The organism is Nocardioides humilatus, from assembly GCF_008373755.1.
Classification (GTDB): domain Bacteria; phylum Actinomycetota; class Actinomycetes; order Propionibacteriales; family Nocardioidaceae; genus Nocardioides; species Nocardioides humilatus.
The window spans coordinates 225491-682564 of sequence record NZ_VUJV01000001.1 but is presented as its reverse complement, the minus strand read 5'-3'; the positions used below and the strand labels follow the sequence as shown (position 1 = coordinate 682564).

Below are 457074 nucleotides of genomic sequence, written 5' to 3'. Positions count from 1 at the left end.
CGGCCTCGAGGGTCGCTTCGACGTCATGGCCCGCATCCACGGCGGCGGCATCACCGGCCAGGCCGGTGCGCTCCGCCTCGGTGTGGCCCGCTCGCTCAACCAGATCGACGTCGAGGCCAACCGCCCGACGCTGAAGAAGGCCGGTCTGCTCACGCGCGACGCCCGCGCGACCGAGCGTAAGAAGGCTGGTCTCAAGAAGGCCCGCAAGGCGCCGCAGTACAGCAAGCGCTGATCCGATTCCGCAGATGCGGATCTTTGGCACCGACGGGGTCCGGGGCCTGGCGAACTCGTCACTGACGGGGGAGCTGGCCCTGGGCCTCGGTGCTGCTGCGGCCCGCGTGCTCGTCGAGCACGGGGGCCTCGGCAGCGGCCGCGCACGGCCACTGGCCGTGGTCGGCCGCGACACCCGGATCTCCGGGCAGTTCCTCGAGCACGCCGTCGTCGCGGGGCTCGCGTCGGCCGGTGTCGACGTGCTCCGGCTCCGGGTGCTCCCGACGCCGGGCGTCGCCTACTTCACTGACGCCCTCGGTGCTGATGTCGGTGTCGTCATCTCGGCGTCGCACAACCCGATGCCCGACAATGGCATCAAGTTCCTCGCCCGCGGTGGCGTCAAGCTCGACGACGCCCTCGAGCGGGAGATCGAGGACCACCTCGACCAGGAGTGGGTGCGACCGACTGGTGCCGAGGTGGGCCGGGTGACGCCCTACGGCCCGACCGTGGCCGAATACTCCTCCCACCTCGTCGCGACGCTCGAGAAGCCGCTCGTCGGCCTCAAGGTCGTCATCGATTGCGCCAACGGCGCGGCCAGCGAGGTCGGGCCCAAGGCGCTGACCGACGCCGGCGCGGAGGTCATCGCCATCGGCGCCGACCCCGACGGCCTCAACATCAACGAGGGCTGCGGTTCCACCCACCTCGAGCCGCTGCAGAAGGCCGTGCTCGAGCACGGCGCCGACGCCGGCTTCGCGGTCGATGGTGACGCCGACCGCTGCCTGGCTGTCGACCACACCGGCACGGTCGTCGACGGCGACCAGATCATGGCCATCCTCGCGATCGGGATGAAGGAGTCCGGCACCCTCGTCGACGACACCCTGGTGGCCACCGTGATGAGCAACCTCGGCATGATCCAGGCGCTCACGGCAGCCGGCGTCGTCGTACGCCAGACGGGAGTCGGCGACCGCTACGTCCTCGAGGACATGCGCGCCGGCGGCTACTCGCTCGGCGGCGAGCAGTCCGGCCACGTGATCATGCGCGACCACGCCACGACCGGCGACGGCGTGCTGACCGCGCTGCACCTGATGCAGCGGATGGTGCGCACCGGCAAGACCCTCCAGGAGCTCGCGGGCGTCATGACCCGGCTGCCGCAGGTCCTCGTCAACGTGCCCGGTGTCGACAAGGACCGTTGCGACGACCCCGAGCTGCTCGCCGCCGTCGAGAAGGCGGAGGCCGAGCTGGCCGGCACCGGTCGGGTGCTGCTGCGCCCCTCGGGCACCGAGCCGCTGGTGCGGGTCATGGTCGAGGCGCCCACCGCCGCCCAGGCCCAATCGGTGGCCGACGGGCTGGCTGACGTCGTACGCCGTCGGCTCTCGCTCTAGATCTTCCGGAGCCGGACCCAGCGGACCGAGTGGTCCGCGTCCTTGCGCAGCACCAGGGTCGCGCGGGAGCGCGTCGGGAGCACGTTCTGCTCCAGGTTGGGGCCGTTGATCGTGTCCCAGATCCGCCGCGCCTCGTCGATCGCGACGTCGTGGGTGAACTGCGCGTACTTCGCGAAGTAGGAGTCGGGGTCGCGGAACGCGGTCTCGCGCAGGCGGAGGAAGCGGTCGACGTACCAGTCGCGGATGTTGGCGACCGCCGCGTCGACGAAGATCGAGAAGTCGAAGAAGTCCGACAGGCCCAGGCTGGTGCGGCCATCGGGGCGCACCCGGGCCGGCTGGAGCACGTTGAGGCCCTCGAGGATCAAGATGTCGGGGCGCTTGACCGCGATCTTCTCGTCGGGCACGACGTCGTAGATGAGGTGGGAGTACTTCGGCGCGTAGACCTCGTCCTTGCCCGACTTGATGTCGACGACGAACTTCATCAGCGCGCGGCGATCGTAGGACTCCGGGAAGCCCTTGCGGTCGAGGAGGCCGCGGCGCTCGAGCTCGGCGTTGGGGTAGAGGAAGCCGTCGGTGGTCACCAGGGCGACGTTGGGGTGCGCGGGCCAGCGGGCGAGCATCTGCTGCAGCACGCGGGCCGCGGTCGACTTGCCGGCGGCGACCGATCCCGCCAGGCCGATCACGAACGGCGTGCGCGGCGCCGTCGTGCGGTGGAGGAACTCCTCCTGGGTGCGGTGCAGGGCGCCCGCCGCCTCGACGCGCAGGCTCAACAGGCGGGAGAGCGGCAGGTAGACCTGGACGATCTCGTCGATGTCGAGCTGCTCGCCGAGACCACGCAGCGCGACGATCTCGTTGAGGGTCAGAGGGCTCTCGGTCTCCGAGGCCAGCGCGGCCCAGGTGGAGCGGTCGAGCTCGAGGTACGGCGAAGCCTCGCGCGCTGACTCGTCGACCTGCATGGCGCGATTGTTCCACCTACCCCGACCACTAGAGTGGTCGGCTATGTGCGGGATCGTCGGCTACGTCGGACCCCAGCGTGCGCAGGACGTCGTGATCGACGGCCTCCGGCGACTGGAGTATCGCGGCTACGACTCCGCAGGCGTGGCCGTCGTGCACGACGGCAAGCTCTCGGTCGCCAAGCGTTCCGGCAAGCTCGCCAACCTCGAGAAGGTCCTCGCCGATGCCCCCGATGGCGGGCTGCCGCACGCCCACACCGGCATCGGTCACACCCGTTGGGCCACCCACGGGCCGCCCAACGACGTCAACGCCCACCCGCACACCGGCGGTGCCCGTCGCGTCGCGCTGGTGCACAACGGGATCATCGAGAACTTCGCCGAGCTGCGTCAGCGGATCGAGGCAGACGACCACGTCTTCCTGTCGGAGACCGACACCGAGATCGCCGCGCACCTGGTCGAGCTGCAGGTCCAGTCGGGCGTCGACCTGCCGATCGCGATGCAGCGGGTCTGCCAGCAGCTCGACGGTGCCTTCACGCTCGTGGCCGTGGACGCCCAGGACCCCGACCGGGTCGTGGCCGCGCGCCGCAACAGCCCGCTCGTCGTGGGCATCGGCGAGGGCGAGAACTTCCTCGGCTCTGACGTCGCCGCCTTCATCGAGCACACCCGCGAGGCGCTCGAGCTCGGTCAGGACCAGATCGTCATCCTCACCCGCGACGAGGTGACGGTCACCGACTTCTACGGTCGGCCGGTCGAGGCCACGCGCTTCCACGTCGACTGGGACCTGTCGGCCGCAGAGAAGGACGGCCACGACTGGTTCATGCGCAAGGAGATCTTCGAGCAGCCGCGAGCGGTCGCCGACTCGCTGATCGGGCGGCGCGGCGCTGGCGGCCTGCTCCAGCTCGACGAGATGCGGCTCGCCGACGAGGAGATCCGCGACCTCGACAAGATCATCGTGATCGCGTGCGGCACCTCCTTCTACGCCGGCATGGTCGCCAAGTACGCCATCGAGCACTGGACGCGCACCCCGGTCGAGGTCGAGCTCGCCTCGGAGTTCCGCTACCGCGACCCGATCGTCGACAACACCACCCTGGTGGTCGCGATCAGCCAGTCGGGCGAGACCGCCGACACCCTGCAGGCGATCCGGCACGCGAAGAGCCAGGGCGCCCGGGTGCTCGCCATCTGCAACACCAACGGCTCCTCGATCCCGCGCGAGTCCGACGCGGTGATCTACACCCACGCCGGACCGGAGATCGGCGTCGCCTCGACCAAGGGCTTCCTCACCCAGCTGGTCGCCTGCTACCTGCTCGCCCTCTACGTCGCGCAGGTCAAGGGCACCCGCTACGGCGACGAGATCGACGAGATCATGCAGCAGCTCGAGGCGATGCCCGACCACATCGAGACGGTCCTCGAGTCGGCCGACGCCATCTACGAGCTCGCCCGTGCCCACGTCGGCGCGCGTTCGGTGCTGTTCCTTGGCCGTCACGCGGGCTACCCGGTGGCGCTCGAAGGGGCGCTCAAGCTCAAGGAGCTCGCCTACCTGCATGCCGAGGGCTTCGCCGCCGGTGAGCTCAAGCACGGACCGATCGCGCTCATCGAGGAAGGGTTGCCGGTGCTGTGCGTCGTACCTCCGCGCGGTCGCGACCAGCTCCACGCCAAGATGCTGAGCGGCATCCAGGAGGTCCGCGCCCGCGGCGCCCGCACGATCTGCCTCGCCGAGGAGGGCGACCAGGCGATCACCCCCTACGCCGACGACCTGATCCGGCTGCCCCAGGTGCCGGTGCTCCTGCAGCCGCTCGTGGCGATCATCCCGCTCCAGCTCTTCGCCTGCGAGCTCGCCACCGCGCTGGGCCACGACGTCGACCAGCCGCGCAACCTCGCCAAGTCCGTCACGGTCGAGTAGCGCCGTGGCGGTGATCGGGGTCGGCATCGACGTCTGTGAGCTCGACCGCTTCGCGGCGTCCATCGAGCGCACGCCCAACCTCGCCGTACGACTCTTCACCGAGGCCGAGCGCGGCTTGCCGGTCGCCTCCCTCGCCGCCCGTTTCGCCGCCAAGGAGGCCTTGGCCAAGGCGCTCGGGGCCCCCCGGGGGATGGAGTGGCACGACGCCGAGGTGATCCGCGAGGAGTCCGGCCGCCCCGTCTTCGAGATCCGCGGCACCGTGCTGGCCCAGGCCGACGCACTGGGTGTGAAGCACGTCCACCTCTCCCTGTCCCACGACGCCGGCATCGCCTCGGCGATGGTCGTGCTGGAGAGCTAGTCGGCGTCTGCCCTGCACGTTAGCGGGGTCGTGTGCCTGAGACCGACCCTTGGCTGGTCGTGGGGCACACGACTCACCCAGACAGCCCGGCGGGTCGGAGTCGTGTGCTCGAGACCGATTCAGGGAGCGTGCTGAGGCACACGACTCCCGTCCGCCGCGCTTGGAATCGCTAGGCGGCGGTGCCAGGCACACGACGCCGTACGCCGAGCGCGAGCAAGTCCTTGGCCACCTCGCCAGGCTCGTGGCGCACCTCGAAGGCGGTCGCGCCGACGATCATCCGATCTCGGCCGGAGATGCGCCGACCGCGTCGCTTGTCGGCGCTCCATTGCATGACATCCATGTGGAAGGACCCGTCGACCTCGAGGACCAGAACGCGTCCATCGGGTAGGTGCCACTCGCAGTCGGTCCAGCGGCGCCGGCCATCGGAGTCGACCCGACTGACCTGGCGGTTAGGCATCGGGAGGCCGTAGCTGCGACACATGGTGGTGACGTCACGCTCCGAGCCAGAGTGGACGCCGCCCTCGATGTCGCCGATCAATCGGCGGAAGCCGGAAGCGCGACGAAGTGGCTTGAGGAGTTCCACGTACTCCCGAAGTCGGGCCGGGGTCGTGAGCCGTTGCTGAACCGACGCCGCGAGGACCCCGTGGGCCGGGCGGAGCGCGGCGTCGTACCCCGCCCAGAGCAGCAGCGCCGGTTCGATCTGGCACGACGGGATGCCCGGCTTTGGGCTGACGAGAAGCTCGTACGGCCGCCTCGATCGGAAGAACCTGATGCCCGCGACAGGTTCGAAGCTGAGTTCGTCGTCGACGAGCACGGTCACCTCGGACCGCTCCCAGCCGACGAGCCCATGACGCGCACCTGCGGTGAGACCACCGAGCATGCTGCGCGGACCGGCATGGAGCACGCCCACCCATCGCCTCTGCTCGATCGTCAGCGCTCCCGTGACGCAGCTGATCACTCGGGGTGTTCTTGCCGACCACCGGCCGGCCACGATCTGATGGTGGACGGCGTCCCAGTTCATTCCGATCCCGGTCAGCTGCCGCCGCGCGAGGATGCCGCTCTGGGTGGCGATCAATCGCTGGATGCGTTCGTCCATGCTTCATCGTTCGACGCGTGCGGCCGGGCCCGCACCCCCTGAATCAGTTGTCCACAAGTCCCGGTGATCGCTGTCGTGTGCCGGAGACCGACCGTGGGCGGGTTGTCAGGCACACGACCCGGTTGGAGCGAGAGACCGCACACGGTCGTGTGCCCCAGACCGACCGATAGGGCGTCGTCAGGCACACGACCCCCGATAGCGTGGGGGCATGATCCGCGCGCACACGGTCGAGCAGGTCCGGGCTGCGGAGGCGGTCCTCCTCGCCGAGCTCCCCGAAGGTGCGTTGATGCAGCGCGCCGCGCACGGGCTGGCCTACGCGGTGCTCGACCTCCTGGGCGGTGGCTACGGGCGGCGGGTGCTGCTGCTGGTCGGGTCCGGCGACAACGGCGGCGACGCCCTTTACGCCGGCGTGGTGCTCGCCCGGCGGGGCGCGATCGTCGAGGCGTGGCTGCTGTCGGACAAGGTGCACGAGGCCGGGCTCGCGGCGCTGCGGGCTGCGGGCGGTCGGGTGCGGCGTCTCGATACGTCCTCGCCTGGCGGCTCGGACTACTCGACGAGCCAAGGCCCCGTATCGAGCCCCTTCGACGTCGTGGTCGACGGGATCGTGGGGATCGGCGGTCGTCCGGGCCTGCGGCCGCAGGCAGTGGCGGCGCTCGAGGCGGTGCGGGGGATCCCGGTCGTCGCGGTGGACGTCCCGAGCGGTGTCGACGTCGACAGCGGGGAGGTCAGCGGGCCCCACGTGACCGCGGAGGTGACCGTCACCTTCGGCACCCACAAGATCGCGCACCTCGTCGACCCGGCCGCCGAGGCCGGTGGGGTCACCCACCTGGTCGACATCGGCCTCGACCTGCCGGCGCCCGCGCTCGAGGCTTTGCAGCCCGCCGACGTGGCGGCCCTGTTGCCGCGACCGGCGTCGCAGGCGCACAAATACACGCGTGGCGTCGTCGGGATCCGGACCGGGTCGACCACCTATCCCGGGGCCGCGATGCTCAGCGTCGCGGGGGCCGACTGCGGCCTGGCGGGCATGGTGCGCTTCGTCGGTGACGCAGCGGTGCTCGACCGGATCCGCACGGTCCGCCCCGAGATCGTCGGTGACGGCCGGGTGCAGGCCTGGGTCGTCGGCTCGGGCAGCCACCAGACAGCGGAGGGGCAGCTGAGCGCGACGCTCGACGACGGCGTACCGATCGTGGTCGACGCCGACGCGCTCGAGTTCGCCGACATGGTCGCTGGACGCCGCGCGGTGCTCACGCCGCACGCGGGCGAGCTCGCCGGCATGCTCGGCGCCGACCGGCACGAGATCGAGGCCCGGCCGCTGCACTTCGTGCGCCGGGCCGCCGAGGCCTACCGCACGACCGTGCTTCTCAAGGGCCGCCACACCCTGATTGCCCACCCCGGCCGACCGGTCCGGGTCACCACGACGGGCACCCCGTGGCTCGCGACCGCCGGCGCCGGTGACGTGCTCGGCGGACTGATCGGCGCGCTGCTCGCGGGTGGCCTGACGCCGTACGACGCCGCGTCGGTCGGCTCCTGGCTGCACGGTGCGGCCGCGACCTACGCCTCCCAGGGCGGTCCGATCGTCGCGGGCGACGTGGCGCGCGCACTGCCGGCGGTCGTCGCGTCGCTGCCGGCGTAGTGGGAGGATCGGACGCATGTCGGACCCGTCGGCCCCACGCGGCGCGCTCGCCGAGATCGTGGTCGACCTCGCCGCGATCCGGCACAACGTGCGCGTGCTGCGCGAGCTCGCCGGCGTCCCGCTGATCGCGGTCGTGAAGGCCGACGGCTACGGCCACGGCATGGTCGAGGCGGCGCGGGCGGCCCGCGAGGGCGGCGCCGACATGGTCGCGGTCGTGACCGTCGACGAGGCGCTCCAGCTCCGCGACGCCGGCTACGTCGGCCCGCTGCTCTGCTGGCTGACCCTGCCCGACGTCGACCTCGTGCGCGCGATCGAGGAGGGCGTAGACCTCACCGCCTACTCCGTCGCCGAGCTCGACACGATCGCCGCGGCCGCTGAGGCCGCCGGTCTGCGGGCCCGGGTGCAGATCAAGGTCGACACCGGTCTCAACCGTGGCGGCGCACCCCGGGCGACCTGGGCCGACGTCTTCGCCCGTGCCCGCGCGGGCGAGCGCGAGGGCAGCTGGAAGATCACCGGGCTGTGGTCGCACTTCGCCTGCAGCGACCAGCCCGGCCACCCGGCCAACGACCGGCAAGAACAGGCCTTCCGCGCGGCGGCGGCGCTCGCCGCCGACAACGACCTCCACCCCGACGTGCTGCACCTGGCCAACTCCGCGGCGGCCGTGCTGCGCCCGTCGGCGCGGTTCGGCGCGGTGCGCTGCGGTATCGCGATCTACGGACTCGACCCGGCACCGGGCAGCACGCCCGACATCGGCCTCGTGCCGGCCATGACGGTCCGCAGCGAGCTCGCGATGGTCAAGGAGCTCGCTCCCGGCGACGCGGTCTCCTACGGCCAGCGTTGGGTGGCGGACCGCCCGACCACGATGGGGCTGGTGCCGGTCGGCTACGGCGAGGGCATCCCGCGCCACGCGTTCCAGCAGGGGCAGGAGAGCGGCAGTGCCGAGGTGGCCGTCGGCGGCAAGCGTCGACCGATCCGCGGCACCGTCTGCATGGATCAGTTCATGGTCGACCTCGACGGCGACCCGGCCGAGGTCGGTGACGAGGTGGTCCTCTTCGGAGCCGGCCCCGGCGTGCCCACCGCGCAGGACTGGGCAGCGGCGTGCGGCACCATCAACTACGAGATCGTCACCAGGATCGGAGGCCGGATGTCGCGGACCTACGTCGACACCGACGCGGCAGCGGAGGCTCGTCCATGAGCACCCGACGTCGTGTCGTCGGCTCGGTCGCTGGTGCGATCGGCCTGGTCGCTGCGGGCGGCGCCGTCAGCATGCTGCGTCAGCAGCGGTCCATCAGCCGCCGCGCGGGCGAGGACATCGCCTTCGGCTCGCTGCGCTCGGAGCCGGTGACCGTCGTCGCCGACGACGGTGTGCCGCTCCACGTGGAGATCGACGACCTCCAGGACAACCGGGTCCTCGGCAGCCGGATGCTCGGCCGGGCGACGGCTCCCGACGTCACCGTGGTCTTCGTCCACGGCTTCTGCCTCAACCTCGACTGCTGGCACTTCCAGCGGGCGGCCTACCGCAACCTGGTCCGCACGGTCTTCTACGACCAGCGGTCCCACGGGCGGTCCGGAAACTCCGACCGCGAGCACTCGACGATCGACCAGCTCGGCAGCGACCTGAAGGCCGTCATCGACGCGACCACCGACGGTCCCGTCGTCCTCGTCGGTCACTCGATGGGCGGCATGGCGATCGTGTCGCTCGTCGAGCAGCACCCCGAACTGGTCGGGAGCAAGATCATCGGCGCCGGCCTGATCTCCACGACGGCCGGCGGCCTCGACGTCGGACGGATCCTGCTGCCCATGCTGCCGGCGCGACTCAGCGGTGGCATCTCCAGCCGGGCGGTCCGCACGCTGCACCGCGGTCACCGGGCGGTCGACAGCGCCCGGCGCCTCGGGCGGAGCATCGCCACGGTCGCGACCGACCGCTACGCGTTCGGCGGCGAGGTCCCGAAGGGCTACGTCGAGTTCGTCGACGAGATGCTCTCGGCCACCCCGTTCGAGGTCGTCGCCGACTTCTTCCCGCTCTTCACCAACCTCGACAAGTTCCACGCGGTGGAGGCGCTCGGTGCCATCCCCACCTCGGTCATCTGCGGCACCAGCGACAAGATCACCTCGATCGGCCACTCCCGCAAGCTGCACTCGCGCATCCCCGACTCCGGGCTCCTCGAGTGCGACGGCGCCGGCCACATGGTGATCTTCGAGCGCCACGACCTCGTCAATGCCGAGCTCGACCAGCTGATCACTGCTGCGACCGCCGGGGCACGCAGCCGGTGACCGACCTGATCAACGGGGTGAGGAGCGAGCCGACGATCGAGGTCGTCGGGCCCGAGGGCGCTGCCGTCGTACTGGAGATCGTGCGCGCGGCCTTCGCCGACCGCGAGCCGCTCGACCCGCCGACCGACGCGCTGGCGGAGACCGAGGAGACGATCGCGGCGCGCCTGGCCGCGGGCGCCGGACTCGTCGCACGGATCGACGGGCGTCCGGTGGCCTCGGTGCTGCTCGACGCGGAGCCCGACGGTCGCACCGTCCACCTGCGCCGGTTCGGCCTCACCCCGGAGGCGCGCGGCCAGGGTCTCGCGGTCGCGCTGGTGCGGGAGGCCCTGCACGCCGCCACGACGCTCGGCGACGGACGGGCGGAGCGCGCGATGGTCTTCGCCCGCGAGGAGCTGCCTCGCACCGCCCGCTTCTGGCGGCAGCAGGGCTTCGCCGAGGTCGGTCGGACGGCGCCGTACGTCGAGCTCGCTCGCGCGCTGCCGCGACGCATCGAGGTGCCGACCCCCGAGGACATGCAGGCGCTGGCGACCAGGATCGCGGGCGTGGTGGGCGCGGGCGACGTACTCGTGCTCAGCGGCGACCTCGGCGCCGGCAAGACGACCTTCACCCAGGGGCTCGGCGCCGCGCTCCAGGTGCGCGGTGCGATCACGTCGCCGACGTTCGTGATCTCGCGGGTGCACCCCTCGCTGGTGGGCGGGCCCGACCTCGTCCACGTCGACGCCTACCGGCTCGGCGGTGCTGCCGAGCTCGACGACCTCGATCTCGACACCGACCTCGACCGCGCCGTCACGGTGGTCGAATGGGGGGAGGGGCTCGCCGAGGACCTCGCCGACTCGCCGCTCGAGATCCGGATCACGCGTGCGGTCGGCGCCGACGGCGACGCGGCCGACACGGGGGACAACGACCCCCGCACCGTCGAGCTCGACCCGCTCGGCCGCCGCTGGCTCGGGGTCGACCTGATCGGCTAGGTCACCGCACCCGATCGGTTGGGACCCTGGTCCCAATTCGCATGGTCCTTCCGGGTCATGCCAGGTGGCTCCCAACGACCGATCCGCCGAGGTGCCCTGCCTCCCTAGGCTTGCCAGTCCGAGTTGGTGTTGTTCCGTCGCTATGAGGGTGGCTGCGGGGCGGGCAAGGAGGTTCTGGGAGGGGCTCCGCGCATGCGGACATTTCGGGCATTTTTCATGCTGCTGGCATGCATCGGCCTGTTGGTGACCTTTGTCATCGACCCGCCGGTGGCGTCGGCGGCACAACCCGTCGGTGGTCTGTCCGCCGACGGTGAGGACCCGCCGGCGCCTGACGCCTGCGGGGCGCGCATCGCGAAGAAGCGCGGCGGTTACTGGGAGTGCACGTTCAACGACGAGTTCAGCGGCACCGAGCTCGACCGCACCAAGTGGCTCGGCGCGCAGACCGAGATCAGCGGCATCGCCAACGGCGACGTGTGCACGCGCGACGAGCCGTGGACCATCTCGGTCAAGGGCGGCATGCTGCGGCTGACGGCGCGCAAGCTGCTCAACCCCTTCCTGTGCAAGAGCCCCTACGGCAACTTCCGCACTGACCGGGCGGCTGCAGCGGTCTCCACCCGTGACCGGTTCTCGCAGGCCTACGGACGGTTCGAGGTGCGGGCCAAGATGCCCGACACCACCGTCCAGGGGCTCCACTCGGCCATCTGGCTCTTCCCCGACCAGAACCTCTACGGGCTGTGGCCGCTCTCCGGCGAGATCGACATCGCCGAGTGGTACAGCGGCATCCCGCAGTACGCCTACCCGTCGTTGCACTACGCCGACGGACTCAACGACGGCGTCACCGGCCTGACCGCCTACCTCCGCAACGCGAGTGCGTTCCACACCTACGCCGTCGAGTGGTCGCCCGACCTCATGCTCTTCTACTACGACGGCCGGTTGGTCTACGAGACCCGGTGGCGTCCGATCCTGCCGCTCTTCGGCAACCAGCCGTTCGACAAGCCTTTCAACATGATCCTGACCCAGGCATGGGGCGGTGCGTGGAACGCACCGGTCGCCGCGACCCCCACCAAGGCGACGATGACCATCGACTGGGTCAGGGTCTGGCAGTGAGCACGCGCCCGAGGCCCGGGGACAGGGCGCGCTAGGCCCGGCACAGGGCGCTAGCCTCGGGCGCGTGCTCCTCGCCTTCGACACCTCCTCGCCGACCGTGACCGTCGCCGTCCACGACGGTAACGACGTGGTCGTCGAGCTCACGTCGACGGAGTCGATGCGGCACGGCGAGCAGCTCACCCCGCTCGTCGACGAGGCGCTGCGCCGGGTCGGCATCACTCCGCGCGACCTGACCGCGATCGCGGTCGGAGTCGGCCCCGGACCCTTCACGGGGCTGCGGGTCGGTCTGGTCTCGGCGCGCACGATGGCCTACGTCTTGGAGATCCCCGTCTACGGCGTGTGCTCGTTGGACGTCCTCGCCGTCGAGGCGATCGACAGCGGCACCGTCGACGGGCCGTTCGTGGTTGCGAGCGATGCCCGTCGGCGCGAGGTCTACCTTGCGACCTACGACGAGAGCGGCCAGCGCACCTCCGGTCCCGACGTCCAGCGTCCCGCCGACGTCGCGACCGACGCCGCGGTCGTGGGGGAGGGCGCCTCGCTCTATCCCGATGCGTTCCCTGCGGGCCGCGGCCCGTTGCGGCCGTCGGCCGGGTGGCTGGCTCGGTGCGTGGCCGAGGAGCGCGCCGAGCTGCGCGACCCGGAGCCGCTCTACCTGCGCCGCCCCGACGCCGAGATCCCTCGCGCGCCCAAGTCGGTCTCGTGACCGTCGCGGTGCGGCGCGCCGCCCTGGGTGACATCGACGCGATCGTCGACCTGGAGGAGACGGCCTTCCCGGCCGACCCGTGGTCGTCGGTCCTGATCGAGGAGGCGGTCGCGGGCCTGCTGCCGACGACGACCTTCCTCGTCGCCGAGATCGCTGCCCGGTGGGTGGGCTACGCCGCGGTGAGCGTGGTGCAGGACGTGGCCGAGCTGCAGCGGATCGCCACGGTGGTCGCTGCTCGTCGTACGGGCGTGGCCGACGCGCTCATCGACGCCGTCGACGCCCACGCCGGGGAGCGCGGCGCCGAGCGGCTGCTGCTCGAGGTTCGGGAGGCCAACGTCGCTGCGCGAGCGCTCTACGCCGGCGCAGGCTTCACCGAGATCGCCCGCCGACCTCGCTACTACCGTGACGGCACCGACGCGATCGTGCTCGAGCGGTCTGTGAGAATGACGCCGTGACCGACGAACCGCTGGTGCTCGGCATCGAGACCTCCTGCGACGAGACCGGTGTCGGCATCGTCCGCGGCCACACGCTGCTCGCCGACGCCGTCGCCAGCAGCGTCGACCAGCACGCACGCTTCGGAGGCGTCGTGCCGGAGGTCGCCAGCCGCGCCCACCTCGAGGCGATGGTGCCGACGATCGAGCGGGCCTGCGAGACCGCGGGCATCGCGCTGCACGACGTCGACGCGATCGCCGTGACGAGCGGCCCCGGGCTTGCCGGCGCGCTGCTCGTCGGCGTCGCGGCCGCCAAGTCGCTCGCGCTCTCGCTCGGCAAGCCGTTGTACGGCGTCAACCACCTCGCCGCCCACGTCGCGGTCGACCAGCTCGAGCACGGGCCGCTTCCCGAGCCCTGTCTGGCGCTGCTCGTCTCCGGCGGCCACTCGAGCCTGCTCCGGGTTGAGGACGTCACCTCGTCGATCAACCCGCTCGGCGCCACCATCGACGACGCCGCGGGCGAGGCCTTCGACAAGGTCGCTCGGCTGCTCGGCCTGCCCTTCCCGGGTGGGCCCCACATCGACCGTCAGGCCGCGTCCGGCTCGTCGATCGCCATCGACTTCCCCCGCGGCCTGACCAGTCGCAAGGACCTCGAGCGCCACCGCTTCGACTTCTCCTTCTCCGGCCTCAAGACCGCCGTCGCGCGGTGGGTCGAGGCCCGGGAGCGGTCCGGGGAGCCGGTGCCCGTCGCCGATGTCGCCGCCTCGTTCCAGGAGGCCGTGTGCGACGTCCTGGTGCGCAAGGCCCTCGACGCTGCTTCGGCCGAGGGCATCGAGGACCTCCTCATCGGGGGCGGCGTCGCCGCCAACTCCCGCCTGCGCGCGATGGCCGAGGAGCGGGCCTCCCAGCTCGGCATCCGGGTGCGCGTACCGCGCCCCGGGCTCTGCACCGACAACGGCGCCATGGTGGCCGCCCTCGGCTCGAGCATCGTTGCCCGCGGACACGCCCCGTCGTCGTACGACCTCCCCGCCGACTCCAGCCTCCCCGTCACCTCGATCCTGGCGGTCTGAAATGAGTCGTGTGCCTGAGCCCGCCCGCTAGGGCGTTCTCAGGCACACGACTCCCGCTCTTGCGGGGCAGTGAGCCTCAGTGGCGGATCAGGGTGAACGGGCTGTCCTCGGCCTCGCCCTTGACCGGGTCGGCGAACTCGGTGATCGCTCCGTCGGCGGTCATGGCGAAGAGGTGCCAGTTGGCGCCGTCGTAGGAGTCGAAGACGAGGCGGTTGTCGGTCGACCAGGCCCAGTTGGAGCTGAATCCGCCCTCGACGCCGTAACGGCCGGTGGCCTCGCCGGTCTTCGCGTCGAGGATCGCGAGGTCGGAGACGCCCAGGCCGTCGTAGTAGGCCGGCAGGCCGATCACGTGGCTGCCGTCGGGCGAGATCAGGTTGGCCTCGAAGTCGCAGGTCTTCCAGAGCGGCTTGGTGCTCGTCCGCCGGAGGTCGACGAGTGCGCTGCAGGAGCCGTCGTCATCGATCTGGTCGACGTAGGTGACCAGGCCGTCGGCGGAGATGTCGTTGAAGTCGATCGCCGAAGCCACGGGGTTGTCGTTGACTCCGTGGGAGTCGAAGGAGCGCGGCTTGCCGATGCCAGAGTTGACGAAGACCTGGCAGCCGTCAGCGACCTCGTAGCAGTTGGGTCCGCCGATGACTGCGGCCGCGAAGTAGGCGATGGTCTCGCCGGGTGCGGCGAGGTCGACGTGGCCCATCGAGACCTGGTCGCCCTCCCACGCGGTCATGACCTCGCCGGTGGTGTCGATCCACGCGATCGTCGTACCGGCATCGTTGACGACGACGGCGCTGGTGGTGTCGAACGTGTCGACGACGGTGCCGTCCTCGGCGATGACGGTGGCGTCGGAGTAGACCTCGCCGTCCCACTGGGTGACGACGAGCTGACCGTCCCAGACGACCGCGCTGTCGTAGTGCTTGCCCGGGAGCTTGACGGCGTCACCGTCGGCCTGGTGCCAGGTGTCGCCGACGACGTAGTCGAGGCCGGCCGGGTCGGCCGGGCCGTCCGTGGTCTCGGTCGGGTCGGGGGTCTCGGTGGTCGCGTCCGTGGTGGGCGCCGAGGAGGAGGTCGTCGGGTCGGCGGAGGAGTCCTTCGCGTTGCCGCCGTCGTCGCTGCCGCACGCAGCGGCGAGTACGGCGAGCGGGGCGATCACCGCCGCAACGGCGATCCGTGAGTGCAGCTTGATGGTCATGGTCGTGGTCCTTGCTTGTCCGGGAGGCGCTTCAACGCCTGTCTGGCAAGAGGACGCGAAACCTGGTCAAACGGTTGCAACCGGCTCGAGCCGCACGTTGCGGATCGCCGGCCGAGTGGCGCCGATGACGCCCACCAGCGCGCAGAGTGCGGCGCAGCCGAGCATGACGTCTTGGGTGCTGAAGGCGATCGCCAACGGCCCGACGATCAGCTGGCCGATCGGCATGGCCACGAAGGAGAAGAACCCGTCGACCGCCATCACGCGCGACAGCATCTGCTCGGGCACCTTCTCCTGCACGGTGAGGCTCCACGACAGGTTGACGACCGCCATGCCGATGCCGGCGAAGAAGAACCCGACGGCGAGGGCGACGGTGTTGACCCAGGTCCCGAGCAGGAGCATCGGGATCGCGTTGAAGGAGAAGCCGATGACACAGGCTTGGAGGGATCGGCGAAGGGTGATCCGAGCGAGGAAGAACGCCGTGACGAAGATGCCGACGGCCTCGGCGGCGCGGGCGAAACCCCAACCGTCGCTGCCGATCGTGCCGTTGGCGATCGACGGGCCGAGCACCCCGAGCGCGCCGCTGATCAGCGCGTTGAACACCAGGGAGCACGACGCCACCGGCAGCACCCAGCCCAGCGCCCGCACGAAGAACCAGCCCGCCTTGAAGTCGCCGATCACGCTGGCCGCCCGGTCGGGGCGCGCGCCGATCGGCAGGCGCATGATGCCGAGGAACGCCGCGGCGACGAGGTAGGTGATCGCGTCGGCGGCCAGCGCCCAGCCCGGACCGACGGTGGCGACCAGGACGCCCGAGAGCGCCGGGCCGGCGATCCGCAGCAGGCTGTCGGACTGGCCGAGGAGCAGGTAGGCCGCCTTCCGCTCGGCCTCGGGCAACAGGATCGGCACCATGCCGTGGAAGGCCGGATAGCTGACCGCGAAGACGGTGCCGCTGATCAGCTGGAGCACGACGAGGTGCCAGATCTCGGCGGTGTCGGTCAGCACCAACAGTGCGGTGATGCCCTGGACGACGCCCTGGATCAGGTTGCAGCCGCGGAGGACCAGCGCCCGCGGCAACCGGTCGGCGAGGGCGCCGCCCAGCAGCATCAGTGCCACCATCGGCCCGGTCCACGCCGCCAGCACCCACCCCAGTGCCGACGCAGAGTCGCTGATCTCCAAGACCGCGAAGGCGAGCGCGATGCCCGCCATCGCCGTACCGGCGCTGTTGACCGTCTCGCCCAGGAAGAACCACCGGAAGTTCGCGACCGCCAGGGGCGAGAGGTGGTCGCGACGCTTCACTCGGTGGACGTTACCTGCGGGGTCAGTGCTGGATCGGGAGGTACGGGTTGTCCACGTCGCTGCCGGCGACGCTCGCGAGCTCGGTGGTCCCGCCGTCGGCGGGGTCCATCGAGAACAGGTGCCACTGAGCGCCGTCGTAGGTGCTGAAGAGGAACTGGTTCTCGGGGGTCCAGCCGACGTACGACGACACGAAGCCGCCCTCGGGGGAGAAGACTCCGGTCTGCTCGCCGGTCTCGGCGTCGAGCACCGAGATCGTCGCCCAGCCGAGGCCGTCGTAAATGCTCGGGGCGCCGACGACGTACTGCCCGTCAGGGGAGATGGCCTGGGGCTCGTAGTCGCAGCCGTGCCACAGGAAGCCGTCGGCGTCGGCCACGCCGCCGCACACCACCCCGTCGTCCTTGATCTCGTCGGAGTAGGAGATGAGGGACCGGAAGGCCTGCTCGGGCGTCGGGGCGAGCTGCTCGTCGAAGCACATGCGGGCGTCGACGGGGAGCGGGACGTCGCTCGATCCGATGCCCCGGCAGCCGCTGGTGGACGTGTTGATGCGCACCAGGCACGCGCCCGACTCGGGCTCGCACGGTGCCGTCCCGATGACGGAGACGGGCTCGCCGCCGAAGGACTCGCCACCGGCGGAGTCGCCCACGTCGGACGCGAGGGTGGACTGGCCGCCCTGCCACCGGGTGATCAGCTCGCCGTCCGCGGTCGTGTAGGCCAGGATCGTCTGGTCGGCGCTGATCGCGAAACCGGCGACCTGCAGCGGGTCGCCGACCGGGTTGCCGTCGGCGTCGAAGACGTACATCGACGGGAAGACCTCGGTCGCGGCCTGGAGGGTGACCAGCTGGTCGTTCCAGATGCCTGCCTGCTGGTAGTCGCCTTCGGGCAGCTCGACCTCGTCGCCGTCGGCTTGGTGCCAGGTCCGGCCCTGCAGCCAGTCGGGGCCGACCGGGTCGGCGGCCTGCGTCGGCGTCGGTGTGGTGGAGTCGGACTGGTTGACCACCGGCGGCTCGGTGCTCGTGCCGTCGTTGGTGCTGGCGAGCACGGCGACCGGGGTCACGATCGCGGCGACACCGAGGACGCCGCCGGCGACGGCAGCGCGTCGGTTGCGGCGGATCTTCTGGGCCTTGCCCTTGACCGAGGTGAAGTCGAGGGGCGCCTCGTGGAGGTCACGGACGCGCGCGTCGAAATCGCGGCTCATCGCTTCCTCCCAGGGGGTGTCGGGGCTGTCAGGTGTGGTGGGGTCGTTGGGGTTCATGACGTGGACTCCTCGCCGTAGCGGGGGTGGAGCTCGGCGGGCACGCGCTCGCGGAGTGCGGACAGCGCCCGGCTGCACTGGGACTTGACGGTGCCGACGGAGATGCCGAGCGCGTCGGCCACCTCGGCTTCTGACATCTGCTCGTAGTAGCGCAGGACGACCACGGACCGCGCCTTCGGCGGCAGGGTCTGCACGACAGCCCAGAGCTGGTCGTTGGTGCCGTCGTCGTAGTGGTCGTGGTGGGGCGCGCCCTCGGGGACCTCGTCGGTGGCCCACTCGCGCTTCTTCCACGCGCGGCGCCACAGCGAGTTGTTCTCGTTGACCATGATGCGGCGCACGTAGGCGTCGACGGCGCCGCGGTCATGGACCTTGTCCCACGCGAGGTAGAGCTTGGCGAGCGACGTCTGCAGGATGTCCTCGGCCTGGTGGCGGTCACCGGTGAGCAGGTACGCCGTGCGCAGCAGGGTGGGCTGCCGTACGGCGAGGTACTCGGTGAACTCGGCGTCCCGCTGTTCTTCGCGGGTCTTCCGGCTCATCGGCGTCCTCCGTCCTGATGCTGGGTCTTGAGTGCAGGTTGCTCGTCTTGGTGGAACTGTTTCGCGTGGAGGACGCCATCCGCGGCAGATTGGTTGCAATTGCTGCGGCGGGTCTTTTCGGCGTGCGTCAGCGGGTGGTCTCGAAGACCACGTGCCAGGTGCCTTCGAGCGGCGTCAGGTCGACCGCGAGGCTCCAGGCTCCGCTCCGCGTGTCGAGTCGTACGACGGCCGCGCGACCACCGCGGGGGAGCACCCCGAGCAGCAGGTGGTGCCGGCCCTCCCAGGCCGCGGACGCCGTACGGCCGCGCAGCCAAGAGGTGATCCCGAACCGGGCGAGGACCTCGTCGACGTCGGGCCGGCGATCGCGCTGGCGCACGCGCGGCAGGGCGTGGGGGTCGGTGGGCAGCACCCTCGTGCGGATCTCGCCCGTGCGGACGTCAGCCACGTGCAGCACGGTCGGACCGAGCTCGGGGGCGGCCTCGGGAGGAGTGAAGGTGATCCAGCGCAGGGTGCGACCGTCGAGGCTCAGCGCCGGGGCGCCGGAGATGGTGTGGAGGTCGCTCGCGCGGCGGCCGCGGGCATCGAGGAGGCACACGCCGGCGGTGCCCTCGAAGACCCGGTCGTCGACGGCGACGTAGCCGTCGCCGAGCCGGGCGATGGCCTGGATGCCGTGGTCGCTCGGCAGCCGGACGACGCGTCCGTCGGGTGAGTGGTAGCGGTGACCGATCACGTAGCCGAGCGCCGGAGGTGGTCCGACCGGGAGCTGGTCCAGCCAGCCGGTGAGTCCGAGGCGGGGCGTGGCCTCGGTGGCCGTCGGCGTGGAGACCGCAGCGGGCGGCGCCGACGTCCCGTCGCCGCATCCGCCCAGCAGCAGGGCGGCGGCGCACGCCGTGGCGACGAGCAGTGCGCGAGGGTTCACGCCCCTATGACGCGGCGAACGGCCGAGAGGTTGCCCAGCCGCGCAGTCACCCGCGCAGCGTCATCACCATCGCGAAGACGATGAGGAACGTGCCGAGCGAGAGCAGGACGACGGTCTCGCGGTTGCGGGAAGAGCGGTGCGCGCCACCGCTGAGGTCGGGGCGCACCGGCGTCGCGAGCGGCTCGGTCGCGCGGTGCTTCTTCGTGGTCGTGGTGCTGGTCATCTTCTTCTCCTCCGAGAACGGGAGCTGTCACGTGTCCGGACGGCCGACCGGAGGCGAATCTGACGCCATTTACGAAGAAAGAAATTAGTACTAACGTACAGAAACATGACGGACGGACGGGTCACCCGCGGTCGGCGCACCCGCGAGGCGATCGTCGAGGCGACGATCGCGCTGCTGCGCGAGGACGGCGCCGCGGCTGTCACCCACCGCGCCGTCGCCGCCCGTGCCGGCACCTCCCTGGCTGCGACGACCTACCACTTCGCGACGCTGGATGACCTGCTCGTCGTGGCCTTCGAGCTGCTCACCGACCGGATGGTCGAGGAGGTGGAGCGGCTGGCCGAGCTCGTGCTGTCGGGCCGGATGGACCTGGTGGAGGCCGCGATCACCTTCGTCGAGGAGGTCGACGCCGACGAGGACTTCGTCGCCGACGGGATGATCGAGCTGGCCTACGGCGCCATCCGCAACGAGCGGCTCCGCAAGCCGACGCAGCGGTTGGTCGACCACATGGGCGAGCCGTTCGCCGAGCTCATCGGGGGCGAGAGCGCCCGGGTCCTCATCCGTGCCCTCAACGGGATGCTGCTCCACCACCGTGCCGCCGGACCGGATGCCAGCACCGGCGAGCTGCGCTCCGACGTCGCCGTGCTCTTCGAGCACTTCGGACTCACCACCGCTGTCCGTCACCGACTCGAGGAGGAGTCATGACCACCCCATCGATCCGCAGCTTCCCGGGCGACCGGCTGTTCGAGGCCGCCAGCGCGCGCCTGGGCACCAAGGTCGCCGTACTCGCCGAACCGCCGGCGGGCAGCGGGCTCAAGCCGGTCTACGGCGAACCCGGCCTGCCCGGGGTCGGGAAGACCGTGGAGATGCTGCGCCACGGTTTCATCGCGGCCCGGCGCTACAGCGACCGGCACGGCCCCGTCTTCTGGACCAACGCGTTCGGGCGGAAGATCGTGTGGACGACCAGCCCGGAGGCGGCCAAGGAGGTCCTCACCACCAAGAGCAAGTCGATCTCCCAGGCGGGCTGGCGCTACTTCATCGAGGCGTTCTTCGAGCGCGGCCTGATGCTGCTCGACGGCCAGGAGCACCTGCTGCACCGGCGGATCATGCAGGAGGCGTTCACCCGGCCACGGCTCGAGGGCTACACCGAGCAGTTCACCAAGGTGATCGACAACGAGATGAGCACCTGGCCGGTCAACGAGCAGATGTTGCTCAACCCGGCGGTCAAGGATCTCTCGTTGGCCGTGGCGACCGTGGTCTTCATGGGCGCCGACCCGCACCAGTCCGACCACCTGACCCGGGCGTTCGTCGACGCGGTCCGCGGCGGCACCGGGATCGTCCGGGTCCGGGTGCCGGGTGCGTCGTGGCTGCGGTGGAACAAGGGCCTGGCGGGCCGCAAGGTCCTCGAGGAGTACTTCCGCGCCGAGATCGGGGCGAAGCGAGCCTCAGGTGGCGACGACCTCTTCGCCGCCCTGTGCCACGCGCGCACCGAGGACGGTGAGGAGTTCACCGACGACGACGTCGTGAACCACATGATCTTCCTGATGATGGCCGCCCACGACACGACCACCATCACCTCGACCACCATCGCCTACTACCTGGCGAAGTACCCCGAGCTCCAGGAGGCGGCGCGCGCCGAGTCCGAGGCGTTGCGCGGCGAGCCGATCACGCTGGAGCTGCTCGACAAGCTCGAGATCGTCGACCGGGTCTTCATGGAGGGCATGCGGCTGGTCGCGCCGGTGCCTGTCCTGGGGCGCGAGGCGACCGAGGACATGGACATCTGCGGCCAGTTCGTGCCGAAGGGCACCCTGATCGCCGTGGTCAGCGACCCGACCCACCGCAACGAGTCGATCTGGACCCACCCCGACGACTTCGACATCGATCGGTTCGTGGCGCCGCGCAGCGAGCAGAAGGGGCACCGCTTCGCGCACATCCCCTTCGGCGGCGGCGCCCACAAGTGCATCGGCATGGTCTTCGGGTCCGCCGAGGTCAAGGCGATCATCCACCGGATGCTGCTCAACTACCGGATCGAGATCCCCGCCGACTACGAGCTGCAGTGGGACTACACCAGCCTGGTGGTGCCGGTCGACGGGTTCCCGGTCACGTTGCGGCCGCTCGCCTGAGCGCCTGCAGTCAGAAGGGTGCGACGAGCAGGGCCGTGCCGTGCCCGTCCACGCGGGTCAGCACGATCGTGCCCTCCTCGTCGCCGGACAGGGCGAGCCGCTTGCGCAGCGCCTCGGGGGAGACGTCGACCCCGCGCTTCTTGATCGTGAGGCGACCGATCCCGCGCTCGCGCAGGGCGGCCTTGAGCTGCTTCTCCCGGTAGGGGAGGTGCTCGAGCACGCGGTAGCCGCGGGCGAACGGCGTGCGGAAGGAGGCGTCGGAGGTGACGTAGGCGATCTTCGGGTCGACCAGTCGCCCGCCGACGCCGGCGGCGACCGCGGTCACCAGCCCGGCCCGGATCACCGCGCCGTCGGGCTCGTAGAGGAAGTCGCCCACGGCGCCGACCCCGACGGCCTCGATCCCGGGGTCGTCCTCGTCGGTGATCGAGGCCAGTCCGCCGGCGCCGATGACGGTGGCGCGGCGGTCGGCGGTCGCCGTACGACCTGACCAGAGGGCGGCCTCCTTAACCTCGCCGCCGTCGCTGACCCACTCGGCCTCGACGCCTGCGGGGACCAGGTCGTGGGGGATGCCGGGCGCGACCTTGACGCAGGCGTCGCGGCGCAACAGGCCCTCGACCCACGACCACGGCGGGGTCCAGTCGTCGACCTTGAAGGTGCGGCCGGCGCCGCTGCGACGGGCGGGGTCGGCGAAGGCGAGGTCGAAGCCGGAGTGGTCGACGGTCGTCGCGTCGGCGACCTGGGTGGCGCCGGGCAGGCCGAGGGCGGCGAGGTTGGCCTCCGCGATGGCGACCCGCACCGGGTCGAGGTCGACGCCCGCGCAGACCAGACCGGCACGCGCCGCGGCGATGAGGTCGCCGCCGATGCTGCAGCCGAGGTCGATGAGGGTCGAGGCGCCGAACGCCTGGTAGCGGCCGGCCCGGTGGGTCGAGACGGACAGACGGGTGGCCTGCTCGAGCGCGTCGGGGGTGAAGTAGAGCCGCGCGGCGAGGTCGCCGAACTTCGCCTCCGCGCGCCGCCGCAGCTCGACCTGGGTCACGGCGGCAGCGACGGCAGGAGCGGGCGCCGTACGACGCAGCTCGGTCTGCGCCTGCAGCTCGGGGACGTCGATCAGCTCGGTCGCGCGCCCAAGGAGCGCCTGCCCCTCGTCGGTCAGCAACCAACGGAACGTCTCGAGGTCCACGCACTGATCCTGTCAGGTCGCCAACCCGTGGCCCGCTCTGGCACTCGTTGGGAGAGAGTGCTAGTTTCGACGTTGGCACTCTCACCTCGAGTGTGCCAGCGCTTGCCGACGAGAGTGCGACCCCCGCGACGGCGTACTCCCCAGGCAAGCACCAAACGTGGGTGGGCGCGAGCCCGCCGGAACTGAACATCCATTAGACGCAGAAAGAGGTCGGTCGACGTGTCGATCAACATCAAGCCGCTCGAGGACCGCATCGTCGTCAAGCCGCTCGAGGCCGAGCAGACCACGGCTTCGGGCCTGGTCATCCCGGACACCGCGAAGGAGAAGCCCCAGGAGGGCGAGGTCCTCGCGATCGGCCCCGGCCGTGTCGACGACAACGGCAACCGCATCCCGCTCGACGTGGCGGTGGGCGACAAGGTCATCTACAGCAAGTACGGCGGCACCGAGGTCAAGTACTCCGGCCAGGAGTTCCTGATCCTCTCCGCGCGCGACGTCCTCGCGGTCGTCGGTTCCTGATTTCTTCGCCCGGACGTCATACGCGCCGTGCCCTCCGGGGCGCGCGTCGTATGACGTCCGGGCGAAATCGTTCCTAGAGGAGAAGCAATGCCGAAGATCCTGGAGTTCGACGAGAACGCCCGCCGCTCACTTGAGCGTGGCGTCGACGCGCTCGCCAACGCCGTCAAGGTGACGCTCGGCCCCAAGGGCCGCTACGTCGTGCTCGACAAGAAGTGGGGCGCTCCCACGATCACCAACGACGGTGTGACCGTCGCGCGTGAGATCGAGCTCGACGACCCGTTCGAGAACCTTGGTGCCCAGCTCACCAAGGAGGTCGCGACCAAGACCAACGACGTCGCCGGCGACGGTACGACGACCGCGACCGTCCTGGCCCAGGCCATGGTGCACGAGGGCCTGCGCGCGGTTGCTGCGGGTGCCAACCCGATGGGCATCAAGCGCGGCATGGACGCTGCGGCCGCCGCCGTGTCCGACGCGCTGCTCGCCTCCGCCCGTGAGGTGGAGTCGAAGGAGGACATGGCCAACGTGGCCACGATCTCCAGCCGCGACAGCCACATCGGCGACCTGCTCGCCGAGGCTTTCGACAAGGTGGGCAAGGACGGTGTCATCACCGTCGAGGAGTCCAACACCATGGGCACCGAGCTCGAGTTCACCGAGGGCATGCAGTTCGACAAGGGCTACATCTCGGCCTACTTCGTGACCGACCCGGAGCGTATGGAGGCCGTCATCGACGACCCCTACATCCTTCTGCACCAGGGCAAGATCTCGGCGATCGCCGACCTGTTGCCCCTGCTCGAGAAGGTCATCCAGGCCGGCAAGCCGCTCTTCATCCTCGCTGAGGACGTCGACGGCGAGGCGCTCTCGACGCTGGTCGTCAACAAGATCCGCGGCACGTTCAACGCCGTCGCGGTGAAGGCCCCCGCCTTCGGTGACCGCCGCAAGGCGATGATGCAGGACATCGCGATCCTGACCGGTGGTCAGGTCGTCGCTCCTGAGGTCGGCCTCAAGCTCGACCAGATCGGGCTCGAGACGCTCGGCCAGGCGCGCCGCATCGTCATCACCAAGGACAGCACGACGATCGTCGACGGCGCCGGTGACCCCGCGCAGGTCGAGGGTCGGGTCAACCAGATCCGCAAGGAGATCGAGGCGGCCGACAGCGACTGGGACGAGGAGAAGCTCCAGGAGCGTCTCGCCAAGCTCGCGGGCGGCGTCTGCGTGATCAAGGTCGGCGCGGCCACCGAGGTGGAGCTCAAGGAGAAGAAGCACCGCATCGAGGACGCCGTCTCGGCGACCCGGGCGGCCATCGAGGAGGGCATCGTCCCCGGCGGTGGCTCGGCGCTGATCCACGCGGTCTCGGTCCTCGACAAGGACCTCGGCCTGACCGGCGACGAGGCGGTCGGCGTGCGCATCGTGCGCAAGTCCGCCGACGAGCCGCTGCGCTGGATCGCCGAGAACGGCGGTGACAACGGCTACGTCGTCACCACCAAGGTCCGCGAGCTCGGCGTCGGCAACGGCTTCAACGCCGCGACCGGTGAATACGGCGACCTGGTCGCCCAGGGCGTCCTCGACCCGGTCAAGGTGACCCGCTCCGCGCTGGTCAACGCGACCTCGATCGCCGCGATGCTGCTGACGACCGAGACGCTGATCGTCGACAAGCCCGAGGTCGAGGAGCCCGACGCGGGCCACGGCCACGGGCACGGTCACGGTCACTGATCGACTGCTTTTCCGCCGACCCGGCTCCGAGTTGGAGCCGGGTCGGCGCATTTTTCTTGCACATTTGCGCCGGGTCGGCAGGATCGTCACCGTGGATGACGACGCGAGCTTTCTCGGGGACTGGCAGGCATGGCACGACGCTCGTGAGGAGCGGCTGGTGTCGCCGTACGGCTTCTTGTCGATCAGTGGGCTGCACTGGCTCGACGACAACCCGCAGCGGTACGCCGGGGTGCCGGGGGCGTGGTCCTTCGGGCCTGACGGCGTGGTCGTCGATCTCGGCCCCGACGAGGTGTTGTCGATCGATGACCGTGAGCTGCACGGTCGCGAGGTGATCGGGCCGGTGGACGAGGTCGGGGTGCTCGGGATCTCCGGTGACCTGCACCTGGAGGTGGCCGCCCGCGGAGGTGCGGTGCTGCTGCGGCCACGCGACCCGTCGCACCCGCTGCGCGCCGCGCACCGCGAGACCCCCACCTACCCGCCGTCGGAGACGTGGCAGGTGGCGGCGACCTTCCACCCCTACGACGTCGTCGCGCCCACCGACATCGAGATCCAGAACCTCGCGATCGGTGCGGTCGAGGACGCGGTGGGCGAGGTCGCCTTCGAGATCGACGGCCAGCCGCAACGGCTGGTGGCGCTCGACGACCACGGCGGTCTCTGGCTCCTCTTCGCCGACGCGACGTCGGGGCGGACGACGTACGGCGCCGGCCGACAGCTCTACGCGCCGGCTCCGGGGCCGGACGGGGCGGTCGTGCTCGACTTCAACCGAGCCACCAACCTGCCGTGCGCCTACACCACCTTCACCACGTGCCCGATCCCGCCGCCGCAGAACCGGATGGCGGTCGCCGTACCGGCGGGTGAAATGGTGCCGCTCTAGCCGCGACCTGCACGCCTCGGATGGGGCATGCTGAGCACCATGCTGTGGAGGGTGCGCGCGGACCTGCCCAATCGCCCGGGCAAGCTGGCTGGGCTGGCGCAGCAGTGCGGTGAAGCGGGAGTCAACATCGGAGCGATCCAGGTGTTCAGCAGCCAGGACTCGGGCATCGCCACCGTCGAGGTCGTCTTCGAGACGCCGGCCGATTGGGGCGAGGCCGAAGTGGTCGACCTGGTGCGTCGCTCTGGCGGTGAGTCGGCGGTCGCCCAGGCTGTCAACCGGCATGCACTCGACGACCAGCCGACGCGCTACGTGAAGGCGGCCCAGCAGATCCTCGACCACCCCGCGTCCTTCCCTGACGTGGTGGCCCACCTCTTCGACGCCGACGTCGAGCCGAGCCACGGCTCGGAGGACGTGCTCGAGATGACCGTCGGCACCGCGGTGATCCAGATCCGTCGCGACGCCCCGTTCACCCCGGCCGAGCGCACCCGCGGCGCGGCTCTCGCCGACCTGGTGAGCGACGTCCTCAGCCGCGCACCGGTGGCTCCGGCGACGGCGGACGACACCGAACCGACCTACGTCACCTCGGAGACGGAGGTGTCCGTCCTCGTGGGCGGCCGGGTGGTCGGCCGGGCCTGGCACGAGTCGGCGGCCGAGGGCGACCCGTGGCCGGTCGACATGTGGGTCGACCCGTCCTGGCAGCGCCGTGGGCTCGGCACCAAGCTGCTCGCCGGCGTGGCCCGGATGGCGCGGTCCAAGGGCGCCGAGGAGATCGTGCTGACTGCTCCGGCAGACAGCCAGTCAGTACTGCCGATGGTGCTGTCGGCCGGCCTGCGCGGCCGGATCCGGATGGCCGGCGACCTGCTCACCGTGCGGATCGCGGTCAGCGACCTGCGGGTCTGAACCTCACGAGGTGAGCGAGCGGTCAGGCGGGTGGTTGCCCAGCCGCCAACCACCGATCGGTAGTTCGATCGCGTCCTGCGGTCCCCAGGATCCCTGCGCGTAGGTCTGGATCGACGGCCTCCGGTCGAGCACGGGCTGGCAGATCTCCCAGAGCCGCTCGACCTCGCCGGAGCTGATGAAGAGCGTGCGGTCGCCCTTCATCACGTCGAGGATCAACCGCTCGTAGGCCTCGAGCGGATCGGAGTCGGGGGCGTCGCACACCAGGTCGAGGCGGAACACGCCCTCGACGATGTCCATGTCAGGACCGGGGCGCTTGGCGCGCACGTCGATCGCGATCCGAGGCTGGTCGGCGAGCTCGATGACCAGCTCGTTGGGCTCGGGCCGGCCGCCGTGGGCGGGCTTGAGCCAGCGGTGGCGCGGGTCGTTGAAGCGGATCGTGATGGTGCGACGCCCGTCGGCCATGGCCTTCCCGGTGCGCAGGTAGAACGGCACGTCGCGCCACCGGTCGTTGTCGATCCACATCTCGATGGCGACGAGCGTCTCGACGTCGGAGTCCGTCGCGACGTCACGTTCGTCGCGGTAGCCGTCGTACTGACCGAAGACGACGCGCTCGGGGTCGAGCGGTCTCACCGCCGCGAAGACGGCCGCCTTGGCCGCGCGGATCGCCGACTCGCGGAAGGCGTGCGGGTCCTCGAGAGCGACGAAGCCGAGGAGCTGGCACAGGTGGGTCGTGACCATGTCACGCAGGCAGCCGGTGCCTTCGTAGAAGCTGCCGCGCCCCTCGACGGTCAGCTTCTCCGGCACATCGATCTGCACCGACTCGATGGTGTGCCGGTTCCAGGCCGGCTCGAAGAGGCCATTGGCGAACCGCAGGGCGAGGATGTTCTGCACCGCCTCCTTGCCGAGGAAGTGGTCGATCCGGAAGATCTGGTCCTCCTCGAAGGCGTTGCGCAGCACGACGTCGAGCGCCCGGGCCGTGGCCAGGTCGGTGCCGAACGGCTTCTCCGCGACGAGGCGGGACCGGTCGACGAGGTCCTCCTTGGCCAGCATCTCGACCATGCCCTGGACGGCGCCGGGTGGGACGGAGAGGTAGAGGAGCCGTCGTACGTCGGACAGTAGGCATCCCGCTTCCGCCAGGAGCCGGTCCTCGGCCGTGCGCACGGCGTCGGCGAGCGCAGTGCCGTCGTCGGCCGACGAGGTGACGAAGGTGATGCGCTCGATCAGCGGTCCCGCGACGGCGTCGTCGACCTCGCCGACGAACTCCGCCAGCGCCGACCGGACGTGGGTGCGGAACTCCTCTTCGGTCCCCGGCGAGCGCCGGCCGCTGCCGATCACCGCCAGGTGCGGGGGAAGCCGGCCGTCCATCGCCAGCCGGTAGAGGCCGGGGAAGAGCTTGCGGGCCGCGAGGTCGCCGGTCGCGCCGAAGAGGACCAGGACGTGCGGGGGCAGGCCCGAGGTCGCGGGGAGGGTCACCGCCCCAGTCTGTCCCGGTTCGCCGCGCAGACAAGGCGACACGTAGGATTCCGTCATGGAGGCGACCGAAGTTCCCGCAAAGTTCGCACCTCTGGGGCTCACCTACGACGACGTACTGCTGCTGCCGGGCCATTCGGACCTGGCGCCGGACGAGATCGACACGACCACGCGGCTCACGCGTGAGATCAGCATCAAGGCGCCGCTCATCAGTGCCGCGATGGACACCGTCACCGAGTCGCGGATGGCGATCGCGATGGCCCGCCAGGGTGGCATCGGCATCCTCCACCGCAACCTGTCCGCCGAGGAGCAGGCCTACCAGGTCGACCTGGTCAAGCGCACGCAGACCGGCATCATCTCCAACCCGGTCACGATCGGCCCCGACGCGACGCTCGAGGAGCTCGACCGGATCTGCGGCGAATACCGCGTTTCCGGCCTCCCGGTCGTCGACACCGACAACCGGCTGCTCGGCATCTGCACCAACCGCGACCTGCGCTTCACCCCCGTCGCCGAGTGGGCCACCACCAAGGTCGACGAGGTCATGACGCCGATGCCGCTCGTGACGGGCCACGTCGGGATCAGCCGCGAGGAGGCCACCACGCTGCTGCGCAGGCACAAGCGCGAGCGGCTCCCGCTGGTCGACTCCGACGGGCGGCTCGGCGGCCTCATCACCGTCAAGGACTTCGTGAAGTCCGAGCAGTTCCCCGACGCGTCGAAGGACGGCCAGGGTCGACTCATGGTCGGCGCCGCCATCGGCTACTTCGGTGACGCGTGGGAGCGCGCCACCGGCCTGATCGATGCCGGCGTCGATGTGCTCGTGGCCGACACCGCCCACGGCCACGTCACGCTCCTCCTCGACATGGTCCGTCGCCTCAAGACCGACCCGGCGACCAAGCACGTGCAGGTCATCGGCGGCAACGTCGCGACTCGCGAGGGTGCCCAGGCGTTCGTCGACGCCGGCGCCGACGCGGTCAAGGTCGGCTTCGGTCCGGGCTCGATCTGCACCACCCGGGTCGTCACCGGCTGCGGTGTCCCGCAGGTCACCGCGGTCTACGAGGCGTCGCTCGCGGCGCGTCCCGCCGGCGTACCTGTCATCGCTGACGGCGGCCTGCAGCAGTCCGGCGACATCGCCAAGGCGATCGTCGCGGGCGCGGAGTCGGTGATGATCGGCTCGATGCTGGCCGGTTGCGAGGAGTCGCCGGGCGAGGTGATCTTCGTGCAGGGCAAGCAGTTCAAGGCCTACCGCGGCATGGGGTCGCTCGGGGCGATGTCCTCGCGCGGCAAGAAGTCCTACTCGAAGGACCGCTACTTCCAGGCCGAGGTCATCAGCGACGACAAGATCGTCCCCGAGGGCGTCGAGGGCCAGGTCGCCTACCGCGGTCCGCTCAGCGCGGTCGCCCACCAGCTGCTCGGCGGGCTCAACCAGTCGATGTTCTACGTCGGCGCGCGGACCATCCCCGAGCTCCAGGACAAGGGCCGGTTCATCCGGATCACCTCGGCCTCGCTCAAGGAGAGCCACCCCCACGACGTCCAGATGACCGTCGAGGCGCCCAACTACCACGGCTCCTGACCGGACGCGCAGAGGTCGCTCAGAGGTAGAGGCCGGTCCCCGTCGGCGTCGACGGCGGGGGAGCGGACGGCAGGTCCCCGACGAGCAGGGTCCGCACGTCCTCAGACGTGGGCCGCGCCCCGTCGGCGGTGATGCGCAGCGCCTGCCGGGTCACGGCGTCCTCGAAGACGTTGCGTGCCCAGCGACCGTTGCCGAAACCGGCCGGTCGGGGCGACGGCACGAGGGCGGCGAACGACTCGAGGAGTCCGGGGCCGGCGGTGAACCCCGCGGTGGCGAGGAGGAGCGAGAAGATCCGCGTCAGCTCGTCGGTGTCGTAGTCGGGGAACGAGATGACCGTCGGGAAGCGGGACCGGAGGCCGGGGTTGGAGTCGAGGAAGCTCGCCATCTCGGCCGGATAGCCCGCGGCGACGACGATCAGGTCGTCGCGCCGGTCCTCCATCAGCTTGAGCAGGGTCGCGACCGCCTCGTGGCCGAAGTCGCGCGCGCTGTCGCGGGGGACCAGCGCATACGCCTCGTCGATGAAGAGCACGCCTCCGGTCGCACGGTCGACCACCTCGGTGACCCGAGGTGCGGTCTGGCCGATGTATTCAGCAATCAGATCCGCGCGTCCGACCTCGACGAGGTGGCCCTCGCTCAGGAGGCCGAGGTCGTGGTAGATCCGCGCGACGATCCGGGCCACGGTCGTCTTCGCCGTGCCGGGGTTGCCGACGAACACCAGGTGGTGTGACCGGTCCGCGGCCGGCATGCCCGCCTCGCGACGCAACGCCTCGGCCCGGCGCTCAGCGACCAGGCCGCGCACCTGCTGCTTGGCGGCCTCGAGACCGATCAGCCGGTCGAGGTCGGCCATCGGGTCACCCTCGTCCGGTTGTACGACGACGCCCGGCCCGGCCACGCCCCCACTCGTGCCGCCGGCCTCTGCCAGCGCGGCCCCACCAGCGGTCGGTGGCGGTAGGGACCCGAGCCGGTCCGCGTGCGTGTTGCGGATAGGTTCCATCGGGTCGAAGAGCTCCTCGACGTCGGAGACGAAGCCGAGGAGGTCCGGACAGCTGGAGCTCTTGGTGGAGTCCGACAACCAGGCGCAGAGGTAGGAGACCTGCCAGCTGGTCGCCACCCACAGCCGGGCCGCGTCCTGCTCGCCGCTGCGCAGACCGCGCCGAAGCCAGGCCCGGTGGCGTCGGCGCCAGTCGGCGGCGTCGTGGGAGCTGCTCGTGAGCTGATGGATCGTCTGGGTGACCGACCGCGCACGTTCCTCGGTGGTGGCGACGGCGAAGGCCTCGGGCAGGGACGCGCCGTTGGTCGCCGCCATCGCAGCGATCGCGTCGTCGGCGGTGCCGAGGTCGGCGCCGAGCGCCGCGGAGAGCCGGGCGTGGGCGGCATCGAATCCCGCCAGCGCCCAGGCGAGCAGGCCACGCCAGCCCTCGGCCTCGGGCCATTGGCTGAGGTCCTCGGCGTCGAGGAGGTCGCGCCAAGCAGCGACCGCAGTGGGGTAGCGCAGGTGCGCCTCGACCAAGGCAGGATCGGCGAGGACGCGGTCGATCACCGCGGCGAGGGTGACCGGTCGCTGACCGAAGACGGGGACGTCGGCGAACAGCAGGGCCAGGTCGCGGGTGAAGCGCAGCGCGTCGCTCACGGCCGTGGTGTCCTGCGTGGCCATCGCCCGCTTGACCACGTTGAGGAACCAGAGGTCGGTGCCGTTGGTGAAGGCGCTGAACCGGCCGGTCGGGGTGGCGTAGCTGTCGGGCAGCCAGGGCTTGAGAAGGGTGTCGCCGAGGAAGGGATAGCTGCCCGCCCAGACCGGCAGTGCGCTGGGCAGATAGCTGAGCATCGCCCAGGTCAAGAAGGTCCCGGTCGGGGCGTCGGATCGCCAGTCGGCGCCCTGGTCGCCGGTGTCCCACGCCGGCCGGTAGCCCTCGACGAGCTCGCGGATCCGCTGCTGGGTCTCCTCGAGCCAGCCGTCGGGCAACGGCCACGGGTCGGCCATCCCGATGACGTCGAGGTGCGGCCGGCCCGAGACGAGCGGCGCAAGATGGTGGGGCAGCTGCGCCATGGCGGCAGCCTAGGCCTCGCCGGCGCGGGGGAGGCCGTTCCAGAGCAACCGGGTCGCGGCCTCGACGGCGTCGTCGAGCGGGACGTCGGGGTTGATGGCCCACCACTGGGCGACCCCGTCGACCGCACCGCTGACGAGCGCGACGATGACGGGGAAGCTGACGGAGGCGAGGTCGACACCGGCGCGGGTCAGGTCGGCCGACAGCAACATCCCGATCGCGTCGGAGCGCGCGGAGAGGTAGCCCTGGACGACCTCGTCGAGCTCGCTGTCGCCCGACGGGATCGGGGCGAGGAGCAGCCGCCGGGTTGCCGGGTGGTCCTGGGTGAAGGCGAGGTAGGCCGCCACGGTGGCCCGCACCCGGGAGCGGGGATCGCCCTCGCTGGTGATGCCACCGGCGATCTCCCTCAGCATCAGCTCCTGCTGGCTCGCCATCACGCTGAGGAAAAGCGCACGTTTGTCGGGGAAGTGGTCATACATGACCGTGCGGGCGACACCCGCGGCGGCCGCGACCTCCCCGAGCGACGTGGCGTCGTAGCCGCGGTGGGCGAAGGCGACCAGCGCTGCCGCTTCGATGCGCGCTCGCCGTTCGCTGCCCCGCAGCCGACGGCGCGGGGTGCGCTCGTCGAGGGCGTCGGGGTGCGCGGGCATCGGCCTACCGAAGCGATCGCCGGACCGGTTGTCAACCGGCCACGCAGTTCCTTGATCGCCTGTTGACGCTGGCGTGACCTTCGGCCAGACTCCGCGTTAACCGACAGGAGTGTCGGTTAGGAGAGGTGGAGCTCATGGCATCGGTGTCGCGGCGGAGCGTGCTGCAGGGAGCGGGGGTCGCAGCTGCAGCGACCACGATGGCGACGGGGCCGACCTCGCCCGCGTTGGCCGTCACCAAGAAGCGGGTGGCGATCCTCGGTGCGGGCATGGCCGGGCTGTCGGCTGCCCACGAGCTCGCGCAGCGCGGCTTCGAGGTCACCGTCTACGAGCGCAACTCGATCGGCGGCAAGGCCCGCAGCATCCCGGTGAAGGGCACGGCTGCGGGTGGGCGGCGTGACCTCCCGGGCGAGCACGGCTTCCGCTTCTTCCCGGGCTTCTACACCCACATCCCCGAGACGATGTCGCGGATCCCGTTCGGCACCAACAAGAACGGTGTCGCCGACAACCTGGTCGGCGCTGGGATCCCGCTGTTCCCGCGCTCCGGCGGCCGCAACGACCAGAACCTCTTCGGCCTCATCCCTGACCCCCGCGACCTCGCGACTCCCGATGCGTTGAAGCGGCTCATCGTCGACGAGCTCGTCGGCGGTTCGATGATCAAGCCCACCGACGCCGCCTACTTCGCCACCCGCCTCATCGTCTTCCTCTCCAGCTGCGACGAGCGCCGCTTCGGTCAGTGGGAGAGCACCTCGTGGTGGGACTTCGTCCGCGCCGCCAAGCGCAACAGCGAATATCAGACGGTCGCCGCGCGCGGCCTGACCCGCGCACTCGTGGCTGCCAAGGAGGAGATCGCCAGCACCCGCACGATCGGCAACATGGCCGAGGCGTTCCTCTACTCCTTCGCCGGACTCGGGACCAACGGCCGGTCGGCCGACGAGATCCTCAACGGTCCCACCAACGAGGTGTGGATCGACCCGTGGGTCGACCACCTCGAGGGGCTGGGTGTCCGGTTCCAGACCGCGACGACGATCACCGGGCTCACCATCTCCCGCGGCAAGATCGTCGCCGCCCGCGCGACGACCCCGGCCGGCCCGACGACGATCGACGCCGACTGGTTCGTCTCCGCGATGCCCGTCGAACGGTTCACCAAGCTGCTCACGCCGGCGCTGGTGAGGGCCGACCCGAGCTTCGCCGGTCTGCGCAACCTGGTCACCGACTGGATGAACGGCATCCAGTTCTACCTGAAGCGTCCCGCCCAGATCACCGACGGCCACCTCGCCTTCATGGACTCACCGTGGTCGCTGACCGGCATCCTCCAGGGGAGCCACTGGACCAACAACTTCGCCGAGACCTATGGCGATGGTGCGGCCGTCGACTGCCTCTCAGTCGACATCTCCGACTGGACGGTGCCGGGCATCCTCTACGGCAAGCCGGCCAAGGAGTGCACGCGGGCCGAGGTGATGGCCGAGACGTGGGCCCAGATGAAGGCGGCGCTGGAGGACACGGGCAAGTCGGTGCTGCCCGACGACATCCTGCACTCGTGGCACCTCGATCCCGGCATCAAGTGGGACCCCGTCCGCCGGGCCAACACCAACGACGAGCCGCTGCTCATCAACACGGTCAACTCGTGGGAGCTGCGGCCAACGGCTCGCACGAAGATCCCGAACCTGTTCCTCGCCGGCGACTACTGCCGCACCAACATCGACCTCGCGACGATGGAGGGCGCCAACGAGTCCGGTCGCCAGGCCGCTAACGCGATCCTGGCCGAGTCGGGTGTCGGCGGCACGCCTGCGCCGATCTTCACGATGTATCGCCCGCCGGAGTGGGAGGCCCTGAAGGCCGCCGACAAGCTCCTCTACAAGGCGGGTCTGAAAAACGTCTTCGACATCGGGTGAGGCTGCCGATCTGAAGTTCGCCGAAGAATCGGTGGATTCGTCTGCGCCCGAGGGGTCCTGGCACTAACGTGTCGGCGCCACAGGCGCTGCGGGAGCCTGTCCCGTCGCGCCGACCTCTCTCGGGTCAACTGAAGAAGGTTCGCGATGACGTCTCGTGCTCGCCGCTTGTCTGCCGGGGGCGCAGCCCTCGCGGCCGCGCTCACCCTGGGGCTCCAGCAGGCCCCATCAGGGAGCGCTGCGCCGGCTCACGTCACGGTCAAGGACAAGCCGGGGCACACCCTGGTCGACCCGAGCCGGCCGCTGGTCATCTCGGAGTTCCGGGTGCGCGGTCCCAACGGTGCCAACGACGAGTTCATCGAGATCACCAACATCGCCAGCACGGACCACACGGTCGCGGGCGGCGGCACCGGATACGCGCTAGCCGCGTCCAACGGGGTCGCGCGCTGCGTGGTCCCCAACGGCGTAGTGATCCCCGCCTGGGGCTCCTACCTGTGCGTCAACTCGGTCGGCTACTCGCTGGCGAGCTATCCGGCGGGCAACGGCACCACCGCGACCGGCGACGCGACATACACGACCGACATCCCCGACAACGCCGGCATCGCGCTCTTCAACACCAGCGTCGCCGCCAATTTCACTCTCGCCAACCGGCTCGACGCGGTCGGCAGCACCTCGGAGGCCAACGTCCTCTACAAGGAGGGCACCGGCTATCCCGCTCTGGTGCCGTTCTCGATCGACTACAGCTTCTACCGCAACCTCTCGACCCCGTCGATCACCAGCAACACGCCCTCGAGCAACACCCCGGGGATCCCCCAGGACACCGAGAACAATGCGGTCGACTTCGTGTTCGTCGACACCAACGGCACCTCGGCCGGTGCCGGGCAGCGGCTGGGCGCGCCGGGCCCGGCCAACCTGTCGTCGCCGACGCCCAACGGCAAGCTCGACGTCGGTCTGCTCGACCCCTGCGTGTCCGCGACGTCGCCGCCCAACGCGGTGCGCGACTTCACCTCCGACCCGGCGAACAACTCCACCTTCGGCACCACCGACATCCGGCGCACGATCACCAACAACACCGGCGGCAACGTGACCCGGCTGCGGCTGCGGGTCGACGACATCCGGACCTTCCCGGCTCCGTCGGGCACCTCCGACCTGCGCCCGCGCACCTCGACCGCTGTCGTGGTGACCGTCGACCGGGCGCCGTGCGGCTCGGGTACGAGCAACGTGACGGTCAACGGCACCACCCTCGAGCAGCCACCGGGCCAGCCCAACGGCGGAGGCTTCAACTCCAGCCTCTCGGCCGGCACGATCACGCTCGCGACCCCGCTCGCCAACGGTGCGTCGGTCGACGTACGCCTCCTGCTGGGCATCCAGCAGACCGGCATCGCGTCGATCCGGGTCACTGCTGAGGCCCTCACCGGCGGTGATCGCAGTGAGCCCGGCACCGGCAATTGTCTGCCGGCGCCCTCCGACGGGGTCATGGACTGCGGGCTCACCAACAGCACCGACATCGCGGTCCCGGGAGTGGGCACGTCGGGTGCGGCCAACCCCTACCCGAGCACGATCGACGCCGAGTTCCCGGACGGCTACGTCGTGACGGACCTCAACGTCAGGCTCGACGGAGTGACCCACACCTTCCCGGGCGACATCGACGCGATGCTGGTGGCGCCTGACGGCACCACCAACTCGCTGATCCTCTCCGACACCGGGAGTACCACCGACATCAGCAACGTCGCGCTGAGCTTCGACGACGAGGCTCCGGCGACCGTGCCCACTCCCATCGTCGGGGGGACCTACAAGCCGACCGAGACCGCCGCTAGCCCCGACACGTTCCCGGCCGGACCGCCTGCTCCGTCGGGGACGGTCGCGCTCTCCAACTTCGACGGCATCAGTCCCGACGGTGACTGGAAGCTCTACGTCAACGACGATGCCGGCGGTGACGCGGGCTCCATCTCGAGCTGGTCGATGGATATCACCGCGGCACCGTTGTGCGACGGCAAGCTGCCGACGATCGTGGGCACGGAGGCGTCGGACACGCTGACCGGGACGTCGGGCGACGACGTCATCGCCGGCCTGGGCGGCAACGACGTCATCAGTGGCGACGACGGCAACGACACGATCTGTGGCGGCGAGGGGAGCGACGAGATCCGCGCCCAGCTCGGCGCCGACAAGGCGTTCGGCCAGAACGGCGACGACGCCTTCATCGCGCCTGCCGTGGCCGACGCCGCCGACCTGATGGTCGGCGGAGCAGGCATCGACCTGGCGTCGTACGCCGCTCGGTCGGCGCCGGTCTCGCTCACCCTGAACGGTGCCGCCGACGACGGCGCCACGGGCGAACACGACCGGATCCAGACGGTGGAGAACCTGACGGGCGGCGAGGACGACGATTTCGTCTCCGGTAACAGCCTCGCCAACGAGCTGCTCGGCAAGGGTGGCGCCGACAAGCTCCGCGACTTCCCTGGCGTGGACCAGGTCTTCGGCGGTGCCGGCGACGACACCTTCGTCGCACCTTCCAACCCGGACTCGGCCGATGACTACAACGGTGGCGCCGACACCGACAAGGTCCTCTACAACTCGCGCGCGCAGTCGGTGAACATCACCCTCGCCGGCGCAGCCGACGACGGCAGCGCGGGCGAGGCCGACGACCTCATCGGCATCGAGGACGCGACCGGCGGAGGCAAGGCCGACACGATCGTGGGCACGGCCGGTCCCAACACCCTGTTGGGCGGGGGCGCCGGCGACACGATCACCGACGGACCGGGCGCCGACGACGTCAACGGCGGTGGCGGCAACGACACGTTCGTCCAGGCGGTCACAGTCGACAACGGGGACACCTTCAACGGTGGTCCGGGGACCGACACGATCAACTACTCCGCCCGCAACGTCCAGATCGTGCTCACGCTGGGCAGCGGCACCAGTGACGACGGGGCCGTGGGCGAGGGTGACTGGCTGATCGCGATCGAGAACGCCTTCGGCGGCACGACAGGGGACACGCTCAACGGTTCTCCTGCCGACAACGTGCTCCGCGGCGGAGGAGGTTCCGACGTGATCAAGGGCTTCGGCGGCGCCGACCAGCTGTTTGGTGACGACGCGTCCGATGCCCTCAACACGGTCGACGGTGTCGGCGGCAACGACACCGCCAACGGAGGCCTGGGGGCCGATACTGCCAACATCGATCCGGGTGACATCTTGATCAGCATCCCGTAGCCGTCGTCGGCGCGGGCGAGGGGGGAGTTCAGAACATGACGACGAGGGCACGGCGCATCCTGGGAGGGGTTGCGGCCCTGGGCGCGGCGGTCGCGTTCGCTGTCGGGGTCGGTGACCCCGTGGAGGCGATGCCGCACGCGGCCGGGGCGCCGGTGGGGCTCACCAACGGCGACGGGATCGCCGTACCGGCGACGGGTACGGCGGGCCCCGCAGGTCCCTATCCGAGCACCATCGACGCCACCTTCCCTGACGGATATGTCGTGATCGACCTCGACCTCAGCCTCGACGGCGTCGAGCACACGTTCCCCGGTGACATCGACGCCATGCTCGTGGCGCCCAACGGCTTCACCAACACGGTGATCCTGTCCGACACCGGCGGTGGCGACGGCATCACCGACGTCGACCTGCGCTTCGACGACGAAGCGGCGACGACGGTGCCCTCGCCGATCGTCGCGGGCACCTACCAGCCGACAGAGGCCGCCGGCAGCGCCGACTCCTTCCCGTTCGGCCCGCCGCTTCCCTCAGGGACGGTGGCCCTCTCCAACTTCGACGGCGTCGATCCCAACGGGACCTGGAAGCTCTACGTCGCTGACGACAACGGCGCCGACGCCGGTTCGATCGCGGGCTGGTCGTTGGACTTCACCGTGGCGCCGATCTGCGACGGCAAGCTGCCGACGATCATCGGCACCGAGGAGGCGGACACGCTCGTCGGCACACCGGGCGACGACGTCATCGCTGGCCTCGGCGGCAACGACACCATCACCGGCGACGACGGCAACGACACCATCTGCGCGGGCGAGGGCGACGACGAGATCAGCGGCCAGGTGGGCACCGACAAGGTCTACGGGCAGGGTGGTGACGACACGCTCGTCGCGGCCGCCACTGCCGACGGCGCGGACGTCCTGGCCGGCGGTGTCGGCACCGACCTGGCGACCTACGCGTTGCGGTCGACGGGGGTGTCGCTCACGCTCAACGGCGCAGCGGACGACGGAACGCCCGGTGAGCACGACCGGCTCCAGACCGTGGAGAACCTCACCGGTAGCGAAGGCAACGACTTCCTCTCCGGCAGCAGCCTCGACAACGTGCTGCTGGGCATGGGTGGCAACGACAAGCTGCGTGACTTCCCCGGTGCCGACCACGTCTTCGGCGGCGACGGCGACGACACGTTCGTCGCACCGTCCAACGCGGATTCCGGCGACGAGTACGACGGTGGTCCCGACGTGGACCGGATCCTCTACAGCTCGCGCGGGCAGCCGGTGACGATCACGCTGGCGGGCGGGGCCGACGACGGCACCGGCGGCGAGGGCGACAGCATCAGCGGCATCGAGGACGCGGTCGGTGGAGGAGGCGCCGACACGATCGTCGGCACGACCGGCGACGACATCTTGTTCGGCAACGGCGGCATCGACCTGATCACCGACGGCCCCGGCGCCGACGACGTCAACGGCGGTGGCGGCAACGACGTGTTCATGCCGCCCACCACCCCCGACAGCGGGGACGTCTACAACGGTGGACCCGGCATCGACACGATCGACTACGCGTCGCGCGCCTCGTCGCTGGTCCTCACCCTCAACTACGGCGCGAGCAACGACGGCGCGGCCGGCGAGGGCGACTGGCTGATCGCGATGGAGAACGCCTTCGGGGGCTTCGGCGACGACACGATCACGGGATCGGTGTCGGACAACTACCTCCGCGGCTGGGGCGGCTCCGACGTCATCACGGGCGGCGGCGGTTCTGACCTGCTCCTCGGCGACGGGGCGGCCGACACGCTCGACACCGTCGACGGCATCGGCGGCAACGACACCGCCAACGGCGGCAACGGTGCGGACACCGCGACGATCGATCCCGGCGATACGCAGGTCAACATCCCGTAACCCCTAGAATCGGCCGGTGACCGACATCGAGATCGGGCGGGCCAAGCGGGCCCGCCGCGCGTACTCCTTCGACGACATCGCGATCGTGCCGTCCCGGCGCACGCGCGACCCCGAGGAGGTCAGCGTCGACTGGCAGATCGACGCCTACCGCTTCTCGCTGCCGATCCTCGCCGCGCCGATGGACTCGGTGATGTCGCCGGCGACCGCGATCGCGTTCGGTCAGTACGGCGGCCTGGGCGTCCTCAACCTCGAGGGCATCTGGACCCGCTACGCCGACCCCGAGCCGTTGCTGGAGGAGGTCGCCGGCCTGCAGGGCGACGCCGCCACGCGTCGGCTCCAGGAGATCTACGCCGAGCCGATCAAGCCCGAACTGATCACCGAGCGGCTGCGCGAGGTGCGCGCTGCCGGTGTCACCGTCGCCGGCTCGCTGTCGCCGCAGCGCACCAAGGAGTTCGCGAAGGTCGTCACCGACGCCGGCGTCGACCTCTTCGTCATCCGCGGCACGACGGTCTCCGCCGAGCACGTCTCGAGCCAGGCGGAGCCGCTCAACCTCAAGGAGTTCATCTACGAGCTCGACGTGCCGGTCATCGTCGGCGGCTGCGCGACCCACCAGGCCGCGCTGCACCTGATGCGCACCGGCGCCGCCGGTGTCCTCGTCGGCTTCGGCGGCGGAGCCGCCCACACGACGCGCACCGTCCTGGGCGTTGCCGTACCGATGGCCTCCGCGGTGGCCGACGTCGCCGCCGCGCGCCGCGACTACCTCGACGAGTCGGGTGGCCGTTACGTCCACGTCATCGCCGACGGCTCCATCGGGCGCTCGGGCGACATCGCCAAGGCCGTTGCCTGCGGCGCCGACGCCGTGATGGTCGGCTCGCCCTTCGCGCGCGCCACCGACGCGCCGGGCCACGGGTTCCACTGGGGCGCCGAGGCGCACCACCACGAGCTGCCGCGCGGTCAACGGGTGCAGTTCGAGCAGATCGGCACGATCGAGGAGATCCTCTTCGGGCCCAGCCGGGTCGCCGACGGCACCATGAACATGGTCGGGGCCCTCAAGCGGGCCATGGCCACGACCGGCTACACGGAGCTCAAGGAGTTCCAGCGGATCGAGATCGTCGCCGAGTGACGCTCGCATGAGTTCCGCGCCCGCCGACGACGGGCTGCTCCGGATGGGCAGCCCGCGAGGCCGGTGGGTGCTGCTCACAACGGTGCTGGGCTCCGGCCTGGCGATGCTCGATGCGACGGTCGTCAACGTCGCGCTGGGACGCATCGGGGACGACCTCGACGCGGGCTTCTCCGCACTGCAGTGGACGATCAACGCCTACACGCTGACGCTCGCTGCGCTGATCCTGCTCGGTGGCTCGCTGGGCGACCGCTTCGGTCGGCGCCGCATCTTCCTCGTCGGCGTCGTGTGGTTCGCCGTCGCGTCGTTGCTGTGCGGCATCGCGCCCTCGGCCGGCGCCCTCATCGCGGCCCGCGCCCTCCAAGGCGTCGGCGGGGCCCTGCTCACCCCCGGGAGCCTCGCGATCATCGCCGCCTCCTTCCATCCCGACGATCGCGGCGCGGCGGTCGGCGCCTGGTCCGGGCTCGGTGGGATCGCCGCCGCGATCGGTCCGCTGGTGGGCGGCTGGCTGGTCGAGTGGCACTGGCGGCTCGTCTTCCTCGTCAACGTCCCGGTCGCGATCGCGATCGTGCTGGTCGCCCTCCGGCACGTGCCGGAGAGCCGGGACACGTCCGCGGCCGACCGCATCGACCTGGTCGGCACGGCGCTCGCGGCGAGCGGCCTCGCGGCGCTCACCTTCGCGCTCACCAAGGCCGGCGACATCGGCTTCCACGGTTCGGTGCCCTGGGCAGCGGCCGCGGGTGCCGCGTGCCTGATCGGCTTCGTCGTCGTGGAGGCGCGGTCGTCCCACCCGCTCGTGCCCTTGGGGCTCTTCCGCAACGCGCAGTTCAGCGCAGCCAACGCGGTGACCTTCCTGGTCTACGCCGCGCTCGGCGTGATCTTCGTGCTCCTCGTGCTGCAGCTGCAGGTGGTCGCCGGATGGTCACCGCTGGTGGCGGGGTCGGCGATGCTGCCGGTGACCGTGCTGATGCTGCTCTTCTCGTCGCGCGCGGGCGCGCTCGCGCAGCGCATCGGCCCGCGGCTCCCGATGACCCTCGGTCCGTTGCTGGCGGCGGCCGGGGTGCTCTGGATGGGGCAGGTCGGTGAGGAGGCGTCGTACGTCGTCGACGTGCTCCCGCCCGTCGTCCTCTTCGGCGCCGGGCTCTCGCTCCTGGTCGCCCCGCTCACGGCTACGGTGCTCGACTCGGCTGACGACCACCACGCCGGGATCGCCTCAGGCATCAACAACGCGGTCGCCCGCACCGCCGGCCTGATCGCGGTCGCGGTCATCCCGGTCGCCGCTGGGATCGGCGGGGACGACTACACCCGGCCAGCCGCCTTCGACGACGGCTTCGCGACCTCGATGGTGATCAGCGCTGCGCTGCTGCTCGCGGGTGCGGCCCTCGCCTTCGCCTTCGTACGACGGCCCGCCCCCGCCGAGCCGACGGACGCTGTCGACGGCGCCCGTCTCCACATCGAGGAGTGCCGCCACTGCGGCGTGGCCGGACCCCAGCTGCACCCCGCCGACCACGCCCACTGACCCTCGGTCGGCTCAGGACACCTCGGCCGGCGCGTCGGCGATCTTGACGAGCTGCACGTCCGGCTTGGCCGGCACCTGGTCGGGGAGGAACCAGCGGAAGGCCAGGTTGCCGCGGGGGTAGTCGACGGTGGTGACCGCGTTGGGGTGGTCGAGCTGGCGCCGGGCCACGACGATCGTCACGGTGCCGTCGGCGTTGGGCACGGCCTGGGTGCCGTTGACCGAGCAGCGGGCGTCGTCGGCGTTGTGGGTGGCCATGAACTGGTTCCAGACCACGAAGTTCCAGAACCGACAGGCCGGCGGTCGGTAGGTGATCACGAGGGCCTCGTCGTCCTCGAGCACGAAGCTGCCGAAGGAGTAGGCAGCGTCGCGCGCCGACCACCCGAAGTTGGCGTCGGCCACCTGATAGGGATCGCCGAAGTCGTTGGCGCGCTGGGTGATCTCGTGGCCGATCGTGTGGGCGTCGTCGGAGCGGACGCCCACCGTGAGCGGGATGATCGCGAACATCGTGCGCAGCCACGCGGCGCTGGCGCGCAGCCCGGCCGCCGTCTCGGCGGTGCCGTGGGCGATCGGGTCGGGCTCCTCGAGCGCCTCGATCTGCCACTCGATCCGACGACCCGTCAGGGGGTCGGACTGGTAGTCGCGGGTGAGGAGCACCGCAGCCTCGGGGAGCGGGCCGAGGTCGAAGGTGAACCCGCCGTCCGCGTCGTAGGTGACGTCGGTGTCGCGCACGATCGCGACGACCTTGTCCGACCAGGCGCCCGGGGACGGCTCGTTGTAGGCGGTGACGGAGAAGTAGACGCTGTCGCCGCGGTTGCCGGTGATCCGGTAGCGCCGGGTCGGGTCGATCGGGCAGAGCGCGTAGTAGCAGTCGGTGTTGTCGCCGCCCCAGCGCCGGTCGCGGCGGAAAGGCGTGTTGGTGTCGACGAACCGCGGCCGGCTCGGCTCGGCGAAGAGGTAGGTGTCGAGAGCGACGCCCAGGGTGGTGAGGATCTGGCGGTAGCCGTCGGCGAGGGTCCGGTCGTCGGTCACGGCGCGATCGCCCTCGAGGAAGCCCCGGTCGAGGTCGCGCAGGGTGTCGAGGAGCTCGCGGAATGCTTCAGTTGCCTCGGTCACGGGCGGATCCCTTCCAGGAGGATGTCGGTGATGCGGGCGGCCCACGCGTCGTCGAGGGTCTCGGGGCCGAGCAGGACGCCGATCAGCGCGGCGCCGATCATCAGGCGGAGTAGGTCCTCCGAGCGCGCCTCGGCCTTGACCTCGCCGGCGGTCGCGGCGTCGCGCAGCCGGTCGTCGATCGCCTCGAAGACGCTGGCGAACCGGGAGAGCAGCGCGTTGTGCAGGACCGGGTGGGTGGAGAACTCGGCCAGCAGTCCGGGCAGGGCCGCCGCGGCGACGGGCGTCGTGAAGGCGTCGCGGGTGCCCACCACGATGCCCAGGAGGTCGGCGCGCAGGTCGGCGCCGAGGTGCCAGTCCTTGAGGAGGTCGTCGGGGAAGGCGGCCTCGTAGACGAGGTGGGGCAGCGAGGGCCAGCGGCGGTAGAGGGCCGCTTTCGTCGTACCTGCTCGTCCGGCGACGGCCGCGACCGTGAGGCGGGCGTAGCCGACCTCGACCAGCAGCTCGCGCGCGGCGGCGAGGGCCGCCTGCTCGATGCGCGGGTCGCGCGGACGGCCGGCGCCGCGCTGGACGTCCCCGACATCAGAGTTCGGTGGTGCCATTTTTGCCCCTTCCGCGAATACGGAACCAAGAGTATCGTAATCGGCCATGCAGGAGAAGGACAGTGTTGACGTCGGGGTGACGGTGGTTCTCGACGACCTCGCCGAGCCGCAGTTCGGGCCGGCCGCCGCCGAGCTGCTCGGGATGATGGAGCAGGTCGCCGACCTGTGCCCGCTCGACAGCGCCACGCTCCACGCCCAGGCGTCCGCCGAGCTCGGCCTCGACGACTTCGGGCCCCAGGACTACCGGGCGCGGATGGATCTGCTGCTCGAGTGCTACCGCTCCGTGCCCGGGCTCTCGAAGCCCGGCCAGGTCAACCTCTACGCGCAGTTCGTGCAGATGCTGAAGAACCGGCTGCTGCTCGCCGACCTCATCCGGCGTGAGCCCGAGGTGCTCGAGGTCGAGCTCGAGCCGCCGGTCGTGATCGCCGGCCTGCCGCGCACCGGCACCACCCACCTCCAGCAGCTGCTCGCCGCGACCGGGCTGTTCCGCACCCTGCCCTACTGGGAGAGCCTCGAGCCGTTTCCGCTGCCGGGGGAGCGCGGCGCCGAGCCGGATCCGCGGATCGGTCGTACGACGGCGGCGCTGGACGCGATGCACGCCGCCGTGCCGCACCTGATCCTCATGCACGAGATGGACGGGCCCGAGCACGTCCACGAGGAGATCGCGCTCCTCGCCAACGACTTCTCGACGATGTTCTTCGAGACGCTGACCGACGTGCCGGCCTGGGTCGACCACTACCGGTCGCACAGCCAGGCGCCGCACTACGCCTACCTCCGGCTCCAGCTCCAGGCGATGACGCACCTGCGCGGTGGCCGCCGTTGGTTGCTGAAGTCGCCGCAGCACCTGGAGCAGCTGCCGGTCGTCGCCGAGGTCTTCCCTGAGGCGACGGTCGTGATCACCCACCGCGACCCGGCCCACGTCGTCACCTCGCTCGCGACGATGGTCGCCTACACGGAGCGGATGTTCCGCGTCGCACCGCTCGACCCGAACGCGACCGGGCGCCGTTGGGCCGACCGCCTCGGCACGATGCTCGATGCGCTGCTGCGCGACCGCGACACGTTCGGTCCCGACGCTTCGGTCGACCTTCCGTTCGACACCTTCATGGCCGACCAGGAAGGCGCGCTCGAGCGGGTGCTCGCGCTGGCCGGCGAGGACTTCACCCCTGCCGCTCGCGCCGGGGCGACCGACTACCTGGCGACCCATGCCCGGGGACACCTGGGCCGCATCGACTACCGGCCCGCGGCGGTCGGACTCGATGCCGACGAGCTCGCGGCGCGATTTGCGCCGTACTCCACCCGCTTTCTCTCTTGAAGACCCCTAGAACGTGTTCTAGTTTGAGATCGCGCGGCTTCGGTCGCGCACGAACCCCCGGAGGAACCCCCATGACGCAGGCACCGCTGCCCGCCGACATGACCCTGCAGCGCTCCAGCCGCGACCCCGCCACGGTGCGCGCGCGACTCGAGGAGTGGCTCGCCGGCGTGCTGCCCGCTGGCGCCGACCCCGAGGTCACCCTCCACGAGGGCATCCAGACCAACGGCATGTCGAGCGAGACCGTGCTGCTCGCGATCACGGCGACGGAGAACGGCACGCGTGCCACCAAGGAGTACGTCGCCCGGGTCGCCCCGGCCGCCGAGGACCTGCCCGTCTTCCCGGCCTACCGCCTCCAGGACCAGTACGACGCCATGCGGCTCGCCGGCGAGCTGGCCGGCGTTCCTGTCCCGCCGGTCGGACTGATCGAGCCGACCGGTGACGTCCTCGGCACGCCGTTCTTCCTGATGGACCGGCTCGACGGCGCGGTCCCGCCGGACGTGCTGCCCTACACGTTCGGCGACAACTGGCTCTTCGACGCGCCCGCCGAGCAGCAGGAGGCGCTCCAGCGCAGCAGCGTCGAGGTGCTCGCCAAGCTGCACGGCATCGCCGGCGCAGCCGAGCGCTTCGCCTTCCTCGACCCGGCCGTCACCGGCCACGAGGGCGCGACCCCGCTCGCCCGCAACGTCGCCAAGCTCCGTGCTTGGTACGACTACGCGATCGATGCTGCGGAGGGCAGCCCGCCGTCCCCGCTCATCGATCGCGGCCTTGCCTGGCTCGAGGGCAACCTGCCTCCTGAAGGGGAGCCGGTGCTCATCTGGGGCGACGCCCGGATCGGCAACGTGATGTATCGCGACTTCGCACCCGTCGCTGTGCTCGACTGGGAGATGGCGACCCTCGGCCCCCGCGAGCTCGACCTGGCCTGGATGGTCTTCGCGCACGCGGTCTTCCAGGAGATCTCCACCATGATGGGCCTGCCCGGCATGCCCGACTTCATGACGGCCGACGACGTCGCCCGGACCTACGAGGAGCTCTCGGGCGTCCAGGTCGGTGACCTGACCTGGTACCAGGTCTTCGCCGCCGTCATCTGGGGCATCGTCTTCTTGCGCACGAGCGCGCGGCAGGTCCACTTCGGCGAGATCGCGCGGCCCGAGGACCCGGAGTCCGTCATGCACCACCGCCCCCTCTTCGAGCGTCTTCTCCAGGAGGTCGGCGCATGAGCCCCCTCGACCACGGGCTGCACGGCGAGTACTACGGCCTCGGCCCCCTCGACGAGTACCCGATCCACCAGCTGCCCCGCCCGGTGGCGTGGGCCGGCAGCAGCGACCGGAACTTCTACGACCGCTGCTACCTCAACGCCCACGACCGCACCGGCGACCTGTTCCTCATCACCGGGCTCGGCTTCTACCCCAACCTCGGCACCAAGGACGCGTTCGTCCTGCTCCGCCGCGGTGACGAGCAGACGGCCGTCCACCTCAGCGACACCGCTGACCCGCGCGGCGGCGACCGGATGGAGCAGAAGGTCGGCAACTACCGGGTCGAGATCATCGAGCCGCTGCACAAGCTGCGCCTGGTGATGGAGGAGACCCACGGCATCGCCATGGACATCACCTGGGAGGGGTCCTTCCCGGTGGTGCAAGAGCTGCCGCACGTGATGCGCCAGGGCGCCAACACGATCCTCGACGCCCAGCGCTTCGCCCAGGTCGGCACCTGGGAGGGAGTCCTCTCGGTCGACGGCACCGACATCGCGGTCACGCCCGACCGCTGGCTCGGTTCGCGCGACCGGTCCTGGGGCATCCGGCCCGTCGGTGAGGCCGCCCCGGCCGGCAAGCCGGCCGACCCGGCCTTCGAGGGCATGTGGTGGCTCTACGTGCCGATGCGCTTCGACGACTTCTGCGTCGTGATCATCATCCAGGAGACGCCCGACGGCTTCCGCACGCTCAACGACTGCACGCGGGTCTGGAAGGACGGTCGGGTCGAGCAGCTCGGCTGGCCGCGGGTGGAGATGCGCTACGCCTCCGGCACCCGGGTGCCGACCGGCGCGACGATCGTCTGCCAGACGCCCGAGGGCAAGGACCTGGTGCTCGAGGTGTCCTCCAAGCTGCCCGTGCCGATCCACGTCGGCGGCGGCTACGGCGGCGACTCCGACTGGACCCACGGCATGTGGAAGGGCGCCGGCTTCACCGAGCGGCTCACCTACGACATGAACGACCCGGCGGTCGACGGTCGCGTGATGTTCGGCGTGATCGACCACGTCGGCCACGCGGTCGCCCACGGTCCAGGCGCCGACGGCGTCGAGGGTTGGGGGCTCTTCGAGCACGGTGCTCTCGGTCGCCATGACCCCTCCGGCTTCGACGACTGGTTCACCCTCGCGCCCTGATCGGCGCACCCCCTGAAAGGAACCCCATGACCCTCGACCGCGACGCCCTCTTCATCGGTGGCGCTTGGACCAAGCCTGCGACGGACGCCGTGCTGGAGGTGGTCTCGCCGCACTCCGAGGAGGTGGTGGCCCGCGTCCCGGAGGGCAGCAGGGCCGACATCGACGCTGCGGTGGCCGCGGCGCGCAAGGCGTTCGACGAGGGCCCGTGGCCGCGGATGTCGCCAGCCGAGCGGATCGACATCGTCGCGGCGCTGTCGATGTCCTACGCGGCGCGGCTCGAGGAGATGGCGACCGTCATCAGCACCGAGATGGGCTCGCCGATCTCGTTCAGCAACCTGGCGCAGGCCCCCGCGGCGTGGATGCAGATCGAGGCGTTCCTCACCATCGCGCGGGAGTTCCCGTGGGAGTCGACCCGGCCGGGCGCGCTGGGCGCCGACGTCATGGTGCGCCACGAGCCGCTCGGGGTCGTCGCGGCGATCCCGCCGTGGAACGTCCCGCAGTTCACCGTGCTCTCCAAGCTCGTCCCGGCGCTGCTGGCCGGTTGCACGGTCGTGGTGAAGCCGGCACCCGAGTCGCCGCTCGACTGCTACGTGCTGGCCGAGGCGCTGCTCGAGGCGGGCGTGCCCGAGGGCGTGGTGAGCATCGTGGCCGCGGGTCGTGAGGTCGGGGAGCACCTGGTCTCGCATCCGGGGGTCGACAAGGTGGCCTTCACGGGCTCGACGGCTGCCGGCCGTCGGATCGGTGCGATCTGCGGCGAGCAGCTCAAGCGCTGCTCGCTGGAGCTGGGCGGTAAGTCGGCCGCGATCGTCCTGGACGATGCCGACCTCGCCTCGACCCTCGAGGGTCTGAAGTTCCTCGGTGTCATGAACTCCGGCCAGGCCTGCGTCGCGCAGACCCGGGTCCTGGTGAGCCGGGACCGGCACGACTCCTTCGTGGCGTCGCTGGCCGAGGCCATCGCGGGGATGAAGGTCGGCGACCCGATGGACCCCGCGACCGAGATCGGTCCGATGGTCGCCCAGCGCCAGCAGGAGCGGGTCGAGAAGTACATCGCGCTCGGCCAGGAGGAGGGCGCGCAGCTGCTCACCGGCGGCCTCGGGATGCCCGACGGCCTGTCGAAGGGCTGGTACGTCCGCCCGACCGTCTTCGCAGGCGTCGACAACTCGATGCGGATCGCCCAGGAGGAGATCTTCGGACCGGTCCTCTCGGTCATCGCGTACGACGACGTGGCCGATGCCATCCGGATCGCCAATGACTCCGAGTACGGACTCGCGGGCACGGTGTGGACCTCCGACACCGAGGCCGGCACCGACATCGCCCGGCAGATCCGGACCGGCACGATCGGGGTCAGCACCTACACGATGGACTTCGCGGCACCGTTCGGCGGCTACAAGAACTCCGGCATCGGGCGCGAGTTCGGGCCCGAGGGTCTCGCGCAGTACACCGAGACCAAGGCCGTCTACCTGGCGTCGCCTCCGATGGAGTGATCCGGCGGAGTGATCCAGGTCATGCGGGATATCCCGCTAGTGAATCGCAAGGGGTCTGGGCCAGAGTCTGGATCGTGAAGATCCGAAGCCTTGCCGGGCTGTGCTCGGCCGTCGTCGTCAGCGCGCTGGTCAGCGTGGTCGTGCCGTCGCCCGGGGCGGTCGCTGATCCACCGGGAGCCACCTTCACGGTGCTCGGCCAGCCGAACAACTCCAGTGACTCGCTCGCGACGCGATGCGCGGGAGCGGACGCCCGTTTCAACAGGCACGACTTCGGTGGCGGGTTCGCCACTGCGGGCCCGACGGGCGTCGTGGTCACTCCCAGCGGCCGCCTCTTCGCCCTCGACGACGGCGGTCAGCGGGTGCTCAGCTGGCCCGACGCCGACGCCCTCAGCTCCTGCCAGGCGGCCGACAAGGTGATCGGGACGGGGAACCTCAACGGCCCCGAGGGCCTGACCGTCGGTCCTGACGACACGGTCTACGTCGCCGACACCCTCCAGCACGTCGTTCAGATCTACACGCCGGACGGCTTCGGCGACTACCCGGCGACCCCCCAGGTCGTGCTGGGCGAGTCCTACGTCTCAGGGACCGACGGTGGACACTTCGACTACCCGCGCGGCCTGACCCTCGACGACGACGGTCGCCTGCTCGTGGCCGACGATTACAACAACAAGATCAAGATCTTCTACCCGCCGTTCACCAACGGGCAGTTCGCCGACGACTCCATCGGCGCGGGCAACAACGGCGGCTTCAACGCGCCGAAGGACATCGCGTTCGCTGGCGGCAGCCTCTTCGTCGCCGACTTCTACAACCAGCGGGTGCTGCGTTTCCCCGGGCCGTTCGACAACCCGGCGACGACGTACACGGCGGACGCGTCCTTCCTCGGTGTCTCACAGCCGGTCAACCTGACCGTCGGAGGTGACGGCACGCTCTTCGTGACCGATGGCGGCAACGGCGGCGCACCGAGCGTGAAGTCCTTCCCGGGTGCCACCATCGGCGGTAGCCAGAACGTGTGGACCGAGGAATACACCTTCGGCGGCCTGCTGACCGGCCCCAGCCCAGACAATGGCGCCCAGCCCGAGCCGCTCGGCGTCGCGGTGACCCCGGCGGGCCGGCTCATCGTCGCGGACTACGCCGGCTACCGCCTCGTCATCGAGACCCCCGCGAATGTGGGTGGTGGGTTCGAGGTCGTGACGACCACCCTGCTCCACGAGTACGTTCAGACGGCCTACAAGGCACAGCTGACGGCTTCCGGAGGCAACGGCAGGGTCAAGTGGAGCCTCACCGGTGTCGGTTTCCTGCCGTCCGGCATGAAGCTGAGCCGCAGCGGCAAGGTCACCGGCAGGCCCACCGAGCCGGGCACCTACACCTTCGAGGTCTTGGCGCAGGACGCCACGAAGCCGACCCCGCAGACCGACACCGGCATGGTGACGATCGAGATCCTTCCGATGGAGATCTACTTCAACGACCCGTCCGGCGATGTCGGGGAGGCCTACAAGGCGCAGGTCCGCTCGTTCGGTGGCAAGGGTGTGAAGTACTCCCTGATCGGTGGAGCGCTGCCGCCGGGTCTGAAGATGAGCCCCACGGGCAAGATCACGGGCAAGCCGCTCGAGGCTGGCACCTTCTCCGTCGATGTGTACGCCGTCGACAAGGGGACGCCTCAGAACTCGGCGCACACGTCCTTCGACATCCACATCCTCCCCTGACGGTCACCGGCTGACCGGCTCCGACCAAGCGCCCCTGCGGTAGCCGTCGGAGCCGGACACGTCGAGGTAGGGGTAGTCGTCGCTGGTCGGTGACCACTGCGTGGCGGACTTGAACTCCACCGTGCTCGGTCGGTGCAGGCAGCCTCGAGGGACGACGATGGTGATGGCGTCGTCGGCCCAGTCGACCTCGCCCTCGACGACGCACGTGCCCGGGCCGTACCAGGTGGTGGTCGTGCGGCCGTCGTACGCCTTGAAGACGGTCGCTCGCGCCGTGAGTCCGGTGTCCGTGCGGTAGCGGGCCTCGGCCTTCCAGTAGCCACCGTCACCTCGGTCGAGCTGCGCCATCTTGAGCCGGACGCGCACCGAGTGTGCGGTGTGGTGGTAGACGGTGCGGAGGAGATCGGGGTCGCCGTAGTCGGGGGTCGCCTGGATCGGCGTCTCCCCGTCGCTGCGGTAGTCGTGCCAGTAGTCGTGGCGCGCGTCGCGGACGACGAGGTCGTCGGCGTGGGCAGGCGCCGGGGTCAGCAGGCTGCCGATCAGCAGCGCCGGGAGGGTGGCCAAGATGATCCGCATGGCCCGACGATAGGCGGATGTACGTCGCCGAATCGATCGAAACGCTGCTCGCGGGAGTCACCGACCGGCGGCCGCTCGACGGGCCCGGCAAGTCCGGGGCGCAGCTGGAACGGGTGGCGATCGACGGGGCGCCGTACGTCGTGAAGTACCTCGACCGCGACGCCGACTGGACCCTCCGCGTGGCCGACATCCCCGGCAGCGCGACCGTGGCGCTCTGGCGGCGCGGGGTGCTCGCGCGGCTCCCACAGTGCTTCAACCAGCCGATCGTCGCGGTGGCCCACGACGCCACGAGGCCCACCTTGTCGGCGCTGCTGATGCACGACGTGGGGGAGTGGCTCGTCCCCGCGACCGACGAGCCGATCCCGCTGGCGCAGCACGAGGGCTTCCTCGACCACATGGCCGTCCTGCACGAGGCGTTCTGGGAGACGCGCGTCGACGTGGTGTCGCCGGCCGACCGCTACCTCGAGCTGTCACCGCGGATGGCCGCGGCCGAGGCGGCGCTCGGCTCCGACCACCTCGTGCCGCAGCTGGTCGCGCAGGGGTGGCCGCTCCTGGCGGAGGTGGCGCCCGCGCTCTCCGAGGTGGTCACGCCGCTGGTGCACGACCCGACCCCCCTGCTCGAGGCGCTCGACACCACGCCCGTCACCTTCGTCCATGGCAACTGGAAGCTCGACAACCTGGGGACCGACCAGTGGGGACGCACGGTGCTGCTCGACTGGGAGCTGCCGGGCGTCGGGGCGCCGCTGAGCGACCTGGCGTGGTACCTCGCGATCAACTGCCGTCGGCTGCCGACGTCGAAGGAGCAGGCGATCGACACCTATCGCGCCGCGCTCGAGCGCCACGGCGTCGACACAGCGGGCTGGTGGGACCGCCAGCTCGGGCTCTGCCTGATCGGCGCGATGGTGCAGTTCGGCTGGGAGAAGGCGCTCGGCGGCCGCGACGACGAGCTCGCGTGGTGGGAGGAGCAGGTCGTGCGAGCCGCTCCACTGCTGGAGGCGCGATGACGATCGACGGGATCGGGGCGGCCTACGACGCTGCGTCGGACGGCTGGCGGGCCGGTCCCGAGCGGATGTACGCCCGGATGGCCGAGGTGCTGGCCGACCACGCTCCGGTCGACCCTCTCGACATGGCCGGTGCGCGGGTGCTCGACGCCGGCGCCGGCACGGGGGTCGCGGGGGAGGCGCTGCGCCGTCGGGGCGCGAGCACCGTGGTGGCCGTCGACCTCGCTCCCGGGATGTTGCCGCGCGCGCCCGCGCTGTCGACGGTCGGCGACCTGGCACGACTGCCCTTCGCCGACGGTGCTTTCGACCTCGCCGCCGCGGCCTTCTCGCTCAACCACTTCGAGGACCCCGTGCCCGCGATGGCCGAGCTGCGTCGGGTCGCCACCGCGCTGGTCGCCAGCGCCTACGCCCCCGACTGGAGCCACCCGGCCAAGGAGGCGATCGAGGGGGTGCTGGTGCGGCACGGCTATCAGCCACCGGAGTGGTACGCCGTCGTACGGGCCGACGCCAACCCGTCCCCGAGCGAGCTCGAGGAGTTCGCGCGCCGCGCGGGCTACGCCGAGGCGCGCGCTGTCACCCTCGATGTCGCGACGGGGATGGACACGGCGGCCGACCTGGTCGACTGGCGCTTCGGGATGGCGCACACCGCGCCGTACGTCGACACGCTCGCGCCCGACGACCGGGCTCGACTGCGCGCCGACGCCGAGGCGGCGGTCGCCGGCCTGCCCCCGCTGGTGGTGGCGATGATCGTGCTCAGCGCGCGCTGAGGGACCGCCACCCGTCGAGTCGGCGGTCGGCCTCGGCCCGCAGTCCGTCGCCGCGGGTGCCTGCGGCACGTGCCAGTACGGCGACCAGCTCCTCCGCGCGGGTGATCAACCGAGGCTCGCGCAGGTCGGCGCCCAGCTCGCCCGCCCACCACCAGGCCTCGATCCCCACGGCACGCTCGACGTCGTCGAGGTCGTGCCGGACCTGGTCGAGTTCGACCGGTTCGCCAAGCGCGGCGTGGGCGCGGTGCTCCACCAGCCGGGCGCAGGTCTCGTAGCGCGGCACCGCGATCCGGCCGGCGTCGGCCCGCAGCGCCTGCGCGGCGCGGAGCGCCTCCTCGGCGTCGCCGGCGAGCAGGTGTCGCTGGGCGTCGAGCAGCGCGAGCTTCATCGCCAGGCGCCAACCGAAGACGAGGTCGCCCATCAACGCCGGCCTGGCTCGGTCGAGGAGCGTGCCGGCCGCCTCCGGATCGCCCGCCCGGAGACGGTCGTCGGCGAGATCCTCGAGCGCGGCGACCACCATCTCGGGGAAGCCGACCTCGTCCGCGATCGCCAGCGACTCCTCGTGCGCGTCGAGCCCTTCCGAGGTCGCTCCGAGGTTGCGCAGCACCCAGCCGGCGAAGTTGACGCCGCGGCCGGCGAAGCGGGGCGCATCCCGCCGGGCCACCTCGGCGCCGTACGTCTGGAAGCAGGTGAGCGCCTCGGCCGCGCGGCCCTCGACCGCGAGAGCGTGGCCGGTGAAGAGCAGCGCGTGGAGGAACGCGCCGGTCTGATCGGCGCTGACGCTGGCCCGGGTCAGCGGCCGCAACATCGCGATGGCGTCGCCGGCCCGGCTGCGGTGGGCGTGCACGACGCCGAGCCAGACCGCGGCCTCCAGCCGCTCCCCGCCGGCGGCCGCGGTCACCGCCTCGCTCAGCTGCTGCTCGGCAGGCTCGAGGTCACCGCGCGCGTGGAGGATCCGGCCCGAGGCGACCAGGCAGCGGGTGCGGCTCTCGGGGTCGGTGGCGGCGATCGCGCCGTCCTCGGCGTAGCGCAGGGCGTCGTCGAAACGTCGGTCGAAGTACGCCGCCCACGCGCCGACCTCCCAGCGCCGCGCGGACGCCTCCGTCGCGGCCACGACGTCGTCCTCGGCCGCGCGGTAGCGGCCGCGGCGGATGCGCGCCTGCGCCCGCTCGACCAGGGTCTCGTGGTCGTGGATCAGCGCGAGCGATTCGTCGAGGAGGTCCTCGGCCGTCGCGTGGTCGAAGCGGTCCGCCGCCCGCGCGGCGGCCGTTCGCAGGGACCTCGCAGCGAGCTCGATGTCGCCGCCGAGGCGCGCGTGCTCGGCCACGACCGCGGGATCGGCGTCGCGGCGACCGGACAGCACCCGACCGGTCTCGCGGTGCAGGAGCTCCTGGCGCGAGCGCGTCGTACCGCTCACGAGCGCCTCCCGCACGAGCTCGTGGCGGAAGCGGTGTCGGCCGGCGTCCTCGACGAGCAGCCCGCACTGCTCAGCGAGCTCGACGTCGGCGAGCACCTCCAGGGCGCGGCGGCCGAGCACGGCCGCGAGCAGCTCGACGTCGAGCTGGCCCACGACGGCCGCGGCGCGGACCAGGTCGCCCGCGGTCCCCAGTTGGTCGCACCGGCTCACCACCGCGTCGACGAGCGAGGGCGGCAGGTCGCCCACCGGTACGGCGGCCAGCTCGGCCAGGAACAGCGGGTGGCCGCCGGAGCGGCGGTAGAGGTCCTCGGCGCGATCGGTGCCGACGACCTCGGCGACCTGCGCGCGGTCCAACGGACCGAGGCCGATCTCGTCGGTGGCGGGCAGGTCCGGTCCCTCGGCGGGTCGGGCCCCGACGACGACGAGGATCGGCAGCGGGCGCCGCTGCAGGTAGCCGAGCCAGTCGGCGAAGGTCTGCCCGGCGAGGTGCGCGTCGTCGATGACGAGGACGGCTCCACCGGTGCCGGCGACCCGTCCGAGCACGGCGGTCACTGCGGCGAAGAGCGTCGCCGGGCCGAGCCCGGGGTCGACCGCGCGCACGTCGGCCGCCGTCGTGCTGGAGAGGCCGAGCAGCGGTGCGAGGGTGCCGGCCTCCGGACCGAGGAGGGCGTCTGCATCGGCCGCGCCGCGCAGGTGGTCGGCCAACGCGGTGAGGACGACGTCGAGCGGGGCGGTGCGGTCGAGCGGGCGGCAGGTGCCCGACAGGACCAGGTCGCCGGCTTCTCGGCGCCCGCGGCTCCAGGTCTCGAGCAACGTGGTCTTGCCGATGCCGGCCTCACCGGCGACCCGGGCGACCCGCGCCATCCGGTCGTCGACGGCCCGGGCGACGAGCAGGTCGAGGTGGGCGGCCTGGCTCGTGCGGCCGACGAGCGCCGTGGGCAGTGCCGTGGTCGGCCGGTCGGGTAGGTCGCCGCGGAGGATCGCCGTGTGCAGGGCGTCGGTCTCGGCCGCCGGGTCGGTGCCGAGCTGGTCGGCGAGGGTCTCCCGGAGCGTGGCGTAGGCGGCGAGCGCGAGCGCCGGTCGACCACCCGCGGCTTGGGCTCGCATGACCGTACGGACGGCCTGTTCGTCGAGGGGGTCCGAGGTCGCATCGGCCGCCGCAAGGTCCAGGGCGTCGAGCCAGTGGCCGGCGGCCAGGAGTGCGGCGGCGGCGACGCGCCGGGCTCGCCGTACGAGCCGCTCGGCGGCGTCCTGCTCGGCCACCGCCCACGGGGCGTCAGTGGGCAGCGGGGGGAGCGGGCCGCGGATGAGGGCCAGCGCGATCCGCGCCGTCGCAGCCGCTCCGGCGACCTCGTCGTCCGCGTGGCGCCGCTCGGCCTCGGTCACGACGGCCTCGAGCTCGGTCAGGTCGAGCCAGTCGGCGTGCAGGCGGTAGCCCGCGTCGGTGCGCTCGACGCGCTCGCGGCCGAGCTCGCGGCGCAGCCTGCTCGCGAGTACGGCGACCTGGTCGGCCGGTTTCGCAGGCGGCTCGTCCCACAGCGCATCGACCAGGGCGTCCGTCGTGATCGCGCGCCCGCGGGCCAGCGCGAGCAGCCGGAGCAGGCGGCGGGCCTTCCTGTCCAGGCGGCTCAGGTCGGATCCGTCGACGGCGAGCTCGCCGAGCACCCGCACGGACAGCGCAGCCACGCGTGGATCGTAGCGCTGCAAACCCGCTGCAAGGTGGCCCCGCCACTCTCGTCGCAGACGTCGGCGACAGGCGCCGGCAAGCCTCTCGAGGAGACCACGATGAGCATCGCGACCCAGCAGCAGACCGAGCAGAAGAGCTTCGACAAGCCCGAGGAGACCCGCTCCTTCGAGAACGGTGTGGTCGACCTCGTCACGCTCGGCGGCGCCGAGATCGGTCGGCTGGTGCTGCAGCCTGGCTGGCGCTGGTCGGAACACGTGAAGCCGATCGCCGGCACCGACCTGTGCGAGGCGCCGCACTTCCAGTACCACGTCAGCGGCACGCTCGGCGTCCTCATGGCCGACGGCACCGAGCTCGTCGTCAAGGCGGGCGAGGTCACCTCGCTCCCCGAGGGTCACGACGCCTGGGTGATCGGCGACGAGCCCGCCGTGATCGTCGACTTCTTCGGCGCCTCCAACTACGCCACGCACGCGCACTGAACCGCCCGGACCGGCGTCATTTCGACGCCGGTCCGGTCATTTACACAGAATCTTCGTGTGTAAAGCAGCACATTCGTTACCGATCGGTAGCCGAGAGTGACAGCACTCACTACTCTCGTCATATGAGCGCTTCGAATCCCGGTCATCCCGAGGGCATCGGAGGCGGCCCCCTCGTCGACGGGCCGCACGACCCTGAGCACGACCCGAGGGCGTCCTACGTCCTCGAGCCTGACTACGTCGCGACGCTGACCGACCGCGTCCTGGCGACCAGCGGGACCTCGGTCACGCTGGTGTCCCCGCTCGACGGCGCGCCGTTGGCCAACATCCCGCAGTCCAGCGAGGACGACGTCGCCGAGGCCTACCGCCGGGCGCGCGTCGCGCAGGCAGCCTGGGCGCGCACCTCGATGGAGCAGCGCGCCGCGGTCATGCTGCGGCTCCACGACCTGCTGCTCGAGCGGATGCCCGACCTGCTCGACATCATCACCCTCGAGAACGGCAAGGCGCGCAAGCACGCCTACGACGAGGTCATCCACACCGCGCTCACCGCGCGCTACTACGCGCGGATGTCGGCCAAGCACATGGCGACCGAGCGTCGCGGCGGCGTGATCCCGCTCGCGACCCGGATCGACATCAACCACGTGCCCAAGGGCGTCGTCGGCATCATCTCGCCCTGGAACTACCCGCTCACGATGGCGCTCTCCGACGGCCTCCCCGCGCTGATGGCCGGCAACGCCGTCGTCGCCAAGCCCGACGCCCAGACCATGCTCACCGCGCTCATGGGTGTGAAGCTGATGGACGAGGCGGGCTTCCCGAAGGACCTGTGGCAGGTCGTGGCCGGCCCCGGTCGCCAGCTGGGCACGCCGATGATCGACCGCTCCGACTACATCTGCTTCACCGGCTCGACCGCGACCGGCAAGCTCATCGCCCGGCAGTGCGCCGACCGCCTGATCGGCGCCTCGCTCGAGCTGGGCGGCAAGAACCCGCTGCTCGTGCTGCGCGACGCCGACGTCGAGAAGGCCGCCGAGGGTGCGGTCCGCGCCAGCTTCTCCAACGCCGGTCAACTCTGCGTCTCCGCCGAGCGGATCTTCGTCGCCGACCAGGTCTACGACCGGTTCGTCGAGCGGTTCGTCGCCCGCACGCAGGCGATGACCCTGGGTGCCACGCTCGACTGGGAGGTCGACATGGGCCCGCTCATCTCGGCCGACCAGCTCGACACCGTCAACGCCCACGTCGACGACGCCGTCGAGAAGGGCGCACGGGTGCTCACCGGCGGCAAGGCGCGGCCGGACCTCGCGCCCTACTATTACGAGCCGACGATCCTGGAGGGCGTCAGCCCTGACATGACCTGCTTCGGTCACGAGACCTTCGGTCCGGTCGTGTCGATCTACCGCTTCCACGACGAGTCCGACGCGATCGCGCGCGCCAACGACGGTGAATACGGCCTCAACGCCGCGATCTTCAGCCAGGACGGCACCCGCGCCCGCGCGATCGCCCGCCAGATCAAGTGCGGCACGGTCAACATCAACGAGGCGTTCGGCGCGACCTTCGGCAGCGTCGCCGCGCCGATGGGAGGCATGCGCGAGTCGGGGATGGGTCGGCGCCAGGGCGCCGAGGGCATCCACCGCTACACCGAGACCCAGTCGGTCGGCACGCAGCGCGTCGTGAAGCTGTCGCCGCAGTTCGGGTTGAGCTCGGAGCAATACGCCAAGGTGCAGACCCTCGGCCTCAAGATGCTCAACAAGCTCGGACGGGCCTGAGGCATGGGGACCGACGTGGGCAACGGTTTCGACTACGACGTCCTCATCATCGGCTCGGGCTTCGGAGGCTCGGTCTCCGCGCTCCGGCTGACCGAGAAGGGCTACAAGGTCGCCGTCCTCGAGGCCGGAAAGCGCTTCCGCGACGAGGACTTCGCCGACAACTCGTGGGACCTCAAGAACTACCTCTTCGCACCGGCCGCGGGCTGCTACGGCATCCAGCGGATCGACGCCGTCAAGGACTGCATGATCCTGGCCGGCGCGGGTGTCGGCGGTGGTTCGCTGGTCTACGCCAACACGCTCTACGAGCCCCTCGACCCGTTCTACCGCGACCCCGCGTGGGCGCACATCACGGACTGGAAGGAGGAGCTCGCGCCCTACTACGACCAGGCCAAGCGGATGCTCGGCGTTGTCGAATACCCCAAGATGACGCCCTCCGACGAGGTCATGAAGGCCGTCGCCGAGGACATGGGCGTCGGCGACTCGTTCCACCCGACCCCGGTCGGCGTGTTCTTCGGCGGGCCTGAGAAGGCCCCGGGCGAGGAAGCCGACGACCCCTACTTCGGGGGCGCCGGACCCAAGCGCAACGCCTGCACCGACTGCGGCGAGTGCATGACCGGCTGTCGCCACAACGCCAAGAACACCTTGGTCAAGAACTACCTCTACCTCGCCGAGGAGGCGGGCGCCGAGGTGCACCCGATGACCATGGTGACGCGCGTGCGACCGCTCGACGGCGGTGGCTACCGGGTCGATGCCCGCTGGACGAAGGCCAAGCTGTCGCGTCGTACGGCGGTCAAGACCTTCACCGCCGAGCACGTGATCTTCGCGGCCGCCGCCCTCGGCACCCAGAAGCTGCTCCACAAGCTCAAGGCGACCGGTGACCTGCCGAAGGTCTCCGACCGGCTCGGCATGCTGACGCGCACCAACTCCGAGTCGCTGCTCGGCGCGATCGCGCCGAAGGACTCGACCCAGGACTTCTCGACCGGTGTCGCGATCACCTCCTCCTGGCACCCCGACGAGGTCACCCACATCGAGCCGGTCCGCTACGGCAAGGGCTCCAACGCCATGTCGCTCATGCAGACCGTGCTGACCGACGGCGACGGCCCCGACCCGCGGTGGAAAACCTGGCTGAAGGAGCTGTGGAAGGAGAAGGCCAACGTCCTCGACCTCTACGACGTCCGGCACTGGTCGGAGCGGGTCGTCATCGCGCTGGTGATGCAGACGGTCGACAACTCGATCATCACCAAGCCGCTGAAGACGCCGTTCGGCTGGTTCCTGACCTCGAGCCAGGGTCACGGCGAGCCCAACCCGACCTGGATCCCGGTCGCCAACGACGCCGTACGCAAGATGGCCGACTACATGGGCGGCAAGGCGGGCGGCACCATCGGTGAGCCGTTCAACATGCCGCTGACCGCCCACTTCATCGGGGGTTGCACCATCGGCGAGAGCGCGGAGTCCGGCGTGGTCGACCCCTACCACCGGATCCACGGCTACGAGGGCCTCCACATCGCCGACGGCTCGACGATCTCGGCCAACCTGGGCGTCAACCCGTCGCTGACGATCACCGCCCAGGCCGAGCGCGCGATGTCGTTTTGGCCCAACAAGGGCGAGGTGGACACCCGACCGGCCGCCGGAGCCGCCTACCAGCGCCTCCAGGCGGTGGCCCCGAAGAGCCCCGTGGTGCCCGACAGCGCCCCCGGAGCCCTCCGGCTGCCCATCGTCGGCGTGTCCTGAGCGTGAAATCAGCGCGAAAACTCGTTCGAAAATTCTTTCCTCTGCCGTGTACCTGGGCGTAACCCGCCCGATCTGGCATCGTTGATCGAGCGAGCCCGGAGATTCACGCTCCCTCCCGAAGCCCGGGCTCGGTCCAGGCACTGTCCAGCAGCTGCTCGGACGATCAGGGCCCGACCACCCTCCCTCCCCGGTCGGGCCCTGGTGCTTTTTCTGGGGACTCTGGTTTGCGTCGTACCTGACGCACGTGTCGTGATTTCGCCGAATTCCGACATCTACGTCAGGTACGACGCGCGCCGGGACCGGCGCGCCTGTGGACGAGTGGTCGTGGGGGTGTCGGGCGTTCCCTTGCGGCGGCACTGTCGGGCGGGTGCTCGAGGGGGAGATCAGGCGCCAGGTCGTCATGCCGGCGCGCCTGGATCGGTGGGGCGTCACCGGGCCCACGCCCGGACAGGCGCGTGGCAAGAACTGGCGTCGGGTCGGGCCCGGCCTCTACGTCCCGGTTGAGGTGGATCCGTTGACAGTCGACCAGCGGATCGTCGAAGCAGTCGCGGGCACCGGCGGCGCTGCGACGGGTTGGGCGGCCCTGCATTGGATGGGTGCGACCTGGTTCGGCGGTCTTGCCGGGGACGGTCGAACTCAGCTCCCGGTCCCGATCGCGTTGGGCGACCGGAGGCAGGTTCGCCCCCGACCAGGTGTGCATCTCTCTGAGGACTGGCTCTTCGACGAGGACCTGATCACGATCGACGGCGTCCGGGTCACGGTGCCCGAACGGTCCGTCACCTACGAGGTACGACGGGCCCGCGGATTGCCGCGCGCCGTACGAATCCTCGACATGGCCGCTTTCGACGACCTGGTCGACCTCGCAGATCTCGAGGCCTATGTCTCGCGACTCGTCTCTCGCGGGGGCGTGCGGTTGCTCAAGCAGGCGTTGCCCTGGGCCGAGGAGAATGCGTGGTCGCCCCTTGAGGTCGACATGAGGCTCGAGTGGTTGGGGACCGGGCTCGCCGACGCGCTCTTGTGCAACAGGCCGCTGTTCGACCTGTCGGGGAGACATCTCCTCACTCCGGATCTCTTCGACCCCGTCGCTGGGGTGGCTGGTGAATACAACGGCGCGGTCCACGACGGGGTCGCGCCGCGACGCCGCGACCTCGATCGCGAGGAGCTCTACCGCCGACTCGGCATCGAGAGCGTGGCGATGATGTCGACCGACAGCCGCGACGTCAGTCGCTTCGTAGGTCGTCTGCACGCTGCCTACCGACGGGCTGAGGATCGGGGTGAGCGGTCCTGGACGACCGACCAACCTGAATGGTGGGTCGACACCTCGCGGGTCTCCTTGCGCCGCGCACTCACTCCGGAACAGCGGGCTCGGTGGCTTCGGCGCCAGCGCCGCTCGTCGTACCTGACGTAGATGTCGGGATATCGCGAAATCACGACACGTAGGTCAGGTACGACGACCTACCGGACCGGGCATCAGCCCGGATCCCCACCCGAAGCGCTCTTCCAGGTCGCGAACTCGGCCAGCAGGCGGTCGCGGGCGATGGGGTCGATGTCCTCGGGCTGCAGGCGCCCGGTGAGCCGGATGGTCTCGCGGAACTGGTCGAGGTAGGTCTCGCAGCCGGGGCACTGCGTGGCGTGGAGAACGAAACGTCCTTCGGTCCACCGGTCGAGGGCGCCCTCGAGGTAGTCGGTGACGAGCTCGACGAACTCCGCGCAGCTCAGTGGATCCTGCGAGCGCGCCTTGCGTCGGGGCATCCTCATCGCGTCCCCACCTCCGCCCGCTCCTCGTAGGCATCGGCGACGGCGGCCCGCACCGCTGCCCGGGCTCGGTGCAGCAGCACGCGTTGGTTGGCCTGGGTGAGCTCAAGCAGCTCGCAGACCTCCTCGCCGGAGAAGCCGTGCACGTCGCGCAGGGTGATGACGAGCTGCTGACGTTCGGGGAGTGCCTGGATCGCGCGGGTCACCGCCTGGGTCCGCTCGGCCTCCACCGCGGCGTCCTCCGGCGAGGGCCAGTCGACGGGGAACACCTTCCAACCGCCGGGGTACTGGTCCTCAGGGCCGCGGAAGCGGTCGGGCTCGACGGTCGGGCCGAGCGAGCTGAGGGGCACCGATCGTTTCTCGCGGACCCCGCGGGTCCGGGCGATGTTGGTGAGGATCCGGAAGGTCCAGGTGCGCAGCGAGGAGCGGCCCTCGAAGCGGTCGATGCCCTTGAGGACCGCGAGCCAGGCGTCCTGCACGACCTCGTCGGCGCTGGCATCGGTCGAGACGTGGCTTCGGGCGACGCGGGTCATCAGTGGGGTCCAGGCGTCGACGAGCGTGCGGAAGGCGCCTTCGTCCCGTGCGCGCAGCGCATCCGCGAGAGCAGCGTCGTCCACCCGGACTTCATAGCAGCGCCGCATCCTGTTGCACACAGAGAAGCGCAGGTCCGTCGGAAAGAAACAACCTGCGCATGGCCTCGTCGAGCTGGTCGCGGCGCTCGACACGGATGCCCGTGGCGCCGCAGAGGTCGGCGTAGGCGGCCCAGTCCGGGTTGTGCAACGACGTGTGCCAGACCGGGTAATCGGCGGCGATCTGCTCCTTCTCGATCTTGCCCAACGCCCCGTTGTCGAGGAGCACGTGCTTGATCGGCATCCCGTACTTGACCGCCGTGGTCAGCTCCATCGCGTACTGCCCGAAGCCCCCGTCGCCGGTCACCGCGACGATCGGCCGGTCCGGGTGAGCGGCCCAGGCGCCCATCGCGGCCGGATAGCCGAAGCCGATCGAGCCGAGATAGCCCGACATCAGGACCGGCTGGCCCTTCGACTCCAGGTAGCGCCCCAGGGAGTAGGCGTGGTTGCCCACGTCAACAGTGACGATCGCATCCTCGGGGAGGTGCTCGGACAGGGCGGCGAAGACCGCCGCCCCGGCGACCCCGCGTCCGCGGTCGTCGGCCGCGCGCCGCCGCTTCTCCTCGCGCCACAGCTCCCAGCGGGCGGCGAGGTCGTCGCGCTGGTCGACGGCAGCCGGCACCGGTACCGCCCGGTCGAGGGCGCTGAGCGCGGGACCAGCGTCGGCCAGCACCGACACGGTGACCGGGTGGAACCGCCCGATCGCCTCGGGCCGGTCATCGATCTGCACGATCGGCTTGTACGGCGCGATGCCGGTGTGGTTGGAGAACGACGCCCCGACGACCACGAGCAGGTCCGACTCGTTCATCAACCAGCTCGCCACGGGCGTGCCGCTGCGCCCGAGGACGCCGGCGCCCAGGGGGTGGGTGTCGGGGACCAGGCCCTTGGCCTTGAAGGTCGTCAGCACCGGTGCGCCGAGTCGCTCGGCGAGGGCGAGCAGCTCCGGTGTGGCCGAGCGCGCGCCTGCGCCGACCACGAACACCGGCCGACGAGCAGCAGTGAGCAGGTCGGCAGCTCGTGCGATGTCGTCAGGTGCAGGTGCGCTTCGTCCGGTCGTCGCCCGCCCGACGGGCGAGGCTGGCGCGGACTCCGACGCGAGCTCCTGGACCTCGTCGGGAAGCACGAGGTGGGCCACGCCGCGGCGATCGACCGCGTGCTTGACGGCCAGTGCGGCCAGCTCCGCGTGGTCGCTGCCGCTCTGCACGGTGGTCGTTGACACGGCGACGTCGGAAAAGACGGCGGTCAGGTCGAGGTCCTGGAAGGCGCCTCGGCCGAGGACCTTCGACGGGACCTGCCCGGAGATCGCGATGACCGGGGACTGGTCGAGGCGGGCGTCGTACAGACCGGTCAGGAGGTTGGTCGACCCCGGGCCGGCGATCGCGAAGCAGGCGGCCGGACGTCCGGTGAGCTTGCCGTAACCGCTCGCCGCGAAGGCGGCAGCCCCTTCGTGGCGGATGCCGATGAAGCGGAGCTCGCCGCGCTCCTCGGCACGGCGCAGCGCGTCGGCGAAACCGAGGTTGGAGTGTCCGACCATGCCGAAGACGGTGTCGACGCCGTGCGCGACGAGCGTCTCCACCAGTACGTCGGAGACCGTGCGCGCCGGCGCAGGCGGGTCAGGAAGCCGGACGTAGACCCCGTCCTCACGGTCTTCGACGTCGTACGCGGCGACGGAGTCGCTGAACCCCTCGGGCGGCCGCCCGGTCAGCGGGTCGTAGTCGTAGCCGTGCCAAGGGCACCGCAGCCAGCCGTTCTCGATCGAGCCCTCGCCCACCGGGCCGCCTTGGTGGGGGCATCGGTTCTCCAGAGCTCCCAACTGACCCCCGCACCGGGTGAGGGCGACCGGGCGCCCGTCGACGACCGTGCTCCGGACCCGCCCGTCCTCGGGGACGTCGGACGCCTCGACGCGGTGCCACTGGCTGGTCGTCGCGTCCTGCAACTCGTTGTCGGTCACGGTGTAACGCCCTTCCGGGTCAGGAGACTGTGTTCGTAACCGTCCCGCCAAGGCACGGATCGTTACGGAGGATCCATGACAGACCTCGTCGCCACCCGCCGGTCGCTCCACGGCGCTGCCGAGCTCCTCCTCGCCGGGCCGCAGCACGCCCGGAGCGGGACGATCCGCCTGATCCCTTGCGCCGACGGGTTCGCCACGACGACGGAGCCCGCGGCCAGCATCGTCCGCGGCTCGCTCGTGCATGACGGCCGAACCGTGCCGCTGGACGGCCGCACCATCGCCGAGGCCGCGGCGGCGGTCGGTCTGACGCCGTGCTCGCTCGACGACCTCTACCAGGACAGCACCGGTATCGGCCTCGACGAGCGGCTCGTGATTGACGACGAGGCGGCCGCGGAGATCGCGGCTGCCTTCGCGCTCGGACATGACGCTCTCCAGGCGTTCCACCCGGGCGAGACCCCCGTGCTGTGGCCCGAGCACTTCGACCTCGGGATCACCGTCGACGAGGTCAACTACGGCGTCTCGCCGGGCGACGGTTTCCTCGCGGTGCCCTATGCGTACGTCGGCCCGTGGACCCCGCTCGAAGGGGCGTTCTGGAACGCGCCCTTCGGCGCCGCGAGGCCGCTGTCCGACCTGACCGACCTGCCCGACCTGGCCGCCTGGTTCGCCGAAGGGGCGGACCTCACCACCAAGGAGACGAACCGATGACCGAGTGGGACTTCAGCGACCTGAAGGCGATCTACATCAACTGCACGCTCAAGCGGAGCCCGGAGATCAGCCACACCCAGGGGCTCATCGACGCGAGCTCGGCGATCATGATGAAGCACGGGGTCACGGTCGAGGAGGTGCGCGCGGTCGACCACCCGATCGCGACGGGTGTCTACCCCGACATGCGCGAGCACGGGTGGGAGGTCGACGCCTGGCCGGACATCTACCCGCAGATCCTCGACAGCGACATCCTCGTGATCGCGGGCCCGATCTGGCTCGGCGACAACTCCTCGGTCACCAAGCAGGTCATCGAGCGCATCTACTCGCTGAGCAGCATGCTCAACGACAAGGGTCAGTACCTCTTCTACGGTCGCGTCGCCGGCTGCCTGATCACCGGCAACGAGGACGGCATCAAGCACTGCGCGCAGAACGTCCTCTACTCGCTCCAGCACGTCGGCTACACGATCCCGCCCAACGCCGACGCGGGATGGATCGGCGAGGCGGGCCCCGGGCCGTCGTACCTCGATCCCGGCAGCGGCGGGCCCGACAACGACTTCACCAACCGCAACACCACCTTCATGACGTGGAACCTGATGCACCTGGCCAAGATGCTCAAGGACGCTGGTGGCGTCCCGGGCTTCGGCAACCAGCGCTCGGAGTGGAACGCGGGCACCCGGTTCGACTGGGAGAACCCCGAGTACCGGTCCTGAAAGCAGTACGGCGGTCGGGCGGCCGACGCTCGCTCGATAGGATCCGGTCATGACGCCCGAGCACGATCTGGTCCTGGTGGTCGACTTCGGGGCGCAGTACGCCCAACTGATCGCGCGCCGCGTTCGCGAGGCGCGGGTCTACTCCGAGATCGTGCCGCACACGATGTCGGTGGCCGACATGATGGCCAAGGAGCCGAAGGCGATCATCCTGTCCGGCGGGCCGTCGTCGGTCTACGAGGAAGGCGCCCCGAGCCTCGACAACGGCCTCTTCGAGACCGGTACGCCGGTCTTCGGCATGTGTTACGGATTCCAGCTCATGGCGCAGGGGCTGGGCGGCACGGTCGACGCGACCGGCGCGCGGGAGTACGGCCGCACCAAGGTCCACGTCGGCCACGCCGGCACCCTGCTCGGTGGCATCCCGACCGAGCACAACGTCTGGATGTCCCACGGCGACTCCGTCACCGCGGCCCCGGAGGGCTTCGAGGTCCTCGCCTCCACCGAGTCCACGCCCGTCGCGGCGTTCGAGAACGTCGAGCGTGGTTTCGCCGGCGTGCAGTGGCATCCCGAGGTGCTGCACACCGAGCACGGTCAGAAGGTGCTCGAGCACTTCCTCTGGGACATCGCGGGCTGCCGCCAGACCTGGACCATCGGCAACATCGCCGAGGAGCAGATCGAGCGGATCCGCGAGCAGATCGGCACCGACGGCCGGGCCATCTGCGGTCTGTCCGGTGGCGTCGACTCCGCGGTGGCGGCGGCGATCGTGCAGAAGGCGATCGGCGACCGGCTCACCTGCGTCTACGTCGACCACGGCCTGATGCGGAAGAACGAGACCGAGCAGATCGAGCGCGACTTCGTCGCGGCGACCGGCACCAAGCTGATCGTGGTCGACGCGGAGAAGCAGTTCCTCGAGGCGCTCGCCGGCGTCACCGACCCGGAGACGAAGCGCAAGATCATCGGCCGCGAGTTCATCCGCACCTTCGAGGCCGCCGAGGTCGACGTCATCAAGAACGCGCCCGAGGGCGCGACGGTGAAGTTCCTCGTGCAGGGCACGCTCTACCCCGACGTCGTCGAGTCGGGCGGGGGAGCGGGCACCCACAACATCAAGTCCCACCACAACGTCGGCGGTCTCCCGGAGGACCTCGAGTTCGAGCTCGTCGAGCCGCTGCGCACCCTCTTCAAGGACGAGGTCCGCCTGGTCGGTGAGCAGCTCGGTCTGCCGCCCGAGATCGTCTGGCGCCACCCGTTCCCCGGCCCCGGCCTCGGCATCCGGATCATCGGCGAGGTCACCCGCGAGCGGCTCGACATCCTGCGCGAGGCCGACGCCATCGCCCGCGCCGAGCTCACCGCCGCCGGCCTCGACCGCGACATCTGGCAGTTCCCGGTCGTGCTCCTCGCCGACGTCCGCTCGGTCGGCGTCCAGGGTGATGGCCGCACCTACGGCCACCCCGTCGTGCTCCGGCCCGTCACGTCCGAGGACGCCATGACCGCCGACTGGGCTCGGGTGCCTTACGACGTGCTCGAGAAGATCTCCACCCGGATCACCAACGAGGTCCGGGAGATCAACCGGGTCACCGTCGACATCACCAGCAAGCCGCCGGGCACCATCGAGTGGGAGTGAGACTCCCACTCTGACCTGCGGAAACGCAGCCCGAAATCGGCGGTGTTCGATTGGGACGGCCTCACTCTAAACCCCGCGCCGCCGCTCCAACGTGTGCTCAGTCCCGGAGCCCCGGCTCCGAGGAGCGCTGAACTTCTTGTGAGTCGAGCGACCCCTCGCGGGGAATGTCCAGGCACGCTGGCGAGGCGGGTCGGACTGGCCGCACCCCGCTGGGGCTAGCCCTCGTACTTCTTTAGCAACTCGACCAGGGCAGGTGCCGTCGCGCCGTGCATCGCGCCGCCCTCAACGAACATCGTGGAAGCGACCTCGCCCGACTGCACGAACAGTTCCATCAACCTTGCGCAGTGGTTCGGCGAAGCGCCGTTGTTGATCGACTCAGTCACGGCCTGCATCCCGGCCATCTGAGCGGCTTGGCGCACGGTTTCGGGAGTGACCGAATCGCCAGGAAACGTGATCTCGGCGGCAGCATGGAGCAAATGTCGCGTGGCCCAGGCGCGGGCCTCGCGCTGTCCCTCTGCTTGTTCTTCGCGCTGCTTCTTTCGTCCGAGCATTGGGCTTCCTTTCGAGGCGCCTTGGCATGCATGCGGCGGCGGTGCAGGCAGGACGGCGGGCGGGCCTAGTCAGATTGCGTCTTCACGTCTTCCCAGTCCGTCGTGGTGATCTGTGACGAGCCTCGGTAGGTTTTGATCTCGCCCTCGATGCATGCCGTCCCGGACCCCTGGCTCATGAGTCCGGTTTGGTTCCAGACGACGATCGTGAACCGTCCAGGATCGGGGTAGTCGAGGCCAATGTTGATGAAGGTGTCACCGCCGTCCTCGCGGACGCTCACGACCGGGCCGCACACCATCTTGGTGTCGCCAACGTGGTCCTTGGCCTCGTCCCAGTCGATCTTCTCGACGCCCCCGCTACTTCGAACTACGACACCGGCGATCAAGAGGACGATCGCCGCACCGAAGGAGCCCATGCTGACGATCGCGACGTAGTTGGGAGCGCCCTCAGGATCGTCCCGGTAGTTCGAGAAGATCCCGACGGTCCAGACCGTGACTACGGCTGTGACGATCGCGAAGACGAAGAGACCAGTTCCGTACGTCGCGACCAGAGCGGCGACTGCAAGCAAGATCGCGAGGCACCCCATTGCGCGCTTCCCTCCACCGAGACAAGGCGGTTGTCAGGTGCACGCAATGATGCCGGTAACGGTGCCCTGCCGTCGATAACCTTCTTGCCCTTCGACCCCCGGATCGCTCGGGGTCCGACGTCGGCCGTGAAGGGCTTCGACGGCCGACCGGAGTCTCCAGGCTGGCCGGGATCTGTCCGCTCATACTCATCCCCAACGGGCCGTGCTGGCAACGTTCCTCGGACGTACGACTACTCGATCTCCGGCTTCCAGTTGACGGCCTCGTAAGTGTCGTACGGTCGCCAGACGAGTTCGTAGGCGGCGTCAGCAGTGCTCGCCTTCCCCGTGTTGTAGTTGAAGCCGCCGGTGTAGGACGCAATCCAGTGCTTGACCTCCAACTGGGGGATCTCGTTGACCACGTACTCGTCGCCCTTCTCCCGAGCGAAATCCCTGTAGGTCGAAGCGGCCTCGGCCAGCGCGACATCTTTGAGTGAGACGACTTGCACGATCAGATCGGTGGCGAGGTTCGTGCGTGCAACGTCCTCGATGAGGAGTTCGATCTTGTCCTTGTACTTGTCGTTCGCATAGTCGACCTCGTCAGTCAGCACCCAGTACGCGGTGAGATCCGCTGGGGTCTGGTTGTTGTCGACTGCAACGACCTCATACTTTGGCCCTTCGTAGACGTACTCGGGTTCCGGCGTCTCCGTCTCGGTCGGCCCCTCCGTCGCCGACACCTCCGGTTCGCTCGGCTCGTCCGTGGGTTCCTCAGTCGGTTCCTCAGTCGGTTCGCCGGTGTGCGTTTCGACTGTTGTGGTCGAGGCGGCTACGGGTTCGCTGGCGTCGTCCCCGCCGACCGCGACCGCGACTCCGATGGCGGTTCCGACGAGCAGTACAACCACGGCTCCCACGATCGCGAGCAGTCGGACGGGGATGTTCCTCTTGACCCGCCGGAACGTCATCTCCGTGCGGAGTTTCCCCTGAGTCTGGGAGACGAACTCCCAGCCCTCCTTTTGACGCTTCGTGATCGTTCGGTTCTCCATCCCGCGAACGACTCTGACGGTCTCGAACTTGTACTGCACCCCCGCACTTGGAGTCGGTCCAGGCGGAGGGGGCGGCGGGATCTCGCCACCCGACGGCTGAGGTGGGGGTGGGGGCGGCGGCATGCTCATGACGGGAGCCTATGGGTCAGCCTGCGGCGGCAGTGGCACGATGAGTCGCCAACGGCCCGTGCATGTCCTGCCCGGCCTCGGCCAGGCAGTCCAGTGCCCGACCGGCCACGTTGGCGGAGTGGGAGACCGTCGCGACGACCTTCATGTCTCAGGGCCTCCGCTGGCCCTGCGTTCGACCACGTCGCGGGGAAGGTGGTTCAGGAAAGGTGACCCGCCGGGTCGTGCGGTCGGGATCTCCGCCACGGAGGTGTCGGAGTTCAGACGGTGGGTTCTTACTCGCTCGGTGGTGCGAAGCGAGGCGGCTGATGAGGGTGTCGAGCCTGAGGGAGCCATCCGATCCGGTGGGTCGGAGGGACACTGCTTACGACTCCTCCGGAACGCTGGACTACTGCCGCCACTGAGTTAATGAAGTCTGCGTCATCGACATCCGCGAGCGTTCCATCGTGATCGGCCTCGACCTGCAACGCCCACTCGGACGAGTCGGTGATGAACGGGGCGGTGCAGGTGAAGCCCGCGTCTCCCAGGTCGGCGAGGGCGGCTAGTGCTTCACCCCGGCCGGGGAACGTGATGTTGACGAGGAGCACGTCTGGAACGGTACTGCCAGGACCCGCCGGATCCTTGCGGTCTTAGGCGGGTACCAGGCATTGGCGAAGTCTTCGGCCGTCACAACCGTGATTCGGTGATCTTCGGCCAGGCAACTCCCGAGGTCTGCCGTCAGCCGTTCCTACAGCGTCGGCCGTCGTTACGACCTTGGTCGAGGGATCCGTTCAGCCCTCGGCAGTGGCTGGGACCGGGCACCTTGATCACGATGGTCGGGCTGTCAGCGGGCTCGGAGGACAGCACCTCAGGCCGCCATAGGGACAGGCCGAGGACGACGATTGCGGCCAGGCCGAAAATGAGTAGCCCCTTCGACCAGACTGTGAAGCCTCCGAGGAGGGCGATCTTGGTGGATACGGGGCCGACGTCCGGATCGGCGGTGTTCCGGTAGTCGCGCCAACCTGTGCCATGCATAGGCCATTGAACGTTCGTGGCCGTGCTCGGAAGCCCTGCGCCGGTGGGCGAGGCAGCGGTGGCGGCTTCGACGGCCGCGAGCCAGTTTCCATCTGCGACCTCGGCCTTCCTGTGACGAGCCATCAAGTGCCAGGCGAGCAGGCTCATGAGGAGCGCGAGCAGCGACGTAATGATCCTGGCCGTGCGCGAGGTATCGCCTGCGAGGGCGATGGTGAAGAGGAACGCCTGTGCCGTGAAGGTAAGGACCGGAACCTGCCACAGAAGGTTGTCGAACTGGGTTCGCCGGTTGGCCACGGCCGCGTAGACGTCAGAGACGGCAACACCAGATTGAGTTGATGACATGGAGCCACTCTGGCGTGGGAGGGACGGCCGCGTCATAGCCCGCCCTTCACGGAGTCTCCACGTGCGTGGTGCTTCTCCGTGGCCCACGAAGGGCCGGTCGGCTAGCGGGGCCGATACCGTTGATGGAGCCGCAGCGAATCGCGTACAGTTGCTGGGAGCAGCGCGCTCATCTGGGCGTGAGCCAGCGGGTCCACCACACGCTTGAACCACGCGTCTCTCTACACCGCGAACGCTGCGAAGGCCCTCCCGGGTCATCGCACTGCCTCCGACTAGACGGAGGTTCTTTGTGGTGTCCAACTTCAATGGCGGCAAGGGTGAGCGGCGGCTCTTCACAGTCGATCAGGCGGCGGGCTGCCTCTGCCTACACCGCACAACGGTTCACCGGCTGATCGCAGCGGGTGAACTCCAGTCGATCAGGGTTGGGCGTCGTCGGCTGATCCCCGAGGTCGCGATCAACCGATTCATCGACGATCGCCTTGCCGACGCCGCGTCCGTCGTCCCGCGTACACCCAGCACTCCGAGCGCGGGGGCTAACCGGTGAGCCCGGGGGAGGAAGTCGACTTCCGTGAGGTAGTCCCTCACCCCGAGATGCTTCTGGACTGGTTGGAGTTTGTCTTCGAGCAGGTCCCCGATTCGCTCCCTGAGGAGCGCGTCGTGATGATCCACCTCAGCAACGCCGCGCCGGGGACGAGCGCATGGGCGACGCCCGGCAGCCACGCCGACATCGCCGAGGAGGTGTTCGGTCGCCGAGAGGAGTGGCCCCGGGTGGCTGAGGCGCTGCGGACCCTCCAGCGGCTCCGGCTGATCTACAAGCACCAGACGGGCTCAGCACTACGCCTGCACCTGTGCGGCTGGGTGGAGTGCGACCGCTGTCATGGCGACGGTGGATTCCGGTGACCGGCATGCTCCCGTACAGCGCGATCGAGTGGCTCGCTCCGCAGATCCGTGCTCTCGACCGCAAGACCAACGCGGCCTCAGTACTGGTCGCGCTCGTGAAGTTCGCTGATCACCGGAACGGCTTTGCCTTTCCGACGCAGCGCCAGATCGCCGCGATCTCCTTCGGGCTGCCCGAGGAGCAGGTCTGCGAGTGGCAGGTCGAGTCCATGCGGAAGGCCATCAAGGACCTCGTTGATAGGGGCCTGGTCGAGATCGTTCAGAAGGGAATCAAAGGTCGGGCCACGCGGTACAAGATCTGCTGGTCGAGCACGTCGGGTTCAGCAGCAGGCGACGGGGATAGCCCCCGCTATCCCGAGGGGGAAAGGAGCGCGGACGGATCCCCCTGCGATGGCGCAGAAATCCCCCTTGGAAGGGTTCAAGTTCCCCCTGCGAAGCGTCCAGATTCCCCCGTTGATGTGCCTGGAACCAACAGCCAGTTTGAAGGGCCATTCTTGATCAGCCAGACTCGACCCGCCACCCTCGCGGCGGCGGCTGACTCGTCCTTCTCTTCCTCTGACGGTGGCCACGGGATTGGCGACGTTGACGACGGCTCGCCTCTCTTGGACTTTGACTTCGGGCTGAACCGGGGCCAGGGCCAGCGGACCACCGACGTGAAGACGGGGGTGGCTCAGCGCGGTGCTCGTGGAGGCGCATCTGCCCAGGCGCCCAACCGGTACGCCGGAGCATGCCTCGGATGTGGGGGACACGTCGGTGTAGGCGCTGGGACCTGGGCCAAGGACACGACAGGCAAGAGCCGGGCACACCACCTGACGGGTGACTGCGTGGCACCTCTGAGCATCGAGGAGATCCTGCGGCTAGAGCCCCGGGAACGCACGAGGGACGAGCACGCACGGGTCGAAGCCCACCATCACGCCGAGGCGAACGCCTGGGAGGCAGCACGTCTAGAGGAGCAGTACGCAGAGGAGCGGCGGCGGGCGGCTCTGACTGACGAGGAGCGCGCTGCCGAGGACGACGCTGACCAACGCGAGAAGGAGGAGATGGAGCGGCGTCTGGCGGAGATGCGCGCCCGGGTCCGTCAGACCCCCGGCGTCGGTCGCCGCATCGACTAACCGACGGCGCGATGCTCGGTGATGAGTGAGGGGAGGTCTGCACGAGCATCCCCATATCGCACCAAGATTTCTTGGGGTCTGCACTAAGCATTCCGAGGCCAACACGGGGAGGAACGGGGAGATTCTCGCCTTGCCCGGGTGTGAGCGGGGTGCTTAGTGACGCTGGGCCGCAGACTCTCAGCGGGCTAGTGGTCGTAGCAACGCTGGTCCTTGGCTTCGAGGAAGATCTGGCGAAGCGTGTGCGTGTAGTCGACGTTGAAGGCGTACTGCACGCCGGGCGCAACTGGTTGCAGCCATTCAAAGTTGGTTCCGACGGTGTGGTCTGGGTACGCCAGGCGCACCATGGCTGCGCTGTCGCCCGTCCGGACTCCTGCCGATGTAGACATCGAAGGGCCGAACTCGATAGCAGCGACTTGGTTGCGGTCCAGGTCGAACCAGACTGTGCCGTCGAACTCCATGGGATCTAGCGTGGCGCAGGGCCAGTCATCCTGACTTGCTTCGAACAACTGGCGGCGCAACTGATTGGAGCGGAACGCCTCAGACGAGTACAACTCGAACTCGGTCATGCCAATGTCGACCCCTCCGTAGCCAACCCGGTCTTCGGATGTCTGGTCGCTCTCAGTGACGGAAGGTGAAGGGCTCGCGAACGCGGTCGACCCGCCGGAGGGCGTGGAGGTCGTAGCGGGGCTTGAAAGGGTGGAGGTAGCGTCGTTTAACTCGGTTGCAACGCTCGGTTCGCCCGCGCTGGTTGACACGGCGGTGCCGCCGGACGGGAGGTTGATGTTCTCGACGCTGGCGTCCGGGCAGAGAATGGTTGCCGGTACGTGGCTTGCTTCCGCGTCTGCCTCGCTCGGGAGTGCGAGCGTGACGGTGACACTCCAGCCGTCAAAGTCCGCCAAGGGTTCAATGACGTATTCGGTGGTCCAGTCGCCGCTAGTGCTGGCGGAGAGAAGTCGCCACGATCGCAACGGAGTCACTGGTGCTCCCTCAAGTCCACATTGATCCTTGAGCAGATCGATGGTTTCGGCGTCGGCGGCGACCGAAGGTGGGACGTTGCAGTCGATCCTGCCCGGAAACTGCTCGCATTCGCCGGGTTGCAACCAAGTGGTCGCACTGCCGTCTCCGTGATTGCCTGAAACCGAGTGAGCCGGTTGGTCGCCAAAGCGATCGACCAGTTCGCCGTAGTCGTAAACCGCGTGCCGGTTGTGGTTCGGATCCACGACGAGGATGTCGAACTTCCCGCGAAGGTTGTTCCAGATCCGTCGGACCACCGACGGCACGTCAAGGGGTTCGTCGTATGCGTGTCCTGGATCGGCGTATGCGGTGACTACCACTTCGTTGCGCCTCGGCTCGCGCCAGACGGTGACCAGGAATGGTGTTCCGAAGGCATCCTTTCGGCCGACGAAGTGGTAGCCGTCAAGGTACGTCGTCGCCTCAGGCTCGGGTTGGTGGGTCCTATGCCAGACGATGACGCCGCCGAGAGCGACGACCGACATTAGGAGCAGACCGCCCGCGATGGACACTACCCACACCCAGGCGGGCGCAGCGGCCTTAGAGCCGCCATGCGCACCCGGGGATCCGGGTGGTGGAGACGAGGCCTCGGTCATAGGCGCACCGTAGGGTTCACCCTGGTTCCGGCGGAAGGTAAGGGTCGGACCATTGCCTGCTCGCTCAGACGCAGGGGCCGAAGGTGGTGTCATTCTCCATGCTCTTGCAGTACTCAATGCAGTCGCGCACATAGTCGCGTCGCATCTGCTGCGTTCCGCCGACGTCACGGGCGTCCGCCTCGCAAGCCTCGCGGATCCTCTGGTCGCGTCCCGATCCGCTTGCTCCGATGAGGAGGAGGATCACGAGAGCGCCGCAAAGCAGGACCACGGGGATCCCGACCGCCGAGCCGACGATCCACCATTGGCGTGGTATCCCTGCCAGTCCAGAGGTCGTCGAGGACTGCGAGCCAATGCGAACGGTCACCCCGGGTTTGGGAGGGCTCGATGGGGCAGGCAAAGGAGGCGGGCCCCAGATAGTGCCAGTCCACCATCGCCGTGCGCCGGGGGTAGTCGGGTCGGGGTACCAACCGGGAGGCATTGGCGGCGGGGGTGGCGGCGGTGGCTGTTCAGTCATGGCCGGACTCCTCGGCAAGTCATGTGGGTTGCCTGGTCACACCAACCCGAGGATGCAGGCCGGACCGAACCATCTCGGCTCACCGTACTCGGGTCGACGGTCATGCAGCGGGTATCCCGAGAAGAACCCGAGAACAAGAAATGTAACGATCCGTGGACCGACTCGTCCAGGCTTTCCCGCCACGTTCATGCAGTGTCCGTTGAGCGCCGACCTGAGACCGCGCACCGGCGTGCTGTCGGGGCCCGGATCGCCCAGTTGCGACGCGAGCGTGGCTGGTCGCAACTGGAACTCGCTGGCCGCGCCGACCTTCACAGGCCATACGTCACCGGGATCGAAAGTGGCACCCGAAACCCGTCACTCGACGTCTTCGTCAGGATCGCCAACGCACTGCATGTTCCACTGTGGGAGGTCTTCAAGTTCGAGGACCGCTCGCGGGACCTTTGACGCGATCGGGTCTCGTCAACCTCTCGGTAAGCAGAGACACTCATGTCATGTCCCGAACCCGACGCACTCCCCAGAGTCGGCGTCGCGGGTGGTGGACGCACGAGTCAGTGGCTAACCGCCGCCTTTGGCGACGACGCGAGCGGGCCCGGGCTCGGGCTGCACTCGGCCGGGGTGATGAAGATTCAGCCTCTAGGCCAGAGCGGGGGACAGAAGGTTGGCTCAGTTGCTGAAGAGGCACGCTTTCAGTCTTGAAGCCACTTCGACCGAGGCGGAGATCGGGGCCAGCAAGCGGCCTTCGAGAACCTGGACGACGCCCCCAAAACGAAGGGCTTCGAATGAGAGGCACGCTCGGCCGGGGGCACACCCGTCCACGCGTGCGACATCTCGTGGAACAGGTCGCAACAGAGGCCGTGGAGGTCGTCACCTTCGATCCATCAGGCATCGGCTGTAGCACCGGGGTATCCACCCTTGATGAAGAAGATCATGTCGACGACCTTGGCGCGGGTGTAGAGCCGTGTCGTCGGCTGCCCGGTAGTGAAGTCGAGCGTCGGCTGACGCATGGCGTCGATACTGGCGGCGTTCGCTCGGTAGAACTCCCCGACCTTCTGTAGGGATCCCATGCTGAATGTCGACGCGCCGAAACCCTTCTTGAAGTAGGTGTCGAACGCCGGGACACATCCGAACACGCCGAGCATGACCTTGGTGACCAAGATGTCGGAGGCTTGGACGGGCCTGAACGCGCTACGGATTACCCGTGCGGTCGAGTGGACTTGTTCTATGCCCTGTGAGTTGTAGTGGTCCAGATCGAGGTCCCATGTCGTTGGAGGGACGCTGGCGATGGCTTCGACGACCGGCACCAAGTGACGCACGCTTCGTTGGAGCAGTTCCGAGGAGCCCCGCAGCATCCCCCAACTCGCGAGATAGAACCCGAGTTGAAGGCAACTGACTTCCATTCCGGTCGGCTCTCCCCAGATCGCGACCGCATCGCGGTGCTGCTGAAAGTGGTTGAAGCAGTAGTCGAAGGAGGCATATCGAGCGTTCGGGTCACGATCCCGGAGGTAACGTGCGACCGTTGCGTTGATGTCCGCGTCCGCTGGATCTAACGCCAGTACGGCTTGGTTGTGTTCATTCCGGTGCTCCGCGACCGTAGGCCGCCCTCCGGCGCCGTCGAACCGCCGATATGTACCGTGCTCGATGCGCGTAATGAGGGGCAATCGACTGGCGAGTGCCCCACGGGAACCAGGTGGTGCGTTGGATGTTGCACCCTGAATGTGAGCGCGGAGCGACTGCTCCTTCACGTCGGGGTAGTGACGTCGAAACCAGCCGACGATTTCGGAGGCTCGGAACGGCTCCGAGAGATACGCCACGCATTCTTCGAGTCGGTCCCAGATCGTTTCGGCCACCCGGTGATGGTGACCCACGGGCTCGACGCATCACAACGACCGAGGATCGGCAGGTTGCCGGACGTCGGTCACCTGGGCCCTAGAGAGCAGCGCTCCGTGGCATGGTGACTGCGTCGGACACGAAGGCTTGCCGCTCATTGGTCAGAGAACTGACGACGGGCATCCGGTGGCCAACTTCCTTGCCCAGAGAACTCATGGATTAGATCGAGGAACCGATCGATGAACCGCGCCGGGAAGCGGAAAATGAGGGAGTCCTCACCTCGGAGCGTTGTCCTCACGAAGCCGAACGGCCACGCGGCGTCGGCCAGCGAGGGTTCATCATGTCCCGACGCGTCGTGGTGCCACGCCCACCCAACCTCGCCGTCGCGAATACGAAGAAAGGTCACCAGGTCGTCGACGCGCTCGGTCGGGATCATCGCGATGTAGGCGCGCTCCCCAGCACCCGGCCAAGCCGCGTTCGATCGACCCTCGCACGAATATCGAGTTCGGACGCCCGCATCCCATAGTGCGGCCAGCACTGGCGCCAGTCCGGCGTCGACCTCAATCGAGTGGCCGTCTGGGTCCAGAACGGTTTGCGAGGGGTGCGGCGTCAACACGGCTCGACCACAGCCCTTTCGTCGTCGCTGAGCGAGGTGGCGAGGGCGTTGTAGAGCGTCTGTCGCGCCACTCCAAGATCGCGGGCTACGGCACTCTTCGGCACGCCGTCAGCGACGCGCTGCCGTGCCTCGGCGATCTGAGCAGAACCGAGTGCTCTGGCTCGCCCCCGATAGATCCCCTTGGCCCTGGCGATTGCGATGCCCTCGGCTTGGCGCTCGCGGATGAGCGTCCGCTCGAACTCGGCGACCGCGCCGAGAAGGTTGAGGAGGAGAACGGACATGGGACTGTCGTTCCCGGTGAAGGTGAGTCTTTCCTTCACGAACTCGACCTGGATGCCTCGCCCGGTCAGACCGGTGACGATCGTGCGGAGGTCCAGCAAGTTGCGGGCCAAGCGGTCCATGCTTGCGACCCGCAGCAGGTCTCCATCGCGGAGATAGTCGATCATCTCCGTCAGGGCCGGGCGCTTGGCGGTCTTGCCGCTGGCATGGTCCTCGAAGATCCGGTCCGCACCTGCGAGCACATCGTGCTGGCGCGCCGCGTTCTGGCCATCACTGCTGACCCTGATGTACGCCACGACCTGTCCACTCATCTCTTGACCTCCTGGCAGAGTTGTCAATCGAGGCCGAAACCGACCTCAGATGTACAACGTCCATAGGGGCTGCGGAATTCCATCTGGGCTACACCCCAGATAGACGGTTCGACAGATCATTCGTCGTGAGACCCGTTCGCTGCCTGCGGTCTGTAGGAATCGCCGGATACCTGGCTAGCGCTGTCCGTGAGCCCTAGCCTTCGGCAATAAGCGTTGTCAGCGGCCGTCGAAGGTGGGTGGATGGATGGCGTCGAGACTTACGGAGGTCGAGCGTCACCAACTCACGCTGGCCGCCCGCAAAGCCCGGAAGTGGACCTACATCCACATTGGCATCGCGGCCTTCGGACTGCTGGCCACCGTGGCCGGATTTGTGGCCGCCAGCGATGACCCGAACAGCGACGGCTCCTTCATCGTTTTCGGTGGCGCCATCGTCTGGGGCGTCGTGTACGCATTCAAGAATGCGACGCGAGAAGACAAGATCAACGGACTTCTCAGCGCCGACAGCACAACGAACGTATCGCTCGCCACCACGAACCCTGGACCGGCGCAGCCGCCTGGACCGGCGGGTATGGGGCAGACGATTCCGGAACGAGGTGTGGTCTCTGTGGATCTCATGCAGGTCATCAAGCAGTGTCTTGCCCGGGCCGAATGGAACTACGAGGAGAGCGCGGATGGCAGGTTTCTCCGGACTGGCTTCAGCGGCGATGCGGGCTCGTGGCGGGTCTTTGTTCGCGCCTCGGAGGATGGGGTCGTCCAAGTGGATTCGGTGCTTGAGCAGTACGCGCCAACCCATCGACACGCGGAAGTCGCGGAACTGCTCACGCGGATTAACTGGGGCGGGCGGGTTGGCGGCTTCCAGTTCGACTACTCCGACGGTGAGATGCGCTTCCACACGGGCATTGATGTCGAGGGCGGCACTCTCACGGAGCAGATGTTCTTGAACCTCCTGATGTCCAACGTTGCGACGATGGACCTGTACTACGGAGCGATCATGGCTGTCTGCTTCGCCAAGGCCGATGCGGTGACCGCACTCCTGGCCAACGAATCGTCTGACGATGACTGACGAGCGGGAGCCGGGGGCGCGTCTCAGCGGACGAGGCCGTCTCATCATCGTTCTCGTTGGCGCCCTCTTGGTGGTGGGCGTAGTCGTGACAGCCGCGCTGATGTCTGGCGAGGACGAGGACCCCGCCTCGTTTAAGCGGTTGACGATGGCTGAAGCGCAGCGGGTTCACGAGGAGTGCGGGATCGAAGCGACCCACGCACCTCTCGCACACACTTATGACGTGTACGAGGAATGCGTCGATGAGAAGTCCGGCCTGACCGGCGACGAACTCTGGGACATCGTGAGTCCCCTGGCCGAGTTGCCAGAATGCGACGACCTCTGGGACGTAAGCAAGACGTGGGCCCTGAATGAACCGCCCGGTTACGGCCAGGAGTGCCGCGACGGGTCCGGCAAGGGGCAGCGCTATCGCGCCGAAGTTGACTACTGCCGAAAGGACGGCGAGTCGTACGGGGTGCTTGTCGTCGGGCCGAACGACCTTTACATCTTCCGCGATCAGCCAAGACGCCTGGGTGACATCCACCCCCGCGAAGGGCACGGGTTGATCGAACGCGCAAGAGACCTGTGCAACGACTTTTGAGGAAGGGGTGACCGACCCATGAACCGATTCATGCTAAAGGTCGGCGTAGTAGTGGTCGCCCTGGTGGCGCTAGTCGTAGGCCTGCGGCTGGCTCAGGACGGCGGTCCGCCGTACACCGAGGACGAGATGACTTCTGCGGACATCGACTGCGGCACGGAGGCCATCTCAAAAGCCCTAGCCGGTGCATCGTCTCGCAACGACCCGGCCGTCAGGGCAGCGATGCTCAAATCGTTCCACGAGGGATCAAACCCGGACTGCCTCAGGCGGAAACTTCCCGAACTCTCTGACGATGAGATCGAGAACTTTTCGGAAACCCTCGAGGAAGCGCGGACTTGGGAGCAGGAGCACTCTGGTGACTAGACGCAGGACGGATCCCAGACGGATCCGGACCACCCCGACCGCCGCCAACCTTCCGCCGGGCTAGCGGTCTGATCCTTCCTCCGCCTCCTCGTCGACCTCAGTCCGGCCCAGCCGCGCCAGTACCTCAGAGGCCTGCTCTGGGCTGAGGGGGAAGGCCGCCAGGTCAGCCTCGAACGACTTCATCGGCGAGGTTGGCCGTTGGAGGTCGCATGGCTTGGGCTCGGCGCGGATCGGTACCCAGATGCCGACCTCCTTCAAGTGGCGGGACCGTGCGATGGCGCGGAGCCAGTCGAGGAGGTCGGCGGTCACGATGGCCCGGGCGATCAATTCGTCAGGGTCGACACTCCGGTACATCCAGAACCACCGCAGGACCTTTTGGCCGTTGATCTTGATGTCGTTGTCGTCGTCATCCTTCTGGAACGCGTGCTCGACCGTCCGGAGCATCGGTCCGTTGCCCAACTCGACCGGGCTCATGGGCGGCTCGTTAGGGACGAAGGTGAACTGCGTCGGTCGCGCACCCACGGCCAGCCCGTGCTTGGCCGCGTTGTAGGCATTGCGCCACTCACCCAGGAAGTGCCCAAGGTGGCGACACCAGAGACGGAGGTACTCCTGGACCTCCTCGATCGTGGCCCCCTCGTCGGGCCACTCGTCCTTGACCTCCTCCGGAAGGAACAGGAAGTCGAGCATCTTCGTCAACGACTCGTCGGGCAGCCCGATCCAGTGCTCGACCCGCTTGTTGAAGGCTGCTCCGGCCTTCATCTCGACCATCGCGATGAGTGCTGATGCGGTCGTCGTCCGCGACCCGTCGAACAGTGCGAACAGGAGTCGATACCAGGACTCGGCCGCGTGGTAGGCGATGACGAAGGCGTCCAGCGTCGCCATCTCGTCGGCATCGCCCGGGTTGCGATCGAATGGGAAAGGCGACTTGAGCCGCCCTGCGATCCCTACCGGCAGCACTACGTCTACGTCGTCTCGGTACGCAACCCAGCCGTGAATCCGCGATCGGAAGTACTCGCCGTGATTCACCTCCAGCAGCGCCTCCGAGAGGCGCCGCCGAAGATCCTCGATCCTAGGGTCGGGCTCGGGAGCGAACTCGGTGTCGTCAGTGCTCTCTTCCGTCATGGAGCAACCGTTGCACGGCCCGCTGACAGAACCCTCGCGACTTTCAGGGCATCCGCCGCGCTACGCCGAGGTCGGTACTGACGCTCAAGGGCCGCAACGCTGGTCCTAGGTCTGAGCCGCCTGTCGACACCCAACCAGTAAGTCCGAGCGTGGGCGTGCCTGGCCCTCCTGGGCTCAATCATCTCGGAGATCGAGCGCGACGGCAGCGGAGGAACTGCCGGACTTCTACGCGCCGATGCGCACTAGGTGGCCGCCGACCCTGCGGGCGACCCAACGGGCGTCATCGATCCTGTCCCGGAAGTAGTCGTCCTCGACGATCAACACGTGCCCGCGCCGGACGAGCCAGCCCGGCACCATGACCCAATCGTCGAACCAGGCGACTCCCCGGTCGGCATTGTTGTATCGGAGGATCCCGACGTGACCTCGGTCGGGGATTCGGCAGTAGACGCCACTATTGGTCGGCCCGATTGACGAGCCGCTGTCACGATGGCGGCAGTCGGTCTGATTGGCCGCCCGCACCACGGCAGCGGGAGCGGCACTCGCGGAGGGCGCCTCGATGAGTACGGCGACGGCCGACAGGATCAGCCCGAGGGTCCCCGACGCCAGGAGTCTCTTCATGGCGGCAACGTAGTCGGTCAATGTGGGCGGGCGCGTCGGTGACGGTACGGACAATCGCTACGGAGTTCCATCGCGTGCTCGCCAGGAGGCGGACGATCCAACTACTCGTCGTCGCGACCGACTGCCCGGCATGGCCATCAGCCACTCCGACTGGCGTCGATGCCCATCTGCACGCCCGCTGCAATGACGCCGACCGCGTTGATCGTCGCGCCAACCATTAGGACGACCAAAACCTGTGATTGCGGCGCCGTCTGTCTCCGCGCCAAGCCACAAGGCTCCACCGAATCCACCGACGACCAGCCCGACGAAGACCCATGCCCACGGCAATGGATCGCTGGTGCCCGGAGTTCGGGGTGCCCGATTCTGTTGCGCTGCGCCAATATGTTCGGATTCCTCAGTCCCATTGGGAGACCCGAGTCGCCAGTGGATGTCGGTCTGACACTTAGGGCACACCTTCGCTTTGCCGTCATCGACAACACGTCGGTTCCGGCACTCCCAGTAGCCGCTCCATGCCGCATCCGACCATGGTCCGGGGGTCGACACCGTCCGAGACTGTCCGATGTCCATGTGTTCGCTCCGATACGCCCCAGATGGATGGCGACGGAGGACCGGCCTCCGGCACAACCAGACTGCGCTTTCTGCCCAGGATGTGAACCGACACTCGCAGAGGTATTCGATGAGTCGCGAGCGCCGGGACCTAGTACTGGACGCGCTCGCGACTATGAGTCCGGCCGTGACGGGTGCCGACTCGGGCTAGCCGATCTTCTTCCAGGTGCCGCATCCGTCAGTCGAGAAGTCCTGGCCGATGCTCAGGTTCACAGTTGGCAAGCCGCCCGGCGGCAGACCGTTGGCGATGATGTCCTGGCCGTTGCTGCCCGAGCGGAGGATCGCCCAATAACAGCCCGATGTGACGCCGTTCGACCGGTATGTGCCCGGTGGAATGTTCCGACCGACGGTCCAGATGCCATTGCCAATGCTGGGTACAGGGGGCACGTAGGGCTTCGAGTGGCCCGTCGAGAAGCACGCGTCGAACAGAACGTCGACGAACTTTGAGGCACGCCGTTCGGTCCAGCCCCACTCATCGACCCCCGTCTCTGTGAGGACCTCGATCCAACCACGGCGCTCGTCGCGGAACCATTTGCCACCCTCCGGCTCGCGGCTGATGACGTAGCAGGTGTTGCCGACGGAACCGGGCTTCTGCGCGTCCTCGATGAACTCGTCGAACCCTGCCTCGTGCAGCGCGGACAACACGTCGCTGTACTTCCCGTAATCCTTCGCGTCGAAGACCCAGGGTCGTTCAGCGAAACCAGTCTCCCAGCAGCCCTCAAAGATCGCGTCCAGCAGCAACTCGCCTAGGACCTTGTCTCCTTTGGACTTGCCGGGCAGGCCCGACGCGAGGGTCTTGATGATCTGGGTCCGAGTGGCTGGATCTGGTTGGTTGTCATCGATAACGCCGCACGCGGTGGCGAAGGCGTCGTCCTGCTCAGGTGACTCGATGCTGATGTATTGGCTCCGACCAGGGAAGTCTCCGGGCAGATACGCGTCAAGATAGTCAGCGACGGGTCCGTACATTGGGGTGAACGTCGGACTCGGCGAGGGCGTTGTAGGTGAAGGGGAGGCCGACGCTGATGTCGAAGAGGGTGATGGCGAAGGAGACGGCGAGGATGATCGCTCGTCGCCGCCGCAGGCGGAAAACGATCCCAGCGTGACGGTCATCAATGCGGCGACACATACGCGGGCGATCAGGTTCATGCGGGAAAAATAGCCCGTCATCAATCGTGGTGTGTGAGAACGGTTAGTCCCCTTTGGCGAAGACCTTTCGAGACCTGTCGGTAGAAGTGGGATACGAGTGCCCCGGTGGAAGCAGGACGATGTCGCGGGCTCAGGTTCCCTAAGCGCCACGCCTGACGCGTCTACAAGTCGCTCTGGACGATGGCCCGGTCGAGGTCGCAACTACCGTTAGTTGGAGGCTGCCGACGAGTACCGCTCAACCTGTCGGCGCACTAGGCCCGTGAGGACGTTGGCGTCGGTGTTCACAAGGCCGCCGACCCCGACCGACAGCACGGCCGGGCCGGTGAGGATGAACACCTCGAAAAGGGTGAAGTCGTCCGCTTCGATCTTCACTCCGATCGCCCTATCGCCAGTTTGTTCTACAGACATTGGCGAATAGGTGAGGGCGGTGTCCTGGTAGGTTTCGCCATCGCAGGTGCCGAGGGCATCCTCGAGGGCTGAGTAGTACCTGGCCGCTTCGTCTGCGTTGCCGAGTTGTTCGATTCGGACGACCGCAAGTTCTGTCGACAGACCCCCGCCTTTTGTGAAGTCGTGGCGGACGGTGGCCGTCGGCATGACGGGCGGGTCGTAGTTACAGAAGTAGTGAATCGGCCGGTCCTTCGGTGGGTCCTGGCTGTACCCCGGCGGCATGTCGGTGATCGTGAGGAGAGCCGCTTCGAGTTCGCCCTGATTGAGCACCATTAGAGCCGGATCATCCGTTGCAGAGATGGATGCGGAAGGTACGGAACTCGTGGTCGGTTCGACTGACGTGGGTGTGGCGGCATTCGTCACGCTCGGCGTACCTGATCCCGATCCCGCCGCTCCGGCATCGTCACCGTCACCTCCGCAGCCCGTCAGAGCGAGAACGAGAACCGTGACAGCGGTGGGGGAGAGGCGAAGCATGGGGCAAACCCTTTCGGCAGGTTGGCGCGGGACCTTGCTGGCTAGATCGGCCCGCTCGGTCGGCATGGACCCTGGTCCATGCCGGTGACAGCCGTTGTACTGGCCGGACAAGTGACGCTCGACGGTTTGGAGTTGCTAGTTGCCAAACGTGTCCGAGAACTCGTCTCGCTTCTCCGAGAGTTGCACCTCGACGTAGATCACATTGAGAACACTGAGCCCAATCAGCCCGGCGCAGATCACTGGAAGAACGATCTTCGCCCAGAGGTGCGTGTTCATCAGAAACATCGTGATCGTGGCGGCGGTACCGGACGCAATGGCGATGACGACCCCGACCCAGTTTGTACCCGTACCGGTCAGCAGCGTCACGGACTGGAACGCGAGGATCATGCCGAGGAACGTGAAAATGATGCCGCCTGAAAAGACGGCTGCGGTGATTCCGGCGTTGGGTGGCTGGCGGCTCGGCGCAGTGGCGGAGAAGGCCCCGGTGTACGGCGGTGGGGGAGGCGGGGGTGGCTGCGTCATGGTGGGCCCCTAGTCGTCGCAGGTGAGGGATTGCACACTAGGGCACGTTGAGCGTGGCAAGTAGGCGTCACAAAAACCCATCGACAGACCCAGTCCAAAGTCCTAGCGGGAGTGAACCGTCCGCGACGGGGCGGGGCGGGGTCATCTTGGGCGGAGATCTCGGCGGTGTGCGCAGAGAATCTCGCCTCGGTCGGAACCAGCGGGAGGTGTGGCGAGACCCCATCGCCGTGCCCTGCGTAGACCTGAACCGCATGTTCACCCAGTACTTTGCTTGTTCGCCTGTGACCAGGACTGCCAACTGCTCTACTGAGCGAACAGGCATCGAAGAGCGGGTGCTCCGCCCGCTCACAGCGGGAGCAACAATGAAGTTGATTCAGAAGTGTCTTGGTGTTGGGACAGTCTGCGTTGCCGCAGCAGCGGCTGCCTTCGTTGGCCCGATCTTCAGCCATCCCGCACAGGCTGTCGGTCTCCCGAGCACTAACGGCGTTGTCGGCCACTGGGTCGACGGCGACACGTTGGAGTTACGGTCCGGTGTCCGCGTCCGGCTGATCGGAGTCGACACCCCAGAACGCGGTGACTGCGGCTACGACGCTGCAACAAGGGTGGCTAAACGACTCGCCCCAGCGGGCACGCGAGTCACCGTGGTGAACCCGCCGTCGGTTGACGACCGCGACCGCTACGACCGGCTTCTTCGTTACGTCATGCGTAGCGGGAACGACGTAGGCCTTCGACAGATCAAGCGCGGCGCCAAGGCGCGGTACGACGGGCGCGACGGGTACGACAGGCACCCCCGTCAGGACCTCTACCGAAGGACGGACAGGGAGCACCGTGACTACCCGCGCTCGTGCGGTGGCGGCGGTGGTGGTGGCGGCGGTGGCGGTCACTGCGCACCCGGCTACTCGCGCTGCGTGCCCCCGCCGCCCCCTGACCTGGACTGCGTGGACCTGCGGGCTCCGATCGGTGTCTTCGGGTCCGACCCCCACAACTTCGATGCCGACGGCGATGGCGTTGGCTGCGAGACTGCCAGCGGGGGCGGGTACTGACGACTGGTCGGTTCAAGGACCCGCCATGACGTTGTCGGCGTTTGCTCGGGGAAGCGTCTCGGCCCGGGGAACTGGACGCACCGAACGGTCTGGTTCGCACGGCCTGTGCGTTGTCGGGGTCTAGTTCGGACCTCGGGCAGCGAAGCGAGGGGTTCGACACCGGGGCGGGAGCATCAACTGCTCTGGATTGCGACGCCTTCGATTCTTAGGCAAGCGGAGCCTGGCTGTCCGTGGCCGGTGAGATGATCGGTGCGTGAAGGCCGAACCGCCTATCTACGAGTTCACCACCGTCGACATCCCGCCGAAGGTGAAGGCGCCACGGAAGCCACAGAAGCGCCCGCCCTACGTGCCCAGGCCGAAGGTGTTCAGGGAGTACGAGTGCGCCGACTGCGGGCAGTTCTTCACGAGGGACCGTGCCACGGCGTACTGCTCCTTGGTGTGCGAGTACGTCGCGAGCACCGTCAGATACATGCGAAGTGTCGACCGGCGATACCCCGACGGCCCGCCCGAGGACGTAGCCGAAGCGGTGCGAACGATGAAGGCTCACGCCCTCGCTGGTGGATACGACAAGAAGGCCCGTCGGCTGAAGCCCGAGCGGCGTGAGGAGGTGTGGGCCCGCGATGGTGGAAAGTGCGTGCAGTGCGGCGCTGACGGAGAGGAGATCGACCACATCAACGGATCAAGTTCTGACCTGGCGAACCTGCGGTTGCTCTGTCGGCCCTGCCACGGTGTGATCACCCGCTCGCGCTTCGAGAAGGTTGGCGAGGACGACCACGAGACAAAGGCGCTGGCCGAGGAAATCTTCATGCGGGTGAAGAGCCCCGAGCCGATGCATGAGTGCGATGCGCCGGAGTGGTCAGAACGGGGCGCCTGGCAACGCTGGGCGACGACCCACAGCCGACCGACCACCTAGCCGCCATGCTGGCGACGGAATGTCGCCTCCTGCTGGATTTCGTGGCGGGCAACCTCAGCGGCCATCGTGCGCACGGCCTTCTCTAGTTCGTTGCCGGTGGCTACTCGTATCGGCGGACTCTCGGGCCGTGACGGCACCGGCAACACCTTGGTTTGCTGGCCTCGGCGCTCGTCCTTCCAAGTGACGGTCAGCGGACCGGGCGGCCGACCGAACGCCGATCCGACGTAGATACGCATCGACTGGAAGGCGCCCATGTAGTCGGCGCTAACGGATTCAAGACCGCCGTTCGCCAGATCAGCCATGACGTTCTCGGCGGCTCCCGGCCCTTGGTTGGTGAACACAACCGACCGGCCGTCCCACTCCACCGTGAAGTGAGCCTGTCCCTGTTTGCGGTTCTGCTCCAGCCATGTCCCGAGCGACACGAGTAAGGCAGCCACGGCCACGATCAGAGTCAGCACTTCCGAGAGGTCCATGTGAAGAGTCTGCCTCTTGGCTTCTACGCAACTCGGGTGGCGCGGACCGGCTCATGGACGCCTCGTTGACCCCTAGCAGATCAGTTGGGTGTGGTGCGGCGAATCGTGGTCACCGAAGCCGGTGCCGTCCGAGGGCCGAGGAGAGACTTTCCACGCAGTGACTCGTCACGAGCGCGGCGGTCCTTGTCGAGGCCGAGGTAGCGCTCAGTGGTGGACGTGTTGGAGTGGTGGAGCAGCGCCGAGGTCATGCGAAGCGCTGAGTCCCACTCGCCGCTCGCGTTGAGGTCGTCGAAGTAGATGCGTGCGACCGCTCGGCGGAGTGTGTGTCCGCCCTCGTGGGAAGTGGGCAGCCCTACCGAGCGCAAGGCCGCCTGGACGATGCGCTCAACCTTCTGAAGCCGGGTTTCCGGCCGCCACGTGGAAGGCGCTTGGTACTGCACTCGCCCGCCGTCCTCGGTAGTGCGCCATCGATAGCGCACTCCGGTTCGGGCCGGGAACAGGAAGTGGTTGTCAGCGACCTCGATGGGCCTGTCGAAGTCGATGCAGTCGGTTCGGTAGATCGCGAGCCATCGTCGCAACTCCTCGGCCAGGTCAGAGGTCAGCGGAAGGTCATCCTCAGTTCTGCTCTTCGTGATCCGAACGTGCAGAGACATGCTGTCGAAATCAACGTCGCCGACGCGCAGATCGCACACCTCCGATGCACGAAGACCCGTGTTCATGAAGGTGGCGAGAATGGCGCGATCGCGAGGCGAAGACGTGTTGTCGAGCATTGCCCACAGCATCTCGCGGCCTGGCTGCAATCGCTGCTTCACGTCTAGTCGCTGCGGTCGAACCTCCTGCAGAAGGTCGGCCCTCGTGAGCCCCCGCTTTGCGAGGTACTTGAAGAACTCCGAGAGCCGGGTCCGATAGAAGTTGTGGGTCGCAGGACCGACGGGGGTGCGAGTCTGGCCGTCTCGCGTTTTGTGAGTGGCCATGACTCCGTTCGTGCCGTAGAACCAGCGCTCCACGTGCTGCGGTGTCAGGTGCCGAACCTGGATGTCGCCGATATTCGCCACGAACCTGCGAAGGACGAATGCTTCGTTCCTGGCCGTCGTTGGCGAGACGCGGTTGCCGCGCATGGCGAGGTACTCGTCGAGGACCGGGGAGAGCCTGGGGTACTGCATGAGAGGACCACTTTCAACGGTGGCCGCCGCTCTCCCAAGGCTGCCCGGGTTGCTATCAAGTTGGTCTCTCTGGCAGCACCCAGCGTAGCGCTCGGAAGGGAATCAGGCTGCGCTCCAACAATTGTTGAAGCCCGGAAATGAGTGGGAGTAGGCGCCTAAGCGAGGTCGACGGGCTTGACGCCCGTCCGGTGCCGCTCGGCGAGCTCGAGGTAGTAGAGCGCGTTGGTCTCCACCCAGAGCTCGGCGGTGGTGCCCGCGATCGCCTTCTTCGGGGCAGCGGGCGCGCCGGCCGCGAGCACCCCGGGGTCGATCTGGGTGCCGGGCGTGAGGACGGAGCCGGCGGCGACGAGGGAGCCTGCGCCGATGGAGGCGTGGTCGAGGACGATGCTGCCGTTGCCGAGCAGCGCCTTCTCGCCCATCGTGTCGCCGTGGAAGACGCACGAGTGCGCGATCGTCGCGTTCGGGCCGATCTCGATGGTCACGTCGGGGGCGGCATGCACGACCGAGTTGTCCTGGATGTTGGAGCCCTCGCGCACGATGATCGTGCAGATGTCCGCGCGGAGGACCGCGCCGTACCAGATGCTCGCGCCCTTCTCGACGCGTACGTCGCCGATCAACGTGGCGGTCGGGGCGACGAACGCCTCGGGGTGGACCTGGGGCCGGCGGCCTTCGAACTCGTAGAGGAACACGGCGCCACCGTAGGGCACCGCCCCCTTCGGTCTCGGCTCAGGCCGGGGCGCTGGCGTCGAGTCCGTGGAGCAGCTGATCCAGGAGCCGGCGGAGCTCCTTGGCGTCCTCGAGCTCCAGTCCGGTGCCGCGCCAGGCCCGCTCCGGTACGTCGGCAATGCTCTTGCGGAGGCGCTCGCCTTCGGGGGTGGGCTCGACGAGCACGCGGCGCTCGTCGGCGGTGTCGCGGCGCCGGGCCACGTAGCCGGCGCTCTCGAGGCGCTTGAGGACCGGGGTCAAGGTGCCCGAGTCGAGATGGAGGCGCTCGCCGATCTCGCCGACGGTCAGGGGTACGTCGGCATCCCACAGCGCCAGCATCGTGACGTACTGCGGATAGGTCAGGCCGACCTCGGAGAGCAGCTCCGTGTAGCGCCGGGTGACTCCACGCGCGGCGGCGTACAGCGGGAGGCAGAGCTGTGCGCTGAGGGCGAGCTGCGGCTGTGCGGTCATGGAGCCATCGTAACTTGCGCAAATAGATTGTGCACAATAGAGTTGTGCACATGAACATTCTCTATACGGCCACCGCCGTCGCCACCGGCGGCGGACGCAACGGGCACGTCCAGTCCACCGACGGCTTCATCGACACCGACGTCCGCGTCCCGAAGGAGCTCGGCGGCGCGGGTGGCGCGACCAACCCGGAGCAGCTGTTCGCTGCCGGCTACGCCGCGTGCTTCCACTCGGCGCTCCAGTTGGTGGCGGCCCAGGCGAAGCTTGACGTGACCGGCTCCGAGGTCGTCGCGGACGTCTCTCTCGGCGCCAACGGCGTCGGCGGGTTCGGCCTCGCGGTCCAGCTCGAGGTGGCGCTTCCGGCGCTCGACCGCGTCGAGGCGGAGAAGCTCGTCGAGCAGGCCCACCAGGTCTGCCCCTACTCCAACGCCACCCGCGGCAACGTCGAGGTCACGCTGTCCGTCGCCTGAGCAACGCTTAGGAAGACAAGCGCTCGGGAGCGTCCATCGGCGGATGCTGGGCTCGTCCCGCACCTAGGCTCGACCGAGGTCGAGCGGCTCGGGCGGTTCTGTCCATGCTGCTGCACCGTCGCTCGGAGCCGGTGGGCGCTCCCTCCTCTCCCGAGCCGTAGGTGAATCCGATGCATCTTGCTGTCCCCTCCTGGCTGCGCCGAGCCCTCGCGCTGACGGTCGCCACCGCGATCTGGCTGGTTCCGGCGGCACTGACCGCCAGCCCGGCCGTCCACGCCAACCCCTCCCACACCGGCCTGGTCGTCAACGAGGTCTACGGCGGCAGCGACGGTCGGGGGCCCTACGTCGAGCTGTTCAACCCGACCGACGCCCCCATCACCCTGACCGACAGCATCCACCTGGTCGTGGTCATCAAGGGCCCGGGTTCCATCTCCGGGGCGGAGCTCTTCCTCAACGGCAGCGTGCCGGCGCACGGCTACTTCCTCGTCGACGGCGCGAAGCTGCCCGACTGGGACTTCCGGCCCGCGCCGTCGCACCTGAACTCGGTCCCGGTGTCGGACTACTCGACGATGTTCTTCCTGTCGGCCGACCTGCCCACCACCGTGGCGCTCACCGCTCCCGGGTTCGACCTCAACGAGGCTGACGGCGACCTCGCCGGCGCTCCGAGCGTGATCGACGCGGTCGGCTGGGGCGGCGCCCTCGGTTACGAGACGACGCCGCTGGCGGTCACGCCGCCGTTCCTCGACATCTCCCGGTCGCTGTGTGGTCGGGACACCGACGACAACAGCGCCGACTTCGTGGCGGGGTCGAGCCAGACGCTCCAGAACTCGACGTCGACCTGCACGACCCCCAAGTGCAACGGCGTGGAGGCCACGGTCTCCGGCTCCGGCACCATCAACGGCACCGAGGGTGACGATGTGATCGTCGGCAGCGACGGCGACGACACGATCGACGGCCTCGGTGGCAACGACACCATCTGCGCGCTCGGCGGTGACGACACGGCCCACGGCGGCGCAGGTGACGACACTGTCCTCGGTGCGGGTGGCGGCGACGACTTGTGGGGTGGCGCCGGCAAGGACCTCCTGCGAGGCGGGGTGGGTGACGACGTCCTGCACGCCGAGCAGGGTGACGGCGAGACGGTCGGCGACGCGCTCCAAGGCGAGGCGGGCGACGACACCTTGATCGGCGACAACGGGACAGACTCGCTCTACGGCGGTCCCGGAGCCGACGACCTCGATGGCGGCGACGGTGCTGATGCGCTCGACGGTGGAACGGGCGACGACACCAGCCTCGAGGGGGGTGCCGGAAATGACACGATCTCCGGCTTGGCTGGCGTCGACACGGTCTACGGCGGTGACGGCAACGACAACATCACCGGTGGTCCGGGCGCCGACATCCTCAACGGCGATGCCGGCAACGACACCATCAACGGTGGCGAGGACGACGACACCGTCAACGGTGGAGCCGATGACGACAAGCTTCTGGGCGTCAACGGCGACGACCACCTCGACGGCGGTCTCGGCATCGACACCCTGCGTGGTGGGCCGGGTGGCGACACGTTGCTCGGCGGTGACGGCAACGACCAGCTCAGTGGCGAGGCCGGCGACGACGACCTCGACGGCGGGCTCGGGATCGACAAGGTCTTCGGCGACGCGGGCGATGACATCGTCAAGGGAGGCGACGGCGCCGACATCCTGCGCGGTGCGGCCGGCATCGACGAGCTCACCGGCGGCGAGGGTGACGACCGGATCTTTGGCGATGCCGACGCCGACACGCTGGTCGGCGAGGCGGGCAACGACACGCTCCGCGGCGGCGACGACGACGACGACCTCAAGGGAGGGGACGGCGACGACCGGCTCTTCGGCGAAGGCGGCACCGACACCCTCGACGGCGGGGCCGGGACCAACCTCCTGAAGCAGTAGCGACCGGGCGCTAGGCAGGCTTCGGGAAGCAACGCTCGAAGGGCACGCAAAAGCACGGAGATTCGGTTGGGTGGACACTGATCGGGTCTAGCGTGACGAACTGTGAGAGGTGTCTTACCCGGTGTGCGGGACCTAGGTCGGGTCGGTCGTGGACGGATGTGCCGCGCTGTCGTCCCCGTTGTTGCACTCGCATGTTTTGGGCTCGGGAGTGGTTGCGACGACTACGGGGGCGACGCGTCCTCCGCGCCCGGGACGTCGTCTGATCATCGGTCACCCGGATCGAGCCGATCGCTCCGAACTTCCCGGCCACACCCGAAGCCGCGACCCAAGCCGTATCGTCCGGCGCCACCGCCCAAGAAGACATGGTCGTGCTGGTGGGCGCCCACGATGAACGAGGACTGGCACGACGACATGCTGTGCGGCAATGGCGTGAGCCAGGAGCGCCCGTACCTGCTTGCGACTGACTCCTTCGTCGAGCGGTACGAGATCGAGCGGGCTGCAGACGCGTGGGCCTCCGCAATGAACCATTGAGCCCGCAGATCAGCCGTCGTAGGTCATCTCGACGGCGGTCCATCCCTCTTTGAAGTTGTCGGTGGTGGTGCATTCGAACGTGACGACCCGCCCTGGATCGACCCTGTTGTAGTTCCCGCAGTCCAGGATGGCCAGGATCTCTTCCTTCTTCAGGACCGTCATGCTGAAGGCGTCGTAGATGCGCCGGTCGCTCACGTTGGTTGCGCGGAAGCGCACCTCGAAGTCGCGCAACGAGTCGTGGTGGATGTCGAGTTCGCCCACGAGTTCCCAACCGTCGATCACGTCACCGTCTCCCGGGATCGCTGCGATTGAGTCCGGTTCTGGCTCTGGCTCTGGCGTTGGCTCGGGTGAAGGTGCAAACGTCTCCGTCTCCGTCACGTAGACGGTCGGCTGGGAACCGATGGATTCGCTGATAGACGGGGAACTGTCCGACGCTTTGGCGTCGGCCGGGTCGTCGTCGCTGCCGAGGGTCAGCCCCAGTGCTGCCCCAGCGCCGAGGCCGATCGCCAGTGCGGCGACGCCCACGAGAGCGACGACAATCGGGCTGATGCCCGCCGGCTTGGGCTCCTTCGGGGACTCCCACTGCGAGTGCGGTTGATAGGGCGGTGGTGGGGGAGGCGGCGCGGCGGTCATGGCGCCGACCGTAGGCGGTTCGCGTTGTTGATGTACCCGAATCATCGAAGTGCGCGGTGGCCTCGAGGGCTTGAGGTCGAGAGCGAGCGCCTCAGCTGGCGACTCCGGCAGTCTCGGTCCGTCTGAACCATGCATTGGACTGGTTCTGGAATAAAAGCACGATCACCGCGATGCCGAGAGCAAGCGCTAGGACGTTCGAACACAGCGTCAGGCCGAGTGCAACCGTGCTCGCGATCCGTGCCCAGTTGGCCCCGTCGAGTAGGAACTTGGCGAAGACGCCGAGCGCTACTGCTTGGGCGAGGCCGAATGCACTCGCCAAGAAGATGACGAATGCCGTCGCGTAGTCGTCGTCGCTCAGAAAGGGATTGTTGAGGTCGTCGAGGGCGAGGATCACGAAGAGGAACCCGAGGATCCCGAGGGTCGCGACCGCTCCGAGTTGGAGCCAGAACGCGACCTGCACCGTCTTCGGCGCAGCCGCGAGCCCTTTTGGCATCTCTGGACCGCCAGCCGCCGTCGGCGGAGGCGGCATTGACGACCAGTCGCTTCCAGTCCAGTACCTGTTGAGTGAGGGGTTTGCAGGATCTGGGTACCAGCCGGCAGGCATGGGAGGCGGAGGAGCCTGAGTCATGCCCTGAGACTAAGGGGATCTGGCATCGCCATGGGGCCAAGCGAGATCAGCAGGCCTCGGGAAGCAACGCTCGAAGGCCTGCCTAGCCTCCTGGCTGCCCTCGATCGCGAGCTCGTCGCTGAGCGCGTCGAGGCTGGCCCCCCGGGCGCGCTCGAGGAGAGCGGCCGCGGGCCCGGTGATGGTCAGGTCGGGAGGGAGCGACGTGTCAGCCCGGCGCAGCTTGCCGTCGCGCACCTCGACCCAGTGCTCCTCGCCGTCGAGGTCGAACTTGACCCGCAGATCCACTCCGAGAGCGCTGACCGGATCGAAGAGGGCGCCGACGCCGCCGTACACGACCATCCGAGGACGTACGTCGGCCGCGGCCGGCGGGTCGAGGTAGGGCAGGCCGAACTGGGCGACCGCGCGGAGCACCGGGCGGATGCGGGTGCCGGCCTTCGTGAGCCGGTAGACCGTGCGGGCGGCTGGGGGAGGGAGCTCGTGCTGCTCCACCAGGCCGTCCTCCTCGAGGCTGCGCAGGCGCATCGTGAGGAGGTTGGTCGCGACTCCCGGCAGGCCGGCCTTCAGGTCGGTGAACCGCTGCTCGCCGAAGGACAGCTCGCGCAGGATCAGCAAGGACCACCGATCGCCGACCAGGTCGAGGGCGGTCGCGATGGTGCAGTACTGCTCGTAGCTCTTGGTGCCCACGGGATCATCTTACGCAAGTGATTGTGATTTGAAACTAGTTGGTTGTTTTTTTAAACCGATTGGGTCTACCGTCCTTGCATGACAACCGAACCAGCCACGGTGAAGCCGTATGCCGTCCTCGGCATCGCCTCGATGGCGGCCTTCATGGTCTTCCTGGACACCCAGGTCCTCTTCGTCGCCTTCGAGGACATCCGCGGCGACTTCCCCGGGGTCTCGTTCGCGACGATGTCGTGGGCGCTGTCGGCGTACACGATCGTGCTCGCGGCGGCCCTCGTGCCGGCCGGTCGAATGGCCGACCGCTTCGGGCGGCTTCGGGTCTTCTCCATCGGGCTCATCGCCTTCACGCTGGCCTCGGCGTTGTGCGCCGTCGCTGACTCGCCGTCGCTGCTGATCGCTTTCCGCGCTCTTCAGGCGCTGGGTGCCGCGGCCCTGGTGCCGGCGTCGCTCGCCTTGGTCCTCTCCGTCTTTCCGGCGCCCAAGATCCCGGCGGCGGTCGCCATCTGGGGCGCCATTGCCGCGCTCGCTGCCGCGGTTGGCCCGACCATCGGTGGGCTGCTGGTCGACAGCTGGGGCTGGCGCTCGGTCTTCCTGATCAACCTGCCCATCGGGCTGGTCGCTGTTGTGCTGGCATTGCGGCACATCCCCGAGTCCAAGGAGAGCGTGCCCGCGCGTTTCCCCGACCCGCTCGGGATCCTGCTGCTCGCCGGTGCGCTCAGCCTGCTCGCCCTCGGGATCGTGCAGAGCGACCAGTGGCACTGGGGCTCGGTGCGCACGATCGGCGCGCTCGCTCTCGGGCTGGTCGTGCTGGCGCTCTTCGTCCTGCGCTCGTTGCGCCACCCGCACCCGGCGCTCGACCTCTCGCTCTTCGGTGCCCGGTCCTTCCGGTGGGCCAACATCGCGACTGCCGCGTTCACGATCGGCTTCACCGCGATGTTCTTCGCCCAGGTGCTGTTCCTGACCCAGGTCTGGGGCTACGACATCGTCACCACGGGCCTGGCGATGATGCCGGGTCCGGTCGTGGTGATGGTGCTGGCGCCGTACTTCGGCCGGCTCGCCGGTCGCGTCGGCCAGCGCACCCTGCTGGTCCCCGGTGGACTCATCTACGCCGCGTCCGGCGTCTCGTTCATCGCCACCGTCGGCACCACCCCGCACTGGGCCAGCGAGATGCTGCCCGGCGCACTTCTTGCCGGTCTGGGCGTCTCCCTGGTGATCCCGCACCTCACGAGCGCGGCGGTCCAGGGCCTGCCGGCTGACCAGTACGGCGCCGGGTCGGCCGTCAACCAGGCGATCCGTCAGCTCGGGGCGACCTTCGGGGTCGCGCTCACCGTCGCCCTGCTGGGCACCGTCACGCCGGACAACGTGCTCGAGTCGTTCCACGAGGTGTGGTGGATGCTGGTGATCTGTGGCGTGCTGACCTCGGCGGCCGCGCAGGCGCTGCCCAAGGTGGAGCGGGTCGTCGTCGAACTGCCCGATCCGATCGTGGTGGGGGAGGCGGCATGAGCATCGACATCGACCTCGCCGAGCTCGCCACGATGACCGGGCTCGAGACGATGGAGGCGATCGCCGCCGGCGCCCTGCCTCCGCCGACGATCGCCGTACTCCTCGGGATGTCGGTCGTCGACATCGCCGAGGGCCGCGCGACCTTCGAGCTCTCCCCGGACGAGCGGATGCTCAACCCGTTGGGCACCGTCCACGGCGGTATCGCCGCGACGATCCTCGACTCCTGCCTGGGGTGCGCCGTGCACACCACCCTTGCTCCGGGCGAGGGCTACACGACGGCGCAGCTCAACCTGCACTACCTGCGCCCGATGTTCCCCGGCATGGGTCCGGTCCGGGCGACCGGGACTGTGATCCACCGCGGTCGCAAGCAGGCCACGGCCGAGGGCAAGCTCGTCGGGCCGGACGGGAAGGTCATCGCGCACGGCACCACGACCTGCCTGATCCTCGAGGCCTGATCTTGGGTGCCCGATCGCTGCGCCACTGGACACCTGTCTGATTTCCCGCCTATCCTCCTCGTGAACTAGAACGTGTTCTAACTGGAGGCTGGCTGATGGCGATTCGCGTGGTGCACGTCGCGACGGGCAACGCGGGGCGGATCGCGCTCCGACAGGTGATCGAGGACCCCCGCTTCGAGCTGGTCGGCCTGGTCGTGTCCAACGACGAGAAGGTCGGCAAGGACGCCGGTGAGCTCGCCGGCAGCGACGTCGTCACGGGGATCATCGCGGGCAACGACCTCGCGGCCGCCCTCGAGGCGAAGCCGGAGTGCGTCGTCTACTGCGCGCTCGCCGAGACCCGGTTCTTCGAGTCGCTCGAGGACCTCAAGACCTGCCTCGCCTCCGGCGCCAACGTGGTCGCGACCTCGCCGGTCACGATGATGTATCCGTGGGGCCTGCTGCCCGACTCGATGATCGACCCCTACGAGGAGCTGTGCCGCGAGCACGGCGTCAGCCTCTTCGTCAGTGGCGTCGACCCGGGCTGGGCCAACGACCTGCTGCCCTTCGCGATCGCGAGCACGTGCCAGAGCGTCGAGAAGATCACCTGCTACGAGCTCGCCGACTATGCGACGTACGACGGCGCACCCGTCATGTTCGACGTCATGGGCTTCGGTCGTGAGGTCGGCGACCTGCCGATGCTGTTCAAGCCCGGCGTGCTGTCCTCCGCGTGGGGCGTGACGCTCCGCCAGCTCGCGAAGGGGTTCGGGCTCGAGCTCGACGAGATCACCGAGTGGTTTGAGCAGGAGCCGGCGCCCGAGGAGTTCGACGTCGCCGTCGGGACGATCCCCAAGGGTGGCGTCGCTGCGGTCCGCTTCAAGATCGCGGGCATCGTGAACGGCAAGGAGGTCCTCTTGGTCGATCACACCACCCGCCTCCGGCCCGACCTGCGACCCGACTGGCCGCAGTCCGCCCAGGAGGGCGGTTCCTACCGCGTCGAGATCGTGGGCGAGCCGTCGTACGTCGTCGACGTCTGCCCCACCAGCAAGATCGGCGACCACAACTACGCGGCCATCGCGTCCGGTGCCGGTCGCGTCGTCAACGCGATCCCCGACGTCGTCGCCGCGGCGCCGGGCATCCGTACGGTGCTCGACCTCCCGCTCAACACCGCGAAGGGCATCTTCGCGACCACCCTGGGCTGACGCCCCACCCGGCTCGATCAGAAGAGGACAGATCATGGGACGCGTAGAAGGCAAGGTCGTGCTCATCGCCGGCGGCGCGCGCAACATCGGCGAGGCCAGCGCGCGGATGCTGGTCGCCGAAGGCGCCAAGGTCGTCATCGGCGACCTCCTCGACGACGAGGGCAAGGCACTGGCCGCCGACCTCGGGGAGGACGTCGCGCGCTACGTGCACCTCGACGTCACCAGCGAGGAGGACTGGGCGGCCGCGGTCGACGTGGCCGTCACGGAGTTCGGCAAGCTCGACGTGCTCTTCAACAACGCCGGCATCTTCAACGGCGCACCCGTGCAGCACTTCAAGCGCGAGCAGTGGCAGAACATGATCGACATCTGCCTGACCGGCCCGTTCCTCGGCATCAAGGCCGCCACCAACGCGCTGATCGCGGCCGGTGGCGGCTCGATCATCAACACCTCGAGCATCGAGGGCCTGCGCGGCACCCCATGGGCCCACGGCTACATCGCCGCGAAATGGGGCCTGCGCGGACTCAGCAAGTCCGTTGCCCTCGAACTCGCGCCGCACGGCATCCGGGTCAACTCGCTCCACCCCGGTCGCATCAGTACGCCGGCCACCGACGCCATGCCCGAGGGCATGATCCAGATCCCCCTGGGCCGTCCCGGCCGCCCCGAGGAGGTCGCGACTTTCGTGGTGTTCCTCGCGAGCGACGAGTCGTCCTTCGCGACGGGTGCGGAGTTCGTCGTCGACGGCGGGACCGTGCAGCAGGTCCCTATGAACCTCTGACCGCCGACCGGCGCTGATTCCTGGGTATGCTTTCCTCATACCGAGGAGGTGGCATGGCTGTACGGAAGGTCGCGATCACTCTGCCCGAGGAGCTCTACGACCTTGTCGAACGCGCTCGCGCGGTCGAGCACCGCACGCGGTCGGAGATGATCCAGGAAGCGATCCGGACGCACTTCGGCGAAGCCGTCTACGTGCCGACCGACGACGAGCGTCGACTGTTGCTCGAGGCTCTCGACGAGGCGCAACGCGCCCCTCAAGACCTGCGTGACTGGGACGCCGTACGCAAGGACCTGTGGTCGGATCGATGAGGGTTCGGTTCACCGATCGGGCGGTGGCCGACATCGTGGAGGCGCGGGACCACTACGACGTCATTGATCCGATCCTCGGTGCCGGCTTCCTCCGCGAGCTGGACGTCTACATCGAGAGGCTGACGCTGTTCCCGAACGCATCGGCGCCCGTCCAAGACCTGCCGGGTGTGCGTCGGGGGCGCTTGCGCCGGTTCCCCTACGGCATCTTCCACCGAGTCGTGGAGAGCGACGGTGAGGTCGTGGTGCTCCGCGTCCTTCACGCCAGTCGCCACACTGATCTCGCGGATGACGTCTGAGTCTCGCTAGCTCCAGGCCCAGCCGACGCCGTACGTCGGCCCGAGGGCCAGGTCGCGGAACCTCGCGGAGAAGCCACCGTTGTGGCGCAACGCAACCTAGGTGACGGTCAGTCGGCGAGCGGGGTCCCGTCGAAGCGTTCGAGCGTCGTGAACTCCGAGACCGGGCGACGCCGCAGCTTCTTCACCTCGGCGACGGGGCGCCCGAGCGGGATCACGCACGCGACGGCGAACGGGTCGGGGATGCCGAGCAGCTCCTTGAGCGCCGGCTCCTCGGCGACGGCCATGGTGGTGAAGGTGCCGCCGTAGCCGCGCTCGCGGGCCGCGATCAGGATGTTCCAGGCGAGCGGGTAGATCGAGGCACCCGCGATGAGGCCGACTCGGTCGAGCAGCTGGTCGGTGGCGGCGACCGCTGAGAGGTCGACGCAGACGACCAGCAGCGCCGCCGCCGTACGGATCGGCTCGACGAGGTGCGCGGGCACCGGCGTCGCCGCGATCTGCTCCGCGGTCAGTGCGGTCGGCGTGACCGGGTTCCACGGCCCTTCGCGCACGGCGCCCTGGGCGGCGTAACGGCGGGCGCCGGGGGCGGTGATCTCGACCAGGCGCTCGCGCGTGTCGCGATCACGGACGACGATGATCCGCGCGCCCTGCCGGTTGCCACCGCTTGGTGCGAAGCGGGCGACCTCGAGGATCTCGGCCAGCACCTCGTCGGGCAGCGGTTCGTCGGTGAACTTCCGCACGGCCGCGGTCGTCCGTAGTACGTCCTGGAGCTCCATCTGTCCTCCTTGCCGCGACCTACCAGGGCGCGGGCTTGTAGTCCTTCACGAAGCAGCCGTAGAGATCCTCGCCGGCCTCGCCGAGCACGATCGGGTCGTAGACGCGGGCAGCCCCGTCGACCAGGTCGAGCGGCGCGTGCCAGCCCTCGGCGGCGATCCGCAGCTTCTCCTGGTGGGGACGCTCGTCGGTGATCCAGCCGGTGTCGACCGCGGTCATCAAGATCTGGTCGGTCTCGAACATCTCGTTGGCCGACGTGCGCGTCAGCATGTTGAGCGCGGCCTTGGCCATGTTGGTGTGCGGGTGGCCAGCGCCCTTGTAACGGCGGCCGCCGAACTGGCCCTCCATCGCGCTCACGTTGACGACGTAGGCACGCCGCGCCCCGCCCTTGATCGCCGCCCGCATCGCCGGGCGGAGCCGGGAGATGAGCAGGAACGGCGCGATCGAGTTGCAGAACTGCACCTCGAGCAGCTCCAGCGGATCGACCTCGTCGACGACCTGGGTCCACGAGTTGTTGGTCTGCAGGTCGGGCAGCAGGCCGCCCGCGTCGACGGCAGTGCCGTCGAGGTGCGCCTCGAGCGAGGCGTTGCCGGCCTTCAGGGCGAGCGCGGTGAGCGACGCGGCGTTGTGGGCCGCGACCGCGTGCTCGGCCGACTCGCCCTCGTGGTGGGCCACGGCGTGATCCTGCAGCGCGCCCGTGATCGCGGCCGGGTGGGCCTCGGAGATGCGGTCGAAGGTGACCATCTCCGGCAGCACCGGTACGTCGGGGAGCGGCGCCGCCTCCATCTCCACCAGCTGGGAGTAGGCCCCGGGGGAGCGGCGCACGGTCTGGCAGGCGTTGTTGATGAGGATGTCGAGCGGCCCGTCTGCGGTCACGTCGTCGGTCAGCGCCACCACCTGGGTGGGGTCACGCAGGTCGATCCCGACGATCTTGAGGCGGTGCAGCCAGTCGGCTGAGTCCTCCATCGCCGCGAAGCGCCGTACGGCGTCCTTCGGGAAGCGCGTCGTGATCGTGGTGTGCGCGCCGTCGCGGAGGAGGCGGAGCGCGATGTACATGCCGATCTTCGCCCGGCCGCCGGTGAGCAGCGCGCGCTTGCCGGTGAGGTCGGTGCGCTGGTCGCGCTTGGCGTGGGAGAAGGCCGCGCAGTCGGGGCAGAGCCCGTGATAGAACGCGTCGACCAGCGTGAAGTCCTGCTTGCAGATGTAGCAGCCACGGGCCGTGATGAGCTCGCCCGCGGTCGCGCCCGTCGCCGTCGAGACCAGCGGGATGCCAGCGGTCTCATCATCGATCCGCATCGCCGAGCCGGTCGCCGTGCTCTCGATGATCGCCTGGTCGTGAGCGGCCCGCTCGGCCCGGATCGCTGCCCGCCGCGTCTTCTTGATCAGCTTCCACATGTGGCCGGTCGCGTGCTTGACCGTGCGCACGTCGGGGTGCGTCGGGTCGAGGTGGTGGAGCTGCCCCAGCACCTTCAAGGTGGTGGCGAGCTCGTCCGGGTCGATCCGGTCCAGCGGGTACTGCGGGTCAGGCACCGGACGAATCTAGTCGCTTCCCTGTGGACAAGCCTGATCGCCGATGGTCGATGTCCTCGACCGCCGATAGCGTGGCCCGTGAATGTTTCATCCGGAACCACAACACTCGGGGGGTTGAAGTGGACAAGAAGGAGCTCATCAAGGAGATCATCGGAGGGCCGCGGTGGTGGCTGGTCTGCGTGCCGCTGATGATCGTATGGACGCTGGTGGTCGCCTGGATCTGGCCGGAGGACGCCCACGGTGCGGTGCCGCCACCGTCATCGCGGATCTGCCCGTCAGGTGACTGGTCCTGCTACACGGCCGACCACTACGCGAAGGACTTCCGGGCCGGCAGGCTTCGCAACTCGCGCGGGGTCGACCTGCCGCCACGGGTCGAGCGGATGATCGATGCCGCGATGGAGGCGCGAGGCCGAGCTGCCGCTCGGGGCAACGATTCCTGGTGGCGTCGGGCACTGAGCGCGACTACGTGCATTGCGGGTCCTCGATGGCAAGGCGCGTGCCGGCGTGGGCAGGAGCCCGTCAACGAACTACTCGCAGGGACCTCGCGGGTCGCTTTGGTGTGCGGGGGCTACGCCGTGATCGGGTTCTTGAGGTTCGGCCAGGGCTGGGGCGTCGGCAAAGCGATCGGGACCTGTCTCTGGAACCGTGTCATGCGCTGGCTCACCTGAGCGCGCTCAGCCCCGCCCGGCCCGCAGCATCTCCTCGCGCACGCCCACCTTGATCCGGGTCCGCCCGGCGGCCTCGCCCAGCGCGACCTCGTGCTGGTCGAGCCGCTCCCAGTGGTCGAACGTCGCGACGTCGACCCGGCGCTCGGCCAGGTAGGCGTCGATGTCGCCCGGTTCGCGGAGCACCGCGGTCGGGACGGTCTCGGTCAGCAGGTGGCCGACGGTCTCGGCCGCGTCGCTCTTGGTATGGCCGATGAGGCCGATCGGGCCGCGCTTGATCCAACCGGTGACGTAGGTGCCGGGGATCGGGTTGCCGTCGAGGTCGAGCACGCGTCCGCCGTCGTTGGGGATCACGGCGGCGCGGTCGTCGAAGGGCAGGCCGGGCAGCGCGGTGCTGCGGTAGCCGACGGCACGGTAGACCGCCTGGATGTCCCAGTTGGTCTGCTGGCCGGTGCCCTCGACGTTGCCATCCCCGAGCGGGCGGGTCCGCTCGGTGCGCAGGGTCGCGGCACCGTGCTCGTCGCCGAGGATCTCGACGGGCGCCTCGGCGAAGTGCAGGTGGATCCGGTGCGGCTTGCCGACGGGCTCGCGGCCCACCCAGTTGGCGAGGGTGTCGAGCACCATCTTCTGCGACTTGTGCTGAGCGATGTGCTCCATGCCGTGCTCGTCGACGTCGAAGCCCTCGGGGTGCACGATCACCTCGACGTTGGGGGAGTGATTGAGCTCGCGCAGCTCCATCGGCGAGAACTTCGCGTAGGCCGGACCGCGCCGGGCGAAGACGTGCACGTCGGTCGTGGTCTTCGCCTTCAGCCCCTCGTAGACGTGCGCGGGGATGTCGGTCGTCAGCATCTCGTCCCCGGTCTTGGCGAGCACCCGCGCGACGTCGAGGGCCACGTTGCCGACGCCGACCACGGCGACGCTCTTCGCGTCGAGGGGCCAGGTCTGCGGCACGTCGGGGTGGGCGTCGTACCAGGAGACGAAGTCGGCGGCGCCGTGCGAGAGGTCCTCGCCGGGGATGCCGAGGTCGCGGTCGGCCATCGCGCCGGTCGAGACGATCACCGCGTCGTAGAAGTCGCGGAGGTCCTCGAGCTTGATGTCGACGCCGTACTCCACGTTGGCCAGGAGGCGCACCTCCGGCTTGGCGATCACCCGGTGGAGCGCCTTGACGATCTCCTTGATGCGCGGGTGGTCCGGCGCGACGCCGTAACGCACCAGGCCGAACGGCGCGGGGAGCCGCTCGAGGATGTCGACGGAGACGTCGATGTCCGACTTGGTCAGGATGTCGGCGGCGAAGATGCCAGCCGGGCCGCCGCCGATGATCGCAACACGAAGCTTGGTCGAGGAGCTCTGGGTCATGTTCTTCAGTCTGGACACGGATCGCAGGCCACAGAACGAGGTTGTGGTTGTGGGGTCACAAGTCAACCTTGGGTAGCCTTGTGTCCCATGTTGGGATCCCGCGTGCCGGAGCTGCGCGCTCTCGAGCTGCTCGCGGTCGTGTCGCGCACCGGCAGCCTGAGTGCTGCCGCCGCTGAGCTGGGGATCACTCAGCAGGCTGCGTCGTCGCGCGTGCGCACCATGGAGTCGCTGGTCGGGGCGCCGCTGCTGGACCGGACGCGCCGCGGATCGGCGCTGACCCCGACCGGCGAGCTCGTCGTGCAGTGGTCGGCCGGAGTCCTCGAGGCCGCCGAACAGCTCGACGCGGGGATCGCCGCACTGAGCGCCGACCGGCGCGGCCACCTGACGATCGCTGCGAGCCTGACCATCGCCGAGCACTTGCTTCCCGCCTGGTTGGTGGCGCTGCGCTCCCGGCAACAGCAGCTGGGGCAGTCGCCCACCGAGGTCACGATGACGGCGACCAACAGCGAGCGGGTGGCCGAGCTCGTGACAGCGGGCGAGGTCGACCTCGGCTTCGTCGAGGGCCCCGATGCCCCCGAGGGCCTGCGGCACCGCCTCGTCGGCACCGACACCCTCGTCGTCGTGGTCGGGCCGGGGCATCCGTGGACCCAGCGCGCCCGCCGCCGGGTGACGGCGGCGACCTTGGCGGCGACTCCGCTCGTCGTACGCGAACCGGGGTCCGGCACCCGCACGGTCCTCGACCGAGCGCTCCAGGACCTGCCGACCGCGCCGCCCGCCCTCGAGCTCTCGAGCACGGCGGCGGTCCGATCCGCCGTCACTGCGGGCGCCGGACCCGCGGCCGTCGGTGCCCATGCGATCCGGGACGACCTGGCTACCGGCCGGCTGGTCCGCATCGACGTCGCCGGCCTCGACCTGACCCGACGGCTGCACGCCGTCTGGAGGGGCGGTGCGCACCCGCCCGAGGGCGCGGCCCGCGACCTCGTCGCCTGGGCGGCCGCGGCTGCCGCTAACCGGGAAAACTAGAACACGTTCTTATTTTGCCGATAGGCTGGGGCGATGAGCAAGGCCGAGTCCGTCGCGCGGGTCGCAGCGTCCTACGTCGTCGCGTTCGGCGTCGCCACCGCCTGGCTGGTCTGGGGCCCTGACACCGACCACCTGTGGCTTGATGGCCTGATCGCCGACCTGTGGGCAACGCTCGTGGTCTTCGCGGCGAGCCGGATGCACCACAACTCCAGCTTCTACGACGCGTACTGGAGCGTGCTCCCGCCCTACCTCGCGGCCTACTGGGTGATCGCGAGCGACGGCGCGGGCGACGACCTGCGCACGTGGTTGGTGCTCGCGGTGATCGCAGCCTGGGCGATCCGCCTCACCGGCAACTGGCTCGTCGACTTCCCCGGCCTCCACCACGAGGACTGGCGCTACCCGCTGCTCCGTGAGCGCGCAGGCAAGCTCGAGGCCGTCGTCGACCTGGTCGGGATCCACGTCGTGCCGACGTTCCAGGTGTTCCTCGGCATGGTCCCCGTCTATGTCGCGGTCGCTCTCCCTGGCCGGGACGCCGGCTGGCTCGACGCGGTCGCTCTGGTGATCGGACTCGGCGCTGTGCTCCTGGCCTACGTCGCCGACGGCCAGATGCGGCGCTTCATCGCGCAGCGCCAGGCCGGCCAGGCGATGGATCGCGGGCTGTGGGCCTGGTCGCGCCACCCGAATTACTTCGGCGAGATCAGTTTCTGGTGGTCGCTCGCGTTGTTCGCCATCGCGGCTTCGCCGGGCGACTGGTGGTGGGTGATCGTCGGCGGCCTCGCGATGCTGGCGATGTTCCTCGGGGCCAGCATCCCGATGATGGAGCAGCGCAGCCTCGAACGCCGCCCGTCCTACCAGGACGTCATCGACCGGGTGCCGATGCTGGTCCCGCGGCCGCCGCGACGACGGGCCCAGGCGTGACTCGCCCCCGCGTGGTCGTCGCCGGTCTCGGCGACAGCGGACTCCTGACCGCCATCCACCTCGCTCGGCACGCCGACGTCGTCGGCATCTCCTCCAAGCCGGGCCTCGTGAGCGGCCAGGAGCTCGGGATGCGGCTCGCGCGACCCGACGAGTGGGCCGACCAGTACTGGAACACCTTCGACCGTTACCGCCGGCTCGACAAAGTGCGCACCGTCCACGGCACCCTGACCTCCCTCGACCTCGAGGGACGCGAGGTCGCGGTGACGCTTCCCGACGGCTCCGCCCAGCTCGAGACGTACGACGTCCTGGTGATCGCGACCGGGGCCAGCAACGGCTTCTGGCGTCGTCCGCACGTCCAGAGCGTCGATGAGATCGAGGCGGACCTGCTCGACGCCCACGAGCGGCTTGCCGACGCCGGATCGGTCGTCGTCATCGGTGGCGGTGCCGCTGCAGTGAGCAGCGCGCTCCATCTCAAGACCCGTTGGCCCGCGATGCGCGTCGACCTGCACTTCCCGGGCGATCGCGCCCTGCCGCACCACCACCCGCGGGTGTGGTCCCACGTCCGCGGTCGGCTGACCGACGCCGGCGTCGGCCTGCACCCGGGGCACCGCGCCGTGGTGCCCGACGGATTCGAGCTCGACCGGATCACCGAGGGGCCGGTGGCCTGGAGCACCGGACAGGAGCCGACCAACGCCGACGCGGTCCTGTGGACGATCGGCCGGCTCAAGCCCAACAGCGGCTGGCTCCCCGGCGAGCTCCTCGACGAGGACGGGTTCGTCGCCGTACTCCCGACGCTGCAAGCACCCGGGCGCCCCGAGGTGTTCGCCATCGGCGACATCGCCTCCACCGATCCGCTGCGAGCCTCGGCCCGTAGCCGCGCCGACCACCTCCTCGCCCGCAACATCCGCGCGCACCTCGCCGGCCGCCGACTCGACAGCTTCAAGCCGCCTGGCGCCCGGTGGGGCTCGGTGCTCGGGCCGCACCGCAATCGCCTGGAGGTCTTCGCGCCGTCGGGCCAACGCTTCACGATCCCGGCCTGGCCGACGTTGCAGCCGTGGGTCGTGCGACGCGCGATCTACAAGGGCATCCGCCGCTAAGAACGGGCCGCTCGTCCGCCGACACGACTAGCCTGCGGGCGTGGAGTCCCTCGCGCTCACCTTCGCCAGCGGCTGGGCCAGCGGCGTCAACGCCTACCTGGTCGTGCTGGTGCTCGGCATCGCCGACCGGATCGGTGGGTTCGCGCAGATCCCTGACGAGCTCGGCCGCTGGGAGGTGCTGGCGGTCGCGGTGGTGATGTACGGCTTCGAGTTCTTCGCCGACAAGGTGCCCTACCTCGACTCTGCGTGGGACGTGGTGTCGACGATCATCCGGCCGTTGGTCGGCGGCGTGATCGGCGTGCTCCTGGCCGGCGACTCCGCGTCGATGGACGCCCTCGTCGGTGGTGCGGTCGGCGGCACCACCGCGCTGGGGTCGCACTCGGTCAAGGCGGGCACCCGGTTGGCCATCAACAGCGTGCCGGAGCCGTTCAGCAACATCACGGTGAGCGCGACCGAGGACGTGGTGGTCCTCGTCGTGGCCTCCTTCGCCATCGCGCACCCCTACATCGCGGCCTCGATCGCCGCGTTCTTCCTCGTGACCGGGCTGGTGGTGCTCTGGTTCGCGATCCGCGCGGTGCGCCGTGGGTGGCGGCGGTTCCGGGCGTGGCGGGCCCGCCGGAAGGGGATTGATAGCGTCTCGACCTGATGACCACCACATCAGGCGCACCGGCCACCCCAGGCGCCAACTCCCGGGCTGTCCTCGTGGCGTGCATGCCGAAGAGCGGGTCGACCTTCCTGTCCGCCGCGCTCTCCAACCTCCCCGGCTATCGCCGCGAGCACGTCGTGCCGTCCTACGCCCGGCGCGAGCAGGAGCTGAGCGAGGCGGAGATCCAGCGGGCCTTCGGGGCGACCCAGACGCTGCGGCGCGCCTTCGACCAGGGTCTGCTGGTCAGCCCGGACCGACCGCGGGCCTGGGTGGCGCAGAACCACGTCAAGCACACCCACGAGACCCAGACGCTCATCGATCGCTACGGCATCGTGCCGGTCTGCCTGGTGCGCAACATCTACGACATCCTGGTCAGCCTCCGCGACCATTTCGTCAACGACTCGCCCCACACCGCGGCCGCCTACGTCGACGAGTCGATGATCGGCTGGGAGCCCGAGCGGATGTATGCGTTCCTCGTCGACATGGCCGTGCCGTGGTACCTCCACTTCTACGTCAGCTGGGCCAAGGCCGAGCAGAAGGTGCTCGTCACCTACGAGGACCTCATCGCCGACCCGCACAGCGAGCTGCGCCGGATCCTCAAGGCCGGGCAGCTGCCCTGGAACAACGACGGCATCGCCGACGCGCTCGAGAAGGCATCGGGCGGAAACGTGCGCAAGAACGTCGGTACGACGGGCCGCGGCGAGGTCATCGGCCCCGACCTGCGGGCCCGGGTGGAGTCCTACTGCAACTACTATCCCGACGTGGACTTCGGCCCGATCGGCATCGCATGAAGATCGTCATCCCGACCGCCAACCGGCCGGCATCGCTACGGGCCGTGCTCGACTACTACGGGCGCTTCTACCCGCGCGCCGAGCTCGTCGTCGCTGACGGGAGCACGGCCGAGGCCAAGGAGCTCAACCAGCAGGCGGTGGGCGAGGCGCAGGTCGCGGTCGACTACCAGCCCTACGACGAGGACCTGCCCGTCTTCGAGCGGCTGCTGCGCGCGTTGAGCTCGATCGACCGGCAGTTCGTCATCATGGGCGCCGACGACAACTACCCGGTGCTCGAGACCCTCGAGAAGGCGCGCAAGCGACTCATCGAGAAGCCCGAGGCGATGTGCGCCGGCGGCCACCTCGTGCACCTCGACGTCACCGGTCCCGGCCGAGCGAGCGCGCGGCTCGACGTCGTACGCCACATCAACGCCGACAACCCGGCCCAGCGGATGCGGGTCTTCGGCTCGCTGCCCTTCCCGACCAGCTACGGCGTCGCCCGCCGGGAGCACGTCATCGCGCGTCTGGAGTTCCTCAAGAGCTGGTACTTCCGCAGCTTCTACGAGCTCGGCGTCGGCCTGATCGACGTCGCCGCCGGGCAGTACTTCGCGATTCCCGAGGTCGGTTTCGTCTGCACGAGCAACTACGTCGACGACCGACCCTCCGTCGATGAGCCGCTGGCCTACCTCCGCGGTGCCGACCAGGTGCTGGCGATGCACGACGCCGCCCTCGAGCACGCTTCGCGCGCGCCGGGCTTCGACGAGGCCCAGGTGCGCGACGTGCTGAGCTCGGTGATCGGACGCCGTACGGCGGCCCTGGCCGGTGCGCCGACCCACCAGGTCGTCGGCTTCGTCGACAAGGCGCCCTACAAGACGCCGATGGTCGACAACGCGCGCCAGTTGTTCGCCGACCTGTTCACCGAGGGCACCGCGGCGCGAGCCCAGCACGCTGACCGGTTCGCCTTCATCGCCGAGCGGATCCAGCAGATCACCACGTCCTCGGCCAACCTCGCACAGGCAGGACTGCGATGACCCAGTCGCCCGACACCCCGGCAGCACCGGCCGCCCCGGCGCCTCCCGTCGACCTGATGGAGGAGCTCGGGCTGCGGCTCCGGGTGTCCTTCCCCGACTTCCTCGCGCTCGAGGACGGGCCGCAGGCGGCGCGCAAGAAGGCTGCCGACCAGGGCTGACGCCTCGGCTCAGGCGTCGAGCAACAGCTCGGTGCTCTCGGCGGCGAGCAGGACCGCTCCGATGAGGCTGGCTCGTTCGCCGAGCGCGCTCGCCTCGACGGGCGTGAGCGCCACCGGGTCGAGAGCGTGACGCCGCAGGCCGATCCGCACCGACTCCAGCAGGAGGTCTCCGGCTCGGGCCATCTCGCCGCCGACGACGATCACCGACGGGTTGAGGATGTTGACGATGGCGGCCAGCCCCCAACCGAGGTGGAGCCCGGCATCCTCCAGGGCCCGGCGGGCCGAGACGTCGCCCCGGCGCGCTGCGGCGACGATCTCGTCGAGCGTCGCGTCGGGCAGCTGACCGGCGATCATCGACTGCACGGCGCCCACCGACGTGTAGGTCTCCAGGCAGCCGCGGCTGCCGCAGCGGCAGAGCGGACCCTGCTCGTCGAAGGTCAGGTGCCCGAGCTCACCGGCGCTGCCGGCGGTGCCGCGGAAGAGCGCGTTGTTGATGATGATCCCCGCGCCGACGCCTGAGGAGATCTTGACGCAGACCGAGCTGTCGTGGCCGCGGCCGGCGCCGACGCGCTGCTCGGCCAGAGCGGCGAGGTTGGCGTCGTTGTCGACCTTGACCGGTGCGCCGAATGCCTCGACGGCGGTGTCGCGCGCGTCGATGCCGCGCCATCCCGGGAAGATCGACGCGGTCTGGATGACGGCGGCCGTCATCGGGGCCGGGAGGCCCAGCCCGACGTGGCGGAGTGTCGCCCCTTCGGGCAGCAGGCTCTGGGTCATCTCGACGGCCATCTCGAGCGCCTCGCCGTGGCTGATGTCGGGCGCGATCCGGCGGCGCTCCTCGGCCAGGATCCGGCCGGTGAGGTCGCCGATCGCCACGGCGAGGTGGCTGTGCCCGAAGTCGATGCCGGCGACCACGCCGGCACGGGGAGACAGGCGTACGGCGGACCCGCGCCGCCCGCTGCCCGCCTCGGTGTCGATGAGGCCCGCTGCGCCCAGGTCACGCACGATGTTGGACACCGTCGCGGGAGCCAGACCGGTCGTCCGGGCGAGCTCTGCCTGCGTGAAGACGGTGCCGTCAGCGCCGTCGGGCGCAGCGGTGCGCAACGCGTCGAGCACCCGCCGCTGGTTGGCCGCGCGCAGGGACGAGGTCGAGCCGGGGGCGGCGTCGCTGCGGGCGGGGGTCATGGCGGAACTGTGCCCATAGGGACCCTAAACAGTCAAGATCCATTCATTAATGGCGTCAGATCGATCAATTTCACGTTTTTGTGTTCAAGTCTTGACGACAAGGGTGTGACCGTCGACACTCGGACCCATCGGCCCCCAGCTCAGTCGAGGAGAACCATGACTACATCTCTACGCCGCGCCGCGGCCCTCTCAGCCGTCACCTTCCTAGGTGCCGCGCTGCTGACCGCCTGCAGCGACGACGACGGAGGCGGCAACGATGCCTCCGCCGACATCGTCTCCGCCTGCTCGCTCGACAGCCCGCCGACGAGTGCGGCCGCGCCGCCCGCGGAAGGCACGGCCGAGAAGGCCTCCGGCAAGGTCGGCGTGATCCTGCCCGACACCACGTCGTCGACCCGCTACGAGCTCTACGACGCCCCGCTGCTCACCCAGGCGCTCGGCGACGCCGGCATCGAGGCCGACGTCCAGAACGCGCAGGGCGACAAGAACAAGTTCGCGTCGATCGCGCAGAACATGATCGGCCAGGGCGTCGACGTCCTCATCATCGACTCGATCGACGCGGCGTCCGGCGCCGGCGTCGAGCAGGAAGCGGCCGCGGCCGGCGTCGACGTGATCGACTACGACCGGGTCAACCTCGGCGGCACCGCGCCCTACTACGTGTCCTTCGACAACGAGGACGTCGGCCGCCTGCAGGCCCAGACGCTGGTCGACTGCCTCGAGGCGCAGGACATCGAGAAGCCGAAGATCATCATGATGAACGGCGGCACCGACGTCGACAACAACGCGGTGCTCTTCCAGAAGGGTGCCCACTCCGTGCTGGACCCGCTGGCCGACGCAGGTGACATCGAGATCGTCGCCGAGGCGACGGTCAAGGGCTGGGACGTCGAGAACGCCGCCCCGGCGTTCGACCAGGCGCTCACCTCCGCCGGGGGCGACGTCCAGGGCGTCGTCGCTGCCAACGACGACATCGCCAACGCCGTCAACGGTGTGCTCAAGAACCGTGGCCTCGACGGTCACGTCGTGCTGACCGGCCAGGACGCCAGCGTCGAGGGTCTGCAGAACATCATCACGGGCAAGCAGAGCATGACGATCTTCAAGGACGTCACGCTCGAGGCGACCGCCGCCTCGCAGCTCGCCATCGCGCTGATCCAGGGCACCGACCCGGCCGACGCGGGCATGACGCTCGCGCCGTTCGAGGACCCGGAGGCTCCCGACCACGACCTGCAGGCGCTGCTGCTGCCGGCGCAGGTCATCACACAGGCCAACGTGCAGGACATCATCGACGCCGGCGCCCTCGACCTCGACGAGCTCTGTGCGGGCATCGAGGACGACTGCGCCAAGCTCGGCCTGTCCTGACCGACCCCTGTCGACAGGCTCCCGGGGCGGCTAGCGTCGCCCCGGGAGCAGGTCCACCCCGTCCGTGACCGAAGGAGAGCCGACGTGTCCGACCCGATCCTGCAGATCTCCAAGCTCAACAAGAGCTTCGGTCCCGTCCACGTGCTGCACGACGTCGACTTCAACGTCTACCCCGGTGAGGTCACGGCGCTGGTCGGCGACAACGGAGCCGGCAAGTCGACGCTGGTGAAGTGCATCGCCGGCATCCACGGCATCGACAGCGGCGAGATCCGCTTCGAGGGGCGCCCGGTCACGCTCAACGACCCGCGCGACGCCACCGCGCTCGGCCTCGAGTTCGTCTACCAGGACCTCGCGCTCGCCGACAACCTCGACATCACCCAGAACATGTTCCTCGGCCGCGAGATCCGTCGCTTCGGATCGCTGCTCTCCGACGGCGAGATGGAGCGCCGGGCGCGGGAGACGCTCGCCTCGCTCTCGGTGCGGACCGTCTCCTCGGTGCGGCAGCTGGTGGCCAGCCTGTCGGGCGGCCAGCGGCAGACCGTCGCGATCGCGCGTGCCGTGCTCTGGAACAGCAAGATCGTCTTCCTCGACGAGCCCACCGCGGCGCTCGGCGTCGCGCAGACGCGGGAGGTCCTCGACCTGGTCCGCCGGCTCGCCGACCAGGGCTGCGGGGTCGTCTTCATCTCGCACAACATGAACGACGTCGTGGAGGTCGCCGACCGGGTCGCCGCTCTCTACCTGGGGCGGCTCGCGGCGGAGGTGCCGACGAAGGGCACCACGACCACGCAGATCGTCGAGCTCATCACGTCCGGGCGCAGCGGCGAGGTCGGGCTGACCGCCGCGGTCGCCAGCGAGAACATCTGAGAGGGCGAGATGACACCCGAGACCCCGCAGACCCGCGTCGAGGCCGGCGCGCTGCCCGCGCCGGAGCGCGCGAGCGCCTTCTCGCTCGATGTCGAGGAGATGAGCATCCGCGAGGCCGTCCGCGCCTGGTTCGGCAAGCTGCGCAGCGGAGACCCCGGCGCCCTTCCGTCGGTGCTCGGCCTCATCGTCTTGGTGATCCTCTTCAGCCAGGTGAGCGACCAGTTCCTGTCGGCCTACAACATCGGCAACATCCCGGGGCAGGGCGCCTACATCGCCGTCATCGCGATGGGCCTGGTGTTCGTGCTCCTGCTCGGCGAGATCGACCTGTCGGCCGGCACCGCCGGAGGGGCGTGTGCGGCCTTCGCGGCCGTGGGTGTCTTCAAGGGCAACCTCCACGACGGCCTGCCCGGCACCCTCTACTGGGCGATCGTCATCGGCATGGCGCTGGTCGTCGGGCTGGCGGTCTGGCTCAAGACCTACGCGGGCGCCGTCGTCGTGCTCCTCGGGCTCGTGCTGGTGCTGACCAACCAGACCCAGCACCTGGTGCCGGCACTGATCGCGGCCGTGTGCATCGGCGCCGCGATCGGCATCTTCAACGGTTATCTCGTGGCCAAGGTCGGGATCCCGAGCTTCGTCGTGACCCTCGCTCTCTTCCTGGCCTGGCAGGGCGTGCTGCAGTTCGCCCTGAGCGGCCAGCCGGTCAACACGTCCAACTACGAGCTGTGGCACGACCTCACCTACGGCAACCTCAGCGTCACCAACAGCTGGATCTTCGTCACCGTGATCGTCTCGGGCTACCTCGCCTACACCGTGCTGCGGTCGGTGCGTGCCAAGGCGGCCGGCCTCGCGCACGAGACGATGGGCCTGGTGCTCGCGCGCGGCGCTGTGATCGCCACGGTCGCGGTCCTCGTGACCGCGTGGGCCTCGCAGAACCGCAACACCAACCCCTTCAAGGTCATCCAGGGCATCCCGGTGCCGGCTGCGATCGCGATCGTGCTGATGATCGGATGCACCTTCGTCCTCACCAAGACCACCTGGGGCCGGCACCTCTACGCAACCGGCGGCAACATCGAGGCCGCACGACGCGCCGGCATCGACGTGGTCCACATGAAGGTCACCGCGTTCGCGCTCTGCTCGGCCTTCGGTGCGCTGGGCGGCATCATGCTGGCGTCGTCGCAGTCGTCGGCCTCTCTCGACCTGGGGTCCGGCAACGTGCTGCTGTTCTCGGTCGCCGCGGCGGTCATCGGCGGCACCTCGCTCTTCGGCGGCCGCGGTCGCCCGCGCGACGCGATCCTGGGTGCCCTCGTCATCGCGATCATCCCCAACGGGCTGCTGCTCAAGACCAGCCTCGACCCGCAGTGGCAGCAGGTCATCACCGGTGTGGTCCTGCTGATCGCCGCAGCCGTCGACGCCGTCTCGCGCCGCCGGTCCGCCCGCGGCTGAGTCGCGTCAGGCGCGGACGGGCGGGACGCCGTACGTCGTCGTGCGCTCGCGCACCGGACGGTTGATCCCGGCGCCGATCTCGACGAGCTCCTCGACGGTCTTCGCGGAGCCGTGCTCGGAGCCGGCCATCCGGCTGATGGTCTCCTCCATCAGGGTGCCGCCGACGTCATTGGCGCCGGCGGTGAGCATCGCGCGGGTGCCGTCGACGCCGAGCTTGACCCAGCTGGTCTGGATGTTGGAGATCCGGCCGTGGAGCATGATCCGCGCCATCGCGTGGACGGCGAGGTTGTCGCGCAGCGTCGGGCCCGGGCGGGCGACTCCGGCGAGGTAGATCGGCGCGCTCGTGTGGACGAACGGGAGCGGCACGAACTCGGTGAAGCCGCGGCTGTTGTTGGCGCGGGCAGTGTCCTGGATGCCCCGGAGGACGTTGAGGTGGCCGACCCAGTGCCGCGGGTTGTCGACGTGGCCGTACATCATCGTGCTGGTCGTCGGGATCCCCAGCCGGTGCGCGGTAGAGACGATCTCGACCCAGGTGCGGGCGGGAAGCTTGCCCTTGGTCAGCACCCAGCGGACCTCGTCGTCGAGGATCTCCGCGGCGGTGCCCGGCAGCGAGCCGAGGCCGGCCTCGCGGGCCTTGATGAGGAAGTCCTCGATCGACAGGCCCGTGCGGGCCGTGCCGTTGACGACCTCCATGGGGGAGAACGCGTGGACGTGCATCTCCGGCACCCGCTGCTTCACCGCGGCGACCAGGTCGAAGTAGGCCGTCGCGGGCAGCTCGGGGTCGATGCCGCCCTGCATGCAGACCTCGGTCGCGCCGAGGTCCCACGCCTCCTGGGCGCGGTCGGCGACCTGCTCGTAGGACAACGAGTAAGCGTCGGCGTCGGTCTTGCGCTGCGCGAACGCGCAGAAGCGGCAGCCGACGTAGCAGATGTTGGTGAAGTTGATGTTCCGGTTGACGACGTAGGTGACGTCGTCGCCGACCGTCTCCTTGCGCAGCTCGTCAGCCAGCCGGACGACCTCGCGGAGCAGGTCGCCCTCGGCCGTCATCAGGGTCAGCGCGTGCTCGTCGGAGAGGTTGCCGGGGTCCTTCTCGGCAGCGGCGAGCGCTTCCTTGCCGTTGGTTGAGGTGCGAGTGGAGCGAGCCTCGAAACCACCGGTGTGGGCCGCCGCCTCACGAACCTCGTCCCAATCGCCGTAGACGCTTCCGAAGTCGCTGCGGCGGTCGTCGGTGCGGCCCTCGGTGTCGACCGCGGTGTGGAGGTCGGTGCGGCCCAGGGACTCGAAGCCGCCGTCGGGCTCCTGCCAGGGCAGGCCCTGCGGCTTCACGTCAGGGATCGCGAGCCCGTCGGGACCGGCGAGCGCGGCGACGTGGGCGTGCACCCGGGGGTCGATCCACGCCTGGCCGCCGGTGAGCGAGCCGGTGACGTATTCCGGGTGGACCGTGAGCCGGGCCTTGAGCTCGAAGCCGCACTCGGCGGTGATCGAGCGGAGCCGCTCGAGGGAGGGCCACGGCCGCTCCGGGTTGACGTGGTCGGGCGTCAGCGGGCTGACCCCGCCCCAGTCGTCGACCCCGGCGCCGAGCAGGAGTCGGCACTCCTCGAGGTCGACCAGGTTGGGCGGTGCCTGCACGCGGGCCTTGGGTCCGAGGACGATCCGGGTGACGGCGATCGCCGCGCGGTATTCATCCAGGTCGAGGTCGTCGGTGTGCCGCATCGCCGTGTCGGGCTTGGCGCGGAAGTTCTGGACGATGACTTCCTGGACGGCGCCGTAGGCGCGCGACGTACGACGCAGCGCGAAGATCGTCTCCGCCCGCTCCTCGAGCGTCTCGCCGATGCCCACCAGCAAGCCGGTGGTGAACGGGATGGAGTGGCGCCCGGCGTCCTCCAGGACGCGCAGCCGGACGTCGGGGTCCTTGTCGGGGGAGCCGTGGTGGGCCTCGCCCTTGGTCTCGAAGAGCCGCCGAGAGGTGGTCTCGAGCATCATCCCCATGGACGGGGAGACCGGCTTGAGGCGGTTGAGCTCCTCCCACGACATCACGCCGGGATTGAGGTGGGGCAGCAGCCCGGTCTCCTCGAGCACCCGGATCGCCATCGCGCGGATGTAGGCGAGCGTCGAGTCGTAGCCCTGCTCGTCGAGCCACGCCCGCGCCTCGGGCCAGCGGTCCTCTGGGCGGTCGCCGAGGGTGAAGAGCGCCTCCAGGCAGCCGAGCTCAGCGCCTTGGGCTGCGATCGCAAGGATCTCGTCGGGCGAGAGGTACGGCGCCCGCCCCTCGCGTGCAGCCTGCTTCGGTGTCTCGACGAACGTGCAGTAGTGGCACTTGTCGCGGCACAGCCGGGTGATCGGGATGAACACCTTGGGGGAGTAGGTCACCACCGCGTCGCGGCCCGCCGCGACGAGCCCGGCGTCCCGCACCTTGGCAGCGGCAGCCGTCAGTCGATCCAGGTCGTCCCCGGTCGCCGCCAGCAGCGCCGCGGCCTCGGTGACATCGAGCGCGGCGCCGCGCTCGGCACGGGCCAGGGCGCGGCGGATCTGCTGGGGGGTGGGCTGCTCGGACATCGCCCCAAGACTAACGGACCCCTACCGAAACTAGAACAAGTTCTAGTCCGATAGGGGTCCGTCGTGGACACCTGCTAGCGCGGGGTCAGAGTGCGGGCACCTTCTCCCGCTCGGGCTCGGTGCCCGGCTCCGGCACGTCGTGCTCACCGGTGTCGAGCTTGCTCGGCCACCAGATCTTGCCGCCGATGTCGAGGTTGAGCGCCGTCACCAGCACCGACCGGACGATCATCGTGTCGAGGAGCACCCCGAGCGCGATCGTCGTGCCGAGCTGCAGCGTGAAGGTCAGCGGCATCGTCGCCAGCGCCGCGAAGGTCGCTGCCAGGACGAGGCCGGCCGAGGTGATCACGCCGCCGGTGGAGGAGAGGGCGATGAGCGAGCCCTTCCGCGTGCCGTGGTTGACCGTCTCTTCGCGGACCCGGGTCATCAAGAAGATGTTGTAGTCGATGCCCAGGGCCACCAAGAACACGAACGCCCACAGCGGGAACCCGGGATCGGTGTGCTCGTGACCGTAGATGAAGTCGAACACGAACCCGGAGAGGCCCAGTGCCGCGCCGAAGGACAGGATCACCGTCCCGATCAGCAGCAGCGGCGAGAGCACCGATCGCAGGAGCAGCATCAGGATGAGGAACACCGCGAACAGGACGATCGGGATGATCACCTTGTTGTCGCGCGACGAGGCATCCAGGATGTCTTCGGTCACCGCGCTCGCGCCGGTCGTCAGGGCGTCAGCACCGTCGACCGCGTGCACGGCCTTGCGGACGTCCAGGACCGCGTCGAGCGCCGTCTTGGAGTAGGGATCGACCGTGATGTCGGCGTTGACGAGGGCGATGCCGTCCTTCTCCGCGACGACGACGGGCTCCTTGACCCCCTTGATGTCGGCGGCCTTGATCGCTGCGGCCACCTCGTCGGCCTTGTCGGCGTTGGCGACCACCTGGATCGGCGCGCTGTTGTCGACGAGGTCGTGGTCGACCATGAGCTCCTGGCCGAGGACGGAGTCCTGGTCGGTCGTGTACTGCTCGTTGCTCGGGATGCCGCCGGTGTCGAGGCGGAAGAAGCCGGTGCAGAGAGCGGCGAGCACGACCGCGGTGCCGATCCACACGATGCGCGGCTTGCCGGACACCGAGTTGCCGACCTTCGCCCACAGACCCGAGGACGTGGGCTCCTCCGTGCCGAAGTGCGGGACGAACGGCCAGAACACCCAGCGGCCGAGGATGACCAGGAGCGCCGGCAGCAGGGTCACCATCACCAGCACGGTGACGACGACTGCAACCGCGTTGGCCGGGCCGAGGCCGGCCGTCGAGTTGAGGTCGGCGAACAGCAGGCAGAGCAGACCGATCGCCACGGTCGCCGCGCTCGCCAGGATCGCCGGAGCCGCGCGGTGGAGGGCGAAGGCCATCGCCTCGTGCCGGTCCTCATGGCGCCGCAGCTCTTCTCGGTAGCGGGCGATGAGGAGCAACGCATAGTCGGTGCCGGCGCCGATGACGAGCACGGTCACGATGAATTGTGTCTGCCCGTTGACCGTCAAGCTGGTGTTCTTGGCCAGCAGGTAGAGCAGGCCCATCGATGCGCCGAGCGAGATCACGGCGCTGAAGATGGGCAGGATCCACAGGATCGGGCTGCGATAGCTGAAGAGCAAGATCAGGATGACCATGGCCAGCGTGACGAGCAGCAGCTTGCTGTCGAACGAGCTGAAGACCGTCGACGCGTCGGCATATTGCCCGCCCAGGCCGGCGAGGTAGACCTTGCCGCCGCTGTCGAGACTGGTGATGCCGTCGATGTCCTTCTTGAGGTCGGGAAGCTCCTCCCACAGCTTGTCGCCGTAGTTGACGTTGAAGGTCATCTGCGCGACCTGGCCGTCCTTGGAGACGTATTGCGGTGCCTGGGTGGGGGTCACCACGTTGGTGACGTGGTCGGGGTCGATCTTGGCGATCTCCGCGGCCTGGTCATCAATGGCCTGGAAGTCGGCCTTCGTCAGGCCCGAGGAGCGGTAGAAGACGACGGCGGTGCCGGCGTCGTATTCGTCCTGGAACTTCCCGAGCTTGTCGATGGCCTTCGTCGACTCAGCGCTGTCGGGGAGCCAGGAGGAGTTCTCGTTGTTCTGGACGTCGATCAGCTTCCCGGCGAGCGAGCCGAGTCCTCCTGCGATCAGCAGGACGCCGACGAGGACGATCCATTTGGTGATGGGGCCGGTGAGCTTGCCGGCAATCTGACGGTGCATGGGGGGAAGCCTTTCAGGGACAACCGACATCGGCATCAGGGTTTCGCCGGATCCGACCCTGATTACCTCAGGAATTCATCGGGGATGCCAACAAAAATGACCCGGCGAGGCATCCAAAGGACACCTCGCCGGGGCGGTTTGTGACATCGCTCAGGCGATGAGCTCCTTCATCTTGCGCACCAGGGCAGGCTCGTCGGCGACCGCGGGCGTGATCTGCAGGTTGGTGACACCGGATTCCTTGAACGCTGCGATCCGCTCCTTGACGTAGGACTCGGGGCCTACCAGGTTCATCGCCTCGAGGAACTCCATCGGGACCAGTGCCTCGGCCTCGGCCTTCTTGCCGTCGAGGTAGAGGTCCTGGATCTCCTTGGCCTCCTTCTCGAAGCCGTACTCGCAGAAGAGGTCGTTGTAGAAGTTCTTGCCGCGCGCGCCCATGCCGCCGACGTACAGGGCGATCAACGGGCGGGCGAAGTCGAGGAGGGCCTTGGTCTCGGGACCCTCGCCGATGGCGCACATGCCGCCGGCGACGACCTCGAGCGGTGCGAGCGAGGCGTCGCGCTTGGCCGTGCCGGCCGCGACGGCCTCGCCCCAGATCTGCTGGGCCTTCTCGGGGTAGTAGAGGAACGGCAGCCAGCCGTCGGCGTACTCAGCAGTGCCGGCGACGGACTTCTTGCCGAGGGCCGCGATGTAGACCGGGACGCTGTCGCGCTCGGGCTGGACGAGGAGCTTGAGCGCCTTGCCCATGCCGGTGACCGCGCCGTCCTCCTTGCTCAGCGGGAGCTTGAAGATGCCGTCGTTGGTGAGCCGTTCCTTCTTCAGGCCGCGGCGGACCAGGTCGACGATCTCGCGGGTGCGGCCCAGCGGGTTGGCGTAGGGGACGCCGTGGAAGCCCTCGATGACCTGCGGGCCGGAGGCGCCGAGACCGAGGATGGCGCGGCCGCCACTGACGTTGTCGAGGCCGGCCGCGGTCTGGAGCAGCGCGCTCGGGGTGCGCGAGTAGATGTTGAGGATCGCGGAGCCGATCTCGATCTTCTCGGTCTTGGCCGCGAGGTAGCCCATCAGCGTGGGGGAGTCGAAGCCGTAGGCTTCGGCCACCCAGATGGTGTCGAGCCCGGCGTCCTCGAGGGCGGCGACCTGGTCGGCCGCCTGCCGCGGGTTGCCGGCGTACATCAACGAGCTGGAGAGCTTCATCAGGTTCCTTCAGGGGTCCGGTAAGAGTGCAGCGACAACTGTGACAGTATTACTGTCACGATGTCGAGAGCATCCCAGAGTGTGTGACGTTGGTCGTAGGAGGACCTTGTGGTGGACGACGTGAAGTACCGCATCGCGGTCATCGGTGGCACCGGGCCGCAGGGCAAGGGCCTGGGCTACCGGTTCGCGAAGGGCGGCCACACGGTCGTGCTCGGCTCGCGCGCCGCGGAGAAGGGTGAGGCCGTCGCGGCCGAGGTCCGCGACAAGCTGGCCGGCGTCGCGTCTGCCGGCGAGGTCTCCGGAGCGGCCAACGCCGACGCGGTCGAGCAGTGCGACGTCGTACTGCTGGCGATCCCGTACGACGGCCACGACGAGCTCGTCGCGTCGCTGCCGCTGGCCGGCAAGACGGTCATCTCGTGCGTCAACCCGCTCGCCTTCGACAAGCGCGGCGCCCACGGCCAGATCATCAACAACGGTGAGGGCTCGGCCGCCGAGTCGGCCCAGGCGCTGGCTCCTGAGGCGACCGTGGTCGGCGCCTTCCACAACGTATCGGCCGTCGGTCTCTGGGAGGAGCCCGGCGACCTCGACGAGGACGTGATCGTCGTCGGCGACGTGGTCGAGGCCAAGGAGGTCGCCATGGCGCTCGCCGCATCGGTGACGGGCCGGGTCGGCATCGACGGCGGCAAGCTGCGCCTCGCGCGTCAGCTCGAGCCGTTCACCGCCGTGCTGATCTCGATCAACCGGAAGTACAAGGCCCACTCGGGCCTGCGCATCACAGGTCTCAGCCAGCCTCACTGAGCCGGTCGATGATCGCCTGCGAGGCGTCCGAGGGCGTCCACACGCGGCCGTCGGGCAGCACGTAGGCGTTGCACTGCAGGCTCATCGTCAGCTGGTCGCCCCACGCGGTGACCCCGGAGATCGACGGCCCGGGGCGGTAGCAGCGCAGGACCCCGCCGTTGGGGACCGCGTTGGCCTCGATGTCGTCGACCAGGGCCGCGAGGTCCGCCTCGGGGATCGCGACCATCGATGCCCGGCCGGTCTTGTCGTCGACCATGCAGAGCTGGGCGAGCACCAGGTCGGCAGGGTCTGCGAGGGCCTCGGTCGGGTGGCCGTAGCCGTCGCAGGCCGGGGCGGCGGGCAGATCTGCGGGCGGCGTCTGCGTCGCCCGCTGCGCGTGCAGCAGGTCGATGAACGTGTCGAGCGGCAGCTGAGGATTGGTCCGGTAGGCACTGCCGACGATGACCTTCTGGCAGCCGTAGAACTGGCCGACGGCGAGGAAGGTCGACCCGTCCGGATAGCCGAACGCCAGCCGGTAGCCCGGTCCGAGCTCGTCGGTGCACGCCTGGCTGTCCTGCTCGGGCAGCCCGTTGACGACGTCGACGAGCGTGGCGACGTCGGTCGTCAGCGCGTCAGCCGGCTCGATCCCCGGGTTGCCACCACCGGCGCACAGCCGGACCGAGGTCGCGCCGTCCGGTACGGCGCCGGGCAGGTCGGCCTGCACGTCGTCGATGCCGTCGTAGTCGAACTCGGGAGCATCCGGGCACACCACCGGTCCCGCGTCGCCGTCCGGCGGGTCCGTCGGGTCGGGCTGGTCGGCCTGCTGCTGCACGAGCCGGTCGAGGAACGCCTGCTCTGCCGCCTCCGGATCGACGCGGTAGCCGCTCCCGACCACCAGGGTGTGGCAGCCGTAGAGCTGACCGCTGACCACGAAGGTCGATCCGTCGCCGTAGCCGAACACGATCCGGTAGCCCGGCCCGAGATCCAACGTGCAGACCTCCGGCGGACCGGAGCCCTCGAGCCCGTTGATCGCGTCGGCCAAGCCGTCGAGGTCGGTCGTCAGCGCGTCCGCGGGCACCTCGATGGTGGTGCCGGCGCCCTGGCACAGCCGGGCCGAGCTAGCCCCGGCGGGGACGGCGTCGGGAAGGCTCGGGTCGGGGTTGTCGATGGGATCCATCGGCACGACACCGCCGTCGGCGGTCGTCTGTGGGCAGGTCACCGGCGGCGGGGCGTCGGCGACGCTCCGGTCGCCCGCCTTCCCGCCGTCGCCGGCGGCGAGCGTCGCGGAGAGCACGGCGACTCCCGCTACGGCGCCGACCGTTGCCAGCACACCTGCGGTCGCCTGCCGACGTCGGCGGCGCGCCAGACGTTCGGCGCCGCGGGCCCGGTCGGGGTTGATGGGCGGCTCGGGTACGGCGTCCGCCAGTCCCTCGCGCAGCCAGTTCTCGTCAGTCATTGTTGTCCTCCTCGCGTCGCAGGTGGGGAGAGGAGCGCAGGGTCGTCAGGGCCCGGGAGCACTGGCTCTTGACCGTGCCGACCTTGATGCCGAGCACGTCGGCGGTCTGCTGCTCGGTCAGGTCCTCGAAGTAGCGCAGCACCACGACGGCCCGCTGGCCGTTGGGCAGCCCCGAGAGCGCAGCGACCAGGTCGTTGCGAGCATCGGTGTCGGGTCCGGTCACCCCGGTCTCGGGGAGCACCTCGGTCGGCCGTTCGCCGCGCCACTTGCGGCGCCACCAGGATATGTAGGTCGTGAACATGACCCGCCGCACGTAGGGCTCGAACCCGCCGGGACCGATGCGGTCGTAGGCGCGGAAACTCTTCGCGAGCGCCGTCTGCACCAGGTCCTCGGCCAGCTGGTGGTCGGTCGTGAGCAACCACGCCGACCGCCACAGGGCATCCCCGCGCGCGGCCACGAAACCGTCGAAGGTCTCGTCGGCCCTCGTGTCTGGACTCATCACTGCCTGCTCCATCGGCCCTCCTCTCAGCCGTCATAAGCGGTGAGGGGTGGGGAAAGGTTGTCAGTGGGTTATCGGTGGGCTCGGGCGATCAGGTCCTGCCGGATCCGTCGCGCTTCGCCGCGGGGGTCCCAGTCGAAGTTCGGCGCGACGGCGAGGTCGCCGCAGCCCCGGCGCATCGAGATCGGGTCACCCCACGCACTCGCACCGACGATCCAGTAATCGTTCCTCTGGAAGTAGGTGCAGCCGAGTGCACCGTAGGTCGAGACCCGGTCCTTGCGCATGCTCGCCACCAGGATCTCGAGGTCACCGGGACGGATCACCAGCCGGTGCGCCTGTTCAGGATGTTCCGGATCGCCGTAACAGAGCACCGCGACGATCAGGTCGACCGGTCGCGCTAGCTGCGATGTCCATTCCGGGCTCGGCTGCTCGCAACCGATGTCGCGAGCATCGACCGCCCGGGCAGGAGGTGACGATGCTTGTCGCTGGTCGAGCAGCACTCGGACGAATCGGTCCAAGGCCGGCTTCGCTCGCGCTCGGCGCGCGCTCCCGACGAGGAGCTCGGCGCAATAGGTGAACCGGCCAGCGACCACGAAGGTCGTGCCGTCGGGATAGCCGAAGGCGAGCTGGTAGGCCGGCAGCTGGTGGTCCGCGCACCCGCGTTTGACGAGCCGCTGGCCGTTGACCGCCTGGACGATGGCCGTGACGTTCGTCGTGAGCGCGTCGAGGGGTTGGGTCACCTTCCCCGGAGCGGCTGCACACAGCCGGACTGAAGTCGCCCCCTCCGGTACGGCGTCGGGCAGTGCCGGGTCGATCTCGATGATGCCCTTCGGGCACTTCACGACCGGCCCGGGGTCGATCGGGGAGGGGGAGCCGCTCGGGCTCGCGCTGCCAGTCGCGCTCGTCGACGAGCCGGGATCGGCCTTCGGCTCGTCGGTGGTGTCGTCGCACCCGGCCAGCAGGGCGATCGCGACGACTGCGACGAGCGCGCGGCGGATCATGGCCTCAGCCTGCCAGTCCCTCGACGACTTCGGCACCCGGCAGCGCCGCGAGCAGCGCTCCGGGGAGGAGCAGCTTGGAGCGCCGTACGCCGGAGCCGATGATCGCGGCGGGCACCTCCGGCACCCGGGCATCGATCAGGAGCCGCCAGGTGGCGGGGAGGCCGACGGGGGTGATGCCGCCGTACTCCATCTCCGACTCGGTGACGGCCCGGTCCATCGGTAGGAAAGAGGCCTTGCGGACGTCGAGGAGCTGCTTGACCGTGCGGTTGACGTCGGCGCGGGTGTCGGCGCGGACCAGGCAGGCGGCGATCCGCTCCTCGCCGTCGCGACGCCCGGCGACCAGCACGCAGTTGACGCCGGTGTCGAGCGGGAGGTCGTAGGCCGCGCTCATCGCAGCCGTGTCGGCGAGATCGGGGTCGATCTCGACGACCGCGACGCCGCTCGCGTCCGGCCAGGAGGCCAGCGCGGCGGCGACACGGGGCGCGACGAGCGCGGGGTGGTCGACGGCGGGCAGCGACGTCAGGCCCGGGAAGGAGATCAGATCCACCCGGACATCTTGCCGTCGCGGCGGCGGGCGTTGCGCAGAACCGTCGCAACCAGGCCGACGACCCCCGCCACCAGCCATGGCAACGGCAACAGCCAGTGGGCGTCGACGAGCTCGACGGTGTCGGAGCTGATCAGCGCCCAGACCGTGAAGAGGCCCGCGAACGCGACGCCCATCACCAGGTGGCTGATGTTGACCGGGTGCCAGCCGCGCGGCTCGGCCGCGATGGTCTGGGCCGGGATGGTCTGGGTCTCCTCGACGGGAGTGGTCTCCGGCTCGCTCATCACGCTGCCTCCTTCGTCTCGACCTCGATCTGCCCGAAGAACACCTGGAGGTCCAAGGTGATCTCGGGAGCACCGACGCCTCCGCTGTGGTGGCCGTCGAGCGAGTCGTCGCGACGGTCGCCGAAGATGACGCTCTCGCCGCCGCCCTCGATGTCGCTGTTGACCTGCACGGCCAGGCCGTCGTCGGGCACCTGCACGAGGATGTGGCCGAAGCGGGCCTCCGCCTCGATCGTGCGGCCGTCGAGCTCCTCGAGCTCGGCGGGTGAGAGGTCGGTGAGGTCGAGGATGATCTCTCCCGCGCCGACGTAGTAGCGGTCGTCGACCTGTTCAGCGGTCTGCGGGTGCTCGTCGAGCTGCCCGGCCGTGATGTCGTCGACGATCGAGGTGACGAGCGTGGCGAACGCGGCCACGAGGCCGACGAAGATCAACCCGCCAGCCCGGCCATAGACGGAGCCGACCACGAGCATCGTGCCGCAGGCCGCGAGCACGGCGGCGGGATAGGCCGACGGCGGCGCGTCCCAGCCCGCGAGGTCGAGGGTCGCGACCAGTGCCACGCCCACCGTTGCCAGGCCCATCGTGAACCAGAAGAGGAGCGGCCCGCGGCGGCGCGGGTCGGCGGGCTTCGGCGCCTTGTAGGGGGAGTACGTCGGCGCGCCCGCCTGCTGCGGTGCGGAGCTCCCCGGCGCGCTCGGGCCGCTCGTCACGACCGGTGCGCTCGGCTGGACCCAGCCCTGGCTCGGGAGCGGTCCGGGGTGCGGCTTGGGTCGGGTGCCGGCGGCGACCGCGGCGATCACGAGGCCGATGATGGCCAGCGGCCACGGGAAGCCCCAGCCGCCGAGCGAGTCGCCGATGAGCGACAGCGCGCAGATCACGCCGACGATGGCGAGCAGCACGGTGCGGGTGCGGTGGTCGACCCGGACCACACCCTCGTCGCTGCCCTCCTCGGGGATGAGGAGCCAGCCGGCGGCGTAGGCCAGGAGGCCACCGCCCCCGAAGATCGCCAGCAGGACGAACGCCACGCGCACGAGAAGCGGGTCGACGTCGAAGTGGCGGGCCACGCCGCCCGCCACGCCCGCGATCTTGCGGTCGTGGAGGCTGCGGCGGATCCGGCCGAAGTCCTTGGCCTCGTCGCGGGTGACGCGAGGGCCGGCCGGTTGCTGAGCCTGCGGCGGCTGCGGCGGCTCGGTCGGGCCGCTCGGCGCCTCGGGAGGAGTGGTGGTCATGTCATCCAGACTGGGCTGTCGCGCGGGTGCGCACCATCGGGGAGTGCCCTGATCTTCCCGCATCCGGGGGCCCGCCATCTCGGGGTCGGGTCAGGGTTCTACCCGCTGCTCCGGGGCCCTTCGCTGTGTGACGATTGGAGCATCATGACGACGACTTTGGGCGCACCCGCGGCGCAGGCTCCCCGCGACGTACGACGTGCCTACCGCGACCTGCGCGAGCCGGTCATCGGCGGCGTCGCCGCCGGCCTGGCCGAGCACCTGGCGATCAGCGTGCTGATGGTGCGCGTCGGCTTCGTCGTCGGAGCGGTCCTCGGCGGGGTCGGCATCGCGGCCTACGCCGTGCTCTGGGCGATGCTGCCCGCCGGTCCGCCCACCTCCGCGCTGGCCCCCGGGCTCGCGAGCGCCAGCCGCGGCGGACGTCGCCCCGGGCCGGTCCGCCGACTCAGCGACCTCGGCCCGGTCATCGTGCTCGGCGCCCTCGGCATCGGTGCGGTCTTCGTGCTCCAGGGCATCCTCGGCGCGGGTGGCTGGGTGTGGCCGCTCGGCATCGGGATCGTCGGCGTCGCGCTGCTGTGGCGCCAGGCCGACGAGGCCCAACGCGAGCGCTGGGTCGACGCCACCGGCCGGATCGACCCTGTGCGGATCGTCCTGGGCTCGGGGGGCTGGGCGTCGTACGCGCGGCTCGCCGCAGGCGTCGGCCTCATCATCGTCGCGATCGTCCTCTTCTCGCTGCGGGGCGGCTCCCTGTCGCTCGCGCGTGACGTGACGCTGGCCGTGCTGCTGGGTCTGGGCGGCCTGGCGATCGTCGCCGGGCCGTGGATCTACCGGCTCGCCGCGGAGCTCAGCGACGAGCGCGAGGAGCGGGTCCGCACCCAGGAACGCGCCGACGTCGCCGCCCACCTGCACGACTCCGTGCTCCAGACCCTCGCCCTGATCCAGAAGAACCCGACCGACGCCGCGCGGCTGGCTCGCTCGCAGGAGCGCGACCTGCGCGCCTGGCTCTTCTCGACCGAGTCTCTGGATGAGAGCACCGTGGCAAGCTCCTTGCGCGCCATGGCGGGCGAGATCGAGGACGCCTACGGCCTCACCGTCGACGTCGTCGCGGTCGGCGACTGCGACTTCGACGAGACCCTGCGCCCGATCGTCTCCGCCGCCCGCGAGGCGACGACCAACGCGGCCAAGCACGCCGGCGTCCTGCGCATCGACGTCTATGCCGAGATCACCGGCCCCGCGGTCGACATCTACGTGCGCGACCGCGGCGCCGGCTTCGACCCGGACGCGACCCCCGAGGACCGCCTCGGCGTGCGTCGCAGCATCATCGACCGGATGCACCGCCACGGAGGGACCGCTGATGTGCGGTCGGCTCCTGGCGAGGGCACCGAGGTGCGGCTGCACCTCGGGCGTGACCACGAGGGGGAGAACAGATGACGGTGCGAGTGGTGGTCGTGGACGACCACGCGATGTTCCGACGAGGCGTGACGGCCGAGCTCGCCACGACCGGCGCCGGCGTCGTCGAGGTCGTCGGCGAGGGCGAGGACGTCGACACCGCAGTGGCCGCGATCGTGGCGGAGTCGCCCGACGTCGTACTCCTCGACGTGCACCTTCCCGGTGGTGGAGGCGTCGAAGTGATCCGGAGGCTGGCGACCCACAGCAGCCCGCCGCGCTTCCTCGCTTTGTCGGTGAGCGACGCCGCTGAAGACGTCATCGGCACCATCCGGGGCGGCGCCCGCGGCTACGTCACGAAGACGATCACCGGCCCCGAGCTGGTCAGCGCGATCCAGCGGGTCTCCGACGGCGACGCTGTGTTCTCGCCGCGGTTGGCGGGGTTCGTGCTCGACGCGTTCGCCGGCTCCATCGAGGTCGCCGACATCGACGAGGACCTCGACCGGTTGACCGAGCGCGAGCGCGAGGTGATGCGGCTGATCGCGCGCGGCTACTCCTACAAGGAGGTCGCCAAGGAGCTCTTCATCTCGATCAAGACCGTCGAGACCCACATGTCGGCCGTGCTGCGCAAGCTGCAGCTCTCCTCGCGTCACGAGCTGACCAAGTGGGCCTCTGACCGGCGCCTGCTCTGAGGCTCACTACGCTGCCGCCATGGACACGCTGCGTCTGATCCTCCTGATCGTCCACATCCTCGGCTTCTCGGCGCTGCTGGGTGGTCTTCTCGCCCAGGCGGGCTCGCCGGAGAAGAAGGTCACCGGCGTCATGCGTGACGGCGTCGGCACCGCGTTCCTCGCCGGGCTTGCACTGGTGGGGGTGCTGGAGGGCGGCGACGGCTCGGTCAACCACGCCAAGATCGCCGTGAAGTTCAGCATCGGTCTCGTGCTGCTCGTGCTCGTGATGGCCAACATGCGCAAGGCGTCGATCCCCAAGGGCCTCTGGGCCGGCCTGCTCCTGCTCGCCGTCGCCGAGGTCTGCGTCGCCGTGCTGTGGTCGCCTGTTCACAACTGATCGCGGGGGCGCCTCTGACGGAGGTGCGCCGTAGGGTGGTCGCAGAATGAATGACGCGCTGCCGCTGCCCGGGTTCGAGGGCCTGACCACCGCCGAAGAACCGCGTACGACGCGGCGCGGGCCGACCGCGGAAGAGCTCCTGGAGGGGCTCAACGGTCCGCAGGCCGAGGCCGTTCGTCATGCGGGTCCACCCCTGCTCGTGGTGGCCGGTGCGGGGTCGGGCAAGACGCGGGTGCTCACCCGCCGGATCGCCTGGCTGATCTCGGAGCGCAAGGCGCATCCGGGGTCGATCCTCGCGATCACCTTCACCAACAAGGCAGCCGCCGAGATGAAGGAGCGGGTCGCCGAGCTGGTCGGCGGCCGCGCCAAGATCATGTGGGTCAGCACGTTCCACTCCTCCTGCGTGCGGATCCTGCGCAAGGAGGCCGACCACCTCGGCTACGAGCGGCTCAAGTCCAACTTCTCGATCTACGACGCGCAGGACCAGAAGCGGCTGATCACGCTGGTCTGCAACGACCTCGACCTCGATCCGCGGCGCTACCAGCCCGGTCCGGTGCTGCACTGGATCAGCAACCACAAGAACGAGCTGCGCGAGCCCGACGAGGTCGCCGCCGACGCGCGCAACGGCATCGAGGAGAGCTACGCGGCTGCCTACAAGCTCTACCAACGGCGGCTCCGCGAGGCCAACGCGCTCGACTTCGACGACCTGATCATGGAGACGGTGCGGCTCTTCCAGCTGCACCCGGAGATCCGTGAGACCTACCGGCGTCGGTTCCGGCACGTCTTGGTGGACGAATACCAAGACACCAACCACGCTCAATACTCCTTCATCCACCAGCTCTGCGGGCAGAGCCTGGAGGAGACCGACGAGGACCGGGTCGAGCCGGCCGAGCTGATGGTGGTCGGCGACGCCGACCAGTCGATCTACGCGTTCCGCGGCGCCGACATCCGCAACATCATGGACTTCGAGCAGGACTTCCCCGACGCGCGGACGATCATGCTCGAGCAGAACTACCGGTCGACCCAGACCATCCTCACCGCTGCCAACACCGTCATCGGCAACAACCAGGGCCGCAAGGAGAAGCGGCTGTGGTCCGACGCCGGTGACGGCGACAAGATCGTCGGCTACGTCGCCGACACCGAGCACGACGAGGCCCGCTTCGTCTCCAGCGAGATCGACAAGCTCACCGACGGCGGGCTCAAGGCGGGCGATGTCGCGGTCTTCTACCGGACCAACGCCCAGTCGCGGGTGTTCGAGGAGATCTTCATCCGCACCGGTATGCCCTACAAGGTCGTGGGCGGCGTGCGGTTCTACGAGCGGCGCGAAGTGCGCGACGCGCTCGCCTACCTGCGGATGCTGGTCAACCCCGACGACCAGGTCTCGCTGCGTCGCATCCTCAACACGCCCAAGCGGGGCATCGGCGACCGCGCGGTCGAGTGCATCAACGAGCTCGCCAACCGGGAGCAGGTCACCTTCTGGGAGGCGTTGCAGCGGGCCAGCGAGGCGCCCGGGCTCGCCACCCGCAGCCAGACCAACATCGAGGGCTTCGTCGCCATGGTGACCGAGCTGCAGTCGATGGTCGCTGCGGGCGAGCGACCCGACGTCGTACTCGAGACGGTCCTGGACCGCTCCGGCTACCTCAAGTCCCTCGAGGAGTCCGACGACCCGCAGGACGAGACACGCGTCGAGAACCTCGGCGAGCTCGTCGCGGTCGCGCGGGAGTTCGCGGAGGACCCGGTCGCAGGCCCGAGCGCCGACCCCTCCGACGTCGATGCCGGTCTGGTCGAGCCGGGCCTCGGTGACTTCCTGGAGCGGGTGGCGCTGGTGGCCGACGCCGACCAGATCCCCGACGCGCCTGACGACGACCCCGACGCCCCGCCCGATCAGGGCGTGGTCACCTTGATGACCCTCCACACGGCGAAGGGCCTGGAGTTCCCGGCCGTCTTCCTGACCGGGCTCGAGGACGGGGTCTTCCCGCACTCGCGCTCGCTCGGCGACCGGCCCGAGCTCGAGGAGGAGCGGCGGCTGGCCTACGTCGGCATCACCCGCGCCCGCCAGCGGCTCTACGTGTCCCGCGCCGTCGTCCGGTCGGCCTGGGGCGCACCCGCGCACAACCCCGCCTCACGGTTCCTCGGCGAGCTCCCGATCGACCTCGTCGACTGGCGGCGCACCGAGGCCGACCAGGCCCGTTGGTCGCGGCCGACCTTCGCCAGCGACAGCGGTTCGTCGTACGGCGCCCAGAGCGGCCGGGGACTCGGCACGCCCAACGCTGCCGGGCGTCGCAACTTCACCTCGGCCGCGGCTCGGGCCGACGCCGCGGCGAAGGCGAAGCCTGCTCGTGAGATCCCCGTGCTCGAGCCGGGCGATCGAGTCACCCACGACACGTTCGGGCTCGGCACGGTCGTGTCCGTCGAGGGCCAGGGCGACAAGTCGGTCGCGAAGATTGACTTCGGGTCCGACGGGGAGAAGCGCCTGCTGCTCCGCTACGCGCCCGTGGAGAAGCTCTAGCGACGCCCGGCGGCGGCTGAACCTACGGGTGAATGCCGTTGACGATGAGGGCCGCGTAGGGATCCACCGGGTCACCGCCACCGGGGCGGACCTCGAGGTGGAGGTGCGGGCCGGTCGTGTTGCCCGTCGAGCCCATGTAGCCGATGACCTGCCCGGCCACCACGTTGTCGCCGACGGAGACGGCGAAGGAGTTCTGGTGGCAGTACCAGATCTCGGTGCCGTCCTCGAGGGTGACGATCGTCTGGTTGCCGTAGGCGCCCTCGTAGGCGGTCGAGGTCACCACGCCGTTGGCCACGGCGTGGATCGGCGTGCCGGTGTCGCCCGCGAAGTCGAGACCGGTGTGGCAGTGGGACCAGAGGCCCGAGCACTGCCCGAAGGTGGCCGTGAGGTGGTAGAGGCCGGGGTCGACAGGAAGGACCCAGGCGTTGAGGTTGATGTTCTTGGCCTCCTTCTCGGCCTGCTGGGCCAGGTTGCCCAGGGCCTCGTTGCGCTGCTCGGCCTGGGCCTCGACCTCCTGCTGGAGGGTGGCCTCGCTGGCGTCGTCGAGCGCGTCGCGGTCGGAGTCACGGCTGAGCACGGGGGAGCGGCCGAGCGTGTCGTAGACGCTGGAGCCGATCTCGCCGCTCGCGGCGTTGGGCGCCGACATCCGGGCGGTCGGGTTGTCGACCAGGCGGGTGCCAGAGGTGTTGAGCACGCCGCCGGCCGCGACCGCGAGAGCGGCGACGCCGACGACGACCGGCATCGAGGGCAAGCCACGCAACCGCGTGGTGCGCGGCGTCTTCTCGGCGCGTCGCTTGCCGGGGATGGCGGGGCGGAGCGAGCCGGCGGTGGAGTCGGTGAAGATCGCGGGGAGCTCGACCGTGATGGGCGGGAGCTCGGGGACCACGGCGCGGAGGACCTCGGGGACGGGCGCGGCAGCCGATGCGGCCGCGCGGCCAGCGACGCGGCGGCCGGTGTAGGCCTCAGCGGAGCGGTGGGAGCGGTCCGAGCGGGCTCGCGCAGGTGCGCGTCGTGCCCCTCGGTGGTTGCCCATACGCTCGTAGTCCCCGCTCGACGATCTGGTCCTCATTTCCCAACGCGCGAGCGCTGAGAAAGGAATGCGGAAGACCCTAACGGATCGTCCGCACAGGTCGAAATCGTAAGCCAGATCACGTTCGACGTCCGCAGAACGGTCCAACAGGTCAATTGACCCGTAGTCCGACGCCTCGACGCGGAGGGATCCGGCGCGTGCGTGGCCTGCGTCACGCTCCGCGTCCACGGATAGACCCCGGTCGCCTCGGAGGGCGGCACCGGATTAGGGTGCCCAACGGACCCGCACTGCAGCGCGGCCCGCACCCGATCTAGCAAGGACATGTCCAGTGGACCTGATGGAGTACCAAGCGAAGGAACTCTTCGCCAAGCACGGTGTGGCGACGACCCTCGGTGTGGTCGTTGAGACCGCTGAGGCCGCCAAGGCCGCCGCAGAGCAGCTCGGCGGCGTGACCGTCGTCAAGGCGCAGGTGAAGGCCGGCGGCCGCGGCAAGGCGGGCGGCGTCAAGCTCGCCAAGACGCCCGACGAGGCTTTCGAGCACGCCACCAACATCTTGAACCTGACGATCAAGGACCTGCCGGTCAACCGCGTCCTGATCACGCCGGCGACGCCGCCGCAGGAGGAGTACTACTTCTCGTTCCTGCTCGACCGCGCCAACCGTCAGTACCTCTGCATCGCGTCCGTCGAGGGTGGTGTCGAGATCGAGGAGGTCGCGAAGACCAACCCCGACGCCGTCAAGAAGATCGCGATCGACCCGGGCAAGGGCGTCGACGCTGCGAAGGCGCGCGAGATCGCGACCGAGGCTGCGTTCCCCGAGGCCGTCTTCGAGCAGGCCGTCGAGATGATCGAGAAGCTCTACACGGTCTTCGTGGAGGAGGACGCGACCCTCGTCGAGGTCAACCCGCTGGCTCGCCTCGAGGGCGACAAGCTCGAGGCGCTCGACGGCAAGGTCTCGCTCGACGAGAACGCCTCCGAGGTCCGCCACCCCGACCACGAGCAGTTCGAGATCCGCGACGAGGCCAACCCGCTCGAGGCGAAGGCCAAGGAGTTCGGTCTCAACTACGTCAAGCTCGACGGTTCGGTCGGCATCTGTGGCAACGGTGCGGGTCTGGTCATGTCGACGCTCGACGTCGTCGCCTACGCCGGTGAGAACCACGGCGGCGTGAAGCCGGCCAACTTCCTCGACATCGGTGGTGGCGCCAACGCCCAGGTGATGGCCAACTCCCTCGACGTCATCCTCAACGACCCGCAGGTCAAGAGCGTCTTCGTCAACGTCTTCGGTGGCATCACCGCGTGCGACGAGGTCGCCAACGGCATCAAGGGTGCGCTGGAGATCCTGGGCGACAAGGCCACCAAGCCGCTCGTCGTCCGCCTCGACGGCAACAACGTCGAGCAGGGTCGCGCGATTCTCAACGAGATGAACCACCCGCTGGTGACCCAGGTCGACACCATGGACGGCGCGGCCGACAAGGCCGCCGAGCTGGCGAACGCCTGAGATAGAGAGTCAGAACAATGAGCATCTACCTCAACAAGGACAGCAAGATCATCGTCCAGGGCATGACCGGTGGCATGGGCTCCAAGCACACCGCCCTCATGCTCGACGCCGGTGCCGCGATCGTCGGTGGTGTCAACGCCCGCAAGGCCGGCACCACCGCTGAGATCGCCGGCCAGGAGCTGCCGGTCTTCGGCTCGGTCGCCGAGGCCATGAAGGAGACCGGCGCCAACGTGTCGGTCCTCTTCGTCCCGCCGGCCTTCACCAAGGACGCGTGCATCGAGGCCATCGACGCCGAGATCCCGCTGATGGTCGTCATCACCGAGGGCGTCCCGGTGCAGGACACGGCCGAGGTCTGGTCCTACCTGCAGGGCAAGAACACCCGGATGATCGGCCCCAACTGCCCGGGCATCATCTCGCCCGAGGAGTCGCTGGCCGGCATCACGCCGCACACCATCGCGGGCAAGGGCCCCATCGGTCTGGTGTCGAAGTCCGGCACGCTGACCTACCAGATGATGTACGAGCTGCGTGACTTCGGCTTCACCACCGCCATCGGCATCGGTGGAGACCCGATCATCGGCACCACGCACATCGACGCGCTGCAGGCCTTCGAGGACGACCCGGAGACCAAGGCGATCGTGATGATCGGCGAGATCGGCGGCGACGCCGAGGAGCGCGCTGCCGCTTACATCAAGGACAACATCACCAAGCCGGTCGTCGGCTACGTCGCGGGCTTCACCGCCCCGGAGGGCAAGACGATGGGCCACGCCGGCGCCATCGTCTCCGGCTCCTCGGGCACCGCCCAGGCGAAGAAGGAGGCCCTCGAGGCTGTGGGCGTGAAGGTCGGCAAGACGCCGTCTGAGACCGCCGCTCTCATGCGGGAGATCATGCAGGGCCTCTGAGCACCCCCGTTCAACGCGAAGGGCCGTCACCCAGTGGGGTGACGGCCCTTCGGCGTTCGGGTCAACCGAGCTGCACCCAGGTCGCCGAGCCGCCTCCGACCTTGCAGAACCAGAGACGACCGGTGCTGTCGGCGTAGAGGTCGCCCTTGATGCCGTTGGTCGGGTGGGTGGCGAGCGCGCCGGGGGTGAGGTTGACCTGGGCGGCCGCGCCGGTGAACACGCCGCCGCGACCGGTGCCGCCGAACCCGCGGACGCCGACTCCTTGTGCAGTCTGGCCGTAGACGGCCGTGCCGGTGCCGGAGTGGATGCCGTGCAGGCCGTAGCCGTCGGTGGTGGCGGAGTTGGTGACGCCCCGCACGCCTGCCCCGCGCTCGCTCTTGCCGTAGACGGCGATGCCGGTGCCGGCGTGGCTGCCCTGGACGCCATAGCCGCCGTTGTTCAGGGACGTCGTCACGCCGAAGACTCCGGCGGTGTTGGTCGCTGGTGCCGAGTTCGAGGCGCGGCCCACGACGCCGTAGGAACTGGGGTTCGTCGCGGAGGTGCGACCTTCGACGCCAGTGCCACCGTCGCAGTAGCCCAACACCCCGGAGCCCGTGCCCAAGTGGCTTCCCACGACGCCGAAACCGATGTTGCCGGTGGAGGCAGTCTCTCCGTAGACCCCGGCGCCCGCGCTGGCGCCGTTGCTGATGTAGCCGAAGACGCCCGATGTCGTGAAGGCGGTACCAGTTCCGACGCCCTGGACGCCCTGGATCTTGCCGCGTCCGACCACTCCGACACCGTTCACGGCATCGCCCTTGACGGCGACGCAGCCGGCGCCGTCGTGCGCTCCGCGCACTCCGTAGCTGGTGTCGGAGGGGCCGTTGGCGAAACCCTCGACGCCGATGCCGGTGCCGCCGTCGGCGTGGATGCCGATCCCGGACACGGTCTGCGCCCACATTCCCCAGCCGGCGCCGGCATGCGAGCCGATCACCCCGGTGCCGAACGTGTCGGTGTTGCGGTGCTCGCCGTAGACAGCAGCGGTGTGGTTCGGAGTGCTCGTCGTCTTCAGTCGTATCCCGTGCACGCCGTAGCTGCCCTCGGAGAAGCCGAGAGCGCCGATGTCGCCGCCGTAGCCCTCGACGCCGACGCCGGTCGCGCCCACGCCCTTGATCCCGTCGATGTGGTGTGAACCGTGGAGGGCGAGTGTCTCCTGGCCCATCGAGACCGTTCCTTCGTAGAGCTGCGTAGAAATTGCCAGGACCTGACCGTCAGCGGCTGGGAAATCGCCCCGGATCCACGTCTGGGACGACGTGACGTTTCCGCAGGATCCATAGATCGGAGGACCGCAGGCGGCCTGTGCCGCGGTCGGGCGCGCGACGGCGGCCACGGCTGCGCCGGCGAGTCCGGCACCGGCCAGCCGCAGCAGTCCTCGCCGGCCGTGTGCGTCCTCGCCTGCCTGCGTCCCACGATCGGCCACCTCCGGTCGGTCCCCGGGCTCGTGCTCGAGCTCGGCGATCCTTTGCTCGAGGCGACCCACCAGGTCGCGCAGGCGGTGCAGTTCTTCGGTGAGGATCTCGTACATCTCGGTCTCCGGCTCTGTGGGGTGGTGGACGCTCGTCGGTCGCGTCAGGCGACCTGCGCCCAGGTCGCCGAACTGCCTCCGACCTTGCAGAACCAGAGGCGTCCGGTGCTGTCGGCGTAGAGGTCGCCCTTGGTGCCGTTGGTCGGATGGGTGGCGAGCGCGCCGGGGGTGAGGTTGACCTGCGCGGAGGCGCCGGTGAAGACGCCGCCGCGGCCGGTGCCGCCGAACCCGCGGACGCCGACCCCTTGTGCCGTCTGGCCGTACACGGCGGTGCCGGTGCCGGAGTGGATGCCATGGACGCCGTAGCCGTCGGTGGTGGTGGAGTTGGTGACGCCGCGCATGCCCGCTCCCCGCTCGCTCTTGCCGAAGACGGCGATGCCGGTGCCGGCGTGGGTGCCCTGGACGCCGTAGCCGACGTTGTTCAGGGCGAGTGTCGCGCCGGAGACTCCCGCGGTGTTGGTCGCCGGTGCGGAGTTCGTCGCGCGGCCCACGACACCGGAGGAGTTGGGGTTCGTCGCGAAGGTGCGACCTTCGACGCCAGTGCCACCATCGCAATAGCCCAGCACGCCGGTGCCGCTGCCCGAGTGGCTGCCGAGGACGCCGTAGCCCTGGTCGCTGGTGGATGCGGTGCGTCCGTAGACCCCGGCGCCCGCGCTGGCGGTGTTGCTGATGTAGCCGAAGACTCCTGATGTCGAGAAGGGCGTGCCCGTCGCCAAGCCTTGGACGCCCTGCCCCTTGCCGCGGCCGAGCACTCCGAGACCGTTGTCAGCATCGCCGACCACCGCGACGCAACCGGCGCCTTCGTGGACGCCGCGCACCCCGTAGCTGGACGCGGCGGGACCGCTGGCGACTCCCTCGACGCCGATGCCGCTGCCACCGTCGGCGTGAATGCCGATCCCGGACACGGACTTTGCCCACATGCCCCACCCGGCGCCGGCGTGCGACCCGATGACTCCGGTGCCGAACGTGTCGGTGTTCAGGTGCTCGCCGAGGACCGCGGCCGTCGCGTCGGGCGTGGTGGTGGTGAGTTTTCGCTGTGCGTGGAGGCCGTAGAAGCCATCGGTCGAGGCGCTCACGCCGGTGTGACCACCGCTGCCCTCGACGCCCACCCCGTCCGTGGTGTAGCCCAGCCCGGTCACGCCGGTAAGGGAGCCCTCGCCGTACACGCCACGGTAGCGACCGGCAAGGGTCGCAACGGACTGGTTGAACGGTCCCCGAACGTCGAGCACGGTGCGGTTCAGGTCGGCGGCCCACCCCGCAGAGACGTACGTCGTGTTGGTGGTCGTGTTGGTGCAGGAGCCGTAGATCGGCGGGCCGCACGCGGCGCTGGCCGCGCTCGGCCGGCCGACAGCAGCGACCGCCGCTCCCGCGAGTCCCGCACTGGCCAGACGCAGCAGGCCGCGTCGGCCGTGTGCGTCCCCGCCGGGCCCTGCCTCCGGTTCTGGCGACGCGTGTGGCAGGCCGGGCCCGCCCTCGAGTTCGTTGATGCGTTGCTCCAGGCGACCGACGAGGTCACGCAGACGGGCCAGTTCCTTGGCGACGATTTCGGTCATCGCGACCTCCGACAGAGAGCTTGTCCCGAGGAGTCGCGGTCACGTCGAGCGGCGTGGCCGTCGTCCTCGATGCTAGGTCTGCTCGTCGTCCGGGCGCCAGGGATCCGAACGTCGACGTCAGGTCTGGTTGGTCACAGCTCAGCGTGGTGGCAGACGGCCTCGATGTTGTTGCCGTCGAGGTCGCGGACGAAGGCACCGAAGTAGCGCTCGTGGTATTCGGGCCACAGGCGCGGCGCGTGCAGGGTCTCGGCGCCCAGGCTCTGCGCAGTCTCGAAGAACGCCTCGACCGCAGCCGGGTCGGCGGCCTGGAAGGCGATGTGGACCTCGCGGTTGGGCGGCATGTCGTCGTAGGCGCTGAGCCAGAAGTCAGGCGTGTCCTTGCCGTAGCCGACGGCCGTGTCGAAGTCCATCAGCCGTCGGTAGCCCAGCACCCCGAGGACGGTGTCGTAGAAGCGCTTGGACGCCTCGAGGTCTGCACAGTTGATGCCGAGGTGATCGATCATGGCGCGATCGTGGCAGGCGGTGCCGACATCGCCCACGAACTAGAACAGGTTCCACCCCCGCATCAATCCGCCTAGAGTGCCGCCATGGCGCGCGAGGCTCCCACGCATCCCGGCTCGTTCCTGCTGGGTTCTGCCCGCGAGTTGCTGGCCAACCAGGTCGAGTTCTTCGAGTCGACCCACGCGGGTGGTGACGACCTGGTCCGGGTCCTGCTGGGTCCGCCGGGCCTGCGCCGGTCCCTCTACCTGAGCCACACGCCGGCCGGCGCCGAGACGCTGCTGAGCGCGCGGACGATGGGTGCCTTCCGCAAGGAGAACCCGTTGTACGGCGAGGTGCGGATGATCCTCGGCGACGGCATCCTCACGGCGCAGGACGACGACTGGGTGCGTCAGAAGCGGTTCATCCAGCCGATCTTCACCAAGGCGCGGGTCGACGGCTACCTGGAGTCGATGCTCGAGGCCATCACGGCGACGACCGCGGAGATGGGTGCCGGCGGGACGGTCGACCTCGGCGACCAGATGATGCGGATGACGCTGCGGATCGTCGGCCGGGTCCTCCTGGGCGACGACACCGCCGAGCTCGAGGAAGCCGTCCACGAGCACTTCCCGGTCGCCTCGCAGGGCATGCTGACCCGCGCGCTCTTCCCGATGCGGATGCCGTTGAGCTGGCCGCTGCCGGTGAATCGCCGTACGGCGCGCGCGCAGCGGGCTCTCTTCGAGGTCTGCGACCGGTTGATCGCCCGGCGCCGGGCGGGGGAGTCCGACGGCGACGACCTGGCGCGGCTGCTCGTCGACGCCCGGGACGGCCAGGACCGGCTGACCGACGAGGAGGTCCGCGACCAGGTCCTGATCTTCCTGCTGGCCGGCCACGAGACCACCTCGACGTCGCTGACCTTCGCCCTCCACCTCCTGGGGTGCCACCCGGACGTGCAGGAACGCCTCCGGCAGGAGGCGCTGTCGGTGTTCGGCGACGGTGTGCCGACCGCCGCGCAGGTGCACGGCGAACTGCCCTGGACGACGGCGGTCCTCAAGGAGTCGATGCGGCTCTATCCGGCGACCCCGTTCAACGGCCGTCTCTGCGTCGAAGACACCGAGGTCGACGGGTGCGTCGTACCGGCTGGTTCGGACCTCCTGGTGTCGGTCTGGAACATCCACCGCCGCCCCGACCTCTACCCGGATCCCGAGCGCTTCGACCCGAGTCGCTTCCTGCCCGAGAACGACAAGGACCGCGGCCGCTACGACTGGTTGCCGTTCGGCGCCGGACCGCGAGCCTGCATCGGCCAGCACTTCTCGATCCTCGAGTCCGTTGCCGCGCTCGCGGTGATGGTGCGCGACCTGGAGTTCCGTGCTCCTGAAGGGACGAGCGAACGGGTGCCCGTCGGCTCAGCGCTGACGTTGCACCCGCTCGCCCCTGTCCTCTCCGAGGTCAGCAGCCGGCCTCGGTGAAGCCGCACAGCTGGGGTGCGAGCTTCTCCGTCAGCGCAGTGCGGTCCTCGATGTGCCACCGCGCGCTCTCGAGGGTGCCCTCCCCGTAGGTGGAGAGGTACAGCAGTGCGGTGCCGACCCGGGTGACCTGGAAGGTCGTCAGGCCCAGACCCTCCTTGTAGCTGAGGCTGAAGGTGACGGAGTCGTAGCCGGTGTCGGCCCGGTGCTCGGTCCACACCAGGTGGTCCTCGCCGCGACAGTCCTGGAGGGCCGTCCGGATCGCCTGCACCGCTGCGACGGCGTCGTCGACGCTGGACGTCGTCACCAGGTCGCGGGTGTCGGAATACTCCGGGCCTGTCGCGTAGGCGAGCAGCTCGCCAGTGTGCTCGACGGGCCAGATCGCCCGGCCGCAGAGCTCCAGGCCGAGCCGGTCCGGCGTGTTCTTCGGGCGGTACGTCGTCACGTAGTCGCCGCCGTCGCCGCGCATGTCGACCATGTCCACGTCCAGATCGACGTCGAGGGCAGGGTCCGGGTCAGGGGCGGGATCGGCGTCTTGGGGTTTGTCGGACGGTCCGTCATCCGGGGCGGACGGGAGGATCAGGTCGACGAGGGCGAGCTGGTCGGTCACCGCGGCGGCGCGGTAGTCGGCGCTGCCCTCGCTGCTCCACTCGACCGTCAGGACCAGGCGCCCGGACCGCGCCACCGTGAACAGCTGACCGGCGGGAGCGCCGACCCCGTCCTCCTGCTCGTAGGTCCAGCCGAAACTGATCGACTCATCGCCCGCGTCGGACGCGTAGGACGCGAACACGCGGTCGGACAGGCCATCGCCCCCATCGTCGCGTGCGCAGCCCTCCAGAGCGACGAGAACGTCGGTCATGGCCTGGGTCGCCTTGCCGCGGGTCGGGTAGGCGTGCACGGTGCGGCCGTCGTAGCCCTCGACGGACGAGACCGAGTAGCTGAGGTCGAAAGCCGGGTCGGCGCCGTCGCTGGTGGGGAACGGCACGTCGCGGCCGCAGGCCGTCAATGGGTGAGCGCCGTCAGCGGTCGAGGCCGGCCCGTCGACCGTCTGCTCGCCGTCGTCGACCGGCGGGTCGTCGAGCGCTGCGTCGAGGGGGAAGTCCGCAGGGATCCCGTCGGTCGGTTCGGTCGGCTCGGGGGTCGTCGGGTCGTCCTGGACGACGGGGTCCAAGACGTCCGTCTTCGACTCGGGATCGGTGCCACCGCACCCGGTCAGGGCGAGGGCGGAGGCCGCGACGGTCGCGGCGAGCAGGTGCTGGGTGGAGCGGCGGATCAACATCGCGGCTACCCCCTTTCGGGGTGGGGTGACAGGTCGTGATGGATACGCTGCAGAGGTGCGCGAGGTTGCCTGAAATGCAGAGAATCCCCCGATAATTCGGGGGATTCTCCGTGTCGAGGCCGGTCGAGGTTCAGCAGCCGGCCTCGGTGAAGATGCACATCTCGCCGGAGATCAGCTGGGCCAGGTCGACCTGGTTGGGTGCCGCCTGGGTCTGGTAGTCGGCGCTGTACTCCCCGCCCCACTGGAGCGCGAGGATCCCGGTCCCGACCCGCATCACGGTGTAGAGCTCGCCCGCAGGTGCGCCCACGCCGTCGACGATCTCGTAGGTGTAGCCGAACGTCACCGAGTCGTAGCCGGTGTTGGAGTTGAACGAGCGCCACAGGCGGTCGGACTGGCCGCCCTCGGCACGGTCGCGGGCGCAGCCCTGGATCTGGCTCCGCAGCAGCTCCAGCTGGGCGACGGCGGCGTCTGCTGACGGGTAGACCCGGAGCGTGCGGCCCTCGTAGCCCTCGACGGACGACACGGTGTAGGCGAGGTCGGGTTCGTCGACGTCGGTGCTGCCGAAGTTCGGGAACGCCAGCACACCTCCGCACATGGTCTGCGGGGTCACGCCCTGGGCGTCGGCCGACGGGCCCTCGACCGTCGTCTCCCCGTCCGCGACCGGAGGCTCGCCGAGCGCTAGGTCGAGGGGGAAGTCGGCGGGGATCGACGTGGCCACCGTCGGCTCGCCTGAGCCCGGGTCGGTCGTCGTCGCGCCTCCCAGCTCGTTGAGCGCGGCGACGACATCAGCGAGGTTCTCCCGCGTCACGGTCGCGAGGTCGCCCACCGTGTCACCGGTGCCCTCGTCACTGGCGAGGTCGATGGCGATGGCAGTCCCGACGCGCACCACGTTGATCACGACGCGACCGATCCCGTCGGAGGCCCGGGTGATCACCTCGGAATCGTCGCCGAGCGAACCTTGCGAGGTCGTGGTGGTGAACGACGGCGTGCCGTCGGTCGGGCCCTCGAGCTCACAGGTCGCGTAGGCGTCCTGCACGGAGTCGAGGAAGGCGAGGGCCTCGTCGTTGTTGGCGAAGAGCTGGACCTCACGGACATACGTCGCGTCGCCCACGGTCAGGCGTGCGGTGAGGCGGTCCAACGGGTCACCGCCGCCGATCGCCTGGCACCCCGAGAGGTCGCCGGCAGCGAGCATCGCCTGGTTGTCGATGCTGGGCTCGTCGAGCGTGTACTCGCTGCTGCCGTCGTCAGTCGGCCAGCCCGACGTGAGCGGGAAGTCGACCGGAAGCGAGACGGACTCCCCGTCCGGGGGCGTCGTCTGCTCCTCGCCGGTCCCACCTCCGAGCACCAGCCGTTGGGCCGCGAGCGGCACCATCCGCTGCGCCGGGGTCTGCTCGAAGTTGTAGTCCTGCCCGTGGCTCAGTGCGGTGACCAGCGCGATGCGGTCCCCGGTCACGACCAACCCGGTGTCGAGGAACCACCCCTCGTCGCCGAACGGGTCGAGGCGCTTCGCGACCGGGCCGTAGGACGCGCTCACGAAGGAGCCCTGGCCGTCCACGGGGAGGTCGACCGGCGTGAAGTCGCCGTGGTCGAAGCGGTCCGAGCCGCTCGGCTGGCAGTCGTCGTACCAGCCCTGGATCGCGACGTAGGCGTCCTGGGCGGCGGCGGCGCTGTCGAACTCGCCGACGATCTCGGTGAGGTAGGGCCACGGATCGCTGGGGTCGGTCTGTGCGGTGAACGTGAAGTCACGCTGGAAGACCGATCCGGCGCCGAGACCGGCGAACGACTCCTGCATGCAGGGGTTCGGGGGTGCCTGACCGTCCCCGGTCACGGTGCTGCCCTCGGTCCAGTCGGTGCCGACGTCGTACCAGACCGCGTCGCCCGCGGTCATGAGGTTCTCGGCGCTCAGCGCGGCCGAAGGTACGGGGTCCGACACGGACGGCGAGGGCTGGTTGGTCACGGCAGCCTTGTCGTCGCCACCGCCCACGGTCAGGGCGACCACGGGGATCGCGACGGCCGCAACGACCGCGGCGCTGGCGCCGGCGATCGCCGCGTGCTTGCGGCGGCGGATCCGGTCGCCTCGGGAGCGGATCTCGGATGCGGGAACTGGCATGGGTGCGCCCTCCAACGCGTCGCCGAGACGGGTGAGCTTCTCGATCGGGTCAGACATGGCTCATTCCTCCAGCCAGACCGCCAGGGGCCTCGTCTGTCAGCAGCGCGGCGAGCGCGGTGCGTCCGCGACTCAACCGGGCCTTGATGGTTCCTTCGGGGACGCCGACCTCGGCGGCGATCTGGTGGATCGGCAGGTCGGCGATGTGGTGGAGCACGAGCGCCTGGCGTTGGGCCTCGGGCAGCTGCTTGAGCGCGGCGACGAGTGCGACGTGCGACTCGTCGATGCCCGGCATCTCGGTGGGCGCGCCGACCGCGCGGTCGACGGGGCGTCGGGCCAGCACCGTACGGCGCCAGCGGCTCACCGCGAGGCGGTAGGCCGTCGTACGGATCCAGGCTTCTGGATACTGCGCCTTGTCGAGCTTGCGACGGTTGGCCCAGGCGCGTGCGAAGGCCTCCTGCACGCACTCGGTGGCCTCGTCGTAGCTGCCGATCATGGCGTAGACCTGGCTGGTGATCCGACGGAACGACGCGGCATAGAGCTCGTCGAACTCCTGTGCCTCCACGGCCGTCCCCCTCTCGTGCCCGAGTCCGGATCTGCATCCGGTTGGTGTGCTGTCGATGGTGGTACGCCTGAGGGTCGGATGCGGTTGCACCCGGCCCGAGGATTTTCGTGTCGCGCCTGCTCAGCCCTGGTAGGCGGGCAGCTGCGGCAGACGCTGGAGGGCGCGCTCGGTGAGGTCGATGAACTGCTGGTCGGTCATCCTGGCCCCGGGCGCGGAGACGAAGACGAGCTGGGAGACCGCAGAGCCGCTGCGGAGGAAGGCGACCGAGTATTCAACCGTCCGCTCGCCAGGAAGCCGGGTGCTGAGGTGCCACGCGGTGTAGGACGTCGCGCCGTCGTTGTGGGCACGCAGGATGCGGACCTCGGTGCCCGCGCTCGCGTCGCGGTCGGGGCACTTGTTGATCGCGGTGCGGTAGTCGGCGAGCAGAGCGGCGGCTTTCTTCTCCGGAAGCGACGCGACCGCCTGGGTCAGGCCGAACTCGGCGGGTAGGTCGCTGTCGACCTTCAAGAAGGTGCGGGCCACGTCGGTCTTGAACGCGGCGCCGTCGTACTTGCCCGCGAGCATGGGGTGCACGCATCCGAGCACGTCCATGTCGGTGCTCGCGCTGGTGATCTCGCGCGGGGGAGTGCCTCCCCAGGGCTGGGCCGGGTCGCCCACGAACGGCAGGTCGACGGGCGCGAGGAGTGCGGGCACCTGACCGGCGGGGTAGGGCGCCACCGGTTCGAGCTCGGTCGGCCGGCCCGAGCAGCGACCGGCGTCAGGCAGCGTGCAGAGCCGGTCGACGGCCTCGCCGAGCAGCTTCGCCGTGCCCGGCCGGTTGGCTCGGGCAGGGGAGACCTCGGTCTTCAGGGCGACGGCGGTCGTGAACTGCCCGGTGCGCGCGATGCCGACCACGTAGGAGGCCTGCGCGGGGTGCTCGTCGTGGAGCACGAACAGTGCGGAGTCGTCGCCGATCTCCGGGTTGGACAGCGTCGAGACGAGCCGGAAGCCCGGGGTGAGGCAGTCGGCCATCCAGCCGCGGAGCCGACGGTAGGTCTTCTCGGCGCGTTCGGGCGTGCGAGACGCCTCGGCGACCTCGACCAGGCGGCGCTGCGCCTCGCCCACGGGTCCGATGCGGAAGACCCGGACCCACGCGGCGCTGCCGCGCGGGTCGAGGTAGCGGTCGTCGGACGGCTGGCAGGGCAGGACGACGCCGTTGCCGGTCGAGTTGTCGGTCGTGGGTCCCTGGCGCCAGTCGCCGACCAAGGTCTCGCGGACGAAGTCGGCCGGCAGCAGGCTGGTGTCGGGGAGGTCGACCTCGGCGCCGGGGAGGGCAGGCGTGCCGTTGTGGGCCGCCGGTGGCTCCCGGTCGAGCGTCGGCCGCACCCCGCGCGCGTCCGTGACGACCGCGCCGCTGGCGACGAGAGCTGCGACGACGACACCGGCGCCGACGGCGGTGTGCATGCGACGGCGGGCGGCTCCCGCCCGGCGGATGATCGTGACGCGCGGCCAGTGCACGTCGCGGGTCGCCGTCGCGAGGGCCGCGAAGGCCATCGGGATCGACGAGGCGGGGATCTCGCGCTGCGTCGAGAATTGGGTCGCCGCCGTCTGCAGCTCGCGCTCGGCCAGGTCGGTCGGCAGTCCGACCTCGCGGGCCATCTCCTCCATCGAGACCGCGGCGAGCTGGGTCAGCAGGAGAGCGCGTCGCTGAGCGCCGTTGAGTGCCGCCAGCGCCTCGAGCGTCGCCCGGTTGTCGGCGTCGAGGCCCTTCTCCTTGTGCCAGGGCCGCACCGTCGCCCGTCGCATCGCGTTGCGCCAGGCCTGGGGGCGCACCACCGTCTCCGGGTCGTCGAGCCGCGAGGTCTTGCGCCAGTGGTGCCAGGCGACGACGTAGGCGTCGCGCACGGCGCTGCGGGCAGCCCCGAGGTCGCCGGTCAGTGCGTAGGCCTGCAGCAGCAGTCGGTCACGAGCAGCCTTGTAGAAGGCATCGAACTCGGCCGAGGGGTCTGGCGGCAGGGAGGTGTCGTCCATGGTCCAGGACAAGGTACGACGACCGCCCTCACCCCCCGCAACCGACGGGCCGTCCTGGACCTGACCGGCGTGGCTACGCCGGTCGGCGGGCGGCCCGCGTGAAGATGGCTCCGTCATGACGTCGCTGCAATCGTCGCCCGCTTCCCGGACGGCCGCACGCCAGGGGGACCGCCAGGAGGCGGAGCTCCGGCAGGCCCTGCTCAGCCGCCGCCCGCTCGTGGCCACGGCCACCGCTGGTGGAGCGCTGGCCGCGGCCGGACCGCTCCTGGTGTGCATGGCGATCGCCGTGGTCGGCTGGTTCCTCACCGACGCGGGCGGCCACGGCACGCCCAGCGGCGCCCTGCGCGTCGGCGCGCTCGGCTGGCTGGCCGCGCACGGCTCGGGCGTCAGCATCGACGGGATCCGGCTGACCGCGCTCCCGCTCGGCGTGACCGTCCTGTGCGCCTGGTGCGCGTGGCGGGTCGGTCATCGGGTGGGCGAGTCGATCTCGGGCCACGGACCCGACGCCGATCGCATCAAGGACGGCGAGCGCGACTGGACCGTGCCGATCGCCGCCGGGCTCTTCACCGTCGGCTACGTCGTGGTCGGCGTGCTGGCCACCACGCTCACGTCCACGCCCGAGACCACGCCGAGCGCCGGTCGCGTGATGATGTGGTCGTTCCTGATCTCGGCGGCCGCAGGGCTGCCCGCGCTGGCCCGCGGCTCGGGCCGCGCCGCGGTCTGGTTGCCGACGCTGCCGCTCGCCGTCCGTGACGGTGCCGCGCTGGTCCGAAGCATGCTCCGCGCCTGGCTGCTCCTGGCGCTCCTGGCGCTCCTGGTGGCCCTGGTCGTCGACTTCTCGACGGCGGCCAACATCGTGTCGCAGCTCGACGCCGACGCCGGCGACACCGCGATGATCGGCGCGCTGTCGCTCGTCGTACTCCCCAACGCGACGCTCTTCAGCAGCGCCTACCTGCTCGGTCCCGGCTTCACGGTCGGCACCGGCACCCTCGTCTCCCCGGGCGCCGTCGTGCTCGGCCCGCTCCCGCTCTTCCCGCTCCTGGCGGCACTGCCTGACGGCGGTCCGACGCCCGGCTGGACCGGATGGTTGATGGGCACCCCGGTCCTGATCGCGGCCGTGGCGTCGGCGTGGTCGCACCGCTCCCGTCCGGCGCGCACCTGGGACCAGGCCGCCATCCGGGGTTGCGGCGCCGGTCTGGTCACCGGTGTGCTGATCGGCATCGTGACGACCGTTGCCGGCGGCGCCGTCGGTCCTGGTCGGATGGCCGACGTCGGACCGTTCGGGTTCGACGTCTTCCTGCACGCCGTCACCGCGTTCGGCATCGGCGGCCTGCTCGGCGCGCTGGCGATGACGTGGTGGCAGCACCGCGGGGGAGACCTCGCCCGCAGCGGCTGGGCCCGGGTCCGCCGCTCCAGCAGCGACGACTAGCCCCGACTAGCCCCGACTAGAACGTGTCGGCGACCCGGACGTCGTCGTAGTCGGCGTAGGCGTCGCCGGAGAAGCAGCCAGCGTCCCTGCTGTCGCCGTGGGGGATCGGCTTGGTCGAGCAGCTGATCGTGGCGACGTAGGCGTCGTCGCGGTAGACGGTGAACTCCAGGAAGGCCGGCCGCGGCGTCAGCGCGTCGTTGGTCAGGCTCAGACCGGTGAGGGCGAACCGGCCGTCGGCCTCGACGACCTCCCAGCCCGCGGCGGCATCGAAGCCGTCGTGCCGGAAGTCCGACCCGACCTCGACCCCGGACGGGGTGTCGTTGGCCTTCTCCACCGCTCGCTTCACGGCGACGAGCGCCGTGCCGGCGCCGCAGCACAGCAGCACCGAGAGGGCGACGGCGAAGAGGATGGTCCGCGTGTTCTTGGAGATGGTTCCGGAGCCTAGATCAGGGGGTGAAGAAACCGGCTCACTAGACTCCCGCCCGTGCCTGCTGCTCCCGCGCGTCTCGTCGTACTCGTCTCCGGTGCCGGCACCAACCTCCAGGCCTTGCTCGACGCCTGCGCAGACCCGGCGTACGGCGCCCAGGTGGTCGCCGTCGGCGCGGACCGTGACGGCATCGAGGGACTGGCGCGCGCCGAGCGCGCCGGGATCCCGACCTTCGTGGTGAAGATCAAGGACTACACCTCACGCGAGCACTGGGACCGTGCGCTCACCGACAAGGTCTCCGTGTTCGAGCCCGACCTCGTGGTGCTCGCGGGTTTCATGAAGCTGGTGGGAGCCTCCTACCTGCCGGCCCTGGGGCGTCGTACGGTCAACACGCACCCGGCGCTGTCGCCGTCCTTCCCTGGCATGCAAGGCCCGCAGGACGCCCTCGACTACGGCGTGAAGGTCACCGGCTGCACGCTCTTCGTCGTCGACGACGGCGTCGACACCGGCGCGATCGTCGCCCAGACCGCGGTCCCGGTCGACGACGACGACACTGTCGAGACGCTCCACGAGCGCATCAAGGTCGCTGAGCGAGCAATGCTCGTCGACACCGTCGGTCGGATGGCTCGCGAGGGCTGGACGGTTGACGGGCGCCGAGTTCGGCTCGGAGGCTGAGCACCGCATAGGATGAGGGCACACGACTGGCGTAGGTGGGACAACCACCAGGGAGTGTGAGCCGGCATCGACCGCCTGGGTGCCCTCATCGAACGCATCGACCGATGAGGAGCAACACCCGCATGACCGAGCCCACTGCTGACCGGATCCAGATCAAGCGGGCGCTGGTGTCCGTCTACGACAAGACCGGTCTCGACGACCTGGTCCGCGGGCTGGCTGCTGCCGGCGTCGAGCTCGTCTCCACCGGCGGCTCCGCCTCGCTCATCGAGTCGCTGGGCCTGCCGGTCACCAAGGTCGAGGACCTCACCGGCTTCCCCGAGTGCCTCGACGGCCGGGTGAAGACGCTGCACCCGCGCGTGCACGCCGGGATCCTCGCCGACCGGCGCCTGCCCGAGCACGTCGCTCAGCTCGAGGAGCTCGAGGTCGAGCCGTTCGACCTGGTCGTGGTGAATCTCTACCCGTTCACCGACACCGTGATGTCGGGCGCGTCGGTCCAGGACTGCATCGAGAAGATCGACATCGGCGGCCCGTCGATGGTCCGCGCGGCGGCGAAGAACCACGCCTCGGTCGCGATCGTCACCGACGGCGCCGACTACGCCCGGGCCCTCGAGGCCGCGCAGGGTGAGGGCTTCACCCTCGCCGAGCGCCAGGCGCTCGCGGCGAAGGCCTTCGTCCACACCGGCACCTACGACGTCCACGTCGCGTCCTGGATGGGCAACGTGCTCGTCGACTCCTCCGAGGGCACCGGATTCCCGGCCTGGATCGGCGCGACCTGGGACAAGAGCGCGGTGCTGCGCTACGGCGAGAACCCGCACCAGCCGGCCGCGCTCTACCGCAACGGCTTCATGGCCGGCGGCCTCGCGACCGCCGAGCAGTTGCACGGCAAGGAGATGTCCTACAACAACTACGTCGACGCCGACGCTGCGCTGCGCGCGGCCTACGACTTCGAGCAGCCGGCCGTGGCGATCATCAAGCACGCCAACCCGTGCGGTGTTGCCGTCGGAAGCGACGTCGCCGAGGCCCACCGGCGTGCCCACGAGTGCGACCCGGTCTCGGCCTTCGGCGGCGTGATCGCCGTCAACAGCCCGGTCTCGGTCGCGATGGCCGAGCAGGTCGCCGAGGTCTTCACCGAGGTCATCGTGGCGCCGTCCTACGAGGACGGGGCCGTCGAGGTGCTGCAGAGCAAGAAGAACATCCGGATCCTGGTGTCCGAGGAGCTGCGGCCGGGCGGTGTCGAGATGCGCCACATCGACGGCGGGCTGCTGATGCAGCACGTCGACGTCTTCCAGGCCGACGGCGACGACCCCGCCAACTGGACCCTCGCAGCGGGTGACGCGGCCGACGAGGCCACCCTGGCCGACCTGGCGTTCGCCTGGCGCGCTGTGCGTTCGGCCAAGTCCAACGCGATCCTGCTGGCGAACGACGGTGCCGCGGTCGGCATCGGGATGGGCCAGGTCAACCGGGTCGACTCCTGCAAGCTCGCCGTGGAGCGGGCCAACAGCCTGGTCGACGGTCAGGAGCGCGCCCGCGGTGCGGTCGCGGCCTCTGACGCCTTCTTCCCGTTCTCCGACGGCCCGCAGATCCTGCTGGATGCCGGGGTCCGCGCCATCGTGCAGCCGGGCGGTTCGGTGCGCGACGAGGAGACCATCGCGGCCTGCCAGGCGGCGGGCGTGTCGATGTACTTCACCGGCACTCGCCACTTCTTCCACTGAGCCTGCCCGACGCCCTGAGAGGATCGATCCCGTGACGGCACAGAAGCTCGACGGCACCGCGACCGCGGCTGCGATCAAGGACGAGCTGCGCGAGCGCATCGCCAAGCTCGCGGAGCAGGGGATCACCCCCGGCCTCGGCACGGTGCTCGTCGGTGACGACCCCGGTTCGCGGTGGTACGTCAACGGCAAGCACAAGGACTGCGCCGAGGTCGGCATCTCCTCGATCCGGGTCGACCTCCCCGAGGTCGCGACCCAGCAGGAGATCGAGGACGCCGTCGCGCAGCTCAACGCCGATCCCGCGTGCACCGGCTACATCGTCCAGCTGCCGCTCCCGCGCGGTCGCGACGAGAACCGTGTGCTCGGCCTGATCGACCCCGCCAAAGATGCCGACGGCCTCCACCCGACCAACCTCGGCTGGCTGGTCCTCGGCAACGAGGCGCCGCTGCCCTGCACCCCCTACGGCATCGTCGAGATCCTGCGCCGCCACGGCGTCGAGATCGCGGGCGCCGAGGTGGTCGTCGTGGGTCGCGGCATCACCGTCGGTCGCCCGCTGGGTCTGCTGCTGACGCGTCGCTCGGAGAACGCCACCGTCACGCTGTGCCACACCGGCACGGTCGACCTGGCCTCCCACGTGCGCAAGGCCGACATCGTCGTGGCCGCCGCAGGCGTCCCCGGCATCATCACCGCTGACATGGTCAAGCCGGGCGCGGCCGTCCTCGACGTCGGCGTGTCCCGCGTCGACGGCAAGATCGCCGGTGACGTGGCCGACGATGTCTGGGACGTCGCCGGCTGGGTCTCGCCCAACCCGGGCGGGGTCGGTCCGATGACCCGCGCGATGCTGCTGGCCAACGTCGTGGCCATGGCCGAGAAGCAGGTGGCCCGCTGAGCGACGAGGCCACCCCGGCGCCGGACCCCGCGGTCCCGGCGCCCTCCGAAGGGCACGACTCGAAGCGGCGCTACCCGTCGACGATCGGCGGGATGCTCTACATCGCCGTGCTGATCGCCACGGCGGTCGGCATCGGGATCGTGTGGCGCGGTCACGACTGGCGTCTCGGCATCCGCGTCGTCTCCGGCGCCCTGGCCGCTGCCGCCGCCCTGCGGCTGGTCCTCCCTCAGCGCGACGCCGGCATGCTCGCCGTACGCCCTCGCTTGGTCGACGTCTTCATGCTCGGCTCCGTCGCCGCCGCCCTCTTCATCCTCGCGACGAACATCCCCGATCAGCCTGTTTGATTGCGCGAGCGTGTCGCCACGACGCTCGCCGCCCGGGCCATCGCTTCGCTCGGCCCGGGGGCTCGCCTCGTGCGGCTTCGCCGCGAGCGCCACGCTGCCGCGCCGCGGTCGACGAGGTCACCGGTTGCGGCAGCTTGGCGTCTGCGGGCAGCAAAAAAGGCCGCAGGCCGGCCCATCGTGAGATGAGCCGGCCCGACGGGTGGATCAGATCAGACCGAGCTCCGTGACCGCGGCGCGCTCGTCGGCGAGCTCGGCGGTGGAGGCGTCGATCCGGGCGCGGGAGAAGTCGTCGATCTCGAGGCCCTGGACGATCTCCCAGTTGCCACCGGAGGTGGTGACCGGGAAGGACGAGATCAGGCCCTCGGGGACACCGTAGGAGCCGTCGGAGCGGACGGCCATGGAGACCCAGTCGCCGGCGGGGGTGCCGTTGAGCCAGTCGCGGGCGGCGTCGCACGTGGCGGACGCGGCGGAGGCGGCCGAGGACGAGCCGCGGGCGTCGATGATCGCGGCACCGCGCTTGGCGACGGTCGGGATGAAGAAGTCCTCGACCCAGGCCTGGTCGTTGATGACCTCGGCGGCGTTCTTGCCGCCGATCTCGGCGTGGAACACGTCGGGGTACTGGGTGGCCGAGTGGTTGCCCCAGATCGTCATCTTCTTGATGTCGGTCACCGCAGCGCCGGTCTTGGCGGCCAGCTGCGAGATCGCGCGGTTGTGGTCGAGACGCGTGAGCGCCGAGAAGCGCTCGCTCGGGATGTCGGGCGCGTTGGTCATCGCGATGAGCGCGTTGGTGTTGGCCGGGTTGCCGGTCACGCCGATGCGGACGTCGTCAGCGGCGACGCTGTTGAGGGCCTTGCCCTGCGCGGTGAAGATCGCGCCGTTGGCCGAGAGGAGGTCGCCACGCTCCATGCCGGGACCGCGCGGGCGCGCGCCGACGAGGAGGGCGAGGTTGACGCCGTCGAAGATCTTCTCGGGGTCCGAGCCGATCTGGATGCCGGCGAGGTTGGGGAACGCGCAGTCGTCGAGCTCCATGACGACGCCCTCGAGCGCCTTCAGGGCCGGCTCGATCTCGAGCAGGCGCAGCTCCACCGGACGGTCGCCGGCGATGGCGCCGCTGGCGATGCGGAAGAGCAGGCTGTAGCCGATCTGACCGGCGGCGCCGGTGACGGCGACCTTCAGAGGCGTCTCGCTCACGGGTACTCCTTCGATGAGGTGCGGCTCGGCCGACGGCCGGCGACAGACAGTGCAGCCGACGCTAGCAGCGCGGGCGGTCGTCGGCTCACGCGGGCGGTGGTGCGAGACTGGCCGCCATGACGAGACGCGCCCGGGGGGTGGCCGCCACCCTTCTCGGGACGATCGTTTCGGCCGCGGTCCTGACCGGGTGCGGCAGCGCCTCGGAGGAGTACGCGCCGACCGGCGTCGACCAGCTCGTCATCCCGACGCCGTCGCTGGCGCCCGACGACTTCGTCGCCGGCGTCGACAACCCGTGGTTGCCGCTCACCCCCGGCAGCCGCTGGACCTATGACCGGATCGTCGACGGGGCCCACGGCCGCCTCGAGGTCGAGGTGCTCGATCGCACCCGCGAGATCCAGGGCGTCGACGCCACGGTGGTGCGGACCTCGGTGGTCAGCCCGCGCCAGCGGGTCGTGGCGCAGAGCTTCCGCTGGTACGCCCAGGACGCCGCGGGCAATGTCTGGTTCCTGGGTGAGCAGACGACGTCGTACGCCGGCAAACGGCCTTCCACCGAGGGCTCCTGGGAGGCGGGTGTCGCCGGTGCCGAGGCGGGTCTGGCGATGCCGGCCACGCCGCGCATCGGCGACGGTTTCCGCACCGACTACGCCCCGGGCGTCGCGGAGGACCGGGCCGAGGTCGTCGACCTGTCCGGCTTCGCCTCCGTGCCGTACGGCGACCTGACCGATCTGCTGGAGACGGAGGACCGGACAGCGATCGAGCCCGATGTCCTCCAGCGTCGTCAGTACGCGAAGGGCATCGGGCTCGTTCGGGAGCTCACGATCACCGGCGGAGACCAGCTGCTCGAGCTGGTCTCCTACCGGCCCTGATCAGGCGTCGGGCGGGCGGACCTGGGTCTGCTCACCCGACGGGGGCGCCCAGCCACCGGCAGCCGGCGGCTGCTGGGCCTGAGGCGCTTGCGGGGCGTCAGGCTGCTGCTGTGCGGGGATCCACTGCTGGGTCGCGGGGTCCCACTGCCACCCGTTCTGGATGATCGGCTGGCCGGCGTCCACGGGGACCTGCGCGGCGGCGACGCCACCGGACTGCTGGGCCCACTGCTGCTGGGCGAACTGCTGCTGGAGCTCGCTGGCGGCGCTCTTGAAATCGAGTCCGGAGCCGGGGACGGCCTCGCCGTCACGACCGAAGAGCATCGGGTGCAGGAAGCCGGCGGCCGCGGCGCCGACGACCGGCGCGATCAGGAAGAGCCACTGGTACTTCATGGCGTCGTCCCAGTTGAAGCTGAGGATGCCGGGGCCGATCGAGCGCGCCGGGTTGACCGAGCAACCGGTGATGCCGATGAGGAGCAGGTGGCACAGCGTCAGGCCGAGGCCGATGGCCACAGGGGCCGGGATCTTCTCCGCCGCACGGCGCCGGTCGGTGACCGCGAGGATCAAGAAGACGAAGACGAAGGTGCCGATGGCCTCGATGAGGAACGCGCCCAGGAAGGCGGCGCCCGACGCGCCCGGGCCCGACTCCCACTTGTTCGACACGGCCGCGAGGACGTCGCCCCACTCCGCGCCGTCGAACATCAGCACGGCGATGATCGCGAGCACGCCGGCCGCGACGAAGGCCGCGACGAACTGCACGACGATGTAGACCGCGGCGGTCGCCCACCCGATGCGGCCCGCGAGCGCGTTGCCGATGGAGACCGCGGGGTTGAAGTGGCCGCCGGAGAGGTGGCCGACGGAGTAGGCCATGACCAGGACGGTCAGGCCGAAGGCCAGCGCGGTCGCGACGTAGTCGCCGCCGCTGGCGAAGGCGGTGCCGCAGCCGAAGAACACCAGCACGAAGGTGCCGATGCCCTCAGCGATGAGCTTCTGCAGCTGGCTGGGCGGCGACGTGTCTGCCGCCGGCATCTGCGCTGTCATCTGTTCGGACATGGTGAAGAGCACTCTCCTTCGGTCGGGACCCGTTACCCGCGAGGTATCACAAGAAGCCTAGCGATCTTGCCGCCCATTTCCGGGGATGCAAGGGTGGCTCGGTCCGGACGTGCCGAGCCCTGGCCTCGTCCGATATCTTGACGTCAAGCAAAACCGATTCGACCCAGGAGCGCGCCCGAACATGTCGAGCATCATCTACACCCACACCGACGAGGCGCCGCTGCTCGCGACGTACTCCTTCCTGCCGATCGTGGAGGCCTACGCCGCCAAGGCCGGGGTCAACTTCGAGACGCGTGACATCTCGGTCGCCGCGCGGATCCTCGCGCAGTTCGGCCTGGCCGACGACGCGCTCGCTGAGCTCGGCGCGCTCGCGAAGACGCCTGAGGCCAACATCATCAAGCTCCCCAACGTCTCCGCCTCCATCCCGCAGCTCAAGGCCGCGGTCAAGGAGTTGCAGGAGAAGGGCTTCGACGTCCCGGACTACCCCGAGGCTCCCTCGACCGAGGAGGAGAAGGAGATCCGGGCCAAGTACGACAAGATCAAGGGCTCCGCGGTCAACCCGGTCCTGCGTGAGGGCAACTCCGACCGTCGCGCGCCGGCGTCGGTGAAGAACTACGCGAAGACCCACCCGCACACCAACAAGGCGTTCACCGAGGGTTCGAAGACCTCGGTCGCGACGATGGGTGCCCACGACTTCGCGAGCAACGAGAAGTCGGTGACCGTCGCTGCCGACGACACCTTGTCGATCGTGCTCGAGACCGCCGCCGGCGACCAGGTCGTCCTCAAGGACGGCCTGAAGGTCCTCGCCGGCGAGATCATCGACGCCACGAAGATGGAGGCTGCCCACCTGCAGGCCTTCCTCCGCAACGCGATCGCCACGGCCAAGGCCACCGACGTCTTGTTCTCGCTCCACCTCAAGGCCACGATGATGAAGGTCTCCGACCCGATCATCTTCGGCCACGTCGTGAAGGCCTTCTTCGAGCCCGTCTTCGAGCAGTACGGCGCCGACCTGGCCGCTGCCGGTCTGTCGGCCAACGACGGCCTCGGCTCGATCCTGCCCGGCCTCGACGCGCTGCCCAACGGCGCGGAGATCAAGGCGGCCTTCGAGAAGGCCATCGCCGACGGTCCGCGGATGTCCTACGTCAACTCCGACAAGGGCATCACCAACCTGCACGTGCCGTCCGACGTGATCGTCGACGCCTCGATGCCCGCACTCGTCCGCAACGGCGGTCGCCTCTGGGGCGCCGACGGCGGCGAGGACGACACCCTCGCAGTCATCCCGGACTCCTCCTACGCCGGCGTCTACCAGGCGGTCATCGAGGACTGCAAGGAGCACGGCCCGCTCGACCCGGCCACGATCGGCACCGTCCCCAACGTCGGTCTGATGGCACAGGCGGCCGAGGAGTACGGCTCGCACGACAAGACCTTCGAGATCGCCGAGGCCGGCACCGTCCGCATCCTCGCCGCCGACGGCACGGTCCTCATCGAGCACGACGTCGAGGCCGGTGACATCTGGCGCGCCTGCCAGACCAAGGACATCCCGGTCCAGGACTGGGTCAAGCTCGCCGTCACCCGGGCCCGCGCCAGCGGCATGCCGGCGATCTTCTGGCTCAACGAGTCGCGCGCTCACGACGCCGAGATCATCAAGAAGGTGAACGCCTACCTGCCCGACCACGACACCGACGGGCTCGAGATCAAGATCCTGAGCCCGGAGCTGGCGACGTCGTACTCCTTGGCGCGCATGCGCCGTGGCGAGGACACCATCTCGGTGACCGGCAACGTGCTGCGTGACTACAACACCGACCTGTTCCCGATCCTCGAGCTCGGTACGTCGGCCAAGATGCTCTCGGTCGTCCCGCTGATCGCGGGCGGCGGTCTCTTCGAGACCGGTGCGGGTGGTTCTGCGCCCAAGCACGTGCAGCAGCTCGTCGAGGAGGACTACCTGCGCTGGGACAGCCTGGGTGAGTTCTTCGCCCTCGTGCCCTCGCTGGAGAAGTACGCCGAGCAGGCTGGTGCGCCCGCCGCGCAGGTCCTCGCCGACACCCTCGACCGGGCGACCGGCACCTTCCTCAACGAGGACCGCTCGCCGGGTCGCAAGCTGGGCTCGACCGACAACCGCGGATCGCACTTCTACCTCGCGCTCTACTGGGCCGAGGAGGTCGCCAAGCAGACCGACGACGCTGCTCTCGCCGCCGCGTTCGGCCCGCTGGCCAAGACGCTGCGCGACAACGAGTCGGTCATCGCGGAGGAGCTGATCGCCGTCCAGGGCAAGCCGGCCGACATCGGCGGCTACTACTACCCCGACGCCGAGAAGACCTCGAAGGTCATGCGGCCGAGCGCCACGCTCAACGAGGCGATCGACTCGTTCTGACCGTTCCGTGGGTGACCTGACGGCCGCGGTCCGCAACTCGTTGCGGGCCGCGGCCGACCCGTCTCTGGCGCCGGGGCAGCAGGCCTACATGAAGTCGGCCCTGCCGTTCCTCGGCGTCCGCGTGCCCGAGGTACGCCGTCTCACCCGTGCGCTGGTCAAGGAACTGGGTATCCGGGAGCGTGACCGCCTCGTCGCCGCCGCCACGTCGCTGTGGGACGAGGCCACCCACCGCGAGGAGCGCTATGCCGCCGCAGTGCTCCTTGCCCAGCCTGTGCTGCGCGGCGACCTGACGCTCGTGCCGCTGGTCGAGCACCTGGTCCGGACCGGCGCGTGGTGGGACCACGTCGACGAGCTCGCCCACCGCGTCGGTGAGCTGCACGACGCCCATCCCGCCGCGACCGCGGCACTGGTCCGCGACTGGGTGCGTGACGACTTCCTGTGGATCCGTCGCCTCGCGATCCTCGGCCAGCTCGGTCGCAAGGACCGGATCGATCTCGAGGTCCTCGCCGACGTCATCGAGCCCAACCGGGATGATCCCGAGTTCTTCATCCGCAAGGCGATCGGCTGGGCGCTGCGCGAGGCGTCGTACGTCCATCCCGGCTGGGTCCGGTCCTACGTCGACGCACACGAGCTGAGCCCGCTCTCGCGACGCGAGGCGCTCAAACGCATCGGCGTGCGCTGACCGGTTCAACCGAAGTGCGACATCGCGTCGCGAGAACATCCTTGCTGCGCTACCGTTCCCTTGCTCTGATGTGAGCGCAGTCACACGACCGGCGGGCTCCCTTGCCGGTGGGCATGGGGGTACGGCATGAAGCTTCGGACTCTGATCAGCGCGGGCGCGGCGGCGGTGGGCGTCGTCGCCTACCGCGACATGACCCAGAAGACCCACGCCATCCGGCGCAACTTCCCGGTCATCGGCAACTTCCGCTACCTGCTCGAGACGATCGGGCCGGAGCTGCGGCAATACATCGTGACCAGCAACGAGGAGGAGCGGCCGTTCAGCCGCGACGAGCGACGCTGGGTCTACGCGTCGGCGAAGGGGCAGAACAACTACTTCGGCTTCGGCACCGACATCGACGTCGAGCACATCCAGGGCCACACCTACATCAAGCACCGCGCCTTCCCGCTCGAGCCGCCGACGCCGATCGACGAGCTCGCGAGCCTGCCGTCCGCGAAGGTGCTGGGTGGCCCCCGCAACCGGGTCGGCGCCTTCCGGCCCGGGTCGGTCGTCAACGTCTCGGCGATGAGCTTCGGCTCGCTGTCCGGGGCGGCGATCAAGGCGCTCAACCTGGGGGCGGCCAAGGCCGGGTGCCTGCACAACACGGGGGAGGGCGGCATCTCGCCCTACCACCGCAACGGCGCCGAGCTGGTCCTCCAGATGGGCACCGCCTACTTCGGCTGCCGCAACGACGACGGCACGTTCGACCTCGAGCGCCTCAAGGACGTCGTGGCGTCGGCGCCGGTGAAGGCTATCGAGATCAAGCTCAGCCAGGGTGCGAAGCCCGGCCTGGGCGGCATGTTGCCGGCCGCGAAGATCACCGAGGAGATCGCCGCGATCCGCGGCATCCCCCTCGACAAGGACTGCATCAGCCCGCCGCGCCACACCGCCTTCCACGACGTCGACTCGATGCTCGACTTCGTCGAGCTGATCGCGACCGAGACCGGCGTGCCCGTCGGCATCAAGTCGGCGGTCGGTGACCTCAGCTTCTGGCTCGAGCTCGCCGAGTTGATGCGCACCCGCACCCGCGGCGTCGACTTCATCACCGTCGACGGCGGCGAGGGCGGCACCGGCGCCGCGCCGCTGATCTTCACCGACTCGATCTCGCTGCCCTTCCGGATGGGCTTCTCGCGCGTCTACGGAGCCTTCGCCGAGCTCGGCCTCGCCGACGACGTCACGTTCATCGGATCGGCCAAGGTGGGCCTCCCGGAAAATGCAGTGGTGGCCTTCGCGCTCGGCGCCGACATGGTCAACGTCGCCCGCGAGGCGATGTTGTCGATCGGCTGCATCCAGTCGCAGAAGTGCCACACCGACGAGTGCCCGGTGGGGGTCGCGACCCAGAACCCGTGGCTGGTCCGCGGCCTCGACCCGCTGTCGAAGGGCGATCGCTGTGCGGCGTACCTCATCCAGCTCCGCAAGGAGCTGATCCGGGTGAGCTCGGCCGTCGGCGTCGGCCACCCCTCCCACATCACGCCCCACGACATCGAGATCCTCAACGGCGACTACGAGAGCCGCACCTTGACGGGCCTCTACGGCTACAAGGACCACTGGGGCGTCCCGGGCGCCGATCTGGGCCTCTGAGGCCGACGGTGGGTCAGGGTCGGTAGTTCTCCCAACCGTCGCAGAACGGCGGTCCCCAGGCCTTGATGACCTCCTCGATCTCGTCGGCGACGGCGGTGATCGCGGCGGCCTCCTCGGCCGTGTAGCGACCCTGCTCGACGGCGAGCTCGAGCTCGTCCTCGTCCTTGCGGTGGAAGGTGCGGTCGGGGTCGACCCAGATGTCGAGGACGTGGTCGCGCGTGTAGGTGCCGCTCTCGTCGCGGGTGTGGGGGTCCTCGATGTTGCAGTACCAGCCGACGAAGTCGCCGGTGTCGGCGTCGAAGAAGACGAGCACCGACCACGGGCGCCCCGGCTCGTGGAGGCGCAAGGTGTGGTGGGCGAAGAACGCCCGGTCGACCATCTTCCGCGGCGCGGTGAACACCGTCGCTGGGTCGGCGCGCAGCTCCCGTCCGTCGGCGCGGATCGCCACCCGGCCGAGGGTCCCGACGGTCAGCCAGGTCGCCAGCAGCTCGGCGTCGTCGCGCACGACCGTCATCGGGTAGATCCAGGAGGGCTCGCCCGGGCGTCCGTAGGTCCAGGTGATCTGCTCGCCGCGCTGCCAGTACGGCGGCGTGCCCGACGGGCGTCGTCCGAGATCGTCCACGCGCCCCTTCCTATCAGCGCGGCCTACCAGAGGGTCAACGCCCGGCGATGGCGACGATCGCGTCGGTGAGCTCGTCGGGTGCGTCGAGCGCGAGCAGGGTGCGGGCGCCCTTGACCGGGATGAACTCCGCGTCCGTGAAGGCGGCGTGGAGCCGGCGTCCGAGCGAGGGACGGAACGCCCGGTCAGCCATGCCCCAGATCACCGTCACGTGCAGCTTCACGTCCCTCAGGCGGGTGGAGACGTCCAGCAGGTCGGCGGGGTCGAGGTTCTGCAGCAGGCGCACCGTGTCGCGTCGTACTCCTGCGTCGGTGCGACACGGCTCGATCCAGGACCGGGTCAGCTCGGCCGGCAGGTTCTTCGCGAGGAGTCCGTAGCCGAGCCACGACTGGCGCAGCAGCCGGTTGCCCATCCGTCCGGCGATGACCTTGGCGCCCGCCTCGCTGCGGAGGAGGGGGAAGACCAGGGTGAACGGGAAGGGCGGGAACGCGTCGAAGGCGTCGCAGTTGGCGAGCACGAGGCGACCGACCCGAGAGGCGTCCACGTCGGACGCGGGGTCGACGACGAACTGGCACAGCGCACCACCGGTGTCGTTGCCGACCAACGTGACGTCGGTCAGGTCGAGGGCCTCGAGGAAGTCGGTGATCAGCCGCGCGACGCCTAATGGCGACTGGTCGGCGTCGTCGGGCAGCGGGATGCGGTGCGAGCCGAGCGGCCAGTCCGGTGCGTAGGAGCGGATGCCGCGGGCGGCGAGCCGATCGGCGACCGGCGCCCACAGCGTCCCGTCGGCCAGGACGGGATGGACGAACACCACGGGCGGCGCGGTGGAGTCCGCAGGTCCGGCGACGTGATAGTTCAAGGTGGCGTGGGGGAGCTCGATGGTGGGCATGTGGGGCCTCCGGGTGCAAGACTTACGTACAGGATGTACGTAAGTTACAAACAGACTGTAGGTAAATGACGAGACGTACGCAAGCAGACCGGTCGGCAGCGACCCGATCGGCGCTGGTCGCCGCGGGTCGCCGGCTCTTCGCCGAGCACGGATTCGCCGCGGTGGGGACCGAGGCGATCGTCGCCGAGGCCGCCGTCAGTCGCGGGGCGCTCTACCACCACTTCGCCGACAAGACCGAGCTGTTCGCCGGCGTGCTCGAGGCGGTCGAGGCGGGCATCACCGACACGATCGCGACCGCCGCCCTGACGGGGGACGACCTGACCTTCGGCGCCGTGATGACGCGAGCGTTCGACGCCTGGCTCGATGCCTGCGAGCAGCCCGACGTGCAGCGGATCCTGCTCACCGACGGGCCCTCGGTCCTCGGCTGGACCCGGTGGCGCGCGATCCTCCAGCCCTACGTCATGACGCTGATCGAGTCATCGCTCCTCCAGGGCATCGCTGACGGTTCCGTCGTCGACCTGCCGGCCCGGCCGCTCGCCCACGCGCTGATCGCCGTCGGCGAGGAGGCCGCTCTCTACATCGCCTCAGCCGATGACCGGGAGGTGGCCCGGCAGGAGATGTCGGTCGTGATCGAGCGCCTGCTGACCGCGCTGGTCGCACCGTGACCCGATCGACACCTCCCGTCCGGAATGCAGAGCCGGTGCAGGCGGGTTGTGCTCTGTCGTGACTGCCGAGCCGACGACTGAGACGCCCGCTGTCGAGCCGACCGTCGCGACCGCTCGGCCCGGCCTCGCGATCCTTGCGCTCGCCGTGGGCGGCTTCACGATCGGCACGACCGAGTTCATGACGATGGGCGTGCTGCCGGAGATCGCCAGTGGCGTCGACGTCTCGGTGCCGACCGCAGGCCGGATCATCTCCGCCTACGCCGTCGGCGTGGTGATCGGCGTCCCGATCCTGGCCTTCTTCGGCGCTCGCCTCCCGCGCCGCGGGATGCTCGTGGCCCTGATGGGCGCCTACGGAGCCTTCAACCTCCTCAGCGCGGTGGCGCCCGGTTATGGGGTGCTCACGGCGGCCCGGTTCCTCGACGGCCTGCCGCACGGCGCCTACTTCGGCGTCGCCAGCCTGGTCGCGGCGAGCCTCGTGGTGCCGGCCAAGCGGGGGAGGGCCGTCGCCAGCGTGATGCTCGGGCTCTCGGTCGCCAACGTGATCGGTGTCCCGCTCGCGACCTGGCTCGGACAACAGGCGGGCTGGCGGTCGACGTACCTCCTGGCCGCAGGCCTTGCCTTCCTGACCGCAGCCCTGGTCCTGGCGGCGGTGCCGTCGGTCCCGGGTGACTCGGAGACGAGCGGCCGCAAGGAGGCGCGGGAGTTCTTCACCAGCCTCCAGGTCTGGCTCACGATGGCGGCCGGAGCGATCGGCTTCGGCGGTATGTTCGCCGTCTACTCCTACATCGCCAAGACCGTCACGGTCGTCGGCGGTCTCGACCGCGGCACCGTGCCGTTCTTCGTGCTCGCCCTCGGGCTGGGCATGGTCGTCGGCACCCCTCTGGCTGGCGAGCTGGCCGGGTGGTCGGTCTACCGCAGCCTGCTGCTGTCGGCTGGATTCGGCTCGCTCGTCCTCGTGGCCTACTTCTTCGCCGCGCCCGGTGGGTGGGCGCTGTGGCCCGTCGCCTTCCTGGTGACCGCGACCGGCTCCGTCCTCGTCGTCAACCTCCAGCTGCGCCTGATGGACGTCGCCGGCGGCGCCGTCACGCTCGGCGCGGCGATGAACCACGCGGCTCTCAACGTCGCCAACGCGCTCGGCGCCTGGCTCGGGGGCGTCGTGATCGCCGCAGGGTGGGGCTACCGGGCCCCGGCGCTCGTCGGTGCCGGCCTCAGCGCCTTGGGCGTGCTGATCCTGCTCTGGTCGGCGCTGGCGCACCGCAAGGAGGGCGTGGCCGCCCGCTCCTGACCGTGTCACGAGCGCGAGCCGAATGCGTGTCCCGGCGCGGCTCCTGAAAGAATCGCCCCCATGTCCGCGACGACTGAGCAAACGCTGCCGCAGACGGCCGAGCCGGTGACGCCCGAGGGCGGTGCGCGTCCGCGCGTCCTTTCCGGCATCCAGCCGACCGCGGACTCGTTCCACTTCGGCAACTACCTCGGCGCGCTCCGCCAGTGGGTCGACCTCCAGCGCGACCACGAGCCGTTTTTCTTCATCGCCGACCTGCACGCGATCACCGTCGAGCAGGACCCGAAGGTGCTGCGCGAGCGCACCCTGCGAGCGGCTGCCCAGCTGCTCGCGATGGGCATCGACCCGGCTCGCTCGTCGATCTTCGTGCAGAGCCAGGTGCCCGAGCACGCCCAGCTCGCCTGGGTCCTCAACTGCCTCACCGGCTTCGGCGAGGCCCGCCGGATGACGCAGTTCAAGGACAAGTCGGCCAAGCAGGGGGAGGGGGCCGCCTCGGTCGGCCTGTTCACCTACCCGATCCTCCAGGCCGCCGACATCTTGCTCTACCGCCCGCACTTCGTGCCGGTCGGTGAGGACCAGCGCCAGCACCTCGAGCTCACCCGCGACCTCGCGCAGCGGTTCAACAGCCGCTACAAGAAGACCTTCCGGCTGCCGGAGCCCTACATCCTCAAGGCGACCGCGAAGATCTGCGACCTCCAGGAGCCGACCGCGAAGATGTCGAAGTCGGCGTCGTCGCCGAGCGGCATCATCGAGATGCTCGACGACCCCAAGGTCAGCGCGAAGAAGATCCGCTCGGCCGTGACCGACTCCGGCTCCGAGATCCGCTTCGACGCCGAGGAGAAGCCGGGCGTCAGCAACCTGCTCACGATCTTCTCGGCGCTCAGCGGAGAGCCGATCTCCGCGCTGGAGGAGCAGTACGTCGGCAAGGGCTACGGCGCCCTCAAGGGCGACCTCGCCGACCTCGTGGTCACCTTCGTGACCCCCTTCCGTGAGCGCACCCTCGAGCTGCTCGACGACCAGGCCCACCTGACTGCTGTGCTCCAGCAGGGGGCCGAGACCGCCGGCGCCGTCGCCGAGGCCACGCTGCGCGACGTCTACCAGCGGGTGGGGTTCGTCGCGCCCACCCGCGGCATCGCGGGGGCCTGAGGAGTGCCGACGATCGGCGTCGCCATCGCGATCCCGGAGCCGTGGGCGACCCAGCTCCAGGACTACCGGGCCGACATCGGCGACCCCACCGCCGACGGCGTGCCGACCCACATCACCCTCATCCCGCCGCTCGACGTCGACGACCTCGCCGACATCGAGGCGCATCTCGAGCAGGCTGCGCAGGAGCAGCCGGGCTTCCGGGTACACCTGCGCGGAACGGGTACCTTCCGGCCCGTGTCGCCCGTCGTGTTCATCGGTCTCGCCGAGGGGATCTCCCAGTGCGAGCAGCTCGCCGACGCCGTACGACGGGGGCCGCTGGGCGTCGATCTCGACTACCCCTACCACCCCCACGTGACCGTCGCCCACCACCTCGGCGACGACGAGCTCGACCGCGCGTTCGACGACCTGGCGGGCTTCGAGTGCTCCTTCGAGGTGGGCGACTTCCGCCTCTACGTCCATGCGGGGGAGCAGGGCTGGCAGTCGAGCCGGACCTTCCCGCTCCAGCCCGCAGGATCCTGACCTTCGACCCCCAGGGGTGATCTCGGTGCCCGCGATGCTCGACAAGCTCAAGGCGAAGGTGGCGCGCGAGCGTGAGCGCCGACCGTGGCTGGACCAGGTGGTCCGCACGGTCGAGCACTACAGCGAGGTCAGGGGCAGCATCGAGGCCGGCGCCGTCACCTACTTCGCCTTCATCTCCTTCTTCCCGATCCTCGCTCTTGCCTTCGCGCTCGTCGGCTTCGCCGCCCGCGTGTACGACGGCGCCGAGTCCGACCTCGTCGAGGTCATCAACGGAGTGCTGCCGGGGCTCGTCGGCAACGGTGAGGGTCAGGTGTCCCTGAGCGACATCCGCGACGCGGCCCCCGGCATCTTGTCCGTCGGCCTTCTGCTGGTGCTCTACTCCGGCCTCGGCTGGCTCTCCAGCATGCGGCAGGCGTTGGGCGTGATGTTCGTGCTGCCTGAGCGCGAGCAGCCCGGTTTCGTGGCAGGGAAGGTCCGCGACCTCGCCGCGCTGGCGGCGCTGGGGTTCATCCTGATGCTGAGCGTGGGTGTCTCGGGCGTCGTACGCGGCGCCTCGGAGCAGATCCTCGACTGGATCGGGCTCGGCTCGGGCCTCGGCTGGCTGCTCACGGTGCTGGCGGTGATCATCGGGATGGCGGCCAACGCGCTGCTCTTCTTCGCGCTCTTCGAGATCCTCGCCTCGCCCGAGGACGTGCCGCGCCGCGCCGTGTGGTCCGGTGCGATCGTCGGCGCCGTCGGCTTCGAGGCCCTCAAGCAGGTCTCCCAGCTGCTGCTGCAGTCGACGGCGAGCTCGCCGGCCTTCCAGGCCTTCGGCATCGCCCTGATCCTCGTCGTCTGGATCAACTACTTCTCCCGCGTCGTCATGTATGCCGCCTCCTGGGCCTACGTCCATCCGGCGTCCCGCGCGGAACGGAAGAACGTCTGAGGCAACCGACCGGGATCGCCACGCGTCATCAATGCAGTGCTGCATACTCGGCAGCGCTCCAGCCGCTGTTTCCCGGGAGGTAGTGAGATGAGTCGACGTCAGCGCACGACGAGGGCCAAGGTGCAGCGCTCACGGGTGGCGGCGGAGAAGACTCTGCGACGACGGAGTAGGTCCCGGAGAGCGGCGACCGCGGCTGCGGCAGCGATGTCGCTGGCCGGCACCGGGGCGGCGGTAGCAACCGTCGCGCCTCCGGCAGCGGCACTTCCGGCATCGTCGGGCGCTCGCGACTGCACCGGCACCACCCCCGACAGCAACCCGCGCAACCTCACCGACGCGGACGGCACGCTGTTCTTCACCGCGTCCGACGACCGAGGCAACGCTCTTTGGCGGACCGGCGGGACGGCGGGCTCCACCGTGCTCCTCAAGCGGCTGCCCTCCAGCGGCTACTACGACTACGACGACAGCGGCGACATGGCCGCTGTCGGGGCCACGATGTTCTTCACCATGGAGGGCGACGACGAGGTCGGCGAGCTGTGGAAGTCCGACGGCACCAAGGCCGGCACCGTGCTCGTCAAGCGTTTCCCCGACGGCGGGAGCGAATACGGCGGTGGACCGTCGGACCTGGTCGCGGTCGGCGATCGGCTCTTCTTCACCGCGTCCTCCGACGGGCGTGACTCCGAGCTGTGGCGCTCCGACGGCACGAAGGCCGGCACTGTCTTGCTGAAGGACTTCGGCACGACGGGCGGCGGTTACAGCGAGTACGGCGGGCCCTCGGAGCTGACGGCGGTCGGCGACCGGCTCTTCTTCTCCGCCAGCGACGACGACCACGGGCAGGAGCTGTGGCGGTCCAACGGCACGAAGGCCGGCACCGTCTTGGTGAAGGACGTCCGCCCCGGGTCCTACAGCAGCTACGCCAGCGGGTTCGTCGCGCTCGATGACCAGGTCTTCTTCCGTGCCAGGGACGGCGTCCACGGCAGCGAGCTGTGGGTCTCCGACGGCACGCCGGCGGGCACGGAGATGGTCGAGGACATCCGTCCGGGCGCGGCGTCCGGTGGGCCGGACGACATGGTGGCCGCCGGCGACCGGGTGTTCTTCTCCTCCGACGCCCCGACCGACGGGCACGACCTGTGGGTGTCCGACGGCACCGCAGCAGGCACGGTGTTCGTCAAGCACTTCGAGACCACCGACGACGAGTACAGCTACGGCCTCGGGGACATCGTCGCGCTCGGCGACGACGTGTTCTTCACGGCCGACGACGGCGTCCACGGCAGCGAGCTGTGGCGCTCTGACGGCACCGACGCCGGCACGGTCCTGGTCAAAGACATCCGGCCCGACGACTATGCGAGCGACCCGGGCTACCTGACCGCCGTCGGCTCCTCCGTCTACTTCACCGCGCGCGACGGGGTGAACGGGCGGGAGCTTTGGGTCTCCGACGGCACCGAGGCGGGCACCGAGCTGGTCGAGGACATCTACAGCAACGGTGCGAGCAACCCGCAGGAGCTGACCGCCTCCGGAGGAGACCTCTTCTTCCACGCCCGCGACCGGACCCACGGCGACGAGCTCTGGCGCTCGACCGACGGCACGGCAGCCGGCACCGACCTCGTGCTCGACATCAACAAGGGCGGCGCCTTCGCGATCTCGACGCGGGCCCGTCTCAACGGGACCAATTCCGTGCTGCAGGTCGGCGGGGAATTCGAGGGCTCGGGCACCGTGGAGGTGGCCCCTGTGGGAGCCGGTGGATTCAAGGCGTTCACCCAGGACATCACCACCAACGACACGGACTACGTCACCCTCGGCCTCGAGCTGACCCGTGCCGCGAAGCGGACGCTTCGTCGGACAGGCACGGTCGAGATCGGTGCCAAGTTCACCTTCACCTCGTGCGGCGGCGGGGAGCGGAGCATCACGCGGACCTACCACCCGAGGAAGCGGTGAGCGACGGCTCCGACGTCACGGCCACCCCTGCGCCGACCGAGGTCCGGTTCCAGCACAGCGCCGACCTGCCCCGGCTCCTGGCGGACGCCGGGTGCGCACTGCTGGTCTCGACCTACCAAGCGGGACAGGTCGTCGGAGTCGGGACTGCGGGGGAGAGCCTCACGTTCTCCTTCCGTCGTTTCGACCGCGCGATGGGGATGGCCGTCGGCGTCGACCGGCTCGCCGTCGCCGGAAAGGACCAGGTGTGGATCCTGCGCGACCACTCCGACCTGGCCCCGGCGATGGCGCCGACCGGCACGCACGACCGCTGCTGGCTGCCGCGCTCGTCGTTGGTCACCGGCAACATCTCAGCCCACGAGGTCGCGTGGGGGAGGACATCGGCGGGCGATCCCGACCTGTGGGTCGTCAACACCCGCTTCTCCTGCCTGGTCGGTCTCGACGACCGGCACAGCTTCGTGCCCCGGTGGCGGCCGTCGTTCATCTCCCGGCTGGCGCCGGAGGATCGCTGCCACCTCAACGGTCTGGCGATGCGCGACGGCGGGCCCGCGTTCGTGACGGTGATGGCCCTCGCCGACGAGGCGGGCGGCTGGCGCGCCGACCGCAACCAGACCGGGACGGTGCTCGACGTCGCGTCCGGAGAGGTGGTCACCACCGGGCTCGCGATGCCGCACTCACCACGCTGGCACCGCGGGCAGCTCTACGTGCTCAACTCCGGCATGGGCCGCCTCGAGCGGGTCGACCCTGCCTCGGGCCAGCGCGACGTCGTCGCGCTGTTGCCCGGCTACGCCCGCGGCCTCGCGATGTACGGCGACCTCGCCTTCGTCGGACTGTCCCGGATCCGGGAGACGACCACGTTCGGCGGCACCCCGCTGGCGCCGTACCACGACCAGCTCAGGTGCGGCGTCGGTGTCGTCGAGCTCAGCACGGGCCGGACCGTCGGCACCCTGGAGTTCGCCAACGGGGTCGAGGAGATCTTCGACGTGCAGGTCGTCGCCGGGACGCGGAGCCCGACCTTCGGCGGCTCGGCGGACGACGGCGACGACGTCTGGGTGCTGCCGGCCCAGGCCGAGCCGGCCTGACCCCTCAAAAAACCGTCGAGCCCGCAGCCGGTAGGCCGCGGGCTCGACAAACGTGCGTCAGTGGCCGTGCTTCATCGCGGTCCGGAGGTCGCGGTTGAGCTGGCTGATCACGTCGAGCGGGATCTCCTTGGGGCACGCCGCCGCGCACTCACCGATGTTGGTGCAGCCGCCGAAGCCCTCGTAGTCGTGCTGCGCCGTCATGTCGACGACGCGGCTCCACCGCTCCGGCTGACCCTGCGGGAGCTCGCCGAGGTGCGTGATCTTGGCGCCCAGGAAGAGCGAGGCCGAGCCGTTGGGGCAGGCCGCCACGCAGGCGCCGCAGCCGATGCAGGTCGCCACGTTGAACGCGCGCACGGCGTTGTCACGCGGGACCGGCACCGAGTTGGCCTCGGGGGCCGAACCGGTGTTGGCGGAGATGTAGCCACCCGACTGGATGATCCGGTCGAAGGCCGACCGGTCGACGACGAGGTCCTTGACGACGGGGAACGCGCCGGAGCGCCACGGCTCGATCGTGATCGTGTCGCCGTCGTTGAAGGACCGCATGTGCAGCTGGCAGGTCGTGGTGACCTCGGGGCCGTGCGGCTCACCGTTGATCATCAGCGAGCACATGCCGCAGATGCCTTCGCGACAGTCGGAGTCGAACGCGATCGGCTCCTCGCCGAGCTCGTTGAGCTGCTCGTTGAGGACGTCGAGCATCTCCAGGAAGCTCATGTCCTGGGAGATGCCGGCCACCTCGTAGGTGTGGATCTTGCCCTTGTCGACGGCGTCGGTCTGGCGCCAGATCTTCAGGGTCAGGTTCATGTTGCCGCTGCTCACTTGTAGCTCCGCTGCTTCATCTCGATGGCGGTGTAGACCAGGTCTTCCTTGTGCAGGATCGGCGTGCCCATGTCGTTGGACGCGGCGTCGCCGCCCCACTCCCAGGCCGCGACGTAGGCGAACTCGTCGTCGTGACGCAGCGCCTCGCCGTCCTCGGTCTGCGACTCGCCACGGAAGTGGCCGCCGCAGGACTCACGCCGGTTGAGGGCGTCGATGCACATCAGCTCGCCGAGCTCGATGAAGTCGGCGACGCGACCGGCCTTCTCCAGGCTCTGGTTGAGCGAGTCGGCGGTGCCGAGCACCTTCAGGTCGCTCCAGAACTCGCGCTTGAGCTCACGGATCATGTCGATCGCCTTGCGCAGGCCCTCGGCCGTGCGCTCCATGCCGCAGTACTCCCACATGATGTGGCCGAGCTCGCGGTGGAAGCTGTCGACCGAGCGGGAGCCGTTGATCGAGAGGAACTTCTCGATCCGCGCCTCGACGTCGGCGCGGGCCTCGGTCACAGCCGGGTGGTCCTCGCCGATCTCCTCGAACGGGCCGTCGGAGAGGTAGTCGCGGATGGTGTGCGGCAGCACGAAGTAGCCGTCGGCCAGACCCTGCATCAGGGCCGAGGCGCCGAGGCGGTTGGCGCCGTGGTCGGAGAAGTTGGCCTCGCCGGTGACGAAGAGGCCCTTGATCGACGACTGGAGGTCGTAGTCGACCCACAGGCCGCCCATGACGTAGTGCACGGCGGGGTAGATCCGCATCGGGACCTCGTAGGGGTTCTCACCCGTGATCCGCTCGTACATGTCGAGGAGGTTGTCGTACTTCTCCTCGATCGCGTCCTTGCCGAGACGCGCGATGGCGTCCTTGAAGTCCAGGTAGACGCCGCGGCGGAAGTCGCCGACCATCGGGCCGACGCCGCGGCCCTCGTCGCACATGTTCTTCGCCTGGCGAGACGCGATGTCGCGGGGGACCAGGTTGCCGAAGGAGGGGTAGATCCGCTCGAGGTAGTAGTCGCGGTCCTCCTCGGGGATGTCGCGCGGGTCCTTGGCGCAGTCCTCGGCCTTCTTGGGCACCCAGATGCGACCGTCGTTGCGCAGCGACTCCGACATCAGGGTCAGCTTTGACTGGTGGTCGCCGGAGACCGGGATGCAGGTCGGGTGGATCTGCGTGTAGCAGGGGTTGGCCATGTAGGCGCCCTTGCGGTGCGCACGCCACGCGGCGGTGACGTTGGAGCCCATCGCGTTGGTCGACAGGTAGAAGACGTTGCCGTAGCCGCCGGAGGCGAGCACCACGACGTCGGCGAGGTGGGTCTCGATCGCGCCGGTGACCATGTCGCGGGCGATGATGCCGCGGGCCTGGCCGTCGGCGACGATCACCTCGAGCATCTCGTGGCGGGTGTACTCGGTGACGGTGCCGAGCTTCACCTGGCGCTCCATGGCCTGGTAGGCGCCGATGAGGAGCTGCTGGCCCGTCTGGCCGCGTGCGTAGAACGTCCGCGACACCTGGACGCCGCCGAAGGAGCGGTTGTCGAGGAGGCCGCCGTACTCACGGGCGAAGGGCACGCCCTGCGCGACGCACTGGTCGATGATGTTGGTCGACACCTCGGCCAGGCGGTAGACGTTGGACTCGCGCGAGCGGTAGTCGCCGCCCTTGACGGTGTCGTAGAAGAGACGGTGCGTGGAGTCGCCGTCCTCCTTGTAGTTCTTCGCGGCGTTGATGCCGCCCTGGGCCGCGATCGAGTGCGCCCGGCGCGGGGAGTCCTGGTAGCAGAAGGACTTCACGTTGTAGCCGGCCTCGCCGAGCGTGGCGGCGGCAGCGCCACCGGCCAGGCCGGTGCCGACGATGATGATCGAGAGCTTGCGGCGGTTGGCCGGGTTGACCAGGCGCGCCTCGAACTTCCGGGTCTGCCAGCGGTCGGCGATGTCGCCGGCCGGGGCCTTGGTGTCGGCGATCGGCTCGCCGAGCGTGTAGTAGCCCGAGGCGTCGTCGTAGGCGCCGGCGGAGGGCTCGTCGTGGGAGTGGTCGGACGTGAGGGTGGTGTCCGGCATGTCGGTCATGAAAGAAGATCCCTTGTCTAGCGCTCGATGAGGCCGGTCAGGACGGCGATCGGGACGAGTGAGAAGCCACCCGCGATGAGGATCGCGATCGCGAACGAGATGGTCTTGACGCGGGCGCGGGCCTCGGCGGTCCCGGTGAGGCCGAGCGTCTGCATCGAGCTCCACACGCCGTGGTGCAGGTGCGCGCCGAGCATCGCCATCGCGGCGAGGTAGATGAGGGTCATCCACCACACGTCGAAGGTGTCGACGAGCAGGTTGTAGGGGTCGTCGGTCGACCCGCCCTGGACGTTGACCTTGCCGAAGGTGAAGTTGACCAGGTGCCACACGATGAAGAGGAACAGCGTGAGGCCGCCCCACCGCATCAGTCGGCTCGCCGGGATCGCGCCGGTGTGCTTCTTGACGACGTACTTCACCGGCCGCGCCTTCTTGGCGCGACGCGTCAGCTCGATCGCGCAGGCCACGTGGATGATGAGCGCGAGCAGCAGCCCGCCGCGCATGATCCAGATGAAGCCCATGTGCGGGAGCATCGGCTCGCCGAGCTCGCGCAGGTGGTGCGCGTACTCGTTGAAGGCGTCGTGTCCGGAGAACGCCTTCAAGTTGCCGTACATGTGCCCCAGCACGAAGCCGACGAAAGCGAGGCCGCTGAGGGCCATCAGGAGCTTGAGTGCGATCGAGGTGCGGGAAGCTCGCGCTCCCTCGACGAGTTTGGGCCTGGTCGTTACGGGATTCGCCACAGGCGGTCACGCTACCTCGCGCGCGTGAGGACCGCACAAAGGGTCCACTGTGAGGTACGTCCTTTAGGGCACCCTAACCTAGCAAACAAGTCGGTGTGGCCCCTTTCACAATCGGCCTGCGGTGTGCAGACTCAGCCCCGGCAGTCGCTGGAGCGGCCGTCTGGTGCTGAGGGGCGAGATCCGGAGGTGCAGGTGTCGACAGGCGTACACGGTCCTGGGCGAGCGCAGATCGAGGAGCGGACACTCAGGACGGATCGCTGGTGGCTGGCGCCACTGACGACGTTCCTGGTCTTCGGCACCTTCGTGGTCTACGCGACGGTCCGGGCCTTCGCGAACCGCGACTATTTCGCTGAGCCCTACCTCTCACCCTTCTACTCGCCGTGCCTCGGCGACTGTGTCAAGGGTTCGTCGGACTTCGGCCAGCCCTTCGGCTGGTGGCCGCTGTCGGCGGCGCTGATCATCCTGATCTTCCCGTTGGGCTTCCGGATGACCTGCTACTACTACCGCAAGGCCTACTACCGGGCCTTCTGGCTCTCGCCGCCCGCCTGCGCGGTGGCCGAGCCGCACGGCTCCTACAGCGGCGAGACCCGGTTCCCGCTGCTCGTGCAGAACCTGCACCGCTTCTTCTGGTACGCCGCCGTGGCGGTCGGCCTGATCCTCACCTACGACGTGTTCCTGGCCTTCCAGGCGATGCCCGACGAGTACGCGCTCGGGGACGGTGAGACCGGTGGGATCCACATGGGTCTCGGCACGTTGCTGATGGCGGCCAACGTCACGTTCATCTGGCTCTACACGCTCTCGTGCCACTCCTGCCGCCACATCGTCGGCGGCCGGCTGCGGCACTTCTCCAAGCACCCGGTGCGCTACAAGCTCTGGACCTGGGTGTCCAAGCTCAACGCCCACCACCCCAAGTACGCCTGGTACTCCCTGTTCTCCGTGGCGCTGGTCGACCTCTACGTCTTCCTGCTCGCCAGCAACGTGATCGACGACGTGAGGTTCTTCTAGATGACGCGGCACCCCCTGACCGGCAACGAGATGTCGGGCGACGCCCAGGGCGGCATGGAACGGCACCAGTACGACGTCATCGTGATCGGCGCGGGCGGCTCCGGCCTGCGCGCGGCGATCGCGGCGCACGAAGCGGGCGCCCGGGTCGCCGTGGTCTGCAAGTCGCTGCTCGGCAAGGCCCACACGGTCATGGCCGAGGGTGGCTGTGCCGCCGCCATGGGCAACCTCTACCCCGACGACAACTGGCAGGTGCACTTCCGCGACACCATGCGTGGCGGGAAGATGCTCAACAACTGGCGGATGGCCCAGATCCACGCCCAGGAGGCGCCGGACCGAGTCATGGAACTCGAGGACTGGGGCGCGCTCTTCGACCGCACCTCTGACGGTCTGATCAGCCAGCGCGACTTCGGCGGCCACCGCTACGCGCGCTTGGCCCACATCGGTGACCGCACCGGCCTCGAGATCATCCGGACGCTCCAGCAGCGCCTGGTCGCGTTGGGCATCGACGTCTACATGGAGTGCACGGTCACCGACCTGCTCAAGCGCGACGGCGCGATCGCGGGCGCGTTCGGCTACTGGCGCGAGTCGGGCCGGTTCATCGTGTTCGACGCCCCGTCGGTCGTGCTCGCCACGGGCGGCTTCGGCAAGGCGTGGAAGGTCACCTCGAACTCCTGGGAGTACACCGGTGACGGCCACGCGCTGGCCCTGCGCGCCGGCGCCACGCTCATCAACATGGAGTTCGTCCAGTTCCACCCCACGGGGATGGTCTGGCCGCCGTCGGTGAAGGGCCTCCTCGTCACCGAGTCGGTCCGCGGCGACGGCGGGATCTTGAAGAACTCCGACGGTGAGCGCTTCATGTTCAACCACATCCCGGAGTTCTTCCGCTCCGAGACGGCCGACTCCATCGAGGAGGCCGACCGGTGGTACGAGGACAAGAAGAACAACCGCCGCCCACCCGAGCTGCTGCCGCGTGACGAGGTGGCCCGTGCGATCAATGCCGAGATCAAGGCGGGGCGGGGGTCACCGCACGGAGGTGTCTTCCTCGACATCGCCAGCCGCCGTACGCCGGAGTTCATCAAGAAGCGGCTGCCGTCGATGTACCACCAGTTCAAGGAGCTGGCCGACGTCGACATCACCGCGGAGCCGATGGAGATCGGACCGACCTGCCACTACGCCATGGGCGGGATCGAGGTCGATCCCGAGACGGAGGTCTCGGTCGTCCCGGGCCTCTACGCCGTGGGCGAGTGCTCCGGCGGCATGCACGGGTCCAACCGGCTCGGCGGCAACTCGCTGTCGGACCTGATCGTGTTCGGCAAGCGTGCCGGCGACTCGGCCGCGGCCTACGCGGCCGGGCTCCCGTCGCGCCCCGAGGCCAGCGACATCGACATCGAGGCGGCCAAGGCGAGCGCGCTGGCGCCGTTCGAGGTGGAGGGCCGCGAGAACCCGTACACGATCCAGCAGGACCTCCAGCAGTCGATGAACGACCTGGTCGGCATCATCCGTGAGGGCTCCGAGCTCGAGCAGGCGCTGGTCGAGGTCGAGCGGCTGAAGGAGCGGGCCAAGACGATGGTGGTCGAGGGCCACCGCCAGTACAACCCCGGCTGGCACCTGGCGATCGACCTCCGCAACATGCTGCTCGTGGGGGAGTGCGTCGCCAAGGCGGCCCTCGCCCGCGAGGAATCCCGCGGCGGTCACACCCGCAACGACCACCCGGGCCCCAACCCGGAGTGGGGCAGCAAGAACCTCGTGCTGCGGCTCAACGCCGCGCGCGACGGCGTCGACATGACCGAGCAGGCCATCACCGCGATGCCCGACGACCTGCAGAAGTTCTTCGAGTAGGGAGGCTGACATGACTGGCTACCAGCTGAAGATGCGGGTCTGGCGCGGCGACGCCGATGGCGGTGACCTGGGCAACTACGAGGTCGAGGTGTCGGAGGGCGAGGTCGTCCTCGACGCGCTCCACCGACTCCAGGCCACCCAGGCGGGTGACCTCGCCATCCGGTGGAACTGCAAGGCAGGCAAGTGCGGCTCGTGCAGCGCCGAGGTCAACGGCAAGCCGCGGCTCATGTGCATGACCCGGCTCTCCGACTTCGACCCGAGCGAGACGATCACCGTCACGCCGTTGCGGGCGTTCCCGGTGATCCGTGACCTGGTCACGGACGTGTCCTACAACTACGAGAAGGCCAAGGAGCTGCCGGGCATCGAGCTCGGACCTCGCGACGCCGACGGCAAGCGCCGGATGATGCAGGTCGACGTCGAGCGGGGCCAGGAGTTCCGCAAGTGCATCGAATGCTTCCTGTGCCAGAACACCTGCCACGTGGTGCGCGACCACGAGGACAACAAAAAGGCGTTCGCCGGGCCGCGGTTCTTCCTGCGCTACGCGGAGCTCGACATGCACCCGCTCGACACCCGCGACCGGCGCGACGCCGCCCGCGACGAGGCGGGCATCGGGCTGTGCAACATCACCAAGTGCTGCACGGAGGTCTGCCCCGAGGGCATCAAGATCACCGACAACGCGATCATCCCGATGAAGGAACGCGTCGCCGACCGGAAGTACGACCCGCTCGTCTGGCTCGGCAACAAGATCGGGCTGCGCAACAAGGACAACGAAGGCCGCACCCCGGTCTGAGCCGCAAGGACGATCAAGCAAGGCAGTGCGCCGCGGGCGCACGATGGTCCGGTGACCGCGACCGACTCCTTCCACGACTTCGTCGACCACCTGGCCGACGCCCTCGTGGACGGCGCCGTCGCTGACGCCACGGGTGAGGAGTGGGCCGCACGGTTCCACTTCTCGCGCTTCCACTTCGACCGGATGATCAGCAGCGTCGCCGGTGAGCCGCCGGCAGCCTTCCGTCGTCGGATCCTGCTCGAGCGAGCCGCCTACCGCATGGTGACGACGTCGGCGCCGCTCATCGACATCGCGGTCGAGGCCGGCTACGGCTCCCACGAGGCGTTCACCCGCGCCTTCGCCCGCGCGTACGGCGTCGCCCCCGCCACCTGGCGCCGGAAGCCCACCCAGATCCGCATCGCTGCTCCGAGCGGCGTCCACTTCCACCCGCCGGGCAGCCTGCGGCTGCCCGCACGACCGACCGAGAAGGTGACCTCGATGGACCTGATGACCGCGATGGTGGAGCACCACGTGTGGCTGACCGGTGAGATGGTCCGGGTCGCCGGGCAGCTCACCGACGACCAGCTCGACCAGCAGATCGTGCTCGACGTCGACGACGACCAGCAGACGATCCGCTCGCTCCTGTCCCGCCTGGTCGGGCAAATGGGGATGTGGAATGCCGCGATGGCCTCGCGGGAGTACGACTGGTCGGTGGAGGAGCACGAGTCCCTCGACTCGCTGCGGGCCCGGCTCGCCGAGGAGGGCCCGACCTACCTCGGTCACGTGCGTGACGTGGTGGGCCGGGAGGCGCTCGACGAGACCTTCGTCGACGCGCTCTGCGAACCCGCCGAGGTGTTCACCTACGGCGGGATGATCGCGCACGTGCTGACCTTCGCCGCCCACCGCCGGACCCTCGTCGCGCTCGCGCTCAGCCGCCACGGCGTCGAGGAACTGGGCTGGGGCGATCCGATGCGTTGGGTCGCTCAGCCGACCGCCTGACGCCTCAGGCCGCGAGCGGCGCGGGCACGGGATAGTGCCGCGCGACGAGCTCATCGACCGCGTCCACCCACGTACGGCGCAGTGCCCGCACCCGGGCGGCGTCGCCGAGGAGGCCGCGGTGCCGGTCGCCGACCACGGCTGCCACGGCACGGCGCAGGTCGCGGGCGTCCGACGGGTCGTAGAGCACGCCGGTCTCGAGGTGGCGGACCACGTCGGCTGCGCCACCGGCGCGCGGTGCGACGGTGGGGACGCCGGAAGCGGCGGCCTCGCGGAGGGCGTGGCAGTCGGTCTCGAGCTCTCCCGGGTGGACCAAAACGTCGAGGGTCGGGAGCGCGACGGTCAGGTCGCCGGTCGTCAGCGGGCCGGTGAACCGAGCGCCCTGGAGGCGCTTCTCGAGCCACTCGCGCTCCGGACCGTCGCCGATCACCACGAGTCGGATGCCGCGCAGGTCGGCGAGCTCGGCGAGGCGTCGTACGCCGTGCCGCTTGTCCAGGCTGCCGACGTAGCCCACGACCACGTGGCGCCCGTCCTTGGCGCGGGCTTTCGACCACGCGTCCTGAAGCCACGGGTCGCGCAGGGTCGGGTTGAAGGCGCGGGTGTCGACGCCGGGCTCCCACAGCGTGGCCTCCGCGCCGAGCTCGGCGACCCGGCCGACCATCCACGGGGCGGTCACCAGCAACGTGTCGGCGCGGTCGGCGACCTTCGCGCGCCAGTAGTCGGCGGCGAGGTCGAGGATCGGCGACTGCTCGACGACGAGGGTGGGGATGCCGGAGCGCTTCGCGTGCTTGAGGGCCTTGCGGCCGACGAGCCGCGGGGACGTGGCCTGGACCAGATCCGGCTCGAACGCCTCGATCGCGCTGCGGATCTGGGCGCCGCCGGGCTCCAGCGGTCGCACCCGAACCACGTCGCAGCCGCGGTACGTCGCGAGGCCCGGGCCCGGCGCGATGATCCGCACGGTGTGGCCGAGGTCGACCAGCCGATCGGCCGTCGCCTTCATCGTGGTCGTGGTGCTGTCGACGGCCGGGTAGAACGTCTCGGTGACAAGAGCGATCCTCATGACCCCACCCTGGGCGGTCAGGTTGACCGGTTGCCCCGATGTCGGTGGACACGGCGTGAACGTCCGCCGTGGGTTGAGGCGCGAGCGGAGCGAGCCTCGGAACCGAGGCGCTTGATGTCGGTGGTCGCGCCTAGGTTGGCGGACATGGAGATCAAGCTCGAACTGGTGGCGGTGCCCGTGCGCGACGTCGACCGGGCCAAGGAGTTCTACGAGCGGGTGGGTTTCGTGGTCGACCACGACCACACGGTCAGCGACGACGTCAGGTTCGTGCAGCTGACCCCTCCGGGATCGGCCTGCTCGATCGCGATCGGGAAGGGCCTGACGACGATGTCGCCCGGCGCGCTCGACAACCTGCAGGCGGTCGTCGCCGACGCTGATGCCGCGCTTGCCGACCTCACGGCGAAGGGCGTCGAAGCCAGCCCGGTCGACGAGCAGCCCTGGGGCCGTTTCGTCTACTTCGCCGACCCCGACGGCAATCGATGGTCGCTCCAGCAGATCCCTAAATGGGGCTGATTGCGCCCAGGAACATCTCGTTGGTTGCCCTGTGGGTAACAACGCGTGACATATGCCACGGCTGGGACGCTGAAACCCGTTCCCCCTCCTCGCCGTATCCTCACGACCGTGACAACAGGTGACACGAGCAGCGGGACGAGCACACCTCTCGCCCTTGCTGCCGAGCAGGACGTGCACAGCCAGGAGGAGTGGGAGGCCGCGACCGCGGCCGTTCTCCGCAAGGCGCGTCGGCTCGGTGAGGACGACCCCGACGCGGCGGTCTGGGGCAAGCTGACCCGTACGACGCTCGACGGCATCGAGATCACCCCGGTCGGCGTGCCCGGCGGCGCGACCGCGTCGGTGCGTCCGCAGCGCGCCGGCGCGTGGGACATCCGTTCCTTCGTGTCGCACCCGGACGCCAAGCTCGCCAACGAGGAAGCGCTCGTCGACCTCGACGGCGGCGTGACCAGCCTCTGGGTCGCCTTCGACGACGACACCGACCTGAAGGCCGTCCTCGCGGGCGTGCTCCTCGACCTCGCGCCGGTCGTGCTCGACGCCCAGACGTCTCCGACCGCCGCAGCCACGGCGCTGCTGGCCTATGCCGACGAGCGTGGCGTCGACCTCCACCCCGACAGCAACCTCGGTGCCGACCCGCTCGGTGCGATGCTCCGCGAACTGCCGCTCGCGGTCGACGAGGCTGTCGCCGAGCTGCGCGACCTCGCCGTCCAGGCCCGGACCGCCGGCATCCGGGCGATCGTGGTCGACGCGACCGCCGCCCACGACCTCGGTGCCAGCGACGTGCAGGAGCTCGGCTGGTCGATCGCGACCGGTGTCGCCTACCTGCGCTGGCTGACCGATCACGGACTCGACCTGGCCGACGCCGCGAACCTGATCGAGTTCCGCTACGCGGCCACCGACGAGCAGTTCCCGACGATCGCCAAGCTGCGCGCCGCGCGCCAGCTCTGGGCGAGCGTCCTCCAGCACTCTGGCCTGCCCGTCGACGTGGACGTCGCGCAGCGGCAGCACGCGGTGACCAGCAGGCCGATGTTCAGCAAGTACGACCCCTACGTCAACATGCTGCGCGGCACCATCGCGGCCTTCGCCGCCGGTGTCGGTGGCGCTGACGCCGTCACCGTGCTGCCGTTCGACGCCTCGCTGGGTCAGCCGGAGGGCTTCGGCCGCCGGATCGCGCGCAACGTCAGCCACCTGCTCATCGACGAGTCCCACGTCGCCGCGGTCGCCGACCCGGCCGGCGGTGCCTACGCCGTCGAGGGGCTCACCGCCGACCTCGCCGCAGCGGGCTGGGCCGCCTTCCAGCAGCTCGAGCAGGAGTGGGAGGACGGCCACGACCTCACGCCGTTCCGCGAGCGCATCGCCACCACGGTGGCCGAGCGCGAGCGCGAGATCGCGCGCCGCAAGCGGCCGCTCACGGGGCTCACCGAGTTTCCCAACCTGGCCGAGGAGCTTCCTGCCCGCGACGCCGACCCGTTCAACGACCGGGTCGCCCGCTACGGAGCCTCGTTTGAGGCGCTCCGCGACGAGCCGGCAGCAGCTCCGGTCTTCCTCGCCACGCTCGGCACCGTCGCCCAGCACACCGCGCGTGCCACCTTCGCGACCAACCTGCTCGCCGCCGGCGGCATCGCGGTCGACGTTGCCGGACCGACGTCCGGCGTCGACGAGCTGGTGGCGTCGTACGGCGACCAGAAGGTCGTCTGCCTCGCGGGCACCGACGCCGCCTACGGCGAGTGGGGCGGTGCCGCCGTCGAGGCGCTCCGCGCCGCGGGTGCGCAGCACGTGATCATCGCGGGCAAGCCCGACGCCGTGGAGGCGGAGGTCGACGACGCCGCTGCCATGGGCGTCGACGCGCTCGCCTTCCTCACCATGACCCGGGAGAAGCTGTCGTGAGCATTCCGAAGAGCTTTGCGGACCTGCCGCTGGCTGGCGGGAAGGCCGCGGTCGCGGCGCCCGGCGGCGAGGGGTGGCACAGCCCCGAGGGCATCGAGATCAAGCCGTCCTACGACGCGAGCGACCTCGCCGGCCTCGACGCGCTCGACACCTGGCCGGGCCTGAGCCCGTTCCTGCGCGGGCCCTACCCGACGATGTACACGACGCAGCCGTGGACGATCCGGCAGTACGCCGGCTTCTCCACCGCCGAGGAGTCCAACGCCTTCTACCGCCGCAACCTCGCGGCCGGCCAGAAGGGCCTGTCGGTCGCCTTCGACCTCGCGACCCACCGCGGTTACGACTCCGACCACCCGCGCGTGCGCGGTGACGTCGGCATGGCCGGCGTGGCGATCGACTCGATCTACGACACCCGCACCCTGTTCGACGGCATCCCGCTCGACCAGATGAGCGTCTCGATGACGATGAACGGCGCGGTGCTCCCGGTGCTCGCGCTCTACATCGCTGCGGCCGAGGAGCAGGGGGTGAAGCCGGAGCAGCTCTCGGGGACGATCCAGAACGACATCCTCAAGGAGTTCATGGTCCGCAACACCTACATCTACCCGCCGACGCCGTCGATGCGGATCATCTCCGACATCTTCGCGTTCACCAGCCAGCGGATGCCGCGGTTCAACTCGATCTCGATCTCCGGCTACCACATGCAGGAGGCCGGGGCGACCGCCGACCTCGAGCTCGCCTACACGCTCGCCGACGGTGTCGAATACATCCGCGCCGGCCTCGAGAGCGGCCTGACGATCGACCAGTTCGCGCCGCGCCTGTCCTTCTTCTGGGCGATCGGCATGAACTTCTACATGGAGGTCGCCAAGATGCGCGCGGCCCGGGCGCTGTGGAGCCGGCTGGTCCGCCAGTTCGACCCGCAGAACCCGAAGTCGCTCTCGCTGCGCACGCACAGCCAGACCAGTGGTTGGTCGCTGACCGCGCAGGACGTCTTCAACAACGTCGGCCGTACGGCGATCGAGGCGATGGCCGCGACCCAGGGGCACACCCAGTCGCTGCACACCAACGCGCTCGACGAGGCGATCGCCCTGCCGACCGACTTCTCCGCGCGGATCGCGCGCAACACCCAGCTGCTGCTGCAGCAGGAGAGCGGCACCACCCAGACGATCGACCCGTGGGCCGGCTCCTACTACGTCGAGAAGCTCACCCACGACCTCGCGGAGCGCGCCTGGGCGCACATCCAGGAGGCCGAGGCGGCGGGCGGCATGGCGGCCGCCATCGAGCAGGGCATCCCGAAGATGCGCATCGAGGAAGCCGCTGCCCGCACCCAGGCGCGGATCGACTCGGGCGCCCAGAAGGTCATCGGCGTCAACACCTTCCGGTTGCCGGCCGAGGACCCGCTCGACGTCCTCAAGGTCGACAACGACGAGGTCTACCGCCAGCAGATCGCCAAGCTCGAGCGGCTCCGTGCCGAGCGCGACCAGCGCGACGTCGACGCGGCCTTGGAGGCCCTCACCCGCAGCGCTGACACCGGTGACGGCAACCTGCTCGACCTCGCGGTCACCGCGGCCCGCCACAAGGCGACGGTCGGGGAGATCTCCGACGCGCTGGAGAAGGTCTACGGACGCCACCAGGCCGTGATCCGTACGATCTCCGGCGTGTATCGCGACGAGGCCGGACTGGCCAACGACGGCGCCGGGGACTCCTTGGTCACCCAGGTGCGGGTCGCGACCGACGAGTTCGCCGAGGCCGAGGGTCGTCGCCCGCGCATCCTGGTGGCGAAGATGGGCCAGGACGGCCACGACCGCGGCCAGAAGGTCGTGGTGTCCGCCTTCGCCGACATGGGCTTCGACGTCGACGTGGGCCCGCTGTTCTCCACGCCCGAGGAGGTCGCGCAGCAGGCGATCGACGCCGACGTGCACATCGTCGGTGTCTCGTCGCTCGCCGCCGGCCACCTCACGCTGCTCCCCGCGCTGAAGCAGGCGCTCGCGGAGCACGGGCGCGAGGACATCATGGTCGTCATCGGTGGGGTCATCCCGCCCGACGACGTGCCCACGCTCAAGGAGATGGGCGCGGCCGCGGTGTTCCTGCCCGGCACGGTCATCGCCGAGTCGGCGCTCGACCTGCTCGCCAAGCTGCGCGACCAGCTCGACCACTGATGGCCTCTTGATGGACGTCGCCGGCCTGCTCGACGGCATCCGGGAGAGTCGGCGTGCCCAGGTCTCGCGGGCGATCACGCTGGTCGAGTCGACCAGCCCGAAGCACCGCGAGAAGGCTCGCGAGCTGTTGGCGGCGTTGGTTGAGGTGCGAGCGCAGCGAGCCTCGAAACCAGCCGTCCGCGTCGGCATCTCCGGCGTACCGGGCGTCGGCAAGTCCACGTTCATCGAGGCGCTCGGCAGCCGCCTGACGGCGCAGGGCCACCGCGTGGGTGTGCTGGCGGTCGACCCGTCGAGCGTCCGCACGGGCGGGTCGGTTCTGGGCGACAAGACCCGGATGGCGCGCTTGTCGGTCGACCCCGCCGCCTTCATCCGCCCGAGCCCGTCGGCGGGCACCCTCGGTGGCGTCGCCCGCGCGACGACACAGGCGATGGCGGTGCTGGAGGCCGCCGGCTACGACGTGATCCTCGTCGAGACGGTCGGGGTGGGTCAGTCGGAGGTGACGGTCGCCGGGATGGTCGACACGTTCCTCTTCCTCACGCTCGCCCGCACCGGTGACCAGCTGCAGGGCATCAAGAAGGGCATCCTCGAGATCGCCGACGTCATCGCGGTCAACAAGGCCGACGGTGATCGTGAGCTGGAGGCCAGGGGAGCCGCCCGCGAGCTCGCCGGCGCGCTGCGGCTCGTCCGTGGCCACGGGGAGTGGGCCCCGCCCGTCGTGACCTGCTCCGGGCTCAACGACCTCGGCGTCGACGACGTCTGGCAGAAGGTCCTCGACCACCGCGGCCACCTCGGCGATGAGGGCCTCGCGGCGAAGCGGGCCGAGCAGCAGCTCGACTTCACCTGGGCGCTGGTCCGCGACGAGCTCGATCAGCGGCTCCGGCACTCCCCGGGCGTCACAGCAGTGCAGGCGGAGGTGCGCGCCGCCGTACTCGCGGGGGAGCTGACCGCGCCGCTCGCCGCCGACCGCATCCTCGAGGCCTACGGCCAGGACTAGCGGGGACCAGCAGGGCGAGCCGGGACTAACATCGACCTGATGTCCACCAGCCCTGGCGACCCGAGCGCCGTACCCGTCGAACGCGTGATCAACAGCGTCGTCGACAAGTACGGCGACGACCTGATCGACTTCCGGCGCGACCTGCACCGGCACCCCGAGCTCTCGTGGGACGAGAAGCGCACCACCGACCGGGTCGTCGAACGGCTCGAGCAGGCCGGCTGGCGGGTCACCCCGGCGCAGCGCAGCGGCGCCGTCGCCGAGCTGGGTGACGGCGAGAGGGTCGTCGCCCTGCGTGCCGACCTCGACGCACTCCCGGTCCAGGACCTCACCCAGGACCCGTGGACCAGCAAGGTCCCCGGCGTGGCCCATGCGTGCGGTCATGACGTGCACACGACCGCCCTGGTCGGTGCGGCCCAGGCGCTCGCGGAGGTGCACGCGCAGGGTCGGCTGCCGGGGCGGGTCCGCCTGCTCTTCCAGCCGGCCGAGGAGGTCATGCCGGGCGGGGCCGTCCACCTGGTCAACCACGGTGCGCTGGAGGACGTCGAACGGATCTACGCGCTGCACGCGGAGCCTGCGGTCGACGTCGGCACGATCGGGGTGCGCACGGGCCCGATCACCAGCGCGGCCGACCGGATCGAGGTCCGGCTGGAGGGAAGCGGAGGACACACGTCGCGGCCGCACCTCACCGGCGACCTCACCTTCGCGCTCGCCAAGATCACCAGCGAGCTCCCGGCGGTCCTCAGCCGTCGGATGGACCCGCGGGCCGGCGTCAGCGTCGTGTGGGGCGTGCTGCGCGCCGGTTCCGCGCCCAACGTGATCCCCGACCAGGGCATCGCCGCCGGGACGGTGCGGATCCTCGACTCGGTCGCCTGGGCCAGCGTGGAGGCCGTGGTCCGCGAGGCGGTCCTCGACATCGTGCGCCCCTACGGCGTCACGGCGGCCGTCGACTACCTCCAGGGCGTGCCGCCCGTGGTCAACGACGCCGCCAGCACCCAGATCGTCGCGGCAGCGGTCGACGCGGTGCTCGGCAGCCACCACCGCACCGAGGTCCCACAGAGCCTCGGCGGCGAGGACTTCGGCTGGTACCTCGCTGCCGTCCCGGGCGCGATGTTCCGCCTCGGCACCCGCACGCCGGGTGGAGCGACCTACGACCTGCACCAGGGCGACCTGCGGATCGACGAGCACGCGGTGGCGATCGGCGCGCGGGTGATGGCCTCCGTCGCGCTGCGGTCCCTGGTCACCGCGAGGGGCTGAGTCACGGCGGTGTCACCGCGGTGCGAAGTGACTCAACTCGATAACACTTAAGAAAATTCGATTGCAACCGCCCCTTCCGCCGAAACTCGCCGTTAGGGTGCTGCGGAATGCCCCGCCGGGGGGCGTGTACAGCTCGAATCCAGGAGGACGCCGTGAAGAAGACGGCTCGAATCGCGGCGGTGGGTGTCATCGCGGCGCTCGCCCTGACCGCTTGTGGTGACCGCGAGGACGACAAGAAGGGCGACGACACGAAGAGCAGCTCCGCTCCGACTGACGTGTCCAGCAGCCCGACCGACGCGCTCGACCAGTACCCCGACTTCAAGGCTTGCATGGTCTCCGACTCCGGCGGCTTCGACGACAAGTCCTTCAACCAGACGTCCCACGACGGTCTGACCAACGCGGTGGCCGACTACGGCGTCCAGTCCGCCGAGGTCGAGTCCAACGACCCGTCGCAGTTCGCCGACAACATCCAGAGCATGGTCGACGAGGGCTGCAACTCGATCACCACGGTCGGCTTCCTGCTCGCGGACGACACCATCGCCTCGGCGACGGAGAACCCCGACATCGACTACTCGATCGTCGACTTCGCCTACTTCGACGACAAGGGCAACAACACCGCCCCGGCCAACCTGAAGGGCCTGACCTTCAACACCGGCCAGCCGTCGTTCCTCGCCGGCTACCTCGCCGCCGCCAAGACCCAGTCCGGCGTCGTCGGCACCTTCGGTGGTCTCAACATCCCGACGGTGACCATCTTCATGGACGGCTTCGCCCAGGGCGTCGACTACTACAACGAGGAGAACGGCACCGACGTCGCGGTCCTCGGTTGGGACCGTGAGAAGAAGGACGGCTCCTTCACTGAGGACTTCGAGTCCACCACCAAGGGCCAGAACGTCGCCGAGGAGCTCATCAGCCAGGGTGCCGACATCATCTTCCCGGTCGCCGGTCCCGCGGGTCTCGGTGGTCTCCAGGCCGCCAAGGACAACGGCGCCTGGGGCATCTGGGTCGACACCGACGGTTGTGTGTCCGCCTCTGAGTACTGCGACATCCTCCTGACCTCGGTCATGAAGGGCATGGACGTCGCCGTCGAGCAGGGCATCGCCGACGCTGCCGCCGGCACGTTCAGCAACGAGCCCTACTCGGGCACGCTGGAGAACGGCGGCGTCGACCTGGCGCCGTTCGGCCCCAACGCGGACATCGACGACGACCTCTCGGCCACCATCGATGACCTCAAGCAGCAGATCATCGATGGCACCATCGAGGTTGGCGCGCCCTGATCGGTTGAATCTGATCTGGTGAGACGACAGGTCGGGGTGGTCGCACGACCGCCCCGGCCTGTCGCGCACTTCAACGGGGAAGTACGGCGAGGAGGGCACGGCGAGCGATGAGACTTGAGATCAAGGGCCTGACCAAGCGGTTCGGCAGCTTCACGGCCAACGACCAGATCGACCTGGTCATCGAACCGGGTGAGATCCACTGCCTCCTCGGCGAGAACGGGGCCGGCAAGTCGACCCTGATGAACATGCTCTACGGCCTGCTCACGCCGACCGAGGGCGAGATCCTCCTCGACGGTGCCCCCACCGACTTCCAGGGTCCCGGCGACGCTCTCGCGGCCGGGATCGGGATGGTCCACCAGCACTTCATGCTGGTGCCCGTCTTCACCGTGGCCGAGAACGTCATGCTCGGCCACGAGAAGACGCGCGGCGCCGGCATCCTCAACCGGGAGGCCGCGCGCAAGCAGGTGCGCGAGCTCTCGGAGCGCTACCAGCTCCACGTCGACCCCGACGCCCTCATCGAGGACATCCCCGTGGGTGTCCAGCAGCGCGTGGAGATCATCAAGGCTCTGGCGGGCAACGCCAAGATCCTCATCCTCGACGAACCGACCGCGGTGCTCACGCCGCAGGAGATCGACGAGCTGATGGGCATCATGCGTGAGCTCAAGGCCCAGGGCACCTCGATCATCTTCATCACCCACAAGCTGCGCGAGGTGAAGGCGGTCGGCGACAAGATCACCGTCATCCGACGCGGCAAGGTCGTGGGCACCGCACCGCCGACCGCGTCGGAGGCCGAGCTGGCCGAGATGATGGTGGGTCGCTCGGTGGAGCTGGCCGTCAGCAAGGAGAACAAGATCGGCGGCGACGCGGTGCTCCGCGCCTCCAACATCACCGTCGTCGACCCCCGAGGCCACCTGGTCGTCAAGGACGTGTCCTTCGAAGTGCGCGGCGGCGAGGTCCTCGGCATCGCCGGGGTCCAGGGCAACGGTCAGACCGAGCTCATCAAGTCGCTGCTCGGGCTGGTGAAGCCCGACGCCGGCAAGATCGAGCTCGAGGGCAAGGACATCAGCAGGCACGGCCCGCGCCAGAGCCTCGCCGAAGGCATCGGCTACGTGCCCGAGGACCGCTCCCACGACGGCTACGTCGGATCCTTCAGCGTGCGCGAGAACCTGGTCCTCGACCTCTACCGCACCAAGGAGTTCTCGGCAGGCCCCGCGCTCAAGCTCGACGCGATCACGGCCAACGCCAAGCACCGCATCGAGGAGTTCGACATCCGCACCGAGACGCCCGAGACCCCGGTCGCGTCGCTCTCGGGCGGCAACCAGCAGAAGGTCGTCATCGCGCGGGAGTTCTCCCGGCCGCTCAAGGTGCTCATCGCCTCCCAGCCGACCCGCGGTGTCGACGTCGGTTCGATCGAGTTCATCCACAAACGGATCATCCGCGAGCGCGACCAGGGCACCGCCGTCCTCATCGTCTCGACCGAGCTCGACGAGATCTACGCCCTGTCCGACCGGATCGCCGTGATGTACGACGGCCGCATCGTCGCCACCGTCTCGCCGGACACGCCGCGCGAACAGCTCGGTCTGCTGATGGCGGGCGCCACTCCGGAGGTGAGTGCCTGATGGCCATGTCCCCGACGCCCGAGGCGATCGTCCCCGACACCGAGCCGGCCGCCAAGCGCGACGTCAGCTCGTGGCTGCCGACCGTGCGCGACACCCTGCTCGCGATTGCGCTGGCGCTGACGGTCGGCGCGTTCCTCGTGATCGTGTCCGACGAGCAGGTGATCGACGCGTTCAAGGACCTCATCGCCTACCCGGGCTCCTTCCTCATCTACGCCGGCGACATCGTGAAATACTCCGCCGAGGCCGTCTGGGACGCCTACTCGGCACTCGTGCGCGGGGCGGTCGGTTCCGGGCCGGCCCTCCAGCGCACGCTCGAGCGGTCGGCGCCGCTGATCTGCGCGGGCCTCGGCGTCGCGATCGCCTTCCGTGCCGGCCTGTTCAACATCGGCGCGCAGGGCCAGGCGCTCGTGGGCGCGCTGGCCGCCGGCTACGTCGGCTTCACCTACGACCTGCCGGCCGGCATCCACCTGGTCGCCGCGATCGCCGCGGGTCTGGCCGCAGGCGCCTTCTGGGGCGGGCTCGTGGGCTGGCTGAAGGCGACCTCGGGCGCGCACGAGGTGATCACCACGATCATGCTCAACAACGTCGCGCGCTTCGTGGTCCTCTACTTCCTCGCGAAGGAGGCCTTCCAGAAGCACAACAGCGACAACCTGATCACGCCGCCGCCGATGGACAGCGCGACCTTCCCGACCGTCGGCGGGCTCCACCTCGGCATCCCGCTGGCCGTCGTTGCGGCGGGTGCGGTCTGGTGGATCCTCGACCGGAGCAAGCTCGGCTTCGAGCTGCGCGCCGTCGGGGCCAACCCCGACGCGTCGCGCACAGCGGGCATGAGCACGACGAAGGTCTACATCATGGTGATGGCCATCGCCGGTCTGCTCTCGGGCCTGGCGGCCTGCATGACCGTGCTCGGCCTCCACCAGTCTGTCACCGACCAGGTCGTCGGCTCGGTGGGCTTCGACGCGATCACGGTGGCGCTCCTCGGACGCGCGACCCCGCTCGGTACCGTCCTCGCCGGCCTGCTCTTCGGAGCCCTGTCGGCTGGCGGTCTCGGCATGCAGGCCTCCGCCGGCGTGCCGCCCGAGCTCATCCAGGTGATCCAGGCGCTGATCGTCCTGTTCGTCGCTGCGCCGGCGCTCGTGCGCAACTTCGGCCGGATCAAGAGACGCCGCACCAAGAAGTCATCCGTCGAGACCGAGGGAGCAGTGGCATGACCGACGTACTCACGCCTCCTGCCGCCACGGCACCCGAGCCGTCCGAGCCCCAGGTCCGGGACCGGGCCGACGTACGACGTCAGGTCAAGCTGCTCATGGTCCTCGGCATCGTGCTGCTCGCCGAGATCTGGTTCAAGCTCAAGATCGACGACCCCCAGGTCAGCCACCTCTTCAAGGGCCCGCGGACGCTCGAGAACCAGCCCGTCGAGTTCAGCGGCACCCCGATCTCGTGGACCGCCGTGGCCATCACCGTCGTGGCGCTGCTGCTCGCGGCCCTCAACCGTTATCCCCGCCGCGTCGGGGGAGTAGTGCTCAGCGTGCTCGTCGGGCTGGGCTTCTACGGCGCCTTCCTCATGTGGGCCTACGCCGATCCGTCCGGCGCCTTCGCCCCGGCCATCACCAGCCCGATTCCCGGCACGATCCGGATCGCCACGGCGATCGTCTTCGGTGCCCTTGCCGGGGTGCTCTGCGAGCGCGCCGGCGTCGTCAACATCGCGATCGAGGGCCAGTTCATCGCGGGCGCGTTCTTCGGCTCGGTCTTCTCGAGCTTTGCGGTCGCCAACATCGCGGCGATCCCGATCTTCTGGTGCCCGGTCTTCGGCATGCTCGGCGGCATCCTCGCCGGCGTCGGCGTTGCAGCGCTGCTCGCCTTCTTCGCGCTGCGCTACCACGTCGACCAGGTCGTCGTCGGTGTCGTGCTGGTCGCGTTCGGCTACGGCATCACGAGCTTCCTGCTCGGTCAGATCCCGTCGGACCAGAAGGCGACGCTCAACAACCCGCAGCTGCTCGAGACGGTCGAGATCCCGGTCCTGCACAAGATCCCCTACATCGGAGAGCCGCTCTTCGGCCAGAACCTGCTCGTCTACGTGATGTACCTGTCGGTGCCGCTCGTGTGGGTCCTGCTGTTCCAGACCCGCTGGGGACTGCGCGTCCGGTCCGTGGGTGAGCACCCGAAGGCCGCCGACACGGTCGGCATCAACGTCAACCGCACGCGGTGGCAGGCCGTCCTTCTCGGTGGTGTGTTCGCCGGCCTCGGCGGGGCGTCGTTCACCCTCAACACGGGTGCCTTCGACAAGGAGATGACCGCAGGCTTCGGGTTCATCGCGCTCGCAGCCGTGATCATGGGCCGCTGGCACCCGGTCGGCGCCGCCTTCGCGGCGCTGCTCTTCGGGTTCTTGCAGAACCTCAAGGACCAGCTCGGCATCCTCGGCGACAAGGTCCCCGGCGACCTGCTGTCCGCGTTGCCCTACCTCGCGACGATCATCGCCGTCGCCGGGTTCATCGGCCGCGTGCGACCCCCGGCGGCCGACGGCCAGCCCTACATCAAGAGCGACTGACCGGTGGCTGTCGATTGGGAGGCGCTGCGGGTTGCGGCGACCGAGGTCTCCGCGCGCGCGTACGCGCCGTACTCGCGCTTCCACGTGGGTGCCGCGGGGCTCGCCGACGACGGTCGCCTGCTGGTGGGCTGCAACGTCGAGAACGCCGGCTACGGCGTCACCCTCTGCGCCGAGTGCGGACTCGTGTCCTCGCTCCACGCCACCGGTGGTGGTCGGTTGATGCACGTGGTGTGCGTCAACGGGTCGGGCGAGGTGATCATGCCGTGCGGACGCTGCCGGCAGATCCTCTACGAGGCCGGTGGCGCGACGCTCGAGCTGATGACGCCCGAAGGTGTGATGACCATGGCCGAGGTGCTGCCGCTGGCCTTCGGACCCGAGGACCTGGCTGAGGTGGAGGAGAAGTGACGGGGCACGACGCGGTCGAGGTGATCTCGACCAAGCGCGACCGGGGCACGCTGAGCAAGAGCCAGATCGACTGGGTCCTCGACGCCTACACCCACGGGGTGGTGGCCGACGAGCAGATGTCGGCGCTGGCCATGGCGATCCTCCTCAACGGCATGGACCGCCGCGAGATCGCCGACTGGACCGCCGCGATGATCGCGTCGGGGGAGCGGATGGACTTCTCCGCCCTCTCGCGGCCGACCGCCGACAAGCACTCGACCGGGGGGGTCGGCGACAAGATCACCCTGCCTCTGGCTCCGCTGGTGGCGGCGTGCGGCGTCGCCGTACCCCAGCTTTCAGGGCGCGGGCTCGGCCACACCGGTGGCACGCTCGACAAGCTCGAGTCGATCCCCGGGTGGCGCGCCGCGCTCTCCAACGACGAGATGATGGCGCAGCTCGAGTCGGTCGGCGCGGTCATCTGCGCAGCCGGTGACGGCCTGGCGCCGGCCGACCGCAAGCTCTACGCGCTGCGCGACGTGACCGGCACCGTCGAGGCGATCCCGCTGATCGCCTCCTCGATCATGAGCAAGAAGATCGCGGAGGGCACCGGCGCGCTGGTGCTCGACGTGAAGGTGGGCTCCGGGGCGTTCATGAAGGACGTGGACCGGGCGCGTGAGTTGGCCGAGGTGATGGTCGCGCTCGGCACCGATGCGGGGGTGAAGACCGTCGCGCTGCTGACCGACATGGACGTGCCGCTCGGCTACACCGCCGGCAACGCCATCGAGGTCACCGAGTCCGTCGAGGTGCTCGCCGGCGGCGGCCCGGCCGACGTCGTCGAGCTGACCTTGGCCCTGGCACGCGAGATGCTCGCCTGCGCCGGTGTCACCGACGTCGACCCGGCCGACCGGCTCGCCGACGGATCCGCCATGGACGCGTGGAAGGCGATGATCCGGGCACAGGGCGGCGACCCCGACGCGACGCTTCCGGTGGCGAAGGAGTCGCACGTCGTGACCGCCGAGGCCGACGGCGTCCTGACCCGCCTCGACGCACTCGCCGTCGGCGTGGCCGCGTGGCGGCTCGGCGCCGGTCGGGAGCGCAAGGAGGACCCGGTGCAGGCCGGTGCCGGCATCGTCTGGCACGCCCGCCCCGGCGACTCGGTCACCGCCGGACAGGCGCTCTTCACGCTCCATACGGACACGCCCGAGCGGTTCGACCGGGCGCTGGCCGCCCTCGACGGCGGCTACTGGATCGACGAGCCCGGGACGGCCTACGACGCCCGGCCGATCGTCATCGACCGGGTCGACTGACCCCGGGTCGTTCGAGGATCAGCTGGGGAGGAGCAGGACGACGGTCTCGGCGACGCACGCCGGCCGGTCCTGGCCCTCGATCTCGATCGTGTGGCTGACGGTCAGCTGCTTGCCGGCCGGCACGTCGGCGACGCTCTGGATGGTCACGTGGACGCGGATCCGGGAGCCCACGAGCAGCGGGGCGGGGAAGCGGACCTTGTTGACGCCGTAGTTGAGCTTGGCGCCCGGAGTGGCCAGCTTGAAGACCTGGCTGCCCATCCACGGCACCAGCGCGAGGGTCAGGTAGCCGTGGGCGATGGTGCCGCCGAAGGGGCCGTCCTTCGCGCGCTCGACGTCGACGTGGATCCACTGGTGGTCGCCCGTGGCATCGGCGAACTGGTTGACGCGGCGCTGGTCGATCGTGACCCAGTCGCTGGTGCCGACCTGCTCGCCGGCAGCGGCCTCGAGCTCCTCGAACGTGCTGAAGACCCGCATCACCGTCTCCTTCTTGCCATGGTTGACCTCGTAGGAAGAATGTCGGCATGGAACCTACAGGTATGCCGACGATCGACGAGCTGAGGTCCGCACCCAAGGTCCTCCTCCATGATCACCTCGACGGCGGATTGCGGCCCGCGACGATCATCGAGCTGGCCGCCGAGGCCGGTCACGAGCTCCCGGCCAACGACGCCGTCGAGCTCGGCGCCTGGTTCGCGGAGTCTGCCGACTCGGGATCGTTGGTGCGCTACCTCGAGACCTTCGAGCACACCGTGGGCGTCATGCAGAGCGAGTCGGCCCTCGCGCGGGTGGCGCGCGAGTGCGTCGAGGACCTGGCTGCCGACGGCGTCGTCTATGCCGAGATCCGCTACGCGCCCGAGCTGCACGTCCAGCGCGGCCTTGCCCTCGAGCAGGTCATCGGAGCCGTGGCCGAGGGCTTCGCGCAGGGGGTGGAGGCGAGCGGCGGCAGGATCGTCGTACGCCAGCTGCTGACGGCGATGCGGCAGGCGGCGCCGTCACTGGAGATCGCCGAGCTCGCGGTGCGCTATCGCGACAACGGGGTCGCGGGCTTCGACATCGCGGGGCCTGAAGCCGGGTTCCCGCCGACCCGCTTCCTCGACGCGTTCGACTACGTCCGCCAGGAGAACGGGCATGCGACCTGTCACGCCGGTGAGGCATTCGGGCTGCCGTCGATCTGGGAGGCGGTCCAGTGGTGCGGCGCCGACCGGCTCGGCCATGGCGTGCGGATCATCGACGACATCGCCGTTGCCGACGACGGAACTGCCAAATTGGGGCGGTTGGCGTCCTACGTCCGCGACAAGCGGATCCCGCTCGAGATGTGCCCGTCCTCCAACCTGCAGACGGGTGCGGCCGCCTCGATCGGTGAGCACCCGATCGGGCTGCTCGCCGACCTGCGCTTCCGGGTCACCGTCAACACCGACAACCGGCTGATGAGCGGCACGTCGATGACCAAGGAGCACCAGCTCCTGTGCGAGGCGTTCGGGTGGGGCCTCGACAAGGTGGAGTGGCTCAGCGTCAACGCGATGAAGTCTGCCTTCTTGCCCTACGACGAGCGCTACCGGCTGATCATGGACGTCATCAAGCCCTGGTACGCCGACCACCGCTGAGGTTCAGACGACGAACCAGAAGTACGACCAGCCGGCCACGCCGACCCGGTGCTGCGTCCACCTGTCCCGGGGGACGGTGACGAGCTCGCCTCGCGCCGGGTCGAAGAGTCGTACGGCGTCCTCGTGGTGGACCTCCTCGAAGGCGAGGACCACGTGGCGGGGGAGCCAGCGGTTGCCGAGGTAGACGGCGACGGGCCGCCTGCGGACCTGCTCGACCAGCACGTCGAAGCCGACCTCTGGGCGCGGCCGCACGTTGACGGCTGCGATGCGCTCGGCACCGATGAGCGACGTGAAGGCGTTGGCGACGGCCCAGGGCGGGGTGCCGAGTCGGCGCGGCCACGGCATCTGGAAGCGGTCGCGAGCGCTGTGGGTCGACGTCAGCCGCTGGTGGGTGCGAGCGATCTCCGCAGGGACGTCCGGAGGGCGCCAGGAGGGCTCCAGGAGCATCCGGGCGGCCACGACGCTGGTCGGGCCGCAGGAGACGCTGTCGGGCTGCTGGAGGGCCCCGGGAAGGACGTCAGTGGGCCAGTCCACGTTTGCCCGGCTGTCGGTCGCCGGCGTGGGCGGCGACGATCTCGGTGAAGGCCTTGTCGCCGGTCGCGACCCGGCACCCGGCATCGACCGCACGTCGTACGACGTCGCGCTGCGCGCGCGCCAGCGCCAGCCCTCGTCGCATCAGCACCAGCGGCGGCTTGCGGTGCTCGCGCAGGTCACGGCTGAGCCGGCGCCAGAAGGTCACGGCGCGGTGCTGGGTCACGCAGTAGGCCGCCTCCAGGACGCCCGCTTCACGGCAGGCGCGCACCACGTCGGGGGCGAAGATCCCCTCGGCGCAGAACACCGCGGCATCGCCGATGTCGAGACGCTGCGCACCGGTGCGGCGGCTCTCGGAGATCGAGTAGACGGGCACGTCGGTCGCTCCGGTACGGCACAGCTCGAGCAATGCCGCCTCGGCGTCCTCGCAGTGCCACGTGCCGGGGTGGTCCCAGTCGACCAGGCCCGCGTTGGCGCCCTCGTGGATCAGCGGGAGGCCCGGCTCGTCACCGTCGCGGTAGAAGTCGTCGAGCCGTAGGGTCGGCCACCCGAACCGGTCCTCGAGCCGCTGCGCGAGTCGCGACTTGCCGGCCCCGGAGGGACCGGCAAGCACGATCACCTTCGCCACTAGACGCCGATCGGGTGCCAGACCGTCTTGGTCTCGACGAAGTCCGTCATGGTGGACAGGGCCGGGTCGGCACTCCAGTCGGGCTCAGCGGCAGGCGCACGTCGTACGCGCTTGAGGTTGTCAGCGGCGGCGACCTCGAGGGCGGTGGACAGCTCGTCGTCACCGGCGACCCCACAGAGGTCGATCGCGTTGACGTCCATGTGGGCGGCGAGCCAGGGGCCGAGAGGGGCAGCGTCACCGGTCAGCACGTTGACGACGCCACCAGGCACGTCGGAGGTTGCCATGACCTCGGAGAACGTGACGGCCGGCAGCGGCCGGGAGTACGACGACACGACCACCGCGGTGTTGCCGGTCACGATCACCGGTGCGACGACGGAGACCAGGCCGAGGAGCGACGACGACTGCGGCGCGAGCACGCCGACGACGCCGGTCGGCTCGGGTGCCGAGTGGTTGAAGAACGGACCCGCGACCGGGTTGGCGTTGCCGACGACCTGGGCGAGCTTGTCGGCCCAGCCGGCGTACCAGACCAGGCGGTCGATCGCCTCGTCGACCTGGCGGCCCGCGGCGGCAGCGGTGCCGCCCTCGGACTGCTGGACGGCCTGCACGAACTGCGCCCGGCGGTCCTCCATGACCTCGGCGATCCGGTAGAGGATCTGGGCCCGGTTGTAAGCCGTGCGGCTCGACCAGCCGGGGAACGCCTTGCGAGCGGCGACGACCGCGTCACGCACGTCCTTGCGCGACGCCAGCGCGGCGTTGGCCACGAACTTCCCCTTGCTGTCCTGGACCTCGTAGGAGTGCCCCGACTCCGAGCGCGGGAACGCCCCGCCGATGTAGAGCTTGTAGGTCTTGCGCACGTCGATCCGAGCCATCACGCACCAGCCTTGAGGTAGGCGGAGAGGCCCTGACGGCCGCCCTCGCGTCCGTAGCCGGACTCCTTGTAGCCGCCGAACGGGCTGGCCGGGTCGAACTTGTTGAACGTGTTGGCCCACACGACGCCGGCACGGAGCTCGTTGGCCATGTGGAGGATCCGGGAACCCTTCTCGGTCCACACGCCGGCAGAAAGGCCGTACGGCGTGTTGTTGGCCTTCTCGATCGCCTCGGACGGGGTCCGGAAGGTCAGCACCGACAGCACCGGTCCGAAGACCTCGTCGCGCGCGATCCGGTGGGCCTGGGAGACGCCGGTGAAGACGGTCGGCGGGAACCAGAAGCCCGCGCTCGGCAGCTCGCACGGGGGAGCCCAGCGCTCGGCGCCCTCGTCCTCGCCGATCTCGGCGAGGGCCCGGATGCGGGCCAGCTGCTCGGCGGAGTTGATGGCGCCGATGTCGGTGTTCTTGTCGAGCGGGTCGCCCACGCGCAGCGTGCCCATGCGGCGCTTGAGCTTGGCCATGACCTCGTCGGCGACCGACTCCTGCACCAGGAGGCGCGAGCCGGCACAGCAGACGTGGCCCTGGTTGAAGAAGATCCCGCCGACGATGCCCTCGACCGCCTGGTCGATGGCCGCGTCGTCGAAGACGATGTTGGCGGCCTTGCCGCCGAGCTCGAGGGTCGCCTTCTTGTCGGAGCCGGCGATGGCACGCGCGATCGCCTTGCCGACCCCGGTCGAGCCGGTGAAGGCGACCTTGTCGACGTCGGGGTGGGACACGACCGCCTGGCCGGTGTCACCGGCGCCGGTGACGATGTTGACGACGCCCGCCGGGAGGTCGGCCTGCTGGCAGATCTCGGCGAAGAGCAGCGCGGTCAGCGGCGTGGTCTCGGCGGGCTTGAGCACGACGGTGTTGCCGCAGGCGAGGGCGGGGGCGACCTTCCACGCGAGCATGAGCAGCGGGAAGTTCCAGGGGATGACCTGGCCGGCGACGCCGAGCGGCTGCGGGTTGGCCCCGAGGCCGGCGTATTCCAACTTGTCGGCCCAGCCGGCGTAGTAGAAGAAGTGAGCGGCGACGATCGGTACGTCGACGTCGCGGCTCTCCTTGATCGGCTTGCCGTTGTCGATCGACTCCAGGACGGCGAGCTCGCGGCTGCGCTCCTGGATGATCCGGGCGATCCGGTAGAGGTACTTCGACCGTTCCTTGCCGGGCATCCGCGACCACGTGCGGAAGGCGCGACGGGCGGCCTTGACCGCCTTGTCGACGTCGGCCGCGTCGGCCTCGGCGATCTCGGCGAGGGTCTCCTCGGTGGCCGGGTTGATCGACTTGAACGCCGATCCGTGGCCATCGACGAACTCGCCGTCGATGAAGAGGCCGTAGGACGGCTTGATGTCGACGATGCTCCGGGACTCAGGAGCCGGTGCGTACTCGAACGCCATGGTGATCAGTCCAAGGTGAAGTAGTCGGGACCGCTGTAGCGGCCGGTGGTGAGCTTGGTGCGCTGCATCAGCAGCTCGTTGAGCAACGTCGAGGCGCCGAACCGGAACCAGTCCGGGGTCAGCCAGTCAGGTCCGGCCACCTCGTTGACCATCACGAGGTACTTGATGGCGTCCTTGGAGGTGCGGATGCCGCCGGCGGGCTTGACGCCGATCTGGACGCCGGTGGCCTCGCGGAAGTCGCGGACGGCCTCGAGCATCACCAAGGTGACGGGCAGCGTCGCCGCCGGCTGCACCTTGCCCGTGGAAGTCTTGATGAAGTCGCCGCCGGCGAGCATGGAGAGCCACGAGGCGCGACGTACGTTGTCGTAGGTCTGGAGCTCGCCGGTCTCCATGATCACCTTGAGGTGGGCATGGGTGCCGTCGGCACGCTGGCAGGCCTCGCGGACCGCCACGATCTCCTCGAAGACCTGGAGGTAGTGGCCCGCGAGGAACGCTCCGCGGTCGATCACCATGTCGATCTCGTCGGCACCCGCCGCGACCGCGTCGCGGGTGTCGGCCAGCTTGATCTCCATCGACGCGCGCCCGCTCGGGAACGCGGTCGCCACCGCAGCCACGTTGACGTTGTCGCCGACGACGGCCTTCACGTCGGCCACCATGTCGCCGTAGACGCAGACCGCCGCGACCGACGGACAGGTCGGGTCGGCGGGGTCGGGCCGCAGCGCCTTGTTGGCGAGGGCCCGGACCTTGCCGGGGGTGTCCTGTCCCTCGAGCGTGGTCAGGTCGACCATCGTGATCGCCAGGTCGAGCGCGTGCGCCTTCGCCGTGGTCTTGATCGAGCGGGTGCCGAGCTGCGCGGCGCGCGCCTCTGCGCCGACCTGGTCGACGCCGGGAAGGCCGTGGAGGAAGCGTCGCAGCGAGGTCTCGCTGGCGGTGACGTCGGCATAGGCCGCGAGCCCCGGTGACGACCCCTGGTCCGTGGAGACAGTGGGTGGCATTGACCCAGCATAGAGTTGTGGAGTTGTCAGACAAGAACTCTCGAATAACGATCCGGCGGGGCCGTCGCGAGGCTGGTGTCCCGACTCAGACCGCGCCGCTGCAGCTCGATCCGTTGGGGTCGATGACATCCCGGATCGCGACGTAGTCGAGGTCGCCGCCGCAGTCGATCTTCTTGTCCTTGGCGCCGTCTTCGGCGTCGAGGCGGTCGGTGCCGGCGAGGCCGTACATCGAGTCGATGCCGTCCCCGCCGATGATGAGGTTGTCGCCGCCGTTGCCGGTCAGCGTGTCGGACCCGGCGCCACCGATCAGGTTCTCCACGTTGCCCCGGATCGTGTCGCGTTCGCCGGTCACACCGTCGGCCTTGCCGCCGTCGTCGCCGGCGCCCGTGCCGATCGAGGCCACGACCGCGGTCGAGCGCGACACGTAGAGGACGGTGTCGGTCCCGGTTCCTCCGTTGAACAGGTCGCTGTGGTCGCCGCCGTCAAGGTTGTCGTCGCCAGCGCCCCCGGCGAGCTGGTCGTCACCCTCGCCGCCGGTCACGTTGTCGTCACCGTCCCCGCCGCGGAGCAGGTCGTCGCCCTCGCCTGCGGTGAGGCTGTCGCTGTCCTCGCCGCCGACCAACAGGTCGTCGCTACGGCCGCCGACGAGGAAGTCGCTGCCTTCGCCGCCGTCGAGACGGTCGTCGCTGCCTTCGCCGAGGAGGTAGTCGTCGCCGTCGCCCCCGCTGAGGGTGTCCTCGCCGCTGCTGCCGCGCAGCTCGTCGCTTCCGTAACCGCCCTCGATGGAGTCGGAACCCGGTCCGCCGATGAGCTTGTTGTCGGCCGAGCTCCCGACCAGGTGGTCGTCGCCGAACCCGCCCGTGAGGTACTCGACGTCCGTGCCGATGCTGTCGCGAGCGCCGAGCGGGCCGTCCTCGTCGGAGCCGTCGTCGCCCGCGCCCCCGGTCAGGTCGACCTCGAGGGCAGCCTCGTGGTCGGCGTAGGTGACGGTGTCGATACCGCTGCCGCCGCAGATCGTGTCGGCCCCATCGAGGCCGGAGATGATGTCGTGCCCTCCGAGCCCGGCGATCACGTCCGGTCCCGACGTGCCGGTGAGCACGTCGTTGCCGTTGGTGCCGGTGATCGTGGCGGCCCGGCCCTGGCACTCGCTGTAGGCCGGTCCCCAGGCCGGGTCGAAGTCGAGCGCGCCGTTGACCGTCAGTTGGGAGAGCCCCGCGCCGAGGGGATTCATCCGGTAGATCTCGTAGTCGCCGTCCTGGGTGCTGGTGTAGGCGATCTTGTCGCCCTCGGGTGAGTAGGTCGGTTGGATGTCGACGCTGCTCTGGATGGTGATGCGGAGCGGGCTCGAACCGTCCACGTTCATCCGGTAGATCTCGTAGTTGCCGGCGATGATGCTGCTGAACGTGATCTCGTCGCCGTCAGGGGAGTAGGACGGTCCTTCGTCGTCGATGGTGTTGCTGGTCAACGCAACGACCCCGGAGCCGTCGGCGTTCATCTCGTGGATCTCCCAGTCGCTGCTGAGATCGGGACGGCTGGCGAAGGCGATGGACTCTCCGTCGGGGGAGTAGACGGGGTGGGCCTCGTAGCCGCCGTTGTCGGTGAGGCGGACCAGGTCGCTGCCGTCGGTGTTCATCCGGTAGATCTCGCCCGCGCCCCCGCCGGGTCCGCTGGTGAAGATGATGTGCTGACCGTCGGGGGAGAACGACGGTTCCAGGTCGTAGTTGTCGTTCGTGGTGAGTCGCGTCTGGTTCGTGCCGTCGGCATTCATCACGTAGATCTCGTGCTGGACGACCGCTCGGCTGCTGGCGAAGACGATGTAGCGACCGTCAGGCGAGAACGACGGGTCCTCGTCTGCTGCCGAGTTCGACGTGAGCCGGGTCTGTCCGGTCCCAGTGCCGCTCATCCGATAGATCTCCCGGTTGCCGTCCCGGTCGCTGGTGAAGGCGATCTGTCCGTTCACGCCCGGATTGATCGACGGGGCGGTGGTGTCGAGGGTGGCCGGGTGGGCCGCGGCTTGGTCCAGCGGACCAGCGGTGCTGACGAAGCCGCCAACGAGGATGCTGCTCGCGAGCAGAGCGAACGTGCGCATGGAAACCTCCGGGGAGCGCGGGTGGGATACCCACCCGAGGAGGCCTTTCGACGGTATCCGCGGCGGGCCACCGGGGACATGGCCAGTAATGACCATGCCCCGTCATAGGGTTGCCGGATGGCCGAGGAGCAGACCGAGTGGTTCACGACCTGGGGCGGACGCGTCATGGGCATCGTCGGGCTGGTCGTCGTGGCCTTCTTCCTCCTCGCCGGTGTGACGGGCTGGGGCGGCGACTACCACCCGGCCGCCTACGTGGTCCTCGGCCTGATCGCGCTCGTCGACTGGGTAGTGATGCTGCGCCCGGCCGTCGGGATCCGCGGGGAGGAGCTCGTCCTGCGCAACCCGCTCACGACGGTCACCCTCCCGCTCGCTGCGATCCAGGAGGTCGCGATCGGGCAGTTCCTCGCGGTCCTGGTCAGTGGACGGCGCTACACCAACTCCGGCATCGGTCGCGGCCGGAGCGCCGCCAGGCGTGACGACGCCGTCGGCGAGGCCAGCCCGCAGCGCTCCTACGGCGGCCTCATCGAGAGCCGGATCCGGCAACGCGCCAACGACGCTCGGGCCCGCCAGGGGATCGAGGATCGATCCGACGAGCAGGACGCACTGGCTGCCGACGTACGACGGGAGCCGGCGCGGGTCGAGCTCGCGGTGCTGGGTGTGCTCGTCGTGGCGCTCGTCGTGACGCTGGCCGTCTGACCGACTACGGCGTCCCTTCGATGCCCGTGCAGCTGGCCGCGCTCGGGTCGATGGCGTCCCTCTGTGCTGGGTAGTCGAGGTCGCCGCCGCAGTCGAGCTTGGTGTCCTTGATGCCGTCGGCGGCCTGCAGCAGGTCGGCGCCGCCGAGCCCGTAGAGGCTGTCGGCGCCCGACCCGCCGTTGAGGATGTTGTCGAGCCCGTTGCCGGTCAGCGTGTCCTTGCCGCTGCTTCCGATCAGGTTCTCGACGGTGGCGTGGATGGTGTCGCGCAGACCGGCAGGACCGTCGATGACGTTTCCGTCGTCACCGGTGCCGGCGCCGATCGAGGCGACGACGCCGCCGACATCTGCGTTGCCGTAGGTGACCGTGTCGGTCCCCGGGCCACCCACCAGGGTGTCCCCGTCCGGCCCGCCGTCGAGGAGGTCGTCCCCCTCGCGTCCGCGGAGCAGGTCGTCACCCGTCCCGCCGGAAAGGGTGTCGTCCGCGTCCCCACCGCTCAAGACGTCGTCACCACTGGAACCGTTCAGGGAGTCCGCCCCGTCGCCGCCGGCCAACGTGTCGTCGCCGGTGCCCGCGGTCGCTGAGTCGGTGCCGTCGCCGCCGTTGAGGTCGTCATCCCCGCTCGAGCCGGTGAGAGTGTCGTTGCCGTCGTCGCCATGGACGATGTCGTCCCCGGTCGCGCCCGAGAGCGTGTCGTTGCCGACCCCTCCGGAGATCCGGTCATCGCCCGGGCCGCCGCTGATCGTGTTGGCGATCGAGCTGCCGGTGAGCGTGTCGTCGCCGTTGCCGCCGGTGAGCTGCTCGACGTCGCTCGCGATGCTGTCGCGCGCCCCTTGCGGGCCGTCCTCCTCAGATCCGTCGTCCCCGGTCCCGCCCGTCAGGTCGGCGATGACCGCGCCGTCGTGGTTGGCATAAGAGACGACGTCGGTACCGCTCCCGCCGCAGATGATGTCGGCGCCTCCGCGCCCGTCGATGGTGTCGCTGCCGCCGAGCCCCGTGATCACATCGGCGCCCGGCGTCCCGACGAGGGTGTCGCCGGCGTTCGTTCCCGAGATCGTCGCAACCCGACCCTGGCACTCGGCGTAGGCCGGACCCCAGGACGGGGCGTAGTCGATGGCGGCGTTGATGGTGACCCGGACCTGGTCGCTGCCCTCGTCGTCCATCGTGTAGATCTCGTAGCCCCCGTCGCGCGCGCTGGCGAACACGATCTGCTGACTGTCCGGTGAATAGGCCGGGAAGTCGTCGGGGTTCGGGCTGTTGGTGAGTCGGGTCGTGCCGATGCCGTTGGCGAGGATCCGGTAGATCTCGACGTTGCCGTCCCGGTTGCTGGCGAAGGCGATGCTCGTTCCGTTGGGGGAGTACGCCGGCGCGGTGTCGGCCGCATTGTTGAAGGTGAGGCGGGACTGGCTCGTGCCGTCGGTGCCCATCCGGTAGAGCTCCTGGTTGCCGTCCCGGGAGCTGACGAAGGCGATCAGGAGTCCGTCAGGGGAATACGTCGCATCGAAGTCGAGCGCGCTGTTGTCGGTGAGCCGGGTCTGGTCGGTGCCGTCGGCGTCCATGCGGTAGATCTCGGCGTTGCCGTCCCGCTGGCTCGTGAAGACGATCGACATCCCATCCGGTGACCACGCAGGGCTGTGGTCGTCCGCGGGACTCGCGGTCAGCCGGGTCTGGTCGGTGCCGTCGGCATCCATCCGGTAGATCTCCCGGTTGCCGTCGCGCTGGCTCGTGAAAAGGATCTGTCGGCCGTCGGGTGAATAGGTGGGGTCGAGGTCGTCGCCAGCCACGGCGGTGAGCCGGGTCTGTCCGCTGCCGTCCGCACTCATCCGGTAGATCTCGAAGTCACCGTCGCGGGCACTGGCGAACACGATCTGTCCGTTCATGCCGGGAGTGACCGCCGACGGCGGGTGCGGTCGTGCCGGTGCCGCGAGACTCGGTGGAGAGACGGCGGCCAGACCGGTCAGGGCGAGTGCGACAGCACCGAGCATTGCGCGGGCGGGTGTGGTCTGGGTGCGCATAGCGACCTCCCGGGGAGCAAAGGTGGCGCCCGCCCGAGCAGGTCTTGTCGAGGCTATTCAGATGTCCTGGTGCTGGGACATGGTCCGTTGTGACCATGCCCGCACGTCGGGTTCACGCAGGCGGCGGGGTGGCGCCGGTGCAGCTGGCGGCCGACGGATCGATCGCGTCGCGCTGCGCGGGGTAGTCGTTGCCAGCGCCACAGTCGAGCTTCACGTCCTTCGTGCTGTCGGTGGCCACGAGGAGGTCGGTGCCGCCGAGTCCGAGCAAGGTGTCCTTGCCGAAGAAGCCTTCGAGCTTGTTGTCGTCGTCGCTGCCGGTGAGCGTGTCGTCCTGGGCCGAGCCGTAGAGGTTCTCGACCGAGGTCGTGACGGTGTCGCGGTCGCCGATCGGTCCGTCGAAGGCATTGCCGTCACCACCGCTGCTGCCTCCGATCGACACCACGACGCCGGCGCCGTGGTCGAGGTAGCTGGCGATGTCGACGCCGCCGCCCCCGGCGATGTAGTCGCCGCCCCGGGACCCGGAGATCGAGTCGTTGTCGTCGCCGCCATAGAGGTTGTCGTCCCCGTAGCCGCCAGTGACGAGATCGCTGCCGTCGTTGCCGCGGATGGTGTCGTCGCCCTCGAAGCCCCCCAGCTCGTCGTCGTCGTCTCCGCCGACGAGCACGTCGTCACCCGAGTAGCCGAGAAGGAAGTCCTCGCCCACGCCACCGACGAGCCGGTCGTCCCCGGCGTAGCCCACGAGGCCGTTGTCCTGGGAGTTGCCGGTGAGGGTGTCGTTGCCTGGGCCGCCGGACAGGTTCTCGACGTCCGCAGCGATGGAGTCGCGAGCGCCCAGCGGACCGTCCTCGTCGGACCCGTCGTCGCCGATGCCACCCGTCAGGTCGGCGGTGACGCCGTCCTCGTGGTCGCTGTAGGTGACACTGTCGACGCCGCTGCCGCCGCAGATCACGTCAGCCCCTCCGCCGCCAGAGATGAAGTCGCTGCCGCCGAGACCGTTGATTACGTCTGGCCCCGGCGTTCCGACGATGGTCTCGTTAGCCGCGTTGGTGCCGACGATGGTGGCCGGCAACCCCTGGCACTCGACGTAGGCCGGTCCCCAGGAGGGATCGAAGTCGTCCTCTGCACTGTCGATCAGCGCGGGCTCGCCACCCCCCACCTGGAAGACGCCGAGGTCACCACCGCGGTCGCTCACGAACGCGATGACCGAGCCGTCGGGGGAGTAGGTGGGGTCGTAGTCCGACACCGCGTTGTTGGTGAGTCGCGTCGTCGCCGTCGTGCTGACGTTCATCGAGTAGATCTCGCGATTGGCGATGTGGTGGCGCGTGAAGACGATCGTCGCGCCGTTCGGCGACCAGCTGGGCGATTCGTCGACGAGCGAGTTGTTGGTCATCCGGGTCGCGCCGGTGCCGTCCGCGTTCATCGTGTAGATCTCCGACGCGCTCCCGTCACGCGTGCTCCGGAAGGCGATCGTCTCCCCGTCCGGCGAGTAGGTCGGCTGCAGGTTGGACCCGGCGGTCAATGTGAGCCGGACCTGCTGGGTCCCGTCGACCTTCATCCGGAAGATCTCGAGGTCGCCGACGCCGATCCGGTCGCTCGCGAAGAGGATGTAGCGCCCATCGGGTGAGAAGGACGGGGTGAGGTCGTCGGCGCTCGGCGTGTTCGTCAGTCGGGTCTGCCCGGTGCCGTCGGCGTTCATCAGGTAGATCTCGTTGTTGCCGTCGCGGTCGCTGACGAAGGCGATCGACTGACCGTCCGGCGAGTACGACGGGTCGGAGTCACGACCCGGGTCGGTGGTCAGGCGCCCCGTCGAGACCCCCGGGTCGGCCGCGTAGATGTCGACGTTGCCGGCCACGTCGCGCGCGAGCGCGATGGGTCCGTTGACGCCGGGTGAGACCGCCGCCGGCGACGGCTTCGCGTGCGCAGTCGGCGTCAGGAAGGCTTGGGGACCGACCGGGGTGAGGAGCGCGCCCGCCACGAGGGCGGGGGTGAGCAGGCCGAGCTTGCGCATGTGAATGTCCTTCATCGGTTTCGAGCGGGGGGAGGAGTGGCGCCGCTGCAGCTGGTGCCGGCTGGGTCGATCGCGTCGCGCTGGGCGGGATAGTCGAGGCCGTCGCCGCAGTCGAGCTTGGTGTCCTTGACGCCGTCGTTGGCGACCAGGAGATCGGTGCCGCCGAGGCCGAGGAGCGTGTCCTTGCCGAAGCTTCCGGTGAGCACGTTGTTCTCGCCGTTGCCGGTCAGGACGTCGGCGGTGTTGGTGCCGATCAGGTTCTCGACGTTGTTCATGACCGTGTCGCGGTCGCCCACCTGGCCGTCGTAGCTGCTGCCGTCGTCGCCGCTGCCGACGCCGATGGACACGGTCACGGCCTGGTTGTCCTGGTAACCAGCCGTGTCGGTGCCGGGACCGCCGGAGAGGAGGTCGCCGTCGGCGTTGCCCGCGAGGCTGTCGTTGCCCGTGCCGCCGTAGAGGAAGTCTTCGCCGAAGCCGCCCTCGAGCACGTCATCACCCTCGCGACCTCGCAGGGTGTCCTCGCCGGTGTCGCCCCTCAACAGGTCGTCATCCTCGCCGCCGTCGACAGAGTCGACACCGCTCCCTGCGTTCAGGGTGTCGTCGCCTTCGCCGCCGGTCATGGTGTCGTTGCCGCCGCCGCCGTGCACGATGTCCTCGCCGTCGCCGCCTGCGACCACGTCGTTGCCGCTTTCTCCGCTGACGCCGTCGTCGCCGGCGCCGCCCGAGAGCACGTCGTCCCCGGGGCCACCTTCCAGGTCGTTGTCGAAGGAGTTACCGGTGAGCGTGTCGTCGCCGTAGCCGCCGTAGAGGTATTCGATGTCGGTCGCCAAGGTGTCGCGCGCGCCGACCGGGCCGTCCTCGTCGGAGCCGTCGTCGCCGATGCCGCCGGTCAGGTCGGCGGTGACGCCGTCCTCGTGGTCGGCGTAGTCGACGGTGTCGCCGCCCGGGCCGCCGCAGATGACGTCGGCGCCACCGCCGCCCATGATCACGTCGTGGCCCTCCAGCCCGGCGATGACGTCCGGACCGGGGGTCCCGTACAGCTCGTCGTTGTCCGCGGTGCCGGTGATCGTGGCCGGCAGTCCTTGGCACTCCGCGTAGGCCGGGCCCCAGCTCGGGTCGGAGTCCTGAGCGGCGTTGTTGGTCAGCCGGACGAGGCCGGCTCCGGTGGAGGTCATCCGGTAGATCTCGCGGTTGCCGTCACGCAACGTGGTGAAGACGATCGCGGTGCCGTCGGGGGAGTAGGCCGGGTGGTCGTCGTACGCCGGGTTGGTGGTCAACCTGGTCTGCAGGGTGCCGGTCGAGCTCATCCGGTAGATCTCGACGCCGCCGCCCGCGTCACGGGTGCTGCTGAAGAGGATCCGGTCGTTGAACGGTGACGTGGACGGGTAGTAGTCGAAGGCCCCGTTGTTGGTGAGCCGGATCGTCCCGGACCCGTCCGTGTTCATCTGGTAGATCTCGTCGAGCCCGTCGCGCGAGCTGCTGAAGACGATGGCTTGCCCGTCGGCGGTGTAGACGGGGCTCTCGTCGTCGAACGAGCCGTTGTTGGTGAGCCGAGCAGCCGACCCGTAGCCGTCGGTGCGGATCCGGTAGACGTCCTCGTTGCCGCCGCGCGTGCTGGTGAAGACCAGGTACTGACCATCCGGCGAGTACGACGGCTCGGTGTCGGCCGCCGCGTTGTAGGTGAACTGGGTCTGGTTGCTGCCGTCGGCATCCATCACCCAGATCTCGTAGTCGCCGGTGCGGTTGCTCGAGAAGGCGATGTGTTGACCGTCGGGGGAGTAGGACGGCTGCAGGTTGGTGGCGCCCGGGTCGCCGGAGGTGGAGGTCAGCCGGGTCTGGTTGGTCCCGGCCGCGTCCATCACGTAGATCTCGCTGTTGCCATCGCGGTCGGAGACGAACGCGACCTGGCCGTTGGCGCCGGAGGTGACGGCGGGTGCCGGGTCCTTCCCGCCGGCAGTCGTCGGGGTCAGCGCCTCGGCGCCGGCCACGGGGATCAGGAACGTGCACGAGAGCACGGCAGCAGACAGGACCGTCGTACGACGCATCGGAAACCCCTGGGAGCGATGGAATGGTGGGCTCGACCGAGATTCGAGTGATCCGAACCTGTCACACGCCGGCAGAGGCGGCATCGGGGATTTCCCTAGATGCGACTAGCTGCTCAGCCCGGTGCAGCTCGCCGCGGACGGGTCGACGGCGTCGCGCAGCGCCGGGTGGTCGAGGTCGCCTCCGCAGTCGATCTTGGCGTCCTTGGTCCCGTCGACCGCGAGGATCCGATCGCCGCCGGCGAGCCCCAGCATCGTGTCGGCGCCGGGGCCGCCGGTGATCGTGTTGTCCCCGGCGCTGCCGGTGAGGGTGTCGGCGACGTTGCCGCCGACGAGGTTCTCGACCGAGCCCCGGATGGTGTCGCGCTCGCCAGGGGTGCCGTCGGTGGTGCCGCCGTCGTCGCCGATGCCCGCAGCGATCGACGCCGTGATGCCCTCGTTGCGCCCGGCGTAGGTCGCCGTGTCCGAGCCCGGGCCGCCGACGAGCAGGTCGCCGTCCCGGTCACCGTCGAGGACGTCCGCGTCGCCACCGCCGAAGAGCTGGTCGTCGCCCCAGCCGCCGTCGATCGTGTCGTCGTCGTCGCCTCCGCGCAGGACGTCGTCGCTGCGCCCGCCGTCGATCGTGTCGTCGCCCTCGTCGCCGCGGATGACGTCGTTGCCGGTGCTGCCGAAGAGCTCATCAGCGCCGGGCCCGCCGTTGACCACGTCGTCACCCTCGAGTCCGGAGACGAGGTTGTCGTCGCTGTTGCCGACCAGCGAGTCGTCGCCGGTGCCGCCGTACAGGTTCTCGACGTCGTCACCGATGGAGTCGCGCGCCCCGAGCGGTCCGTCCTCGTCCGAGCCGTCGTCACCGGTCCCGCCGGTCAGGTCGGCGGTCACGGGTGCGTCGTGGTCGTCGTAGACCATCGAGTCGAGCCCGTCGCCGCCGCAGATGACGTCGGCGCCGTCGGCGCCGCGGATGACGTCGTCGCCGCCGAGGCCCGCGATGACGTCGGGCCCGGGGGTGCCGTAGAGGTGGTCAGCGCTCTCGGAACCCGTGATGGTCGCTGCCAGGCCCTGGCACTCGGTGTAGGTCGGGCCCCAGGACGGACTGCCGTCGGAGACCCCGTTGACGGTGACGCGGACCTGGCTGCCGCCGCCGGCGCTGAACCGGTAGACGTCGAAGGCGCCGTTGCGGTTGCTGGCGAACGCGATCTGCTGGCCGTCGGGCGAGTAGGACGGTGAATTGTCGTCGCCGGCGTTGACGGTCAGGCGCACCAGTCCCGTGCCGTCGGCGTTCATCCGATAGATCTCATGGTCGCCTGCGCGCAGGCTGGTGAAGGCGATCTGGTTGCCATCGGGGGAGAACGAAGGCTGGAGGTCGTGGCTGGGGGCGTTGGTCAGTCGCGTCTGATCCGTCCCGTCGGTGCCCATCGTGTAGAGCTCGCCGTTGCCATCGCGGTAGCTGGTGAAGACGAGGAGTTGGCCGTCGGGTGAGTAGGCGGGGTCCTCGTCGGGAGCGGCGTTGCGGGTCAGGCGTCGCTGGTTCGAGCCGTCGGCGTTCATCCGGTAGATCTCGCGGTTGCCGTCGCGGCTGCTCATGAACACGATCTGTTGACCGTCGGGCGAGAAGGAGGGCATCGAGTCCTCGCCGCTCGCGGAGGTGAGCTGGTTGAGCTCCGAACCGTCGGCGCGCATCACGAAGATGTCGTAGCCGTTGCCGTCGCGGTTGCTGCTGAAGACGATCCAGTCGCCGTCAGGCGAGTAGGCCGGGTGGATGTCCGACGGGGCCGGGTCGCCGAGGCTGGTGAAGGTCAGCCGGACGACACCGGTGCCGTCGGCTTCCATCGTGTAGATCTCGTAGTTGCCGTCGCGGTCGCTGGAGAAGGCGATCCGGCCATTGACGCCCGAGGTCACTGTCGGTGGCGTCGGCTTGGCGGTGGTCGCAACGTCGGCTGTGGCGCCGGTCGGCGTGAGGTACGCCGTGACGGCGGCCGCGGTGACGAGGAGGGCGAGGGTTCGCATGGTCTGTCCTAGAGGAACGTCGGCCGGGTCTGGCGGGCGGGCGGGTTGCCGAGCGGCCCGCAGCTGGACGCGGCGGGATCTGTGACGCCGACCGTGTCGCGGACGGCTGAGTAGTCGTCGTCGGCGCCGCAGTCGAGCTTGGTGTCCTTGACGCCGTCGTTGGCGATGAGCCGGTCCGCGCCGCCGAGGCCGAACAGGGAGTCGGCGCCGAAGTCACCGTCGATGTAGTTGTCGGCTGCGTTGCCGGTCAGCGTGTCGTTGCCCACGCTGCCGTGGAGGTTCTCGACCGAGCCGCGGATCGTGTCGCGCTCGCCGACCGGACCGTCGATCCTGTTGCCGTCGTCTCCGGTCCCCGCGCCGATCGACGCGACCACGCCGCCGCTGTGGTAGTAGGTGTAGCCGACGGTGTCGTTGCCGCCCCCGCCGATCAGCGCATCACCGCCCGTCCCTCCGGTGAGCCAGTCGGACTCGCCGCCGCCGATCAAGGTGTCGTCGCCGTCGTGGCCGTCGAGCGTGTCGTCGCCCTCGCCACCCTTGATCGTGTCGTCGCCGCCGTAGCCGACTGCGCTGTCGTCGCCGTCACCGAGAGAGATCGTGTCGTCGCCGCCGTAGCCGACTGCGTAGTCGTCGCCCGGGCCCGCGTCGATGGAGTCGTCGTCGTTGCCGCCCTTGATCGAGTCGTTGCCGGCGCCGCCGGTGAGTGCGTTGCGACCGGCGCTGCCGCCGTCGATCTCGTTGGCGAGCGAGTTGCCGGTGAGGGTGTCGCTGCCCCACCCGCCGCTGAGGTTCTCGACGTCCTTGCCGATGCTGTCGCGCGCACCGGCCGGGCCGTCCTCGGCCGATCCGTCGTCGCCGACACCACCGGTCAGGTTCGCGCTGACGTCGCCCTCGTGGTCGTCGTACGACACGGTGTCCACGCCGCTGCCGCCGCAGATCGTGTCGGGGCCTTCCAGCCCACGGATCGTGTCGTTGCCGCCGAGGCCGGCGATGACGTCGGGCCCTGGCGTGCCGGTGAGGGTGTCGGCTCCGCTGGTGCCGGTGATGGTCGCGGCGAGCCCCTGGCACTCGGTGTACTTCGGCCCCCACGAGGACCAGTCGTCATAGCCGGGGCTCGTGGTCAGCCGCACCGCGCTGCCCCCATTGGTGTTCATCCGCCAGACCTCGTAGTCCCCGCTGCGGAAGCTGGAGTAGGTGATCTGGAGACCGTCGGGGGAGTACGACGGCGCGTAGTCGGCTCCAGGATCGAGGCTCAGGTGGGTGACGTTGCTGCCGTCGGGGTTCATCCGGTAGATGTCGGCGTCACCGTCGCGGTCGCTGTAGAAGACGACCTGCGAGCCATTGGGCGAGTACGACGGTTCGTAGTCACCGCCGGCGCTGGTGGTGATGCGCGTCTGGTCGGTGCCGTCGAAGCCCATCGAGTAGATCTCGCGGTTGCCGTCGCGGGTGCTGGTGAAGATGATGCGGCGGCCGTCGGGCGAGTAGCTCGGGCTGTCGTTGACGCCGGAGCTGTCGGTGAGGCGCCGGGTGTTGTTGCCGCCGATCGTCATCCGGTAGACCTCCGAGGCGCCCGACCGGTTGCTGACGAACGTGATGAACTGGCCGTCCGGGGAGAACGACGCCTGCTCGTCGTCGGCGGCGTTGTACGTCAGCCGGGTCTCGGTGCCGCCCTGGGAGCTGACGATGTAGATCTCCTCGTTGCCGTCCCGTTCGCTCGTGAAGAGCACCCAATCGCCGTCGGGCGAGAAGGCCGGGCCATAGTCGTCCGACGGCGGGGTGTCCAGCCCGGCCCCTCCGGTCGTGAGCCGGGTCTGGCCGGTGCCGTCCGCGTTCATCAGGTAGACGGCCCAGAGCCCGTCGCGGATGGTCTGGAACGCGATCTGGCCGTTGACTCCGGGCGTCGTCACGGCCGGGGCGGACCGCTTGTCGGAGGGTCCCGCCGCGGCGTCGGCCGTCGACGCCGCCCAGGGGATGGCGAGTGCGCTGGCGAGCAGAGCGGCAGCGGACAGGACGGACGTGCGGCGCATGAGGACCCCCGGGGAGCTGTGGAGCGGTCACTCCCTTGGGGGAGCGATCAGAACCTGTCACCCCGCAGGCAGGTGGGTCATCGGGGTTTTCCCTCAGTCTCAGCGGTCGGCCCTACTGCTTGCGGCTGAACCTGATCTTTCCGTTGGGGAGGAACTCGTGGTGCCAACGTCTGTCGTGAAGGCGCTGGTGGTCGTGGTTACACACTGCGACGGCGTCCTTGATGTCGGTGTTGCCGCCTTCGGACCAGGGTTTGAGGTGGTGGGCCTCGGTCCATGCGGCGGGGACGCCGCAGCCTTCGGCCTGGCAACCGCCGGCACGGAGCGCGAGGGCGAGGCGTTGAGCGGCTGAGAACAGGCGGCGTCCGCGGCCGAGGTCGAGGACCTCGCCCTTGCCTCCGAGGACGGCGGGGATGATCTTCGCGGTGCATGCCATCCGGCGCAGCTCGGTGGCAGAGAGGGCGTCGCCGCCGAGGATCGAACCGATCGCGAGGTCCTTCTCGAGTGATTCCTTGGTGATGGTGACCACGAGGGTGGTGGCCATGCCGCCGTGCTGCGGGAGCTTGGCGGGGTCGAGGTGCTCGAGGAGGGCGCAGAAGGCTTGGGCGAGCTTCTTCGGGTACGGGATCCGGTCGGCGTCGCTGTCGAGGGTGCCGTCGGCTTTGCGGGGGTTGGCGTAGGCGTGGAGGTTGGTCAGCAGTCGCTGTCCGATCGCTCCGGGCACGTCGATGATGATCCGCATCGAGCCGGTGCCCTTGTCCTTGACGGTGAGCCGCATGTCCTCGCGCGCTTGTTGTTCCTCGCGCTCGAGACGTTTGGCGTCCTCGGCCTCGGCGATCTCCGGAGCAGCGACGTCCAGGATCCGACGCAGCAACAGCCGCAGCTCCTTCGGAGAATGGTCCTGTGCCAGCTCGACGGCATGGGTCTCGGCGCAGGCAATGATCTCGGGGTCGAGGTAGTCGGGCAGGTCGCCCAGACCCCGCACGATCACCTGCGCCTGCTCGAACGACACCCCACCGGCCGCCATCGCCTCAGCTACCTGCTGCCAGCGCTCGTCGAGCGCTTTCGCGAGCCTCTGCTGCGCGCGTAGCGGACCGACGTCGGCCCGGGTGCGTTGCGCGACCCAGGTCGCCACATCGCGCGCACCGTCCTGGTCGGCCATGCCCTCGGAGGCGGCCATGAGCTTGAGCTTCAACGCCGCCGTACGCCGCTCCTGCTCGTTGAGCGCCAACAGCGCAGCACGCTGGTCCTCCGGGCTTAGGAACACCGGCTCATAGGTCAGTGCGTCGGCGATCTGGGCGGTCGCGGCCTCGATGCACGCCACCAGCTGGTGGGGCGGTTCGAGGAGCTGCGCGACCATGAGGACACCTTTCCGAGATGCCTCCATCGTACCCGTATTCGAACAATTGTTCTAGTCCGATTCGGAACTTGTGGAGGAATTCGCGGAACAGGACCGGGTGGTCAGGCGCCCGTGCAGCTGGCGGCTGAGGGATCGATAGCGTCCCTCTGTGCGGGGTGGTCGTTGTCGCCGCCGCAGTCGATCTTGATGTCCTTGACGCCGTCGGTCGCGATCAAGAGGTCCGTCCCGGCGAGGCCCAGCATTGTGTCAGCGCCCGTCCCGCCGTCGATGAAGTTGTCGCCGGCGCTCCCGGTGAGTGTGTCCTTGAAGGAGCTGCCCTGCAGGTTCTCCACTGATGCGCGGATCGTGTCCCGCTCGCCTGCGGGGCCGTCGGACGCGTTCCCGTCGTCGCCGGTGCCTGCGCCGATGGAAGCGACGACGCCGCCGGCGCTACTGGCATAGGAGGCCTGGTCCACGCCCTCGCCGCCGACCATCACGTCGCCGCCGGTGCCTCCGAGGAGAAGGTCGTCGCCCTCGCCGCCGAACAGGGTGTCGTCACCGCTGACGCCGTAGAGGTCGTCGTCTCCCTCGCCGCCGGAGACCGAGTCATCGCCACTGTCTCCCTGGAGGCCGTCGTCGCCGTCGCCGCCCTGCAGGATGTCGTCGCCACTACCCCCTGCCAGGTAGTCCCCCGTGCCCCCACCGGCGAGCCGGTCGTCTCCCGGGCCGCCGCGGAGACTGTTGTAGGCCGAGTTGCCGGTGAGGTCGTCGTCGCCGTTGCCGCCGGTCAGGAACTCGACGTCCTTGCCGATCGAGTCGCGCGACCCGGACGGTCCGTCCTCGATCGAACCGTCGTCCCCGGTTCCGCCGGTGAGGTTCGCAGTGACGGGCGCCTCGTGGTCGGCGTACGTCACCGTGTCGAGGCCCGGGCCCCCACAGATCACGTCTGCTCCCTCGAGACCCTGCAGAGTGTCGTTGCCGCCGAGTCCGGCGATGACGTCCGGACCGGGAGTGCCGACCAACGCGTCGTCGAGGGCGGTCCCGGTGATGGTGGCGGCCCGTCCCTGGCACTCGGTGTAGGCCGGCCCCCAGTTCGCGTCGGTGTCGTCGGCAGCGTTGGTGGTCAGCCGGAGCTGGCCCGTGCCGTCGGCATTCATCCGGTAGACCTCGAAATTGCCGTCACGCACCGAGGTGAAGATGATGTGGGCGCCGTTGGGGGAGTAGCTCGACTGCAGGTCGATGGTCGGGTTCGTGGTGAGTCGGGTCTGCCCCGTGCCGTCGGTGTTCATCCGGTAGATCTCCGAGTTGCCGTCACGCAGGCTGGTGAAAGTGATCTGCTGACCGTTCGGGGAAAAGGCCGGGTCGGTATCGCTCGCCGCGTTGGTGGTCAGCCGAACGGGTGCGGTGCCGTCGGTGTTCATCCGGTAGATCTCGTAGTTGCCGTCCCGGCTGCTCGCGAAGGTGATCTGCTGCCCGTCCGGGGAGAAGTTGGGCGTGAAATCGAAGGCCGTGTTGTCGGTGAGGCGGACCTCGTCGGTGCCGTCGGCGTCGATCCGGAAGATCTCGTGGTTACCGTCGCGAAAGCCGGTGAAGACGATCTGCTGTCCGTCCGGGGACCACGACGGCGAGAAGTTGTTGCTGGTGCTCGTAAGGCGGGTCTGACCGGTGCCGTCGGCGTTCATTGTGAAGATCGCCGTGTCGCCGTCTCGGGTGCTGGTGAAGACGACCCGTCGGCCGTCAGGGGAGTACGACGGCCCGTAGTCGCTCGCCGCGTTGTTCGTGAGGCGCGCCGCCCCGCCGCCGTCGGCGTTCATCCGATAGATCTCCATGTTGCCGTCGCGGCTGCTGCGGAACACGATCGGGCCGTTCGTGCCGGGAGTGATCGCGGCGACCGCTCGATCGGGCAGGGCCGCGGCAACGGTCGGCGACCCGAACGGGACGAGGAAGGCGCCGGTGGCCAGCGCGGTCGAGAGGATGGTCGTGGAGCGCATCAGGCACCTCCGGGAAGCGACGGAACGGGGAGCCGGCCCCGAGGCTGGCTTCTCGAACTGTTCCCTTTGTGCGCCTGAGGCTCCGTGTCCAATTGCACGCTCGGGGCGTGGGGGTGGTCACGTCCCCGGTGCGCATTCCTCCGTTGAGAATCGGAGCGACCGGCTACGGCGCGACGGTCCCGCAGCTCACGGCTTTCGGGTCAGTGGCATCGCGCTGGGGCGGGAGGTCGTCGCCGTCGCCGCAGTCGATCTTGACGTCCTTGATCAGGTCCGCGGCGAGCAGCTTGTCGATGCCGGCGAGGCCGAGAAGCGTGTCGGCGCCGAGGCCCCCCTTGATGACGTTGTCCCCGGCGTCACCGGTCAGCGTGTCGGCGGAGAGCCCGCCCGTGAGGTTCTCGACATTGGATCGGATGGTGTCCCGCTCGCCGACGCGACCATCGGAGGCGCCGCCGTCGTCGCCGGTGCCCGTCCCGATCGAGGCGATGACGCTCGCCGTCCGGGTGGCGTAGCTGGCGAGGTCGATGCCCGGCCCGCCGTTGAACACGTCGGCGTCGGCGCCGCCGTCGAGCGTGTCGTCGCCCTCGCCGCCGGAGACCACGTCGTCGCCGCTCGAACCGAGCAGGGTGTCCGCGCCGTAGCCGCCGGTGAGCGTGTCGTCACCAGGACCGCCGGTCAGCGTGTTGTCGGCCGAGCTGCCGGCCAGGACGTCGTCACCGAAACCGCCGACCACCCGCTCGACGTCCTTGCCGATCGAGTCGCGGGACCCGGCCGGACCATCCTCCGGGGACCCGTCGTCGCCCGACCCACCCGTCAGGTTGGCGACGACCGCGGCTTCGTGGTCGGCATAGGTCACCGTGTCGGCTCCCGCGCCGCCGCAGAAGGTGTCGGCGCCGTCGTAGCCCTGCAGGACGTCGTCGCCCCCCAGCCCGGCGATCACGTCCGGTCCGGGCGTGCCGGTGAGGACGTCGTTGGACGCGGTGCCGGTGATTGTCGCCGCCCGTCCCTGGCACTCGACGTAGGCCGGCCCCCAGTTCGGCTCGCTGTCGTCGTGCTCGCTGTCGGTGAGGGCAATGGGCGAGCGGCCGTCACTCCCGGCCGTGTAGAGATCGACGCCATCGCCGTCGTCGGTGCTCGCGTAGACGATCGAGGTGCCGTCGGGTGAGTACGCCGGGTCGAAGTCGGCGCTGAACAGGCCGCCGCCGCTCGTCAACTGTGTCCGGCCGAGACCATCGGCGCCGATCCGGTAGACCGTCTGTGAGCCGTCTGCTTGAACGGTGAAGATGATCGAGCTTCCGTCGGGCGACCAGGACGGTGAGTTGTCCCATGTCGTCGACAGCTGCCCGGCGCCCGTCCCGTCCGCATCCATCACGGAGAGGTGGGGGATGGCGAGCCCGCCGAAGTCGCTGGTGGCCATGAAGGCGATACGACGTCCGTCGGGGGAGTAGCTGGGGTTGCCCTCGTAACCGTTCGCCGAGGTCACCCGCGTCGCCGTACCGCCGTCCGCCGGCATCCGATAGATGTCGAACGACCCCCGGCGGTTGCTGCTGAAGATGATGAACCGCCCGTCCGGCGAGTACGACGGCGAGCTCTCGGCCGCCGAGGAGGTCGTCAGCCGCGTGACCCCCGTGCCGTCGGCGTTCATGCGGTAGACCTCGGTCTCACCTCCGGCGCGGTCGCTGAGGAAGACGATCGAGCCGCCGTCCGGGGAGAACGCCGGCGACGTGTCCTCGCTGGTGACGTTCGTGAGCCGGGTCTCGAACCCGCCGGGCGCGACGACGTAGATCTCGGTGTTGCCGCCTCCGAGGTCGCGGGTGAACACGACGTCGCCGTTGGCGCCGGGCGTGGCGGCGGCGCTCGGGGGCGCGGCGGCTGTGCCGCCCGCCACCGCCAGGAACGGCAGCGCGAGGAGGGGACCGAGTCGGCAGGCGATCGAGGCGAGGTTCATGACGCGCACGATGGCTCGCGGCCGGTGGCGGCGGTATCCGCCATCTGGCGGAGATCCGGCGGCGCTAGAGCCCGAGCGCTGCCCCGATGTCGGTCTTCATCGCGGCGAGCGTGGTGTCGGCTGCAGCGCGAGCCCCGGCCACGTCGCCGTCAATGACCGCCAGCACGACCTCGAGGTAGCACTTGAGCTTGGGTTCGGTGCCGCTCGGCCGCACGATCACCCGGGCGCCACCGGCGAGCCGGTAGCGGAGGCCGTCGGTCGGGGGGAGGCCGCCGACGCCCGCAGCGAGGTCCTCGACGCCGTCGACCGACAGGCCGCCGAGGGCAACGGGCGGAGTGTCCCGCAGGCGGGTCATCGCGACGCCGATCTGCGCGAGGTCCGTCACCCGCACCGAGAGCTGGTCGGTGACGTGCAGACCGTGCTCGACCGCGATGTCGTCGAGCAGGTCCTGGAGCGTCCGGCCGGCCGCCTTGGCCTCGGCCGCCAGCTCGCACAGGAGAAGGAGCGCGGAGACGCCGTCCTTGTCCTTCACGTGCTCGGGGTCGACGCAGTAACCGAGCGCCTCCTCGTAGCCGAAGGCCAGCCCCGGGAGCCGACCGATCCACTTGAAGCCGGTGAGCGTCTCGACGTACGGCTGACCGGCTGCGGCCGCCATCTTGCCGAGCAGCGACGACGACACGATCGACGTGGCGTAGGTGCCCTGCTTGCCGCGCTTGAGCAGGTGGGAGGCCAGCAGTGCGCCGACCTCGTCGCCGCGCAGCATCCGCCACCCCTCAGCAGTCGGTACGGCGGCGGCGCACCGGTCCGCGTCCGGGTCGTTGGCGACCACCAGATCAGCGTGGGTGCGCGAGGCGAGGGCCATCGCCAGGTCCATCGCGCCCGGCTCCTCCGGGTTGGGGAAGGCGACGGTCGGGAAGTCAGCGTCGGGCTGTTCCTGCTGCTGCACGACCTCGGGTGCCGCGAACCCGGCGGTCTCGAGGACCTGCCCGACCGAGGTGCCGCCGACGCCGTGGAGGGGCGTGTAGACGAGCGAGAGCTCGCGTGCCCCGTCGACGGCCAGCTCGGCGACCGTGTCGAGGTAGGCGTCGATGATGCCCTCGTCGAGGACGCGCCCGCCGTGCGCGTCGAGGGGCAGTCGCGGCACTGAGTCGAGGGCGCCGACGGCGGCGATCCGGGAGGCGATCTCGCCGTCGGCCGGCGGCACGATCTGGCTGCCGTCGCCGAGGTAGACCTTGTAGCCGTTGTCCTGCGGCGGGTTGTGGCTGGCCGTCACCATCACGCCCGCCACACAGTCGAGCTCCCGGATGGCGTAGGCCAGCAAGGGGGTCGGCAGAGGGCGGGGGAGGACGAGCGGCACCAGGCCGGCGCCGCTCATCACCTCGGCCGTGTCGCGGGCGAAGACGTCGGAGTTGTGCCGGGCGTCGTAGCCGATCACGACCGTGCTCCCAGCGGTCGCGCCGGTGTCGCGGAGGTACGCCGCCAGTCCGGCCGCGGCCCGGATCACGACGATCCGGTTCATCCGGTTGGGGCCCGCGCCGAGCGCTCCCCGCAACCCCGCGGTCCCGAACTCCAGCGTTCCGCGGAAGCGGTCGGCGAGGTCGGCGACGGCGTCGTCCGGGTCGCCGCTCTCTGCGCGCGCGATCAGCACCGCGAGCTCGGCCTTGGTCTGCTCGTCGGGGTCCTCGGCGAGCCAGCTGCGAGCACGGGTGAGCAGATCGGCGACGTCGGGTGAGGTCATGGGCGCACGTTAGCCTTGACAGGTCGGTGAAGCCTCAACCAGTTGTCGCGAACCCCTGCGAAGACCGACATCTCGTGGCACAGTCGAGGTTCCCTCTGGAGGTCGCTTTTCATGAATCGCAAAGCCGGCACACGGCTCACGTGGTTGCCGGTCCTCGGACTCGTCGCCCTGTTGTTCAGCCTGCCCGGGCCGAGCGCCGAGGCCCGCGTGGCGTCGCTCTCGGTGACTCCGCACACCGGCGCCTACGGCGGCACCAACGCCCACTGGGTCGTCGACGGACTGCCGGCCAGCCAGAAGGCGTGGCTGCAGCGGCGCGGCAGCACCACCTCGGCGTGGGCCGACGTGGACAACTCGTTCTACGTGGGCACGACCAACGCCCGGGGCCACCTCGAGTTCGACTTCCCGACGCCGGCGATGAACGCGGTCTACATGCGGGTGGTCACCAAGGGCGGCGAGAGCGAGGGCGTGGCCTTCTCCAGCAAGCACCAGGACGCCCAGCTGTCGCTCGCCGAGCAGTCCCCGGCCGAGGCCGACCTGCCGCAGAGCGTCGCCGTCGGTGTCGTTGTCCGCGGCGAGGTGTTCACCTTCAAGGCCGACACGGCCAACCTCGATGACGTCAAGCAGAAGAAGCCGGTCCTCCTCGGTCGCGACGTCACCCTCCAGCGGCGCACGATCGCGGGCGGGGTCGTCACCTGGACGACCGTCGCCACGGACCAGGTCGATCGCGACGGCTTCGCCGACTTCCCCAACCTCACCGGTGGCGCCAACTTGTCGGCCGGTGACTACCGGGTGCGTCTGGAGAAGTGGACCCAGGACGGAGACAACATCGGCTGGTTCGTGTCGTTCCCGTTCGACGTGAGCGTGGTCGACCGACCGCTGCAGGTTCTCCGGCTGGCCGCGGCCGCGACCGACGCCTACTCCGTGAAGCTGACCTGGGCGCTCCCCGCCGACCCCAACCGGGACAAGATCGTGATCGCCCGCAACACCGGTGGGCCGGCCAACCTGCGCCAGATCATCGCGACGGTCCCGGGCGGTTCGACGACCTACACCGACAGCACCGTGTGGCCCTCGACGAACTTCAAGTACGCCGTCTACACCGTCAGCTCCGACGGGGTCTACGTGCGAGAGCCGGTCCGCGTCGATGCCACGACCCCCGCGGCGCGCCAGCGAGGTGAGGGCTGATGTTCGCGATCACCAAGGGCCTCGCCCTCCGCGTCGCCACCGTCGCGACCGCGCTCGTCGTGGGGCCCGCAACGCTCGCTCCCGGCACAGCCGAGGCACCGAGCCCCGGGCGCGCGGCGCTTGCCGGCGACGGCGCCACCGCAGCCCAGAAGTTCGGCTGGGGCATCATGCAGTGGGACTTCGCCTGGGAGTTCGGTGAGTCGCTCGACAGCCCGCCCTACCGCGGCCTCGACACGACGACCGGCTACTGGCAGGAATACACCGACGGCACCGGCCGCGCGGTGAAGTACGGCGGCGGCGTCGAGTTCCAGAGCGGTGACCAGCTCTACAAGAAGGCCGGACCCGACAACGGCACCTCCATGCTGACCCTGCGCGACCAGGGTGCGGTCCGCGGACGCTGGGAGATCCGCGAGCGCGCGGACCAGTCGGAGAGCAACGCCACCCGCTACCGGTTCATCATCGAGCTGATCCCCGACGACCTCACCAGCGACCCGTGCAAGCAGAGCATCACGATCGCCGAGGTGAGCCCGGGCGACAACAGCCTGAAGATCGGCGCGACCGCGGACGGGGCGAAGTGGACGAAGACGTTCGCCGACGGCTACCCGCAGGACAACGACAACTACGCCTTCGCGCTGCAGATCACCAAGCGTCGGATCACCTGGTTCGCCGACGGCAGGGCCATCGCGTCGCTCGCCGACGTGGATGCTCGGCCGACGGTGCCGATGACGTTGCGGATGCGGCTGGTCGGTGACGGTGCCAAGGAGATGAACAAGTCCATCGTCAAGGTCGACTGGGTGCGCAACTACGACCTGACGCGGGGCGACGTTCCGCCGGAGGGTGCCGACCTCAAGCAGGGCACCAACCGCTGCTGACCTTGTCGTCCGCAAAGATGGGCGGCGTGCAGGCGTCGTACTCCTTCAGCGCGTCGTGGGTGACCGCAGCGCCGCTGGATGAGGTGGCGGCGACGGTGGTCGACCTCGAGCACTACCCGGACTGGTGGCCGCAGGTGCAAGCCGTGGCCAAGCTCGGGCCTGACACTGCGCGGGTCCTGTGCCGCTCGGCGTTGCCCTACACGCTCGACCTGGTGCTCGACGCGGTCAGGCGCGAGCCTCCGGTCCTGGAGGTGGCCGTGAGCGGTGATCTCGACGGGTGGGTCCGCTGGACGCTCAGCCCGGTCGACGGCGGCACCCGCACCGACTTCGCGCAGGAGGTCTCGGTGGACGGCGCGCTCGCGGCGGCCTCGCTGATCGCGCGTCCGCTCCTGCGCTGGAACCACCACCGGATGATGGCGGGCTGCGAGAGCGGCCTGCGTGCTCGACTCGAGGGGAATCCGTGACCGATCAAGCCCAGACGACGCAAGTGCAGACGATGCGCGACCTCCTGCTGGCGCACGCCGGGAGCGATGCGCCGGGGCTGGCGTTCGAGGACCGTTCCTGGACCTGGCAGGAGTACGTCGCCGAGAGTGCTGCCCGGGCCCACGTCCTCCGCGGTCTGCTCGACCCCCAGCGGCCGCCGCACGTGGGCGTGCTGATGGAGAACACCCCCGAGATGGCGATGGCGATCGCGGGCGGCGCGATCGGCGGCCACGTCACCGCGGGCATCAACGCGACCCGTCGGGGCGCGGCGCTTGCTGCGGACATCCGTCGCGCCGACTGCCAGATCCTGCTGACCGACACCGAGCACCTTTCGTTGCTCGAGGGCCTCGACCTCGGCATCCCGGTCGTCGACACCGACGGGGCCGACTGGGCCGACCGGGTCGGCGCGGCACCGCGAACGGTCGAAGGTTTCACCGACACCGCGCCGACCGACACCTTCATGCTGATCTTCACCTCGGGCACGAGTGGCGACCCCAAGGCGGTCCGACTCACCCACCTGATGCCGGTCTTCGCCGGGAAGATGCTCGTCGATCGGTTCTCGCTCACGGCCGACGACGTCTGCTACTGCTCCATGCCGCTCTTCCACAGCAACGCTGTCGCGGCCGGGCTGGCACCGGCTGCCGCCGCGGGCGCGACGCTGGCGATCGCGCGGAGGTTCAGCGCGAGCGGTTTCCTCGCCGACGTACGACGCCACGGGGCGACCTACCTCAACTACGTCGGCAAGCCGCTGGCCTACGTGCTTGCGACGCCCGAGCAGCCCGACGACGCCGACAACACGCTGCGCATCGCGTTCGGCAACGAGGCGTCGGACCGCGACATCGCGGAGTTCGGGCGGCGCTTCGGCTGCGTCGTCGCCGACGGCTTCGGCTCGACCGAGAACGCCGTGGTGGTCTCCCGAGTGCCGGAGACGCCGCCGGGCTCGATCGGTCGGCCCGCCGACGGCGTCGCGGTCTACGACCGCGCGTCGGGCGTCGAGTGCCCGCGGGCCGTCGTCGATGCAACCGGCCGGGTGACCAACCTCGACGACTGCGTCGGCGAGCTGGTCAACACCACCGGCGCCGGGTTCTTCGCCGGCTACTACAACGACGACGAGGCGACCCGTGAGCGGATGGAGGGCGGGATGTACTGGTCCGGCGACCTCGCCTACCGCGACGCCGACGGCTTCGTCTACCTCGCCGGACGCACCAGCGACTGGCTCCGCGTGGACGGCGAGAACCTCGCCGCGGCGCCGATCGAGCGGCTGCTGCTCCGCCACGCTGCCATCAGCCAGGTCGCCGTCTACGGGGTCCCCGACCCGCTCGTGGGTGACCAGGTGATGGCGGCCGTCGTGCTGCGTGACGGGGCGACCCTGACCCCTGGCGAGCTCGAGTCCTTCCTCGCCGACCAACCCGACCTCTCGCCGAAGGCCTGGCCCCGTTACGTCCGGCTTTCGACCGAGCTGCCGAGCACCGCGACCAACAAGGTGCTCAAGCGCACCCTGGCGGCGGAGGGCACCTCGACCGAGGACCCGGTGTGGGTTCGGTGGGATCGCCAACAGACCTATGGGTTGCTCAGTTAATTTCTTCTACGTGAGATCGACACGGGGCGCGCTGGTCGCTGCGCTGATCGCGGTCGTCGCCATCGCGACGACCGCGTATGCGGGCACCCGTGGTCCCAGCGCATCGTCGATGCTCAAGGACAACGCGGCGTCCGGGAAGCCCAACATCGTCCTCATCGTCACCGACGACATGCGCACCGACGAGCTGCAGTTCATGCCCAAGACCTGGGAGCTCCTCGTCGAGAAGGGGGTCGAGTTCACCAACGCGATCTCCCCGCACCCGCTCTGCTGCCCCGCCCGCGCCGAGCTGGTCTCCGGCCAGTACGGCCAAAACAGCGGCGTCCAGCACAACGAGGGCCCCTGGGGCGGCTTCCAGGCGATGATCGAGCCCGACCAGAACATCGGCCGTTGGCTGCACGCCGTGGGCTACCAGACGTCGTACCACGGGAAGTACCTCAACGGTTACGAGCACTCCCGCCCGCTGGTGGCTCCCGAGGGCTGGACGACCTGGGACGCCCAGCTCACCGGCATCTACACCTACAACCGCGGACGCTTCTTCAACGGCGACAACATCACCGACCAATACGTCACGCACACCATGGTGGAGCGCTCGGGCACGGCGATCGCCGAGTTCTCGGCCGGGGGCGCGCCCTTCTTCACCGTGATCAACCACGTCGCGCCGCACGTCACCCTCGCGCCGCCGCACCTGCCCGTGGCCGAGGACAAGTACGCCGACGCCTACTCCGACCTCCGGCCGCCGGTGTTCGACTCGCCCGCCTTCAACGAGCCCGAGGTGGGCGACCTGCCGAAGTCACTTCGTCGCCCGCCCGTGAGCAGGGAGCGCATCGCCGAGCTGTTCCGTGCACGGGTGCGCTCGCTGCTGTCGGTCGATGACGCGGTGGCCGAGACCGTCGCCGAGCTCGACAAGCTGGGCGAGCTCGACAACACCTACATCATCTTCACCTCCGACAACGGCTACGCACTCGGCGAGCACCACCTTCAGGGCAAGAACTACCTCGTCGACGAGGTGCTCGACGTGCCGCTCGTCATCCGCGGTCCGGGCTACACGCCGGGCACGGTCGAGGACATGCCGGTGACCCTGGTCGACGTGGTCGCGACGATCGCCGACTGGAGTGACGCGGTGCCGGGCCAGCCTGTCGACGGACTCAGCATCGAGCGGATGCGCGACCACAACCGACGCCTGCGCGACACGATCCTCGTCCAGACCGGTGACCGGTTGCGCGACTCGACCCCCGGCTGGGCCTTCCGCGGCGTCTCGACCGACCGCTACCTCTTCGGCTACCGCGCGGGCGAGCCGAGCAAGGGCATCCTCTTCGACCGCCGTCTGGACCCCGACGCGCTCCGCAACCGGTTCTGGGATCCCGACTACCGCCGGATCAGGGACGAGCTCACCCGGCGTACCGAGATCCTGTCGCGCTGCTCGGGCGGCGACTGCAGCCACGTGTTCGGGGCGCTGCCGCCGGTCAGCTGAGGCCGCAGGCGTCAGATCCGCGGCACGACGCGGGTGAGCAGCTCGCCCATCCGGGTGGCGGCGGCGCGGCCGGCCTCGAGGACCTCGTCGTGGTTGAGCGGCTCGCCGCTCATGCCGGCGGCGAGATTGGTGACCAGGCTGATGCCGAGGATCTCCATCCCTGCCTCGCGGGCGGCGATCGCCTCGAGCGTGGTGCTCATGCCGGCCAGGTGCCCGCCGATCGCGCGCACCATGCCGATCTCGGCCGGGGTCTCGTAGTGCGGCCCGGGGAACTGGCAGTAGACGCCCTCGTCGAGCGACGGGTCGACCTCGCGGCACAGCGCGCGAAGACGGCTGGAGTAGAGGTCGGTGAGGTCGACGAAGTTGGCGCCGACGATGGGGGAGGTGCCGGTCAGGTTGATGTGGTCGCTGATGAGCACCGGGGTGCCCGGCGTCCACGTCTCCTTGAGCCCGCCGCACCCGTTGGTGAGCACGATGGCGCGGCAGCCGGCAGCGGCCGCCGTACGGACGCCGTGGACGACGGCGGCGACGCCCTTGCCCTCGTAGTAGTGCGTGCGGCTGAGGAAGACCAGTGCCTGACGGTCACCGACCCGGACCGACCGGATCTTGCCGGAGTGTCCCGCGACCGCCGCTGCGCTGAATCCCGGCAGGTCGGTGGTCGCGATCTCGGCGGTGGTCTCGCCGAGCATCTCCGCGGCGGGCAGCCAGCCGGAGCCGAGCACGAGCGCGATGTCGTGCTGGGCGATCCCGGTCAGCTCCACGAGACGGGCGGCCGCCTGCTGGGCGAGGTCGTAGGGCGAAGGGTCGGTCACGCGCACACCCTATGCGCGATCACCACTGGGCGATGGTCGACTCGGGCACGTAGCCGTGACGCACCCGCTGGGGGTGGTTGCCGACGCCCTCGAACGCGAGCTCCTCGCCGGTGGTCGTGTCGAGCACGGCCACGGAGTCGCTCCCGCTGAGCGAGATCCAGCACGTGTCGCCGAGGCCCTCGGTCGTCCAGTAGGGCTTCTCGTAGGCGTGTCCGGTCGAGGCCTCGTCGTAGTAGGTCGGCGTGCCGGTCGCGACGTCCACGAGCGCGGCGTAGTCGTCCATCGTGCCCGCGACGCACAGCGTGGTGCCGGCGCTGTTGATGGACAGGCCGTGGTGCGCGGAGTCGTTGACGTAGAGGTCCCGCGGCATGGTCGGGACCCGGTTCTCGAGGTTGACGATGCCGAGCACGCGACCAGTGGTCGGCTCGGGGATGCCGCGCAGCGTGTAGTCGGTGGTGCCGTTGATGTCGGCCGCCTGGGTGTCGAACTTGACGTAGCCGTGGAAGAACGAGACCTGGAAGTAGACGTAGCGGGAGCCCGGCGCGATCGCCATCGGTCGTACGGCGCTGCTCATGTTGGGGTAGCCGGCCTCGGCCAGCTCCTCGCCGATGTCCCAGCGCTTGAGGATCTTGAAGTCCTTGCTCCGGACGATCTGGAACCACCGATCGCCCTTGATGGAGTCCGACACCGGGTCGAGGATCGCGTCGAGGGCTGCGGTGAGGTCACCCGGCGTGTAGACCTTGCCGATCGAGGCGTGGAAGATCTGGCCGCCGTTGGTCGTGTAGTTGCTCTCGTGCGGCGTCTCGCCCGACTCGAAGGTCCGCAGCCGGTCGCCCATCGCGACCTCGGTGCCGTCCGCGAGGGTCTGGTCGACCATGGCGTACTCGATCACTTGGCGCGAGGTCGAGTCGGACACGAGGAGCCGGGTGCCGCCGGGGGAGAGGCCCATGTGGTCGGTCCGGAAGCCGTCCATCTGCTGCTCGCGCACGATGGCGTCGGGCTGGCCGAGGGTCGCCTTCTTGATGTCGACCCAGATGACGTCGGCGAAACTCGGGCGCGAGACCGCGAGGTAGCGGCCGTTGCGGGTGGTGAACATGTCGTCGACGTACTGGTTGTGGCCCTCGCCCGGGCCGAACTTGATGGCGAGGAAGAGTGCGAGGTCGACGGGGTTCTTGACGATGTCGTTGATCTCCTGGCGCTTGTCCGGGATCAGGTTGACGCCGCGCTTGAGAACCTCGTAGGTGTGGGCATCGACGATGCTGGCCGTGCCGTCCCAGTTGTTGCCGACCCACATGACGTCGCGGAGCCCGCGCGGCAGAGCCACGCTGGTGGTCTCGTTCATCGAGTAGTCGGCGACGTGCGGCTTCGCGACGACCTCGGCCGGTGCTTGGGGCGTGGCGAGGGCGAAGGTGGCGGCCGCAGCCGCGAGGGCGCTGCCGAAGAGGGCGAGGCGAGGGGCAAGGCGTGGGCTCACGCCTGTCCAACGCCCGTGACCCTTCGTGGTCACGCGGTCCAGGTCAAGTGTCCTAGAGACCGGTCGACCGGCAGGGCCGACGCCGGAGCTCGGCGACGTAGTCGGCGGGGGCGTCAGCGGCCTCGGCCGCGTTGGCCAGGACCCCGAGGTAGGACGCCGACGGCAGGCCGCCCTCGTAGGCGTCGAGCACGTAGGTCCAGGCGACCGCCGACCCGGTCATCGTCGCGACCCGCACCTTGGTCCTGCGATAGAGCCCCGAATCGGCCGACTCCCACTCGTCGAGCACCGCCTCGTCCTGCGGGCTGACGTCGTAGAGCGCGACGAAGACCTGCTCGAAGGGGTCCTGGACGATGGTCGCGAGCGCGCCGTCCCAGCCGTGCTCCTCGCCCCCGAAGGTGAGCCGCCAACCGGTCAGCCACCCCGTCGTCTGGAGCGGTGAGTGAGGACACCGGGCACCCATCTGCCCCGGGTCGAGGTTCGTCCCGTAAGCGGCATAAGTGGGCACGGGGTCAGGTTAGTAGGCTCCCCCCGTGACCACGCACTTCGATGTCCTCGTCCTCGGTGCCGGCCCCGGTGGCTACGTCGCCGCGATCCGTGCAGCTCAGCTCGGCAAGTCCGTTGCCGTGGTGGAGAGGAAGTACTGGGGCGGCGTGTGTCTCAACGTCGGCTGCATCCCCTCCAAGGCGCTGCTGAAGAACGCCGAGCTCGCGCACACGCTGCAGCACGAGAAGGACAAGTACGGCATCGAGGGCGACGCCACGATGGCCTTCGGTCCGACCCACGCGCGCTCGCGCCAGGTCAGCGCCGGCATCGTCAAGGGCGTCCACTTCTTGATGAAGAAGAACAAGATCACCGAGATCGACGGCTGGGGCACGCTCACCGGCCCGCGATCCAACGGGAAATTGGCGGTCGACGTCGCCGGCGACGACGGCGCCGTGACGGCCTACACCTGCGACAACCTGATCATCGCCGCCGGTGCGCAGGTCCGCCTGGTGCCGGGCGTGACCCTCAGCGACAACGTCGTCACCTACGAGGAGCAGATCCTCGACGCCAACCTGCCGGGCTCGATGATCATCGGTGGCTCCGGCGCCATCGGCGTCGAGTTCGCCTACGTGCTCAAGAACTTCGGCGTGGACGTGACGATCGTGGAGTTCCTCGACCGCATCGTGCCGACCGAGGACGCCGACGTGTCCAAGGAGCTGCTCAAGCACTACAAGAAGCTGGGCGTGAAGATCCTCACCTCGACCGCGGTGAAGTCGGTCGAGGACACCGGCTCCGGTGTGCGCGTCACCATCGCCCCGGCAGCGGGTGGGGAGGAGCAGGTGCTCGAGGCCGACAAGTTCCTGGCCGCCTTCGGCTTCGCCCCGCGCGTCGAGGGCTACGGCCTGGAGGCCGCCGGTGTGCAGCTCACCGACCGTGGAGCGGTGGCGATCGACGAGTACTGCCGGACCAACGTCGAAGGCGTCTACGCCATCGGTGACTGCACCGGCAAGATGATGCTCGCCCACGTCGCCGAGGCGCAGGGCATCGTCGCCGCGGAGGTCATCGGCGGCGCCGAGACCATGCCCGTCGAATACGACTTCGTGCCGCGAGCGACCTACTGCTCGCCGCAGATCGGCTCGTTCGGCTACAGCGAGCAGCAGGCCAAGGACAAGGGCTACGACGTCAAGACGGCCACCTTCCCCTTCTCCGCCAACGGCAAGGCGCAGGGCCTCGGCGAGGCGGTCGGCTTCGTGAAGATCGTGGCCGACGCCGAGCACAACGAGATCCTCGGCGCCCACATGATCGGCCCCGACGTCACCGAGCTGCTGCCGGCGCTGACACTGGCCCAGAAGTGGGACCTGACGGCCGACGAGATCGGGCGCAACGTGTTCGCGCACCCAACGCTCACCGAGGCCGTCAAGGAGGCGATCCACGGGATCGCCGGCCACATGATCAACCTCTGAGGTAGCGCCATGTCGCGCGTGGTGATCATCGGCGGAGGTCCCGGAGGCTACGAGTCCGCGCTCGTCGCGACCCAGCTCGGGGCCGACGTGACCGTCGTCGACACCGATGGTCTCGGCGGCTCCGCGGTCCTCACCGACTGCGTGCCGAGCAAGACCCTGATCGCCACGGCCGAGGTGATGACCGAATACGCCGCGGCCGGCGAGCTCGGGATCCTCAGCGACCCGCCGACGGTCGACCTGATGCAGGTCAACGAGCGCGTGAAGAGGCTGGCGACCGCGCAGTCCGCCGACATCGCCGAGCGCATGGAGCGTGACGGGGTGCGGGTGGTGCGCGGCCGCGGCCGACTGGACGGGCCCGGCGCCGTGGTGGCGGACCTGACCGATGGCGGCACCGAGACGATCCCGGCCGACGCCGTACTCATCGCGACGGGAGCCGCTCCGCGCACCCTGCCGAGCGCGATGCCCGACGGCGAGCGGATCCTGACGTGGGAGCAGGTCTACGACCTCACCGAGGTGCCCACCGAGCTGATCGTGGTCGGCTCGGGCGTGACGGGCGCGGAGTTCGCGAGTGCCTACCTGTCCCTCGGCATCCCGGTCACGCTCGTCTCCTCCCGCGACCGGGTGCTGCCGGGCGAGGACGCCGACGCGGCCCAGGTCCTCGAGGACGTACTCACCCGGCGCGGCATGAACGTGCTGTCGCAGTCGCGGATGGAGTCGGTCACCCGCGCGGGCGATGTCGTGACCGTGCGGCTCACCGACGGCCGCGAGGTCCAGGGCTCCCACTGCGTGCTGGCGCTCGGCTCGATCCCCAACACCGCCGACATCGGCCTCGAGGGGGCCGGTGTCATCACCGACGACGGCGGCTTCATCAAGGTCGACCGGGTGTCGCGTACGTCGGCGCGCGGCGTCTACTCGGCCGGCGACTGCACGGGCGTCCTCATGCTGGCGTCGGTCGCCGCGATGCAGGGCCGGATCGCGATGTGGCACTTCCTGGGCGACAGCGTGGCCCCGCTCGACCTCAAGCAGGTCTCCTCCAACGTCTTCACCTCGCCCGAGATCGCCACTGTCGGCTGGTCGCAGCAGGCGATCGACGCAGGGGAGATCCAGGCCGAGACCGTGATGCTGCCGCTCTCGGGCAACGCGCGGGCCAAGATGCAGGGGGTGCGCGACGGTTTCGTGAAGGTGTTCTGCCGTCCCGGCACCGGGATCGTCGTGGGCGGGGTCGTCGTCGGTCCGCGTGCCAGCGAGCTGATCCACCCGCTCTCCCTGGCGGTGGCGGAGTCGCTGACCGCCGACCAGCTGTCGCACGCCTTCACGGTCTACCCGTCGATGAGCGGTTCGGTGGCCGAGGCCGCGCGGCGCCTCCACCACTTCTGATGGGAGGATGACGCCCATGCGCGTGCATCTCGGTTGCGACCACGCCGGCCTCGAGCTCAAGAGCCACCTCGTCCAGTGGCTCACCGAGCACGGTTACGAGCCGGTCGACCACGGACCCTTCGTCTACGACGCGCTCGACGACTACCCGGTCTTCTGCCTGCGCGCCGCTGAGGGCGTCGTAGCTGACCGCGCCGCCGGGCTCGACAGCCTCGGTGTCGTCATCGGCGGTTCGGGCAACGGCGAGCAGATCGCGGCCAACAAGGTCAAGGGCGTCCGCGCGGCCCTCGCCTGGTCCGAGGACACCGCTTCGCTCGCCCGCGAGCACAACGACGCCTGGGTGGTCGCCGTCGGTGGCCGCATGCACCCCCTCGACGAGCTGACCCGCTTGGTCGAGGTCTTCTTGACCACGCCCTTCCCCGGCGACGAGCGCCACGTCCGCCGGATCGGCCAGATGTCGTCCTACGAGACCACCGGCGAGCTCCCGCCGCTGCCCGCGTCGGCGCAGCCGGCCACCGATGCCTGAGGGGCACACCCTCCACCGGCTCGCCCGGCAGGTCTCCGACGTCTTCGGTGACCAGCAGGTCCGCGTCGGCAGTCCGCAAGGGCGCTTCGCCGACTCCGCGGCGCAGCTCGACGGTGCCGTGGTCCTGGGCGCGGAGACCTGGGGCAAGCACCTCTTCATCGACTTCGGGGTCGGTCGCTTCGTCCACGTCCACCTCGGGCTCTACGGCACGTTCGACATCCACGACCCGGTCGACGAGGTCCCGTTGCCGGTCGGGCAGGTTCGCCTGCGCATCGTCCGGGTCGACGGCAAGGCCTACGGCGACCTTCGGGGCGCCACCGCGTGCGCGTTGCTCACGACGGCCGAGCGCGACGCGATCGTCGCGCGCACCGGGCCCGACCCGCTCCGGCCCGACGCCGACCCTGATCGGGCGTGGGCGCGCATCAGCCGCAGCGCGGCGCCGATCGGCACGCTCCTCATGGACCAGGCGGTGGTCGCCGGCGTCGGCAACGTCTACCGCGCCGAGCTGCTCTTCCGGCACCGGATCCATCCGCTCCGCCCGGGTCGCACCCTTCGCGTCGGGCAGTGGCGGGCCATGTGGGCCGATCTCGTCGACCTGATGCACGACGGCGTCCGGAGCGGCACGATCGACACGGTCCGACCCGAGCACACGCCCGAGGCCATGGGTCGACCTCCCCGCAAGGACGACCACGGGGGAGAGGTCTACGTCTACCGGCGGACCTCGCAGCCGTGCCACGTCTGCGACCGTCCTGTCCGCACCCAGGTGCTCGGCGGACGCAACCTGTTCTGGTGCAGCCGCTGCCAGCCGACCTTCCGATCGAGGGCCGCCGGATGATGCCTTGGCGCCGGAGCCGGCTCGGGATCGGCCGGCGGGGCGAGTCGATGCTCGTCGACCTTCGCGACCGGATCCTCGCTCAGGGCACCATTCCGAAGCTCCCCGACAGTTGGCTGGTGGAGTCAGCGCTGTCCTCGGCGGGCGGTTCGCCCTTCGCCGGCGACTTCGTGGTGGCGACGACGCGTGCCGACGGACGTCGGCTCGAGGTGGCCGTCGTCGACGTCTCGGGCAAGGGCGAGGCAGCGGGCACCCGCGCCCTGCAGCTCTCCGGTGCGATGGGCGGCCTCCTCGGCGCTCTACCGCCCGACCAGTTCCTGCCGGCCGCCAACGACTACCTGCTCCAGCGGGACTGGGAGGAGGGGTTCGCGACCGCCGTCCATCTCTCTCTTGATCTCGAGACGGGCGACTACCAGCTGCGAACGGCGGGGCACCCGCCCCCGGTCGTGCGGTCGGCCGGTTCGGGTCGCTGGCACGTCATCAAGACTGAGGGGCCTGTGCTCGGGCTCATCGAAGGGGTGTCCTACGACCCCGCAGGCGGCCGGCTGACCTCGGGTGACGCCCTGCTCCTCTACACCGACGGGATGGTCGAGGAACCGCGCCGCGACATCGAGCTGGGCATCGACGAGATGCTCGGCGTGGCCGAGCATCTCTTCCGGCGCTCGTTCGACGGCCTCGCCGAGCGGTTGGCGGCCAAGGTGGGCTCGCGCGACGACGACCGTGCCCTGCTGCTGGTCCACCGCCGCTGAGGCACCCGCTGGTTGAGGTGCGAGCAGAGCGAGCCTCGAAACCAAGGTCCAGGAACACCTGCCGGTTGGGGCGGGCCGTCCCTCCTGTGGCACCATGACATCCGCGTTTCCACGCGCGCGGATGTAGCTCAATGGTAGAGCCCCAGTCTTCCAAACTGGCTACGCGGGTTCGATTCCCGTCATCCGCTCCAAGGAGCCTGCGGCGACCCCAAAAGGGGGATCGGCGAAGGCCTCTTGGCGGGGCGTAGCGTAGTGGCTAGCGCGCCTGCTTTGGGAGCAGGAGATCGCAGGTTCGAGTCCTGTCGCCCCGACGCATCACCACATTCATTGAAGGAGAAAGCCTGTGAAGAGCGCCGTCGAGACCTTGAGCCCGACCAGGGCCAAGCTGACTGTCGAGGTGCCCTTCGAGGAGCTCAAGCCGAGCCTCGACGCGGCGTACCAGAAGATCGCGCAGCAGATCAACATCCCCGGTTTCCGTCGCGGCAAGGTCCCGCCGGCGGTCATCGAGCGCCAGTTCCCTGGTGCTGCGCGTGACGAGGCCCTCAACGACATCCTCGGCACCAAGTACATCGAGGCCCTGCAGGCCAACGACCTGACGCCGCTGGCGCAGCCCGAGGTCGAGGTCTTGAAGTACGACGACGAAGGCCCCCTCGAGTTCACCGCCGAGGTCGACATCAAGCCGGAGATCACGGTGCCCGACACCGACGGTCTCGAGGCCGAGGTCGAGTCCTTCGAGGTCACCGATGAGGACGTCACCGAGCAGGTCGACGCGCTCCGCACGCGGTTCGCGACCCTCCTCGACGTCGAGCGTCCGGCCAAGGACGACGACTTCGTGGTCCTCGACCTCAAGGCGACCCGCGACGGCGAGGTCGTCGACGGCGCCGAGATCACCGGCTTCTCCTACCAGGTCGGCCGCGGCGGCATGATCGACGGCCTCGACGAGGCGCTCGTCGGCCTGTCCGCCGGCGACGACAAGGTCTTCACCTCCCAGCTCGTCAACGGCGACCTGGTCGGCGAGGACGTCGAGGTGGCCGTCACGGTCACCCAGGTGCAGGAGCAGGAGCTCCCCGAGCTCGACGACGACTTCGCCCAGATGGCCTCGGAGTTCGACACCATCGGCGACCTCAACGCCGACGTGCGCGAGCGGCTCACCCGCGGCAAGCGCCTCGAGCAGGCCGCTGCCGCTCGTGACGCCGTCCTCGAGGCGCTGCTCGAGAAGGTAGAGATCCCGCTGCCCGAGTCGATCCTGACCGAGGAGCTCAACGCCCGTCGTCAGAGCGTCGAGCAGCAGCTCGCTTACGCCGGCATGACCCTCGAGAAGTACCTCGAGGAGGAGAGCCAGACGCAGGACGAGTTCGAGGCCGAGCTCGAGCGTCGCGTCCGTGACGCGGTCGCCGCGCAGTTCCTGCTCGACGAGATCGCCGACAAGGACGAGATCGGCGTCGACCAGGGCGAGCTGACCCAGCACATGGTGCGTCGTGCCCAGCAGTCCGGCCAGGACCCGCAGGAGTTCGTCAACCACATGCTCGAGCACAACCACGTGCCCGAGATGGTCCAGGAGATCCGTCGCGGCAAGGCGCTTGCGCTGCTCGTCGAGGGCGCGATCGTCAAGGACGCGGCCGGCAACGTCGTCGAGCTGAAGAACCTGCGCCCCGACGGCACCATCGGCGACCCCGAGGCCGAGGCCTCGGAGGAGGCGGCCGAGGAGGCCCCCGCCGAGGAGTCCACGGAGGACTGATCCTTCGATCCATATCCCCTCAGTGCACAAGTGTGCACTGAGGGGATATGGTGGGTTTTATGCCCATTGCGACCACGCCCGCCCCGGGCGCGTCCGTCTTCGACGCGCTGTCCCTGGCGGCCACCGCAGCCGACGAGATCCTCGTCGGCACCGCGCGTGACACCCACGACGCCATCTCCCGCCGGGTGCACGGACTGCTGAAGCACCCCCTGGGCTCGGCCGGAGCTCCGGTCGAGGTGGTGCACCGCGGCATCGCCGGCGCCATCTACGGCAGCCTCGGGCTCGCGCTCCGCGGCAGCAGCGCGGGCTTCGATAAGCTCGCGGAGGCCGGAGCCGGCCCGCGGCTCGAGGACGGAGTGCGCGGCCGGTTCGTGCACTCCGCCGTCAACGGCCTCATCGGCGACGAGCTGCTGCGTGACCGTCCCCAGCTCGCGATCCCGATGGCCGTCCGGGTCGACGGTCATGACGTGGCGCTCAACCCCGTCGACCTGTGCTCCGCCTTCCCTGGGGCGACGGACAAGCTGGTGTTCTTCCTCCACGGGTTGTGCGAGAACGAGTCCTACTTCAACTACTTCCGCGAGCGCACCGGCACGACCTACGGCGAGGCGCTCGCCGCCCGCGGCTGGACCCCGGTCTTCCTGCGCGCCAACACCGGCCTCCCGATCCGCCACAACGGCGTGATGCTCGCCGGCCTGATCCGCGACGCGGTCGAGGCCTGGCCCGTCGAGGTCGAGCGGATCGCCCTGGTCGGCCACTCGATGGGCGGCCTGATCATGCGCGCCGCCACCAACATCTTGGAGTCCGACGGGCCGTCCTGGACCGATCAGGTCACTGACGTCATCACCTTGTGCTCCCCGCACCGGGGCGCCCCGATCGCGTGGGGCATCGGCCACGGGAGCAAGTTCCTCGGCCTGCTCCCGGAGACGTCGGCCTTCGGCAAGATCCTCGACCGGCGCTCCGAGGGGGTGCGCGACCTGGTCGACGGCTACGTCGACGACATCCCGCCGCTCAAGCAGGCGCGCTACCGCCTCGTCGCCGCCACGCTCACGAAGTCGGCGCGCCACCCCGTCGGCAACTACGTCGGCGACTACCTGGTGCGCCCGCGCTCGGCGGTCGGGCGCGACCGCCGCGGGGCTGAGCTGTTCCCCGATGCCGAGGTGCTCCACGTCGGCAACACCGACCACTTCGGCGTACTGAACCATCCGAAGGTCCTGGCGGCGCTCGAGCGCTGGCTCGCCTGACCCGTGGACGCATCGACGGACGCGCCGGGTGCGTGCCACGATCACCTCGTGACTGAGCCGATTGCCGACCGCGAGCTGCGGGCAGAGACCCTTGTCGCGGCGAAGCCCGAGCAGGTGTGGGCGCTGCTGACCGACTTCTCGCAGATGGCGAGCTGGAGCCCGGAGACCATGCGGATGCTGCCCCTGAAGCCCGGTGGGCTTCGCGTGGGTCAGTGGTACCTCGGCCTCAACCGGCGTAAGGCCGTCATCTGGCCGACCCGCTCCGTGGTCGCCGACGTCGAGCCCGGCCGCCGCCTGGTGTGGGACACCAAGTCGAGCGGGGCCCAGTGGATCTGGGAGCTCGAGCCGACCGACGGGGGCACCCGCGTCATCCACCGGCGCCCCGTGCCGAAGAAGCTGACCCTGCTGAGCAAGGCCTTCGCCCCCGTCGCCCTCGGCGGCAGCGGCGAGCACGCCGACGAGCTCGAGCAGGGGATGGCCCGCACGGTCGCCGGTCTCAAGGCTGCTGCCGAGGCCTGAGAGCCAAATCCGCTGTCGGCGAACAGGCCCCGAGATCCCGTGGTTACGGGTCCTCGGGCGGCTAGGGTCGCCACGTGACCCAGATTCCCAGCGGCCCCGAGATGAACGGCGCCACCGGACTCAGCTTCCTCGACGACAACATCTACAGCCGGTTGCTCAAGGAGCGCATCGTCTTCCTCGGCTCCGAGGTGCGCGACCAGAACGCCAACGCGATCTGCGCGCAGCTGCTGCTCTTGTCGGCGGAGGACCCGGAGGCGGACATCTTCCTCCACATCAACTCCCCGGGTGGTTCGGTCGACGCCGGCATGGCGATCTACGACACGATGAACTACATCACCAACGACGTCGCCACGGTCGGCATGGGCCTGGCCGCATCGATGGGCCAGTTCCTTCTCTGCGCCGGCACCAAGGGCAAGCGCTACGCCCTGCCGCACGCGCGGATCATGATGCACCAGCCGTCGTCCGGGATGGGCGGCTCGGCCTCCGACATCAAGATCCAGGCGCAGCAGTCGCTCCACATCAAGAAGGTGCTGCTCGACCTGATCTCGACGCACACCGGCCAGACGGTCGAGCAGGTCACCAACGACGCCGACCGTGACCGCTGGTTCACCGCCGACGAGGCCAAGGACTACGGCCTGGTCGACCACGTGATCACCAGCGCGCGCGAGGCCGCCGACCAGGGTCGCCCCGCCCACAAGAAGGACTGAGCAGATGAACTACTACATCCCGCAGTGGGAAGAGCGCACCTCCTACGGCTTCCGTCGGATCGACCCCTACGCGAAGCTGTTCGAGGACCGCATCATCTACCTCGGCACCCCGATCTCCGATGACGTCGCCAATGCGGTCATCGCGCAGCTGCTCTGCCTCCAGTCGATGAACCCCGACCAGGACATCAGCATCTACATCAACAGCCCGGGTGGCTCTTTCACGGCGCTGACGGCGATCTACGACACGATCCAGTTCATCAAGCCCGACGTGCAGACGGTGTGCATCGGCCAGGCCGCCTCGGCTGCCGCGGTCCTGCTCGCCGCCGGCACCAACGGCAAGCGGCTCGCGCTGCCCAACAGCCGGATCCTGATCCACCAGCCCTATACCGAGGGCACCTTCGGCCAGACCTCCGACATCGAGATCCAGGCCAACGAGATCCTGCGCATGCGCGAGCTGCTCGAGAAGATGCTCAGCGACGCCAGCGGGAAGTCCATCGAGGAGGTCAGCCGCGACATCGAGCGCGACAAGATCCTCACTTCTGAGCAGGCCGTCGAGTACGGTCTCATCGACTCGGTGCTCGCCTCGCTCAAGGGCACCCCCGCACTCACCTGACCCCAGCATGAACGACCCGACGCGCCGCCTGACGTGTCCCCTCCCGTCGAGGGGTCGTCAGGGAGTACCTTCGGGGAGTCCGATTTACGTGAGGAGTACCGCCCGTGGCACGCATCGGTGACGGAGGCGACCTGCTCAAGTGTTCTTTCTGCGGAAAGAGCCAGAAGCAGGTAAAGAAGCTGATCGCGGGTCCGGGCGTCTACATCTGCGACGAGTGCATCGATCTCTGCAACGAGATCATCGAGGAAGAGCTCAACGAGGGCACCGAGGTCGGTCTCGACGAGCTGCCCAAGCCGAAGGAGATCTTCGACTTCCTCAACTCCTACGTGATCGGCCAGGAGCAGGCGAAGAAGTCGCTCGCCGTCGCGGTCTACAACCACTACAAGCGGGTCCAGGCCGGCGTGCAGCCCGGCATCGGCGAGGGCAAGGGCAAGCACAGCAAGGACGAGGTCGTCGAGGTCGCCAAGTCCAACATCCTCGTCATCGGCCCGACCGGCTGCGGCAAGACCTACCTGGCGCAGACGCTCGCGCGGATGCTCAACGTGCCGTTCGCGATCGCTGACGCGACCGCGCTGACCGAGGCCGGTTACGTCGGTGAGGACGTCGAGAACATCCTCCTCAAGCTGATCCAGGCCGCCGACTACGACGTCAAGAAGGCCGAGACCGGCATCATCTACATCGACGAGATCGACAAGGTGGCCCGCAAGGCCGAGAACCCGTCGATCACGCGCGACGTCTCCGGTGAGGGCGTGCAGCAGGCGCTGCTGAAGATCATCGAGGGCACCACCGCCTCGGTGCCGCCGCAGGGTGGTCGCAAGCACCCGCACCAGGAGTTCATCCAGATCGACACGACCAACATCTTGTTCGTGGTCGGCGGAGCCTTCGCGGGCCTCGAGCACATCATCGAGCAGCGGGTCGGCAAGAAGACGCTCGGCTTCACCGCCGACGTCCGCGGCAAGGAGGAGCGCGACGCCGAGGACCTGCTCGCACTGGTGCGTCCTGAGGACCTCACCAAGTTCGGCCTGATCCCCGAGTTCATCGGCCGCCTCCCGCTCATCGCGAGCGTGACCAAGCTCGACCAAGCCGCGCTGGTACAGATCCTCACCGAGCCGCGCAACGCGCTGGTGAAGCAGTACAAGAAGCTCTTCGAGCTCGACGGAGTCGAGCTCGAGTTCACCGACGACGCGATCCAGGGCATCGCCGACAAGGCCCTCGAGCGCGGCACCGGCGCGCGTGGCCTCCGCGCCATCATCGAGGAGGTCCTCCTCTACGTGATGTACGACGTCCCGTCCCGCGGCGACGTCGAGAAGGTCATCGTCACCCGTGACGTCGTCGACAACGATGTGCCGCCGACCCTCGTGCTCCGCGAGAAGCCCAAGAAGAAGTCCGCGTGATGTGAGCCGCGCTTGCGCGGCACACATCGAACGCGGAGGTCGAGTGCCGCCGCGGCTGAGGAACGAAGCCGCGACGCGGTGTATCGAGGCCTACGCCTGACCCGGAACGCAGCTAGTCGGCGTCCTTCAGGTGGCGTGCGACCGCCCGGATCGCTTCAGCGAGCTCGGTGATCGCGCGTCGCGTTGACGGGTCCTCGATCGCCTGCGCCTCGCTGGTCGCCTTCTGGGCGGCGTTGTGGAGGGTGGAGACGAGCGCGCTGCGGTCAGTGGACACGGCTCACTCCTCGGTCGGTGCGATCTCCGCGGCGACGGACAGCTCGTTGGCGGCCTCGACGACGGTGAAGACCAGGTCGCCGGTGATCTTGCCGGCGGCACGGAGGTCGGCGGTCGCGAGCTCGGCCTGCTTGACGAGGCGCTCGGGGCCGGTGATCTCGACGCGGGAAAGCTCGGTGCGCATGGAGACCTTGGCGGTCGACTTCGCGCCGCGGATGCCCGCGAGAGCGGCACCGATCGCGTCGACGGCGGTGCCGTCAGCGGTGCCGGCCGAACCCAGCTCGTTGACCGTGGGCCAGCTGCTGCGGTGGACCGAGCCCTCCTGCCACCACGACCACACCTCTTCGGTCACGTAGGGCAGGAACGGCGCCAGCAGGCGAAGCTGGACGTGGAGCGCGAAGGCGAGCGTCGCCTTGGCCGAGGCAGAGGCGTGGCCGCCGTCGGCGTAGGCGCGCTCCTTGACGAGCTCCAGGTAGTCGTCGCAGAACTCCCAGAAGAACTTCTCGGTGACCTCGAGCGCGGTCGTGTAGTCGTAGGCCTCGAACGCGTCGGTGGCCTTCGTGATCACGCTGGCGAGGCGGCCGAGCAGCGCGGCGTCGACCTGCTCGCCGACCTGCGACGAGCTGAACTCGGTCGCGCCGACGCTGCCGAGGACGAACTTCGACGCGTTGAGGACCTTCATCGCGAGCCGGCGGCCGACCTTCATCTGGGTCTCGTCGAAGGGTGAGTCGAGACCCGGCCGAGCGATGGCGGCGCGCCAGCGGACCGCGTCGGCGCCGTACTTGTCGAGGATCTCGTTGGGGACGACGACGTTGCCCTTGGACTTGGACATCTTCTTGCGGTCGGGGTCGACGATGAAGCCGGAGATCATCGCGTGCGACCAGGGCGCCGCGTTGTTCTCGAAGTGGGCCCGCACGACCCGGCCGAAGAGCCAGGTGCGGATGATGTCGTGGGCGTGGGTGCACAGATCCATCGGGAAGACGCGCTGCCACAGGTCGTCGTCGTCGACCCAGCCGCCCGCGATGTGCGGGGTCAGGGACGAGGTGGCCCAGGTGTCCATCACGTCGGGGTCGCCGATGAAGCCGCCGGGCTTGCCGCGCTGGTCCTCGGTGTAGCCAGCCGGAGCCTGCGTCGACGGGTCGACGGGCAGCTCAGCCTCGGTGGGGAGGAGCAGGCGGGCGTAGTCGGGCTCGCCCTCGGCGTCGAGGGGATACCAGACCGGGAACGGGATGCCGAAGAAGCGCTGACGGGAGATCAGCCAGTCGCCGTTGAGGCCGCCGACCCAGTTGTCGTAGCGGTGGCGCATGTGCGGCGGCAGCCACTCGATCTCAGCACCGCGGGCGATCATCTGGTCGCGGAGCTTGACGTCGCGGCCACCGTTGCGGATGTACCACTGGCGGGTGGAGACGATCTCGAGGGGCTTGTCGCCCTTCTCGTAGAAGTTCGCCATCCGCTGGGTCGGGCTCGGCTCGCCGTCGAGGTCGCCGGTCTCGCGCAGCTTGGCGACCATCGCCTCGCGCGCGGAGAAGACGGTCTTGCCGGCGAGGTCCTCGTAGGCCGCCGACGCCTGCTCGCTGCCGAGCCACTCGGGCGTCTCGCGGTGCAGGCGACCGTCACGGCCGATGACGGTGCGGACGGGGAGCTGAAGCTCGCGCCACCAGGTGACGTCGGTGAGGTCACCGAAGGTGCAGCACATGGCGATACCGGCACCCTTGTCCATCTCGGCCGCCGCGTGGGCGAGGACCGGGATCTCCACACCGAAGACCGGCGAGGTGACGGTGGTGCCGAAGAGCGGCTGGTAGCGCTCGTCGTCGGGGTGCGCGATCAGCGCGACGACCGACGGGATCAGCTCGGGCCGGGTCGTCTCGATGTGGACGGGGGAGCCGTCAGGCTGGTGGAACGCGACCCGGTGGTAGTGGCCCGCGTAGTCGCGCGCCTCGAGCTCGGCCTGGGCGACCGCAGTCTGGAAGGTGACGTCCCAGAGGGTCGGCGCCTCCTGCAGGTAGGCCTCGCCGCGGCCCAGGTTGCGCAGGAACGCGCGCTGGCTGACGGACTGGGCCTGACGGCCGATCGTCGTGTAGGTCGTGTCCCAGTCGACCGAAAGGCCGAGCGTGCGCCACAGCGACTCGAAGATCTGCTCGTCCTCCTCGACGAGCTGCTCGCACAGCGCGACGAAGTTGGGACGGCTGATCGGGATCTGCCGCTTGGGGTCGGGCTTCTCCGGCGGAGTGAAGTCGGCGTCGTAGGGGAGCGACGGGTCGCAGCGCACGCCGAAGTAGTTCTGGACGCGTCGCTCGGTCGGCAGACCGTTGTCGTCCCAGCCCATCGGGTAGAAGACGGACTTGCCCGTCATCCGCTGGTAGCGCGCGATGAGGTCGGTGTGGGTGTAGGAGAAGACGTGTCCGACGTGCAGGCTGCCGCTCACGGTCGGCGGCGGCGTGTCGATCGAGTAGACGTTGTCGCGCGTCTGGGTGCGGTCGAACGCATAGGTCGCGTCGTGCTTCCACTGCGCGGCCCACTTCTCCTCGAGACCCTCGAGGGCAGGCTTGTCGGGTACCTCGACGGCACCGGGTCCGGTGCTCGTCGGGTCGACTGCCTGCGGGTTCTCGCTCATAACAGTCAATCCTATTGGCGGGGCACCACGGGTTTGAATTCACGCATTACCCTCGGACGGATGCTCAGGCCGATCGCGCTGGTTCTCACAGCCTCACTGCTCGTAGCGGTTCCCCGCTCGCTGCCGGCCGAGGCGGCGCGCCCGGTGGAGCGAGGGCCCAGCGGGGTCGACCTCCAGGGGCGCGGCTACGGCCACGGCCGCGGGATGTCGCAGTACGGCGCCCAGGCGGCCGCGTCCGACCACGACAAGACGTATCGGCAGATCCTGCGCTTCTACTACCCGGGCCTGACCATCGGCCAAGCCACCGGCACCATCAAGGTGCTGATCTCCCACGACACCGGTGACGACGTCGTCGTACGGCAGGCGGCGGGGTTGAAGGTGCGCCAGGTCTCCGACGGCACCTCGTGGGAGCTCGGATCGGTCGCACCGCGGGCGACGCGATGGAGGCTGACGGCCGCCCAGGACGGCGCTGCCACCCGGGTGTCCTACTTCACGTCCCGCTGGCGCTCCTACAAGGTGGTCGCCGGCGAGGCCGAGTTCCTCGGAGGCGACCAGCCGCTCGCCCTGGTCACCCCGGCCGGCACCAGTCGCTATCAGGGCAGCCTGCTCTCGGCGACGTCTCCCGAGGGCGACCGCGACACCGTCAACGTGGTGTCCCTGGAGAACTACCTCCGCGGCGTCGTGCCCCGGGAGATGCCCGCGTTGTGGGAGCCCGACGCGGTGCGTGCCCAGGCCGTCGCAGCCCGGACCTACGCCGACTACGCGCGTGAGCACCCCAGGGCCTACTACGACATCTGTAGCTCGACGTCGTGCCAGGTCTACGGCGGCGTCGACGACGCCGAGCCTGAGAGCGACGCCGCGATCGTGGCGACCGCGGGAGAGGTGCTGCAGAGCGACGGCGCGTCGGCGTACACCGAGTTCTCCTCCAGCAACGGAGGCTGGACCGTCGCCGGCTCGGTGCCCTACCTGGCCGCGAAGCAAGACACCTGGGACCCGGTCAACACGTGGAGCTATCGAGTCCCTGCGACCAGCATCGAACACGCCTATCCTTCGATTGGTGACTTCCGGCGGTTACGGATCCTCCAGCGCGACGGCCACGGCACGTGGAACGGTCGGGTGCTGAAGATCCGCGTCGTGGGGAGCAACGGGAGCGTCACCAGGACCGGGGAGGGATTCCGGGCTGACCTCAGCCTGCGCTCGAGCTGGTTCCGTCTGACGTGAGGGCGTCTCACGTTGTAAGAGTCGAGAGATTGGTCGGCACCCATGACAGTTCGTCTCGTTAGCCCGGGCATGCGTCACGTACTCGCCCTGACCCTGCTTGCCCCCGCCCTGACCCTGGCTCCGGCGCTCGCCGCCGCGCCTGCTCACGCGCAGGAGACGTGTCAGGGGCAGGTCCCCACCATCGTCGGCACCGACGGTCCTGACGACCTCCACGGCACGGCGCTCGCCGACGTCGTGCTGCTCGGTAACGGCGACGACAAGTTCTTCGGTCGGTCGGGCGACGACGTCGTCTGCGGTGGTGGCGGCGACGACGAGCTCCACGGTGGCGTCGGCAACGACCTGCTCGACGGCGGAGCCGGTAACGACAAGATCTGGGGGTTCGACGGTGACGACGAGGTCCGCGGCGGCAGCGGCAACGACCTGCTTCGCGCCGAAGACGGCAACGACCTGGTCCGTGGCGGTGGCGGCTTCGACGTGATCCTCGAGTTCCTGGGCGACGACCAGATCACCGGTGGCACCGGCAAGGACGTCGTGAGCTACCGGGAGGCTCCCAACCCGGTCACTGCCAACTGGCCCAACGGTGCGGTCACCGGTAACGGCACTGACGCGATCGGCCACGTCGAGCGCTTCGAGGGCAGCAAGCTGGCCGACGTCATCAACGGTGGCGCCGACTTCGACGACCTCGCCGGCGGCGGCGGTGACGACCAGATCTTCGGCAAGGGTGGCGACGACCTGCTCCGGATCTCCTCCGGCGTCGCGCACGGTGGCGTGGGCGACGACATCTTCATCGTCAAGCGCACCGGTCTCGCGCTCGGCGAGAAGGGCGACGACCGTTTCGTCATGCGCGGCGGCACGTCGCGCGGCAGCGTCGGCAAGGACCTCTTCCAGGTGCTCTCGAAGGGCGGGGGCCACGCCTATGGCGAGGCCGGCGCCGACATCATCACGTTCGAGAAGGTGCGCCGCGGCGTCACCGCGAGCCTCGGCTCGGGCAAGGCGACGTGGGGCAACCGGTCGGTGACGATCGAGAGCATCGAGGTGCTGGCCGGCACCAAGCACGACGACACCCTGACCGGCACCAACCAATCGGACTTCCTGCGCGGCAACGGCGGCGACGACCGGCTGCGCGGCAAGGGTGGCAACGACCTGCTGATCGGCGACCATGGTTTCGACATCGGCGAGGGCGGCACCGGGGGCGACGTGTGCGTCACCGAGGTCAAGGCGGGCTGCGAGGCATAGCGGCGCTCCTCGGCGTTTCGCGGCAGCGGCGTCAGTGTGCCGCCGTACGCTCGGACGCTGAGGAGGCACGATGCGCGGACGCGCGATGCTCGCAGCCGTGGCGGCGCTGCTGGGCCTGGCGGTGCTCGCCACGTTCTTCGGCGTGTCCGGACGCGAGCGTGGCGCGCAGCTCGCTGCGGCCGACAACACCTGCCAGGGCCTCTCGGCGACGATCATCGGCACTGACCGCGCCGACACCATCGAGGGCACCGCGGGGATCGACGTCATCGTCGGCCGGGGCGGCAACGACACCATCCGCGCCTACGGCGACAACGACGTCATCTGCGGGGGAGCGGGCGACGACAAGATCTTCACCGGCGACGGCGCCGACCTCGTCTTCGGCGACCTGGGCAACGACTGGGTGACCAGCGTCGCTGGTGGTGACCAGGTCTACGGGGGTCCCGGTGACGAGACCGTCGACCTCACCACCAGCTCCGACGCCCCCGTCACCCTGATCGGCGACGAGGGTCTCGACCTGCTCACGCTCACGATCACGGGCACCGAGCCGGTGCTGGTCGACCAGGCCGAGCAGCAGCTGATCCTCGGCCCCGAGCCCGACCACGCCCCGGGCGGCATCAGCGGTTGGGAGCTGGTCTGGCTCAAGGGCGACCACGCCTGGACCTACGTCGGCACCGATGCCCCGGACAGCGTGATCGCGATCGGCGGCCACCTCTCGGCGTCGACCTACGGCGGCAACGACGTCGTGTCGGCCGGCGGCGGTGACGACATCGTCAACGGGGGTGACGGACGGCGCGACGTCGCTGCCGTGATCGGCGGCGCCAACGCCTGCGCCGAGACCGAGTGGGGCGACTGCGAGCAGACCGTCACGCCCCCGGGCGTGCGTCCGGTCCTGCGTCAGCCCAGGAGCTGGCCGCGGGCTGCGAGCACCCTGTCGTAGATCTCGGGGTCGAGCGCGGCTCCCTCTCGCCGTACGTCTGACTCGCGAAGGGTCACCAACCGATCGAGGCGGACCTCGCTGGGGCGGTGCTCGCGATCCCAGGCCCCCGTGCCGACGTCCATCCAGTGGCGTCCGGCCGAGGCCTCCTGGGCGGCGTCGCGGTCGTGGTCCTTGCTGGTCATGACCAGGCAGGCGACCGCGCGCTCGCCGCCAGCCCCGTCGGCGGGGTGGACGGCGATCACGAGGACCGGGCGGTCCTTGCCCTGGCTCGGGTCGTCCTCATACGGCACCCAGGCCCAGCACACCTCGCCGGGATCCGGTCTGCCATCAGCCACGGGGTGGTAGTCGGTCACGTCGAAAACCTAGACCTCCGGCGGGAATGCTGGCGTCGTCCTACCCTGGTTCGACGAGCACGGGGGTACGAAGTGGGGAGATTCTTGCGTGGGGGCGCCTCGGCGTGCCTCATCGTCGGTTTGGGTGCCGCGGCGCCTGCAAGCACGGCGGTGCCCGCCCGGCTGTGCAATGGGATCGAGGCGACGATCGTGGGCACGCAGAATGACGATTTCATCTGGGGGACCGACGGGGACGACGTGATCGTCGGGTTGTCGGGAGACGACGAAATCTACTCGTTTCTCGGGAACGACACGGTCTGCGGCAACTCTGGTGAAGACGCCTCGTCCGATCTGGGCGGGGATGACGTGTTCATCGGCGGAGACGGCGATGACGTTGTAATCGGCGGGCGCGGCGACGACATCGTCCGGCTCGGTCGCGGCGCCGACCACTTCGAGGCGTGGGACGACGCCGAGGGCTACCTTCAGATCTTCTACGGTCCGGGCGACGACAGGGACGACGGCATCAAGCTTCCGGTCGGAGGGACCGTCAACGGAGGCCCCGGCGACGACGTGATCGGGGTCGAGACCGTTCCCGACGTCCCGATGTCTTTCGTCGGCGGTGACGGAAGGGACGAGGGCATCCTGCACGTCGACGACTCGACCGGCACTGCTGCGATGCTGCTGAGCCAACGCACCGCGGAGATCCGCGTCGGCGCTGGGCCGGTCGGGCGTTACAGCGGCTGGGAGGAGACGTATCTCTTCGGCAATCACGACTGGGTGTACCGAGGCACCAACGGCCACGAGGGGGTGACCGCGGTCGACGGCAGCCTGCGAGCGCGGCTCTACGGCGGATCCGACTATGCGTACGCGCCCGGGGACAGGTCGAGCTTCGTCGATGGTGGGGCCGGATACGACTACGCCGATGGAGGGTCGCGAGCTGCTCCTCTCATCTGCGTCTCCATTGAGGTCAGCAGCTGCGATCGCAATCGTTGATTGCAACCAATTTCTTGGAGCTTGCGTCTCTTGTCTGTGCCCGATCGGGCGCGGCCCGACAGGGCGACCGCTACCAGCAGGAGAGACCCCCCATGAACAAGATCGCCCGCACCGCCGCCGCCCTGTCGGCCGCTGCCTTCACCGTCGGCCTCGCCGGCCCGGCCAACGCCGAGCTGTTCGGTATCGACGACCCCAACGACTCACCGCACGGCTCGGACCTGTTCGCGGCGTCGGTCGACCACCGCGCGCACAAGCTGGTCATCGAGACCACCCACGACAACCTCCGCCGCGCCCCTTCGTCGGGCTCGGGCGGCGTGGTCTTCATCGACACCGACTCCGAGGACCCGGGTCCGGAGTACGCCTTCGTCGCCGGCTTCACTGAGGGCACGGACTACCAGCTCATCGAGGTCGAGGCATTCCGGCCCGAGACCTGGGGCGAGCCGGTCGAGGGGAGCTACTCCCTCGACGTCGACTACGCCGCAGACACCGCGACGTTCGTGATCTCCCGCGGCGCGATCGGCAACCCGGACGAGGTCCGGGTCGCGATCCGGGTGAGCGGCCCCGCCTTCGCCTCTCGCGACTGGCTGGGCCAGGCGCACTCCTTCACGCCCTGGCTCGCCCGAGGCTGATCGACCCAGGCTGATCAACCAGGGCTGACGCCCTAAAAGTACGACGGCCCGGCCCCTCGATCAGGGGCCGGGCCGTCGTGCTGCTGGTGGAGCTCAGTCCTTGAGCTCGCAGATGACCTCGCCGTTGCCGATGGTGGCGCCGACCTCGGCCTTGAGGCCGGTCACGGTGCCGGCCTTGTGGGCCTTGAGGGGCTGCTCCATCTTCATGGCCTCGATGACGACCACGACGTCGCCCTCGGCGACCTCCTGGCCCTCCTCGACCGCGATCTTCACGATGGTGCCCTGCATGGGGCTGGTGACGGAGTCGCCCGACGCGGCGGCGCCGGCCTTCTTGCCCGCGGCACGCTTCGGCTTCTTCGCTCCGGCCGCGGGGCCGCTCGAGAGGCCGCCGAGCCCGGCGGGGAGGACGACCTCGAGGCGCTTGCCACCGACCTCGACGACGACCTTCTGCCGCTCGCCGGCTTCCTCAGCCTCGCCGGCTGCGCCGCCGTAGGGGGTGATCTGGTTGTCGAAGTCGGTCTCGATCCACGTCGTGTAGACGTCGAAGGAGCCCTCGCCGGACGGGTTGGACGCTCCGACCCAGGCGGGGTCGTTGACGATGACCTCGTGGAAGGTGATGGCGGTCGGCATGCCGTCGACCTCGAACTCGCCCAGGGCACGGCGCGAGCGCTCGATGGCCTGGGTGCGGTCCTTGCCGGTGACGATCAGCTTGGCGACGAGGGAGTCGAACGAGCCGGGGACGGTCTCGCCGTTCTCGTAGCCGCCGTCGACGCGAACGCCGGGGCCCTGCGGCGGGTTCCAGGCGGTCAGCGTGCCGGGGGCGGGCATAAAGTTGTTGCCGCCGTCCTCGGCGTTGATCCGGTACTCGATCGAGTGGCCGCGGACCTCGGGGTCGTCGTAGCCGAGCTCCTCGCCGGCCGCGATGCGGAACATCTCGCGGACCAGGTCGATGCCGGTGACCTCCTCGGAGACACAGTGCTCGACCTGGAGGCGGGTGTTGACCTCGAGGAAGGAGATCGTGCCGTCGATGGCCACGAGGAACTCGCACGTGCCGGCGCCGACGTAGCCGGCCTCGCGCAGGATCGCCTTGGAGGACTCGTAGAGCCGCTGGTTCTGCTCGTCGGTCAGGAACGGCGCGGGTGCCTCCTCGACCAGCTTCTGGTGGCGACGCTGCAGCGAGCAGTCGCGGGTGGAGACGACCACGACGTTGCCGTGGGAGTCGGCCAGGCACTGGGTCTCGACGTGGCGCGGCTTGTCGAGGAACTTCTCGACCAGACACTCACCGCGGCCGAAGGCGCTGATCGCCTCGCGGGTGGCGGACTCGAAGAGCTCGGGGATCTCCTCCAGGGTGCGGGCGACCTTGAGGCCGCGACCGCCACCGCCGAAGACCGCCTTGATGGCGACCGGGAGGCCGTACTCCTTGGCGAAGGCGACGATCTCGTCGGCGTCCTTGACCGGGTCCTTGAGACCCGGGGCGAGCGGCGCACCGGCAGCGAGGGCGATCTGCTTGGCCTTCGCCTTGTCGCCGAGGCCGTCGATGGCCTCGGGGGAGGGGCCGATCCAGATCAGGCCGGCGTCGATGACCGCCTGCGCGAAGAGGGCGTTCTCGGCGAGGAAGCCGTAGCCCGGGTGCACCGAGTCGGCGCCGGACTCCTTGGCGACCGCGATGATCTTGTCGATCACCAGGTAGGAGTCGCCGGGCGTCGAGCCGTTGAGGCTGTAGGCCTCGTCGGCGAGCCGGACGAACAGGGCGTCGCGGTCGGGCTCGGCGTAGACGGCCACGGAGCCGATGCCCGCGTCCTTGCACGCACGGATCACCCGCACCGCGATCTCACCACGGTTGGCGATCAGTACCTTCTGCAACGGCTTAATCTCGGGCACGCGACTATCTCCTCGTCGTCTCGGATCGTCCGGCAGTCTAGGGGTCCTTCGGGAGGGGTTTTCACCGGGCATTCAGTTCCGGACGTTGTCCGGACTGCTACTGGCGAGTAGACACAAGACATGCAGATCGCAGTCCTCGGCACCGGCGTCGTCGGTCGGACCCTCGCCCCCCGTTTCGCCGAGCTGGGCCACACGGTCACCATCGGCACCCGCGACCCGGCCGCCACCGCCGCCAAGGAGGACTACGCCGCCTGGCAGGCCGACCATCCCGAGGTCGGGCTCGCGACCTTCGCTGCCGCGTCCGAGCTGGCCGCGCTGGTGGTCAACGCCACCAACGGCGACGCCACGCTCGAGGTCCTCGCCCAGGCGGGCGACCTCGGCGGCAAGATCGTGCTCGACATCTCCAACGGGCTGGACTTCTCCGGTGGCTTCCCGCCGCGCATCACCTTCCCCCAGGACGACTCGATGGCCGAGCAGGTCCAGCGTGCGCACCCGGCGGCACTGGTGGTGAAGTCGCTCAACACGATGACTGCCGACGTGATGGCCCACCCCGACCGGCTCCCCGACCCCGGCACCGTCTTCATGTCGGGCGACGATCCGGCTGCCAAAGAGGTGGTGGCGGGGTTGCTGGCGGAGCTCGGTCACACCGACATCGTCGACCTCGGCGACGTCACCACGGCGCGGGGCACCGAGTGGCTGATGCCGGCATGGCTGCGGGTCATGGGAGCCGTCGGGTCGCCGTACTTCAACTGGAAAGTGGTGCGTTGACGCTCGAAAGGCGGCCCGAGGTTAACAAACGTTAACCTCGCGGGCTACGATGCGCGGCATGACGTTCGAGCTGTCCCGTGAGCACGAGGAGTTCCGCCGTACCGTCCGCGACTTCGCGGAGTCCGCGATCGCGCCGCACGTGCCGCAGTGGGACAAGGACCACCACTTCCCGACCGATGTCGTCGAGCAGATGGGCGACCTGGGCCTCTTCGGCCTCGTCGCGCCGGAGGAGTACGGCGGCGCCGGACTCGCTCCCGAGGACGGTCCCTTCACGTCGCTCTGCCTGGCCATCGAGGAGCTGGGCCGCGTCGACCAGTCGATGGGCATCACGCTCGAGGCCGGGGTCGGCCTGGGGATCAACCCGATCCTGACCTACGGCACCGCAGAGCAGAAGCAGACCTTCCTGCCCGACCTCGTGGCCGGACGCAAGCTCGCCGCCTTCGGGCTCACCGAGCCGGGCGCCGGCTCCGACGCCGGTGCGACCCGCACCAAGGCCGTGATCGACGGCGACGAGTGGGTGGTCAACGGCTCGAAGCAGTTCATCACCAACTCGGGCTCGTCGATGACCTCCGTGGTCACCGTGACCGCCCGCACCGGCACCCGCGAGGACGGCAGCGCCGAGATCTCCGCGATCGTCATCCCGGCCGGCACGCCCGGCTTCACTGCTGAGCCCGCCTACGACAAGCTCGGCTGGCACATCTCCGACACTCACCCGTTGTCCTTCGAGGACTGCCGCGTCCCGGTCGACCACCTGCTCGGCGAGCGCGGTCGGGGCTACGCCCAGTTCCTCGCCACCCTCGACGACGGCCGGGTGGCCATCGCCGCCCTTGCGGTCGGCCTGATCCAGGCCTGCGTCGACCTCTGCGTCGACTACGCCGGCGAGCGGCAGACCTTCGGCGGCCCGATCGGTCGCAAGCAGGGCGTCGCCTTCCAGATCGCCGACCTCGAGGTCATGCTCCACGCCTCGCGTCTGCTGACCTACAAGGCCGCCGCGATGAAGGACGCGATGGACACCCCGGGTGGCCCGTCCATGAAGGACTTCAAGCACGCCGCCTCGATCGCCAAGCTCTACTCCTCGGAGTCGGCGGTCACCGCGACCCGCATCGCCACCCAGGTCTTCGGCGGCTACGGCTTCATGGAGGAATACGCCGTCGCCCGCTTCTACCGCGACGCCAAGATCCTCGAGATCGGCGAAGGCACCTCCGAGGTCCAGCGGATGCTCATCGCCCGCGGCCTGGGGCTACCTGTCGAGTGACCACAGCTCGGTCCACTCGTGGCCGAGCTCGATGACCAGGTCGCGCAGCAGAGGCAGGCTGACGCCGACGACGTTGTGGTAGTCGCCGTCGAGACCGGTGACGAAGGCGCCGCCGAGGCTGTCGACGGTGAAGGCGCCGGCGACGTGAAGGGGTTCGCTCGTGGCGACGTAGGCCTCGATCTCGGCGTCGGTGACGTCGGCGAAGTGGACCGTGGTCGACGCGGTGGCCGCGGCGACCTGGCCGGTGGCGGTGTCACGGAGGCAGTGGCCCGTGTAGAGCACGCCCGAACGGCCGCGCATCGACTGCCAGCGACGGATGGCGTCGGCGGCGTCGGCGGGCTTGCCGAGCGCCTCACCGTCGAGCTCGAGCACCGAGTCGCAGCCGAGCACCAACGCGTCGGTCGGCACGTCGTCGCGCTCGGCCACGGCCGCGCACTTCAGCTCGGCGAGCTGTAGGGCCATCTCGAAGGGCGGCAGGCCGTCGGCCTGTGACTCGTCGACACCCGACACGATGACGACGGGATTGAGGCCGGCGGACCGCAGGGTCTTGAGCCGGGCGGGGGAGGCGGAGGCGAGGACGAACGTCGGCACGCCCGCACCCTACGCGTCAGCGCACGTGCTCCACCGCGACCCCGAGCCACGCCGCGAGCTCGCCGATCTCCTGCTCGACCGCGTCGCCGATCGCGGGGTCCCAGGCGAAGTCCTCGTGGACGGCGAAGACCCGCAGCAGCCCGGCCTTGCGGTCGACCTTGGCATCGAGCTTCCCGACCAGCCGGTCGTCGTGGAGGATCGGCAGCGCGAAGTAGCCCCATCGGCGCTTCGCTGCGGGCTTGTACATCTCCAGGACGTAGTCGAAGTCGAAGAGCTCCAAGGCCCGGTCGCGGTCGTAGACCAGCCGGTCGTACGGCGACAGCAGCGCCGTACGCCCTTCGAAGTCGTCGTCGGCGGCCGCCAACGCGTCGGGGTCGACCCGCCACTCACCGCCGACCCCGTCGATCACGCAGGGCAGGCCACGGTTGGCTGCGGCGACCTCCTCGCCCTGGATCTTCGACGTACGCCGGGCAACGCCGAGCGACGCCAGCCGCCGCTCGTCGAGGAGCGCCTTGGCATCGTCGTAGGACGGGATCTCGAGGTCGGCGGGGTAGACCCGCTCGGGGAGGTCCCAGGTGCGGAGCTTTCCGCGCCGCCCGCTGATCGCCACGTCACCGACCCGGCAGAGCATCTCCAGCAACCGGTCGACGTTCTTGTCGTTGGTCCAGCCCGACGACTGCCACGGCACCTGGGAGGTGTCGGGCACCTCGGCGGCCGTCACCGGCCCCTCGGCCGCGAGCAGGGCGAGGACGTCGGTGCGGAAGCGGGCGTTGGCCTCCAGCCACTCGTAGGTGCTGGAGTGCATCCGGTCCCGGGCCGTGGCCAGCACGAGGCCGATGTCGTCCATCGGCCGGATGAAGGAGGACTGCTCGACCAGCGAGCGCTCCTCCTCGAGCGCGAAGCGCAGGTCGGAGTGCTCGTAGCCGTCGCCGAGGCGCGACCACGCGACGAGGTCGACGTTGGGCGCGATCGCGGCCGTCGGGTCGATCTGCAGCATCGTCAGCTGGTCGACGGTCGAGAAGAGCGACTCGGGTCGCTCGGCCCCGAGCAGCTGCGCCCGGACGGCGATCTGTCGCGCTTGCGCCCGGTCGAGCTCGATCACGGCGCCCTCGGTTTCAGAGCCGGCCGAGCGCGCTCTTCAGCGGGTCGAGCCCGATCGATCCCAGGTCGAGGGCGGCGGTGTGGAAGGCCTTGAGGTCGAAGTCGGCCCCCTTCCGGGCCTTCACCTCGTCGCGAGCCTCCAGCCAGATCCGCTCGCCGACCTTGTAGGACGGCGCCTGCCCCGGCCAGCCGAGGTAGCGGTTGACCTCGAAGCCGAGCTGGCCGTCCTCCATCCGCGAGTGACCGCGCATGAACTCGTGGACCAGGTCGCCGTCCCACACCTCGCCCGGCCGCCAGCCGAAGGGGTTGTCCTTCGGGACGGTGAGGCCGAGGTGGACGCCGATGTCGACGATGACCCGCGCGGCACGGAAGCCCTGCATGTCGAGGAAGCCGAGGCGGTCGCCCGGGTCGTCGAAGTAACCGAGCTCGTCCATCAACCGCTCGGAGTAGAGCGCCCAGCCCTCGCCGTGACCGCTGATCCAGCACATCAGCCGCTGCCAGCGGTTGAGCAGGTCAGCGCGGTAGACGACCTGCGCGCACTGGAGGTGGTGGCCGGGCACGCCCTCGTGGAAGACGGTGGTCGTCTCCTGCCAGGTCGAGTAGCGCTCGTGGTCCTCGGTGAAGGAGAACCACATCGTGCCGGGGCGGGAGAAGTCCTCCGAGGGCGGCGTGTACCAGGCGCCGCCGTCCTGGGTCGGTGCGACCTTGCAGGCGATGGTTTGGATCGGCTCGGCGATGTCGAAGTGGACGCCGTTGAAGCTCGACAGGATCGTGTCGGCCTTCTCCTGCATCCAGGCCTCGAACGCCTCGCGACTGCCGCAGTCGCGGGCCGGATCGGACTCGAGCGCCTTGACCGCGTCGTCGATCGAGCCGCCCGGCACGATGCGCTGCGCGGTCGCGGCCATGTCGGTCTCGATGCGCGCGAGCTCCTCGAAGCCCCAGCGGTAGGTGTCCTCGAGGTCGACCTCGGCGCCGAGGAAGTAGCGCGACTCCAGCGCGTAGTGGTCGCGCCCGACGCCGTCGCGCTCGCGTCCGCGGGGCGCAAGCTCGGTCTCGGCGAACCGCCCGAACTCGGCGTACGACGCCGATGCCGTTGCCGCGACCTGCTCGAGCCGGTCGCGCATCTCCTCAGGGGCGGACGCGACGAGGTGGGCGAAGTAGTCGCGCCCGGCGCCGGTCTGACCGGTCCAGCCGCGGATCTGACTGGCGACCTCGACGTACTGCCGTCGTGACGACACCCGTCCCGCCGCGGCCTCGACCTCGAGCGTTTCCCGGTAGCCGGCGAGCGCAGCCGGCACGGCCGCGAGGCGATCGCCGATGGTCTGCCAGTCCTCCGTGGTCTCGGTGGCCATCAGGTCGAAGACCTCGCGGACGGCGTGCATGCTGCTGCTGATGACCGAGAACGCCGAGCGGTCGTAGCCGGCGTCGATCTTCTCTACCTCCAGGCCGACCCGCTCCAGGAAGGCGTCCTTGGCGACCTGCTCGCGCTCGTCGGTCGCCTCGAGGGCTCGGACGTCGGCCAGTGCGCGGCGCGTCAGTTCGTCGCGGGCGTCGAAGCCGGCGGGGGAGAGGTCGGGCAGCTTGTCGTCGTGACCCGGGATGCCGGCGAAGGTCGCCGTGATCGGGTCGAGGGCGACGACATCCTCGACGTGCTGGTCGGTCCGAGAGTCCACGGGTCGCGTCATGACGTGACCCTACGACTCCGCGCCGACGTCGTGCACGCGAGATACCGACCGAGCGGTCAGTTGTGCGGTCCGGCCAGCGGTCAGTCGGAGGTGCGTGCGCTGCGGGCGCCAAGGAGAAGCGCCCCGGCGATCGCCGACTCCAGGGCGATGAAGCCGACCATCTTCAGGCTCGGCCGACCCTCGAAGACCGACGATGCCGCGCGCCCCGCCGCCATGCCGGCGGTGGCGAGCCCGATCGCCGTACCGGACGCCGGCGTCGCCACCAGGCTGGCAGCGAAGGCAAGCGGCAGACCGCCGTAGACGGCGCGGATCTCGGTGCGGGTGTCGGCGTTGGGCGCCGAGTAGCCGATCACCGAGGGGACGACGTCGGGCTTGAGGAAGGAGGCGAGGCCGAGTCCGGCGTAGGCGGCGGCGCCGGTCGCGATGAGACGGTTCATGTGCCCATCCTGCTCGCAGCGGTGTAGCGGTTGGCAATGACCTGCAAGTGCTCGGCGAGTGCCGGCGGTGAGATGACGGTGAAGTCGAGGCCGAGCATGCCGATCCAGACCGCGACGACCTCCAGGCTGTCGCCGCCCGTCACGAGCAGGCAGCGCTCCTCGTCGACGGGTTCGACCGTCCCCACGGCCGGGTTGATGCGGGCGATGACCTCGTCGACCGGCGCATCGATGAGCAGTCGGGCGTGGACGGCCCACCCGGTCCGGGCGACCTCGCGGACGACGAACTCGGTCAGGTCGCCGGGGAAGTCGGTCGGCGAGAACCGCCGGCCGCCCGGCGTCCGCAGGGTCAGCCAGTCCACCCGGTACGGCGACCACGACCCGCTCGCGGGATCGCGCCCGACGACGTACCACCGTCGCTGCCAGGCCACCAGGCGGTAGGGCTCGAACTCGACCCGCTCGTCGGTGTCGGCGGGGCGGTAGAACGCGCGCAGCCCGTCGTGGTCGCGGATCGCGGCGGCGATCGCGGTGAGGACGGCCGGGTCCACCTCGGGGTCCTCGACGTTGGAGTCGGTGTTGACCGGTCCCGCAGCGGTGGCGTCGCGCAGGGCGGCGAGCTGGCGTCGGAGCCGGTCGGGCAGGACGTGCTCGAGCTTGGCCAGCGCCCGGGCGCCGCTCTCCTCGAAGCCGGCGACGCCGGTGACGGTGCGCAGACCGACCGCCACGGCGACCGCCTCCTCGTCGTCGAGCAGGAGCGGAGGCAGCTTCGCCCCCACGCCGAGCCGGTAGTGCCCGTCGCGCCCGCGCGTCGCGTCGACGGGGTAGCCGAGCTCGCGCAGCCGCGCGATGTCGTTGCGCACGGTGCGATCGGTGACGCCGAGCCGTGCGGCGAGCTCGGGACCGGTCCAGTCGACCTTCGCCTGCATCAGTCCGAGCAGCTCCAGCACCCGTCCCGAAGTCTTCTTCACGGATGCCATTTAACAGGAAACAACTGTTCCTGTATGGCTCCTAACGTCGTCCTCACCAACCCGGAACCCCCACCGAAAGGCACGACCATGACCGAGCAGATCACCCCCTTCGCCGTCACCGTCACGCAGGCCGACCTCGACGACCTGCAGCAGCGCCTCGAGCGGACCCGCTTCGCGCCCGCCGTGCCCGGCGACTCGTGGGACTACGGCACGCCCGAGAGCTACCTGCGCTCGATGGTCGAGCAGTGGAAGTCCTTCGACTGGCGGGCCATCGAGGCCCGCATCAACGACTACCCGGGCTTCGTCACCGACATCGACGGTCAGCGGATCCACTTCCTCCACGTCCGCTCGCAGGTCGAGGGCGCCACGCCGCTGCTCCTCGCGCACAGCTACCCGGGCTCGCTCCTCGACTTCATCGACATGATCGACCCGCTCGTCGACCCCGAGTCCCACGGCGGCCAGGCGTCCGACGCCTTCCACCTCGTCATCCCCTCGATGCCCGGCTTCGGCTGGTCGACCCCCGTCGTCGACACCGGTTGGACGATGGCCCGCGTGGCCGGTGCCTACGACCAGCTGATGCGCCGCCTGGGCTACGACTCGTACGGCGTGCACGGCAGCGACGGGGGAGCGATGGTCGGCCGTGAGCTGGCCGTCCTCGACCCCGAGGGCTTCCGCGGCGCCCACGTGCTCCAGCTGTTCTCGTTCCCCTCGGGCGACCCGACCGAGTTCGAGGCCTTCGGCCCGAAGGAGTACGCCGCGCTCGAGCACCTCGGGTGGTTCCAGTCCGTCGGCGGCTACAACCAGATGAACGGCACCCGCCCGCAGACGGTCGCCGCCGGCCTCGCGGACTCGCCCGTCGCCGTACTCGCCTACAGCGAGCTCTTCGAGAGCTTCGGCAACGGCACGAGCCTGGTCACCTCCGAGCAGGTCCTCGCCCAGGCGTCGCTCTACTGGCTGACCAACACCTACGGCTCAGCAGCGCGCTACCACTTCGAGGAGGGCCGCACCGGCGCCGAACCCGCGGTGAGCAAGGGCCGGATCGGCGTCGCCGTCTTCCAGGACGACTTCCAGACCATCCGCCCGCTCGCCGAGCGCGACAACGCCAACATCCAGCACTGGACCGAGCACCCCGCCGGCGGCCACTACGCCGCGATGGAGGTCCCGGCCGAGGTCGTCGCCGACCTCCGGGTGTTCTTCGGCTGACGCCGAGACCCGTCGTACCTGACGTAGATGTCGCGATTCGGCCGATTCGCGGCACCTGCGTCAGGTGCGTTGCAACGAAACCGGGTGCCGACCCGTCGGGAGGGTGTGACCATGCGAGCGGAGGTGATCGTGAGCGCTGTGCGACCGGACGACTTCGCGTCCTACGTCGCCGTGCGCAGCCACGCTCTCCAGCGGTTCGCCTACTTGATGAGCGGCGACGCGGCCGAGTCGGCCGACCTGGTGCAGGAGGCGCTGGCGCGTGCCTACCCGCGGTGGCGGGGGCTGGTGAAGCGCGGCACTCACGACGCCTACGTCAAGCGCAGCATCGTGAACGGATCGATCGATCGCTGGCGGAAGCTGGGGAGGGTGGTGCCCGTCGCAGACGTCAGTGAGTACGACGGCCGGACCGCCCCCGCTGTGGACGGGACCACCGACGCCGACGAGGCCTGGCGATTGTGCGCCGAGCTTCCGCCAGTGCAGCGTGCGGCGGTCGTGCTCCGGTTCCACGAGGACCTCGCCTTCGCCCAGATCGCCGAGGTGCTCGACTGCGCTGAGGCGACCGCCCGGTCACACGTCCACCGCGCGCTCGCCAGTCTCCGGGGGCGTCTCACGACGGGAGTCGACGATGACTGACGACCAGGACCAGCGCGCCGAGGCCGCCTTTCGCGCGGCCTTCCTCCGGCGCGCCGGCGAAGCCCCTTCAGATCACGTCGACGTGGGGCTGGTTGCCCGGCGGCGTACGCCGTGGATCGCCGGCGCTGTCGCGGCCGTGGTCGTCGGCATCATCGCTGTCCCGGTGGTGTTGTCCGGCGACAATGGGGGTGGCGGGGAGTCCCGGCGCGCATCCGAAGGCACGTCCGGCCGTGGGCCACAGCCACCGACGAGCACGCGGTGGGTGTCCTACCGCGGCATCGAGATCGCCGTGCCGCAGTCCTGGGGCTATGACTACAACCCGGGCCGCCCCGACTGCATCTACGCCGACGAGCTTCGCGGCGGTCGGCGTCCGGATGGTGTGCCCGACGCGCCCTTCGTTGAGATCGACGCGTCCGGCCGCGCCGTCACCCTCCAGGGCTGCATGCCGGATCCCGACATCCGCGGGCCGGAGGAGTTCGGACAGCTCCCCTTCGCGCTCTGGGAGCCTTACGTCTCGCTTGAGTCGGCGTCGCGGAACCTCGCACCTGTCGACGGGGAGTGGAGCTATCGCGGCTGGACGCTCACCCGCCGCACCGTCGCGGCTGCGCAGATCACGGTGCTCGCCGAGGACCCGGCTGTCGCCGACGAAGTGTTCGGCTCGGTCCGGTCCGTCGCCATCGACACCAACGGGTGCAAGACGACCTCCGACGCGGCGTCGGCGGGGTTCTCGCGCCCGGCGACCTCGCTGGGGGAGCGCCCGTCCCCGATCGTCGCCGTGTGCCTCTACGACCGACGGGATCCGTCGGGCCTGGTCGGGTCGCGGCAGATGACGGGAGCAGACGCCGAACGGCTGTGGCAGGCGATCCAGGACGCTCCGGAGGGAGGCGGCCCCGACACCCCGAAGAACTGCACCGACGACTACTACGGCGACCAGGCCATCGCCCTCAGGTTCCTCCCCGAGGACTGGACGCCCCGGGACGTCGCCTACCCCGAGGTGTACGTCTACTACGACTGGTGCTTCGGCAACGGCATCTTCGACGCGACGACCACGCGTTCGCTGACCAGGGACAGCTGCCGTCCGCTCTTCGAGGAGCGGCCGATCAACATCTGGTCTGCCTCAGGTGGCGTGGCCGCCCTCTGCTGGCCACGCTGACCCGCGACGAGATCGCGCGGGTCAGCGACCACCGCGGGCGCTGGCCTGCCAGGCCCCGCGGTGGTGGAAGTGCGCACCGCGCATCCGGCGCGCCGGGGAGGCCCACTCCGAGCGGGGCTTCTCCGGCGCCGGTGCGCTGCCGCCCATGGCCGAGAAGACGGCCACGATCGCGGCGACCTGCTCGGGGGTGGCGTCGGGGTTGACCACCCGGAGCATCGGCGCGGCCGGCTCCGGAGTGGTCGCCTCGGCAGGGGCCTGGTCGCTCACAGCGGGATGTTCCCGTGCTTCTTGGGCGGCAGGGTCTCGCGCTTGGTCTTCAGCAGGCGCAGGGCCCGGACGATCTCGACCCGGGTCTCGTGGGGCTGGATGACCGCGTCGATGTAGCCGCGCTCGGCCGCGATGTAGGGGTTGGCCAACGTGGTCTCGTACTCGTCGATGAGCTCCGCGCGGCGGGCCTCGACGTCGCCGCCCTCGGCCTCGACGGCCGCCAGCGTGCGGCGGTGGATGATGTTGGCCGCGCCCTGGGAGCCCATGACCGCGATCTGGCCGGTCGGCCAGGACAGGTTGATGTCGGCGCCGAGGTGCTTGGAGCCCATGACGTCGTAGGCGCCGCCGTAGGCCTTGCGGGTGATGATCGTGACCAGCGGGACGGTGGCCTCGGCGTAGGCGTAGATCAGCTTGGCGCCGCGGCGGATGATGCCGGTCCACTCCTGGTCGGTGCCCGGCAGGAAGCCGGGCACGTCGACGAAGGTCAGCACCGGGACGTTGAACGCGTCGCAGGTCCGCACGAAGCGCGCAGCCTTCTCCGAGGCGTCAATGTCGAGGCAGCCGGCGAACTGCATCGGCTGGTTGGCCACGACGCCGACCGAACGGCCCTCCACCCGGCCGAAGCCGACGATGATGTTGGGCGCGAAGAGCGGCTGGACCTCGAGGAACTCGTCGTCGTCGAGCACGGTCGTGATGACGTCGTGCATGTCGTAGGGCTGGTTCGGGCTGTCCGGGATGATCGTGTCGAGCGCGAGGTCCTCGTCGGAGAACGACGTGTCAGCGACCTCGTCAAAGGACGGAGCCTCGTCCATGTTGTTCTGCGGGAGGTAGGACAGCAGCGCCTTGACGTATTCGATCGCGTCTTCCTCGTCGGCGCCCATGTAGTGGGCGTTGCCCGACTTGGTGTTGTGCGTGCGCGCACCGCCGAGGTCCTCCATCGAGACGTCCTCGCCGGTGACGGTCTTGATGACGTCGGGACCGGTGATGAACATCGCGGAGGTCTTGTCGACCATGATCGTGAAGTCGGTGACGGCGGGGGAGTAGACGTGGCCGCCCGCGCAGTTGCCCATGATCAGGCTGATCTGCGGGATGACGCCCGACGCGTGCACGTTGCGGCGGAAGATCTCGCCGTAGAGACCCAGGGAGACGACGCCCTCCTGGATGCGGGCGCCGGCGCCCTCGTTGATGCCGATGATCGGGCAGCCGGTCTTGATCGCGAGGTCCATGACCTTGGTGATCTTCTCGCCGTAGACCTCGCCCAGCGAGCCGCCGAAGATCGTGAAGTCCTGGGAGAACACACAGACCTGGCGGCCGTCGATCGTGCCGTAGCCGGTGATGACGCCGTCGCCGTAGGGGCGGTTCTTCTCCAGGCCGAACGCCACCGACCGGTGCCGCGCCAGCTCGTCGAGCTCGACGAAGGAGCCCTCGTCGAAGAGCTGCTCGATCCGCTCGCGAGCGGTCTGGCGACCCTTCGCGTGCTGCTTCTCGACGGCCTTCTCGCCAGCGGCGTGAACGGCCTCATCGAGGCGCTTGTCGAGGTCGGCGAGCTTGCCCGCCGTGGTGTGGATGTCCGGCAGCTCAGGGGTGCTGGTCGGTTCGGCAGTCACGGTTCTTGGCCTCCTACGAGTTCTAGGGAAGGGTAGTGGCCGTGACCGGAGACTCCGACCAGCGCCCACCCCTCGATGCAGCGGTGCTACAACAGGAACTGGCGCTCACGCCTGACCTGAGCCTCGAGCTGCTCGCCGAGAGCCCGTCGACCAACCAGGTTGCCGCCGACCGGGCCCGGGACGGGGCGCCGGACGGTCTCCTCGTCGTCGCCGACCACCAGACGGCCGGTCGTGGCCGCCTCGACCGCACGTGGGAGACGCCGGCAGGAGCCGCGATCACCTTCTCGCTCGTGCTGCGGCCGACCGTGCCCGCGGCCCAGTGGCCCTGGCTCCCGCTGCTGACCGGCCACACCGTGTCCAAGGCGCTGGCCGCGTTCGGCTACAACACCCGCGTGAAGTGGCCCAACGACGTGCTCATCGATGGCCTGAAGGTCGCCGGCATCCTCGTCGAACGCATCGAGACGTCCGACGGACCTGCAGCGGTCGTCGGCGTCGGCATCAACGTGTCGACGAGGGCCGAGGAGCTCCCGGTGCCGACGGCGACCTCGCTCCAGGTCGCCCACGCCGACCTGACGCCGACCCGTGAGGGCGTGCTCCTCGGTGTCGTCGCGGGCCTCCGTGAGGGCTTCGACGCCTGGCAGGCCGGTGGCGCCGACGCCGCCCAGCGCCTCGCGTCGTCCTACGTCGCCCACTGCGCGACGGTCGGGCAGGACGTCCGCGTCGACCTCCCCGGCGGTACGGCGATCAGCGGCCGCGCCGTCGACGTCGACCTCGACGGCCGCCTGGTCGTGGAGACGGCCGAGGGTCGGCAGCTGGTCGGCGCGGGAGACGTGGTGCACGTCGTTCCCGAATGACCCTCCCGCTGGTGACCCGTGGGGTGCGATGATCCCTCCCGTGGCCATCTCTTCGAAGCTGCTCAACCCCGGCGAGAAGCTGGTGGTGTCGTGCCGCCAGCACCCCAAGGCGCTCTTCGGGCCGATCCTCGCGCTGGTCTTCTTCCTCGCGGTCGGCGTCGCCCTGCAGGTCGTGCTCGGCACCGACAGCGACGCGACCCTGTGGACGTCGCGCGTCGTGTGGATCATCTGCGCCGTCGGCATCCTGTGGTTCACGGTCCGGCCGTTCTTCGACTGGCTGACCACGGTCTACGGCGTGACCGACCGCCGGTTGATCACGCGACGCGGCATCCTGACCCGCCAGGGCCACGACATCCCGTTGTCGCGCATCAGCGACCTGTCGATTGAGATCAACCTCATCGACCGGCCGTTCGGCTGCGGCAGCCTCGTCGTCACCGACGCGTCCACCTTCGGCGTGGTGCGGCTCAACGACATCCCGCAGGTCGAGGCGACCCAGCGCCAGATCAACGAGCTCCTGCACGCCCTCGACGGGCGCGGCCACAACCCGCGCACCGAAGGTGTCTGACGGGTCGGTCCCGGGCGGCAACGACCTGGAGCGCGCCCTCCTCGGCCAGGAGCCGACCTTCACGGCCGCCGAGGTGGCGGCGCGCGCCGGTCTGCCGGAGTCGCAGCTGCGCCGGATCTGGCGCACCCTCGGCTTTCCCGAGCGCGGCGACGACCGCGCCTACAACGAGGACGACCTCGAGGCGATGTCGTTGCTCGCCCAGCTGGTCGAGGACGGGCTCTTCGACTACGACCTGGTGCTCAATGTCGTCCGCGGCGCTGGCCTCAGCATGGCCCGGCTGGCCGACTGGGAGGTCGGCACGCTGATCCAGCGCATCGAGGACGTGTTCGTCGACCGTGTCGGTCCCGGCTCCCCGTCGGAGGCGACCGACTGGCTCTTCGGTGCCTACGGCGACAGCTTCGACCGGCTGCTGCTCTACACGTGGCGCCGGCACGTCGCCGCGGCGGTCGCACGGATCGACCTGATGCGGGCGGTCGACGCCGACCCGCACACGACTCACCTCACCGTCGGCTTCGCCGACATCGTCGGCTTCACCGCGCTGTCCAACGAGCTGACGCGCGACAAGATCGGCGACCTCGTCGAGATCTTCGAGACCCGCTGTGGCGACGTGATCGCTGCCAACAGCGGCCGGCTGATCAAGACCATGGGCGACGCCGTGCTGTTCGTCAACGACGATCCGCTCGCCGCCTACGCCACCGCCGAGGGGATCATCCACGTCGTCGGCCGCGACAAGCGGATGCCCGACGTCCGGATCGGGCTCGCCACCGGCTCGGTCGTCTTCCGGCTCGGCGACGTCTACGGTCCGCCGGTCAACCTCGCGGCTCGGCTCACCCAGGTCGCGCGGCGCAACCGGATGATCGTCGACCAGGCCACGGCCGACGGGTTGCCCGCCGACCAGATCGAGACGCGGCCGCTCCCTGCGCGGCCGATGCGGGGGTTCGGGGTGATGGAGCCCCTCACCACCCGTCGGCTCTGAGGCGGATTCGGCCCAGAAGATCCAATTGCAAAATTATGTGGGAAGCGCCAACGGCCAGGGTGCCCCAACTTCTACCTTGAGCGTGTGTTCGAGGTGCAAGACGTGCGACTCGACCCGGCAAGCCGCCGCGCATGGCGAGATGACCGGGAGATCCTGCTTTCGCGCAAGGAGTTCGACCTGGTCCTCGCACTGATCTCGAAGGCGGGTTCGGTGGTCACCCGCGACGAGCTGATGCGCGACGTCTGGAACGCCACGTTCTGGACCTCCTCGAAGACCATCGACGTCCACCTCGGCTGGGTTCGCCGCAAGTTCGGCGACGACACCCGTCACCCCACGCTGATCACGACGGTGCGGGGCCAGGGTCTCCGGTTCGAGACGACCGCACCGGTCAACGCCTGAGCTGGCTGGTGGATAAGGTTCGGGCGTGCCCGAATCTGCTCCCCGCATCGCCGTCATCGGGGGTGGCCAACTGGCCCGGATGATGGCGCAGCCGGCGATCGCGCTCGGCGTACCTCTCCGGCTCCTGGCCGAGGCCGAGGGCGTCTCCGCCGCGCAGGTCATCCCCGACCAGCTCGTCGGTGACTACCGCGACCTCGCGACGCTCCGCCAGGTCACCGACGGCTGCTCCGTGGTCACCTTCGACCACGAGCACGTGCCGACCGAGCACCTCCACGCCCTCGAGGATGCCGGCGTTGCTTGCCGTCCCGGTCCCGAGGCGCTGGTCCATGCCCAGGACAAGATCGTGATGCGCGAGGCCATGACGCGGCTCGGTGCGCCGCAGCCGCGGTGGGCCGTGGTCAGCTCAGAGGGCGACGTCGAGGAGTTCGGCCTGCCCTGCGTGCTCAAGGTCAGCCGCGGCGGCTACGACGGCAAGGGCGTCTGGGTCGTCCGCACCACCGAGGACATCGCTGAGCCGCTCGCAGCCTCCGAGGCGGCGGGCGTGCGGCTGCTCGCCGAGGAGCTCGTCGACTTCAGGCGCGAGCTGTCCGCCCTCGTCGCCCGCGCCCCGAGCGGCCAGGCGGCCGCTTACCCGGTCGTCGCCTCGACCCAGCTCGACGGCATCTGCCACGAGGTCATCGCGCCGGCCCCCGACCTCGACCCGCACCGCGCCGCGCAGGCCCAGCAGCTGGCCCTGCGCGTGGCTGGCGAGCTCGGCGTCACGGGCGTCCTCGCGGTCGAGCTCTTCGAGACCTCCGAGGGCGAGATCCTCGTCAACGAGCTCGCGATGCGGCCGCACAACACGGGTCACTGGACCCAGGACGGCGCGGTCACCTCGCAGTTCGAGAACCACCTCCGTGCCGTTCTCGACCTGCCGCTCGGCTCGCCGGCGCCACGGGCCACCTGGACCGTGATGGTCAACATCCTCGGCTCCGCTGACCCCGAGGTCGGCCACCTCTACGACGGCTACCCGCACGCTCTCGCGCGCGACCCGCAGCTGCGGGTCCACCTCTACGGCAAGGACCTGCGCCCGGGGCGCAAGGTCGGCCACGTCAACGCCTACGGCGACGACCTCGAGGACGTGCTCGAGCGCGCCCGCCACGCCGCGGCTTGGTTCCGCGGCGACCTCGGCAACGACTCCGACTAGCTGAGCAAGCCGTGCTCGTGGGCGAACACGACGATCTGCACCCGGTCCCGTAGGCCGAGCTTGCGCAGGATCGCCCCCACGTGGGTCTTCACCGTCGACTCGCTGAGGTGGACGACGCCCGCGACCTCGGTGTTCGACAACCCCCGGGCGACGGCAGCGAAGATCTCGCGCTCCTTGTCGGTCAGGGCGAGGTAGGGAGGCGGCGGGGTCCGGGGCGCGTCGAAGGTGCGGTCGAGCAACCGGGTGAGGTCCTGCGGGGCGATCACGGCGTTGCCCGTCGCCACGGTCCGGATGGCCTCGGCGAGCTGCTGCGGCGTCGTGTCCTTGAGGAGGAAGCCGCTGGCGCCGTACCTGATCGCAGCGGCGGCCCGGTCGTCCAGGTCGAAGGTCGTGAGCACCACGACGCGGAGCACCTGCTGGCGACGTGCGGCGCGCTCGGGTGCGAGCAGCTGGCGGGTGGCCTCCACGCCGTCCATCTCCGGCATCCGCAGGTCCATCAGTACGACGTCCGGCGCCGTCTCCTCCGCGACGGAGATCGCCTCCAGACCGTCGGCGGCCGTGCCGACGACGCGCATCCCCGGCTGGGCGTCGACGATCACGCGCACGCCTTCGCGGAAGAGGTCCTGGTCGTCGACGAGCAGCACCCGGATGTCGTCGGTCGGGGGCAGGTCGGGGGCGCTCATGCGGCCCTCGTCGGGACCCACGCGGTGACGGTGAAGGTCGGCTGTCCCGAGCCGGTGCGCGGGCGGACGTCGAGGCGTCCGCCGACCGACTCGAGCCGGCGGCGCATCCCCTCCAGGCCATGTCCGGGTGTCGCTGCGGTCTGCGTGTCGGTGTCGATCACGTTGCGCACCTCGATCCTCAGCTCGTCCTGCCAGTGCCGCTCCACGTGGACCGGCTCGTCGCGCCGGCCGTGCCGGATCGCGTTGGTCAGCATCTCCTGGAGCACCCGGTAGGCCACCGTCGCCAGCTCGGGCGGCATCGGTCGGGGCTCCCCGATCTCAGCCGCGATGACCTCGTGCCCGCTGGCCCGGACGCCCTCGACCAGGTCGTCGAGGCCGCCGTTGGGCGGTCGGTCCCCGGTCGCGCCGAGGACCTGCCGCACGTCCTGCAGCGACGTCCGCGCCGAGGTCGCGATCGTCGCCAGGGTCTGCTTCAGGCGCGCGGGGTCGTCGTCGGGGAGGTACTGCGCCGACTCGGCCTGGGCGAGGATCACCGCGAGGGAGTGACCCACCACGTCGTGGACGTCGCGGGCCAGCCGCGCCTGGCCCTCGCGCACGTCGGCGAGCTCGGCGGCCTGGTCGCGCTCCCGAGCCGTCTCGACCTGCTCGGCACGGGTGCGTGCCTCGCGGCGCAGCACCCGGAGGAGCACGCCGACCAGCCACGGCACGACCAGCAGCGCGGTGCCGAAGAGCACCACCCGCGTGAGCAGGGAGCGCAGCGAGTCGGCACCCAGCGCGGAGTAGTAGGCCTCGTTGGCGGACGGGACGTCGAGCAGCTCCAGGCCGGCGCCATAGGTCAGCACGAGGAGCAGTGCGATCGCGGGGACGGATGCGGCGCTCGCGACGAGGGTCGCGATCGAGCCGTAGCGACCGCAGCCGTAGGCGATCACCGCCACGGACAGCTCGACCAGCAGGAGGGGGACGTCGTTCCAGAGCTGGAGGAACGCGAGCGCCCACAGCAGGCCCAGGGCGATGCCGGGACGCGCGCGGTAGGCGGCGACCGCGACGGCGAAGCCGCACACGAAGGCGACCAGGTCGCGGTCGGGCATGGAGGTGCGGATCTCGGCGGTCAGGACCTCCCACACGCCGAAGCCGAGGACGGCCGCGCCCACCGCGACGCCCGTGAGCACACCCGTGGGGGCGCGCCACCGATCGGCTGGAGTCTGCACGCCCCGATCGTGCCATCCGGCCCGGCCGGGCCGGATCACCGCAACGCGTCCGCGACCATGCGGTCGAGCAGCTCGGGGTAGGCGATCCCCGCCGCGGCGAACATCCGCGGGGCCTGCGAGTGCTCGGTCAGTCCCGGCATCGTGTTGACCTCCAGCAGCACCGGGCCGTCGGTGGTCAGGAAGAAGTCGATCCTGGCCAGGCCGCGGCAGCCGAGGGCGTCGTACATCCGGACCGCGGCAGCGGAGAGCTGGTCCTCCTCGTCACGGGTGATCTGTGCGGGCACCCGCAGGTCGGCCGCGCCGCCGTACTTGGTGGCGTAGTCGAAGATGCCGGGCCCGACGATCTCGAGGGCCGGCGCGACGACCCGCTCGCCGTCGGCGGTGCCGAGGACCGCCACGTCGATCTCGCGTCCGTGGACGACCTCTTCGACAAGCACCCGCTCCCCGTGGAGGAACGCCTCCTTCAGCGCCGGCTCGAGGTCGGCCGCGTGCTCGACGAGGGACACCCCCTGGCTGGAGCCGGCAGCGACCGGCTTGACGACGACCGGATCGGTCCAGGCCAGGTCGGGCGCCGTCGACGGAGTGACGAGCCGCCCCGCTGCGACGCGGACGCCGGCGGCGACCGCGACGAGCTTGGTGAGGTGTTTGTCCATCGCCGTCGCACCGGCCGGCGCGGGCGATCCGACGCACGGCAGCCCGGCGAGCTCGCACAGCGCCGCGATGGTGCCGTCCTCGCCGCCGGAGCCGTGCACGGCGGGGAAGACCACGTCGCACGAGGAGAGCAGCGCGACCGCGCCGAGCACGCCGAGCGGTCGGCCGCCGTGGTCCTGCCAGCCACCGCAGCGGGTGACCGTCACCGGCACCACGTCGTACGACGACCGGGGCAGTGCGGCTGCGACCGCGGCTGCCGAGGCGAGGGACACGTCGTGCTCGCTGTTGGCGCCACCTCCGACGACGGCGACCCGGAGTCGTCCGGGTCCGCTCAACGTCGTGCCGTTCATCGACGCACCCGGTGGCCGATGCCGGTCACGATCTCGTGCTCGATCGTGTCCGACCAGCGCGCCCAGTCGGCGACGGTCGGTTCGCCCAGGTCGCCGGGCCCGAAGACGGTCGCGACCTCGCCGACCGTGACCGGCGCCGCACCTGCGTCGACGACGACCTGGTCCATCGAGATCCGGCCGACCACCGGGCAGCGGCGACCGTGGAGCCAGACCTCAGCCCGGTTGGAGGCGCTGCGCGGGAGACCGTCGGCGTAGCCGAGCGGCAGCAGGGCGAGCCGTGTGCTGCGGGTCGCCGACCAGGTGTGGGTGTAGCCGACCGGGGTGCCGGCCTTGACGTCACGCACCGAGACGACCGGCGCGGTCAGCGTCATTGCCGGGTGCAGCGGGGTCGTGCCGGAGGGGTCGATCCCGACCAGCCCGGCGCCGACGCGGCACAGGGTGTGGCGGCTCAACGGATCCGTGAGCGTCGCCGCCGTTGCGGCCAAGTGGCGCAGCGGCGGGCGCAGGCCCTGGCGTCGCGCGACGGCGACGCCCCAGGCGAAGCGGTCGCGCCCCTCCTTGTTGGCCGGGTGGCCGGGTTCGTCGCCCCGCGCCAGATGACCCATCACCCCGACAACCCGGATCCTCCCGGCGCGCTCGGCCCGATCGGCCGCGCGGCACAGGCGCGCCCAGTCGCGAGGGGAAGCGCCCTCACGGGCCATGCCGACGTCGAGCTGCAGGTGCACGCGCGCAGGGCGGCCGGCGCGGTCGCTCGCGGCGACGACCGCCGCGAGGTGCTCGAGTCCCGGCACGGCGACGTCGACGCGATAGGTGATCGCCGCCGAGAAGTCGAGCTCGGCCGGGTTGAGCCAGCTCAGGACGGGAGCGTCGATGTCGTCGAGGCGGAGGGCGACCGCCTCGTCCAGGCTCGTCACCCCCAACCAGGACGCGCCGTTGCGCAAGGCGGTCCGCGCCACCTGGGTGGCGCCGTGGCCGAACCCGTCGGCCTTGACCACGGCCATCAACGCGCGGCCGGATCGCTCGGCGAAGAGCCGGGTGTTGGCGGCGACCGCCTCCAGGTCGACCTCCAGCGTGGCCGCCGCGGGGACGGCCGTGGCGAGGGCGGTCATCGACCGGCTCCAGCCGGCTCCCGCACGTCGACCGGTCCGTACGGCGCGAACGCGGCGCCGGTCATCAACGCCCAGTAGCGGTCGCCGTAGCTCCAGTGCCACCACTCGGTCGGGTAGTTGACCAGGCCGGCGCCGGACAGGGCGTCGGCGAGGACCAGGCGGAGCGCCCGCGCCTCGAGGCCGATGTCGGGGGAGGCGAAGTAGCAGCGCCCGCCGCTCTGCTCCGGCGTTGCGTCGATCGGGGTGCCGAGGTCGAGCGGGCTGCCGGACTCGTCGACCAGGGTGAGGTCGACCGCGGCTCCGGCCACGTGCGGAGCCACCTCGAGCGGTGCGACGAAGCGACTGACGAGCCGATCCAGCTCGGCGCCCGTCACGGCGGGGTGCGCGCGCCGTACCTCCTCGGAGTAGGCGTCGATGATGCGGCGCTGGTCGGCGACGCTGCGGTGCCCCTCGACCACGCGGAGCCGGATCCCGGTCGGGAGTGCCAGGTCGGCCCGGTAGAGCCGGTCGGCGAGATGGGCCCGGACCCGTGCGCCGTCGGGCGCGATGCCGGGGTGGAGGGCGACCAGCGGGTCGCCGGACTCCAGGACCGGCACGGCACTGACCTGCGGGTCCGAAAGCAGCAGCGGAGGATTCATGGACATGACGCTAGGTAGATCGGCGGGCCACCGCCTCGGCCTGAGGTGCCGATCCGCGGCACCTCGGGATGAGGCCCCGAGGTCGGGGGTCGATAGCCTTCGGCCCATGACCGCAGGGACTGCACGGGTGGGCATCGTGATGGGCTCCGACTCCGACTGGCCGGTGATGCAGGCCGCCGCGGAGGCGCTGACGGAGTTCGGGGTGGCCTACGAGGCCGATGTCGTCTCCGCTCACCGGATGCCGCAGGAGATGCTCGACTACGGCAAGGGTGCCGCCGCGCGCGGCCTCTCGGTGATCATCGCCGGTGCCGGTGGCGCCGCCCACCTCCCCGGCATGCTCGCCGCGGTCACCCCGCTCCCCGTGATCGGTGTGCCGGTGCCGCTGAAGTACCTCGACGGCATGGACTCCCTCCTCTCGATCGTGCAGATGCCGGCCGGCGTGCCGGTCGCCGCGGTCGCGGTCGGCGGGGCGCGCAACGCCGGCCTTCTCGCCGTACGGATCCTCGGTGCGAGCGACCCGGCGCTGCAGGAGCAGATGACCGCCTTCCAGGCCGACCTCAAGGCGGCAGCCCAGGCGAAGGGCGCGGTCGTCCGGGACGCCCAGTGATCGCGCCCTGGAAGGACCAGGCCGCGATCGACCGGATGCTCGACGAGGGCCAGGTGTGGGCGGTCGTGGGTCTGGGCGGCAACCCGTGGCGCACGGCCTACTCGATCGCCCAGGAGCTGCAGGAGCGCGGCAAGCGGATCGTGCCGATCCACCCGAGCGCCGACGGCGAGCTGACCGTCCTCGGTGAGCTCGTCTACTCCTCCCTGGCGCAGGTGCCGTTCGCCGTCGACGTCGTCGACGTCTTCCGCCGGTCCGAGGCGGCCGGGGAATTCGCCGACCAGGCGGTTGCGATCGGCGCCCAGGGCGTGTGGTTCCAGATGGGCGTCGTCGACGAGGACGCCTTCCGCCGTACGACGGAAGCCGGCGTCGCGATGGTGATGGACGTCTGCCCCTCGCAGCAGTGGTTCTACCGGGAGCATGCCCGGGCGTGAGGTCGCTCACAGCCCCGGCTGTTCCTGGGACGCCGAGTCGCTGACAAACAGTAGGACTTCCTACTATCTCCACGTGAGCAACCCTGACTTCCCGCATTACGGCCTCTCCGAGGAGCACCAGGCGATCCGCGAGGCGGTGCGCGCGATCTGCGACGCCAAGGTGGTCCCCTTCGCTGCCGATGTCGACGAGCAGGCGCGCTACCCGCAGGAGGCCGCCGACGCGCTCCTCGCGGCTGACTTCCACGCACCTCACGTGCCCGAGCAGTACGGCGGCGCCGGTGCGGACGCGCTCGCGACCGTGCTGGTGATCGAGGAGGTCGCCCGCGCCTGCGCCTCGGCCTCGCTGATCCCGATCGTCAACAAGCTCGGCTCCGTCCCGGTCCAGATCGGCGGCTCGGAGGAGATGAAGGCGAAGTACCTCGGCGCGCTCGCGCGCGGAGAGGGTGGCTTCTCCTACTGCCTCTCCGAGCCCGACGCGGGCTCCGATGCCGCGAACCAGAAGACCCGCGCAGTCCGCGACGGCGACTCCTGGGTGCTCAACGGCGTGAAGCGCTGGATCTCCAACGCGGGCGTGTCGGAGTACTACACGGTGCTGGCAACGACCGACCCCGACAAGGGGTCGAAGGGCATCTCGGCGTTCGTGGTCGAGAAGTCCGACGAGGGCGTGTCCTTCGGCGCTCCGGAGAAGAAGCTCGGCATCAAGGGCAGCCCGACCCTGGAGGTCTACCTCGACAACGTGCGGATCCCTGCCGACCGGCTGATCGGTGAGGAGGGCAAGGGCTTCCAGTACGCCATGCAGACCCTCGACCACACCCGCATCACCATCGCTGCGCAGGCCGTCGGCATCGCTCAGGGTGCGCTCGACTACGCGCTCGGCTACGCCAAGGAGCGCCAGCAGTTCGGTCGGCCGATCGCCGACAACCAGGGCCTGCAGTTCCTGCTCGCCGACATGGGGATCAAGGTCGAGGCGGCCCGTCAGCTCACCTACGCCGCCGCCGGTCGCTCCGAGCGCGGCGATGCGGACCTCACCTTCTTCGGCTCCGCCGCCAAGTGCTTCGCCTCCGACGTCGCGATGGAGGTCACGACCGACGCCGTCCAGGTCCTCGGCGGCTACGGTTACACGCGTGACTACCCGGTGGAGCGGATGATGCGCGACGCCAAGATCACCCAGATCTACGAGGGCACCAACCAGGTGCAGCGGATCGTCGTCGCCCGGCAGCTGCTCGCCGGCATCCAGTCGGAGATCTGACCTCGATGTCGGTCCGCGGCCGCCTCGCCCGGCTCTCGCTCGACCCGCTGCCCCCGGTCGGGGCTCGGCTGCGGGGCGGCGCCGTGCCCGTCGCGGGCAAGCGGATCCTCGTCACGGGAGCCTCGTCGGGCGTCGGCCGAGCCGCGGCCGTGCGGCTGGCCGCCCAGGGGGCGACCGTGCTCGCCGTCGCGCGGCGTCAGGACGAGCTCGACGCGCTCGTGACGGAGGTCGGGGGCCGTGGTGGCACGGCGCACGCCCTGCCCTGCGACCTGTCCGACGCCGACGCCATCGACGCGCTGACCGCCGAGGTGATCAGTCGGTTCGGTGGCGTCGACGTGCTGGTCAACAACGCCGGCCACTCGATCCGGCGCTCGGCCGCCGACACCACGGACCGGCAGTACGACCACGACCGGCTCATGCGGCTCAACTACCACGCTCCGGTGCGGCTGACGCTCAACCTGCTCGAGCCGATGCGCGAGCAGGGCGGCGGCCAGGTCATCAACTCCTCGACGTGGGGGGTGCCGGGCGGCCTGATGCCGATGTTCACCGCCTATCACGCCTCGAAGGCGGCCCTGGCCGCCTTCTCCCGCAGCCTCCAGGCCGAGGAGAGGGAGCACGGCATCGTCGTGACGTCGCTGCACTTCCCGCTGATGCGGACCCCGATGATCGCGCCGACCCAGGCCTACGCCGCCCGGGCGGCCCTCGATCCCGACGATGCCGCGCGCTGGGTCGTCCACGCGGTCCGGCACCGTCCCGCCGAGATGACACCCGCATATGCGACCCTGTTGGACGCGATCGGGTTGATCTCGCCGCGCCTCGCCGAGAGGCTGGTGACGGCCGCCCGGCCGTGACCGTCGCCGGGGTGCGACGTTGGTCCGGGAGAGAGCCACCAGGGGGAGGGCAGCACCATCACGCAGATCGAGGATGACGCAGTGCAGGAGGCGGGCAGCCGCCAGCGCGTGCGTCGCAGCCGTCCCCAGGCCAAGGACAAGACGCCCGGGCGTCGCCGCCTGAAGATCGCCGGCTACGTCATGATCCTGGCCGGCGTGGCCGTGCTCGCGTGGGTCGCCTGGGAGTTCTGGGGCACCAACTGGGTCTCCCACCAGCGTCAGGACGAGGTCCGCAGCCAGCTCGAGGACGGCTGGGCCGACGGCGACGACACCGTGCACACCAAGTTCGGTGAGGCGACCGCGATCCTGCACGTCCCGCGCTTCGGCAAGAACTACGCCATGCCGGTCCTCGAAGGCACCGACGACGAGGTCCTCGCTGCCGGTATCGGTCACATGCTCGACACCGCCGACGCGGGGGAGAAGGGCAACTACGTCCTGGCCGCCCACCGTGTCACGCACGGTGAGCCCTTCGCCGACTTCCCCGAGCTCGAGGCGGGCGACAAGGTCTACGTCGAGACCCGTACCGCCACCTACACCTACGTGCTCGACATGAACGGCACCGACCTCGAGGTCCCCTTCACCGATGAGTGGGTGATCCAGCCGTTCCCGCAGAACCCGGACGGCGGAGTGTCGGCCCCGACGGGGGTCGGCAAGCACCTCATCACGCTGCTGACCTGCGCAGAAATCTTCCACACGGAGCAGCGATCGGTAGTGTTCGGGCATCTGGTGGCAATGGAGCCGATCCAGCGGTGATATCGAATGTGACATCACCGTGACCACCCTCACGCGTCACTCGGGACTACTTTCGCTACGCTAAGCACGCGTATCAGACTTTTTAAGGGGAGCTTTGACCATGACAATCCTCAGCCGCGTGTCGGCTGCACTGGTGGCCGCGGTCGCGGTGTCGACCGTGTCCGTTGGTGCGGCGTCGGCTGCGTCGTCGGCTCCTGACCCGTACTCGGTCAAGATCACGACCCACACCACCGTGAAGACGCCGAACCCGATCAAGGTCAACAAGACCCTCGACATCTCGGTGAAGGTGACGGCCAACAGCCCCACCCAGCCCACCGGCTCGATCACGTTGTCCCTGTCGCAGGCCCAGCGTGGCGGCGGTCAGGCGCGGTCCGCCGCGGCCGGCCCGGGGAGCTGGACCAAGACGGTCGACTACAACGGCGGCACGATCCACGTCGACGGCCCGTCCTTCCCGAAGGTCGGCCACTGGCTGGTCTCGGCCCGCTTCACCCCCGACGACGCCCAGTTCCGCGGTTCGCGTGACGGCTGGAACTTCCGCGTCATCCGTGGCGGCAGTGGCGACAACGACCACAACGACGACGACGACAACGGCGGTCTGCTGCCCGACACCGGCGGTCCGGCCCTCCTGTGGCTGCTCCTCGGCGTCTGCCTGGTGGGCGGTGGCGCGGGTGCCGTAGTGGTCTCCCGGCGTCGCGCCTCGGAGCCCGCCGCAGCCTGACCGCACCCCGCGATCACAGCGAGGTCGCCGACCGTCTGACGAGACGGTCGGCGACTTTCTTTTTGGGGGCTTCCACGCGGGAGGGCTTGGTGAATTATCATTTCCAGCAATTCACGTGACCTGACTCACCCGGCAGCGTTGTTCGGATGAGCGAAAGGGATCAAATATGCGCGGAACGGTTCTCCTGGCCGGTGCCATTCTCGGGGCCGCCACACTCATCGGCGCGCCCACGAGCTCGGTGGCCGCCCCTGACCCCTATACCGGTGGCATCACGACCGAGTGCAACGTCTCGGTGCCCGGAAATCTCGAGGCCGGCGAAAAGATCAAGATCAAGGTCAATGTCAACGCCAACAGCCCGACTCCGCCGACGGGCAAGATCACGCTCGTCGTGCTCGCGGGCCCCGGTGGCGGTGTCGCTCGACGCGAGCTGACCGAGATCTGGTCGAAGACGGTCAACTACTCCGGTGGCACCAAGACGGTCGTCGGTCCCGCGCTCCAGGCGGCCCAGCACTACAAGGTGGGCATTCGGTTCCGTCCCGGTGACGACACCTTCCTACGGTGTGCGGGAGGCGTGCTCTTCGGTGTCGAGGCCGCTGGCGACAACAACCACAATCCCGACGGCCCCGGTGGGCTGCTGCCCGACACCGGTGGTCCGGCCCTGTTGTGGCTGATCCTCGGCATGGGCCTGGTCGGTGGCGGTGCGGGGACCGTGGTCTACGCACGCCGGCGCACCGCGCCCGCTACCGTCTGACGCATGCCTTCACTGCGCTGCCCCTGTGACACCACGATCCGTGGCGAGGACGACGACGAGCTGGTCGACAAGGTCCAGGCTCACCTCGCCGCGGAGCACCCCGGCCGCGAATATTCGCGCGAGGAAATCCTCTTCATGGCGATGTGACCCTGCGGGTCACATCGGTCAGGCCGGGTAGATCCTCGGGAGCTCGGCTGCGCGTCCGGTGAAGCTCGGCGTGCGCTTCTCGTGGAAGGCGGCGACGCCTTCCTTGCCGTCGCCGATCGAGGTGTAGAACATCGCGAGCGAGTCGGACAGGTGCGCCTCGAGCGGGTGGTCGGCCGCGCTGTTGCGGTAGAGCATCTGCTTGGCCAGCCCCAGCGCCACGGGGGAGCGGTCGGTGACGAACGAGCGCGCCAGCTCCAGGGCGGCGGGCAGCAGGTCGTCGGGCTCGTGCAGGCTGCGGACGAGCCGGCCTGCGAGGAGCTGCTCGGCGGTCAGGATCTCCGCGGAGTAGACCCACTCCAGGGCCTGCTGGATGCCGACGATGCGGGGCAGGAACCAGGTCGAGCACGCCTCGGGCACGATGCCGAGCCGGCCGAAGACGAAACCGACGCGGGCCTTGGTTGAGGCGAGCCGGATGTCCATGGCCAGCGTCATGGTCGCGCCGATGCCGACGGCCGGGCCGTTGATCGCGGCGATCACCGGCTTCGGGAGGGCGTGGATGGCCAGGGTCACCTTGCCGCCGGTGTCACGGATGCCGTCGGCGTACGGCGCCTCGTCGTAGGCGGCGCGGAACTCCTCCGGGGTGGGGGCCAGGGTCTCGTCGAGCCCGAACACGTTGCCCTCCGCGGAGAGGTCCATGCCCGCGCAGAACGCGCGCCCGGCGCCGGTCACGACGACGGCTCGCACCGCGTCGTCGCGGGCGTCGGTCAGGAACACCTGCTCCAGCTCGCCCGCCATGGTGAGGTCGAACGCGTTGAGGGCGTCGGGCCTGCTGAGCGTGAGGACGGCGACGCCGTCGTCACCGACGGTCCAGTCGAGGGTCTCGTAGCTGGTCAACTTCCCGGTACTCCTGCCTTCGTGCACTGCTTCTTGGTGATGTCGTCGGTGCGATCCTCGATGATCGCGTCGAAGAGCGGGCGGCCCCGGCTCTCGTCGAGGGTGTTGGCCGAGCCGTCGGTGACCGGCATCGTGCAGGTGAGCCCGTCGCTGCCCACCTTGCCGATGGCGAGCGCCCACTTGGCGATCGCCACGGGCCCGGTGCCCTCGCCGAAGGCGAAGAAGTCCGGGACCGCCTGGTTGAGCTTCCAGTAGCGGATCGGGTTGAGGACCGACCAGGGCGAGAGGACCTTCTTGCCGATGGCGGCAACCACCTCGCGCTGGCGGCCGACCCGGTCAAGGTCGCCGAGCGTGGTAGCACGGGTCCGTGCGTAGGCCAGAGCGACCTCGCCGTCCGCCTCCTGGCACCCCTTCTTCTTGAGGTTCAGGCCTGCCTTCGGGTCCTTGATCTTCTCCTTCGGGCAGATCTCGATCCCGCCGACGGCGTCGACGACCCCGGCGACGCCGCCGAGGCCGATCTCGACGTACTCGTCGATGCGGATTCCGGTCTGCTCCTCCAGCGCCTTGACCAGCGCGGTCGGGTCACCGGGGTCCCACAGGCCGTTGATCTTGTGGCCGTCGATGATCCAGTCACGGGGGAACGACAGCAGCACGTCGGGGCCACCGGAGCCGGTGTGCAGCATCAGGATCGTGTCGGCGAGGCTGCTGGAGGGGTTGCCGGTCGCGTACTTCTTGCGCTGTTCCTCGCTCAGGCCGGAGCGCGAGTCGTTGCCGACCATCAGGTAGGTGGTGCCCGGCTGGTCACCGGGCCGGTCGCCCTTCGGCTCAAAGGCGATCTTGTCGACCTTCGACCACGTGAACAGCGGTACGGCGACGAGGAAGACCACCCACAGGAGCACCAGGGCGAGCACGATCCGGATCCAGGTCTTGGGGCGCCGCCAGATACTCGGACGGCGCCAGGAGCCGCTGGGCGGGGGCGTGAAGCCGGGAGGCGGGGCCTGCGGCGGAGGCGCGTACGGCGGCGGGCCGGTCGGCCCTGCCGAGCGGGTCGGCGGCGGCGGGGGCGGCGGCCCAGGCTGCCGCGGCTGGGCCGGCAACAGCCGGGTCGGCTCGGGGCCGGAGTCGGTCGGAGGCGGAGTGGCCCGCTTGTCGCCGTACATCCAGTCGAAGTCGCCGCCAGAACGGTCCGGGCGACCGCCGGAGTTTCGTGGACCCTCTGCCATGGTGCACGACGCTACCGTCTGGGGGTGAGCGCAACCTTCGAGGCTCGTACTCCTGGATACTCCCGGATCGAGCTGGCCACCGTGACCTCCCGCGCGCAGGCCAACCTGCTCGGCAACATCCACGGCGGTGAGATCGTGAAGCTCGCCGACTCGGCCGCCGGTGTCGTCGCCCAGCGGCACAGCGGCGGGCCGGCGGTGACCGCCGCACTGGACGAGATGGCCTTCCTCGAGCCGGTCCGCGTCGGCGACATCGTGCGCACCTTCGCGCAGATCAACTGGGCGGGGCGCTCGTCGATGGAGATCGGCGTCCGGATCGAGACCCAGCCGTGGGACGACGCGACGACCGAGAGCCTGCACGTGGGTTCGGCCTACTTCGTGTTCGTGGCGATCGACGGATCGGGCGCGGCGCGCCTGGTGCCGCCCCTCCAGCCCGAGTCACCTGACGACGAGCGCCGGATCCGCGAGGCCGACATTCGGCGGGCCCACCGGCTCGCCAAGCGGGCCGAGATCGAGGCCGGCCGCTCAGGCCACTGAGACCTCGGTCAGCACGGCCGCGACGGCCTCGACGGCCGCCGGGTGCGGCGGGGCGCCGTAGGTCGTGATCTGGATGGCGCGGGCCGCTCCGCCGATCGGACGCCGCGCGACGTCGGGGTGCAGGTGCGCTCGCAGGGCGAGTCCGGGGAGCACCGTGACGCCGAGCCCGCTCGCGACCAGCGACTGGACGGCGACGTAGTCGTCACTGGCGAAGGCGATCTGTGGGGTGAAGCCGGCCAGCTCGCACAACGCCAGCAGCTCACCGCGGCAGCGTTCACAGCCGGTGACCCATCGGGTGTCGGCGAAGTCGGCGAGGTCGACCGGGCCGTCGCCGGGGTCGAGTGCGCGCGGCACGACGAGCGAGAGCTGGTCCTCGTGGACGGTGACGGAGGTGACGCCGTCGGCCTCGGGCTGGTCGGGGTAGGCGAAGGTCAGCGCGATGTCGACCGTGCCGGCGCGCAGCATGGCGGCGGCCTCCGGCGGCTCCGCCTCGACGAGGTCCAGCCCGAGCCCGGGGTGGCGTCGGGCAAGCAGCGAAACGGCCGCGGGGACGAGGGTGGCGGCGGCCGACGGGAACGCCGCCAGCCGCACCTGGCCGGCCTGAAGGCTGGTCGACGCATCGAGCTCGGCCTCGGCACGGGCGAGGAGGGCGAGGACCTCGGCGCCGCGGATCGCGAGGCGCTCGCCGTCGGGGGTGAGCCGGAGCCCGCGGCCGACGCGCTGGAGCAGCACGCTGCCCGTCTCCACCTCGAGCCGGCGCAGGTGGTGGGAGATCGTCGGTTGCCCGTAGTGGAGCTGGGCGGCGGCCGCCGACACGGTCCCGGTGCGGTGGAGGGCCACGAGAGCCTCCAGGCGGCGTACATCGATCATATCGATGATTATGCGCTAAAAGATCTATTGGACCGATGGATAGGGGGTGGGTGATCCTGGACGGGTGCTGACCACGACCCTCGCCGCCCCCGCCGCGCTGACCTTCGACGCGATCCTGGCAGCCGGCGACGTCGTGGCCCGTGAGCTCGCTCCGACGCCCCTCCTGGCCCACCCACTGCTCGACCTGGCTGTCGGGGCCGAGGTCCTCGTCAAGCACGAGCACGTGCTGCCGACCGGCTCCTTCAAGGTGCGCGGCGGCGTGCACCTCGCTGCCCGACTCACGGAGGTCGAGCACGAGCGAGGCCTGGTCACCTGCTCCACCGGCAACCACGCCCAGTCCGTGGCCTACGGCGCCCGGCTCGCCGGCACCCGCGCGACCGTCGTGATGCCCCTGTGTGCGCCCGCGGTGAAGCGTGAGGCCGTCGCGGCGCTCGGCGCCGACGTGGTCATCCACGGCGCGACCCTCGGCGAGGCGGCCGCGCACGCGCGGTCCCTCGCGCGGGACGCCGGTGCGCCGTCGTACGTCGACACGACGGACACGCGGATCATCCTCGGTCACGCGACCGCCTACCTCGAGCTGTTCCGCCAGGCGCGCGACCTCGACGCCGTCTTCGTGCCGATCGGCAGCGGCACCGGCGCCGTCGGCGCCTGCCTCGTGCGTGACGCGCTCGCGCCCGGCTGTCGGGTCGTCGGCGTCCAGTCGGCTGCCGCACCTGCGGTGTGGCGCTCATGGCGCTCCGGCGTCGTCGAGACCGCGCCCGCCACCACCCGGGCGTCCGGGCTGGCGACCTCCAACGGCTACCCGGCCACGCTCGACCACCTCCGCCACGGCCTCCAGGACTTCCTGCTCGTCTCCGACGACGACCTCGACGGCGCGGCTCGCCTGCTCGCCTCGCACGCCGGCACCCTCGCGGAGGGCGCGGGCGCAGCAGCCCTCGCCGGCCTGCTCGCCACCCCGGTCAAGCCGTCTCGGGTCGCCGTGATGTGCACCGGAGGCAACGCGTCGGCCGACGAGATCGCCCGGCTCGCCGCCGCCTGACTTCACCGGCGCGTCGCGCGCGCTGTTACCTGTGTGACTGGTGATACTGAGCGGGTCACTGCTCACTTCCCCCAGCAGGAGAGACGCCCGCATGGTCGATCTCATGGCCCTCTCTGGTCAGCCGCACCAGACGAGCGTTGCCGAGCGGGCTGCCCGCGTGCGTTTTCGGCGCGCGCTCGCGCTGATGGCGATGACGCTGGTCGTCCCGGGGTCGGCCCAGCTGGTCGCCGGCAACCGGAAGATCGGCCGCGTGGCGATTCGGATCTGGCTCGGCACCCTGCTGGTCGGGACGGTGCTCCTCGTTGCGGTCGTCCTCGACCGGAAGATCGCCTTCCGCCTCGGGACCGACGCCAACCTCTTGCTCGTGCTCTGGCTCGCGCTGATCGGCGGCGCCCTGGGCTGGGCCGGGCTCTTCATCGACGCCTGGCGGATCGGCAACCCGCTCAGCCTGCGCATCCAGCACCGCCGCGCGGTGGTCGGCCTCAACGGCATCCTGTGCTTCGGTGTCGCCGGCACCCTGCTCTTCGGCGCCCACCTCGTCAACATCCACCGCGACTGGGTGATCGCCGTCTTCGGTGATGGCGAGGTCACCGGTGCCCACCACGGCCGCTACAACGTGCTGCTCCTCGGCGGCGACTCCGGCGCCGGGCGCTGGGGCCTGCGGCCCGACTCGATGACGGTCGCCTCGATCGACGCGAAGACGGGCAAGACCGTGCTGATCGGCCTGCCGCGCAACCTGGCCAAGTTCCCCTTCGCCGAGGGCTCGGTCATGGACAAGCAGTTCCCCCGGGGCTTCGACTGTGACGGCTGCTACCTCAACGGCGTCAGCACCTGGGCCGGCGACCATACCGACCTGTTCGGCGACTCCGACAACCCCGGCGTCGACGCCACGATCATGGCGATCGAGGGCATCACCGACCTCACGATCAACTACTGGGCGATGGTCAACCTCGCCGGCTTCAAGCAGCTCGTCGACGCGGTCGGCGGCGTGACGCTCAACGTGCGCCAGCCGATCCCGATCGGCGGCCTCGGCGACGACGTCACGGGCTACGTCCAGCCGGGCAAGCAGAAGCTCAACGGCTTCGAGGCGCTGTGGTTCGCCCGCGCTCGCGAAGGGTCCGACGACTACTCGCGGATGGCCCGCCAGAAGTGCGTCCTCAACGCGATGCTCCACCAGCTGAGCCCCGAGACCGTGCTGACCCACTTCTCCGACCTGGCGAAGGCCTCCAGCGACATGTTCTCGACCAACATGCCGGCGTCCGAGGCGAGCAGGTTCATCGACCTCGCCCTCAAGGCGCGCGACCAGAAGGTTGCCACGCTCTCGCTGGTGCCGCCGATGATCAACACCGGCGACCCCGACATCGGCCTGGTCCAGGAGAAGGTCCAGCTGGCCATCGACCGGTCCGAGGGCGACGCGCCGCCGGCCAAGAAGCGCAAGAAGGGTGGCTCCGTCACCGGAGGCTCGCTTGGCTCGCTCAACGACGGCTACGCCGCCAACGAGTCCGACGATCTGTCAGCGGCTTGCTAGCGCGCTGACGACGGCGTCGTAGGTCTGCTGGTCGGGGGCGCTGACCAGCCCGCCGCCCAGGCCCTGGGCCGGGAAGGGGCGGCCGTCGATCGTGCCGATCACGCCGCCCGACTCCTCGACGAGCAGCGCGCCGGCGAGGTGGTCCCACGGCTTGCTGTGGTTGTAGACGAGCGTGCGGGCGTCGCCGGCGATGAGTCGTGGGTAGTCGACGCCGCAGCAGGCCCAGGTGAGCTCGAGGTCGCCGAGGCCGGGCAGGGTGCGGCCGACCCACGCCCTCCGGGCGGTGCGGTACGGCGGCTGGTCGCTGCCGCTCGGCAGGGGCGCCATCGTCAGCGGCTCACCGTTGAGGAAGGCGCCGACGCCACGCTCGGCGACGTAGGCAGCCTGGTGCTGCGGCTGCCAGATCCAGCCGCGCACGACCTGTCCGCCGCGCACCTCGCCGATCATCACGGCGTGGTCGGGGGAGCCGTGGACGAAGTTCTTGGTGCCGTCGACGGGGTCGACCGTGAAGCCGTGCTCGGCCACGTTGAAGCGATCGAGGAGGCTCGGGTCCTGCGCGTGCGCCTCCTCGCCGAGCACCACGGCATCGGGGTAGGCCTCGGTGAGCGCCGCCGTCAGCAGCACCTCGGACTCGTGGTCGGCGATGGTGACCAGGTCGCCGGGGTTCTTCTCCGAGATCTGGTGGTCCTGCAGTGCGCGGAAGCGGGGCGTGATGACCTGCTCCGCCACGTCCTGCATCAGCCTCAGCACGGCGTCGGTGTCCACACGCCCACGCTATCGGTGCGCAGGTCGCGCCTGTCGCCCGCGGGCTAACCCGTAGGGTTGCGGCCGTGCGGATCGTGGCGGTGGTGGTGACCTACAACCGCCTGCCCCTGCTGCAGCGACTGGTCGACCGGCTCCACGAGGTGCCCGAGGTGTCCCAGGTCCTGGTGATCGACAACGCCTCGACCGACGGCACGGGGGAGTGGCTCCTCGGATTCGAGGCTCGCTCTGCTCTCACCGCCACCAGCGGCGCGCTCGCCCATCGCACGCTCGACCGCAATCGGGGCGGTGCTGGCGGCTTCCACGAGGGCCTGCGCTGGGCGGTCGAGGAGACCGATGCCGACCTCGTCTGGTTGATGGACGACGACGGCCTTCCCGACCCGGGATGCCTCGCCCGACTGCTCCAGGAGACCGACCTCGACTTCTGGGGCCCGCTCGTCGTCGACGAGGCAGACCCGGACCGTCTCGTCTTCCCGATCCGGCTCCCCGGCGGCACCCGCGTGGTCCACGACCTCCCGACCGCACGCGCCGCGGCGCAGGAGGGACGTCTCGAGGACATCGTGATCCCGTTCAACGGCGTCCTCCTCACGCGTGCACTCGTCGAGGAGATCGGCTACCCCCGGGCCGAGTTCTTCATCTGGGGCGACGACCACGAATACCGGCTCCGGGCCGAAGCCGCCGGCGCGCGCATCGCGACCGTCGTCGACGCCGTCGTCCACCACCCCTCGGTCGGCGACCTCGGCACCCCGATGATGTTCGGCCGCACCACCTACAACCACACGCCGAGCGACCTGAAGCACTACTGCATGGCACGCAACAACACGCTCAACCTCCGCGCCTACCGCGGGTGGCCGCACGTGCTGCTCTTCTGGTTGAAGACGATCTGGTTCTACCTGCTGACCAAGCCGCAGCCGAGCCGCATCGCCATGAGTGCGCGCGCAGCGAGGGCCGGACTGCGGGGCGACTTCACCGGGCACGAGAGGTACCTGTCATGACCGGCGAACGCGTCGCTGTCGTCGTCGTCACCTACAACCGCGCCGCGCTCCTCGAGCGGATGCTGGCTGGCCTCGATGCGCTGGACCGGCGACCCGACTGCGTGATCGTGGTCAACAACGCCAGCACCGACGACACCCGCGCCGTGCTCGAGAGGTCGACCAATCCCGACCTGGTCGCGATCCACACGACCGACAACCTCGGCGGAGCCGGAGGCTTCCACCTCGGGCTCAAGACGGCCTACGACAAGGGCTTCGACGCGATGTGGCTGATGGACGACGACGTCGTCCCTCGGCCCGACTGCCTGACGCGGCTGCTGGAGGTCGACAACAGCTGCCTGACCGCGGTGCGGGAGGACCTCACCGGAGCACTCGTCGAGAAGGCCGCCGTCCACTTCGACCTGCGCAACCCGCTCGCGATCCGGCCCAAGCGGGCCAGCATCGACTCGGCCTACGCCGACCGTGCGAGCATGCCGGCGACGGTCCCGGTCGACAACGTCTCGTTCGAGGGCTTCCTCGTACGGCGCGCCGTCATCGACGCCATCGGTCTGCCCGACCCGTCCTACTTCATCTTCTACGACGACGTCGACTACGCGATCCGCGCGCGGCGGGCCGGCTTCCCGATCCTGGCGGTGCGCGACGCCGTACTCGTCCGTCAGCTCGACTTCGACCAGCAGCACGACCTGGCCGGGTGGAAGGGCTACTACATGTACCGCAACCTGTTCGCGGTGCACTTCCGCTACGGCGACAACTGGCTCGTCCGGCTCAAGCCATGGTTGATCGCGCTGGCGGTCGTGCTGCTCAGTCCGCTACGGGGTGGTCGGGCAGAGGCGCGGAACGTGACACGAGCGCTTCGGGATGCCCGGAAGATGGCGACCCCTCCGACTCCCGCTTGAGCCGCACCCGCCAGCCCACGCGGTTGCCGGTCGCCATCCCGGCGAGCCAGACCGCGAACGCGCCCATCGCGGCTCCGCCGAGCACGTCCGCGGCGAAGTGCCAGCCGAGGTAGACCGTCGACAAGATGGTCAGGAAGAGGAACGCCCAGCTGACGATGCGGACCCAGAGAGGGAGCGCGACCAGCTCCACGACCAGGCAGATCGTCACCATGATGCCGACGTGGAGCGAGGCGAAGGCCGCCACGGTCTGGAGCCGGTCGGCGCCGCTCGGATCGGCCAGCACCGCCAGCCGGTCGGTCAGCAGGGTCTCCTGGAGGTCGCTCACGTAGGTGTGCGGGAGGCCGCTGAACATGCCGGGGTCGGAGTAGATCGGACCTACGGTCGGCACGAGGACGTAGATGAGCGCGCCCAGGCACCAGTCGACCGCGACAGCAGTGACATACCAAGCACCGGCCTGGATGTGCCGCGTCCAGACCAGTGCGATCGCGATGGAGACCGGCACCAGCGCGATCCACACGATGTAGACGCCGGACAGGAAGTGGGCGGTGACGCTCTCGCCGAGCCAGGAGTGGAGTACGGCGGCGGGGTCGTGCCCGAGGAAGAGGAACCGGTCGAAGTCGGCGAGCTCGTCGTCGAACCGCTCGGGGTTGACCAGCGGCGCCATGCTCTTGACGTTGCGGAACGCGGCGTAGGAGAGGTACCACGCGCCGAGACCGATGAGCGCGAACCACCAGTGCGACGCGGGCCATCGCTCGGCCATGACCTCGCGGGCCACCGGACCGAGCTGGCGCGGGGCCCACGCGCGGCGCTGTCCGGCCCGGTGCAGCAACCGGGGGAGCACGTCGATGAGGATCGCCAGGCCGAGCACACCGGGGAACGTGATGTAGCTGGGGAGGACGCCGTCGGGCTCGCGGATCGGGATGTCCTGGGTCGCCGACATGACCACCGCGGCGACCGCCAAGGTGATGCCGGCCGCCCATGCGAGGCCGAAGGTCCGGAATGCCCCGCGCGCGCCGTACCCGTTGCTCACGGTCACAGACTAATTGCAGAAGGTCATCGAATTCGGCACCAGGGTGCGCAACGGTAGGATGCTGCCCCGTGTCTACCCCTGATCTGGTCATCGTCGGCTCCGGTTTCTTCGGCCTCACGATCGCCGAGCGCTGTGCGACCGAGCTCGACCTGAAGGTCCTCGTCCTGGAGCGTCGCTACCACCTCGGTGGCAACGCCTACAGCGAGTTCGAGCCCGAGACCGGGATCGAGGTGCACAAGTACGGCACCCACCTGTTCCACACCTCCAACGAGCGCGTGTGGGAGTACGTCAACCGGTTCACCGACTTCACGAACTACCAGCACCGCGTCTTCGGCAAGTACCAGGGCCAGGTCTACTCGCTGCCGATGAACCTCGCGCTGATCAACACCTTCTTCGGGAAGAGCCACACCCCCGACGAGGCGCGCGCGCTGATCGCCGAGCAGGCCAGCGAGATCGACACCGCCGACGCCAAGAACCTCGAGGAGAAGGCGATCAGCCTGATCGGGCGCCCGCTCTACGAGGCGTTCATCAAGGGCTACACCGCCAAGCAGTGGCAGACCGACCCCAAGGAGCTCGCCGCGGAGATCATTACGCGCCTCCCGGTCCGCTACAACTTCGACAACCGCTACTTCAACGACAAGTACGAGGGCCTCCCGGTCGACGGCTACACCGCCTGGCTCGAGCGCATGGCCGACCACCCCAACATCGAGGTCCGCGTCGACACCGACTTCTTCGACGTCAAGGACGAGTTCAAGGGCAAGGTCCCGATCGTCTACACCGGCCCGGTCGACGAGTACTTCGACAACTGCGAGGGCCGCCTGTCCTGGCGCACCGTCGACCTCAAGACCGAGATCCTCGACGTCGACGACTACCAGGGCACCGGCGTGGTCAACGCCAACGACCCCGAGGTCCCCTTCACCCGCGAGCTCGAGTTCAAGCACCTCCACCCCGAGCGCAACGACTCCTACACCAAGGGCAAGACGGTCGTGGTCCGCGAGTACAGCCGCTTCGCCGAGGAGGACGACGAGCCGTACTACCCGATCAACACCGCCGAGGACCGCGAGAAGCTGCTCAAGTACCGCGACCTCGCGAAGAAGGAGCCGATGGTCCTCTTCGGCGGCCGCCTCGGCACCTACAAGTACCTCGACATGCACATGGCCATCGGCGCCGCGCTGTCGATGTACGACAACAAGATCAAGCCGCACTTCGCCGAGGGCGCCCCGTTCGCCAGCGGTGGGGTCGACGAGGGCTGATCCCGCTTCGCGGGCGGGGTCGTCTGCTTCGCTAGTCGGATGTGTCCGCGTGGCTCCCTCGGTGGCGCGAGGGGCGACGCCGATGCTGGGGCCCTCCCGGGGCCCCTAGCGTCTGCGCCGCGCACGGCCAGTGCCTGGTTGCGCGCCGCCGTGGTCACGAGCCGCGCGCGTCGCAGCCGAATCCCCAGGAGGTGCCCCAGCATCGGCGCCGCCTCTCGCACGACAGGCCGCCGGCGAGCGGTCGCGCTCCGCGCCTCGGGCTGGTGGGGTTACCCATGCGTGACGGGCCGGTTCACGTGGGAGAGGCGGGGAGTGCCCGCGGTCGGTCCGGCCACTCCCAGCAGGATCGCCAGCGCGACATCAGTAACCCACCCACACCGGGCTGCGAAGGTGAGGGCGCCACCGGCTGCCCGCGACGCCTGGTCAGCGAAGCAGACGAACCCGCCCGCGCAGCGGCCCTACTCGATCCAGGGGGCTTCGCCGGTCAGCGTGACGTCGCTGAAGACCATGGGGTGGTCGGAGACCCGGTTGACCAGGCCGCCGTCCATGCGGACGTAGCCGCTGAAGGTGACGCCGGGGATCGAGCCGAAGATCCAGTCGATGCCGTGGTTGGACGGCAGTCGGCAGGGGCTGGAGGTGCCGCCGTTGGCGGCCTGAGCGTTGGCGCGGACGGTGACCGCGCAGAAGGCTTCGGCCTTCTCGTTGAAGTCGCCCATCAAGAAGGTGGGGGTGCCGAGCTCGTTGGGGTTCTGCGGCGCCTGGAGATCGTTCATCAGCGCGATCTGCTTGCTCGTGGCGACGTCGCGCCAGTGCTGGGCCGGCCCACGGGTGCTGGCGGGGTTGTGCGTGTTGATGAACCAGGAGAGCCGGCCGGTTGCCTTGTGCTTGAGCAGGATGTAGGGGATCGGCACGGGCTTGCCGTGGAAGTAGGGGATGTCCATCGTGTGCGCCTCGACCAGCTCCCACACGCCGGTGTTCCAGGCGATGGAGTTGCGCACGCCCTTGTTGCCGATCTGGAGGCCGGGGTAGATGCCCCAGCCGCCACCGGTGAGGCGGGCGAACGTGCTGTGCTGGACGGACTCGTACTCCTGCAGGCCGACGACGCTGATGTTGTTGCCGCGGATCAGCTGCGTTGCCCAGCCCATCCGGGAGCTGCCGAGCGCGTAGCCGTGCTTGTTGCCGCCGGGAGCGGTGTGGGAGGCGCCGAGGACGTTGAAGCTGGCCATCCGGAAGCTGGCGTCGTCAGGGGCGAGGCCGTCGGCGGCGAGCTGGACCTTGTCGCGCAGCATCTGCGAGCGGCGCTTCTCGACCTTCGGTGGCTGACGGGACGTCTTCTTGTCGCCGGTGGCGTGCTTGTTCTTGTCACGGTCAGGACCGGCCGAGGAACTCTCCTCGTCGTCGGCCAAGCTGACCGACGGCGCCGTCGACTGGGTCAGGTCCTTGGCGGTGGGCTCGTCGGTCGCCATAGCGAACTTTCCGACCGCGAGGAGCGCTGCGACCAGCGCGAACATGCCGACGACAGGGAGCAAGCGCGCGCGACGCGGTAGTTCATGCTTGCCCACGTGTCCTGGCTTCCCTCCAGTGGCCACCGTCCCTGACGCGGTGGAGTGACCAATCTTACCCGTCTGGAGCAGGCTACGGGGGATACCGCCCGTTCCAAAGACGTGGCGCGACGCGACGCCTCACTGGCCCCAGCAGTCACATCAGCGCGTTATCGTGAGGCGAACGTTGTTCCGCGATCCCTAACCGTCGTCTATCCGGGGAGATCCGTGCGCCGCGTCACGCTGCTGCTCGTCGTCCTGCTGTCCGCCTCACTCCTGCTGGTTCCCGCCTCAGCGGTAGGCCCTAGAGGCGGTTCGGCCTTCAACACCCCCGAGCCGTACGGCGACGACGCGGCCAACCTCCGCATCGTGAAGACGGTGAAGCACGCGATCCAGAACACCGTGCCGTCGCGGCGCCACCCGCACCCGGTCATCAACATCTCGACGTTCCTGTTGGACTGGACCCCGGCCGTCAACGCGCTCATCGACGCCTGCCGGCGCGGGGTCGAGGTGCGGGTGATCCTGGACGACGAGATCGACAACTGGAACTCCCGCCGACTGATCACCGCGCTCAACTCCGACAACGTGCCCGATCGCGACCGCAACGGCGTCGCCGACCGCGACCCGCGGGCGGGTCGCTGCAACCGGCCGCTGCGGGCGACCCACGGTGGTCTGCGCACGATGCCCGGAGCGCTCTCGCAGGACGAGCAGTTCGACACGTTCACCGTCCGCCGTGCCGTGCGGAGTGTCCAGGCGCCGCACGCCGACTCGGTCACCTGGGGCCGCGACGGCAGCTATGTGAAGACCTGCAAGGGCAGCTGCCGCGGCAAGGGCGGCAACATGCACAGCAAGTTCTACCTGTTCAGCGACACCCGCAGCTCCCACCATGTGGTGATGGTGAGCTCGTCCAACCTCAACCGGGGCGGCGCCGAGCTCGGGTGGAACGACATGTACGTCATCAAGGGCCGCAAGAAGCTCTATCGCGGCTTCCGGGCGATGCACCGGCTCATGACCGACGACGTCCGCGCGACGGCGGACAAGGTGCAGGTCAAGGACGGGCCGTTCATCGCCCGCTTCTTCCCCATGCGCAACGCGAGCCGGGCCACTGACCCGACCCTGCACGACCTGGCCAAGGTCAAGTGCCACGGTCCGCTCGGTCGCACCAAGATCAACGTCTCGATGTTCTACTGGAAGGGCTGGCGGGGCGACTACCTCCTCGACAAGCTCGCGACCCTCGGCCATCAGGGCTGCAAGATCAAGGTGGTCTACGGCGCTCCGTCGCGGTGGATCGCGACCCGGATGCGCGACCTGGCCAAGCGTCGCATCATCCAGCTGTGGGACAGCCGCTGGGACTACAACGACGACGGCTTCAACGAGGTCCGCACCCACGCGAAGTACGTCCTCGTCCGCGGCCACGTCGGTCGCGACCGACGGGCCTACCGGGTGTGGACCGGGTCGCAGAACTGGGTCACCGGCTCGCTGTCGCTGAGTGACGAGACGTCGCTCAACATCGGGCTCCGGTCGGCCTACGTCTCCTACCTGGAGCACTGGGACACCCTGCGTGACCATTCCCGGCGACTGCCCTACAGCGTCTACGGCCGCTGACCGACCGATCACCACCGGCGGTACGGCGTCGTGCCGGTCCTCCACGAGAGCACTAGAGTCTGCCCAGATATGAGCGTGACCGGTCCTGATCCTGCCCAGCGAGTGGTGCTGCACGTCGGCACCCCCAAGAGCGGCACCACCTTCCTGCAGCGTGCGCTGTGGCGCAACCGCGACGAGCTGGAGACCCTCGGTGTCGTCGCGGCCGGCAAGCGGCACTACGACATGTTCCACGCGGCCATCGAGCTGCGGCAGTCCCACGACTTCTGGGGCCGGAGCCCCGAGCAGATCGACGGGACCTGGCAGCGGCTGTGCGACGGCGCCCGCGCCTATCCAGGCACCACGGTCATGAGCCACGAGCTGCTCGGCGCGGCCAAGCGGGAGCAGGTCGACACCGGGCTGGCGGCGCTGGAGGGCCTCGACGTCCATCTGGTCGTGACGGCGCGCGACCTGGGACGCCAGGTCGCCTCGGACTGGCAGGAGCGGGTCAAGAACGGCAACCCGGTCACCTTCAGCGACTTCTGCGCCAACGTCGGCCTCGAGCGCCAGAACGGGTTCTGGCGCAACCAGCACCTCGTCGGCATCTTCGACCGCTGGGCGCGGGCGATCCCGCCCGAGAACGTCCACCTGGTCGTCGGCCCGCCCTCGGGCGCGGCTCCCGACGTGCTGTGGCGCCGCTTCGGGGATGCGATCGGTTTCGATGCCTCCGCGATCGACCCGACCAAGGACGAGTCGACGGCCAACCAGACGCTCGGCGCCGTCCAGGTGGCCGTGCTGCGCCGGGTCAACGAGGAGCTCGGCGGCCGGATCCCGCAGCCGATGTACAGCCGGGTGGTGAAGCGGGTCTTCGCGCAGTCGATCCTCGCGGGACAGTCGTCGGCGCCGGCGCAGTGCCCTCCGGAGCTCGTCGAGCGGCTGGGGCAGATCGCCAAGCGGCAGAACTCCCGGTTCGTGAAGCGGGGCTACCGGATCCACGGCGACCTCGACGAGCTCGTGCCGTTGCAGTCGAGCGGGCCCTGGGTCGACCCCGACGCGGTCGATCCGGAGCTGGAGGCGGCCGCGGCCGTCGCGGCGATCTGTGAGCTGCTCGTCGATCGGGCCGAGCCCGAGCCGGAGGCCGATCCCGGCCTCGTGCCGACGGCCCGGCGGGTGAGCGGCCGGTTGCGGCGGCGCATCGCCCGCTCCCAGCCAAAGGGAGAGCTGTGATGGCAGCAGGTCAACGTCCCCGGGTCTTCCTCCACGTGGGCAGCCCGAAGACCGGCACGACGTTCCTCCAGGACGTGCTGTGGTCCCAGCGGACGACCGCGGCGGAGCAGGGTCTCCTGCTGCCCGGCGAGCGCTTCCACGACCACTTCCTCGCCACGCTCGACGTGCGCGGCCTCGCAGAGGACCCCAGCTACCCGGTCGAGGCCCGCGGGATGTGGGCGCGCCTGGTCCGCGAGTCGCTCGCCTGGGACGGCACGGTGCTGCTGTCCCACGAGCTCTTCGCCGGCGCGAGTGCCGAGCAGGCTCGGCGGGCGATCGCCTCGCTCTCGGAGAAGGCCGAGGTCCACGTCGTCGTGACGGCGCGCGACCACGTGCGCCAGATCGCCGCGGAGTGGCAGGAGCACGTCAAGCACCGGTCGGCCACGACCTTCGGGAGCTTCGTCCGCGGCGTCCGTGACGACAAGGCGGGCAAGAGCTGGTTCTGGCAGGTGCAGGACTACGCCGGGGTGCTGGAGCGCTGGGGAGCCGACCTCCCGCCCGAGCACGTGCACCTCGTGACGGTGCCGCCGTCCGGTGCCGACCCGACGATCCTGTGGGATCGCTTCGCGCAGCTCCTCGGCGTCGACCCGGCCGCCTTCGACACCGAGCTCGAGCGGTCCAACAGCTCGCTCGGCGCCGAGCAGGCTGAGCTGCTGCGCCGGGTCAACCTGGAGCTCGGTGACCGGCTCCCGCTGCCGGGTCCCTACCCCTTGGTCGTCAAGAACGTCCTCGCGCACCGGATCCTCGAGCCGCGGGCGGGCACCCGGCTCACCCTCGCGGTCGAGGACCAGCAGTACGCCGCCGACGCCGCGCGTGGCATCGCCGACCGGCTCGCCGCCATGGGTGCCGATGTCGTCGGCGACCTCGACGAGCTCGTCCCGGAGGTCGGGGGAGCGGTCGACGGGGTCGATCCCGCCGCCGACCCCTACGCCGTGCCCTCTGACGCCGTCCTGCTCGAGGAGAGCGTCGCGACGATCGCCGACCTGCTCGCCGTACTCAACGAACGGCGGTCAGCCGTCCAGCGGGCCGACGACCTCACCCAGACCGCGCGGCAGAAGCCGGTGCGCTTCGCGCTGGTCCAGGCCGCCGAGCACCGCCCCGCCCTGCGCAAGCTGCGGGGCGCCTACCGACGTCTCAAGGCGCGGCGCGGCGGTCGGTGATCGCCTCAGTGCTCGTCGTCGAAGATCAGCACGACGATGTGCCCGTCGCCGATGACCCCGTTGGTCGGTGCGGAGAGGTCGATCGAGAACGTCTCGGCTGACGACCAGTCCGGGGGGCCGTACTCCCAGTCCCGGTCGCCCTTGACCGTGACCGAGATGTCCTTGAAGCGCTCGCCCGGCTTGAAGGTGACCACCCCGGTCTTCGCCGTGTAGTCGTCCGGAGCAACGGCTGTCCCGTCGGTCGTCGCGTAGGTCACGGTCGACTTCTCCTGCAGGTTGCCGTCGCGGTAGATCCGGGCCGCCACCGGGTGGGACCGGTCGGTCTCGTCGGTCTCGATGTCGTAGCCGTCGTCGTTGAACGAGAACGTCGGGGTCGCCGACGAGTCGTCGTTGTCGAGCACGGCGATACTGAGGCCGTCGACGATGCTCGCACCCACGGGCTCGGTGAGCACCAGGTTGAAGAACTCGTCGTCCTCGGGCACGAGGTCGCCCCTCGCTATCACGTCGACGTAGGCGTACCGCTGGCCGACGGCGAACTTGACGACCTTCGGTTTCCTCGCCTTGTAGTCGCTGGGTGCGGTGGCGTTGCCGTCGGTGGTGCCAGCCTTGACCGAGACCTTCGTGGCGGTGCTGCCGTAGCGCACGATGGTGAAATGGACCTTCTGGGTGCCAGAGTCGCCCTCCTCGACGAACGGTTCCTCCCCCATGAAGAACGCCGGCGGGATGTTGGTGTCGTCGTTGAGGATCGTCACGGTGTCCGTCGCCAGGCCGATCGTTGCGTTCACCGGGTCGGAGAGGGTGAAGTCGAAGGTCTCGTCGGGCTCCACCTCGACGTCGCCCTTCATCTTGAAGGCCACCGCCGCGTAGTTCTCACCCGCGGGGAAGGTGATCGTGGTGACGTACTTCGTGGCCGTGTAGTCGGTCCCGGCGGTGGCGGTGCCGCCGCCGAGCGTGACCTTCGCCGACGAGGTGCCCGTCAGGTCGCCGGTGCGGTCGAACCGTAAGTACAGCTCGTGGGTCCCGGTGTCGCCTTCCCAGTCGACGTCGTCGGAGTAGCCGATCGAGATGACCGGCGGCGGGCTGGCTGCGGCAGGGGAGTGGGCGGCGCCGCTGAGCAGTGATGCAGTTGAGACGAGGACTGTGAGGGCGGTCGCGGCGCCGGTCCGTCGTACGGCTGCTGCCATCGAGAATCGCTTCATCAGGGGACTCCTCAGTCAGCGTCGGAGATCGTCATCACGGCCGACCCGCGGGCGATGGTGCCCCCGACCGGGTTCGACAGGTTGACGACGAACGTCTCTTGCGGTTCGGGGACCTCGTCGTCCTTGAGGGCGATCGTGATGAACACGGTGGACTCGCCGGGAGGGAAGGTGACCGTCCCGCTGCGCGCCGCGTAGTCAGCCGGCGCGACGGCCGTCCCGTCGGCCGTCGCGAAGTCGACCGATGAGGTGCCGCGAAGGTCGCCGTCTCGCCTCACGAAGAAGGTCGCAGCGCCGGAGTCGCCTTCGCCGTACAGCTGGTCGAAGACGAAGAACGTCGGCGGGTCGTCCGAGTCGTCGTTGTAGATCGTGCCAACGGCCTCACCGTCGGCGATCGTGGCGCCCTTGGGGGAGGAGAGGACCATGCCGAACGACTCGTCGGTCTCAGGCTCGAGGTCGCTCCGGACGGTCACCTGCACCAACTTGGCCTGCTGCCCGACAGCGAAGGCGATCCGGGTCGGCCGCTTGGTCTGGTAGTCGCTCGGGGCGGTCGCGGAGCCCGCGACGCTGGCGACCATCACCGACGCTCGCGAGGCCGTGCTGCCGTCGCGGGCCACGATGAAGGTCAGCGTTACGGTGCCCGCGCCGCCCTCGTAGCGGCCGTCGTCGCTGATCCTGAACGTCGGTGGGTCGTTGGTGTCGTCGTCGACGATCGTCACGGTGCCGGGGCCGGCGGCGATCGACGCGTTGACCGGCGCCGACAACGCCCAGTCGAAGGTCTCGTCGGGCTCGACCACCTGGTCGTCCTTGATCGGCACCCTGATGAACCGCACGCTCTCGCCGGCCTTGAAACGCAGGGTCGTCTGGAAGGCCGACGCCGTGAAGTCGCTCCCGCGCACGGCGGTGCCGTCGGTGATCGTCACCTTCGCCGACGATGGCGCCGACAGGTCGCCGGAGCGGCGGAACCCCAGGTCGGCCTCGCCCAGATCCCCCTCGGTCACGGAGTCCGTCACTGACCAGATCGTGATGACGGGTGCCGGATCGGCCTGAGCGGGCGCGGTCACGGCGCCGCCGACCAGGGCCGTCGTGCTGGCGGCGAGGGTCAGGGCGAGCGACGTGGCGAGCCGTCGTACCGCCGGGGTCGAGAGATGCGGCATCGGGGAGCTCCGATCTGAGGTGGCACGCCGCGTTGCGCGCCTGCGGCTGATGGTTCGCCCGCCCGTACCGCCGGTCAACGGAGAGTGACCGGCGGCACGTGTCTCGTACGTCTCAGTCGTCGTTGGTGATCGTGACGGTCCCGGTGCCGACGTAGACATTTGCTCCGGTCACGTCGGTGAAGGAGACCGTGAACTGCTCGTCCGGCTCGGGCTCGGTGCCGCCCTTGACCGTGATCTGGATGATCGCGTAGGTGACACCCGGGCGGAAGGTGACGGTGCCGGTCTTCGCCGCGTAGTCGCTCGGTGCGGTCGCGGTGCCGTCGGCGGTCGCGTAGTGCGCGGTCGTGGTGCCCTGGAGGTTCCCTGACCGATAGACGTAGAGGTCCACCTTGTGCGAGAAGCTGTCGCCCTCGGGCTGGGGGGAGCCGTAGATCTCGATCGCTGTCGGTGCCGAGGAGTCGTCGTTGAAGACGTTTGCGGTCGCGGTCGGGTCGGGCAGGGCTGCACCGACCGGACTGCTCAGGTCGAGGTAGAAGATCTCGTTGCCCTCGGGCACCAGATCGCCCTTGATGCTGATGAGGACGTTCTTGAGGTTCTGTCCGTTGGTGAAGCGCACGACGCTGAGTGCCTTCTTCTTGTAGTCGCCAGGAGCGACGGCGGTGCCGTCGCGAGTGGCGACCTTCACCGACACGGTGCCGATCGAGCTGCCGGTGCGGTGGATCGCGAACGTGAGGTTGTGGGTGGTGTCGCCCTCGAGGGTCGCCGGCCCGTCGACGACGAACGCCGGGGGATCGTTGGAGTCGTCGTTGTCGATCACGACCTCGCCCGTACCGTCGTCGATGGTCGCGTTCACGGGCGAGGAGAGCTGGAAGTAGAAGGACTCGTCCGGCTCGATCACCTGGTCGCCCTTGATGGTGACGTTGAGATATTTGCCGTTCTCGCCGGGCCGGAAGGTCACGACCGTCGCTGCCTTGGCCGTGTAGTCGGTCGGGGCCGTCGCGGTGCCGTCGACCGTCGCGACCGTGACCTTGGAGACGCCCGACGTGTCGCCGGTGCGGTAGATGTAGAGCCCGTAGGCCTCCTGCCCGGTGTTCCCCTCGGCGGTGTGCAGAGCGAAGGGGATCGCGCTGATGGCCGGGGTGGCGGCCGAGGCCGGTGGCGCGACCATCGCGAGAGCCCCGCAGGCGAGCGCCGCGGCGGCTGCGACGGTGGTGGTACGGCGTGCTGCTCGGTCGAGGAAACGCTGCATCGCTGGGCTCCGATCCAGTTCGGCGGCGTCTCCCCGGGTGCCGTGTGCATTCACCCTCGCCCGGCGCGCCCCACGCACGCCGTGTTGCGATCGTCCGGGGCGGAGACGGTGGTGTCAACGGGCTCGATCGGCCCACGAGAGATGGCCTGAACAGGCCATGAGGCGACACCAAAGGGACTACTGGGACGCCAAGGGGCTTGCGTGATGCAAGTAACTGATGTGAAACTCACACCCTGGCACACAAGTCGTCGCAGATCCGGTTGCGACACGCCGATCGGGAGGAAATCTCCGTGCGGAATCTCCGACGTCAGCACCTGGCACGCTGTGGGGTCCTCGCGCTGGTCGGCGCCCTCGCTCTCGGGATGGGTCCGACGGCCGGCGCCGCGCCGACCCCCGTGGCAGCGGAGACAGACCCGGTGCCCGTCGCCGACACGGTGCGGATCGCGACGTTCAACACCGCGGCGATGTCGTCGACCCGCCAAGGCTTCAACGACGTGAAGAACCTGATCGCGCAGGGGCCTGACATCGTGGCCCTGCAGGAGATGTCGAGCTGGGAGCGCCGCGAGAAGGTCCGCAAGCGGCTCCTCGACTGCGAGACGTGCACGTGGGACGGCTGGATCCCGGTGCCGGCCGTGCAGGGCGGTCAGCCGATCCTGTGGCGCTCGGACAAGTTCACCTTCCTCGGCCGCGACTGGCTCGAGGTCGCCCCGGAGACCTTCGTCGGCGCCCGCGGCGCCGGACCGTCGACGATGCACGCGAAGTACGTCGTCCGGGTCCGCCTGCTCGACAACCTCACCGGTCGCACGATCTGGATCCTCAACACGCACTTCGTGCCGACCGTGCAGGCGCCCGACGGCGGCCGCAACGCCAACCGTCGACGCACCCGCCTCTACGCGCTGCACATGGCCAACCTCCAGGCCGTCGTCGACAAGGTCCGCAACGAGGAGGGTGGCGGCCTGGTCTTCGTGACGGGTGACTTCAACGTCAACTACCGCAACGACAAGGTCGTCCAGGACCCGATCTTCCCGTTCGCCGCGATGGGCAGCCAGGCGATGCGCGCGAGCTACTACAAGCTCGGTGAGCCCGCGACCGGCACCCACGTGCTGCCGAGCGGATTCGACAAGCGTCTGATCGACTACGTCCTTTACAAGCCGACCCGTCGCGTCATCGCGACCGGGCAGCGCGTCGTGACCGGTCTCAACTCCGACCACCGCCCGCTGATCGTCGACTTCAAGGTGACCGGGAAAGGCTGCTACGTCCGCGGCGAGCTGGTCTGCTGACCCCTGCTAGGTTTTCGGGCGTGTCACACGGGAGCGTGAACGAGAAGCAGCCCACCATCCATCTGGTCTCGACGGCAGGACACCCCAACTTCGGGGACGAGTTCATCGCCGCGTCCTGGCTACGGTTCCTCGCGGAGCGGCAGCCAGAGACCGACGTCGTCCTCGACTGTCCCGAACCGGGACTCGCGGCGTTCCTCTTCGAGGGACTGCACCCGAGGGTGAAGTTCACCAACATGCTGTGGCGGGTGAGCTGGCTGACGATCGACGCCGACCCCGAGGAGGGTGACCGGATCGTCGACGGCGTGCTGCGTGACCTCGGCAGCCCCCTCTTCGACTACGGCCTGCTCGAGGCGCGCCGAGCGACGACGGTCCACCTGATCGGTGGCGGCCACATCACCGCCAACTGGCTCCACCACGGTCGCCTGGTGCGTGCGGCGCGCCGGCTCGCCGAGCTGAGCGAGGCCCGCTTCGTCGCGACCGGCCTCGGCCTGGTGCCGGTGATCGACCCCGAGCGCATCCGCGACGACCTCGGAGCCTGCGACCACGTGTCGGTCCGCGACGCCGCCAGCGCCGAGATCGCCGGCGTCGACCTGGGCCTCGAGGACGCCTTCCTCAACCTCTCCTCGCTGCCGGGCTTCGGCGCCCGCCCCGATCCCACCGGCAAGCCCGGCGACGTGTGGATCAGCATCCAGAGCGACCTCTCCACGCCCGAGAACTTCGCGGCGATCGTTGCCGCCGTCCGCGCGATGATCGAGAGCGGCCGTTTCGAGGGCCGCACGATCCGCTACCTCGAGTCGATCCCCGGTCGCGACCGCGACCGCAAGGCCTACGACCTCCTCGCCGACCTGATCCCGGAGGAGAACTTCATGTCCTTCGTGCAGCTCTGGCACGAAGGCTTCCCCGGTCAGCCGGGACAGACCTGGATCACGACCCGCTTCCACTTCCATCAGCTGGCTGCCGCCGTCGGCGCCGAGGGCGTGGCGATCGAGATCGACGACGACTACTACCGCACGAAGCACCAGTCGATGGCCGACCTCGGCACCGGCTTCGCGATCGCGCCGGTCGGCACGACGGCGCTGCCCGAGCCCGCCGCGGACCCCGAGTTCCGCATCAAGGCCGGTCGGTTGCAGCGGGCCAAGCTCGACGAGGCCGAGGCGATCTACCCCCGCAAGAAGGCGCCGCAGCCGGTCCGCGAGCCGGTGGCGCCGGTCGCCGCGCCGCCGCGGTCCCGCGGAGCGTTCGGCCGCCGCTAGCTGCTGCGGGGGCTACGACCAGGTCGCGACGATCCGGCACACGTGCGGATCCTCGGTCTTGAACGGCGCCAGCCCGGTGCCGGACTCCTGGTGGAGCACCCGGCCACCGGCGGCTTCGATCTCGGCGACCACGGTCGCCGGGTCGAGGTAGCGCCGGCCGACCTGCTGGAAGACGTGCGGCCGCTTGCGGTCCTCGGTCGTGCGGAACTCCAGGAAGAGGTGTCCGCCGGCGCGCAGCGCCATCGACGCGACCCGCCAGAAGTTCTCGCGGCCGACGTCCTCCAGCGCATGGAGGAGGAAGCGGGCGTAGACGTCGGCGGGCGTCTCGAGACGGCTCAGTCGCACTCCGAGTCCTAGTGCCTCGCGTGCGTCGTAGAGGTTGAGGACCTCGAACGAGAGCGGCACCGAGTCGGACACCCGCCGCTGGGCGCGCAGCATCGCGCCGATGGTGTAGTCGATCGCGGTGACGGGCCGGCCCGTCGTACGGGCGAACCAGCGGGCGTCACGCGCGTTGCCGGCGCCGATGTCGACCATCGGGCGGTCGCTCGGGTAGTGCTCCCGCACCCACCGGGCGAACGGCGACGGCTTGGTCGGCAGCGCCGAGCGGTGGGCGGCGTAGAAGGTGTCCCATTGCTTGCGGTGGGTGCGCAGGCCGCCGAACCAGCCGCCGATGCGCCGCGACAGCCAGCGCGGGGTCTCGTACTTGAAGGACGGGTCGGGCGTGGCCCACCCCTTGCCGTAGGTCGCGGCGAGCAGGGTCTCGTAGTCGGCCGGAGCCGGCACCTGGCGGCCGAGCAGTTCGACGGTGGTGAGCGGGACGATGGTCTCCCGCTCGAGGCGGAAGCCGGTGTCCTGCGGGATGTAGAGGACACCCTCGACCCAGTGGGCCGTGAACACGTCGACGAAGCGGACCGAGTCGTCGGAGAGCCGCATCCGGACGTTCATCCGGGCGCCCGAGCCGCGTCGTACGGACCATCCCTCGGCGAGGAGCACCCGCTCGATGCGGTAGGCCTCGCGGAGCACGTCGACCGGGTAGGCGTGGTCGCTGAGGTAGGCGATGTCGAGGTCGTTGTCGTGGCCGATCAGCTGGCCGTTGCGTACGGCGCCCAGCAGCGTGCCGTAGGCGATGAAGGTCGGGACCCCTGCCTTCTCGCGCATGCAGGTGATGAGGTCCTCGACCTGGTCCATCAGCTCGCTGAGCGTGTCGGTGCCCTCGGCCGACAGCGGCCGGATCAGCTTGCCGTACTTGTCGATGATCAACGGGTTGCCTGAGCGGTCGACGACATCGACCTGTTGGTCGTCAGCCCCCTGGAAGACGTGGTGGGCGCGCGCGACCACGGTGCCACCGACGTGCTCGCGGATCACGACGTCGGCGTGGCCCGACAGGTAGCGGTGGAGCGAGGCCGGCCACTTGGCGACCAGGCCGCCGCGGCCGGCAGTGGTGTCGTTCTGCGGCTGGACCGACCACACGTGCCGGTCGTTGAGGAGCACGTCGTAGGTCGACTCGGGGTCGAGATCGGCGGGCAGGACGAGGCGGTTGTCGCGCACGCGCAGCGCGCCGAGGTCCTCTGTCTGACCCGTCGGCTCGGCGTCGGGGTTCTGGTCGCTCACTTGCCGATCGCCCGCCGGATGCGGCCGGCGGCCGCCTTGGCGCCGCCGACCGGTTGGTGCCGGGTCTTGCGTCGCAGCTCGGCCTGGAGCTTGTCGCGCTCGGTGGTGAGGTCGCGGACGTCGCGGATCATCTGCTCGATGGCGCGGGCCGCCACCTCGACGATCTCGCTGTCGGGCACGTCGCCGGGGTGGGTGCCGTCGGGGGTGGCGGTCGACAACAGGTCGTCGAGGTCGCCCACGACCGAGTAGCCCTGCTCGGCGATCCACTCAGAGGCCGTGGCTGACCGCGTGGCCAGCTCGGCGACGTGGTGGGGTCGCGGACCGAAGCGCTCGCCGCGTTGGGGCACCAGCACCTCGTGGCCGAAGTACTTGCGCACCCAGCGGTGGCGCACCGTGCCCGCGTCGAGCGGCCCGGAGAGGTAGGGCTTGACGCGCTGGAGGAGGGCGGCCTGGGCGGCGCCGAGCGACTCGTTGGCGTAGCTGACGTCGAGGTCGAACGCGGAGTCGTCGATGCCGATCGCCTGCGTCCACCGGTCCCACAGCAGACCGCGGGGGGCGCCGGGTGGCGGCACGGTCACGACGGTGATCCGGTCGGCCGGCACCGCCTCCGCCCAGTTGCCGAGGACCTTGGGGATGTCCTGCGACTGCCAGCTCCAGCCGCCGCGGAGCTTCTTGCCCTCAAGCGCACGGTCCATGAACTCGTCGAACCCGAGGTCGGAGTTCATCTTCAGCGCTTCTTGCCACACGGCCGGGAACTGCAGCACGTAGGAACGAACGGTGACGATCAGCTGCACCTCGGCGGGGGCGAGTGCTGCGACGGCTGCCTTGGCCTGCGCGGCCGTCGCCATGCTCATGAACTCGTGGGAGATCAGGCCGTCGCCGTCCCACGCTGCGAGCTTGTCGACCAGCCGCTGCCAGACACCGGCGTTGCGGCCCATCTTGGCGGGCGATGCCCCGCGCACCTCCTGCGAGGCGTGGTAGTGGTCCATCCGGCTGGCGCCGGGGTAGAGGAACCGCTGCTTGCGCAGCGCCTTCCGGTTCTCCCACATGGTGGTCTGCAAGAAGGTCGTGCCCGTCTTGGGCAGGCCGATGTGCAGGTAGACGGTCTTGGCCATCAGTGCGTGCTCCCCGTGCCAGTCACAGTGCCGGTCACGGTGCCAGCGAGTGGGCGTCGAGGAAGGCCTTGACCTTCTCCTCGTCGCGCAGGGTCAGCGGCACGAGCAGCTCCTCGACGATGTCGAGCAGCTCGGCCACCCGTCGGTTGAGCCGGCGGGCCTCCTGGACCTCGTCCTCGAGCTCGGCGACGCGGTCGCGGAGGGACTCGACCTCTTGTCGCGTCGTCCCGGGCGTCACCTTGCCGAGCTTGCGTCCGGCCTCGCGGAGTCGGTCGTTCATGCGGGTCACGATAGCCTTGCGCGTTGTCCTCGCAGGCGCGGGGACTCGCGCAATCGAAGGGATCGCCTGTGATCGGGATGGTGTTGGCGGCAGGAGCCGGCCGACGGCTGCGGCCTTACACGGACACGCTGCCGAAGGCCCTGGTGCCTGTCCGCGAGGCCGACGAGCACGGGACGATCCTCGACATCGCCCTCGCCAACCTGGCGGAGGTCGATCTGCGCGACGTCGTGATCGTGGTCGGCTATGCCGCCGGAGCAGTGGAGGAGCGCAAGGCCGCCCTCGAGAAGCGCTACGGCGTCGACATCACGCTCGTCTACAACGACAAGGCCGAGATCTGGAACAACGCCTACTCGATGTGGCTCGCGTGCGACCACATGGTCGATGGCGTGCTGATGGTCAACGGCGACACGGTGCACCCCGTCTCGGTCGAGGAGACCCTCCTCAAGCACCGTGGGCCCGATGTCCTCCTCGCGATCGACGCCGAGAAGAAGCTCGCCGACGAGGAGATGAAGATCCAGGTGTCCGACGACCTGGCCCTCACCCGGATCACCAAGCTGATGGATCCCGCGACCGCCTACGGCGAGTACATCGGCGCGACCCTCCTCGAGCCCGCCGCCATTCCCCACCTCAAGGACGCGCTCCAGACGACGTTCGAGCGCAACCCCGACCTCTACTACGAGGACGGCTACCAGGAGATGGTCGACCGCGGCCTGCGCATCGACATCGCGCCGCTGCCCTCGGGCACCGCCTGGGTCGAGGTCGACAACCACGAGGACCTGGCCAAGGCCAGGGAGATCGCATGCCGCTACTAGCGCGGATGCTGGCCAGCCCGCTGCACCTCGACATCCGCGCGGGCGCGGTCGCCAACCTCGCGCAGCTGCTGCACGAGCGAGCCATCACCAGCGGTGGCACCGTGATGGTCGCCGTCGGCACCGGTCACGGGCAGGAGATCTGGGAGCGGATCAAGCCCTCCCTCCCCAACGCGACGATGTTCGACGTCTGGGAGGCCAACCTCGCCTCCGCCGGCGCGCTGCAGGAGGCGCTCGGCCAGCAGGGCTACGACGCGGTGGTGGCCATCGGTGGCGGCAAGACGATCGACGTGGCCAAGTACGCCGCCACCCGCGCGGCGTTGCCGATGGTCGCCGTCGCGACCAACCTGGCCCACGACGGCATCTGCTCGCCGGTCGCCTCGCTCGAGCACGCCCACGGCAAGGGCTCCTACGGCGTCGCCCTGCCCCTGGCCGTGGTGGTCGACCTCGACTACGTGCGCGACGCGCCGCCGGCGATGGTGCTCGGCGGCATCGGTGACGCCGTCAGCAACCTCTCGGCGATCGAGGACTGGCTCCTCGCCGAGCGCGAGCGAGGGGAGACCGTCGACGGTCTCGCGCTCGCCTTCGCCCGCACCGCGGCCGAGGCCGTGCTCCACCGCACCGACTCGATCGCCGACGACGACTTCCTGATCGCTCTGGCCGAGGCCCTGGTGCTGTCCGGCATGGCGATGTCGGTCGCCGGCACGTCGCGACCGTGCAGCGGTGCGTGCCACGAGATCATCCACGCGATCGACCAGCTCTACCCGGGTGTCTCCAACCACGGCGAGCTGGCCGGCATCGGTGCCCTGTTCGCAACGCACCTCCGCGGCGCCGACGCACGGTTCGAGCAGATCGCTGCCTGCCTGAACCGGCACGGCCTCGCCGTCGCCCCCGACCAGATCGGCCTGACCGACGAGCAGTTCGTGGCCGCCGTACTCGCTGCTCCCGCGACGCGCCCGGACCGCTACACGATCCTCGAGCACCTGGCGCTCGACGAGGCGCAGGTGCGCGAGCAGGTCGCGGCGTTCGTCAGTCGGTTGGGTCGGCCGGCGCGCTAGCGGCGACCGCGCGCAGCGCGGCCAGCTCGGCGCCCAGGGGCATCGCCACGCGCACGCGGTCGATCACGTCCGTGAGCGCGAGGCGCACCTCGGGCGTGCGCTCCTTCAGCTGCCGCTCCAGGAGCGAGTGGCCGACCAGGCCGTCGTCGTCGGGATCGTCGTCGGGTCCGTCGTCCTGCCCGTCGTGCCCGTCGTCGCCATCGTCGGGATCGTCGCTGTTGGCCGCGCGGAGCTCACTGAGGGGAGTTTCTCCGTAGCCGTGCTCCTCGCGGAATGCCGTGACGCGCCCCTGGAGGTCGACGATCGCCTCGTCGAGGCCGCGACGCGCCCACGCGGCGGCGAGGAGGAGCTCCTCGTCGCTCGGGTTGTCGAGCTCGCTGGAGATGGTCTTGGGCGTCCGGGTCACGGGCAGGTCGTCGAGGCTGCCGACCAGGTCGACGCCGCTGGTCTCGATCGCGTCGCGGAGTCGGCCGTTCCAGCGCGCGGAAAGGTTGCGGCCGGGGCGGTTGAGCGTGACCTTGCGCTCCTGGTCGGCACGCTCACCGAGAATGTCGCGAGCGAGCAACGACTTCATCGTGCGCAGGTAGTCGCTGCGGGTGACCGGGCCGAGCTCCAGGTTGAGCAGACGCATCAGCTCGCTCGAGGGCAGCCCGAGGGAGGCGTTGCTCTCGACCGCGCGCTCCTTGCACTTGGCGGGGTTGATGCCGACAACGCCCGCGAAGCGCTTCCAGAGCAGGTCGGGATCATCGCTCTGGAGCGGCACGGTGACGACGTGGAAGCGTTCGGCCCCGACGAGCGGGACCCACGTCTCGATCATCCGGGGGACACCCATGGCGCGGTCGATCATCCGCTCGGGTCGCGTCGACGGTGCGCCGTCCTTCTCGACCGCCTGTCGAAGGCCCCAGATCAGCCTCCGCAGGGGGACCTCCGCGCCGTTGCGGCAGTTGGTCTGCCACTGGGACCGCAGCACCGCAGCGGTGTCGCGCACGGTGAGGACGACGTGGACCTCGGCGCCCTCCAGCGACGCCAGGATCCGCTCGGCCACCGCGGGCTTGGCCCAGCAGAGGAACTCCATCGAGAGCACCGTGGCCCGACCGCGGTGCGCGACCATCTCCTCGGCAAGTCGCTCCCAGCGGCCACCGGCCGCCTCGGTCAGGTCGGTCTTCACCGTCGCGCTCAGCACGTCGTGCGTGGCGAGCACGACGTCGCGCCAGCTGCGGCCGGGCAGCAGCACGCCGGACTTCTCCAAGACCTCGCCGTTGGCGGCCATCAGCCGTTGGAGGTAGGTCGTCCCGGTGCTGGGGCCGCCGATGTGGAGGTAGATCGGAGCGGGCCGGTCACGCCGATCGCGGTCCAGCCAGCGGGGGGACATGCGGCGGACATTAGCAGCCGGGATCAGGGCTCTTCGGAGGGCTTGTCGGCCTGCCCACAGCCATGCACTGTGCAAGGAATGTGACGTATTAGGCACGCCCGGTGCGCCGCAGCGGATTCCCGGTTCACCAGGGCTGCGCTGATACCTTGATCCCCGTCCTGCCTGCTAGTCGAAGGAAACCAGCACACGTGAGCGAAGCCGCTACTGCCACCCTGCCCGCGTCGAACGTCGACGAGGGCTTCCGGGTCGTTCAGCGGCTCGTCCTCCCCAACGACCAGGAGCTCGACGTCCAGTCGCTCTACGTCAGCGGCATCACCAGCTTCTCCGGCGGCGACTCGATGTCGCGCCAGTCCGGCGGCGACTTCGACAGCGTCGAGGAAGAGACTGACGACGACGAGGACGAGTCGGAGGGCGCCGGCATGTCCGGCTTCGGCCGGATCACCGACGCCGCCGGTGTGGCGGTCGACCCGCACCGCCGGGTCACGCTCGGCACCTACTTCAACGCGTTCCCCGCCAGCTACTGGCGTCGGTGGACCGAGTTCTCCTCGGTTCGCCTGACCGTGCGGCTGCGCGGCCACGGGTCGGTCATCGTCTACCGGTCGACCGCCAAGGGCCACGTCGTCCGTGCCGACTCCTACCGGCTCGACAACGAGGCCGGCGAGACCGTCACCTTCGAGCTGCCGCTCAAGCCGTTCATCGACGGTGGGTGGTACTGGTTCGACCTCGAGGGCGGGGTGAGCGAGCTGGTGCTCGAGGACGCGCACTGGGGCTTCGAGACCGAGAAGGTCCGTTCGGGCCGCATCACCATCGGCATCACGACCTTCAACCGGCCCGACTTCTGCGTGCCGCAGCTGGTCAACCTGGCGTCCAACCCGGCCGTGCTCGACATCATCGACGAGATCGTCGTGGTCGACCAGGGCACCAACAAGATCGTCGACGACCCGGGCTACGCGTCGGCCGCGGCCGGCCTCGGCAGCAAGCTCCGCGTGATCGAGCAGCCCAACCTGGGTGGCTCCGGCGGCTTCTCGCGGGCGATGAACGAGGCCACCTCGATGGGCGCCTCCGACTACGTCCTGCTCCTCGACGACGACGTCGTCTGCGAGCTCGAGGGCATGTTGCGCGCCGTCGCCTTCGCCGACCTGGTCAAGACCCCGTCGCTGGTCGGTGGCCAGATGTTCAGCCTCTACGACCGCTCGGTCATGCACGCCTACGGTGAGTCGATCGCGAAGTACCGCTGGTTCTGGGGCCCGGTCGCCCCGAGCGTCCACGGCCACGACTTCGCCAAGAAGTCGCTGCGCGCGACCTCCTGGATGCACCGCCGCATCGACGTCGACTACAACGGCTGGTGGATGTGCCTCATCCCCACCCAGGTCATCCGCGAGATCGGCCTGTCGCTCCCGATGTTCATCAAGTGGGACGACGCCGAGTTCGGTCTTCGCGCGGGAGCCGCGGGCTACCCGACCGTGACCCTGCCGGGTGTCGCCGTCTGGCACGTGCCGTGGACCGAGAAGGACGACACGCTCGACTGGCAGGCCTACTTCCACGAGCGCAACCGACTCGTGTCGGCGCTGCTGCACTCGCCCTACCCGCACGGCGGCAAGCTCGTCCGGGAGAGCCTCGAAAACCACACCAAGCGCTTGATGTCGATGCAGTACGGCACCGGCGAGACGATCCTGCTCGCGCTGCAGGACGTGCTGGACGGCCCGGACCGCATGCACCACGACATCCTCCACCGCCTCGGCGAGGTGCGCGCGCTGCGTGACGGCTACGACGACGGCCAGTCCAAGCCCGAGCTCGACGCCTTCCCTGCGCCGCGCCGCAAGAAGCTCGAGAAGCGGGGCAAGGGCATCCCGGTCCCGTCGACGACCGTCGGCAAGGCCAAGATGGCCGCGACCGGTCTGCTGCGCCAGGCGTTCCCGACGCGGGAGCTCTCCCAGGAGCACCCCGAGGGGATCATGCCCCACGTCGACCAGCGCTGGTACCGGCTGGCGCACTTCGACTCGGCGATCGTCTCGTCGGCCGACGGTGTCGCGGCTTCGTGGTACCGGCGTGACCCCGCGCAGTTCCGCGACCAGATGTCCCGCTCGCTCAAGATGCACGCCAAGCTCTACCGCGAGTGGGACGAGCTGGCCGAGCGTTGGCGGACCGCCCTGCCCGAGCTCACCTCGCCGGAGCGCTGGAAGCAGACCTTCGAAGGCATCGACGACGAATGAGATTCGGCGCTCGGCGTCGAGCGGCAGGCAAGCACGCGGGGGATCGGAGCCGGCGTGTCCGGCCCGACCAGCTCGCGCCGCAGGTAGAGGAGAGCCTGGCTCCGCCCGTCGAGGCTGAGCAGGGCTGGCCTGCTCCCGTCACCGACCCCCCGCCGACGCTGACGCCGGGGCCGGAGGCCTTGCCTCCCGCCGAGCCGTCGACCCGCCGCGAGCGGCGTCAGGCGCGCAAGGAGGTCAAGCGCGAGGACAAGCTGCGCCGCGACTACGACCGGGCGCTCGGCATCGACGTGCCCCCCGACGAAGTCGCGGTCCAGCCCGACGAAGTCGCGGTCCAGCCCGACGAAGTCGCAGTCCAGTCCGACGAAGTCGCGGTCCAGCCCGACGAAGTCGCGATCCAGCCGGTCGAAGAGCCTGAGCCCGCCGAGGAGCCTGCGGCCGAGGTCGACCTGGAGGACGACTCGCTGGCCGACGTACCTCTCTCCGACCTGCCGCAGGAGGACCGGCGTCGCGAGCGTCGTCGCCGGCAGGCCGTGCGCCAGCGCGAGCGGCAGGAGCTGGTCGCGGTCGCCGCGGCCGAGCACGCCGCACGCATCGAGGACGTGCCGCTGACGCCGCCCAGCGCCAACAACGGCATGCTCGCGGTCTTCCAGAAGCGCTACCTGCTCAAGCTGCTCGTCAAGCGCGAGGTCAGCGCGCGCTACCAGAGCTCGTTCCTCGGGCTGCTGTGGTCCTACATCGGCCCCGCCTGCCAGTTCTTCATCTACTGGTTCGTGCTCGGCACGATCCTGGGCCTCCACAAGGAGGTCGAGAACTTCGGCATCCACATCTTCTGCGGCCTGGTCGTCGTGCACTTCTTCACCGAGACGTTCGCGGCGGGCACCCGCTCGATCGTGCGCAACAAGTCGCTCGTCGCGAAGCTGGCGCTGCCGCGCGAGATGTTCCCGGTCGCCTCGATGCTGGTCTCGCTCTTCCACGTCGTCCCGCAGATGGTCATCCTCATCGCGGGCTGCCTCTACCTCGGCTGGACGCCCGACCCGGTCGGCATGCTGGCCCTGGTGCTGGGCTTCTTGATCGCGATGCTTCTCGGCACGGCGGGGGCGCTGCTCTTCAGCGCGGCCAACGTCTACTTCCGCGACTTCGGCAACGTGGTCAACATCCTGCACATGTTCATCCGCTTCAGCGTGCCGATGATCTACCCCTACAGCATCGTGCACACCCGCTTCGGCGAGGCGGCGCAGTACTACCTCTGGAACCCGCTCGCCGACTGCGTGCTGCTGGTCCAGCGCGCCTTCTGGGTCGGCACGACCGACGACCTCAAGGCGACCGAGGCCAAGCACCTGCCCCCCGACCTGCTGATCTGGGGCATCGGCATGATGGGCATCGGCTTCGTCATGCTGATCATCGGGCAGCTGGTCTTCAGCAAGCTCGAGAGCAAGATCCCCGAACGGCTGTGACCTGATGAGCGACTCGATCGTCCTGGAGAACGTCACGAAGACGTTCACGCTGCGCTACCACCGCACCATCAAGCAGATGTCGGTGGCGAAGGCGCGCGGCCAGGAGACCAGCAAGACCTTCCGTGCCGTCGACGACGTGTCCTTCTCCGTCGAGCAGGGGGAGTCGATCGGCCTGATGGGCCTCAACGGCTCCGGCAAGAGCACCCTGCTGAAGGTGATCAGCGGCGTCATGAAGCCCGACGAGGGCTCCGTGCTGACCCGCGGCCGGATCGCCGGTCTGATCGCGACCGGCGCCGGTTTCCACCCGCAGCTCACCGGCCGCGAGAACCTCTACCTCAACGCCGCGATCCTGGGCATGAGCGAGAAGGAGACCAACCGCAAGTTCGACGAGATCGTCGACTTCGCCGACCTGGGCAACCGGCTCGACACGCAGGTGGGTCACTACTCCTCGGGCCAGAACGCCCGGCTCGGCTTCTCGATCGCGGTCCACGTCGAGTCCGACATCTTCCTCGCCGACGAGGCTCTCGCGGTGGGGGACAAGCCCTTCAAGCGCAAGTGCCTGGCGAAGATGCGCGAGATCCGCGACAGCGGCCGCACGATCTTCTACGTCAGCCACGCGACCGGCCAGGTCCGCAAGATGTGCACCCGCGTGATCGTGCTCGAGCACGGGCGCCTCGCCTTCGACGGCGATGTCGAGGAGGGCATCCGCTTCCTCCACTACGACAACGACGACGAGGAAGAGTACGGCGAGGACCTCGGCGACGACGACGGTGACTTCGACACCGGCGACGACATTTGAGTCGTTCCGAGCCGGCCAGGACCTAGGTCCCGGTCGGCTCGTGTCTTTTTCCTGCCACCGATCGCGGACTTGACAATTCTGAAAATCGTCGGCGTGTCGGCTGGTAATTACATGTTTGTAGTTACTCAGAAACTCTTTTCCGAGCCTGTGACTCATGTGAAAGTTGCTACTCGTGTGACACCTTCCCCGCACACGACTGGAGCAGAATCACCATGCTTGCGAGCCCCAACCCGCACCGGCGCAACCGGTACGTCTCCGCGTGCCAGCAGCTGCTGGCGTTCGGTCTCGTCCTGGCCGCGCTGACGCCGGCTGCGCGCACCATCACGATGGACGTTCGTCCGGCCGGTCCCGCGAGCGACGCTCGTTCGAGCAGTGTCTACCTGCGCTCCGCGACGGTCCCGAGCCGGGTCGCGACCGCTCCGGTCGACCCGCAGGTGAAGGAGTACAGCCTGACCGCCCCCGAGGGTGCGCGGCTGGCGCCGGGCATGCTGCGGGCCAGCAGTCGCCGTACGCCTCAGGGTGGGCAGAAGGTGACCAGCGACGTCGTCCCGGTCAAGGGCTACGGCGCCGTGGGCGTCACCTGGGGACACGGACTGACGGTCTCGGACCGCGCGCTTGCCGTGCAGGCGCGGACCTACGCCCATGGCCGCTGGTCGAAGTGGACGACCGTGCCCTACCACGACGACCACGCCCCCGACCCCGACAGCCGCGAGGGACGCCACGCCCGCCCGGGCACCGACCCCCTGCTGGTCGGCAACGTCAACCGCGTGCAGGTGCGCATCGACGCGGACGCCTCGGCGCCGGCCGACATGAAGCTCGCAGTCATCGACCCGGGTCACGAGACGTCCACCGCCCGTCAGAAGCCCGCGATCGACACCGCGACCCTCGATGGCGGATCGCGCGAGTCCACGACGCCGAGCAGCGAGGGTGACCTCACGCTGCAGTCGTCGATGGCCGCGCCGAAGCCGAAGATCTTCTCCCGCGCCCAGTGGGGTGCCGACGAGAGCCTGCGCGACGCCCCTTCGTTGCACTACTACGAGGTGCACGCCGGCTTCGTGCACCACACGGTCAACGCCAACGACTACACGCGCGACCAGGTGCCCTCGATCCTCCGGGGCATCTACGCCTACCACGTGCAGTCCCGTGGCTGGAGCGACATCGGCTACAACTTCCTCGTCGACCGCTTCGGTCGGATCTGGGAAGGCCGCTACGGCGGTGTCGACCGCCCCGTCGTCGGCGCCCACACGCTGGGCTACAACGACAACGCGTTCGCCGCATCGGCGATCGGCAACTACGAGACCGCGCGTCCGTCCCGGGCGACGATCCAGGCCTACGGTGCGCTGTTCGCGTGGAAGCTCGGCCTCCACGGCGTGGACGCATCCTCGACGAAGCAGTACGTCACCTCGCGCAACTTCCAGGCGATCAACGGCCACCGCGACGCCGACTCGACCGCTTGCCCGGGCCAGTACCTCTACAACCGGATCCCCCGGATCCGCGAGCTTGCGGCGGCGACGCAGCAGGGCTGGGGTGGACGTCAGCTCGAGTCCAGCCTGATCGGCAGCTCGCGCCCCGACCTGGTGCTGCGGCGGGCCACGGACGGCGTGGTCTTCATCCGGCAGGTCGTGCCGGACGACGGCGCCTACCGGCTCGGCAAGAAGGTCGCGACCAACCTGACGCTGCCCGACGCCAGCCTGATCCTGAAGGCGGGCGACTGGGACAGCGACGGCTACGGCGACCTGATCGTCAAGCAGGACGGCGTGCTCTCGCTCTACCGCGGTCTCGGCAAGGCGAAGTTCGCCGAGCCGACCCAGCTCGGCACCGGCTTCGGCAGCGTGTCGAAGCTCGCCGCCGTCGGCGACTTCACCGGCGACGGCCAGCCCGACCTGATGGGTCAGCCGGCCCGCGGATCCATGCAGATCTACCCGGGTGCCGGCGCAGCCGGGCTCAAGAAGTCCTACACGGCGTACTCACCGATCACCGGACGCAAGCAGATCCCGATCGGCCTCTGGGACGCCGACGGCGCACCCGACAGCCTGGTCCGCACCCGGACGGCCCTCACGCTCTACTACGGCAACGGCCCCGGCGGCTTCACGTCGCAGAAGGCCCTGTCGATCCCGGTGAGCGGCTACGACTGGCTGCTCGGCGTGAGCGATGTCGATCTCACCGGTCACAGCGACCTGATCGCCCGGACCTCCAGCAGCGGTCAGTTGTGGGTGATCCCGGGCACCGCGAGCGGCTTCCAGACGCCGGTCGCCATCAGCGGGACCACGACGGAGTACGACCTCGCGGGCTGATGTCCGCCAGCTACTAGGAGACAGCTGAAGACCGGAGGGAGACCTGGAGCCTAGGCGGGGAAGCGGTCAGTGGTGTGCTCGGCGATGGTGATCGCCTCGAGCCGCTGTTGATCGGCCCGGGTGACCAGGACGAGTGAGCCGCCCTTCTTGAGCGGTTCGCTGAAGGTCGCGAGTCCCGGTGGGGAAGCCGGGCTCGCGGCGACCAGGAGGCGGCCGCCGTCGGAGACGAGAGTCCCGATGGTGGCCGCCTCCCACATCTCCTGCTGGGTCAGATCGCCGCCAGCGAGTCGTGCGGCCACGTCGCTGCCTTCGGGCGGGTCCCACGGTGTGAAGGCGTCGGGCTGGGACCAGATCTCGATGCCGACGTCGTGGACGTCGGGTGGCACGGGGTCGGAGAACCGGACGCCGAGGGGACGCAATGAGCACGCCAGGACGATCCGGTCGGCGGCCTCCGGTGCCCACCGGTCGAGCTGGTCGGGTCCACACACGATCGCGTCGGGCGCATCGTCGTCGGAGATCACGAGCCCCGCGCTCCAGGCCGCGCCCCAGAAGACCGGCGTCAGCCAGTGCGGCGGGAGGTCGACGCGCAGCGAGTCGCCACGTTCGAGGCCGAGCTCGTCGACGAGCAGCGAGCCGGCCTTGGCCACCCAGTTGGCGTAGGTCGTCACGGACAACTCGACCCGCTCGCCGGTGTGGTCGTCGTAGAACGTCACCAGGGGACGACCGGGATCGCGCCGCAGTCGATCGGTCAGTACGGCGGCGAAGGTGGTCACTGTGCCGAGGATAGGGCGCGGCCGAGGACGGTCTACTCTTGCCGGGCTTGCGACACCGAACACTTGGGGGTTAGACGTGGTTGACGGCTCGATCGACGGATTCTGGGCAGTGGTGCCGGCCGGTGGCGCCGGGACCCGACTCTGGCCGCTGTCGCGATCGTCGTCCCCGAAATTCCTCCACGACCTCACCGGTCAGGGACGCACCCTCCTCGAGCAGACCTACGACCGGCTGCACCCCATGGTCGGTAACCGCTTCGTCGTCGTCACGGGTCGGGTGCACGAGGAGGCGGTGCGCGAGCAGCTCACCGCGCTCGGCCCCGACGGCGTCATCGCCGAGCCCTCGCCGCGCGACTCGATGGCGGCGATCGGTCTGGCCGCGGCGGTGCTCGAGCGGCGCGCGGAGGAGACGGGCGAGGACCTCGTGATGGGCTCCTTCGCCGCCGACCACGTGATCTCCGACCCGGCGTCCTTCCACCGCACCGTCGCCGAGGCGGTGGCTGCGGCCCGTGAGGACTGGCTGGTCACCATCGGCATCGAGCCGACCTTCCCGAGCTCCGCCTTCGGCTACATCCGTCAGGGCGACGCGCTTCCCGGCCACGAGCGCGCGCGGGTCGTCGCTGCGTTCGTCGAGAAGCCGTCGGTCAGCGTGGCTGAGGACTACCTCGCCACCGGGGCCTACCGCTGGAACGCCGGCATGTTCGTCTGCCGCCCCGGCGTGCTGCTCGACCTGCTGGCCCGGGAGAGCCCGGCGTTCGCGTCGACGCTGCGCGCCATCGCCGCTGCACCTGACCGGCTCGACGAGCTCTGGCCCGGCCTGCCGAAGATCGCGATCGACCACGCCGTGGCCGAGCCGGCCGCCGCCGACGGTCGCGTCGCCACCGTGCCGGGCAGCTTCGGCTGGGACGACGTGGGCGACTTCGACTCCCTGGCCACCCTCCTCGGCGATGCCGAGAAGTGCAGCGTCCTCGGCGACCCCAGCCTGGTCCTCACCCAGCAGTCCACCGGCCTGGTCGTGCCGGCCTCGGGTCGCGTGGTCGCGGTCATCGGCCTCGACGACGTCGTCGTCGTGGACACGCCGGACGGCCTCCTCGTCACCACGCGCGAGCGCGCGCAGGACGTGAAGGCCATCGTCGCCGAGCTGAAGGACCAGGGTCGGGCTGAGCTGACCTGATCCCGCCGGCTACTGCTTGCCCGCGTAGCCGCCGATCGGCTCGGGCGAGGCGTAGTAGGGGTGTTCCTTCATGAAGGTCTCGAGCGCCGCACCGCTGGGCTCGGAGCAGTACTGCCACACGCCCTCGGACTTGGTCGTGTCGTCCTTGTCGGCGTCCCAGTGGGTGAAGGCGATGTGCTGGCCCTTCGGGAAGGCCTTGCCGTCGTCCTTGGTCCACGGAACGGCCTTGAACGCGAGCCGGTTGTTGGTGTCGCTGACGCTGAGCTTCTTGGCGATCGCCTTGATCTCGCCGAGCATCGTGGAGTCGTCGGCGGCGGTCTCGTCGTACCAGAGGATCGTGAAGCCGTGCTCGAGGTTGTGCACCAGCGCCTCGAGCTCCGGCCGCGAGTCCTTGGTGTAGAACCGGTCCTCCATCGGGACCGGGGCGACGCCGCCCTCGTTCCAGTGGGGGCCGAAGGCCGGGGGAGCGTCGTCGTAGGTGATCTGCTCGCCGGTCGCGCGGTGATCGCCGCTGCCGGTGGCGTCCTTGGTGATGGTCTCACCGCACGACGACGCAGGTCCGCCGATGCTGGAGAGCGCCTCGCCGTTGTACTTGCGCTGCTCGATCCAGGTGCGGACCGGGTTGTAGGCCGCGGCGATCACGATCGCGGCAGCGATCGTGAGGCAGACACCGAGGATGATGCGCCCTTGGCGCTTGTCGGCACTCTTCTGCTTGCGCCGGATGTCCTCGATGACCTTCTGGCGTTCCGACTTCTCGGACTTGGTGGTCTTGGCCACGGTGCGGCTTACCTCGTGTCGTGTGGGCTGGATCGCGGTGAGTCTACGGAGTGGTCCTGTGGAACCGGAGATCGACGCCCCCGGGGTCGCGCTGGGCGCTCCAGCCGTGGGCGAACCCCAGGATCGTGGCTCGCCCCTCGTGCTCGCTTCCGCAGCGGACCGTCGCGCCGTCGACCCTAGCGGGCACACCGCAGGTCGTGAGCAGATCCAGAAACTCCTCGGCAGTGACCGGAGCGCCGAAGGGCGCATCGTCGCCAGGCGCCGCGACCAGCGCACGGACCACGGCCTCGCGGGCGCCGTAGCCGAACATGTCGGCTCCGTCCTCGCGGATCAGCGCCTTCGAGCCGGTGCCGTCGTCGCCCGCCGGGAGCACCAGGTCGGCGCGGCCGCGGACGACCGCGAAGGGACGGCCGCCGAGCTTGCCCTGCGCCAGCTCCGCGACCGAGGCGATCTCGTCGGCCACGGCCGGCGCGGTGACCGCGAGCTCGTTGCCGTGGGCGTCGACCCGGCCCTCGAACGACTCCAGGACGAGGAGACCGGCTGCGCCGATCGCAATGTCGGTCTGTCCCTCGCGCCAGGCGCGTCCGGCGGTGTCGGTCACGATCACGCCGACGTTGCGGCCGGTGCGTTCGGCGATGACGGCGCGCAGGCGCGCGGCCGAGGCGTCCGGATCCTCCGGCAGGAGTACGACGGCACCGCGCGTCACGTTGGAGGCGTCGACGCCGGCCGCGGCCATCGTCAGCCCCAGCCGGTTGCGCACGATGCGGGTGGGGCCGCGGCGTGCGACCAGCCGCACCGTCTCAGCGGTGATCCAGTCCTCGCGGTCGCCCTCGACGACGCGACCCTCGGCCTTGCTGACGACCTTGCTGGTCACGACCACGATGTCGCCGTCGTCGAGCTCGACGTGGGGGAGCAGCAGGTCGGCGAGGTCGGCGCCGGCGCCGACCTCGGCCACGCCGTCCGGTGCGGTGACGGTCAGGGTGGGCATCAGCCGACGAGCTCGATGGCGGCCGCGGCCATCGCCGCCGTGGCGTCGTGGTCGGTCATCATCAGCGGCACCGCTGCGCAGCGGATGCCGGCGTCCTGGACAGCGGCGACCTCGCCCGCGTCGCGCTCGTCGACCAACCAGCCGTCGAGGACGCCCCCGGCACTGCGCGCACCGTAGTGGCGCCCGACGCCGGAGGCGCTCACCTCGACGCCGATCGTCGCGAGGAGCTGCTCGGCCATGCCGCGCACGTGGCTGCCGCCGACGATGGGGGAGAGCCCGACGACCGGCGCGGCCGTGGTCCGCAGTGCGTCGCGGACACCCGGGACGCCGAGGATCGTGCCGACCGACACGACGGGGTTGGACGGCGGCAGCAGGACCAGGTCGGCGCCGTTGATGGCGTCGAGCACGCCCGGGGCGGGGGAGGAGTCGTCGAGGCCGACGACGACGATCGTCTCGGCGGCGACCTCGGCCCGCAGCCGGACCCAGTACTCCTGGAAGTGCACGACCCGCCGACCGCTCGGCGACTCCGGGTCCGGCACGGCCACGTGGGTCTCGACGCGCGCGTCGGTCATCGGCAGCAGTCGGACCCGGTCGCCCCAGACCGGTGCGAGCCAGCGCTTGCAGAGGGCCTCGGTGACCTGGGACAGCGGGTAGCCCGCGTCGAGGAGCTGGGTGCGCACCAGGTGGGTGGCGATGTCGCGGTCGCCCAGGCCGAACCAGGTGGGCTCGACGCCGTAGGCGGCCAGCTCCTCCTTCGCGCTCCAGGTCTCCTCGCGCCGGCCCCAGCCCCGCTCGGGGTCGATGCCGTCGCCGAGCGTGTACATCACGGTGTCGAGATCGGGGCAGACCTTGAGCCCGTGGATCCACCAGTCGTCGGCGGTGTTGGCGACGACGGTGACCTCCGCGTCGGCGTCGACACCGGGCAGCGCGCCGGTCGTGATCCCGTGGAGGAGGCCCTGCAGGAACTTCGCTCCACCCATCCCGCCCGACAGCACCGTCAGCTTCTTCATGGGGTCAACTCTGCCCGGTCGGGCCGCAACGCCCGGGCGCGGGGGCGCGACCGCGGCGTGATAACGGACTGCGTATAGCAGATTCGGGCTTGACTCCCCGTGTATGACATGCATGTAATTCCACCAGTGTCGTTAACGGCACAGTGGGGGTCGCAGTACCTATTGGGGTTAGGGGCGGAACGGTGAGAGAACTCTTCCTGGTCGAGGATGTGGACACCGAGGACCTGGGGTGGCAGGAGCGCGCTTTGTGCGCGCAGACCGACCCCGAGGCGTTCTTCCCGGAGAAGGGCGGGTCAACGCGGGAGGCCAAAAAGGTCTGCCAGACCTGCGAGGTCCGGGTCGAATGCTTGGAAGCCGCGCTCATGAAGGATGAGCGGTTCGGCATCTGGGGCGGATTGTCCGAGCGTGAGCGGCGCAAGCTGAAGAAGAGAGCAGTCTGAAGGGTCGTGTCCGCCCGTCCGCGGGCGGTCGACGATGCCCGCCGGGCGGTGACGCGTCGGTAGTCTCCCGACCGTGTCCGACGTCTCGGTGGTGCTCGTCAGCCACGACGGTGCGTCGTGGCTCCCGGCTGTGCTCGACGGGATCCGGTCGCAGACCTCGCCGGTGGCGGGCGTCGTGGCTGTCGACACCGGCAGCAAGGACGGCAGCGCCGACCTGATCGAGAGCACGCTCGACGCGGCTGGCATCCCGGTCGCGGTGCTCCGCGAGAGCAGCGGGACCTCCTTCCCCCAGGCCGTGAGCCTGGCGCTGGCCCGACTGCGCGAGCACGGCATCGAGACCGAGTGGGTCTGGCTGCTCCACGACGACAGCAACCCGGCGCCGACCGCGCTGGAGGAGCTCCTCGCCGCCGCGTTCGTCCGGCCCGACGCCTCCTTCTTCGGTCCCAAGCTGCGCGAGTGGCCCTCGCTCAAGCGACTGCTCGAGCTCGGCGTGACCATCAGCGGGACCGGCCGACGCGAGACCGGCCTCGAGCGCGGCGAGTACGACCAAGGTCAGCACGACCAGGTCCGCGAGGTGCTCGCGGTCAACAGTGCGGGGATGCTCGCGAAGCGGGCGACCTATGAGGAGCTCGGCGGCTACGACGAGCACCTGCCCATGTTCGGCAACGACGTCGACCTCGGCTGGCGCGCGGCGGCCGCTGGCCACGCGACCGTCATCGTCCCTCAGGCCGTCGTCTTCCACGCCGAGGCGGCGCACCGCGGCGTCCGGCGCACGTCCCTCACCGGCCGGCACACGCACTACCAGGAGCGCCGCGCGGCGCTCTTCACCCTGCTGGCCAACTGCCGGTCGGCCGCCCTGCCCTTCCAGGCGCTGCGGCTGGCCCTCGGCTCGGTGCTCCGCATGCTCGGCTTCCTCGTGGTCCGCTCGGTGGGCGAGGCCCTCGACGAGCTGGCTGCAGTGGTCTCCGTCTACGGCCGGCCCGGTCCGCTGCTCGCCGCTCGCCGGCAGCGCCGCGAGCGCCAGACCGGACCACCTGACCACGAGCGCCTCCGTCGTCTCCTCGCGCCGTGGTGGCTGCCCTACCGGCACGGCCTCGACTTCGTCACCGACCTCGCGGCGGCCGCCGGCAACCAGGCCGCCGACGTCGCCGAGCGTCGCCGGATCGCGGCGGCCGAGCGCGACCCGTCGCCGCCCGTCGCGCGCCACAACGCCAACGACGAGGAGGACTTCGTCGACACCGGGCTGCTCGCCCGCTTCCTGACCGATCCGGTCGCCGTCGCGCTCGGCATCACGGCGATCGCGTTCATGATCGGTGCTCGCGACGCGTTCACCGCCGTCAGCGGCGGTTCGTTGTCGCCGGTCCCGGACGGCGCGGGTGACTGGTGGCGCCTGCACTACGAGAGCTGGCACCCGATCGGCTTCGGCTCGGCGGTGCCGGCGCCGCCGTACGTCCTGCTGCTCGCCGCCCTCGCCTCGGTCCTCGGCACGGAGTGGACGATGTCCTTGCTCCTCGTGCTCGCTGCGCCGATCGCGCTGTGGGGCTCCTGGCGATTCCTGCGGGTCGTTGGCCGCCTGATCAGCCGGTACGGCGCCCCGCGGTGGCTGCTCCTCTGGGGATCGGTGAGCTATGCGCTCGTGCCCCTGGTCGCTGGTGCGTGGGGCACGGGGCAGTGGGGCGTGGTCGTCGCATCGGCCGTGCTGCCGTGGCTCGCGCACGCCGCGCTCGGCTTCGCCGAACCCGAGGCGTCGCGCCGTTGGCGCGCAGCCTGGCGCGTCGGCCTGCTCCTGACCGTGTTGACCGCCTTCGCGCCGGTGACGTGGTGGCTGTTCGTCGTGCTGGGTGCCGTGGTCGTCGCGACCTCCGCCCTCGTCGTCCGCGGCGCGGTCCGCGACCGCGACGTCTGGGGCCCACCGGCCACCGCGTTGGTGGTGCCGCTGGTCCTCCTCGCCCCGTGGTGGCTGCCGGCCCTCGCGCACGGCGCGGGTGGCGGGTTCTTCCTCGACATCGGTCGCTGGCCGACGGCGTCGACCGACGGACTCGAGCTTCTCGTCGGGCGGTTCGGCGACCTCGGCGCGCCGTGGTGGCTGGGGCTGGCCCTGCCGGTGGTGGCGCTGCTCTCGATCATCCCGCGCCCAACACGGATCGGGGTCGTGCTGTGCTGGCTGGTGGCCACGGTCGCCGCCGTCGTGGCGGTGCCCCTCGGCCTCTTCACCGTCGACCTCGCGGGAGCGGCGACGCAGCAGCCGGGTCTGGGTCCCGTGCTCCTCCTCATCCACGGCAGCTGGATCACCGCCGCCGTGCTGGGCGGGCTCGCGCTCACCGAGCGATCGCCGTCACCGGTGGTGCTGCCCCGCCTCGCGCAGGGCGCGACCGCGGTCGTGGGCCTCGCCGCGGTGGCTGTGCCGATCGTCGGGCTGGTGTGGTTCTCCGGCTGGGGCGGCGACGAGCTCGAGGATCGGCCCGACAGCGGGATCCCTGTCTACATGTCGCAGGACGCGCAGGACGCGCCGGAGAACGGCATCCTCGTCGTGCGCGGCACCGTCGGCCATGGCGTGACCTACGAGGTCGAGCGCGGCGACGGCCCGACCGTCGGCGAGGACGAGATCGCCGCATTGACCGGCGAGGACCGGAGCGCGACCGACATGGTCGCCGACCTGGCCACGGCGCCGTCCGACGAGGCTGTGGCCGAGCTGACGCGTCGCGGCATCAAGTACGTCGTCCAGCCCGCGCCCGCCGACGGTCAGATCGCGACCCGGCTCGATGCGACCGAGGGCCTGGTGCGCGCGAGCGCCGAGGACCGGGCGACCCGTGCGTGGCAGGTGCTGGAGTCCCCGTCGCCGGAGTCGGTAGAGGGGCACCGCTCCTGGTTCCGCATCCTGCTCCTCGTGCTGCAGGCGGTGGCGTTTCCGCTGGTCGCCGTGCTGGCGCTTCCGCCGCTGCGAAAGGGCCGGTCATGACCGACGACCAGCAGCCCACCGACCCGACGGGCGGACGCCGGGCCGACCGGGCCGGCACCACGGCTCCCGGCCGACGCGGCCTCGTCCAGGCGCGCAAGCTCGACGTCCTCGTCGTGCTCGGCGTGCTGCTGCCGCTCGGCGTCGCGGGCAGCCTCGCGGTGGTCGACGGCGACGACCCGGCTCCCTACCCCGACTCGCCCCCCTCATCGGCACGGCTGACCGACGCCTCGCTCGTCTGCGCGGCGTCGGGGAGCTCGACCGCCGGCGACGTGCTGGTCACCCGGGTGCCCGACATGCGCGGCGGGCAGGTCGCCGTACGCGTGGCCGACGGTGCGGCGCGCAGCCTGGGCGAGCGTCGGTCGGTGGACGTGAAGTCGGGCCGGCTGACGACGATCGCCACCGATGGCGACGTCGTCGTCCGCGGGAAGGACGCAGCAGCGCCGGGTCTGGTCGCGGGGCGCACCGGTGAGGCGCGCGCGGCGGCCGAGTGTCGGGCACCGGCCTTCGACGAGTGGTACGTCGGCATCGGCGCGGCCGCGAAGCAGTCGTCGACGATCGAGCTGGTCAACCCCGACGGCGGGCCCGCGGTCGTCGAGATCGCCCTCTACGGCCGGCACGGTCTGGTCGAAGAGGAGGAGCTCCACGGCATCCAGGTGCCGGGCAACGGGGTCGTCCGGCTCGACCTCTCGCAGGTCACGCCGCGACGGGGCACCCTCGCGGCCCACGTGACGGTCGTGCGAGGCCGGGTCGTCACCACGGTGCGCCACACCTACGACCCGCTCGGCCGGGGCACGCCCCGCATCGACTTCCTGCCTGCGCAGGCCGAGCCCTCGGTCGACAACCTCCTGCTCGGCGTGCCGGCCGACGGCAGGGGCGAGGTCAACATCTTCAACCCGGGCGACAGCGAGGTCAGGGCCACCGTCCGCGTGGTGTCCGACTCCGCGGTCTTCACGCCGGCGGGTCTCGACGACGTCGTCGTGCCGCCCGGATCGGTCCGCCAAGTGCTCCTGTCCCAGGTGCTCACCAAGGCCGCCCGGGAGGGTGCGCTCGGGCTCGAGGTCGTGGCGGCCCAGCCTGTCGTCACGTCCGTGCGGCTGCTCGGCGAGGACCTCGGCCTGATCGCGCCGGTGGTGCCGATCGCCGAGGACGAGCCCGAGACGACGATCGTCCCGGCCGGGCCCAAGCTGCTCGTGCTCGCCGGCGCCAGTGGCCCCGGCAGCGTGCGGATCACCGCGACCGACGCGCAGGGCAAGGTGCTCGTCGACGGCAAGCGGGTCGAGATCGGCGCCGACCGCGGCGTCAGCGTCAAGCTCCCCGACGCCGTCGTCGCCGTGACGGTGCAGGCGTCCAACACGGTCGTCGCCGCCGCGATCGAGCTCACCGGCGACCGGGTCGGCGTGCTGCGGGTCCACCCGGCCGAGGTCGACGCCCAGGTGCCGGTCGTCCGGCCCGAGTAGGAATCAGTCTTCGGGATAGCGCGGGTCGACGTCGGACGGCTCGATGCCGAGCAGCTCGGCCACCTGCTCGACGACGACGGTCAGCACCATCGCCTCGAGGTCCGTGCGATCGGCGGCGCGGTGCTCGAGCGGTCGCCGGAAGATCACCAGGCGGCTCGGGGTGGTGCCCGTCCCGCGCACGAGCGAGGAGAGCGGCACCGAGCCCGGGTCCCAGTCGTCGGGGAGTTGCGGGATGTCCTCGACGACGTACTCGACGAGCCCGAGCCGGTCCGACCAGCGGGCGTCGATGTCGGTCACCACGTCGAGGACGAGGCGGTCGAACGACTCGCCACTCGTGCGCGGCCGCGGCGGGCGGCCGAAACCCACGTGGCCCAGAGCGCCCGGGCCGCGGAGCCCCCGGCCGCGGCGATCGCGCCGGGAACGTCGTACGGGGGAGTCCTCCACGAGCCGCGAGCCTATCCGGCGTCCTGCTGATCAGGGGGTAGCGTCTGCGGCGTGAGTCTCGCCCGGCGCTGTTCGCGCACCGCCTGCGCCCGCCCTGCGGTCGCGACGCTCACCTATGTCTACGCCGACCAGACGGCCGTCCTCGGACCGCTGGCGACCTACGCCGAGCCGCACGCCTACGACCTGTGTGCCGTGCACAGCGAGCGCCTGTCCGCGCCGCGCGGCTGGGAGGTGCTGCGGCTCTCGCTCGACCAGGCGCTCCCGCCGCCGACCGAGGACGATCTGCTCGCGCTCGCCGACGCAGTCCGTGAGGCCGCGCGCCCGGTGCGCACCGTCTCGGCCCCCGCCCAGGAGACCGGCCGCGAAGTCGCTCGCCGGGGTCACCTCCGGGTCCTCACCAACGACTGATCTGGTTGCTGAGGGCACCTCTTATGAGGGCACGACCCGTGCCCTAGGGTTGCGCCCATGTCGACGATCTCGCCGGACAACGTCAACGCGGTCTTCAAGGCGTACGACGTCCGCGGCACCGTCCCCGACCAGCTCGACGAGGACCTGGCCCGTGCGACCGGAAAGGCCTACGTCCAGGTCCTGGGCGTCACCTCGATGGTCATCGGCTACGACATGCGGCCCAGCTCGCCCGGTCTCGCCGGGGCTTTCGCTGACGGCGCGACCTCGGCCGGTGCCGACGTCACGATGATCGGCCTGGCTTCGACCGACCAGCTCTACTTCGCCTCCGGGCACCTCGGCCTGCCGGGTGCGATGTTCACGGCGAGCCACAACCCGGCGCAGTACAACGGCATCAAGATGTGCCGCTCGCACGCGCAGCCGGTCGGCCTGGAGAGCGGTCTCGCCGAGATCCGTGACGCGGCCCTCGACGCCACGCCGCCGGCGGCCTCGACGCGACAGGGCTCGATCTCCAGCCACGACGTGCTGCACGCATACGCCGCCCACCTGCTCTCCCTCGCACCGGTCGAGGGTCGCCGACTCAAGGTCGTCGTCGATGCGGGCAACGGCATGGCCGGCCACACCGCGCCGGCCGTGTTCGACCGGCTCGCCGACCAGGTCGACCTGATCCCGATGTACTTCGAGCTCGACGGCACCTTCCCCAACCACGAGGCCAACCCGATCGACGAGGCCAACCTGGTCGACCTCCAGCAGCGGGTCCTCGCCGAGAAGGCCGACATCGGTCTGGCCTTCGACGGCGACGCCGACCGCTGCTTCCTCGTCGACGAGCTGGGGAGGGCGGTCTCGCCCTCGACGCTGACCGCGCTGATCGCCGCCCGCGAGCTCGCGAAGGAGCCCGGCGCGACGGTGATCCACAACCTGATCACCAGCCGGGCCGTCCCCGAGATCGTCGCGGAGCTCGGCGGCAAGCCGGTGCGCACCCGCGTCGGCCACTCCTACATCAAGGCGACGATGGCCGAGACCGACGCCGTCTTCGGCGGCGAGCACAGCGGTCACTTCTACTTCCGCGACTTCTGGCGGGCCGACTCGGGGATGCTCGCCGCGCTCCACGCGCTCGCGGCGCTCGCCGGGACCGACCAGCCGCTCTCCGAGCTGCTCGCGGACTACGAGCGCTACCCGATGAGCGGCGAGATCAACTCCGAGGTCGCTGACCAGGGGGCCGTGCTCGCTGCGCTCGAGGCGCAGTACGGCGGCCGCGACGACATCGAGGTCGACCACCTCGACGGTCTCAGTGTCGCCTCGAACGACTGGGCGTTCAACGTGCGCGCCTCCAACACCGAGCCGCTCCTGCGGCTCAACGCCGAGGGGAAGGACGTGGCCACCATGACCGCCATCCGCGACGAGGTGCTCGCGACGATCAGGGGCGGGCGATGAGCGCCGGCGCCGGTGTGTCGCCGGAGCTCCTCGCGATCATCGTCTGCCCTGCCTGCCACGGTGCGCTCGAGCTCACCGAGGGTGCCCAGGCCGAGCTGGTCTGCCAGGGGTGCGGTCTCGCCTACCCCGTCCGCGACGGCATCCCGGTGCTGCTCGTCGACGAGGCCCGGTCCACCCGCTGATCGGGTGAGCCCAGAGCCGTGAGCACAGAGCCGTGAGCACAGAGCGATGACCTGGTTCGACGAGTCCCGCCTCGACGACGAGATCGCGCTCGGCAGCGCCGATCTTCGCCTGCGCACGCTGGCTGAGTCCGGCGCCCGGATCCGCCGCGAGGCGGGTGCCGCCGCCGACGCGATCGCCGAGGCCGTCGGTCGTGCCTCCGACGCGCGACCGCGGGCCGTCATCGCGGCCGGTCCCGACTCCCGACTGCTCCGCGCCGTCCTCGAGCCGTGGTGCCCGGTGCCGTTCGTGGCCTGGCCGTCGGCCGGCCTGCCCGGGTGGGCCGGCAGCCTCGACCTGGTCGTCGTCCTCGCGCCGGACGGCTCCGACACCGGCACGGCGTCCGCGGTCGCCGAGGCCGCCCGACGCGGCTGCCAGGTGGTCGTCGCCTGCCCGCCCGCATCGATGGTGGCCGAGCACGCCGCCGGCCGGTGGAGCACGATCCTTCCGACCAGCATGGGTGACCAGCTCGCCACCGCCGTCGTGATGCTGTCCTTCCTCCACCAGGTCGCGCTGGGTCCGACGTCGGACCCCGACGCCGTCGCAGAGGCCCTCGACGAGGTCGCGATCGACAGCTCGCCGCAGCGCGACATCTCGATCAACCCGGCGAAGATGCTGGCGATCGCGCTCGCCGACGCATCGCCCGTCGTCTGGGGCGGGTCGGTCCTCGCGGCACGAGCGGCGCGGCGCGTGGCCGAGTCGATCCGCCGTACGTCGGGCCGCACGGCGCTGGCCGGCGACGCCGAGCACCTGCTGCCGGTGATCGAGGCCGCGAAGCCCCGCAACGTGTTCGCCGACCCCTACGCCGAGGGCGGCAGCGAGCGGCGCCCGGTCCTGCTGGTGCTCGACGACGGCGCCGACGACCCCGTGATCCGCGAGCAGCGCGGCCGCCTCGACAGCGCGGCCCGGGCGCACGACGTACGCGTCGTGGAGGTCACCACCGAGGCTGAGGGCGAGGTCGCGCGCTACGCGTCGTTGCTCCTCGACGGCACCTATGCCGCCGAGTACCTCCGGCTGGGGCTCGTCGACGACTGAGCGGGCACGGTCTCCCGAGTTTCCCTGCGCGCCCGCCTCGCCGGCTGCCATGCTCCTCGCCATGCTTCTTGCTCAGACCCGACGTGCTCGTGGCCACCGCGTCCCTGCGATCGCTGCCGTCAGCGCCGCGCTCCTCGTCCTCACCGCAGGGTGCGGCGGCGGCTCGGACTCCGACAAGAGCGACGACAAGCCGACGGTCTCCGACACCCCGTCCGAGGCTGACCTCGCGACCGCTGCCGCCGCCTTCTCGGCCGCGCACACGACCTTCCAGGCCGATTTCGAGGCCGGCACGGCGCTGTCGGCCGGCGACGCGGCGACCCTCGAGGACCGCACCGCCGCCGTGCGCGCGGTCCGGACGGCCTACTACGACTTCGACGCTGCGATCCGGGAGATCGCCATGCCGGCCGACCTCACCGCCGACGTCAACGCGCTGCTCACCGCGATCGGCACCGCGATCGCGAAGTTCGACATCCTCGGTGCGGTCACGACCGACGAAGCGTTCACCGAGGCCAACGTCCCCGCCACTGACGCCTACGTGGCGGCGGACGCGGCCCTCCAGACGGTCCTGGTCGACCTCGGGCTCGCCGAGGAGACGCCGACCCCGACACCCACCCCGACGGCTCCGGAGTCCCCGACCTCGACGCAGACCCCGGTCGACGCGCCGTACATCGACGGCACGTCCGTGACCGACGCGGCCGCGTGGCGCGACGACCTCCTGTCGATCGGTGCTGCCAACGTGGACCCTGACGTGTTCGCGTCGTCCGGCTCCTACGGCATCGTCGAGTCGTGGGTCGCGGCGTTCCCGGACCTCCTGCCCGTCAACGGCATCGAGGGGGACCAGATCGAGGCTCCCGCGAGCGGCGTCAGCGGATTCACGATCTACACGGTCGACGACAAGGACCTCCCCTCGGCGACCAACCCCCTCTACCTGGCCTTCGCGGTCAAGGACGCTTCGGGTGCGTGTGCGGGCGGCATCCTGATCGGCTACCCGTCGCCCTCCACCGGGCGGCCGGTCGACGTGCCTGCCGGTGAGGACTGCACGAGCGCCACCGTGGCGGCCGTGGGAGATCTCTCACCCTGACCTGATCGGGTTCTTTTCGAGGATCGGGGTACCGACCGGTGCGATGAGCAGTCGCACTTCTCGGGATCCGTGGCTCGACAACGCCAAGATGGCGCTGGTCACGCTGGTCGTGGTCGGCCACTTGTGGGCGTTGTTGCCGTCCGACGGCGTCGTGGGGCACCTCTACGACTTCCTCTACGCGTGGCACATGCCGGCGTTCGTGTTCGTGACGGGCTACCTGTCGAAGGCGTTCGACTTCACGCCTGATCGGCTGTGGAACCTCGTCCGCACCGTCGCCGTGCCCTACGTCGTCTTCGAGTGCCTGATGGCGTTCTTCCGTGAGTGGTTCGGCGGCGAGCAGCTCCAGGACCTCTTCGCCGACCCGCACTGGCCGTTGTGGTTCCTGACGGCGTTGATCGCCTGGCGGCTCCTCACCCCGCTCTTCCGGTCCCTGCCCTTCGCCTCCGCGATCGCGCTCGCCGTGGGCGTGAGCGTGGCGTCCGCGACGATCAGCGGTGAGACGTCGGAGTACTTCGACCTCACTCGGGCCGCCGGCATGCTGCCGTTCTTCGTGCTTGGCCTCCACACGACACCGGAACGGCTCGAGGTGCTGCGCGGGGTCGCGGTGCGTTGGGGGACCGTCGGCGTGTTCGGCGCCCTCTGGGTCCTCACCGGTCTGGCCGGCCCCCTCGCCGACAGCGACTGGCTCTACTACTCCACCCCCTACGCCGACCTCGGCGTCACCGACGCCCGCGGTACGGCGATCCGCCTGTCCCTGCTCGCTGTCGGCCTGGTCGGGGGAGCGGCGTTCCTCGCGCTCGTGCCGCGGTCCGGCGGCTGGTTCGCCCACATGGGTTCGGCCACCCTCGTCGTCTACCTGTGCCACGGCTTCGTCGTCCGCGGCCTGGCCTACGGCGGCTACCCCGACTGGGCGGCCGAGCACGGGCTGCTGGCGCCCCTCGTCACCGCCGCCGGCGGCGTACTGCTCGCGCTGACCCTCGCCGCGCCGCCCGTACGGCGCCGGCTCCTGGTCCTCGTCGACCCGTTCGGCCGCGCCGAGCAGCGGGTCAACGACGCGGTGGACCTGACTCTCGAGGCGGCGGTGGCTCAGTCGACCGCACCGACCCCCGGTAGCCTTCCCGCCATGGAGTTCTCGACGGCCACGGCCGCCACCCGATGAGCGCGGGCCTCTTCGGCCTCCTCGACGATGTCGCGGCGATCGCCAAGCTCGCTGCCGCATCCGTCGACGACGTCGGTGCTGCCGCGGGTCGGGCGACCACCAAGGCCGCGGGTGTCGTCGTCGACGACACCGCCGTGACGCCGCAGTACGTCCAGGGCATCGCCGCGGAGCGGGAGCTGCCCATCATCAAGCGCATCGCGATCGGCTCGATCCGCAACAAACTGCTGGTCATCCTGCCGGCCGCCCTGCTGCTCAACGCGCTGCTGCCCGACGCGTTGCCGATCATCTTGATGCTCGGCGGCACCTACCTCGCGTTCGAGGGCGCCGAGAAGGTCTGGGAGCGGATCTCCCACCACGACGACCACGTCGGAGACCTCCCGACCCCGAGCGTCGAGCACGGTCCCGACGCGGAGAAGAAGATGGTCGCCGGGGCGGTCCGCACCGACCTGATCCTGTCCGCGGAGATCATGGTGATCGCGCTCGACGAGGTCGCCGACGAGGGCTTCTGGGCGCAGCTCGCCATCCTGCTCGTCGTCGCCGTGGTCATCACGGTCGCCGTCTATGGCGTGGTCGCGCTCATCGTGAAGATGGACGACGCCGGCCTCGCGCTCGCTTCCCGCAGCTCCGCGCTGGCGCAGCGGGTCGGGCGCGGCCTGGTCGCCGCGATGCCGCGCCTGCTCGCCGTGATCGCTTTCGTCGGCACCATCGCCATGCTCTGGGTCGGCGGCCACATCCTCCTCGTCAACATCCACGAGGCCGGCATCTGGGACGCGCCGTACGAGTGGGTCCACGACATCGAGCACGACGTCGCCCACGCGGTCGGGGTGCTCGAGGGCTTGGTCGGCTGGTGCGTCAACACCGCGATCTCCGCCGTGATCGGCCTGGTCGTCGGCGCCGTGGTGGTCGTCATCGTCCACCTGCTGCCCATCGGCGACCACGACACCGAGGCCGCCGCGCACTGAGTCCGGTCACCGGGACCCTGGTCCTGAGTTCGACCGGGATTCCGTGCGGGTCGGGACGCGCTTGTAAGGTGGGCCACAGTCCTGTGCGGGAGATCCCGACATAGCGCAGATGCGCCGCAGAGACAGCCTCCGAAAGTCACCGAGGAAGAGCTTTTTCATGGACTACAAGGTTGCTGACCTGAGCCTGGCCGCTTACGGCCGCAAGGAGATCGAGCTCGCCCAGCACGAGATGCCGGGCCTGATGGCGATGCGCTCGCGTTACGGCGCCGCCCAGCCGCTCAAGGGCGCCCGCGTTGCTGGCTCCCTGCACATGACCATCCAGACCGCCGTGCTCATCGAGACGCTCGTCGCGCTCGGTGCCGACGTCCGCTGGGCCACCTGCAACATCTTCTCCACCCAGGACCACGCCGCTGCGGCGGTCGTCGTCGGCCCCGAGGGCACGGTCGACGCCCCGGCCGGCACCCCGGTCTTCGCGTGGAAGGGCGAGACCCTCGCCGAGTACTGGGACGAGGCCGAGAAGGTCTTCGACTTCACCGACGCCGACGGCAACAAGATCGGTCCCAACGTCCTCCTCGACGACGGTGGCGACATCACCATGCTGGTCCACCTGGGCCTGGAGTTCGAGAAGGCCGGTGTCGTGCCGTCGCAGGACAGCACCGACAACGAGGAGTACAAGGAGGTCCTCCGGGTCCTCGCGCGCTCCGTCGCCAACGACTCCACCCGCTGGACCACCATCGCCGGCGGCATCCTCGGTGTCACCGAGGAGACCACCACGGGTGTCCACCGCCTCTACGAGCGGTTCAAGGAGGGCTCGCTGCTCTTCCCGGCGATCAACGTCAACGACTCGGTCACCAAGTCGAAGTTCGACAACAAGTACGGCTGCCGCCACTCGCTCATCGACGGCATCAACCGTGGCACCGACGTCATGATCGCCGGCAAGACCGCGGTCGTCTGCGGCTACGGCGACGTGGGCAAGGGCTCGGCGGAGTCGCTGCGTGGCCAGGGTGCCCGCGTCGTCATCACCGAGATCGACCCGATCTGCGCGCTCCAGGCCGCGATGGACGGCTTCGAGGTCAAGCGCCTCGAGTCGGTCGTCGAGACCGCCGACATCTTCATCACCACGACGGGCAACTTCGACATCATCCGTGTCGAGCACTTCGAGAAGATGAAGCACCAGGCGATCGTCGGCAACATCGGTCACTTCGACAACGAGATCGACATGGCCGGCCTCGCCCAGATCCCGGGCATCGTCAAGGACGAGATCAAGCCCCAGGTCCACCAGTGGATCTTCGAGGATGGCAAGAAGATCATCGTGCTGTCCGAGGGTCGTCTCCTGAACCTCGGCAACGCGACCGGCCACCCGTCGTTCGTGATGTCCAACTCCTTCACCAACCAGGTGCTGGCGCAGATCGAGATCTTCACCAAGACCGACGAATACCCGATCGGTGTCTACGTCCTGCCCAAGCACCTCGACGAGGAGGTCGCCCGGCTGCACCTCGACGCCATCGGCGTCGAGCTCACCGAGCTGACCAAGGAGCAGGCCGCCTACATCGGTGTCGACGTGGCGGGCCCCTACAAGCCCGAGCACTACCGGTACTGAGCACCACCCAGCACTGCTGAGAACCCCCGCACCCTGCCCGGGTGCGGGGGTTCGTGCTGTGTCGTGCATAACATTGCCGTTGTGAACACTTCGGGGGCTGCGTCGTCGTACGCGACAAAAGGTCGCGTGCTCGTCGTCGACGACGACGCACCACTCGCGGAGATGCTCAGCATCGTGCTGCGCCAGGAGGGCTTCGACAGCCAGGTCTGCTCGCGCGGCGACGCCGCGCTGAGCGCGTTTCGCGACTACCGACCCGACGTCGTCCTGCTCGACGTGATGCTGCCGGGGCGTGACGGCATCGACGTCTGCAAGGAGATCCGCGCCGAGTCCGGCGTGCCGATCGTCATGCTCACGGCCAAGGGCGACACGGTCGACGTGGTCGTCGGGCTCGAGTCCGGTGCCGACGACTACGTCGTCAAGCCGTTCAAGCCCAAGGAGCTGATCGCCCGCATCCGGGCGCGCGTGCGGCGGACCGACACCGTCGTGTCCGAGACGCTGACGCTCAAGGACCTCACCATCGACGTCGCCGGCCACAGCGTCACGCGCGGCAGCACCGAGATCCCGCTGACCCCGCTGGAGTTCGACCTCCTGCTGTGCCTGGCCCGCCGCCCGTGGCAGGTCTTCACCCGCCAAGTCCTCCTGGAGGAGGTGTGGGGCTACCACCACGCCGCGGACACCCGGCTCGTCAACGTGCACGTCCAGCGGCTCCGCTCGAAGGTCGAGCACGACCCCGAGCACCCGGAGATCGTGCTCACCGTGCGTGGGGTCGGTTACAAGGCCGGCAGTTAGTTCGTGGTGCGGGTCGGTCGAATCACGCTGCCCACCGGTCTCCGGCGGGCCCTCACGTTCTGGCGCCGCTCGATCCAGGCCCGCGTCGTCGTCAGCACGCTGCTGCTGTCGGCGATCGTGATCAGTGCCGTCGGCTGGCTGCTCCTCCAGCAGACGCGTGACGGACTGCTCCGCCACCGGGTCGACATCGTCGTCGGCGAGGTCGAGGCCGAGGTGGCCGACACCCGCGACCGGCTCTCGCGGGCGCCCGGCAACGAGGTCAACGCCAGCCAGCAGCGCGCCGACCTGATCGACCCGATCATCGAGGGCGGGGAGAGCCGGGGCTACGGCGTCGTGCTCGGCGGGCCCGAGGGGAGCCCGGCCGACCTGGCCGACGGCGGCGCGCAGCGCACCAGCGGACTCGAGATCGAGAGCGTGCCGGGGAGCCTCGAGCGGCACTTCGACGGCGTCAACCGCTCCACCGCATGGACCTACACCGAGATCGTCCGCACCCTGCCCGACGGATCGACCGAGCGCGAGCCGGGCATCGTGGTGGGTTCACAGGTGCGACTGCCGGCCGACGCGCAGACCTACACCATCTACTTCCTCTTCCCGCTGACCGAGGAGGAGGAGACCCTCGGGCTCGTGACGCGGGCACTCCTCACCGCCGCGGGACTGCTCCTCGTCCTCGTCGCCGGCATCACCTGGCTCGTGACGCGACAAGTCGTCACGCCGGTGCGGATGGCACGACGCGTCGCCGAGCGGCTGGCCGCCGGTCGCCTGCAGGAGCGGCTGCTGGTGACCGGTGAGGACGACCTCGCCCGGCTGGCCTCCTCGTTCAACCAGATGGCCTCCAACCTGCAGCGCCAGATCCGCCAGCTCGAGGAGCTGAGCTGGGTCCAGCGCCGGTTCGTCTCCGACGTCTCCCACGAGCTCCGGACCCCGCTGACCACCGTCCGGATGGCCGGCGACGTCCTCCACGACGCGCGCCGCGACTTCGACCCCGTCACGGCTCGCGCAGCAGAGCTGCTGCAGGCCGAGCTCGACCGCTTCGAGACGCTCCTGGTCGACCTCCTCGAGATCAGCCGTTTCGACGCGGGCGCCGCCGTCCTCGACGTGGATGACATCAACCTCCTCGACGTCGCCCACCGGGTCGTCGACTTCGCCCGGCCGCTCGCCGACCAGCGCGGAGTCCTGGTGGTCGTCGAGCAGCCCGACAAGCCGGTCCGCGCGCAGGCTGACGCTCGCCGGGTCGAGCGGATCCTGCGCAACCTGGTCACCAATGCGATCGACCACGCGTTCCCCGACGACACCGACCGGCCGATCGTCGTACGCATGGCTGCGGACGAGCACGCCGCTGCGGTCACCGTCCGCGACCGGGGTGTCGGGCTGGCCCCGGGGGAGTCGGCAATGGTCTTCAACCGGTTCTGGCGCTCCGACCCGGCGCGCGCACGCAGCAGCGGCGGCACCGGGCTCGGTCTGGCGATCTCGCTGGAGGACGCCCACCTGCACGGCGGCTGGCTCCAGGCCTGGGGACGCCCGCGGGAGGGCGCCCAGTTCCGGTTGACGCTGCCGCGCCGTGTCGGCACGCCGCTGCGCCACAGCCCGCTGCCGCTCGCCCCGGTCGACGCCGGTGCCCCGGCCCCCGAGGCGCCCGACGAGCTCCCTGCCGAGGCCGACGCGGGTCGCGAGCCGAGGCAGGGGGTGACCTCATGAGCCGCCGGCGACCGATGCTCCTCCGACTGGGGCTCGGGCTGGTGGCGGCCGCGCTGCTCGCTGGCTGCGTCGGCCTGCCCGACGACGGGCCGGTCGTCAACGCCGATGTGGCGGGGGAGCGTGATGCCGACCGCGCGTCGTCGATCGATGCCCGCCCGCCCCAGCCGGGCGACTCACGGCTCGAGATCGTCAACGGGTTCCTCGAGGCGATGATGGCCTGGCCGATCTCGACGAGCGTCGCGAAGGAATACCTCACCGACGACGCCGCCGAGGAGTGGGCCCCCGAGTCGACGATCATCTACAACGACCTGGCCGCGCCCCGCGAGGACGGCGGCACGGTGCGGATCCGGCTGCGCGACGCGGCGCTCCTCGACGAGAGCGGAGGCTGGGAGTCGACGCTGCCGCCGGACCGCAGCGAGCTGGAATTCCAGCTGACCATCGAGGACGGCGAGTTCCGCATCATCGACCCGACCGACGCGCTCGTCGTACGCAGCTCGTGGTTCCAGCAGCGCTACCGGCAGGCGTCGCTCTACTTCTTCGACCCCACGGCCCAGGTCCTCGTGCCCGAACCGGTCTTCGTGCCCGTCGGCCGGACCTTCGCCACCAGCCTCGTGTCGGCGCTGCTGGCGGGCCCGCCGCGAAGGCTGCGCGACATCGTCACGACCTACGTGCCCCCGCGGCTCACCGTCGGCCTTTCGGTGCCCGTCCTCGACGGCGTGGCCAGCCTCGACCTCGGTGGCGACGCGCCCCAGATCAGGTCCGACCAGGCGTCGCGGATGCTCGCGCAGCTCGCGGCCACCCTGCGCCAGGAGCCGTCGATCACCGCGCTGCGCCTGTCGATCGGCGGCGAGGAGGTCGAGCTTCCCGGTCACGCCGCCCTCTACGACGTCGGCTCCGCCGACGCGTTCGATCCCAGCGACACGGCCTCCACCGGAGTGCTCTACGGCCTGCGGCGCGGACGGCTCGTGGTCGGCGACCTGGGCGACCTCCGGCCCGTCGACGGCCCCTTCGGATGGGAGTCACGCGACCTTGCGACGGTTGCCGTCGCACCCAAGGGCGACCTCGTCGCCGGGGTGACCACGGACCTGCAGCAGGTGGTGATCGGGCCGTTGCGGGCCGTCCGCGGCGACCCCGGAGCCGAGGTCACGACGCTCGCGATCGGCGAGGAGTTCACGCGGCCGACCTGGGACGCGTCGGGACGGCTGTGGCTGCTCGAACGCGGGCCCGACGGTGCGCGCGTGATGGTCGTCCACGGGACGAAGGTGCGCGAGATCGAGGTCGAGGGGGTGACCGGTCAGGACGCCCGGCGCATCCTCGTGTCCCGCGACGGCACCCGCCTGGTGGCGCTGGTGACGGGGCCTCACGGGGACCGGATGGTCGCTGCGCGGATCGCTCTCGCCATCAACGGTCGGGTCGGCCAAGTGGTCGAGTCGACCGTGATCTGGTCGCTCCACGGGCAGCGCGCGATCGACATCGCGTGGACCGGCGTCGCCGAGGTCGCGGTGCTGACGCCCGCCCGACCCGGCGAGCTCTTCGGGGTCGAGACGGTCTCCGCCGACGGCGCCACGGTCGGCGTCGACACGCTCGCGACGATGGTGACGGGCCGGGTGACCGGCCTCGCGTCCGAGCCGTACGCCGACACGCCCGTCTACGCCGTCGCCCGCGACTGGTTGATCGACATCCGCACCGGCGAGCGGTTGGCGACGATGGCGCCGGTGCGCGAGCTCGACTACGCCGGGTGATCCTCCACAGGCGAGGAGACCTCCCTTGGTGGAGGTGTGCTCGTCGTGGTGGCATCGGTGGGTGCCGCTGCTCCCCGCGCTCGTCGATGCCGGTGCCGACCTGCTGCTCGGGTCGGCGTGCGTGGTCTGCGGCCTGCCCGGGCGCGTCCTCTGTCCCGGCTGCCGGGCCGCCCTCCCTCTGGCAGCGGAGATCGCGTGGCCGAGCCCGACGCCGTCGGGGCTCGCGTCGCCGTACGCCACGGGTCCCTATGAGGGTGCGCTGAAGGCGATGGTGGTCGGGCACAAGGAACGTGGCCTCCTGGGCCTGACCCGGCCGCTGGGGGACCTCCTCGCCGTGTCCGTCGCTGCCTCCGTGGACCCCGAGGTGCCGCTGGTCCTCGTCCCCGTGCCCTCGCGTCCTGCCGCGGTGCGTGCGCGAGGCCACGACCCCACGCTGGCGATGGCTCGACGCGCTGCTCGAGTGCTGCGGCCCGACCGCGACGTGGTGGTGGCCCGCCTGCTCCGCACGCGCTCGGGTGTCGCGGACCAGGCCGGCCTCGACGCCGATGAGCGGCACGCCAACCTGGCCGGATCGATGGCCATCCGCGCGGGGGTCGCGCGCCGCCTGGCCGGTCGACGAGCCGACGTCGTCGTCTGCGACGACGTCATCACCACAGGGGCCACGGCACGCGAGGCGCAGCGTGCGCTGGAGGCCGCGGGGGTCCCGGTGAGCGCCGTCGGGGCGGTCGCCGCGACCGTCCGGAGGCACGCGATAGGTCACAAAGTCCCGAATAGTCGCCCAAGCCTTTCCCGACCACCAGGCACCGAGTAACGTCTCAATATGGAGTCCGCCCGGGTCCGTGGTTGCGTCGTCGGGACGCCGCGGGTCACTCCGGGCGCCCCACGACAAGCCGAAGCCAGTCGCAGGCGAAACGGTCCACGTAAGTCGACGCTCGCGTCGATGAGCACGGTGCGGCTTAGTCGTCAGTCCTGCCCCGGACGGCCATCAGACATGGTCTTCCACCGGGAGAGGGTCGCGTGGCACCAAGCTGCCAAGCCCCAGCAGGCGGGTGTGGGGTCGAAGACCAGGTCGGCCGGGCGGATTCCAGCTCTTTCATTGCGCGAGCGTGTCGCGGACGGTGCGCAGCGCCCTTGAACCCCGCCCCTGACCGGGCGGACAGCTGAATACAAGTCCCATCCCCAACCTTTTGGAGGTCCTGATGGACGTTGTGGTCACCGGACGGCACTGCGAGATCTCGGATCGCTTCCGCGGTCACGCAACCGAGAAGCTGGCGAGGTTGGAGAAGCACGATCATCGAATCATGCGCGTGCACGTGGAGGTCGATTCCGAACCCAACCCGCGCCAGCACGACCACGCAGTCCATGTGGAGCTCACGGCGTTCTCGAAGGGCCCGGTTATCCGGGCGGAGGCGGCGGCCGACGACAAGATGGCCGCGCTCGACCTCGCGCTCGACAAGATGGCGGCCCAGATGCGGCGTGCCGCTGACCGGCGCCGCGTGCACCGCGGCCGGCGTGCGCCGGTCTCGGTCGGCCAGGCGCTGGCCGGCATCCCGGTCGACGGCGTCGGCGCCGCTCCGAGCGTGACCGAGGCTGAGGACACCGTCGAGGAGCGCCAGGTCGGTCCCATCACGGTGACCGGTGACGGGCCCCTCGTCGTACGCGAGAAGACCCACCCCGCGAGCCCGATGACGCTGGACCAGGCGCTCTACGAGATGGAGCTGGTCGGCCACGACTTCTACCTCTACGTCGACAAGGAGAGCGAGCGTCCCGCGGTCGTCTACCGTCGCCGCGGCTACGACTACGGCGTCATCTCCCTCGATCTGGGCGAGTAGCACGCGACACCGCGTCCGTGGGGGCACGGACGCGGTGAGGCGTGCACCCGTGACATGATGCCGACGTGGCCAGTGGGAACGAGCCTGTACGAGTGCTGGTGGTCGACGACCACGAGCTCTTCCGGCGCGGCCTGACCATGCTGCTCGGCGTCGAGTCGGGCATCGAGGTCGTGGGCGAGGCCAGCGACGGCGTCGAGGGCACCGCGTTGGCGGTGAGCACGGCGCCTGACGTCGTCCTCCTCGACATCCGGATGCCGAAGCAGTCGGGGATCGAGGCGTGCGTCGCGATCAAGGCTGCCTCGCCGTCGACCAAGATCGTGATGCTGACGGTGTCCGACGAGGAGGCAGACCTCTACGAGGCGGTCAAGAACGGCGCCTCCGGCTACCTGCTCAAGGACTCCTCCATCGAGGAGGTCGCCCAGGGCATCCGGGTGGTCGCCGAGGGGCAGTCCCTGATCAGCCCGTCGATGGCGGCCAAGCTGATCGACGAGTTCAAGACGATGTCGCGACCCGACCGCTCCCAGGGCCCCGCCCTGAAGCTGACCGAGCGCGAGCTCGACGTCCTCCGCCTGGTGGCCAAGGGCCTCAGCAACCGTGACGTCGCGCACCGCCTCGCCATCAGCGAGAACACGGTCAAGAACCACGTGCGCAACATGCTGGAGAAGCTCCAGCTCCACTCGCGGATGGAGGCGGTCATGTACGCCGTCCGCGAGAAGCTCGTCGAATTGGAATAGCGCGAGCGTGTCGCGAACGGCACTCGCCGCGCGGCCCTCGCACGCTCGGGCCGCGGGCTCCTGCCGTGCGGCTTCGCCGCGGCGCGCCACGCTGCCGCGCCGCAGTTGACGTGGCCGTCGGCCGAGGTCGGCGTGCGGCGTGCGGGTGCTGTCGGCGGGCGCGCCTAGGCTCGCGGTCGTGCAGTCCCTCTCCCGTGCGCAGGCTCGTCGGATCGCCCTGGCTGCCCAGGGGTTCGCCGACAAGCGGCACGAGGTGCCGACGATGCGGACCTTCCAGCGCACCCTGGAACGCACCGGTGTCCTCCAGGTCGACTCGGTCAACGTGCTCCAGCGGGCGCACTTCATGCCGCTCTACGCGCGGATGGGGCCCTACGACGTCGACCTGCTCCGGAGGGCGGCGGAGGGCAAGCCGCGGCGCGTGGTCGAATACTGGGCGCACGTGCAGGCGTTCATGCCGGTCGACCTCTGGCCGGTGATGCGGTTCCGGATGGCGCACTACGCCGACCGGGAGTTCAAGTGGTGGCCGGGCATCGAGCCGATGCTGCGCGAGCGGGTGCTCAAGGAGGTCGAGGCCCGGGGTCCGGTGACCGCGCGCGACCTCGACGAGGGCGAGGCGCGTGACAAGGGCAGCTGGGGCTGGAACTGGTCGGCGGCCCGCAAGGCCCTCGACCTGCTCTACATGACGGGCGAGGTCGCGATCGCGGGGCGCAACAGCCAGTTCGAGGTGCGCTACGACCTGCCCGAGCGGGTGATCCCCGCTGCGGTCCTCGACGCGCCGGCGCTGACCGAGGACGAGGCGGTGCTCGAGCTCGTACGACGAGCAGCCCGCTCTCATGGCGTCGCCTCCGTCAACTGCCTCGCCGACTACTACCGGATCAAGGTCGCGCCGGCGCGCGCAGCGGTCGAGGCCCTGGTGGCCGGCGGCGAGCTGGAGCCGGTCGCCGTCGAGGGATGGCGCCGGCCGGCGTACCTCCACCGCGACGCGCGGCTCCCGCGACGGATCAACGCCCGCACGTTGCTGAGCCCGTTCGACCCGGTGGTGTGGGAGCGCGACCGGAGCGAGGCGCTCTTCGACTTCTTTTACCGCATCGAGATCTACACGCCGGCTGCGAAGCGGATCCACGGCTACTACGTGCTGCCCTTCCTCCTCGGTGACCGGATCGTCGCGCGCGTGGACCTGAAGGCCGACCGGGCCGCCGGAGTGCTCCTGGTGCCGGGCAGCTACGCGGAGCCGGGCGCACCGCCGGAGACCGCGGCCGAGCTTGCCGCCGAGCTCTGGCAGCTGGCCGGGTGGCTGGGGCTCGACGACGTGGTGGTCGCACCTCGCGGCGACCTCGCCGCAGCGCTCACCGCCGAGGTCGCCAGGGGCGACACCGCCGCGACCGGATAGGGTCCTGCGCGTGACTCAACGCACTCTGGTCCTGCTCAAGCCCGACGCGGTCCGCCGCGGTCTCGTGGGCGAGGTGCTGTCGCGGTTCGAGGCCAAGGGCCTCACCATCGTCGCGATGGAGCAGCGCCTGATCGACGCCGCCCAGGCCGACGCGCACTACTACGAGCACGTCGAGCGCGACTTCTACCCGCCGCTGCGCGACTTCGTCACCAGCGGCCCGCTGGTGGCCGTGGTGCTCGAGGGCGACGAGGCGATCGAGGTGGTCCGCGCGATCAACGGCGCGACCGACGGCCGCAAGGCCGCTCCGGGCACCATCCGCGGCGACCTGTCGCTCTCCAACCGCGAGAACCTGGTCCACGGCTCCGACTCGCCCGAGTCCGCCGCCCGTGAGATCGCCCTCTGGTTCCCGAGCCTCTGATCCACCGCTCCGCCGGTCACACAAGTCACATCGGCAACACACGCCTCGGCGTGCCTCCCGGGTGACGGGCTGACCTGTCCTTACGCTCGCAGACGGGAGATCCCGGATCGTGCGCCCGGGCTCGACCCTGGTTCACGGCCTTCGCGGGGCGTGGTCCGGCTTCCCCGTTGCCGCACGAGCTGGGTCTGATCGGACGAGGGTCGGGCCTTGGGTGACTGCGAGGGCACGCGTTGAGGGCGAACAGCATCATCGGCCGCGACTTGGCCGTTGACCTCGGTACCGCCAACACGTTGGTCTACGTGCGCCGCAAGGGCGTGCTGCTCGACGAACCGAGCGTCGTCGCGATCAACGACTCCACCGGCGACGTCATCGCGGTCGGCCACGAGGCCAAGGCCATGATGGGCCGGACCCCCGACAACATCACCGCGCTGCGCCCGCTGCGCGACGGCGTGATCGCCGACTTCGAGGCGACCGAGCAGATGCTCCGCCACTTCATCGCGCGGGTCCACAAGCGCCGCTACTTCGCCAAGCCGCGGATGGTCATCTGTGTGCCGAGCGCCATCACGCCCGTCGAGCAGCGCGCGGTGAAGGAGGCCGGCTACCAGGCCGGCGCCCGCCGGGTCTACGTCGTCGAGGAGCCGATGGCTGCGGCGATCGGCGCCGGGCTGCCGGTGCACGAGCCGACGGGCAACATGGTCGTCGACGTCGGTGGTGGCACGACCGAAGTCGCGGTCATCTCCCTCGGCGGCATCGTCACCAGCCTCAGCATCCGCACCGCGGGCGACGAGCTCGACGCCGCGATCGTGGCGTGGATGAAGAAGGAACACGGACTCATGCTCGGCGAGCGCACCGCCGAGGAGGTCAAGAAGAGCCTCGGGTCGGCCTTCCCTGCCGCGGGCGAGCCCGAGGGCGAGGTCCGCGGGCGCGACCTGGTCTCTGGCCTGCCGCGCACGGTCACCGTCAGCGCCGCCGACATCCGCAAGGCGCTTGAGGAGCCGCTCCACGCGATCGTCGACGCCGTCCGGGTCACTCTCGACCAGACGCCGCCCGAGCTGGCCGGCGACATCATGGATCGCGGCATCGTGCTCACCGGTGGCGGCGCACTGCTTCGCGGCCTCGACGAGCGGATCCGCCACGAGACCGGGATGCCGGTCCACGTCGCCGACAACCCGCTGGTGTCGGTCGCGCTGGGCGCGGGCCGCTGCGTCGAGGAGTTCGAGGCGCTCCAGCAGGTGCTGATCACCAACCCCAGGCGCTTCTGATGAGTCTCGACACCCGGCCACCACGCCAGGCGCCGGTCCGCAAGGTCGCAACGGCGCGCGAGCGCGACGAGGAGCGAGGTTTGCCTTCCCGCTCGCTCCTCGTCGCCCTGGTGCTGGCCTGCGTCGCGCTGATGGTGGTCGACGCCTCGAGCGGTGACGACTCCCCGGTCGCCCCCGTACGACGCCTGGCCGGTGAGGTGTTGGGCCCGGCCCAGGCCGGCGTCAGCAACCTCATCAACCCGATCCTCGGGATCCCCGACGCGCTGCACACCAACGGTGACCTCCGCGATCAGATCCGCGACCTGGAGAAGGCCAACCAGGACCTGGAGCGCCAGGCCAACGGGGCCACTTACAACCAGCACCGGCTGGAGGAGTGGGACCGGTTGGCGGCACAGGCCAACAGCACCGGCTACTTCCTCGCCCCCGCGCACGTCGTGGGCAACGGATCTGCCCAGTCCTTCTCCAACACCGTCACCATCGACGCCGGCACCGATGCCGGTCTGCGTCCCGACATGACCGTCCTCAACGGCGACGGCCTGGTCGGCCGGATCATCTCGGTGTCCAGCCACACCTCGACCGTCCTGCTCATCATCGACGCACGCTCGACAGTCGGCGGCCGGATCGGCGACACCATGGAGAACGGGATGGTGGAGGGGCGAGGCGGCCTGTCCGACGACGAGCCGCTCGACCTGGAGCTGATCGACCACACGATCATCCCGCAGAAGGGTCAGCCGGTCGTGACCCGCGGGAGCGAGGGCGGCGCCCCCTACGTGGCCGGCGTGCCGATCGGCGAGGTCAGCAAGGTCTACGAGGAGCTCCGGCTGGGCACCTACCGCGCGGTCCTGGAGCCGTACGTCGACTTCACCTCGCTCTACGCCGTCGGTGTCGTGGTGCCGACCGGCGGCCCCGGCGTGATCGAGCCGGGAGCATTCGAATGAGGGGCACCTCGCGGCTCGTCGCCGCCCTGATCACGATCTTCGCGGCCCTGCTGCTGCAGGTCACCGTCTTCCCGCACTTCGCCTGGGACGGCGTCGTCCCCGACCTCGTCCTGCTGACCGTCGTCGGCGCGGCGCTGGTGACCGACCCCCGCTACGCGACCCTGCTCGGCTTCTCCGCCGGACTGCTCCTCGACATCGCTCCGCCGGCCGACCACGTCGCCGGACGCTGGGCTCTGTCGCTGATGGTCGTCGGCTACGTCGTCGGCCGGCTCGCCCACGATCACCAGTCGGCCAGCGCCCGCCCGTCGTACCCCTTGATGCTGGTCACCGGTGCGGCCGGTGCGTTCATCGGCAGCTCGGTCTTCGCGATCACCGGCCTGCTGCTGCGCGATCCTGCGGTCGGCTTCGGTGAGCAGCTCCAGGTCGTCGTGGCCGCCGTCGCCTACGACGTGCTGGTCGCGCTGGTCGTCGTACCGGTCACCGTCTGGGCCTTCAGCCGCGAGCCCGGCCCGCGCCCGGCCCAGGTCACCCCCCGCGCACCTCGGCGGGCGCCTGCCTGATGCTCGCGCAGACCAGCAGCTCCTCGCGCCGCAGCCGGCTGCGGCTGATCGTGATCCAGGCCCTCGTCTTCTCCCTGCTCGCGACGCTCGGCGCGCGGCTCTACTACCTCCAGGTCGTGACGGGGGAGGAGTACCAGGGCAAGGCGGCCTCCCAGTCGGCTCGCGACATCGTGGTGCAGCCCGAGCGTGGTCTGATCGTCGACGCCGAGGGCCGCCCGCTGGTCACCAACCGGCTCACCTGGGTCGCCTCCGTCGACCGCACCCTGCTCGGACGGATGCTGCCCGGGCAGCGCCACCGGCTGCTGGAGCGGGTCGGCCGGGTGCTCGACCTCCAGCCGCGCCAGATCACCCGCAAGCTCGTGCTGTGCGGCACCGAGGGCGCGACCGAGGGGGTGTGCTGGAACGGCTCGCCCTATCAGCCCGTCCCGATCGCCCAGGGTTTCGACGACGAGACCGCGCTGCGCATCAACGAGCAGCCGGAGGACTTCCCTGGCGTCGTCGTCGACCAGCAGAGCGTGCGCGACTACCCGCGCCCCTACGGCATCAACGCCGCCCATCTCCTCGGTTACCTGAGCCCGATCACCAAGGGGGAGCTCGAGGAGGCCGAGGACAGCGGCGACACCTCGGTCAACGGCGCCTCGGTCGTGGGTCGCGCCGGCGTCGAGAAGGAGTACGACGCGTGGTTGCGCGGCCAGCCCGGCTACGAGCGGGTGAAGGTCAACGCCAACGGCGAGGTCATCGGTGACGAGGGCGACCTCCAAGCGCAGCCGGGCGACACCCTGGTCACGTCGATCGACGCGAAGGTGCAGGGCATCGTCGAGCGCGAGCTCCACCAGTCGATCATGACCGCCCGGGCGACCGTCGACCCCGTGACCGGCCGCCACTTCGCGGCCGACTCCGGTGCTGCCGTGGTGATGGAGACGAAGACCGGCCGGATCATCGCGATGGCCAGCGAGCCGACGTACGACCCGGGCGTCTGGACCGGCGGCATCACCCAGAAGCAGCTCAAGCGGCTCTACTCCGAGGCGGCCGGCACGCCGCTGCTCAGCCGGGCCCTGCAGGGTCAGTTCGCACCGGGCTCCACCTGGAAGCCCTTCATGACCGCCGGAGCCCTGACCCACGGCTTCTCGCCCGACACGATCCTCAACTGCTCCTCCGCGGTGCGGATCGGCAACCGCGACTTCCACAACCACGAGTCGGCCGGCTACGGGCCGATCACCTTCGCGAAGGCGCTCGAGGTCTCCTGCAACACCTTCTTCTTCCAGGTGGGCATGCACTTCTGGGAGAAGTACGGCTCGGACCCGGCTGACGTGAAGGCCAAGGACCCCCTGGTCGAGGAGGCCGAGCGGTTCGGGTTCGGCAGCCCGACCGGCATCGACATCCCCGGCGAGGCCTCCGGCCGTGTCGCCGACCGCAAGTGGCGGCTGGCCTACTACAAGTCGATGAAGGATTACTACTGCGGCATCGCCGACAAGCCGCAGGACTCCAAGACCAGCGACTTCGTCTACAAGTTCGCCCGCGAGTTCTGCATCGAGGGCTACATGTACCGCGAGTACGACGCCGCGAACTTCGCGATCGGCCAGGGCGACACGATCGTGACCCCCCTCCAGCTCGCGCGGGCCTACGCGGCGCTCTCCAACGGCGGCACGCTGTGGAAGCCGCGCGTCGGCAAGGCGATCGTCTCGCCCGACGGCAAGGTGATCCACCGGATCGCCCCGGAGAAGGCCGGCAACGTCAACCTGCCGAAGTCGGTGCTCACCTACATCGACCAGGCGCTCCAGGGCGTCGCGAGCGTCGGCACGATGGCGTGGAAGCTGGGTGGCTTCCCCCTTGACCAGGTGCACATCCGCGCCAAGACGGGGTCCGCCGAGGTCTACGGCAAGCAGTCGACCGGCTGGGTCGCCTCCTACACCGAGGACTACGTCGTCGTGATGATGATCAGCCAGGCCGGCACCGGATCGGGCTCCAACGGTGACGCGATCCGCCGGGTCTGGGAGGCGCTCTACGGCATCGACGGGGAGACCGTGAACCCGAGGCGTGCGGTGATCGACGGCGTCACGCCGCCCGAGCAGCTCCCGATCTTCAGCCACGACGGCTCGATCCTGCCCCCGGCCCGCAAGGAGGACTGATGGCCTCGACGATGACGAGTCGCACCTCCTCGCGATCCCGCCGCGAGGGCGGATCGGGCTGGCTCCGGCTCCGTGACCTCGACCTGCTGCTCCTCGGCGCCGTCGTCCTGCTCGGTCTGATCGGGTGCCTGCTGGTCTGGTCCGCGACCATCCACCGTGACGACCTCACCGGTGGTGATCCGAAGGCGTTCCTCGCCAAGCAGGTGGTCAACCTCGGGATCGGGCTCGGACTGCTGTTCGCCGTCGCGGCCACCGACCACCGATGGGTGCGCATCCTCGCTCCCGTCGCCTACGTCTTCGCGATCGCCGGCCTGGTCCTCGTGCTCGTGATGGGCTCGACCATCAACGGGTCGCGATCGTGGCTGATGCTCGGCGGTCTGTCGCTCCAGCCCTCCGAGCTCGCCAAGCTCGCCGTCGTCGTCGGCATGGCCCTGGTGGTGGCCGAGCGCAGTGAGGGTCGTTGGCGCGACCGGGTGGGCGCGGTCGACGTACTCCTGATGCTCACGGTCGCCGCCGTCCCCGCGACCCTGATCCTGGCCCAGCCCGACCTCGGCACCATGCTCGTGCTCAGCGCCACCGTCTTCGGCGTGATCGCTGCTTCGGGGGCACACCGGCGCTGGTTGGTGTTCCTGGCCGGCTCGGGCGTCCTGGTCGCGGTGTTCGCGGTCGTCAGCGGCTTCCTCGAGGCCTACCAGGTCGACCGGTTCCTCGCCTTCACCGATCCCGGCCGCGACCCGAAGGGCGCCGGCTACAACGTCGAGCAGGCCCGCATCGCCGTCGGCAACGGCGGCCTCTTCGGCCAGGGCCTCTTCGACGGTTCGCAGACCAACTCCGGCTTCGTGCCCGAGCAGCACACCGACTTCGTTTTCACCGTCGCCGGTGAGGAGCTCGGACTGATCGGCGCGGGTCTCCTGATCGTCTTGCTCGGCATCGTCATCTGGCGCGCGCTGGCGATCGCCGCCCGCACCGACGACGTCTTCGGCCGGATCGCCGCTGCGGGCATCGCGTGCTGGTTCGGCTTCCAGGCCTTCCAGAACATCGGGATGTGCGTCGGGATCATGCCGGTCACCGGTGTCCCGCTGCCGTTCGTGTCCTACGGCGGCTCGTCGATGTTCGCCGGGATGCTCGCCATCGGCTTGCTGCAGAACATCCACCTCCGCACACTCACTGCCCCCGCTTCGCGGATGCAGCCGGCCAAGCGGGTCCTCGTCCGCGGCTGAGCGTGGTCGTGGTCGCTTCTCAGGGAGCGGGCAGGGTGTAGGTGTAGCGATCGGCGACGACGACCGGGCTGGTGCCGCCGGCGGCGGTGACCCTGATGTTGCGGACACCGGTGCTTGCCGCGGGCGGTGAGATCGCGGTGATCTGGGTGGCCGAGTCCACGATGTAACTGGTCGCGTTGCCCGCGGTGCCGAAGATGACCTTGGTGGCGCCGGTGAACCCGGTGCCGGTGATCACCACTTCGGTGCCGCCGTCTGTCGATCCCGATGAGGGTGTGACGGCGGTGACGGTCGGGGCTGGGGCGGTGTAGGTGAACCGGTCAGCGCTGACGGCCGCGCTGGTGCCTGCAGCGGTGCGCACCCTGATGTGACGGATGCCTGTGGTGGTCGATTCCGGTGAGATCGCGGTGATCTGGGTGGCCGAGTCCACGATGAAGCTGGCCGCGTCTCCGGCGGTTCCGAAGGTGACCTTGGTGGCGCCGGTGAACCCGGTGCCGGTGATCACCACTTCGGTGCCGCCGTCCCTGGTGCCCGAGGTCGGTGCGACCGCGGTGATCGTGGGTGCGGGTGCGGTGTAGGTGAACTTGTCGGCGGGCACCGCGGGGCTGCTGCCGCCAGCCGTGGTGACCCGGATGTGCCGGACGGCAGCGGTGGGCGATTCGGGAGAGATCGCGGTGATCTGGGTGTCGGAGTCGATCTCGTAGCTCGCGGCGGGACCGGTCAGACCGAAGTCGACGGCGGTGGCGCCGGTGAACCCGGTGCCGGTGATAACCACCTCGGTGCCGCCCGCCACCGGACCAGAAGATGGCGCGATATCGGTGATCGCGGGCGCTGCGACGACGGTCAGCTCCACCGTCGCAGGATCCGAGGTCTTCGAGGCATCCGCGGCCCGGTAGGTGAAGGAGTCGACACCGGAGTAGTCGGTCTCCGGGGTGTAGGTGAAGGACCCGTCAGAGCTCAGCACCACGTCCCCGTGAATCGGATCAGCAACGACCTCGGCGCTCAGTGCGTCGTTCTCGGTGTCGGTGTCGTTGCCCAACACGCCAGGAGTCTCCACGCTCAACGCCGTGTCCTCTGCGGTGCTGTAGCTGTCATCGACCGCGACCGGCGCATCGTTGACACTGCCGTAGATCACGTAGGCCGACCCCGAAAAGTTTCGGCTGTTGTTGTCAGTCTCGGTGGCCCCGATGATGACGTCGTCGGCGCCGTCGTTGTTGACGTCCCCGGCTCCGGCCAGCGCGGTCCCGGCGAAGTCGCCTTCTGCGGCGCCGTCGATGCGGAACCCGCGTGCGGTGTTGGTGGTGGTCAGGGTTGCGAGGTCGAGCGGTGTGGCGGGGCTGGTGGTGCTGCCGTAGACCACGAAGGCCGACCCCGAGTTGTTGCTGGCTTGGGGGGCGCCGACAACGACGTCGTCAGCGCCGTCGTCGTTGACGTCCCCGGCGCCTGCCACCGAGGTCCCAGCGTTGTCGAATGACGCGGCACCGTCGATGCGGAAACCTCGACTGGTGTTGGTGGTGGTCAATGTGGCCAGGTCCAGCGGGGTGGTGAGGTTGGCGGCGCTGCCGTAGATCACGTAGGCCGATCCCGAAAATGTTCCGTCCTTGTTGTCAGCGTTGCGGGCGCCGATGATGAGGTCTTCGGTGCCGTCCTTGTTGACGTCCCCGGCGCCTGCCACTGAGCACCCGGTGGCATCGCCTGCTGCGGCGCCGTCGATGCGGAACCCGAGTGTGGTGTTGGTGGTGGTCAAGGTTGCCAGGTCGAGCGGGGTGGTGGGCTCGGTGGTGCTGCCATAGACCACATACACCGACCCCGAATAGTCCCGGCCGTTGTTGCTGGCACCAATGGCGCCGATGATGACGTCGTCGGCGCCGTCGATGTTGACGTCCCCCGCCACCGCCATCGAGTCCCCGGCGCGTTCCAAGGATTCGGCGCCGTCGATGCGGAAACCTCGGTTGGTGTTGGTGGTGGTCAGGGTCGCCAGGTCGAGCGGGATGGTGGGCTCGGTGGTGCTGCCGTAGACCACGTACACCGACCCCGAGTAGTCGCGGTTGTTGTTGTTGGCTTGGGGGGCGCCGATGATCACGTCGTTGAGGCCATCGTTGTTGACGTCCCCGGCGCCTGCCACCGAGGTGCCAGCGTTGTCGAATGTCGCGGCACCGTCGATGCGGAAACCTCGGTTGGTGTTGGTGGTGGTCAGGGTCGCCAGGTCGAGCGGGGTGGTGGGTTCGGTGGTGCTGCCGTAGACCACGTACACCGACCCCGAAGCGAGCCTGTTGTTGTTGCTGGCTTGGGAGGCTCCGATGATCACGTCGTCGAGGCCATCGTTGTTGACGTCCCCGGCGCCTGCCACCGCGATCCCGGCGCTGGCGTACGACGCGGCTCCGTCGATTCGGAACCCTCGGGTGGTGTTGGTGGTGGTCAGGGTCGCCAGGTCGAGCGGGGTGGTGGGTTCGGTGGTGCTGCCGTAGATCACGTAGGCCGACCCCGAATCGAGCCCAAGGTTGTCGGTTCCTGGGACGCCGAGGATGACGTCGTCGGCGCCGTCGTTGTTGACATCCCCCGCCACCGCCACCGAGGTCCCAGCGCGGTCCAATGCTGCGGCACCGTCGAGACGGATGTTGGCCTCGGAAAGCAGGTCGACCGTGTCACCCGCCGCCGGGATTTCAGCACCGGCCAGTGGAACGGCCCCCGTCATCACGGGCAGCACGACGGTGAGGCCGACGACCAGGGCCCCAGCGCCGACCGAGCCCGCTAACCGCCGTCCGCCGAAGCGACGCGCATATCCGAACGGTCGAGAGCAGATCGCGTGTGACATCAGGGACCCCATGATCATCAGAACGATGTGAATTGGACCGCTGGCCCCGGGATGCCGCCCTTCGGAGTCAAGCACAAGTGGGAACGTCGCGTAGCCAAACAGGAGCAATGCCTAAGCCTCACTGGCGCTGGCGATCGCGTGTGGGAATCGACCACGGAAATGCCCGTGCGGGTGGAGAATGACGAGGTCTCCCGGAGGTTGCTGTGAACCGACTCGTCACTGCATTCGTCATCGCGCTCGTCCTGAGCACTCTCGTCATGCCCCCCGCCCGCGCTGACGAGAACGACTGGCGGTTGCTCTACGCCGATGGCGAGCTCCGCGACGGCACCGGCGCGCTGCAGAGCAAACTCGACGTGGCCATCTCCATCGACCATCCGGCCGCTCGATTCTCCCCGAGCGGCACGCGACTGGCCGTGCCCGAAGTCGACTGCATCAACAACAGCTGCACTCGCGTACAGGGCTCAGCGCGGATTCAGAAGCCCGACGGCACCTCATCGTTCTTGGCCTGGGTGCCCGACTTCGATCCGAAGTTGGTCGCTTGGTCGGCGGATGGGTCCAAGGTTGCAGCGCTCGGGAGGGTCATCACGCCCGAGGACATCGACATCCGGATCTACGTCTTTCCGGTCAACGGCGGCCCGGCGACGCTGGTCTACTCCGACACCCAGCTCCTGCAGATTTCGTTCTCCGCGGGGCTCAGTTGGAATCCAGTCGACGGTCGCCTCGCCTTCATCGCCACGGAGTTCGAGGATGGCTTCTCCATCCCCGGCGGCTCCGATCAGGTGTGGACCGTCGCCGCTACCGCCCTGGCGACGCCGACCCGCTTCAGCGGCACACCGGACTGCGCCGTCTGTGTCGACACGCCCCTCTACACCCAACCCACGTGGAGCCCCGATGGCAGCCGGCTGGCCGTCGTGAGCATCAACCCCGACTGGTCAGGCGAGGGCCCGGGTTCCGGGTTTTTGGGCTTCCTTTCCGAAGGAGCTCTGGCGGCAGACAAGCTGACCGACGTGGGTCCGGGCGGCCCGATGGCGTGGTCCGACGACGGGAACCGGCTCGCCTTTGGCATTGACGACACCTCCGGAGACTTCTACGACGACACCGTCGTCATCGATGCGAGCACAGGAGCTTCCTTGGCCACCATCGAAGGTGTGATTGCACCGTTCGTCGACTGGCTGCCCTGCCCCACCGGCACCTGCCAGGTCTGGGAGAAGGTCTACGTCGCCCCCAAGCCCTTCATGAACATCAAGGGTGTCGCCAAACGCGGAAAGGTCATTGCGTCCGGCGAGATGGGGAACATCCCGCCGGAGACCTCGGTCAGCGTGACGCTGTCCAAGCGCTCCAAAGCCGGAGCCCGCTGGCGCAAGGTCACCACAGTCCAGGTCTCAGTCATTGAGGGCCTCTTCCGCCGACCATTCCCGCGGCCAGACGCGGTGCAGTGCAAGGTGAAGGGCGTCTATCAGGACGGCGAGGCACGAGCCGTTGATACCGCTGTCTTCAACTGCTGATCTGCTGATCGCGCTTCAAGAGTGTCAGTGCGCCGCTGACGGCTGAGGCCTTGGAGGGTCGGGTCGGCGGTCGGGTGCGGGCGCCTCGATACGCCCTCGGCTAGCGCCTCGGGCTACTCGACGAACCTGTGGCGGGGTTAGCTGGCCTTCTTCTTCGCCGGAGCCTTCTTCTTGGCCGGGGTCTTCTTAGCGGGCTTCTTCTCGGCCTTCTCCGGCTCAGCCGGGGCCTCGCCGCGGGCGGTCTTGGCGGCGTCGACGGAACGCTGGAGAGCGGCAAGGAGGTCGACGACCTCGCCGCCGGTCTTGGTCGAGGTGGGGGTGCGCTTGACCTCGCCGCCCTCGATCTTGGCCTTGACGACCGCGTCGACGGCGGCGGCGTAGCCGTCCTCGAAGTCGTCGGCGTTGAAGTCGCCGGCGAGGGTCTCCACGAGCATGTGGGCCATCTTGACCTCGGCGTCCTTGATCTCGCCGGTGTCGATCGTGAAGTCGGGCTGGCGGATCTCGTCGGGCCACATCATCGTCTGGAGGACGATCACGTCACCGCGCACCCGCAGCACCGCGACGGTGGTGCGCTGGCGCAGCGCGACGGTGACGACGGCCATCCGGTCGGCGTCGAGGAGAGCCTGGCGCAGCAGTGCGTAGGGCTTCGCCCCGACCGCCTCGGGCTCGAGGTAGTAGGACTTCTCGAAGAGCATCGGGTCGATCTGGTCGCTGGGCACGAACTTCTCGACGGCGATCTCGCGGGAGGAGGTCAGCGGGAGCTCGGCGAGGTCGTCGTCGGTGAGGATGACCATCTCGCCGTCCTCGGTCTCGTAGCCCTTCGCGATGTCGGCGTAGGCCACTTCCTCGCCGTCGATCGAGCAGACGCGTTGGTACTTGATCCGACCGCCGTCCTTGGCGTGGACCTGCCGGAAGGACACGTCGTGGCTCTCCGTGGCGGAGTAGAGCTTCACCGGGACGCTGACGAGGCCGAACGAGACGGCACCCTTCCAGATCGCACGCATGCTGAAAGGGTACGGGCATGAGCGGACAGTCCGTAGCGGTCGTGGGCGGCGGCATCGTCGGCCTCGCCGTCGCGCGCGAGCTCACACGGCGCTTCCCGGGCATCGCGGTCACGGTCTTTGAGAAGGAGGACCGGCTCGCCGCCCACCAGACCGGCCACAACTCCGGCGTGGTCCACGCGGGGATCTACTACCGCCCCGGCAGCCTCAAGGCCGAGCTGTGTGCCCGCGGCCGGGACCTGATCCGTGACTACTGCGTCGAGCACGACCTGCCCTACGAGGAGTGCGGCAAGCTGGTCGTCGCCGTGGACCAGGGGGAGGTGCCGCGGTTCGACGCGCTGGAGCGCACTGCGGGCGAGAACCAGGTGCCGGGTCTGCGCCGGATCGGCCCCGAGGAGATCCGCGAGATCGAGCCGCATGCCGTGGGCTTGGCAGCGCTCCACTCGCCCAGGACCGCCATCACCGACTACGTCGCCATCGCCCGGCGGATGGCCCAGGAGGTCGAGGAGGCTGGGGGACAGGTCCTGCTCGGGACCGAGGTCACCGACGTCTTCCGCTCCGGCCGCGGCAGCCGCCTCCAGGTCGCGGCGGGCGACCAGGTCCACCACGCCGACCACGTCGTCCTCTGCGCCGGGCTCCAGTCCGACCGCCTCGGCCGCCGGGTCGACGGCCAGCGCGAGCCCCGGATCGTGCCGTTTCGCGGTGAGTACCTCCGGGTCGTCGGCCCCAAGCAGGACCTGGTCCGCGGCATGGTCTACCCCGTCCCCGACCCGCGCTACCCCTTCCTCGGCGTGCACTTCACGCGCCGGGTGGGCGGTGGGCTCGAGGTGGGGCCCAACGCCGTACTCGCCCTGGACAGGGAGGCGTACGGCGTCCGCCCCGGCCTCGATCTCCGCGACGCGCTGGCAACGCTGACCCACCCCGGCTTCTGGCGGATGGCGCGCACCCACTGGCGGACGGGAGTCCGCGAGGTCCGCGGCTCGCTCTCGACAAGCTCCTACCTGCGCACGGCCCAGCGCTACGTGCCGGAGATCGGCCCGGCCGACGTGGAGCGGGCCGGCGCCGGGGTGCGGGCGCAGGCGGTGGCGCGTGACGGCTCGCTCCTCGACGACTTCGCGATCGTCAGCACGGAGCGGGTGACCAGCGTGCGCAACGCGCCGTCGCCGGCAGCGACGTCGAGCCTTGCTATCGCGGAGTACGTCGTCGATCGGCTCGTCTGGTGAAGACTGGTCCCGTGCTGCTGCCCATGCTCGCGACCGCGGGCACCCACGTGCCTACCGGCGACGAGTGGTGCCACGAGGTCAAGTGGGACGGGGTGCGGGCGCTCGCGACCGTCAATGGAGCCCGGGTGCGGCTCACGAGCCGCAACGGCAACGACATCACCGGCGCCTGGCCCGAGCTGACCGCGCGCTCGAACCTCCCGGACCTCGTCATCGACGGCGAGATCATTGCGATCAACCAGCACGGGAGGCCCGACTTCCGCGTGCTCGCCGAGCGGATCCACGTGCGCAAGGCGGCGGCCGTCGCGAGGCTGGCGGCCCAGGTCCCGGCCTACTACATGGTCTTCGACATGCTCCGGGTCGGCGACGAGGACCTCACCGGACTGCCGCTCATCGAGCGGCGCGCCCGCCTCGAATCGCTCGACCTCGGTGAGTCGGGCTGGCAGCTCCCGCCGACCTACGACGACGGCGCCGTGATCTTCGAGTCGACCCTCGTCCAGGGTCTCGAGGGCATCGTCAGCAAGCGGCGCGACTCGCGCTACCGGCCGGGGGAGCGCACGCAGCACTGGCTCAAGTTCGCCCACCGGCATCGCGCGTCCTACGTCGTCGGTGGCTGGCGGCCGCAGACCGGCGGGACCCACCTCGCGTCGCTGCTCGTGGGGGAGCCGACCGCGGACGGCCTGCTCTACCGGGGCCGGGTCGGCAGCGGCATCGGGCCGAAGCAGTCGAAGGTACTGACCACGCTCGTGGCGGGCCTGACCCGTGCGACCAGCCCCTTCGCTGACGAGGTCCCCAAGGTCGACGCCGACGGCACGACCTGGCTCGAGCCGGTTCTCGTCGTCGACGTCGACACCCACGGGGTCGGCTACGAGCGACTCCGCCAACCGTCCTTCCAGGGCGTTCGGTCCGATGTCAGTCCCGAGGACCTGGGAGGGCGAGGATGAGTGAGGTCCACGTCGACGTCGAGGGGCGCACCCTCAAGCTGAGCAACCTGGAGAAGGTGCTCTACCCGGCCACCGGCACCACCAAGGGCGAGGTGCTCGACTACTACGCCCGCATCGCGCCCGTCCTGCTGCCGCACCTCGCGGGCCGACCCGTCACCCGGATCCGCTGGCCGCACGGCGTGCAGACGATGAGCTTCTTCGAGAAGAACGTGCCGCCCGGCACCCCCTCGTGGGTCCGCACCGCCGAGGTGCCGACGACGGGCTCGCGCGGCACCAGTCGCCACGGCGACACCCTCGTCTTCCCGATCGTCGAGGACCTCGCGACGCTGATGTGGATGGTCAACCTCGCTGCCCTCGAGCTGCACGTGCACCAGTGGACGGTCGACGCCTCCGACGAGCCGCTGGGGGCCGACCGGCTGGTCGTCGACCTCGACCCCGGCGAGCCCGCGGGACTGCACGAGTGCTGTCAGGCGGCCCTCCTGGCGCGCGACGTGCTCGCGTCGCGTGGTCTGGACGCCCGACCCGTCACGAGCGGGAGCAAGGGCCTCCACCTCTACGCCGACCTCTCGTCCTACCTGCCCTCCGACGAGGTCAGCGGGGTCGCGAAGGAGGTCGCCGACGAACTCGCGGCCGAGCACGGCGCGCTGATCACCGCGACGATGACCAAGGCACGTCGCAAGGGCAAGGTGTTCTTCGACTGGTCGCAGAACGCCGGCTCGAAGACGACCATCTCGCCGTACTCGCTGCGCGGGCGCGACCGTCCCACCGTGGCCACCCCGATCACCTGGGCAGAGGTCGAGGCGGGCGCCGAGGACGAACTGGGGCTCGACCAGTTCTCCATGGCCGAGGTGCTCGCGCGGGTCGATGAGTACGGCGACCTCTTCGCCATCGAGCCCGGCTGAGGTCAGGCGATCTCGCGGCGCATGCCGTAGACGTCGAACTCGCTGACGGCGCCGGAGTCGGCGTCGCTCAGGGAGCCGCCGTCGACCTCGTCGAGCGTGGCGTCGATGAGGAGCTGGAACTCGGGGGAGGGCGCGGCAACCCGGATCGGGGTCATGTCGATGCGCCAGCCTTCGCGGCCGAACTCGTTGAGGACACCGATCAGTGTGGTGTTCTTCTCCGCGACGATGCCCTCGAACCCGTCGGCCGCCTCGATGAGGTAGACCGGCCGCACGACCGAGAGCGTGTTGTTGTCGTAGAGCGGCAGCCAAAGGCGCGCGTACTCGTACGACGGAGTGTCCATACCTCCAGCATAGGACCGTGGTGGGACACCCGCGCCAGGGTTTCGGCCCAGGTCAGGCCGATCGGAGGGGCGGACCGCTACCGGGGTCAGGCCGATCGGAGGGGACGGACCGCGGTGGGGTCGACGATGTTGCTCGGATCGGCCGAGGCTCCGAGGACCGCGCCGTTGCCGACCACGCCCGCCTCGTCGACCACGTCGGCGACGATCGCGGTGACGTTGTCGCGGCTGCCGGCGTCGAGCGCCGACCGCACCAGGTTGGCGGTCGCGAACTTGCGCGAGGGGATGGCCAGGAGCTGGGCGAGGAGTGCGTCAGGGAGCACGTCAGTGACGCCGTCGCTGCAGAGCATCAGCCGGTCGCCGGGCCGCAGGTCGAGCCACAACAGGTCGGGCTGAGGGGTGCTCGTCGCGTCGAGGGCCTGCAGCACGACGCTCCGGTAGGGCGAGGCCTCCGCCTCGGCGGGCGTCATCCGACCGGCGTCGATCGCGGCCTGGACCATGGTCTGGTCGTGGCTCAGCCGGGTGAGGTCGCCGTCGCGCAGCAGGTAGGCCCGCGAGTCACCCAGGTGGGCGAGGGCGGTGCGCTCACCGTCGGTCAGGATCGCGGTCAGGGTCGTCGCCATCCCGAGCCTGCGGGCGTCGGCGTCGACACCGCTCATGAGCTGGTGGTGGGCCTCCTCGGCCGCCGTCTCCAGCAGCCGCATCGGGTCGAACCCGGGGTGGGCGAGCGCTCGCGCGCTGACGACGTACGACGCCGTGGCCGATGCGACCTCACCCGCGGCTGCGCCGCCGACCCCGTCGGCCACGCAGAGCAGGTAGGGACCCGCGAAGCCGGCGTCCTCGTTGTTGCCGCGAAAGCGACCTGTGTCGCTCTCAGCGGCGAAGCGGAACTGCAACATCTCCCACACCCCTTCACAGGCCATCGTCCCGACGGCGTTGTCCGGACGTTGCCCACGTTTCCTGAACAACGGCTGGGAGGAGGGGAGGAGTTCCCTAGGAGCGGGTTTCGAGGCGACCCCGCGCTGGCGCGCGGTGTCGGCACCTCAACCAGCGGACTTCTTCCGCTCGTGCGCTCCGCTTACGAGCGGAAGCCCACCTGGCCGGCCACGCTGCGCCCGATGTGGACGTAGGCGAGCTTGTCAGCGGGGACCACCGTGCGCTGGCCCTTGTTGTCGGTGAGGATGAGAGCGCCTCCGTTGGTGAGCGCGTCGGTCACGAGCTTCTCGATCGCGTCGCTGGACTCGTCGGTCTCGACGACCAGCTCGCGGGCGGCGTACTGCACGCCGATCTTGACCTCCACGGCCCTCTCCTTCTGTTCGTGCGCGGCAGAGACTGCCGTGATCCCTCGAGCCTAGTCGGTGAGGGGGTAGCCCCGGATGCCGCGCCAGGCCAGGCCCGAGACGAGCTGGACGGCCTGCTCCCGGGAGAGGCCGCCGTCATCGGTCAGCCAGTAGCGCGCGCTGACCTGGCCGATGCCGACCAGGGACACGGCGAGCAGCCGCGAAGCGGGCTCGGGGAGACCGGTGTCCTCGCGGATCACCTCGGTGATCAGGGAGGCGCACTCGTTGGTCACCCGGTCGACGTGGTCGCGGACGGCGGGCTCGCTGGTGAGGTCGGACTCGAAGACCAGGCGGAACGCACCGGCGTCATGGGCGACGTAGCCGAAGAAGGCGTCCATGGTCGCCTCGACGCGCTGCTTGTTGTCGTGGGTCGACTCCAGCGCGGCGCGGCAGTTGGCGATGATCTCGTCGCACGCCCGGTCGAGGAGCGCGAGGTAGAGCTCGAGCTTGCCCGGGAAGTGTTGGTAGAGAACCGGCTTCGACACGCCTGCCCGCTCGGCGATGTCGTCCATCGCGGCGGCGTGGTAGCCCTGCGCGACGAAGACCTCGAGGGCGGAGGAGAGCAGCTGAGCGCGCCGCTCACGGCGCGGCAACCGGATCCCGCGGGGGCGGCGGGGATCCTCGACGTCGTACGACCGGCTGACCACACGCCGAGCCTACTCCCGAGTAGCCATCGGGGCGCGGACGCCCCGGGTCCGGATCGCGGGACGTGTCGGGGCGGCTTGGAGCGGGCGGGGACCATTGACAATTGAGGGGAACACGAGCGCTGGTGCTGCTGTTAGGCCCAGACCGCCGCGAAAAGCGGCACCCGCAACATCCGACGAGGAGCATCCTGTGAGCTTTCCGCCGCTGGTCGAGCCGGCCGACGAGCTGACCATCGACGAGGTCCGTCGCTACAGCCGCCACCTGATCATCCCCGACGTGGGCATGTCGGGGCAGAAGCGGCTGAAGAACGCCAAGGTCCTGGTGATCGGCGCGGGCGGCCTCGGCAGCCCCGCGCTGCTCTACCTGGCCGCGGCCGGCGTCGGCACGCTGGGCATCGCCGAGTTCGACACCGTCGACGAGTCCAACCTGCAGCGCCAGGTGATCCACGGCGTCAGCGACATCGACAAGCCGAAGGGCCTGTCGGCCAAGGAGTCGATCGCCGAGATCAACCCCTACGTCAACGTGATCCTCCACGAGGAGCGCCTCGACAACGACAACGTGTTCGAGGTCTTCCGTGGTTACGACCTGATCGTCGACGGCACCGACAACTTCGCGACCCGCTACATGGTCAACGACGCGGCCTACTTCTTGAAGATCCCCTACGTGTGGGGCTCGATCTACCGCTTCGACGGTCAGGCCAGCGTGTTCGCACCGAGCATGGCCGACGACGCGCCCTGCTACCGCTGCCTCTACCCCGAGCCGCCGCCGCCGGGCATGGTCCCGAGCTGCGCCGAGGGCGGCGTGCTGGGCGTGCTGTGCGCGAGCATCGGCTCGATCCAGGTCAACGAGGCCATCAAGCTGCTCGCCGGCATCGGTGAGCCGATCATCGGCAAGCTGATGATCTACGATGCGCTCGAGATGGAGTACCGCAAGCTGAAGGTCCGCAAGGACCCCAACTGCGCGCTCTGCGGCGAGAACCCGTCGGTCACCGGCCTCATCGACTACGACTACTTCTGCGGCGCGATCTCCGAGGAGGCGGCCGACGCGGCAGCCGACTCGACGATCTCGGTCTCCACGCTCGAGCACATGCTCAAGGAGCGCGAGGAAGGCACCCGCGACTTCGTCCTGGTCGACGTCCGCGAGCCGGTGGAATACGAGATCAACAAGGTCCCGGGTTCGGTCCTGATCCCGAAGGCGGAGTTCCTCAACGGGTCCGCCTTGGAGAAGCTCCCCGGGGTCGACGAGGGCAAGCAGGTCGTCATGTATTGCAAGACCGGTGTCCGCTCGGCCGAGACGCTGGCCGTCGTGAAGGGTGCCGGTTACGCCGACGCCGTCCACGTCGGTGGTGGCGTCGTGGCGTGGGTCAACCAGATCGACCCCAGCCAGCCGGCGTACTGATCGAATCCCGCGCGTCACACGCGTAACCCGATCGCTGGGCCTTCGTTGGGCCTGGTGACTGTGGTTTCTCGTGTCCCCGAGACCGCACCTCGATTTCTTAGGGCGTTTACGCACCGAGGGAGCACCTGAGGGCCCCGTCGCCTGGCGATGGGGTCCTCGGCGCTTTTCGGGGAGGTCGGCGGGACACGGCACGATGTCTGCCGTGGACGCCGAGGAGTACGTCGAGCGGGTGCTCGCCTGCGTGGAGCAGATCCCGCCGGGCCGGGTGTCGACCTACGGCGCCATCGCGGCGGTCATCGGCGGCGGACCGCGCCAGGTCGGGTCGGTGATGGCCCACCACGGCGGACCGGTGCCCTGGTGGCGGGTCGTGCGCGCCGACGGTTCGTTGCCGCCCAGCCACGACGGGCGGGCGACGGCGCACTACGACGACGAGGGCACGCCGTACAACAGCAACGGCCGGGTCCAGATGCGCGAAGCATTCTGGGACCCGGCCGAGCCGGACGACTGATCGGTCAGCCGAGGGCGGCGATCGCCGCGTCGTAGTCGGGCTCCTCGCCGATGTTGGCGGTGAGCTGGGTGTAGATGACGTTGCCGTCCTCGCCGACGACGACGATCGAGCGGCCGAGCAGACCGGCCCACTTGCCGTCGGCCATCTTCACGCCGTAGTCGTCGCCGAAGGTCGAGCGGAAGCCCGAGCCCATCGTGACGTTCTCGATGCCCTCGGCGCCGCAGAAGGCGGCGAGAGCGAACGGCAGGTCGTTGGAGACGCAGATGACCGTGGCGTTGTCGAGGCCGGCGGCGAGCTCGTTGAACTTCCGCACGCTGGCCGAGCAGATGCCGGTCGAGATCGCGGGGAAGATGTTGAGGATCACGCGCGTGCCGGTCGGAAGAGTGACCGGGGCGAAGTCGTTGCCGACCAGCTCGAAGGCCGGGGCGGCGGAGCCGACCGCGGGGAGCTCGCCGACGGTGTTGACGGGGTTGCCGCCGAGTGCAGTGGTAGCCATGTCGGCTTTTCTAGCAGGTCGACCCACGCGCTCGGTCAGCGGAGCCGCCCGAGCAGGCCGACGGCGTTGCGGATCTCCAGCAGCCGGCGCTCCCACGTGATGCCGATCGTGGTCAGCAGGGCACCTGCCAGGCCGATCCAGACCCACTGCGGGACGTCGCTCGCGTAGGGCCCGATCTCCCGCAGTACGACGATCGCGCCGACCACCGATCCGACCATCAGGGGCGCGCTCCAGCGCAGCGTCGCGCCGAGGATCGTGAGGACGAGACACGCGGCGCCGAGCGCGAGGGCGCGGATCGACAGCGGGTCGCCGAGCACCCAGATCAGGGATGGGACCGTGCCGAGCAGCAACCCGGGCAGCAGCGCGACCTCGGTGCCGCTGTCGGGGTGGCGTCGCAGGTGCAGGAGACCGATGACCGTCAGCGCGACCGCGATCGGGAGGACGTAGGGCTCCGGAGCCGTCACGTCCTGGTCGCCGAACCACACCCAGGAGGCGAGCGTAAAGGCCGAGACGGCCGCCCAGACCAGCCCGCGCCGCGACTCGTGGATCAGTGCGGACGCCGACAGCAGCGCCCCCAGCAGCACCAGGTGGAGAGCGAGCGAACCGGCGGCGTCGGTGGCCGGGTAGATCGCCGGAGGTACGGCGACCAGAGCGACCAGCGCGGCCGGGATCTCGACCTCGAGCCGGGGCCGGGCGATGGCGACCACGCCGAGGAGCAGCAGGAGGGGCGCACCGAGCCAGGTCGGGTCGACGTCGAGGGTGAGGCCGGCCGACCACACCAGCGCAGCGAGGCCGGGGGAGAGGGCGATCGCGCCGATCGCGCGGAGCTCGGCGGTCCGGCCCACGAGGTGGGAGAGCAGCGCCAGAGCGACGACGGTGCCGGCAGCGACCACGACGACCGACGTGCTGGGGAGGGCCAGCGCCACGGCGAAGCCGCTGAGGACGAGGGCGGTCGTGCCGAGCGCGGTCTGACGCCCACCCTGGTCGCGCAGGCCCAGCAGCAGGCCGGCCACCGCCACGACGCACAGGGTGCCGACGACGAGGACCAGCGCGACGTCGTACGACGCGAGGGTGACCGCCGCCGCGACCCCGCCCACGACCACGCCCGCCTGCCACCAGCCGCGGCCGACGGGGCCACCGCGAGCGGCGAGCAACGCCATCAGGGCGAGGGGCACCAGCGCGGAGGGCACGGCCAGGAGCGGCTCGGTCACCGGGTCGGGGTGCTGCAGCACGACCTGGAAGGACCGGTCCGAACCGAGGTCCCCGATCCGGAAGAGTCCGACCGTCGTCGTGACGGCGTCGAGAGCGAGCAGGACGAGGGAGCCGATGGCCGCAGGGGCGAGGGCAGCGGCGCGGATCGTCGCGGGGAGGAGGCGGAACGCGGCGACCCACGCCGCCGTCGCGGCGAGGACCACGGCGCCCGAGGTCCCGGCTGGCTCGTCGAGGCCGGGCATCACCAGCGCGGTGGTGACGAGGAGTGCGCCGATCGAGGCGCCGCCCACTGTCAGGTCGCGCTTCTTGGTGATCAGGCCGGGAGCGAGGCCGAGGGCGGCGGAGGCGAGCAGCGACCAGCCGGCGCCGTCGACCCACGCGCCGTGGATCGTGGGATCGCCGAGGCCGTAGCCGAGGCCGAGGAGGGCGGTCGAGCCCCAGACGACCGCGGTGGCGAGGCCGACGCTCCACGCGCGGACGGGCAGAGCGTCGCGCGACAGCCAGGTCACTGCGGCGCCGAGCACCACGAGCAGGTGGCCGACGACGAGGTCGTGCTCGGTCGCGGCGAGCAGGCCGCTCCAGCCGAGGAAGTAGCCGACGCCCACGAACACCTGCGGTGCGACGAGTCGGGGGCCGGTGCCGAAGCGGGGCAGGGCCATGCCGGTGCCGCCGAGGGCCATCACGGCGCCGGTCGTGGCGACCGCCCAGCCGTCGGAGGAGTCGCCGAACCAGCCGGCCGCGTGTGCGCCGAGGACGTCGAGGCCGAGCATGCCGAGGGCGACGACGCTCATCGACTCGCCCGCGATGCGGAGCTCGAACCGGTTGAGCAGGATCGACGACCCCGCCGCGGCGGCGGTGAGCGTGAGGAGGACCGCCGTACGACCGCCGACGCCGAGCACCGACCACGACACGGCGAGGAAGACGATCGCCGCCACGAGCAGGCAGAGCGCGCCGAGCCCGAGCAGGATCTTCGGTACGACGGCCAGGCCCATCCCGGTCCGGGCCGGGACGGGTTGCGGGGCGACCGGCTGTGGGGCAAGCGGCGCGGCCGGCGGGGGCGGGGGAGGCGGCGGGGTGCCGCCGTTGGTTGAGGTGCGAGCGTCAGCGAGCCCGCCGCTGGTTGAGGTGCGAGCGTCAGCGAGCCTCGAAACCACCGGCGCCGGAGCCGGCACCGCGAACACCCGGAGCTGCTCGACGAGGACGTCGGCCCGCCGCAGCGTCGAGTAGAGCTCGACGGCGAGTGCGTGGCGCACGGGCAGGTTGCAGGTCGGGCACGAGGGCACACCCGGCGGGAGCTCGGAGCGGCAGTCCGGGCACAGGTTCGGGTCGGCGTAGCGCATGTCAACCATCTCCTCATGGATCCGGCTGGCAGCACCATCGCGGCGCTACTCGACCTGAGGTGAGTACGTGTACTCACACGCCCCATCGCCCGGTTCATCATCCACAGGCGTACCCACAGTTTGTGGATGAAGCGCCGCTCATCTGTGGACATGGTCCGGGTCCCTGTGGACGACACGCCGGAACTACGAAACTGCTCGAAATTCCTTGCTGTTACCCCTTGCGCCGCCTGTCATCCGCGGCATAGAACTTCTCCCACGAGCTCCTCCGGGAGATCGGGATCAGCCGGAAGGCGAGGATCCAGACGGCAGGCAGAACCGCAAGGGGACGCTCGCCGCACAGGCCGGGTGACGAGGGCTGTGGGATCTGAGCAAGTCGGTCGGTCGATCGGGAGCGTCACCAGTACCGGTCAAATGAAGGGCCCTTGAGACTCATACTCCCAAGGGCCCTTCGCCTATTTCTGGCCGGTCCGTGGACCCGATTCGTCCGGACTCGCCGGTAACCCCTAGCGTCCTTGCCGTGCTCTACCAGGCGCTCCACACCGTCGTCCCGCCCGTCGCCAAGGCGGTGTGGCGACCCGACGTGCGTGGGCTCGACAACCTGCCGAGCAGCGGCCCGGTGATCCTCGCGAGCAACCACCTCAGCTTCGTCGACTCCGTCGTGATCCCGATCCTCGTGCCGCGCAAGGTGGTCTTCCTCGCGAAGTCGGACTACTTCACCGGCACCGGCGTGAAGGGCGCACTGTCGAAGGCGTGGTTCGAGGGGCTCGGCATGTTGCCGGTCGACCGTGACGATTCCGCGGCGGCGATGGGATCGCTGGTGACGGCGCTGGACGTGCTGGGCCGCGGCGAGGCGTTCGGGATCTATCCCGAGGGCACCCGCTCGCGTGACGGCCTCCTCTACCGCGGTCGTACGGGCGTCGCGCATCTCGCGCTGACCTCGGGGGCGCCCGTGGTGCCCGTCGGTCTGACGGGCACCGAGCGCCTGCAGCCGATCGGCACCCGCGTCCCGCGACTGGCGAAGGTGACGGTCGCCTTCGGCGCACCGATCACGGTCGAGGGCGACTACGACGGCGTGGCTCCCGGCAAGGCCCGGCGCGACCTGACCGACCGGATCATGACGGCCATCGGTGAGCTCTCCGGGCAGGAGCACGCGGGCGTCTACAACGACCGCCCCGTGCTCGAGGACTGAGCCGTGCGCCCGCCGCTCGCTGAGGCCCTCGATCTGGAGCCGCACCCCGAGGGCGGGTGGTACCGCCAGACCTGGATCTCGCCCGAGTCGGTCACCCTGCCGGACGGCCGGGTGCGCGCGACCGCGACCCTCATCTACTTCCTGCTGCCGGCGGGGGAGTCATCGGCATGGCACCGGGTGGCCTCCGACGAGGTCTGGCTCGCGCACACGGGCGCGGTGACCGTCGAGCTGGGTGGGTCGGGGCCGGCGCCTGCCGAGGAGACCTCGACCTTCGTGGTCGACGCCGACCGCCCGCAGGGGCTGGTGCCGGCGGGTGTGTGGCAGCGCACCGTGCCGTCGTCGTACGACGCCCTGGTGAGCTGCCTGGTCTCGCCGGGCTTCGACTTCGCCGACTTCGACCTGGCCTGACGGCATTGTGTCGGGCCGTGGTGGTTGGCTGGTCGACGACATGACGCCCTCGCCCCCGACCGCCCGCTACCGCCTCGCGCCGCCCCCTGCTGCGGCACCACTGCCGCGGCTCGACGCCCACCAGCAGCAGGTGGTCGACCACGCAGGCGGTCCGTTGCTGGTGCTCGCCGGACCCGGCACGGGCAAGACGACCACGATGGTCGAGGCGATCGTCGACCGGATCGAGCGGCGCGGCGCCGACCCCGACTCGGTGCTGGCCCTGACGTTCTCACGCAAGGCGGCTGAGCAACTGCGCGACCGGGTCACCGGACGGCTGGGGCGCACGCTGTCCAGCGGGTTGTCCTCGACGTTCCACTCCTTCGCCTACGCCCTGGTCCGGAAGTACGCCCCGGCCGAGCTCTATGCCGCGCCGTTGCGTCTGCTGTCGGCCCCCGAGCAGGACGTCGTGCTCCAAGAGCTGCTCACCGACGCGCCAGAGTCGATCCGATGGCCCGAGCCGCTGCGCGCTGCCGTCGGCACGCGGGGCTTCGCCCGGGAGGTGCACGCGGTGATCGCCCGGGCGCGCGAGCGTGGCCTCGACCCTGCCCAGCTCGTCGAGCTGGGGCGGCGTGAGCAGGTGCCGGAGTTCGAGGCGGCCGGTCTGTTCCTCGAGCAATACCTCGACGTCCTCGGCGACCAGTCGGCGATCGACTACCCCGACCTGATCGCGCGCGGCGTCATCGAGGCTCGGGTCCACCAGGCAGAGCTGCGCGCGGCCTACTCGTGCGTGTTCGTCGACGAATACCAAGACACCGACCCGAGCCAGGTCGCGCTTCTCCAGGCGCTCGCCGGCGACGGCCGCGACCTGGTCGCGGTCGGCGACCCCGACCAGTCGATCTACGGGTTCCGCGGCGCCGACGTGCGCGGCATCCTCGACTTCCCCACGCAGTTCCCGACAGCGACGGGTCAGGACGCACCGGTCCTGGCGCTGGGCACCACCCGGAGGTTCGGTTCGCGCCTGCTGCGTGCATCGCGGTCGATCGCGGCCGGCATCACCTCGCGCGGTGCGATCCCGCCCGCCGCCTACGACTCCTTCCGCAACCCCGAGGCCGCGGCGTCCGACCTGGGCCACGGCACCGTGGAGGTCCACACCTTCGACACCGCGCGGGCCGAGGTCGAGCACGTCGCTGACCTGCTCCGTCGCGCGCACCTCGAGGACGGCGTCGCCTGGAGCGACATGGCCGTCCTGGTGCGATCCGGGCGCTCGTCCATCCCCGGGCTGCGCCGAGCGCTGACGGCGGCGGGGGTGCCGGTCGAGGTCGCCGGTGACGAGACCCCACTGGTGCGCGAGCCAGCCGTGGCGGTCCTGCTCGGTGCCCTCGAGCTGCTCGTCGACGACGAGGTGCCGCGTGACCGGATCGAGGAGCTCCTGATCTCGCCGCTCGGTGGTCTGGACGCAACCGAGGTCCGCGCCCTCACCCGCGCGCTGCGTGCGGTGCACCCCGAGGTTGGGCCGCGCGAGCTCGTGCGCCGCGCGGTCCTCGACGCCAATCTGCTCGACGGTGTCGACGGTCATCCGGCGGCGCGGGCCCGCGCTCTGGCGCGGCTCCTGGAGCGCGCCCGCGCCGAGATCGAGGAGGGCGCCTCTGCGGAGCAGGTGCTGTGGACGCTGTGGAGCGGCACGCCGTGGGGCGAGCGGCTGCGCGGCGCCACGACCGGGGGCGGCCAGGCGGCCCGCCTCGCGCACCGCGACCTCGACGCCCTGTGTGCGCTCTTCGAGACCGCGGCGCGGTCCGAGGAGCAGCGCGACCACACCAGTGTCGCGACCTTCCTCGCCACGATCAGCGCTCAGGACATCCCCGCCGACACCCTCGCCGAGCGCGGCGTGCGCGGGGAGTCGGTGCGGCTGCTGACAGCCCACCGGTCGAAGGGGTTGGAGTGGCGGCTCGTCGTTGTCGCACACGTCCAGGAGGGCGGCTGGCCGGACCTCCGCCGGCGCGACTCGTTGCTGGGGGCCGACCGGATCGGCCCGGCCGGCTACGACGGGCTGCTGCCGCCGCTGACCCGGGCGGCCATGCTGGCCGAGGAGCGGCGCCTCTTCTACGTAGCGGTGACGCGACCCCGACAACGCCTGGTCGTCACTGCGGTGCAGTCCCCGGACGACGACGGCGAGCAGCCTTCACGGTTCCTTTCCGAACTCGGCCATGAGGTCGTCCACCGGGTCGGACGTCCGCGGCGGCCGTTGTCGATGCACGGTCTGGTCGCCGAGCTTCGCCGCACCGCGGCAGATCCAGTTCAGCCCGCGCCGCTGCGCGAGGCAGCCGCCGCTCGGCTGCGACTGCTGGCCGAGACCGAGGTGCACGGCCGGCCGGTCGCGTCTGCTGCGGACCCCGCGACCTGGTGGGGCTTGCGGAGCCCGTCGCTGTCCGCACAGCCGGTCCGGCCCGACGACCGCCCGGTCACGCTGTCGGCGAGCGCGCTGGAAGGTCTGCTCACCTGTCCCGCGCAGTGGTTCCTGACCCGCGAGGCGGGCGGCAACGTGGTCTCGACGGCCAGCCAGGGTTTCGGAAAGGTCGTCCACGCGCTCGCCGAGCGGGTGGCGAAGGGCGAGCTGGAAGTGACGACGGTCGACGACCTGATGCCCCACGTCGACGAGGTGTGGGACCGGATGGAGTTCCGCACCCCGTGGTCGCGCCAACGCGAGCGGGAGGCGGTCGAGCAGGTCCTTGCCCGGTTCCTCGCGTGGCACCGGCGACCGGGAGCGCGCGCCGTGGTCGCACTGGAGCCGCAGCTGCGCGCCGAGGTCGAGCTGCCCGACGGGCAGCTCGTCGTGCTGCGTGGCTTCGCCGATCGGCTCGAGCTCGACGAGCAGGGCAAGGTCGTGGTCGTCGACCTGAAGACGGGGAAATACCCACCGACCGACAAGTCCCTCTCCGAGAACCCCCAGCTCGGCCTCTACCAGCTCGCGGTCGATCACGGCGCTGCCGACGAGCTCGTCGGTCAACCGACGACGGCGGGTGGCGCCGAGCTGGTGCAGCTGCGCCACGGCGAGACCTTCCCGAAGGTGCAGCAGCAGCCAGCTTCGCCCCCGGAGATCGAGGGCCAGCTGCAGCGGGCGGTCGCCGCGGTGCGGAGCGAGGCCTTCGTCGCGCGCCCCGGCACGCACTGCGATCGCTGCGCGTTCCACCCGATCTGTCCCGCGCAGGCGTCCGGGTCGGTGTTGTCATGAGGATCGAGACGCCCCAGCAGCTGGCCGAGCTGATGGGCCACGACTGGCTCTACAGCGACGAGCAGTTCGCCGCGATCACCGCCGACCTCGAGCCGGCTGTGGTAATCGCCGGTGCCGGCTCCGGCAAGACCGCCGTCATGGCGGCACGCGTGGTCTGGCTGGTCGCCACCGGACAGGTCGCGCCGGGCGAGATCCTCGGCCTCACCTTCACGACCAAGGCGACCGCAGAGCTACAGACCCGGATCCGAGGCAGCCTGCTGCAGGCCGGCTTGCTGCCCGAGCGCGGACCACGACGGGTCGGCCCCGACGGCGACGAGCTCGACGAGGAGGTCGAGGAGCCGACGGTCGCCACCTATCACGCCTACGCCGCCGCACTGCTCTCCGAGCACGGCCTGCGGATCGGCCACGAGCCCGACACCCGGCTGATCGCCGACGCTTCGCGCTACCAGCTCGCAGCGCGTGCGATCCAGCGACACGGCAAGGCCGTCAACCTGCTCACCGACAGCCCGACCCATGCGGTGCGCTACCTGCTCGCGCTCGATGCGGAGATGGCCGAGCACCTCGTGTCGGTCGAGATGGTCCTCGCCCACGACGCTGACGAGCGACGTCTCTTCGGCGTCGAGCACGCCGCGTTGCTGGAGCAGCTCGCCGAGGGCAAGCGGGTGAAGGGGAAGGCCGACCTGGTCGGTGACGCCATCGAGGCGATCGACAAGCGGGTGGAGCTGCTCGGCCTGGTCGCCGACTACCGCGCGCTCAAGGCCGGGCTCGGGTTGATGGACTTCTCCGACCAGATCGCCCTGGCCGCCCGGCTCGCCAACGAGTGCCCGGAGGTCGGCGAGATCGAACGGGGCAAGTTCAAGGTCGTCCTGCTCGACGAATACCAAGACACCTCGGTCGCCCAGGCGACGATGCTGTCGCGCATCTTCGGCGGCGGCCACCCCGTCACGGCGGTCGGTGATCCCAACCAGGCCATCTACGGCTGGCGGGGTGCCTCGGTCTCCAACATCATCGAGTTCGGTCGCGACTTCCCGACGAGTGACGGTCGTCAGCCGGCGTACTCACTGACGGTCAACCGGAGGTCCGACTCCCGGATCCTCGCGACGGCCAACCACCTCGCGCGCGAGCTCTACGCCGGACGCGAGCACGAGCGCCTCCAGGCCAAGGAGGGTGCTGCCGACGGAGAGGTGACCGTCGTGGTCCACGAGACCCTCGACGACGAGCTCGTCTGGCTCGGCGACCAGGTGATCGCCGCTCACGCGCGCACCTCCTGGAAGGAGATCGGCGTCCTGACGCGCGACAACGCCTCGGCGGCGCTGGTCTTCGACGCGCTGACCGATCGCGAGATCCCGGTCGAGATCGTCGGCCTCAAGGGCCTGCTCCGACTGCCGGAGGTGGCCGAGGTCGTCGCCACCCTCGAGCTCGTCCAGGACGTCACGGCCAACCCGGCATTGCTCACCCTGCTCGCTGGCCCGCGCTGGGCCATCGGTCCGCGCGACCTCGCGTTGCTCGGCACGCGGAGCGCCGAGCTGGCCGGCGCCCAAGGACAGCAGGACTTCGCCGACCTCGCGACCCAGCTCGCCGCGGCCGTCGAGGGAGCCGACCCGCTCGAGATCCCGTCGCTGTGCGACGCACTGGAGGATCCGGGCGACCTCGACTACTCCGCCGAGGCCCGCCACCGCTTCTCGCTGCTGGCCGACGAGCTCCGCGTGCTGCGGCGGGCGATCGGGGAGCCGATCCTCGACCTCGTGCGCCGGATCATCGACGTCAACGGCATCGACATCGAGCTCGCCTCGTCGGTGTCGCCCGCCGCCGAGGCCCGGCGGGACAACCTCGACCTGTTCGTCCAGGCCGTCGCCGACTTCCAGGCGATCGACGGCCAGGTGACGCTGCCCGCGCTGCTCGCGTGGCTCGACGCGGAGGACGAGTTCGGCCAGGGCCTCGACATCGCGACCCCGTCGGAGGCCGACTCGGTCAAGCTGCTCACGGTCCACCGGTCCAAGGGCCTGGAGTGGGACGAGGTCTTCCTGGTCGGGGTCGTCAAGGACAAGTTCCCGTCCAACCGCAGCCGATCGACGTGGCTCAAGAGCGCCGAGGTGATGCCGGCAGCGCTCCGCGGTGACGCCCGCGACCTGCCGCAGCTGATCGGTCACGACGCCGAGGCGATCAACGACCTCAAGGCGCGCCGCAAGCGGCATGACCAGGTGGAGGAGCTCCGGCTCGCCTACGTCGCGTGGACCCGCGCTCGCCACCACCACGCCGTGTCGTGCTGGCGCTGGTCACCGCACCTCAAGGGAGGCCTCGGCCCGTCGGTCTACGTCTGCGACACCCGCGACGCTCTCGCGACCTGGGGCGCCGAACCCGAGCGGTGGGCCGACGTCGCGGAGAAGGGCGAGCCCAACCCCTACGACGAGCGGTCCGACGACCTGCCCTGGCCGATGTCCCACCACACCGCCGAGGTCGACCGCCGTCGGGAGGCGGCAGACCTCGTGCGCACAGCGACCGACCCGATGCTCGACGACGTGCTGCTCCTCGAGCAGGTCCAGCAGTGGGACGACGAGATCGCTCGCCTGTTGGAGGAGGCCGCGCGTGATCGTGCGCCCGTCACCGAGGTGCTGATGCCGTCGAGCCTCTCGGCCACGGCGTTGTCCCGGTTGCGCGACGACCCCGACGGGTTCGCCGCCGACCGCGCTCGCCCGATGCCGCGCCAGCCCTCGGCGGCCGCACGCTTCGGCACCCGCTTCCACGCGTGGGTGGAAGCGCGCTTCGGGCAGCAGGAGCTCTTCGACCCCGACGACCTTCCGGGCCGCGGCGACGCCGGCATCGAGGACGACGCCGATCTCAAGGAGGTCATCGAGGCGTTCGAGTCCGGTCCGTTCGCGACCCGCGCGCCCCACCGGGTCGAGGCGCCCTTCGCGCTCGTCCTCGGTGGTCAGGTCGTGCGGGGGCGGATCGACGCGATCTACGACGAGGGCGACGGCTACCTGGTCATCGACTGGAAGACCAACACCCGCCAGACCGCCGACCCGCTCCAGCTCGCGATCTACCGCCTCGCCTGGGCTGAGCTCACCGGCGTCCCGCTCGAGCAGGTCCGTGCCGCGTTCTACTACGTGCGTTCCGACGAGCTCGTCGAGCCGGAGGGACTGCTCGGCCGCGAGGAGATCGAGGCCTTGCTCACCCCCTAGGCTCGCTGCGTGGACTTCGCACACCTCGCCCTCGCCCGCGACCCGCACGAGCGGCATGGGCTGCGTCGTACTGACGACACGTGGCTCGACGACCGCTGGACCGATCCCGACGGCCGGGTGCTCGTCGTGTCGGGCACCCGCGTCCGACCTAAGGACGGTGCGCTCGAGTGGGTGCCGACGGGGGAGGCTCCCGACGGCGTCCGCGTCCTGCTCGGCGACCGCGACGGCACCACCTGGTGGGCCGTCATCGCCGGGCCGGAGGCGGCCAAGGAGGAGCAGGGGCAGTGGTTCCCGCTGCGTGGGCTGTTGCCGTTCCTCGGCGGCGACCAGGTCAGGCTCGCGCCGCTGGTCTTCCACGCCCTCGGCCTCGCGGAGTGGCACTGGGCGACCAAGCACTGCCCGCGTTGTGGCGGCGCGCTCACCGCGCGCGCTGCGGGGCACGAGCTGGTCTGCACGCAGTGCGGCAAGCCGCAGTTCCCACGGACCGACCCGGCCGTGATCATGCTCGTCACCGCCGGCGAGCCCGGCAGTGACGACGAGCGCTGTCTGCTCGGTCGCGGCGCGCTGTGGCCCGAGGGCCGGTTCTCCACGCTCGCCGGCTTCTGCGAGCCGGGGGAGACGCTCGAGGACGCCGTACGACGGGAGGTTCTCGAGGAGACCGGCGTCGTCGTCGGCGACGTCACCTACTTCGGCAACCAGCCCTGGCCGCTCCCGAGCAGCCTCATGCTCGGCTTCCACGGCCGCGCGGTCACCGAGGAGATCAGCCTCGACGACGCCGACGTGGAGGAGGCGCGCTGGCTGACCCGCACTCAGATGCGCGAGGAGGCCGAGGCCGGCACCCTGATGCTCCCGGGCGGCGTCTCGATCAGCCGCTCACTCATCGAGCACTGGTACGGCGGCCCGCTGCCCGGCAGCTGGTAGCTGGTAGCGCTAACGCGCGACCGCGCCGGCGATCAGGTCGAGGTGGGTGACCCGGGTGCCGCAACAACCGCCCCAGATGTCGATCGAGGGATAGCGGTCGGCCAGGTCGCCCATCATCGCCGCGAGCTCCACCTCGTCACCCTCCTCGAGGTGCCCGAGCCTGCAGAGCGCGATCTTCTCCATCTTCGAGGCGTTGGGTCGCAGCGCACGGAGTCGCGAGGTCCAGTCGCCGTCGGTCAGCGCCGGCCCGAACTCGACCGGGTGCGAGCAGTTGATCCCGTAGAACGCGACCGCGGAGTCGGTCGCTTCATCGACGGTCCGGATCGCCTGCTCCAAGGTCGAGCCGGTGTGGACGAGCGCGTCGGAGCGCAGCGTGAAAGAGACGGCCACCGGCACGTCGTGGGCGACGGCGGCTCGCGTGACGCCGATCGCCTCCTCCTCGCTGCTGAAGGTGAACGCCCAGGCGAGGTCGACACCGGCCTCGGCGAGCGTGGCGAGCTGGACCGAGTGGTAGTCCCCCGCTTCGTCGCGGGTCATCGTCAGGTCCTGGGCGTAGGCATCGCCCCGCGGCCCGACGAAGCCCTGCACCAGGACCCTCTCGATGTCGTCGGCGTACTCCGCAGCGAGCTCGCGGAGGAACGCGATCGAGGCCAGGTTGGCCTCGGCCAGTCCGGCCGCCGAGTAGCCGAGCAGGCCGCCCCAGTCCGGGCTGGCGCGGTAGTCCAGTCCGCCCATCAGCACCGCCATCCCGTGCGCCGCTGCGGTGTCGAGCAGGCCGCGGTACATCGTGCGCAGGTCGGCCATCGCCGCGGGGTTGTCGAGCAACGGATACATCGCGAACTCGGGCAGCTCGTGCCCGTAGCGATACATGATCTCGGTCTCGATGCCGCCCTCGGTGAGGTAGCGGAGACCGGCGGCCGGCGCCGGAAATTGTCGTGCCATCGCTCCGCGCCCCCAGGTGATCGATCCTGGTCGGGCAGCGTACGTGGCTGGGGCGCCCGAGTCTGCTAGTTGGCGCGCTCGGCCATGAGCGCGAGCTGGGCCTTGACCTGGGCGACCGACGGGTTCGTCATCGCCGTACCGTCGCTGTAGACGAGGGTCGGGACGGTCTGGGTGCCGCCATTGGCGGACTCGACGATCTCGGCCGCGTGCGGGTGCTGCTCGATGTCGACGACCTGGTAGGCGATGCCCTCGCGGTCGAGCTGGCCCTTGAGGCGGTGGCAGTAGCCACACCACGGGGTCGTGTACATCGTGAACGAGCTCATGTTGGGCCCAACCGGCGTGGCTGGCGCGATGTTCCCGAACCCCACGAGTGCGGCCGGCAAGTGACGTGGATCACCGAAACCGTGCTCGGTGAAAGGCCTGGCCATGCGGGGGATCAGGGAAGACCTGCCACCGGGCGTGGCGAACTTGCGCGAGCGTGCGTTCTGTCGCTTAAGTTAACCAAGTCACTCGACTAAAGGGTGATTCTCTCGGGGCCTGTTCGATCCATTGCGGCAACAGCCGCCCTCACCCTTCTAGCGAGGCCCTCATGCGCCCATCCGTGCGCATCGTCGGCGCTGCCGTCGCCCTTGGCGCGGCTGCAGCCGCCTTCCCGCTCCTGTCCACCACCCCGACGGCCGGCGCCGCAGACTTCACGGGCGGCGACCTCGTCGTCTACCGGGTCGGCGCCGCCGGCGGCACGCTGACCAACGCGGCCGCCCCGGTGTTCCTGGACGAGTACGACCCGAGCGGGACCAAGAAGCAGTCGCTCGCGCTGCCGACCACCGCCGCCAACGGCAACCTGCCGCTGACCGCCGCGGGCCTGTCCCGTTCGGAGGGCCTCATCTCGCGCTCGCCCGACGGCCGCTTCGTCACCGTGACCGGCTACGCCGCTGCACCCGGTACGACGGGCCCGTCTGGGGCGTCGCTCACCGCGTCGAGCCCGGCGACCGTCTCTCGCGTCGTCGGCATCGTCGACGGCCACGGAGGCGTCGACACCAGCACGTCCGTGACAGGCGGCAACGCGCCCTCGATCATCCGCTCGGCAGCGACCCAGAACGGCGACGACCTGTTCGTCGCGGGTGGCAATGGCGGGGTGCTCTCCACGACCCTCGGCGGCACCTCCACCAGTTCGGCCGGCGGCACTCCGTCCAGCAACTTCAACCAGCTCAGCTACCAGTCGGGCAGCCTCTTCACGAGCGGCATCCTCAACGACCACCTCTCGCTGGTCGGCTCGGGCGGCACGCTCACCCCGGTGCCGGGCCTTCCCGACAACCTGCTGACCTACGGCTACGCCGTGCTCGACCTCAGCGCCGGCCTCGGCTGGAACGGTACGACGGCCGACACCATCTACCTCGCCAACGCCTCCGAACGTGCGGGCGTCGTCGACAAGTACCGCTTCAACGGCACCAACTGGGTGCGGGCCGGCGCGTTCGACGTACCGGGCGTCTCCGGTCTCGTCGCCGACGTCGAGGGCGGTGCGGTCAGCCTGGCGCTGACCACCCCGACCAAGCTCCTGACGCTCAACGACCCGAGCGGCACGGCTTCGGCCTTCGACCCGACCGGGCCGACGGTGCTCGCGAGCGCTCCGGCCGGCACCGAGTTCCGCGGTGTCGCCCTGGCCCCGACGGCCACGCCCGGTCCGTCGCTCTTCCTCCGGACGCCGTCGCGCGGTTCGAACGTCGCGATCAGCAGCCCGACCTTCCCGGTCACCGCCTACGTCTCCGGCGGCACCGTCTCGGGCGTGACCGTCACCGTGGGTGGCAACACCGCTCCTGCCACCAAGGGCTCCGGCAACGTCTGGACGGCCAACGTCTCGACGACCGGCCTGACCGCCGGCGCCGCGACCCTGTCGATCTCCGCGACCAACGGCGACGGCACCACCACCGTCACCCGGCCGGTGAACCTGTCCGGCACCTCGGCGGGTGCGCTGACCACCGGCACCTACGCGCCGACCAGCACGGGCATCACGCGCAAGGGCACGTGGAAGTCCTACAACACCTCGCTCTCACCGACGGGCAAGGGCCAGAAGAGCAGCGTCAAGGACAACACCATCAAGGCCAAGGTCTACGGCAACAAGCTGGTCCTCGTCTTCACGGGTGGTCCTGCTGCCGGCAAGGTCAAGATCACCGTCGACGGCAAGGCGACCACGGTGGATCTCTACGCCGCGTCGGTCAAGAAGAAGACCAAGGCGTTCACCTTCACCGGCGCCCTCGCGACGCACAACGTCGTCATCACGGTCGCCGGGTCCAAGAACGCCAACAGCTCCGGCAAGACGGTCTCCGTCGCCGCGCTCCAGGTCCTCTGACCGCCCGACTTCTTCGACAGGACTGAAATCAGATGAATCGACGCATCCTCAACCTCACGGCAACGGCAGCCGCCGCGCTGACCATCGCCGTGGCCGGCGCCTCGACCGCGGCCGCCGACCCGACCGGGACCCCCGGCGCTCCGCCGCCGGGGAAGACCGCCGACCAGATCTACGCAGCGGTCGGAGCCGACGCGTTCGCTGAGCTGACCAACAACCTGGTCATCCAGTACAACGCGCAGAACCCGGCCCCGACGCGGGTGCTGGCGTCCTACGACGCCATCAACCCGGTCACCGGCGTGCCGGGTGAGAACCTCACCACCAAGCCGGGCTGCTCGGTCGCGCGTCCCAACGGCGCCAACGCCGGCGTCACCGCCATCACGCAGAACCTGCACGTCGACAACGACCCGGTGAAGCCCTTCTGCATCGACTTCGTGCGCTCCAGCCGGGCGAAGGGCACGGCTCCCGCGGAGGCGGCGCTGACCTTCTACGCACAAAGCCGCGACGCCGTCAGCTACGCGACGGTGGGCAACGCCTACGCACCGACGGCACCGCTGACGACCGCGCAGCTGAAGGACATCTTCGAGTGCAAGAAGCAGGACTGGAGCGAGGTCGGCGGCCAGGCCGGACCGATCCACCTCTACCTGCCGCCCGCCTCGGCCGCGACGTTGACCTTCTTCCTGCAGGCCATCGGCACGACGCTCAACAACGTCACCGACGGCTGCGCCGGTCTGCCGACGGTGTTCGAGCAGCAGCAGAACGACGGCCGCACGCTCGACGGTGACCCCCAGGGCATCGCGCCGTACGCCGTCACCAAGTGGGCTGCCCAGGCCAACCAGGCTCCGGGCATCGCGGACAACCGCGGTGGCGCGAGCATCGGTCTGGTCAACGCGACGACCGCTCCGACGATCACCACGACGTTCGGCGGCGACACCTACCAGGTGCTCAACCCGGACTTCGCGTCCGGCGCGAGCGCGGCGTTCGGGCGGCTGTTCTTCAACGTCGTCCGCAACGACGCCCCTCAGGACCTGAAGGACGTGTTCAAGGCCGGCGGCTACCTGTGCCAGCACCAGAACGAGCTCTTGGTGCCCTACGGCAACACGCCGCTCGGCAACGACAGCTCCGCAGAGCGCTTCTGCGGTCAGACCAGTTGATCCAGCTCACGCCACGAAGGAAACGAATTCCACATGCGGATTGGGTGCATCCGACGGAACACCGTCCTGGCGGTCGCGGTCGTCGTGACCGGCATGACCACGGCGGCTGGTGCCGCGGCGACTGCGGTCGCCGCGGCCCCGGCCGGGCCGGACCAGCTCACCGGGGGCCCGAGGACGAGTGCGCGCGCCGACGGTGCGGTCACGGTCCCCGCCCCCGGCGCTGGTGACAGCGCCGAGGTGACGGTGGGCAAGACGACCGACCTCGTCAACCAGACGGTCAGCGTGACCTGGCGCGGCTTCCGGCCGAGCACGGCGAGCCGGCTGCAGAACGCGGGCGACTCGCTCGACATCAACACCGAGTACCCGGTGCGGGTCTACCAGTGCCGCGGCGCGGACCCGGTCAGCTCGAGCGACTGCTACGGCTCGCCGGGCTTCCGGGGTGTGCCCGCTGCCGGCGACCTGCCCGAGATCCTCCCGGTGCCGGCCTTCACCTACCCGGGGCAGACCGACCCGTTCGCCGCGACGCCCGACGGGCCGGCCAACTGGCAGGACAACGTCACCAGCGCCGACGGCACCGGCCAGGTCTCGATCCAGCTCTTCACTAAGCGGGAGTCCGCGGGCCTGGGCTGCGACGCCGCCACGCCCTGCTCGATCGTCGTCGTCCCCAACTACGGACGCGGCCCCAACGATCTCGGCGACACCGAGGACCTGATGGACGCGCCGTGGGCGTGGGAGCGGCGCACGGTGATCCCGCTGTCGTTCCTCCCCGTCGACGACGCGTGCCCCCTGCACGGCGAGACCCTCGCCGTCGAGGGCAGCCCGATGGCGGCCCACGCCCTCGCCAGTTGGCGCGCCCGGACCTGCACGCTCGAGTCCGACGCCGTCGCGGTCGACTACACGGCGATCGGCGAGCCTCAGACCCGCGGCGACGTCGCCACCGGTACGACGGCGACCGGCCTGGTCATCGACCCGCTCGACGCCGACGCGGCCGAGCAGGTCGGCGTGGTCTACGCCCCGGTCGCCGTGACCTCGCTCGTCGTCGCCTTCCAGATCGACGACGAGCACGGCAAGCCCGTCACGGACATGAAGCTCAACCCGCGTCTGGTCGCGAAGCTCATCACGGCGTCGTTCCGCTCGGGCGCAGACCCGGCGGTGCTCCAGAACCGGCCCTACAACCTCTTCTCCGACCCCGAGTTCCTCGAGCTCAACCCTGACGTCGACTGGCCGAGCGGTGCTCCGGGCAACCACCCCCTGCTGCTCGGTGACCTCTCCGACACCACGACCGCGCTGACCCGCTGGGTCATCGCCGACAAGGACGCCCGGGCCTTCATCTCCGGCAAGCCCGACCCGTGGGGCATGACGGTCAACGCCAACTACAAAAACGTGGCGATGCCCTTCTCGAGCTTCCCCCTGCTCGACGCCCTGCTGTCCAACAGCTTCGCGCCCATCCAGGAGCTCGACGCGTTGTCGCGCCAGCTGTCGATCGCGCAGTTCCCCGGCGGCCTGGTGGTCAACGAGGGCGGCGTCAACATCACGGTGAAGCAGCCGCGCCAGAACCCCGGAAGCCGCGAGGTCATCGGCATCATCGACGCGGCCGCTGCCCACCGCTTCCAGCTCTCGACGGCGGCCCTGCTCAACCCGGCGGGGGAGTACGTCACCCCGACGGACGCGAGCATGACGGCGGCGATCAAGGCGGCGACGGTCAACGCCGACGGCGTGACCCGCCAGGTCGACCTCGAGTCCGACAGCGCGACGGCCTACCCCCTGACGCTGCAGATCTCCGCCGCCCTCTCGGTCAACGCCGAGGAGGACGAGCGCACCCAGATGGCCTCGTTCCTGTCCTACGTCGGCGGCGCCGGCCAGCGCTCCGGCGACAAGATCGGCGAGCTCCCCGGCGGCTACGCGCCGCTCCCCGCGGAGCTCAAGGCCCAGCTCGAGGAGGCGCGCGACGCCGTCCTCGCCGGGGCGACCTCCGAGCCCGACCCGGAGGACCCCACCCCAGACCCGTCGGACGCACCCTCCGGCGGTCCGGGCGGACCCCCTAGCACCGGGGGGTCCGTCCCGGAGCCTGACAAGACCAAGCCGCCCAAGAAGTCGGATCCGATCGTGGACGGTGAGGACCTGGTGACAGTGAGTGCCACGCCCGTGGGCGACCGGCAGCTCCTGATCCCGGCGCTGGGTGCACTCGCGGCATTGACCTTCCTGGGTGGCCCGGCGGTGTGGCTGGCGGGTCGCACGGGGAGGGGCCCGCGATGGCTGCGACGGTGACCGAGGAGAGTCCCGAGGTCCGTACGACGGACGAGGCGCCCGACGCCGTACCTGCCTGGCAGGGGCGGTTGGTCGCGCTGCGTCGCGCGGTCACGCGACCGCGACCGCGGCCCGAGCCGGGACAGCGGCGTGCAGAACCGCCGCCGCGGGAGCCCTTCGAGATGACCGGCGCCAACGTCGTCGCCATCGCGATGGTGATGATCTCGATCCTGCTGCTGATCTTCGGCGCCTACCTGTTCGGTGGCTCGGCCCTGTCCGAGCGCCGCCAGCAGGACGTGGCATTCGCACAGATGAAGAAGGACCTGGCCCTGGCCACGGTCCCGGTCAGCGGCGCGATCCCGCGCGGCACACCGGTCGGCATCATCACGATCCCGCACCTCGGTGTGGAGCAGGTCTTCGAGATGGGGAGCAGCAGCGCCGAGACGAGGCACGGTCCGGGGCTGCGGCCCGACACCGTGCTGCCCGGACAGGCCGGCGTGTCCGTGCTGATTGGACGCCGGGCCACGGGCGGCGCGCCGTTCCGCGACCTCGACCAGCTCTCACCCGGCGACCTCATCGAGGTCGTGACCGGGCAGGGCGAGTTCACCTACGTCGTCGACGTGGTGCGCACCAGCGATGCCAACGTGCAGATCGAGCCCGCGGAGTCCCGGCTGACGCTGGTCACCAGCGATCCCGCCGTGATCAACCGGCGCACGCTCCAGGTGTCCGCCGCCCTCGACGGCAAGGCGCTGCCGGCGTCGACCGGTCTTGCCGGTGGTGCGTCCGCCGACCCCGCCGACCTGGCCGGTGCCCACCTCGGGACGCACACGACCGCGCTGCTGCTGTGGTCGCAAGCCCTGCTGCTCGTGGTCGTCGCGACGACCTGGGGAGCGCTGAGGATGCGCTGGCGCGCGGTGTGGATCGGCGCGGTGCCGACGATCGCGGCGCTGATGTGGCTCGTCTTCGAGAACCTCACGCTCCTCCTGCCCAACACGCTTTGAGTCACCAGAAGAAGGACCACCATGACGATCACCAGCACTGCCGACCCGGTCGCCGACGCGCCCGGCTCGCCCGCCTCACCTGCCCGCAAGCCCGGCAGCCTGGTCGCCCAGGACGTCCACGCGTGGTTCGGCGACCACCAGGTGCTCTCCGCCGTCGACCTGGTCATGGCCGCTGGTGAGGTCACCGCGCTCATCGGCCCGTCGGGCTGCGGCAAGTCGACCTTCCTGCGGATCCTCAACCGGATGCACGAGCTGGTGCCCGGTGCGGCGCTCGCCGGACAGATCCTCCTCGACGGGCAGGACATCTACGACCCGTCGCTGCGACCGATCGAGAGCCGCCGCCGGGTCGGCATGGTCTTCCAGAAGGCGAACCCGTTCCCGACGATGTCGATCTACGACAACGTCCTGGCCGGGCTCAGCCTGACCGGCCAGAAGGTCAAGCGCCGCGGCAAGGACAACGAGGCCGACGCGCTCGTCGAGCACAGCCTGCGCAGCGCCGGCCTGTGGGACGAGGTGCGCAACCGGCTCGGCACCCCAGGCGGCTCGCTCTCGGGCGGTCAGCAGCAGCGGCTGTGCATCGCACGCTCCTTGGCCGTGCGCCCCGACGTATTGCTGATGGACGAGCCCTGCTCGGCCCTCGACCCCACCTCGACCCGACGCGTCGAGGAGACCATCCGCCAGATCGCGTCGGAGGTGACGGTCGTGATCGTCACCCACAACATGCAGCAGGCCCAGCGCGTGTCGGACCGCTGCGCGTTCTTCCTCGCCGCCGAGGGCCTGCCGGGTCACATCGTCGAGCAGGGCAGCACGAGCGACGTCTTCGAGCGTCCGCGCGACGAGCGGACCGCCGACTACGTGAACGGCCGCTTCGGATGAGCGCCGAGACGCCTCCGACCCTGGAGCTGGTCCGCCCCGTGCCGCAGCGCAGGTCGCTGTCGTCGCGCCCGACCACCTCGGACCGGGTGTTCGTCTCCGGGAGCCGCCTGGCCGCGATCGCAACGCTGCTGATCATGGGCCTGATCGGCTACTTCCTCACCGTCGGCGCGTGGCCGGCGCTCGAGCAGCAGGGCTGGCAGTTCTTCACCGAGAAGCAGTGGCTGCCCGAGACGGGCCAGTACGGCATCGCGGGCCTGCTCGAGGGCACCGTGCTGGTCGGCGTGATCGCACTGATCGTGGCGGTGCCGGTCTCGTTCGGAGCGGCGCTGTTCATCAGCGAGTACGCCCCGCCGGCCCTGAAGCGTCCGCTCGTGACGCTCGTCGACCTGATGGCGGCCGTGCCCGCGGTCATCTACGCGATCTGGGCGCTGATCTTCCTGCAGGCGCAGCTGCTCTCGGTGGCGCAGTGGCTCTCCGTGCACCTGGGAGGTGCCCTGCCGTTCCTGACCGTGAAGACGCCGGACTCGCCGTCGTCGTACACATCGTCGGCCTTCATCGCCGGTGTGGCCGTCGGGTTCGTCATCATGCCGACGATCACCTCGATCATGCGGGAGGTCTTCTCGCAGGCACCGGTCGGCGAGCGCGAGGGCGCGATCGCCCTGGGAGCCACGAAGTGGGGCATGATCCGCGCGGTCGTGCTGCCGTTCGGCCGCGCCGGCATCATCGGCGGCATCATGCTCGGCCTCGGTCGTGCGCTCGGCGAGACGATCGTGGTCTACGCCCTGATCTCGCCGATCTTCGACTGGACGACGCACCCGCTCGAGTCGGGCACCAACACGATCGCGGCGCACATCGCGTCGCGCTACTCGGAGTCCAACGGCAACGCCTTCGCGGGCCTGCTCGCCGCCGGCATGGTGCTCTTCGCGTTCACGCTCGTCATCAACACCGCCGCGGGCATCGTGGTGAGCCGGTCCCGTTCCGGCGCGGCGACGGAGATCTGAGATGACGACGACGACCGTCGCGCCCGCCGAGGCGCCCACGCCCGCCGCGCCACCGGCGACCCGGCCCGTGCCGGAGCGGATCCGGATCGGTGGCCTCGGTCCCGACCTGGTCCTCCACGTGGGGGTCGCGCTGTCCGGAGCCATCTCGCTGGCCTGGCTCCTCTACGAGCGGATGCTGCCGACCAGCGGCACCATCGGCTTCTGGATCTTCGCCTACGCGCTCTTCTTGATCCTGCTCGTCGCGGCCAGCTCGACCACCCTCGACCGGCTCGGTGTCATCGACCGCTTGGTCGGCGCACTCGTAGCCACCGCGGGCCTGGTCATGGTCTCGGCCCTGGTGGGGATCGTGGTGTTCACGTTCGTGCACGGCAAGGACGCGCTGGCGCACACGAACTTCTTCAAGGACACCATGGCCTACTCGGGGCCGGACGCCGCGCTGGACCAGGGCGGCATCTACGCCGCCATGGTCGGCACCCTGGAGCAGGTCGCCATCTCGGTCGTGGTCAGCGTGCCTCTTGGCCTGGCCACGGCCGTCTACCTGAGCGAGGTCCGTGGTCGGCTGGCGCGGGTGGTGCGCGTCGTCGTCCAGGCGATGACCGCGGTGCCGACGATCGTCGCCGGCCTGTTCATCTACTCGCTCGTGATCCTGCAGCTCGGGCACGGTCGCAGCGGCCTCGCGGCCGCGCTCGCGCTGTCGGTCAGCATGGTGCCCGTCGTCATCACGACGGCGGAGGTGGTGCTGCGGCTGGTGCCCAACGGCCTGCGCGAGGCCTCGCTCGCCCTCGGCACCACCCAGTGGCAGACCGTGTGGCGGGTCGTCCTCCCGACCGCGCGGCCGGGCCTGGTCACGGCCGTCCTGCTCGGCGTCGCGCGCATCATCGGCGAGACGTCACCTGTCCTCCTCGTCGCGGGCTCGACCAACGAGCTCAACTACGACCCGCGGCACGGGCCCCAGCTGTCCTTGCCGCTGTTCGTCTTCAACGGGCTGCGGACGCCCATCGACGTGGCGATCACCCGGGCCTTCGGTGCCGGTGTGGTGCTGCTCGCGCTCGTCGTCCTCTTCTTCGCCCTCGCCCGCATCATCGGTGGCCGCACCCCGGGTCGCCTCAGCCGCCGGCAGCAGCGCCGGCTCGCTCGACGTCTAGGAGCCCCCACGTGAACCGCCTGCTCGCCCGCCGCCCGATCCGCAGCGCTGCCCTGGCCGGAGCCCTGGCTCTCATCGGTCTCTCGCTGGCCCCGGCACCCGCCGCTCACGCCGAGGACTACGTGCCGGTCTCCGGCGCCGGTTCGACCTGGAGCCAGGTGGCCGTCGATGCGTGGCGCGCCGACGTACGGGCCTCCGGCGTGGTCGTTAACTTCGCCGGCACGGGCTCGACCGACGGCCGCTCGCAGTTCATCCAGGGGACGGCTGACTTCGCGACGAGCGAGATCCCGTTCCAGGACCCGCCCGAGCCCGGCCAGCAGGCGGAGGTCCCCGGACGCGACTACGCCTACATGCCGATCGTCGCCGGTGGCACGTCGTTCATGTACAACCTCGAGCTCGGCGGGCAGCGGGTGCGCGACCTGCGCCTGTCCGCCGAGACGCTGGCCAAGATCTTCACCGGCAAGATCACGCGGTGGAACGACCCCGAGATCAAGGAGGACTACGGCAAGACCCTGCCGGACATCCCGATCATCCCGGTGGTCCGCTCCGACGGTGCCGGCGCCTCGGCGCAGTTCACGCTCTACATGCAGGACCAGGTGCCCGACGTCTACTGCCCCTTCATCCGGGACAAGCTGCACCTCGGCGGTTCGGCCTGCCCGAGCGTCTCCTTCTACCCGGCCTTCGGCGACAGCAAGGCGCAGGTGGGGTCCAACGGTGTCGCCAACTACGTGTCCGCGTCGTACGGCGTCGGGTCGATCGGCTACGTCGAGTACGCCTACGCCAAGCGGATCGACTTCCCGGTGGCCGGCCTCCTCAACAAGGCGGGCTACTTCTCCCAGCCCACGGCCGGCAACGTGGCGGTGGCGCTGACCAAGGCCAAGATCAACCCGAACCTCACCCAGAACCTGACCTCGGTCTACAACAACCCGGACCCGCGGGCCTACCCGATGTCGAGCTACAGCTACATGATCATCCCGACGTCGACGGACGCCCCGTTCAACACCGACAAGGGCAAGACGCTCTCGACGTTCATCAACTACTTCCTCTGCGCCGGCCAGCAGAAGGCCGAGATCCTCGGCTACTCACCGTTGCCGAAGAACCTGGTCGAGGCCGGCTTCGACCAGGTCAAACGGATCCCCGGTGCGGTGCGGTCGCCGTCGATCAGTCAGTGCGACAACCCGGCGCTCGACATCCTCAACTCCGCGCCGAGCCCCGACAAGTGCTCGAAGGTCGGTGCGACCTGCGCTCCCGGTGAGGGCAACCCCGCCGGTTCCACCGGCGACGGTGACGGCGGCACGGGGGGCACGGGTGGCACGGGCGGGACCGGTGGCACGGGCGGCAACGGAGGTGCGGGCGGCAACGGTGGGAACAACGCGGGAGCGGTCGATCCGCTGACCGGAGCGACCACGGGCGACCCGACGACCACCGCGGCCACGGGCGCTCCCGGTACGCCGATCACCCTGACCGGCGGGCGCAGCGGGGAGACGCTGGCAGCGACCTGGGTCGCCGCCGTGGCCCTCCTGCTGGCCGTCATCGCGCCGCCGTTGCTCGTGCGGAGGTTGCGCCGACGGACCTGACCCTGTGGATGGGTGGGGATGGCTCGAAGTTCTGTCGCCCCCACCCTCTAGGGTCGCTGGACATGAGTGCTCCGTCGTCCGCCGAGTCTCTTCTAGGGGCACTCGACCCCGAGCAGCGACAGGTGGCCGAGGCGCTGCGAGGGCCGGTGCGGGTGCTGGCCGGCGCCGGGACGGGCAAGACCCGGGCGATCACGCACCGCATCGCGCTCGGCGTGATGACGGGTGTCTACGCGCCGTCCGAGGTGCTGGCCGTGACGTTCACGACCCGGGCCGCGGGCGAGCTGCGGGGGCGACTGCGTCAGCTCGGGGCGCCGGGGGTGCAGGCGCGCACGTTCCACAGCGCGGCTCTGCGGCAGCTGCGCTACTTCTGGCCCCACGTCCACGGCACCGACCTCCCGACGCTCACCGAGTCCAAGCTCGCGATGATGGCCGCGGCCACCCGCCGGCTCGGGCTCCGAGCCGACCAGGCGCTGCTCCGCGACCTCGCCTCGGAGATCGAGTGGGCGAAGGTCAGCAACGTCGGGCCCGACGACTACGCCCGGATCGCCGGCCAGCACGGCCGCAGCGTGTCCGACCAGCCGGCCGACACGGTCGGCAAGGTGTTCGGCGCCTACGAGGACGTCAAGCGCGAGCAGGGACGCATGGACATGGAGGACGTCCTGCTCTTCACCGCCGGCGTCCTCGCGTCCGACGAACGGGTCGCGGCGCAGGTCCGCCGGCAGTACAAGTGGTTTGTCGTCGACGAGTTCCAAGACGTCTCGCCGCTCCAGTCCGCGCTCCTCGACCTGTGGCTCGGGGGCCGCGACGAGCTGTGCGTCGTCGGTGACCCCGCCCAGACGATCTACTCCTTCGCCGGTGCCGACTCGACCTATCTACTGGACTTCCCGAAGCGCTACGCCGGCACGACCTCGATCGAGCTGGTCCGCAACTACCGCTCGACCCCTCAGGTGGTGGCGGCCGCCAACAGCCTGCTCGCCGGGAGCGCCAGCGCCGGCGTCGAGCTGAAGGCGCAGCAACCTGCCGGCCCGGCGGTGCGGCTCGAGGGCCATCCCGACGAGGTCGCCGAGGCGACCTTCGTCGCCGACCAGGTGGCCGCGCTCCATCGCAAGGGCACGGCGCGCGGGCAGATCGCCGTCCTCTTCCGCATCAACGCGCAGTCCGAGCACTTCGAGGACGCGCTGAGCGACCGGGGCATCCCCTACGTCGTCCGCGGCGCGGCGCGCTTCTTCGACCGGCCCGAGGTCCGCGAGGCCGTCGTACGGTTGCGCGGTGCCGCCCGGTCAGGGGAGGCAGGCGACCAGCCGTGGGTCGAGGCGGTCCACGGGGTGCTCGGCGGCATGGGCTGGTCGGCCGAGCCACCGACCGGTCGTGGCCAGGTGCGGGACCGCTGGGAGTCCTGGCAGGCGCTGGCGACCCAGGCCGAGGAGTTCGGGTCGGAGCATCCGGACGCCGACTTCGGGGCGTTCGTCGATGACCTCGACCGCCGCGCGGCCGAGCAGCACGCGCCGGCGGCCGACGGCGTCACCCTCGCCACCTTCCACGCCGCCAAGGGCCTGGAGTGGGACGCCGTCTTCTGCAGCGGCGTCCAGGACGGCACCGTGCCGATCACCTACGCCGACAGCGAAGCGTCGATCGAGGAGGAGCGCCGCCTCCTCTACGTCGGCGTCACCCGTGCGCGCCGCGACCTCACGATCAGCTGGTCGGCCGCGCGCAATCCCGGCCAGGCAGCACGCCGCCAGCCCTCGCGGTTCCTCGCGCCGCTGCTGCCCGAGCGTGAGAAGCCGCAGCCGGGTGGCCGTGCCCGGAGCAAGGTCGCGCGCTGCCGCGAGTGCAGCCAGCCGCTCAGCAGCGCCGTCGAGAAGAAGCGCGGGAGGTGCTCCCACCACCCGATTCACTACGACGAGGCTCTCTACGAGCGGCTCAAGGCCTGGCGCCTCGAGCGCGCGCGCGATGACGAGGTGCCCGCCTACGTCGTCTTCACCGACGCCACCTTGGAGCTCATCGCTGAGCACAAGCCCGGCGACCAGCGAGCGCTGCGGGCCATCAGCGGCGTGGGTCCCAGCAAGATCGAGAAGTATGGCGACGACGTGATCGCGGTGATCCAGACCCAGTCATGAGCCGTCATGAGCTTCGCTGAAGAAGATTTCCTGCCAACCTGCAACAATTTTCAGAAATAGTCATTAAATGGTTTGCCCATTACATGGATGCGCGGATAGCGTGTCCCTCACGTACTGACAGACCTGCGCATCCGGCCCTGGCAAGGCCCGCGCCCAACGCCCCGAAGGAGGTGGCCACAGTGGAGAACATCATGCGAATCGCAATCGCAGCGCCGGCACAGTCCACGCGCGCGCTCGCGCTCCTGTGCGCCACCCCGACCACCGATCTCCGGACGTCCGACGTCCGGATCGACGTGCGCACGGGCGACGTGGCGCAGACGGTCAAGACCGTCGAGGGCAAGCGCGTTCGCGTGTTCGCACCGACCGCCGGCATGGGCCACGTCGACTTTGCAGCCGGCTACGCCTGGGGTTCTCAAACCTGGAGTCCACCGATCTAGTCCACAAGACTTAGCTCGGCAGCCTCCAGGCCGCGGAACCCGAAACCGGGATCCGCGGCCTTCGTGTTTCTCAGGCACCTGAGAAAGACGAAAGCCGCAGACCCGGATCGATGAAACGACCAACGCGATCAGGTCAGAGACGAGGAGGTGAAAAACATGACGACCAGTGTTCTCGAGCCGACGCTGAGCAACCTGCACGACGAGGCAGAGCTCTTCGCCGACCAGGAGTCCGACCGGCTGCCGTGTCGGGTCAATGACCCGGAGCTGTGGTTCGCGGAGTCTCCCACCGACGTGGAGTTCGCCAAGACGCTGTGCCAGGACTGCCCGGTCCAGCAGATGTGTCTGACCGGAGCGCTCGAGCGGCGCGAGCCCTGGGGTGTCTGGGGCGGCGAGATCTTCCTGCAGGGAGTAGTGATCCCTCGCAAGAGGCCTCGTGGCCGGCCCCGCAAGGACGCCGCCGCGGCCTAGCCCCGGTGGAGTGCGGCACCCGACCTCCGATCAACTCCGAGCAACTTTTCTAGAAACACCTCAATGAACCAAGACCTGAACTGGAGCACCAAGATGAACGTCATGCATGAAGACCTGGCACGCGCGCACATGTCCGCGCGCCTGGGAGAGGCGCAGCAGCTGCGCGAGGCCAAGATGGCCCGCGCCCGGCGTCTCAGCCGCAAGGCTGAGCGCGCAGCGCAGCAGGCTCGCCTCGCCCTCGCTCGCGCTCTCTGACAGAGGGGCACAGACCTCGGAGGACCTCCTTCGAGCACCTGATCGCGGGTGATAAGTAAAGAAAGGCCGGAGTACGACGAAACCCGTCGTGCTCCGGCCTTTCTGCATTCTCGGGGCCGAGCGTGTCGCAAACGGCGCCGCGCCGCCCGGACGCTCGCAAGCTCGGTCCGGGGACGCCACGCCGTGCGGCTTCGCCGCGGTGCGCCACGCTGCCGGCCGCCCCAGGGTCTAGCCTGAAGAGGTGCCCGTGACCTGCGACTTCTGCGGCTCCTTCGCTCCCGACGAACTGGCGCCGTTGACCTGGAGCACGTCCGTCGAGCGCGGTCGCACCCGCCGGTTCTGCGAGGACTGCTCGCGCCAGCACCTGCGCTCCATGGAGAGCAAGCTCGACACCGAGTGGTGGTAGGTCCTCAGGCCAGGTCGAGCAGCAGGTCCCACGCGCACCCGCAGTGCGGGTGTCGCAGCCACTGCATGACGCGTGGAGCGCTCCCCGGGCCGATGTCGACGGTCGCCGACCAGGTGCTCGGCTCGTCGCCCTCCAGGTAGCGGCTCAGGTCTCGCACCGCCCAGGCCAGGGCCAGCTGGTCGAGCACCGGGTCGACGGGACTGACCCCGCCGCTCCGGGCGGCCTGTTCGAGGAGGAACGGCCGACGCGGGTCGCTCTCGGCTTCGTGCGCATCGACGCAACGCAGGCAGGCGGTGCGGCCGGGTTCGACGAAGGGCCCGACGCGTCGCCCGGCCGCGTCGCCGGACACGACCAGGTGGGGGACGCCCGCACGCACCAGGGGATCGAGCGTGTCCCGGGAGACCTGTCCGGTCTCCACGACCAGCCACACCGCAGGGGCGCCGTCGTCGACGACCAGCCCCGCTGAGGCGGCCAGGCTCGCGGCCAGGCTGCGGCACGCGGTAGCACCGCGTACGCCGATGGTGTGTCGTGAGCGGGCGGCGAGGCGTCGGGAGCCGTCGGAGCCGAACTGTGCCCGCGCCGCCGTGAGGTCGGGCCGGCCCGGGGCCGGCGCCCCGGTCAGCACCAGGTCGGCAGCGCGGAGCGCCGCCAAGGCGTGCGCGGCTTCTGGTGCCAACGACCCGGGCGACGGGACCGTCGCGCCGTCGCGGAGAGTGGCGAGAAGGTCGCGGACCTCGGGCCGGTCAGGAAGACACGCGGCGAGGGGTGGGTGCAGGCCGACCTGGAGCGTGTCGGCGTCGCGCCGTACGACCGGGATGCCAGGCCTCAGCAGCAGCACCGCGGGCGGGGTAGCAGTGACCGGCATGCCCGAAGGCTGGCAGGTCAGCGGCCGGAGCGGTGCTGCTCATCCACAGGCCCGACCTCGCAAGCTCGGTCGAAGGCGGGTGAAAAATAGCGCGCGGGCGGCGCCACCCGTGAGGATGGGCCGCCCGCTGCGGTAGCTCGAGTTGGTGCTCAGGCCTTGCCGAGGATGCGGTTCAGGTTGGTGCTGCAGACGGGGCAGACAGCCTTAGCCATACGGGTGCCCTTGTCGTTGACCTTGACCTCGCCGCTCGCCTCGCGCTTCTCCTTGCACTTCACGCAGTAGAACTCACCGCTCCAGGTCTCCGCCATGACGGCCTCCTCATTCATTTCACTTCGGTCGTCGCGACGGGAGGGACTAGGGAAGCCCGCCGGGGTCCGCCGCTTGCGCCTTGGACCTCTCTGACCCTACGACACGCCGGTCGGCAGGCTCGGTAGCGTGCTCGGTATGTCGAAAACCAGTGATGTGACCCATTTGCGGCTCGAGCGGCCCGCCGAAGGGGTCGCAATGCTCGTCCTGGACCTCCCGGAGCTGCGCAACGCGATGAGCGACGAGATGACCGCGTCGTGGGTCAGGGCGGTCGATGAGCTGGTCGGAGACCCGTCGGTGCGTGCCGTCGTGGTGACGGGGGAGGGCAGTGCCTTCTCCTCCGGGGGCAACACCGCGTGGCTCGCGAGCGAGCCCGACGCGACGGTCGACCAGCTGCGCTCACGGATGATGCGCTTCTACCGGGCCTGGCTGTCGATCCGCCGGCTCGAGGTCCCGACGATCGCCGCGATCAACGGCCCCGCCATCGGAGCGGGGCTGGCGATCGCGCTCGCCTGCGACATCCGCTACGCCGCGCGGGGTGCGCGGATGGGCGTGCCCTTCACGAAGCTGGGCCTCCACCCGGGGATGGCGACGACGTACCTCCTGCCCGAGGTGGTCGGTGCGGCAGCGGCCCGCGACCTGCTGCTGACCGGCCGACTGGTCGACGCCGACGAGGCGCTCGGTCTCGGGCTGGTGTCGCGGGTCATCGATCCCGAGGGTTTCCGCGAGACGGTCCTCGGCGCCGCGGTCGACATCGCTGCCACGGCCCCGATCGCGACGCGACTCACCAAGTCGGCGCTGGCCCGTGGCCACGCGAGCGTCGAGGCGTGCCTGGACTGGGAGGGGCTGGCCCAGCCGGTCACGATGGCGACCGCGGACCTGCAGGAGGGCATCCGGGCGGTGCAGGAGAAGCGCGCGCCGCACTTCGAGGGCCGCTGACCAGTTTCGAGGGACGCGGGAAAAATGAGGAGACCCCCGGTGTGCTTCGCGCCGTTTGCCTTCCCCTTGCGAACGGCGTTGGCACCCCGGGGGCCCCATCTGGGCGCAACGCTAGGGAGCGGAAGGAACCCCGGTCAATCCACCGGGACCCTGCCCTGTGGACAAGGGTGTGGACGAAGATGTGGATGATGCCGAAACACCGTGGAAAGTCATGGGAGAGCGCTGTGGACAGCTTGGGGAAGGCGGGCACCGCGCGGTCGCCGTACTGCCGGTTGACCAGCGGTAACGCGGTTTCTCGCTCCTCCACCGACTGTGGACAAAAGAAATGTGACGCCGATCTCGGCGTGTCTGCCCGTTTGAGGCTGGTGGCGGCGTGAACGCGGGCGATCCCTACGACGGCAGCCCGGTCGCGGCACTGCGGCGCATCGCGTTCCTGCTCGAGCGCGGCCGTGCCGACACGTTCAAGGTGCAGGCCTACCGGAAGGCGGCCGGAGCGATCCTCCCGCTGTCGGCCGACGAGGTGGCGGCCCGAGCCTCCGCCGGCACCCTGACCGAGCTGGCCGGCGTCGGCGCGAGCACCGCCCGGGTGATCGCCGACGCTGCCGCGGGCCGGGTGCCCGAGCGGTTGGCCGAGGCCGAGGAGCAGTACGGCGTCCTGCCCGTCTCGGGCGGCACCGGCCTTCGCGCAGCCCTGCGCGGTGACCTGCACTCCCACTCGGACTGGTCCGACGGCGGCTCGCCCATCGAGGAGATGGCGATGACCGCGATGGAGCTCGGTCACGACTACCTCGTGCTGACCGACCACTCGCCGCGCCTCAAGGTGGCGCGGGGGCTGAGCGCGGAGCGGTTGGCCCGTCAGCTCGACGTGGTCGACGCGGTCAACACGCACCTCTCAGCGCTCGCCCCGGCCGGACAGGCGGGGGAGTTCCGGCTGCTGAAGGGCATCGAGGTCGACATCCTCGACGACGGCGGCCTCGACCAGACCGACGAGATGTTCAGCCGGCTCGAGGTCAGGGTCGCCAGCGTGCACTCCAAGCTGGCGATGGATCCGGGCCCGATGACGAAGCGGATGATCACGGCGATCCAGAACCCGTGGATGAACGTGCTCGGCCACTGCACGGGCCGACTGGTGACCGGCAACCGCGGCACCCGGGCGCAGTCGAGGTTCGACGCGCGCGCCGTCTTCGAGGCGTGCGCCGAGCACGGCGTGGCGGTCGAGATCAACTCCCGCCCCGAGCGGCGCGACCCGCCGACCGACCTGCTTGAGCTCGCCCGGGACACCGGGTGCCTCTTCTCGATCGACAGCGACGCCCATGCGCCCGGTCAGCTCGACTTCCTCGTGCTCGGGTGTGAACGGGCCGAGGCGGCCGGGATCGACACCGATCGGATCGTCAACACGTGGCCGGTGGAGCGCCTCTTGGAGTGGGCGGCGCGATAACGTCGAGCCATGTCGGAGCCGTCTCCGCAGGTCGAGGTGCGTCGCTCGGGGCGACGGCGTCGGACCGTGTCGGCCTACGTCGAGGACGACCGCATCGTCGTCCTCGTGCCGGACAACCTCTCCCGCGCTGAAGAGCGCGACTGGGTCCGCAAGATGGTGCAGCGCCTGCAACGGCGTGAGCAGCGCGCGCGCCGTACCGATGCCGACCTGTTGCGACGGGCCCGCGAGCTCAACGACCAGTACCTCGGCGGCCTCGCCGAGCCGGTCTCCGTCACCTGGGTCGCCAACCAGCGGGCCCGGTGGGGGTCGTGCACGCCCAACGACCGGACCATCCGGCTCAGCGAACGGCTGCAGCGGGTGCCGGACTGGGTGGTCGACTACGTGCTCGTGCACGAGCTGGCGCACCTGATCGAGCCGGGGCACAACGAGGCGTTCTGGGGTTGGGTGGGCCATTACCCCCACACCGCGAAGGCGAAGGGCTACCTGCTCGGTTGGTCCGACGCCGCCAAGCTCGCCCCGCCCGACGCGGCGACCGGCTTCCCGCAGGGCGACGCCGACTGACCTCGACCCGGGGCCCGGTCACACCAGGGAGCGGGCGATCCCCACCAGGTCGACCATCCCCGGCTCGAGCTCAGGCAGCCCGTCGACCGGCCACCAGCGCACGTCGAGGGACTCCTCGCTGGTGATCTCCTGCGCGCTCGCAGGTGCGATCGCGACGTAGCGGACGTCGAGGTGGCGCACGGTGTAGTCGGGCCCGCGCGGGTCGCAGAAGGGCACCGGGTGCACGTCGAGCTGGGCGGGCGCCGGCACCAGCCGCAGGTCGGGGATGCCGGACTCCTCCCGCGCCTCGCGCGCAGCGACGTCGGCAAGCGTCGCGTCGCCCGGCTCGCAGTGGCCGCCGAAGGCGAACCAGCGCCGCGCCTTCTTGTGCAGGTTGAGCAGCACCCGCTCGCCGGCGCTGTCGATCACGAGTGCGCCGGCGGTGATGTGGTCGGGGTACGCCGAGCGCCACATGCCGTCAGGCGTGGCCTCCAGGTGCGCGACGAAGCGCGTGCGCAGCGCGTCCTGGTCGGCGTCGGGCGCGCGCCAGTCCCGCAGCGTTGCCAGCGCATCGGCGTGCAGCGGGTCGGGCAGGGTCACTCGCCCGTCTCGCCGGTCTCGCCCGTCTCGCCGTCGAGGAGCTTGCGCAGCTCCTCGTCGAAGACGTCGTCGGACATCGCGTCAGGCTGAGTGGCCTCGGCGCGGAAGCTCAGCGGGTCGTCGAGGTCGCTCGCGGTCGGCAGGAGGTCGGGGTGCATCCAGACGCCGTCGCGCGCTTCGGGGCCCGAGCGCGACCGCAGGCCGCCCCACAGCGTGGAGGCGTCGCGCAGCCGGCGTGGCCGCAGTTCGAGGCCCACGAGCGCTGCGAAGGTCTGCTCGGCCGGACCGCCGGCGGCGCGGCGGCGCCGCGAGGCCTCGCGCAGCTTGGTCGCAGCGGGCATCCGCTCCGCGGTCGCTACTCCGACGACCTCGTCGACCCAGCCCTCGACCAGCGCGAGCGCGATCTCGAGTCGGGACAGCGCGGACTCCTGCTGGGGCGACACCGGCGGCTCGAAGAGCCCGCCCTCGAGCAGACCCTGCACGGAGCTGGGGTCCATCGGGTTGATGCCGCGCATCTGCTCCTCGATGCGCTCCTGCATCTGCTGCACGTTGAGCTCGAGGCCCTGGGCGTAGTCGGTGACCGCACCGACGAGGTGCTCGCGCAGCCACGGCACGTGGGCGAAGAGCCGCTGGTGGGCGGCCTCGCGCAGCGCGAGGTAGAGGAGTACGTCGTCTTCGGTGACGTCGAGGCCCTCGGCGAAGGCCTTCACGTTGCTCATCACGACGGCGGCCTTGCCGGGCGCGCCCAGCGGGAGGCCGATGTCGGAGGCGGTGAGCACCTCACCTGCCAGCCCGCCGAGGCCCTGGCCGATCTGCGCGGCGAGCATGCCGCCGACGGCCTGCCCGATGATGCCGAGCAGGGGGCCGGCAGTCGCCTGCATCTCCTGGGGCAGCGCTGAGCTGAGACCGCTGACGGACCTGGTGGCGACCGGCTCGACGAGGACCTTCCACACCGGGCGGGTCTCGACGACCCACTCGGCCCGGCTCCACGCGGCGGTCGAGGTCACGCCGGACGGGAACTCGGTGGCGGTGTCGAGCCAGTGGTCGGCCAGCCGGACCGCGTCGGCGACCCGGTCCTGGTCCTTGGTGCCGGGGGAGGGGTCGGGCTGCTGGGCGACCTCGGCACGGGCCAGGTCGTCGACCATCTTCCAGTTCAGCGGACCCTCGTGGGGCTCCATCATCGCCTTGAACTGGTTGAAGATCTGGCCGAGATCCATCCCGCCGAGGCCGCCTGCTCCGCCCAGGCCGCCCATTCCGGGGAGGCCTCCCATCCCGGCGAGCGGGCCGCCGGCACCGAAGAGGTGCTCGAACGGCGTGCCCTTGAAGGGGTTGGGCTGGCCCGATCCTGCGTCGTCTTCGGGGTCGGGCACGGGGTCGTTCGCCATGCCTCCAAAGTACTCTGCCGCTGTGAGCAGCCATCCCGCCGTACGGCTCGTCGACATCCAGGACGGCCCGCTGTCGGTCGACGACGTGGTGAAGAGCCTCGACGACGATGCGTCGGGCGGGCTGGTGCTCTTCGTCGGTCGCGTGCGCAACCACGACGACGGCAAGGGCGTGACCGGACTGGCCTACTCCGCGCACCCGACCGCGCTCACGCGGTTGCAGGAGGTGTGCGACCGCGTCGCCGAGCAGTACGACGTCAGCGGGCTCGCCGCTGTCCACCGGGTCGGCGACCTGGCGATCGGCGACCTCGCGGTGGTGGTCGCCACCGCGTCGGCCCACCGCGGCACGTCCTTCGAGGCGAGCCGCGCGCTCATCGACACCCTCAAGGCCGAGGTCCCAATCTGGAAGCACCAGCTCTTCTCCGACGGCACCGAGGAATGGGTCGGCGCGCCGTAACGGGGCGGCGCACGTAGCGCTTTACCCTCGCTAGGTGGACATCCTTCTCTGGCTCGTGCCCGCGGCCGTCGTCACTCTCGTGACGATGCTGTGGGTCGGCTGGTGGGGGCGTGAGGGTCGTGGTGAGGTCGATCGTGAGACCGCCGCGCGCCGTCTGGGCGAGGCCTTGAGCCGGGAGCAGAAGCGTCGCCCGGGCTATGCCGTCGCGCGCCGCGTCCCGGACCGGAGCACGGGTGTGGCCCTGCGTCCGTCGAAGCGCCCGTCGTTGGCCCAGGCGGCCGTCGCGCCCAGCGTGGAGGAGCCGGCAGCCGCGATCGAGGCTCCCGCGACCGACGACGGCCAGCGGGCCGACCGGCAGGCCAGCTGAGATCCGGTCCCCGGCGCCTTGGCGCCGGGTGAGAAGGTAACGCCATGAGTCAGCGCTGGATCGCCTTCGCCGTCGCGGCGCCGCTGACGTTCCTGCTGTTCGTGCTCGCGGCCTTCGCGCCGCTGCCCTACTCGGTCTACAGCCCGGGCCCGACCTTCGACGTGCTCGGCAAGGACGCCAACGAGTCGGAGATCATCCAGGTGGTCGGCCACAAGACCTATCGCGACGACGGCCAGATCCGGTTCACGACCGTGTCGAGCTCGGCACGTGGCGACAAGGAGACGCTCCTCAGCGCTCTCGATGCGTGGCTCGACCCCGACGAGGCGGTCATCCCCTACGACATCGCGCACCCGCCGAGCAAGACGGCCGACGACGAGGAACGCGAAGGGGCCGTCTCGATGGTCGGCTCGCAGGACGCTGCGATCGCCACCGCGATGCGCGAGCTGGGCTACAAGGTCAAGACGGGCATCCAGGTCGCCTTCGTCGACGACAAGGGCGCCGCCTTCGGCGAGCTGCGCGTGCGCGACAAGATCCTCAAGGTCGACGGCAAGCCGCTGAAGACCGGCGAGCAGCTGGTCGAAGCCATCCAGAAGCACGGTCCGGGCGACCCGGTCACCCTCCTGATCGAGCGCAACCACAAGGAGCTGACCGTCGAGCTGGAGCCCGAGGAGACCGTCGTCGACGGTGACCGGGCGATGCGCATCGGCATCACGCCGGGCATCGGCTACGACTTCCCCTTCGATGTGACCATCCAGGTCGACCCGACGATCGGTGGACCGAGCGCGGGCCTGATGTTCTCGCTGGCCGTCTACGACACGTTGACTCCGGGCTCGCTGACCGATGGCGCGATCATCGCCGGCACCGGCACGATCGACGACGCCGGCAGCGTCGGACCGATCGGCGGGATCGAGCAGAAGATCGCGGGTGCCGGGGATGCCGGCGCGCAGCTCTTCTTCGTGCCCAAGGACAACTGCTCTGACGTGAAGGGTCTCGACACCGACATGGAGCTGGTGAAGGCCGAAACCATGCACGGTGCGCTCGAGGCCCTGAAGGCCTGGACCGCCGACCACGACGCCGATCTGCCCCGCTGCTGACCCGAGGACTGGCATTGGACTTCGAGCTCGAGATCGATCCCGCACTCGCTACGGCCGTGCTGGAGATCGAGCAGCACCATGCGAGCGCCGGCTGGGACCAGCCGGCCCGGCTCTACGCCCTCGTCGACACCGCTGACCTCGTCCTGCGCGAGCCCGCGCTGGCCGCGATGCTCGGCCTCGACGACTCCCGCGAGGCCGGTTCGCTGACGCCGATCGAGCAGGAGGAGCTGGCCGCCGGCCAGGAGCTCGAGGAGTTCCTCGGCACGATCAGCTGGCCCGACGGGGTCGCTGGCTGTGCCGCCGTGGTCGAGCGCCTGGTGCTGCCGCCCGCCGCTGACGGGCACGTCCCGGACGACCCGACCGCCGCTGCCGAATATGCGAGCGAGCACCCGGACAAGCAAGAGGTTCGGATCGTAGCGGGCGTGACCCGCCACGGGGCGTCGTACTGTGCCTTGCGGCTGCGTGCCGAAGACGATGACCTGTCGGTGATGGGTGGGGCCGACCTGGTGCCCAGCCTGCTCGCGCTGTTGCGGGCCACACTGGAGGACGAGGAGACAACGTGAGCGACTTGTTCGACGACGAGCCCGGTGATGTCGAGACCCGCCGACCCGGGAGCCGAGCGCGCGCGCTGGTGATCACCGGCGTCGTGCTGATCGTGCTGTTCTTCGCGCTCACGACGTTCTCCTCGATCTACACCGACCGGCTCTGGTACGACGAGGTCGGCTACAGCCAGGTCTTCAGCACGATGCTGTGGACCCGGGTCGGGCTGTTCCTCGTCTTCGGCCTGCTGATGGGCGCGACGGTCGCCGTCAACATGTACCTCGCCTACCGCTTCCGGCCGCTGTTCCGGCTCCCCGGTGGTGACGGCAGCGTCGATCGCTACCGCGACGCGGTCACCCCGATCCGCGGCTGGCTGCTCGCCGGCGTCGCGATCGTGGTCGGCATCTTTGCCGGCACCTCGGGCCTCGGGCACTGGCGCACCTACCTGTTGTGGCGCCACGGGCAGCCGTTCAAGACCGAGGACGCCTACTTCCACAAGGACATCAGCTTCTACGTCTTCGACCTGCCGTGGTGGCACTTCCTGGTCGACTTCGTGATGGCGGCGACGATCGTCGCCGTGCTCGCGACCGCGGTCGTCCACTACCTGTACGGCGGCATCCGCCTCCAGGTCCAGCACGACCGTCTGTCGGGGGCTGCCCAGGCGCAGTTGTCGGTGCTGCTCGGCATCTTCGTGCTCGCCAAGGGCGTCGACTACTACCTCGACCGCTTCGACCTGGTGACCAACGACAACAGCCTGTTCACCGGCATGAACTACACCGGCGAGAACGCGTTGCTGCCAGCGCGCAACATCCTCATCGGCGTCGCGGTGATCTGCGCGATCCTCTTCTTCGCCAACATCTGGCGCCGCACCTGGCAGCTGCCCTCGGTGGGCCTCGCGCTGCTCGTGCTCTCCTCCATCCTGCTCGGGATGATCTGGCCGGCGATCGTCCAGAACTTCCAGGTCAACCCCACTGAGGCGGACAAGGAAGAGACCTACATCCAGAACAACATCGACGCGACGCGCGCGGCCTACGGCATCAGCGACGTCGAGCCGACGGAGACCGACGGTGTGCCGCAGGGCGACAAGCCCGACGCCGTGTCGCTCCAGACGCAGCTCGCGACCATGCCGGTGGTCGACCCCAAGCAGGTCTTCCAGACCTTCGAGCAGCGTCAGCAGCCGCGTCTCTACTACTCGGTGGCGCCGGTTCTCGACGTGGACCGCTACTCGCTCCACGGGGCCGAGACGCCCCTTGTGCTGGGTGTGCGGGAGCTCGACCAGAACGGCATCAACGACGCCGACAAGAACTGGTCCAACCTGCACACGGTCTACACCCACGGCGAGGGCGTGATCGCCGCCTACGCCAACCGCGTCTCGGAGAACATCAACGACCCCAACGGGCGGATGGTCTGGGCCGAGGGCATCACGCAGGGCTCCGAGAACGTCTTCTCCGACCTCCCTGACTTCGAGGACCGGATCTACTACGGCGAGCAGAGCCCCGACTACTCGGTGGTCGGCAAGGAGTCCGACGACTCCGATCCCGTCGAGCTGGGTCTCGACGACATCGACGTCAGCGCCACGCCCACTGATGAGCCGACCGACAGCCCGACTGACGAGCCGACCGATGAGCCGACCGATGAGGCCACGGATGGATCGAGCGACGGGGCCACGGACGAGCCGAGCGACGAGCCGACCGACACCGCTACCGCTACCGATGGCGCCACGGAAGAGCCCACCGAGGAGCCGGCCGAGGACGTGTCCCAGGAGGTCGACGACACCGCGTCGACCTACGACGGCAAGGGTGGCGTGCCGATCGGCAGCACCTTCCGGCAGCTGATGTACGCGGTGAAGTTCGGCGAGGCCAACTTCTTGCTGTCGGGCCGGGTCAACGAGAACTCGCGCGTGCTCTACAACCGTGAGCCGCAGACGCGCGTCGAGAAGGTCGCGCCCTGGCTGACCGTCGACGGCGACCCCTACCCGGCCGTGATCGACGGCCGCGTCCAGTGGATCCTCGACGGCTACACGACGACCGACCGTTACCCCAACGCGCAGCGCGAGTCCTTCGAGTCGATGATCGACGACTCGCTCCAGGACAACAGCGCGGGCCTGCAGACGATCCCGACCGACGAGATCAACTACATGCGCTCCGCGGTCAAGGCGACGGTCGATGCCTACGACGGCACGGTGACGCTCTACGCCTGGGACGAGGAGGACCCGATCCTCCAGACGTGGATGAGCGCCTTCCCCGGCTCGGTGCAGCCGAAGTCGGCGATCCCGGAGGCGCTGATGGAGCACCTGCGCTACCCCGAGGACCTGTTCAAGGTGCAGCGCTACCAGTTGGCCCGCTACCACGTCACCGACGCGAGCGACTTCTACCAGGGCAACGACCGGTGGGAGGTCCCGGTCGACCCGCAGGTGGACAAAAGCCAGCAGCCGCCGTACCGCCTCTTCGTGCGCAACGACGCCGGCGGTCTGGACTGGGCGCTCACCTCGGTCTTCGTGCCGCGAGGTCGCGGCAACCTGGCGTCCTTCGTGTCGGTCAACTCCGACGCGGAGTCGCCGGAGTTCGGCCAGATCGAGCTGCTCGAGATGACCGACGAGGACGCCGCCGGTCCTGGCATCGCGGCCAACGAGATGCAGCAGGACTCGGGTGTGCGCGACAAGCTCCGCGACTACGTCGTCGCCAACACGCCACCGGTCTACGGCAACCTGCTGACGATCCCGACCGATGACGGCCTGATCTCCGTGCAGCCGGTCTACGCCGTGCGCACCAATGCGGAGTCCAGCTTCCCGATCCTGCAGTTCATCATCGTCCGCTACGGCTCTGACGTCGGCATCGGACGCGACATCCCCGACGCCCTCGCCGATGCTCTCGGGGTCAAGCTCCCTGAGGAGCCCAACGGCGACGGCAACGGCAACGGGGATGGCAACGGGAACGGGGATGGCAACGGCGACGGCAACGGCGACGGTGGCCCGAAGCTGACGATCGAGGAGAAGATCGAGAACGCTCTGCTCGCGGCCAGCAACGCCTTCGACAAGGCCGACGCTGCTCAGTCCGAGGGCGACACCGCCGAGTGGGGCAAGTGGATCGACGCAGCGGAGCGGCAGCTGCGCCGCGCTGTCGAGTTGTCCGCCGAGCGCGACGCGGCAGCCGAGAAGCCAGGGGACAAGCCCGCGGACGAGACCGCCGGTCAGTAGGGACGGGCTTCGCGGTTACCGATTTGGTCGGCTTTCGCTCCATCCAGTAACGTTGGGTTCACCGACGCGGGGTGGAGCAGCTCGGTAGCTCGCTGGGCTCATAACCCAGAGGTCGCAGGTTCAAATCCTGCCCCCGCTACAAAATCGAAGGGCCCGGACAGATTCTGTCCGGGCCCTTCGTGCGTGCGCACCCGCGGCGCGACGCGTGCTGGTGCTCAGGTCAGCTCGCGCTTGAGGATCTTCCCCGTCGCCGTCATCGGGAGCCCGCTCACGAACTCGATGATGCGCGGGTACTTGTACGACGCCATCTCCTGCTTGGCCCAGACCACGAGCTCGTCTGCGGTCAGCGCCGAACCGGGCTGGAGGATCACGAACGCCTTGACCTCCTCACCGTGGCTCTCGTGGGGCACACCGACGACCGCGGCCAGGCTGACCTCCGGGTGCAGCACCAGTACTTCCTCGATCTCGCGGGGGTAGATGTTGAACCCACCCGGATGATGAGGTCCTTGGACCGGTCGACGATGTAGTAATAGCCGTCTTGGTCGCGCCGTGCGAGGTCTCCGGTGCGGAACCAGCCGTCGCCGTCGATGACGGCGGCGGTCGCGTCGGGACGTCGGAAGTACCCCTTCATGACGTTGTGCCCCCTGACCGCGATCTCGCCGACTGCGTCGGGGGTCCACTCGATCGGGTTCCAGGAGTCCGGTTCGATCAGCTTCATCTCGACGCCGGGGATCGGTGTGCCGATTGAGCCCAGGCGCGGCGGTTCGTCGCGGGGCGCGAACGACGTCACAGGGGAGGTCTCGGACAGTCCGTAGCCCTCGGCGATCGTGACGCCCAGCTGTGTGGCGACCTGCCGGTGGATCGCGACGGGGAAGGCAGATCTGCCGGAGATCGCCAAGCGGAGGCTCTTGGCGATGGTGTCCACATCGGTGCGTTCGTCGAGCGCACCCAGCAGACCCCAGTACATCGTCGGTACGCCGCAGCCGCACACCTTTGCGTCCGTCGCGACCGACGAGGACGACACCGCCGTCATCCTTTACACGTCGGGGACCACCGGCCAACCGAAGGGCGCAGAGCTGCGCCACCGAAACATGCGGGACAACGCGCTGGCGTCGTCGCAGCCGAACAGGTCCTTGCCCGCCCGAACGTGCCGGCCTTCCCGATCGTGTACTAGCCACGGCCAGTCCGAAGGTCTCAGCGTCGGGGATCGACGTCGAGGCGATGCTCCCCCGGTTCGAGCCGGGACCTGCGACGAGCCGGACACCTACCTGTGCGTCCTACGGCATCCTCAAGGCCGGTGCGGTGGTCGTACCCCCATGAGGGCGACCTTGTCGCCGGGTGTGATCCCGCGCTCGGTCAGGAGGTTCGCGACCTGGTTCGCAGCGGCGTCCACCTGGCGGTAGGTCAGGCGCGTCGGCCCGGAGACGACGGCCTCGCGGTCGGGGTACCGGCGAGCCGATTCCTCCAGGAGGGAGTCCAGGTTCAGCGCGCTCAACTTGTGTCTCTGGCGAGGGCCGCCTCGGTGAGGCTCGCGAGAACCTTCGCCCCAGCCTGCTGGCCGGAGTTCGCCGCATCGGCGAGCGAGGGCATCTCGAGCTGGTAGTCGCCGGCGAGGTGGACCGGGCCGAGGTTCTGCCGCAACGTCGGCAGCGAGGCCCGTCCGTCCGGCGCCCAGAACGGCACCACGCGTGGGTGTCGGCGGAGGATGCCGTCGCCGAGCTTCCCCTCCAGCTGCGGATAGAGGGCGAGCAGGTCGGCAGTGAAGCGGGCGACGATCTCGTCGTCGGTGAGCTCGAACAGCCGGTCGGCCTCGGCACCGCCGGCGAAGCACGCGAGCGCTCCGCCCGGCTTCCGGGGGCCACCGCGGCGCAGGGCGGCCGCATGGTTGAACACCGCTTGGAAGGACTTGCCTGGCGTCGAGACCGCGAGGAAGTCGTCCCACTCCTGCGGGCCTTCTTCGTCGGTGAAGAAGCCGACGACGACGTACCGCCCGTAGTGGATGTCGTTGAACGCCTTGCGGTAGTCAGGCGGCAGCCCAGGCATGATGCGCACGGCGATGTCGGCGGGTACGGCGACGATCGCTCGCGCGGCTCTGAGGCGCACCGGGCCACTCGGGTCGTCGTAGTCGACGACGACCTCGTCGTCGGTCCAGGCGACCGATCGCACGGGGGAGTCCAGTCGGACCCGCTCGCCGAGGTCCTGCGCCAGGATGTCGGTGAGGGTCTGGTTGCCCCCCTCGGGCAGGGAGAGGTTCGGGACCTTCTCCGGATCGGTCAGCAAGATGCCCATCGAGAAGACGAACTGGGTGGCCGCGGTCTCCTCGGGCTCGCAGCCCATCCACTGCCCCGACCACGAGCGGACCATCTCTCGCGCCAGCTCGGACCTGACGCCGCGCAGCACGAAGTCGGCGCGTCGGGCGTCGAGCTTCGCACGGACCCGCTGGGCCCAGCGGTTGTCGGGGGACATCTCCAGGAACGGGACGTTCGCGAGGATCCGGGTGCCCACGGCCGCAAGGCCCAGCCGGTCCCCGAGACTCATCCGCGATCGGAACATGAGGCTGAAGGGATTCGAGGTGTCGACCTGCTTCCCGCCGAGCGAGAGAGCCACTGACTTGCCCTCGAGCGTTCCCATCCGGATGTCGTGGCGCTTCAGTGCGTCGATCAGGGGCCCGGTGCCCTCGGTGAACTGGGTCCCGACGTTGATCCAGTAGTCACCGCGCCGCACCGAGTCCACACGTCCGCCTGCCCGGTCCGAGGCCTCGAGCACGACGACGTCGCGGTCGGTGAGCGTGGTGGCCGCCATCAGGCCGGCGATGCCGGCACCGATCACAACGACCTCGCAGCGTTCCTCGCGTACCGCAGGGGCTGTCTTCGTCGCCATGTCCGGTCACCGTCCGTTCGTGAGGTCGGCGGTCCGTCCTGACCGTTCGTCCAGGGTTGTGCGGACCGCCGCGACGAGTCGCTCAGTCGCGGCCTTGCTGCTCGGGCTGAGGGCCGTGAAGGAGAGGTAGCCGTGCACGTTGCCGGCTTCGCGGATCACCTCCGTCGGCACGCCGCTCTCCAGCAGTGCTGTGGCGTAGGCGTGGCCGTCGTCGTGCAGCGGGTCGAACCCGCCGAGGGTGACGATGGCCCGCGGGAGGCCCTCGAGGCTCGCTGCGCGGAGCGGGGAGACGCGCGGATCAGCGACGTCCGTCCCCCCGGGCAGGTAGTGCCCCATGAACCACGCGACCTGCTTAGCGGTCAGCGCGGGGGAGTCGGCGAACTCGTCCTGGGAGGAGCGATGGACCGAGACGTCGGTCACCGGCTGGATCAGTACCTGGAGGAGGGGCTGGACGTCCTCGCCGCGCACCTGCTGGCAGAGGACCGCGGCGATGTTGCCGCCGGCGCTCTCGCCGGCCACGACAACCCGACGCGGGTCGATGCCCCAGTCCGCGGCGTGAGTGGCGACGTGGTGCCAGGCTGCAAGCGCGTCATCGTGTGCCGCAGGGAAGGGGTGCTCCGGTGCGAGGCGATACTCCACGGAGAGGACGTCGGCCCCGGTCCCGTGAGCGAGCATGCGGGCCGGAGCTGTGTAGCTCGCCCGGCTGCCGAGGGCGAAGCCGCCGCCGTGGAAGAACAGGATCAGGTCGCGGGCCGATTGCCCGGACCGGTAGCGGGTGGCCGACAGCCCGTCGCGGATCTCGACCTCCTCCTCGACGGCACATGGTGCGATGCGGTCGCCGAACAGCGCGAGGTCCCGCTCGGTGACCTGCCGCGCCTCAGCGGCGGACAGGTCGCTGAAGTCCGCGCCGGATTCGCTGAGCTTCATCAGGAGTGCCACGTCGGGGGCCATCCGGTCACCGGCGCTGTTGACCGGCGGACGCGCCAGCACCCGCTGGAGCGGGGCCGGCAAGCGGCTGAGCGCGACGAGGAGAAGCCGCTGGAGACGCTGGCCCAGGGTGAAGTGCTGCGTGCTCATGACGCGGCCTCGACGCTGACCAGGTGCGGCGCCTCGACGGCTCGCTTCGAGAACTGGAGATCGCGGTGGATCAGCCGTCCCTTGAAGAGACGGTTGTCCCTCACGAAGGTCGTGTGCATCCGCCACGGCTTGCCCGCGCCCTGGCGCGGCAGCTCCGCCTGAGCACGCTGCATGTAACCGGCCGAGAGGTCGAAGAGGCTCTGGGTGGCCATGCCCTCCGGTGCGACGGGCAGCGCGGTGTCGTAGCCCTTGCGGTCCATCTCGCGGATCACGTCGGCGACGAGCCGGGTCACGTTGCGGATGCGCAGCGTCCAGGTCGCCTTGGTGAAGCCGAGCATCATCGCCCAGTTGGGCACGCCGGACATGAGAGCGCCGTGGTAGAGCACGGTGTCGGCGACGTCGACGGGGGTGCCGTCGACTGTCGGCTTGATGCCGCCAAGCATCTGCATGACGAGCCCGGTCGCGGTGACGATGACGTCGGCCTCGAGCGTCTGGCCCGACTTCAGCAGGATGCCCTCGGGGGTGAACCGCTCGATCTGGTCCGTCACCACTGCGGCCTTGCCCTCGCGGATCACCTCGAAGAAGTCGCCGTCCGGGGTGGCGCACAGGCGCTGGTCCCAGGGGTTGTAGGGCGGCGCGAAATGGGTGTCGACGTCGAAGCCCGGCGGCAGTTCCTTGGCCGTCATGCCGCGCAGGAGCTTGCGTCCGAAGTTGGGGAAGCGGGACATCACGGTCACGAGGAAGTGGTCGCGCCGAATGTTCTTGATCCGGGTCAGTGCGTAGCCGCGTCGCGCGCCGAAGATCTTCATGAGGAGGAGAGCGATCTTGTCCACCCGGGGGATCGAGGCGACGTAGCTCGGGGTGCGCTGGAGCATGGTGACGTGGGCGGCCGCGCTCTCGCCCTTCAGCATCGCGGGGAGCATCGTCACGGCGGTGGCACCGCTGCCGATGATGACCACGCGCTTGCCGCTGTGGTCGTAGTCCTCGGGCCAGTGCTGTGGGTGGAGGATGTCGCCGCGGAAGTCCTCGCGACCTTCGAAGTGGGGCTCGAAGCCCTGGTCGTAGCGGTAGTAGCCGGTGCCGCTGAAGACGAAGCCGGCCTTGATGGTCTTCCTCGTCTCGGTGCCCGCCTCGTCGGTCGCGGTGACCTCGAGCGTCCACTGCGCTTCGTCGCTGGACCAGTCGGCCGCGGTGACGCGGTGGCGAAGGCGCAGGATCTTGTCGAGCCCGAACTCAGTGACGGTCTCGGCCATGTAGCTCCGGATCAGCGCGCCCTCGGCGATCGCGTCGTCGTGCATCCACGGCTTGAACGCGTAGCCGTAGTGGTGCACGGCGTCGTCGGACCGAATCCCCGGGTAGCGGAAGAGGTCCCAGGTTCCACCGATTGCGTCGCGGCCCTCGAGCAGGAGGACCTTCTTGTCGGGGAAGTCGGCGGTCAGGTACGTCGCCGCACCGATGCCGGACAGGCCGGCGCCGATGACGACGATGTCGGCCGTCTCCGTCGTGTGGTGGTGGTTCATCTCAGCGCCTCCGTGAGTTAGTCATTTGATTGAGTCTTTTGGCCAAGTGTGTGGCAAGGGTCACCTGTCGTCAAGGGGCTCTCGCGAATTCGGGAGCTGGTCGCGATCTCGTCCGGCTCGGTGGTTGACAACGTGACCTGAAGCACGCACCATCATGGTCACACGTTATAGTCAAATGACTAACAACCAGTCGAGAAAGGGCCGAGAGATGGCTGCAACCACGACGATCACCGCACCGATGCGGCAGGCCGTCCCGCACATCGCGATCGAGGACGACGCGACCCCGATGGTCCGGCTGGTGGGTCGCACCCTGCGCGACGCGGCGATCGCCGGCAACGCAGTGGAGGTGCTGGACCGGGCCAGCGGCACGGTGGCGGTCCGTTCCCACGACACCCCGCAGACGGCGACCATTACCTTCCTCGGCGGCACCGTCGAGGTGGTCGCCGGCGCGCCGGCCGAGCCCGACGCCACGGTCGTGGTCGACCTCAACGCCCGCTTCGCGGCGACCCAGGAGCCACGGGGAGACGGGGTCCTGGCCGCAGATGTGCTTCGGTCGCTGACGCCGCCGGTGCCGCACTGGCGCGATGCCGCCGCCCGGTTCTGGGAGGCGACGCGTCAGATTCCCGGCATCCCGGATGTCCTCGACGTGCACGCCGTCGTCCCGGATGGGGTTGAGCGGGCCCGGTTCGGCGAGGGCGCCACGTCGTACGGCATCACCGGTCCCGCCGACCTCCTCGCCGGCGTCTTCAGCGGCGCCGACGACTTCCTCGTCTCCCTGAGTGCCGGCCTGCAGGTGCAGGGCACCCTCTCGCAGCTGTCGGTCATGACCGCTGCCTCCTGGAAGGTCCGCTTCGATGTCTGAGACCACCATCGCCCGGCGGGCCGTCCGCCTCGAGGCGACGAACCACGAGGGCAGCTTCCTCGGCAAGAACGTGTCCCCGGCGAAGTTCGAGGCCGGCAAGGAGGCCGGCTTCGCGTTCGCCGACATCCTGTTCGCGATCGACCTCAACAACGAGATCGTGCTCGGTGACGCCTTTCCAGAGTGGCGCGGCAACCTCTACGACATCCAGATGATCCCGGACCTGGCGACGCTCGTGGAGTGGAAGCCCGGCCTGGACGCGGTGATCGGTGACTACTGGCTCAAGGACGGGACTCCTGTCCCGATCTGTCCGCGCAACCTCGTCAGGAAGCTCGTGGCCCGCCTCGCCGACCTCGGGTACGACGCCACCGTGGCCGTCGAGATCGAGGCCACGCTGTTCGAGGAGTCCGTGCACGAGGCCCGGGCACGCGGGTACCGCGACCTCACACCCCTCGGCGGCAGCACCGGGTCGACGTACCACCTGGCCCGCTCCAGCGACTGGATCGCCTACATGGAGGCGGTCGTCGAACGGCTCGACCGGGTCGGCATCACCTGGGAGGCCTGGACCGACGAGGCCGCTCCCGGGCAGACCGAGCTCAACCTCGCGCCGACCGACCCCGTGCGGCTCGCCGACGGCTGGGCCCGGACCCGACAGGTCATGCGCGAGGTCGCCTTCGAGCTCGGCCACACCGTGTCGTTCATGGCCAAGCCCACGGCCGGCTTCGGCCAGGGCGCTCACATCAACATCTCGCTGCAGAGCGACGGGGTGAACCGGTTCTTCGACGAGGACGGCCCGTCCGACCTGATGCGGCACGCGGTCGGCGGCCTGCTCGCCACGATGGCGGGCAACACCGCGATCGCGCTGCCCCAGATCACGTCCTACCGCCGGCTGGTCGACCTGACCGGGCCCCCGACGACCATCAGCTGGGGCGTCAACAACAAGACCGCGGCAGTCCGCGCGATCACCGGCCACCCGAAGTACAGCCGCCTCGAGTACCGGCTGCCCGGCGCCGACGTGAATCCCTACCTCGCCCTCGCGGGCGTGCTGGCGGGGGTGCTCGCCGGCATCGAGCGGCAGATCGAGCCGCCCGCCGAGGTCACGGACATGGCCTGGTGCCTGCCCGACGACATCGGAGTCGAACGCATCCCCGACACCATGTCGAAGGCCGGTGCTGCGCTCGCCGCCGACCCGCTGCTGCGGGCCTACCTCGGCGACGCGTTCGTCGACTTCTGGGTCGCATCGCGCCGTTGGGAATGGATGGAGTTCCACACCAAGGGCGGCGACCCGTTCGCCGAGCTCTCCGCGTGGGAGTCCCAGCGCTACTTCGAGTTCCCGTGAGCGCGCGGAGCGAGGCCGCGCGGAGGCCGCTCGTCGGCATCACCGGACGACGTTTCCGGCTCTCCCTCATCGAGGGTTCGGACGAGAGGTACGGCGACCGGTGCGTCGACACCGCGATGTCGGACTTCGCGACCCGCGTCGCTGAGGCCGGTGGGCTCCCGGTGCACCTGTCCTACGACACCGACCCCGACGCCGTGTGTGACTGGCTGGCAGGAGTCGTCATCACCGGCGGCCAGGACATGCATCCCGCCTGCTGGGGCGGAGACCCGTCGGTGGTCCGCGGCATCGACCCGCGCACCGACCCGATGGTCCACGACCGCGAGCGCGACGACTACGAGGTGGCCGTCGTCCGCGCGGCCCTCGACCGCGGGATTCCGGTCCTCGGTGTGTGCCGTGGGTTGCAGGTGCTCAACGTCGCGCTCGGCGGCACCCTCGTCCCGGACCTGCCCGCAGGACCGGTGAGCCACCTGTCCGAGGAGTGCGCGCCCACCGACGGGACCGTCGACCATCTGGTCTCCTTCGAGCCGGGATCCATCGCCGCCGGCCTCTTCGACGGCGATGTCGTCACCAACTCCTGGCACCACCAGGCCGTCGACCGCTGCGGCGTCGGCGTCGTCGTCACCGGCCGCACCGCGGACGGCGTCGTAGAGGCGATCGAGGTGCCCGGCCACCCCGTCCTCGGCGTCCAGTGGCACCCGGAGTGGATGAAGAGCGCCGACCCGACACTGACCTGGGTCGTCCGCGAGGCGACCCGGCTGCTCGAGCGGAGGAGTGAGTCGTGACCACGGACCTGAGCCACCAGCCCGCCGTCGCGGCCGAGCGGATGGGCCACGAGCCCGTCGTGCCAACGCTGATCGGTCTGCTCGCCCGCCGGGCGCAGGATGCCGGTGAGCGAGAGTTCCTGCGTTTCGGGGAGTGGACCTGGACCTTCGCCGAGATCGACGCCTGGACCTCCCGACTGGCCCACCGGATGATCGAGGTGGACGGCATCGAGCCCGGCGACCGGGTCGCCTTGATGCTGCCGAACGTCGTGCACTGGCCCGTCGTGTGGCTGGCAGCGCTCAAGGCGGGCGCGGTCGTCGTACCGGTCAACTGCAGCTACCAGCGGTCGGACCTCACGTTCGTCCTCCGTGACTCGGGAGCGCGGATCGTCTTCACCGATGCCGATCGGTCCGGTCTGGTCCACGACGTGATCGACAGCGAGGACGGGCTGTCCGGCGTCCGAGTGGTCGACGTCGCCGACGACGGGTCCGAGCACTTCCCGGACACGGCGCCCGAGCTGCGGGTCGACGCCGGGACCCTGGCCAACCTCCAGTACACCTCCGGCACGACCGGATTCCCCAAGGCGTGCCAGCTCTCCCACGACTACTGGGTGCGGCTCGGCTGGGTCTGCGCCGCGGCCACGGGCCTCGGCAGCGACGACGTGCTGCTGACGTCGCAGCCCTTCTCCTACATGGACCCGCAGTGGAACGCCGCGCTCGCGCTGACCGTCGGCGCGCCCCTGGTCGTGCTGCCGCGGTTCTCGGCGTCGACGTTCATGGCGGACGTACGCCGTCACCGGGCGACCTTCTTCTACGTCCTCGGCTCGATGCCGACCTTGCTGTTCAAGCAGCCGCCGTCTCCCGACGACCGTGACAACGACCTCCGCCTGGTGTTCTGCTCGGGCATCCCGGTGGCCCTGCACGCCGCGCTGGAAGAGCGGTGGGGGGCACCATGGCGCGAGATCTACGGGATGACCGAGTCGGGCGTCGACCTGCTCTGCCCGTTCGACGACACCGCGGCCGTGGGCAGCGGGAGCCTGGGCCGCCCGGTGCCGACCAAGCAGGTCCGGGTCGTGGATCCCGCCGACCCCGCTGTCGAGGTCGCCGACGGCGAGCCGGGTGAGCTGGTCATGGCGGGCGTGCCGATGATGGGCGGCTACTGGAACCGCCCCGACGCCACCGCCGACGTGCTGCGGGACGGGTGGCTGCACACGGGCGACCTGGTGGTCCGACGTCCCGACGGGGGCCTCCAGCTCGTCGGCCGGATCAAGGACATGGTCCGGCGCGGCGGTGAGAACGTCGCCTGTGCCGAGGTCGAGGCGGTCCTCGAGCGTGACGACCGGATCGTCGCGGCTGCCGTCGTCGCCGTGCCGGATGAGGTGCTCGGCGAGGAGGTCAAGGCGTTCGTCCAACTCAGGGAAAGCGTCGCTGCCGACCGCGCCACCGCGCACCAGATTCTCGATGGAGCGGGCGAGCAGCTCGCTCGCTTCAAGGTGCCGCGGTACGTCGAGTTCGTCGCGGACTTCCCCCGGACCCCGTCCGAGCGTGTCTCGAAGCCCGCCCTCAAGGCCCGAGCTGCCGACCAGCCCGGTATCACCCACGACTTCGCCCGACCGAGGAGCTGACCATGACCGTCCCATCCGTCACCGAGGAGCAGATCGCCGTCGACATCGTCCGCGAGGTCGCCGTACTCACGCTCGACCGGCCCGAGAAGCTCAACGCCCTCACCGTCGCGATGCGGCTGCGGCTCGCGGCCCTGGTACGCGAGCTCGGCACGGGCGACGCCGTCCGCGGCATCGTCCTCACCGGCCGCGGACGCGCCTTCTCCGCCGGCGAGGACCTGCAGCAGGCGCCGACCACCGACGAGGAGCTCGGCCTGGCGTTCGAGAGCTTCCACGACGTCACCCGCGCGATCCTCGAGACCCGGGTCCCGGTGGTCGCGGCCGTCAACGGTCTCGCCGTCGGCGGAGCCTCCGAGATCACGCTGTGCTGCGATGCCCGGATCGGCACGCCTGCGACGTCGTACTTCCAGCCGGAGAACGCGCGTGGGCTGACCATCTCGAACGCGACGAGCCTGCTGCTGCGGCGGCTGGTCGGCAACCACGCGATGCGCATGGTGCTCGCCTCGCCGCGTGTCCCCGCCGACGAGGCGCTGCGGATCGGCCTGCTGGACGAGGTCGTCGACCCCGACGCCCTGGTCGACCACGCTGTCGAGACCGTCCACGCCTGGACCCCGGACGGCGGTACGACGGCGCTGCACCTCGCGTTGCTGCGGCCCCTGCTCGCGGAGGTGGAGGCGGCCTTCGCGCGCGAGGACGTCGCCGCCCGCGAGGCGTGGACGAGCGGCCTGCTCACCGCCGGCGTCGCCGGCTTCTGGAACACGAAGGAGACCTCCGCATGATCACCACCCGAGCCGCCGTCCTCAACGAGATCGGGGCACCACTGGAGCTGACCGACATCCGGGTCGACGACCCCGAGCCGCACGAGGTGCGCGTCGCGGTGACCCATGTGGGGCTGTGCCACAGCGACCTGCACTACATGACCGGCACCGTGCCGACGGACCTTCCGGTGGTCGTCGGGCACGAGGTCGCCGGGGTGGTCGAGGCCGTCGGCTCCGCCGTTACCTCGCTGAGCCCGGGCGACCGCGTCACGGGCGCACTGACACCGTCGTGCGGACGGTGCGCCAATTGCGAGGCCGGGCACTCGACCCAGTGCACCCGGCTGGAGGAGGTGCGCCTGCGGCAGCGACCCGCGTTCGAGACCGTGGACGGTCGCCCGATCGAGCGCCTCGCCGCCATCGGTGCGTTCTCGCAGCACATCCTGCTGCGGGAGAACGCGCTCGTCCGGCTGCCCGACGACGTGCCGCTCCACGTCGGCTGCCTGCTGTCGTGCTGCATCGTCACCGGCGTGGGCGCGGTCTTCCGCGGTGCGCAGGTGCGGCCGGGCAGCACGGTCGCGGTCATCGGCTGCGGCGGCGTCGGCTCCGCGATCATCCAGGGCGCGCGGCTGGCCGGCGCCTCGGCCGTCGTCGCGATCGATCTCGACGACGACCGGCTCAAGGCCGCCCGCGGTTACGGCGCCACGCACACCATCAACGGTGCTGACGCCGACCCGGTGGCGGAGCTGCACCGCGAGCTCGGCGACGGCGTCGACTACGCGTTCGAGGCCGTTGGCTCAGCCCGCACGGCCGAGACGGCACTCGCCCTGCTCCGGCCGACCGGCACCGCGTGCCTCGTCGGGATCGCGCCGATGGGTACCGAGCTGAAGGTCCCCGCACTGGACTTCTTCTTCCAGGAGAAGCGACTCATCGGCTCCTACATGGGCTCGGGCCAGGCCCGTGAGGACATCGCCCAGTTCGCCCGGCTCTACCAGCAGGGTCGGCTGATGCTCGACGAGATGGTCACCCGCGTCCTTCCCTTCGCCGAGATCAACGACGGCTTCGAGCAGATGAAGTCCGGCGACGTCACCCGCATCGTCGTCGACCTCCAGGCCTGACAGGAGACGCACCATGAACGAGATCACCATCCCGCAGCCCGTCAACTACGTCGCCGACGAGTGGAGCGAGGGCACAACGGGCGAGGCCTGGAACCTCGACCCCAACACCCGCGAGCCCGTCCACCGGCTCGTCACCACCTCTCCCGACGACGTCGAGAGAGCGCTGCGCCACGCCGAGCAGTCGTACGACGCCCGTCCCTGGGACGAGGAAGCGCGCCACGAGCGGGCGGCGATCCTCGACCGCGTCGCCGACCTGGTCGAGACGCGGATCGAGGACATCGCACGGACCGACGCCCTGACCAGCGGTACGCCGATCGCGACCACCCGCCTGGTGGCGGCCTTCCTGCCCCACCGGATCCGCGCAACGGCGGCCGACCTGCGCGCCATCCCACGCGTGAGCGCCCTCGAGGCCGGCGGCCGCGACGTACGTCTCCACAAGGTGCCGTGGGGCCCTGCCGCGATCCTGACCCCGTGGAACGGGCCCAGCTTCATCCCGGCGGCGAAGGTCGTCAGCGCGATCGCGGCCGGCTGCCCGGTGATCCTCAAACCCTCCGAGCATGCCTCGGGTAGCGCCCAAGTCGTGGTCGAGTGCTTCGTCGGGGCCGGCCTGCCATCGGGAGCCCTGCAGCTGGTGCACGGCGCTGGCGACGTCGGCGCGCAGCTGACAGCCGACCGGCGGATCAAGGTCGTCTCCTTCACGGGCGGTCCCCGTGCCGGTCGTGCCATCGCCCGCGTCGCCGCCGAGGACTTCAAGGTGCTGCAGCTCGAGCTGGGCGGCAACAACCCGGTCGTCGTGCTCGATGACGCGGACGTGGACGTCACCGCTGACGGCATCCTCGAGGGGATGACCAAGCTCAACGGGCAGTGGTGCGAGGGCCCGGGCAAGGTGCTCGCCCCACCCGCGCTCGTCGGGCCGCTGGTCGAGGCGCTGACCGAGCGGATCTCCAAGCTCGTCGTGGGCCACTCGCTCGACGACGACAGCCAGGTCGGTCCGATCTCCAACGCCCCGCACTTCCAGACCCTGCAGTCGCGGATCGAAGGACTGCGTGGCCTGGGGGCGCAGATCCACCAGCCGGCAACCCTGCCCGACCTCGGCGGGTTCTTCCTCTCGCCGACCGTCGCCGTGGGTGCCGATCCCGCGCAGGCGACCGCTGAGCTGTTCGGCCCGGTCGTCTCGCTGCACGCCGTGGACTCCGCCGAGGACGCACTGCGGATCGCGAACGCGAACCCCTCGGGTCTGGACGCCTACGTGTTCGGTGCCGACACCGACCGCGCGATCGAGGTCGGCACTCGCATCGTCGCGGGGGAGGTGCGGGTCAACGGCGCCAAGGTCGCGGACCTCGGCGACGACTCTGCCCAGAGCTTCTGGGGGCCGTCCGGCATCGGTGGCCACGGACCGGCCGAGTCCGTCCGGGTGTTCTGCGGCGACCGGGTCGTCGGCGTCGACTCGCCCGACCTCCCGATCTGATCGCGGGCGCGCGGTCAGCGCATCAGGCGCTGGCCGCGCGCTTGCGTCGCGCCGGCTTGGCGGGCCCGGCCGCGAGCCGCGCAGACAGCCAGCTGTCCAGCACCGACGCGGTGATGTCCATCTGGGCCTTGGCGGCCGCGCGATCGCCGTACGTGAGGAAGTTGATGGCGAAGCCATCGGAGAGCGTTCCGATGACGTAGGGGATCTCGTCGACGACGTCGGCGGCGACGCCCTCCTCGGCGGCGACGCGGCGCAGCACTTCGAGCCCGACCTGCATGGCCTGGTCGTAGACGGCGATGCCGCGGTCGCCGTGCTGGCGCCGGGCCCAGTTGATCAGCTCGAGCGTGGTGGCGCCGAAAGCGGGGGAGTCGTAGTAGCACTCCATCACGCCTCGCATGATCGCCTGCGCGGTCTCGAGCACGGTCGTGTGTGGGTCGCTCTGCTCAATCACCTCGCGGAACCTGGTCGCGACGAACTCGTAGACATCGGCGAAGAGGTCCTCCTTCGAGTCGTAGCAGTAGTGCAGCATCGCGACGTTGGCATTCGCCTGCTCGGCGATCCGGCGCGTGGTGGCGCCGTCGATCCCGTTGCTGGCGATCACCTCGACGGCCGCATCGATGAAGTCGCGACGTCGCTGGGCGACGGGGATCCGTGCCATCTGGGCCTCCGGGGTGCCTGGGCGCCACGAAGTTGGGCGCTTGTCTAAGTCAAAGGCGAGCCTATCAGGGCTCCCTGCCGAGGGCGTGCCGAAAATCTTAGTCAAACAACTTGGTCATACATCTTGATCGTATGACTAAGTTCGGCTTACCGTATGAGTCGGATCACATCGCTCGCCCGAATCGGAGACCACTCATGACCCAGACCCACGAGGCCAGAAGCGACCGCCGTACGACGTCAGGACGCACGCCCGGCAAGGGAACGCTCGTCGGCATCGGCTCACTGCTGGTCGTGCTGACCAACGCGGTGATCTTCATCCTCCCGCCGCTGCTGCCGGTCATCCAGGCGCAGTACGGCCTCGCCACGGTCGCGGAAACGACGTGGCTCTACACGGTCCTCACCCTCGGCGGGGGAGCGGGCTTCATCCTCCTGCCCCGGCTGGCCGACCTGTACGGCGACCGGAACGCCAACGTCGCCGCCGCGGCGTTCCTGACGGCCGGTGCGCTCGTGCCGGCTGTCGGGGACTCCTACCCGACGTTGCTGGTCGGCTGCGCCCTGATGGGCTTCGGCGGGGCCGCCCAGGTGCTCCCGCTCGGATTCCTGCGCCGCGGTCTCGGGGAGGGTGGCATCGCGGTCGCGGTCGCGGTCCTGGTCATCGGCACGGGTGTGGGCATCGTCGCCGGCATGATCGGCGGCGGGCTGATCGTCCAGAGCCTGTCGCTGCAGAGCTTCTTCGTGGTCCTCACCGCCATCGGTGCGGTGACCACGCTCGCGTCGTACCTGCTGATCCCGCACGCCCCGCCCGTTGTCCGGACCGGCAGCATCGGTGTCGTCGGCACCGTGTGGATGATCGCGTGGGTCGCGGCGATCCTGCTGACGCTGACCCAGGGGCTCGTGTGGGGCAACGCCGCGCTGATCCCGTTGGTGCTCGGCGTGGTGGGCGGCATCGCGTGGGTCCGGGTCGAGCGCCGGTCGTCGACGGCCGTCTTCGACGTCGCGCTGATGAAGGCCCCGCTGGTCACGGCCTCGTGCATCTGCATCGCCCTGTTCGCCGCCGTCAACTCGGCGTTCCTGCTCCTCGTCAGCACCTACGCCCAGATCATCCCCGAGGCGCTGCGTCCCGTCGACTCCTACGGGCTCGGCCTCAGCGCGCTCGAGACCGGCTGGCTGATGCTGCCCTTCGCGGTGACGTTCGTCGTGGGCGGTGCCATCGTCGACCGCCCCGTCAACAACGGCCGCGTGGTGCCGGTCTTCGTGAGCGGGGCGATCATCAGCGCCGCCGGCCTGACCTGGCTCGCCCTCGCGCACGACCGGCCGTGGCACTACCTCGTCGGCGCCGCGATCATCGGCCTCGGCTGCAGCATCGGCTACGCCGCCGGCTTCACGCTGGTGCAGCTGGCAGTGCCCGAGGAGAAGGCCGGGATGGCGACCGGTGTCGCCGGGACCTTCCTCGCCGTCGGCTTCGCCTTCGGCACCGCGCTCGTCAGTGCCGACCTCAGCGCGTCCCTCGTGCCCGTGCCCGGCACCACCCTCGAGGTCGCCGCGGAGAACCTGTACGGCGTCGGCTACTGGCTCTCCGGAGCGCTCGCCCTGGCCGTCGTCCTGACCGTCTTCGTATCGACCACCCGCACCCGTCGCCGTACCGGCCGCATCGCAGCCTGACGGACCTCGGCCGCCCCTCCCACTCACTCCAAGGAAATGACATGAAAGAAGACATCTACGGCCTGACGTTCCTGGTCGCCGACCTGGTCATGATCGTGTGCGGCTATTGGGCGGGCTGGCGCTTCCTCAAGCACCACCGGAACTACCTGCTCGGCATCGAGTGGTGCATCGTCGCGACGTCCGGCACCAACTTCCTGGTGTGGGCGCTGCGCTTCGCGGACGACCCCGAGGGAGGGGAGGCCAGCGGGCAGTACGCCTTCGCGTTCTTCCTCGACGCGTTCTCCCGGTCGATCGGTATCACGCTGCTGCTGGTGGTCGGCCTGATGGCCGTGACCCACCGCTACAAGGCGAGCCTCGCGGTCGAGCTCGGCATCTTCGCCCTCGCGATCGGTAGCGGCCTGTTCCTGGCGCAGCCGAAGTACCGCGCCCACGTGGACGCCAACGGTGAGTTCGTGCTGCACCAGGGCCCGGCAACCTTCTACCTGGTGGTCAACCTGCTGACGCTGGCCTTCCTGCTGTACTTCGTGAAGCGGCTGTGGGACGTCGGAGCCACCCGGGTCGCCGTCGCGACGCTCGCGGTCAGCCTCGCGGCGACGGCCATCGCGCTGACGTACGACTTCTTCCCGCTGCCGAACTCGGTCGACCCGCTCGAGGACCGCGCACTCTTCTACACCTTCGCGCTCACCGTGTGGGGCCTGCAGATGCTCACCTACCTGTTCGCCTACCGCGCCCTCGACGACCACAACAAGGCGACGGGCAGCGCGCCGGCTGGCGACCACCACAAGGCGATGTCTGCATGAGGACCGACAGCGTCACCTACGAGTCCTTCAGCGGTTGGGTCGACGCCCCCACAGACATCCGGCCTGCCGTCGACGGCGACGTGACCTGCCAGGTCGCCGTCATCGGCGGTGGCATCGGCGGGATGTCGACCGCGCTGCGGCTCGCGCAGCGCGGCCAGGACGTGGTGCTCGTCGAGGCGGAGTTCTGCGGCCACGGGTCGAGCTCCCGCAACGCTGGCCAGCTGGCCGGCGCGCCCGGTGGAGACCTCCAGCTGCTCAACCTGCTCTCGCGCAAGAAGATGCCGGGCATGATGCGTCTCGCCGAGCACGCCGCTCACCACGTCGAGGACTTCATCGCCAAGCACGACATCGACTGCGAGTACGAGGCGACCGGCAACGCGTTCGCCGCCGTCTCGCGCGGACAGATGGGCCGCGTGCGTCGTGTCGCGAAGATCGTCACCCGTGCGGGTGGTCACGTCGAGGTGGGCACCGCCGCGGAGCTCGGGATCCCGCGCGGATTCGTCGGCGGCATGCGCGAGATGGTCGGCGGCCGGATGAACCCGGGCAGGTTCAGTCTCGGCATGCGCCGGGTCCTGCTCGACTCCGCCGCGCGGGTCTTCGAGCAGACGAAGGTCACCGACGTCCTGCGGGACGGTGGCCAGGTCGTCGTGACCACCCCGCGCGGCCGGGTCCGCGCGGACCATGTCGTGCTCGCGACGAACGCGTTCGCCGGCGAGTGGGACATCACCCCGAAGCACCTGTCGGTGCCCATCTACGTGATCGAGGTGGAGACCGAGCCCATCGACCCGGCGCGGATCGCCGCCCTCGGCTGGACCAGCGGGATGGGCCTGGTCACCCAGCACGCGATCATGGAGAACTACCGGCTCACTCCGCGCAACACCATCGTGTTCGGCGTCCGCCGGCTCGAGCGCGGCACGACGTACCCGCTCCCGGCGAAGACGCCCGACCCCGGCCTGGTCGAGGAGCTCGCGGGTGCCTTCGCCACGCGGTTCCCGTCGCTCGCTGACGTGAGGGTCGATCGTGCCTGGGGTGGGTGGATCGCGATCACCTCGTCTTGGCTCCCCGTCGCCGGGGGGGTCGGTGACAACGTCCACTACTCGATCGCCTGCAACGGTCACGGGCTCGCCCAGGCGCCGTACGTGGGAACGCTCATCGCGGACGCGATCGTCGACGGGGAGCTGCACGAGGACCTGCAGACCCTGTGGCACCACAAACCGAGGTTCCCGCGGCCGATGATGATGGGCCGTCCGGGACTCCGGACGATCTGGGCGATCGACCGCTTCAACGACCTCGTCAACGGCAGCCGGCGCAACGCGCGACGAGGCGCCGTACCCACGGGCTGAGCACTCGTCGGGCGGCCGAACATGCGCGGTCCCGTCGGGGCTGATTGGTCGCAGCGTTCTGTTTCTATGGGCACCCAGATCCGGCGAGGAAGGGATGGCAGATGCCCGTGCACGGACCGACCGACGCCCAGGAGCGGACTCGTCGCACGGCGCGGTCGCAGGTGTCCACATTCCCCCCGCTACAAAGTGCATTCGGCCCCTGGCCTGCGGAAACGCGAGTCAGGGGCCGTGGCCATTTCTGCCACGGGCAGCGCGACTACGGGCGGCTGTAGAGATGCCCGAGGGTGGCCGGGAGGTCGCGCGCTGCGGCCTGGACGCGAGGATCGTCGCCGTGCTGGAGGAAGTCGAGCAGCAGGCCTTGGAGTCCGGCCAGCATGAAGGTCTCGAGCGACTCGCGTGACCCGTGGAGGACGTAGCCGCGCTCGAGGGCGTCGTCGACGACGCTCGACAGCACCCCACGCACCCGGTCGATGATCGCGCTGGTGGCGCCACGCAGATCGGGGTTCGTCACCGACTCGGTCACCAGGCCGTACCAAGCGATGATCAGGCCCCTGTCGCTGGTCGCGCTGGTCCACAGCCTGGTGAACCAGAGAGCGACGGTGTCCTCCGGGCTCTGGCTGCCGGCAGCAGCCGCGGCGGCCTGGTCGAGGAGGCGGTCGCCGGCGTGGGCAACGACCTGCGCGAAGAGCTCCTCGCGGGATCCGTAGTAGTAGACGACCATCCGCTTGGCGAGGCCCGCCTCGTCCGCGACGCGCTGCAGCGAGGTTGCGGCGTAGCCGTCGCGCCCCAGGCAGCGCAGCGTCGCCTCGATGATCTGAAGGGAGAACTGCTCTCCCTTGCGGGAGAGTCGGCGCTCGGCGGTTGACACGCCCTGACCCTAGCCCGGCGCGCAGCCTGGAATCACCAAACTGTACCAAATGGTACAGTTTGGTTATGACGCGCTCTCGCGAACTCTGGGTCCTCTTCGTCCTGTGCTTCGGCGTCGGCCTGGTCACTGCAGCCCTGACGACCTTGTACGCGGCCGGCCCGAGCCTCGCGGCCGACCTCCGCACCAGCCAGACCGAGCTCACCTGGATCACCGACGCCTACACCTTGGTGCTCGCTGCGCTTCTCCTGCCGGCCGGTGCCTTGGGGGATCGACATGGGCGGAGGGAGGTGATGATCGTCGGCGCGTTCGTCTTCGGCGTCGCGGCCGGAACCACGATGTTCGTTGACAGCGTTCCGGCCCTGATCGCTGCGCGCGGCGCGCTCGGAGTCGGCGCGGCCCTCCTCATGCCGTCGACCCTGTCGATCATCACCAGCACGTTCAGCGACGGCCTCCGTGAGACGGCGGTGAGCATCTGGACCGCAGCGTTCGCGCTGGCCGGAGCCAGCGGCATGATGGTCGCCGGCGCCCTATTGAAGTATTTCGACTGGCACTCGGCGTTCTGGAGCGTGTTTATCGGCGCCGTGCTGTTCCTGGCCATGTCGTTCACCGTGCCGAAGTCGCAGGACAAGGACGCCCCACCGCTCGACTTGCCCGGCTCGGCCCTGTCGATCGTGGCGATGGCGGCGCTGGTCTACGGCCTGATCGAGGCGGGGCTGCGCGGCTGGACCGATCCGGTGATCGTGGGATCGTTCGCCCTCGCGGCCCTGGCCGCGGTGGCGTTCGCCCTCGTCGAGCTGCGCGTCGCGCACCCGATGCTCGATGTCCGGCTGTTCCGCGACCGCGTCTTCGGGGTCTCGGCCTTCGCGATCGTGGTGATCTACGTGGGGATCTTCGGCCTGTTCTTCCTGCTGATCCTCTTCCAGCAGTTTGTCCTGGGGTTCTCGGCGCTCACCGCGACCGTCCCGATTGCCTGCAGCGCCCTCCCGATGATTCCGGTGACTGCGGCATCGAGCCGCCTCCAGCGGGTCTTCGGCTTCCGTGCCGTGATCACCGGAGGTCTGCTCTTGCTGGCTGCGACCTTCGCGTGCCTCCTGAACGTCAACGCCGACTCATCGATGTTCGAGGTGATCGTGCCCTGCATCGTGATCGGCTTCGCTGCGGGGCTCAGCATGGTGCCCTCCACCGAAGCCATCATCACCAGCGTGCCAGCAGCGCAGCAGGGCGTCGCTGCGGCGATCAACCACAGCACGCGCGAGCTCGGCACTGCGCTCGGTGTCGCTCTCGTCGGCGGGCTGGTCTCCGCCTCCTACACCTCCCACGTCGCGGCAACCGCGGTCGGCTTGCCTGGTCCCGCGCGCGATGCCAGCCGCGAGTCCGTCGCCGGTGCGTTGGCGGTCGCCGAGCAAGCGGGACCGCAGGGTGCCGGTCTTGCCGAAGCCGCACGCGAGGCCTTTGTGGCGGCCACCCATCACACCGCGACGGTCATGATCGTGCTGTGCGTGCTTGCGAGCGTCGTGGCAGCCTGCTGGACGCCGGGTCGTCGGGAGCGACGCGGCTTCGCGCTCTCAGCTCAGACCGTGCGTGGTTCGCAGGTGGGCGAGGACGGCCAGCACGCGACGGTTGGCCTCGTTGCTCTCAGGGATGTCTAGCTTCAGCAGCAGGTGGCGCACGTGCGCCTCGACGGTTCGCTCGCTGAGCACAGCGCTGGGCGATGGCGAGAGATGACCGCGCCGGACGGGTCAGATCGGTTCGGCCATCGCCAGCACCTGCTCGGCAGTGATCTGCATCGAGTGCGCCTCGGACGCGTGGGCCTGGGCCGCACGCACGAGCTCGTCGTCATTGTCCCCGCGCACCACGAACCCGCAGTCGCAGTTGATCACCTTGGTCATGACTGACCTCCCTTTCTGAGTCGTCGGCTGCGACGATATTCGGGGAGGTTGGCGAAAGGTTGGCGCGAGTGACGGTGCGCATCTACCTGACATCCCGGGTGCGTGTCGAGAACGGCGAGCACCTGCTGGACGAGCGTGCCCTCCCCGGCCGGCAGGGTCGACTGGTGCTCGCCTACTTGGCGGCCGAGCGCTCCCGTCCGGTGGCGCGCGACGAGCTCGGACTGGAGCTCTGGGGCGATGAGGTCCCTGACGCGTGGGAGAAGGGGCTGATGGCGATCATCAGCAAGCTCCGGGCCGCGCTGCGGAGCATCGGCCTGCCGGACGACACCTTGCGCACGGCCTTCGGGTGCTACCAGCTCGTCCTGCCACCGGGATCCTGGGTCGACATCGAGGACGCCGCGCACGCCGTGCACGAAGCGGAGACCGCGATCGCCGCGGGCCGACCGCTGGACGGATACGCCCCGGCGTACGTCGCCTACATGGTCGGCCGCAGGCCGTTCCTGATCGGTGAGGACGGGCCGTGGGCATCGCGTCGGAGAGGTGCGCTGCGGGAGATCTATCTGCGCGCCCTCGAGTGCGCCATCGTCTGCGACGCGGCCAACGGGGAGCTCTCCGAAGCGGTGCAGGCCGCCGAGGACCTCATCGCGCTGGAGCCGTTCCGCGAGTCGGCTTATCAGCGGTTGATGTGCGCTCTCGCCGAAGCTGGCAACCGGGCCGAGGCGATCAAGGTCTACGAACGCTGCCGCCGGGTGCTCGACGAGGAGCTCGGCGTGCCGCCATCGGCCCAGACCCGCGCCGTCTACAACCAGGTGCTGCAGGGCTGACTACCGGCGACCAACCTGGAGCCAACCTGCGCCGACCACGCTGCTCCCCATGGCCCACCGACGGGGTGTGGCCCGAGGATCGGAGACGACGATGCGTTCGAGCAGCACAGAGACGACCGAGGGGCTGGAGTGGGGCGACCTCCTGGTCGAGTTCGAGACCTTTCCGGCCGGGTTGGACACGGCACCACTGCTGCGGGGGCTGCCCGGCGACGCGTGCCCGTGCCCGCACTGGGGCTACGTGCTGCGGGGCAGCTTCGTGGTCCGGTACGCCGACCACGAGGAGACCGTCTCGGCCGGCGACGCCTTCTACCTCCAGCCGGGCCACGTGCCCGTGTTCCTGGAGGAGACCGAGATGATCGAGTTCAGCCCGATCACCAAGATGGCCGAGGTGATGGAGGTCGTCACCGCGAACGCGACCGAGCTCGAAGGTGTCCCCTGGGGCTGAGGACCTATCCAGCGACGGTGGAGCTCACGGGTGGTGCGTGATCGGGTCGAGCACGCAACCCAGGAGCGTCGTACAGCTGGGTGAATCCGAGGGCGACGGCGTGGGCGTGGGGGTGGGTGTCGGCGTGGGGGTCGGCGACGGGCTGTGGGTCGACGGCGAGTGCGTCGGTGCCGGCGTGGTCGGATCCGACGTCGAGCTGTCCGGGGTGCCCGGGGTGGGCTCGTCGCTGGGGTCGACGACCGGATCGACCCCGTCGGTGCTCGCGTCGGTCGGTTCGAGGGTGCCGTCCGAGGTCTGCTCCGACGGGTCGTCGCTGCGGCGGTCGGACGGTTCGGGCTCGACCGGCGGGAGGCCGGAGATGATGCTCGGATCATCGTCCGGGGGGTTGTCCTCGTCCACCGCCACCGTGGACTCGCGATGGTCCTTGTCATGGCTGAGCGTCAGGGCCGAGGCCCACGCAGTGCCAAGGAGGACGACGGCGACCAGCGTGGCCCCGCGCAGGAACCACGTCTTCTTTCGCACGATCATGGGGGAAGCTCCGATCGGTCGCCGTTGCAGGTGACGATAAGACGGTACGGCGTCGCGCGGGCCGGCGGGGGGAGGGCGAGGCCGGTGGGATCAGCCGTGTCGCGCCCTCGGGCACCCGCGCGCGGCAGGGATCTGCGCCAGTTCCTGCGACGCCAGGTCGCGCAGGTGGCCCTGGAGTCCATCCGAGACGCCAGGCGTCTCGATGTCGGGCAGTGCCCTGACGTCCTCACCGCTGATCGTGGCGTAGAGGACCAGCGCGGCCAGGAAGGCACCAGCGGCCGAGGAGTGGTTGCCGTCGCTGGCGAGCAGCCTCAGCCGGGGGTCCTCGGCGAGGGCGTGGTCGAAGGTCTCCGGGATCGGCGGCAGGCACGCGGGCTGCTGGTCGGCGATCGCGCGGTAGGTGTCGAGGATGATCTGCGTCTCGTCGATCCCGCGGCGGGCCCACTCGGCGAACAGGACGGGAAGCGCGCCGCTCTCACGGACTTCGCGGACCAGAGCGATGGACCCGTCGTTGGGATACGAACCGCTCCCGCTGAGGCTGTAGTTCTGTGCCTGCAGCACGACGACGTCCCACTGCCGCGAGCGCATCAGGTCCAGCGTGGCCTCGTCGGTCGCCCGCTCGTCGAGGTGCATCAGTCCGGGTGCCACCGCCACGACTGCATCCACGCGGGGACGGCTTGCTCGCAGCATCGCCGCGACGGTGTCGGGCAGGTCGTTGCGTTGGGTGTGGCTGTTGCCCAGGAACAGGATGTGGAGCCGGGTGCCGAGGTGTGGCTGGTACGACGGCTCGGCCGATGCCGACGGAGCTGACGAATCGGACGGCGCTGACGGGTCGGATGGCGACGTGGAAGGCGCGCTGTGTCGCGTCGGGGTGTCATCACAGGCCGCCGTCGCCAACCCGAGCGCGAGGAGCGCGATCAGCACCGGAAGGCGCCTCCCTGCGCTCAGCTTCGCCTGCATGACGCGATTATGGTCAGTCAGAGGCCGAGTGCGTTGCGGAGCTCCTGGACGTCGGCCCTGATCGCGGCCATCTTGGCGACCGCTTGTGACTCCGCGATCCGGTTGCCGGACAACCGCTCCAACGAGATGTATCGGTGGCCGGGGTGGACCAGGCGTGCCGTGAGCTCGTAGGCCGTGCGCACCAGCGCGCCCTCGGTGCCGGACTGTACGGCGCGCAGGGCCTCCACCATGTCGGCCGGAAAGCGCCACTGCTGCAGTGCCTCGGCCGTCAGCTGCGGGCCGCAGAGGCCATAGCGGCAGCTCTCGGCTGCGAAGCGCTCGGCGCCGAGGTCGGTGGTCAGGACGACGCGTTCGTATCCCTGCGGGTCGGCCTGGTGAAGCAATGCTGTCCCCAGCTGGGCCAGCAGCCCCACGCACATGGCGTCCGCGGTGCGCACACGGAACTGCTGTCCCAACGTCCCGGAGGCGGCGGCCAGGTGCATGGACGTCTTCCAGAAGCCGGTCGGCAGCGCGTTCGCGGTGTCGACGCCGGACAGCGCCACGGTCGCGATCGACCGCACCGTGTTGAACCCCACCACGGTGACGGCGAACTGGAGGCTCGTGACCTTCCCGGACAGGCCGAAGTAGGCAGAGTTGGCCAGCTTCATCACCTTGGCCGCGAGGGCGACGTCAGCTCCGAGCACGCCGGCCAGCTCGGCTGCACCGGAGCTCTCCTTGTTGATGGTGGCGACGATGCGCGCCGCCACGGGCCGTTGCGACGCCATCCGGTCGAGACTGTCCAGCATCCTGTCGATGTCGAGGGCGACCGTTGTCACGACGTATCCCCCTCCCACACGGGACAGCCGGACCGGCACCAGTCCACGAAGTCGGGTTCATCGAGCGGTTGGCTGAGGCCGAAACCCTGCAGCAGGGAGCAGTCCATGCTCTCGAGGATCTGCATCTGGGACGCCGTCTCCACGCCCTCGGCGACCACGCCGATCCCCAGACTATGGGCCAGGCTGATGACCGCCATGGCGACCGCGGTATGCCCGTCCTGCAGCTCGGCGACGAACGACCGATCCACCTTGAGGTAGTTGACCGGCAGCTTGCGGAGGTAGGCCAGCGAGGAGTAGCCGGTGCCGAAGTCGTCGATGGCGACCTGGACGCCGTGCTCCCGCAGCTGGGTGAGGATGGTCGATGCGGCGTCGGGGTCCTTCATCAGCGCGGACTCGGTGATCTCCAGGCAGAGCTGGTCCGGGCGGAGGCCGCGGCGCCGGAGCGTCCGCTTCACCGTCTGCACGAGCAGGTAGTCGCTCATCTGAAGTGCGGAGAGGTTGACGTTCATCCGGGGCGGCGCGAGCGGGCCGAGCACGTGTTGCCACTCGGCCAGCGCCTCACACGCCCGGTCGAGCACGAGCTCGCCCAGGTCGTGCACGAGCCCGTGCTCCTCGGCCAGCCTGACGAACACGTCCGCCGGGATCGGGCCGCGTTCGGGGTGGTGCCACCGCGCCAGTGCCTCCACCGATGCCAGGACGGGAGTGGAACCCTCGTAGCGCATGATCGGCTGGTAGCACAGGGTGATCTGGCGCTCGTCGATCGCCTGCCGAAGGTCGGAGACGAGGGTGAGGGATTCGCGGACGGCGTTGCGCGCCCCCTCGTCCAGCACCATGATCCGGCCCTTGCCGCGCGACTTGGCCTGGTACATCGCGATGTCGCAGTCGCGGATGAGGTCGTCCGCGGTGTGGTGGTCGGGCCCACGGAGCACCACGCCGATGGAACCTCGAGGGTGGATCTCGACGCCGTCGAGCACCACCGGATCGGACAGGACGCGCATGATCCGGTCAGCCACCTCGAGCGCGGCGTCCAGCGATCCGGTCCCGCACACGACCACGAACTCGTCGCCGCCGAAGCGGGCCACCAGGTCTCCTGGCCGTAGCGAGCCGGTGAGCCGGTGGGCGATCTCCACCAGCAGCGCATCGCCCGCCTTGTGGCCCAAGGTGTCGTTGACCATCTTGAAGTTGTCGAGATCGAGGAACATGCAGGCCAGCCCTGCGGCGGGGTCTGCCATTGCGGCTGTGATGTGGTCCCACAGCTTGGACCGGCGCGGCAACCCGGTCAGGGAGTCGTGGGTCGCCTGAAAGTTGAGCTGCTCCTCGAAGGCCCGCCGTTCGGTGACGTCTTCCAGCGTTGCCATGAAGCCGTCTCCCGCCCCGGGGGTGTGCAGGGGGGTGAACCGCATGTCGGTGTAGTGGATCCGCCGGTCCGCGTCGACGAAGCGGGCCTGTATCTCCCGCTCCTGGCCGGCGAGCACGGCGACGACGGTCTGGGTGATCCGTTCCAGGTCGTCGCGGTGAGCGTGGTCGAGCCAGCCCGTTCCGACCAGCTTGTCCGCAGTGACACCCAGGAGGGCGCAGAGTGCGTCGTTGGCGTGACCGAGTCGCATGCCCTGCTCCGACATCATCGTGGGCACCGGCGAACGTTCGGCCAACACCTTGAATCGATACTCATGCGCGTCCGCGGAGGCGCGGAGCGCCAGCTCGAGGTCGGAATGGGCGTGGTGCACCTGCAGCGTCCAGAGCCGGCCGTCCGGGGCGGGAGTGGCGCTGACCCGGCAGGCAACCGTTTCGCCGACGGCCGTTCGCGCCGTCCCCGAGGTCGTCATGCGACGTTCCCGGCGCAACATCGTGCTGAGTGACACCCCGTCCGGCCCCTTCACGAACTGGGCCAGCGGCTCGCCGACCAGGTCGGAGCTGGCCACGCCGAGCAGCTCGGAAGTCCTGGGGTTGGTCCACAGGATGATCGGCTCCTTGGCCTTGTCCGGCTCGACCACCAGCAACGCCACGTCGGGCTCCGCAGCTGCGGCGTGGAACACGGCCGCGACGACGCCGCGCGGTTCCCGGCCCGATGTCCGGCTTCGGGCGTCGTCGACGGGCGAGGTGGCGCTGGCAGTCATGCGTGCCCCCGATCCGTCGGTGGTCGGCGGGGAGCGCCGGACTCCGCCGTTGCTGGTCAACCCCGACCAGGGGTATGCCCCGCCATCGATCCCCATCGACCGCGGGCCGTCCCAGCTGAGATCGGAAGGACTTAGGTCCTCCGGGACACCGACGAAGGTCCAACCCGCCGCGGCGACGCGCTCGGCCAGCAGATCGGACCGCTGGCGGTCATCGGCCACTCCAGTCCACGTCGTTGATGCCGATCCAATCGAGAGCCCAGGTTCGTGGTGTGCGGCGTTCTGTCGTGGACCCGTCGATACGGACCGAGACCAGCGCGTAGCCCAGGCCGCGGCGCTTGGTGACGAACAGCAGCTGGTCACCGGCGGGTGACCACGCCACGTCGCCGCTGTCGCCACCGCGTCGGAGTCCCGGTGCCGGGTTGACGGTCGAGCCGACGGACCGGTCGTGCACCCGGACCTGTCCATCAGGCCGTACGAACGCTAGCCGCATGCCGTCCGGTGACCAGGCGGCTGCTCCCTCACGGACGAGCGGCCCGATCTTCTCCACCCGACGCGAACGGGGGTCGATGATGTGGACCGTCCATCGCTCGCCGCCAGTCCCGTACGGGTCGTTCGACTCGTCGGGCTCGCTGGAGCAGAGGGCGAACGCGATCTCGCCGCGCCGCGACCACGCGAGGGAGGTCGGCCGGTCGTAGGCCATCGGCAGCTCCTCCGCGGGATCGCCGGCATCCGGGCGCCAAAGGAGTTTCGGTTGACCGCCGGCCCGCGCTCGCCACAGTCCCTGCTCGGTCGTGAAGGCGACCGCCTCCCCGTCCGGAGACCAGGCGAACGCCGGCTCGTGCCACGCTTGGACTTCGAAGCCGGCGACGACCCGATCCTGCCCGTCGATGTTCACCGCGTGCACCTCTGCGGGCCGCGCAGCGTACAACCCTGGGTCGGGGCCGATGACGGCGACGTATCCCACGCGGCGCCCGTCCGGCGACCACTCCGGACACCGCGTCGCCGACCCCTTCAGGTGCACACGGACCCGCGGCGTGCCGAGCTCGCCATCGGTGTCGAGGGGAGCCACGACCAGGGTCGCCTCGTGCAGGTAGGCGAAAAGTTCGCCGTCGGGCGAGACGCGCGGGCAGGTGTCGGACCCGTCGGTGGCGACCACCCGCCGTACAGGCTCGCCCAGGCGGCTGACGAAGAGGTCTCGCGGCCGGGCGTGGAACTCCGCCTGGATGAAGGTCACCGGGTCGGCCAGGTCTTTTCCACCGCGAGGATCTGCGGCGAAGTAGATCGAACCGTCGCGACGGGGCGGGGACGCTGCCGGCGACTCCTCCGAGGTCGGGGCTCCTGCAATCTGGATCGAGTCGAGGACCGCCTGCAGTTCGGCGCGGTCGGCGGCGGACGCGGATCTGCTCGTCTGGGTGAGGAAGACCTGGCGCTCGCCGTCCACATCGACGACGTAGACGCTGGCGGTCGCGTCCTCAAGGAGCACGAAGTACTTGTCCGCTGGCTCGCTGTACCAGATCTGCAGGCCGGCGGGAGCCATCCGGCAGCCCGCCACGTCTCGGCCCTTGGGGATCACCATGTCGATCCGCGTCGCCGGGTAGCCCCCCAGCGTGGTGCTCTCCGACGCGCTGACCTCTGCTCCGCCCAGCTGCTTGCGCAGTGCGGCGTACAGGTCATCGAAGCCGGGACCGACGGCTCGTTTCGTCTCGTCCTCGGGTGAACAGGAGTCGTGGAAGATCTCGTCGACGACGACCGCGTAGAACCCGACATCCTCCGCCTTGCCGGTCGCATAGACGTGGCCGTACTGCACGGTCCATCCCGCGGGGAACGCGACAGTAAAGTCCGTGATCGACCAGTCCGAGGTGGGGACCAGGTAGTGGCCGGGCTCGATCGGAATCGTCTCGCTGTCGTGCCCGTCCCAAGCGGGCAGAGTCGGGAGAGCATCGGAAGATCGAGTGACTGGGGCGCCCGGATCATCCGGGGCGTCCGATCCATCGGAGCATCCGGCGGCGCAGGCTGCCGCCAGCAGCCCCGCCGCGATGGTCAGGGCGATCCGCATCGCGAGCTCCTCAGCCCTCGATCCGGATGCAACGCGCCTCGGCGAGGCTGCAGCGCAAGACGGGCGGGTAGGACCCGCGGTCGTCACCGAGATCCCGGATGACGACCAGGTTGCCGTGCTCGACGACGTAGGGGTAGGCGGGCAAGTCGTAGTCCGTCGCGATGTGGATCAGCTTGCTCGGTGCCTCGACCGGCCCGGGCTGTCCACCGTCGAGCGGCAGGGCGGAGAACCCGCACACGACAAAGCTGTCGGCACACTGGTCCTCGAGGAGGGCGAACCTCTCGTCGGCGGTGATCGCCACCGTGTTGCGGGGGAGGGTGGCCACCACCTCGACCTCGCCGTCCTTGTCCACGCGGACGTACTGCGGCCGGTCGCCCTCTGCCTCGCGGACCAGGAGTCCGTTGTGCGGCATGCCGTCCACCTGGATCAACGGGTCGAGCGCCGTGACCGTCCCTGGCGGGCCGTGTCCCTCGCTCACCGCCGCCGGGACGGTCTCGATGCGCCCGGTCCTCGGTGCCCACACGTCGATGCGTGCCGCATCGCACTGCGGGGTCCCGCCGATGTCGAAGGTCGGCTCCAGACAGTGGCCGAAGACCACGTTGCCGTCGTTGGTCACCGCCAGTGCCGCGATCTCGGGAGCAACCGTGGCCGCGTCGCGGCTCCACCGGACCTCCCCGGAGGTGGTGTCGACGACCTCCAGCACACGCGGGAAGGCCGGAACTCCGTCGTAGCCACCTTCGCTTGCCCGCACCCAGGCGATCCAGTGGCCGTCCTCGGAGATCGCGACGCCGCCCCGCGTGCCGGGCACCTCGTGCGTCGTCGTGCCCCTGCCCCACCACAGAGCCGGCGACATGTAGCCGACGTCGTCGAAGTACGCCGCCGTCCAGACGTCGTGCCTGACGGAGTCAAGCTCCCAACGGCCCGGGAGGACTCTGCCCCCGACCTCCATCCGGTACCGGCCGACCTGCCGGGCGCCCAGCACCCCGGACGGTCCCGCCGGGATGACCGCGGGGACCGGATCGATCGCGGTGTCCTTCTTGGAGTGCTTCTCGGACGGCTGCGGTGCCGGCTCCGGAGCGGCGTCCGGCTGGCCGCCCGTGACCAAGGAGGCGGTCACCACCACGGCTGCGACCGCGAGTGCAACACCACCGGTTGCCATCGTCCGTCGTCGGGCCTGGCGCCGACGGCCGCGCCGTACGTCGTCGCCCACGGGGACCGTCGGGGCGGCGATGTGGTCGTGGTAGTCCAGGAGCCGGGTCAGGACGTCGAAGTCGTCGTTCATCGGTCGTCCTCCTTCGCGAGTGCGACCCCGAACGCAGGCGCCAGGGTGGTGCGGAGCGAGGTGATAGCGGCGGCGCTCTGGCTCTTCACCGTGCCGGCGCTGATCCCGAGCTCTGCCGCGGTCTCCTCGATGGTCAGGTTCCAGATGTGGCGCAGCACGATCACCTTGCGCTGGCCAGGGGGAGGGCCCTCAACGCTGAGCGGATCGCGTCGGCGTCCTCGACCGGGAAGCCGGGCTTGAGAGGTACGTCCCGCGGCTCGGCGGCCGCCTCGCGGCGCCACGGTCGTCGGCGATCGCTGTAGTGCGCGTTGACGATGATGCGGCGGACGTAGCCGTCGATGTTGTCCATCCGCGAGACCCGGTCCCACACGCCGTACAACCGCGCGAGCGCATCCTGGACGATGTCCTCCGCCCGGTGCGGGTCGCCACACAGCAGGCACGCAGTGCGGAACAGTTGGGGGCGGCGCGCGGCGACGTACGAGTTGAATGCCTGCTCGTTCATGGCGCCTCCTTTCACGCCCGCCTAACGCACCAGAGTGGCTGATCTGTTGGGTCGGTGAAGGAAAAAGCTGGACGCGCGGTGCGGTCGCTACCCGCGGGTGAAGGTGAAGGTGAAGCTGGCTGGGGTCGGATCGACCAGCTTGACCTTGTCGACCGCCCGCATCTCGAAGGTGTGTTGGCCCGGTTTGGCCGAGTACTTCTTCGGTGACTTGCAGGCGACGAAGGCTGCCGTGTCGAGGCGGCACTCGAACGTTGCGTTCGGATCGTTCGAGACGAACTCGAAGCTGACTTTCGCGGTCCTGGCCGTGAGGTGGATCGTCGCGTCCGGATGGCTCGTGATGGTGGTGTCCGGCGGTGTCGTGTCGATCGTCCAGGTGCGGGTCGCTGGACTTCGGTCGACGTTGCCCGCGGCGTCGACTGCTCGCACGGTGAAGGTGTGGGAGCCATCGGCCAGGTCCGCATAGGACGTCGGTGAGGTGCAGCTGGCGTACGCCCCGAAGTCAAGCTTGCACTCGAAGTGATCGACGTCGGCTGGCGGTGTGCCCTTGAAGGTGAGGGTCGGGTCGTTGTCCGACGTTGTCGAGCCATTCTTGGGGACGGCACCGATCTTGGTGTTCGGCGGTGTCGTGTCGACCGTCCACGTGCGCGTCGCCGGAGTGGGGTCGGCATTGCCGACGATGTCGACGGCGCGGACCGAGAAGGTGTGGGACCCCTTCGTCAGATCGAAGTACATCGTGGGGGACGCGCAGGGGGTGTACGTCGCACGGTCGCGCTTGCATTCGAAGTGGTGGAAGTCGGCCACCGGATCGGCTGCGAAGCCAAAGGAGACGGTGGCGGTCGATGTCGAGCCCTCGGCAGGCCCGGAGGTGATCTGGGTGTCGGGTGCGGTGGTGTCGGGTGGTCCGACGGTCCAGGTCCTTGTTGCGGGGCTGGGGTCGGCGTTACCGGAGGCATCGACGGCTCGCACGGCGAAGACGTACGAGGCGTCGGGAAGGTCGGTGTAGGGCTTCGGGGAGACGCACGTTTCGAAGGGGCCGCCGTTCAGTTGGCACTCGAAGTGGTCGAGGTCTGAGGGTGGGGTCGCGGTGAAGGCGAAGGACGGGTTTCGGTTGAAGGTCGTCGTGCCGTCTTCGGGGCCGGACGTGATCTGGGTGTCGGGAGCGGTGTGGTCGCCGGACACGGTCCAGGTGCGGGTGGCCGGGGTGGGGTCGGCGTTGCCCACGAGGTCGACGGCGCGGACGGAGAGGGTGTGCGTGCCGGTGGGCAGGTCGCTGTACGTCTTCGGGGAGGTGCAGGGCTGGTAGGCCGTGGTGTCGCGTTTGCATTCGAAGTGGTCGAAGTCGGCGACGGGGTCGGCTGCGAAGCCGAAGGTGGCGCTGCTCGGCACGATCGCCCCATCAGCTGGCCCCGACGTGATCTGGGTGTCGGGTGCGGTGGTGTCGGGTGGTCCGACGGTCCAGGTCCTCGTTGCCGGGCTGGGGTCGGCGTTACCGGAGGCATCGACGGCGCGCACGGCGAAGACGTACGAGGCTTCGGGAAGGTCGGTGTAGGTCTTCGGGGAGGTGCAGGGTTCGAAGGGGCCGCCGTTGAGCTGGCACTCGAAGTGGTCCAGGTCTGCGGGTGGGGTCGCGGTGAAGGCGAAGGACGGGTTGCGGTCGGCGGTCGTCGAGCCGTCCTCGGGGCCCGAGGTGATCTGGGTGTCGGGAGCGGTGTGGTCGCCAGAGACCGTCCAGGTGCGGCTTGCTGGGGTGGGGTCGGCGTTGCCGACGAGGTCGACGGCGCGGACGGAGAGGGTGTGCGTGCCGACGGGCAGGTCGCTGTAGGTCTTCGGGGAGGTGCAGGGCTGGTAGGCCGTGGCGTCGCGTTTGCATTCGAAGTGGTCGAAGTCGGCGACGGGATCGGCGGCGAAGCCGTAGGTGGCACTGCTCGGCACGATGGCCCCATCAGCGGGCCCCGAAGTGATCTCGGTGTCGGGTGGGGTGTTGTCGACGGTCCAGGTCCGCGACGCCGGTGTCGGGTCGGTGTTGCCGGCGGCGTCGACCGCCCGGACCGAGAAGGTGTGAGTGCCGTCGGTGAGGCCGGTGAGGGCTGCCGGCGAGGTACAGGTCGTGTAGGACGCGTCGTCCAGCCGGCATTCGAAGTGGTCGAGGTCGGCCGGAGGGTCGGAGGCGAAGTCGAACGAAGTATCGGCGCTCCCGCTCGTCACCCCGTTGGCGGGGCCGGAGGTGATCTGCGTGTCGGGTGGGGTGGTGTCATCGGTCCCGTGGACGGTGGTCGTCTCGGTGTCGCTGTTGTTGGCCGGGCTGGGGTCCGGGTGGCCGCTGGAGACTCTCGCGGTGCTGTGGATCTCCTGGGCATTGCTCGGGGCGGTCACCGTGATCTCCAGCGACGGCGCCGCGCCGGGCTCGAGATCGGCAGACCGGGAGCATTGGAAGAACCAACGGTGAGTGTCGCCGTCGTACCACGTTGCGCAAGCCCAGCCCGCGCCGCTCGGGACCGGCTCGTTGGCCTCCGCGATCTCGCTGGGCAGTTCGCCAGAGACGTCGACCTCGGTCGCGTCGTCGGGGCCCAGGTTGTTGACGTCGATGGTGTAGGTGAGCGACCCGTTGGCTTGAACAGGGTCCGGGCTGTCTGCGATGGACAGCGCGAGATCGACAGGCACGTTGACCCGCGTGGCCGTATAGGCCGTGTTGGGCAGGTACGGGTCCGGCATGGAGCTCGTGACGGTCACGTTGTTGGGGACGTAGCCGACGGACTCTGGCGCCTGGACCACGATCACCGGGCCGTCGTCGGTGGCGTCGACGGCGAGAGCGGTGGACTTGCTGCAGGTCACCGTGTGATCGGCGTGAGCACAGGTCCACCCGTTGCCGCCGGCGTTCAAGAAGGTCACCCCGGCCGGCAGCTCGTCGACGAGCTCGATCTCGCCCTCGAACGGGTCCGGTCCGTAGTTGGTCACCTCGGCCGTGTAGGTCAGCTCCTCGCCCGGCGCGATCGGGTTCGGTGAGGAATCTGCAAACACTCCAAGGTCTGCCGCCGGGATGAGAGTGGTGGTCTCCTCGGAGGTGTTGTCGTTGAGATCGAGGTCGTCGGCATCGCTGGTGACGGTGGCGCTGTTCGTGATCTGGCCCATCTGACTGGGAGCGAAGACCGAATACTCGATCGACGAGCTGGCGCTCGCGGCCAACGACCCGCGGGTGCAGTGGATCGAGGTCGTGGTGTTCGAGCATTCCCAACCCGGGCTTGCGCCGAAGTACCAGAACGTCGCTCCGTCGGGGAGGTCGCCATCGACGACCACGTTCGGCGCGGAGTCGGGTCCGGAGTTGTCCACGTCGAGGGTGTAGGTGATCTGGCCGCCTCGCGGAGCGGGGTCGGCCGAGTCGGTCGTGGCGATCCCGAGGTCGGCGGTGAGACCGACCGTCCAGGTGCGTTCAGCCGGCGTGGCATCGACGTTTCCGACGACGTCGACGGCGCGCACGGAGAAGGTGTGCGACCCGTGCGGGAGGTCGACGTAGTGCTTCGGCGAGGTGCAGTCGGCGTAGGAGTCAGAGTCCAGCTTGCACTCGAAGTGATCGACGTCGTCGCCGGGATCTCCGGTGAACTCAAAGGTCGGGTCGTCGTCGGCCGTCGCCTCACCTCCCACCGGTCCGGAGGCGATCTGGGTATCGGGAGCCGTGATGTCGTCGTAGCCGAGCAGGACGGACACGGTGTGGCTCTGGTAGTCCACCGACGCGAGGTCGGGACGTCCGTCGGTGTCGAAGTCGTCCACGGTGAGGTCGGTGCTGCCGCCGTTGTAGCGCGTCGCCTTCGAGAGGTCGCCGTCGCCGTCACCGAACAGCACGGACACCCCGCTCCCGTAGTTGCCGCCCGCGACAGCGAGGTCTTGGTGGCCGTCGCCGTCCAGGTCGGTCGCCGTCAGGCTGCGCGGTGACGAGGTCGGCAGATCGTGGTTGTCCGCGGTCCCGAAGCTGCCGTCGCCGTTGCCGAGCAGGATCGAGGCGGAGCCAGAGACCACGCCGACTCCGGCTGCGGTGACGAGATCCAGGTTGCCGTCCTCGTCGAGGTCGGCGAGCGCGAGCGTCGTGGCGTAGGGATTGCTGGCCGCGCCGATGGTGACATGGGTCGGCGCGGCAAAGGTGCCGTCGCCGTTGCCGCGCAGGATCGACACTCCTCCTCCGGATCCGTAGTTCGCCACCACGATGTCGGTGTGGCCATCTCCGGTCAGGTCACCGACGGCAAGTGCGATCGCGGTGTCGCCGGCAGGGAAGTGGGTCGCCGCGGCAAGGGTGCCGTCCCCGTTGCCGAGGAGGACCGTCACGGTGTCGGCTCCGTAGTCGGCGACCACCACATCGGGGATGGCGTCGTCGTTGAAAAAGCCGGTGACCACGTCGTCGGGGGTGTGTCCCGCCGGATATCTGAGCTCAGCGCCGAAGGTGCCGTCTCCGTTGCCCAGCAGGACCGACACGCCCGAGCTCGTGTTCGCGTCGCCGCAGTGCAGCCCGCCGCCTCGCCCGACGATCAGATCCAGGTCGCCGTCGCCGTCCAGGTCAGCCAGCGCTACGGCGTCCGGTGCTCCCGACATGCACGGGGTCTGGGTCGCACCGGCGAACGTGCCGTCACCGTTGCCGAGCAGGATCGAGACGCCGGCCTCCTGGGAGGTGACGACGTCGGGATCGCCATCGCCGTTGATGTCGCCGGAGGCGATCGAGAACGGCTGCGAAGACTCGGTCGAGTAGGACGTCGGAGGGGTGAACCGACGCTGCGACGCGTCCGCCGGGGCAGCGCCCAGCGCCACCAGCGTCGCCACGAGCCCCGCCACCAGAACTGCCGACCTCCGCCGGCCCTTGTCGACACACGCCAGGTTCATGAGCGATTCCATTTCGGTTGGAGTCTGGCCGTCCCGTCGGCGCGCGATGCTGCTCATAGGGTGCCAGCGCTGGATCGGCTCGACATCCACCCTGAGGATGATGTGTCGCGGCGCGACCGGCTTTGTGCGAAAGCACGACGTGGGGGACTGACATTGGTCTGAGAGACCAAGAGACGGCGGTCACACCGCACCTAACTTCGGGGGTGCTCCCAAGGAGGTTCCCCCTGTGACGTCGTCAACCGCTGTTGAGGCGCGCCCGTTCCCCGGACGGATGGCGCTGGTGCACACCGGACGTCTGTTCTCTCTCGGGCTGGACGTCCTCGTCTACTCCTGCAAGCGCCCCTTCCAGGTCCGCGAGTTCCTCGAGCAGGCGTGGTTCATCGCTCGGGTCTCGTCGCTCCCGACGGCGCTCTTCGCCATCCCCTTCGGCGCGACCATCTCGCTGCTGCTCTACCAGCTCCTCGACCAGTTCGGCGCCGCCTCGGCCACGGGTGCAGGCGGCGTCCTCGCGATCACCCAGCAGGCCGCGCCGATCGTCACGGCCCTGCTGATCTCGGGTGCAGGGGGAAGCGCGATCGCCGCCGACTTGGGCGCACGGACCATCCGCGAGGAGATCGACGCGATGCGGGTGCTCGGCATCGACCCGGTCAAGCGGCTCGTCGTACCGCGCGTGCTCGCCATGATGTACGTCGCCGCGGTGCTCAACGGCCTGGCGTCGGTCGTCGGCGTGGCCGGTGGCTACTTCTTCAACGTCATCGTGCAGGGCGGCACCCCGGGTGCCTACATCAGCAGCTTCAACCTGCTGGCCCAGGCGCCCGACATCTTCGTCAGCGAGCTCAAGGCGATCGTCTTCGGTTTCGTCGCCGGGATCGTCGCCGCCTACCGGGGCCTGAACCCGCCACCGGGGGCCAAGGGCGTCGGCGACGCCGTGAACCAGACGGTGGTCATCTCGTTCATCTCCGTCTACATGATCAACCTGGTCATGACGCAGGTGTACCTGCTCGTCGTGCCGCCGAAGGGGCTGTGATCCATGAGCGCCATCGATGCCTGGGTCCGTCGCTCGGGGACGGCGGCCGTGCGGTCACTGACCGACCTCGGCGACCAGCTCTCCCTCTACGCCAAGACGCTGCGCGGCGTCCCCCACGCGGTGCGGCACTACCGCAAGGAGATCTTCCGGCTGCTCGGGACGACGACCTTCGGCAGCGGGGGACTCGCCGTCATCGCTGGTACGGCGGGCGTCATGTTCGCGCTGTCTCTCTTCGTCGGCAGCCTCGTGGGGCTCCAGGGCTTCCGCGGCCTCGACACCCTCGGAGCCTCTGCGCTGACCGGCTTCATCACCGCGTTCTTCAACACCCGCGACATCGCGCCGCTGGTCGCCGGCATCGCGCTGACCGCGACGGTCGGGGCGGGGTTCACCGCCGAGATCGGGGCGCAGCGGATCTCTGAGGAGATCGACGCGCTCGAGGTGATGGCGGTGCCGAGCGTGCCCTTCCTCATCACGACGCGCGTGATCGCCGGCTCGATCGCCGTGATCCCGCTCTACGTCGTCGGGATCCTCGCCTCCTACCTGTCGGCGCGCCTCAACGTGGTCTACGTCAACGGCTTGTCCGCCGGCACCTACGACCACTACTTCCACCTGTTCCTGCCACCGGGCGACGTGCTCCTGTCGTTCCTCAAGACCCTCGCGTTCGCCTTCATGGTCATGTTGGTGCACTGCTACTACGGCTACCGCGCGAGCGGTGGCCCCGCCGGTGTGGGCGTCGCCGTCGGGCGTGCGGTCCGGTTGTCGCTGGCCGGCATCGGCATCCTCGACTTCTTCCTGACCCTCGTCCTGTTCGGGACCGCTCCCTCGGTGACGGTCGCCTGATGGCCGCACGACTCGAGTCCATCCGGCTCCCGCTGGCCGGCTTCTGCCTGCTGCTCGTGCTCGCGGCTCTCGCCGTGGCCGCGGTCGCTGACTACCGCGGCGCCTTCGCCTCGACGACCGAGGTGACCCTCTACGTGCCCGACGCAGGCAATCAGCTCAGCGTCGGCGCCCAGGTCAAGCTGCGCGGTGCGGTCGTCGGCACCGTCGAGAAGATCGAGCCGAGCTCGCGTGGCGCGCGGCTGACGCTCGCGCTCGAGCCTGACCAGGTGCACCTTGTGCCCAAGAACACCGTGGCGCGGATCCTGCCCAAGACCTTGGTCGGTCAGGACTACGTCGACCTGGTCGTGCCGAGCACTGCGGCCGCCGAGCACGTCGAGGCCGGCGACGAGATCCAGCGCGACACCAGTGCCACCAGCGCCACCCTCGAGGGCGCGCTCGACCACCTGCTCGCCGTACTCCGGGTGCTCCCGCCGCAGAAGGTCGCCTCGACCCTCAACGCCGTCTCGACGGCCCTGGAGGGGAGGGGCGCCGAGCTCGGTGCGACGCTCACGCGACTGCAGCGCTACCTCACCGGGTTCAACCCCTCGCTGCCCGACCTGACCGCCGACCTGGAGGCGCTGGCGCGGGTGAGCCGCACCTACTCCGACGCCGCCCCCGACCTCCTCGCGGCCGTCGACGACCTCTCGACCACGACCGTCACGATCGCGGACCAGCAGGCACAGCTCCGCTCGCTCTTCAGCTCGCTCTCGACGGCGGGCGACGACCTGGAGGACTTCCTGAGCGCCAACGAGTCGCACCTGATCGACCTCGTGGACGTGTCCCGCTCGACGCTGACCACCTTGGCGACGTATGCGCCGGAGTATCCCTGCCTCATCGAGCAGCTCGCCGGCCTGGTGCCGCGGGTCGACCGGATCTTCGGCAAGGGCGACGAGCGTCCAGCGCTGCACATCACGCTCCAGGTCACCAACAGCCGCGGCAAGTACCGCCCGGGAGAAGAGCCGGCCTACCTCGACACCCGTGGTCCCCGTTGCTACGAGATCGTCCGCTACGCACCGCAGTACCCGACGGAGGGCCCGATCCGGGACGGCTCGGTGGCTCCTCCGGCGCCCGTACGGCGTGAGGGTGGTACGACGATCCCGACCCTGCCGCTCAGCGACCCGGCCGGGTCGCCCGAGGAGGCCGACCTCATTGGAGGACTGGTCGACGGCGACGCCGGCATCGCGTCGCTGCTGCTCGGCCCGCTGCTGCGGGGGAGCGAGGTGAGCGCGCGATGAAGCCGATCTGGGGGCCGCTCATCAAGCTGGCCGTCTACACGCTCGTCGTCCTCATGGGCACCGGGCTGCTCCTCCTCGTGATCGTCAACGGTCGGACGGGTGCGACCGAGACCTACCGCGCGGTCTTCTCCGACGCGAGCGGCGTCGGCACCAACGACAGCGTCAAGATCGCCGGGGTCGTGGTCGGCAAGGTCACCGGGGTGAAGGTGGTCGACAAGAGCCACGCCGAGATCGAGTTCACCGTCGACAAGGACATCGAGCTGCCGGCGTCGCTCGGCATCGCGATCCAGTACGAGAACCTGATCGGCGACCGCTACCTCAACCTCGAGCGGCCTCGAGACGCGGGAGGCCCGTTGCTCGAGCCGGGGAGCACCGTCCCCGAGTCGCGCACCGAACCGGCCCTGAACCTCACCGTCCTCTTCGGCGGGTTCCGGCCGCTCTTCCAGGCGCTCGAGCCCGCGCAGGTCAACAAGTTCGCCGAGGAGGTGCTCCACACCCTCCAGGGCGAGGGCGGCACCGTCGAGCAGCTCCTCGTCCACACGGCGTCGCTCACCAACACGGTGGCCGACCGCGACCAGGTGATCGGGCAGCTGATCGACGACCTCAACGTCGTCCTGGGATCGGTCTCGTCGCGCGACCGTCAGCTCTCCAACCTGCTGCTCCAGCTGCAGCGCTTCGTCAGCGGGCTGTCCGAGGACCGCAGCGCGCTGGGCACGGCGATCTCCTCCATCAGCATGCTGACCGACAGCGTCACCGGGCTGCTCGTCGAAGGCCGAGCTCCGCTGCGCGACGACATCCTGGCGTTGGGTGACCTCGCCGGGCACCTCGACCGCGGCAAGGGCGCGATCGACGAGGAGCTCAAGGCGATCGGGCCGCTCCTCAACCGGGTCGACCGCACGGCCAGCTACGGCTCCTGGTTCCAGTTCTACCTCTGCAGCATGGGTGGCTCGTTCGCTTCGGACGGCGGCCGCGCCGGAGTGACGCCGTACGTCAACAACGCCGAGAGGTGCTCGTCGTGAAGTCGTTCCAGAGCCGCAACCCGATCCCGGTCGCGCTGATCGGCAGCGTGGTCCTCGCCGTGCTGGTGCTCGCCGCCTACAACACCGACAAGTTGCCGCTGATCGGCGGCGGTGCGACCTACCGGGCCGAGTTCAGCAACGCAGCGGGCATCCGGGCGGGCAACCCGGTCAAGGTCGCGGGCGTGGTCGTCGGGCGCGTCAAGGAGGTCGAGCTCCACGGCCAGGTCGTCGAGGTGGCCTTCAAGATCGACGACGCGTGGATCGGCGACGAGTCGAGCGCCTCGGTCCAGCTCAACACCCTGCTCGGGCAGCGCTACCTCGCGATCGAGCCGAGCGGCGACGACGAGCTCGGCGACGGCGGGGTGATCCCGCTCGAGCGCACCGAGACGCCGTACGACATCATCCCGGCGATCAACAAGCTGTCGCAGACGGTCGGGGAGATCGACGTCGACCGGCTGGCGACCTCGCTCGACGCCCTCTCCGACACGTTCTCCGACACCCCGGACGACGTGAAGGCGGCGTTCGACGGCCTCACCCGCCTGTCGACCACGATCACCCGTCGCAACGACGGGCTGGCCCAGCTGCTCCAGCGCGCCGACGTGGTCGCCGGCACGGTGGCGGACCGCGACGAGCAGGTCGCGCAGCTGATCCAGGACATGAATCCGCTCCTGGACGAGCTGACCCGGCGGAGGCAGGCGATCCACGCCCTCCTCGAGGGGACGCGAGACCTGGGCGTCCAGCTCAGCGGTCTGATCGACGACAACCAGGCCGCGCTGCGGCCGGCGCTCACCCACCTGGCGGAGGTCGCCGACGTGCTCGCCGCCAACGAGGACGAGCTCGACGCGGGCATCAAGGCGTTGGGGCCCTACGTGCACCTCTTCACCAACACCGTCGGCGTGGGGCGGTGGTTCGACGCCTACGTCTGCGGCCTCCTGCCGCTGCCGCTCGCCGGAGCCAACACCGAAGGTTGTGAGGCGTCATGATCGCCAGGATCCGCGGATCACGCGCGGCGGTCGTCGTCCTGGTCGTGGGCCTGGTGGCCGCGGCGTTCGCCTGGCAGGGCACGCGCGGCGGCGACACCAAGATCACCGTCTACTTCTCCTCGGCCAGTGCCGTCTACGAGGGCAACCCGGTCCAGGTGCTCGGCGTCCCGGTCGGCACGGTCGAGTCGGTCACGCCCGAGCCCGGCCGGGTGAAGGTGGTGCTGAACCTCGACAGCGACGTGACGCTGCCCGCCGACGTCCAGGCCTTCCAGGTCTCGCCGAGCCTCATCAGCGGCCGGAGCATCGAGCTCGCGCCCGCCTACGAGAGCGGGCCACGGCTCGCGGACGGCGCGGTGATCCCGGTCGAGCGCAGCCAGGTGCCGCTCGACATCAACGACCTCTACAGCAGCGCGCAGGAGCTGACCTCGGCGCTCGGGCCGGACGGCGCCAACAAGCGCGGCTCGCTCACCCGCGCGCTCGACGTCTTGGCCAGCAACCTCGACGGCAACGGCGACAGTCTGGCCGCCGCCATCAGCGGGCTCGCCGACGCGTCGGGGACACTCGCGGGCTCCCGCGAGGACATCACCGGGACGGTGCGCGGCCTCCAGACCTTCACCTCCACGCTTGCCGGTAACGACGCCGGCGTGCGGCACCTCAACCGACAGCTCGCCACGGTGTCGGGCTTCCTGGCCACCGACCGCGGCGAGCTGGGCGCAGCGCTGCAGCAGCTCGCGGTCACGCTCGACGACGTCGCAGGCTTCGTGCGCGACAACCGCGAGCTGGTGCGTCACAACGTCTCGCAGCTGACCCGGGTGACCAAGGTGCTGGTGCGCAACCGCCAGATCCTCGGTTCGATCTTCGACGAGGCTCCGGCCGGTCTCGGCAACCTGCTCAACGCCTACGACGCCGCCGGCGGGACGCTCGACGTCAGGATGGACGTCAACGAGCTGAGCCTCGCCCCGGGCGCCTTCCTCTGCGAGCTGCTCGCGCGCGGTGCCCCGGGCGACGTGCCTCCGGCCCTGCTCTCGCTGTGCTCGAACACGGTGGGCTCCCTGGGCGGATCGATCCCGACCCTGGCCGAGCTGCTCGCCGCGATGCAGGGAGGTGTCCAGTGACCGGCCCGGTGAGGCGGCTCGTGCGGCGGGGCGGGATCGCCCTGGCCGGGCTCCTGCTGATGTCAGGTACGACGGCCTGCGGCCTCCTCGAGAACGGCGCCTACGACCTGCCCCTCCCCGGTGGTGCGGACGTCGGGGACGACCCGACGAGCGTGACGATCCACTTCGAGTCGGTCGAGGGCTTGGTCCCGAAGTCGACGGTCAAGCTCAACAACGTCGCTGTGGGCCGGGTCGAGAAGATCGACGTCGACCAGGACACCTGGACGGCCGTCGTGACCTGCACGGTGCGGAGCGACCTGGACCTGCCGGCCGACGTCGAGGCGCGGGTGCGGCGCAGCAGCCTGCTCGGCGAGTGGTACGTCGAGCTGGTCCGCCCGGAGGGCTCTGTCACGGACGGGGCAGACATTCCCGCCACGATCCCGATCTCGAAGACGGGTGGGTCGGCTCGGGTCGAGGAGGTCCTCGGGGCGCTCTCCCTGCTGCTCAACAACGGCGGGCTTCCGCAGCTGAACTCCATCATGGGTGAGCTCAACGCGGCGATGGACGGCAACGAGCCCGAGCTCCGCGCCCTTCTCGACGACCTCACCGAGCTCACCGGTCACCTCGACGCTCACCGCGACGACATCGTCGACGCTCTCGACGGGCTGGGCGAGCTGAGCCACACGTTGCGCGGCAACAACCGGCAGATCGAGCGTGCGCTCGAGCGGATCCCGGAGGGGCTGAAGGTGCTGGCCGACCAGCGGCCACAACTGGTGCGGATGCTGCGCTCCCTCGACCGGCTCTCCCAGGTCACGGTCCGCGTCGTCAACAGCAGCAAGGAGGACATGGTGGCGGACCTGCAGCTGCTGCGGCCGATCCTCACCAGCCTGGCTCGCGCTGGCCGCGACCTGCCGCAGGCGCTGCAGATCCTCGCGACCTTCCCCTTCACCCCGGCGGCAGCCGACGCGGTCCGCGGCGACTACGTCAACCTCGACGCGAAGGTCGACCTCGACCTCGGATCGGTGCTCAGCGCTCTCCTCGCCTCCGAGCAGCCCCTGGAGCTGGGCGGCCAAGTGCTGCCCAACCCGCTGTCCGTCCTCGGCGACACCCCCGCCGGGGACACCACCCCACAGGGCAGCGGGTACCAGGGGGCTGGGGGCTCCGGAGGCGGTAGCGGTCAGCAGGGCGATAACCCGTTGGCGGACCTCCTCGCCGGACTGCTGGGAGGCCGCTCATGATCACGCGTCGCACGAAGGTGCACCTGGTCGTCTTCACCGCAATGGCCACCTCCGGGGTCGCCTACGTCGGCGCGAAGTACGCCGGGCTCGAGGACATGGTGGGGACGACGTCGTACACGGTGTCGATGGACCTCGCCGACTCCGGCGGCATCTTCACCAACGCCGAGGTCACCTATGAGGGAGTGACCGTCGGCCGGGTGGGGGAGCTGCACCCGACCGACGAGGGCGTCACCGTCGACCTCCTCATCCAGGAGGACGCGGAGGCGATCCCTGCCGACGGGCTCGAGGCCACGGTCAAGAACCTGTCGATCATCGGTGAGCCCTACGTCGACCTGACCGCGACCACCAAGGGTGCGCCCTACCTCGACGACGGATCGGAGATCGCGGTCGAGCAGACCGCGACGCCGGTCGCGCCGTCGGTGCTGCTGGCCGGTCTCGACGACCTCCTCACCTCGGTGCCGCACCGATCGCTGCGCGTCGTGCTCCGCGAGCTCGACCGTGCCTTCGCTGGCACGGGACCCGACCTGGGGCGGCTGCTCGACAACACCGGCGCTCTCGTCGCCTCGGCGGAGGAAGTGCTGCCCGAGACGACGGCCCTGATCCGCGACGGTGCCGTCGTGCTGCGCACGCAGAACGACGAGGCCGACAGCATCGTGTCCTTCTCCCGCGACCTGCGGCTGCTGGCCCACCAGCTCAAGGAGTCGGACGCCGACCTGCGGGGGGTCATCGCCAACGGTCCGGCCGCCTCGGCCCAGACGATCGCCTTCCTCGACGAGACCGGCGCCGGACTGAGCCAGCTGATCGCCGACCTGCTCACGACCGGACGACTGACCGAGCCGCGCAACGCGGCGCTGCGTCAGCTGCTGATCACCTATCCGGCACTGGCGCGCGCCGCCTACTCGGCCGTCCCGGGCGACGGCACCGCGCACTTCGGTTTGGTGCTCAACGCCTTCGACCCCCTGCCGTGCACCCGCGGCTACGAGAGCACACCGCGACGCAGCGGGTCGGAGACCGCCGACATCCCGGTCAACACCCAGGCGACGTGTCTGGAGCCGCGGGGGAGTGCCATCGACGTGCGCGGCTCGCACAACGTGCCGCGCGCCGGCGTCACCGACGAGGTGCTTGCTCTGTACGGCTTCGACGACGACGCGGTCCGGAGTCGGCAGGCGAGCGATCCTTCGCTCTTCGTCACCGATCCGACCCAGATCCTGGAGGACCGATGAGAGCGCTGAGCGTCAAGGAGGCGACTGCCGCGCTGGTCGCCGTCGTGTGCCTCGGAGCTGCGGTCACCTACGGGATGGACGCCTACCGCGACGGCGACACCGACGCACCCGACACCGGTCGGGCCGATGCCGTCGCAGCCGCGCGGAAGGCGGCCGTCACGTTGACGTCGCGTGCCGCTGGTCGCGCCGAGGTCGATGCCGTCGTCCAGGAGGCGGCCGCGTCGTCGTACGACGAGAAGGCGGGTGCCGCCGAGGTGCTGGTCGCGCTCGACGTGACGTTGCGTCCGAAGGGCGCTCCGTCGACCCTTCAGCGGCTGCGCCTGTCGGTGTCGATGGAGGAGGACGGCGGCGACTGGAAGGCCACCGGGTCGAGGACAGTGTCTGTCGGCGCAGCGGCCCCTGAGGGTGACGGTGGGGATCTCCAGACCGAGATCTCGACGGCCATGACGCAGCTGTGGTCCTACGACTACCGGGCGTTGGTCGGCGTGGACTCCCTGGCGCCGGTCACGACGCCCGACTTTCTCGACGACTACGCCTCGACCTACGAGCAGATCGAGGAGCTCGCTCCGCAGACGAGTGCCGTGGTGACAGCGACGGTGTCCGGGGTCGCGGTCATCGCTGAGGAGGGCGACCACGCCTCGCTGTTGGTCTTCCTCGACCAGCGGGCACGCAAGGGCAAGGCCCGACCGGTCGACGCCGGCACGCGGTTGCGGGTGGAGGCCGAGGAGATCGACGGGACCTGGCGGGTCGACGGCGTCACGCCGGTGTGATCAGGGGTCGTCGCTCTCGTCGGGCGACAGCGTGCCGTGGGGCGTGACGATGCGGACGAGGCCGTGGGGAGTTGTCCAGCGGTAGATGCCGAGGCCGAGCTGTTCGCAGCGGTAGCCGAGGTGGGTCTTGGCTCGGTGGTGCCGGCGGGTGAGGGGCCCGTCGTTGAGGTCGCTGGTCTGCCCGGGTGGACCCTCGGGGTCGTAGGGCGTGGGGTGGTCGTGGTCGAGCCGCTGCGTGCCGCGGCTGGAGGAGTGGGGGAACACGTCGCCGCCCGTCCGGAGCACGGTGCGCTTCTTCATGGCGATGGGGTGTTCGTAGCCGTTGACGGTCTCGGTCTTGTTGAGGTCGATAACGGGTTGCACGATGATGTCGCGGCCCTCGAACAGCTCGGACAGCTGTTGGATCAGGATCGGGCCGATGCCGTCGACGATCGCGACGCCGGGCTTGCCGCACAGGACCTGGTCGGTGAGGGTCACGACGAGCGTGCCGGGGGTGCGCTTGCGGCGGGGCTTGCTCGGTGCCGCGGGCTCGGCCGCCGGGTCGGGGTCGAGGGAGGCGAGGAAGTCGGCTGCCTTGCCGGGCTCGGTGAGCAGCATCTCGAACGCTGCTGCTCGGCACTCCTGATGGGAGGGCCGGCTGCCGTCGGCGTCGGGCTCGGTGTGGTCGAAGATCGCCTCGGCGAGGTCGTCGATGTTCTCGTCGCCGCGGACCGCGCCGCCGGCGGAGATCTTGCTGCTGAGTCGGCGGGTGGCGGGCTCGCCCTCGTCGTCGGTGATCTCGCCGGGGCGGACCCGGGAGAGCCACACGCCTGTGCTCTTGGCGTCTTCCTCGAGCTTGGCTCGGTGCAGGTCGGGGTCGGCCCGGATGATCGTGGCCTCGGCGAGCTCGAGGAACCGCCCGGGGGACAGGTGGACGGCGCCGGCGAGTGCTGCGTCGACCAGACCCACGCGGTCCTTGTCGAGCTTGCGGGCCAGCCGCACGACCTTGCGCCACAGCCACTGGTCGACCTCGAGGGCGAGGACGCATGCGCCCAGCAGTGGCATGCGGTGGCGGAGGTCGAGGGCGTCGGCGGCGAGGTTGAGGGTCGAGAGCTCGCCGGTCTGGCGGGCGATCGCTAGCTCGGCCATGCAGAGGTCGGCGACCTCGGGCGTGCCGTCGCCGCCGATCTGGCGCAGGTAGTTGCCACCCTTGCTCTTCGGAACCGCGCCCGGCTCGGCCTGCGGGTCACCCGAGTGGAGGTCGCACCAGCGCAGGACGATGAGGAGATCCTCGACCTCGCCCCGCCGCCGCCCGTTCAGTCGCTTCTCCGCGGCGGCCAGGGTGGCTCCCGCGTCGAGCGAGTCGAGGTCGGCGTACTCCATGGAGTGATTCTAACCGAACATCAGTTCGAATGCGAACCCTGAAGGGAGTGCTGTGGAGAACTGCTCAGGAAAGGAAGCCGACGTGCACGTGGTCGCTGTGGGTGGCGTCGGAGAAGTACTGGCTGCCGCCGCCGTCGAGGTCCTCGGGGCCACCCACCTGGTAGGCGCCGGTGCCGGCCGCGATGCGCATGACGTCCTGCACCGCAGCTGACGAACCCGGGTCGACGACGAGCTGCCCGTCGATGCGCCCGATGTCGTAGGCCCGGCCGTCGGGGTGATTGCTACGCCGGTCGGTGCCGAACACGTTGACCGGGTGGGCCGAGATCAACACGCTGATGCCGATCCGGTGGTGCTCGGCGACGGCCAGCATCGATCGCAGCACCGAGTCGGCGACCAGGCCGGCGGCGACATCAGCGCGACCGGCCCAGGGGAGCGTGATGCGGTCGTTCTGGAGCACGCGGCGGATCAGCCGGCCGGGCTTCTCCAGCGGCGACGGCGGCGTCGCGCCGGTGACCGAGTCGACCGCCCATCCGTCGCCGGCCTGGCGGATCCGCACGTCGTACGTCGTCCCACCCCCGCCGACGAAGTCGGCCTCGACCAGGATGCTGGCGTCGGGCGGGAGGTAGCCGAAGTACTGCGTGTAGGTCACCTGCTGGACGTCATTCAGGGCCTCCACGGCGCGCGCGGCGGTCCGCTTCGCTGCAGCGTCGACCTCGACGGGGAGTGGCTGGTAGCGAGTCGGCGGCGGCTCGGTCGGGACCGTGGTGGTCGGGTCGTCGCTCGTGGTGGACGTGGGTGCGCTGCTTGTCGCGGAGGGCGAGCTTGCCGTGGGCCGGTCGGGCGTCGACTGCGAGCAGCCGACCGTCGGTGCGAGTGCTGCGACCAGCAGGGTTGCGCCGAGCAGGGTGCCGGCGCTGGGGATCGTCACCCCGGCAGTATTACCTCAGCTCGAAGACCTTGATCTCGCGATCGGTGCGCTGCTCGTACTTCAGGAAGTTCGGCCAGGTGTGGACCATCGTCTGCCAGGCGGCCGCGCGCTCCTCGCCGTCGAGGCGACGAGAGACCAGATCGGTGGTCTTGTTGCGGAACCGCACGGTCACCTCGGGGTTGGCCTCGATGTTCTTGGCCCACATCGGCTCGACGGGTCCACCGAAGTAGGAACCGGCGATGAGGATCCGGTCGCCGTCGGGCACGCAGAGGAGCGGGTTGCTCCGCGGCAGGCCGCTCTTGCGGCCGATGGTCGTGAGCATCAGGTTGGGGAGGCCGGCCACGTCGAGGATCGTGAGGCGGCCCCGGGTTGCCGCTTGGAGGCCCTTGTCGGTGCGCACGATCGCCGGAAGCAGCTTCGGCATCCACTCGATGGCGCCGATGCGCACGGCCAGCGGGCGGAGCGGTCCGGGGCGCTGGGGGGCGAAGGGGGTGGCGGTCGCGGTCATGCGTTTCTCCGTCGTATCAGGGGTGCGCGTTGTCAGGGTGTGCGGTCGGTTCAGGCGAGCCGGTCGACGTAGGAGACGACCCGGTTGAACAGTGCGGTCGTGCCGGGGGGAGTGGTGGCGGTGGAGATCGGCGCGGTCGCGAGCTCGTCGACCAGCTGCTGCGCCGACGGTGCTCCCGCCGCTGCTGCGACTCCGGCCGCGGCTCGGGCTGCGTCGCGCACTGCGGTCGGGTCCACCGTCCAGACGGCCTCGAAGCGACGCTCCCAGTCAGGCACGTCCTGCTGGCCGGGCAGCTCCCACGCCGAGAGGCAGGCCGGGGAGTCGGCGGCGTCGCAGACGACAGCCCACTCGCGTCGCAGGGGTGCGTCCTCGGTGAGGGCGGCTCGAACCGGGCCGGAGTGATCGGCGACGCCGTCCCACGCGTCCGCGAAGACGATCGCTGCACGAGCAACCCGGGCGAGCTCGTGCCACCGGGCCGAGGACGACGCAAAGAACTGCTGCCGCTGGAAGGCGCCGAACAGGATCGGGGTGTCGGCCACTGCGCAGCACTCGTCCTCGATCGCCCAGGACAGGGCGATGAGCGTGGACTTCCTGAGTCGTTGGGGGGCGAGTGCGCGGTGCTTGCGCCGGAGCTCGGCGAAGATCGATGTCGGGACCGGGGCGCCCGAGGACAGTGCGTCAGCGATGGCGACCTCGAGACGGGTGCCGGCTTCTTTGCGCCGGAGCACGTGACGCACGAGATGGACGTCCGCCTCGGAGTAGCGGCGATGGCCCGACGCGATCCGGCGCGGCTCGGGGAACCCGTGACGGGTCTCCCACATCCGCAGGACCGCAGGGCTGACGCCCGTCCGCTCGCCCAGGTCGCCGATCGTCAGCGCCGCCTCGCGGTTGGCCCCTGGGGAGGGAGTCTCGGAGGGCTGGGGTTGCGCATCGCCCATGTCCTGGTCCATGCTCGCACTCTAACCTAAACAACTTGTTGAAGAAAGTTGTTGAGATTTGAGGAGGTCGTGATGAGCGCCCCAGTGGCCAATCGGGAGGCCTTCGGTCGCGGCCTTGCTGACGAGCTGCTCCGGTCAGCGGGCGGCGACGTCCAGGCGTTCCTCCGGTTCTACGACGCGACCTGCGCCCGCGCCTTCGCGCTCGAGCTCGCCAGGGCCCGGTCGCGCGGGGTTCCGTCGGCCCGGCTGCAGGACGCTGCCGCGCGTGCGACCGAGGCCCGCTTCGTGGAGGCCTGGCGAGTCGCCGGCGGCCACCAGGGGTCGGGGTTGTCGCCGGTCGCGTGGCTGCTGACCCTCCCGCTCCCAGCGGCACCGGTGGTGCGCGAACGTCGAGGAGCGATCTGTGCCTGAGCTGCCCGTCGTCGTGGTCGGTGCCGGCCTCGCTGGCCTCGCCTGCGCGCGCGACCTCACCCGCGCCGGTCGCCCGGTCGTCGTGCTCGAGGCGGCGGACCGGGTGGGGGGCAGGGTCGCTACGGACACGATCGACGGTTTCCGGATCGATCGGGGATTCCAGGTCCTCAACACGGCCTATCCCGCGCTCGCGTCGTACGTCGACCTCGATGACCTGCGGCTACGTCGGTTCCCTCGAGGCGTGCGCATCCGACGCGGGGGAGCACTCCGTGCTGTGCCGCACCCCTTGTCCTCGCCGACCGCGGCCCTGAAGGCAGCGGGCTCCCCGATCACCGGCATCCGCGGCAAGCTGGCGCTCGCTCGCTACGCCGGCGTGCTCCTCGCGAGCAGCCCGTCGTCGATCAAGGATCGCGCGGATGTGCCTGCTCACGAGGCCTGGGCGCACCTGCCCGAACAGGTCGTCCGCGACGTCCTCGTGCCCTTCATGGCGGGCGTCGTCCTCGATGACGAGGTCCGCACGTCCCGGGTCTTCACCGACCTGATGATGCGACTCTTCGCCACGGGCCACTCCGCGGTGCCGGCCGCCGGGATGCAGCGGCTCCCCGAGGCGATCGCTGCGCAGCTTCCGCCCGATGTCGTCCGGCTGGAGGCGCCGGTGACCACGGTCGCGCGCACCTCGGTGCGGCTCTGGGACGGGACCCACGTCGAGGCGTCCGAGGTCGTCGTAGCGACCGACCCGTGGACGGCTGGTCGGCTCGTCCCTGACCTGGGGCCGCTCCCGTCCGCCCGGGGTGTCACGACCTACTACTTCGCCGCACCCGCGTGGGCCGGACAGGACGGCGCGCTCGCGGTCGACGCCGACGGTTCCGGGGTCGTCAACAGCGTGATCCTCACCGCCACCGCCCCGGAGTACGGCGACGGCCGCCGGTCGCTCATCGCCACCTCAGTGCTCCAACGCGGTGAACAGCCGCGGCTCGATGCGGCCGCGGCGGAGGCAGTCGCGCGCGATCTCCACCAGGCGCCCGGCGCCGCGTGGGAGCTGGTCGCCCAGCGCGACATCTCCCACGCCCTGCCGGCGATGCCCGCTCCGCTGGCGCTGCGCAAGCCGACCTGGTTCGACGAGCGCGGGGTCTGGGTGGCCGGCGACCACCGCGACACCAGCTCGATCCAAGGCGCGCTGGTGTCGGGAGGGCGGGTCGCCCGGTCGCTGCTGCGAGCACGCGCCGGGGACTCGAGATGACCTCGCACCGGGCGACGGGGCCTCGGGAGCGCCGGCTGGACAAGACCCTGGACCGCAGCATCGTCCTCGGCTACACCAATCTCGGCTACCTCGCCCGACGGCGACGGTGGGGAGCTGCCGCACCCTCCGGCAGCCTGGAAGGGAGGCGTGTCCTCGTGACGGGCGCCGGATCCGGCCTCGGCGAAGCAACGGCCCTCAGCCTGGCGGCCCGCGGCGCCACGGTGCACCTGCTGGGGCGCACGACCGAGCGAGTCGAGCCCGCCATGGAGCTGGAGCGCATTCGCGCCCGCGTGGAGGCGGCGGGGCGTCCGGGCCGTCTCCACGCCGAGGCGTGCGACGTGTCCAACCTCGACGAGGTGCGATGGTTCGCCCGTCGGTTCATGGGGCGCCTCGATGAGGACGGCAGTGCGCTCGACGTGCTGGTCCACAACGCCGGCACGATGCCGGCTCGACGAGAGACCTCCGCCGACGGCCACGAGCTGACGATCGCCACCCACGTGCTCGGTCCGATCCTCATGACCGAGCTCCTCCGGCCGGTCCTCAGGAGGAGCGCCCACGGAGCACGGGTGGTTCAGGTGTCGTCGGGCGGGATGTACACGCAACCCTTGCCGGTCGACGACCCGGACTATGTCGGCTCCACCTATCGGGGGCCCGTGGCCTACGCACGCTCCAAGCGGGTGCAGGTCGAGCTCACGCCCCTTCTCGCCGACCGTCTCGCAGCGGACGGGGTCGCGGTACACGCCATGCACCCCGGGTGGGCGGACACGCCGGGTGTCGCCTCGTCCCTCCCTGTGTTCCGCCTCCTGACCCGGCCACTGCTGAGAACGGCCGAGCAGGGTGCGGACACCATCGTCTGGCTCGCCGCGAGCGAGCCGCCCCCTCCTTCGGGCATGTTCTGGCACGACCGGGCGTCGCGCCCGTTCAGTTATCGCGACGCGACCACCTCCACCGACGCCGAGCGGGCGGCCCTGTGGGACTGGGTCTTCACGTCGATCGGGGTCGAACGCGATCACTAGAACATGTTCTAGGTCGCGGCTAGGGTGGCGGCCGTGGTCGACGGAACCTGTGCTCCGGAGTTCGCGCCGCTGCGCGACCTGCTGACGAAGAACCTCGCCGACGGGACCGACGCGGGCGCGTCCGTCGCGGTGATCCACGACGGCGAGCTGGTCGTCGACCTGTGGGGCGGGGAGGCGCGTCCGGGCGTCCCGTGGCGGGAGGACACCGTCGTCATGACCTGGTCGGTGACCAAGGTGATGGCCGCGCTGACGGTCCTCGTGCTGGCGGACCGCGGGGACGTCGACCTCGACAGCCCGGTCGCGGACTACTGGCCGGACTTCGCGACCAACGGCAAGGACGGCGTGTTGGTCCGGCACCTGCTCTCGCACACCAGCGGGGTGCCCGGTTGGAGTCGGCCGGTCACGGTCGAGGACCTGCTCGACCTCGAGCGCAGCAGCGACTGGCTGGCCGAGGAGTCGCTCTGGTACGAGCCCGGCGTTGGGTCGGCGTACCAGATCGTCGACCACGGCCACCTGCTCGACGGGCTGGTACGGCGAGCGGCCGGTCGGCCTCTCGCCGACGTCTTCCGCGACGAGGTCGCCGGCCCGTTCGCCGACGACTTCATGATCGGCGTGCCCGACGACCAGCAGGACCGCTGCGCCGACCTGCTGCCCCCACCCCCGTCCGGGGTGGACTACTCGAAGCTGCCGCCCGACAGCTTCTTGTTGCGCACGATGGCCAACCCGCTGCTGCTGCCCGAGGCGTGCAACAGCCCCGACTGGCGCCGCGGCAGCGTCGGCTCGGTCGGCGGCCACGGCAACGCGCGCGGCGTCGCCCAGATCCAGGCCGCCGTCTCCCACGGCGGCGCGTACGCCGGCAGGTCGTTGTTGAGCGACGCGACGATCGACCGCGTGTTCGATGTCCAGGCGAGCGGCCTCGACCAGGTGCTGATGCAGCCGGTCACGTGGGGCATCGGCTACGGACTGCCGACGCCGTCGGCTCCTGCGGTCCCGGACGGGCGCACGTGCTGGTGGAGCGGGTGGGGCGGCTCGGTCGTCGTCAACGCCCTCGACAGCCGGACCACCGTCGCCTACGTGCCCAACCAGATGGCGTCGCACCTGCTGGCCTCGCCGCGGACCGACACCTACCTGACGGCAGCGTTCGACTGCGTCGCCGCTCTCTGACCACCCGAGCATCGAGGAGAAGACACCAGTGAAGGTCGCGATCATCGGCGCCGGGTGCTCCGGCATCACCACCGCGAAGCGCCTGAAGGACCACGGCATCGCCTACGACCACTTCGAGATGAGCGACGACGTGGGTGGCAACTGGTACTTCCGTAACCCCAACGGCCGGTCCTCGGTCTACGAGTCGCTCCACATCGACACCTCGACCCAGCGCCTCCAGTTCGAGGACTTCCCCGCCCCCGAGGACTACCCGGACTTCCCGCACCACACCCAGATCCACGACTACTTCCGCGCCTACGTCGACCACTTCGGCCTGCGGGAGGCGATCGAGTTCGAGACAGAGGTCGTGCGCGCGGCCCGCAACGAGAGCCAGGGCTGGGACCTGACCCTGTCCACCGGAGAGACCCGCAGCTACACCGACCTGGTGGTGGCCAACGGCCACCACTGGGCGCCGCGGCTTCCGGACTACCCGGGCCACTTCGACGGCGACCTGATCCACAGCCACGCCTACATCAGCCCGTTCGAGCCGATCGAGATCCGCGGCAAGCGGGTCATCGTCGTCGGCATGGGCAACTCTGCGATGGACATCGCCTCGGAGCTGTCGAACCGCTGGATGGCCGAGAAGCTCTACGTCTCCGCGCGGCGCGGGGTGTGGGTGCTGCCGAAATATCGCAACGGCGTCGCGGCCGACAAGGTGATGGCGCCGCCGGACATCCCCAAGGACGTCGCGCTCGCGGCCTCGCGTCAGCTGATCCGTGAGCTGGTCGGCAGCATGAGCAACTACGGCCTGCCCGAGCCGGACCACGAGCCGCTCTCGGCACACCCCTCGGTGAGCGCCGACTTCCTCACCCGCGCCGGCTCTGGCGACATCCACATGCTGCCTGCGATCGATCGGCTCGACGGGCGGACGGTCCACCTGGCCGACGGCTCGTCGGTCGAGGCCGACGTGATCATCTGCGCCACCGGCTACGACATGAGGTTCCCCTTCTTCACCGACAGCGAGGCCGACCTCCACCCCGACGCCGAGCACCGCTACCCGCTCTTCAAACGGATGATCAAGCCCGGCGTCGAGCACCTCTACTACCTCGGCCTGGCGCAGTCGTCGCCGACGATCGTCAACCTCGCCGAGCAGCAGTCCAAGCTGCTGGCCAAGCTGCTGCTCGGCGATTACGCCCTGCCGTCAGTGGAGGAGCAGACGCGCATCATGGTGGAGGACGAGGCGCGGCACCTCGAGCAGTACTACGACGTGCCGCGCCACACGATCCAGATCGACTTCGGTCGCTACTGCCTCGACCTCGCGCAGGAGATCGAGGCGGGGGAGGCGCGCGCCGCGGCTCGCTGACGCGCGCCCTCCTTGCCGCGATCGGCGGACCTCAGAGGTCCGCCGCGACGATCCTCTCGATGTTGCGCTCGGCCAGCGCGGTGATCGTCACGAACGGGTTGACGGTCGTGTTGCCCGGGATCAGTGCGCCGTCGATGACGTAGAGGCCCGGATATCCCTGCAGCCGCCCGTAGTTGTCGGTGGCCTTGTTGAGCACCGCCCCACCGAGGGGGTGGTAGGTCAGGCCGTCCTGCCACTGCTTGTAGACGCCGAAAAGGTCCGTGCGGTAGATCGTGCCTTCCTTGCTGTTGATCTTGTCGAAGATCGTCTTGGCCATCGTGATCGAGTCCTGCTTCCAGGCCGTCTGCCACGACAGGTCGACCCGGTTCGCAGCGGCGTTCCAGGAGAACTCGGCCCGCTTGCTCGTGTTGGTGATCGACAGGTAGAGCGAGGCGTAGGTCTCGATCCCGGTCGGCAGCGGCGCGACCTCCGCGAACGCTCCGCCCGCGGCCCAGTTGTCGATGCCGGAGCACGGGATGGTCGACTGCAGCGTGCCGGTGGCGTCCCACATGTGGTTGGCGCGGCCACACATCACGTTGCCGTTGTCGCCCCAGCCCTTGCCGACCTCGCTGTTGAGGAGAGGCAGCGAGCCGGTCGCCTTGAGCTTGACCAGGAGCTTGCTCGTGCCGACGCTTCCCGCGGCGAAGAACACCTTCCCTGCGGTGACGTTCTTGGTCGCGACGACGTCGCCGGCGGTGTTGATCTGCTCCATGCGTACGACGTAGCCGCCACCCGGCGCGGGGGAGACGGTGGTGACCCGGTGCAACGGCGTGATGTTGACCCGCCCGGTCGCCAGAGCCTGGCTGAGGTAGGTCCGGACCAGCGACTTCTTCCCTGCGTCATTGCCGTACATCACCTGGCCGTCGAGCGCTGAGCGGGTGACGGTGCCGGCTTGCTCGGCCTTCATGTAGTCCCAGTCGTAGATGTCGGGCACGAAGGTCCAGGCAAACCCGGAGCGCTGTGCGTGCTTCCGCCCGACCCGGGCGTACTGGTAGCACGGAGCGGTCTCGAACCAGACAGGGTCGATCGACCCGACCCCGAGGGCGGCGTTGGCCCGTGGGTAGTAGGTGTCGTACATCTCGGCGGCGTCGACGGAGGGCAGGATCGAGCCGAAGCGTTCGCGTTTCGGGGTGACCGCCATGCCTCCGTTGACCAAGGAGCCGCCGCCCACGCCACGGCCCTGGTAGACGGTGATCCCCGCGAACTCCTCGGCATCGAGGACGCCCGTGAACCGCGGCACGTCCTTGTCGATCGGGAAGCCGAAGAAGTTGCTCACCGGTGCCTTGGTGCGGGTGCGCAGCCAGTAGGCCCGATGGTCGGGGGACGTGACCTTCGGGAAGATTCGCCCGTCCGAGCCGGGCGTGTCCCACGACATCCCCATCTCGACCATCTCGACCGGGACGCCTGCTTGTGCCAGGCGCAGGGCAGCGACGGCGCCGCCGTAGCCGGTGCCGATGACGAGGACCGGCACCGAGGCGCCGTCCCCCAGCGGTGCGCCGGCCGAAGCCGGTGCCGCGAAACGGGTGCCCAACGTGGACAGGGCGGCGACCGAGCCGGCGCCGGCGAGGAGCGCTCGCCGGCTGACCGAGGCCGCGGCGATCTCCCGAGCGATCTGGGTCTTCACTGTGATCTCCCTCACTTTTCGAACAGAACGAGAACGAGTTCTATCCGCGAGTGAGGTTCGTGGCTACAGCTGCGACCGAGTCGTTATCAGATCTCGGTATTTCCTACTTCCAGACCCGGACGTACTCGATCTTCGTGCTCGACGACGTCGGACCGGTGGCGAGCGGGAAGACATTGTCGCCGCCCACGTTGGTGCCGAAGGCCTGCGTCAGAGCGAGGAAGAAGTCCCGGTTGAAGGGTTCGGGGCTGCCCGTCGCGGTGTTGGCCGCCTGGTAGTTGTTTTCCAGGCAGAGCACGTTGTTGATGAAGAACTTCATGTTCCCGGGCGACCACTCGAGGCGGTAGGTGTTGTAGGCGCCTGCGGTCAGCGGGCAACCCGCCACCGTCTGGTAGGTGTTGTGGTGCGTCGCCGGATCCCTCGTCGAGTCGTCCACGTAGTAGTGCATCACCGGGAAGTTGCTCGACGGGTTGGCGCTGTAGAACTCGGCGAAGTCGATCTCGCCGTCCGGGTACTGGTTCTCCGGCCACAACCAGAACGTCTCCTGCACGCCCTTGGTCTGCAGGTCGGGCAGCTTGGCGCGGACCTCGTAGCGACCGTAGGTCTGGGCGAACTTCGTGTAGGAGAACACCTCGCCCGAGACCATCCGACTGCTCACGCCGCGACCGCAGTCGACCGCGGTCGGGAGGACGAGGGCGTAGAGCTCGAGGACGCCGTTGTGCACGGCGTTGGTCGTGTAGCTGGGGCTGTTCGCCATGAAGCACGACTTCTGGTAGCTCGGGCCCGGGAACTTGTTGGTGGCGTCCGACGTGCCCTGCGTCCAGTAGTTCGTGTCGAGGCTGGTGCCGTTGAACTCGTCGTTGTAGCTGCAGGTCCACGGCGTGCCGTTCGGCTTCAACGGCTGGGTGCCGCCGCCGCAGTCGAAGGGAGGCGTGGCCAGCGAGCGCAGGACGAACTCCGGGCTCGTCGCCGCCGCGTGCTTGGTGTTCTTGGCGATCGACAGGCGGTAACGCGTGTTGCCCGTCGTGGTCGGGGTGATCGAGAACGAGACCGTCGAGTCAGCGAGGAGGGTGCCGGTCTTCGCCGTGCTCCACGACAGGCCGGACCACTTCTGCAGCGTGATCGTCTCGTTGGGCGCCGTCGGGTCGGTGACGGTCCCGGTGAGGGTGGCGGCCTGGTTGACGACGACCCAGTCCTTCGCGCTGGTCAGCGTCATCGTGGGCGCCTTCAGCTGCGCTGCCAGCGAGTACGACGCACTGGTGCCGGCCGCGTGGGTCGCCGACGCGGCGATCCGCGCGCGGTACTTCACCGACGTCGTCGAGGTCGGGGTGACCGTGAGCGTCGCCTTCGAGGAGGCGTTGACCGGAGCGGTCCCGACACTGCTCCACAGCAGTCCGTTGAACTTCTCCCACGTCACGACCTCGCTCGTCGTGGCCGCGGGGTTGCTGATCGTCACCGTGAGGGTGACGGGCTGGCCGACGTACGCCGGCGTGGGCGCCTGCGCAACGGTCAGAGTCGGCGTCGGGAGCGCGCCCGAGGCGGACGGCACCAGCAGGGCGGCGAGCAGGGCGATCAGGAGGCCGGTGAGGCCGGCGCGCGTGACACGCAGCAAAGACATGGGAGGAGTCTGTCAGGGCCGTCCGGTGATCGGGTCCAGAATGCAGTCGACCGCGCCACCGACGTCGACCGTGCAGTCGTCAGTAGGCGTCGTCGGCGGGTCACTGGGGATCGGCGTCGGCGTGGGATGGGGCGTCGGGTGCGGCGTGTGGGTCGCCGGCGGCTCGCCGGAGGGCCCCGGCGTCGGGGTGTCGTGGGTGCTCGGGGCCGCGGGTGAGTCGGACGGGCCGTCGGTGGCGATGTCAGCGGCATCGACGATCTCCGCGTAGCCGTCGGTGGCGTTGTCGGACGGGTCCGCGCCCTCAGTGCGGCGTGGCTTGGCCTTGTCGTTGGCGTCCTGGGCTTCCCGGCGCTGGTGGGTGCCCTGACGCTCCTGCTTGTCCTTCGGGGACTTCGAGTCGTCGCCGAGGCCCGACGCGAGGCTCCAGGCCCAGGCACCCGACACCAGCACGACGACCGCGAGGGCGGCGCCGCGGATCAACCAGGTCTTCCACACGCGATGTCCAACGATCCTCCGCGCGCAGGGACACGGTCGGCCGGGTCGGGCCTGCCAGGACCGCGGCCACGGAGCTGTCCGGGACTTTTACCAATCCGCGGACGCCGAGCGCACGCCGATGGCAGAGTCCGGCTCACGTCCTCGGGGACGACACGACTACATGCACGCCCCTCAGCTCCCGAGGACGGCACAAATGACGGTGAAGGTTCGCCTTGCCCTGGCGATCTCTGCTGCGCTCATCATGCAGGCCTTCCCCTCCGCGGCGCTGGCCGCCACGCCGGCGGTCGACGCGCCGTGCACGATCAGGGGCACCAACGGGCCCGACACGTTGACCGGGACGTCGGGCAACGACGTCATCTGCGGCTTCGGTGGTGCGGACCAGCTCAACGGCCTGGGCGGCGACGATCTCCTGAACGGCGGTCCCGGCAACGACACCCTCGACGGCGGCGACGGCAACGACGACGTGCGCGGTGGCGACGGCGACGACGCGTCGATCGGTGGCGCGGGCGACGACATCCTCCAGGACCGTGATGGTGCGGGCTTCTTCGACACCATGTCGTGCGGCGACGGCAACGACGTCGCCAACAACGACCACTGGGACGTCGCCGACCCCGACTGCGAGGACATCAACACGATCGACCGGGTGAAACCGACCGCCGTGGCTGACGTCCGGACGATCAACGAGGACGTCGACGAGCGCAACATCGAGGTCCTCGACAACGACACCGACCCCGACGGCGGGCCGATCCGGGTGGAGGCGATCACCCAGCCGCCGCACGGCACGGTGCGGATCGCGCTGAGCAAGAAGCGGGTCTTCTACGTCCCCGACCCAGATTTCTGCAACACCCCTCCCGGGACCAGTCCGGACACCTTCACCTACACGCTCTACCCGGGCGGCTCGACCGCCCAGGTGAAGGTGAAGGTCGCCTGCCGCGACGACGAACCGGTGGCGGTGGGCGACACCGCGAGCGTCGCCGAGGATGCCGCGGCGACGACGGTCGACGTGCTGGCCAACGACACCGACGTCGACGGTGGCCCGAAGTCGATCGGGTCGGTGACCCAACCGACGCACGGCACGGTGGCCATCACCAGTGGCGGCGCCGACCTTACCTACGAGCCGGACCCCGGCTACTGCAACAGCGAACCCGGGGGCACGCCGACCGACGACTTCACCTACACCCTGGGGCCGGGCACGAGCACCGCGACGGTCGCGGTCACCGTCGTCTGCGGCGACCTGCCGGCGACCGCGGTCGACGACGTCAAGACCATCGACGAGGACGACGACCCGCGAGCCATCGACGTGCTCCTCAACGACGACCCGGGCGACCACGCCCCGATCTACGTCGACACGGTGACCCAGCCCGATCACGGCACCGTCGTCGTCACCAACGGTGGTGAAGAGGTCACCTACGAGCCCGACGCGGGCTACTGCAACAGCTCCCCGGGAGGCACGCCGACCGACGACTTCACCTACACGCTGACGCCCGACGGGGACACGGCGAACGTCGCGGTGACCGTGACTTGCGTCGACGACCCTGCCGTCGCCGCCGACGACGCGAAGACGGTCACCGAGGACGACGCAGCGACCACGGTCGACGTACTGGCCAACGACGACCCGGGCGACCACGCGCCGGTCGCGATCGACACCGTCACCCAACCGGCGCACGGCGCGGTCGTGATCACGAACGGTGGCGCGGACCTGACCTACGCGCCGGCAGCCGACTACTGCAACAGTGCTCCTGGGGGCGCACCCACCGACGACTTCACCTACACCCTGGTCGGCGGTGCCGAGGCGACCGTCGCGGTCACGGTGACCTGCGCCAACGACGCGCCGGTGCTGGGCGCGGTCGAGGGCACCGCGCTCTCCTTCACCGAGAACGCTTCCGCTGCTCCGATCACAGCCACCGGCACGGTCACCGACATCGACTCGACCAACTTCGGCGCCGGCTCCCTGACCATCGACTTCTCCGCCGGCGGCCTCGCCGAGGACCGCCTCGAGATCCGCAACCAGGGCACCGGGGCCGGCCAGATCGGCGTCGCGGCAACCGATGTGTCCTACGGCGGCGTCGTGATCGGCAGCTTCACGGGCGGGACCACCGGCAGCACGCCGCTGGTGATCACCCTGAACGCGTCGGCGACCCCGGCGGCGACCGAGGCCCTGCTGCGCAACATCACCTACCGCGACGTCTCCGACACCCCGTCGACGGCCAGCCGCACGGTGCGGTTCGTGCTGACCGACGGTGACGGGGGCACCAGCAGTGCCGCCACCCGTGGCGTGACCGTCGTGGCGGTCAACGACAGTCCGTCGATCTCCGGGGTCGAAGGCGGCGCGCTCGCCTACACCGAGAACGCTGCGGCCACCGTGGTGACGGCGATCGGCGCCGTGTCCGACGTCGACTCAGCCGACTTCGGCACCGGCGTCCTGACGGTCGACTACTTCGCTGGCGGGCAGGCCGAGGACCGGCTCGAGATCCGCAACCAGGGCACCGCAGCGGGCCAGGTCGGGGTCAGCGGCGCCGACGTGACCTACGGCGGGGTGACCGCGGGCAGCTTCACGGGTGGCAGCGGTACGACGCCGTTGGTCATCACCTTCAACGGCAGTGCCGACCCGACGGTCGTCACGGCAGTGCTGCGCAACGTCACCTACCGCAACGTCTCCGACAACCCGTCGACGTCCGCGCGCACCGTCCGGTTCGTCGTCACCGACGGCGACGGTGGCACCAGCTCGTCGTCGGCCATACGCGTCGTGACCGTCGGCGCCGTCAACGACAACCCGGCGATCTCCGGGGTCGAGGCCGGCGCGCTGGCCTACAGCGAGAACGCTGCGGCGACCGTGGTCACCGCGACCGGTGCCGTGTCCGACGTCGACTCGGCCGACTTCGGCACCGGCGTCCTGACGGTCGACTACTCCGCCGGTGGGCACGCCGACGACCGGCTCGAGATCCGCAACCAGGGCACCAGTGCCGGCCAGGTCGGGGTGAGCGGCTCCAACGTGACCTACGGCGGCACGACCGTCGGCAGCTTCGCGGGCGGCAGCGGTACGACGTCCTTGACCATCACCTTCAGCGTCAGCGCCACCCCGACGATCGTCACTGCGGTGCTGCGCAACGTCACCTACCGCAACGTCTCCGACAACCCGTCGACGGCCAGTCGCACGGTGCGGTTCGTCGTGACCGACGGCGACGGCGGGACCAGCGGCGCGGCCACCCGTGCCGTAACGGTGGGGGCGGCCAACGACAGCCCTTCGATCACCGGCATCGAGGTCAGCGCGCTGACCTACAACGAGAACAACGCGGCCGCCGTGATCACCCCCAACGGCGTGATCTCCGACGTCGACTCCGACAACTACGACACCGGCACGCTCACGATCGACTTCTCGGCGGGTGGCCAGGCCGAGGACCGGCTCGAGATCCGCAACGAGGGCACCGGCACCGGCCAGATCGGCATCTCCGGATCCAACGTCACCTACGGCGGCAGCGTCACGTTCGGCACGTTCGCCGGAGGCACCGGGACCACACCCCTGGTGATCACCCTCAACAACTTCGCGACCCAGTCGCGGACCCAGGCACTGCTGCGCAACATCACCTACCGCAACGTCTCGGACGCCCCGATCACGACCGCCCGGACCGTCAGGTTCATCCTCGCCGACGGCGACGGTGCCAACAGCGCTCCGGCGACCCGTGGGGTCACCGTCAACGCGACCAACGACGCGCCCGTCGTGACGGTGGACGGGGGCAGCATCGGTTACACCGAGAACGGCTCCGCGATCACGGTCGCGCCGTCGGCGACCGTGAGCGACGTCGACAACGCCAACATCGCCTCGGCCACGATCAGCATCGGCAGCTTCGAGGCAGGCATGGTGCTGGCCGTCACCAGCCTGCCCGGCACGGCGACGCAGAGCTACAACAGCGGGACCGGGGTGCTCACGATCAGCGGTGGCACGGCCACGGTGGCGCAGTACCAAGCCGCGCTCCGGACGCTGAGGTTCAGCAGCACGGCCGAGTCGTTCACCGCGTCGAGCACGGCGATCCTGTTCCTGGTCAACGACGGCGCAGCCGGGTCTGCTGGAGTGGCGCGCACCGTCACGCTCGGCAACGTCAACGATGCCCCGACCATCGCCGACGCGAGTGCCGCGTCGACGTACGTCGAGCAGAACAGCACCGCCTCACTCGTCACCCCGGGCCTGACCGTGACCGATGTCGACAACGCCAACGTGGCGTCGGCGACCGTGACGATCTCCTCGCCGATCGCGGGGGACACGCTGACCTTCACCAACCAGAACGGCATCACCGGCTCGTTCTCCTCGGGCGTCCTCACCCTCACCGGGACGACGACGAAGGCCAACTACCAGACCGCGCTGCGATCGGTCGGGTTCCGGAACACGACGAGTGACGCACCGGGCGGCAGCCGGGCGTTCTCGGTCGTGATCAACGACGGCACCGTGCCCTCGGGCGCGGTCGCGAGGACGATCACGATCTCCCAGGCCAACGACGCCCCGGTGGTCAACCTGGACGCGGCGAGCGGACTGACCTACGCCGAGCAGGCCGGCTTCGTGAACCTGTTCGGCGCCGCCGCGACGATCACCGACCCCGACAGCACGACCCTCGGCTCCCTCAAGGTGACGGTGTCGGCCGGGTTCGACGGGTCCTTCGACACCGTCCAGCTCAACCCGGCGGTCACCGGCTTCGGGGTGACCTTCACCGGCGGCGTCCTCACCCTGACGAAGGTCGGCGGCACGCTCGCGGAGTATCAGAACGCCCTGCGCAACGTGCAGTTCCGCAACACCAGCGAGGACCCCGACCACCGCAACGACGGCACGGCCAACCCCACCGACGCCAACCGCGCGATGTCGGTGGTCGCCAACGACGGTGCGGCCAACAGCTCGGCCGTCACCCGTGCCGTCACGATCTCGCCGGTCAACGACGCGCCCGGCCCGCCATCGGTCATGCCCTCGACGACCGGTGTCCGCAACACCGATCTTGCGTCCGACCTGTCCGACCTGACGCCGCACGTCGAGCGAGCGGTCAACTTCGTCGGTAGCGCGACCGACCCCGACGGCCTGGAGTCCAACATCACCGTCGCGCCCGTCACGGACGCAGCGACGGCGCAGGGCGGCTTGATCTCGATCCAGGCCAACGGTGCCTTCGTCTACCACCCGCCGGCCAGCGCCTCGCTCGCCAGCGACACCTACGCCTACGTCCTGACCGACGGCACGTCCTCGACCTCTCCGATCACCTTCACGGTCAGCCTGTCCGGAGCCGTCTGGTACGCCGCCCCCACCTCACCGGGCGGGTCCGGCAACGGCACCGTCAACCGCCCGTTCAACACGATCGCGGCTGCCCTCACGGCGGCCGGACCCGGTGAGCCGGTCTTCGTCTTCATCCAGGTCGGGGGGCTCGGCATGGGCGGGGCGCTCGTGCTCTCGGCCAACGACAAGCTGTTCGGCAGCGGCGCCAGCCTGACCAACACCGACGTCGGCTCGGCGACCGCGGAGACCATCTACGGGTCGGGCGGGCCGGCGCCGTTCCTGGCGGCACCGTCGGGATCCGACGTGATCACCCTCGCGTCCGGAAGCCAGGTCCGCGGACTCAATGTCCTCGCCAGCGGGGCGAACGCGCTCTCCGGCGCCAACACGCCGGGCGTGGTGCTCAGCCACATGACGATCTACGAGCCGACCCTGGCCACTACGCAGCCGAGCATCGAGATGACCGGGTCCGGCAACGGACTGACCCTCGGGCCCAACGTGACGCTGCGTTCCAAGGGCGCCGGCGCTCTGGCGCTCACCAACACCGCGCTCTCCGGCACGGTCGCATCGGTCGAGGTCAACGCGAGCACGACGAGCCCCGGCATCAGCCTGACCAACACGACGGGCAGCCTGGCGATCTCGAGCGTGGCGATCACGACGACGGACCAGCCCGGCGTGCTGCTGTCCAACGCGACCGGCATCACGGTTGCGGCCGGCACGGTCGCCTCCACCAACCGGCCGGCGGTCAACGCGACCGGGCTCGCCGTCGGCACCTCGCTGACCTTCACGTCCGTCAGCTCGACGAACAGCACGACCAACGGCGTGATCCTCGACGGCACCGATACGGCGTGGGGCTTCTCCGCCGGTGCCGCCAGTGTCATCCAGGGATCTGCGCAGAATGCGTTCGACCTCAACCATGGCACCGGCACCGTCAGCTACGCGGGTTCCATCGCGACGCCCGCTGCGGTCAAACTGGTCGAGGTCACCGCCCGGGCCGGAGGTGCCACCACGTTCTCGGGTTCGCTCTCCGGCGGCGGGATCGTGGTCCTGGGCAACACCGGCGGCACGACGACGTTCTCTGGAACGACCAAGACGATCAACACCGGTACCACCATCGGGGTCAACCTCGCCAGCAACACGGGGAGCACGATCGCCTTCAGCAATGGCGGTCTCGACATCGACACGACCACGGGCGCCGGCTTCGTGGCCAACGCTGGCGGGACGGTGGAGATCACCGGGACGAACAACACGATCCAGACGACGTCCGGCACCGGCATCAACATCACCAGCACGACGATCGGTGCGGCCGGGGTCACCTTCCAGGCGATCTCTGCCAACGGCGCCGCCAACGGCATCATGCTGAACAGCCCCGGCAAGACCGGATCGTTCACCGTCACCGGCACCGGCGCGGTGGACTCCGGCGGAACGATCGCCAACACCACGGGCGTCGGGATCTCCCTCACCAACACCGGCCCGGTCTCGTTGAACCGGGTGCGCCTCGAAGGCACCAACCGGAGCGCGGTGCGCGGCGCCGGCGTCTCGGGCTTCTCTTTCACCAACGGCACGATCCTCACTGCGGGGGACGCGTGGGTCAGTGATACCGACGCTGCGATCGCCTTCAACGACACCAGTGGCGGGCTGAACAACAACCTTGACGGCGTCGTCACGATCACCGGGAACACGATCACCACGCCACGCGACGGTGGCATCGACATCCGCAACTTCGCCGGCACGATCACCAACGCGGTCATCAGCAACAACACGATCACGACCAACGGCGATCCCTTCTTCTCGAAGGGCGACGGCATCGCGCTGTTGCTGCGCGGGTCGGCGAGCACTGTGGCG

Annotated in this window: 411 protein-coding genes, 3 tRNA genes, 2 pseudogenes and 1 riboswitch (2 of these 417 only partly in view); of the genes and pseudogenes, 253 read left to right on the top strand and 163 right to left on the bottom strand. The window is 69.9% G+C overall.

Annotated features, from left to right (window positions below):
* Window positions 1-232, top strand: partial view of a 30S ribosomal protein S9 gene (gene rpsI, locus F0U44_RS03105; protein WP_149726772.1) — the 3' end only. The gene continues 266 nt to the left of window position 1, outside the view; the window shows 232 of its 498 coding nt (coding positions 267-498); its start codon lies off the left edge, out of view; it ends in the stop codon at window positions 230-232.
* Between the two features lie 13 nt (window positions 233-245).
* On the top strand, window positions 246-1592 hold the full coding sequence (gene glmM, locus F0U44_RS03100) for a phosphoglucosamine mutase (protein ID WP_149726771.1): 1347 nt from the start codon (window positions 246-248) through the stop codon (window positions 1590-1592).
* Here glmM and coaA read toward each other — a convergent pair.
* The gene (gene coaA / locus F0U44_RS03095; protein ID WP_149726770.1) at window positions 1589-2548 is read right to left on the bottom strand and encodes a type I pantothenate kinase; all 960 of its coding nucleotides are present in this window, start codon (window positions 2546-2548) and stop codon (window positions 1589-1591) included. The genes glmM and coaA overlap by 4 nt on opposite strands.
* 43 nt (window positions 2549-2591) lie before the next feature.
* On the opposite strand from coaA, the gene glmS reads away from it, so the two are divergent.
* Both glmS and F0U44_RS03085 read left to right on the top strand, forming a co-directional pair.
* A complete protein-coding gene (gene glmS, locus F0U44_RS03090; RefSeq protein WP_149726769.1) occupies window positions 2592-4445 on the top strand; it encodes a glutamine--fructose-6-phosphate transaminase (isomerizing) in 1854 nt (617 codons plus the stop codon).
* A gap of 4 nt (window positions 4446-4449) precedes the next feature.
* The gene (locus tag F0U44_RS03085; RefSeq protein WP_149726768.1) at window positions 4450-4803 is read left to right on the top strand and encodes a holo-ACP synthase; all 354 of its coding nucleotides are present in this window, start codon (window positions 4450-4452) and stop codon (window positions 4801-4803) included.
* Window positions 4804-4972: 169 nt separating this feature from the next.
* Here the strand turns inward: F0U44_RS03085 and F0U44_RS03080 are convergent, their stop codons facing one another.
* Entirely contained in the window at window positions 4973-5899 is a 927-nt protein-coding gene (locus F0U44_RS03080) for a hypothetical protein (RefSeq protein ID WP_149726767.1), read from the bottom strand.
* 208 nt (window positions 5900-6107) lie between these two features.
* On the opposite strand from F0U44_RS03080, the gene F0U44_RS03075 reads away from it, so the two are divergent.
* The 8 genes from F0U44_RS03075 (at window position 6108) to tsaD (ending at window position 14085) form a co-directional block, all read left to right on the top strand.
* Window positions 6108-7532 (top strand): NAD(P)H-hydrate dehydratase, encoded by a 1425-nt coding sequence (locus tag F0U44_RS03075; RefSeq protein ID WP_149726766.1) that lies wholly within the window; start codon window positions 6108-6110, stop codon window positions 7530-7532.
* A 16-nt stretch (window positions 7533-7548) separates the two neighbouring features.
* Window positions 7549-8727, top strand: coding sequence for an alanine racemase (alr, locus tag F0U44_RS03070; RefSeq protein ID WP_149726765.1), 1179 nt, complete (start codon window positions 7549-7551; stop codon window positions 8725-8727).
* Window positions 8724-9806 carry an alpha/beta fold hydrolase gene (locus F0U44_RS03065; RefSeq protein ID WP_149726764.1) on the top strand — a complete coding sequence of 361 codons (1083 nt, stop codon included), beginning with the start codon at window positions 8724-8726 and terminating at the stop codon, window positions 9804-9806. Before alr (F0U44_RS03070) ends, F0U44_RS03065 begins: the two co-directional genes overlap by 4 nt.
* A complete protein-coding gene (tsaE, locus tag F0U44_RS03060; RefSeq protein WP_246160260.1) occupies window positions 9803-10774 on the top strand; it encodes a tRNA (adenosine(37)-N6)-threonylcarbamoyltransferase complex ATPase subunit type 1 TsaE in 972 nt (323 codons plus the stop codon). The genes F0U44_RS03065 and tsaE overlap by 4 nt, the downstream gene beginning before the upstream one ends.
* 216 nt (window positions 10775-10990) lie before the next feature.
* A complete protein-coding gene (locus tag F0U44_RS03055; protein ID WP_188113297.1) occupies window positions 10991-11881 on the top strand; it encodes a glycoside hydrolase family 16 protein in 891 nt (296 codons plus the stop codon).
* Between the two features lie 64 nt (window positions 11882-11945).
* The gene (tsaB, locus tag F0U44_RS03050; RefSeq protein ID WP_149726762.1) at window positions 11946-12584 is read left to right on the top strand and encodes a tRNA (adenosine(37)-N6)-threonylcarbamoyltransferase complex dimerization subunit type 1 TsaB; all 639 of its coding nucleotides are present in this window, start codon (window positions 11946-11948) and stop codon (window positions 12582-12584) included.
* Window positions 12581-13039: a ribosomal protein S18-alanine N-acetyltransferase gene (rimI, locus tag F0U44_RS03045; RefSeq protein WP_246160258.1), complete on the top strand. Its 459-nt coding sequence runs from the start codon at window positions 12581-12583 to the stop codon at window positions 13037-13039. The genes tsaB and rimI overlap by 4 nt, the downstream gene beginning before the upstream one ends.
* A complete protein-coding gene (gene tsaD / locus F0U44_RS03040; RefSeq protein ID WP_149726761.1) occupies window positions 13036-14085 on the top strand; it encodes a tRNA (adenosine(37)-N6)-threonylcarbamoyltransferase complex transferase subunit TsaD in 1050 nt (349 codons plus the stop codon). Before rimI ends, tsaD begins: the two co-directional genes overlap by 4 nt.
* A gap of 76 nt (window positions 14086-14161) precedes the next feature.
* Here tsaD and F0U44_RS03035 read toward each other — a convergent pair whose 3' ends face one another.
* The 6 genes from F0U44_RS03035 to F0U44_RS22885 form a co-directional block, all read right to left on the bottom strand.
* Window positions 14162-15271, bottom strand: coding sequence for a TolB-like translocation protein (locus tag F0U44_RS03035; protein ID WP_149726760.1), 1110 nt, complete (start codon window positions 15269-15271; stop codon window positions 14162-14164).
* Window positions 15272-15337: 66 nt separating this feature from the next.
* Window positions 15338-16564 carry an MFS transporter gene (locus tag F0U44_RS03030; RefSeq protein ID WP_188113296.1) on the bottom strand — a complete coding sequence of 409 codons (1227 nt, stop codon included), beginning with the start codon at window positions 16562-16564 and terminating at the stop codon, window positions 15338-15340.
* A gap of 22 nt (window positions 16565-16586) precedes the next feature.
* Window positions 16587-17816, bottom strand: coding sequence for a TolB-like translocation protein (locus F0U44_RS22890; RefSeq protein ID WP_188113295.1), 1230 nt, complete (start codon window positions 17814-17816; stop codon window positions 16587-16589).
* Entirely contained in the window at window positions 17813-18352 is a 540-nt protein-coding gene (locus F0U44_RS03025; RefSeq protein WP_149726758.1) for a SigE family RNA polymerase sigma factor, read from the bottom strand. The genes F0U44_RS22890 and F0U44_RS03025 overlap by 4 nt, the downstream gene beginning before the upstream one ends.
* Before the next feature lie 127 nt (window positions 18353-18479).
* Window positions 18480-19271, bottom strand: coding sequence for a hypothetical protein (locus F0U44_RS03020; protein WP_149726757.1), 792 nt, complete (start codon window positions 19269-19271; stop codon window positions 18480-18482).
* A gap of 46 nt (window positions 19272-19317) precedes the next feature.
* Window positions 19318-19494 (bottom strand): hypothetical protein, encoded by a 177-nt coding sequence (locus F0U44_RS22885; protein ID WP_188113294.1) that lies wholly within the window; start codon window positions 19492-19494, stop codon window positions 19318-19320.
* Window positions 19495-19599: 105 nt separating this feature from the next.
* On the opposite strand from F0U44_RS22885, the gene F0U44_RS22880 reads away from it, so the two are divergent.
* Window positions 19600-20196: a TetR/AcrR family transcriptional regulator gene (locus F0U44_RS22880; RefSeq protein WP_188113293.1), complete on the top strand. Its 597-nt coding sequence runs from the start codon at window positions 19600-19602 to the stop codon at window positions 20194-20196.
* A complete protein-coding gene (locus F0U44_RS03010) occupies window positions 20193-21614 on the top strand; it encodes a cytochrome P450 (RefSeq protein ID WP_149726756.1) in 1422 nt (473 codons plus the stop codon). Before F0U44_RS22880 ends, F0U44_RS03010 begins: the two co-directional genes overlap by 4 nt.
* A gap of 10 nt (window positions 21615-21624) precedes the next feature.
* Here F0U44_RS03010 and F0U44_RS03005 read toward each other — a convergent pair whose 3' ends face one another.
* Entirely contained in the window at window positions 21625-22794 is a 1170-nt protein-coding gene (locus F0U44_RS03005; RefSeq protein ID WP_149726755.1) for a class I SAM-dependent methyltransferase, read from the bottom strand.
* A 219-nt stretch (window positions 22795-23013) separates the two neighbouring features.
* Here F0U44_RS03005 and groES point away from each other — a divergent pair, with 219 nt between their 5' ends.
* The 4 genes from groES to F0U44_RS02985 all read left to right on the top strand — a co-directional run bounded on the left by groES (window position 23014) and on the right by F0U44_RS02985 (window position 26794).
* A complete protein-coding gene (gene groES, locus F0U44_RS03000) occupies window positions 23014-23310 on the top strand; it encodes a co-chaperone GroES (RefSeq protein WP_149726754.1) in 297 nt (98 codons plus the stop codon).
* 87 nt (window positions 23311-23397) lie between these two features.
* Window positions 23398-25020: a chaperonin GroEL gene (gene groL / locus F0U44_RS02995; protein ID WP_149726753.1), complete on the top strand. Its 1623-nt coding sequence runs from the start codon at window positions 23398-23400 to the stop codon at window positions 25018-25020.
* Between the two features lie 91 nt (window positions 25021-25111).
* Window positions 25112-25894 (top strand): DUF1684 domain-containing protein, encoded by a 783-nt coding sequence (locus tag F0U44_RS02990; RefSeq protein WP_223163555.1) that lies wholly within the window; start codon window positions 25112-25114, stop codon window positions 25892-25894.
* Window positions 25895-25921: 27 nt separating this feature from the next.
* Entirely contained in the window at window positions 25922-26794 is an 873-nt protein-coding gene (locus F0U44_RS02985) for a GNAT family N-acetyltransferase (RefSeq protein ID WP_149726752.1), read from the top strand.
* Window positions 26795-26797: 3 nt separating this feature from the next.
* Here F0U44_RS02985 and zwf read toward each other — a convergent pair whose 3' ends face one another.
* The gene (zwf, locus tag F0U44_RS02980) at window positions 26798-28267 is read right to left on the bottom strand and encodes a glucose-6-phosphate dehydrogenase (protein WP_246160256.1); all 1470 of its coding nucleotides are present in this window, start codon (window positions 28265-28267) and stop codon (window positions 26798-26800) included.
* Window positions 28268-28322: 55 nt separating this feature from the next.
* Between zwf and guaB the strand changes: the two genes are divergently transcribed.
* Entirely contained in the window at window positions 28323-29834 is a 1512-nt protein-coding gene (gene guaB / locus F0U44_RS02975) for an IMP dehydrogenase (protein WP_149726750.1), read from the top strand.
* 19 nt (window positions 29835-29853) lie between these two features.
* Here guaB and F0U44_RS02970 read toward each other — a convergent pair whose 3' ends face one another.
* Window positions 29854-31881, bottom strand: a complete 2028-nt coding sequence (locus tag F0U44_RS02970) for an AAA family ATPase (RefSeq protein ID WP_149726749.1) — start codon at window positions 31879-31881, stop codon at window positions 29854-29856.
* Between the two features lie 9 nt (window positions 31882-31890).
* The gene (locus tag F0U44_RS02965; RefSeq protein WP_149726748.1) at window positions 31891-32529 is read right to left on the bottom strand and encodes a TetR/AcrR family transcriptional regulator; all 639 of its coding nucleotides are present in this window, start codon (window positions 32527-32529) and stop codon (window positions 31891-31893) included.
* Window positions 32530-32663: 134 nt separating this feature from the next.
* Between F0U44_RS02965 and F0U44_RS02960 the strand changes: the two genes are divergently transcribed.
* The 5 genes from F0U44_RS02960 (at window position 32664) to F0U44_RS02940 (ending at window position 42135) form a co-directional block, all read left to right on the top strand.
* Window positions 32664-34421, top strand: coding sequence for a hydroxysqualene dehydroxylase (locus F0U44_RS02960; RefSeq protein ID WP_149726747.1), 1758 nt, complete (start codon window positions 32664-32666; stop codon window positions 34419-34421).
* A 144-nt stretch (window positions 34422-34565) separates the two neighbouring features.
* Window positions 34566-37622, top strand: coding sequence for a hypothetical protein (locus F0U44_RS02955; RefSeq protein WP_149726746.1), 3057 nt, complete (start codon window positions 34566-34568; stop codon window positions 37620-37622).
* Between the two features lie 35 nt (window positions 37623-37657).
* Window positions 37658-39496 (top strand): calcium-binding protein, encoded by a 1839-nt coding sequence (locus F0U44_RS02950; protein WP_149726745.1) that lies wholly within the window; start codon window positions 37658-37660, stop codon window positions 39494-39496.
* A 16-nt stretch (window positions 39497-39512) separates the two neighbouring features.
* Complete coding sequence (locus F0U44_RS02945; RefSeq protein ID WP_149726744.1) at window positions 39513-40619, top strand: GuaB3 family IMP dehydrogenase-related protein; 1107 nt, start codon at window positions 39513-39515, stop codon at window positions 40617-40619.
* Window positions 40620-40626: 7 nt separating this feature from the next.
* Entirely contained in the window at window positions 40627-42135 is a 1509-nt protein-coding gene (locus F0U44_RS02940) for an MFS transporter (RefSeq protein ID WP_149726743.1), read from the top strand.
* A gap of 12 nt (window positions 42136-42147) precedes the next feature.
* Here F0U44_RS02940 and F0U44_RS02935 read toward each other — a convergent pair whose 3' ends face one another.
* On the bottom strand, window positions 42148-43248 hold the full coding sequence (locus tag F0U44_RS02935; RefSeq protein WP_149726742.1) for a DUF1214 domain-containing protein: 1101 nt from the start codon (window positions 43246-43248) through the stop codon (window positions 42148-42150).
* Window positions 43245-43847, bottom strand: a complete 603-nt coding sequence (locus F0U44_RS02930) for a TetR/AcrR family transcriptional regulator (RefSeq protein ID WP_188113292.1) — start codon at window positions 43845-43847, stop codon at window positions 43245-43247. The genes F0U44_RS02935 and F0U44_RS02930 overlap by 4 nt, the downstream gene beginning before the upstream one ends.
* A 46-nt stretch (window positions 43848-43893) precedes the next feature.
* Between F0U44_RS02930 and F0U44_RS02925 the strand changes: the two genes are divergently transcribed.
* From F0U44_RS02925 to F0U44_RS02905, 5 genes are all read left to right on the top strand, one after another.
* Window positions 43894-45159, top strand: coding sequence for a sulfotransferase family protein (locus F0U44_RS02925; RefSeq protein WP_149726740.1), 1266 nt, complete (start codon window positions 43894-43896; stop codon window positions 45157-45159).
* 71 nt (window positions 45160-45230) lie between these two features.
* On the top strand, window positions 45231-46376 hold the full coding sequence (locus F0U44_RS02920) for a phosphotransferase family protein (protein ID WP_149726739.1): 1146 nt from the start codon (window positions 45231-45233) through the stop codon (window positions 46374-46376).
* Complete coding sequence (locus tag F0U44_RS02915; RefSeq protein ID WP_149726738.1) at window positions 46373-47536, top strand: Rv3169 family protein; 1164 nt, start codon at window positions 46373-46375, stop codon at window positions 47534-47536. The genes F0U44_RS02920 and F0U44_RS02915 overlap by 4 nt, the downstream gene beginning before the upstream one ends.
* Window positions 47537-47562: 26 nt before the next feature.
* Complete coding sequence (locus tag F0U44_RS02910) at window positions 47563-49020, top strand: aldehyde dehydrogenase (RefSeq protein ID WP_149726737.1); 1458 nt, start codon at window positions 47563-47565, stop codon at window positions 49018-49020.
* A 74-nt stretch (window positions 49021-49094) separates the two neighbouring features.
* Window positions 49095-50723, top strand: a complete 1629-nt coding sequence (locus F0U44_RS02905; protein WP_188113291.1) for a putative Ig domain-containing protein — start codon at window positions 49095-49097, stop codon at window positions 50721-50723.
* A 3-nt stretch (window positions 50724-50726) separates the two neighbouring features.
* Here the strand turns inward: F0U44_RS02905 and F0U44_RS02900 are convergent, their stop codons facing one another.
* Window positions 50727-51296 carry a hypothetical protein gene (locus F0U44_RS02900; RefSeq protein ID WP_149726735.1) on the bottom strand — a complete coding sequence of 190 codons (570 nt, stop codon included), beginning with the start codon at window positions 51294-51296 and terminating at the stop codon, window positions 50727-50729.
* A gap of 17 nt (window positions 51297-51313) precedes the next feature.
* On the opposite strand from F0U44_RS02900, the gene F0U44_RS02895 reads away from it, so the two are divergent.
* The gene (locus tag F0U44_RS02895; RefSeq protein ID WP_149726734.1) at window positions 51314-52300 is read left to right on the top strand and encodes a phosphotransferase; all 987 of its coding nucleotides are present in this window, start codon (window positions 51314-51316) and stop codon (window positions 52298-52300) included.
* On the top strand, window positions 52297-53064 hold the full coding sequence (locus tag F0U44_RS02890; RefSeq protein WP_149726733.1) for a class I SAM-dependent methyltransferase: 768 nt from the start codon (window positions 52297-52299) through the stop codon (window positions 53062-53064). Before F0U44_RS02895 ends, F0U44_RS02890 begins: the two co-directional genes overlap by 4 nt.
* On the opposite strand, the gene F0U44_RS02885 is transcribed toward F0U44_RS02890, so the two are convergent.
* On the bottom strand, window positions 53051-56167 hold the full coding sequence (locus F0U44_RS02885) for an ATP-binding protein (protein ID WP_188113290.1): 3117 nt from the start codon (window positions 56165-56167) through the stop codon (window positions 53051-53053). The two genes, F0U44_RS02890 and F0U44_RS02885, sit on opposite strands and share 14 nt — an antisense overlap.
* A 99-nt stretch (window positions 56168-56266) precedes the next feature.
* On the opposite strand from F0U44_RS02885, the gene F0U44_RS02880 reads away from it, so the two are divergent.
* The 4 genes from F0U44_RS02880 (at window position 56267) to F0U44_RS02865 (ending at window position 61540) form a co-directional block, all read left to right on the top strand.
* Window positions 56267-56644, top strand: a complete 378-nt coding sequence (locus F0U44_RS02880) for a cupin domain-containing protein (RefSeq protein ID WP_149726731.1) — start codon at window positions 56267-56269, stop codon at window positions 56642-56644.
* A 122-nt stretch (window positions 56645-56766) separates the two neighbouring features.
* Window positions 56767-58401, top strand: coding sequence for a succinic semialdehyde dehydrogenase (locus tag F0U44_RS02875; RefSeq protein ID WP_149726730.1), 1635 nt, complete (start codon window positions 56767-56769; stop codon window positions 58399-58401).
* Window positions 58402-58404: 3 nt separating this feature from the next.
* A complete protein-coding gene (locus F0U44_RS02870) occupies window positions 58405-60132 on the top strand; it encodes a GMC oxidoreductase (protein WP_149726729.1) in 1728 nt (575 codons plus the stop codon).
* Window positions 60133-60499: 367 nt separating this feature from the next.
* Complete coding sequence (locus F0U44_RS02865) at window positions 60500-61540, top strand: hypothetical protein (RefSeq protein ID WP_246160254.1); 1041 nt, start codon at window positions 60500-60502, stop codon at window positions 61538-61540.
* A gap of 62 nt (window positions 61541-61602) precedes the next feature.
* Here the strand turns inward: F0U44_RS02865 and F0U44_RS02860 are convergent, their stop codons facing one another.
* From F0U44_RS02860 to F0U44_RS02850, 3 genes are read right to left on the bottom strand one after another with little or no spacing between them, the layout of a single operon-like run.
* Window positions 61603-61890: a zf-HC2 domain-containing protein gene (locus F0U44_RS02860; protein WP_223163554.1), complete on the bottom strand. Its 288-nt coding sequence runs from the start codon at window positions 61888-61890 to the stop codon at window positions 61603-61605.
* Entirely contained in the window at window positions 61887-62504 is a 618-nt protein-coding gene (locus F0U44_RS02855; RefSeq protein ID WP_246160252.1) for an RNA polymerase sigma factor, read from the bottom strand. Before F0U44_RS02855 ends, F0U44_RS02860 begins: the two co-directional genes overlap by 4 nt.
* Window positions 62505-62511: 7 nt before the next feature.
* Window positions 62512-64467: a thiamine pyrophosphate-binding protein gene (locus F0U44_RS02850; protein ID WP_223163553.1), complete on the bottom strand. Its 1956-nt coding sequence runs from the start codon at window positions 64465-64467 to the stop codon at window positions 62512-62514.
* A gap of 75 nt (window positions 64468-64542) precedes the next feature.
* On the opposite strand from F0U44_RS02850, the gene F0U44_RS02845 reads away from it, so the two are divergent.
* From F0U44_RS02845 to guaA, 3 genes are read left to right on the top strand one after another with little or no spacing between them, the layout of a single operon-like run.
* Entirely contained in the window at window positions 64543-65172 is a 630-nt protein-coding gene (locus F0U44_RS02845; RefSeq protein WP_149726727.1) for a hypothetical protein, read from the top strand.
* A complete protein-coding gene (locus tag F0U44_RS02840) occupies window positions 65169-65882 on the top strand; it encodes a flavodoxin family protein (protein WP_149726726.1) in 714 nt (237 codons plus the stop codon). The genes F0U44_RS02845 and F0U44_RS02840 overlap by 4 nt, the downstream gene beginning before the upstream one ends.
* A gap of 49 nt (window positions 65883-65931) precedes the next feature.
* Window positions 65932-67500, top strand: a complete 1569-nt coding sequence (guaA, locus tag F0U44_RS02835; protein WP_149726725.1) for a glutamine-hydrolyzing GMP synthase — start codon at window positions 65932-65934, stop codon at window positions 67498-67500.
* Window positions 67501-67715: 215 nt separating this feature from the next.
* On the opposite strand, the gene F0U44_RS02830 is transcribed toward guaA, so the two are convergent.
* From F0U44_RS02830 to F0U44_RS02815, 5 genes are all read right to left on the bottom strand, one after another.
* Complete coding sequence (locus F0U44_RS02830; protein ID WP_149726724.1) at window positions 67716-68051, bottom strand: hypothetical protein; 336 nt, start codon at window positions 68049-68051, stop codon at window positions 67716-67718.
* 65 nt (window positions 68052-68116) lie between these two features.
* On the bottom strand, window positions 68117-68635 hold the full coding sequence (locus F0U44_RS02825; protein WP_149726723.1) for a hypothetical protein: 519 nt from the start codon (window positions 68633-68635) through the stop codon (window positions 68117-68119).
* Window positions 68636-68865: 230 nt separating this feature from the next.
* A complete protein-coding gene (locus F0U44_RS02820; RefSeq protein ID WP_149726722.1) occupies window positions 68866-69783 on the bottom strand; it encodes a hypothetical protein in 918 nt (305 codons plus the stop codon).
* A 16-nt stretch (window positions 69784-69799) separates the two neighbouring features.
* Complete coding sequence (locus F0U44_RS23675; RefSeq protein ID WP_281292614.1) at window positions 69800-69928, bottom strand: hypothetical protein; 129 nt, start codon at window positions 69926-69928, stop codon at window positions 69800-69802.
* A 569-nt stretch (window positions 69929-70497) separates the two neighbouring features.
* Window positions 70498-71136: a hypothetical protein gene (locus F0U44_RS02815; protein WP_149726721.1), complete on the bottom strand. Its 639-nt coding sequence runs from the start codon at window positions 71134-71136 to the stop codon at window positions 70498-70500.
* A 289-nt stretch (window positions 71137-71425) separates the two neighbouring features.
* On the opposite strand from F0U44_RS02815, the gene F0U44_RS02810 reads away from it, so the two are divergent.
* From F0U44_RS02810 to F0U44_RS02800, 3 genes are all read left to right on the top strand, one after another.
* The gene (locus tag F0U44_RS02810) at window positions 71426-71677 is read left to right on the top strand and encodes a helix-turn-helix domain-containing protein (RefSeq protein ID WP_223163552.1); all 252 of its coding nucleotides are present in this window, start codon (window positions 71426-71428) and stop codon (window positions 71675-71677) included.
* Window positions 71678-71790: 113 nt separating this feature from the next.
* A complete protein-coding gene (locus tag F0U44_RS02805) occupies window positions 71791-72033 on the top strand; it encodes a hypothetical protein (protein ID WP_149726719.1) in 243 nt (80 codons plus the stop codon).
* Window positions 72030-73142 (top strand): hypothetical protein, encoded by a 1113-nt coding sequence (locus F0U44_RS02800; RefSeq protein ID WP_149726718.1) that lies wholly within the window; start codon window positions 72030-72032, stop codon window positions 73140-73142. The genes F0U44_RS02805 and F0U44_RS02800 overlap by 4 nt, the downstream gene beginning before the upstream one ends.
* A gap of 185 nt (window positions 73143-73327) precedes the next feature.
* Here F0U44_RS02800 and F0U44_RS02795 read toward each other — a convergent pair whose 3' ends face one another.
* Together F0U44_RS02795 and F0U44_RS23850 are read right to left on the bottom strand one after the other, a co-directional pair.
* Window positions 73328-74665 carry a hypothetical protein gene (locus F0U44_RS02795; RefSeq protein WP_149726717.1) on the bottom strand — a complete coding sequence of 446 codons (1338 nt, stop codon included), beginning with the start codon at window positions 74663-74665 and terminating at the stop codon, window positions 73328-73330.
* A 148-nt stretch (window positions 74666-74813) separates the two neighbouring features.
* Window positions 74814-75227, bottom strand: coding sequence for a DUF2510 domain-containing protein (locus F0U44_RS23850; protein ID WP_438616481.1), 414 nt, complete (start codon window positions 75225-75227; stop codon window positions 74814-74816).
* A 57-nt stretch (window positions 75228-75284) separates the two neighbouring features.
* Here F0U44_RS23850 and F0U44_RS23800 point away from each other — a divergent pair, with 57 nt between their 5' ends.
* Window positions 75285-75707 carry a helix-turn-helix domain-containing protein gene (locus tag F0U44_RS23800; protein WP_368732091.1) on the top strand — a complete coding sequence of 141 codons (423 nt, stop codon included), beginning with the start codon at window positions 75285-75287 and terminating at the stop codon, window positions 75705-75707.
* 434 nt (window positions 75708-76141) lie between these two features.
* Here F0U44_RS23800 and F0U44_RS02780 read toward each other — a convergent pair whose 3' ends face one another.
* The 3 genes from F0U44_RS02780 to F0U44_RS02770 all read right to left on the bottom strand — a co-directional run bounded on the left by F0U44_RS02780 (window position 76142) and on the right by F0U44_RS02770 (window position 78296).
* Window positions 76142-77110, bottom strand: coding sequence for a DUF7669 domain-containing protein (locus F0U44_RS02780; protein ID WP_149726714.1), 969 nt, complete (start codon window positions 77108-77110; stop codon window positions 76142-76144).
* A 134-nt stretch (window positions 77111-77244) separates the two neighbouring features.
* Entirely contained in the window at window positions 77245-77706 is a 462-nt protein-coding gene (locus F0U44_RS02775; RefSeq protein ID WP_149726713.1) for a hypothetical protein, read from the bottom strand.
* Window positions 77700-78296: a recombinase family protein gene (locus F0U44_RS02770; RefSeq protein WP_149726712.1), complete on the bottom strand. Its 597-nt coding sequence runs from the start codon at window positions 78294-78296 to the stop codon at window positions 77700-77702. The genes F0U44_RS02775 and F0U44_RS02770 overlap by 7 nt, the downstream gene beginning before the upstream one ends.
* A 244-nt stretch (window positions 78297-78540) precedes the next feature.
* Here F0U44_RS02770 and F0U44_RS02765 point away from each other — a divergent pair, with 244 nt between their 5' ends.
* From F0U44_RS02765 to F0U44_RS02755, 3 genes are read left to right on the top strand one after another with little or no spacing between them, the layout of a single operon-like run.
* Window positions 78541-79359 (top strand): YbjN domain-containing protein, encoded by an 819-nt coding sequence (locus tag F0U44_RS02765; protein ID WP_149726711.1) that lies wholly within the window; start codon window positions 78541-78543, stop codon window positions 79357-79359.
* Window positions 79352-79936, top strand: a complete 585-nt coding sequence (locus F0U44_RS02760) for a hypothetical protein (protein WP_149726710.1) — start codon at window positions 79352-79354, stop codon at window positions 79934-79936. The genes F0U44_RS02765 and F0U44_RS02760 overlap by 8 nt, the downstream gene beginning before the upstream one ends.
* Before the next feature lie 18 nt (window positions 79937-79954).
* On the top strand, window positions 79955-80296 hold the full coding sequence (locus tag F0U44_RS02755; protein WP_149726709.1) for a hypothetical protein: 342 nt from the start codon (window positions 79955-79957) through the stop codon (window positions 80294-80296).
* A 60-nt stretch (window positions 80297-80356) separates the two neighbouring features.
* Here F0U44_RS02755 and F0U44_RS02750 read toward each other — a convergent pair whose 3' ends face one another.
* The 5 genes from F0U44_RS02750 to F0U44_RS02730 form a co-directional block, all read right to left on the bottom strand.
* Window positions 80357-81418 (bottom strand): hypothetical protein, encoded by a 1062-nt coding sequence (locus F0U44_RS02750; protein WP_149726708.1) that lies wholly within the window; start codon window positions 81416-81418, stop codon window positions 80357-80359.
* A 225-nt stretch (window positions 81419-81643) separates the two neighbouring features.
* The gene (locus F0U44_RS02745; RefSeq protein WP_149726707.1) at window positions 81644-82036 is read right to left on the bottom strand and encodes a hypothetical protein; all 393 of its coding nucleotides are present in this window, start codon (window positions 82034-82036) and stop codon (window positions 81644-81646) included.
* 753 nt (window positions 82037-82789) lie between these two features.
* On the bottom strand, window positions 82790-83788 hold the full coding sequence (locus F0U44_RS02740) for an Rv1352/Rv1906c domain-containing protein (RefSeq protein WP_149726706.1): 999 nt from the start codon (window positions 83786-83788) through the stop codon (window positions 82790-82792).
* Window positions 83789-83995: 207 nt separating this feature from the next.
* Window positions 83996-84709, bottom strand: coding sequence for a hypothetical protein (locus F0U44_RS02735; RefSeq protein WP_149726705.1), 714 nt, complete (start codon window positions 84707-84709; stop codon window positions 83996-83998).
* 135 nt (window positions 84710-84844) lie between these two features.
* Window positions 84845-85231: a hypothetical protein gene (locus F0U44_RS02730; protein ID WP_149726704.1), complete on the bottom strand. Its 387-nt coding sequence runs from the start codon at window positions 85229-85231 to the stop codon at window positions 84845-84847.
* 251 nt (window positions 85232-85482) lie between these two features.
* Here F0U44_RS02730 and F0U44_RS02725 point away from each other — a divergent pair, with 251 nt between their 5' ends.
* Window positions 85483-86274 carry a thermonuclease family protein gene (locus tag F0U44_RS02725; protein ID WP_149726703.1) on the top strand — a complete coding sequence of 264 codons (792 nt, stop codon included), beginning with the start codon at window positions 85483-85485 and terminating at the stop codon, window positions 86272-86274.
* Window positions 86275-86527: 253 nt separating this feature from the next.
* On the top strand, window positions 86528-87187 hold the full coding sequence (locus tag F0U44_RS02720) for an HNH endonuclease (RefSeq protein ID WP_149726702.1): 660 nt from the start codon (window positions 86528-86530) through the stop codon (window positions 87185-87187).
* Here F0U44_RS02720 and F0U44_RS02715 read toward each other — a convergent pair.
* The 4 genes from F0U44_RS02715 to F0U44_RS02700 form a co-directional block, all read right to left on the bottom strand.
* Window positions 87184-87660, bottom strand: coding sequence for a hypothetical protein (locus F0U44_RS02715; RefSeq protein ID WP_149726701.1), 477 nt, complete (start codon window positions 87658-87660; stop codon window positions 87184-87186). The two genes, F0U44_RS02720 and F0U44_RS02715, sit on opposite strands and share 4 nt — an antisense overlap.
* A gap of 80 nt (window positions 87661-87740) precedes the next feature.
* A complete protein-coding gene (locus F0U44_RS02710) occupies window positions 87741-88823 on the bottom strand; it encodes a site-specific integrase (RefSeq protein ID WP_149726700.1) in 1083 nt (360 codons plus the stop codon).
* A 155-nt stretch (window positions 88824-88978) separates the two neighbouring features.
* Window positions 88979-89512, bottom strand: coding sequence for a gamma carbonic anhydrase family protein (locus F0U44_RS02705; RefSeq protein WP_149726699.1), 534 nt, complete (start codon window positions 89510-89512; stop codon window positions 88979-88981).
* Between the two features lie 37 nt (window positions 89513-89549).
* Window positions 89550-89999, bottom strand: a complete 450-nt coding sequence (locus tag F0U44_RS02700) for a MarR family winged helix-turn-helix transcriptional regulator (RefSeq protein ID WP_149726698.1) — start codon at window positions 89997-89999, stop codon at window positions 89550-89552.
* Window positions 90000-90049: 50 nt separating this feature from the next.
* Here F0U44_RS02700 and F0U44_RS02695 point away from each other — a divergent pair, with 50 nt between their 5' ends.
* From F0U44_RS02695 to F0U44_RS22875, 3 genes are all read left to right on the top strand, one after another.
* On the top strand, window positions 90050-90466 hold the full coding sequence (locus tag F0U44_RS02695; RefSeq protein ID WP_149726697.1) for an organic hydroperoxide resistance protein: 417 nt from the start codon (window positions 90050-90052) through the stop codon (window positions 90464-90466).
* A 170-nt stretch (window positions 90467-90636) separates the two neighbouring features.
* Window positions 90637-92388, top strand: a complete 1752-nt coding sequence (locus tag F0U44_RS02690; RefSeq protein WP_149726696.1) for a calcium-binding protein — start codon at window positions 90637-90639, stop codon at window positions 92386-92388.
* Window positions 92389-92775: 387 nt separating this feature from the next.
* Entirely contained in the window at window positions 92776-92919 is a 144-nt protein-coding gene (locus tag F0U44_RS22875) for a hypothetical protein (protein WP_188113289.1), read from the top strand.
* 9 nt (window positions 92920-92928) lie between these two features.
* On the opposite strand, the gene F0U44_RS02685 is transcribed toward F0U44_RS22875, so the two are convergent.
* From F0U44_RS02685 to F0U44_RS02675, 3 genes are all read right to left on the bottom strand, one after another.
* Entirely contained in the window at window positions 92929-93552 is a 624-nt protein-coding gene (locus F0U44_RS02685) for a hypothetical protein (RefSeq protein WP_149726695.1), read from the bottom strand.
* Between the two features lie 91 nt (window positions 93553-93643).
* A complete protein-coding gene (locus tag F0U44_RS02680) occupies window positions 93644-94180 on the bottom strand; it encodes a DUF2510 domain-containing protein (RefSeq protein WP_149726694.1) in 537 nt (178 codons plus the stop codon).
* Between the two features lie 9 nt (window positions 94181-94189).
* The gene (locus F0U44_RS02675; RefSeq protein WP_149726693.1) at window positions 94190-94864 is read right to left on the bottom strand and encodes a winged helix-turn-helix transcriptional regulator; all 675 of its coding nucleotides are present in this window, start codon (window positions 94862-94864) and stop codon (window positions 94190-94192) included.
* A 78-nt stretch (window positions 94865-94942) separates the two neighbouring features.
* Between F0U44_RS02675 and F0U44_RS02670 the strand changes: the two genes are divergently transcribed.
* From F0U44_RS02670 to F0U44_RS02645, 6 genes are all read left to right on the top strand, one after another.
* Window positions 94943-96364, top strand: a complete 1422-nt coding sequence (locus F0U44_RS02670; RefSeq protein WP_149726692.1) for an MFS transporter — start codon at window positions 94943-94945, stop codon at window positions 96362-96364.
* On the top strand, window positions 96361-96819 hold the full coding sequence (locus F0U44_RS02665) for a PaaI family thioesterase (RefSeq protein ID WP_149726691.1): 459 nt from the start codon (window positions 96361-96363) through the stop codon (window positions 96817-96819). The genes F0U44_RS02670 and F0U44_RS02665 overlap by 4 nt, the downstream gene beginning before the upstream one ends.
* Window positions 96820-96914: 95 nt before the next feature.
* On the top strand, window positions 96915-97997 hold the full coding sequence (locus tag F0U44_RS02660; RefSeq protein WP_149726690.1) for an NAD(P)H-dependent amine dehydrogenase family protein: 1083 nt from the start codon (window positions 96915-96917) through the stop codon (window positions 97995-97997).
* A 34-nt stretch (window positions 97998-98031) separates the two neighbouring features.
* The gene (locus tag F0U44_RS02655) at window positions 98032-98772 is read left to right on the top strand and encodes an SDR family oxidoreductase (protein ID WP_149726689.1); all 741 of its coding nucleotides are present in this window, start codon (window positions 98032-98034) and stop codon (window positions 98770-98772) included.
* A 53-nt stretch (window positions 98773-98825) separates the two neighbouring features.
* On the top strand, window positions 98826-99080 hold the full coding sequence (locus F0U44_RS02650) for a ribbon-helix-helix protein, CopG family (protein ID WP_188113288.1): 255 nt from the start codon (window positions 98826-98828) through the stop codon (window positions 99078-99080).
* Window positions 99077-99376, top strand: a complete 300-nt coding sequence (locus tag F0U44_RS02645; protein WP_149726687.1) for a type II toxin-antitoxin system RelE/ParE family toxin — start codon at window positions 99077-99079, stop codon at window positions 99374-99376. The genes F0U44_RS02650 and F0U44_RS02645 overlap by 4 nt, the downstream gene beginning before the upstream one ends.
* Before the next feature lie 107 nt (window positions 99377-99483).
* On the opposite strand, the gene F0U44_RS02640 is transcribed toward F0U44_RS02645, so the two are convergent.
* Together F0U44_RS02640 and F0U44_RS02635 are read right to left on the bottom strand one after the other, a co-directional pair.
* On the bottom strand, window positions 99484-100149 hold the full coding sequence (locus tag F0U44_RS02640) for a nitroreductase family protein (protein WP_149726686.1): 666 nt from the start codon (window positions 100147-100149) through the stop codon (window positions 99484-99486).
* Between the two features lie 19 nt (window positions 100150-100168).
* The gene (locus F0U44_RS02635; RefSeq protein ID WP_223163550.1) at window positions 100169-101677 is read right to left on the bottom strand and encodes an SDR family NAD(P)-dependent oxidoreductase; all 1509 of its coding nucleotides are present in this window, start codon (window positions 101675-101677) and stop codon (window positions 100169-100171) included.
* A gap of 119 nt (window positions 101678-101796) precedes the next feature.
* Here F0U44_RS02635 and F0U44_RS02630 point away from each other — a divergent pair, with 119 nt between their 5' ends.
* Window positions 101797-102345 carry a hypothetical protein gene (locus F0U44_RS02630; protein WP_149726685.1) on the top strand — a complete coding sequence of 183 codons (549 nt, stop codon included), beginning with the start codon at window positions 101797-101799 and terminating at the stop codon, window positions 102343-102345.
* A gap of 6 nt (window positions 102346-102351) precedes the next feature.
* On the opposite strand, the gene F0U44_RS02625 is transcribed toward F0U44_RS02630, so the two are convergent.
* Window positions 102352-103698, bottom strand: coding sequence for an FAD-dependent oxidoreductase (locus F0U44_RS02625; protein WP_188113287.1), 1347 nt, complete (start codon window positions 103696-103698; stop codon window positions 102352-102354).
* Window positions 103699-103785: 87 nt separating this feature from the next.
* Here F0U44_RS02625 and F0U44_RS02620 point away from each other — a divergent pair, with 87 nt between their 5' ends.
* Genes F0U44_RS02620 through F0U44_RS22870 form a run of 7 tightly spaced genes read left to right on the top strand, consistent with a single transcriptional unit; the run spans window position 103786 to window position 109341 of the window.
* A complete protein-coding gene (locus F0U44_RS02620; protein ID WP_149726684.1) occupies window positions 103786-104721 on the top strand; it encodes a LysR family transcriptional regulator in 936 nt (311 codons plus the stop codon).
* Between the two features lie 33 nt (window positions 104722-104754).
* Entirely contained in the window at window positions 104755-105639 is an 885-nt protein-coding gene (locus F0U44_RS02615; RefSeq protein WP_149726683.1) for a DUF1295 domain-containing protein, read from the top strand.
* Complete coding sequence (locus F0U44_RS02610; RefSeq protein ID WP_149726682.1) at window positions 105636-106736, top strand: FAD-dependent oxidoreductase; 1101 nt, start codon at window positions 105636-105638, stop codon at window positions 106734-106736. Before F0U44_RS02615 ends, F0U44_RS02610 begins: the two co-directional genes overlap by 4 nt.
* Before the next feature lie 40 nt (window positions 106737-106776).
* Window positions 106777-107382, top strand: coding sequence for a DUF4126 domain-containing protein (locus tag F0U44_RS02605; protein WP_149726681.1), 606 nt, complete (start codon window positions 106777-106779; stop codon window positions 107380-107382).
* Complete coding sequence (locus tag F0U44_RS02600) at window positions 107382-108173, top strand: sulfotransferase (protein ID WP_149726680.1); 792 nt, start codon at window positions 107382-107384, stop codon at window positions 108171-108173. Before F0U44_RS02605 ends, F0U44_RS02600 begins: the two co-directional genes overlap by 1 nt.
* Window positions 108170-109183, top strand: a complete 1014-nt coding sequence (locus F0U44_RS02595; RefSeq protein ID WP_149726679.1) for a TIGR00180 family glycosyltransferase — start codon at window positions 108170-108172, stop codon at window positions 109181-109183. Before F0U44_RS02600 ends, F0U44_RS02595 begins: the two co-directional genes overlap by 4 nt.
* Entirely contained in the window at window positions 109180-109341 is a 162-nt protein-coding gene (locus F0U44_RS22870) for a hypothetical protein (protein WP_188113286.1), read from the top strand. The genes F0U44_RS02595 and F0U44_RS22870 overlap by 4 nt, the downstream gene beginning before the upstream one ends.
* Window positions 109342-109350: 9 nt before the next feature.
* On the opposite strand, the gene F0U44_RS02590 is transcribed toward F0U44_RS22870, so the two are convergent.
* Window positions 109351-110523: an ROK family transcriptional regulator gene (locus F0U44_RS02590; protein ID WP_149726678.1), complete on the bottom strand. Its 1173-nt coding sequence runs from the start codon at window positions 110521-110523 to the stop codon at window positions 109351-109353.
* 156 nt (window positions 110524-110679) lie between these two features.
* Between F0U44_RS02590 and F0U44_RS02585 the strand changes: the two genes are divergently transcribed.
* The 3 genes from F0U44_RS02585 to F0U44_RS02575 all read left to right on the top strand — a co-directional run bounded on the left by F0U44_RS02585 (window position 110680) and on the right by F0U44_RS02575 (window position 114183).
* A complete protein-coding gene (locus F0U44_RS02585; protein WP_149726677.1) occupies window positions 110680-111876 on the top strand; it encodes a sugar ABC transporter substrate-binding protein in 1197 nt (398 codons plus the stop codon).
* 84 nt (window positions 111877-111960) lie between these two features.
* On the top strand, window positions 111961-112740 hold the full coding sequence (locus F0U44_RS02580) for an ATP-binding cassette domain-containing protein (RefSeq protein WP_149726676.1): 780 nt from the start codon (window positions 111961-111963) through the stop codon (window positions 112738-112740).
* Between the two features lie 9 nt (window positions 112741-112749).
* A complete protein-coding gene (locus F0U44_RS02575; protein WP_149726675.1) occupies window positions 112750-114183 on the top strand; it encodes a sugar ABC transporter permease in 1434 nt (477 codons plus the stop codon).
* A gap of 6 nt (window positions 114184-114189) precedes the next feature.
* On the opposite strand, the gene F0U44_RS02570 is transcribed toward F0U44_RS02575, so the two are convergent.
* From F0U44_RS02570 to F0U44_RS02560, 3 genes are all read right to left on the bottom strand, one after another.
* Complete coding sequence (locus tag F0U44_RS02570) at window positions 114190-116739, bottom strand: bifunctional FO biosynthesis protein CofGH (RefSeq protein ID WP_149726674.1); 2550 nt, start codon at window positions 116737-116739, stop codon at window positions 114190-114192.
* An 85-nt stretch (window positions 116740-116824) separates the two neighbouring features.
* Window positions 116825-118957, bottom strand: a complete 2133-nt coding sequence (locus tag F0U44_RS02565) for an MMPL family transporter (protein ID WP_149726673.1) — start codon at window positions 118955-118957, stop codon at window positions 116825-116827.
* A gap of 150 nt (window positions 118958-119107) precedes the next feature.
* Window positions 119108-120148, bottom strand: coding sequence for an LLM class F420-dependent oxidoreductase (locus F0U44_RS02560; RefSeq protein ID WP_149726672.1), 1041 nt, complete (start codon window positions 120146-120148; stop codon window positions 119108-119110).
* Between the two features lie 111 nt (window positions 120149-120259).
* On the opposite strand from F0U44_RS02560, the gene npdG reads away from it, so the two are divergent.
* A complete protein-coding gene (gene npdG, locus F0U44_RS02555; protein WP_246160251.1) occupies window positions 120260-120946 on the top strand; it encodes an NADPH-dependent F420 reductase in 687 nt (228 codons plus the stop codon).
* On the opposite strand, the gene F0U44_RS02550 is transcribed toward npdG, so the two are convergent.
* The 6 genes from F0U44_RS02550 to F0U44_RS02525 all read right to left on the bottom strand — a co-directional run bounded on the left by F0U44_RS02550 (window position 120930) and on the right by F0U44_RS02525 (window position 125932).
* The gene (locus F0U44_RS02550) at window positions 120930-122381 is read right to left on the bottom strand and encodes a hypothetical protein (RefSeq protein ID WP_149726671.1); all 1452 of its coding nucleotides are present in this window, start codon (window positions 122379-122381) and stop codon (window positions 120930-120932) included. The two genes, npdG and F0U44_RS02550, sit on opposite strands and share 17 nt — an antisense overlap.
* On the bottom strand, window positions 122374-122880 hold the full coding sequence (locus F0U44_RS02545) for a SigE family RNA polymerase sigma factor (RefSeq protein ID WP_149726670.1): 507 nt from the start codon (window positions 122878-122880) through the stop codon (window positions 122374-122376). The genes F0U44_RS02550 and F0U44_RS02545 overlap by 8 nt, the downstream gene beginning before the upstream one ends.
* A 71-nt stretch (window positions 122881-122951) precedes the next feature.
* Window positions 122952-123881: a hypothetical protein gene (locus F0U44_RS02540; RefSeq protein WP_149726669.1), complete on the bottom strand. Its 930-nt coding sequence runs from the start codon at window positions 123879-123881 to the stop codon at window positions 122952-122954.
* Between the two features lie 4 nt (window positions 123882-123885).
* Complete coding sequence (locus F0U44_RS02535) at window positions 123886-124419, bottom strand: YbaK/EbsC family protein (protein WP_246160337.1); 534 nt, start codon at window positions 124417-124419, stop codon at window positions 123886-123888.
* The gene (locus tag F0U44_RS02530) at window positions 124419-124709 is read right to left on the bottom strand and encodes a hypothetical protein (RefSeq protein ID WP_149726667.1); all 291 of its coding nucleotides are present in this window, start codon (window positions 124707-124709) and stop codon (window positions 124419-124421) included. The genes F0U44_RS02535 and F0U44_RS02530 overlap by 1 nt, the downstream gene beginning before the upstream one ends.
* Entirely contained in the window at window positions 124709-125932 is a 1224-nt protein-coding gene (locus F0U44_RS02525) for a PspC domain-containing protein (protein ID WP_188113285.1), read from the bottom strand. The genes F0U44_RS02530 and F0U44_RS02525 overlap by 1 nt, the downstream gene beginning before the upstream one ends.
* Before the next feature lie 144 nt (window positions 125933-126076).
* Between F0U44_RS02525 and F0U44_RS02520 the strand changes: the two genes are divergently transcribed.
* The 4 genes from F0U44_RS02520 to pcrA are packed head-to-tail and all read left to right on the top strand — an operon-like array spanning window position 126077 to window position 130892.
* The gene (locus F0U44_RS02520; protein ID WP_149726665.1) at window positions 126077-127360 is read left to right on the top strand and encodes an ATP-binding protein; all 1284 of its coding nucleotides are present in this window, start codon (window positions 126077-126079) and stop codon (window positions 127358-127360) included.
* Entirely contained in the window at window positions 127357-128007 is a 651-nt protein-coding gene (locus F0U44_RS02515; RefSeq protein WP_149726664.1) for a LuxR C-terminal-related transcriptional regulator, read from the top strand. The genes F0U44_RS02520 and F0U44_RS02515 overlap by 4 nt, the downstream gene beginning before the upstream one ends.
* 19 nt (window positions 128008-128026) lie before the next feature.
* A complete protein-coding gene (locus F0U44_RS02510) occupies window positions 128027-128383 on the top strand; it encodes a hypothetical protein (RefSeq protein WP_149726663.1) in 357 nt (118 codons plus the stop codon).
* A 46-nt stretch (window positions 128384-128429) separates the two neighbouring features.
* Entirely contained in the window at window positions 128430-130892 is a 2463-nt protein-coding gene (gene pcrA, locus F0U44_RS02505; RefSeq protein ID WP_149726662.1) for a DNA helicase PcrA, read from the top strand.
* 22 nt (window positions 130893-130914) lie between these two features.
* Here pcrA and F0U44_RS02500 read toward each other — a convergent pair whose 3' ends face one another.
* Window positions 130915-131925, bottom strand: coding sequence for a M23 family metallopeptidase (locus F0U44_RS02500; RefSeq protein WP_188113284.1), 1011 nt, complete (start codon window positions 131923-131925; stop codon window positions 130915-130917).
* Window positions 131926-132250: 325 nt separating this feature from the next.
* Between F0U44_RS02500 and sucC the strand changes: the two genes are divergently transcribed.
* Both sucC and sucD read left to right on the top strand, forming a co-directional pair.
* The gene (sucC, locus tag F0U44_RS02495) at window positions 132251-133417 is read left to right on the top strand and encodes an ADP-forming succinate--CoA ligase subunit beta (protein ID WP_149726660.1); all 1167 of its coding nucleotides are present in this window, start codon (window positions 132251-132253) and stop codon (window positions 133415-133417) included.
* A gap of 17 nt (window positions 133418-133434) precedes the next feature.
* Entirely contained in the window at window positions 133435-134316 is an 882-nt protein-coding gene (gene sucD, locus F0U44_RS02490) for a succinate--CoA ligase subunit alpha (RefSeq protein ID WP_149726659.1), read from the top strand.
* Between the two features lie 61 nt (window positions 134317-134377).
* Here the strand turns inward: sucD and F0U44_RS02485 are convergent, their stop codons facing one another.
* From F0U44_RS02485 to F0U44_RS02475, 3 genes are all read right to left on the bottom strand, one after another.
* Entirely contained in the window at window positions 134378-135877 is a 1500-nt protein-coding gene (locus F0U44_RS02485) for a hypothetical protein (protein ID WP_149726658.1), read from the bottom strand.
* Between the two features lie 44 nt (window positions 135878-135921).
* Window positions 135922-137430: a hypothetical protein gene (locus F0U44_RS02480; RefSeq protein WP_149726657.1), complete on the bottom strand. Its 1509-nt coding sequence runs from the start codon at window positions 137428-137430 to the stop codon at window positions 135922-135924.
* A gap of 131 nt (window positions 137431-137561) precedes the next feature.
* Window positions 137562-137933: a VOC family protein gene (locus tag F0U44_RS02475; protein ID WP_149726656.1), complete on the bottom strand. Its 372-nt coding sequence runs from the start codon at window positions 137931-137933 to the stop codon at window positions 137562-137564.
* An 84-nt stretch (window positions 137934-138017) separates the two neighbouring features.
* Between F0U44_RS02475 and F0U44_RS02470 the strand changes: the two genes are divergently transcribed.
* Window positions 138018-139376: a cytochrome P450 gene (locus tag F0U44_RS02470; RefSeq protein ID WP_149726655.1), complete on the top strand. Its 1359-nt coding sequence runs from the start codon at window positions 138018-138020 to the stop codon at window positions 139374-139376.
* Here the strand turns inward: F0U44_RS02470 and F0U44_RS02465 are convergent.
* The 4 genes from F0U44_RS02465 to F0U44_RS02450 all read right to left on the bottom strand — a co-directional run bounded on the left by F0U44_RS02465 (window position 139357) and on the right by F0U44_RS02450 (window position 145334).
* Entirely contained in the window at window positions 139357-140652 is a 1296-nt protein-coding gene (locus tag F0U44_RS02465) for a hypothetical protein (RefSeq protein WP_149726654.1), read from the bottom strand. The two genes, F0U44_RS02470 and F0U44_RS02465, sit on opposite strands and share 20 nt — an antisense overlap.
* Before the next feature lie 130 nt (window positions 140653-140782).
* Window positions 140783-142819, bottom strand: a complete 2037-nt coding sequence (locus F0U44_RS02460) for a hypothetical protein (RefSeq protein WP_149726653.1) — start codon at window positions 142817-142819, stop codon at window positions 140783-140785.
* Window positions 142812-143324: an RNA polymerase sigma factor gene (locus F0U44_RS02455; RefSeq protein WP_149726652.1), complete on the bottom strand. Its 513-nt coding sequence runs from the start codon at window positions 143322-143324 to the stop codon at window positions 142812-142814. The genes F0U44_RS02460 and F0U44_RS02455 overlap by 8 nt, the downstream gene beginning before the upstream one ends.
* A gap of 120 nt (window positions 143325-143444) precedes the next feature.
* On the bottom strand, window positions 143445-145334 hold the full coding sequence (locus F0U44_RS02450) for a SigE family RNA polymerase sigma factor (RefSeq protein ID WP_149726651.1): 1890 nt from the start codon (window positions 145332-145334) through the stop codon (window positions 143445-143447).
* A 115-nt stretch (window positions 145335-145449) separates the two neighbouring features.
* On the opposite strand from F0U44_RS02450, the gene F0U44_RS02445 reads away from it, so the two are divergent.
* Window positions 145450-146763, top strand: coding sequence for a cell division protein PerM (locus F0U44_RS02445; protein WP_149726650.1), 1314 nt, complete (start codon window positions 145450-145452; stop codon window positions 146761-146763).
* Window positions 146764-146779: 16 nt separating this feature from the next.
* Here the strand turns inward: F0U44_RS02445 and F0U44_RS22865 are convergent, their stop codons facing one another.
* Window positions 146780-147148 carry a hypothetical protein gene (locus F0U44_RS22865; protein WP_188113283.1) on the bottom strand — a complete coding sequence of 123 codons (369 nt, stop codon included), beginning with the start codon at window positions 147146-147148 and terminating at the stop codon, window positions 146780-146782.
* 99 nt (window positions 147149-147247) lie between these two features.
* On the opposite strand from F0U44_RS22865, the gene purN reads away from it, so the two are divergent.
* The 4 genes from purN (at window position 147248) to F0U44_RS02420 (ending at window position 150807) form a co-directional block, all read left to right on the top strand.
* Window positions 147248-147865 carry a phosphoribosylglycinamide formyltransferase gene (purN, locus tag F0U44_RS02435; protein WP_149726649.1) on the top strand — a complete coding sequence of 206 codons (618 nt, stop codon included), beginning with the start codon at window positions 147248-147250 and terminating at the stop codon, window positions 147863-147865.
* A 12-nt stretch (window positions 147866-147877) separates the two neighbouring features.
* Window positions 147878-147953, top strand: a riboswitch (ZMP/ZTP riboswitch).
* 34 nt (window positions 147954-147987) lie between these two features.
* Entirely contained in the window at window positions 147988-149577 is a 1590-nt protein-coding gene (gene purH / locus F0U44_RS02430) for a bifunctional phosphoribosylaminoimidazolecarboxamide formyltransferase/IMP cyclohydrolase (protein WP_149726648.1), read from the top strand.
* A gap of 31 nt (window positions 149578-149608) precedes the next feature.
* A complete protein-coding gene (locus F0U44_RS02425) occupies window positions 149609-150463 on the top strand; it encodes a bifunctional methylenetetrahydrofolate dehydrogenase/methenyltetrahydrofolate cyclohydrolase (protein ID WP_149726647.1) in 855 nt (284 codons plus the stop codon).
* Between the two features lie 92 nt (window positions 150464-150555).
* Window positions 150556-150807 (top strand): DUF3017 domain-containing protein, encoded by a 252-nt coding sequence (locus F0U44_RS02420; RefSeq protein WP_149726646.1) that lies wholly within the window; start codon window positions 150556-150558, stop codon window positions 150805-150807.
* 204 nt (window positions 150808-151011) lie between these two features.
* Here the strand turns inward: F0U44_RS02420 and F0U44_RS02415 are convergent, their stop codons facing one another.
* Window positions 151012-151998: a malate dehydrogenase gene (locus F0U44_RS02415; RefSeq protein WP_149726645.1), complete on the bottom strand. Its 987-nt coding sequence runs from the start codon at window positions 151996-151998 to the stop codon at window positions 151012-151014.
* 116 nt (window positions 151999-152114) lie between these two features.
* Here F0U44_RS02415 and F0U44_RS02410 point away from each other — a divergent pair, with 116 nt between their 5' ends.
* Window positions 152115-152864, top strand: a complete 750-nt coding sequence (locus F0U44_RS02410; RefSeq protein WP_149726644.1) for a hypothetical protein — start codon at window positions 152115-152117, stop codon at window positions 152862-152864.
* Here the strand turns inward: F0U44_RS02410 and F0U44_RS02405 are convergent, their stop codons facing one another.
* A complete protein-coding gene (locus F0U44_RS02405; RefSeq protein ID WP_188113282.1) occupies window positions 152865-153902 on the bottom strand; it encodes an MIP/aquaporin family protein in 1038 nt (345 codons plus the stop codon). It lies immediately after the preceding gene.
* A gap of 193 nt (window positions 153903-154095) precedes the next feature.
* Between F0U44_RS02405 and F0U44_RS02400 the strand changes: the two genes are divergently transcribed.
* The 3 genes from F0U44_RS02400 (at window position 154096) to F0U44_RS02390 (ending at window position 158584) form a co-directional block, all read left to right on the top strand.
* Window positions 154096-156285 carry an NADP-dependent isocitrate dehydrogenase gene (locus F0U44_RS02400; protein WP_149726642.1) on the top strand — a complete coding sequence of 730 codons (2190 nt, stop codon included), beginning with the start codon at window positions 154096-154098 and terminating at the stop codon, window positions 156283-156285.
* 7 nt (window positions 156286-156292) lie between these two features.
* Window positions 156293-156967, top strand: a complete 675-nt coding sequence (locus tag F0U44_RS02395) for a DNA alkylation repair protein (RefSeq protein ID WP_149726641.1) — start codon at window positions 156293-156295, stop codon at window positions 156965-156967.
* A 126-nt stretch (window positions 156968-157093) separates the two neighbouring features.
* The gene (locus F0U44_RS02390; protein ID WP_149726640.1) at window positions 157094-158584 is read left to right on the top strand and encodes an FMN-binding glutamate synthase family protein; all 1491 of its coding nucleotides are present in this window, start codon (window positions 157094-157096) and stop codon (window positions 158582-158584) included.
* Between the two features lie 13 nt (window positions 158585-158597).
* On the opposite strand, the gene F0U44_RS02385 is transcribed toward F0U44_RS02390, so the two are convergent.
* Together F0U44_RS02385 and F0U44_RS02380 are read right to left on the bottom strand one after the other, a co-directional pair.
* The gene (locus tag F0U44_RS02385) at window positions 158598-159206 is read right to left on the bottom strand and encodes a ribonuclease FAU-1 family protein (RefSeq protein ID WP_149726639.1); all 609 of its coding nucleotides are present in this window, start codon (window positions 159204-159206) and stop codon (window positions 158598-158600) included.
* Window positions 159207-159240: 34 nt separating this feature from the next.
* Complete coding sequence (locus tag F0U44_RS02380) at window positions 159241-160092, bottom strand: alpha/beta fold hydrolase (RefSeq protein WP_149726638.1); 852 nt, start codon at window positions 160090-160092, stop codon at window positions 159241-159243.
* A 65-nt stretch (window positions 160093-160157) separates the two neighbouring features.
* Here F0U44_RS02380 and F0U44_RS02375 point away from each other — a divergent pair, with 65 nt between their 5' ends.
* The 7 genes from F0U44_RS02375 (at window position 160158) to F0U44_RS02345 (ending at window position 167640) form a co-directional block, all read left to right on the top strand.
* Window positions 160158-160757, top strand: a complete 600-nt coding sequence (locus tag F0U44_RS02375; protein ID WP_149726637.1) for a TetR/AcrR family transcriptional regulator — start codon at window positions 160158-160160, stop codon at window positions 160755-160757.
* 58 nt (window positions 160758-160815) lie between these two features.
* Window positions 160816-162042 (top strand): MFS transporter, encoded by a 1227-nt coding sequence (locus F0U44_RS02370; RefSeq protein ID WP_149726636.1) that lies wholly within the window; start codon window positions 160816-160818, stop codon window positions 162040-162042.
* A 60-nt stretch (window positions 162043-162102) separates the two neighbouring features.
* Window positions 162103-163185, top strand: a complete 1083-nt coding sequence (gene trpS / locus F0U44_RS02365; RefSeq protein WP_149726635.1) for a tryptophan--tRNA ligase — start codon at window positions 162103-162105, stop codon at window positions 163183-163185.
* 3 nt (window positions 163186-163188) lie between these two features.
* Complete coding sequence (locus tag F0U44_RS02360; protein ID WP_149726634.1) at window positions 163189-163704, top strand: 2'-5' RNA ligase family protein; 516 nt, start codon at window positions 163189-163191, stop codon at window positions 163702-163704.
* 34 nt (window positions 163705-163738) lie between these two features.
* Entirely contained in the window at window positions 163739-164629 is an 891-nt protein-coding gene (locus tag F0U44_RS02355) for a YihY/virulence factor BrkB family protein (RefSeq protein ID WP_246160336.1), read from the top strand.
* An 87-nt stretch (window positions 164630-164716) separates the two neighbouring features.
* Window positions 164717-166561 carry an ELWxxDGT repeat protein gene (locus F0U44_RS02350; RefSeq protein ID WP_149726632.1) on the top strand — a complete coding sequence of 615 codons (1845 nt, stop codon included), beginning with the start codon at window positions 164717-164719 and terminating at the stop codon, window positions 166559-166561.
* Window positions 166558-167640, top strand: a complete 1083-nt coding sequence (locus tag F0U44_RS02345; protein ID WP_149726631.1) for a TIGR03032 family protein — start codon at window positions 166558-166560, stop codon at window positions 167638-167640. Before F0U44_RS02350 ends, F0U44_RS02345 begins: the two co-directional genes overlap by 4 nt.
* 57 nt (window positions 167641-167697) lie before the next feature.
* On the opposite strand, the gene F0U44_RS02340 is transcribed toward F0U44_RS02345, so the two are convergent.
* Genes F0U44_RS02340 through F0U44_RS02330 form a run of 3 tightly spaced genes read right to left on the bottom strand, consistent with a single transcriptional unit; the run spans window position 167698 to window position 171232 of the window.
* Window positions 167698-168441 (bottom strand): succinate dehydrogenase/fumarate reductase iron-sulfur subunit, encoded by a 744-nt coding sequence (locus F0U44_RS02340; RefSeq protein WP_149726630.1) that lies wholly within the window; start codon window positions 168439-168441, stop codon window positions 167698-167700.
* Window positions 168442-168452: 11 nt separating this feature from the next.
* Complete coding sequence (locus F0U44_RS02335; RefSeq protein ID WP_149727502.1) at window positions 168453-170489, bottom strand: fumarate reductase/succinate dehydrogenase flavoprotein subunit; 2037 nt, start codon at window positions 170487-170489, stop codon at window positions 168453-168455.
* 26 nt (window positions 170490-170515) lie between these two features.
* Window positions 170516-171232, bottom strand: coding sequence for a succinate dehydrogenase cytochrome b subunit (locus F0U44_RS02330; RefSeq protein ID WP_246160250.1), 717 nt, complete (start codon window positions 171230-171232; stop codon window positions 170516-170518).
* A gap of 192 nt (window positions 171233-171424) precedes the next feature.
* Between F0U44_RS02330 and sdhC the strand changes: the two genes are divergently transcribed.
* From sdhC to F0U44_RS02310, 4 genes are read left to right on the top strand one after another with little or no spacing between them, the layout of a single operon-like run.
* The gene (gene sdhC, locus F0U44_RS02325) at window positions 171425-172237 is read left to right on the top strand and encodes a succinate dehydrogenase subunit SdhC (protein ID WP_149726629.1); all 813 of its coding nucleotides are present in this window, start codon (window positions 171425-171427) and stop codon (window positions 172235-172237) included.
* On the top strand, window positions 172238-174076 hold the full coding sequence (locus tag F0U44_RS02320; protein WP_246160249.1) for a fumarate reductase/succinate dehydrogenase flavoprotein subunit: 1839 nt from the start codon (window positions 172238-172240) through the stop codon (window positions 174074-174076).
* Between the two features lie 10 nt (window positions 174077-174086).
* Window positions 174087-174866 carry a succinate dehydrogenase/fumarate reductase iron-sulfur subunit gene (locus tag F0U44_RS02315; RefSeq protein WP_149726628.1) on the top strand — a complete coding sequence of 260 codons (780 nt, stop codon included), beginning with the start codon at window positions 174087-174089 and terminating at the stop codon, window positions 174864-174866.
* 51 nt (window positions 174867-174917) lie between these two features.
* Window positions 174918-175844 carry a helix-turn-helix domain-containing protein gene (locus tag F0U44_RS02310; protein ID WP_149726627.1) on the top strand — a complete coding sequence of 309 codons (927 nt, stop codon included), beginning with the start codon at window positions 174918-174920 and terminating at the stop codon, window positions 175842-175844.
* A 4-nt stretch (window positions 175845-175848) separates the two neighbouring features.
* On the opposite strand, the gene F0U44_RS02305 is transcribed toward F0U44_RS02310, so the two are convergent.
* Entirely contained in the window at window positions 175849-176901 is a 1053-nt protein-coding gene (locus tag F0U44_RS02305) for a glycosyltransferase (RefSeq protein WP_149726626.1), read from the bottom strand.
* A gap of 144 nt (window positions 176902-177045) precedes the next feature.
* On the opposite strand from F0U44_RS02305, the gene F0U44_RS02300 reads away from it, so the two are divergent.
* The 11 genes from F0U44_RS02300 to F0U44_RS02250 all read left to right on the top strand — a co-directional run bounded on the left by F0U44_RS02300 (window position 177046) and on the right by F0U44_RS02250 (window position 190828).
* Window positions 177046-177414, top strand: a complete 369-nt coding sequence (locus F0U44_RS02300; RefSeq protein ID WP_149726625.1) for a VOC family protein — start codon at window positions 177046-177048, stop codon at window positions 177412-177414.
* A gap of 108 nt (window positions 177415-177522) precedes the next feature.
* A complete protein-coding gene (locus F0U44_RS02295) occupies window positions 177523-179298 on the top strand; it encodes a methylmalonyl-CoA mutase family protein (RefSeq protein WP_149726624.1) in 1776 nt (591 codons plus the stop codon).
* The gene (gene scpA, locus F0U44_RS02290) at window positions 179295-181451 is read left to right on the top strand and encodes a methylmalonyl-CoA mutase (RefSeq protein ID WP_149726623.1); all 2157 of its coding nucleotides are present in this window, start codon (window positions 179295-179297) and stop codon (window positions 181449-181451) included. The genes F0U44_RS02295 and scpA overlap by 4 nt, the downstream gene beginning before the upstream one ends.
* 10 nt (window positions 181452-181461) lie before the next feature.
* Window positions 181462-182445: a methylmalonyl Co-A mutase-associated GTPase MeaB gene (meaB, locus tag F0U44_RS02285; RefSeq protein WP_149726622.1), complete on the top strand. Its 984-nt coding sequence runs from the start codon at window positions 181462-181464 to the stop codon at window positions 182443-182445.
* Between the two features lie 39 nt (window positions 182446-182484).
* Entirely contained in the window at window positions 182485-183699 is a 1215-nt protein-coding gene (locus tag F0U44_RS02280; RefSeq protein ID WP_149726621.1) for an amidohydrolase, read from the top strand.
* A gap of 152 nt (window positions 183700-183851) precedes the next feature.
* Entirely contained in the window at window positions 183852-184973 is a 1122-nt protein-coding gene (locus tag F0U44_RS02275) for a BMP family lipoprotein (protein WP_149726620.1), read from the top strand.
* 107 nt (window positions 184974-185080) lie between these two features.
* Complete coding sequence (locus F0U44_RS02270; RefSeq protein ID WP_149726619.1) at window positions 185081-186592, top strand: ABC transporter ATP-binding protein; 1512 nt, start codon at window positions 185081-185083, stop codon at window positions 186590-186592.
* Window positions 186592-187803 (top strand): ABC transporter permease, encoded by a 1212-nt coding sequence (locus F0U44_RS02265; protein WP_149726618.1) that lies wholly within the window; start codon window positions 186592-186594, stop codon window positions 187801-187803. Before F0U44_RS02270 ends, F0U44_RS02265 begins: the two co-directional genes overlap by 1 nt.
* Window positions 187800-189140, top strand: a complete 1341-nt coding sequence (locus F0U44_RS02260) for an ABC transporter permease (RefSeq protein WP_149726617.1) — start codon at window positions 187800-187802, stop codon at window positions 189138-189140. Before F0U44_RS02265 ends, F0U44_RS02260 begins: the two co-directional genes overlap by 4 nt.
* Before the next feature lie 3 nt (window positions 189141-189143).
* Window positions 189144-189545, top strand: coding sequence for a cytidine deaminase (locus F0U44_RS02255; protein WP_149726616.1), 402 nt, complete (start codon window positions 189144-189146; stop codon window positions 189543-189545).
* On the top strand, window positions 189542-190828 hold the full coding sequence (locus F0U44_RS02250) for a thymidine phosphorylase (protein ID WP_149726615.1): 1287 nt from the start codon (window positions 189542-189544) through the stop codon (window positions 190826-190828). Before F0U44_RS02255 ends, F0U44_RS02250 begins: the two co-directional genes overlap by 4 nt.
* An 18-nt stretch (window positions 190829-190846) precedes the next feature.
* On the opposite strand, the gene F0U44_RS02245 is transcribed toward F0U44_RS02250, so the two are convergent.
* Entirely contained in the window at window positions 190847-191302 is a 456-nt protein-coding gene (locus F0U44_RS02245) for a MaoC family dehydratase (RefSeq protein ID WP_149726614.1), read from the bottom strand.
* A 47-nt stretch (window positions 191303-191349) separates the two neighbouring features.
* Here F0U44_RS02245 and F0U44_RS02240 point away from each other — a divergent pair, with 47 nt between their 5' ends.
* Complete coding sequence (locus F0U44_RS02240; protein ID WP_246160248.1) at window positions 191350-192429, top strand: adenosine deaminase; 1080 nt, start codon at window positions 191350-191352, stop codon at window positions 192427-192429.
* A 3-nt stretch (window positions 192430-192432) separates the two neighbouring features.
* On the opposite strand, the gene F0U44_RS02235 is transcribed toward F0U44_RS02240, so the two are convergent.
* The 6 genes from F0U44_RS02235 to F0U44_RS02210 form a co-directional block, all read right to left on the bottom strand.
* Complete coding sequence (locus tag F0U44_RS02235) at window positions 192433-192963, bottom strand: hypothetical protein (RefSeq protein WP_149726613.1); 531 nt, start codon at window positions 192961-192963, stop codon at window positions 192433-192435.
* Window positions 192947-193573, bottom strand: a complete 627-nt coding sequence (locus tag F0U44_RS02230; protein ID WP_246160247.1) for an ATP-binding protein — start codon at window positions 193571-193573, stop codon at window positions 192947-192949. The genes F0U44_RS02235 and F0U44_RS02230 overlap by 17 nt, the downstream gene beginning before the upstream one ends.
* 14 nt (window positions 193574-193587) lie before the next feature.
* Window positions 193588-194457 (bottom strand): aldehyde dehydrogenase family protein, encoded by an 870-nt coding sequence (locus F0U44_RS02225; RefSeq protein WP_149726612.1) that lies wholly within the window; start codon window positions 194455-194457, stop codon window positions 193588-193590.
* A complete protein-coding gene (locus tag F0U44_RS02220; RefSeq protein ID WP_149726611.1) occupies window positions 194457-195890 on the bottom strand; it encodes an aldehyde dehydrogenase family protein in 1434 nt (477 codons plus the stop codon). The genes F0U44_RS02225 and F0U44_RS02220 overlap by 1 nt, the downstream gene beginning before the upstream one ends.
* A 5-nt stretch (window positions 195891-195895) precedes the next feature.
* Window positions 195896-196885 carry a deoxyribose-phosphate aldolase gene (gene deoC, locus F0U44_RS02215; protein ID WP_149726610.1) on the bottom strand — a complete coding sequence of 330 codons (990 nt, stop codon included), beginning with the start codon at window positions 196883-196885 and terminating at the stop codon, window positions 195896-195898.
* A gap of 85 nt (window positions 196886-196970) precedes the next feature.
* Window positions 196971-198974 carry a DPP IV N-terminal domain-containing protein gene (locus tag F0U44_RS02210; RefSeq protein WP_188113280.1) on the bottom strand — a complete coding sequence of 668 codons (2004 nt, stop codon included), beginning with the start codon at window positions 198972-198974 and terminating at the stop codon, window positions 196971-196973.
* Window positions 198975-199091: 117 nt separating this feature from the next.
* Between F0U44_RS02210 and F0U44_RS02205 the strand changes: the two genes are divergently transcribed.
* Entirely contained in the window at window positions 199092-199670 is a 579-nt protein-coding gene (locus tag F0U44_RS02205; protein ID WP_149726608.1) for a hypothetical protein, read from the top strand.
* A gap of 4 nt (window positions 199671-199674) precedes the next feature.
* On the opposite strand, the gene F0U44_RS02200 is transcribed toward F0U44_RS02205, so the two are convergent.
* The 9 genes from F0U44_RS02200 to F0U44_RS02130 all read right to left on the bottom strand — a co-directional run bounded on the left by F0U44_RS02200 (window position 199675) and on the right by F0U44_RS02130 (window position 216772).
* Window positions 199675-201684 carry a DUF5050 domain-containing protein gene (locus F0U44_RS02200; RefSeq protein WP_149726607.1) on the bottom strand — a complete coding sequence of 670 codons (2010 nt, stop codon included), beginning with the start codon at window positions 201682-201684 and terminating at the stop codon, window positions 199675-199677.
* Between the two features lie 112 nt (window positions 201685-201796).
* Window positions 201797-203692 (bottom strand): DUF5050 domain-containing protein, encoded by a 1896-nt coding sequence (locus F0U44_RS02195; protein ID WP_188113279.1) that lies wholly within the window; start codon window positions 203690-203692, stop codon window positions 201797-201799.
* Between the two features lie 11 nt (window positions 203693-203703).
* Window positions 203704-205737, bottom strand: coding sequence for a DUF5050 domain-containing protein (locus F0U44_RS22860; protein WP_188113278.1), 2034 nt, complete (start codon window positions 205735-205737; stop codon window positions 203704-203706).
* Window positions 205738-205842: 105 nt separating this feature from the next.
* Window positions 205843-207738 carry a DUF5050 domain-containing protein gene (locus tag F0U44_RS02155; protein WP_149726604.1) on the bottom strand — a complete coding sequence of 632 codons (1896 nt, stop codon included), beginning with the start codon at window positions 207736-207738 and terminating at the stop codon, window positions 205843-205845.
* A gap of 8 nt (window positions 207739-207746) precedes the next feature.
* Window positions 207747-209762 (bottom strand): DUF5050 domain-containing protein, encoded by a 2016-nt coding sequence (locus F0U44_RS02150; protein WP_149726603.1) that lies wholly within the window; start codon window positions 209760-209762, stop codon window positions 207747-207749.
* Window positions 209763-209874: 112 nt separating this feature from the next.
* On the bottom strand, window positions 209875-211119 hold the full coding sequence (locus F0U44_RS02145) for an HNH endonuclease signature motif containing protein (protein ID WP_188113277.1): 1245 nt from the start codon (window positions 211117-211119) through the stop codon (window positions 209875-209877).
* Window positions 211120-211220: 101 nt separating this feature from the next.
* A complete protein-coding gene (locus tag F0U44_RS02140; protein ID WP_149726601.1) occupies window positions 211221-213089 on the bottom strand; it encodes a DUF5050 domain-containing protein in 1869 nt (622 codons plus the stop codon).
* A 163-nt stretch (window positions 213090-213252) separates the two neighbouring features.
* A complete protein-coding gene (locus F0U44_RS02135; protein WP_149726600.1) occupies window positions 213253-215034 on the bottom strand; it encodes a PD40 domain-containing protein in 1782 nt (593 codons plus the stop codon).
* 64 nt (window positions 215035-215098) lie between these two features.
* On the bottom strand, window positions 215099-216772 hold the full coding sequence (locus tag F0U44_RS02130; RefSeq protein WP_149726599.1) for a phospho-sugar mutase: 1674 nt from the start codon (window positions 216770-216772) through the stop codon (window positions 215099-215101).
* Between the two features lie 111 nt (window positions 216773-216883).
* Here F0U44_RS02130 and F0U44_RS02125 point away from each other — a divergent pair, with 111 nt between their 5' ends.
* Genes F0U44_RS02125 through F0U44_RS02105 form a run of 5 tightly spaced genes read left to right on the top strand, consistent with a single transcriptional unit; the run spans window position 216884 to window position 222359 of the window.
* A complete protein-coding gene (locus F0U44_RS02125) occupies window positions 216884-217954 on the top strand; it encodes a fibronectin type III domain-containing protein (protein ID WP_149726598.1) in 1071 nt (356 codons plus the stop codon).
* Window positions 217954-218826, top strand: coding sequence for a hypothetical protein (locus F0U44_RS02120; protein WP_149726597.1), 873 nt, complete (start codon window positions 217954-217956; stop codon window positions 218824-218826). The genes F0U44_RS02125 and F0U44_RS02120 overlap by 1 nt, the downstream gene beginning before the upstream one ends.
* 2 nt (window positions 218827-218828) lie before the next feature.
* The gene (locus F0U44_RS02115; RefSeq protein ID WP_246160246.1) at window positions 218829-219290 is read left to right on the top strand and encodes an SRPBCC family protein; all 462 of its coding nucleotides are present in this window, start codon (window positions 218829-218831) and stop codon (window positions 219288-219290) included.
* Window positions 219287-220888: a fatty-acid--CoA ligase FadD1 gene (fadD1, locus tag F0U44_RS02110; RefSeq protein WP_246160244.1), complete on the top strand. Its 1602-nt coding sequence runs from the start codon at window positions 219287-219289 to the stop codon at window positions 220886-220888. The genes F0U44_RS02115 and fadD1 overlap by 4 nt, the downstream gene beginning before the upstream one ends.
* A 10-nt stretch (window positions 220889-220898) precedes the next feature.
* The gene (locus F0U44_RS02105; protein WP_188113276.1) at window positions 220899-222359 is read left to right on the top strand and encodes a sulfatase-like hydrolase/transferase; all 1461 of its coding nucleotides are present in this window, start codon (window positions 220899-220901) and stop codon (window positions 222357-222359) included.
* Between the two features lie 11 nt (window positions 222360-222370).
* Here the strand turns inward: F0U44_RS02105 and F0U44_RS02100 are convergent, their stop codons facing one another.
* The 3 genes from F0U44_RS02100 to F0U44_RS02090 are packed head-to-tail and all read right to left on the bottom strand — an operon-like array spanning window position 222371 to window position 225150.
* A complete protein-coding gene (locus tag F0U44_RS02100) occupies window positions 222371-223171 on the bottom strand; it encodes a purine-nucleoside phosphorylase (RefSeq protein ID WP_149726595.1) in 801 nt (266 codons plus the stop codon).
* A gap of 19 nt (window positions 223172-223190) precedes the next feature.
* Window positions 223191-224645 (bottom strand): YncE family protein, encoded by a 1455-nt coding sequence (locus tag F0U44_RS02095; protein ID WP_149726594.1) that lies wholly within the window; start codon window positions 224643-224645, stop codon window positions 223191-223193.
* 52 nt (window positions 224646-224697) lie between these two features.
* On the bottom strand, window positions 224698-225150 hold the full coding sequence (locus tag F0U44_RS02090; RefSeq protein WP_149726593.1) for a gamma-glutamylcyclotransferase family protein: 453 nt from the start codon (window positions 225148-225150) through the stop codon (window positions 224698-224700).
* A gap of 25 nt (window positions 225151-225175) precedes the next feature.
* On the opposite strand from F0U44_RS02090, the gene lpdA reads away from it, so the two are divergent.
* From lpdA to clpX, 13 genes are all read left to right on the top strand, one after another.
* Window positions 225176-226591, top strand: coding sequence for a dihydrolipoyl dehydrogenase (gene lpdA / locus F0U44_RS02085; RefSeq protein WP_149726592.1), 1416 nt, complete (start codon window positions 225176-225178; stop codon window positions 226589-226591).
* 9 nt (window positions 226592-226600) lie between these two features.
* Window positions 226601-227968 carry an NAD(P)H-quinone dehydrogenase gene (locus F0U44_RS02080; protein WP_149726591.1) on the top strand — a complete coding sequence of 456 codons (1368 nt, stop codon included), beginning with the start codon at window positions 226601-226603 and terminating at the stop codon, window positions 227966-227968.
* 16 nt (window positions 227969-227984) lie between these two features.
* Window positions 227985-228491 carry a ribose-5-phosphate isomerase gene (locus F0U44_RS02075; protein ID WP_149726590.1) on the top strand — a complete coding sequence of 169 codons (507 nt, stop codon included), beginning with the start codon at window positions 227985-227987 and terminating at the stop codon, window positions 228489-228491.
* Window positions 228484-229326 carry an Fpg/Nei family DNA glycosylase gene (locus F0U44_RS02070; RefSeq protein WP_149726589.1) on the top strand — a complete coding sequence of 281 codons (843 nt, stop codon included), beginning with the start codon at window positions 228484-228486 and terminating at the stop codon, window positions 229324-229326. The genes F0U44_RS02075 and F0U44_RS02070 overlap by 8 nt, the downstream gene beginning before the upstream one ends.
* Window positions 229281-230072, top strand: coding sequence for a PP2C family protein-serine/threonine phosphatase (locus tag F0U44_RS02065; protein ID WP_246160242.1), 792 nt, complete (start codon window positions 229281-229283; stop codon window positions 230070-230072). The genes F0U44_RS02070 and F0U44_RS02065 overlap by 46 nt, the downstream gene beginning before the upstream one ends.
* Window positions 230073-230189: 117 nt before the next feature.
* A tRNA-Gly gene (locus F0U44_RS02060) sits at window positions 230190-230263 on the top strand.
* 47 nt (window positions 230264-230310) lie between these two features.
* A tRNA-Pro gene (locus F0U44_RS02055) sits at window positions 230311-230383 on the top strand.
* A 32-nt stretch (window positions 230384-230415) separates the two neighbouring features.
* Entirely contained in the window at window positions 230416-231810 is a 1395-nt protein-coding gene (gene tig, locus F0U44_RS02050; RefSeq protein ID WP_149726588.1) for a trigger factor, read from the top strand.
* Between the two features lie 59 nt (window positions 231811-231869).
* The gene (locus tag F0U44_RS02045) at window positions 231870-233051 is read left to right on the top strand and encodes an esterase/lipase family protein (RefSeq protein ID WP_149726587.1); all 1182 of its coding nucleotides are present in this window, start codon (window positions 231870-231872) and stop codon (window positions 233049-233051) included.
* 48 nt (window positions 233052-233099) lie between these two features.
* Complete coding sequence (locus F0U44_RS02040; RefSeq protein ID WP_188113275.1) at window positions 233100-233570, top strand: SRPBCC family protein; 471 nt, start codon at window positions 233100-233102, stop codon at window positions 233568-233570.
* Between the two features lie 101 nt (window positions 233571-233671).
* Entirely contained in the window at window positions 233672-234277 is a 606-nt protein-coding gene (locus tag F0U44_RS02035) for a ClpP family protease (protein WP_149727494.1), read from the top strand.
* Between the two features lie 4 nt (window positions 234278-234281).
* On the top strand, window positions 234282-234890 hold the full coding sequence (locus tag F0U44_RS02030) for an ATP-dependent Clp protease proteolytic subunit (RefSeq protein WP_149726585.1): 609 nt from the start codon (window positions 234282-234284) through the stop codon (window positions 234888-234890).
* A gap of 104 nt (window positions 234891-234994) precedes the next feature.
* Window positions 234995-236284, top strand: a complete 1290-nt coding sequence (gene clpX, locus F0U44_RS02025) for an ATP-dependent Clp protease ATP-binding subunit ClpX (RefSeq protein ID WP_149726584.1) — start codon at window positions 234995-234997, stop codon at window positions 236282-236284.
* Window positions 236285-236396: 112 nt separating this feature from the next.
* Here the strand turns inward: clpX and F0U44_RS22855 are convergent, their stop codons facing one another.
* The gene (locus F0U44_RS22855; protein ID WP_188113274.1) at window positions 236397-236558 is read right to left on the bottom strand and encodes a hypothetical protein; all 162 of its coding nucleotides are present in this window, start codon (window positions 236556-236558) and stop codon (window positions 236397-236399) included.
* A 3-nt stretch (window positions 236559-236561) separates the two neighbouring features.
* The gene (gene valS, locus F0U44_RS02020; protein WP_149726583.1) at window positions 236562-239171 is read right to left on the bottom strand and encodes a valine--tRNA ligase; all 2610 of its coding nucleotides are present in this window, start codon (window positions 239169-239171) and stop codon (window positions 236562-236564) included.
* A gap of 60 nt (window positions 239172-239231) precedes the next feature.
* Between valS and F0U44_RS02015 the strand changes: the two genes are divergently transcribed.
* The 3 genes from F0U44_RS02015 (at window position 239232) to F0U44_RS02005 (ending at window position 242565) form a co-directional block, all read left to right on the top strand.
* Window positions 239232-240392, top strand: coding sequence for a SpoIID/LytB domain-containing protein (locus tag F0U44_RS02015; protein WP_149726582.1), 1161 nt, complete (start codon window positions 239232-239234; stop codon window positions 240390-240392).
* Window positions 240393-240461: 69 nt separating this feature from the next.
* A complete protein-coding gene (locus tag F0U44_RS02010; RefSeq protein ID WP_188113273.1) occupies window positions 240462-241628 on the top strand; it encodes a calcium-binding protein in 1167 nt (388 codons plus the stop codon).
* A gap of 70 nt (window positions 241629-241698) precedes the next feature.
* Window positions 241699-242565, top strand: a complete 867-nt coding sequence (locus F0U44_RS02005; protein WP_149726580.1) for a calcium-binding protein — start codon at window positions 241699-241701, stop codon at window positions 242563-242565.
* Here F0U44_RS02005 and F0U44_RS02000 read toward each other — a convergent pair.
* Window positions 242523-242918 (bottom strand): type II toxin-antitoxin system PemK/MazF family toxin, encoded by a 396-nt coding sequence (locus F0U44_RS02000; RefSeq protein ID WP_149726579.1) that lies wholly within the window; start codon window positions 242916-242918, stop codon window positions 242523-242525. The genes F0U44_RS02005 and F0U44_RS02000 overlap by 43 nt on opposite strands.
* 189 nt (window positions 242919-243107) lie before the next feature.
* On the opposite strand from F0U44_RS02000, the gene F0U44_RS01995 reads away from it, so the two are divergent.
* Both F0U44_RS01995 and F0U44_RS01990 read left to right on the top strand, forming a co-directional pair.
* A complete protein-coding gene (locus F0U44_RS01995) occupies window positions 243108-243890 on the top strand; it encodes a calcium-binding protein (RefSeq protein ID WP_149726578.1) in 783 nt (260 codons plus the stop codon).
* Window positions 243891-243982: 92 nt separating this feature from the next.
* A complete protein-coding gene (locus tag F0U44_RS01990) occupies window positions 243983-244519 on the top strand; it encodes a hypothetical protein (protein WP_149726577.1) in 537 nt (178 codons plus the stop codon).
* A 93-nt stretch (window positions 244520-244612) separates the two neighbouring features.
* Here the strand turns inward: F0U44_RS01990 and F0U44_RS01985 are convergent, their stop codons facing one another.
* Window positions 244613-246400, bottom strand: coding sequence for an acetyl/propionyl/methylcrotonyl-CoA carboxylase subunit alpha (locus tag F0U44_RS01985; protein WP_246160241.1), 1788 nt, complete (start codon window positions 246398-246400; stop codon window positions 244613-244615).
* A 120-nt stretch (window positions 246401-246520) separates the two neighbouring features.
* Between F0U44_RS01985 and F0U44_RS01980 the strand changes: the two genes are divergently transcribed.
* On the top strand, window positions 246521-247168 hold the full coding sequence (locus F0U44_RS01980) for an NADPH-dependent F420 reductase (RefSeq protein WP_149726575.1): 648 nt from the start codon (window positions 246521-246523) through the stop codon (window positions 247166-247168).
* 58 nt (window positions 247169-247226) lie between these two features.
* Window positions 247227-248423: an acyl-CoA dehydrogenase family protein gene (locus tag F0U44_RS01975; RefSeq protein WP_149726574.1), complete on the top strand. Its 1197-nt coding sequence runs from the start codon at window positions 247227-247229 to the stop codon at window positions 248421-248423.
* On the opposite strand, the gene F0U44_RS01970 is transcribed toward F0U44_RS01975, so the two are convergent.
* The 5 genes from F0U44_RS01970 to F0U44_RS01950 all read right to left on the bottom strand — a co-directional run bounded on the left by F0U44_RS01970 (window position 248409) and on the right by F0U44_RS01950 (window position 253202).
* A complete protein-coding gene (locus F0U44_RS01970) occupies window positions 248409-249014 on the bottom strand; it encodes a Maf family protein (RefSeq protein ID WP_149726573.1) in 606 nt (201 codons plus the stop codon). The two genes, F0U44_RS01975 and F0U44_RS01970, sit on opposite strands and share 15 nt — an antisense overlap.
* A 16-nt stretch (window positions 249015-249030) precedes the next feature.
* The gene (locus F0U44_RS01965; protein WP_149726572.1) at window positions 249031-250116 is read right to left on the bottom strand and encodes a DNA glycosylase AlkZ-like family protein; all 1086 of its coding nucleotides are present in this window, start codon (window positions 250114-250116) and stop codon (window positions 249031-249033) included.
* A 13-nt stretch (window positions 250117-250129) separates the two neighbouring features.
* The gene (locus tag F0U44_RS01960; RefSeq protein WP_149726571.1) at window positions 250130-251800 is read right to left on the bottom strand and encodes a DUF885 domain-containing protein; all 1671 of its coding nucleotides are present in this window, start codon (window positions 251798-251800) and stop codon (window positions 250130-250132) included.
* Window positions 251801-251880: 80 nt separating this feature from the next.
* A complete protein-coding gene (locus tag F0U44_RS01955; RefSeq protein ID WP_149726570.1) occupies window positions 251881-252237 on the bottom strand; it encodes a DUF4345 family protein in 357 nt (118 codons plus the stop codon).
* Window positions 252234-253202, bottom strand: coding sequence for a helix-turn-helix transcriptional regulator (locus F0U44_RS01950; RefSeq protein ID WP_149726569.1), 969 nt, complete (start codon window positions 253200-253202; stop codon window positions 252234-252236). Before F0U44_RS01950 ends, F0U44_RS01955 begins: the two co-directional genes overlap by 4 nt.
* 87 nt (window positions 253203-253289) lie before the next feature.
* Between F0U44_RS01950 and F0U44_RS01945 the strand changes: the two genes are divergently transcribed.
* From F0U44_RS01945 to F0U44_RS01935, 3 genes are all read left to right on the top strand, one after another.
* Window positions 253290-254405 (top strand): epoxide hydrolase family protein, encoded by a 1116-nt coding sequence (locus F0U44_RS01945; RefSeq protein WP_149726568.1) that lies wholly within the window; start codon window positions 253290-253292, stop codon window positions 254403-254405.
* Between the two features lie 111 nt (window positions 254406-254516).
* A complete protein-coding gene (locus tag F0U44_RS01940; protein ID WP_149726567.1) occupies window positions 254517-255038 on the top strand; it encodes a sigma-70 family RNA polymerase sigma factor in 522 nt (173 codons plus the stop codon).
* Entirely contained in the window at window positions 255031-256191 is a 1161-nt protein-coding gene (locus F0U44_RS01935; RefSeq protein ID WP_149726566.1) for a hypothetical protein, read from the top strand. The genes F0U44_RS01940 and F0U44_RS01935 overlap by 8 nt, the downstream gene beginning before the upstream one ends.
* A gap of 21 nt (window positions 256192-256212) precedes the next feature.
* Here F0U44_RS01935 and F0U44_RS01930 read toward each other — a convergent pair whose 3' ends face one another.
* Both F0U44_RS01930 and F0U44_RS01925 read right to left on the bottom strand, forming a co-directional pair.
* Window positions 256213-256458, bottom strand: coding sequence for an acyl-CoA carboxylase subunit epsilon (locus F0U44_RS01930; protein WP_223163549.1), 246 nt, complete (start codon window positions 256456-256458; stop codon window positions 256213-256215).
* On the bottom strand, window positions 256455-258065 hold the full coding sequence (locus F0U44_RS01925; RefSeq protein ID WP_149726565.1) for an acyl-CoA carboxylase subunit beta: 1611 nt from the start codon (window positions 258063-258065) through the stop codon (window positions 256455-256457). The genes F0U44_RS01930 and F0U44_RS01925 overlap by 4 nt, the downstream gene beginning before the upstream one ends.
* A 41-nt stretch (window positions 258066-258106) precedes the next feature.
* On the opposite strand from F0U44_RS01925, the gene F0U44_RS01920 reads away from it, so the two are divergent.
* The 5 genes from F0U44_RS01920 (at window position 258107) to F0U44_RS01900 (ending at window position 262045) form a co-directional block, all read left to right on the top strand.
* Window positions 258107-258919 carry a biotin--[acetyl-CoA-carboxylase] ligase gene (locus F0U44_RS01920; RefSeq protein ID WP_149726564.1) on the top strand — a complete coding sequence of 271 codons (813 nt, stop codon included), beginning with the start codon at window positions 258107-258109 and terminating at the stop codon, window positions 258917-258919.
* Between the two features lie 40 nt (window positions 258920-258959).
* Window positions 258960-259484 (top strand): PH domain-containing protein, encoded by a 525-nt coding sequence (locus F0U44_RS01915; RefSeq protein WP_149726563.1) that lies wholly within the window; start codon window positions 258960-258962, stop codon window positions 259482-259484.
* Window positions 259477-260460 carry an adenylate/guanylate cyclase domain-containing protein gene (locus F0U44_RS01910; protein WP_149726562.1) on the top strand — a complete coding sequence of 328 codons (984 nt, stop codon included), beginning with the start codon at window positions 259477-259479 and terminating at the stop codon, window positions 260458-260460. Before F0U44_RS01915 ends, F0U44_RS01910 begins: the two co-directional genes overlap by 8 nt.
* Before the next feature lie 84 nt (window positions 260461-260544).
* Window positions 260545-260859 carry a winged helix-turn-helix domain-containing protein gene (locus tag F0U44_RS01905; RefSeq protein WP_149726561.1) on the top strand — a complete coding sequence of 105 codons (315 nt, stop codon included), beginning with the start codon at window positions 260545-260547 and terminating at the stop codon, window positions 260857-260859.
* A 25-nt stretch (window positions 260860-260884) separates the two neighbouring features.
* Complete coding sequence (locus tag F0U44_RS01900; protein ID WP_149726560.1) at window positions 260885-262045, top strand: 5-(carboxyamino)imidazole ribonucleotide synthase; 1161 nt, start codon at window positions 260885-260887, stop codon at window positions 262043-262045.
* Here the strand turns inward: F0U44_RS01900 and F0U44_RS01895 are convergent.
* From F0U44_RS01895 to F0U44_RS01875, 5 genes are read right to left on the bottom strand one after another with little or no spacing between them, the layout of a single operon-like run.
* A complete protein-coding gene (locus F0U44_RS01895; protein WP_149726559.1) occupies window positions 262042-262728 on the bottom strand; it encodes a response regulator in 687 nt (228 codons plus the stop codon). The two genes, F0U44_RS01900 and F0U44_RS01895, sit on opposite strands and share 4 nt — an antisense overlap.
* Window positions 262725-263936: a sensor histidine kinase gene (locus F0U44_RS01890; protein ID WP_149726558.1), complete on the bottom strand. Its 1212-nt coding sequence runs from the start codon at window positions 263934-263936 to the stop codon at window positions 262725-262727. Before F0U44_RS01890 ends, F0U44_RS01895 begins: the two co-directional genes overlap by 4 nt.
* A gap of 35 nt (window positions 263937-263971) precedes the next feature.
* On the bottom strand, window positions 263972-264937 hold the full coding sequence (locus tag F0U44_RS01885) for a D-alanine--D-alanine ligase family protein (protein ID WP_149726557.1): 966 nt from the start codon (window positions 264935-264937) through the stop codon (window positions 263972-263974).
* Window positions 264934-266046 carry an alanine racemase gene (alr, locus tag F0U44_RS01880; protein WP_149726556.1) on the bottom strand — a complete coding sequence of 371 codons (1113 nt, stop codon included), beginning with the start codon at window positions 266044-266046 and terminating at the stop codon, window positions 264934-264936. Before alr (F0U44_RS01880) ends, F0U44_RS01885 begins: the two co-directional genes overlap by 4 nt.
* Window positions 266043-266684, bottom strand: a complete 642-nt coding sequence (locus tag F0U44_RS01875; RefSeq protein ID WP_149726555.1) for a M15 family metallopeptidase — start codon at window positions 266682-266684, stop codon at window positions 266043-266045. Before F0U44_RS01875 ends, alr (F0U44_RS01880) begins: the two co-directional genes overlap by 4 nt.
* A gap of 106 nt (window positions 266685-266790) precedes the next feature.
* Between F0U44_RS01875 and purE the strand changes: the two genes are divergently transcribed.
* The 8 genes from purE to F0U44_RS01835 all read left to right on the top strand — a co-directional run bounded on the left by purE (window position 266791) and on the right by F0U44_RS01835 (window position 272230).
* Window positions 266791-267291: a 5-(carboxyamino)imidazole ribonucleotide mutase gene (gene purE / locus F0U44_RS01870; RefSeq protein ID WP_149726554.1), complete on the top strand. Its 501-nt coding sequence runs from the start codon at window positions 266791-266793 to the stop codon at window positions 267289-267291.
* Window positions 267288-267722: a CoA-binding protein gene (locus tag F0U44_RS01865; RefSeq protein ID WP_149726553.1), complete on the top strand. Its 435-nt coding sequence runs from the start codon at window positions 267288-267290 to the stop codon at window positions 267720-267722. The genes purE and F0U44_RS01865 overlap by 4 nt, the downstream gene beginning before the upstream one ends.
* A 73-nt stretch (window positions 267723-267795) precedes the next feature.
* Entirely contained in the window at window positions 267796-268971 is a 1176-nt protein-coding gene (locus F0U44_RS01860) for an acyl-CoA dehydrogenase family protein (RefSeq protein WP_246160239.1), read from the top strand.
* Window positions 268972-268976: 5 nt separating this feature from the next.
* Complete coding sequence (locus F0U44_RS01855; protein WP_149726551.1) at window positions 268977-269822, top strand: SDR family NAD(P)-dependent oxidoreductase; 846 nt, start codon at window positions 268977-268979, stop codon at window positions 269820-269822.
* 81 nt (window positions 269823-269903) lie between these two features.
* Entirely contained in the window at window positions 269904-270614 is a 711-nt protein-coding gene (locus F0U44_RS01850) for a class E sortase (protein WP_246160237.1), read from the top strand.
* Between the two features lie 100 nt (window positions 270615-270714).
* Window positions 270715-271332 (top strand): hypothetical protein, encoded by a 618-nt coding sequence (locus tag F0U44_RS01845; RefSeq protein ID WP_149726550.1) that lies wholly within the window; start codon window positions 270715-270717, stop codon window positions 271330-271332.
* Window positions 271333-271498: 166 nt separating this feature from the next.
* Window positions 271499-272083 carry a hypothetical protein gene (locus F0U44_RS01840; RefSeq protein ID WP_149726549.1) on the top strand — a complete coding sequence of 195 codons (585 nt, stop codon included), beginning with the start codon at window positions 271499-271501 and terminating at the stop codon, window positions 272081-272083.
* Between the two features lie 3 nt (window positions 272084-272086).
* Window positions 272087-272230 (top strand): DUF1059 domain-containing protein, encoded by a 144-nt coding sequence (locus F0U44_RS01835; protein WP_149726548.1) that lies wholly within the window; start codon window positions 272087-272089, stop codon window positions 272228-272230.
* Between the two features lie 18 nt (window positions 272231-272248).
* Here F0U44_RS01835 and F0U44_RS01830 read toward each other — a convergent pair whose 3' ends face one another.
* On the bottom strand, window positions 272249-273124 hold the full coding sequence (locus F0U44_RS01830; protein WP_149726547.1) for a crotonase/enoyl-CoA hydratase family protein: 876 nt from the start codon (window positions 273122-273124) through the stop codon (window positions 272249-272251).
* Window positions 273121-274347, bottom strand: a complete 1227-nt coding sequence (locus F0U44_RS01825) for an LCP family protein (RefSeq protein ID WP_246160235.1) — start codon at window positions 274345-274347, stop codon at window positions 273121-273123. The genes F0U44_RS01830 and F0U44_RS01825 overlap by 4 nt, the downstream gene beginning before the upstream one ends.
* A 24-nt stretch (window positions 274348-274371) precedes the next feature.
* Here F0U44_RS01825 and F0U44_RS01820 point away from each other — a divergent pair, with 24 nt between their 5' ends.
* Window positions 274372-274881 (top strand): acyl-CoA thioesterase, encoded by a 510-nt coding sequence (locus tag F0U44_RS01820; protein ID WP_149726546.1) that lies wholly within the window; start codon window positions 274372-274374, stop codon window positions 274879-274881.
* Here F0U44_RS01820 and F0U44_RS01815 read toward each other — a convergent pair.
* Window positions 274870-275751, bottom strand: coding sequence for a LysR family transcriptional regulator (locus tag F0U44_RS01815; RefSeq protein WP_149726545.1), 882 nt, complete (start codon window positions 275749-275751; stop codon window positions 274870-274872). The genes F0U44_RS01820 and F0U44_RS01815 overlap by 12 nt on opposite strands.
* 64 nt (window positions 275752-275815) lie before the next feature.
* On the opposite strand from F0U44_RS01815, the gene F0U44_RS01810 reads away from it, so the two are divergent.
* Window positions 275816-276790, top strand: coding sequence for a threonine ammonia-lyase (locus F0U44_RS01810; protein ID WP_188113272.1), 975 nt, complete (start codon window positions 275816-275818; stop codon window positions 276788-276790).
* A gap of 103 nt (window positions 276791-276893) precedes the next feature.
* Entirely contained in the window at window positions 276894-278318 is a 1425-nt protein-coding gene (locus F0U44_RS01805; RefSeq protein ID WP_188113271.1) for an LCP family protein, read from the top strand.
* On the opposite strand, the gene F0U44_RS01800 is transcribed toward F0U44_RS01805, so the two are convergent.
* Window positions 278304-279083: an inositol monophosphatase family protein gene (locus tag F0U44_RS01800; RefSeq protein WP_223163548.1), complete on the bottom strand. Its 780-nt coding sequence runs from the start codon at window positions 279081-279083 to the stop codon at window positions 278304-278306. The two genes, F0U44_RS01805 and F0U44_RS01800, sit on opposite strands and share 15 nt — an antisense overlap.
* A 65-nt stretch (window positions 279084-279148) precedes the next feature.
* Here F0U44_RS01800 and F0U44_RS01795 point away from each other — a divergent pair, with 65 nt between their 5' ends.
* Both F0U44_RS01795 and F0U44_RS01790 read left to right on the top strand, forming a co-directional pair.
* Entirely contained in the window at window positions 279149-280075 is a 927-nt protein-coding gene (locus F0U44_RS01795; protein ID WP_149726543.1) for a glycosyltransferase family 2 protein, read from the top strand.
* Window positions 280072-280968 carry a glycosyltransferase family 2 protein gene (locus F0U44_RS01790; protein ID WP_149726542.1) on the top strand — a complete coding sequence of 299 codons (897 nt, stop codon included), beginning with the start codon at window positions 280072-280074 and terminating at the stop codon, window positions 280966-280968. The genes F0U44_RS01795 and F0U44_RS01790 overlap by 4 nt, the downstream gene beginning before the upstream one ends.
* On the opposite strand, the gene F0U44_RS01785 is transcribed toward F0U44_RS01790, so the two are convergent.
* Window positions 280874-281998, bottom strand: coding sequence for a phosphatase PAP2 family protein (locus F0U44_RS01785; RefSeq protein WP_149726541.1), 1125 nt, complete (start codon window positions 281996-281998; stop codon window positions 280874-280876). The two genes, F0U44_RS01790 and F0U44_RS01785, sit on opposite strands and share 95 nt — an antisense overlap.
* A 68-nt stretch (window positions 281999-282066) precedes the next feature.
* Here F0U44_RS01785 and glf point away from each other — a divergent pair, with 68 nt between their 5' ends.
* Window positions 282067-283251 carry a UDP-galactopyranose mutase gene (gene glf / locus F0U44_RS01780; protein ID WP_246160233.1) on the top strand — a complete coding sequence of 395 codons (1185 nt, stop codon included), beginning with the start codon at window positions 282067-282069 and terminating at the stop codon, window positions 283249-283251.
* A 458-nt stretch (window positions 283252-283709) separates the two neighbouring features.
* Here glf and F0U44_RS01775 read toward each other — a convergent pair whose 3' ends face one another.
* Window positions 283710-284813 (bottom strand): endonuclease/exonuclease/phosphatase family protein, encoded by a 1104-nt coding sequence (locus F0U44_RS01775; protein WP_149726539.1) that lies wholly within the window; start codon window positions 284811-284813, stop codon window positions 283710-283712.
* A gap of 207 nt (window positions 284814-285020) precedes the next feature.
* Between F0U44_RS01775 and F0U44_RS01770 the strand changes: the two genes are divergently transcribed.
* From F0U44_RS01770 to F0U44_RS01760, 3 genes are all read left to right on the top strand, one after another.
* A complete protein-coding gene (locus tag F0U44_RS01770; RefSeq protein WP_188113270.1) occupies window positions 285021-286397 on the top strand; it encodes a phospholipase D-like domain-containing protein in 1377 nt (458 codons plus the stop codon).
* Between the two features lie 69 nt (window positions 286398-286466).
* A complete protein-coding gene (locus F0U44_RS01765) occupies window positions 286467-287600 on the top strand; it encodes a hypothetical protein (protein ID WP_149726537.1) in 1134 nt (377 codons plus the stop codon).
* Window positions 287600-288799 (top strand): hypothetical protein, encoded by a 1200-nt coding sequence (locus F0U44_RS01760; RefSeq protein WP_149726536.1) that lies wholly within the window; start codon window positions 287600-287602, stop codon window positions 288797-288799. The genes F0U44_RS01765 and F0U44_RS01760 overlap by 1 nt, the downstream gene beginning before the upstream one ends.
* 5 nt (window positions 288800-288804) lie before the next feature.
* On the opposite strand, the gene F0U44_RS01755 is transcribed toward F0U44_RS01760, so the two are convergent.
* The 3 genes from F0U44_RS01755 to F0U44_RS01745 form a co-directional block, all read right to left on the bottom strand.
* A complete protein-coding gene (locus tag F0U44_RS01755; protein WP_149726535.1) occupies window positions 288805-289998 on the bottom strand; it encodes a Calx-beta domain-containing protein in 1194 nt (397 codons plus the stop codon).
* Window positions 289999-290009: 11 nt separating this feature from the next.
* Window positions 290010-291152 (bottom strand): Calx-beta domain-containing protein, encoded by a 1143-nt coding sequence (locus F0U44_RS01750; protein ID WP_188113269.1) that lies wholly within the window; start codon window positions 291150-291152, stop codon window positions 290010-290012.
* 112 nt (window positions 291153-291264) lie between these two features.
* Complete coding sequence (locus F0U44_RS01745) at window positions 291265-292401, bottom strand: Calx-beta domain-containing protein (RefSeq protein ID WP_149726533.1); 1137 nt, start codon at window positions 292399-292401, stop codon at window positions 291265-291267.
* Between the two features lie 290 nt (window positions 292402-292691).
* On the opposite strand from F0U44_RS01745, the gene F0U44_RS01740 reads away from it, so the two are divergent.
* Together F0U44_RS01740 and F0U44_RS01735 are read left to right on the top strand one after the other, a co-directional pair.
* Window positions 292692-293681: an endonuclease/exonuclease/phosphatase family protein gene (locus tag F0U44_RS01740; RefSeq protein WP_149726532.1), complete on the top strand. Its 990-nt coding sequence runs from the start codon at window positions 292692-292694 to the stop codon at window positions 293679-293681.
* 20 nt (window positions 293682-293701) lie between these two features.
* Window positions 293702-294934: a polysaccharide pyruvyl transferase family protein gene (locus tag F0U44_RS01735; protein WP_188113268.1), complete on the top strand. Its 1233-nt coding sequence runs from the start codon at window positions 293702-293704 to the stop codon at window positions 294932-294934.
* A 12-nt stretch (window positions 294935-294946) separates the two neighbouring features.
* Here the strand turns inward: F0U44_RS01735 and F0U44_RS01730 are convergent, their stop codons facing one another.
* From F0U44_RS01730 to F0U44_RS01720, 3 genes are read right to left on the bottom strand one after another with little or no spacing between them, the layout of a single operon-like run.
* Window positions 294947-296545 (bottom strand): class I SAM-dependent methyltransferase, encoded by a 1599-nt coding sequence (locus F0U44_RS01730; RefSeq protein WP_149726530.1) that lies wholly within the window; start codon window positions 296543-296545, stop codon window positions 294947-294949.
* Window positions 296542-297660, bottom strand: a complete 1119-nt coding sequence (locus tag F0U44_RS01725) for a hypothetical protein (RefSeq protein ID WP_149726529.1) — start codon at window positions 297658-297660, stop codon at window positions 296542-296544. Before F0U44_RS01725 ends, F0U44_RS01730 begins: the two co-directional genes overlap by 4 nt.
* 34 nt (window positions 297661-297694) lie before the next feature.
* Window positions 297695-297940 (bottom strand): DUF6752 domain-containing protein, encoded by a 246-nt coding sequence (locus tag F0U44_RS01720; RefSeq protein ID WP_246160231.1) that lies wholly within the window; start codon window positions 297938-297940, stop codon window positions 297695-297697.
* A 77-nt stretch (window positions 297941-298017) separates the two neighbouring features.
* Here F0U44_RS01720 and F0U44_RS01715 point away from each other — a divergent pair, with 77 nt between their 5' ends.
* Together F0U44_RS01715 and F0U44_RS01710 are read left to right on the top strand one after the other, a co-directional pair.
* Complete coding sequence (locus tag F0U44_RS01715) at window positions 298018-298752, top strand: phosphocholine cytidylyltransferase family protein (protein WP_246160334.1); 735 nt, start codon at window positions 298018-298020, stop codon at window positions 298750-298752.
* A complete protein-coding gene (locus F0U44_RS01710) occupies window positions 298740-299807 on the top strand; it encodes an iron-containing alcohol dehydrogenase family protein (RefSeq protein ID WP_149726527.1) in 1068 nt (355 codons plus the stop codon). Before F0U44_RS01715 ends, F0U44_RS01710 begins: the two co-directional genes overlap by 13 nt.
* Here F0U44_RS01710 and F0U44_RS01705 read toward each other — a convergent pair.
* Window positions 299779-301179, bottom strand: a complete 1401-nt coding sequence (locus F0U44_RS01705; RefSeq protein WP_149726526.1) for a hypothetical protein — start codon at window positions 301177-301179, stop codon at window positions 299779-299781. The two genes, F0U44_RS01710 and F0U44_RS01705, sit on opposite strands and share 29 nt — an antisense overlap.
* A gap of 188 nt (window positions 301180-301367) precedes the next feature.
* On the opposite strand from F0U44_RS01705, the gene F0U44_RS01700 reads away from it, so the two are divergent.
* From F0U44_RS01700 to F0U44_RS22850, 4 genes are all read left to right on the top strand, one after another.
* Window positions 301368-303392 carry a glycosyltransferase gene (locus tag F0U44_RS01700; protein ID WP_223163547.1) on the top strand — a complete coding sequence of 675 codons (2025 nt, stop codon included), beginning with the start codon at window positions 301368-301370 and terminating at the stop codon, window positions 303390-303392.
* Entirely contained in the window at window positions 303389-304846 is a 1458-nt protein-coding gene (locus tag F0U44_RS23465) for an ABC transporter permease (RefSeq protein ID WP_246160229.1), read from the top strand. The genes F0U44_RS01700 and F0U44_RS23465 overlap by 4 nt, the downstream gene beginning before the upstream one ends.
* 4 nt (window positions 304847-304850) lie before the next feature.
* Window positions 304851-305645: an ABC transporter ATP-binding protein gene (locus F0U44_RS01690; RefSeq protein ID WP_149726525.1), complete on the top strand. Its 795-nt coding sequence runs from the start codon at window positions 304851-304853 to the stop codon at window positions 305643-305645.
* Between the two features lie 212 nt (window positions 305646-305857).
* Complete coding sequence (locus F0U44_RS22850) at window positions 305858-307939, top strand: FG-GAP-like repeat-containing protein (protein ID WP_188113267.1); 2082 nt, start codon at window positions 305858-305860, stop codon at window positions 307937-307939.
* 50 nt (window positions 307940-307989) lie between these two features.
* On the opposite strand, the gene F0U44_RS01680 is transcribed toward F0U44_RS22850, so the two are convergent.
* Window positions 307990-308712, bottom strand: a complete 723-nt coding sequence (locus F0U44_RS01680) for a TIGR03089 family protein (protein WP_149726524.1) — start codon at window positions 308710-308712, stop codon at window positions 307990-307992.
* Between the two features lie 76 nt (window positions 308713-308788).
* On the opposite strand from F0U44_RS01680, the gene F0U44_RS01675 reads away from it, so the two are divergent.
* On the top strand, window positions 308789-309883 hold the full coding sequence (locus F0U44_RS01675; RefSeq protein WP_149726523.1) for a mannose-1-phosphate guanylyltransferase: 1095 nt from the start codon (window positions 308789-308791) through the stop codon (window positions 309881-309883).
* A gap of 9 nt (window positions 309884-309892) precedes the next feature.
* Here F0U44_RS01675 and F0U44_RS01670 read toward each other — a convergent pair whose 3' ends face one another.
* From F0U44_RS01670 to cofD, 3 genes are read right to left on the bottom strand one after another with little or no spacing between them, the layout of a single operon-like run.
* Complete coding sequence (locus F0U44_RS01670; protein WP_188113372.1) at window positions 309893-310660, bottom strand: DUF3105 domain-containing protein; 768 nt, start codon at window positions 310658-310660, stop codon at window positions 309893-309895.
* 43 nt (window positions 310661-310703) lie between these two features.
* Complete coding sequence (gene cofE / locus F0U44_RS01665) at window positions 310704-311648, bottom strand: coenzyme F420-0:L-glutamate ligase (RefSeq protein ID WP_149726521.1); 945 nt, start codon at window positions 311646-311648, stop codon at window positions 310704-310706.
* Window positions 311648-312658, bottom strand: coding sequence for a 2-phospho-L-lactate transferase (cofD, locus tag F0U44_RS01660; RefSeq protein WP_149726520.1), 1011 nt, complete (start codon window positions 312656-312658; stop codon window positions 311648-311650). Before cofD ends, cofE begins: the two co-directional genes overlap by 1 nt.
* A gap of 182 nt (window positions 312659-312840) precedes the next feature.
* Here cofD and F0U44_RS01655 point away from each other — a divergent pair, with 182 nt between their 5' ends.
* From F0U44_RS01655 to F0U44_RS01645, 3 genes are all read left to right on the top strand, one after another.
* Window positions 312841-313098, top strand: coding sequence for a WhiB family transcriptional regulator (locus tag F0U44_RS01655; RefSeq protein ID WP_149726519.1), 258 nt, complete (start codon window positions 312841-312843; stop codon window positions 313096-313098).
* 73 nt (window positions 313099-313171) lie between these two features.
* Window positions 313172-316057, top strand: coding sequence for a glycosyltransferase (locus F0U44_RS01650; protein ID WP_149726518.1), 2886 nt, complete (start codon window positions 313172-313174; stop codon window positions 316055-316057).
* Entirely contained in the window at window positions 316054-317514 is a 1461-nt protein-coding gene (locus F0U44_RS01645) for a DUF5719 family protein (protein ID WP_149726517.1), read from the top strand. Before F0U44_RS01650 ends, F0U44_RS01645 begins: the two co-directional genes overlap by 4 nt.
* A 3-nt stretch (window positions 317515-317517) precedes the next feature.
* On the opposite strand, the gene F0U44_RS01640 is transcribed toward F0U44_RS01645, so the two are convergent.
* Window positions 317518-317958, bottom strand: a complete 441-nt coding sequence (locus F0U44_RS01640; RefSeq protein WP_188113266.1) for a metallopeptidase family protein — start codon at window positions 317956-317958, stop codon at window positions 317518-317520.
* A gap of 51 nt (window positions 317959-318009) precedes the next feature.
* Between F0U44_RS01640 and F0U44_RS01635 the strand changes: the two genes are divergently transcribed.
* From F0U44_RS01635 to rodA, 21 genes are all read left to right on the top strand, one after another.
* On the top strand, window positions 318010-318366 hold the full coding sequence (locus tag F0U44_RS01635; RefSeq protein ID WP_149726515.1) for a DUF3499 domain-containing protein: 357 nt from the start codon (window positions 318010-318012) through the stop codon (window positions 318364-318366).
* 57 nt (window positions 318367-318423) lie between these two features.
* Complete coding sequence (locus tag F0U44_RS01630; RefSeq protein WP_149726514.1) at window positions 318424-319797, top strand: phosphomannomutase/phosphoglucomutase; 1374 nt, start codon at window positions 318424-318426, stop codon at window positions 319795-319797.
* Entirely contained in the window at window positions 319794-319979 is a 186-nt protein-coding gene (locus F0U44_RS01625) for a Trm112 family protein (RefSeq protein WP_149726513.1), read from the top strand. Before F0U44_RS01630 ends, F0U44_RS01625 begins: the two co-directional genes overlap by 4 nt.
* Window positions 319980-320025: 46 nt before the next feature.
* Entirely contained in the window at window positions 320026-321051 is a 1026-nt protein-coding gene (locus F0U44_RS01620; RefSeq protein WP_149726512.1) for an SIS domain-containing protein, read from the top strand.
* 61 nt (window positions 321052-321112) lie between these two features.
* Window positions 321113-322132: a hypothetical protein gene (locus F0U44_RS01615; RefSeq protein ID WP_149726511.1), complete on the top strand. Its 1020-nt coding sequence runs from the start codon at window positions 321113-321115 to the stop codon at window positions 322130-322132.
* A 43-nt stretch (window positions 322133-322175) separates the two neighbouring features.
* On the top strand, window positions 322176-323291 hold the full coding sequence (locus tag F0U44_RS01610) for an acyltransferase family protein (protein ID WP_149726510.1): 1116 nt from the start codon (window positions 322176-322178) through the stop codon (window positions 323289-323291).
* Window positions 323288-324253, top strand: coding sequence for a DUF808 domain-containing protein (locus tag F0U44_RS01605; RefSeq protein WP_149726509.1), 966 nt, complete (start codon window positions 323288-323290; stop codon window positions 324251-324253). The genes F0U44_RS01610 and F0U44_RS01605 overlap by 4 nt, the downstream gene beginning before the upstream one ends.
* A 157-nt stretch (window positions 324254-324410) precedes the next feature.
* On the top strand, window positions 324411-325853 hold the full coding sequence (ahcY, locus tag F0U44_RS01600; RefSeq protein WP_149726508.1) for an adenosylhomocysteinase: 1443 nt from the start codon (window positions 324411-324413) through the stop codon (window positions 325851-325853).
* A gap of 81 nt (window positions 325854-325934) precedes the next feature.
* Window positions 325935-326642 (top strand): MtrAB system response regulator MtrA, encoded by a 708-nt coding sequence (gene mtrA, locus F0U44_RS01595; protein ID WP_281292613.1) that lies wholly within the window; start codon window positions 325935-325937, stop codon window positions 326640-326642.
* 6 nt (window positions 326643-326648) lie between these two features.
* Window positions 326649-328337, top strand: coding sequence for an MtrAB system histidine kinase MtrB (mtrB, locus tag F0U44_RS01590; protein WP_246160228.1), 1689 nt, complete (start codon window positions 326649-326651; stop codon window positions 328335-328337).
* Window positions 328334-330079 (top strand): LpqB family beta-propeller domain-containing protein, encoded by a 1746-nt coding sequence (locus F0U44_RS01585; protein WP_149726507.1) that lies wholly within the window; start codon window positions 328334-328336, stop codon window positions 330077-330079. Before mtrB ends, F0U44_RS01585 begins: the two co-directional genes overlap by 4 nt.
* A gap of 61 nt (window positions 330080-330140) precedes the next feature.
* Window positions 330141-330890, top strand: coding sequence for a ComF family protein (locus tag F0U44_RS01580; RefSeq protein ID WP_188113265.1), 750 nt, complete (start codon window positions 330141-330143; stop codon window positions 330888-330890).
* Between the two features lie 388 nt (window positions 330891-331278).
* Window positions 331279-331911: a ribosome hibernation-promoting factor, HPF/YfiA family gene (gene hpf / locus F0U44_RS01575; protein ID WP_149726506.1), complete on the top strand. Its 633-nt coding sequence runs from the start codon at window positions 331279-331281 to the stop codon at window positions 331909-331911.
* Between the two features lie 65 nt (window positions 331912-331976).
* Complete coding sequence (locus F0U44_RS01570; protein WP_246160227.1) at window positions 331977-332645, top strand: response regulator; 669 nt, start codon at window positions 331977-331979, stop codon at window positions 332643-332645.
* A 178-nt stretch (window positions 332646-332823) separates the two neighbouring features.
* Window positions 332824-334035 (top strand): winged helix-turn-helix domain-containing protein, encoded by a 1212-nt coding sequence (locus tag F0U44_RS01565; RefSeq protein ID WP_149726505.1) that lies wholly within the window; start codon window positions 332824-332826, stop codon window positions 334033-334035.
* Between the two features lie 10 nt (window positions 334036-334045).
* Window positions 334046-334453, top strand: a complete 408-nt coding sequence (gene ndk, locus F0U44_RS01560) for a nucleoside-diphosphate kinase (RefSeq protein ID WP_149726504.1) — start codon at window positions 334046-334048, stop codon at window positions 334451-334453.
* Window positions 334454-334683: 230 nt separating this feature from the next.
* Window positions 334684-335715, top strand: a complete 1032-nt coding sequence (locus F0U44_RS01555) for a rod shape-determining protein (RefSeq protein ID WP_281292612.1) — start codon at window positions 334684-334686, stop codon at window positions 335713-335715.
* A complete protein-coding gene (gene mreC / locus F0U44_RS01550; RefSeq protein WP_149726503.1) occupies window positions 335715-336653 on the top strand; it encodes a rod shape-determining protein MreC in 939 nt (312 codons plus the stop codon). Before F0U44_RS01555 ends, mreC begins: the two co-directional genes overlap by 1 nt.
* Window positions 336650-337213: a rod shape-determining protein MreD gene (gene mreD, locus F0U44_RS01545; RefSeq protein ID WP_149726502.1), complete on the top strand. Its 564-nt coding sequence runs from the start codon at window positions 336650-336652 to the stop codon at window positions 337211-337213. Before mreC ends, mreD begins: the two co-directional genes overlap by 4 nt.
* Window positions 337213-339342, top strand: a complete 2130-nt coding sequence (gene mrdA / locus F0U44_RS01540; RefSeq protein ID WP_149726501.1) for a penicillin-binding protein 2 — start codon at window positions 337213-337215, stop codon at window positions 339340-339342. The genes mreD and mrdA overlap by 1 nt, the downstream gene beginning before the upstream one ends.
* On the top strand, window positions 339342-340562 hold the full coding sequence (gene rodA, locus F0U44_RS01535) for a rod shape-determining protein RodA (protein ID WP_149726500.1): 1221 nt from the start codon (window positions 339342-339344) through the stop codon (window positions 340560-340562). The genes mrdA and rodA overlap by 1 nt, the downstream gene beginning before the upstream one ends.
* A 19-nt stretch (window positions 340563-340581) precedes the next feature.
* Here the strand turns inward: rodA and F0U44_RS01530 are convergent, their stop codons facing one another.
* Window positions 340582-343374: an IPT/TIG domain-containing protein gene (locus F0U44_RS01530; protein WP_188113264.1), complete on the bottom strand. Its 2793-nt coding sequence runs from the start codon at window positions 343372-343374 to the stop codon at window positions 340582-340584.
* Window positions 343375-343577: 203 nt separating this feature from the next.
* Here F0U44_RS01530 and F0U44_RS01525 point away from each other — a divergent pair, with 203 nt between their 5' ends.
* Complete coding sequence (locus tag F0U44_RS01525; protein ID WP_149726498.1) at window positions 343578-344879, top strand: TolB-like translocation protein; 1302 nt, start codon at window positions 343578-343580, stop codon at window positions 344877-344879.
* Window positions 344880-345016: 137 nt separating this feature from the next.
* Here the strand turns inward: F0U44_RS01525 and ku are convergent, their stop codons facing one another.
* Window positions 345017-345883, bottom strand: a complete 867-nt coding sequence (ku, locus tag F0U44_RS01520; protein ID WP_149726497.1) for a non-homologous end joining protein Ku — start codon at window positions 345881-345883, stop codon at window positions 345017-345019.
* A gap of 17 nt (window positions 345884-345900) precedes the next feature.
* Between ku and lhgD the strand changes: the two genes are divergently transcribed.
* From lhgD to ligD (F0U44_RS01505), 3 genes are read left to right on the top strand one after another with little or no spacing between them, the layout of a single operon-like run.
* On the top strand, window positions 345901-347103 hold the full coding sequence (lhgD, locus tag F0U44_RS01515) for an L-2-hydroxyglutarate dehydrogenase (RefSeq protein ID WP_149726496.1): 1203 nt from the start codon (window positions 345901-345903) through the stop codon (window positions 347101-347103).
* Window positions 347100-348044, top strand: a complete 945-nt coding sequence (gene ligD / locus F0U44_RS01510) for a non-homologous end-joining DNA ligase (protein WP_246160226.1) — start codon at window positions 347100-347102, stop codon at window positions 348042-348044. Before lhgD ends, ligD (F0U44_RS01510) begins: the two co-directional genes overlap by 4 nt.
* Window positions 348041-348946 carry a non-homologous end-joining DNA ligase gene (ligD, locus tag F0U44_RS01505; protein ID WP_149726495.1) on the top strand — a complete coding sequence of 302 codons (906 nt, stop codon included), beginning with the start codon at window positions 348041-348043 and terminating at the stop codon, window positions 348944-348946. The genes ligD (F0U44_RS01510) and ligD (F0U44_RS01505) overlap by 4 nt, the downstream gene beginning before the upstream one ends.
* Window positions 348947-348948: 2 nt before the next feature.
* Here the strand turns inward: ligD (F0U44_RS01505) and F0U44_RS01500 are convergent, their stop codons facing one another.
* The 4 genes from F0U44_RS01500 to F0U44_RS01485 all read right to left on the bottom strand — a co-directional run bounded on the left by F0U44_RS01500 (window position 348949) and on the right by F0U44_RS01485 (window position 351271).
* A complete protein-coding gene (locus F0U44_RS01500; protein WP_149726494.1) occupies window positions 348949-349287 on the bottom strand; it encodes a hypothetical protein in 339 nt (112 codons plus the stop codon).
* Window positions 349288-349373: 86 nt separating this feature from the next.
* The gene (locus tag F0U44_RS01495; RefSeq protein ID WP_188113263.1) at window positions 349374-350183 is read right to left on the bottom strand and encodes a PP2C family protein-serine/threonine phosphatase; all 810 of its coding nucleotides are present in this window, start codon (window positions 350181-350183) and stop codon (window positions 349374-349376) included.
* Between the two features lie 179 nt (window positions 350184-350362).
* Window positions 350363-350584, bottom strand: coding sequence for a DUF3107 domain-containing protein (locus F0U44_RS01490; protein WP_149726492.1), 222 nt, complete (start codon window positions 350582-350584; stop codon window positions 350363-350365).
* Between the two features lie 51 nt (window positions 350585-350635).
* Window positions 350636-351271, bottom strand: coding sequence for a TetR/AcrR family transcriptional regulator (locus F0U44_RS01485; RefSeq protein ID WP_246160225.1), 636 nt, complete (start codon window positions 351269-351271; stop codon window positions 350636-350638).
* A 187-nt stretch (window positions 351272-351458) separates the two neighbouring features.
* On the opposite strand from F0U44_RS01485, the gene moeZ reads away from it, so the two are divergent.
* Together moeZ and F0U44_RS01475 are read left to right on the top strand one after the other, a co-directional pair.
* Window positions 351459-352667, top strand: a complete 1209-nt coding sequence (gene moeZ, locus F0U44_RS01480) for an adenylyltransferase/sulfurtransferase MoeZ (RefSeq protein ID WP_149726491.1) — start codon at window positions 351459-351461, stop codon at window positions 352665-352667.
* 193 nt (window positions 352668-352860) lie between these two features.
* Window positions 352861-353175 (top strand): MGMT family protein, encoded by a 315-nt coding sequence (locus F0U44_RS01475; protein WP_149726490.1) that lies wholly within the window; start codon window positions 352861-352863, stop codon window positions 353173-353175.
* Window positions 353176-353179: 4 nt separating this feature from the next.
* On the opposite strand, the gene tpx is transcribed toward F0U44_RS01475, so the two are convergent.
* Both tpx and F0U44_RS22845 read right to left on the bottom strand, forming a co-directional pair.
* On the bottom strand, window positions 353180-353671 hold the full coding sequence (tpx, locus tag F0U44_RS01470) for a thiol peroxidase (RefSeq protein WP_149726489.1): 492 nt from the start codon (window positions 353669-353671) through the stop codon (window positions 353180-353182).
* 35 nt (window positions 353672-353706) lie between these two features.
* Window positions 353707-356223, bottom strand: coding sequence for an SCO7613 C-terminal domain-containing membrane protein (locus F0U44_RS22845; protein WP_188113262.1), 2517 nt, complete (start codon window positions 356221-356223; stop codon window positions 353707-353709).
* A 517-nt stretch (window positions 356224-356740) separates the two neighbouring features.
* On the opposite strand from F0U44_RS22845, the gene F0U44_RS01460 reads away from it, so the two are divergent.
* Genes F0U44_RS01460 through nudC form a run of 5 tightly spaced genes read left to right on the top strand, consistent with a single transcriptional unit; the run spans window position 356741 to window position 365131 of the window.
* Window positions 356741-357412, top strand: coding sequence for a lysophospholipid acyltransferase family protein (locus F0U44_RS01460; protein ID WP_149726488.1), 672 nt, complete (start codon window positions 356741-356743; stop codon window positions 357410-357412).
* 3 nt (window positions 357413-357415) lie between these two features.
* Complete coding sequence (locus F0U44_RS01455) at window positions 357416-357820, top strand: cupin domain-containing protein (protein WP_149726487.1); 405 nt, start codon at window positions 357416-357418, stop codon at window positions 357818-357820.
* Window positions 357821-357860: 40 nt separating this feature from the next.
* Complete coding sequence (locus F0U44_RS01450) at window positions 357861-361028, top strand: ATP-dependent helicase (protein WP_149726486.1); 3168 nt, start codon at window positions 357861-357863, stop codon at window positions 361026-361028.
* Complete coding sequence (locus F0U44_RS01445) at window positions 361025-364210, top strand: ATP-dependent helicase (protein WP_149726485.1); 3186 nt, start codon at window positions 361025-361027, stop codon at window positions 364208-364210. The genes F0U44_RS01450 and F0U44_RS01445 overlap by 4 nt, the downstream gene beginning before the upstream one ends.
* 9 nt (window positions 364211-364219) lie before the next feature.
* Window positions 364220-365131: an NAD(+) diphosphatase gene (gene nudC / locus F0U44_RS01440; RefSeq protein ID WP_149726484.1), complete on the top strand. Its 912-nt coding sequence runs from the start codon at window positions 364220-364222 to the stop codon at window positions 365129-365131.
* 9 nt (window positions 365132-365140) lie between these two features.
* Here nudC and F0U44_RS01435 read toward each other — a convergent pair whose 3' ends face one another.
* Window positions 365141-366073 carry a homocysteine S-methyltransferase family protein gene (locus F0U44_RS01435; RefSeq protein ID WP_149726483.1) on the bottom strand — a complete coding sequence of 311 codons (933 nt, stop codon included), beginning with the start codon at window positions 366071-366073 and terminating at the stop codon, window positions 365141-365143.
* A 65-nt stretch (window positions 366074-366138) separates the two neighbouring features.
* Complete coding sequence (locus F0U44_RS01430) at window positions 366139-366396, bottom strand: mycoredoxin (RefSeq protein ID WP_149726482.1); 258 nt, start codon at window positions 366394-366396, stop codon at window positions 366139-366141.
* Between the two features lie 266 nt (window positions 366397-366662).
* Between F0U44_RS01430 and F0U44_RS01425 the strand changes: the two genes are divergently transcribed.
* From F0U44_RS01425 to F0U44_RS22840, 13 genes and pseudogenes are all read left to right on the top strand, one after another.
* On the top strand, window positions 366663-368420 hold the full coding sequence (locus F0U44_RS01425) for a hypothetical protein (protein WP_149726481.1): 1758 nt from the start codon (window positions 366663-366665) through the stop codon (window positions 368418-368420).
* 32 nt (window positions 368421-368452) lie between these two features.
* On the top strand, window positions 368453-369571 hold the full coding sequence (locus tag F0U44_RS01420) for a type 2 periplasmic-binding domain-containing protein (protein ID WP_149726480.1): 1119 nt from the start codon (window positions 368453-368455) through the stop codon (window positions 369569-369571).
* A 33-nt stretch (window positions 369572-369604) separates the two neighbouring features.
* Window positions 369605-371839 (top strand): substrate-binding domain-containing protein, encoded by a 2235-nt coding sequence (locus F0U44_RS01415; protein WP_149726479.1) that lies wholly within the window; start codon window positions 369605-369607, stop codon window positions 371837-371839.
* A complete protein-coding gene (locus F0U44_RS01410) occupies window positions 371824-372819 on the top strand; it encodes a sortase (protein ID WP_149726478.1) in 996 nt (331 codons plus the stop codon). Before F0U44_RS01415 ends, F0U44_RS01410 begins: the two co-directional genes overlap by 16 nt.
* Window positions 372820-372840: 21 nt before the next feature.
* The gene (locus tag F0U44_RS01405; RefSeq protein ID WP_149726477.1) at window positions 372841-373695 is read left to right on the top strand and encodes a phosphate ABC transporter ATP-binding protein; all 855 of its coding nucleotides are present in this window, start codon (window positions 372841-372843) and stop codon (window positions 373693-373695) included.
* The gene (pstC, locus tag F0U44_RS01400; RefSeq protein WP_149726476.1) at window positions 373692-374696 is read left to right on the top strand and encodes a phosphate ABC transporter permease subunit PstC; all 1005 of its coding nucleotides are present in this window, start codon (window positions 373692-373694) and stop codon (window positions 374694-374696) included. The genes F0U44_RS01405 and pstC overlap by 4 nt, the downstream gene beginning before the upstream one ends.
* 1 nt (window position 374697) lies before the next feature.
* A complete protein-coding gene (gene pstA, locus F0U44_RS01395) occupies window positions 374698-375855 on the top strand; it encodes a phosphate ABC transporter permease PstA (protein WP_149726475.1) in 1158 nt (385 codons plus the stop codon).
* On the top strand, window positions 375852-377417 hold the full coding sequence (locus F0U44_RS01390) for a phosphate ABC transporter substrate-binding protein PstS (RefSeq protein WP_223163546.1): 1566 nt from the start codon (window positions 375852-375854) through the stop codon (window positions 377415-377417). Before pstA ends, F0U44_RS01390 begins: the two co-directional genes overlap by 4 nt.
* Before the next feature lie 62 nt (window positions 377418-377479).
* Window positions 377480-379534, top strand: a complete 2055-nt coding sequence (locus F0U44_RS01385) for an ATP-dependent helicase (protein WP_149726474.1) — start codon at window positions 377480-377482, stop codon at window positions 379532-379534.
* Window positions 379535-379725: 191 nt separating this feature from the next.
* Window positions 379726-379971 carry a hypothetical protein gene (locus F0U44_RS01380; protein WP_149726473.1) on the top strand — a complete coding sequence of 82 codons (246 nt, stop codon included), beginning with the start codon at window positions 379726-379728 and terminating at the stop codon, window positions 379969-379971.
* 156 nt (window positions 379972-380127) lie between these two features.
* The gene (locus F0U44_RS01375) at window positions 380128-380439 is read left to right on the top strand and encodes a WhiB family transcriptional regulator (protein WP_149726472.1); all 312 of its coding nucleotides are present in this window, start codon (window positions 380128-380130) and stop codon (window positions 380437-380439) included.
* Between the two features lie 57 nt (window positions 380440-380496).
* A pseudogene (locus F0U44_RS01370) lies at window positions 380497-380694 on the top strand (putative WhiB-interacting protein); the annotation flags it as partial.
* 241 nt (window positions 380695-380935) lie between these two features.
* Window positions 380936-381100: a hypothetical protein gene (locus tag F0U44_RS22840; protein WP_188113261.1), complete on the top strand. Its 165-nt coding sequence runs from the start codon at window positions 380936-380938 to the stop codon at window positions 381098-381100.
* A gap of 4 nt (window positions 381101-381104) precedes the next feature.
* Here F0U44_RS22840 and F0U44_RS01365 read toward each other — a convergent pair whose 3' ends face one another.
* Together F0U44_RS01365 and F0U44_RS22835 are read right to left on the bottom strand one after the other, a co-directional pair.
* Window positions 381105-381965, bottom strand: a complete 861-nt coding sequence (locus F0U44_RS01365) for a hypothetical protein (RefSeq protein WP_149726470.1) — start codon at window positions 381963-381965, stop codon at window positions 381105-381107.
* A gap of 149 nt (window positions 381966-382114) precedes the next feature.
* Complete coding sequence (locus F0U44_RS22835; RefSeq protein ID WP_188113260.1) at window positions 382115-382273, bottom strand: DUF5679 domain-containing protein; 159 nt, start codon at window positions 382271-382273, stop codon at window positions 382115-382117.
* 196 nt (window positions 382274-382469) lie between these two features.
* Between F0U44_RS22835 and F0U44_RS01360 the strand changes: the two genes are divergently transcribed.
* The 3 genes from F0U44_RS01360 to F0U44_RS01350 all read left to right on the top strand — a co-directional run bounded on the left by F0U44_RS01360 (window position 382470) and on the right by F0U44_RS01350 (window position 385209).
* Window positions 382470-383210, top strand: a complete 741-nt coding sequence (locus F0U44_RS01360) for an enoyl-CoA hydratase/isomerase family protein (protein WP_246160224.1) — start codon at window positions 382470-382472, stop codon at window positions 383208-383210.
* Between the two features lie 373 nt (window positions 383211-383583).
* Window positions 383584-384648, top strand: coding sequence for a PHP domain-containing protein (locus F0U44_RS01355; protein ID WP_149726468.1), 1065 nt, complete (start codon window positions 383584-383586; stop codon window positions 384646-384648).
* A gap of 9 nt (window positions 384649-384657) precedes the next feature.
* Complete coding sequence (locus F0U44_RS01350; protein WP_149726467.1) at window positions 384658-385209, top strand: M48 metallopeptidase family protein; 552 nt, start codon at window positions 384658-384660, stop codon at window positions 385207-385209.
* A gap of 18 nt (window positions 385210-385227) precedes the next feature.
* On the opposite strand, the gene F0U44_RS01345 is transcribed toward F0U44_RS01350, so the two are convergent.
* Both F0U44_RS01345 and F0U44_RS01340 read right to left on the bottom strand, forming a co-directional pair.
* Window positions 385228-385788 (bottom strand): NUDIX hydrolase, encoded by a 561-nt coding sequence (locus tag F0U44_RS01345; RefSeq protein WP_149726466.1) that lies wholly within the window; start codon window positions 385786-385788, stop codon window positions 385228-385230.
* Window positions 385785-387173 (bottom strand): zinc-dependent metalloprotease, encoded by a 1389-nt coding sequence (locus F0U44_RS01340; RefSeq protein WP_149726465.1) that lies wholly within the window; start codon window positions 387171-387173, stop codon window positions 385785-385787. The genes F0U44_RS01345 and F0U44_RS01340 overlap by 4 nt, the downstream gene beginning before the upstream one ends.
* A gap of 22 nt (window positions 387174-387195) precedes the next feature.
* Here F0U44_RS01340 and F0U44_RS01335 point away from each other — a divergent pair, with 22 nt between their 5' ends.
* The 6 genes from F0U44_RS01335 (at window position 387196) to F0U44_RS01310 (ending at window position 392963) form a co-directional block, all read left to right on the top strand.
* Complete coding sequence (locus F0U44_RS01335; protein WP_438616478.1) at window positions 387196-387627, top strand: molybdenum cofactor biosynthesis protein MoaE; 432 nt, start codon at window positions 387196-387198, stop codon at window positions 387625-387627.
* Window positions 387628-387661: 34 nt separating this feature from the next.
* Window positions 387662-387994 (top strand): hypothetical protein, encoded by a 333-nt coding sequence (locus F0U44_RS01330; protein WP_188113259.1) that lies wholly within the window; start codon window positions 387662-387664, stop codon window positions 387992-387994.
* Window positions 387995-388038: 44 nt separating this feature from the next.
* Entirely contained in the window at window positions 388039-389088 is a 1050-nt protein-coding gene (locus F0U44_RS01325) for a YlbL family protein (RefSeq protein WP_149726463.1), read from the top strand.
* A 14-nt stretch (window positions 389089-389102) separates the two neighbouring features.
* Complete coding sequence (locus F0U44_RS01320) at window positions 389103-389651, top strand: PPA1309 family protein (protein WP_149726462.1); 549 nt, start codon at window positions 389103-389105, stop codon at window positions 389649-389651.
* Window positions 389648-392824: a UPF0182 family protein gene (locus F0U44_RS23255; protein ID WP_223163545.1), complete on the top strand. Its 3177-nt coding sequence runs from the start codon at window positions 389648-389650 to the stop codon at window positions 392822-392824. The genes F0U44_RS01320 and F0U44_RS23255 overlap by 4 nt, the downstream gene beginning before the upstream one ends.
* 65 nt (window positions 392825-392889) lie before the next feature.
* Window positions 392890-392963, top strand: a tRNA-Met gene (locus tag F0U44_RS01310).
* Between the two features lie 76 nt (window positions 392964-393039).
* Here the strand turns inward: F0U44_RS01310 and F0U44_RS23460 are convergent.
* Together F0U44_RS23460 and F0U44_RS01305 are read right to left on the bottom strand one after the other, a co-directional pair.
* Window positions 393040-393234, bottom strand: coding sequence for an AMP-binding enzyme (locus F0U44_RS23460; protein WP_246160223.1), 195 nt, complete (start codon window positions 393232-393234; stop codon window positions 393040-393042).
* Window positions 393192-393791, bottom strand: coding sequence for an AMP-binding protein (locus tag F0U44_RS01305; protein ID WP_246160221.1), 600 nt, complete (start codon window positions 393789-393791; stop codon window positions 393192-393194). Before F0U44_RS01305 ends, F0U44_RS23460 begins: the two co-directional genes overlap by 43 nt.
* Between F0U44_RS01305 and F0U44_RS23845 the strand changes: the two are divergent.
* A pseudogene (locus tag F0U44_RS23845) lies at window positions 393739-393879 on the top strand (hypothetical protein); the annotation flags it as partial. The gene F0U44_RS01305 and the pseudogene F0U44_RS23845 sit on opposite strands and share 53 nt — an antisense overlap.
* 233 nt (window positions 393880-394112) lie before the next feature.
* Here F0U44_RS23845 and F0U44_RS01295 read toward each other — a convergent pair.
* Genes F0U44_RS01295 through F0U44_RS01280 form a run of 4 tightly spaced genes read right to left on the bottom strand, consistent with a single transcriptional unit; the run spans window position 394113 to window position 398301 of the window.
* A complete protein-coding gene (locus tag F0U44_RS01295; protein WP_149726461.1) occupies window positions 394113-394319 on the bottom strand; it encodes an AMP-binding protein in 207 nt (68 codons plus the stop codon).
* Window positions 394316-395704, bottom strand: coding sequence for a flavin monoamine oxidase family protein (locus F0U44_RS01290; protein ID WP_149726460.1), 1389 nt, complete (start codon window positions 395702-395704; stop codon window positions 394316-394318). The genes F0U44_RS01295 and F0U44_RS01290 overlap by 4 nt, the downstream gene beginning before the upstream one ends.
* 6 nt (window positions 395705-395710) lie before the next feature.
* On the bottom strand, window positions 395711-396781 hold the full coding sequence (locus F0U44_RS01285; RefSeq protein ID WP_149726459.1) for an alpha/beta hydrolase: 1071 nt from the start codon (window positions 396779-396781) through the stop codon (window positions 395711-395713).
* Complete coding sequence (locus F0U44_RS01280; RefSeq protein ID WP_149726458.1) at window positions 396778-398301, bottom strand: flavin-containing monooxygenase; 1524 nt, start codon at window positions 398299-398301, stop codon at window positions 396778-396780. The genes F0U44_RS01285 and F0U44_RS01280 overlap by 4 nt, the downstream gene beginning before the upstream one ends.
* Window positions 398302-398509: 208 nt before the next feature.
* On the opposite strand from F0U44_RS01280, the gene F0U44_RS01275 reads away from it, so the two are divergent.
* From F0U44_RS01275 to F0U44_RS01245, 7 genes are read left to right on the top strand one after another with little or no spacing between them, the layout of a single operon-like run.
* Window positions 398510-399163 carry a hypothetical protein gene (locus F0U44_RS01275; RefSeq protein WP_149726457.1) on the top strand — a complete coding sequence of 218 codons (654 nt, stop codon included), beginning with the start codon at window positions 398510-398512 and terminating at the stop codon, window positions 399161-399163.
* Window positions 399156-400499, top strand: coding sequence for a glutamine synthetase family protein (locus tag F0U44_RS01270; protein ID WP_149726456.1), 1344 nt, complete (start codon window positions 399156-399158; stop codon window positions 400497-400499). Before F0U44_RS01275 ends, F0U44_RS01270 begins: the two co-directional genes overlap by 8 nt.
* Window positions 400496-401281, top strand: coding sequence for a gamma-glutamyl-gamma-aminobutyrate hydrolase family protein (locus tag F0U44_RS01265; RefSeq protein ID WP_223163544.1), 786 nt, complete (start codon window positions 400496-400498; stop codon window positions 401279-401281). The genes F0U44_RS01270 and F0U44_RS01265 overlap by 4 nt, the downstream gene beginning before the upstream one ends.
* Window positions 401278-402885 carry an AMP-binding protein gene (locus F0U44_RS01260; RefSeq protein WP_223163543.1) on the top strand — a complete coding sequence of 536 codons (1608 nt, stop codon included), beginning with the start codon at window positions 401278-401280 and terminating at the stop codon, window positions 402883-402885. Before F0U44_RS01265 ends, F0U44_RS01260 begins: the two co-directional genes overlap by 4 nt.
* Window positions 402886-402887: 2 nt before the next feature.
* On the top strand, window positions 402888-403661 hold the full coding sequence (locus F0U44_RS01255; protein WP_149726454.1) for an enoyl-CoA hydratase/isomerase family protein: 774 nt from the start codon (window positions 402888-402890) through the stop codon (window positions 403659-403661).
* The gene (locus tag F0U44_RS01250; protein ID WP_149726453.1) at window positions 403658-404755 is read left to right on the top strand and encodes a Zn-dependent alcohol dehydrogenase; all 1098 of its coding nucleotides are present in this window, start codon (window positions 403658-403660) and stop codon (window positions 404753-404755) included. The genes F0U44_RS01255 and F0U44_RS01250 overlap by 4 nt, the downstream gene beginning before the upstream one ends.
* A 13-nt stretch (window positions 404756-404768) precedes the next feature.
* Window positions 404769-406223: an aldehyde dehydrogenase family protein gene (locus F0U44_RS01245; RefSeq protein ID WP_149726452.1), complete on the top strand. Its 1455-nt coding sequence runs from the start codon at window positions 404769-404771 to the stop codon at window positions 406221-406223.
* 22 nt (window positions 406224-406245) lie between these two features.
* Here the strand turns inward: F0U44_RS01245 and F0U44_RS01240 are convergent, their stop codons facing one another.
* Window positions 406246-406881: a TetR/AcrR family transcriptional regulator gene (locus F0U44_RS01240; RefSeq protein WP_149726451.1), complete on the bottom strand. Its 636-nt coding sequence runs from the start codon at window positions 406879-406881 to the stop codon at window positions 406246-406248.
* Between the two features lie 194 nt (window positions 406882-407075).
* Here F0U44_RS01240 and F0U44_RS01235 point away from each other — a divergent pair, with 194 nt between their 5' ends.
* From F0U44_RS01235 to F0U44_RS01225, 3 genes are read left to right on the top strand one after another with little or no spacing between them, the layout of a single operon-like run.
* The gene (locus tag F0U44_RS01235; RefSeq protein WP_149726450.1) at window positions 407076-408542 is read left to right on the top strand and encodes an MFS transporter; all 1467 of its coding nucleotides are present in this window, start codon (window positions 407076-407078) and stop codon (window positions 408540-408542) included.
* Between the two features lie 41 nt (window positions 408543-408583).
* Window positions 408584-409342, top strand: a complete 759-nt coding sequence (locus F0U44_RS01230; RefSeq protein ID WP_188113258.1) for a transporter — start codon at window positions 408584-408586, stop codon at window positions 409340-409342.
* A complete protein-coding gene (locus F0U44_RS01225) occupies window positions 409339-410685 on the top strand; it encodes an NAD(P)/FAD-dependent oxidoreductase (RefSeq protein WP_149726449.1) in 1347 nt (448 codons plus the stop codon). Before F0U44_RS01230 ends, F0U44_RS01225 begins: the two co-directional genes overlap by 4 nt.
* Window positions 410686-410941: 256 nt before the next feature.
* Here the strand turns inward: F0U44_RS01225 and F0U44_RS01220 are convergent, their stop codons facing one another.
* A complete protein-coding gene (locus tag F0U44_RS01220) occupies window positions 410942-411553 on the bottom strand; it encodes a TetR/AcrR family transcriptional regulator (protein WP_149726448.1) in 612 nt (203 codons plus the stop codon).
* 65 nt (window positions 411554-411618) lie between these two features.
* Here F0U44_RS01220 and F0U44_RS01215 point away from each other — a divergent pair, with 65 nt between their 5' ends.
* Entirely contained in the window at window positions 411619-413202 is a 1584-nt protein-coding gene (locus F0U44_RS01215; protein WP_149726447.1) for an MFS transporter, read from the top strand.
* Window positions 413203-413292: 90 nt separating this feature from the next.
* Here the strand turns inward: F0U44_RS01215 and F0U44_RS01205 are convergent, their stop codons facing one another.
* The gene (locus tag F0U44_RS01205) at window positions 413293-413442 is read right to left on the bottom strand and encodes a DUF1059 domain-containing protein (RefSeq protein ID WP_149726446.1); all 150 of its coding nucleotides are present in this window, start codon (window positions 413440-413442) and stop codon (window positions 413293-413295) included.
* 68 nt (window positions 413443-413510) lie between these two features.
* Here F0U44_RS01205 and F0U44_RS01200 point away from each other — a divergent pair, with 68 nt between their 5' ends.
* Window positions 413511-414266 carry an AfsR/SARP family transcriptional regulator gene (locus tag F0U44_RS01200; RefSeq protein WP_149726445.1) on the top strand — a complete coding sequence of 252 codons (756 nt, stop codon included), beginning with the start codon at window positions 413511-413513 and terminating at the stop codon, window positions 414264-414266.
* A 49-nt stretch (window positions 414267-414315) separates the two neighbouring features.
* A complete protein-coding gene (locus tag F0U44_RS01195) occupies window positions 414316-414711 on the top strand; it encodes a cupin domain-containing protein (RefSeq protein WP_223163542.1) in 396 nt (131 codons plus the stop codon).
* Window positions 414712-414735: 24 nt separating this feature from the next.
* Here F0U44_RS01195 and F0U44_RS22830 read toward each other — a convergent pair whose 3' ends face one another.
* The 9 genes from F0U44_RS22830 to F0U44_RS01155 all read right to left on the bottom strand — a co-directional run bounded on the left by F0U44_RS22830 (window position 414736) and on the right by F0U44_RS01155 (window position 427846).
* Window positions 414736-415239, bottom strand: coding sequence for a hypothetical protein (locus F0U44_RS22830; protein WP_188113257.1), 504 nt, complete (start codon window positions 415237-415239; stop codon window positions 414736-414738).
* A 90-nt stretch (window positions 415240-415329) separates the two neighbouring features.
* On the bottom strand, window positions 415330-416199 hold the full coding sequence (locus tag F0U44_RS01185) for a hypothetical protein (protein WP_149726443.1): 870 nt from the start codon (window positions 416197-416199) through the stop codon (window positions 415330-415332).
* 17 nt (window positions 416200-416216) lie between these two features.
* Complete coding sequence (locus tag F0U44_RS01180) at window positions 416217-417014, bottom strand: HDOD domain-containing protein (protein ID WP_149726442.1); 798 nt, start codon at window positions 417012-417014, stop codon at window positions 416217-416219.
* Entirely contained in the window at window positions 417011-419350 is a 2340-nt protein-coding gene (locus F0U44_RS01175) for a putative bifunctional diguanylate cyclase/phosphodiesterase (RefSeq protein ID WP_188113256.1), read from the bottom strand. Before F0U44_RS01175 ends, F0U44_RS01180 begins: the two co-directional genes overlap by 4 nt.
* The gene (locus F0U44_RS01170) at window positions 419340-421187 is read right to left on the bottom strand and encodes a PD40 domain-containing protein (protein ID WP_149726440.1); all 1848 of its coding nucleotides are present in this window, start codon (window positions 421185-421187) and stop codon (window positions 419340-419342) included. The genes F0U44_RS01175 and F0U44_RS01170 overlap by 11 nt, the downstream gene beginning before the upstream one ends.
* A gap of 10 nt (window positions 421188-421197) precedes the next feature.
* Complete coding sequence (locus F0U44_RS01165) at window positions 421198-422469, bottom strand: hypothetical protein (RefSeq protein WP_149726439.1); 1272 nt, start codon at window positions 422467-422469, stop codon at window positions 421198-421200.
* Window positions 422466-422627 carry a sigma factor-like helix-turn-helix DNA-binding protein gene (locus tag F0U44_RS23455; RefSeq protein ID WP_246160220.1) on the bottom strand — a complete coding sequence of 54 codons (162 nt, stop codon included), beginning with the start codon at window positions 422625-422627 and terminating at the stop codon, window positions 422466-422468. Before F0U44_RS23455 ends, F0U44_RS01165 begins: the two co-directional genes overlap by 4 nt.
* Window positions 422628-422629: 2 nt before the next feature.
* Entirely contained in the window at window positions 422630-422971 is a 342-nt protein-coding gene (locus F0U44_RS01160) for a sigma factor (protein ID WP_246160219.1), read from the bottom strand.
* A gap of 87 nt (window positions 422972-423058) precedes the next feature.
* The gene (locus F0U44_RS01155) at window positions 423059-427846 is read right to left on the bottom strand and encodes an FG-GAP-like repeat-containing protein (protein ID WP_188113255.1); all 4788 of its coding nucleotides are present in this window, start codon (window positions 427844-427846) and stop codon (window positions 423059-423061) included.
* A gap of 214 nt (window positions 427847-428060) precedes the next feature.
* On the opposite strand from F0U44_RS01155, the gene F0U44_RS01150 reads away from it, so the two are divergent.
* The 9 genes from F0U44_RS01150 to F0U44_RS01110 are packed head-to-tail and all read left to right on the top strand — an operon-like array spanning window position 428061 to window position 437302.
* Window positions 428061-428861: an MlaE family ABC transporter permease gene (locus tag F0U44_RS01150; protein WP_438616477.1), complete on the top strand. Its 801-nt coding sequence runs from the start codon at window positions 428061-428063 to the stop codon at window positions 428859-428861.
* 3 nt (window positions 428862-428864) lie between these two features.
* On the top strand, window positions 428865-429701 hold the full coding sequence (locus F0U44_RS01145; RefSeq protein WP_149726437.1) for an MlaE family ABC transporter permease: 837 nt from the start codon (window positions 428865-428867) through the stop codon (window positions 429699-429701).
* Window positions 429701-430975 carry an MCE family protein gene (locus F0U44_RS01140; protein WP_149726436.1) on the top strand — a complete coding sequence of 425 codons (1275 nt, stop codon included), beginning with the start codon at window positions 429701-429703 and terminating at the stop codon, window positions 430973-430975. Before F0U44_RS01145 ends, F0U44_RS01140 begins: the two co-directional genes overlap by 1 nt.
* Entirely contained in the window at window positions 430972-431994 is a 1023-nt protein-coding gene (locus tag F0U44_RS01135) for an MCE family protein (protein ID WP_149726435.1), read from the top strand. Before F0U44_RS01140 ends, F0U44_RS01135 begins: the two co-directional genes overlap by 4 nt.
* Window positions 431991-432977, top strand: coding sequence for an MCE family protein (locus F0U44_RS01130; RefSeq protein WP_149726434.1), 987 nt, complete (start codon window positions 431991-431993; stop codon window positions 432975-432977). The genes F0U44_RS01135 and F0U44_RS01130 overlap by 4 nt, the downstream gene beginning before the upstream one ends.
* Window positions 432974-434092 (top strand): MCE family protein, encoded by a 1119-nt coding sequence (locus tag F0U44_RS01125; protein ID WP_149726433.1) that lies wholly within the window; start codon window positions 432974-432976, stop codon window positions 434090-434092. Before F0U44_RS01130 ends, F0U44_RS01125 begins: the two co-directional genes overlap by 4 nt.
* On the top strand, window positions 434089-435309 hold the full coding sequence (locus F0U44_RS01120; protein WP_223163541.1) for an MCE family protein: 1221 nt from the start codon (window positions 434089-434091) through the stop codon (window positions 435307-435309). The genes F0U44_RS01125 and F0U44_RS01120 overlap by 4 nt, the downstream gene beginning before the upstream one ends.
* Window positions 435306-436532 (top strand): MCE family protein, encoded by a 1227-nt coding sequence (locus F0U44_RS01115; protein ID WP_149726432.1) that lies wholly within the window; start codon window positions 435306-435308, stop codon window positions 436530-436532. The genes F0U44_RS01120 and F0U44_RS01115 overlap by 4 nt, the downstream gene beginning before the upstream one ends.
* On the top strand, window positions 436529-437302 hold the full coding sequence (locus F0U44_RS01110; RefSeq protein ID WP_149726431.1) for a hypothetical protein: 774 nt from the start codon (window positions 436529-436531) through the stop codon (window positions 437300-437302). The genes F0U44_RS01115 and F0U44_RS01110 overlap by 4 nt, the downstream gene beginning before the upstream one ends.
* On the opposite strand, the gene F0U44_RS01105 is transcribed toward F0U44_RS01110, so the two are convergent.
* The 4 genes from F0U44_RS01105 to F0U44_RS01090 form a co-directional block, all read right to left on the bottom strand.
* Complete coding sequence (locus F0U44_RS01105) at window positions 437303-438664, bottom strand: 13E12 repeat family protein (RefSeq protein WP_149726430.1); 1362 nt, start codon at window positions 438662-438664, stop codon at window positions 437303-437305.
* Window positions 438665-438728: 64 nt separating this feature from the next.
* Window positions 438729-439592, bottom strand: a complete 864-nt coding sequence (locus tag F0U44_RS01100) for a hypothetical protein (RefSeq protein WP_149726429.1) — start codon at window positions 439590-439592, stop codon at window positions 438729-438731.
* A 10-nt stretch (window positions 439593-439602) separates the two neighbouring features.
* The gene (locus F0U44_RS01095; RefSeq protein ID WP_149726428.1) at window positions 439603-440100 is read right to left on the bottom strand and encodes a nitroreductase family deazaflavin-dependent oxidoreductase; all 498 of its coding nucleotides are present in this window, start codon (window positions 440098-440100) and stop codon (window positions 439603-439605) included.
* A 50-nt stretch (window positions 440101-440150) separates the two neighbouring features.
* Window positions 440151-441050 (bottom strand): DICT sensory domain-containing protein, encoded by a 900-nt coding sequence (locus F0U44_RS01090; RefSeq protein ID WP_149726427.1) that lies wholly within the window; start codon window positions 441048-441050, stop codon window positions 440151-440153.
* Window positions 441051-441110: 60 nt separating this feature from the next.
* Between F0U44_RS01090 and F0U44_RS01085 the strand changes: the two genes are divergently transcribed.
* Genes F0U44_RS01085 through F0U44_RS01065 form a run of 5 tightly spaced genes read left to right on the top strand, consistent with a single transcriptional unit; the run spans window position 441111 to window position 446211 of the window.
* A complete protein-coding gene (locus F0U44_RS01085; RefSeq protein WP_149726426.1) occupies window positions 441111-441449 on the top strand; it encodes a sigma-70 family RNA polymerase sigma factor in 339 nt (112 codons plus the stop codon).
* Entirely contained in the window at window positions 441442-442689 is a 1248-nt protein-coding gene (locus F0U44_RS01080) for an NAD(P)/FAD-dependent oxidoreductase (RefSeq protein WP_149726425.1), read from the top strand. The genes F0U44_RS01085 and F0U44_RS01080 overlap by 8 nt, the downstream gene beginning before the upstream one ends.
* Window positions 442686-443705: an SDR family NAD(P)-dependent oxidoreductase gene (locus tag F0U44_RS01075; protein ID WP_149726424.1), complete on the top strand. Its 1020-nt coding sequence runs from the start codon at window positions 442686-442688 to the stop codon at window positions 443703-443705. Before F0U44_RS01080 ends, F0U44_RS01075 begins: the two co-directional genes overlap by 4 nt.
* A 33-nt stretch (window positions 443706-443738) precedes the next feature.
* Window positions 443739-444869, top strand: coding sequence for a serine hydrolase domain-containing protein (locus F0U44_RS01070; protein ID WP_149726423.1), 1131 nt, complete (start codon window positions 443739-443741; stop codon window positions 444867-444869).
* Window positions 444870-444897: 28 nt separating this feature from the next.
* Entirely contained in the window at window positions 444898-446211 is a 1314-nt protein-coding gene (locus F0U44_RS01065) for a flavin-containing monooxygenase (protein WP_223163540.1), read from the top strand.
* A 31-nt stretch (window positions 446212-446242) separates the two neighbouring features.
* Here the strand turns inward: F0U44_RS01065 and F0U44_RS01060 are convergent, their stop codons facing one another.
* From F0U44_RS01060 to F0U44_RS01050, 3 genes are all read right to left on the bottom strand, one after another.
* On the bottom strand, window positions 446243-447874 hold the full coding sequence (locus F0U44_RS01060; protein ID WP_188113254.1) for a GMC oxidoreductase: 1632 nt from the start codon (window positions 447872-447874) through the stop codon (window positions 446243-446245).
* 103 nt (window positions 447875-447977) lie between these two features.
* Entirely contained in the window at window positions 447978-449489 is a 1512-nt protein-coding gene (locus tag F0U44_RS01055) for a glycoside hydrolase family 16 protein (protein ID WP_149726421.1), read from the bottom strand.
* Between the two features lie 12 nt (window positions 449490-449501).
* The gene (locus F0U44_RS01050) at window positions 449502-449984 is read right to left on the bottom strand and encodes a RodZ family helix-turn-helix domain-containing protein (RefSeq protein WP_149726420.1); all 483 of its coding nucleotides are present in this window, start codon (window positions 449982-449984) and stop codon (window positions 449502-449504) included.
* Between the two features lie 193 nt (window positions 449985-450177).
* Here F0U44_RS01050 and F0U44_RS22825 point away from each other — a divergent pair, with 193 nt between their 5' ends.
* Window positions 450178-457074, top strand: partial view of an Ig-like domain-containing protein gene (locus tag F0U44_RS22825; RefSeq protein WP_188113253.1) — the 5' portion only. It continues 903 nt past the right edge of the window; 6897 of the gene's 7800 nt are visible here — the first part of the coding sequence; the start codon lies at window positions 450178-450180; its stop codon lies beyond the right edge, outside the window.

Excerpts from the sequence above, each read along its gene's own strand:
- F0U44_RS02655 (WP_149726689.1), top strand. The coding sequence starts at position 98,032 with ATGGGACGCGTAGAAGGCAAGGTCGTGCTCATCGCCGGCGGCGCGCGC.
- F0U44_RS01805 (WP_188113271.1), top strand. The coding sequence starts at position 276,894 with ATGGCCCTCTCTGGTCAGCCGCACCAGACGAGCGTTGCCGAGCGGGCT.
- F0U44_RS22845 (WP_188113262.1), bottom strand. The coding sequence starts at position 356,223 with ATGCGCTACGCCGACCCGAACCTGTGCCCGGACTGCCGCTCCGAGCTC.
- F0U44_RS02355 (WP_246160336.1), top strand. The coding sequence starts at position 163,739 with ATGCTCGACAAGCTCAAGGCGAAGGTGGCGCGCGAGCGTGAGCGCCGA.
- deoC (WP_149726610.1), bottom strand. The coding sequence starts at position 196,885 with ATGCCACCCACTGTCTCCACGGACCAGGGGTCGTCACCGGGGCTCGCG.
- F0U44_RS02450 (WP_149726651.1), bottom strand. The coding sequence starts at position 145,334 with ATGGACGACACCTCCCTGCCGCCAGACCCCTCGGCCGAGTTCGATGCC.
- F0U44_RS02420 (WP_149726646.1), top strand. The coding sequence starts at position 150,556 with ATGCTCTACATCGCCGTGCTGATCGCCACGGCGGTCGGCATCGGGATC.
- F0U44_RS01645 (WP_149726517.1), top strand. The coding sequence starts at position 316,054 with ATGACCGACGACCAGCAGCCCACCGACCCGACGGGCGGACGCCGGGCC.
- F0U44_RS01760 (WP_149726536.1), top strand. The coding sequence starts at position 287,600 with ATGGCAGCAGGTCAACGTCCCCGGGTCTTCCTCCACGTGGGCAGCCCG.
- F0U44_RS01185 (WP_149726443.1), bottom strand. The coding sequence starts at position 416,199 with ATGCAGGCGAAGCTGAGCGCAGGGAGGCGCCTTCCGGTGCTGATCGCG.
- groL (WP_149726753.1), top strand. The coding sequence starts at position 23,398 with ATGCCGAAGATCCTGGAGTTCGACGAGAACGCCCGCCGCTCACTTGAG.
- F0U44_RS22875 (WP_188113289.1), top strand. The coding sequence starts at position 92,776 with ATGAACGAGGACTGGCACGACGACATGCTGTGCGGCAATGGCGTGAGC.
- F0U44_RS02270 (WP_149726619.1), top strand. The coding sequence starts at position 185,081 with ATGAGACTTGAGATCAAGGGCCTGACCAAGCGGTTCGGCAGCTTCACG.
- F0U44_RS01625 (WP_149726513.1), top strand. The coding sequence starts at position 319,794 with ATGAGCGCCGGCGCCGGTGTGTCGCCGGAGCTCCTCGCGATCATCGTC.
- F0U44_RS02880 (WP_149726731.1), top strand. The coding sequence starts at position 56,267 with ATGAGCATCGCGACCCAGCAGCAGACCGAGCAGAAGAGCTTCGACAAG.
- F0U44_RS01690 (WP_149726525.1), top strand. The coding sequence starts at position 304,851 with ATGAGCGACTCGATCGTCCTGGAGAACGTCACGAAGACGTTCACGCTG.
- F0U44_RS01350 (WP_149726467.1), top strand. The coding sequence starts at position 384,658 with ATGTCGGAGCCGTCTCCGCAGGTCGAGGTGCGTCGCTCGGGGCGACGG.
- F0U44_RS02130 (WP_149726599.1), bottom strand. The coding sequence starts at position 216,772 with ATGACCTCACCCGACGTCGCCGATCTGCTCACCCGTGCTCGCAGCTGG.
- F0U44_RS01325 (WP_149726463.1), top strand. The coding sequence starts at position 388,039 with ATGAGTCAGCGCTGGATCGCCTTCGCCGTCGCGGCGCCGCTGACGTTC.
- F0U44_RS01815 (WP_149726545.1), bottom strand. The coding sequence starts at position 275,751 with ATGATCGATGTACGCCGCCTGGAGGCTCTCGTGGCCCTCCACCGCACC.
- F0U44_RS01715 (WP_246160334.1), top strand. The coding sequence starts at position 298,018 with ATGGTGTTGGCGGCAGGAGCCGGCCGACGGCTGCGGCCTTACACGGAC.
- F0U44_RS01405 (WP_149726477.1), top strand. The coding sequence starts at position 372,841 with ATGACGATCACCAGCACTGCCGACCCGGTCGCCGACGCGCCCGGCTCG.
- F0U44_RS22850 (WP_188113267.1), top strand. The coding sequence starts at position 305,858 with ATGCTTGCGAGCCCCAACCCGCACCGGCGCAACCGGTACGTCTCCGCG.
- F0U44_RS01435 (WP_149726483.1), bottom strand. The coding sequence starts at position 366,073 with ATGGCACGACAATTTCCGGCGCCGGCCGCCGGTCTCCGCTACCTCACC.
- F0U44_RS02715 (WP_149726701.1), bottom strand. The coding sequence starts at position 87,660 with ATGGACCTCTCGGAAGTGCTGACTCTGATCGTGGCCGTGGCTGCCTTA.
- F0U44_RS02730 (WP_149726704.1), bottom strand. The coding sequence starts at position 85,231 with ATGACGCAGCCACCCCCGCCTCCCCCACCGCCGTACACCGGGGCCTTC.
- F0U44_RS02825 (WP_149726723.1), bottom strand. The coding sequence starts at position 68,635 with ATGGGGTGCCTCGCGATCTTGCTTGCAGTCGCCGCTCTGGTCGCGACG.
- F0U44_RS02445 (WP_149726650.1), top strand. The coding sequence starts at position 145,450 with ATGACGTCGCTGCAATCGTCGCCCGCTTCCCGGACGGCCGCACGCCAG.
- mreC (WP_149726503.1), top strand. The coding sequence starts at position 335,715 with ATGAGTCTCGACACCCGGCCACCACGCCAGGCGCCGGTCCGCAAGGTC.
- F0U44_RS01725 (WP_149726529.1), bottom strand. The coding sequence starts at position 297,660 with ATGGCCAAGACCGTCTACCTGCACATCGGCCTGCCCAAGACGGGCACG.
- pstA (WP_149726475.1), top strand. The coding sequence starts at position 374,698 with ATGACGACGACGACCGTCGCGCCCGCCGAGGCGCCCACGCCCGCCGCG.
- F0U44_RS03010 (WP_149726756.1), top strand. The coding sequence starts at position 20,193 with ATGACCACCCCATCGATCCGCAGCTTCCCGGGCGACCGGCTGTTCGAG.
- F0U44_RS01145 (WP_149726437.1), top strand. The coding sequence starts at position 428,865 with ATGAGCGCCATCGATGCCTGGGTCCGTCGCTCGGGGACGGCGGCCGTG.
- F0U44_RS01430 (WP_149726482.1), bottom strand. The coding sequence starts at position 366,396 with ATGAGCTCGTTCACGATGTACACGACCCCGTGGTGTGGCTACTGCCAC.
- F0U44_RS02750 (WP_149726708.1), bottom strand. The coding sequence starts at position 81,418 with ATGACGGAAGAGAGCACTGACGACACCGAGTTCGCTCCCGAGCCCGAC.
- F0U44_RS02005 (WP_149726580.1), top strand. The coding sequence starts at position 241,699 with ATGCGCGGACGCGCGATGCTCGCAGCCGTGGCGGCGCTGCTGGGCCTG.
- F0U44_RS02615 (WP_149726683.1), top strand. The coding sequence starts at position 104,755 with ATGAGCAAGGCCGAGTCCGTCGCGCGGGTCGCAGCGTCCTACGTCGTC.
- ligD (WP_149726495.1), top strand. The coding sequence starts at position 348,041 with ATGAGTGAGGTCCACGTCGACGTCGAGGGGCGCACCCTCAAGCTGAGC.
- F0U44_RS01420 (WP_149726480.1), top strand. The coding sequence starts at position 368,453 with ATGAATCGACGCATCCTCAACCTCACGGCAACGGCAGCCGCCGCGCTG.
- F0U44_RS02755 (WP_149726709.1), top strand. The coding sequence starts at position 79,955 with ATGAACCGATTCATGCTAAAGGTCGGCGTAGTAGTGGTCGCCCTGGTG.
- F0U44_RS01875 (WP_149726555.1), bottom strand. The coding sequence starts at position 266,684 with ATGAATCCTCCGCTGCTGCTTTCGGACCCGCAGGTCAGTGCCGTGCCG.
- meaB (WP_149726622.1), top strand. The coding sequence starts at position 181,462 with ATGGACGTCGCCGGCCTGCTCGACGGCATCCGGGAGAGTCGGCGTGCC.
- F0U44_RS02155 (WP_149726604.1), bottom strand. The coding sequence starts at position 207,738 with ATGCGAACCCTCGCCCTCCTCGTCACCGCGGCCGCCGTCACGGCGTAC.
- F0U44_RS01360 (WP_246160224.1), top strand. The coding sequence starts at position 382,470 with ATGCTCGTCCTGGACCTCCCGGAGCTGCGCAACGCGATGAGCGACGAG.
- F0U44_RS02680 (WP_149726694.1), bottom strand. The coding sequence starts at position 94,180 with ATGACTCAGGCTCCTCCGCCTCCCATGCCTGCCGGCTGGTACCCAGAT.
- F0U44_RS02745 (WP_149726707.1), bottom strand. The coding sequence starts at position 82,036 with ATGAAGAGACTCCTGGCGTCGGGGACCCTCGGGCTGATCCTGTCGGCC.
- F0U44_RS01980 (WP_149726575.1), top strand. The coding sequence starts at position 246,521 with ATGCAGATCGCAGTCCTCGGCACCGGCGTCGTCGGTCGGACCCTCGCC.
- F0U44_RS01475 (WP_149726490.1), top strand. The coding sequence starts at position 352,861 with ATGTCTGCCGTGGACGCCGAGGAGTACGTCGAGCGGGTGCTCGCCTGC.
- F0U44_RS02725 (WP_149726703.1), top strand. The coding sequence starts at position 85,483 with ATGTTCACCCAGTACTTTGCTTGTTCGCCTGTGACCAGGACTGCCAAC.
- F0U44_RS02280 (WP_149726621.1), top strand. The coding sequence starts at position 182,485 with ATGTCCACCAGCCCTGGCGACCCGAGCGCCGTACCCGTCGAACGCGTG.
- F0U44_RS01835 (WP_149726548.1), top strand. The coding sequence starts at position 272,087 with ATGCCTTCACTGCGCTGCCCCTGTGACACCACGATCCGTGGCGAGGAC.
- F0U44_RS02940 (WP_149726743.1), top strand. The coding sequence starts at position 40,627 with ATGAGTTCCGCGCCCGCCGACGACGGGCTGCTCCGGATGGGCAGCCCG.
- F0U44_RS02135 (WP_149726600.1), bottom strand. The coding sequence starts at position 215,034 with ATGAACCTCGCCTCGATCGCCTGCCGACTCGGTCCCCTCCTCGCGCTG.
- F0U44_RS01705 (WP_149726526.1), bottom strand. The coding sequence starts at position 301,179 with ATGTCCCCCCGCTGGCTGGACCGCGATCGGCGTGACCGGCCCGCTCCG.
- F0U44_RS01585 (WP_149726507.1), top strand. The coding sequence starts at position 328,334 with ATGAGCCGCCGGCGACCGATGCTCCTCCGACTGGGGCTCGGGCTGGTG.
- glmS (WP_149726769.1), top strand. The coding sequence starts at position 2,592 with ATGTGCGGGATCGTCGGCTACGTCGGACCCCAGCGTGCGCAGGACGTC.
- F0U44_RS02735 (WP_149726705.1), bottom strand. The coding sequence starts at position 84,709 with ATGCTTCGCCTCTCCCCCACCGCTGTCACGGTTCTCGTTCTCGCTCTG.
- F0U44_RS01620 (WP_149726512.1), top strand. The coding sequence starts at position 320,026 with ATGACCTGGTTCGACGAGTCCCGCCTCGACGACGAGATCGCGCTCGGC.
- F0U44_RS02765 (WP_149726711.1), top strand. The coding sequence starts at position 78,541 with ATGGCGTCGAGACTTACGGAGGTCGAGCGTCACCAACTCACGCTGGCC.
- F0U44_RS03075 (WP_149726766.1), top strand. The coding sequence starts at position 6,108 with ATGATCCGCGCGCACACGGTCGAGCAGGTCCGGGCTGCGGAGGCGGTC.
- F0U44_RS01115 (WP_149726432.1), top strand. The coding sequence starts at position 435,306 with ATGATCACGCGTCGCACGAAGGTGCACCTGGTCGTCTTCACCGCAATG.
- F0U44_RS01630 (WP_149726514.1), top strand. The coding sequence starts at position 318,424 with ATGTCGACGATCTCGCCGGACAACGTCAACGCGGTCTTCAAGGCGTAC.
- F0U44_RS02220 (WP_149726611.1), bottom strand. The coding sequence starts at position 195,890 with ATGGCGTTCGAGTACGCACCGGCTCCTGAGTCCCGGAGCATCGTCGAC.
- F0U44_RS01280 (WP_149726458.1), bottom strand. The coding sequence starts at position 398,301 with ATGAACCACCACCACACGACGGAGACGGCCGACATCGTCGTCATCGGC.
- F0U44_RS01450 (WP_149726486.1), top strand. The coding sequence starts at position 357,861 with ATGACGCCCTCGCCCCCGACCGCCCGCTACCGCCTCGCGCCGCCCCCT.
- F0U44_RS02200 (WP_149726607.1), bottom strand. The coding sequence starts at position 201,684 with ATGCGCACCCAGACCACACCCGCCCGCGCAATGCTCGGTGCTGTCGCA.
- F0U44_RS02845 (WP_149726727.1), top strand. The coding sequence starts at position 64,543 with ATGACAGACCTCGTCGCCACCCGCCGGTCGCTCCACGGCGCTGCCGAG.
- F0U44_RS01615 (WP_149726511.1), top strand. The coding sequence starts at position 321,113 with ATGCTTCTTGCTCAGACCCGACGTGCTCGTGGCCACCGCGTCCCTGCG.
- F0U44_RS02210 (WP_188113280.1), bottom strand. The coding sequence starts at position 198,974 with ATGCGCACGTTCGCTCTGCTCGCGAGCAGCATCCTCGTTGGCGGCTTC.
- F0U44_RS02120 (WP_149726597.1), top strand. The coding sequence starts at position 217,954 with ATGTTCGCGATCACCAAGGGCCTCGCCCTCCGCGTCGCCACCGTCGCG.
- purH (WP_149726648.1), top strand. The coding sequence starts at position 147,988 with ATGACCGAGCCCACTGCTGACCGGATCCAGATCAAGCGGGCGCTGGTG.
- F0U44_RS02125 (WP_149726598.1), top strand. The coding sequence starts at position 216,884 with ATGAATCGCAAAGCCGGCACACGGCTCACGTGGTTGCCGGTCCTCGGA.
- F0U44_RS02480 (WP_149726657.1), bottom strand. The coding sequence starts at position 137,430 with ATGACCGAAATCGTCGCCAAGGAACTGGCCCGTCTGCGTGACCTCGTC.
- F0U44_RS22880 (WP_188113293.1), top strand. The coding sequence starts at position 19,600 with ATGACGGACGGACGGGTCACCCGCGGTCGGCGCACCCGCGAGGCGATC.
- F0U44_RS01825 (WP_246160235.1), bottom strand. The coding sequence starts at position 274,347 with ATGGCAGAGGGTCCACGAAACTCCGGCGGTCGCCCGGACCGTTCTGGC.
- F0U44_RS01235 (WP_149726450.1), top strand. The coding sequence starts at position 407,076 with ATGACCCAGACCCACGAGGCCAGAAGCGACCGCCGTACGACGTCAGGA.
- F0U44_RS03055 (WP_188113297.1), top strand. The coding sequence starts at position 10,991 with ATGCTGCTGGCATGCATCGGCCTGTTGGTGACCTTTGTCATCGACCCG.
- rodA (WP_149726500.1), top strand. The coding sequence starts at position 339,342 with ATGGCCTCGACGATGACGAGTCGCACCTCCTCGCGATCCCGCCGCGAG.
- F0U44_RS02010 (WP_188113273.1), top strand. The coding sequence starts at position 240,462 with ATGCGTCACGTACTCGCCCTGACCCTGCTTGCCCCCGCCCTGACCCTG.
- pstC (WP_149726476.1), top strand. The coding sequence starts at position 373,692 with ATGAGCGCCGAGACGCCTCCGACCCTGGAGCTGGTCCGCCCCGTGCCG.
- F0U44_RS02390 (WP_149726640.1), top strand. The coding sequence starts at position 157,094 with ATGAAGCTTCGGACTCTGATCAGCGCGGGCGCGGCGGCGGTGGGCGTC.
- F0U44_RS01975 (WP_149726574.1), top strand. The coding sequence starts at position 247,227 with ATGACGTTCGAGCTGTCCCGTGAGCACGAGGAGTTCCGCCGTACCGTC.
- F0U44_RS02860 (WP_223163554.1), bottom strand. The coding sequence starts at position 61,890 with ATGAGGATGCCCCGACGCAAGGCGCGCTCGCAGGATCCACTGAGCTGC.
- F0U44_RS02565 (WP_149726673.1), bottom strand. The coding sequence starts at position 118,957 with ATGCACCGTCAGATTGCCGGCAAGCTCACCGGCCCCATCACCAAATGG.
- F0U44_RS01135 (WP_149726435.1), top strand. The coding sequence starts at position 430,972 with ATGAAGCCGATCTGGGGGCCGCTCATCAAGCTGGCCGTCTACACGCTC.
- F0U44_RS02545 (WP_149726670.1), bottom strand. The coding sequence starts at position 122,880 with ATGAGTCCAGACACGAGGGCCGACGAGACCTTCGACGGTTTCGTGGCC.
- F0U44_RS03035 (WP_149726760.1), bottom strand. The coding sequence starts at position 15,271 with ATGACCATCAAGCTGCACTCACGGATCGCCGTTGCGGCGGTGATCGCC.
- F0U44_RS02305 (WP_149726626.1), bottom strand. The coding sequence starts at position 176,901 with ATGAGGATCGCTCTTGTCACCGAGACGTTCTACCCGGCCGTCGACAGC.
- F0U44_RS01410 (WP_149726478.1), top strand. The coding sequence starts at position 371,824 with ATGGCTGCGACGGTGACCGAGGAGAGTCCCGAGGTCCGTACGACGGAC.
- F0U44_RS23465 (WP_246160229.1), top strand. The coding sequence starts at position 303,389 with ATGAGATTCGGCGCTCGGCGTCGAGCGGCAGGCAAGCACGCGGGGGAT.
- F0U44_RS02380 (WP_149726638.1), bottom strand. The coding sequence starts at position 160,092 with ATGCCCACCATCGAGCTCCCCCACGCCACCTTGAACTATCACGTCGCC.
- mreD (WP_149726502.1), top strand. The coding sequence starts at position 336,650 with ATGAGGGGCACCTCGCGGCTCGTCGCCGCCCTGATCACGATCTTCGCG.
- F0U44_RS02965 (WP_149726748.1), bottom strand. The coding sequence starts at position 32,529 with ATGCCCGCGCACCCCGACGCCCTCGACGAGCGCACCCCGCGCCGTCGG.
- F0U44_RS01140 (WP_149726436.1), top strand. The coding sequence starts at position 429,701 with ATGGCCGCACGACTCGAGTCCATCCGGCTCCCGCTGGCCGGCTTCTGC.
- F0U44_RS01765 (WP_149726537.1), top strand. The coding sequence starts at position 286,467 with ATGAGCGTGACCGGTCCTGATCCTGCCCAGCGAGTGGTGCTGCACGTC.
- F0U44_RS01255 (WP_149726454.1), top strand. The coding sequence starts at position 402,888 with ATGACCGTCCCATCCGTCACCGAGGAGCAGATCGCCGTCGACATCGTC.
- pcrA (WP_149726662.1), top strand. The coding sequence starts at position 128,430 with ATGAATGACGCGCTGCCGCTGCCCGGGTTCGAGGGCCTGACCACCGCC.
- F0U44_RS02260 (WP_149726617.1), top strand. The coding sequence starts at position 187,800 with ATGACCGACGTACTCACGCCTCCTGCCGCCACGGCACCCGAGCCGTCC.
- F0U44_RS02970 (WP_149726749.1), bottom strand. The coding sequence starts at position 31,881 with ATGGCGCAGCTGCCCCACCATCTTGCGCCGCTCGTCTCGGGCCGGCCG.
- purE (WP_149726554.1), top strand. The coding sequence starts at position 266,791 with ATGACCGCAGGGACTGCACGGGTGGGCATCGTGATGGGCTCCGACTCC.
- alr (WP_149726765.1), top strand. The coding sequence starts at position 7,549 with ATGTCGGACCCGTCGGCCCCACGCGGCGCGCTCGCCGAGATCGTGGTC.
- F0U44_RS02670 (WP_149726692.1), top strand. The coding sequence starts at position 94,943 with ATGACAACCGAACCAGCCACGGTGAAGCCGTATGCCGTCCTCGGCATC.
- F0U44_RS02920 (WP_149726739.1), top strand. The coding sequence starts at position 45,231 with ATGACGCAGGCACCGCTGCCCGCCGACATGACCCTGCAGCGCTCCAGC.
- F0U44_RS01935 (WP_149726566.1), top strand. The coding sequence starts at position 255,031 with ATGACTGACGACCAGGACCAGCGCGCCGAGGCCGCCTTTCGCGCGGCC.
- F0U44_RS01085 (WP_149726426.1), top strand. The coding sequence starts at position 441,111 with ATGAGCGCCCCAGTGGCCAATCGGGAGGCCTTCGGTCGCGGCCTTGCT.
- F0U44_RS02930 (WP_188113292.1), bottom strand. The coding sequence starts at position 43,847 with ATGGCACCACCGAACTCTGATGTCGGGGACGTCCAGCGCGGCGCCGGC.
- F0U44_RS01125 (WP_149726433.1), top strand. The coding sequence starts at position 432,974 with ATGATCGCCAGGATCCGCGGATCACGCGCGGCGGTCGTCGTCCTGGTC.
- F0U44_RS22870 (WP_188113286.1), top strand. The coding sequence starts at position 109,180 with ATGACCCAGTCGCCCGACACCCCGGCAGCACCGGCCGCCCCGGCGCCT.
- valS (WP_149726583.1), bottom strand. The coding sequence starts at position 239,171 with ATGAGCGAGAACCCGCAGGCAGTCGACCCGACGAGCACCGGACCCGGT.
- F0U44_RS03065 (WP_149726764.1), top strand. The coding sequence starts at position 8,724 with ATGAGCACCCGACGTCGTGTCGTCGGCTCGGTCGCTGGTGCGATCGGC.
- F0U44_RS01745 (WP_149726533.1), bottom strand. The coding sequence starts at position 292,401 with ATGCAGCGTTTCCTCGACCGAGCAGCACGCCGTACCACCACCGTCGCA.
- F0U44_RS02570 (WP_149726674.1), bottom strand. The coding sequence starts at position 116,739 with ATGTCCGAGCAGCCCACCCCCCAGCAGATCCGCCGCGCCCTGGCCCGT.
- F0U44_RS02895 (WP_149726734.1), top strand. The coding sequence starts at position 51,314 with ATGTACGTCGCCGAATCGATCGAAACGCTGCTCGCGGGAGTCACCGAC.
- F0U44_RS01205 (WP_149726446.1), bottom strand. The coding sequence starts at position 413,442 with ATGACCAAGGTGATCAACTGCGACTGCGGGTTCGTGGTGCGCGGGGAC.
- F0U44_RS02710 (WP_149726700.1), bottom strand. The coding sequence starts at position 88,823 with ATGCAGTACCCCAGGCTCTCCCCGGTCCTCGACGAGTACCTCGCCATG.
- F0U44_RS02350 (WP_149726632.1), top strand. The coding sequence starts at position 164,717 with ATGAGTCGACGTCAGCGCACGACGAGGGCCAAGGTGCAGCGCTCACGG.
- F0U44_RS02915 (WP_149726738.1), top strand. The coding sequence starts at position 46,373 with ATGAGCCCCCTCGACCACGGGCTGCACGGCGAGTACTACGGCCTCGGC.
- F0U44_RS02530 (WP_149726667.1), bottom strand. The coding sequence starts at position 124,709 with ATGAGCGAGCCGGAGACCACTCCCGTCGAGGAGACCCAGACCATCCCG.
- F0U44_RS22830 (WP_188113257.1), bottom strand. The coding sequence starts at position 415,239 with ATGATCGTGCGAAAGAAGACGTGGTTCCTGCGCGGGGCCACGCTGGTC.
- F0U44_RS01195 (WP_223163542.1), top strand. The coding sequence starts at position 414,316 with ATGGCCCACCGACGGGGTGTGGCCCGAGGATCGGAGACGACGATGCGT.
- F0U44_RS02600 (WP_149726680.1), top strand. The coding sequence starts at position 107,382 with ATGACCACCACATCAGGCGCACCGGCCACCCCAGGCGCCAACTCCCGG.
- F0U44_RS02525 (WP_188113285.1), bottom strand. The coding sequence starts at position 125,932 with ATGACCACCACTCCTCCCGAGGCGCCGAGCGGCCCGACCGAGCCGCCG.
- F0U44_RS23675 (WP_281292614.1), bottom strand. The coding sequence starts at position 69,928 with ATGAAGGTCGTCGCGACGGTCTCCCACTCCGCCAACGTGGCCGGTCGG.
- F0U44_RS23850 (WP_438616481.1), bottom strand. The coding sequence starts at position 75,227 with ATGCCTCCCGGTTGGTACCCCGACCCGACTACCCCCGGCGCACGGCGA.
- guaA (WP_149726725.1), top strand. The coding sequence starts at position 65,932 with ATGACGCCCGAGCACGATCTGGTCCTGGTGGTCGACTTCGGGGCGCAG.
- F0U44_RS02955 (WP_149726746.1), top strand. The coding sequence starts at position 34,566 with ATGACGTCTCGTGCTCGCCGCTTGTCTGCCGGGGGCGCAGCCCTCGCG.
- F0U44_RS02695 (WP_149726697.1), top strand. The coding sequence starts at position 90,050 with ATGAACATTCTCTATACGGCCACCGCCGTCGCCACCGGCGGCGGACGC.
- F0U44_RS02550 (WP_149726671.1), bottom strand. The coding sequence starts at position 122,381 with ATGACTGACGAGAACTGGCTGCGCGAGGGACTGGCGGACGCCGTACCC.
- F0U44_RS03080 (WP_149726767.1), bottom strand. The coding sequence starts at position 5,899 with ATGGACGAACGCATCCAGCGATTGATCGCCACCCAGAGCGGCATCCTC.
- F0U44_RS01105 (WP_149726430.1), bottom strand. The coding sequence starts at position 438,664 with ATGGAGTACGCCGACCTCGACTCGCTCGACGCGGGAGCCACCCTGGCC.
- ahcY (WP_149726508.1), top strand. The coding sequence starts at position 324,411 with ATGGACTACAAGGTTGCTGACCTGAGCCTGGCCGCTTACGGCCGCAAG.
- guaB (WP_149726750.1), top strand. The coding sequence starts at position 28,323 with ATGGAGGCGACCGAAGTTCCCGCAAAGTTCGCACCTCTGGGGCTCACC.
- F0U44_RS01855 (WP_149726551.1), top strand. The coding sequence starts at position 268,977 with ATGTCGGTCCGCGGCCGCCTCGCCCGGCTCTCGCTCGACCCGCTGCCC.
- F0U44_RS01530 (WP_188113264.1), bottom strand. The coding sequence starts at position 343,374 with ATGTCACACGCGATCTGCTCTCGACCGTTCGGATATGCGCGTCGCTTC.
- F0U44_RS02875 (WP_149726730.1), top strand. The coding sequence starts at position 56,767 with ATGAGCGCTTCGAATCCCGGTCATCCCGAGGGCATCGGAGGCGGCCCC.
- F0U44_RS01365 (WP_149726470.1), bottom strand. The coding sequence starts at position 381,965 with ATGCCGGTCACTGCTACCCCGCCCGCGGTGCTGCTGCTGAGGCCTGGC.
- F0U44_RS22885 (WP_188113294.1), bottom strand. The coding sequence starts at position 19,494 with ATGACCAGCACCACGACCACGAAGAAGCACCGCGCGACCGAGCCGCTC.
- F0U44_RS01155 (WP_188113255.1), bottom strand. The coding sequence starts at position 427,846 with ATGGAATCGCTCATGAACCTGGCGTGTGTCGACAAGGGCCGGCGGAGG.
- F0U44_RS02900 (WP_149726735.1), bottom strand. The coding sequence starts at position 51,296 with ATGCGGATCATCTTGGCCACCCTCCCGGCGCTGCTGATCGGCAGCCTG.
- F0U44_RS02075 (WP_149726590.1), top strand. The coding sequence starts at position 227,985 with ATGCGCGTGCATCTCGGTTGCGACCACGCCGGCCTCGAGCTCAAGAGC.
- F0U44_RS01940 (WP_149726567.1), top strand. The coding sequence starts at position 254,517 with ATGCGAGCGGAGGTGATCGTGAGCGCTGTGCGACCGGACGACTTCGCG.
- F0U44_RS01270 (WP_149726456.1), top strand. The coding sequence starts at position 399,156 with ATGTCTGAGACCACCATCGCCCGGCGGGCCGTCCGCCTCGAGGCGACG.
- F0U44_RS02830 (WP_149726724.1), bottom strand. The coding sequence starts at position 68,051 with ATGCTCGGACGAAAGAAGCAGCGCGAAGAACAAGCAGAGGGACAGCGC.
- F0U44_RS02870 (WP_149726729.1), top strand. The coding sequence starts at position 58,405 with ATGGGGACCGACGTGGGCAACGGTTTCGACTACGACGTCCTCATCATC.
- F0U44_RS01275 (WP_149726457.1), top strand. The coding sequence starts at position 398,510 with ATGGCTGCAACCACGACGATCACCGCACCGATGCGGCAGGCCGTCCCG.
- F0U44_RS02205 (WP_149726608.1), top strand. The coding sequence starts at position 199,092 with ATGGCCGAGGAGCAGACCGAGTGGTTCACGACCTGGGGCGGACGCGTC.
- F0U44_RS02375 (WP_149726637.1), top strand. The coding sequence starts at position 160,158 with ATGACGAGACGTACGCAAGCAGACCGGTCGGCAGCGACCCGATCGGCG.
- F0U44_RS02660 (WP_149726690.1), top strand. The coding sequence starts at position 96,915 with ATGGCGATTCGCGTGGTGCACGTCGCGACGGGCAACGCGGGGCGGATC.
- F0U44_RS02320 (WP_246160249.1), top strand. The coding sequence starts at position 172,238 with ATGACGCGGCACCCCCTGACCGGCAACGAGATGTCGGGCGACGCCCAG.
- F0U44_RS01960 (WP_149726571.1), bottom strand. The coding sequence starts at position 251,800 with ATGACGCGACCCGTGGACTCTCGGACCGACCAGCACGTCGAGGATGTC.
- F0U44_RS02645 (WP_149726687.1), top strand. The coding sequence starts at position 99,077 with ATGAGGGTTCGGTTCACCGATCGGGCGGTGGCCGACATCGTGGAGGCG.
- F0U44_RS01495 (WP_188113263.1), bottom strand. The coding sequence starts at position 350,183 with ATGTTGCAGTTCCGCTTCGCCGCTGAGAGCGACACAGGTCGCTTTCGC.
- ku (WP_149726497.1), bottom strand. The coding sequence starts at position 345,883 with ATGCGTGCGATCTGGAAGGGTGCCGTCTCGTTCGGCCTCGTCAGCGTC.
- F0U44_RS01215 (WP_149726447.1), top strand. The coding sequence starts at position 411,619 with ATGACGCGCTCTCGCGAACTCTGGGTCCTCTTCGTCCTGTGCTTCGGC.
- F0U44_RS01380 (WP_149726473.1), top strand. The coding sequence starts at position 379,726 with ATGCGAATCGCAATCGCAGCGCCGGCACAGTCCACGCGCGCGCTCGCG.
- F0U44_RS02405 (WP_188113282.1), bottom strand. The coding sequence starts at position 153,902 with ATGACAGCGCAGATGCCGGCGGCAGACACGTCGCCGCCCAGCCAGCTG.
- F0U44_RS02030 (WP_149726585.1), top strand. The coding sequence starts at position 234,282 with ATGAACTACTACATCCCGCAGTGGGAAGAGCGCACCTCCTACGGCTTC.
- F0U44_RS02080 (WP_149726591.1), top strand. The coding sequence starts at position 226,601 with ATGTCGCGCGTGGTGATCATCGGCGGAGGTCCCGGAGGCTACGAGTCC.
- F0U44_RS22890 (WP_188113295.1), bottom strand. The coding sequence starts at position 17,816 with ATGAACCCCAACGACCCCACCACACCTGACAGCCCCGACACCCCCTGG.
- lhgD (WP_149726496.1), top strand. The coding sequence starts at position 345,901 with ATGAGCGGACAGTCCGTAGCGGTCGTGGGCGGCGGCATCGTCGGCCTC.
- F0U44_RS02625 (WP_188113287.1), bottom strand. The coding sequence starts at position 103,698 with ATGACCCAGAGCTCCTCGACCAAGCTTCGTGTTGCGATCATCGGCGGC.
- F0U44_RS02195 (WP_188113279.1), bottom strand. The coding sequence starts at position 203,692 with ATGCGCAAGCTCGGCCTGCTCACCCCCGCCCTCGTGGCGGGCGCGCTC.
- F0U44_RS02300 (WP_149726625.1), top strand. The coding sequence starts at position 177,046 with ATGGAGATCAAGCTCGAACTGGTGGCGGTGCCCGTGCGCGACGTCGAC.
- F0U44_RS01790 (WP_149726542.1), top strand. The coding sequence starts at position 280,072 with ATGACCGGCGAACGCGTCGCTGTCGTCGTCGTCACCTACAACCGCGCC.
- F0U44_RS22860 (WP_188113278.1), bottom strand. The coding sequence starts at position 205,737 with ATGCGTCGTACGACGGTCCTGTCTGCTGCCGTGCTCTCGTGCACGTTC.
- F0U44_RS01230 (WP_188113258.1), top strand. The coding sequence starts at position 408,584 with ATGAAAGAAGACATCTACGGCCTGACGTTCCTGGTCGCCGACCTGGTC.
- F0U44_RS01375 (WP_149726472.1), top strand. The coding sequence starts at position 380,128 with ATGACGACCAGTGTTCTCGAGCCGACGCTGAGCAACCTGCACGACGAG.
- F0U44_RS02400 (WP_149726642.1), top strand. The coding sequence starts at position 154,096 with ATGTCGAGCATCATCTACACCCACACCGACGAGGCGCCGCTGCTCGCG.
- coaA (WP_149726770.1), bottom strand. The coding sequence starts at position 2,548 with ATGCAGGTCGACGAGTCAGCGCGCGAGGCTTCGCCGTACCTCGAGCTC.
- F0U44_RS02575 (WP_149726675.1), top strand. The coding sequence starts at position 112,750 with ATGACACCCGAGACCCCGCAGACCCGCGTCGAGGCCGGCGCGCTGCCC.
- F0U44_RS02960 (WP_149726747.1), top strand. The coding sequence starts at position 32,664 with ATGGCATCGGTGTCGCGGCGGAGCGTGCTGCAGGGAGCGGGGGTCGCA.
- cofD (WP_149726520.1), bottom strand. The coding sequence starts at position 312,658 with ATGAAGAAGCTGACGGTGCTGTCGGGCGGGATGGGTGGAGCGAAGTTC.
- F0U44_RS02015 (WP_149726582.1), top strand. The coding sequence starts at position 239,232 with ATGCTCAGGCCGATCGCGCTGGTTCTCACAGCCTCACTGCTCGTAGCG.
- F0U44_RS23800 (WP_368732091.1), top strand. The coding sequence starts at position 75,285 with ATGTGGGTTGCCTGGTCACACCAACCCGAGGATGCAGGCCGGACCGAA.
- F0U44_RS01710 (WP_149726527.1), top strand. The coding sequence starts at position 298,740 with ATGCCGCTACTAGCGCGGATGCTGGCCAGCCCGCTGCACCTCGACATC.
- F0U44_RS02840 (WP_149726726.1), top strand. The coding sequence starts at position 65,169 with ATGACCGAGTGGGACTTCAGCGACCTGAAGGCGATCTACATCAACTGC.
- F0U44_RS02340 (WP_149726630.1), bottom strand. The coding sequence starts at position 168,441 with ATGAACCTGACCCTGAAGATCTGGCGCCAGACCGACGCCGTCGACAAG.
- F0U44_RS01385 (WP_149726474.1), top strand. The coding sequence starts at position 377,480 with ATGAGTGCTCCGTCGTCCGCCGAGTCTCTTCTAGGGGCACTCGACCCC.
- F0U44_RS02465 (WP_149726654.1), bottom strand. The coding sequence starts at position 140,652 with ATGTTGATCCGCCGCTCCACCCAGCACCTGCTCGCCGCGACCGTCGCG.
- F0U44_RS01445 (WP_149726485.1), top strand. The coding sequence starts at position 361,025 with ATGAGGATCGAGACGCCCCAGCAGCTGGCCGAGCTGATGGGCCACGAC.
- F0U44_RS02585 (WP_149726677.1), top strand. The coding sequence starts at position 110,680 with ATGACTACATCTCTACGCCGCGCCGCGGCCCTCTCAGCCGTCACCTTC.
- F0U44_RS01605 (WP_149726509.1), top strand. The coding sequence starts at position 323,288 with ATGAGCGCGGGCCTCTTCGGCCTCCTCGACGATGTCGCGGCGATCGCC.
- F0U44_RS02890 (WP_149726733.1), top strand. The coding sequence starts at position 52,297 with ATGACGATCGACGGGATCGGGGCGGCCTACGACGCTGCGTCGGACGGC.
- F0U44_RS02590 (WP_149726678.1), bottom strand. The coding sequence starts at position 110,523 with ATGACCCCCGCCCGCAGCGACGCCGCCCCCGGCTCGACCTCGTCCCTG.
- F0U44_RS01290 (WP_149726460.1), bottom strand. The coding sequence starts at position 395,704 with ATGGCGACGAAGACAGCCCCTGCGGTACGCGAGGAACGCTGCGAGGTC.
- F0U44_RS01305 (WP_246160221.1), bottom strand. The coding sequence starts at position 393,791 with ATGTACTGGGGTCTGCTGGGTGCGCTCGACGAACGCACCGATGTGGAC.
- F0U44_RS01885 (WP_149726557.1), bottom strand. The coding sequence starts at position 264,937 with ATGAACGGCACGACGTTGAGCGGACCCGGACGACTCCGGGTCGCCGTC.
- F0U44_RS02595 (WP_149726679.1), top strand. The coding sequence starts at position 108,170 with ATGAAGATCGTCATCCCGACCGCCAACCGGCCGGCATCGCTACGGGCC.
- F0U44_RS02560 (WP_149726672.1), bottom strand. The coding sequence starts at position 120,148 with ATGAAGCTCTCCAGCTCGTTGATGTACGCCGGCAACCCGCGGCAGGCG.
- glmM (WP_149726771.1), top strand. The coding sequence starts at position 246 with ATGCGGATCTTTGGCACCGACGGGGTCCGGGGCCTGGCGAACTCGTCA.
- F0U44_RS01250 (WP_149726453.1), top strand. The coding sequence starts at position 403,658 with ATGATCACCACCCGAGCCGCCGTCCTCAACGAGATCGGGGCACCACTG.
- F0U44_RS02045 (WP_149726587.1), top strand. The coding sequence starts at position 231,870 with ATGCCCATTGCGACCACGCCCGCCCCGGGCGCGTCCGTCTTCGACGCG.
- alr (WP_149726556.1), bottom strand. The coding sequence starts at position 266,046 with ATGACCGCCCTCGCCACGGCCGTCCCCGCGGCGGCCACGCTGGAGGTC.
- F0U44_RS01755 (WP_149726535.1), bottom strand. The coding sequence starts at position 289,998 with ATGAAGCGATTCTCGATGGCAGCAGCCGTACGACGGACCGGCGCCGCG.
- F0U44_RS02760 (WP_149726710.1), top strand. The coding sequence starts at position 79,352 with ATGACTGACGAGCGGGAGCCGGGGGCGCGTCTCAGCGGACGAGGCCGT.
- F0U44_RS02245 (WP_149726614.1), bottom strand. The coding sequence starts at position 191,302 with ATGCGGGTCTTCAGCACGTTCGAGGAGCTCGAGGCCGCTGCCGGCGAG.
- F0U44_RS01990 (WP_149726577.1), top strand. The coding sequence starts at position 243,983 with ATGAACAAGATCGCCCGCACCGCCGCCGCCCTGTCGGCCGCTGCCTTC.
- F0U44_RS02540 (WP_149726669.1), bottom strand. The coding sequence starts at position 123,881 with ATGATCCGCCGCGCGCTCGTCGCAGTCGTCGCGATCGCCCTGCTGGCC.
- F0U44_RS02475 (WP_149726656.1), bottom strand. The coding sequence starts at position 137,933 with ATGATCGATCACCTCGGCATCAACTGTGCAGACCTCGAGGCGTCCAAG.
- F0U44_RS02035 (WP_149727494.1), top strand. The coding sequence starts at position 233,672 with ATGAACGGCGCCACCGGACTCAGCTTCCTCGACGACAACATCTACAGC.
- F0U44_RS02265 (WP_149726618.1), top strand. The coding sequence starts at position 186,592 with ATGGCCATGTCCCCGACGCCCGAGGCGATCGTCCCCGACACCGAGCCG.
- F0U44_RS02650 (WP_188113288.1), top strand. The coding sequence starts at position 98,826 with ATGGCTGTACGGAAGGTCGCGATCACTCTGCCCGAGGAGCTCTACGAC.
- cofE (WP_149726521.1), bottom strand. The coding sequence starts at position 311,648 with ATGCCCACCCTGACCGTCACCGCACCGGACGGCGTGGCCGAGGTCGGC.
- F0U44_RS02315 (WP_149726628.1), top strand. The coding sequence starts at position 174,087 with ATGACTGGCTACCAGCTGAAGATGCGGGTCTGGCGCGGCGACGCCGAT.
- F0U44_RS01340 (WP_149726465.1), bottom strand. The coding sequence starts at position 387,173 with ATGGCGAACGACCCCGTGCCCGACCCCGAAGACGACGCAGGATCGGGC.
- F0U44_RS02690 (WP_149726696.1), top strand. The coding sequence starts at position 90,637 with ATGCATCTTGCTGTCCCCTCCTGGCTGCGCCGAGCCCTCGCGCTGACG.
- F0U44_RS02740 (WP_149726706.1), bottom strand. The coding sequence starts at position 83,788 with ATGAACCTGATCGCCCGCGTATGTGTCGCCGCATTGATGACCGTCACG.
- F0U44_RS02820 (WP_149726722.1), bottom strand. The coding sequence starts at position 69,783 with ATGAGCATGCCGCCGCCCCCACCCCCACCTCAGCCGTCGGGTGGCGAG.
- F0U44_RS02240 (WP_246160248.1), top strand. The coding sequence starts at position 191,350 with ATGGAACCTACAGGTATGCCGACGATCGACGAGCTGAGGTCCGCACCC.
- F0U44_RS02410 (WP_149726644.1), top strand. The coding sequence starts at position 152,115 with ATGACGAGACGCGCCCGGGGGGTGGCCGCCACCCTTCTCGGGACGATC.
- F0U44_RS01750 (WP_188113269.1), bottom strand. The coding sequence starts at position 291,152 with ATGCCGCATCTCTCGACCCCGGCGGTACGACGGCTCGCCACGTCGCTC.
- F0U44_RS02150 (WP_149726603.1), bottom strand. The coding sequence starts at position 209,762 with ATGCGCCGCACGTCCGTCCTGTCCGCTGCCGCTCTGCTCGCCAGCGCA.
- F0U44_RS01845 (WP_149726550.1), top strand. The coding sequence starts at position 270,715 with ATGACAATCCTCAGCCGCGTGTCGGCTGCACTGGTGGCCGCGGTCGCG.
- F0U44_RS01055 (WP_149726421.1), bottom strand. The coding sequence starts at position 449,489 with ATGTCTTTGCTGCGTGTCACGCGCGCCGGCCTCACCGGCCTCCTGATC.
- F0U44_RS02225 (WP_149726612.1), bottom strand. The coding sequence starts at position 194,457 with ATGGCTCGGATCGACGTGCGCAAGACCTACAAGCTCTACATCGGCGGG.
- F0U44_RS01945 (WP_149726568.1), top strand. The coding sequence starts at position 253,290 with ATGACCGAGCAGATCACCCCCTTCGCCGTCACCGTCACGCAGGCCGAC.
- F0U44_RS01160 (WP_246160219.1), bottom strand. The coding sequence starts at position 422,971 with ATGAACGAGCAGGCATTCAACTCGTACGTCGCCGCGCGCCGCCCCCAA.
- F0U44_RS03025 (WP_149726758.1), bottom strand. The coding sequence starts at position 18,352 with ATGAGCCGGAAGACCCGCGAAGAACAGCGGGACGCCGAGTTCACCGAG.
- F0U44_RS01110 (WP_149726431.1), top strand. The coding sequence starts at position 436,529 with ATGAGAGCGCTGAGCGTCAAGGAGGCGACTGCCGCGCTGGTCGCCGTC.
- F0U44_RS22835 (WP_188113260.1), bottom strand. The coding sequence starts at position 382,273 with ATGGCGGAGACCTGGAGCGGTGAGTTCTACTGCGTGAAGTGCAAGGAG.
- F0U44_RS01170 (WP_149726440.1), bottom strand. The coding sequence starts at position 421,187 with ATGCGGATCGCCCTGACCATCGCGGCGGGGCTGCTGGCGGCAGCCTGC.
- F0U44_RS01720 (WP_246160231.1), bottom strand. The coding sequence starts at position 297,940 with ATGAACGACCGACTCCGCGAGGCCGGACGCAAGCTCGGCAAGGTGACG.
- F0U44_RS02910 (WP_149726737.1), top strand. The coding sequence starts at position 47,563 with ATGACCCTCGACCGCGACGCCCTCTTCATCGGTGGCGCTTGGACCAAG.
- F0U44_RS01500 (WP_149726494.1), bottom strand. The coding sequence starts at position 349,287 with ATGGACACTCCGTCGTACGAGTACGCGCGCCTTTGGCTGCCGCTCTAC.
- F0U44_RS02620 (WP_149726684.1), top strand. The coding sequence starts at position 103,786 with ATGTTGGGATCCCGCGTGCCGGAGCTGCGCGCTCTCGAGCTGCTCGCG.
- F0U44_RS02700 (WP_149726698.1), bottom strand. The coding sequence starts at position 89,999 with ATGACCGCACAGCCGCAGCTCGCCCTCAGCGCACAGCTCTGCCTCCCG.
- F0U44_RS02145 (WP_188113277.1), bottom strand. The coding sequence starts at position 211,119 with ATGGTCGCGCAGCTCCTCGAACCGCCCCACCAGCTGGTGGCGTGCATC.
- F0U44_RS01895 (WP_149726559.1), bottom strand. The coding sequence starts at position 262,728 with ATGAGCGCCCCCGACCTGCCCCCGACCGACGACATCCGGGTGCTGCTC.
- F0U44_RS02460 (WP_149726653.1), bottom strand. The coding sequence starts at position 142,819 with ATGTCTGACCCGATCGAGAAGCTCACCCGTCTCGGCGACGCGTTGGAG.
- F0U44_RS02685 (WP_149726695.1), bottom strand. The coding sequence starts at position 93,552 with ATGACCGCCGCGCCGCCTCCCCCACCACCGCCCTATCAACCGCACTCG.
- F0U44_RS01225 (WP_149726449.1), top strand. The coding sequence starts at position 409,339 with ATGAGGACCGACAGCGTCACCTACGAGTCCTTCAGCGGTTGGGTCGAC.
- F0U44_RS01240 (WP_149726451.1), bottom strand. The coding sequence starts at position 406,881 with ATGGCACGGATCCCCGTCGCCCAGCGACGTCGCGACTTCATCGATGCG.
- F0U44_RS02485 (WP_149726658.1), bottom strand. The coding sequence starts at position 135,877 with ATGTACGAGATCCTCACCGAAGAACTGCACCGCCTGCGCGACCTGGTG.
- F0U44_RS02640 (WP_149726686.1), bottom strand. The coding sequence starts at position 100,149 with ATGGAGCTCCAGGACGTACTACGGACGACCGCGGCCGTGCGGAAGTTC.
- tpx (WP_149726489.1), bottom strand. The coding sequence starts at position 353,671 with ATGGCTACCACTGCACTCGGCGGCAACCCCGTCAACACCGTCGGCGAG.
- F0U44_RS01245 (WP_149726452.1), top strand. The coding sequence starts at position 404,769 with ATGAACGAGATCACCATCCCGCAGCCCGTCAACTACGTCGCCGACGAG.
- F0U44_RS02520 (WP_149726665.1), top strand. The coding sequence starts at position 126,077 with ATGACGACGACTTTGGGCGCACCCGCGGCGCAGGCTCCCCGCGACGTA.
- trpS (WP_149726635.1), top strand. The coding sequence starts at position 162,103 with ATGTCCGCGACGACTGAGCAAACGCTGCCGCAGACGGCCGAGCCGGTG.
- F0U44_RS01610 (WP_149726510.1), top strand. The coding sequence starts at position 322,176 with ATGAGCAGTCGCACTTCTCGGGATCCGTGGCTCGACAACGCCAAGATG.
- F0U44_RS02815 (WP_149726721.1), bottom strand. The coding sequence starts at position 71,136 with ATGTCATCAACTCAATCTGGTGTTGCCGTCTCTGACGTCTACGCGGCC.
- F0U44_RS01415 (WP_149726479.1), top strand. The coding sequence starts at position 369,605 with ATGCGGATTGGGTGCATCCGACGGAACACCGTCCTGGCGGTCGCGGTC.
- F0U44_RS02470 (WP_149726655.1), top strand. The coding sequence starts at position 138,018 with ATGGCGCGCGAGGCTCCCACGCATCCCGGCTCGTTCCTGCTGGGTTCT.
- F0U44_RS02985 (WP_149726752.1), top strand. The coding sequence starts at position 25,922 with ATGCTGAGCACCATGCTGTGGAGGGTGCGCGCGGACCTGCCCAATCGC.
- F0U44_RS01090 (WP_149726427.1), bottom strand. The coding sequence starts at position 441,050 with ATGGACCAGGACATGGGCGATGCGCAACCCCAGCCCTCCGAGACTCCC.
- F0U44_RS01075 (WP_149726424.1), top strand. The coding sequence starts at position 442,686 with ATGACCTCGCACCGGGCGACGGGGCCTCGGGAGCGCCGGCTGGACAAG.
- mrdA (WP_149726501.1), top strand. The coding sequence starts at position 337,213 with ATGCTCGCGCAGACCAGCAGCTCCTCGCGCCGCAGCCGGCTGCGGCTG.
- sucD (WP_149726659.1), top strand. The coding sequence starts at position 133,435 with ATGAGCATCTACCTCAACAAGGACAGCAAGATCATCGTCCAGGGCATG.
- F0U44_RS02140 (WP_149726601.1), bottom strand. The coding sequence starts at position 213,089 with ATGCGCTCCACGACCATCCTCTCGACCGCGCTGGCCACCGGCGCCTTC.
- F0U44_RS02665 (WP_149726691.1), top strand. The coding sequence starts at position 96,361 with ATGAGCATCGACATCGACCTCGCCGAGCTCGCCACGATGACCGGGCTC.
- F0U44_RS01955 (WP_149726570.1), bottom strand. The coding sequence starts at position 252,237 with ATGAACCGTCTCATCGCGACCGGCGCCGCCGCCTACGCCGGACTCGGC.
- F0U44_RS02515 (WP_149726664.1), top strand. The coding sequence starts at position 127,357 with ATGACGGTGCGAGTGGTGGTCGTGGACGACCACGCGATGTTCCGACGA.
- F0U44_RS02770 (WP_149726712.1), bottom strand. The coding sequence starts at position 78,296 with ATGAGTGGACAGGTCGTGGCGTACATCAGGGTCAGCAGTGATGGCCAG.
- F0U44_RS01165 (WP_149726439.1), bottom strand. The coding sequence starts at position 422,469 with ATGAACGACGACTTCGACGTCCTGACCCGGCTCCTGGACTACCACGAC.
- hpf (WP_149726506.1), top strand. The coding sequence starts at position 331,279 with ATGGACGTTGTGGTCACCGGACGGCACTGCGAGATCTCGGATCGCTTC.
- F0U44_RS02335 (WP_149727502.1), bottom strand. The coding sequence starts at position 170,489 with ATGCCGGACACCACCCTCACGTCCGACCACTCCCACGACGAGCCCTCC.
- F0U44_RS01840 (WP_149726549.1), top strand. The coding sequence starts at position 271,499 with ATGCGCGGAACGGTTCTCCTGGCCGGTGCCATTCTCGGGGCCGCCACA.
- F0U44_RS02950 (WP_149726745.1), top strand. The coding sequence starts at position 37,658 with ATGACGACGAGGGCACGGCGCATCCTGGGAGGGGTTGCGGCCCTGGGC.
- F0U44_RS02925 (WP_149726740.1), top strand. The coding sequence starts at position 43,894 with ATGCAGGAGAAGGACAGTGTTGACGTCGGGGTGACGGTGGTTCTCGAC.
- F0U44_RS01095 (WP_149726428.1), bottom strand. The coding sequence starts at position 440,100 with ATGACCGCGACCGCCACCCCCTTCGCCCCCCAGCGCCCCGGACCGCTC.
- F0U44_RS02500 (WP_188113284.1), bottom strand. The coding sequence starts at position 131,925 with ATGGGCAACCACCGAGGGGCACGACGCGCACCTGCGCGAGCCCGCTCG.
- F0U44_RS01425 (WP_149726481.1), top strand. The coding sequence starts at position 366,663 with ATGCGCCCATCCGTGCGCATCGTCGGCGCTGCCGTCGCCCTTGGCGCG.
- F0U44_RS02510 (WP_149726663.1), top strand. The coding sequence starts at position 128,027 with ATGGACACGCTGCGTCTGATCCTCCTGATCGTCCACATCCTCGGCTTC.
- F0U44_RS01285 (WP_149726459.1), bottom strand. The coding sequence starts at position 396,781 with ATGAGCACGCAGCACTTCACCCTGGGCCAGCGTCTCCAGCGGCTTCTC.
- F0U44_RS02070 (WP_149726589.1), top strand. The coding sequence starts at position 228,484 with ATGCCTGAGGGGCACACCCTCCACCGGCTCGCCCGGCAGGTCTCCGAC.